The 461373-nt window shown below is 47.7% G+C and carries 432 protein-coding genes, 4 tRNA genes, 1 other RNA gene, 1 riboswitch and 2 other annotated features (2 of these 440 cut by a window edge); of the genes, 69 read left to right on the forward strand and 368 right to left on the reverse strand.

The features are described from left to right. From MHB82_RS19975 to MHB82_RS20095, 25 genes are all read right to left on the reverse strand, one after another. On the reverse strand, positions 1-2599 hold the 5' portion of the coding sequence (locus MHB82_RS19975; protein WP_341175679.1) for a BclA C-terminal domain-containing protein. 1691 nt of this gene lie to the left of the window's left edge; the window shows 2599 of its 4290 coding nt (coding positions 1-2599); it begins with the start codon at positions 2597-2599; its stop codon lies off the left edge, out of view. Positions 2600-2798: 199 nt separating this feature from the next. Further along, entirely contained in the window at positions 2799-4196 is a 1398-nt protein-coding gene (locus MHB82_RS19980) for an ATP-binding protein (RefSeq protein WP_341176670.1), read from the reverse strand. A gap of 55 nt (positions 4197-4251) precedes the next feature. Beyond that, positions 4252-4968: a response regulator transcription factor gene (locus tag MHB82_RS19985; protein ID WP_017687664.1), complete on the reverse strand. Its 717-nt coding sequence runs from the start codon at positions 4966-4968 to the stop codon at positions 4252-4254. Positions 4969-5110: 142 nt separating this feature from the next. Beyond that, positions 5111-6373: a cytochrome c biogenesis protein CcsA gene (gene ccsA / locus MHB82_RS19990; protein ID WP_095359239.1), complete on the reverse strand. Its 1263-nt coding sequence runs from the start codon at positions 6371-6373 to the stop codon at positions 5111-5113. Then, entirely contained in the window at positions 6370-8043 is a 1674-nt protein-coding gene (resB, locus tag MHB82_RS19995; RefSeq protein WP_341175680.1) for a cytochrome c biogenesis protein ResB, read from the reverse strand. Before resB ends, ccsA begins: the two co-directional genes overlap by 4 nt. 14 nt (positions 8044-8057) lie before the next feature. After that, complete coding sequence (locus MHB82_RS20000; RefSeq protein ID WP_095290532.1) at positions 8058-8585, reverse strand: redoxin domain-containing protein; 528 nt, start codon at positions 8583-8585, stop codon at positions 8058-8060. 132 nt (positions 8586-8717) lie between these two features. After that, positions 8718-9467, reverse strand: a complete 750-nt coding sequence (locus MHB82_RS20005; protein WP_095290531.1) for a pseudouridine synthase — start codon at positions 9465-9467, stop codon at positions 8718-8720. Between the two features lie 230 nt (positions 9468-9697). Beyond that, positions 9698-10516: a S1 family peptidase gene (locus tag MHB82_RS20010; RefSeq protein ID WP_341175681.1), complete on the reverse strand. Its 819-nt coding sequence runs from the start codon at positions 10514-10516 to the stop codon at positions 9698-9700. 66 nt (positions 10517-10582) lie between these two features. Further along, on the reverse strand, positions 10583-11116 hold the full coding sequence (locus MHB82_RS20015) for a spore maturation protein (RefSeq protein WP_095290528.1): 534 nt from the start codon (positions 11114-11116) through the stop codon (positions 10583-10585). 7 nt (positions 11117-11123) lie between these two features. Further along, the gene (locus tag MHB82_RS20020; protein ID WP_371859959.1) at positions 11124-11729 is read right to left on the reverse strand and encodes a nucleoside recognition domain-containing protein; all 606 of its coding nucleotides are present in this window, start codon (positions 11727-11729) and stop codon (positions 11124-11126) included. Positions 11730-11824: 95 nt separating this feature from the next. Further along, positions 11825-13012, reverse strand: a complete 1188-nt coding sequence (locus MHB82_RS20025; protein ID WP_341175682.1) for a D-alanyl-D-alanine carboxypeptidase family protein — start codon at positions 13010-13012, stop codon at positions 11825-11827. A 131-nt stretch (positions 13013-13143) separates the two neighbouring features. After that, a complete protein-coding gene (ytfJ, locus tag MHB82_RS20030; protein WP_095359243.1) occupies positions 13144-13629 on the reverse strand; it encodes a GerW family sporulation protein in 486 nt (161 codons plus the stop codon). A 185-nt stretch (positions 13630-13814) separates the two neighbouring features. Beyond that, positions 13815-14534 (reverse strand): DUF2953 domain-containing protein, encoded by a 720-nt coding sequence (locus MHB82_RS20035; protein ID WP_341175683.1) that lies wholly within the window; start codon positions 14532-14534, stop codon positions 13815-13817. 193 nt (positions 14535-14727) lie between these two features. Next, a complete protein-coding gene (scpB, locus tag MHB82_RS20040; RefSeq protein ID WP_255247893.1) occupies positions 14728-15393 on the reverse strand; it encodes an SMC-Scp complex subunit ScpB in 666 nt (221 codons plus the stop codon). Beyond that, positions 15362-16162, reverse strand: coding sequence for a segregation and condensation protein A (locus tag MHB82_RS20045; RefSeq protein WP_095290518.1), 801 nt, complete (start codon positions 16160-16162; stop codon positions 15362-15364). The genes scpB and MHB82_RS20045 overlap by 32 nt, the downstream gene beginning before the upstream one ends. Before the next feature lie 102 nt (positions 16163-16264). Further along, complete coding sequence (ribH, locus tag MHB82_RS20050) at positions 16265-16732, reverse strand: 6,7-dimethyl-8-ribityllumazine synthase (RefSeq protein WP_095290516.1); 468 nt, start codon at positions 16730-16732, stop codon at positions 16265-16267. A gap of 85 nt (positions 16733-16817) precedes the next feature. Beyond that, on the reverse strand, positions 16818-18056 hold the full coding sequence (locus MHB82_RS20055) for a bifunctional 3,4-dihydroxy-2-butanone-4-phosphate synthase/GTP cyclohydrolase II (protein ID WP_095359245.1): 1239 nt from the start codon (positions 18054-18056) through the stop codon (positions 16818-16820). Positions 18057-18095: 39 nt separating this feature from the next. After that, positions 18096-18764, reverse strand: a complete 669-nt coding sequence (gene ribE, locus MHB82_RS20060; RefSeq protein WP_095290513.1) for a riboflavin synthase — start codon at positions 18762-18764, stop codon at positions 18096-18098. 46 nt (positions 18765-18810) lie between these two features. Beyond that, entirely contained in the window at positions 18811-19914 is a 1104-nt protein-coding gene (gene ribD / locus MHB82_RS20065; protein ID WP_181429801.1) for a bifunctional diaminohydroxyphosphoribosylaminopyrimidine deaminase/5-amino-6-(5-phosphoribosylamino)uracil reductase RibD, read from the reverse strand. Positions 19915-20277: 363 nt separating this feature from the next. Then, positions 20278-20442: riboswitch (FMN riboswitch) on the reverse strand. A gap of 153 nt (positions 20443-20595) precedes the next feature. Beyond that, complete coding sequence (locus MHB82_RS20070) at positions 20596-21027, reverse strand: peptidylprolyl isomerase (protein WP_095290511.1); 432 nt, start codon at positions 21025-21027, stop codon at positions 20596-20598. Between the two features lie 213 nt (positions 21028-21240). After that, positions 21241-22572, reverse strand: coding sequence for a diaminopimelate decarboxylase (gene lysA, locus MHB82_RS20075; protein ID WP_110759049.1), 1332 nt, complete (start codon positions 22570-22572; stop codon positions 21241-21243). A 107-nt stretch (positions 22573-22679) separates the two neighbouring features. Next, positions 22680-24287: a spore germination protein gene (locus tag MHB82_RS20080; protein WP_095359389.1), complete on the reverse strand. Its 1608-nt coding sequence runs from the start codon at positions 24285-24287 to the stop codon at positions 22680-22682. Between the two features lie 86 nt (positions 24288-24373). Beyond that, positions 24374-24796, reverse strand: coding sequence for a stage V sporulation protein AB (locus MHB82_RS20085; protein WP_095359247.1), 423 nt, complete (start codon positions 24794-24796; stop codon positions 24374-24376). Continuing rightward, positions 24783-25439 carry a stage V sporulation protein AA gene (locus MHB82_RS20090; protein ID WP_110759052.1) on the reverse strand — a complete coding sequence of 219 codons (657 nt, stop codon included), beginning with the start codon at positions 25437-25439 and terminating at the stop codon, positions 24783-24785. The genes MHB82_RS20085 and MHB82_RS20090 overlap by 14 nt, the downstream gene beginning before the upstream one ends. A gap of 491 nt (positions 25440-25930) precedes the next feature. Continuing rightward, a complete protein-coding gene (locus tag MHB82_RS20095) occupies positions 25931-26842 on the reverse strand; it encodes a helix-turn-helix domain-containing protein (RefSeq protein ID WP_341175684.1) in 912 nt (303 codons plus the stop codon). 108 nt (positions 26843-26950) lie between these two features. Here MHB82_RS20095 and MHB82_RS20100 point away from each other — a divergent pair, with 108 nt between their 5' ends. Then, complete coding sequence (locus tag MHB82_RS20100; RefSeq protein WP_095359250.1) at positions 26951-27898, forward strand: DMT family transporter; 948 nt, start codon at positions 26951-26953, stop codon at positions 27896-27898. 73 nt (positions 27899-27971) lie between these two features. Here the strand turns inward: MHB82_RS20100 and sigF are convergent, their stop codons facing one another. The 12 genes from sigF to MHB82_RS20160 all read right to left on the reverse strand — a co-directional run bounded on the left by sigF (position 27972) and on the right by MHB82_RS20160 (position 36997). Beyond that, positions 27972-28727 carry an RNA polymerase sporulation sigma factor SigF gene (gene sigF, locus MHB82_RS20105; protein WP_095290500.1) on the reverse strand — a complete coding sequence of 252 codons (756 nt, stop codon included), beginning with the start codon at positions 28725-28727 and terminating at the stop codon, positions 27972-27974. Positions 28728-28738: 11 nt separating this feature from the next. Further along, a complete protein-coding gene (spoIIAB, locus tag MHB82_RS20110; protein WP_095290499.1) occupies positions 28739-29194 on the reverse strand; it encodes an anti-sigma F factor in 456 nt (151 codons plus the stop codon). Continuing rightward, complete coding sequence (gene spoIIAA / locus MHB82_RS20115; RefSeq protein ID WP_036663380.1) at positions 29191-29544, reverse strand: anti-sigma F factor antagonist; 354 nt, start codon at positions 29542-29544, stop codon at positions 29191-29193. Before spoIIAA ends, spoIIAB begins: the two co-directional genes overlap by 4 nt. Positions 29545-29687: 143 nt before the next feature. Continuing rightward, positions 29688-30809: a D-alanyl-D-alanine carboxypeptidase family protein gene (locus tag MHB82_RS20120; RefSeq protein WP_341176671.1), complete on the reverse strand. Its 1122-nt coding sequence runs from the start codon at positions 30807-30809 to the stop codon at positions 29688-29690. Between the two features lie 255 nt (positions 30810-31064). After that, complete coding sequence (locus tag MHB82_RS20125) at positions 31065-31286, reverse strand: hypothetical protein (RefSeq protein WP_095359252.1); 222 nt, start codon at positions 31284-31286, stop codon at positions 31065-31067. Between the two features lie 186 nt (positions 31287-31472). Beyond that, positions 31473-32297, reverse strand: a complete 825-nt coding sequence (locus tag MHB82_RS20130) for a purine-nucleoside phosphorylase (RefSeq protein WP_095359253.1) — start codon at positions 32295-32297, stop codon at positions 31473-31475. Between the two features lie 184 nt (positions 32298-32481). Continuing rightward, complete coding sequence (locus MHB82_RS20135) at positions 32482-33372, reverse strand: tyrosine recombinase (RefSeq protein WP_095359254.1); 891 nt, start codon at positions 33370-33372, stop codon at positions 32482-32484. A 74-nt stretch (positions 33373-33446) separates the two neighbouring features. After that, complete coding sequence (locus MHB82_RS20140) at positions 33447-33689, reverse strand: DUF4227 family protein (protein ID WP_095290490.1); 243 nt, start codon at positions 33687-33689, stop codon at positions 33447-33449. A gap of 167 nt (positions 33690-33856) precedes the next feature. Then, positions 33857-34324 (reverse strand): ferric iron uptake transcriptional regulator, encoded by a 468-nt coding sequence (gene fur, locus MHB82_RS20145; RefSeq protein WP_024630961.1) that lies wholly within the window; start codon positions 34322-34324, stop codon positions 33857-33859. 108 nt (positions 34325-34432) lie between these two features. Beyond that, entirely contained in the window at positions 34433-35062 is a 630-nt protein-coding gene (gene spoIIM, locus MHB82_RS20150; protein WP_095359255.1) for a stage II sporulation protein M, read from the reverse strand. 133 nt (positions 35063-35195) lie between these two features. After that, positions 35196-36413 carry an endonuclease Q family protein gene (locus MHB82_RS20155; protein ID WP_437126783.1) on the reverse strand — a complete coding sequence of 406 codons (1218 nt, stop codon included), beginning with the start codon at positions 36411-36413 and terminating at the stop codon, positions 35196-35198. Further along, positions 36413-36997 (reverse strand): NUDIX hydrolase, encoded by a 585-nt coding sequence (locus tag MHB82_RS20160; protein WP_095359257.1) that lies wholly within the window; start codon positions 36995-36997, stop codon positions 36413-36415. The genes MHB82_RS20155 and MHB82_RS20160 overlap by 1 nt, the downstream gene beginning before the upstream one ends. A gap of 120 nt (positions 36998-37117) precedes the next feature. Between MHB82_RS20160 and MHB82_RS20165 the strand changes: the two genes are divergently transcribed. Then, positions 37118-37252: a Z-ring formation inhibitor MciZ gene (locus MHB82_RS20165; protein ID WP_095290484.1), complete on the forward strand. Its 135-nt coding sequence runs from the start codon at positions 37118-37120 to the stop codon at positions 37250-37252. A gap of 127 nt (positions 37253-37379) precedes the next feature. Here the strand turns inward: MHB82_RS20165 and MHB82_RS20170 are convergent, their stop codons facing one another. After that, positions 37380-38513, reverse strand: coding sequence for a M20/M25/M40 family metallo-hydrolase (locus tag MHB82_RS20170; RefSeq protein WP_341175686.1), 1134 nt, complete (start codon positions 38511-38513; stop codon positions 37380-37382). Positions 38514-38598: 85 nt separating this feature from the next. On the opposite strand from MHB82_RS20170, the gene prli42 reads away from it, so the two are divergent. After that, positions 38599-38700 (forward strand): stressosome-associated protein Prli42, encoded by a 102-nt coding sequence (gene prli42, locus MHB82_RS20175; protein ID WP_095290480.1) that lies wholly within the window; start codon positions 38599-38601, stop codon positions 38698-38700. A 25-nt stretch (positions 38701-38725) separates the two neighbouring features. On the opposite strand, the gene lipB is transcribed toward prli42, so the two are convergent. The 5 genes from lipB to lpdA form a co-directional block, all read right to left on the reverse strand. Then, positions 38726-39433 carry a lipoyl(octanoyl) transferase LipB gene (gene lipB, locus MHB82_RS20180; RefSeq protein WP_110759063.1) on the reverse strand — a complete coding sequence of 236 codons (708 nt, stop codon included), beginning with the start codon at positions 39431-39433 and terminating at the stop codon, positions 38726-38728. A 117-nt stretch (positions 39434-39550) separates the two neighbouring features. Continuing rightward, complete coding sequence (locus MHB82_RS20185) at positions 39551-40951, reverse strand: dihydrolipoamide acetyltransferase family protein (RefSeq protein ID WP_341175687.1); 1401 nt, start codon at positions 40949-40951, stop codon at positions 39551-39553. Between the two features lie 70 nt (positions 40952-41021). Then, positions 41022-42008: an alpha-ketoacid dehydrogenase subunit beta gene (locus tag MHB82_RS20190; RefSeq protein ID WP_095290475.1), complete on the reverse strand. Its 987-nt coding sequence runs from the start codon at positions 42006-42008 to the stop codon at positions 41022-41024. A 2-nt stretch (positions 42009-42010) separates the two neighbouring features. After that, positions 42011-43039, reverse strand: a complete 1029-nt coding sequence (locus MHB82_RS20195; protein WP_095290473.1) for a thiamine pyrophosphate-dependent dehydrogenase E1 component subunit alpha — start codon at positions 43037-43039, stop codon at positions 42011-42013. A 140-nt stretch (positions 43040-43179) separates the two neighbouring features. Next, positions 43180-44604, reverse strand: a complete 1425-nt coding sequence (lpdA, locus tag MHB82_RS20200) for a dihydrolipoyl dehydrogenase (RefSeq protein ID WP_341175688.1) — start codon at positions 44602-44604, stop codon at positions 43180-43182. A gap of 226 nt (positions 44605-44830) precedes the next feature. Here lpdA and MHB82_RS20205 point away from each other — a divergent pair, with 226 nt between their 5' ends. Further along, on the forward strand, positions 44831-45148 hold the full coding sequence (locus MHB82_RS20205) for a DUF2627 domain-containing protein (RefSeq protein ID WP_095290469.1): 318 nt from the start codon (positions 44831-44833) through the stop codon (positions 45146-45148). Positions 45149-45302: 154 nt separating this feature from the next. After that, a complete protein-coding gene (locus tag MHB82_RS20210; protein ID WP_095359262.1) occupies positions 45303-45650 on the forward strand; it encodes a potassium channel family protein in 348 nt (115 codons plus the stop codon). 8 nt (positions 45651-45658) lie between these two features. On the opposite strand, the gene MHB82_RS20215 is transcribed toward MHB82_RS20210, so the two are convergent. After that, positions 45659-45871, reverse strand: a complete 213-nt coding sequence (locus MHB82_RS20215) for a hypothetical protein (RefSeq protein WP_341175689.1) — start codon at positions 45869-45871, stop codon at positions 45659-45661. 178 nt (positions 45872-46049) lie between these two features. Here MHB82_RS20215 and MHB82_RS20220 point away from each other — a divergent pair, with 178 nt between their 5' ends. Further along, complete coding sequence (locus tag MHB82_RS20220) at positions 46050-46643, forward strand: thymidine kinase (protein ID WP_095290464.1); 594 nt, start codon at positions 46050-46052, stop codon at positions 46641-46643. Between the two features lie 179 nt (positions 46644-46822). Here the strand turns inward: MHB82_RS20220 and MHB82_RS20225 are convergent, their stop codons facing one another. Then, the gene (locus tag MHB82_RS20225) at positions 46823-47299 is read right to left on the reverse strand and encodes a hypothetical protein (RefSeq protein ID WP_095290460.1); all 477 of its coding nucleotides are present in this window, start codon (positions 47297-47299) and stop codon (positions 46823-46825) included. Positions 47300-47833: 534 nt separating this feature from the next. Next, positions 47834-48472 (reverse strand): hypothetical protein, encoded by a 639-nt coding sequence (locus MHB82_RS20230; RefSeq protein ID WP_255247894.1) that lies wholly within the window; start codon positions 48470-48472, stop codon positions 47834-47836. 201 nt (positions 48473-48673) lie between these two features. Between MHB82_RS20230 and MHB82_RS20235 the strand changes: the two genes are divergently transcribed. Continuing rightward, the gene (locus MHB82_RS20235) at positions 48674-49447 is read left to right on the forward strand and encodes a FlxA-like family protein (RefSeq protein ID WP_341175690.1); all 774 of its coding nucleotides are present in this window, start codon (positions 48674-48676) and stop codon (positions 49445-49447) included. Between the two features lie 88 nt (positions 49448-49535). Here MHB82_RS20235 and MHB82_RS20240 read toward each other — a convergent pair whose 3' ends face one another. Beyond that, positions 49536-50573, reverse strand: a complete 1038-nt coding sequence (locus tag MHB82_RS20240) for an NAD(P)/FAD-dependent oxidoreductase (RefSeq protein WP_341175691.1) — start codon at positions 50571-50573, stop codon at positions 49536-49538. 731 nt (positions 50574-51304) lie between these two features. Here MHB82_RS20240 and MHB82_RS20245 point away from each other — a divergent pair. Further along, a complete protein-coding gene (locus tag MHB82_RS20245; protein ID WP_341175692.1) occupies positions 51305-52078 on the forward strand; it encodes a hypothetical protein in 774 nt (257 codons plus the stop codon). A 415-nt stretch (positions 52079-52493) separates the two neighbouring features. Here the strand turns inward: MHB82_RS20245 and spo0A are convergent, their stop codons facing one another. From spo0A to MHB82_RS20320, 15 genes are all read right to left on the reverse strand, one after another. After that, the gene (gene spo0A / locus MHB82_RS20250) at positions 52494-53312 is read right to left on the reverse strand and encodes a sporulation transcription factor Spo0A (RefSeq protein ID WP_095290453.1); all 819 of its coding nucleotides are present in this window, start codon (positions 53310-53312) and stop codon (positions 52494-52496) included. A gap of 193 nt (positions 53313-53505) precedes the next feature. Then, positions 53506-54837, reverse strand: a complete 1332-nt coding sequence (spoIVB, locus tag MHB82_RS20255; protein WP_095359270.1) for a SpoIVB peptidase — start codon at positions 54835-54837, stop codon at positions 53506-53508. A gap of 102 nt (positions 54838-54939) precedes the next feature. Further along, positions 54940-56676: a DNA repair protein RecN gene (gene recN / locus MHB82_RS20260; RefSeq protein ID WP_110759075.1), complete on the reverse strand. Its 1737-nt coding sequence runs from the start codon at positions 56674-56676 to the stop codon at positions 54940-54942. A 53-nt stretch (positions 56677-56729) separates the two neighbouring features. Continuing rightward, a complete protein-coding gene (ahrC, locus tag MHB82_RS20265; protein WP_095290448.1) occupies positions 56730-57179 on the reverse strand; it encodes a transcriptional regulator AhrC/ArgR in 450 nt (149 codons plus the stop codon). A gap of 35 nt (positions 57180-57214) precedes the next feature. Then, positions 57215-57700 (reverse strand): hypothetical protein, encoded by a 486-nt coding sequence (locus tag MHB82_RS20270; RefSeq protein WP_341175693.1) that lies wholly within the window; start codon positions 57698-57700, stop codon positions 57215-57217. An 85-nt stretch (positions 57701-57785) separates the two neighbouring features. Then, positions 57786-58631, reverse strand: a complete 846-nt coding sequence (locus MHB82_RS20275) for a TlyA family RNA methyltransferase (protein WP_183521676.1) — start codon at positions 58629-58631, stop codon at positions 57786-57788. A gap of 54 nt (positions 58632-58685) precedes the next feature. Beyond that, entirely contained in the window at positions 58686-60593 is a 1908-nt protein-coding gene (dxs, locus tag MHB82_RS20280; RefSeq protein WP_095359274.1) for a 1-deoxy-D-xylulose-5-phosphate synthase, read from the reverse strand. Positions 60594-60877: 284 nt separating this feature from the next. Beyond that, on the reverse strand, positions 60878-61783 hold the full coding sequence (locus tag MHB82_RS20285) for a polyprenyl synthetase family protein (protein ID WP_341175694.1): 906 nt from the start codon (positions 61781-61783) through the stop codon (positions 60878-60880). Next, complete coding sequence (xseB, locus tag MHB82_RS20290; protein ID WP_095359276.1) at positions 61776-62033, reverse strand: exodeoxyribonuclease VII small subunit; 258 nt, start codon at positions 62031-62033, stop codon at positions 61776-61778. The genes MHB82_RS20285 and xseB overlap by 8 nt, the downstream gene beginning before the upstream one ends. Next, positions 62023-63387 (reverse strand): exodeoxyribonuclease VII large subunit, encoded by a 1365-nt coding sequence (gene xseA, locus MHB82_RS20295; protein WP_095359277.1) that lies wholly within the window; start codon positions 63385-63387, stop codon positions 62023-62025. Before xseA ends, xseB begins: the two co-directional genes overlap by 11 nt. A gap of 8 nt (positions 63388-63395) precedes the next feature. Further along, positions 63396-64253: a bifunctional methylenetetrahydrofolate dehydrogenase/methenyltetrahydrofolate cyclohydrolase FolD gene (folD, locus tag MHB82_RS20300; protein WP_095359278.1), complete on the reverse strand. Its 858-nt coding sequence runs from the start codon at positions 64251-64253 to the stop codon at positions 63396-63398. 47 nt (positions 64254-64300) lie between these two features. Continuing rightward, positions 64301-64753 (reverse strand): transcription antitermination factor NusB, encoded by a 453-nt coding sequence (nusB, locus tag MHB82_RS20305; protein WP_095359279.1) that lies wholly within the window; start codon positions 64751-64753, stop codon positions 64301-64303. Positions 64754-64971: 218 nt separating this feature from the next. Then, positions 64972-65205, reverse strand: coding sequence for a DUF2273 domain-containing protein (locus MHB82_RS20310; RefSeq protein WP_095290432.1), 234 nt, complete (start codon positions 65203-65205; stop codon positions 64972-64974). 14 nt (positions 65206-65219) lie between these two features. Continuing rightward, positions 65220-65759 carry an alkaline shock response membrane anchor protein AmaP gene (amaP, locus tag MHB82_RS20315; protein WP_095290430.1) on the reverse strand — a complete coding sequence of 180 codons (540 nt, stop codon included), beginning with the start codon at positions 65757-65759 and terminating at the stop codon, positions 65220-65222. Between the two features lie 154 nt (positions 65760-65913). Further along, positions 65914-66324 carry an Asp23/Gls24 family envelope stress response protein gene (locus MHB82_RS20320; RefSeq protein WP_024630996.1) on the reverse strand — a complete coding sequence of 137 codons (411 nt, stop codon included), beginning with the start codon at positions 66322-66324 and terminating at the stop codon, positions 65914-65916. A gap of 68 nt (positions 66325-66392) precedes the next feature. On the opposite strand from MHB82_RS20320, the gene MHB82_RS20325 reads away from it, so the two are divergent. Next, complete coding sequence (locus MHB82_RS20325) at positions 66393-66524, forward strand: hypothetical protein (protein WP_341175695.1); 132 nt, start codon at positions 66393-66395, stop codon at positions 66522-66524. A 28-nt stretch (positions 66525-66552) separates the two neighbouring features. Here the strand turns inward: MHB82_RS20325 and accC are convergent, their stop codons facing one another. The 10 genes from accC to spoIIIAA all read right to left on the reverse strand — a co-directional run bounded on the left by accC (position 66553) and on the right by spoIIIAA (position 74398). Then, on the reverse strand, positions 66553-67896 hold the full coding sequence (gene accC, locus MHB82_RS20330) for an acetyl-CoA carboxylase biotin carboxylase subunit (protein ID WP_095359280.1): 1344 nt from the start codon (positions 67894-67896) through the stop codon (positions 66553-66555). Between the two features lie 56 nt (positions 67897-67952). Next, entirely contained in the window at positions 67953-68420 is a 468-nt protein-coding gene (gene accB / locus MHB82_RS20335; protein ID WP_095359390.1) for an acetyl-CoA carboxylase biotin carboxyl carrier protein, read from the reverse strand. Between the two features lie 137 nt (positions 68421-68557). Beyond that, a complete protein-coding gene (locus tag MHB82_RS20340; protein ID WP_341175696.1) occupies positions 68558-69388 on the reverse strand; it encodes a SpoIIIAH-like family protein in 831 nt (276 codons plus the stop codon). Positions 69389-69456: 68 nt separating this feature from the next. Further along, positions 69457-70095, reverse strand: a complete 639-nt coding sequence (gene spoIIIAG / locus MHB82_RS20345) for a stage III sporulation protein AG (RefSeq protein WP_341175697.1) — start codon at positions 70093-70095, stop codon at positions 69457-69459. A gap of 17 nt (positions 70096-70112) precedes the next feature. Continuing rightward, positions 70113-70979 carry a stage III sporulation protein AF gene (gene spoIIIAF / locus MHB82_RS20350; protein ID WP_341175698.1) on the reverse strand — a complete coding sequence of 289 codons (867 nt, stop codon included), beginning with the start codon at positions 70977-70979 and terminating at the stop codon, positions 70113-70115. A 30-nt stretch (positions 70980-71009) separates the two neighbouring features. After that, positions 71010-72206 carry a stage III sporulation protein AE gene (gene spoIIIAE, locus MHB82_RS20355; protein ID WP_341175699.1) on the reverse strand — a complete coding sequence of 399 codons (1197 nt, stop codon included), beginning with the start codon at positions 72204-72206 and terminating at the stop codon, positions 71010-71012. A gap of 21 nt (positions 72207-72227) precedes the next feature. Then, positions 72228-72617: a stage III sporulation protein AD gene (gene spoIIIAD / locus MHB82_RS20360; protein WP_095359283.1), complete on the reverse strand. Its 390-nt coding sequence runs from the start codon at positions 72615-72617 to the stop codon at positions 72228-72230. A gap of 32 nt (positions 72618-72649) precedes the next feature. Further along, positions 72650-72853, reverse strand: coding sequence for a stage III sporulation protein AC (spoIIIAC, locus tag MHB82_RS20365; RefSeq protein ID WP_017687585.1), 204 nt, complete (start codon positions 72851-72853; stop codon positions 72650-72652). Between the two features lie 29 nt (positions 72854-72882). Then, positions 72883-73401 carry a stage III sporulation protein SpoIIIAB gene (spoIIIAB, locus tag MHB82_RS20370; protein WP_095359284.1) on the reverse strand — a complete coding sequence of 173 codons (519 nt, stop codon included), beginning with the start codon at positions 73399-73401 and terminating at the stop codon, positions 72883-72885. After that, positions 73394-74398: a stage III sporulation protein AA gene (spoIIIAA, locus tag MHB82_RS20375; protein WP_341175700.1), complete on the reverse strand. Its 1005-nt coding sequence runs from the start codon at positions 74396-74398 to the stop codon at positions 73394-73396. Before spoIIIAA ends, spoIIIAB begins: the two co-directional genes overlap by 8 nt. 265 nt (positions 74399-74663) lie before the next feature. Between spoIIIAA and MHB82_RS20380 the strand changes: the two genes are divergently transcribed. Beyond that, entirely contained in the window at positions 74664-75413 is a 750-nt protein-coding gene (locus MHB82_RS20380) for a 2-phosphosulfolactate phosphatase (protein WP_341175701.1), read from the forward strand. Positions 75414-75487: 74 nt separating this feature from the next. Here the strand turns inward: MHB82_RS20380 and MHB82_RS20385 are convergent, their stop codons facing one another. The 5 genes from MHB82_RS20385 to MHB82_RS20405 form a co-directional block, all read right to left on the reverse strand. Continuing rightward, the gene (locus tag MHB82_RS20385; RefSeq protein WP_110759098.1) at positions 75488-76741 is read right to left on the reverse strand and encodes an aspartate kinase; all 1254 of its coding nucleotides are present in this window, start codon (positions 76739-76741) and stop codon (positions 75488-75490) included. Between the two features lie 190 nt (positions 76742-76931). Then, positions 76932-77489: an elongation factor P gene (gene efp, locus MHB82_RS20390; RefSeq protein WP_024631007.1), complete on the reverse strand. Its 558-nt coding sequence runs from the start codon at positions 77487-77489 to the stop codon at positions 76932-76934. Positions 77490-77802: 313 nt separating this feature from the next. After that, positions 77803-78876 (reverse strand): M24 family metallopeptidase, encoded by a 1074-nt coding sequence (locus tag MHB82_RS20395; protein ID WP_095359288.1) that lies wholly within the window; start codon positions 78874-78876, stop codon positions 77803-77805. Positions 78877-78915: 39 nt separating this feature from the next. Then, on the reverse strand, positions 78916-79359 hold the full coding sequence (gene aroQ, locus MHB82_RS20400; protein WP_095290410.1) for a type II 3-dehydroquinate dehydratase: 444 nt from the start codon (positions 79357-79359) through the stop codon (positions 78916-78918). 77 nt (positions 79360-79436) lie between these two features. After that, complete coding sequence (locus tag MHB82_RS20405) at positions 79437-80012, reverse strand: YqhR family membrane protein (protein ID WP_341175702.1); 576 nt, start codon at positions 80010-80012, stop codon at positions 79437-79439. Positions 80013-80224: 212 nt separating this feature from the next. Here MHB82_RS20405 and MHB82_RS20410 point away from each other — a divergent pair, with 212 nt between their 5' ends. Next, positions 80225-81217, forward strand: a complete 993-nt coding sequence (locus MHB82_RS20410; protein ID WP_095290407.1) for a DUF1385 domain-containing protein — start codon at positions 80225-80227, stop codon at positions 81215-81217. Between the two features lie 5 nt (positions 81218-81222). Then, positions 81223-81567, forward strand: coding sequence for a hypothetical protein (locus MHB82_RS20415; RefSeq protein WP_095359290.1), 345 nt, complete (start codon positions 81223-81225; stop codon positions 81565-81567). A gap of 58 nt (positions 81568-81625) precedes the next feature. Here MHB82_RS20415 and MHB82_RS20420 read toward each other — a convergent pair whose 3' ends face one another. The 3 genes from MHB82_RS20420 to mntR all read right to left on the reverse strand — a co-directional run bounded on the left by MHB82_RS20420 (position 81626) and on the right by mntR (position 84948). Next, complete coding sequence (locus tag MHB82_RS20420; RefSeq protein ID WP_110759106.1) at positions 81626-82624, reverse strand: patatin-like phospholipase family protein; 999 nt, start codon at positions 82622-82624, stop codon at positions 81626-81628. Positions 82625-82708: 84 nt separating this feature from the next. Beyond that, entirely contained in the window at positions 82709-84307 is a 1599-nt protein-coding gene (locus MHB82_RS20425) for a family 10 glycosylhydrolase (protein WP_341175703.1), read from the reverse strand. Between the two features lie 212 nt (positions 84308-84519). After that, positions 84520-84948 (reverse strand): transcriptional regulator MntR, encoded by a 429-nt coding sequence (gene mntR, locus MHB82_RS20430; RefSeq protein WP_095290400.1) that lies wholly within the window; start codon positions 84946-84948, stop codon positions 84520-84522. 218 nt (positions 84949-85166) lie between these two features. Between mntR and splB the strand changes: the two genes are divergently transcribed. Beyond that, complete coding sequence (splB, locus tag MHB82_RS20435) at positions 85167-86237, forward strand: spore photoproduct lyase (RefSeq protein WP_341175704.1); 1071 nt, start codon at positions 85167-85169, stop codon at positions 86235-86237. 145 nt (positions 86238-86382) lie between these two features. Here splB and MHB82_RS20440 read toward each other — a convergent pair whose 3' ends face one another. The 17 genes from MHB82_RS20440 to adhE all read right to left on the reverse strand — a co-directional run bounded on the left by MHB82_RS20440 (position 86383) and on the right by adhE (position 110522). Beyond that, positions 86383-87096, reverse strand: coding sequence for a cytochrome c biogenesis CcdA family protein (locus tag MHB82_RS20440; RefSeq protein WP_341175705.1), 714 nt, complete (start codon positions 87094-87096; stop codon positions 86383-86385). A gap of 47 nt (positions 87097-87143) precedes the next feature. Further along, positions 87144-87947, reverse strand: coding sequence for a metal ABC transporter permease (locus tag MHB82_RS20445; protein WP_095290395.1), 804 nt, complete (start codon positions 87945-87947; stop codon positions 87144-87146). Between the two features lie 46 nt (positions 87948-87993). Continuing rightward, positions 87994-88752 carry a metal ABC transporter ATP-binding protein gene (locus MHB82_RS20450; protein WP_095359392.1) on the reverse strand — a complete coding sequence of 253 codons (759 nt, stop codon included), beginning with the start codon at positions 88750-88752 and terminating at the stop codon, positions 87994-87996. A gap of 56 nt (positions 88753-88808) precedes the next feature. After that, positions 88809-89744, reverse strand: a complete 936-nt coding sequence (locus tag MHB82_RS20455; RefSeq protein ID WP_341176672.1) for a metal ABC transporter solute-binding protein, Zn/Mn family — start codon at positions 89742-89744, stop codon at positions 88809-88811. 363 nt (positions 89745-90107) lie between these two features. Beyond that, on the reverse strand, positions 90108-92138 hold the full coding sequence (gene metG, locus MHB82_RS20460; protein WP_153979301.1) for a methionine--tRNA ligase: 2031 nt from the start codon (positions 92136-92138) through the stop codon (positions 90108-90110). A gap of 433 nt (positions 92139-92571) precedes the next feature. Further along, on the reverse strand, positions 92572-92829 hold the full coding sequence (gene yidD, locus MHB82_RS20465; protein WP_095359296.1) for a membrane protein insertion efficiency factor YidD: 258 nt from the start codon (positions 92827-92829) through the stop codon (positions 92572-92574). A 2-nt stretch (positions 92830-92831) separates the two neighbouring features. Next, positions 92832-93296 (reverse strand): Fur family transcriptional regulator, encoded by a 465-nt coding sequence (locus MHB82_RS20470; protein ID WP_095290387.1) that lies wholly within the window; start codon positions 93294-93296, stop codon positions 92832-92834. A 367-nt stretch (positions 93297-93663) separates the two neighbouring features. After that, a complete protein-coding gene (locus MHB82_RS20475; protein ID WP_095359298.1) occupies positions 93664-95916 on the reverse strand; it encodes a stalk domain-containing protein in 2253 nt (750 codons plus the stop codon). Positions 95917-96181: 265 nt separating this feature from the next. Beyond that, on the reverse strand, positions 96182-97780 hold the full coding sequence (gene nagZ / locus MHB82_RS20480; protein WP_095359299.1) for a beta-N-acetylhexosaminidase: 1599 nt from the start codon (positions 97778-97780) through the stop codon (positions 96182-96184). Then, the gene (locus MHB82_RS20485; protein ID WP_341175706.1) at positions 97777-99027 is read right to left on the reverse strand and encodes a response regulator; all 1251 of its coding nucleotides are present in this window, start codon (positions 99025-99027) and stop codon (positions 97777-97779) included. The genes nagZ and MHB82_RS20485 overlap by 4 nt, the downstream gene beginning before the upstream one ends. Next, positions 99028-100863, reverse strand: a complete 1836-nt coding sequence (locus MHB82_RS20490) for a cache domain-containing sensor histidine kinase (RefSeq protein WP_095359301.1) — start codon at positions 100861-100863, stop codon at positions 99028-99030. A gap of 30 nt (positions 100864-100893) precedes the next feature. Continuing rightward, positions 100894-101724 (reverse strand): carbohydrate ABC transporter permease, encoded by an 831-nt coding sequence (locus MHB82_RS20495; protein WP_095359302.1) that lies wholly within the window; start codon positions 101722-101724, stop codon positions 100894-100896. Then, positions 101724-102608, reverse strand: a complete 885-nt coding sequence (locus tag MHB82_RS20500) for a carbohydrate ABC transporter permease (RefSeq protein WP_095359303.1) — start codon at positions 102606-102608, stop codon at positions 101724-101726. Before MHB82_RS20500 ends, MHB82_RS20495 begins: the two co-directional genes overlap by 1 nt. A gap of 51 nt (positions 102609-102659) precedes the next feature. After that, positions 102660-104024, reverse strand: coding sequence for an ABC transporter substrate-binding protein (locus MHB82_RS20505; protein WP_095290372.1), 1365 nt, complete (start codon positions 104022-104024; stop codon positions 102660-102662). 249 nt (positions 104025-104273) lie between these two features. Next, positions 104274-105026: a pyruvate formate-lyase-activating protein gene (gene pflA, locus MHB82_RS20510; protein WP_341175707.1), complete on the reverse strand. Its 753-nt coding sequence runs from the start codon at positions 105024-105026 to the stop codon at positions 104274-104276. Positions 105027-105098: 72 nt separating this feature from the next. After that, positions 105099-107357 carry a formate C-acetyltransferase gene (pflB, locus tag MHB82_RS20515; RefSeq protein WP_193724140.1) on the reverse strand — a complete coding sequence of 753 codons (2259 nt, stop codon included), beginning with the start codon at positions 107355-107357 and terminating at the stop codon, positions 105099-105101. 552 nt (positions 107358-107909) lie between these two features. After that, a complete protein-coding gene (gene adhE, locus MHB82_RS20520; RefSeq protein WP_110759130.1) occupies positions 107910-110522 on the reverse strand; it encodes a bifunctional acetaldehyde-CoA/alcohol dehydrogenase in 2613 nt (870 codons plus the stop codon). A gap of 435 nt (positions 110523-110957) precedes the next feature. Between adhE and MHB82_RS20525 the strand changes: the two genes are divergently transcribed. Next, on the forward strand, positions 110958-111674 hold the full coding sequence (locus MHB82_RS20525) for a Crp/Fnr family transcriptional regulator (RefSeq protein WP_095359308.1): 717 nt from the start codon (positions 110958-110960) through the stop codon (positions 111672-111674). A gap of 104 nt (positions 111675-111778) precedes the next feature. On the opposite strand, the gene MHB82_RS20530 is transcribed toward MHB82_RS20525, so the two are convergent. The 6 genes from MHB82_RS20530 to MHB82_RS20555 form a co-directional block, all read right to left on the reverse strand. Beyond that, positions 111779-112489 carry a hypothetical protein gene (locus MHB82_RS20530; protein ID WP_095290362.1) on the reverse strand — a complete coding sequence of 237 codons (711 nt, stop codon included), beginning with the start codon at positions 112487-112489 and terminating at the stop codon, positions 111779-111781. A gap of 183 nt (positions 112490-112672) precedes the next feature. Continuing rightward, positions 112673-113401 carry a hypothetical protein gene (locus MHB82_RS20535; RefSeq protein WP_095359309.1) on the reverse strand — a complete coding sequence of 243 codons (729 nt, stop codon included), beginning with the start codon at positions 113399-113401 and terminating at the stop codon, positions 112673-112675. Between the two features lie 237 nt (positions 113402-113638). Next, entirely contained in the window at positions 113639-113935 is a 297-nt protein-coding gene (locus MHB82_RS20540) for a winged helix-turn-helix transcriptional regulator (protein ID WP_148565210.1), read from the reverse strand. Between the two features lie 319 nt (positions 113936-114254). Next, the gene (locus MHB82_RS20545; RefSeq protein ID WP_127537906.1) at positions 114255-114983 is read right to left on the reverse strand and encodes a ThuA domain-containing protein; all 729 of its coding nucleotides are present in this window, start codon (positions 114981-114983) and stop codon (positions 114255-114257) included. A 24-nt stretch (positions 114984-115007) separates the two neighbouring features. Then, positions 115008-115976: a sugar phosphate isomerase/epimerase family protein gene (locus MHB82_RS20550; RefSeq protein ID WP_095290356.1), complete on the reverse strand. Its 969-nt coding sequence runs from the start codon at positions 115974-115976 to the stop codon at positions 115008-115010. A 215-nt stretch (positions 115977-116191) separates the two neighbouring features. Continuing rightward, positions 116192-117304: a Gfo/Idh/MocA family protein gene (locus MHB82_RS20555; protein ID WP_095359310.1), complete on the reverse strand. Its 1113-nt coding sequence runs from the start codon at positions 117302-117304 to the stop codon at positions 116192-116194. 160 nt (positions 117305-117464) lie between these two features. On the opposite strand from MHB82_RS20555, the gene MHB82_RS20560 reads away from it, so the two are divergent. Next, on the forward strand, positions 117465-118283 hold the full coding sequence (locus MHB82_RS20560) for an AraC family transcriptional regulator (protein WP_095359311.1): 819 nt from the start codon (positions 117465-117467) through the stop codon (positions 118281-118283). Between the two features lie 21 nt (positions 118284-118304). On the opposite strand, the gene MHB82_RS20565 is transcribed toward MHB82_RS20560, so the two are convergent. Together MHB82_RS20565 and MHB82_RS20570 are read right to left on the reverse strand one after the other, a co-directional pair. Continuing rightward, a complete protein-coding gene (locus MHB82_RS20565; protein ID WP_095290350.1) occupies positions 118305-118619 on the reverse strand; it encodes a hypothetical protein in 315 nt (104 codons plus the stop codon). Positions 118620-118671: 52 nt separating this feature from the next. Beyond that, positions 118672-119610: a Gfo/Idh/MocA family protein gene (locus MHB82_RS20570; RefSeq protein ID WP_341175708.1), complete on the reverse strand. Its 939-nt coding sequence runs from the start codon at positions 119608-119610 to the stop codon at positions 118672-118674. 198 nt (positions 119611-119808) lie between these two features. On the opposite strand from MHB82_RS20570, the gene MHB82_RS20575 reads away from it, so the two are divergent. The 4 genes from MHB82_RS20575 to MHB82_RS20590 all read left to right on the forward strand — a co-directional run bounded on the left by MHB82_RS20575 (position 119809) and on the right by MHB82_RS20590 (position 122323). After that, positions 119809-120420 (forward strand): TVP38/TMEM64 family protein, encoded by a 612-nt coding sequence (locus tag MHB82_RS20575; protein WP_341175709.1) that lies wholly within the window; start codon positions 119809-119811, stop codon positions 120418-120420. 128 nt (positions 120421-120548) lie between these two features. After that, complete coding sequence (gene msrA / locus MHB82_RS20580; protein WP_341175710.1) at positions 120549-121511, forward strand: peptide-methionine (S)-S-oxide reductase MsrA; 963 nt, start codon at positions 120549-120551, stop codon at positions 121509-121511. A gap of 207 nt (positions 121512-121718) precedes the next feature. Beyond that, entirely contained in the window at positions 121719-121925 is a 207-nt protein-coding gene (locus MHB82_RS20585) for a helix-turn-helix transcriptional regulator (protein WP_095290343.1), read from the forward strand. After that, positions 121922-122323 (forward strand): hypothetical protein, encoded by a 402-nt coding sequence (locus tag MHB82_RS20590; RefSeq protein WP_341175711.1) that lies wholly within the window; start codon positions 121922-121924, stop codon positions 122321-122323. Before MHB82_RS20585 ends, MHB82_RS20590 begins: the two co-directional genes overlap by 4 nt. 49 nt (positions 122324-122372) lie before the next feature. Here the strand turns inward: MHB82_RS20590 and MHB82_RS20595 are convergent, their stop codons facing one another. Beyond that, a complete protein-coding gene (locus tag MHB82_RS20595) occupies positions 122373-123173 on the reverse strand; it encodes a lipid II flippase family protein (RefSeq protein ID WP_341175712.1) in 801 nt (266 codons plus the stop codon). Between the two features lie 204 nt (positions 123174-123377). On the opposite strand from MHB82_RS20595, the gene MHB82_RS20600 reads away from it, so the two are divergent. Continuing rightward, positions 123378-123830 (forward strand): DUF2188 domain-containing protein, encoded by a 453-nt coding sequence (locus tag MHB82_RS20600; RefSeq protein WP_095359317.1) that lies wholly within the window; start codon positions 123378-123380, stop codon positions 123828-123830. A 122-nt stretch (positions 123831-123952) separates the two neighbouring features. Here the strand turns inward: MHB82_RS20600 and MHB82_RS20605 are convergent, their stop codons facing one another. Next, entirely contained in the window at positions 123953-124675 is a 723-nt protein-coding gene (locus MHB82_RS20605; RefSeq protein ID WP_341175713.1) for a YitT family protein, read from the reverse strand. 903 nt (positions 124676-125578) lie between these two features. Between MHB82_RS20605 and MHB82_RS20610 the strand changes: the two genes are divergently transcribed. From MHB82_RS20610 to cysK, 4 genes are all read left to right on the forward strand, one after another. Beyond that, positions 125579-126616 (forward strand): nucleotide-binding protein, encoded by a 1038-nt coding sequence (locus tag MHB82_RS20610; protein ID WP_095359319.1) that lies wholly within the window; start codon positions 125579-125581, stop codon positions 126614-126616. Then, positions 126613-126846, forward strand: coding sequence for a hypothetical protein (locus MHB82_RS20615; RefSeq protein WP_095290332.1), 234 nt, complete (start codon positions 126613-126615; stop codon positions 126844-126846). The genes MHB82_RS20610 and MHB82_RS20615 overlap by 4 nt, the downstream gene beginning before the upstream one ends. A 413-nt stretch (positions 126847-127259) precedes the next feature. Further along, positions 127260-127646, forward strand: coding sequence for a hypothetical protein (locus MHB82_RS20620; RefSeq protein WP_095359321.1), 387 nt, complete (start codon positions 127260-127262; stop codon positions 127644-127646). A gap of 202 nt (positions 127647-127848) precedes the next feature. Beyond that, positions 127849-128802 (forward strand): cysteine synthase A, encoded by a 954-nt coding sequence (cysK, locus tag MHB82_RS20625; protein ID WP_095359322.1) that lies wholly within the window; start codon positions 127849-127851, stop codon positions 128800-128802. 253 nt (positions 128803-129055) lie between these two features. Here the strand turns inward: cysK and MHB82_RS20630 are convergent, their stop codons facing one another. After that, positions 129056-131020 carry an ATP-dependent DNA helicase gene (locus MHB82_RS20630; RefSeq protein WP_255247896.1) on the reverse strand — a complete coding sequence of 655 codons (1965 nt, stop codon included), beginning with the start codon at positions 131018-131020 and terminating at the stop codon, positions 129056-129058. A gap of 189 nt (positions 131021-131209) precedes the next feature. Between MHB82_RS20630 and MHB82_RS20635 the strand changes: the two genes are divergently transcribed. After that, positions 131210-132802 carry a catalase gene (locus MHB82_RS20635; protein WP_341175714.1) on the forward strand — a complete coding sequence of 531 codons (1593 nt, stop codon included), beginning with the start codon at positions 131210-131212 and terminating at the stop codon, positions 132800-132802. Positions 132803-133418: 616 nt separating this feature from the next. Continuing rightward, a complete protein-coding gene (locus MHB82_RS20640) occupies positions 133419-134651 on the forward strand; it encodes a right-handed parallel beta-helix repeat-containing protein (RefSeq protein WP_341176673.1) in 1233 nt (410 codons plus the stop codon). A 170-nt stretch (positions 134652-134821) separates the two neighbouring features. On the opposite strand, the gene yaaA is transcribed toward MHB82_RS20640, so the two are convergent. Further along, a complete protein-coding gene (gene yaaA / locus MHB82_RS20645; RefSeq protein WP_341175715.1) occupies positions 134822-135574 on the reverse strand; it encodes a peroxide stress protein YaaA in 753 nt (250 codons plus the stop codon). A 339-nt stretch (positions 135575-135913) separates the two neighbouring features. Here yaaA and MHB82_RS20650 point away from each other — a divergent pair, with 339 nt between their 5' ends. Then, positions 135914-136684 (forward strand): hypothetical protein, encoded by a 771-nt coding sequence (locus tag MHB82_RS20650; protein ID WP_341175716.1) that lies wholly within the window; start codon positions 135914-135916, stop codon positions 136682-136684. Positions 136685-136844: 160 nt separating this feature from the next. Here the strand turns inward: MHB82_RS20650 and MHB82_RS20655 are convergent, their stop codons facing one another. Continuing rightward, complete coding sequence (locus tag MHB82_RS20655; RefSeq protein ID WP_445671268.1) at positions 136845-137432, reverse strand: cell wall hydrolase; 588 nt, start codon at positions 137430-137432, stop codon at positions 136845-136847. Between the two features lie 241 nt (positions 137433-137673). Here MHB82_RS20655 and MHB82_RS20660 point away from each other — a divergent pair, with 241 nt between their 5' ends. Beyond that, on the forward strand, positions 137674-137802 hold the full coding sequence (locus MHB82_RS20660) for a hypothetical protein (protein WP_341175718.1): 129 nt from the start codon (positions 137674-137676) through the stop codon (positions 137800-137802). 153 nt (positions 137803-137955) lie between these two features. On the opposite strand, the gene MHB82_RS20665 is transcribed toward MHB82_RS20660, so the two are convergent. The 5 genes from MHB82_RS20665 to MHB82_RS20685 form a co-directional block, all read right to left on the reverse strand. Next, positions 137956-139173 (reverse strand): MFS transporter, encoded by a 1218-nt coding sequence (locus MHB82_RS20665; protein ID WP_095359327.1) that lies wholly within the window; start codon positions 139171-139173, stop codon positions 137956-137958. A gap of 112 nt (positions 139174-139285) precedes the next feature. Then, positions 139286-140101: a carbohydrate ABC transporter permease gene (locus MHB82_RS20670; RefSeq protein ID WP_341175719.1), complete on the reverse strand. Its 816-nt coding sequence runs from the start codon at positions 140099-140101 to the stop codon at positions 139286-139288. A gap of 40 nt (positions 140102-140141) precedes the next feature. Beyond that, positions 140142-141014: an ABC transporter permease subunit gene (locus tag MHB82_RS20675; protein ID WP_183521730.1), complete on the reverse strand. Its 873-nt coding sequence runs from the start codon at positions 141012-141014 to the stop codon at positions 140142-140144. Positions 141015-141017: 3 nt separating this feature from the next. Next, positions 141018-142292 (reverse strand): ABC transporter substrate-binding protein, encoded by a 1275-nt coding sequence (locus MHB82_RS20680; RefSeq protein ID WP_341175720.1) that lies wholly within the window; start codon positions 142290-142292, stop codon positions 141018-141020. Positions 142293-142336: 44 nt separating this feature from the next. Beyond that, a complete protein-coding gene (locus MHB82_RS20685) occupies positions 142337-143539 on the reverse strand; it encodes an LLM class flavin-dependent oxidoreductase (RefSeq protein WP_110759175.1) in 1203 nt (400 codons plus the stop codon). Between the two features lie 432 nt (positions 143540-143971). On the opposite strand from MHB82_RS20685, the gene MHB82_RS20690 reads away from it, so the two are divergent. Beyond that, complete coding sequence (locus tag MHB82_RS20690; RefSeq protein WP_341175721.1) at positions 143972-144844, forward strand: helix-turn-helix transcriptional regulator; 873 nt, start codon at positions 143972-143974, stop codon at positions 144842-144844. A 102-nt stretch (positions 144845-144946) separates the two neighbouring features. Here MHB82_RS20690 and MHB82_RS20695 read toward each other — a convergent pair whose 3' ends face one another. The 7 genes from MHB82_RS20695 to MHB82_RS20725 form a co-directional block, all read right to left on the reverse strand. Then, the gene (locus MHB82_RS20695) at positions 144947-145852 is read right to left on the reverse strand and encodes a hypothetical protein (protein WP_341175722.1); all 906 of its coding nucleotides are present in this window, start codon (positions 145850-145852) and stop codon (positions 144947-144949) included. 26 nt (positions 145853-145878) lie between these two features. Beyond that, positions 145879-147246 (reverse strand): nucleotide sugar dehydrogenase, encoded by a 1368-nt coding sequence (locus MHB82_RS20700; RefSeq protein WP_110759183.1) that lies wholly within the window; start codon positions 147244-147246, stop codon positions 145879-145881. 62 nt (positions 147247-147308) lie between these two features. Continuing rightward, a complete protein-coding gene (locus MHB82_RS20705) occupies positions 147309-148115 on the reverse strand; it encodes a response regulator (protein ID WP_095359334.1) in 807 nt (268 codons plus the stop codon). Positions 148116-148221: 106 nt separating this feature from the next. Continuing rightward, complete coding sequence (locus tag MHB82_RS20710) at positions 148222-149619, reverse strand: glycosyltransferase family 2 protein (RefSeq protein WP_176476035.1); 1398 nt, start codon at positions 149617-149619, stop codon at positions 148222-148224. Between the two features lie 22 nt (positions 149620-149641). Then, a complete protein-coding gene (locus MHB82_RS20715) occupies positions 149642-150850 on the reverse strand; it encodes a HEAT repeat domain-containing protein (RefSeq protein WP_095359335.1) in 1209 nt (402 codons plus the stop codon). Positions 150851-150876: 26 nt separating this feature from the next. Then, a complete protein-coding gene (locus MHB82_RS20720) occupies positions 150877-153102 on the reverse strand; it encodes a hypothetical protein (protein WP_341175723.1) in 2226 nt (741 codons plus the stop codon). A gap of 65 nt (positions 153103-153167) precedes the next feature. Next, on the reverse strand, positions 153168-153308 hold the full coding sequence (locus MHB82_RS20725) for a hypothetical protein (protein ID WP_176476036.1): 141 nt from the start codon (positions 153306-153308) through the stop codon (positions 153168-153170). Between the two features lie 656 nt (positions 153309-153964). Here MHB82_RS20725 and MHB82_RS20730 point away from each other — a divergent pair. Beyond that, positions 153965-155209 carry a DNA polymerase IV gene (locus MHB82_RS20730; RefSeq protein WP_341175724.1) on the forward strand — a complete coding sequence of 415 codons (1245 nt, stop codon included), beginning with the start codon at positions 153965-153967 and terminating at the stop codon, positions 155207-155209. Next, positions 155206-155547 (forward strand): YolD-like family protein, encoded by a 342-nt coding sequence (locus MHB82_RS20735; protein WP_095359338.1) that lies wholly within the window; start codon positions 155206-155208, stop codon positions 155545-155547. Before MHB82_RS20730 ends, MHB82_RS20735 begins: the two co-directional genes overlap by 4 nt. 253 nt (positions 155548-155800) lie before the next feature. On the opposite strand, the gene glsA is transcribed toward MHB82_RS20735, so the two are convergent. From glsA to MHB82_RS20785, 10 genes are all read right to left on the reverse strand, one after another. Next, entirely contained in the window at positions 155801-156742 is a 942-nt protein-coding gene (gene glsA, locus MHB82_RS20740) for a glutaminase A (protein WP_110759196.1), read from the reverse strand. A gap of 113 nt (positions 156743-156855) precedes the next feature. Then, positions 156856-157338: a GNAT family N-acetyltransferase gene (locus MHB82_RS20745; RefSeq protein WP_341175725.1), complete on the reverse strand. Its 483-nt coding sequence runs from the start codon at positions 157336-157338 to the stop codon at positions 156856-156858. 218 nt (positions 157339-157556) lie between these two features. Continuing rightward, complete coding sequence (locus MHB82_RS20750) at positions 157557-158798, reverse strand: L-lactate MFS transporter (protein ID WP_445671269.1); 1242 nt, start codon at positions 158796-158798, stop codon at positions 157557-157559. A gap of 210 nt (positions 158799-159008) precedes the next feature. Further along, entirely contained in the window at positions 159009-159800 is a 792-nt protein-coding gene (locus tag MHB82_RS20755) for a LytR/AlgR family response regulator transcription factor (protein WP_341175726.1), read from the reverse strand. Between the two features lie 7 nt (positions 159801-159807). Continuing rightward, positions 159808-161475: a sensor histidine kinase gene (locus MHB82_RS20760; RefSeq protein WP_341175727.1), complete on the reverse strand. Its 1668-nt coding sequence runs from the start codon at positions 161473-161475 to the stop codon at positions 159808-159810. Between the two features lie 782 nt (positions 161476-162257). Beyond that, on the reverse strand, positions 162258-162545 hold the full coding sequence (locus MHB82_RS20765) for a stage VI sporulation protein F (RefSeq protein ID WP_095359342.1): 288 nt from the start codon (positions 162543-162545) through the stop codon (positions 162258-162260). Between the two features lie 112 nt (positions 162546-162657). Next, a complete protein-coding gene (gene recG, locus MHB82_RS20770) occupies positions 162658-164703 on the reverse strand; it encodes an ATP-dependent DNA helicase RecG (protein WP_095290287.1) in 2046 nt (681 codons plus the stop codon). 10 nt (positions 164704-164713) lie between these two features. Further along, complete coding sequence (locus MHB82_RS20775) at positions 164714-165577, reverse strand: DegV family protein (RefSeq protein ID WP_341175728.1); 864 nt, start codon at positions 165575-165577, stop codon at positions 164714-164716. Positions 165578-165607: 30 nt separating this feature from the next. Next, complete coding sequence (locus tag MHB82_RS20780; protein WP_341175729.1) at positions 165608-167416, reverse strand: DAK2 domain-containing protein; 1809 nt, start codon at positions 167414-167416, stop codon at positions 165608-165610. Between the two features lie 50 nt (positions 167417-167466). Next, positions 167467-167595 (reverse strand): hypothetical protein, encoded by a 129-nt coding sequence (locus tag MHB82_RS20785; protein ID WP_258377678.1) that lies wholly within the window; start codon positions 167593-167595, stop codon positions 167467-167469. Between MHB82_RS20785 and MHB82_RS20790 the strand changes: the two genes are divergently transcribed. Together MHB82_RS20790 and rpmB are read left to right on the forward strand one after the other, a co-directional pair. Next, the gene (locus MHB82_RS20790; RefSeq protein ID WP_141236705.1) at positions 167590-167814 is read left to right on the forward strand and encodes a hypothetical protein; all 225 of its coding nucleotides are present in this window, start codon (positions 167590-167592) and stop codon (positions 167812-167814) included. The two genes, MHB82_RS20785 and MHB82_RS20790, sit on opposite strands and share 6 nt — an antisense overlap. 239 nt (positions 167815-168053) lie before the next feature. Next, entirely contained in the window at positions 168054-168242 is a 189-nt protein-coding gene (rpmB, locus tag MHB82_RS20795; protein ID WP_024631107.1) for a 50S ribosomal protein L28, read from the forward strand. Between the two features lie 197 nt (positions 168243-168439). Here rpmB and spoVM read toward each other — a convergent pair whose 3' ends face one another. The 19 genes from spoVM to MHB82_RS20890 form a co-directional block, all read right to left on the reverse strand. Next, positions 168440-168520 (reverse strand): stage V sporulation protein SpoVM, encoded by an 81-nt coding sequence (gene spoVM / locus MHB82_RS20800; RefSeq protein ID WP_019424875.1) that lies wholly within the window; start codon positions 168518-168520, stop codon positions 168440-168442. Between the two features lie 168 nt (positions 168521-168688). Then, positions 168689-168940 (reverse strand): hypothetical protein, encoded by a 252-nt coding sequence (locus tag MHB82_RS20805; RefSeq protein WP_095359346.1) that lies wholly within the window; start codon positions 168938-168940, stop codon positions 168689-168691. A 3-nt stretch (positions 168941-168943) separates the two neighbouring features. After that, positions 168944-169603: a ribulose-phosphate 3-epimerase gene (gene rpe, locus MHB82_RS20810; protein ID WP_095290279.1), complete on the reverse strand. Its 660-nt coding sequence runs from the start codon at positions 169601-169603 to the stop codon at positions 168944-168946. Positions 169604-169605: 2 nt separating this feature from the next. Beyond that, positions 169606-170523: a ribosome small subunit-dependent GTPase A gene (gene rsgA, locus MHB82_RS20815; protein WP_095290277.1), complete on the reverse strand. Its 918-nt coding sequence runs from the start codon at positions 170521-170523 to the stop codon at positions 169606-169608. Between the two features lie 62 nt (positions 170524-170585). Continuing rightward, positions 170586-172796, reverse strand: a complete 2211-nt coding sequence (pknB, locus tag MHB82_RS20820) for a Stk1 family PASTA domain-containing Ser/Thr kinase (RefSeq protein ID WP_341175730.1) — start codon at positions 172794-172796, stop codon at positions 170586-170588. Beyond that, positions 172793-173569 carry a Stp1/IreP family PP2C-type Ser/Thr phosphatase gene (locus tag MHB82_RS20825; RefSeq protein ID WP_095359348.1) on the reverse strand — a complete coding sequence of 259 codons (777 nt, stop codon included), beginning with the start codon at positions 173567-173569 and terminating at the stop codon, positions 172793-172795. The genes pknB and MHB82_RS20825 overlap by 4 nt, the downstream gene beginning before the upstream one ends. A gap of 7 nt (positions 173570-173576) precedes the next feature. Next, positions 173577-174617: a 23S rRNA (adenine(2503)-C(2))-methyltransferase RlmN gene (rlmN, locus tag MHB82_RS20830; RefSeq protein ID WP_095290542.1), complete on the reverse strand. Its 1041-nt coding sequence runs from the start codon at positions 174615-174617 to the stop codon at positions 173577-173579. 190 nt (positions 174618-174807) lie between these two features. Next, positions 174808-176307, reverse strand: a complete 1500-nt coding sequence (gene rsmB, locus MHB82_RS20835; RefSeq protein ID WP_341175731.1) for a 16S rRNA (cytosine(967)-C(5))-methyltransferase RsmB — start codon at positions 176305-176307, stop codon at positions 174808-174810. Further along, the gene (fmt, locus tag MHB82_RS20840; RefSeq protein WP_176476038.1) at positions 176304-177263 is read right to left on the reverse strand and encodes a methionyl-tRNA formyltransferase; all 960 of its coding nucleotides are present in this window, start codon (positions 177261-177263) and stop codon (positions 176304-176306) included. The genes rsmB and fmt overlap by 4 nt, the downstream gene beginning before the upstream one ends. A gap of 6 nt (positions 177264-177269) precedes the next feature. Beyond that, a complete protein-coding gene (gene def / locus MHB82_RS20845; RefSeq protein ID WP_095290270.1) occupies positions 177270-177758 on the reverse strand; it encodes a peptide deformylase in 489 nt (162 codons plus the stop codon). A gap of 167 nt (positions 177759-177925) precedes the next feature. Then, positions 177926-180475 (reverse strand): primosomal protein N', encoded by a 2550-nt coding sequence (priA, locus tag MHB82_RS20850; protein WP_341175732.1) that lies wholly within the window; start codon positions 180473-180475, stop codon positions 177926-177928. A 2-nt stretch (positions 180476-180477) separates the two neighbouring features. Then, positions 180478-181713 (reverse strand): bifunctional phosphopantothenoylcysteine decarboxylase/phosphopantothenate--cysteine ligase CoaBC, encoded by a 1236-nt coding sequence (coaBC, locus tag MHB82_RS20855; protein WP_341175733.1) that lies wholly within the window; start codon positions 181711-181713, stop codon positions 180478-180480. Between the two features lie 120 nt (positions 181714-181833). Beyond that, on the reverse strand, positions 181834-182049 hold the full coding sequence (rpoZ, locus tag MHB82_RS20860; protein ID WP_095290265.1) for a DNA-directed RNA polymerase subunit omega: 216 nt from the start codon (positions 182047-182049) through the stop codon (positions 181834-181836). Positions 182050-182205: 156 nt separating this feature from the next. Continuing rightward, positions 182206-182778 carry a guanylate kinase gene (gene gmk / locus MHB82_RS20865; protein WP_090901057.1) on the reverse strand — a complete coding sequence of 191 codons (573 nt, stop codon included), beginning with the start codon at positions 182776-182778 and terminating at the stop codon, positions 182206-182208. A gap of 13 nt (positions 182779-182791) precedes the next feature. Then, the gene (gene remA, locus MHB82_RS20870; protein WP_006209218.1) at positions 182792-183052 is read right to left on the reverse strand and encodes an extracellular matrix/biofilm regulator RemA; all 261 of its coding nucleotides are present in this window, start codon (positions 183050-183052) and stop codon (positions 182792-182794) included. Between the two features lie 51 nt (positions 183053-183103). Further along, the gene (locus MHB82_RS20875) at positions 183104-184003 is read right to left on the reverse strand and encodes a YicC/YloC family endoribonuclease (RefSeq protein WP_095359353.1); all 900 of its coding nucleotides are present in this window, start codon (positions 184001-184003) and stop codon (positions 183104-183106) included. 19 nt (positions 184004-184022) lie between these two features. Next, positions 184023-185912, reverse strand: a complete 1890-nt coding sequence (locus tag MHB82_RS20880; protein ID WP_341175734.1) for a bifunctional homocysteine S-methyltransferase/methylenetetrahydrofolate reductase — start codon at positions 185910-185912, stop codon at positions 184023-184025. A 137-nt stretch (positions 185913-186049) separates the two neighbouring features. Next, a complete protein-coding gene (gene dapF, locus MHB82_RS20885) occupies positions 186050-186883 on the reverse strand; it encodes a diaminopimelate epimerase (RefSeq protein ID WP_095359355.1) in 834 nt (277 codons plus the stop codon). 149 nt (positions 186884-187032) lie between these two features. Beyond that, positions 187033-189846: a calcium-translocating P-type ATPase, SERCA-type gene (locus MHB82_RS20890; RefSeq protein ID WP_095359356.1), complete on the reverse strand. Its 2814-nt coding sequence runs from the start codon at positions 189844-189846 to the stop codon at positions 187033-187035. Between the two features lie 322 nt (positions 189847-190168). Between MHB82_RS20890 and MHB82_RS20895 the strand changes: the two genes are divergently transcribed. Continuing rightward, entirely contained in the window at positions 190169-191914 is a 1746-nt protein-coding gene (locus tag MHB82_RS20895) for an Rqc2 family fibronectin-binding protein (protein ID WP_341175735.1), read from the forward strand. Positions 191915-191996: 82 nt separating this feature from the next. Here MHB82_RS20895 and MHB82_RS20900 read toward each other — a convergent pair whose 3' ends face one another. The 7 genes from MHB82_RS20900 to MHB82_RS20930 all read right to left on the reverse strand — a co-directional run bounded on the left by MHB82_RS20900 (position 191997) and on the right by MHB82_RS20930 (position 200678). Next, positions 191997-192860 carry a PHP domain-containing protein gene (locus MHB82_RS20900; RefSeq protein ID WP_341175736.1) on the reverse strand — a complete coding sequence of 288 codons (864 nt, stop codon included), beginning with the start codon at positions 192858-192860 and terminating at the stop codon, positions 191997-191999. 36 nt (positions 192861-192896) lie between these two features. Continuing rightward, the gene (locus MHB82_RS20905) at positions 192897-193826 is read right to left on the reverse strand and encodes a selenium metabolism-associated LysR family transcriptional regulator (protein WP_341175737.1); all 930 of its coding nucleotides are present in this window, start codon (positions 193824-193826) and stop codon (positions 192897-192899) included. A 135-nt stretch (positions 193827-193961) separates the two neighbouring features. Then, complete coding sequence (locus MHB82_RS20910) at positions 193962-194399, reverse strand: hypothetical protein (RefSeq protein WP_095290252.1); 438 nt, start codon at positions 194397-194399, stop codon at positions 193962-193964. Positions 194400-194645: 246 nt separating this feature from the next. Further along, complete coding sequence (locus tag MHB82_RS20915) at positions 194646-195692, reverse strand: glycoside hydrolase family 18 protein (protein ID WP_341175738.1); 1047 nt, start codon at positions 195690-195692, stop codon at positions 194646-194648. Next, positions 195689-198343, reverse strand: coding sequence for a transglutaminase domain-containing protein (locus tag MHB82_RS20920; protein WP_341175739.1), 2655 nt, complete (start codon positions 198341-198343; stop codon positions 195689-195691). The genes MHB82_RS20915 and MHB82_RS20920 overlap by 4 nt, the downstream gene beginning before the upstream one ends. After that, the gene (locus MHB82_RS20925; RefSeq protein WP_341175740.1) at positions 198340-199377 is read right to left on the reverse strand and encodes a carbohydrate-binding family 9-like protein; all 1038 of its coding nucleotides are present in this window, start codon (positions 199375-199377) and stop codon (positions 198340-198342) included. Before MHB82_RS20925 ends, MHB82_RS20920 begins: the two co-directional genes overlap by 4 nt. Positions 199378-199391: 14 nt before the next feature. Further along, positions 199392-200678 (reverse strand): alpha-L-fucosidase, encoded by a 1287-nt coding sequence (locus tag MHB82_RS20930; protein WP_341175741.1) that lies wholly within the window; start codon positions 200676-200678, stop codon positions 199392-199394. Between the two features lie 149 nt (positions 200679-200827). Here MHB82_RS20930 and MHB82_RS20935 point away from each other — a divergent pair, with 149 nt between their 5' ends. After that, entirely contained in the window at positions 200828-203116 is a 2289-nt protein-coding gene (locus MHB82_RS20935) for a helix-turn-helix domain-containing protein (RefSeq protein ID WP_341176675.1), read from the forward strand. Between the two features lie 96 nt (positions 203117-203212). On the opposite strand, the gene MHB82_RS20940 is transcribed toward MHB82_RS20935, so the two are convergent. The 8 genes from MHB82_RS20940 to MHB82_RS20975 all read right to left on the reverse strand — a co-directional run bounded on the left by MHB82_RS20940 (position 203213) and on the right by MHB82_RS20975 (position 213147). After that, a complete protein-coding gene (locus MHB82_RS20940) occupies positions 203213-204832 on the reverse strand; it encodes an extracellular solute-binding protein (protein ID WP_341175742.1) in 1620 nt (539 codons plus the stop codon). A 38-nt stretch (positions 204833-204870) separates the two neighbouring features. Beyond that, on the reverse strand, positions 204871-205779 hold the full coding sequence (locus tag MHB82_RS20945) for a carbohydrate ABC transporter permease (protein ID WP_341175743.1): 909 nt from the start codon (positions 205777-205779) through the stop codon (positions 204871-204873). 13 nt (positions 205780-205792) lie between these two features. Next, on the reverse strand, positions 205793-206782 hold the full coding sequence (locus MHB82_RS20950; RefSeq protein ID WP_445671237.1) for an ABC transporter permease: 990 nt from the start codon (positions 206780-206782) through the stop codon (positions 205793-205795). 550 nt (positions 206783-207332) lie between these two features. Continuing rightward, the gene (locus tag MHB82_RS20955) at positions 207333-207596 is read right to left on the reverse strand and encodes a YlbG family protein (RefSeq protein ID WP_095290540.1); all 264 of its coding nucleotides are present in this window, start codon (positions 207594-207596) and stop codon (positions 207333-207335) included. An 86-nt stretch (positions 207597-207682) separates the two neighbouring features. Next, positions 207683-208123 carry a YlbF family regulator gene (locus MHB82_RS20960; RefSeq protein WP_095290237.1) on the reverse strand — a complete coding sequence of 147 codons (441 nt, stop codon included), beginning with the start codon at positions 208121-208123 and terminating at the stop codon, positions 207683-207685. Positions 208124-208249: 126 nt separating this feature from the next. Then, positions 208250-210055, reverse strand: a complete 1806-nt coding sequence (locus MHB82_RS20965; RefSeq protein ID WP_341175745.1) for a helicase-associated domain-containing protein — start codon at positions 210053-210055, stop codon at positions 208250-208252. Between the two features lie 48 nt (positions 210056-210103). Continuing rightward, positions 210104-211795, reverse strand: a complete 1692-nt coding sequence (locus MHB82_RS20970; protein WP_341176676.1) for a DNA repair helicase XPB — start codon at positions 211793-211795, stop codon at positions 210104-210106. Positions 211796-211974: 179 nt separating this feature from the next. Continuing rightward, entirely contained in the window at positions 211975-213147 is a 1173-nt protein-coding gene (locus tag MHB82_RS20975; RefSeq protein ID WP_341175746.1) for a M20 metallopeptidase family protein, read from the reverse strand. 209 nt (positions 213148-213356) lie between these two features. Between MHB82_RS20975 and MHB82_RS20980 the strand changes: the two genes are divergently transcribed. Both MHB82_RS20980 and ftsW read left to right on the forward strand, forming a co-directional pair. After that, entirely contained in the window at positions 213357-213704 is a 348-nt protein-coding gene (locus tag MHB82_RS20980) for a YugN family protein (protein WP_095359371.1), read from the forward strand. Between the two features lie 13 nt (positions 213705-213717). Then, complete coding sequence (gene ftsW / locus MHB82_RS20985) at positions 213718-215013, forward strand: putative lipid II flippase FtsW (protein WP_110759251.1); 1296 nt, start codon at positions 213718-213720, stop codon at positions 215011-215013. A gap of 125 nt (positions 215014-215138) precedes the next feature. Here ftsW and MHB82_RS20990 read toward each other — a convergent pair whose 3' ends face one another. Continuing rightward, entirely contained in the window at positions 215139-215501 is a 363-nt protein-coding gene (locus tag MHB82_RS20990; protein WP_095290227.1) for an Asp23/Gls24 family envelope stress response protein, read from the reverse strand. A 181-nt stretch (positions 215502-215682) separates the two neighbouring features. On the opposite strand from MHB82_RS20990, the gene cax reads away from it, so the two are divergent. Next, the gene (gene cax, locus MHB82_RS20995) at positions 215683-216753 is read left to right on the forward strand and encodes a calcium/proton exchanger (protein WP_341175747.1); all 1071 of its coding nucleotides are present in this window, start codon (positions 215683-215685) and stop codon (positions 216751-216753) included. Between the two features lie 186 nt (positions 216754-216939). Here the strand turns inward: cax and MHB82_RS21000 are convergent, their stop codons facing one another. The 5 genes from MHB82_RS21000 to MHB82_RS21020 all read right to left on the reverse strand — a co-directional run bounded on the left by MHB82_RS21000 (position 216940) and on the right by MHB82_RS21020 (position 222007). Beyond that, positions 216940-217233: a YlaN family protein gene (locus MHB82_RS21000; protein ID WP_095290224.1), complete on the reverse strand. Its 294-nt coding sequence runs from the start codon at positions 217231-217233 to the stop codon at positions 216940-216942. A gap of 226 nt (positions 217234-217459) precedes the next feature. Beyond that, a complete protein-coding gene (locus MHB82_RS21005) occupies positions 217460-217705 on the reverse strand; it encodes an HPr family phosphocarrier protein (RefSeq protein WP_095290222.1) in 246 nt (81 codons plus the stop codon). Positions 217706-217801: 96 nt separating this feature from the next. Further along, entirely contained in the window at positions 217802-218917 is a 1116-nt protein-coding gene (locus MHB82_RS21010) for an aminopeptidase (protein WP_095359374.1), read from the reverse strand. Positions 218918-219022: 105 nt separating this feature from the next. Then, positions 219023-219925 carry a hypothetical protein gene (locus tag MHB82_RS21015; RefSeq protein ID WP_341175748.1) on the reverse strand — a complete coding sequence of 301 codons (903 nt, stop codon included), beginning with the start codon at positions 219923-219925 and terminating at the stop codon, positions 219023-219025. 99 nt (positions 219926-220024) lie between these two features. Then, positions 220025-222007: a sensor domain-containing diguanylate cyclase gene (locus tag MHB82_RS21020; protein ID WP_341175749.1), complete on the reverse strand. Its 1983-nt coding sequence runs from the start codon at positions 222005-222007 to the stop codon at positions 220025-220027. 466 nt (positions 222008-222473) lie between these two features. Between MHB82_RS21020 and rpsD the strand changes: the two genes are divergently transcribed. Further along, on the forward strand, positions 222474-223073 hold the full coding sequence (gene rpsD / locus MHB82_RS21025; RefSeq protein ID WP_095290216.1) for a 30S ribosomal protein S4: 600 nt from the start codon (positions 222474-222476) through the stop codon (positions 223071-223073). A 563-nt stretch (positions 223074-223636) separates the two neighbouring features. On the opposite strand, the gene MHB82_RS21030 is transcribed toward rpsD, so the two are convergent. After that, positions 223637-223855, reverse strand: a complete 219-nt coding sequence (locus MHB82_RS21030; protein ID WP_221192608.1) for a helix-turn-helix transcriptional regulator — start codon at positions 223853-223855, stop codon at positions 223637-223639. 289 nt (positions 223856-224144) lie between these two features. Between MHB82_RS21030 and MHB82_RS21035 the strand changes: the two genes are divergently transcribed. Beyond that, positions 224145-227261 (forward strand): penicillin-binding protein 1A, encoded by a 3117-nt coding sequence (locus MHB82_RS21035; RefSeq protein ID WP_095359378.1) that lies wholly within the window; start codon positions 224145-224147, stop codon positions 227259-227261. Between the two features lie 159 nt (positions 227262-227420). Here MHB82_RS21035 and acsA read toward each other — a convergent pair whose 3' ends face one another. Then, the gene (acsA, locus tag MHB82_RS21040) at positions 227421-229145 is read right to left on the reverse strand and encodes an acetate--CoA ligase (protein ID WP_095290209.1); all 1725 of its coding nucleotides are present in this window, start codon (positions 229143-229145) and stop codon (positions 227421-227423) included. 271 nt (positions 229146-229416) lie between these two features. On the opposite strand from acsA, the gene MHB82_RS21045 reads away from it, so the two are divergent. Beyond that, positions 229417-230049, forward strand: coding sequence for a GNAT family N-acetyltransferase (locus tag MHB82_RS21045; RefSeq protein WP_095359379.1), 633 nt, complete (start codon positions 229417-229419; stop codon positions 230047-230049). Positions 230050-230183: 134 nt separating this feature from the next. Here MHB82_RS21045 and MHB82_RS21050 read toward each other — a convergent pair whose 3' ends face one another. The 4 genes from MHB82_RS21050 to MHB82_RS21065 form a co-directional block, all read right to left on the reverse strand. Next, the gene (locus MHB82_RS21050) at positions 230184-230879 is read right to left on the reverse strand and encodes a 5'-methylthioadenosine/adenosylhomocysteine nucleosidase (RefSeq protein WP_095359400.1); all 696 of its coding nucleotides are present in this window, start codon (positions 230877-230879) and stop codon (positions 230184-230186) included. A 139-nt stretch (positions 230880-231018) separates the two neighbouring features. Beyond that, positions 231019-232026, reverse strand: coding sequence for a catabolite control protein A (gene ccpA / locus MHB82_RS21055; protein WP_095290204.1), 1008 nt, complete (start codon positions 232024-232026; stop codon positions 231019-231021). 92 nt (positions 232027-232118) lie between these two features. Next, a complete protein-coding gene (ytxJ, locus tag MHB82_RS21060; protein ID WP_110759265.1) occupies positions 232119-232466 on the reverse strand; it encodes a bacillithiol system redox-active protein YtxJ in 348 nt (115 codons plus the stop codon). A gap of 122 nt (positions 232467-232588) precedes the next feature. Next, complete coding sequence (locus MHB82_RS21065) at positions 232589-233137, reverse strand: hypothetical protein (RefSeq protein ID WP_146239824.1); 549 nt, start codon at positions 233135-233137, stop codon at positions 232589-232591. Between the two features lie 133 nt (positions 233138-233270). On the opposite strand from MHB82_RS21065, the gene MHB82_RS21070 reads away from it, so the two are divergent. After that, entirely contained in the window at positions 233271-233801 is a 531-nt protein-coding gene (locus MHB82_RS21070) for a type 1 glutamine amidotransferase domain-containing protein (protein WP_095359382.1), read from the forward strand. A gap of 116 nt (positions 233802-233917) precedes the next feature. Here MHB82_RS21070 and ptsP read toward each other — a convergent pair whose 3' ends face one another. The 4 genes from ptsP to aroA all read right to left on the reverse strand — a co-directional run bounded on the left by ptsP (position 233918) and on the right by aroA (position 239555). Further along, a complete protein-coding gene (ptsP, locus tag MHB82_RS21075) occupies positions 233918-235678 on the reverse strand; it encodes a phosphoenolpyruvate--protein phosphotransferase (RefSeq protein WP_095359383.1) in 1761 nt (586 codons plus the stop codon). Continuing rightward, positions 235675-237555 carry a glucose PTS transporter subunit IIA gene (locus tag MHB82_RS21080; protein WP_095359384.1) on the reverse strand — a complete coding sequence of 627 codons (1881 nt, stop codon included), beginning with the start codon at positions 237553-237555 and terminating at the stop codon, positions 235675-235677. The genes ptsP and MHB82_RS21080 overlap by 4 nt, the downstream gene beginning before the upstream one ends. A gap of 233 nt (positions 237556-237788) precedes the next feature. After that, positions 237789-238223 carry a CoA-binding protein gene (locus MHB82_RS21085; RefSeq protein WP_095290193.1) on the reverse strand — a complete coding sequence of 145 codons (435 nt, stop codon included), beginning with the start codon at positions 238221-238223 and terminating at the stop codon, positions 237789-237791. Positions 238224-238259: 36 nt separating this feature from the next. Beyond that, entirely contained in the window at positions 238260-239555 is a 1296-nt protein-coding gene (gene aroA, locus MHB82_RS21090; RefSeq protein WP_341175750.1) for a 3-phosphoshikimate 1-carboxyvinyltransferase, read from the reverse strand. A 147-nt stretch (positions 239556-239702) separates the two neighbouring features. Between aroA and MHB82_RS21095 the strand changes: the two genes are divergently transcribed. After that, positions 239703-240008, forward strand: coding sequence for a rhodanese-like domain-containing protein (locus MHB82_RS21095; protein WP_095290189.1), 306 nt, complete (start codon positions 239703-239705; stop codon positions 240006-240008). A gap of 223 nt (positions 240009-240231) precedes the next feature. Here the strand turns inward: MHB82_RS21095 and MHB82_RS21100 are convergent, their stop codons facing one another. The 4 genes from MHB82_RS21100 to MHB82_RS21115 form a co-directional block, all read right to left on the reverse strand. After that, the gene (locus MHB82_RS21100) at positions 240232-240741 is read right to left on the reverse strand and encodes a shikimate kinase (RefSeq protein ID WP_246058220.1); all 510 of its coding nucleotides are present in this window, start codon (positions 240739-240741) and stop codon (positions 240232-240234) included. Between the two features lie 244 nt (positions 240742-240985). Then, positions 240986-242395 carry an NADP-dependent phosphogluconate dehydrogenase gene (gene gndA / locus MHB82_RS21105; RefSeq protein ID WP_341175751.1) on the reverse strand — a complete coding sequence of 470 codons (1410 nt, stop codon included), beginning with the start codon at positions 242393-242395 and terminating at the stop codon, positions 240986-240988. Positions 242396-242566: 171 nt separating this feature from the next. Next, a complete protein-coding gene (locus MHB82_RS21110) occupies positions 242567-243166 on the reverse strand; it encodes a hypothetical protein (RefSeq protein ID WP_341175752.1) in 600 nt (199 codons plus the stop codon). Between the two features lie 396 nt (positions 243167-243562). After that, entirely contained in the window at positions 243563-244858 is a 1296-nt protein-coding gene (locus MHB82_RS21115; protein ID WP_110821209.1) for an MFS transporter, read from the reverse strand. 177 nt (positions 244859-245035) lie between these two features. Between MHB82_RS21115 and MHB82_RS21120 the strand changes: the two genes are divergently transcribed. After that, positions 245036-246511, forward strand: coding sequence for an aminotransferase class I/II-fold pyridoxal phosphate-dependent enzyme (locus MHB82_RS21120; protein ID WP_095290184.1), 1476 nt, complete (start codon positions 245036-245038; stop codon positions 246509-246511). Between the two features lie 149 nt (positions 246512-246660). Here the strand turns inward: MHB82_RS21120 and MHB82_RS21125 are convergent, their stop codons facing one another. Then, positions 246661-246978 (reverse strand): DUF1292 domain-containing protein, encoded by a 318-nt coding sequence (locus MHB82_RS21125; RefSeq protein WP_095290091.1) that lies wholly within the window; start codon positions 246976-246978, stop codon positions 246661-246663. Positions 246979-247076: 98 nt separating this feature from the next. Further along, on the reverse strand, positions 247077-247631 hold the full coding sequence (locus MHB82_RS21130; RefSeq protein ID WP_095359403.1) for a copper amine oxidase: 555 nt from the start codon (positions 247629-247631) through the stop codon (positions 247077-247079). A 166-nt stretch (positions 247632-247797) separates the two neighbouring features. Between MHB82_RS21130 and MHB82_RS21135 the strand changes: the two genes are divergently transcribed. Next, entirely contained in the window at positions 247798-248157 is a 360-nt protein-coding gene (locus tag MHB82_RS21135) for a hypothetical protein (protein ID WP_341175753.1), read from the forward strand. A 2-nt stretch (positions 248158-248159) separates the two neighbouring features. On the opposite strand, the gene MHB82_RS21140 is transcribed toward MHB82_RS21135, so the two are convergent. From MHB82_RS21140 to MHB82_RS21170, 7 genes are all read right to left on the reverse strand, one after another. Further along, a complete protein-coding gene (locus tag MHB82_RS21140; protein ID WP_095359405.1) occupies positions 248160-248900 on the reverse strand; it encodes an SDR family oxidoreductase in 741 nt (246 codons plus the stop codon). Positions 248901-248904: 4 nt separating this feature from the next. Continuing rightward, positions 248905-249519: a TetR/AcrR family transcriptional regulator gene (locus tag MHB82_RS21145; protein WP_341175754.1), complete on the reverse strand. Its 615-nt coding sequence runs from the start codon at positions 249517-249519 to the stop codon at positions 248905-248907. 180 nt (positions 249520-249699) lie between these two features. Further along, entirely contained in the window at positions 249700-249879 is a 180-nt protein-coding gene (locus tag MHB82_RS21150; RefSeq protein WP_141236703.1) for a hypothetical protein, read from the reverse strand. Positions 249880-249983: 104 nt separating this feature from the next. Further along, entirely contained in the window at positions 249984-250559 is a 576-nt protein-coding gene (locus MHB82_RS21155; protein ID WP_341175755.1) for a YdhK family protein, read from the reverse strand. Between the two features lie 232 nt (positions 250560-250791). Then, on the reverse strand, positions 250792-251211 hold the full coding sequence (locus MHB82_RS21160) for an organic hydroperoxide resistance protein (RefSeq protein WP_095290080.1): 420 nt from the start codon (positions 251209-251211) through the stop codon (positions 250792-250794). 159 nt (positions 251212-251370) lie between these two features. Then, positions 251371-252561 (reverse strand): acyltransferase family protein, encoded by a 1191-nt coding sequence (locus MHB82_RS21165; RefSeq protein WP_341175756.1) that lies wholly within the window; start codon positions 252559-252561, stop codon positions 251371-251373. Between the two features lie 177 nt (positions 252562-252738). Further along, positions 252739-252811, reverse strand: a tRNA-Val gene (locus MHB82_RS21170). A 140-nt stretch (positions 252812-252951) separates the two neighbouring features. Between MHB82_RS21170 and MHB82_RS21175 the strand changes: the two genes are divergently transcribed. The 3 genes from MHB82_RS21175 to MHB82_RS21185 all read left to right on the forward strand — a co-directional run bounded on the left by MHB82_RS21175 (position 252952) and on the right by MHB82_RS21185 (position 254248). Next, positions 252952-253197, forward strand: a complete 246-nt coding sequence (locus MHB82_RS21175) for a hypothetical protein (RefSeq protein ID WP_341175757.1) — start codon at positions 252952-252954, stop codon at positions 253195-253197. Between the two features lie 244 nt (positions 253198-253441). Then, positions 253442-253885: a GNAT family N-acetyltransferase gene (locus tag MHB82_RS21180; protein ID WP_095359814.1), complete on the forward strand. Its 444-nt coding sequence runs from the start codon at positions 253442-253444 to the stop codon at positions 253883-253885. Positions 253886-254011: 126 nt separating this feature from the next. Continuing rightward, positions 254012-254248, forward strand: a complete 237-nt coding sequence (locus MHB82_RS21185; protein ID WP_095359408.1) for a DUF3892 domain-containing protein — start codon at positions 254012-254014, stop codon at positions 254246-254248. Positions 254249-254329: 81 nt separating this feature from the next. On the opposite strand, the gene MHB82_RS21190 is transcribed toward MHB82_RS21185, so the two are convergent. The 4 genes from MHB82_RS21190 to MHB82_RS21205 form a co-directional block, all read right to left on the reverse strand. Continuing rightward, complete coding sequence (locus MHB82_RS21190; RefSeq protein ID WP_176476046.1) at positions 254330-254611, reverse strand: hypothetical protein; 282 nt, start codon at positions 254609-254611, stop codon at positions 254330-254332. Further along, positions 254605-254817, reverse strand: coding sequence for a hypothetical protein (locus MHB82_RS21195; protein ID WP_341175758.1), 213 nt, complete (start codon positions 254815-254817; stop codon positions 254605-254607). The genes MHB82_RS21190 and MHB82_RS21195 overlap by 7 nt, the downstream gene beginning before the upstream one ends. Positions 254818-254963: 146 nt before the next feature. Then, positions 254964-255284 (reverse strand): DUF3889 domain-containing protein, encoded by a 321-nt coding sequence (locus tag MHB82_RS21200; RefSeq protein ID WP_095359409.1) that lies wholly within the window; start codon positions 255282-255284, stop codon positions 254964-254966. 53 nt (positions 255285-255337) lie between these two features. Then, positions 255338-255631 (reverse strand): hypothetical protein, encoded by a 294-nt coding sequence (locus MHB82_RS21205; RefSeq protein ID WP_095359410.1) that lies wholly within the window; start codon positions 255629-255631, stop codon positions 255338-255340. Positions 255632-255851: 220 nt separating this feature from the next. Between MHB82_RS21205 and MHB82_RS21210 the strand changes: the two genes are divergently transcribed. Next, positions 255852-256754 carry a manganese catalase family protein gene (locus MHB82_RS21210; protein ID WP_095359411.1) on the forward strand — a complete coding sequence of 301 codons (903 nt, stop codon included), beginning with the start codon at positions 255852-255854 and terminating at the stop codon, positions 256752-256754. Between the two features lie 89 nt (positions 256755-256843). On the opposite strand, the gene MHB82_RS21215 is transcribed toward MHB82_RS21210, so the two are convergent. The 5 genes from MHB82_RS21215 to MHB82_RS21235 all read right to left on the reverse strand — a co-directional run bounded on the left by MHB82_RS21215 (position 256844) and on the right by MHB82_RS21235 (position 261084). Then, the gene (locus MHB82_RS21215; RefSeq protein WP_341175759.1) at positions 256844-257428 is read right to left on the reverse strand and encodes a DUF3221 domain-containing protein; all 585 of its coding nucleotides are present in this window, start codon (positions 257426-257428) and stop codon (positions 256844-256846) included. A 101-nt stretch (positions 257429-257529) separates the two neighbouring features. Next, a complete protein-coding gene (locus tag MHB82_RS21220) occupies positions 257530-257844 on the reverse strand; it encodes a hypothetical protein (RefSeq protein WP_095359413.1) in 315 nt (104 codons plus the stop codon). Between the two features lie 181 nt (positions 257845-258025). After that, the gene (locus MHB82_RS21225) at positions 258026-259057 is read right to left on the reverse strand and encodes a FecCD family ABC transporter permease (RefSeq protein ID WP_110821216.1); all 1032 of its coding nucleotides are present in this window, start codon (positions 259055-259057) and stop codon (positions 258026-258028) included. A 2-nt stretch (positions 259058-259059) separates the two neighbouring features. Next, positions 259060-260115 (reverse strand): FecCD family ABC transporter permease, encoded by a 1056-nt coding sequence (locus MHB82_RS21230; protein WP_095359415.1) that lies wholly within the window; start codon positions 260113-260115, stop codon positions 259060-259062. 234 nt (positions 260116-260349) lie between these two features. Further along, complete coding sequence (locus MHB82_RS21235) at positions 260350-261084, reverse strand: glycerophosphodiester phosphodiesterase (RefSeq protein WP_341175760.1); 735 nt, start codon at positions 261082-261084, stop codon at positions 260350-260352. A gap of 239 nt (positions 261085-261323) precedes the next feature. Between MHB82_RS21235 and MHB82_RS21240 the strand changes: the two genes are divergently transcribed. Continuing rightward, a complete protein-coding gene (locus MHB82_RS21240; RefSeq protein ID WP_095359417.1) occupies positions 261324-261596 on the forward strand; it encodes a hypothetical protein in 273 nt (90 codons plus the stop codon). A gap of 229 nt (positions 261597-261825) precedes the next feature. On the opposite strand, the gene MHB82_RS21245 is transcribed toward MHB82_RS21240, so the two are convergent. The 7 genes from MHB82_RS21245 to MHB82_RS21275 all read right to left on the reverse strand — a co-directional run bounded on the left by MHB82_RS21245 (position 261826) and on the right by MHB82_RS21275 (position 268326). Next, complete coding sequence (locus MHB82_RS21245) at positions 261826-261957, reverse strand: YjcZ family sporulation protein (protein WP_217506391.1); 132 nt, start codon at positions 261955-261957, stop codon at positions 261826-261828. A 113-nt stretch (positions 261958-262070) separates the two neighbouring features. After that, positions 262071-262658 carry an LOG family protein gene (locus MHB82_RS21250; RefSeq protein WP_095359418.1) on the reverse strand — a complete coding sequence of 196 codons (588 nt, stop codon included), beginning with the start codon at positions 262656-262658 and terminating at the stop codon, positions 262071-262073. A 229-nt stretch (positions 262659-262887) separates the two neighbouring features. Beyond that, positions 262888-263307 carry a hypothetical protein gene (locus MHB82_RS21255; protein WP_095290057.1) on the reverse strand — a complete coding sequence of 140 codons (420 nt, stop codon included), beginning with the start codon at positions 263305-263307 and terminating at the stop codon, positions 262888-262890. Between the two features lie 19 nt (positions 263308-263326). Beyond that, positions 263327-263995 (reverse strand): uracil-DNA glycosylase, encoded by a 669-nt coding sequence (gene ung / locus MHB82_RS21260; protein ID WP_095359419.1) that lies wholly within the window; start codon positions 263993-263995, stop codon positions 263327-263329. Positions 263996-264301: 306 nt separating this feature from the next. Beyond that, positions 264302-267223 carry an insulinase family protein gene (locus tag MHB82_RS21265; protein WP_341175761.1) on the reverse strand — a complete coding sequence of 974 codons (2922 nt, stop codon included), beginning with the start codon at positions 267221-267223 and terminating at the stop codon, positions 264302-264304. A 273-nt stretch (positions 267224-267496) separates the two neighbouring features. Then, a tRNA-Leu gene (locus MHB82_RS21270) sits at positions 267497-267582 on the reverse strand. Positions 267583-267867: 285 nt separating this feature from the next. Next, positions 267868-268326 (reverse strand): hypothetical protein, encoded by a 459-nt coding sequence (locus MHB82_RS21275; protein ID WP_341175762.1) that lies wholly within the window; start codon positions 268324-268326, stop codon positions 267868-267870. A 229-nt stretch (positions 268327-268555) separates the two neighbouring features. Between MHB82_RS21275 and MHB82_RS21280 the strand changes: the two genes are divergently transcribed. Then, positions 268556-268792: a hypothetical protein gene (locus tag MHB82_RS21280; protein WP_095359422.1), complete on the forward strand. Its 237-nt coding sequence runs from the start codon at positions 268556-268558 to the stop codon at positions 268790-268792. Positions 268793-268871: 79 nt separating this feature from the next. Here the strand turns inward: MHB82_RS21280 and MHB82_RS21285 are convergent, their stop codons facing one another. Further along, the gene (locus MHB82_RS21285) at positions 268872-269357 is read right to left on the reverse strand and encodes a NucA/NucB deoxyribonuclease domain-containing protein (protein ID WP_341175763.1); all 486 of its coding nucleotides are present in this window, start codon (positions 269355-269357) and stop codon (positions 268872-268874) included. 119 nt (positions 269358-269476) lie between these two features. Further along, entirely contained in the window at positions 269477-270631 is a 1155-nt protein-coding gene (locus MHB82_RS21290; protein ID WP_341175764.1) for a sensor histidine kinase, read from the reverse strand. A gap of 291 nt (positions 270632-270922) precedes the next feature. Between MHB82_RS21290 and MHB82_RS21295 the strand changes: the two genes are divergently transcribed. After that, positions 270923-271111: a DUF6199 family natural product biosynthesis protein gene (locus MHB82_RS21295; RefSeq protein ID WP_095290179.1), complete on the forward strand. Its 189-nt coding sequence runs from the start codon at positions 270923-270925 to the stop codon at positions 271109-271111. 169 nt (positions 271112-271280) lie between these two features. Then, positions 271281-272060, forward strand: coding sequence for a hypothetical protein (locus MHB82_RS21300; RefSeq protein WP_341175765.1), 780 nt, complete (start codon positions 271281-271283; stop codon positions 272058-272060). A gap of 132 nt (positions 272061-272192) precedes the next feature. On the opposite strand, the gene MHB82_RS21305 is transcribed toward MHB82_RS21300, so the two are convergent. The 5 genes from MHB82_RS21305 to MHB82_RS21325 all read right to left on the reverse strand — a co-directional run bounded on the left by MHB82_RS21305 (position 272193) and on the right by MHB82_RS21325 (position 275803). Beyond that, the gene (locus MHB82_RS21305) at positions 272193-272522 is read right to left on the reverse strand and encodes a DUF1904 family protein (protein ID WP_095359425.1); all 330 of its coding nucleotides are present in this window, start codon (positions 272520-272522) and stop codon (positions 272193-272195) included. 174 nt (positions 272523-272696) lie between these two features. Then, on the reverse strand, positions 272697-272822 hold the full coding sequence (locus MHB82_RS21310) for a sporulation protein YjcZ (RefSeq protein ID WP_095359426.1): 126 nt from the start codon (positions 272820-272822) through the stop codon (positions 272697-272699). A gap of 101 nt (positions 272823-272923) precedes the next feature. Beyond that, positions 272924-273589: a hypothetical protein gene (locus tag MHB82_RS21315; protein ID WP_341175766.1), complete on the reverse strand. Its 666-nt coding sequence runs from the start codon at positions 273587-273589 to the stop codon at positions 272924-272926. A gap of 37 nt (positions 273590-273626) precedes the next feature. Continuing rightward, the gene (locus MHB82_RS21320; RefSeq protein WP_341175767.1) at positions 273627-275180 is read right to left on the reverse strand and encodes a tetratricopeptide repeat protein; all 1554 of its coding nucleotides are present in this window, start codon (positions 275178-275180) and stop codon (positions 273627-273629) included. 197 nt (positions 275181-275377) lie between these two features. Next, positions 275378-275803: a hypothetical protein gene (locus tag MHB82_RS21325; protein ID WP_095359427.1), complete on the reverse strand. Its 426-nt coding sequence runs from the start codon at positions 275801-275803 to the stop codon at positions 275378-275380. Positions 275804-276072: 269 nt separating this feature from the next. On the opposite strand from MHB82_RS21325, the gene MHB82_RS21330 reads away from it, so the two are divergent. After that, entirely contained in the window at positions 276073-276744 is a 672-nt protein-coding gene (locus MHB82_RS21330) for an SOS response-associated peptidase (RefSeq protein WP_110821226.1), read from the forward strand. Between the two features lie 99 nt (positions 276745-276843). On the opposite strand, the gene MHB82_RS21335 is transcribed toward MHB82_RS21330, so the two are convergent. The 15 genes from MHB82_RS21335 to pyrR form a co-directional block, all read right to left on the reverse strand. Continuing rightward, positions 276844-276917: transfer RNA gene (locus tag MHB82_RS21335), tRNA-Ile, on the reverse strand. A gap of 56 nt (positions 276918-276973) precedes the next feature. Then, positions 276974-277047 (reverse strand) — tRNA-Met (locus tag MHB82_RS21340). A 69-nt stretch (positions 277048-277116) separates the two neighbouring features. Continuing rightward, a complete protein-coding gene (locus tag MHB82_RS21345) occupies positions 277117-277281 on the reverse strand; it encodes a hypothetical protein (RefSeq protein WP_164764226.1) in 165 nt (54 codons plus the stop codon). A gap of 146 nt (positions 277282-277427) precedes the next feature. Beyond that, positions 277428-278876, reverse strand: a complete 1449-nt coding sequence (locus tag MHB82_RS21350) for an ABC transporter substrate-binding protein (protein ID WP_095359429.1) — start codon at positions 278874-278876, stop codon at positions 277428-277430. 20 nt (positions 278877-278896) lie between these two features. Beyond that, positions 278897-279760 (reverse strand): ABC transporter ATP-binding protein, encoded by an 864-nt coding sequence (locus MHB82_RS21355; RefSeq protein ID WP_095359430.1) that lies wholly within the window; start codon positions 279758-279760, stop codon positions 278897-278899. Positions 279761-279762: 2 nt separating this feature from the next. Further along, positions 279763-282687: an ABC transporter permease gene (locus MHB82_RS21360; protein ID WP_341175768.1), complete on the reverse strand. Its 2925-nt coding sequence runs from the start codon at positions 282685-282687 to the stop codon at positions 279763-279765. Continuing rightward, on the reverse strand, positions 282687-283802 hold the full coding sequence (locus MHB82_RS21365; protein WP_337032832.1) for an efflux RND transporter periplasmic adaptor subunit: 1116 nt from the start codon (positions 283800-283802) through the stop codon (positions 282687-282689). The genes MHB82_RS21360 and MHB82_RS21365 overlap by 1 nt, the downstream gene beginning before the upstream one ends. Then, positions 283765-284706, reverse strand: coding sequence for an ABC transporter ATP-binding protein (locus MHB82_RS21370; RefSeq protein WP_341175769.1), 942 nt, complete (start codon positions 284704-284706; stop codon positions 283765-283767). Before MHB82_RS21370 ends, MHB82_RS21365 begins: the two co-directional genes overlap by 38 nt. A gap of 272 nt (positions 284707-284978) precedes the next feature. Then, positions 284979-285620: an orotate phosphoribosyltransferase gene (gene pyrE / locus MHB82_RS21375; protein ID WP_110821230.1), complete on the reverse strand. Its 642-nt coding sequence runs from the start codon at positions 285618-285620 to the stop codon at positions 284979-284981. After that, complete coding sequence (gene pyrF, locus MHB82_RS21380; protein WP_341175770.1) at positions 285617-286357, reverse strand: orotidine-5'-phosphate decarboxylase; 741 nt, start codon at positions 286355-286357, stop codon at positions 285617-285619. The genes pyrE and pyrF overlap by 4 nt, the downstream gene beginning before the upstream one ends. A 101-nt stretch (positions 286358-286458) precedes the next feature. Next, complete coding sequence (gene carB / locus MHB82_RS21385; RefSeq protein ID WP_341175771.1) at positions 286459-289677, reverse strand: carbamoyl-phosphate synthase large subunit; 3219 nt, start codon at positions 289675-289677, stop codon at positions 286459-286461. 1 nt (position 289678) lies between these two features. Beyond that, positions 289679-290821 carry a glutamine-hydrolyzing carbamoyl-phosphate synthase small subunit gene (gene carA / locus MHB82_RS21390; protein WP_095359436.1) on the reverse strand — a complete coding sequence of 381 codons (1143 nt, stop codon included), beginning with the start codon at positions 290819-290821 and terminating at the stop codon, positions 289679-289681. Between the two features lie 323 nt (positions 290822-291144). Further along, positions 291145-292449 (reverse strand): dihydroorotase, encoded by a 1305-nt coding sequence (locus MHB82_RS21395; protein ID WP_341175772.1) that lies wholly within the window; start codon positions 292447-292449, stop codon positions 291145-291147. 124 nt (positions 292450-292573) lie between these two features. Beyond that, entirely contained in the window at positions 292574-293485 is a 912-nt protein-coding gene (locus tag MHB82_RS21400) for an aspartate carbamoyltransferase catalytic subunit (RefSeq protein WP_375335121.1), read from the reverse strand. Continuing rightward, positions 293485-294048 carry a bifunctional pyr operon transcriptional regulator/uracil phosphoribosyltransferase PyrR gene (gene pyrR, locus MHB82_RS21405; protein ID WP_095290017.1) on the reverse strand — a complete coding sequence of 188 codons (564 nt, stop codon included), beginning with the start codon at positions 294046-294048 and terminating at the stop codon, positions 293485-293487. The genes MHB82_RS21400 and pyrR overlap by 1 nt, the downstream gene beginning before the upstream one ends. A 663-nt stretch (positions 294049-294711) precedes the next feature. On the opposite strand from pyrR, the gene MHB82_RS21410 reads away from it, so the two are divergent. After that, positions 294712-297387 carry a YhgE/Pip domain-containing protein gene (locus tag MHB82_RS21410; RefSeq protein ID WP_341175773.1) on the forward strand — a complete coding sequence of 892 codons (2676 nt, stop codon included), beginning with the start codon at positions 294712-294714 and terminating at the stop codon, positions 297385-297387. A 137-nt stretch (positions 297388-297524) separates the two neighbouring features. Here MHB82_RS21410 and MHB82_RS21415 read toward each other — a convergent pair whose 3' ends face one another. The 8 genes from MHB82_RS21415 to lspA form a co-directional block, all read right to left on the reverse strand. Next, complete coding sequence (locus MHB82_RS21415; protein WP_341175774.1) at positions 297525-298826, reverse strand: DUF6080 domain-containing protein; 1302 nt, start codon at positions 298824-298826, stop codon at positions 297525-297527. Positions 298827-298881: 55 nt separating this feature from the next. After that, positions 298882-299202, reverse strand: a complete 321-nt coding sequence (locus MHB82_RS21420; RefSeq protein WP_341175775.1) for a permease — start codon at positions 299200-299202, stop codon at positions 298882-298884. Continuing rightward, the gene (locus tag MHB82_RS21425; protein WP_110821575.1) at positions 299189-299509 is read right to left on the reverse strand and encodes an EamA family transporter; all 321 of its coding nucleotides are present in this window, start codon (positions 299507-299509) and stop codon (positions 299189-299191) included. The genes MHB82_RS21420 and MHB82_RS21425 overlap by 14 nt, the downstream gene beginning before the upstream one ends. Then, positions 299506-300138, reverse strand: a complete 633-nt coding sequence (locus MHB82_RS21430; protein WP_341175776.1) for an HAD family hydrolase — start codon at positions 300136-300138, stop codon at positions 299506-299508. The genes MHB82_RS21425 and MHB82_RS21430 overlap by 4 nt, the downstream gene beginning before the upstream one ends. Before the next feature lie 36 nt (positions 300139-300174). Next, the gene (locus MHB82_RS21435) at positions 300175-301086 is read right to left on the reverse strand and encodes a decaprenyl-phosphate phosphoribosyltransferase (RefSeq protein ID WP_445671270.1); all 912 of its coding nucleotides are present in this window, start codon (positions 301084-301086) and stop codon (positions 300175-300177) included. Positions 301087-301271: 185 nt separating this feature from the next. Continuing rightward, the gene (locus MHB82_RS21440; protein WP_341175777.1) at positions 301272-302525 is read right to left on the reverse strand and encodes an LL-diaminopimelate aminotransferase; all 1254 of its coding nucleotides are present in this window, start codon (positions 302523-302525) and stop codon (positions 301272-301274) included. A 109-nt stretch (positions 302526-302634) separates the two neighbouring features. Continuing rightward, a complete protein-coding gene (locus MHB82_RS21445; protein WP_375335122.1) occupies positions 302635-303555 on the reverse strand; it encodes an RluA family pseudouridine synthase in 921 nt (306 codons plus the stop codon). Positions 303556-303610: 55 nt separating this feature from the next. Next, a complete protein-coding gene (gene lspA, locus MHB82_RS21450; RefSeq protein ID WP_095290000.1) occupies positions 303611-304105 on the reverse strand; it encodes a signal peptidase II in 495 nt (164 codons plus the stop codon). 219 nt (positions 304106-304324) lie between these two features. Here lspA and MHB82_RS21455 point away from each other — a divergent pair, with 219 nt between their 5' ends. Then, complete coding sequence (locus MHB82_RS21455) at positions 304325-305068, forward strand: TraR/DksA C4-type zinc finger protein (protein ID WP_095359446.1); 744 nt, start codon at positions 304325-304327, stop codon at positions 305066-305068. A 13-nt stretch (positions 305069-305081) separates the two neighbouring features. On the opposite strand, the gene MHB82_RS21460 is transcribed toward MHB82_RS21455, so the two are convergent. The 38 genes from MHB82_RS21460 to MHB82_RS21645 all read right to left on the reverse strand — a co-directional run bounded on the left by MHB82_RS21460 (position 305082) and on the right by MHB82_RS21645 (position 347478). Then, positions 305082-305459, reverse strand: coding sequence for a DUF5665 domain-containing protein (locus MHB82_RS21460; RefSeq protein WP_375335115.1), 378 nt, complete (start codon positions 305457-305459; stop codon positions 305082-305084). 200 nt (positions 305460-305659) lie between these two features. Next, positions 305660-308758, reverse strand: coding sequence for an isoleucine--tRNA ligase (gene ileS, locus MHB82_RS21465; protein WP_341175778.1), 3099 nt, complete (start codon positions 308756-308758; stop codon positions 305660-305662). Between the two features lie 76 nt (positions 308759-308834). After that, positions 308835-309124, reverse strand: a binding site (T-box leader). Positions 309125-309182: 58 nt separating this feature from the next. Further along, complete coding sequence (locus MHB82_RS21470) at positions 309183-309692, reverse strand: DivIVA domain-containing protein (RefSeq protein ID WP_056696170.1); 510 nt, start codon at positions 309690-309692, stop codon at positions 309183-309185. Positions 309693-309937: 245 nt separating this feature from the next. Next, a complete protein-coding gene (locus tag MHB82_RS21475; RefSeq protein ID WP_095359449.1) occupies positions 309938-310720 on the reverse strand; it encodes a YlmH family RNA-binding protein in 783 nt (260 codons plus the stop codon). Between the two features lie 19 nt (positions 310721-310739). Further along, positions 310740-311003 carry a YggT family protein gene (locus tag MHB82_RS21480; protein ID WP_227779725.1) on the reverse strand — a complete coding sequence of 88 codons (264 nt, stop codon included), beginning with the start codon at positions 311001-311003 and terminating at the stop codon, positions 310740-310742. Between the two features lie 7 nt (positions 311004-311010). After that, positions 311011-311478, reverse strand: coding sequence for a cell division protein SepF (locus MHB82_RS21485; RefSeq protein WP_095289991.1), 468 nt, complete (start codon positions 311476-311478; stop codon positions 311011-311013). Then, the gene (locus MHB82_RS21490) at positions 311469-312170 is read right to left on the reverse strand and encodes a YggS family pyridoxal phosphate-dependent enzyme (protein ID WP_110821240.1); all 702 of its coding nucleotides are present in this window, start codon (positions 312168-312170) and stop codon (positions 311469-311471) included. The genes MHB82_RS21485 and MHB82_RS21490 overlap by 10 nt, the downstream gene beginning before the upstream one ends. A gap of 6 nt (positions 312171-312176) precedes the next feature. Continuing rightward, positions 312177-313076, reverse strand: coding sequence for a peptidoglycan editing factor PgeF (pgeF, locus tag MHB82_RS21495; RefSeq protein ID WP_341175779.1), 900 nt, complete (start codon positions 313074-313076; stop codon positions 312177-312179). Between the two features lie 51 nt (positions 313077-313127). Beyond that, on the reverse strand, positions 313128-313520 hold the full coding sequence (locus MHB82_RS21500; RefSeq protein ID WP_176476048.1) for a YlmC/YmxH family sporulation protein: 393 nt from the start codon (positions 313518-313520) through the stop codon (positions 313128-313130). Positions 313521-313772: 252 nt separating this feature from the next. Next, positions 313773-314555, reverse strand: coding sequence for an RNA polymerase sporulation sigma factor SigG (gene sigG / locus MHB82_RS21505; protein WP_095289985.1), 783 nt, complete (start codon positions 314553-314555; stop codon positions 313773-313775). 111 nt (positions 314556-314666) lie between these two features. Beyond that, complete coding sequence (gene sigE / locus MHB82_RS21510) at positions 314667-315389, reverse strand: RNA polymerase sporulation sigma factor SigE (RefSeq protein WP_095289983.1); 723 nt, start codon at positions 315387-315389, stop codon at positions 314667-314669. An 11-nt stretch (positions 315390-315400) separates the two neighbouring features. Continuing rightward, the gene (spoIIGA, locus tag MHB82_RS21515; RefSeq protein WP_341176678.1) at positions 315401-316381 is read right to left on the reverse strand and encodes a sigma-E processing peptidase SpoIIGA; all 981 of its coding nucleotides are present in this window, start codon (positions 316379-316381) and stop codon (positions 315401-315403) included. Between the two features lie 255 nt (positions 316382-316636). Continuing rightward, positions 316637-317749, reverse strand: a complete 1113-nt coding sequence (gene ftsZ / locus MHB82_RS21520) for a cell division protein FtsZ (RefSeq protein WP_095359452.1) — start codon at positions 317747-317749, stop codon at positions 316637-316639. 148 nt (positions 317750-317897) lie between these two features. Next, the gene (ftsA, locus tag MHB82_RS21525) at positions 317898-319178 is read right to left on the reverse strand and encodes a cell division protein FtsA (RefSeq protein WP_095359453.1); all 1281 of its coding nucleotides are present in this window, start codon (positions 319176-319178) and stop codon (positions 317898-317900) included. Between the two features lie 295 nt (positions 319179-319473). Then, positions 319474-320241 carry a cell division protein FtsQ/DivIB gene (locus MHB82_RS21530; RefSeq protein ID WP_110821242.1) on the reverse strand — a complete coding sequence of 256 codons (768 nt, stop codon included), beginning with the start codon at positions 320239-320241 and terminating at the stop codon, positions 319474-319476. Positions 320242-320307: 66 nt separating this feature from the next. Continuing rightward, positions 320308-321591 (reverse strand): UDP-N-acetylglucosamine 1-carboxyvinyltransferase, encoded by a 1284-nt coding sequence (gene murA / locus MHB82_RS21535; protein ID WP_095359454.1) that lies wholly within the window; start codon positions 321589-321591, stop codon positions 320308-320310. A gap of 17 nt (positions 321592-321608) precedes the next feature. Continuing rightward, positions 321609-321953, reverse strand: a complete 345-nt coding sequence (locus MHB82_RS21540; RefSeq protein WP_341175780.1) for a hypothetical protein — start codon at positions 321951-321953, stop codon at positions 321609-321611. Between the two features lie 12 nt (positions 321954-321965). Beyond that, on the reverse strand, positions 321966-322151 hold the full coding sequence (locus MHB82_RS21545; protein ID WP_146239839.1) for a hypothetical protein: 186 nt from the start codon (positions 322149-322151) through the stop codon (positions 321966-321968). A gap of 182 nt (positions 322152-322333) precedes the next feature. Next, entirely contained in the window at positions 322334-323443 is a 1110-nt protein-coding gene (gene murG / locus MHB82_RS21550; protein ID WP_095289972.1) for an undecaprenyldiphospho-muramoylpentapeptide beta-N-acetylglucosaminyltransferase, read from the reverse strand. A gap of 7 nt (positions 323444-323450) precedes the next feature. Then, positions 323451-324548, reverse strand: a complete 1098-nt coding sequence (gene spoVE / locus MHB82_RS21555; protein WP_095359456.1) for a stage V sporulation protein E — start codon at positions 324546-324548, stop codon at positions 323451-323453. A 48-nt stretch (positions 324549-324596) separates the two neighbouring features. After that, positions 324597-326018, reverse strand: a complete 1422-nt coding sequence (murD, locus tag MHB82_RS21560; protein WP_341175781.1) for a UDP-N-acetylmuramoyl-L-alanine--D-glutamate ligase — start codon at positions 326016-326018, stop codon at positions 324597-324599. 3 nt (positions 326019-326021) lie between these two features. Further along, positions 326022-326990, reverse strand: coding sequence for a phospho-N-acetylmuramoyl-pentapeptide-transferase (gene mraY, locus MHB82_RS21565; protein WP_095289967.1), 969 nt, complete (start codon positions 326988-326990; stop codon positions 326022-326024). Positions 326991-327011: 21 nt separating this feature from the next. After that, positions 327012-328418, reverse strand: a complete 1407-nt coding sequence (locus MHB82_RS21570) for a UDP-N-acetylmuramoyl-tripeptide--D-alanyl-D-alanine ligase (RefSeq protein ID WP_341176679.1) — start codon at positions 328416-328418, stop codon at positions 327012-327014. Further along, complete coding sequence (locus MHB82_RS21575) at positions 328418-329905, reverse strand: UDP-N-acetylmuramoyl-L-alanyl-D-glutamate--2,6-diaminopimelate ligase (RefSeq protein WP_341175782.1); 1488 nt, start codon at positions 329903-329905, stop codon at positions 328418-328420. The genes MHB82_RS21570 and MHB82_RS21575 overlap by 1 nt, the downstream gene beginning before the upstream one ends. Before the next feature lie 124 nt (positions 329906-330029). Beyond that, positions 330030-331994, reverse strand: a complete 1965-nt coding sequence (locus MHB82_RS21580) for a stage V sporulation protein D (protein WP_095359459.1) — start codon at positions 331992-331994, stop codon at positions 330030-330032. A 94-nt stretch (positions 331995-332088) separates the two neighbouring features. Then, positions 332089-334401, reverse strand: coding sequence for a penicillin-binding transpeptidase domain-containing protein (locus MHB82_RS21585; protein ID WP_341175783.1), 2313 nt, complete (start codon positions 334399-334401; stop codon positions 332089-332091). 12 nt (positions 334402-334413) lie between these two features. Beyond that, positions 334414-334842 (reverse strand): hypothetical protein, encoded by a 429-nt coding sequence (locus MHB82_RS21590; protein ID WP_341175784.1) that lies wholly within the window; start codon positions 334840-334842, stop codon positions 334414-334416. Positions 334843-334869: 27 nt separating this feature from the next. Next, entirely contained in the window at positions 334870-335820 is a 951-nt protein-coding gene (rsmH, locus tag MHB82_RS21595; RefSeq protein WP_183521838.1) for a 16S rRNA (cytosine(1402)-N(4))-methyltransferase RsmH, read from the reverse strand. Between the two features lie 18 nt (positions 335821-335838). Next, positions 335839-336276 (reverse strand): division/cell wall cluster transcriptional repressor MraZ, encoded by a 438-nt coding sequence (gene mraZ, locus MHB82_RS21600; protein WP_017687291.1) that lies wholly within the window; start codon positions 336274-336276, stop codon positions 335839-335841. 273 nt (positions 336277-336549) lie between these two features. Further along, positions 336550-337815 (reverse strand): adenosylhomocysteinase, encoded by a 1266-nt coding sequence (locus MHB82_RS21605; RefSeq protein ID WP_110821249.1) that lies wholly within the window; start codon positions 337813-337815, stop codon positions 336550-336552. A gap of 59 nt (positions 337816-337874) precedes the next feature. Beyond that, the gene (bshC, locus tag MHB82_RS21610) at positions 337875-339506 is read right to left on the reverse strand and encodes a bacillithiol biosynthesis cysteine-adding enzyme BshC (RefSeq protein WP_341175785.1); all 1632 of its coding nucleotides are present in this window, start codon (positions 339504-339506) and stop codon (positions 337875-337877) included. 152 nt (positions 339507-339658) lie between these two features. Further along, entirely contained in the window at positions 339659-341428 is a 1770-nt protein-coding gene (locus tag MHB82_RS21615; protein WP_095359464.1) for an ABC transporter ATP-binding protein, read from the reverse strand. Positions 341429-341445: 17 nt separating this feature from the next. Next, complete coding sequence (locus tag MHB82_RS21620; RefSeq protein ID WP_371859956.1) at positions 341446-342327, reverse strand: ABC transporter permease; 882 nt, start codon at positions 342325-342327, stop codon at positions 341446-341448. Between the two features lie 47 nt (positions 342328-342374). After that, complete coding sequence (locus MHB82_RS21625) at positions 342375-343307, reverse strand: ABC transporter permease (RefSeq protein WP_095289949.1); 933 nt, start codon at positions 343305-343307, stop codon at positions 342375-342377. Between the two features lie 189 nt (positions 343308-343496). Next, the gene (locus tag MHB82_RS21630) at positions 343497-345197 is read right to left on the reverse strand and encodes a peptide ABC transporter substrate-binding protein (protein WP_341175786.1); all 1701 of its coding nucleotides are present in this window, start codon (positions 345195-345197) and stop codon (positions 343497-343499) included. 151 nt (positions 345198-345348) lie between these two features. Beyond that, positions 345349-345723, reverse strand: a complete 375-nt coding sequence (locus MHB82_RS21635; RefSeq protein WP_095359467.1) for a DUF3397 domain-containing protein — start codon at positions 345721-345723, stop codon at positions 345349-345351. Continuing rightward, a complete protein-coding gene (locus MHB82_RS21640; RefSeq protein ID WP_341175787.1) occupies positions 345723-346685 on the reverse strand; it encodes a ketopantoate reductase family protein in 963 nt (320 codons plus the stop codon). The genes MHB82_RS21635 and MHB82_RS21640 overlap by 1 nt, the downstream gene beginning before the upstream one ends. Positions 346686-346827: 142 nt before the next feature. After that, positions 346828-347478, reverse strand: coding sequence for an RsfA family transcriptional regulator (locus MHB82_RS21645; protein ID WP_095359469.1), 651 nt, complete (start codon positions 347476-347478; stop codon positions 346828-346830). 314 nt (positions 347479-347792) lie between these two features. On the opposite strand from MHB82_RS21645, the gene MHB82_RS21650 reads away from it, so the two are divergent. Both MHB82_RS21650 and MHB82_RS21655 read left to right on the forward strand, forming a co-directional pair. Next, on the forward strand, positions 347793-348029 hold the full coding sequence (locus MHB82_RS21650; RefSeq protein ID WP_095289941.1) for a DUF2626 domain-containing protein: 237 nt from the start codon (positions 347793-347795) through the stop codon (positions 348027-348029). Positions 348030-348225: 196 nt separating this feature from the next. Beyond that, on the forward strand, positions 348226-349305 hold the full coding sequence (locus tag MHB82_RS21655; RefSeq protein ID WP_341175788.1) for a coiled-coil domain-containing protein: 1080 nt from the start codon (positions 348226-348228) through the stop codon (positions 349303-349305). Positions 349306-349308: 3 nt separating this feature from the next. Here the strand turns inward: MHB82_RS21655 and MHB82_RS21660 are convergent, their stop codons facing one another. Together MHB82_RS21660 and MHB82_RS21665 are read right to left on the reverse strand one after the other, a co-directional pair. Further along, positions 349309-350580, reverse strand: coding sequence for an extracellular solute-binding protein (locus MHB82_RS21660; protein ID WP_341175789.1), 1272 nt, complete (start codon positions 350578-350580; stop codon positions 349309-349311). A 223-nt stretch (positions 350581-350803) separates the two neighbouring features. Further along, positions 350804-352138, reverse strand: coding sequence for a PhoH family protein (locus tag MHB82_RS21665; protein WP_095289936.1), 1335 nt, complete (start codon positions 352136-352138; stop codon positions 350804-350806). 239 nt (positions 352139-352377) lie between these two features. Between MHB82_RS21665 and MHB82_RS21670 the strand changes: the two genes are divergently transcribed. Further along, a complete protein-coding gene (locus tag MHB82_RS21670) occupies positions 352378-353073 on the forward strand; it encodes a YhcN/YlaJ family sporulation lipoprotein (RefSeq protein WP_341175790.1) in 696 nt (231 codons plus the stop codon). Positions 353074-353080: 7 nt separating this feature from the next. On the opposite strand, the gene MHB82_RS21675 is transcribed toward MHB82_RS21670, so the two are convergent. The 6 genes from MHB82_RS21675 to MHB82_RS21700 all read right to left on the reverse strand — a co-directional run bounded on the left by MHB82_RS21675 (position 353081) and on the right by MHB82_RS21700 (position 358850). After that, the gene (locus MHB82_RS21675) at positions 353081-353533 is read right to left on the reverse strand and encodes a pyridoxamine 5'-phosphate oxidase family protein (protein ID WP_095359473.1); all 453 of its coding nucleotides are present in this window, start codon (positions 353531-353533) and stop codon (positions 353081-353083) included. Between the two features lie 92 nt (positions 353534-353625). Further along, the gene (locus MHB82_RS21680; RefSeq protein WP_341175791.1) at positions 353626-354687 is read right to left on the reverse strand and encodes an LCP family protein; all 1062 of its coding nucleotides are present in this window, start codon (positions 354685-354687) and stop codon (positions 353626-353628) included. 91 nt (positions 354688-354778) lie between these two features. Next, complete coding sequence (locus MHB82_RS21685; protein WP_095359475.1) at positions 354779-355075, reverse strand: YlaH-like family protein; 297 nt, start codon at positions 355073-355075, stop codon at positions 354779-354781. 299 nt (positions 355076-355374) lie between these two features. Beyond that, positions 355375-357222 carry a translational GTPase TypA gene (gene typA, locus MHB82_RS21690; RefSeq protein ID WP_095289927.1) on the reverse strand — a complete coding sequence of 616 codons (1848 nt, stop codon included), beginning with the start codon at positions 357220-357222 and terminating at the stop codon, positions 355375-355377. Positions 357223-357400: 178 nt separating this feature from the next. Beyond that, the gene (locus MHB82_RS21695) at positions 357401-357895 is read right to left on the reverse strand and encodes a hypothetical protein (RefSeq protein WP_341175792.1); all 495 of its coding nucleotides are present in this window, start codon (positions 357893-357895) and stop codon (positions 357401-357403) included. 295 nt (positions 357896-358190) lie between these two features. Continuing rightward, a complete protein-coding gene (locus MHB82_RS21700) occupies positions 358191-358850 on the reverse strand; it encodes a TerC family protein (RefSeq protein WP_095359477.1) in 660 nt (219 codons plus the stop codon). 105 nt (positions 358851-358955) lie between these two features. On the opposite strand from MHB82_RS21700, the gene MHB82_RS21705 reads away from it, so the two are divergent. Further along, positions 358956-359654, forward strand: coding sequence for a TerC family protein (locus MHB82_RS21705; RefSeq protein ID WP_095359478.1), 699 nt, complete (start codon positions 358956-358958; stop codon positions 359652-359654). Positions 359655-359766: 112 nt separating this feature from the next. On the opposite strand, the gene thiI is transcribed toward MHB82_RS21705, so the two are convergent. From thiI to MHB82_RS21735, 6 genes are all read right to left on the reverse strand, one after another. Continuing rightward, on the reverse strand, positions 359767-361008 hold the full coding sequence (gene thiI, locus MHB82_RS21710; protein ID WP_341175793.1) for a tRNA uracil 4-sulfurtransferase ThiI: 1242 nt from the start codon (positions 361006-361008) through the stop codon (positions 359767-359769). 6 nt (positions 361009-361014) lie between these two features. Continuing rightward, positions 361015-362163: a cysteine desulfurase family protein gene (locus tag MHB82_RS21715; protein WP_341175794.1), complete on the reverse strand. Its 1149-nt coding sequence runs from the start codon at positions 362161-362163 to the stop codon at positions 361015-361017. 160 nt (positions 362164-362323) lie between these two features. Then, positions 362324-363079: a lytic transglycosylase domain-containing protein gene (locus MHB82_RS21720; protein WP_341175795.1), complete on the reverse strand. Its 756-nt coding sequence runs from the start codon at positions 363077-363079 to the stop codon at positions 362324-362326. A gap of 225 nt (positions 363080-363304) precedes the next feature. After that, entirely contained in the window at positions 363305-363658 is a 354-nt protein-coding gene (locus MHB82_RS21725) for a hypothetical protein (protein WP_095359823.1), read from the reverse strand. 98 nt (positions 363659-363756) lie between these two features. Continuing rightward, complete coding sequence (locus tag MHB82_RS21730) at positions 363757-363975, reverse strand: DUF1540 domain-containing protein (RefSeq protein WP_095289916.1); 219 nt, start codon at positions 363973-363975, stop codon at positions 363757-363759. A gap of 167 nt (positions 363976-364142) precedes the next feature. Continuing rightward, positions 364143-364649 (reverse strand): YpuI family protein, encoded by a 507-nt coding sequence (locus MHB82_RS21735; protein WP_095289915.1) that lies wholly within the window; start codon positions 364647-364649, stop codon positions 364143-364145. 288 nt (positions 364650-364937) lie between these two features. On the opposite strand from MHB82_RS21735, the gene MHB82_RS21740 reads away from it, so the two are divergent. Beyond that, positions 364938-366818, forward strand: a complete 1881-nt coding sequence (locus MHB82_RS21740) for a S8 family peptidase (RefSeq protein WP_341175796.1) — start codon at positions 364938-364940, stop codon at positions 366816-366818. 114 nt (positions 366819-366932) lie between these two features. Here MHB82_RS21740 and MHB82_RS21745 read toward each other — a convergent pair whose 3' ends face one another. Continuing rightward, the gene (locus MHB82_RS21745) at positions 366933-367190 is read right to left on the reverse strand and encodes a hypothetical protein (protein WP_341175797.1); all 258 of its coding nucleotides are present in this window, start codon (positions 367188-367190) and stop codon (positions 366933-366935) included. A gap of 85 nt (positions 367191-367275) precedes the next feature. Further along, the gene (gene pdxR / locus MHB82_RS21750) at positions 367276-368796 is read right to left on the reverse strand and encodes a MocR-like pyridoxine biosynthesis transcription factor PdxR (RefSeq protein WP_341175798.1); all 1521 of its coding nucleotides are present in this window, start codon (positions 368794-368796) and stop codon (positions 367276-367278) included. 109 nt (positions 368797-368905) lie between these two features. Between pdxR and MHB82_RS21755 the strand changes: the two genes are divergently transcribed. Further along, complete coding sequence (locus MHB82_RS21755; protein ID WP_095359485.1) at positions 368906-370135, forward strand: aminotransferase-like domain-containing protein; 1230 nt, start codon at positions 368906-368908, stop codon at positions 370133-370135. Between the two features lie 175 nt (positions 370136-370310). Here the strand turns inward: MHB82_RS21755 and rnpB are convergent. From rnpB to MHB82_RS21905, 30 genes are all read right to left on the reverse strand, one after another. Then, positions 370311-370719, reverse strand: an RNA gene (rnpB, locus tag MHB82_RS21760) — RNase P RNA component class A. Positions 370720-370800: 81 nt separating this feature from the next. Next, positions 370801-371916, reverse strand: coding sequence for a Nif3-like dinuclear metal center hexameric protein (locus MHB82_RS21765; RefSeq protein WP_341175799.1), 1116 nt, complete (start codon positions 371914-371916; stop codon positions 370801-370803). Further along, positions 371892-372650, reverse strand: coding sequence for a tRNA (adenine(22)-N(1))-methyltransferase (locus tag MHB82_RS21770; RefSeq protein WP_110821264.1), 759 nt, complete (start codon positions 372648-372650; stop codon positions 371892-371894). Before MHB82_RS21770 ends, MHB82_RS21765 begins: the two co-directional genes overlap by 25 nt. Positions 372651-372833: 183 nt before the next feature. Further along, positions 372834-373973 (reverse strand): RNA polymerase sigma factor RpoD, encoded by a 1140-nt coding sequence (rpoD, locus tag MHB82_RS21775; protein WP_095289908.1) that lies wholly within the window; start codon positions 373971-373973, stop codon positions 372834-372836. Positions 373974-374016: 43 nt separating this feature from the next. Then, complete coding sequence (dnaG, locus tag MHB82_RS21780) at positions 374017-375837, reverse strand: DNA primase (RefSeq protein WP_095289907.1); 1821 nt, start codon at positions 375835-375837, stop codon at positions 374017-374019. A gap of 48 nt (positions 375838-375885) precedes the next feature. Then, on the reverse strand, positions 375886-376353 hold the full coding sequence (locus MHB82_RS21785; RefSeq protein WP_431523674.1) for a YaiI/YqxD family protein: 468 nt from the start codon (positions 376351-376353) through the stop codon (positions 375886-375888). A gap of 218 nt (positions 376354-376571) precedes the next feature. After that, positions 376572-378650: a glycine--tRNA ligase subunit beta gene (gene glyS / locus MHB82_RS21790; RefSeq protein WP_341175800.1), complete on the reverse strand. Its 2079-nt coding sequence runs from the start codon at positions 378648-378650 to the stop codon at positions 376572-376574. Then, on the reverse strand, positions 378643-379530 hold the full coding sequence (gene glyQ, locus MHB82_RS21795; protein ID WP_095359489.1) for a glycine--tRNA ligase subunit alpha: 888 nt from the start codon (positions 379528-379530) through the stop codon (positions 378643-378645). The genes glyS and glyQ overlap by 8 nt, the downstream gene beginning before the upstream one ends. 509 nt (positions 379531-380039) lie before the next feature. Then, positions 380040-380792, reverse strand: a complete 753-nt coding sequence (gene recO, locus MHB82_RS21800; RefSeq protein WP_095359490.1) for a DNA repair protein RecO — start codon at positions 380790-380792, stop codon at positions 380040-380042. Positions 380793-380825: 33 nt separating this feature from the next. Further along, positions 380826-380966: a YqzL family protein gene (locus MHB82_RS21805; protein ID WP_095359491.1), complete on the reverse strand. Its 141-nt coding sequence runs from the start codon at positions 380964-380966 to the stop codon at positions 380826-380828. A 101-nt stretch (positions 380967-381067) separates the two neighbouring features. Further along, the gene (gene era, locus MHB82_RS21810; RefSeq protein ID WP_095359492.1) at positions 381068-381970 is read right to left on the reverse strand and encodes a GTPase Era; all 903 of its coding nucleotides are present in this window, start codon (positions 381968-381970) and stop codon (positions 381068-381070) included. 34 nt (positions 381971-382004) lie between these two features. Continuing rightward, entirely contained in the window at positions 382005-382418 is a 414-nt protein-coding gene (locus MHB82_RS21815; RefSeq protein ID WP_095359493.1) for a cytidine deaminase, read from the reverse strand. A 58-nt stretch (positions 382419-382476) separates the two neighbouring features. Next, positions 382477-382845 carry a diacylglycerol kinase family protein gene (locus MHB82_RS21820; protein WP_095289893.1) on the reverse strand — a complete coding sequence of 123 codons (369 nt, stop codon included), beginning with the start codon at positions 382843-382845 and terminating at the stop codon, positions 382477-382479. Then, positions 382845-383342 carry an rRNA maturation RNase YbeY gene (ybeY, locus tag MHB82_RS21825; RefSeq protein ID WP_095289891.1) on the reverse strand — a complete coding sequence of 166 codons (498 nt, stop codon included), beginning with the start codon at positions 383340-383342 and terminating at the stop codon, positions 382845-382847. The genes MHB82_RS21820 and ybeY overlap by 1 nt, the downstream gene beginning before the upstream one ends. Before the next feature lie 34 nt (positions 383343-383376). Continuing rightward, the gene (locus tag MHB82_RS21830) at positions 383377-385626 is read right to left on the reverse strand and encodes an HD family phosphohydrolase (RefSeq protein ID WP_095289889.1); all 2250 of its coding nucleotides are present in this window, start codon (positions 385624-385626) and stop codon (positions 383377-383379) included. A 15-nt stretch (positions 385627-385641) separates the two neighbouring features. Further along, the gene (locus MHB82_RS21835; protein ID WP_095289887.1) at positions 385642-386613 is read right to left on the reverse strand and encodes a PhoH family protein; all 972 of its coding nucleotides are present in this window, start codon (positions 386611-386613) and stop codon (positions 385642-385644) included. 6 nt (positions 386614-386619) lie between these two features. Further along, positions 386620-387813: a sporulation protein YqfD gene (gene yqfD, locus MHB82_RS21840; RefSeq protein ID WP_095359495.1), complete on the reverse strand. Its 1194-nt coding sequence runs from the start codon at positions 387811-387813 to the stop codon at positions 386620-386622. Continuing rightward, positions 387810-388103, reverse strand: coding sequence for a sporulation protein YqfC (gene yqfC, locus MHB82_RS21845; protein ID WP_095289883.1), 294 nt, complete (start codon positions 388101-388103; stop codon positions 387810-387812). The genes yqfD and yqfC overlap by 4 nt, the downstream gene beginning before the upstream one ends. Positions 388104-388280: 177 nt before the next feature. Next, positions 388281-388880 carry a hypothetical protein gene (locus MHB82_RS21850; protein WP_341175801.1) on the reverse strand — a complete coding sequence of 200 codons (600 nt, stop codon included), beginning with the start codon at positions 388878-388880 and terminating at the stop codon, positions 388281-388283. A gap of 13 nt (positions 388881-388893) precedes the next feature. Further along, the gene (floA, locus tag MHB82_RS21855) at positions 388894-389904 is read right to left on the reverse strand and encodes a flotillin-like protein FloA (RefSeq protein ID WP_095359498.1); all 1011 of its coding nucleotides are present in this window, start codon (positions 389902-389904) and stop codon (positions 388894-388896) included. 162 nt (positions 389905-390066) lie between these two features. Continuing rightward, entirely contained in the window at positions 390067-391383 is a 1317-nt protein-coding gene (locus MHB82_RS21860) for an NfeD family protein (protein WP_341176680.1), read from the reverse strand. A 286-nt stretch (positions 391384-391669) separates the two neighbouring features. Beyond that, entirely contained in the window at positions 391670-392113 is a 444-nt protein-coding gene (locus MHB82_RS21865) for a GatB/YqeY domain-containing protein (RefSeq protein WP_095289878.1), read from the reverse strand. 15 nt (positions 392114-392128) lie between these two features. Then, positions 392129-392302 (reverse strand): 30S ribosomal protein S21, encoded by a 174-nt coding sequence (gene rpsU, locus MHB82_RS21870; protein WP_005547957.1) that lies wholly within the window; start codon positions 392300-392302, stop codon positions 392129-392131. 174 nt (positions 392303-392476) lie between these two features. Further along, positions 392477-392839, reverse strand: a complete 363-nt coding sequence (locus tag MHB82_RS21875; RefSeq protein ID WP_110821270.1) for a histidine triad nucleotide-binding protein — start codon at positions 392837-392839, stop codon at positions 392477-392479. A gap of 259 nt (positions 392840-393098) precedes the next feature. Beyond that, positions 393099-393437, reverse strand: a complete 339-nt coding sequence (locus tag MHB82_RS21880; RefSeq protein WP_176476070.1) for a hypothetical protein — start codon at positions 393435-393437, stop codon at positions 393099-393101. Between the two features lie 379 nt (positions 393438-393816). Beyond that, positions 393817-397236, reverse strand: a complete 3420-nt coding sequence (locus MHB82_RS21885) for an SMC family ATPase (RefSeq protein WP_341175802.1) — start codon at positions 397234-397236, stop codon at positions 393817-393819. Then, entirely contained in the window at positions 397233-398417 is a 1185-nt protein-coding gene (locus MHB82_RS21890) for an exonuclease SbcCD subunit D (RefSeq protein WP_341175803.1), read from the reverse strand. The genes MHB82_RS21885 and MHB82_RS21890 overlap by 4 nt, the downstream gene beginning before the upstream one ends. Before the next feature lie 207 nt (positions 398418-398624). Further along, positions 398625-402890 (reverse strand): helicase-exonuclease AddAB subunit AddA, encoded by a 4266-nt coding sequence (gene addA, locus MHB82_RS21895; RefSeq protein WP_341175804.1) that lies wholly within the window; start codon positions 402888-402890, stop codon positions 398625-398627. Next, complete coding sequence (addB, locus tag MHB82_RS21900) at positions 402887-406390, reverse strand: helicase-exonuclease AddAB subunit AddB (RefSeq protein WP_341175805.1); 3504 nt, start codon at positions 406388-406390, stop codon at positions 402887-402889. The genes addA and addB overlap by 4 nt, the downstream gene beginning before the upstream one ends. Positions 406391-406574: 184 nt before the next feature. Continuing rightward, entirely contained in the window at positions 406575-407954 is a 1380-nt protein-coding gene (locus MHB82_RS21905) for a class I SAM-dependent rRNA methyltransferase (RefSeq protein ID WP_110821276.1), read from the reverse strand. Between the two features lie 415 nt (positions 407955-408369). Here MHB82_RS21905 and MHB82_RS21910 point away from each other — a divergent pair, with 415 nt between their 5' ends. Beyond that, entirely contained in the window at positions 408370-409371 is a 1002-nt protein-coding gene (locus MHB82_RS21910; RefSeq protein ID WP_341175806.1) for a Na/Pi cotransporter family protein, read from the forward strand. A 53-nt stretch (positions 409372-409424) separates the two neighbouring features. On the opposite strand, the gene MHB82_RS21915 is transcribed toward MHB82_RS21910, so the two are convergent. The 18 genes from MHB82_RS21915 to gpr form a co-directional block, all read right to left on the reverse strand. Continuing rightward, positions 409425-409859, reverse strand: a complete 435-nt coding sequence (locus MHB82_RS21915; RefSeq protein WP_341175807.1) for an NUDIX hydrolase — start codon at positions 409857-409859, stop codon at positions 409425-409427. Positions 409860-409971: 112 nt separating this feature from the next. Continuing rightward, a complete protein-coding gene (gene mtaB / locus MHB82_RS21920; protein ID WP_341175808.1) occupies positions 409972-411318 on the reverse strand; it encodes a tRNA (N(6)-L-threonylcarbamoyladenosine(37)-C(2))-methylthiotransferase MtaB in 1347 nt (448 codons plus the stop codon). 2 nt (positions 411319-411320) lie between these two features. After that, entirely contained in the window at positions 411321-412085 is a 765-nt protein-coding gene (locus tag MHB82_RS21925) for an RsmE family RNA methyltransferase (RefSeq protein WP_110821278.1), read from the reverse strand. Between the two features lie 138 nt (positions 412086-412223). Continuing rightward, on the reverse strand, positions 412224-412904 hold the full coding sequence (locus MHB82_RS21930; RefSeq protein WP_095359511.1) for a site-2 protease family protein: 681 nt from the start codon (positions 412902-412904) through the stop codon (positions 412224-412226). Between the two features lie 3 nt (positions 412905-412907). Further along, positions 412908-413873, reverse strand: coding sequence for a 50S ribosomal protein L11 methyltransferase (gene prmA / locus MHB82_RS21935; protein WP_095359512.1), 966 nt, complete (start codon positions 413871-413873; stop codon positions 412908-412910). A 162-nt stretch (positions 413874-414035) separates the two neighbouring features. Next, on the reverse strand, positions 414036-414428 hold the full coding sequence (locus tag MHB82_RS21940) for a hypothetical protein (RefSeq protein ID WP_110821280.1): 393 nt from the start codon (positions 414426-414428) through the stop codon (positions 414036-414038). Continuing rightward, the gene (locus MHB82_RS21945) at positions 414421-414600 is read right to left on the reverse strand and encodes a YfhD family protein (RefSeq protein ID WP_110821281.1); all 180 of its coding nucleotides are present in this window, start codon (positions 414598-414600) and stop codon (positions 414421-414423) included. Before MHB82_RS21945 ends, MHB82_RS21940 begins: the two co-directional genes overlap by 8 nt. 44 nt (positions 414601-414644) lie before the next feature. Further along, positions 414645-415013: a hypothetical protein gene (locus tag MHB82_RS21950; RefSeq protein ID WP_095359515.1), complete on the reverse strand. Its 369-nt coding sequence runs from the start codon at positions 415011-415013 to the stop codon at positions 414645-414647. Positions 415014-415250: 237 nt separating this feature from the next. Further along, positions 415251-416372 (reverse strand): molecular chaperone DnaJ, encoded by a 1122-nt coding sequence (dnaJ, locus tag MHB82_RS21955; protein WP_095359516.1) that lies wholly within the window; start codon positions 416370-416372, stop codon positions 415251-415253. A 135-nt stretch (positions 416373-416507) separates the two neighbouring features. Further along, on the reverse strand, positions 416508-418346 hold the full coding sequence (gene dnaK, locus MHB82_RS21960) for a molecular chaperone DnaK (protein ID WP_095289845.1): 1839 nt from the start codon (positions 418344-418346) through the stop codon (positions 416508-416510). Positions 418347-418499: 153 nt separating this feature from the next. Next, on the reverse strand, positions 418500-419078 hold the full coding sequence (gene grpE, locus MHB82_RS21965; RefSeq protein WP_095289843.1) for a nucleotide exchange factor GrpE: 579 nt from the start codon (positions 419076-419078) through the stop codon (positions 418500-418502). A gap of 66 nt (positions 419079-419144) precedes the next feature. Next, positions 419145-420176 (reverse strand): heat-inducible transcriptional repressor HrcA, encoded by a 1032-nt coding sequence (hrcA, locus tag MHB82_RS21970; RefSeq protein WP_095289841.1) that lies wholly within the window; start codon positions 420174-420176, stop codon positions 419145-419147. A gap of 254 nt (positions 420177-420430) precedes the next feature. Beyond that, a complete protein-coding gene (locus MHB82_RS21975; RefSeq protein ID WP_095359518.1) occupies positions 420431-420901 on the reverse strand; it encodes an N-acetyltransferase in 471 nt (156 codons plus the stop codon). Between the two features lie 117 nt (positions 420902-421018). Then, complete coding sequence (hemW, locus tag MHB82_RS21980) at positions 421019-422203, reverse strand: radical SAM family heme chaperone HemW (protein ID WP_095289838.1); 1185 nt, start codon at positions 422201-422203, stop codon at positions 421019-421021. A 123-nt stretch (positions 422204-422326) separates the two neighbouring features. Further along, entirely contained in the window at positions 422327-424141 is a 1815-nt protein-coding gene (gene lepA, locus MHB82_RS21985) for a translation elongation factor 4 (RefSeq protein WP_095359520.1), read from the reverse strand. Positions 424142-424286: 145 nt separating this feature from the next. After that, positions 424287-424679 carry a hypothetical protein gene (locus MHB82_RS21990; protein WP_341175809.1) on the reverse strand — a complete coding sequence of 131 codons (393 nt, stop codon included), beginning with the start codon at positions 424677-424679 and terminating at the stop codon, positions 424287-424289. 5 nt (positions 424680-424684) lie between these two features. Then, positions 424685-425974 carry a stage II sporulation protein P gene (locus MHB82_RS21995; protein ID WP_341175810.1) on the reverse strand — a complete coding sequence of 430 codons (1290 nt, stop codon included), beginning with the start codon at positions 425972-425974 and terminating at the stop codon, positions 424685-424687. Between the two features lie 141 nt (positions 425975-426115). Beyond that, positions 426116-427117 carry a GPR endopeptidase gene (gene gpr / locus MHB82_RS22000; protein ID WP_341175811.1) on the reverse strand — a complete coding sequence of 334 codons (1002 nt, stop codon included), beginning with the start codon at positions 427115-427117 and terminating at the stop codon, positions 426116-426118. Between the two features lie 174 nt (positions 427118-427291). Between gpr and rpsT the strand changes: the two genes are divergently transcribed. After that, positions 427292-427564 (forward strand): 30S ribosomal protein S20, encoded by a 273-nt coding sequence (gene rpsT / locus MHB82_RS22005; protein WP_024628504.1) that lies wholly within the window; start codon positions 427292-427294, stop codon positions 427562-427564. Positions 427565-427738: 174 nt separating this feature from the next. Here the strand turns inward: rpsT and holA are convergent, their stop codons facing one another. The 3 genes from holA to MHB82_RS22020 all read right to left on the reverse strand — a co-directional run bounded on the left by holA (position 427739) and on the right by MHB82_RS22020 (position 430831). Then, a complete protein-coding gene (gene holA, locus MHB82_RS22010) occupies positions 427739-428755 on the reverse strand; it encodes a DNA polymerase III subunit delta (protein ID WP_341175812.1) in 1017 nt (338 codons plus the stop codon). A gap of 259 nt (positions 428756-429014) precedes the next feature. Continuing rightward, positions 429015-430286, reverse strand: coding sequence for an anti-sigma factor family protein (locus MHB82_RS22015; RefSeq protein ID WP_341175813.1), 1272 nt, complete (start codon positions 430284-430286; stop codon positions 429015-429017). Beyond that, positions 430283-430831, reverse strand: coding sequence for an RNA polymerase sigma factor (locus MHB82_RS22020; protein WP_095289827.1), 549 nt, complete (start codon positions 430829-430831; stop codon positions 430283-430285). The genes MHB82_RS22015 and MHB82_RS22020 overlap by 4 nt, the downstream gene beginning before the upstream one ends. A 438-nt stretch (positions 430832-431269) precedes the next feature. Between MHB82_RS22020 and MHB82_RS22025 the strand changes: the two genes are divergently transcribed. Continuing rightward, the gene (locus tag MHB82_RS22025; RefSeq protein WP_095359525.1) at positions 431270-431572 is read left to right on the forward strand and encodes a hypothetical protein; all 303 of its coding nucleotides are present in this window, start codon (positions 431270-431272) and stop codon (positions 431570-431572) included. A gap of 72 nt (positions 431573-431644) precedes the next feature. On the opposite strand, the gene MHB82_RS22030 is transcribed toward MHB82_RS22025, so the two are convergent. The 4 genes from MHB82_RS22030 to MHB82_RS22045 all read right to left on the reverse strand — a co-directional run bounded on the left by MHB82_RS22030 (position 431645) and on the right by MHB82_RS22045 (position 437984). Beyond that, positions 431645-433675: a copper amine oxidase N-terminal domain-containing protein gene (locus MHB82_RS22030; protein ID WP_341175814.1), complete on the reverse strand. Its 2031-nt coding sequence runs from the start codon at positions 433673-433675 to the stop codon at positions 431645-431647. Positions 433676-433787: 112 nt separating this feature from the next. Beyond that, positions 433788-436604: a ComEC/Rec2 family competence protein gene (locus MHB82_RS22035; protein ID WP_341175815.1), complete on the reverse strand. Its 2817-nt coding sequence runs from the start codon at positions 436602-436604 to the stop codon at positions 433788-433790. A gap of 161 nt (positions 436605-436765) precedes the next feature. Continuing rightward, the gene (locus tag MHB82_RS22040; RefSeq protein ID WP_095289821.1) at positions 436766-437287 is read right to left on the reverse strand and encodes a deoxycytidylate deaminase; all 522 of its coding nucleotides are present in this window, start codon (positions 437285-437287) and stop codon (positions 436766-436768) included. Positions 437288-437393: 106 nt separating this feature from the next. Then, positions 437394-437984 carry a ComEA family DNA-binding protein gene (locus tag MHB82_RS22045; protein ID WP_341175816.1) on the reverse strand — a complete coding sequence of 197 codons (591 nt, stop codon included), beginning with the start codon at positions 437982-437984 and terminating at the stop codon, positions 437394-437396. Positions 437985-438170: 186 nt separating this feature from the next. Between MHB82_RS22045 and comER the strand changes: the two genes are divergently transcribed. Next, complete coding sequence (gene comER / locus MHB82_RS22050) at positions 438171-439016, forward strand: late competence protein ComER (RefSeq protein ID WP_095359528.1); 846 nt, start codon at positions 438171-438173, stop codon at positions 439014-439016. Here comER and leuS read toward each other — a convergent pair. From leuS to spoVAC, 17 genes are all read right to left on the reverse strand, one after another. Next, positions 438997-441441 carry a leucine--tRNA ligase gene (leuS, locus tag MHB82_RS22055; RefSeq protein ID WP_341175817.1) on the reverse strand — a complete coding sequence of 815 codons (2445 nt, stop codon included), beginning with the start codon at positions 441439-441441 and terminating at the stop codon, positions 438997-438999. The genes comER and leuS overlap by 20 nt on opposite strands. Positions 441442-441512: 71 nt before the next feature. Further along, positions 441513-441778: a binding site (T-box leader), on the reverse strand. 99 nt (positions 441779-441877) lie between these two features. Then, positions 441878-442834: a phosphotransferase family protein gene (locus MHB82_RS22060; RefSeq protein WP_341175818.1), complete on the reverse strand. Its 957-nt coding sequence runs from the start codon at positions 442832-442834 to the stop codon at positions 441878-441880. Positions 442835-443003: 169 nt separating this feature from the next. Continuing rightward, the gene (locus tag MHB82_RS22065; protein ID WP_095359827.1) at positions 443004-443774 is read right to left on the reverse strand and encodes a class I SAM-dependent DNA methyltransferase; all 771 of its coding nucleotides are present in this window, start codon (positions 443772-443774) and stop codon (positions 443004-443006) included. A 112-nt stretch (positions 443775-443886) separates the two neighbouring features. Next, positions 443887-444792: a CvfB family protein gene (locus tag MHB82_RS22070; protein ID WP_095359531.1), complete on the reverse strand. Its 906-nt coding sequence runs from the start codon at positions 444790-444792 to the stop codon at positions 443887-443889. After that, complete coding sequence (gene rsfS, locus MHB82_RS22075) at positions 444789-445136, reverse strand: ribosome silencing factor (protein ID WP_095289811.1); 348 nt, start codon at positions 445134-445136, stop codon at positions 444789-444791. Before rsfS ends, MHB82_RS22070 begins: the two co-directional genes overlap by 4 nt. 17 nt (positions 445137-445153) lie before the next feature. Next, positions 445154-445720 (reverse strand): bis(5'-nucleosyl)-tetraphosphatase (symmetrical) YqeK, encoded by a 567-nt coding sequence (gene yqeK / locus MHB82_RS22080; RefSeq protein ID WP_341175819.1) that lies wholly within the window; start codon positions 445718-445720, stop codon positions 445154-445156. Beyond that, positions 445704-446294, reverse strand: a complete 591-nt coding sequence (locus MHB82_RS22085; RefSeq protein ID WP_341175820.1) for a nicotinate-nucleotide adenylyltransferase — start codon at positions 446292-446294, stop codon at positions 445704-445706. The genes yqeK and MHB82_RS22085 overlap by 17 nt, the downstream gene beginning before the upstream one ends. Before the next feature lie 13 nt (positions 446295-446307). Beyond that, the gene (gene yhbY / locus MHB82_RS22090; protein WP_095289806.1) at positions 446308-446598 is read right to left on the reverse strand and encodes a ribosome assembly RNA-binding protein YhbY; all 291 of its coding nucleotides are present in this window, start codon (positions 446596-446598) and stop codon (positions 446308-446310) included. A gap of 84 nt (positions 446599-446682) precedes the next feature. After that, a complete protein-coding gene (gene aroE / locus MHB82_RS22095) occupies positions 446683-447552 on the reverse strand; it encodes a shikimate dehydrogenase (RefSeq protein ID WP_110821983.1) in 870 nt (289 codons plus the stop codon). Between the two features lie 41 nt (positions 447553-447593). After that, positions 447594-448721: a ribosome biogenesis GTPase YqeH gene (gene yqeH / locus MHB82_RS22100; RefSeq protein WP_095289803.1), complete on the reverse strand. Its 1128-nt coding sequence runs from the start codon at positions 448719-448721 to the stop codon at positions 447594-447596. Then, positions 448718-449245: a YqeG family HAD IIIA-type phosphatase gene (locus tag MHB82_RS22105; protein WP_341175821.1), complete on the reverse strand. Its 528-nt coding sequence runs from the start codon at positions 449243-449245 to the stop codon at positions 448718-448720. Before MHB82_RS22105 ends, yqeH begins: the two co-directional genes overlap by 4 nt. Before the next feature lie 109 nt (positions 449246-449354). Continuing rightward, positions 449355-451568, reverse strand: coding sequence for a transglutaminase TgpA family protein (locus tag MHB82_RS22110; RefSeq protein WP_341175822.1), 2214 nt, complete (start codon positions 451566-451568; stop codon positions 449355-449357). Then, positions 451565-452812, reverse strand: a complete 1248-nt coding sequence (locus MHB82_RS22115; protein WP_095359538.1) for a DUF58 domain-containing protein — start codon at positions 452810-452812, stop codon at positions 451565-451567. Before MHB82_RS22115 ends, MHB82_RS22110 begins: the two co-directional genes overlap by 4 nt. A gap of 3 nt (positions 452813-452815) precedes the next feature. Next, positions 452816-453772 (reverse strand): AAA family ATPase, encoded by a 957-nt coding sequence (locus tag MHB82_RS22120; protein WP_095359539.1) that lies wholly within the window; start codon positions 453770-453772, stop codon positions 452816-452818. Between the two features lie 208 nt (positions 453773-453980). Next, the gene (spoVAE, locus tag MHB82_RS22125) at positions 453981-454331 is read right to left on the reverse strand and encodes a stage V sporulation protein AE (protein ID WP_095359540.1); all 351 of its coding nucleotides are present in this window, start codon (positions 454329-454331) and stop codon (positions 453981-453983) included. A 3-nt stretch (positions 454332-454334) separates the two neighbouring features. Next, entirely contained in the window at positions 454335-455351 is a 1017-nt protein-coding gene (spoVAD, locus tag MHB82_RS22130) for a stage V sporulation protein AD (protein ID WP_341175823.1), read from the reverse strand. Beyond that, positions 455348-455854: a stage V sporulation protein AC gene (gene spoVAC, locus MHB82_RS22135; protein WP_176476053.1), complete on the reverse strand. Its 507-nt coding sequence runs from the start codon at positions 455852-455854 to the stop codon at positions 455348-455350. The genes spoVAD and spoVAC overlap by 4 nt, the downstream gene beginning before the upstream one ends. A gap of 623 nt (positions 455855-456477) precedes the next feature. Here spoVAC and MHB82_RS22140 point away from each other — a divergent pair. Continuing rightward, positions 456478-457551: a M42 family metallopeptidase gene (locus tag MHB82_RS22140; protein WP_095359544.1), complete on the forward strand. Its 1074-nt coding sequence runs from the start codon at positions 456478-456480 to the stop codon at positions 457549-457551. A gap of 188 nt (positions 457552-457739) precedes the next feature. Beyond that, positions 457740-458057 (forward strand): hypothetical protein, encoded by a 318-nt coding sequence (locus tag MHB82_RS22145; RefSeq protein WP_095359545.1) that lies wholly within the window; start codon positions 457740-457742, stop codon positions 458055-458057. 329 nt (positions 458058-458386) lie between these two features. Here the strand turns inward: MHB82_RS22145 and MHB82_RS22150 are convergent, their stop codons facing one another. After that, a complete protein-coding gene (locus tag MHB82_RS22150) occupies positions 458387-459094 on the reverse strand; it encodes a metal-dependent hydrolase (protein ID WP_095359546.1) in 708 nt (235 codons plus the stop codon). A gap of 312 nt (positions 459095-459406) precedes the next feature. Between MHB82_RS22150 and nirB the strand changes: the two genes are divergently transcribed. Continuing rightward, a protein-coding gene (nirB, locus tag MHB82_RS22155) for a nitrite reductase large subunit NirB (RefSeq protein ID WP_341175824.1) crosses the window boundary here: on the forward strand, positions 459407-461373 show its 5' portion. The gene runs 463 nt beyond the window's last position; only the first 1967 of its 2430 coding nucleotides appear in the window; its start codon is at positions 459407-459409; its stop codon lies beyond the right edge, outside the window.

Consider the following 461373-nt stretch of genomic DNA (forward strand, 5'->3'; position numbering starts at 1 on the left):
TCGGTGCAGCAACATTCGTAATATACGTGCTGCCGTTAAACGTTACCACTTGACCCGCTGGGTACGTTGGAGCCACTGCCGGATCGAATGGTACCACTCCGCTCAAGCCAATACCCGTTGCTCCCGTTATCCCCGTGATGCCTGTTGCTCCAGTTTCACCTGTAACTCCCGTAACACCAGTCACTCCAGTTGCCCCTACACCAACCAGTAATGTGTAATCCGGGGAGGTTCCTGGGCTTCCTGTCGGTGCAGCAACATTCGTAATATACGTGCTGCCGTTAAACGTTACCACTTGACCCGCTGGGTACGTTGGAGCCACTGCCGGATCGAATGGTACCACTCCGCTCAAACCAACCCCTGTCGCACCCGTGATACCTGTAATTCCTGTCGCCCCAGTTATACCCGTGTCTCCGGTAACACCGCTAACCCCAGTAACTCCAGTAACGCCGGTAGCCCCTGCTCCCGCCAGTAATGTGTAGTCCGGAGAACTTCCCGGTGTTCCCGTTGGTGCAGCGACATTCGCAATATACGTACCGCCGTTAAATGTAACTACCTGACCCGCTGGGTATGTCGGAGCCACAGCCGGATCAAATGGTACCACTCCACCCAAACCTACTCCTGTAGCTCCAGTTATACCCGTTGCCCCAGTACTGCCTGTGACACTCAAGCCCGTTGCACCAGTTACTCCTGTCGCCCCTGCACCCGCCAACAACGTGTAGTCTGGAGATGTCCCTGGTGTTCCCGTTGGGGATGTAATAGTGGCGATATACGTACTTCCGTTGAAAGTGACCACTTGACCTGCTGGGTACGTAGGCGCAACGGCAGGATCAAACGGCAAAATCCCACTTAGCCCTACTCCTGTCGATCCTGTTGGACCTGTAGCTCCGGGACTTCCTGTGCCTCCTGTTATACTTACACCCGTTGCTCCGGTTATTCCTGTGGCCCCTGCTCCCGCCAACAACGTGTAGTCTGGAGACGTTCCTGGTGTTCCCGTTGGCGATGCAACAGTAGCAATATAGGTACTTCCGTTGAACGTGACCACCTGACCTGCTGGATATGTCGGTGCAACGGCTGGATCAAACGGTAAAATCCCGCTTAGCCCTACTCCAGTCGATCCTGTTGGACCTGTAGCTCCAGGACTTCCTGTGCTTCCTGTTATACTTACACCCGTGGCTCCGGTTATTCCTGTGGCCCCTGCCCCCGCCAATAACGTGTAGTCTGGAGACGTTCCTGGTGTTCCCGTTGGCGATGCTGTATTGGTAATATACGTACTGCCGTTAAAAGTAACGATTTGACCGGCTGGGTATGTTGGTGCCACGGCCGGATCAAACGGCAAAATTCCAGTTAGACCTGCTCCTGTCGCTCCCGTTGGACCAGTTGAACCAGTAGGTCCTGACCCCGCCAGCAATGTATAATCCGGAGATGTATTTGGCGTTCCTGTCGGAGATGCCACATTGGTAATATAAGTACTGCCATTGAACGTAACCACTTGACCCGATGGATATGTCGGAGCCGCAGCGGGATCAAATGGCACCGATCCTTCCAGGCCTAAGCCTGTTGCTCCAGTCGTGCCAGTTACTCCTGCACTCGCAAGTATAGTGTAATCCCCAGAAGTTCCTGGTGTCCCCGTTGGAGATGCCACATTCGTAATATATGTTCCACCTGCATAGGTTACAATTTGCCCGGAAGCATACGACGGAGCAAGCGCAGGATCAAAAGGAGCAATGCCTGTTAAACCTGCACCTGTTGCTCCCGTAGCACCAGTTGTTCCACCCGATAACAATAATGTAAAATCTGGCGAACTTCCCGGGATACCCGTTGGACTATTTACATTAGCTATATATAAATTCCCATCATAACTGAGTACTTGGCCTTGAGAATAACTGGGCCCTTCTGCTGGATCATATGGTGTTACATTATTAAACCCTACTCCAGTTGGTCCTGCTGGACCCTGAGCACCTTGTGGTCCAGCAGGACCAATCGGACCTACGGGACCTGCTGGACCTACTGGGCCTGCTGGACCCGCTAAGCCCGCCTCTCCAGGAGGCCCTGCCGGCCCCTGTACTCCAGGCACACCGGGCACTCCGGGTACTCCGGGTACCCCCGGTGGACCAGCAGGTCCGGTTATCCCGGACGAACCAATTCCTATGGTTGCACGGCTAAGTGCTATAGACGTATTCCTAATTAATCCTACAAGTTTATCCTTCTCTGGTGGGGGCACCTCAAGCAACAAAGTCACACTCAACAGATCATCAAGCAGATTCTGCAAGTTGCCAGACAAGTTGACTAATGCAACAGGTACGACCTCCGAAGCTGCAATGGTTAGTTCCAATACGGCTTGAAGCTCGGCTTTTACGCCAGCACGAAAACCTGACTCGTTAACAAAAGTAAGTACATTCCGTAATCCTGACTGCAGCGCAAGTATGTTAGCAGATGTAGGCTGACTAACTGCAGCTGGAAATGTGATTGCCAAAGATTGAAGTAACGTTTCAAATTGCTCCTGCTCACCTGTTGTTATAGGAATGAAGGGCGATCCCGCCCTGAACGATCTACCTTCCAAAAAAGCTTTGATATTTACCCGTTTACGCCTATCCGACATACGTTATCCAATCCTCCTTTGACTACCTTGTTTTTCAAGCTTATGTCACGTTGGAGGGAAAATTATCTTGGACAATATAATTGTTTCGTTAATTCAACAACGTTTATATGTTCCACGTTGAACAAGATTAAACGGTACACTTCAACAAAAAAACACCCTCCTGAGGAGGGTGTTTCCGCATTTTTCGTATGAAATCCGGCTATTTCGGGGAATTCACCGGAAATTGTAATATAAACTCTGTACCTTCGCCCAGCGTGCTGTTCACATGAATGATACCATGATGTGCATCAACGATATTTTTCACGATCGCCAGACCCAGTCCAGTACCTACACTTTCTCCACGAACCCGAGCCTTATCCGCTTTGTAGAATCTTTCAAAAATAAATGGCAGATCGGAGGTAGGAATACCCGCACCCTCATCCTTAATCGACACTTTAGCCATGGACGTTCGATGATCTCCAGCCAATGTGGCCGCAATAATGACATTTTTGTCGGGAGGTGTATGACGAAATGCATTATCAAGCAGATTGGTAAATACCTGCTCAAGACGATCCTCATCAGCCTGCTGAAGCATAATGGTAGACTGACTACATTCAAAATGAAGCCGGATATCCTGTTCTTTGGAGCGTACGGAGAATTTCCGATACACCCGTTCCAGAAGTTCCACCAAATCGACTTCCTTCATCGCCATATCCGTATGCCCCGCTTCCATCCGGGCCAGATCCAGCAGATCCTTGACCAGTCTGCCCATCCGTAGGGATTCATCATGAATGACCTGAATCAATTCTTCACTTTCCTCGGGAGAAGCTGCCATGCCATCCAGAAGAGCTTCACTGTAACCTTGCATCATGGATAACGGCGTTCGTATTTCATGAGACACATTGGCCACGAAATCACGACGCATTTTCTCCAACCGAACCTCTTCAGTCACATCACGCAAAACGGCAACCGCACCTCGAACAACACTATCTGCATATAGAGGTGTCATCTGAACAGACCACACTCCCTGCTGAACATGCACATTCGAGCTCTGATCGCCGCCATGCTCCATAACCAGTTTGAATAAAGGAATCAGTGGTTCAGGAACATCCCGGGAAGACACATCCCCATTGTTTACTTCCTGCCCCTCTTCGTCCTGTGCCCAATCCAGGTCACACCAAGCCTGCATGATCTTCTCCCCTGGAGGATTCGTCAGAATAACCTTACCTTCACCATCAAAAGTAACAACGGCATCCGTCATGCTACGAAGCACACTTGCCAAATGTTCCTTTTCATGGTTCAGGTTCCGAATGTTGTCCTCCAGTTGAGCCGCCATGTGATTGAATGTGTTAGCCAGTTCACCAATCTCGTCGCTAGTCACTAGGGAGAGCCTAGTCCCATAATTACCTTTGCGAATTGCATTAGCTGCCTGAATCAGCTGCTGCATCGGCTGAGTGATCTTCGTAAACAGAAAGAGGGCGAAGAATGTCGTCAAACTGAACCCGATGATACAGACATACGTGAACAGGCGCTTGATGTCTCTAGACTCCGATTCTGCAAAGTTCGTATCAATATACGGTAGCAAAAAAAGACCCAGCGCGATGAGCACACAGCCCACGAGACATATAATCGTAATCCATAACTTCCCGACCAGTGATCTCCAGAAATTGAAACTATTTCGGTACTTCCAGTTTATAACCCACACCCCAAACTGTCGTAATCATAGCCGCCGATTCAGGCGACACCTTGTTCAGCTTTTCACGAAGACGCTTGACGTGTGTATCCACGGTGCGGAGATCACCGAAAAACTCGTAATTCCAAACATCCTTGAGCAATTCCTCTCTGGAGAACACTTTGTCCGGAGAGGTCGCCAGGTAATGTAATAACTCATACTCTTTTGGTGTAAGACTTATCTCTTCCCCACCTGCAGTTACCCGATGAGCATCATGCTCAATAACCAGATGAGGGAATACGATATTGTTGCTTGAGTTACTCTCTTTGGATAGATAAGCAGTTGCCGAAGAACGACGCAGGATTGCCTTCACCCGATAAATCACTTCACGTGGGCTGAAAGGCTTCACCACATAGTCATCTGCGCCTACTTCAAATCCTTGAACACGGTTAATTTCTTCACCTTTTGCTGTAAGCATCAATACCGGAGTCGATTTCACCTGACGAAGACGAGTGCACACTTCTACACCGTCCATGCCAGGCAGCATAACATCGAGCAAAATCAGGCCATAATCTCCAGCTGTTGCTTTTCGCAATGCTGTCTCGCCGTCTTCAGCTTCATCAATTTCATATCCTTCTTTTTCAAGATACATTTTCAAAAGTCTGCGGATCCGTTCCTCATCGTCCACGACCAGTATCCGGTTCTCATGTTCTGCCATTCCACTCCAGCCCCTTTGCAATAACTCCAATCACTTCTATTATGTTCGATCTGGCGAACAATATTTGAATGCCCACGTTTAATGCAGGGGCAATGCATGGTTTCATGGATTTTTCTCCAATACTTCAGCGAAACTGCCTATCCTAGTCGGCTCCTGCATAAGAGTGCAGTCCGGCAATGATCAAGTTCACACCTACGAGCGTAAACATGACAACCAGGAATCCAAGCACGGCAAGCCAAGCAGATTTTCGGCCCTGCCACCCTTTGGATAAACGCAAATGCAGGTACACACTATAATAAAGCCATGTAATCAATGCCCACACTTCTTTGGGATCCCATCCCCAGAAACGGCTCCAGGCAATCTGAGCCCAAATCATGGCAAAAATTAATGCCCCTAATGTAAATATCGGAAAACCGATGGCGATCGCACGATAACTGATTTCATCCAAATCATCAGCATCAATGCCGTCCAGCATAGGTTGTAGTGCTTGTCCAAGCGGTCTTCTTACGATTAATCGTATAATTCCGTAGAGAATCAAACCTACAATCAATGACCAGACTACCGTATTCAATTTGCGCCCGGCGTTAACTCCATTCATCCAGGATGGCGTCTCAAGTAGAGGTTCCTTCATCCCAAGAAACGGTGTCATACTCTCCACTTCACTCTGATAAGGTGCAAAAATTGGAGGCATGCGATAAATCACTTTCTCTATTGTACTATCTTCCTGTACCTCTGTGTCAATGCTGACCGTTTTCTGGACAAAAACCGCCTCGTACCCCGTCGCGCGAAAGGCAAATACGGTTCCTATAAACCCGATTACAACGACAATCGTAACGAAGGTAAACTCCACCCAGCCCCGCTGACGTCTGGACGATTTGTCTTTCCCACTGAAATCAACGGTACGGAGCAAATACATGAAGCCGGCTGCGAACCCAACCGCGAAGAAGGCTTCACCCAGGGCTGCAAGCGTTACATGGATTTTAAGCCAGATCGATTGCAATGCGGGGATTAAAGGCTGTACTTCCTGTGGGAATACGGCGGCGTATGCCATAATAATAATGGTAAGTGGTAATGCAAACAGTCCAAGCAATGATTTTCGATAGATGGCATATACCACAATAAATGCGACCATGATCATCATGGATAAAAAAGTCATGAATTCATACATGTTACTGACAGGGATGTGGCCTGCTCCAGCCCAGCGCGTAAAAAAGAAAACGAAATGGGCCGCGAGTGCAACGATCGAAGCGATAAATGCTCTTTTCCCCCATCTGGCTACATGAGCCTGAGGATCTCGATTACTCCACTTCTTGCCCATAACAGCAATACCGTATAACAAAAATGCAGCACAATAGAGAAAAAAAGATACAATAAATGCGTCGCTGCTGAAATCCAATAAACTCATCCTTGGTTCCCCCCGTTATCCAACGACTTCTCATCCACTTCAAGATTCATCTGTTTTAACACGGCTGATACTTCACGCCTGAAGCCAAACCAGTTTTTGTTGGTGTGTCCTCCCAGCGTGAGCTGACCATCATCAATTCGGATCCAGATACGACGGTGATGCCAGTAGAAGCCCATGACCAATCCCAACATCACAATTCCGGCTCCAACCCAGACAAATGGCATTGCCTTATCTACACGTATATTCAGATAACTTACCGATTGGATGATATCAACCTTATCCATGCTGTCAACTTCAAGCTGCAGAGGAATTTCTCCCCCTATCAGCTGCTGGTTTATTGAATCCTGCCTAAAACGCTGTTTATCCACTTGTTTTGCGAAATAAAGATATTGAATGCCTTCCTCGGGCAGCTCCGGTCCTTTGATTACAAATAAAAAGGCTGGTGCATTAGGTGAAGGCGATAAGGATTTGGGCTGACCGTTCTCATCAAGTCCAAAATCCATAAACTTGTCTTTTACGGTAAGTAAATATGGACCTACCTCGAAGGAGCGCTCTGTATCGACCATGTCAATCTGGATTGAACCGTACTTCTCCCCCGTTTTGGCATTGATTAAATCAGGAGTTACCGAGCGTATGGTAGGTGTAAGGTCGTAATCGAACTGATACGCTTTCAACCCATGATAGTTTAATGGATGATTCACCCTTACATCATGCCGGGCAACCTCATTTAATTGAGGCTTCTTGGATAGATCCGAGCAATCGGCGGTGCATTCATACAACACGACTTTAGTTTCGAACAGTTTTGGAACAATTTTATTCAAATTTCGAAACTGCTCGGGAACTTCCTCTTCACTGTAAAATTCAACATTGAACTGCTCATTTTTCAAGTACATAGAGGTATTTGGGATTTTTTTTATCTCGCCTTCCGGAAAGGCAACATGCTCGTCCAGATTCAGTCCGGGAAGTCCACGGGCCAACACAGCCAGAAGAAAAATAATTAAACCGATGTGGATAACATAGGGTCCCCACCGGGCGAATCGTTGCTTCTCGGCCAGCAGGGCACCTCCCTCTGTATGCACTCGATATCCTTTCTTTTTAAGCGGCGTAACCGCTTTCGTAATCCATTCTTCTGCCCCCTCTTCAATGGGACCTTGGTATACCAGACGCTGCCTCGTTAGAAACTGCATGTGTTTACGGATTTTTTGCTTGTTGAGTGCCTTATAGAGCGGAAGCACCCGGTCTAAACTGCATATGACGAGTGAAGCCCCGATCATAACAAGCAATAGGATGAACCACCAGGATTCGTATGTATGCGACAGACCCAACAGGTAATAGATATGCCCCAACTGTCCATAGGTTTCTTTGTAATACACAGATGGATCAATGTTGAGAAACGTACTCTCTTGAGGGTAGATGGTTCCCAACATGGACCCTACAAGGGTAAATACAATCAGATAGACCGCAATCTTCACGGATGAAAAAAAGTTCCACACACGATCAATGATATTCGGGTTACTGCGCTGCGAACGACGGGCCCTGCCATCATAGCGCATTTCCAGAACTTCTTTCGATTTAGCCTCAGCTTCGAGCAGCGGCTTACCGCATGCTTCACAGAGTACGGTACCGACCGGGTTCTGATGTCCACATTCACATTTGGTATTCTGGAACACGACTAGACCTCCTGTCAGGGCTGCTTCGCCAGTTGTGAAATTTGAGCGTCAAGCGTATCCAAATCAAGTTGACCGATATGAATGGTAGAGATTTTGCCCGTATTCGATACGAAAAAGGTTGTAGGCATCGGCGAGATTCCGAAATCCCGAATCGAAGTTTTGTCCCGGTCAAGCATAATCGGAAAATTGACGCCCACCTGACGAACAAAATTATCCACGGTCATCTGATCTTCTCCAGCATTAATGCCGATAAATTGAACACCCTGATCTTTCCACTTGTCTGCTTGAGCTTGAAGCGCTGGCATCTCTTTCACACAGGGCTCACACCAAGTGCCCCAAAAATTGATCACCATGGCCTTACCTTCATATTCTTCAGACGTATGCACTTGACCATCCAGGCCCAGCAATTCAAAAGAAGGAGCCTTGTCTCCTTCTTTCGGCTTGCCATTCGAGCCGGATACCGATGTGGTGATCGCATATCCGCCCAACACCAGGATCAATAACAAAATGACGATTTGCACCGTTCTTCTTGATTTCCCCATGTGCTGCTCCCCTTTGCAGTGACTGATTCGTAATTGTTCATGGTCTCTCCCAACTGTGAACATCCTATGAACAATTATAGCGAATTTCGTCACAAAACTGCGGCGGTTTTATGAAAATTATGTGTCCTCAGATTACCTTTTTTTCATTTTTTTGGCGGGTTCTGATTTTGCAAGTGTAATCAGGTTATTGACTTCCTCTTTGGTCAAATTACGAGTCAGTCCCCGTTTCAGGTTTTGCAGCAAAATGCCACCAAATGAAATCCGTTTCAAGCGCGTTACCGGGTGGTTAATCGCCTCAAACATACGTCTTACCTGGCGGTTACGACCTTCGTAGATGGTAATGGAAATGACAGCTTCATTGTTAGCTGTGTCCACATCCTTGTACTCCACTTCTGCCGGAGCAGTCATTCCGTCATCCAGCATAATGCCTGTCTTTAATTTCTCCAGGGCAGTACCATGCGGAACGCCTTTGACCGTTGCCAAGTACGTTTTGGGTACATGGTGTTTTGGGTGCGTCAGCAAGTGAGCGAACTCACCATCATTGGTCAAAATGAGCAGACCCTCTGTGTCGTAGTCCAGTCGTCCCACCGGATAAACACGTTCTTTGACACCTTTAAGATAGTCGGATACAATTTTCCGTCCTTCGGGGTCAGATGCACTCGTGATCACACCTTTGGGCTTGTTCAACATCAAGTACACTTTCTTTTCACTGCGAATCGGTTTCCCATTAACCGTAATCATATCCTCTTCGGGGTTCGCTTTTGTACCCAGTTCGGTTACGACCTCCCCGTTAACTTCCACTTTGCCGGACAGGATCAGTTCCTCGCTCTTACGGCGAGATGCAATACCTGCCTGTGCGATAATTTTTTGTAATCTTTCCATGTTTGTCATGTCACCTCACACTAATGATACCCATCAAGGCGGGAAATCACAAGGATAATCCAAGGAAAATGTAAACAGGAGGCGATAATGCCCTTTTTCAGCCAAGATCTCGTGCATATTTAATTAAAAAAAGCCCATCTTCCCATTTCCTGCACCGTGACAGGAACGACGAAGATGAGCATGTTTAGTTTTGTGAATATGTATATTCACTTGGACGTTAACGACAAGGGTTAACTGGTTACCTTGCCTGCCACAGCAATCTGTTTCTTGGCAGGTGATGTGGTTTCTTTGATGAAAGACTGTAATGTTTTCGATGTAATATAATAGGTTTTTCCGCCATATACAAACGTCATCATACCAATGACCCGATTATTCTGATCGAGAACAGGCCCCCCGGAATTGCCTTGTGCCATGGCTTTCACAATACTGCCAATTCCCTTTTTACCCGGCACATCCGAAGCTTGGCTGCTGTATACCCGGCTTTTGGCAATCGTATTATAGGTAGTAGGAAACTCTTCGTCCAGCAGCACCAGATCACCGGCAGGATTTTTCGGAAATCCAATCGTATATACAATCTGGTTATCCCTCGCGCTGGCGAACGCAACCGGCTCTGCATCCATGTCCTTTTCCAGCTTCAGCAAGGCCATATCTGTTACGGGATCTGTCTTGATAATCTTTGCTTTAATGGGGCGTTCCAAGTGACCTGGACTCGCTACAGTTAACGTACCTTCGTCGCCATCCTTTAGTTCGGCAAACTCCTGAACGACATGGTAGTTGGTCAGAACTTCATCCTTGGAGATCAGTATGGAAGTTCCCACGTCATAGTACACCATATCCGGCTCATCCTGCTTGACCAGACGAACGTTCACCACAGGGAATGAATCTGCAGTAAAAGCCATTTGTGCACGCAGTTGTTTGTCAAAGTATCCTGTAAAATGAATCGTATTGACCGCCTGAGCAGCCGCCATGCCTGTCTGTCCAGCAAGCAAAGAAACGGCAATGATGCTTGACATACCTAAGCGGAGCATTTGTTTTATCCTTTTATGCATGTGTCACTCTCCTCCTCCGCTACCATTCTAGCATATCTAGTATATCGGAAGGAGAGTCGTTAAATTTTAACCAAAAACAATCAAACAAATAGCCAGAGCGGCGATAAAGCCGACCAGGTCAGAAAACAATCCGACTTTGAGTGCATATCGGCCATTTCGTATGCCAACGGCTCCAAAATATACTGTCAGTACATATAAGGTTGTATCTGTGCTCCCTTGGATTGTGGAAGCCATACGTCCGATCATGGAATCCGGGCCATATGTTTTGATTAGATCCGTTGTAAAAGCAAGAGAGCCTGTCCCGGTTAACGGACGTAATATGCCGAGTGGCAGTACTTCTCCGGGAACACCCATCCAGGATACAAGCGGAGCGAACAGACTGATAACATAATCCAGTGCGCCTGAAGCCCGGAACACACTGATGGCTACCATCATTCCCACCAGATGCGGGATAATGCTGATCGCCGTGGAAAATCCATCTTTTGCTCCATCAACAAAGGATTCATATACCGGAACTTTTTTAGTAAACGCATATAAGGGAACGAACGCGATAATAACCGGAATGGCCCAGACGGAAATCCAGTTGATGAAGGTTAACATGATGGATTCATCCTTTCATGCTGGAATTACCGCTCTTTATAACACGTGGCGGTCTGTTTAAGGTCCTGTTCCTATACCAGCGATCTGCCATAATTGCGGCGAGTGTGGCGATAATCGTTGCCATTAGCGTGGTGCCCACAATCTCTGTTGCATTGGCTGAATGGTAGTTCAAACGAATGGCAATAAGGGTGGTCGGGATAATGGTTATACTTGCCGTATTTAGTGCGAGCAATGTACACATCGCAGGGGAAGCTGTTTGTTTATCGGGGTTCAGCTCCTGCAGCTGCTGCATGGCCTTGATTCCCATTGGCGTTGCCGCATTGCCGAGACCAAGCAGATTAGCGCTCATATTGGACAAAATATAACCCATGGCCGGATGATTCCGGGGCACATCAGGAAACAAAAAGGCTACGACCGGACCCAGCAGTTTGGCTATTTTGCCAAGCAATCCCGCATCTTCTGCCATTTTCATCATCCCCATCCAGAACACAAGTACACTAATTAATCCAAAACATACGGTTACCCCCGTTGCCGCCCCATCAAAAGCAGCCTGGGTAACAACTTCAATATTTCCTTTCGCGGCTGCAAAGCCAAACCCGACAACAATCATCATAAGCCAGATTACGTTAATCAAGACGTTAAAACCTCCTCTGGAAGCGCAGTACATCGTGTTTTACCACATGAATGACGTACTATGCTTCCTGATGATTATGGAGATAACAAGTGACCTAGCACTGCCCGCCATGCAGTTGCCCATGTTGAAACTTCACCAATCTCGCCAAGAGCTGCTTCTTCTGACTTCGGCTCAGGTGGGATGTAGCTGCCTTTGCGATACACCGGGATTGAACCAATGAACTCCCCTTTGAGCTCCAGATCAATGCGCCCAGCGAGGCCGAAGGACGGATCCAGCTGCTCCTCATTCTTTTCGCTTCTGGTCTCTGATGAATTGGTCGTTAACACCAGTTTTTTGGTTACGGTCGACTTCTCACTCTCTGCAAGTGGATAAGTAAATCCACGCCCCGTAATAACATCCGTGTTAGCCACTGGCTGCTCTTTTTGAGCAATCTCCACTAAAGGGAAATTCTCAAATCCAAAATCAAGCATGCGCGCATGATCATTCCAATCATCTCCATCATTTAACGTGACGGCAGCCAGCTGCTGACCATTCCGGGTTGCGGAGCTAACCAGGCACCTAAACGCCTTTTTGGTATATCCGGTTTTCACCCCGTCAGCGCCTTCATACAATCGCAGCATTTTATTTTTGTTGTGCCAGGAGTACTCCCAACTCTCATTCGGATTAGGTGCTGATTTGTCCTCGGTAGCAACGATTCGTTTAAAAACAGGATTGTGCAGTGCATAAGCTGTTAAACGGGCCAAGTCATTGGCTGTGGAATAGTGTCCATCTGCATCAAGACCGTGTGGATTCATAAAATGCGAGTGCTTTAGGCCGATTTCCTCTGCCTTTTGGTTCATTAACAGGACGAAGCCTTCTTCCGATCCACCAACATGCTCTGCGATAGCAGAAGCGGCATCATTGCCTGACCTCAGCATTAAACCGTATAACATGTTTTCCAGTGTCATTTCTTCTCCCAATTTGAGATATAGGGATGACCCTTCCTTGGCAAAAGCAGTTGAGGATACTTTTACTTTGTCATCAAGTTTCCCTTGTTCAATGGCGACAATGGCTGTCATGATTTTGGTCAAACTGGCAATGCGCAGTTCCTTATCCCCGTCCTTGCTGTATAGGATTCTTCCGGAAGTCACATCAATGAGCGCTGCACTCTGCGCATGGGTTGATGGGCCAGGGATCGTTCCTTGTGCTTCAGCCACCTGTATGAAAGGCAGAAGCAGCAGCGGTACAAGCAAACCAATCATTACTTTTTTAAACATTCGCATCAATTCATTCCTCCGGGTCACTGGAATCTTGTACTAACTTATGTTCGGACAACCTAAAGTATGTCCCATCTTTCCAAACAACAAAAATCCCTCTCACAAAAATCTGTGATAAGGGATCCAGATAAAACGGCTTAGCTGTAAGTGGTATGATCCGGTGTAACGCGTACGCCAGAGTCATCATTTTGCGAAGTATTACGCTGGAACATCCCTTGTATTCTGTCAAGAACATAAGGTGTAGAATCAATGAGTTTCTCAAACAGATGAGTGGAGTTGTCCAGTGGCACGATGTGCACGCCTTGTTTTCCAACAACTAGGAAGGCAATCGGGCGGATGGATACGCCACCACCACTACCTCCACCGAATGGTGAAGCAACGTTGGCTGAATGAGCACTTTCAGTCTTTGCACCAGGAACGGAGCTGCCTTCTTTGCTCTTTCCATCATTCACATGGAAATCGCTGCCCCCAGCGGCGAATCCAAAACCGACTTTACTAATCGGCAGAATAACCGTGCCGTCTGGTGTTTCTACCGCATCGCCAACAATGGTATTAACATCCACCATGGCCTTGATATTCTCCATTGCGGTTTCCATTAAGCCTTGAATTGGATGATCTGACATTTGAATTCCCTCCAGTTTCAATTTGAACTAGGTTTGATCTAACCATATCATCCCCAAACCTGAACAGACTATGTAAGTCTCTGTGCAGAACAAGTAAGGAAACAGCACCCAACATTCTCGGAGACACTTCACGATTTCAGAACCAATTGAAACCGAGATACAGTAACGAACTACTCTTATCCCAATTAGCCTTGTTGTTCCTTCAATTTTTGCTTGTGTCTGCGCCGTTGTTCCCGTAGTATTTTCAGCCACATCCGCCATCCGCCGTCCACTTCTAGAACCCGGGTCATTAGCCTCACTCCTGCGAGCATAACCGCCGTAATACGAATTTTCATTTTGCAGTTCAGTTCCGTTTGAAACTCCATCTCATCTTCCCAAACAGGAACTACTTCAAGCATGGGCTGACGTTTAAATTGAATCTGATACGACAAAAAACCGATGATGATTGACTTGATGCTCCATACCCAGCCCGTAAGAATAGCGGTGTGTGCTGCATCTCCGATACCTATTCGGGTAGACCAGGACAGCTGCGTTATATGTAGACGGTTCAGCGTCTGCCTTGCCCAGATTTTGAGTGCATCCGTAGCCCTCATCATCATCTTAACGTCTTTTGCCCACTTTTTGACTTTTCGTTTGTTGATACGCTCATGCCCTTCTGCTTCTCCGTACGTATGATTGACATGCTGTTCGGTTTTCACCAGGAAACCTTCTTTCATGTTACGAAAGACGATACTTGGTATTTCATAGTTAATTCGTACAATTCCGTAGAAAAGGCGGACGTTGATCAGCGCGAAATCATCGCTTTTATGTTTACGGAACGTAAAATGTACATGAACATTCGAGATGAGAACAGCGGCAAGCAGCAGTGCGGCGAACAAGCCGATTCCTCCAAGCCAAATCCACACAGGCCTTACCTCCAAGCCCTCAATTCTTTACACGTCTAGTATGACACTCTATATAGGAAATAATTCACGGTTGACCTGAAAATTCCATTCAGGAGTTGAAATTCCCCACGTTTGCTAAGGGTTCATGGCATGCAAAAAAACCGCCACCTTATCAGGCACCGGTTTATTACTGTTTCCTATGAACAATTCGTTCTTACGAGTCCAGATCCTCGTCATGAACCTCATGATTGTTATCCATATTTTCATGATCAAAATCATTCTGATCCGTGCTTCCCAAGTCCACCTGTTGTCCATCCAGCTTGTTGAACAGCATCTGGGTCTCTTCTTCCAGATTCTCGGAGTCTTCAAACAAGCCCGGTTCCGGAAGATCTTTAAGTGAAGCAAGTCCAAAGTAGTCGAGAAACGATTTGGTTGTTCCGTACAGTATAGGTCGCCCAATCGCCTCAGCTCGTCCTACTTCTTGAATCAAATCCTTATTGACCAGTGTATGGATGGCCCGTTCGGATTTCACACCGCGAATCTCTTCGATCTCAACCCGTGTAATGGGCTGACGATAAGCTACAATGGCGAGTGTTTCAAGTGCAGCCTGAGATAACGAGGTCCGTGCAGGAGAATAAGCCAGCTTTTCAAAATACGCAGCATGCTCCGGCAGCGTTCCCAACTGGACCACTCCCGCAATTTTGAGAATTTGAACGCCTCGCCCCTGGTTCATGAAGTCAGCGATCATCTCCTCTACGGCATCTGACACCAGTTCTACCCGCTGATCCACGATCTCAGCAATTTGTTTGATGCTTAGACCTTCCTCTCCGGACAAAAAGAGCAGCCCCTCAATAATCGACTTCAATTTCGGAAAATCCATGATTCCTTGCTTCCCCTCTCCACTCCATAACGATATCCTCAAACATCCGTTCCTGATAACAGACAATCTGTTTCATCTTCATCAGTTCCAGTACAGCCAAAAATGTGACTACAATTTCATGCCGGTAAATCTGGTCATCCAGCAGTTTGGAAAATAACAGCCTTCCTCCGGGTCCCATACTCTCCAGTGCTCCAACGACATCACGTATACGATCCTTCACCGAGATCTCATCGCGCTGAATTCGTGTAACCGTTGTACGCTTCTCTGCCTTGCGCAGTGCCTTCTGAAAAGCAGCAATCAGATCCGAAGTATGCAAACCCTCTACCGGATTTGATTGGGTCTCCACAGGCATATATGGCCTCAGGTCCTCAGGCTCTTTGGAGAAAATAAGGCTCCGTTCCCATTCCCGCTCATGCAGATGACGGGCTATTCCTTTGTATTTGCGATATTCTATCAGACGTGCAATCAGCTCCGCACGTGGATCATAATCTTCTTCTTCCATATAATCATAATCCTCAAAGTCTTCAATCACCGGTGGTTTGGGCAGTAAAAGTTTGCTCTTGATGGACAGAAGCGTTGCTGCCATTACCAAAAACTCGCTCGTAATATCCAGCTCCAATTCCTGCATCGAATGCAGATACGCCATATATTGATCGGTAATATCGCTGATGGGAATATCCTGGATATGAATTTCTGCCTTATCGATCAGATGAAGCAGCAGATCCAAAGGCCCTTCAAAAGTTTCCAGTTTATATGTAACTACCGTCACTAGACGAATCCTCCCGCCAGAAAAATACAAAACCCCGCTAAGCCGCCGAATCCGATCTCCCGAATTCGTCTGCGCAGAGCAGGGCACTACATTAAATAAGCACTATTTTAGCTGTTTCGTCAAGTTCGCCATTTCAATTGCAGCCGTGGCAGCATCCCAACCTTTGTTACCAGCCTTCGTACCAGCACGTTCAATCGCCTGTTCAATATTCTCCGTTGTAACCAGACCAAAGATCGTAGGCACGCCCGTTTTGAGGTTAATGGCCGCCACTCCTTTTGCCATTTCGTTGCACACATAATCATAATGTGTCGTTGAGCCACGAATAACCGTTCCCAATGTAATGACAGCGTCATATTTGCCGCTCTCCGCCATTTTCTGTGCAATCAGCGGGATTTCGAATGCTCCTGGAACCCAGGCTACGTCGACTTCACTGTCCTGCACCCCGTGACGTTTGAACGCATCGAGTGCTCCGCTGAGCAATTTGCTTGTGATAAATTCATTAAAACGTCCTACAACCACTCCATATTTTAAACCTTCCGATACCAAATGTCCTTCAAAAAAGTTCGGCATTTAAGTCATCTCCTCTAATGAATAATGTAATGTAATTAACCGTTTGTGAGCATTTATTTTTCCATAAATTACATGAGCAAAAAGATTAGTTTTTCTCTTCGTTCTGTTCGATATCATCGAACTTCAACATATGCCCAAGCTTCGCCTGCTTGGTATGCAGGTAAAGCGTATTATCCTCGTTCTCTTCCATCTGGATCGGAACACGCTCCACCACTTCAAGACCATAACCTTCAAGGCCTTTGATTTTGCGGGGATTATTCGTTAACAGGCGAATTTGGCGAACGCCGAGATCCTTCAGAATCTGTGCACCAATACCATAATCACGCAGATCAGCGGCAAACCCGAGTTTCAGGTTGGCATCTACGGTGTCCAGACCTTCCTCCTGCAGCTTATAGGCTTTGAGTTTGTTAATCAGTCCAATGCCTCGGCCTTCCTGTCTCATATAGAGCAAAACGCCATTGCCTTCATCATTAATCTGTTTGAGGGCTGCATCGAATTGCGGTCCACAGTCACAGCGATGGGAGTGGAATACGTCGCCTGTAAGACATTCGGAGTGAACACGAACCAATACAGGCTTCGAAGAATCGATTTCACCTTTGACCAATGCTACATGCTCTTTATTGTCCACTGCATTCGTATAGGCCACTGCTTGAAACTCGCCAAAATCCGTCGGCATGCGGACAGCCACTTCACGTTGAACCAGCTGTTCCTTCTCATTACGGTAACGAATCATGTCCTGAATACTAATCAGTTTCAGGTCATGCTTGCGGGCAATTTCCTGCAGATCTGGCAGTCTCGCCATTGTGCCATCTTCCTTGATGACCTCACAGATCACACCAGCCGGATAGGAACCGCACATGATCGCCAGATCAACAGCAGCTTCCGTGTGCCCGGCACGGCGGAGCACTCCTCCGTCTTTGGCAATGAGCGGGAACATATGCCCCGGCTTGCGGAAATCACTGCTTTTGGCTTCCGGATCAATTAGACCCTTCACCGTAATGGATCGTTCATGTGCAGATATGCCTGTTGTTGTATCCTTGTGATCCACGGAAACTGTAAATGCCGTTCCATGGAAATCTGTATTTTGCTGAACCATCGGTTTCAGATTGAGCTCATCTGCACGCTGCTGCGTAATGGGAACACAGACCAGGCCTCTGCCCTCGGTAATCATGAAGTTGATTACTTCAGGTGTAGCCTTCTCTGCCAGCGCGATAAAGTCCCCTTCATTCTCCCGATCCTCATCATCCACAACAATGACGGGTTTGCCGCGCATCAAATCGTATATCGCTTCCTCTATGGGATCTAGTATGGATTGATCTGACATAAGTTCCCCTCCAGTCTCTCTTTATAATGGTTATGTTCCTTATGCAAAGCCATGGTTGGCCAAAAACTCTTCACTGATACTTTTCGGTTTGCCAGCACCCGTCTCGGGATGCCCTTTGCCGTAATGGAGCAAGTGGTCCACATATTTCCCCAAAATATCACATTCAATGTTGATGGTATCCCCCGGCTTTTTCACCTGAAGCACCGTTTCTCCAATGGTATGGGGAATAATCGATACGGTAAACGATGCTTCTGTTGTCTTCACCACGGTGAGACTAATGCCATCGAGGGTTACCGACCCCTTTGGAATTAAATATTTGAACAGTTCGTGGTCGTCAGGTTTGATCTCAAAAACAACCGCATTCTGATCACGTGTGATCCCGCCAATGACTCCCGTACCATCCACGTGTCCTTGTACGATGTGTCCACCAAAACGCCCACCCGACTGCATCGCCCGTTCCAGGTTCACTTTACTGCCTGATTGCAGCTGACTCAGATTGGTATGACGGTAGGTTTCAGGCATGACATCTGCGGTAAATCCTCCGCTTTCCAGCGTCGTTGCTGTAAGACATACTCCGTTTACAGATACACTGTCACCAATCTTCAGATCGTCCATGATGGCGGAAGCTCCGATATTCAGGACCAATGCTTCGCCTTTTCGACCGATACGCCGAATCTGACCGACCTCTTCCACCAAACCGGTAAACATGCTGCCGCCTCCTTATGCTTATATCTTGCCTTGCTCATTCGCTCCGTTATTCAGGCCAGACAGGGATTCCGCCTATACTGATATTATCTCCAACTTGCTCAATTTCCAGCTGATTCAATTGAATGGCCTGACTCATGCGCTCCACCCCTTCAAATCGGAAGCTTCCGGGTGTGTCGTATCCGCCCACAATCTTTGGAGCGATAAACATCAACAGCCGATCGACCAATTTGGCTTCCAGCATGGAACCATTCAACGTGCCTCCGCCTTCAAGCAGGATGGAGCCGATTTCTCGTTCTCCCAGCTTGCTAAGCGCACTCAGCAAATCCACACGTGGTCCAGGACCACAGCGAATAATTTCTACACCGTAGGCTTCCAGCCGTTCGGCCGCCTCATGGCTCGCCTCATCGGTCGTAAGTACCCATGTCGGTGCTAGTCCATCCTTGACCATCTTGGCTCCAACCGGGAGACGCAGCTTCGAATCGACAACAATTCGCACAGGACTGATCCCTTCCACTTGGAGGCGGGTGGTCAGCTCCGGATTGTCTGCGATAACCGTATCTACACCAACCATGATGCCCTGATGACGATGGCGGAGTGCATGTACGATTTCCCGTGCAGGTTCGTTGGAGATCCATTTGCTGTCTCCACTGCGGGTTGCAATTTTACCATCCAGCGTGGATGCCGTTTTTAAAGTGACAAACGGCAAACCGGTGGTAATGTACTTGATGAATTTTTCATTCAGACGTCTTCCGCGATCACGCAGAATGCCAACCTCAACCTCAATACCTTGTTGACGCAGCATGCTGATTCCTCTGCCGGATACCTGCGGATTTGGATCCTCACAACACACCACGACCCGCTTCACTTTCTCGTGAATCAAACGTTCGCTGCATGGCGGCGTCTTGCCATAGTGGCTGCAAGGCTCCAGCGTCACATATACCGTACTGCCCTCAGCATCGCTGCCAGCCATATTCAATGCGTGTACCTCCGCATGGCCCGTACCCCGCTTGAGATGACTTCCCAGACCTACAACCCGGCCTTCTTTTACAACAACACATCCGACGACAGGGTTAATCCCCGTTTGCCCCTGTGCACGTTCTGCCATATCCAACGCAAGCCCCATATAAAATTCATCATTGATCATTTCCAAGTCCGGTCACCCCACGGTTAGAATCTTAAATTATAGGCCTCCCATCGAGCAGAGAGGCGGTTATACCATATCCAAATAAAAAATCCCCACTCGAACAATCGTTCGGGTAGGGATGATGAGAGACATGTGTCACCAGCAGGATGTCGTTGATACGATTGCCAACAGCACTCCGCCATAATTCCATTTCAGGCAAGTGAAAGCAAACACATACCTAAAGAACACAATTACAGGTAAAGAGCTTCTATGATGTGGCATATGTATGGAAACCGCCGGATAACCGACATTCCCTGCACAGAAATAAAACCTCGTCTTACACTATGCAGCAACGCATCTGCGGAGTGCAGTCCAATTAGGGGCTGCACCCCTCTCCTTCTCCCATCCAGACTATACTGTCGGTTCTGGAATTGCACCAGATCAGCCATCTGCCACAGGCAGACAGGTCACGGACTTTGCAACAGTGCTGGATAGATATCCTCACACAGGTGCATCACCGCCGGTAGGGAATTGCACCCTGCCCTGAAGGATCGCTTTCGTTATTAATTGGATGTTAGCACTTTAACGCTGAAAAATCAATTGTTTTTTGTTCCTTTTTGTCACATACTAACTTTTAATAAGCAAAAGGACATAAAAAAACCGCTTCGTCTTATCAACGAAACGGCCATTTTATCGATTAGGATACGATTAAACTTCTACGACTTCAACAGTTTCCATTTTGTCGCGACCTTCGAAAGCATCAACGAACTCCATACCTTTGGTTACTTTACCAAATACAGTATGTTGTCCATCCAGATGCGGCTGTGGCTGGTAGCAGATGTAGAACTGGCTTCCACCTGTGTTACGGCCTGCGTGTGCCATAGCAAGTGTTCCGCGCTCATGTTTGTTCGGGTTGATCTCACAGTTGATTGTGTATCCTGGGCCACCAGCACCCGTTCCGTTAGGGCATCCGCCTTGTGCGACGAAGCCTGGAATTACGCGGTGGAATACAAGACCGTTGTAGAAGCCGGAGTTAGCCAGTTTCTCAAAGTTTGCCACTGTGTTTGGAGCTTCTTGATCGAACAGGTCGATTAGAACTTCTCCGCCGTTTGCCATTTTGATTTTCGCTTGTTTCGCCATATGTAAATGACTCCTTTCGTATTGACCATCGTTAGTGGTGCCATCCTGCATGACCCTGGGCCAAGCTCTATAGCACTTTTCTTAGTGTACACCGAAACGAGTCCAACCGCAAAATAAACCGCAATTTTTTTCAAAAATGTTGGGCTTGGAGGCAAAAAAAAGACAAAAAGGAATGTTCCTTTTTGTCTTTTTACTATTTAGTATTTCTTAACATTAACGAGTTACAGGCTGTTTGGTGATACGCTCAGGCACGAGGTCATTCTGAATGATGTCCTGGTACGTTTCGCGACGTACAACCACATCACCTTGGCCGTCTTTGACAAACACGACTGCCGGACGGCGAATCCGGTTATAGTTGCTTGCCATGGAGTAGTTGTACGCACCTGTGCAGGCAACGGCAAGCAGATCACCGCTCTGAACTTTAGGCAGGTCCAGATCCCAGATCAACATGTCGCCGCTCTCGCAGCATTTGCCGGCAATCGATACGGTCTCTTGAGCCGACTCATTTGCACGGTTGGCAAGTACAGCTTCATATTTGGATTCATACAGTGCCGGACGCGGGTTGTCCGTCATGCCGCCATCCACTGCGACATATTTGCGCACACCAGGGATGTCTTTGCTCGTACCAACGGTATACAGCGTTGTACCTGCTTCACCAACGATACTGCGTCCTGGTTCAACCCAGATTTCCGGAACGTCATATCCAATTTGGGCAAAGTGATTTTTGACCGCATCTGTGATGGCTTTTACGTATTGTGCGACTTCAAGCGGAGTATCCCCTTCTGTATAGCGGATACCGAATCCACCGCCCAGGTTAACCACTTTGAACGCTACGTTAATACGCTCATATACGCTTGCAGCAAATTCAGCTACACGCTGAATCGCCATTTGGAAGCCTTCCACCTCAAAGATTTGAGAACCGATGTGGGAGTGAACACCCAGCAACACAAGGTTGGACTGTTTGGAAGCCAGCTCAATCGCTTCAAATGCTGTTCCGTTACCGATATCGAATCCGAATTTTGAATCTGTTTGACCAGTGGAGATATACTCATGCGTATGTGCTTCAACACCAGGCGTCACACGAAGCAGGATGTTTACTTGACGATTCTTCTCTGCGGCTACAGCCTGCAGCAAGTGCAATTCATTGAAGTTATCCACAACGAAGCAGCCGATCTCGGCATCAAGTGCCATTTCGATCTCTTCCAATGTTTTGTTATTGCCGTGGAAATGAATGCGTTCAGCAGGGAATCCTGCTTGCAGTGCTGTAAATAGTTCACCGTCCGAAACCACATCCAATGAGAGCCCTTCTTCCGCAGCGAGAGCACACATTGCCATTACGCAAAACGCTTTGCTTGCATATGCGACTTGGAAACCAAGTCCGGAAGCACGGAATGCATCCATGTATTCTCTGCAGCGATCGCGAACCAATTGCTCGTCCACAACATACAGTGGTGTTCCAAATTGTTCTTTCAAGACCGTTGCATCTACTCCGCCAATTTCCAGATGGCCGTGAGCATTTATTTTACTTGTACCATGTAAATACATAATCAGCATTCCTCACTTTTTTATATACTGGAACAGCTTCTTCTATTCCAATGATTTTACACCAGTATATCAAATTCGTCAGCGAGAAGAATGGATTTTTAGGCAGATCATTTGTGTTTTTTACTTTTTCGCTTTTCACCGTCCGGATCGTCGGACATTTTTGTGTTATCTCTTGTTTTGTTGAATGATGGACGTTTCTTACTTTCAAGCAGAGGCATACGGAACAGGAAGTTCCCCAAGGCCTTTGCATTAAACGGTATAAACGGCCATAAGTAGGAGGAATTATAGGACCGATGTATGGTCAACGCTATCACAAGCAGTGTTGTACCTACCACAAACCCCGGTACCTTAAAAATGGCAACAGCGATCAGCAGGAACAGCCTCACCAGCCGATTCGCAAGCCCAAGCTCATAGCTTGGTGTGGCAAACATACCGATGGCAGCAATGGCCATGTACAGAACGACTTCATTGACAAAATATCCTGTTTTTACAGCGATATCCCCGACCAATATTGCTGCAATCAAGCCCATTGCCGATGCAAGAGGTGTAGGGGTATGAACTGCCGCCATACGTAACAAATCGACCCCAAGTTCAATCAGAAGGAACTGCAAAATAATGGGGAGCTTCACATTCTCTTGGGGACCTATAAAATCCAGCCCCATCGGTTTGAGCGCAGGATCAATCACCATCAGCATCCATAGCGGCAGCAAAAACAACGAGATTAAAATGCCGGCAAAGCGGACCCAACGCAAGTAAGTCCCCATAAACGCAGTCTGCCTGTTCTCTTCTGCATGCTCACACAGATCGAAGAAGGTTGTAGGCAAAATCATTACACTTGGCGATGTATCAACAAATATGACGACTCTTCCTTCAAGCAGGTGAGATGCTGTAACATCGGGCCTCTCCGAGTAGCGTACCAAAGGGAACGGGTTCCATCCCTTATTAATAATCGCTTCCTCCAGCTGTTTATCTGCTGCCGGTATGCCGTCGATATCTACCCGTTTTATTTTTTCTCGGACCGAATCCACCTGCACTTTATCGACGATATCATCGATGTACACCACGCAAACATCGGTTTGTGTTCTCCGGCCCACCTGCATAATCTCGAACTTCAATCCAGGATCGCGAATCCTGCGTCTCACCAAGGTCACATTAGTCAGAAGTGTTTCAGTAAAGCCATCCCTTGACCCCCGGACAACGCGTTCGAGAGAAGGTTCTTCAGGTGAGCGTACCGGATAACTCCGTGTATCCATCACTAATACGGAGCGATCCCCTTCAACAAACAAAGCACTCATGCCCGTAAGAACCTTGTTGATGACAGCACTCATTTTATCGACTTTCTCTACCTGAATATGTGGAATGTAGCAATCGAAATACGACTTAAGCGCATGGCCTGATATTTGATCAGGGGTAAGATAGGTCAGCCTTTTCAACACTTCCAGCAAAATTTCGTCTTTTGCAAATCCCGTCAGCATCAATAATCCAACATTTTTGCCTCCCAGGACCATCTCTCTCATATTGACATCAAAGGACTCCCCGAGACCCAAAACCTGCTTCAATGTATACTTATTCTCACTCATGCGAGCGGAGATATCATCCCTGTCCTGCCAGTACTGTACCGATTCTTCAACACTATCGGACATCTCATCCTGCTTCTTTTTTTCGTACGCCCGGCGCTCCTCTTCCTTTTGAATCTCATAAGGCGTCTTATGCATCAGCTCTTCGGGTACTCCCTCACCCGAACCAGGTCCAGCATTGTCAGATCTCACATCCATTTTCTTTCCTCCTTCGATTCCTTGACCTAACGCTGGTATACAAAAAAGTCAAATAAGGAACCTGTCATTTTGCCCAAAATCATGGCCAGCAGCAGTCCAAACAAATACGATTTCATGCCCAGACGTTTAGCAAGTACTGGCAGCACATTCAATACCTCGGTCAGTGCCGCGGCAAGCAGGCCGATAAACACACCGCAAAAACACCCAATAATCGGACTCAGGATCAGTATTCCATGTACCTTCCAATGCCAGAAATCCGCGATGGTTCCGACGAGCGACCCTCCGATCAATGCCCCTTCATACCAATGCGTCTTGTCATAAGTTCGGGTTAGCTGTGCCAATCTGGGGATCATATCAAGCACGAGAATGAGGGCAATCACGCCACTTCCTACGGCAACTCCTCCCGCAATCCCGAGTACGATACTGATCGCTCCATTAAGAACGCTCATCGACATTCATCTCCCCGCGTTCCTGCTCATGCATTCGTTCGGTTTCCTCAATGACGACAAACTTGTCTACATTCTGCTGATATAAAAACATTTCCACTTCAAGCGGAGTAGGTTCTTCATTCCACTTTTTCTTGAATAAATGATTAAAGAATACAGCCATACCAAACCCGATTCCGATGGAGTATGCCACCTGAAACAGATAAGGATGCTCGTCCCGGCGACCCGTTATCATTTCCACGATTCGAATCTGAACTTCCTGCATGTTCACATCTGCATGGAAATTCATAATGGTCAGTGCCGATCCAAAGAACAACAGCAGCCAGACCAGGATGAATAGAGATTTGGAAGGTTTGCCCGTTCCCGCAACGACCTCAACCAGCGTATGCCCCGAACCAATGAGTTCGACGGTAACTTCCGGCAGCATGCGACGTATCTGAGGGATGATCTGCAAAATGTCAATCAGGATCAGATTGCCGTCCTCCGGTCCCGGGCGCAGCAGTTCAAGCTCAAGCAGCCTTCGTTCCCCATCTTCCGGAGAGGTTAACACATGAGCGATATCACCAAGCTTGACGCCTCTGCCCCTCTGGATACGGATACGGCTGCGCAGACGAATATAGACCGTTGGAGTGGGTGTCAGAGACATCCGAAACACTCCTTTACTGCGTAATTTAGGTTAGTATTTGAAGAATGTGCAAATTTATTACATTCCGGTTGGAAAAAGGTTCGGGTACGCAGATGCTCCGGGATGGATCGGTCACTGGCCGCTGTTCTTCGAATGTTAAAGATTAGGACTTACACGCGGGCACTACGGCCGCAGACCAACCTTCCGATCGCTGTTGTCTCCAAATTTTCCCAATTCTATTTTCTGTTGTAGAAATTCGGAGTCAAAGGCGAACGCTTTGCTTCTTCAGGTTTATTCTGCCTCCTGCGTTGCTAGTGTAAGCATGAAGTAAACCTCCCGCGCTTCGCTCCCTTGACCGATTCCATCCCTCCGCTGCACGTGTCCCCGCTTTCCAAAAAAAATTCAATAAATATCCTGGGAAGTGATAGAAGGAAGTTGCACAAACATCCTATTCCACAACAAAAAAAAGCCACCATGTGGCGACTAGACTGGATAACCTGGCAGAAAAACGCTTAATTGTTTCGTCCCTCTGGTTTCTTCTCGGCGAGCTCTCTTCTGTATCGTAAAGGCGTCTTTTTCATACTTTTCCGAAACTGGTTAATGTAATAGCTCGTGCTGTTAAAACCGACCTCATACGCGATTTCGGTGATGCTTCGGTCGGAGAACCGCAGAAGTTCAATGCTTTTCTGGATCCGGTAATCCATAACATATTGCATAGGTGTAGTCCGCAGGATTTGCTTAAAATATCGACATGTCTCCGATCGGCTTAACTGTCCCGTCCTTGCAATATCCTCCAACCTGACCGGGTCGGCATAGTTCAGATGAATCCACTGCAGCATATCCTTCATTCTTCTGCTCCTGGTCATCTCGGATGCATCATGCTCCAACGCATATCCGTTCTTAATCAGAAGTGTCCATATATCCAGCAGCGCTGAAGCAACTTTCAATTCGTAATAGGGCGCTTGACTCACAAGCTGCATTCTAATTAGCCTGATGCCCTCCAAAATCTGTGTTCCCCAGGCAATACCCCCATCTATATAGAGAAAAGGCAAATTGGTAGCCGTTATATAGGGGTGAACATACTTTACGTACAGATCTGAAGGCGCTGCAAGTTGGGGCGTCAAATTTAGACATAGATAGATGCAGTTATTGTACCCTCCATGATCTTCGGCCATATGCATGGCTCCACTGTTAACAAAAATGCCATTACCTTTGGTTACACTAATTTTCTGGTCATTGATATGGAACAACGCTGTACCCTGGAGAACCGCAACAAACTGCAATTCATCATGCCAGTGCAGGGGGATGTGTCCATGTATATTATTCACAATGGTTGTTTCATAACAGGCAACAGGTAAAGTATCGGTCCGATGTTTCGTCATTTCCTTCAAATTTTGATCAATTATAAATTCTGTCTTTTGCATAAGCCTCATCTCAATATAATTATATTTTTACGTGTGATATTGATATTAATATATCGTATTTCTCCTTAATATAGCACTATTCTTATATTTAAGGTGAGGCGATCAAGAGTGACAACATCTGCAAGTTCCAAGCTCTCGGGTATTCTGCTTGTTCTAACAGGAGCCATCTGCTGGGGGATCGGAGGAACCGTATCGCAAAAACTGTTTCAACTGGATGGTATTGAAGTCAATTGGTATGTAACTGTTCGATTGCTGAGTGCGGGTATTCTGCTTCTGGTTATTCAATCTTTTACACACGGTAGATCACAGATTATTGATGTATGGAGAAATAAAAAGACAGCTGTACAACTGATCCTATTTGGATTAGCAGGTATGCTCGCCGTACAGTATACGTATATGGCTTCCATTAAACATGGCAACTCCGCGGTTGCCACTCTCCTTCAGTACCTTTCCCCCATCATGATTATGATTTATATCGCACTGCGGAAGCAATCTGCACTGACGCGCAAGGACCTTGCATGCGGCGTCCTCGCACTCCTTGGCTGTTTTCTACTGCTGACGAATGGCTCGGTTACACAGTTATCTGTCTCCTGGCTTGCGGTGATCTGGGGGTTATTGTCCGGTGTAGCTGCTGCATTCTATACACTTTATGCTGTACAGCTGATTAAGAAATTCGATTCACTTGTTATCGTGGGCTGGGCCATGATTATTGGTGGTCTGGGACTTAGTTTGATCCACCCGCCATGGAAAGCGGACTTTGCCAGTATCTCGACAGAAACATACGGGTATTTGATATTTACGATTATCTTTGGGACAATGATCGCTTTTTGGTTCTACATTGCGAGTTTAAAAAGTCTTACACCCAAGGAGACCAGCTTGCTTGGAAGTGCTGAACCTCTGGCTGCCGTTGGTACAACCGTCGTATGGCTCCATGAACCCTTTGGTTTCTATCAATGGCTGGGTACTGCCTGTATTATCGGGTTGATTCTAGTCATGCAATTCAATCGCTCAGGATCATCTAAACGGTTGAACGACAAACAACCTCACTCGCGTTAGGTGCGCGATGCAAGGTTGTTAGTTGTCGTATATTGGCGATTCGGCACCCTTGTTGGAGTCCGTACTCCACCATCTACTGCGCGATCTGATCGCGAATCGATTGAAGTATCTTTTTCTCCAGCCGTGAAACCTGAACCTGAGAAATCCCCAGCCTAGTAGCAACCTCCGACTGCGTCTGATCCCTGTAATACCGTAGATAAACGATCAGTCGTTCCCGCTCACTAAGGCCGCCGATCGCTTCATTGAGCGCCAGCTTATCAAACCAGCGTTCCTGAGATTCGTCGGCAATCTGGTCCATCAATGTAATCGGATCCCCGTCGTTCTCAAACACGGTCTCATGAATAGACGTCGGCGGTTTGTTCGCTTCCTGGGCAAAAACAACCTCCTCCGGTGTCACCCCCAGCTGTTCAGCCACTTCCTTGATCGTTGGCAGACGGTCAAGGTGTTTGGACAGTTCGTCCCTTTTTTTGCGGACTTTATTCGCCATTTCCTTCAGGGAACGACTAACCTTGAGGGTTCCGTCATCCCGCAGGAAACGTTGAATCTCTCCGATGATCATCGGTACCGCATAAGTAGAGAACTTCACATCATAACTAAGGTCGAATTTGTCCACCGATTTGAGCAGGCCGATACAACCAATCTGGAACAAATCCTCCGGTTCATATCCCCTGTTCATAAAGCGCTGAACGACCGACCAGACAAGTCTGATGTTGCAGTTCACCAGCGTATCCCGTGCGACATGGTCACCCGACTGACTGAGCGCAATCAGCCGTTTGACCTCGGCATCGTCCAAATAGGTCTGTGAAGACTGTTTCACTTCAGCATCCATTAGACCAACCCCTAATTATACATTGCTTTCTTGGATTCAATCCTCTTCTTCATCTTGATGGAGGTGCCTCTGCCGGGCTCGCTGCTGACTTCGAATTCATCCATGAAGTTTTCCATAATGGTGAAGCCCATGCCCGACCGCTCAAGTTCGGGTTTGGACGTATATAGCGGCTGTTTGGCCAGTTCCAGGTCTTCGATTCCTTCTCCGCGATCTTCCACAATAATTGTAATCATGTCTTCGCGAATTTGCGCCTGAATGGACACGACACCCTCGGGATTGTTGTTATATCCATGGATGATACTGTTCGTCACCGCTTCCGAGACAACCGTCTTCAGATCGCTAAGCTCGTCCATTGTTGGATCAAGCTGAGAAATGAACGCCGCGACAGTCACCCTTGCGAACGATTCGTTCTCCGACTTGGCCGCAAATTGCAGATTCATGAAATTTGTTCCCGTACCTTCACTCATGAGACGACCTCCAGACCCGAGAGAGCTGTTCCCTCATTTTCGTAAATCGGCATGATCTTGAACAAACCCGACATTTCCAGCAAACGATAGACCGGCGGATTAACATCACATACAACCATCTTGCCGCCTTTATTTTTAATGAGTTTGTATCTGCCCAAAATGACACCCAGACCCGAACTGTCCATGAATTGAAGATCTTTCAGGCTAAGCACCAGATGTTCACACTGTCTCCGCTGGATGGCCTCATCCATTTGCATTCGAACCATATCGGCTGTATGGTGATCCAGCTCCCCGGATAATCGCACAATCAGAATCCCACGGTGATGTTCCATTTCCACATGCAAGTTCACGTTTGCTCACTCTCCTCCCAGTCTTGAACAAGGATTTCTACGTTTCCGAAGGCTTTTCCTGCCCCCCGACAAAACTAGAAGAAAACCCCTAATTAACTACAAAATACGTTCAAGGAATGTATGCAGAACGCGCAAATCGGCATTTAATCAAACAGGTTCGATGTTGTTCGTTTAAACAGCTTCCACCAGCCAGCCTTATTCACATCCTGAGGGGCTTGGATATCGAACTCCTTGATGACCTCGTTTCCTTGGTATACGACAAGCTTACCTACGCTCTGACCAGCCTTGATGGGTGCTTTCACTTCTTTTGCCATTAACAGCTCATGGCGGAACTCATCGGATTTGGCGCCTTTGCGCATCAACACACTATAATTTTGCGTAGCCGTCAGCGGCAGTTCAGCGACTTCCCCTTTTTCAATTTTCAGACTGCCGAGCTGATCCCCTGATTTGTACAAAGGTTTCATCGTGTATTGTCCGAACGCATAATCGAACATCGAAGACACTTCAGCATTTCGGGTTTTCGTATTCGGTTCACCCAGCACTACTGCAACCGTACGCAGACCGTCCTTCATAGCGGTAGCCGACAAGCAGAATTTGGCTTCTGATGTATAACCCGTTTTCAGACCATCTGCGCCTGAGTAGAAACGGACCAGTTTATTGGTATTCACCAGCCAGAAGGGCTTTTCCGTATCTTTACGAAGGTAGTCCTGGTATGCTCCCGTGTATTTCGTAATACCTGAATGTTTCAGCAATTCACGACTCATCAGCGCAATGTCATGTGCGGAAGAATAATGATTCTCCACTGGAAGTCCGTTACAATTGGCAAAATGAGTATCTTTCATGCCGAGCTCTTTGGCACGTTCATTCATCAGCTGTACAAAAGCTTCTTCTGATCCGGCAATTTTCTCTGCCATCGCAACAGATGCATCATTACCGGAAGCCATGGCGATTCCTTTCAACATGTCATCGACAGTCATCTCTTCGCCAGGTTCGAGAAAAATCTGAGAACCCCCCATGGATGCAGCATATTCACTCGTTCTCACCTTATCCGTCAGCTTCAGCTTGCCGGAATCAATGGCTTCGATCGTCAGCAGCATGGTCATAATCTTTGTAATACTCGCCGGAGGCAGCTGATCATGACTGTTTTTCTCAAAAATAACCGTTCCCGTATCGGCATCCATCAAAATGGCAGAACGAGCGGACGGGGCAAGATCTGTCCCCCCTGCCGTTTTGGGTGCTTCTTCAGCCAGCACTGTTGTTGCCATAAGGGGTAGCAAAATACATAGGGTCATGAACGATGCCATTATTCGTTTCTTCACTAGGGTTAACCTCCTCAAATGACTTGCTTACTGCATGCTCCATGCATGTACTGCTAATCATTGTCGGCGCGTTTACAGTAAATTATTCCATCCCATGAATGATTTCCCGAACTTTTTCTAATCTCAACCTAATGCACAAAAAAACGTGCCCTCTAATTGAAGAGAGAACACGTAATTACCCACGATAATGTAAAGAGGGAATCATCCCCCAAAATCCCATGAATAGATATTCCAGAAGATAAGAAACGAAGTTAATACGACAGATATACGGATGTTCCACTTTGTCGGAGAGGTATAGGTTTGATACACCATGATCAAAACGATAATGAGACTGGCAGCCAAAAATGCAATATTCGTTTTAACAAAGAAAAGCAGTAACAGCACTCCAATATGTATGACTCCGATGACACGGTCAATATTCATATCAAACCTCCTCACATGACATATAGATCGTTATAACTCTACTGAATGATTTTTCCATAGGCAGAACATTTCCATGTTACCCTTTCTTTATTTTCTGAATTTCACTTTTTTGTAAAAAAATAAAAAAAGACAACCTCTTGAATGATCCCAAGGACCACCATAGGTTGTCTTACTTTAGCTTACGATTTACATTTGCGGAATTACGGCCAGAACAAGCGCAAGGAACGATTCACGAACACGCTCGGTCGTTTCCATGACCTCATCATGGGATAACGGCTGATCAAGAATTCCGGCTGCCATATTACTGATGCAGGAAATGCCGAGCACTTCCAGACCAGCATGACGTGCCACGATAACCTCGGATACCGTAGACATACCCACCGCGTCTGCACCCAGCGTACGCAGCATCACGATCTCAGCAGGTGTCTCATAGTTAGGACCCAGCAAGCCTGCGTATACGCCTTCACGCACGTTAAAGCCTTGTGAAGCCGCTGTATCTTTCGCCAGCGCGCGCAGACGGCGGCTGTAGGCTTCAGACAGGTCAGGGAAGCGCACGCCCATTGCCGGGTCATTAGGCCCGATCAACGGATTTTTGCCCGTCATATTCAAGTGATCCGAGATCAGCATCAGATCGCCTGGCTCGTACGAAGTGTTTACACCGCCAGCCGCGTTGGTTACGAGCAGTGAAGATACACCCAGTTCTTTCATGACACGTACAGGAAACGCTGTAAGCTCGGGGCCATATCCTTCGTACATGTGGAAGCGGCCTTTCATCATTACAACCGGACGGCCTTTAATGGTGCCGACCAGCAATTCCCCTTCATGCCCTTCTACAGTGGAGACCGGGAAGTGAGGAATATCCTGATAGGCAATACTTACCCCATCTTCAATAAGATCGGCCAGAATGCCAAGACCGGAACCCAAAATCAAACCGACTTCCGGCTTGATGGAGCTTTTGCTTTGAATGTAAGAAGCAGCTTCCTGAATCATTTGTTGATTTAATGCTGTCATTTCAAATGTTCCCCCTTGAGTTGAAACTTCCGTCTATGTCAGCTAGCCGCATCGTTCAGGTATATTCCTCTCCTGACCGATGCACTCGCTTATGTATAACGGCGTTTAAATGTGTACAGTTTATTTTATCCTAAATCAGCTATATGTTCCGCATCTATTATTGAACTTTTAGCATTAAAGCTCATTATTTTGCTCGCGGATGATGCGTTTCATAGATCTCCTTCATCGTTTTGCGGCCATGATTCCCATATTGTTGTCCTGCCTGCTCCACATGGCCCAGCATGTCCTGCACTGCACGAGTATCCGCCCCGTTTGCAATCAGGTGGGCTGCAAAGGAATGGCGCAGCGTGTGCGGTGTAATCTCTTCCGAAATCCCTGCATCCACCGCCGCTTTTTTGAGCAGCTTCCAGAAGCCCTGGCGGGTTAAACGTCTTCCGGACACGTTGACGAACAGGGCCTGCTCGTCCGAGTCTGTTTTGAGCAGGTGGTTACGAAAATCGTTAACATACACACTTGCCCAATGTGCTGCAGGTGCACCAATCGGCAGAATCCGTTCTTTGCCTGCACCTCCGCAGCGAATAAACCGCATGCCAGGTTGAACATCCCGTATATCCAGTGCGATCAACTCCGAGACCCGAATACCGGTAGCATACAAAAGCTCGAGCATGGCACGATCACGAACCCCTTGGGCAGAGCGAGTATCGGGCGAGGCCAGAAGGAGTTCAATTTCATCCACCGTTAATACCTGTGGCGGCGTTTTGTCCGCTTTCGGAGCCTCGACATCAAACGTTGGGTCCTGCAGAATCTCGCCACGGCGCATCAAAAAATGAAAATAGGAACGCAAGGATACCACGCTGCGAGCAATGGTCGCATTGGCACGCCCCGCCTGCTTCAGTTTGCCGATAAACAAGATAACATGAGTACGACGCACCTGCCCTGCCTCACGAATACCGTATTCCTTATCTGCAAATTCGATGAACTTGTCCACGTCCCGAAGATACGACTCCAGCGTACTGCTTGACATCCCTTTATCTTCTTCCAAGTATAAGGCATAGGGGTGTATCGTCTGTCTCATGTACAACGCTCCTCATCTGACAGCATTGCCGAACTGGCAACCTGCTTCCGTATTTGCATCCCTGGCTGTCCGGACTACTCCCCATACCAATAAAACAAACGGAGTCTCTCCGCCAGCGTAAGACGTGCTTCTCCATTGCCTGGCCAATCCGTCTCCTGAAAGACTTTAACTGCATTTCCTGTTGGCATTTGATACTGATCCACAGGTGAGATCCAGCCGTTGAACAAATCCAGAACATGATAGAACAGATAAACCAACCCTGCAAAAACTATAATAAATCGTATAAAACGAAGCCCTTGGCGCAGTGAAATAATCATGGGTTGTCCCCCTCCTGGTTTGAATCCAATTCATCTAGAATCAGGGTATGACGACAAACACAGGAATATGACATTTGAGATGACATCAGAGATAACCTCACATGATGTACTGGACCAAAAAAGCTCTCCCGTCAAAACCGCCGGTGAGAGCTTGAAGATATGCTATGTTATTCTTCATCTTTGGGCTTCTGGTCATTTTTAGCTTTGCAACGATAACAAATCCCATGAAAATCCAGTCGGTGATCTACTACCGAAAAGTTAAATTCCCGCTCCAGACGCTCTTCAAGCGGTCCAAGCCAGTCTTCACGTATTTCATCCATACTTCCGCATTGAACGCAAATTAAGTGATGATGGTGATGCTTGGATGTATCTCCGCGCAGATCATAACGCGCTACACCGTCGCCGAAGTTGATTTTCTCTACAACATGCAGCTCACTCAGCAGTTCGAGGGTACGGTACACGGTTGCCAGACCGATTTCGGGAGCTTTTTCTTTAACGAGCATGAATACGTCTTCCGCACTCAGATGATCTTCTTCATTCTCAAGAAGTACTCTTACGGTGGCTTCCCGCTGGGGCGTTAATTTATAGCCTTGGGACTGTAGTTGCTGCTTAATTTTATCGATCCGTGCTTCCATTTTCTCCCTCCCCCTAGGAAATCACTGCACACTGCAACTTAACCCACTTCTTTCATTATAGGGGGAGTGCGTAATTAAAGTCAACATTTTACACTGTCCGTTACGGCGCTACGCCGGGAGCAGCATTGGCGTTACCCAGCGCATCATCGCAGGTGTTACCCAAGTTTCAAAAGACGCGACGCCTAACAGCAGACCAGCCATAACCAGCGTCAGCAGCACATAAGAGGCAAATGGCCTTTGTCCACCCGGTGTCCGCTGCATGAGTACACGATTCCGAATGATATATAAGGAAAAGGTCATGGCCGACACACTGCAGATCAGCAATACCGGAATGACGAACAAATTATGCGGCGCGACGGATACCAGGGCAAATAGCAGCCCTTTCCAGGAATACTGTCCGACAAGATATCCAACGGTAAATCCGATCAGCACTCCTTTTAGAAAATCCAAAACCAATATACCCGGCAATCCGATGACGGATAAGCCCAGTACCCAGATGAGGCCAACCCATTTCAAATGTAGTAACGCTATATCCCAATAGGTTCCGGACTCGACAATCTGCCCGCTGTGCTGGACTGTCATGAAAAAATTGCCCAGATAACCCTCCAGATCCTGACGCTGTTCAAGTGACAGGGCATTAACCATCAAGGCGCCGAAAATGACACCGACCAGAAACAAGACAGCTACAAATACATATAACGAGGTTTGACCTTTGAACGTGAAGTAGGAAGAACGCATACTGGAACGGGTCCCCTTTCCGGTTATCATGCTGCAGGATCTCTAAGAAATCCACACAGTCATTCTATGAACCGAAGTACGTGGGTATGACTCCTTGTCCCGATACTCGCCCTATACTTCCCTTCTGCCTGTCTTAGTCCGTTTCTTTACCAGAGACCTTGCCATAGGTTCCCCCGCCTCCGGATGACAACTCCAGTCGACCATTTCGAGCAGCAACGATAAGACTGGCCAGAACGGGTCCCACAACACTCGCAAGCTCTTCTTCACTTGTCCGATGAAGTACATTCATTTCGGTACCAAAGTGTTCCAGAAGCTGACGCAGCTTTGCCTTGCCCAGTCCCGGAATAAACTCAAGCGGTACCTGATAGTAGTATGGTGGCCTGAATTCTGGAACGTTAGGGCTCTCCCGATCTGCTATAGCCAGTATACGATCCAGAACACCCTGCACCAGCTTCGTACTGCCGCAATAGGGGCAGCGTTCCGCTGACATCGCTTGTTCATTCATAATACTGCCACAGGCTGCGCAATACGTACGGTGGTATTTGCCAAGCCTTGGGTTCAAGCCGTAATTGGCCTTAATATTTCTTCCTGCCTCACCCTTCAGTGCCATGCTGAATTCGTCAAATGAAGGATGGGAAATCTGCAGCTCATTATACTCACGTCCGATTTTACCAAGGGAGTGTGCATCCGAATTGGTTAGAAAAGGGAGCTGGTCAAGCTCCTGAATGTAGCTGGCCATGGATGAGTCTGAGCTTAATCCTAGCTCCACCGCATCAATCAGGCTTGTATCCAGCACATCAGCCATACGCGGAGCCGTGCTACCATAGATGCCTTTGTGAGGTGTAAAGACATGTGCAGGCACGATGAGTCCGCCTCGGGCTTTTATCTCGGCCTGCATTTCGAGGGATGAGACATATACCCGTTGTGAACTGAGATTCACATTTTTCATATAGCGCTGCATCCACTCCGTGAATGACTTCATCGTTGTCAAATCACGAAAGTAGGCCAGCATGTGATATTCCCGCATCTCCGGTTCGCGCAGCTCGATTTCGGTACCGAGCAGAATCGTGGTGTCCTGGTAGGCAATGCCTCCATCCTTCAGTTCGGACATCGTGCCATTCTCAAGCAGCTGCTCGATATCCATCTGTACCACTGGTGAATGGCAGTCTATGACGCCGAGCAGATGAATCCCCTTGCGCTCTGACGCTTCACGAGCAATATTCTCGAAGGTCAGATCCCGGCTGCCACTGATTTTAACAGCTTCACCGCGGGACGTACGCCCAATGTGGATATGCAGGTCTGCGTAACAGGAATCCCACGTGTTAGACGTTGTCTGCTGATCTGCCATCATTAAAACCGCCCTGTCGTTCTGTACAGATCCCATGCATACACAGCCATCATCGTTTTGGCATCACTGATCCGGTTCTGATCCATAAGCTGATACGCTTCCTCAAGCGTGATTTCAGATACTTCTAGAAATTCATCTTCATCCAGTGCCATGTCTCCGGCTTCGAGCTCCTCGGCAATGTACAAGTGGATGATCTCGTCTGCGAAACCAGGTGATGTATAGAATGAACGCAGATGACGCAGCGACTTGGCTGCATAGCCGGTTTCTTCCCGTAATTCACGAGCGGCCGCAACCTCTGGCTCTTCTCCCGGATCAAGTTTGCCTGCAGGGATTTCCACCTCGGTACGCCCCATCGCCTGACGATACTGATCAACCACCAGCATGCGATCCCCGTTCAAGGCAAGTACAGCTACCGCACCGGGGTGACGGATAATCTCACGTGAAGCTGTCTGTCCATTAGGCAGCTTGACCGTATCGACCTGAAGAGAAATGACTTTCCCTTCGAAGATTGGCTTTGTCGAGACCGTTACTTCATCGAGCTTGGGATTAGACGGGTGGTTAGAGCCCGTTTGGTTGGTAGGATTCATATATGATCAACTCCAATTTTTAAGATTTTATATTCACAATACGTATAATCCCCCGTTGTTTGGCATATCGTGAGCCTATAGCCTTTCGAGAAATATAAACCAAAATCAGGGGGAGATCCAATGAACAGTTATGTGACATCTCAATCGGTACATGTGGTCGGACAAGCAAGGCAAGTCCAGCTTATACTCAAGCAATGGCTGCGTGAATGGGGTCCTGATGCCAAACTAAGTGAACTGATTGCGGGACGAAAGTAATCCTTGTTTACTTTCATTTCTCCCATGAAATATAACATGAATTCGCAAAAAGTCCGAATCCGATGCTAACCGGTTTCGGACTTTTACGTAGAAAGGTGCTTACTTACAAGTAAACACCTCTATATGATTACTTGCTGCCAGAAGCTGTCTCCTGAATGATGGCTACGACAACCTGGGACAGTTTAACGATATCATCCGCACGAATGCGCTCTTTCGTCGTATGGATATCCTCATAACCTACCGCCAGATTGACGGTCGGAATGTTGAAGCCATTGAAGATGTTGGCATCACTGCCACCACCCGAAGCAAAAGTACTTGTTTCCAGACCCAGACCGCGAATCGCACGCTGCGCAAGCTGCACAACCTCATGCTCATCGTGGAACCCGAAGGCAGGATACAAAATCTCGCTGCGGAATTCGGCTGTGGCACCGTATTTGCGGCAGGTTGTTTCCAGAGCTTCACGCATCTGAGCAATTTGCTTTTCCACTTTTTCCTGCAAGATACTGCGTGCTTCCGCTTCAATCTGTACAAAATCACACACAACGTTCAGTGCAGATCCGCCCTGAAACTTGCCAATGTTGGCCGTAGTCTCATCATCAATCCGTCCCAGTGTCATTGCTGCAATGGCCTTCGCCGCAACTTGGATTGCACTGATGCCGTCTTCGGGGTTCACACCTGCATGTGCCGATTTCCCATAAATGTTCATCTGAATCTCGGCTCTCGCCGGGGCAGCAACACAAATCGTTCCCACTGCACCATTGGAATCAAGTGCATAACCAAATTCAGCATCAATATCTTTTGGATCCATCGCACGCGCACCGACCAGACCGGATTCTTCGCCAACGGTAATGACGAACTGAATTTTTCCGTGTGGAACCTTGTTCTCCTGGATCGCCCGAATCGCTTCAAGCAGGGCAGCAATGCCTGCCTTGTCATCTGCTCCGAGGATCGTTGTGCCATCGCTGCGAATCCAACCATCTTCCCCGAGCTCGGGTTTAATTCCTTGGCCAGGAGTTACAGTATCCATGTGGCAGGTAAAAAAGATCGGCGCTGCCTCCGGTGCACCATCCGCTTCCAAGGTAACAATAAGGTTACCTGCTCCATGCCCGGTTTTCTCCATGGTGTCGTCCTCATATATGCTGAGACCCAGCTGGGTAAACTGTTCCTTCAATACGTTGGAGATGTTATGTTCATTCTTCGTTTCACTGTCGATCTGCACCAGTTCCATAAACTGATGTATGACACGTTCCTGTTTAATCATAGGACTTTCCTCCCTCTCATGGATACGGTACAATACAATTAATATGCTTGTTTATTTTTCATTTGTTGAAAGGAGTTCTCTCTTCATGCAAAAAAAGAAATGGTTCAAAATCGTGATCTATCTCATGCTGATTGCCATGATCGGGTCTACCCTTTTCATCGCTCTTGAACCTCTACTATTTGGATAGAATCTGAAGCCCTTGACTGTCTGAACTAGAGACGGACAACGGCTTCTTTTTCGTCTCTCCAAGTCATCTCATATGGAAAAATACGTCCGAAATAGGGGACAATCTGCTGGGCAACTTGCTCCACGGTGTAGGTTCTGCCGGTGATGTCCTCTAGAGAGGTCACGCCGTACTGCTCTATGCCACAAGGGATAATCCCCTGAAATCCTTCATCCTGAATACCTGAAGTAATATTAAAAGCAAAACCATGACTCGTCACGAATCCTCGCCGATGTTTACAACGGTTGAACTTTACCCCGATGGCAGCGATCTTCATATCTCCGATCCATACTCCGGTGTATGCCTCTTTCCGGCCTGCCTCAATACCCTCATCTGCCAGGTAATCAATGATGACCTGCTCCAGATTGCGCAAATACCCATGTAAATCAAGAGCTTCATCACGGCCGAGGACGAGCAGCGGATAACCAACAAGCTGGCCTGGACCATGATATGTAATATCACCGCCCCGATCAATTTGAAACAAGGTAATCCCCTTTGCCTCGAGCTCCTCCTTGCTGAGAAGCAGATGCTCCGGATGATTCTGAGATCCGATGGTATACGTGGGAGGATGCTGCAGCAGAAGCATCTGCTCGATTCCTCCACCTTCGTCCAGCTGCTGTACAATTGCTTTTTGGCGGTTCCAAGCCTGTTCATAATCAAGCATCGGTATGTATGTCACATCCAGCGGCTTGTTCATGATTTCCCCACACCCTTCCGCTTCATTGTCCAAACCATATTTGATCGTTTAACCGCAGACAGCGGGAAAAGTGCACGGCCTTTGGCACATACACTTTCCCTTGACAACTCTATTTCATTAATACACCTTTGTTTCCATATTATAACCTTCAAGGTTTTCTTTGACCCGCTGCAAAAATCGGCCGCAGATGACGCCATCCAGAATCCGATGATCCAGAGACAGACACAGGTTGGCCATCGAACGAACGGCAATCATGTCATTAATGACTACAGGCTTCTTCACGATCGACTCAAACGTGAGAATAGCCGCTTGTGGATAGTTAATAATCGGTTGCGAAAGAATTGAACCAAACGAACCGGTATTATTGACCGTAAACGTACCACCTTGCATATGATCCAGCTTCAGGGTACCTTCACGGGTTTTGCGTGCCAAATCATCGATTTCCCGGGCCAGACCTGCGATATTACGCTGATCCGCATGCTTGATCACCGGTGTCAGTACAGAGTCTTCCGTACCTACCGCCATGGACAAGTTTATATCCCGTTTAACGATAATTTTATCGACAGCCCAAACCGAGTTCATGATCGGGTAATCCTTAATTGCATTTACAACACCCTTCATCATGAAGGAGAGGTACGTCAGATTAATGCCTTCTTTACGCTTGAACTCATCCTTGAGCTTATTGCGCAGCATGACCAGGTTGGTAACATCCACTTCGATCATGGTCCATGCGTGAGGAATCTCCGATACGCTTTGACGCATGTTCCGGGCAATGGCATTACGCACAGGAGTAACATCGATAAAATATTCCGATCTTCCCTGGCCGCCACCTTCTACTTCAATCTGCGGAATTTTCGGAGATTCCGTCAAATGAATCCCTGAATGTCTCACGGGAACGCCAGCATCGGGCGCAGAAACCGCTTCTCTTGCAGAGATTCCCGTTTCTGCACCGCTTTTGTTCAAACGGCTAAACGGTGAAGCAGATGGACTAACTGCAGAGGAAGGTTGTGCTGGTATACCTGTTTGGCCTCCTTGAGCGATAACAGCAAGCACGTCCTTGCGTGTGATGCGTCCGCCTGCTCCTGTGCCTTGAATAGCCTGCAAGTTGAGACCATGCTCTGCTGCAAGTGACTGTACCGCAGGAGAGTAGCGATTACGCATAGGCTGATTGGGATCATGACCTACTGGAGTCACTGATCCTTGCTGTGCATTGTTCTGCTGGGATACTTGTGTCACTTGCTCTGCCACTTGTTCATCATCCGCAGCTGCTACCTGCATACGGCAGATGGCTTCGCCAACAGCAATCGTCGTACCTTCTTCCACCAGAAGGTCACCCATGATTCCATCAACTGTCGATGGAATCTCTGCATTGACCTTATCGGTGATTACTTCACAGATTGGCTCGTATTGTTCAACCCGGTCACCCGGTTTTTTTAACCATTTTCCAATGGTAGCCGAGACCAGCGATTCTGCCAGCTGCGGCATAATGACCTCGATCCATTTCATACGTTCAGCCATTTTTTATATCACTCCAAACTTAGCTTTTAACCTTTTTTCGAATAGATTGTCGAAACTTATGATCAACGAATTAATACTCCGCAAGGGTGCGCATGGCTTCCTTCGCTTTATCCTTGCTAAGCATGTAGAATTTCTCCAGTGTTGGGCTGATTGGCATTGCCGGTACGTCCGGTCCGCAAAGACGCTGAATCGGTGCATCCAGATCGAACAGGCACTCTTCGCTGATAATAGCCGCAACTTCGGCACCAACACCACCAGTTTTGTTGTCCTCGTGAACAATAAGCACCTTGCCTGTCTGACGAGCGGAAGCAATGATCGCTTCACGGTCAAGCGGCTGCAGTGTACGCAGATCCAGAACGTGGGAAGTAATCCCTTCTTCACGCTCCAGTTCTTCCGCAGCCTGCATTACAAAATGCAGCGGCTGGCTGTACCCGATAACTGTGATATCCGCACCTTCACGAAGCACATTTGCTTTGCCGATCGGAACGATGTAATCATCCTCTGGTACGTCTTCTTTAATCAGCTTGTAACACTTCTTATTTTCGAAGAACAGTACCGGATCCGGGTCACGTACGGCAGCTTTGAGCAAACCTTTGGCGTCATATGCCGAGTAAGGAGCAATGATTTTCAAACCAGGTGTACCAAAGAAAATAGATTCGGGACATTGTGAATGATACAATCCTCCAAAGATCCCTCCGCCAATCGGCGCACGGATAACAATCGGACAGCTCCAGTCATTGTTGGAACGATAGCGGATTTTGGCCGCTTCACTAATGATCTGATTGGTTGCCGGCAGCATAAAGTCTGAATATTGCATCTCCGCTATTGGCTTCATGCCATACATAGCCGCCCCAATGGCTACCCCTGCAATGGCCGATTCGGACAAAGGTGTATCCATCACACGCATCTCGCCGAATTGCTCTTGCAAGCCTTTGGTTGTGGTAAAGACGCCGCCTTTGACACCGACGTCTTCACCCAGTACAAAAACATTCTCGTCTCGCTCCATCTCTTCTTTCATCGCAAGACGGATCGCATCAATATATTCCATAACCGCCATGATTACCGTCCCCCTTCTTCGCTGTCCGCGTAAACGTGCGTCAGAGTGTCCTCAGGTTTCGGATATGGCGCGTTGTCTGCATATTCAGTCGCTTCTTTCATTTCCAGCGCGAGCTGGGAAGCCAGATCCGCATCCCGGGCTTCGTCCCAGATGCCGCAATCAATCAAATAATTTTTCATCCGAAGAACGCCATCCTTCTTCCAATTCTCGTCAACCTCTTCCTTGGTCCGGTAAGCCAGATCATTGTCGGAAGTGGAGTGAGGAGACAAACGGTACATCATGGCTTCAATCAGGGTAGGGCCTTCACCGGCAATTGCACGGCGGCGCGCTTCTTTGACAGCAGCATATACTTCCAGCGCGTCATTGCCGTCAACCCGTAGTCCAGGGAAGCCGTACCCCAGTGCGCGATCCGATATCTTGCCGCTAAGCTGCTTATGGACCGGAACCGAGATGGCGTACTGGTTATTCTCACACATAATAATAACAGGCAGCTTGTGAACTCCAGCGAAGTTAGCTCCTTCGTGGAAGTCTCCCTGGTTGCTTGAGCCTTCACCAAACGTAACAAAAGAAACAAATTCTTTTTTCTGCATTTTTGCTGCCAGTGCAAAACCTACGGCATGCGGTACTTGCGTAGTAACCGGGCTTGAGCCCGTAACAATTCGCAGCTTTTTATGACCAAAATGGCCCGGCATCTGACGGCCGCCGCTATTCGGATCTTCCGCCTTGGCAAAAGCAGAGAGCATCAGCTCGCGAGGCGTCATGCCTACCGCCAATACGAAGCCGTAATCGCGGTAATAAGGTAAGTAATAATCGTGATCCCGGTCCAGTCCAAAAGCAGCACCCACTTGCGCAGCTTCCTGACCTACACCGGATACGTGAAAGTTAATTTTGCCGGCCCGCTGCAAGAGCAGGCAACGTTCATCGAACTTGCGTGCAAGCAGCATGTATTTGTACATGTCCAATACTTCTCCATCGCTAAGTCCCAGCTGTTCATGCCGGTGGACCGCATCTGCAGTACCTTGTGAACTCATATGAGGTACCTCCTTTTAATCAGAGCCTGTGCCCGTCTTACAACCCGATCTTATAACCTGGTACTAAGACTTGGCTTAACCTTATTATAATCCCTTTTGCCCAAAAAAGGAAAGAACCTTTCTCATAAGTCTGTCCAGACCTACATTCCAATGGCTTTTCCGTCTACAGCCAGCATGGCTTCGCCCATAATTTCGGACAATGAAGGATGTGGATGGATCGTCTGTCCCACTTCCCATGGCGTCGCATCCAGCATTTGTGCCAGCGAAGCCTCAGCAATCAGTTCCGTTACATGGGTACCAATCATATGTACACCCAATATATCATTCGTCTTGGCATCGGCGATTACCTTCACAAAACCGTCCCGTTTTCCATGAACGAGCGATTTGCCAATCGCCTGAAACGGAAACTTGCCGGTTTTGACATCGAAACCGCGCTCTTTGGCTTCACGCTCCGTGAAACCAATGCTTGCTGCTTCAGGACGAGTGTACACACACCGGGGAATGCGGTGGGATTCGACGGCATGAACCGATTCACCTGCCAGGTGATTTACGGCCAGAATGCCTTCATGACTCGCAGCGTGTGCAAGCTGTAATCCACCAATGCAATCCCCGATGGCATAGATATGTCCTTCACCAGTCTGTAGATGTTTGTTTACCGCGATGAATCCGCGGTCCAGTTTGATATCGGTGTTTTCGAGCCCAATATTTTCAACATTAGCCTGCCGTCCGACTGATATCAGCATTTTGTCCGCACTGAGCGTCTCCTGCTGATTGTTATTCATCTGAACATCAATTCGAACGCCTTCTTGACCAGCCTCATATGATTCTGGCATGATTTTAGCCTTTGTTAGGAAGCGTACTCCGCGTTTGCCAAGCAACCGCTGCATCTCCCTTGCCACGTCTTCGTCTTCCGCGGGTAATACATGATCGGCAGCCTCGACAACCGTAATGTCCACCCCGAAGTCATTCAGCATGGATGCCCATTCCAGCCCAATCACGCCACCACCCACGATGATGAGTGATGTTGGCAATTCATCCATCCGCAGAGCTTCGTCACTGCTCATGATATACCGGCCATCCGGCTCCAGGCCCGGAAGTACGCGAGGACGTGACCCGGTAGCAATGATGAGATTGGTTGGCACAACCGTATCCATCTCCCCATCTTCAAACTCCACAGCTACCGCTCCGCTCTGAGGTGAGAAAATGGACGGTCCGATTACACGGCCTTTGGCGTATACGACCTGGATCTTATTTTTTTTCATCAAATATTGAACCCCTTGATGCAGCTGCTCCACAATGGCATCCTTGCGCGCCTGTACCTTGGGAAATACCAGCGTTGCTCCAGTTGTTTCGATTCCGTAAGATTCGCTCTCTTGAATCTCAGCGTACACTTCCGCACTTCTCAATAGCGACTTGCTAGGAATGCACCCGCGATGCAAGCAGGTACCCCCAAGCTTGTCCTTCTCAATAATGACGACCTGTTTACCCAACTGGGCAGCACGAATTGCGGCAACGTAACCTCCGGTCCCTCCTCCGAGAATGGCAACATCACATGTAATTGGCATCTTTTATGTTCTCCTCTATCAATATGATTAGTTATGAATGGAACGATGATGATGATAAAAAGCCTTTTGCAGAACTTTACTATATTCCATTGTACTCCCCTTGGGCAGTCAACTCAAAGTTTGTCCCAACACATGGACAGCGTGCACAAACCAAGCTATGATGGAATCAGGCATGACCTGTAAGCGCAACCTTTATTTTACGTCGACATTTGGCAGAAGGGGTTAAATGGTGATGAATACTCGACTGGTCTTTGCACGGTTTTTGGCGATTTTGGTCTTGGTTATTCCCGGATTAATGGCCATGAAAGGTTTTTTGATGATGAAAGACGCCCTTTTCCTATATTATGCTGAGCACGGGAATGATCAGATCTCACCTGGTTTCCAGTGGCTTTCCTTTGGAGGCGGGCTTCTCCTGTTTGCTGCAGGCATGAGTTTCTTGGGAGGATGGATTTTGTTCCGTGACCGTAAACGCAATTATGTAGGTCCCCGTTTCCGTTCCAAAAACACAACCGAACAGGCAGAGACACCCGGCAAGCTTTCATAAGTCCGGGCTTTTTGCTGTTCTCCCTAGCTTTATCATTCAATTAAGATCAGGTATAATGCTTATTTATTCACATGGATATCTCTGCATCATTCCGTACGTGACTCGAAGAATTTATGCGAAACATCGACATCAAAAAAAGACAGGATGATTTAACATGATATCGTTTCTCATGACGCTGCAAAGATTGCTCAAGGGCATTTTCCACGCGTTCAAGGACCCCAAGTTTCTCGCACTTTTTATCTTGACTGCAGCAACACTGCTGTCAGGAACCTTGTTCTATACCCGTGTGGAAGGACTGCACTGGATCGATGCGCTTTATTTCTGTGCCGTGACTCTGACGACGGTGGGGCATCCTGAATTTGTGCCTACCACCGGATTCAGCAAAGCATTTACCGTAATCTACATGTATGCCGGCATTGGCCTTACCTTTGCCATGATTGCCAGAATTACAGCAGGTATTCTATTTCCTCGCAAATTACAAACAGAAGAGAACCCGGAGTAATCTCCGGGTTATTCGTATAATGCATCCCTCAGCTTTGTTGACATGCGGGATTCTTTGGAAGAAGACTTCAGAATGGTTCTGCGCAGGGTTAAATTGCTGGCCTGCAGCCGCTCTATTTCCGCAAACAGATCGGCAATTAGCGCCTCCGCGCCTTCATGAAGGGCAGCCTGTCCCTTTAATTCCTCATACCGCTGCTGCATTTGATTTATCGCTTCACTCACTTGTATAGCACCTCTTTTCCAATACTACTGCTTCACATCTGCCGTTACCAACAGTGTAATAATCCATATAGTAACACAAAGCAGCTTGGATTAGTTCTAGCTCTGAACGGAGATTTTGTGGTACTCTGTAATGGTCGCTTTTTTTGTTGAATCCGTATGTGAGAGGAGTAGCAGCACCGTGCAAACAGGACGTATTACCGTAATTACTGGACCGATGTTCAGTGAAAAATCCGGTGAACTCATTCGCCGTTGTCAGAAATTAATTCAATTTGGCCGTAAAAAGGTCGTTGCTTACAAACCAGCCGAAGATGATCGGTTTGCCCAGGACGAGATTGTCAGCCGAATCGGATATCGTCTTCCTGCCCATTCCATCCCCCGGCAATTAACTCCGGAATCCGTGGAGATGATTCTTGCTCAGACCAAAGATGCTGATGTGGTTGCTTTTGATGAAGTGCAATTTTTCAGCAGTGCCATTATGGACCTGGTCTCCGAGCTTGCCTATTGCGGCAAACACGTGATTGTAGATGGTCTTAATATGGATTATCGAGGCAAGGAATTCGGATATATTGGGGGTCTGCTCGCCATGGCAGATGACATTGAGAAACTCTCCGCATTCTGTGCGGTTTGCGGAAGCCCTGATGCTGCCTTCACTCAACGTATTGTGAACGGAGAGCCAGTCACTCTTGGTCCGGTTGTCATGATTGGCGATTCGGAAGCCTACGAACCACGCTGCCGCTGCTGTTTCATTCCTCCTCACAAAGTAGAATGCTAGTTCAGCTTTTATTATATATTCGGCAGGTCCTCTGAAGCAGAACTCTGAGTCAAATCTGCCTGTTCTTAAAAAGCCCTCAAGGGCTTTTTTTGCTTATCCACTGCATTCGCTATACCCGGTTCAACATTCATTACAAAAAAGCACCGCTTCAAAGCGATGCTCTCATTCGTAGTCTCCCACTAGTCGCGGGAAACAAAATATTTGTTGGTCATGTAGTAAGCGTCACCGCGGGACGTTTCTACCATTCCTTTTTTGGCGTCCAGAAATACAATCTCTTTACACTTCGTACAATACCATTTGGTTCGCTTATATGGAGATTCCGTTACATATGCCGTACCGCATTTGCAATCAATTTTCATCAATAGCTCGGTTGATTTATATGCACTGGACAAGCGTTCCAGATTATCCTGCTGCTGTGTGGGCATGATGGTCTGTTGATAATCGGATAAATGATTTTGAACTTTGAAATCTGCCACGAGGCCTGCATTCAATCCAAAGAACTCTTTCCCAATCTCGGTCACGAAGCGCTTCTCATTTCTGTAGCAATCCAGCCACTCAACAATCTGCTTATTAGACAGTGGAACCGTACCCTTGATACCGCTGTTTAAGGTGTAGGTCATGATGTATAAAGTATCGTCTTGTCTACCTGAGTACATTAGAATCCTCCTTCGAATACATTTGCTAATGTACTACAAAAATGCTCATAAATCAAAGCAATGTTATTTCCTGAGCAAGATTCTTCCTATTAAATGGGGTACATTCCACGTTCATCCGCCAACAGCTTACAGGAACTGCATACACCTGTAACATTTCCCTGAGGCGCTGCGTAATGAACGACTGATTCAACTTTTTTCTTGCATATGGAGCAATAGTACCTCCTTTCTTTTTTAGGGGTGTAGTCCGATAGCTTCACTACGTTTTGTTTGCGTCTGAATCCGCGTAAGAAGCCCAGCCATTTCATTTCACTCTCACTCTTTCTCTAGACTAGATTGCAGCCATTCTTCGTCGTTCTCCGGTCATATTGAACTTGCCGGTATTATGTATACAATTCCCAGTTGTGCACGTCTATCTCATAATCTATTCGACGTTTTAGAGCCTTTTCCTGTCTTTAATCGGTACACATATCAAAAAAACCGACAAAAGCTATCCTCCCTATGAAGGTCAAGGACAGCCATGTCAGTATTGAATCTTTATTTATAAAAGGTACCCAATACTTCCAGCGCAGGTGAACGCTCAATTCGGAACGGATAGATGTACCCTTGATTGAACCGGGTAAACCTTCTGCTCCACAGATCCAGCCCTGAGGTAAATTGATAGGCCTGATATACAAATTTGGAGCAATAATTTCGTTCAATGCTTCGCAGATTGGTTTGCAATCGATAAAACTTAACCTGCTTGTAGTGTTCATGTACCCACTCAGCCGCACGCTGCCCAGCCTGGTTTAAACGTGAACGAAATACAATGAAACGATCTCCCTCATAAAATCGGGTAAGATACCATTCCAGGGAATCGGCGAACACGGGCCCATAAGGATGAACATGATACACTTTGCCGTCCAGCCCAATAATCCCCATGTGACCTGCATAATAGGTTGATTCCGAACTTGGCGTGTAAACGATATCTCCCGGTTCCAGCTTCATTTGCCCCAGTTCTGCGACAGGAAGATCCTGCTGCAGCCTTCTGGCTGCGGATCGCTCACGCCTACTCTCCACCAGTAATCGATGCAAAGCACCGGCAACTGCAAGATAAATGGCTGCGTATTTGATTCGTTTCTTTCCTTTGGTAACCCTGAGGACAGAGGAAATGAAACTCCGAAACATTTTAGACATACCCCACCCCGTATTCTCCACTCTGTCAGATTTATTCGTCTATTTTCATATTATAGTTTTCACTTCGGAACTGATCAAACTGCCATACAATTTTAGCCACTGCATGTTTCAGTGTCCCTTAACAGAATAACCCAAAATTCCGATATTATAATAAGTATGATAAAAAAATCATGCAACTATCACACCCAGGAGGAATCCCTTATGTTATCCGTTTCATCAACGAACAGAAGCACCGGATCCAATCAGAGCAGCGGTAATACAACTACCAAAACAGACAAGATTATTCAGGACCTAATGAAACAAAAGGCGAGACTGAGCGAAGAAATGCAGACCGTGAGATCCAATGAAAAACTGGATACAAAAACGAAAATGCAGCGCATTCAAACCTTGACCTCCAGTATCCAGGAAATCGACGCTCAAATTGCTCAGATTAAAGCAGAAGAGATTCAGGAAAAGACACGACAAAAAGAGAATGAAAAGCCCAAAAGTTCTGATTCTCAACCTGAAGATACGGTCTCACTCGGTTCTGTAATCAAGAATAGCAATACATACGATCAATTGGGGAAGCTGGTTGGATCCCGTGAGAAAATGCAAGGTTCAATCAACACGCTAGAGGGCGGCGTTCGTTTTGATCGTACCTTATTAGATAGTAACCCTCATGCAGATAACGGAAAATCAGTAATGCTTGAAAATGCAGAGCATACCGTTTTTCAAATGAAGCGAGAAATGGTTCAGGAAGTTAAATCCCACATTAGAAGTACGGATAAGAAAATTGGGGAATTACTCAAAGATATAAACGATACAGCTCCACGGAATGAACCGACTGCTGAGAAAGCTTCTACAGAAGAAGTTAAAGCGGAAAAGGACAATAAAGACGATATACTTTCGGGTAACAACGAGGTTATGGACAACATTCAACATTCGAATTCTCCGACAATGATAAACACAAATACATCGATTGACATTTTAGCTTAATAAATTTAGAGCACACAAAAATAAACCACAACCCTAATACCTGGTATTTAGTCAAGGTAATTAAGGTTATGGTTTTTTAATTTGGTATTTATTCTTCTACAACACCGAGAGCTTTGTTCTTCTCTTTGAATCGGCTGTTATGAGAAGATACATAGGCTACTTTTTCTGCCTCAGGATCAAGGTATAGTTTGGCACTGTTGACCGCTAGGGCAGCATCCGTGAATGTTCCTGCAATAAGATATAGCTTGCTGCCATAATCCACAAAGTCGCCTGCCGCAAATACACCCGGTATATTGGTTTGAAGCTTCTCTGTTGTGGTTACATGCCACTCTCCAAGATCCAATCCCCAGTCCCGAATCGGACCAAAGTCACTCTTCATGCCGTGATTAACGATAATTGCATCGACTTCCAGCAGTTCACTTTCACCTGTTTCCACGTGGGATATCGTCACTTGTTCAATCACTTCGCCACTAACACTGTGCAGCGTATTCACTGCATAGGGTGTACGAACATCCACCGAGGATTCTCTCATACGAATGACATTTCGCTCCAGCCCGCCGAAGTGATCGCGCCGATGTACAACCGTAACTTGTTCTGCCAGAGCTTCAAGCTCGTTAGCCCAGTCCACTGCAGAATCGCCTCCCCCAGAGATAAGGACACGTTTGCCCCGGAAAGGTTCCAATTCCTGCACCGTGTAGTGCAGATTCGTTACCTCGTAACGGTCAGCTCCCTCAAGTTCCAGCTTCGCCATTTTGTATATTCCGTAACCGATTGCCATAATGACGGTCCGAGTCCAGTGTTTCTCACCAGTATCAGCAGTCAGAATAATTGTACCATCGGGCTGACGTTCAAAACCTTCAATTTGCTGTTCAAAGACAATCGTAGGTTCAAACGTTCTCGCCTGTTCTTCCAGCTGCTTAATCAGATTTGCGCATAAAATCGGTGTTACACCACCCACGTCCCAGATCATCTTCTCTGGATAAAAGAGCATGCGTCCGCCGAGTCTGTCCCGTGCTTCAATCAATTTCGTTTTCATATCCCGCATACCGCTATAAAAGGCAGAGTACATCCCGGCGGGACCTCCGCCGATAATGGTTACATCATATAGTTCCAACTGCTGATCCATATTAAGGTTACCTCCGTTAATTCGATCCATAACATCGAGTATTTGATATCGATTCTCATTATCACTTAATCCCTAGTTTAATGGGAATCATATCAAAATACAATGGATAAAAACAAAACAATTTTTATAGATATCTTTTACATTTCCAAAAGGTTATCCTATTCGGCTTTAACCGTACTTAAAAAATGTCCGACCACAGATCAAGCTGCTTCTCCAATGAGTTTCCGTTAAAATAGAAAAAATTAAAAATACGTATCTTCAGAAGAACGATGATCAGATCCAGTTCAAAGCCTCAGGGTTTTAGTTCAACCCAAGTGCCCAGTAAATTTACCCCTTCAAGTTCACTTTTGTATGCGGCTCCATCGAACATCCGAGGTACCAACTGGTTTTACATCAAGAGCTACCAGGGATTGTCGGATACTACGACTCGCCTTTTGACCGTTGAAATTGTACGTGTTTCATTACCATAATTTCGTCACTGCACCAGCAGTCTCGAGGTTGAGAAGGTAGTGCTATTCGGACTGTTACCCGTTCCTTCCTGGCTGTCCGCGTTGGTGTTGGTCCTGTACCACATGCAAACAACAACATGGTAAACTTAATATGGCTATTTTTTTCACTATCAACGTAAAATAAGTTTATTAACACGAATATATAACTTTATCTTCACTAGCTTCCTATAACATCCGATATATGTAAATAGATCCAACATATAAGGAAAAGGAGATCAGAACATGGGCATAATATCACCTGGGAACAACCATAGTTTCACACTAAGTAACATTCATTCAAATCGAGAAAAAGAGCTTCAGAGTCTTATGCAACGAAAAAATAAATTAAATGAAGACATTCAAGCGGTAAAATCGAATGACCAGCTTGATATCAAAACAAAAGCTGAACGAATTAAATCGATAACTAGCACTATTGCCCAAGTAGATAGTCGGATTGGACAGATTAAAGCTGAGGAATTACAAAAGAAAAATAAGGCTAAACAACCAGAAAAGATTCAAACTGAACAGGTTCAGCAACCGGAAGAATCCCAGCCCCACTCAGTGGATCATCTCATCAAACATAGTCAAACTTATGACCAATTAGGAAAATTAGTAGGTTTGCGAGAACAAATGAATGGATCAATACGAACAATTGAAGGAGAAACAAAATTTGATCGCATTGTTTTGGAACTTAATTCTGAAGCTGATACGGGAAAATCAATGATGTTGGAAAATTCAGAACGTACGGTTTTTCAGGAGAAAAGAGATCTAGTACAGGATATTCATTCTCAAATTAGTGAAGTAAACGAAAACATTGAAGGATTAATGAAAGATATTCAACAAACTGCACAGCAAAAAACCACCTCACCTCCTTTAGCTAGTAATGATAAACACAACGTGGAAGAACATATAGAGTCGGATGAATCAAAGAGCATTGAATTGCCTAAAGAGGCATTTGAAAGATCTGCAACCTCATCCTCCACCAAGGAACATGTATCATTAGATATTCGTATATAAATAATTAATACTACTTAATAAAATATCAATAGGTTATACTTAGAACAATTGAAGCTTAGCAATATTAAAATAAAATGTTTTCTACTTACAAAGCCGTTAATCGTGGATACTTACTTCCCTTGAGAAACGGCCCTTTTTATCTTGAAAGTTTATTTAATCTTCTTACTCTATACTAAACGAATATACTGTTTCGAAATGTATATGTGTGCTGTTGTATCCAGAGTCTACATCACCAGCGTAGATTTAATTAAATATATATGATATTTACCTCGAAAAAATAAAGTCTTATCTTTAGTTAATTCAAACTTTATGAAAATAAAAAATAATGCCGCAATCTATAGGACGCTAATGGACCTATAAATCACGGCATTCGTATGCTGTTGCTTTCATAATTACCTAACTACTCCCGGTCCTTTCAAGACACCTTATGCTCAATTCTCAGCTTGTCGGCAACCATCGCGATAAACTCGGAGTTCGTCGGTTTCGACTTGCTGATGTTGATCGTGTAACCAAACAGGTGGCTGATGCTGTCGATGTTTCCGCGTGTCCATGCCACTTCAATCGCATGACGGATGGCCCGTTCAACTCGGGATGGTGTTGTTTTGAATTTCTCGGCAATCGCAGGGTACAGCGTTTTGGTAATCGCACCCAAAATTTCGATATTGTTATATACCATGGTGATGGCTTCACGCAAATACTGATATCCTTTAATATGCGCAGGAACGCCGATTTCATGTATGATGGACGTGATGCTGGCATCCAAATTTTTGTGTTTGCCCATTGGAACTACATTGGATTTGTTGGTCATAAACATGGATGAACCACTGTTCGTGCTTGAAGAGACGGTTGTCTGGGATCCAACAAGCTGGCGAACCCGGTTAGCGAGCACTTCCATGTCAAAAGGTTTGAGGATGTAATAAGAAGCACCGAGCTGCACGGCACGCTGTGTGATGTTCTCTTGACCGAATGCCGTAAGCATGATCACTTTCGGTTGTGGATTCAGGTTCAGGTTGCGCAGACGCTCCAATACACCCAGCCCATCCAGATGAGGCATAATAATATCCAGAATCAATACATCCGGCACATCACGGCTTTGCTCCAACAACTGCAGTACTTCTTCCCCGTTGTAGGCAATTCCGGTAACTTCCATATCTTCCTGTTCGGATATATATTCGGCAAGCAAATTCGTAAATTCACGATTATCATCAGCCAGCAATACCTCGATTTTTTGCAAAACGGTATCCTCCTTTGGTTTAACCACTGTTTCGTACATTTCCTTACAGGTTAAATTTTCGACACAGGCGAGGAAATTCCTTCTGTCGAAAATTATTTTTCTTTATTTTTTTTTCGCATTGCTATATAATAAATAATTTATTTCATTATGTGATAATTATCTTTTCCATTCGACAAAAAAATCTTAAGGCGGTTTACCCGGCCTTAAGATTTTTCGCTTTTTCCTTTTTAATCATCACGCCGGCATCCTGTAACATCCACTCGATGAAACAGCCGTAACCTGATTTAGGGTCATTAACAAACACATGTGTCACAGCGCCAATAAGCTTGCCATTCTGAACGATTGGGCTGCCGCTCATTCCCTGAACGATCCCACCCGTTTTATCAAGCAGCTTAGGATCTGTAATGCGAAGTACAAGCCCTTTGGTTGCAGGCTCAGATTGATCGGCCACATGCACAATATCGATCGCGAAACGTTCAACCTGCTGACCATCAACAACAGTCAAAATTTCTGCCGGTCCTTCCTTCACTTCATGTGAGAAAGCGACAGGAATTCCTTTGGTGTATAAACTGTGATCGGGATTGTCAGACATCTTACCAAATATGCCAAAAGCCGTATTACGCTCAATATTGCCTAATATTTTGCTTTCCTTAAGAAAATGTGCACGTTTTTCACCCGGATCTCCGGATTCACTTTTGGATATAGACGTCACATTCGACTGGACAATCTGTCCACTGCCTACAACAATGGATGTTTGAGTATTCATATCCGTAATCACATGCCCCAAAGCTCCATACACGCCTTGATCTGGTGCATAGAACGTTAGCGTGCCTACGCCAGCCGCAGAATCACGAATGTACAACCCAAGCCTCCAGGCCTGATCTTCAGCATCATATGCTGGTGTGAGTCGTGTTTTAACTGTTTCCTTCCCACGCTGCAATACCACATCGATCCCTTTTTTGCTTTTTCCCGCTTGTTCTACAGCTTCAGCAACACCTGCAACGCCATCCAAACGTTTGCCATTCATATGGGTTATCAGATCCCCAAGTTTAATGCCTGCTGTTTCTCCTGGAGAGACTCTCTGGTCTCCTTCAGCACGGACCAAGTGATGACCTACAACCAAAATCCCAGCCGACTTTACTTTTACGCCAATGGTTTGACCCCCGGGTACAACTCGCAAATCCGGAATCACGTTCACATTAACCGTTTTGACCGGAATTTTGCCCCACAGCTTCAAGGTTAATTTCGCTTGCCCTGTCTGCTGAGGATGAAGATGCAATGGTTGCTGCTTCGTGACATGCACTGCTTGCTCCTGTCCATCTAAACCAACAATATCCGGTCGGTCTACAACGGCGCTGGAAGAAGCCGGTACAGCGAGTCGTACATCTGCTTGCCTGCCTGCAAATACCTGTAATTCGTCAGGTAAGGAGGCATAACTCTGCACAGGCTGAATCGCCTGGCTGATTACACATAGAAAGAAGGCAAATAAAAGACCTAGCAATTTCTTCCTGAGGGGGGAATTCAATGGCTGTCACACTCCCTTTGCTTCTTTCGCTTGACGAAAGGTGGTCGCCAATTGCGTACCTATAAGATAACCTTGCCCCCAGGCTTTTATTACTGTCAATCATTACGCCGGTCGCTCGTTTCCTCCTTTTTTGGCTTCCGCCAAATTCAGCATTTCCTGTGCATGATGCAATGTTTTTTCTGTAATTTCAACACCGCCGAGCATACGTGCCAATTCCTTCACTCTGCCCTCGTTTGACAGCGATTCCACCTGCGTCATTGTACGCCCGTCAACGACATGCTTTTCAATGAGGTACTGGTGGTCTGCCATACAGGCAACTTGTGGCAAGTGTGTAATCGAAAACACTTGGCAGGTTGAGGATAAACGGAACAGTTTCTCAGCTATGGATTGTGCCGCCCGTCCGCTAACTCCTGTGTCAACCTCGTCAAATATGAGGACTGGAATTCGATCGTGACGCGCGAAAATACTCTTCATGGCAAGCATCATTCTGGATAACTCACCACCTGATGCAATTTTCCCTAATGGACGCAGCGGTTCGCCCGGATTCGGGGAGATGAGAAATTCCGCATTGTCCGCTCCCTGACGACTGAGCCGGAGCCTGCGCCCGTTCCATTCAATCCCCTTCGGATCTTCTGATGGCGTTATTTGAACACGCAGCGTTGTACGCTCCATTTGAAGATCCTTAAGCTCACTCTCCACCTGAGCAGCGAGTTCATCGGCACACTGCTTGCGTACCCGGCTCAGATCCTCTGCAGAATCCATCACCAGAACCAGGAGCTTGTCACGCTCAGCACGCAGTTTCTCCAGGCGCTCGTCCTTGTTTTCCAGCTGGTCTGTTTCATGGCTAATCTGTTCATAATAATTCAAAATAAGGTCAACACTGTCCCCGTACTTCCGTCTTAGACCAGAAATCAAGTTTAAGCGCTGCTCAACCTCCTCCAGTCGACCGGGGTTAAACTCTATTTTTTCACGGTAATCCCTTAATTGAAATGTAGCATCCTCCAATTGATAAAAGGCCGACTGCAGCTGTTCCACGATAGGCTGTAGTCCTTTGCTATCGTAACCAGAGATATCTTCTATCCGGGAGAGGGCAATGCTTACTGCCTCAAGTCCGCGCTGACCACTAAGCAGATCATATGCACCGACAACGCTGTCCATCATTTTCTCACTATGGGATAGCTTGACCCGTTCTTCACCAAGTAATTCATCTTCACCACTTGTTAAACCGGCAGCAGCAATCTCCTCCAGTTGAAAACGATACATGTCCAGCAGCTGATATGCACGCTGACTTGACTCCTGAAGGGCACGCAGTTCTTTCTCAGCAGTAATGAATCGGCTGTACCTTTCCTGATATTCCGACTTCACTGGACCAATGACAGCTGCTCCGTAGGTATCCAATAAGCCCAGATGGCTTTCAGCACGCAGCAAACTTTGGTGCTCATGCTGACCATGAATATTAATCAGTTTTTCTCCCACTTCTCGCAGCATCGTCAGATTGACCAACTGACCATTGATGCGGGATGTGCTCTTACCCTGGGTATTCAGCTCCCGTCTAATAACGAGGTGTTCTTCAGGTTCACAATGGATCCCAAGCTTCTCCAGTGTTTCCCACACCGGATGACCCTGTTCCATCTCGAACAGAGCTTCCATCTCCGCCTTGTCACAACCGTAACGGATCAGATCGGCCGAACTGCGACCACCTGCGATCAAACCGAGCGCATCGATAATGATTGATTTACCTGCACCTGTTTCCCCAGATAACACATGAAACCCTGCGTGAAATACTACATCCACTTCTTCTACAACAGCCAGATTACGAATCGATAATGTAACTAGCATTGGCCAAAGCACCTCCGGATGACAAACTCAGCAATTATGTTTAAAATCGGATTTTAAGAAATGTAACCCATAATTCGATCGATAACCGTCACACTATTATCTTCAGTACGGCAGATGATGAGAATTGTATCGTCACCACAGATCGTACCCATAACTTCAGTCCATTCAATATTGTCCAGCAACGCCGCAATGGAGTTTGCCGTTCCTGGCAGACATTTCATTACAACCAGATTATTGGTATGGTCAATATGGAGAAAGTTATCCACTAATGCCCGTTTCAACTTCTGGATTGGATTATAACGTTGGTCAGTTGGCAATGAGTACTTGTAACGACCATCATCCATTGGAATTTTGATCAACAGCAATTCTTTAATATCACGGGATACCGTTGCCTGTGTCACCTGAAAACCGGCTTGACGCAGTGCTTCAACCAGATCATCCTGGGTTTCTATTTCATTCTGACTAATAATTTCACGTATCTTAATATGTCGTTGTCCTTTCATACATGCCTCCAGTTTAAATAGTTACCATTGATTCCCTAGCTCAGATCATCCCCATCATATACATCTTCCTCATAATCCATCAAACGGATGATCTTTACGCTGGATTCTTCCGTATCCACGTACAATATACCTTCACAACCTGGATACAACAATAAATAGTACAAAAAGCGATCCCGAATGGCAGGACCTGTGAATTCCACCGGCTGTTTACGCCTTGACGTCTTGACCAAATATCTGATCTCATCACGCTCGGCAACATAATCAACGAACAACCGACTATAATAAACGGATTCATTGACCTCAAAGGCGAGCGGTATCTTCATTTTGCCTCCGATGACTTCATACCCCTCTGCTTCAAGCAGATCAATAACCGGGGAATGCGGTATGTCGGAATTCAGCTGCATGCCTGACAAACTTACCGGTACCGGTCGATTCAGCCAATTACGCAAACCGTAAAAGAGCCATATGATTAAAATGACAGCAAGTACACCAATAACGATTGTGTCGGATTGCCCATTCATCATCGTTCACCTCGAAGACTTATTCGAGGTCCGGCAGTCAATCTCCTGTTAATAGGATCACCTTTCCAGCGAAAAGAAACTCATCCTATGATGAGTTTCCCGTAAAAGTATGAGCGGCTTCCATAGCAACTTGATGGGCAAGTGCATCGAGTGAAGCCAGATCCTTCTCTTGTTGTGATGCGTCCGGTTCTTCCAGACGCCAATGAGCGAGAAATTCGATATTGCCCTCTCCACCGGTAATAGGTGAGAAGGTTAAGCCCCGAAGATTTAAACCAAGTTCATTCGCGAAGTGAAGCATGGTTTCCAGTACTTCCTTGTGTACTTTGGGATCCCGTACCACACCAGACTTACCTACCTTCTCACGTCCTGCCTCAAATTGAGGCTTGATCAATGCTACAATATCTGCCGGCTGCTTCAGAAGAGCAAGCAAGGGCGGCAGTATAATACGCAGCGATATGAAGGATACATCGATGCTGGCAAAGTTCGGCTCAGGTCCAATTAAATCCTCAGGCGTCACATAACGAAAATTGGTTCTTTCCATCACGGTAACCCGGTCATCATTGCGTAACGACCAGTCCAGCTGGTTGTATCCTACATCAATGGCATATACATGCGATGCACCATGTTGTAAAGCACAATCCGTAAATCCACCCGTTGACGAACCAATATCAAGCATGACCAGACCGTTCATGTCAAGACCGAAGTGTTTAATCGCTTTTTCAAGCTTCAATCCACCACGTCCCACATAAGGATGCACTGAGCCTTTAACCTTTAGTTCAGCTTCCCGTGGTATTTTCATGCCTGCCTTTTCAATTCGTTCATTGTTGGCATACACCAGTCCAGCCATGATCGCCGCTTTTGCCTTCTCACGACTTTCATAATAACCCTGCTCGACCAACAGAACATCAATTCGTTCTTTCGGGAGTGACATGTCTTTCTCCTATCATATAGTTAATTCATTTACTTAGGTGAAGCATTCCATTTATCAAGAAGGAAAGCGGGTTCTGGACATGCCGTAAGAGGTCTGAGCTGCCAAACTGCGCAGCTGCACACATACGTTGTCCACTGTAAGCCCAACTTCAGCCCGTTGTTCATTGATGCTGCCATGTTCAATGAAGCGATCTGGAATCCCCATAAGATTAACATGTACATCATGCAGACCCTGTTCAGCATAGAACTCAAGCACTGCGCTGCCCATACTGCCAGCTTGAGAAGCTTCTTCAAGCACAATCAGTTTGGTACCACGAATCGCGAGATCACGAAGCATTTGTTCATCCAGTGGCTTGAGGAAACGTGCATTGATTACTCCGGCTGTAATGCCTTCCTTTTTCACGGTTTCAGCTGCTTCTTCAGCAATTTGAACCATGGAACCCGAAGCGATGATGGCATAACCTTCAGATGGTCGCAGCTGTTCCCAAGTGCCGATTGGAATCGGTACGAGCTGCTCATCCATTGGAACGCCTACCACATTGTTTCGAGGATACCGGTAAGCAATAGGTCCTTCGTTATAATCAAGTGCCGTTTTCATCATGTGACGCAGTTCATTCTCATCCTTCGGCATCATAAGTACAATGTTAGGAATGTGTCTCATAAAGGCCACATCATACACGCCTTGATGCGTCTCTCCATCAGGTCCAACAAATCCCGCACGGTCAATGGCAAAGATCACATTGGCATTATGACGGCAGATATCATGCACGATCTGATCATAAGCTCGCTGCATAAACGTAGAATATACGGCAAAGACAGGCTTCAAGCCTTCCATGGCCAGTGCAGCACACATGGTTGCCGCATGCTGCTCTGCAATCCCTACATCAATCATGCGGTCCGGGAATTCCTTGCTAAAAGGAATAAGCCCCGATCCAGTCGGCATAGCAGGCGTTACAGCAACAATACGCTGGTCTTCTTTTGCAAGTTCAACGAGTGTCTGCCCAAATATTTCGGTGTACATTGGTTTGCCAACTGCCTTGAGCACCTGACCGGATTCTATTTTATATGGGGAGATACCATGCCATTTGTGTGAGTCTGCCTCAGCTGGCTGGTATCCTTTACCCTTGGTTGTGAGAACATGAACGAGAACTGGTCCCTCCACGTTATCCGCTTGTTTGAACGTCTCAATTAATTTGGGAATGTCATGTCCATCGATGGGTCCCAAATAAGTGAAGCCGAGTTCTTCAAACAAAACACCCGGAACCATCATATATTTGACGCTATCTTTAATCCAGCTTGCCGATTTGGCCAAACGGTCTCCAATGGCAGGAATCTTTTTGAGCATTCCTTCCACATCATCTTTGGCTTTTAGATAATGCCGATCGGAACGGATTTTGCTTAAATATTTATGCATCGCCCCGACATTGGGTGCAATGGACATTTCATTATCATTCAGAATGACCATCAGTTTTTTCTGCTCATGACCAATGTGATTAAGTGCCTCAAAGGCCATACCACCTGTAAGAGCTCCATCGCCAATCATGGCAATAACCTGATTATCTTCACCCTTCAAATCACGTGCAAGTGCCATACCCATGGCAGCAGACAAGGATGTACTGCTGTGTCCAGCCTCCCATACATCATGTTCGCTCTCGTTACGCTTGACGAACCCGCACAATCCATTGTGCTGACGCAATGTATCAAAACGGTCCATGCGTCCAGTAAGAATTTTATGCACATACGCTTGATGCCCTACATCGTAAATCATTTTGTCTACCGGACTGTTATAACAGTAGTGCAGGGCTACCGTGAGCTCAACCACGCCTAAATTCGGTGCCAGATGCCCCCCCGTTACGGACAATTTCTCAATCAGAAATTGCCGAATCTCTGCGGATAATAAAACAAGATCATCCGGAGACATCGATTTTAGATCACTGGGTTGTTTAATTTGTGGAAGCAGCACGAGAATCTCCCCGCTTTCCTAGATTGTTTGATTAAGTGGATAACACTTTTTAAACTGAATTTTATTAAATAACATTAAATCATTATAACATAAAAGAACAGGAATCATAATTTACGGCTTCATACTCCAGATTGCGAGCTTTTTCGCCAGCAAGATAAGTGAATTGAACCATTATTATGTATCCGTTACGTCAAACGTAATCACCGTGCAAAAAGCACATTAACATTATTACACCGATCTGAATCTTACGAAACAGCCGCAGGGCAGTTTCATTTACTTTTAGACTAATGATCTCTGCGCATTAAATAATCTGCAATCTCCATCAACCGCGATGAATCTGATAGCTCTGCTCTGCCGAGGGCCTCTTTTGCAGATTGGGTCAAGGACTTCACCTGTTCTTGAGACGCTTCCATACCTATGAAAAATGGATAAGTCACCTTTTGCTGATTTACATCACTTTGGGTTTTCTTGCCCATTTTTTGCTCATCGCCAGTCAGATCAAGGATATCGTCCTGAATCTGAAAAGCAAGACCAAGATCACGTCCGAATACACGCAGTGCATCAAGCTGTCCTTCTTGTGCACCACCAATACGGGCACCAGCCAGCAAGGAGAACACGATCAAATCACCGGTTTTATGCAAATGAATATATTGCAGTTGTTCCAGATTCGTCATCCCTTGCTCACCTTCCATATCGGCTACTTGCCCACCAACCATGCCACGGGCACCAGCCAGTTCGGAAAGATCCTCCACAATAGAAAGCAAGGCTTCTGCCGGCACACCGTTCTTGCGGCCAGCTTGCACTACACTATAGAACGCATGAGTCAACAAAGCATCCCCTGCAAGAATAGCGGTGGCTTCACCATAAACCTTGTGATTCGTTAATTTTCCCCGACGATAGTCATCATTATCCATTGCAGGCAGGTCATCGTGGATAAGTGAATAAGTGTGTACCATTTCCACGGCGCAGGCTACCGGAAGCGCAGCTGCACGATGTGCTCCGAGGGCTTCCGCCGCAGCGACGACCAGAAGAGGACGGAGGCGCTTGCCTCCAGCCATAAGAGAATACTGCATCGCATCACGCAGGGATTGAGGCACATCCCAGTGAACTGGGAGAATCTCTTTTAAAGCTTCCGTAACCTCATCTGTTGTCTGTTGGAGATACTGTTCAAAGGAAGGACGACTACTCATTGCCTTCACCGCTCTCAACTTCCGAAGTTCCGAACGGCTTTTTCCGAAGTTCCCCATCTTCTTCTACGATCATTTCAATCTTGCGTTCCACTTGTTCCAGCTTGATTCCGCATAACTGGGAGAGTTTCATTCCTCGCTGAAACAGATCAATGGCCTGTTCTAATGGAACATCCCCATGTTCCAGCTGAGCTACGATATCTTCAAGTGCCGCCATTGCCTCTTCAAAATTCAGTTCCGGTTCATTCGCCATGGATGTTGTCATCCTCCTTCATTCCCCAAACCTGACAGTCCAGCTGTCCGTCTGTTAATTTAATCTTAATTGAATCTCCAGGCTGCACTTCCTTCAACGATTTGATCAGTCTTTGCTCCTGCTCGTCATACACCAGACTATATCCGCGTGACATGACTTTTAGCGGACTTAGAGCATCGAGGTGGCGCACGGAAGATTTCCATTGCTGCTGCTTCGATCTGACGATAGACCTCATCGCAAGTTCAAGCTGACGCCGCGCTGCGGCATTTTCCCGTTGAGCCGTATTCACCTGTTCGCGTGGATTGAACCGCTGCAGTGCAGCACGCAGACGCTCCTGTTTCTCCGCGGTCCATTTCATTCGGGTATCTACTGTTCTCAACAGCCGCTGATGCAGCATGTCCAATCGTTCTGTATGCTGCATCAATGTCCGTCTTGGGTGGACAAGTACCGGCGAACGCTGTAATCTTGCAAGTCGTTCACGGTTATGTGCAGCCCGTTGACGCAGACTATGCTGGAGCTGACGCTGTCTTAGCGCAATCTGGTCAAGCAGCTCTGCACGGTTTGGCACAGCCAGTTCAGCAGCCGCTGTTGGCGTCGCAGCCCGCAGGTCTGCTGCAAAGTCTGCAATGGTAAAATCAGTTTCGTGTCCGACTGCAGAGATCACAGGGATATCTGAATCAACAATGGCTCTGGCGACCATCTCTTCATTAAAAGCCCACAGTTCCTCCAGTGATCCCCCGCCACGGCCTACAATCAGCACGTCCGCTTCACCAAGGAGATTCAGGTTGCGAATGGCTTTTACGATTGAAGGTGCTGCGCCTTTACCCTGGACCAGAACAGGATATAGAAGCACTTTCGCAGAAGGGTATCTGCGCTGCAATGTAATCATGATATCCCTTACCGCTGCTCCTGTAGGAGACGTAACTACACCGATCGTTTTGGGATACCGAGGAATAGTACGTTTCCTGGACGAAGAGAAAAGCCCCTCATCCTCGAGTTTCTTTTTCAGTTGCTCATAAGCCAGATAGAGGCTTCCGATCCCATCAGGCTGCATCTGAGTAGCGTAAAATTGATATTGACCGTCCCGCTCATAAACCGATACATTACCACGAGCAATAACCCTTGCACCCTCCTTTGGCACAAAGGGCAATCGCTGATTGTGGGACGCGAACATAATAGCCTTAATCCGGCTGTCCTTATCCTTCAATGTAAAATACATATGGCCGCTAGAGTGATGTGTGAAGTTGGATATCTCCCCACGCAGCCAGACGTCCGACAGGACCTGATCGGATTCCAATTTCATTCGGATATACCGATTCAGGTCTTTGATGGAGTAGATCTGCCGATCTGCCACAGATGTACCTAGGCCAATCCGTGAGCGCGTTTGGCAGCGATCAGTGTATTTTGCATCAGCATGGTGATCGTCATTGGTCCAACGCCACCCGGAACTGGAGTAATAGGACCGGAAACTTCCTTCACACTTTCAAAATCCACGTCTCCAGCCAATTTACCATTGTCCAAACGGTTCATACCCACATCGATGACTACAGCACCCGGTTTCACATAATCGGCATCCACGAAGTTTGCACGACCGATCGCTACGACCAATATGTCGGCTTGACGTGTAATTTCTTTCATGTTTGCCGTACGTGAATGACACATCGTTACGGTTGCATTCTCACGTTGAAGCAGCAAAGATACCGGTTTACCCACAATATTGCTGCGTCCGATTACAACAGCATGCTTACCCGACATTTCCAATCCTGTCCGCTTGATCAGTTCAATCACTCCAGCAGGTGTACATGGCAGCAAACTGTCATCGCCGATCACAAGGTTACCCACATTGACCGGATGGAAACCGTCCACATCTTTTTCAACCGCTATTGCATCAATAACAGCTTTCTCCTCAATATGCTTCGGTAATGGAAGCTGAACGAGAATCCCGTTGATCGAGCTCTGATTGTTCAGCTTGTCCACCAGAGCCAGCAAGTCCTCTTGGGACGTACCTGCATCGAGACGATGTACTTCAGAGTAAAAACCGAGATCGTGACAAGCTTTTTCCTTATTTCGCACATAGACTTGGGATGCCGGATCTTCCCCGACGAGCACAACAGCCAGACCAGGCACAACCCCCTGTTCGCTAAGCTGCTTTACTTCTTCAGTTATGCCTGCGCGGATCTCCTGGGACACTTCTTTACCGTTAATAATAGATGCTGTCATTGTACTCTCTCTCCCTTATGTGAACATTTAATAAGTAACTCGCTATTTTAGGACAATTTCGCTTTAATCGTGTCAACTTCCTGGATCATGCGTCCAAGTACACCGTTAACGAACTTCCCGGATTCTTCTGTACCAAAATGCTTGGACAATTCAATCGCTTCGTTGACCGACACTTTCGCCGGAACGTCATCACGAAATACCATTTCATAAGCGGCCAGCCGCAAGATCTGACGGTCTACCCGAGACAGACGGCTAATTTGCCAGCCCTTGAGATAATCCACCAGCAATCCGTCGATGGCTTCCTTATGATTCCATGCTCCTTGAACAATTTCCGTTACATAACTGCGCATTACATCTGCATCGTGAATAACGACTTCCGTTTCATTTTCCTCTGCCGCTTCGTTAATCAGCATATTTACAGCTTCAGCTGCACCCACTTCATTCATTTCCATCTGATACAGACTTTGTATCGCAATTTCCCTTGCCAAACGTCTTTTCATGTCCTGCCTCCTGCAGCGCTCATCCGAGCGTCATCATGCTTATTTTAAAATAAAAGAACCATTCACGCACCATGTTTGTGATGCGAAATGAAGTGGCCTTTACGATATGGTTATTGTTATCCCTTTTCACAAAAAAACCTGCAGTACGTTTCCTCCAAAAAACGGGCATATTAAACTAAGCTCTTTTCGGAAGAAACATATTGCAGGGTTCAGGTGGCTCACTTAAACGGACGCCAGCGCTCTCCAAGCCATTGTCCCCATTCCCTCCAAGGAATGAACAAGCCCAGCTTCGAATCGCTTCGTCTGCCTAATGTATAACCGATGAACACCAAAAGTGCAAAGAACAACATATCCCAAAACCCGGTAAACAAATAAAGAAATCCAAAAAAGATGCCGCCCACAATTCCGGTTATCCGGCCTCTGTGACTATCCCAAATCTCTCTCCACAGCATCAGTGAAACTCACCTCATTCCACTCGACTCTTGTAGTTAGGCGACTGGGTAACATTGGCAACATACACGGTTACATTCGAAACCGGGATCCCCGTAATCTCGTGTACATGATCATGTATGGCCTTTTGCAAATCCGAACTCAGCGTTGGAATTGGCGTCTCGCCATCGACCACTGCACGGATCATAATCTCCAATCCCGACTCAACCACACGAATACGTGCCTTAACATCGCGTACTCCCCGGAAGCGGGAAGTTGCTTTCAGGCAGAGATTTTCAATGGTCTCCATTGAGATCTGCACATCACCGTATTCCGTACGCTGATCTACAGATGGCAACGAAGCCCGCCCACGCCGTACCGAGATGTAAAAAAAGCGCAAACTCAGGATAAACAAAATCGCAGCTGCAACAACGGCTGCAACAATGACGTTCTGTTCCTGCTGGTAATTCAATTCGTAAGGCAGTACTCCACTAATGAGTAGAATGACAACTGCCGATATTGCTCCAACGCTTATGCTGTATATAAACAACAGAAGCCGATCCAGTATTTTCGCCACGAACTGCACAGCCTCCCTTGCTCACTAACGTTGCTGTAACCTGAACATATGCATATCATGTCAACACGTTCTATCCATATGTCCTAATGGAAGATGAAGACATGTCCAAGACGGGATAACCCCCGGCAGTCATGCCGGGGGAATCTGTCTTCTTTTATTTTACACGCTGACTGTTCAGGTCAATCTCTTCCACTTTTTCAGTGCTTTTGAACTGAACGTCATGAATGTGCACATTAACTTCGTTCACATTCAATCCAGTCATATTCTCAATGGAGCGTTTAACATTTTGTTGGATTTCAGTAGCTACTTGGGGAAGACGATAACCATACTCGATGATAACCGACACATCCACTGCAGCCTCGCGTTGGCCCACTTCCACTTTAACGCCCTTGGAGAGGTTTTTGCGACCAAGCAATTCAGCAAATCCGCCAGCGAAACCACCGCTCATGCCCGCTACTCCTTTAACTTCTACCGTAGCCAGCCCAGCAATTACTTCAATGACTTCAGGTGCGATCTGGATTTCACCGATATCCGTTCGTTCAAATTCTGTCGGTAGTGTACTCATAACTGTTCAACACACCTTTCGCGTAATAAGTTTGCGGCCATCCGTCAGGGCGCTGTCCTACAGGCTTGATGGCTATGGACACCCTGCCGGTCCGGGCTATTCCGGAACCCCTGCAAGCAAACTTCACCACGATAAGTGTGGGCTTATCCCTTGCAGGAGACATGCGCTCTTATTATTACATACTATATCATTTGGGCTAGATTATGACAAACAAGCCCAATATGCTTGTTAAATCTCGTTTTCCTCGAGGAATTTAATATCAAAATCGCCCCGAATGAACGTTGGATGTTCCAGCAATTTCTGATGGAAAGGAATCGTCGTTGAGATGCCTTCAATGGCAAACTCAGCAAGCGCACGTTTCATCTTGGCAATCGCCTCTTCCCTATTCGCACCCCACACAATCAATTTAGCGATCATGGAGTCATAAAACGGAGAAATCGTGTAGCCCGGATAAGCTGCGCTATCCACGCGGACACCTGGACCACCTGGTGCAAGATAAAAACCGATTTTACCTGGTGAAGGCATAAAATTGCGATCCGGATCTTCAGCATTGATACGGCATTCAATTGACCATCCGTTGATGACAACGTCTTCCTGACGGAATGACAGTGGGTTGCCTTCAGCAACCGAGATCATTTCACGAATCAGATCCACACCTGTCACCATTTCGGTAACGGGATGTTCCACTTGAATACGCGTATTCATTTCCATGAAATAGAATTCTCCGTTAGGGCTGAGCAAAAACTCAAGTGTTCCTGCACCGGAGTAATCCACAGCCAGTGCTGCACGAACCGCAGCCTCGCCCATCCGTGTACGTACTTCCTCATTCAGCACTGGACAAGGTGCTTCTTCCACCAGCTTCTGACGACGGCGTTGAACAGAACAATCACGCTCGCCAAGGTGTACTGCGTTTCCATGCTTGTCGGCAATGATCTGAATCTCGACGTGTTTCATACCTGTCAGGAATTTCTCCAGGTACACCCCGCCGTTGCCAAAAGCCTTTTGCGCTTCCTGCTGAGCAGCTGTAATCTGTTTGATCAGGGCTTCTTCATCTTCTGCGATACGAATACCCTTACCTCCGCCACCTGCAGTAGCTTTGATAATAACAGGGTAGCCGATATCCCGGCCAAGCATGATCGCTTCTTCCATGCTTTCGACAAGACCATCGGATCCCGGAATAACAGGAACGCCCGCGTCTTTCATCGTTTGCTTGGCGACAGCTTTGTCACCCATCTTGGTTATCGCTTCAGGGGAAGGACCGATAAAGGTGATGTTGCAGGAATCACAAATTTCCGCAAAATCGGCGTTCTCCGCAAGGAATCCATAACCAGGGTGTATTGCGTCACATTCCGTCAATGTCGCCACACTCATCAGGTTGGTGAAATTGAGATAGCTGTCTTTGGACAACGTAGGCCCAATACAATAGGCTTCGTCTGCAAGACGTACATGCAGAGAATCCTTGTCCGCTTCCGAATAAACCGCAACTGTCGAAATACCGAGCTCACGACAGGCACGAATAATGCGTACCGCGATCTCTCCACGGTTCGCAATCAGTATTTTTTGAAATTTCATTTCGTTATTGTCCTCCTTCGAAGCTCAAGCGGTTGCCGCTCTCCGGCGATTTACCGTTATTCCGGTTTAACCAGGAACAGGGGCTGTCCATACTCGACCAGCTGTCCGTTCTCAACCAGCACTTCAACGATTTCTCCCTTGATGTCGGCATCAAGCTCGTTCATCAGCTTCATCGCTTCAATGATACATACCGTTGTTTTATCAACAACCTTATCACCAACGCTTACAAAAGGACCCGCTTCCGGTGAAGAAGCTCTGTAAAAAGTACCCACCATCGGGGATACAATTTTATGTAAATGGCTTGTAGTATCCACTTGCGGAGCAGCTTCTGTTACGACTGCAGCAGGTTGTTGTGCCTGCGGAGCAGCAATGACTTGCGGTTGAACCGCTGCTGCCTGAACGTATTCGGTTTTACCCGGTTTGCGGATCGACAGACGTGATCCTTCATTTTCAATTTCCAACTCCTGAACGGAACTTTCATCCACCAGTTTGATCAGTTCTTTGATCTCACTCAATTTAAACATTTCCATTATTCACTCCTTCGGCATCATGCCAGTCTCACTAGGACGGTCATATGGCTTTATGTATTATATCATAATCGTTAAAAATGGAAAGAGCCCGAGACTTTAACAAGCTCCCGGGCACTTCTCCATGGATCAGATTACTGTTCCGTCACGTATTGCACGCTGATTCTGTTTTGCGTAACCGCGAGCTCTTTCATGACCAAGTCCACGATAGAAACGGCTTGCTTAACGTCCAGTTTTTCACTAAGCACGACTACTTTATACTTGTCCGCATCTTCTTGTACGATCGCATTGGCGAACTGTTGGGACAGCGTTTCTTCAATGCCGTTAATTTTCGCTTCTTTTTCCTCCAATGCACGGAGCTCTTCCGTCGCTTTCGCGTTTTCCTCTGGGGTTTTGCTCAGATCGCCGGCAATGGTCATAAGTTCCTCATATTTGCGATTGTTGCTCTCTTCACGCTGCCATTGATAATTTTGGAACTGACTGCTTGCGGATGCCGCCGTATTTTGTTCTTCCATCTCTTTCAGTACTTCTTCATCCGTTTTGGTTGCACTTCCCTCTGTCTGACTGCTGGCATCAGGTGTAGCGGTCGTTCCTTTATCTGCTTCTTCATTCGTTTCAGCCTTGTTCTCACCTGACTCAGTTGCTGGAGTTTGCTCTGTTTCAGCAGCCTGCTGTCCTTCAGCAGCCGCAGGATTCTCCGTTTCCTCGGAAGCTGGCTGGCCTGCAGGATCAGAACCGGTTACTTCGCCTTCGTTCACAACTTCATTGACAACCAAACCTTCTGTAGGATCAAGAATGCCGGCGGTCTCTTTGACTTCCCCCTGATTGATACCATCCACTTGCTGGCTCTCCGCCACTGGGACATTAACTGGACCAGAGTCCTCTGTGAACAGATAATATGCGGACAAAATGACCATCAGACTCAGCATAGAAACGAGCCATACCGTTTGGCGTTTGTTATTCATTAGAACTTCCTCCTCAAATTAGCTTGATTCGTATAATAACTGGGCCATTACACTTGGATTGCACTTGACTAGTCCTGTTTACGAGGCACAACCGATATTCGGTATGCAGCGACATTCAGTCCTTTTTCCACGGCATCGGTTATCAGATCCTTCACGACCTTGTTTTCGGCACCTTTGGCAACGACGAGCACCCCCCTGATCTGTGGTTTGAGCTTTTTCGTAACAATCGGTGTCTGATCCCCTGAAATTTCATAAGTAATGATCTCACCATCGCGGGTATATTGGGTCATGTGCCTTTTGCCTCCGTTTGCATCCGTCTCCTCGGTCAGCTGCTGGAAATCTTTTACGTTTCGTTGCACGACCAACTCCTCGGTTGAATCGACAGTGACCATGACATCCACCGTTCCTACACCAACGATGTTTTCAAGTACACCTTTGATCTTGTCTTCAAATGCGAATTCTATGGCCTGAAACGGATTCTGATCTGCCGGATCAGTTGGTAAAGACGCCATCGATGCTACCGGATCCGGGGGTTCTCGTCCGATGTTCTCGGAATCAATCTTTTTCACATTGACGAAGGAGTTAAACAGCATAATTCCTACTCCGATCAGGCCCAGAATGATGAGCCAGCGGAACGTCTGGCTTCGTCTGGCTCCGCCTTCCCCACCACCGAGCAGGCCTTCAATCTTTTTAAGCCATTGCTTCATCGGATACCCTCCTTTTTTTACAACGCCTGAGCGCTTTTCTGTTCCTTCACCTGTACGTTGGTGGCATCAATATCCCACTTTTCGGTGAGTACTGTAATAATTTGGACAGCTCGCTCGGAGCGGGACGTCCCCTGTTCTTCTTGATCATTGCCTCCAGATGCTCCATTCACAGGTTCGGATACGGTCCCATTCGTTTCATCCTGGCCCAGAGAACCTTCATTGGCTGCGTATTGGTTAGCATTCTCTTTTCCCACCTCAATCTGTACTTCAGGCACCTCTACCTGTCCAATCTCGATTGGCTTCGGAGATGAAGCTGCTTCAGAAGAATCCCCAGCTTGTTCAGATCCAAACACCGGACTGGAGTTTACCCCTGTACCTTGCTGTTCAGCATCATTTCGCTTCCCACTCCCAGGAGGGGACATTTGCACGACGACACTTTTAATCACGGGCAGATCCCCTGCGGAAGAAGCTTCTGTATCGGCCTGGCGTTTGGGCATGACCAACTGGACTTCAACGGATTGAACCCGTTCTCCCGTCGTTTCCTCGATCTGCCCTTTCATCACACTCGCGAGTTCCCGTGCCGTCCACTGCAGGGATTGTTCCTGCTCATTCGATTGCAGCTGCCTGCCTTGAGCCAAGATCTGTTCCAGTGTGACATTCCCTTCCGATGGAGATTCCATGGCTGTCATGGCCCGCTTCAGTTCACCAACCGGATCACTCCGCAGCAGCTTGGTAATGGGAGACAGGAGCGTTAGGAGGATAAGGAGGCTCAGCACAAGCTTGACGTAACGCTCCATGGAGCGGTTGGGTAACAGCATATCCACGAATGTTGCCAGCAGTACGATCATGATCAATTCCCGGAGCCAAGTGCTCAGCCACCCCATCCTTCCAGCTCCTTTCCCGGGATCACCTGCTCATCTCATCATGATTGTCAGGTTGCCCGCAGTAAGCAGTATCGTAATTGCCAGAAAAAACATCAATCCCACGGCCGCCAGAGCTGCGAAGACATAAATCATCGATTTTCCGATGGCTTGCAGGCAACCAACGATCGGCGTATCACCTAACGGCTGCATGATAGCTCCCGTTATGTTGTAGATAAGGGCAAGTGTCAATATTTTCAGCGCAGGAAACGCACATAAAAACAGGATGATGATGACACCCGTTAGGCCAATGGCGTTTTTGACCAGCATGGAAGCCGTGATAACCGTGTCTGTTGCATCTGCAAATGTTCTTCCCACAATGGGGACAAAATTGCCTGCGATATACTTGGCGGCTTTGAGGCTTACGCCATCTGCAACGGAGCTTGAAGCCCCTTGTACTGAGATAACCCCGAGAAAAATCGTCAGTAGAATGCCGAGTAATGCAACGCTAATGTTGCGAAGCAGATCTGCCAGTTGAGTCAGCTTATATTTGTCTGATATTGAGCTGACAAGGTGCAGTACAGCCGAGAAAAATAATAGCGGAAATACAACGATGTGGATCAGCGTGCTGACCAGATGTATCATGAAAATGATCAGCGGATGCGTAACAGAAACAGTAATGATGTTTCCCATGGAAGCTAGTAGCGTGAACAGTAAGGGCACCATAGCCATCATGAAGTTGACCATACCTTCAATGGCTTCCTTGGCATATCCAATGGCTACGCTAAAGCTGTTAATCGCAATGACGATGATGACCATGTAACAGATGGAGTAAGCGATTTTACTTATGTTGTTTTTCTCAAATGCGGTCTGCAGTGTTTCCAAAATCATGCTCAGCACACTCAGCATCACAATGGTGACGAGCAGTTTGCCGTTATATAAAATCTCATGCAGCATGAAAGTGCCAATGGCCACAAACACTGATTTCAGACTGAATCCCTCATTGCCCGGGATAAGCATATCCATGAAAGACGGAGTCTTCCCATCCGGAAAAAAGCCACCATATTGCTGCATGAGCTGATCCCAATATTTCTCCACTTGATCCTTGGGAAGCTGATCGGCCTGCTGCTGCATCCATTCATCCGAGGGTGAGCTTGAGCCTGCTGCGACCTGTCCCATTATGGCAAACAGAAAACACAGCACCAGCACGATTGTAAGGCGCCATCGCTGCTTGTCTTGCATCATGTTCATTTGCTGTATGCATGCCTCCTTCTAGACCGGCATCAGCTTCATGACGGTTTCAATAATAATGCTGATGATCGGAATAGCGAGTACGAGGATTAATACCTTACCGGCAAGCTCAATCTTGGAAGCGATGCTCTCCTGCCCAGCATCTCTTACAATCTGAGCACCGAATTCGGCAATGTATGCTATACCAATAATTTTCAACACCGTTTTCAGATAGATATTTTCCATGCCTGAATTTTCGGCCAGCCGCTTGAGCACCTCAATCACAGCGCCAATTTTGCCGATGAGCAGCATGAAAATCACAATGCCTGTCGCAGCCGCAATCAGAAAGGCAAACATCGGCTTCTGTTCCTTAACGATGAGAATAAGAACTGTTGCAATCAGGGCTAGACCCACGACTTGGATAATTTCCACAGGTCACCACCATCCCGGCTTCATGACCGTTTTCATTGAAACAGAAAGATCGATTTGATCTCTTGCAGCAGGCTGTCCAGCATGCGAACAACCATAAACAATACAACGACAAATCCGATCACGGTCACCCAGTGCGCCATATCTTCCTTTCCCATTTGTTTCAGCACCGTATGAATCATCGCAATGATGATTCCGATGCCCGCAATTTGGAAAATTGCGTTCACTTCTAGATTCATGACCTTGGCACCTCACTATCGCGGCAATTTCAAAAGATCAGAATGACGATTAACGCTCCGACAAGCATCCCGAGACTGCGGCTCATCCGTTCGTATTTCATTTGATCGGCTTGAGCACGGGATTCCTCATGCATAAGTTGTTGAATGGCTAGCGAAATGTGTTTGGTCTGATCCTGACGGTCGCTGGTGCCAAGGCTGTAGCTTAATTGCAGCATGACTTCCCTCTCATCTGCTTTCATCGCTGATTTTCCCCATGCTTGTTCGATTCCGGACTGCAAACTCTCTCGTGCCGTGTGACCCAGCGGAGGCTCCATTTGCTTGGCTGCATGAAGAAACAGGGTTTTGACAGGCTCTCTGGTTTGAACTCCCATTTTCCCCATCGCATCGGGAAGTGGGGTCAGTCCGTAGTTGATCTCCGTCATCAACCGCTGCAGGGCAGCAATCAATTCTCGCAGCTGTCTAGGTCTGAGCGCATACTGTTTGGCACGGTAGAAACCCGCGAGTGTGCTGGCAAGCAGAATCATTACGGCACCCAGCATGTTAACCAAAGGCTTCACCTCCTGCCTCGGTCTGCTGAAGACCTCGCATTTTGCCATCGGCCACCTTAAAGCTCATGCCTCGGCTCGTCCGCTGCAGCTGAACATAACGCTGAAACATCTGTGCTCCGATTAAGGTGCGCAATGCAGGCCTGGAAGACAGCTCGGACAGATCCCGGCCGTGGGCAGTTGCAATAACCGAAACACCGGAATGCAGTGCCTCCATCACAGCTTCTGCATCTTCCGGCCGGCCGATCTCGTCCACAATTAGCACGTCTGGCGACATGGAACGAAGCATCATCATCATGCCTTCCGCCTTGGGACAACCATCCATGACATCGGTTCGTGGACCGATGTCAAACCCGGGTACACCTTTATAACTTCCGGCGATCTCGGACCGCTCATCCACAATGCCAACCTTAAGACGTGGGCGTAGCCCCTGAATCAGCTCACTGACACCTGTTAGCTTGGTTCCACTACTGATTTGTCTGGCCAAATCTCGCAGCAACGTCGTTTTTCCTTGCTGAGGCGGTGAGAGTATCAACGTGTGGAATACCTGTCCGCTCTTCAGATCCAACAGGTAGGGCAGGATTCGATCAGCTACCCCATGTACTTCACGAGCTACCCTGACGTTGAAACCATTAATATCACGCAAGTATTCCACTCGGCCGCCGCTGAGCACCGTTCTGCCGGCCAATCCAATTCGGTGGCCTCCCGGAATGGTGATGAATCCTTTGCGCAGTTCTTCTTCCAGCGTATAGAGCGAATGATTACTGATCAGATCCAGAAGCCGGTGTGTTACCTCTTTTTGAGGAATATAAGCTTCTTCAGGCTTCGCTGTCGTGCTGCCTTGTGCGGTAAGGAAATGATAGGCGTTCCCAGCATTGATCTCGAGCGGCCTTCCTTCGCGGATACGTACTTCCTCCACTTGTTCCAATATAGCGGGCGGCATCCTTCCCAGAATGGTTCGAATCGGTTCCGGAAAGAGATCCTTCCAGTTCACCTTCATGAATAGGCCCCTCCAACCCTAAAATCGTATTTACCGCGTATCGGGTGCTTGTTCCTATCTCAATTCTATGCCTGTACATTCAATTTATGACGCTGAAATCTATCATTTCTTTCAGAACAAGCCTGAGAGTCAAATATCATAGATCCAGGCTTCTTCTAGGCACCCGTCTATATCATCATGCATATAGTGCTTGCAGACAGGTGAAATCCATTCCGGAGGGAAGACGGTACTATCTATCCCCAAATGAAGAGAGGAGTTGTGGGGAGTGCAAGTCGACGTGGTAGGCAATGTGAATGAAGTTCGAAGAATCGATATCGCAGGGCGAAGTGCCGTTGTCATCGACGTGCTGCGTACAACAAGTACAATCATTACAGCCTTGGCCTATGATGCTGCGGGTGTCATCCCGGTGGAGACCGTTCCTCAAGCCAAACAGATGACCGTTAGAGATTCGATTCGCGGAGGGGAGCGTTTCAACAAAAAAATCGCTGGATTCGAGGTGGGTAATTCCCCCTATGAATATATGACGCAGGAGATCGCGGGTAAAACCGTGATCTTGACCACTACTGACGGGACACGTGCGTTGATCAAAGCTTCCAGGGCAAGACATGTGCTGGCGGGTTCATTTCTGAACGTGCAGGCTGTTGCAGCTGCTCTCTGCCTTCTTCGTAGAGACGTTCTGTTGTTATGTGCAGGAGATCAGGATGAATTCGCACTGGAAGATGGATTGTGTGCTGGATGCATTATTGAGGAGCTGTACCGTCAGTCCCATTACCCACTCAGAGTGAACGATCTTGGCAGGGTACTGCATCAGGCTGTTGCCCAGTGCGAGGACAATTTACCGGATCTTGTCCGTGTATCTACTGGTGCGAGGCGGCTTGACAAACTGGGTAGAATGCATGATGTCACCTACTGCTCCCAATTAAACGTGCTCGACTGTGTACCAGAGATGAGAGAAGATCATCGTATGGAATTGTTTCGGGGCTTAGAGGGAGAAAGGATTTCCAAATTGCTGTAAAGCATAAAAAAGGTGTTCTGTCGCCTGGATGGCGATACAGAACACCTTTTGTTTATTTATACATAGGCATCAAATTATCTGCGAACTTGTGGACCGCCAACGACTGCCTGCTCTGCCGTGTCGAGATCATACGCTGTGTGCAGTGCTTTGATCACATCATGAAGTTTGTCACCATCGATGACGCAAGATACCTTAATTTCGGATGTGCTGACCATTTTGATGCTCACACCTTGAGAAGAGATCACTTGGAACATTTTAGCTGCAACTCCTGGATGGCTGACCATGCCAGCACCCACGATAGATACTTTAACCAAATTATCTTCCGATGTGACTTCACGGTATGGCAAACGGCTGTGAAGGCCCTCTAGGACACGCAGCGCGTTCTCGCGATCAGACAGTGCCACCGAGAATGAGAAGTCTGCTTTACCGTCCATCACACCGCTTTGTACGATAATATCGACATCAATCTGTTCAGATGCAAGTGCACCAAACACCTCGGCAAGAACTCCCGGTACGTCCGGAACTCCCAAAATACTGATACGAGCCACATTTTTGTCATAGGCAATTCCGCTTACCACGACGCCTTGTTCCATTGCTGCTTCCTCCTTCACAACCGTTCCTTCATTATGGTTAAAGCTGGATCTTACAATCAAAGGCACACCGGAGTGCTTCGCGTATTCAACCGCACGCGGGTGCAGCACTGCAGCCCCCAGATTTGCAAGTTCCAACATTTCGTCATACGAAATTTCCTTAAGCTTGCGTGCGACTTTTACAATCCGGGGATCTGTCGAATAGATTCCGTCTACATCGGTATAGATCTCACACGCATCCGCCTTGATGGCTGCTGCCAGCGCTACTGCCGTTGTATCCGATCCACCGCGACCAAGTGTTGTAATTTCTCCATCTTCGGTCATGCCCTGGAATCCTGCAACGATTACAATATTGCCGTCAGCAAGCGCTTCATTCACACGTTCCGGATGGATATTATTAATTCTAGCTTTTCCATGTACCGGTTCAGTACGGAAGCCTGCTTGCCATCCGGTAAACGAAATTGCCTTACGTCCCAGTGCCTGAATAGCCATGGATAATAGTGAAATCGAGATCTGCTCTCCTGTGGTCAGCAGCATATCCATTTCCCGCGCAGGCAATTCACTGTTCAGCAGCTTCGCCTGATCAATCAGATCATCTGTCGTGTCTCCCATAGCCGAAACCACAACCACACACTGATGTCCTTCATCAGCTTTCTCTACAACACGTCCGGCTACACGCTTCATGCGTTCCGTATCTCCGACCGAGCTGCCCCCAAACTTCATGACGTACAATGACAACGCAAATCCACTCCCTACCTTGTGCAGTATGCATAATTATGTCCATCGCCATTATTCTCTCCGAAAAATGACTTTAACCCAGTATATTACGAAAGTGACTGATAGGCTAATCTTTTTTCGAAAAAACCCTCTGCCAAATCATTGGCAAAGGGTCGAAATCATTGTGTATTTTGCTTACACCCCATGAAAGTTACGCGCGGGAAGAGTATTTACCTTCACGAGTATCAATCAGCAGTACATCGCCTTCGTTGATGAACAATGGCACTTGTACGTTCAGGCCAGTTTCCACTTTAGCGTTTTTGGTAGCACCTTGAGCAGTGTTACCTTTTACGCTTGGCTCAGTCTCGATAACTTTCAACTCTACGCTTGTCGGCAGGTCAATACCGAGGATCTCACCTTGGTAGCTAACGATTTTTACGTTCATGTTTTCTTTCAGGAAGTTCAATTCCCATTCCAGTTGGTCACTTGTCAGTGTGAACTGATCGTATGTTTCGTTATCCATGAACGTGTGCTCTGTACCACTTGCATACAGGTAAGATACACCACGGTTTTCGATGATGGCACGGCCAATCGTTTCACCCGCACGGAATGTTTTTTCAACTGTGTTACCGTTACGCAGGTTTTTCAATTTGGAACGTACGAAGGCAGCACCTTTTCCTGGTTTTACGTGTTGAAAATCCAACACTGTGTAGATGTCATTGTCTACTTGTACCGTCAAACCTGTTTTAAAATCGTTTACTGAAATCACGAAAAATCCCTCCTGATATGGTTGAAAAGTAGGCGATATATGGCGATGAGTTATTTATAGGTGGGTTCATTGCTGAATTGCTAACCATGTGCTACGTGGCCGTTACGAGTTCGGATCGTTCCTCTGATCGCTGTTGTCTCCTCATTTTCTTAATTAGACTTTACTAAGGTTGAAAATGAGGAGACAAACGCGAACGCTTCGCTTCTTCAGAATCGATTCCGCCCCTTCACTACTTTCGCAATAATCCAGAACAATCAGCAATAATCTGTACCTACAAAATAAAAAACGTCTTATATCGCTAGTGGCTAGAATGTTAGCCGATAACGGTGAACTTCTTGTCCGACTTCGTTAAGATATGAATGCCTGTTTCCGTGATAACCACGTCATCCTCAATACGTACGCCGCCAAGTCCATCAATGTAGATTCCCGGTTCAACGGTTACCACCATGCCCGGTTTCAACACATCGTCACTTAGTTTGGACAAGCGCGGAGCTTCGTGGACTTCCATACCCAGGCCATGGCCTGTGCTGTGTCCGAATTGATCTCCATATCCGTATCCTGCAATGATATCACGTGCCAGCGCATCTGCTTCCCGTCCGGTCATGCCCGGTTTCAGGTTTTCAAGCGTATGTAACTGGGCTTCCAGTACAATATCATAAATTTTACGCAGCTCTGGTACAGGTGTACCCGTTGCAATCGTGCGTGTCAGATCTGAACAGTATCCGTCAAGCAATGCACCGAAGTCAAATGTAATTAGCTCATTTTGTCCGATGACCTTGCTGCTCGCTACGCCATGTGGCATTGCGGAACGTTCACCCGAGGCTACAATGGTGTCGAAGGAAGAGGATGTCGCTCCATGCTTGCGCATGAAAAACTCCATTTCCAAATCCACTTCACGCTCAGTCATGCCCGGTTTGGCAAACTGCAAAACGTGGCTAAACGTAGCATCAGCGAGATCAGCAGCTTTTTGCATTACAGCGATTTCATTCTCATCCTTGAAGATGCGAAGTTGTTCCACGATGCCGGATACAGCTTTCAATTCAATAGATTGAAGTGCTTCAGCATAAGCGGAGTGCGTGCCAAATGTGACCGTATCCTGCTCGAAGCCAACCTCTTTGATGTTTGCTGATGCCAGCAGTTCCCGCACCGATTCCATCGGTTTTGGTCCATGCTCCACAACGGTAAATCCTTTTGCTTGCTGCGGTGCCTGTGTCATATAACGAAAATCAGTCAGCAGATAGGCTTCCTGTTCCGTAATCAGCACATATCCTGCTGACCCTGTAAAGCCCGTCATGTAACGACGGTTGATCGGGTTCGTAATCAGCATTGCGGTGAGTTCGCGCTCACGCATGGCCTCACGCAACTTATTTACTCGTTTGTTTTCCATCGGTAACCCTTCTTTCTCTCACATTCCCGGGTCCCCGGCTCAGGTTTGTTTGTCCAGATGACGCACGAGAGCCAGCAGCCCCAGTTCATAGCTTACTTCGCCAAATCCGGCAATCTGCCCGATTGTTTCTGCAGCAATCACTGAATGATGTCTGAAAGCTTCACGTGCATGAATGTTGGATAGATGTACTTCCACGGTAGGCACTTTTACTGCATTAATCGCATCACGTATAGCATAGCTGTAATGGGTGAACGCTCCGGCATTCAGCATGATTCCGTCTGCATCGTCCATCGCTGCATGAATACGATCAATGATGTCTCCTTCGTGGTTGGATTGATAAAAAGCGATGGAGACGCCAAGCTCCTCAGCCTGTCTGCGAATCTTGTCCTCAATATCCTTCAGACTAAGCGTTCCATAGATGCCAGGTTCACGTATACCGAGCATGTTCAGGTTCGGGCCATTGATCACAACAATCCGTTTCATAGCTGCTCCATCCTTTCTGCAAATAACCATCTGCTATTTTAACACAGCCATTGCCGGATTGAGAAGCTTTTTTGCGGCTATGCTCCCGCTTTCTCGGGCTCGCGTTTCCGTTCATCCGTGTACTCCATGGCTACGGTATAGCCGATAAACAGCCCCCACAGCAAAAAGAAGCAAAATTCAGTGATAATGGAATCCCAAGTTAGACGGTTTATCGGCTTCACCATGTCCAGTTTGGGCCCAACCAGTACAAAGATGATAAGCCACCAAACGATCCCGTAACCAATACCGGGCAAGGGACCCTTCCATTTTCTCAGTGTATATGTGTATATCAGTGCAGCCACAATGGAAAACACAATAAAAAACAACCAGCCTGTCAGATGCCCTGCAGCGGTATAGATGTACTCATGTTTGAAAAAGGGTTCTGCCAAAAAGCCTAACGGGACGATACTGAAGTGAAGCAGGTAGTTTAGCCAATGTATGCCTCCCCATATAAAACCTGCAAAGAAACCAAGCTCCACAGCAAAGGGGAACGGCTTGGTATAATAATGCTGCCCCTGGCGCTGTTTCGAGCGTGTGCCCTTGTTCGCATGACTTTTCACATCCCCATGCTTCGAATCCACATGAGATGCGTGTCTATCCGTATATTCTGCCATCTATATTCTCCTTTGCCTCGGTCTTCTGTGCGCGCTAAAACCAGATTTCAATCATTCTCTACCGGGTAGTATGTTCAGAACAGGACAAACTTAACAACAACATCTCAAGGTTTGTCCCTGAAACTAGAAATCGGTCTCAAAATTCGATACAATAGGGATATCAAACTACCTTTGAACCAGAGGGTATAGAACAGAATAGGAAGGTGAATAATTTGCCTCAACAATCCAAGCCTGTCAGCTACGGGGGGCAAGCTGTCATTGAAGGCGTAATGTTTGGCGGTAAACATGTCAACGTTACAGCTGTTCGAAGAAAAGACGGCGAAATTACGTATCTGGAAGTTCCCAAGCAAGACAAGACCTGGGTCATGAAATTGCGGCGGATTCCGTTACTGCGCGGGATTGTCAGCATTATAGATTCAAGTGTCAAAGGAAGCAAACATCTTAATTATTCTGCTGACGCTTATGCTGATGATGAACTCGAACCTGAAGAGAAGGCGAAACAAAAAGAAAAAGAAGGTTCCGGCTGGAGCCTTAGCATGATTATTGGTGTTACCGCGGTAGCCATTCTATCTTTCCTTTTTGGTAAAATTGTGCTCACGCTGCTTCCTGTCGTCATTGAGAATTTTTTGTTTAAAAATGCATTCGACAATCAGTTTTTGCATAATTTACTGGAAGGCGGCATTAAGCTGATTCTGCTACTTGCCTACCTATGGCTGATCTCACAGACGCCAATGATTAAACGACTATTCCAATACCACGGGGCGGAGCATAAGGTCATTAGTGCTCATGAAGCCGGTGAGGAACTTACACCTGAGAATGTTCAGAAATACAGCCGACTGCACTACCGCTGTGGAAGCAGCTTTATCATGCTTACGGTGATTATCGGTGTTTTCCTGTACTCCCTTTTCACCTACGACAACCTTTGGGAACGGATGGGACAGCGCTTGCTGTTATTGCCTGTTGTCCTCGGGATTTCATTCGAACTATTGAAGCTCACCAACTCGGTGCGTGACATTCCCGTACTGCGTTATCTCGGATACCCTGGACTTTGGCTGCAATTGCTCACTACCAAAGAGCCAACCAACGAACAGGTGGAAGTGTCCATCGCTTCATTTAACCGCATGCGTGAACTGGATGCCAAGCTTGCCAATGTATCAGCTACGTCCGAAGTACCTGTTGCAACACTCGATCCTGTGAAAGGGTGATTGATATGAACAAGCAGGCGGTCATGACTATCGTTTTTTGGGCGGCCATTGCTCTTGCTGCATTTGGAATAATAAGCACACTTGGAGACAGAGGAATACTCGGATTTATTATACCTCTTGTAGTACTCGGTGGTATATTCTTGCTCTATAAGTTCCCACCCAAGCGTTGGGCTCGCAAAACCAAGCCTAAGATCAAACCTTCAGCACGTACCATGGCTAAAATGAAGGCTCAATCCGGGTCCGGAGTAAGAAAAAGCAGCGGTTCCTCCAAAAAACGGAAAGATTATCCCTTTCATGTCATTCAAGGAAATAAGGGAAAAAGCGATGACGATATTCCCAAGTTTCACTAGTTCTTATCTGCAAAGTAAAAAGCACTGCTTCGTAACATGAAGCAGTGCTTTTATTTGGTTATACTGGCGTTAAAGTCGGCGTTTGAGTTTTTTTCCGCTCTTCTCTTTTTTGTTTATCCAACTGCTCACCATAGAACTTTGTGTTCCATCGACTGAAATACTCCGTACCTGCTGCAACACCCGATAAGTATAATGCAGTACTCTCCTGCACGGACAGATTAAACTGTGTTGGCTTAACGCCAAGGGTTGGTATTTTAATCGTTCGGAAACGGTTAATCTGCTCAATATATCGCTCATCATGCGCTGTGAGCATCGTCTCAACCAATGCCTGAAGCATGCTTAAAGGACCTTTGATTCTGCTAGGCTCCCCCTCCGTCTTGCCAACCAACTTGAAACCAATCGTGGGAATGATGTCTCCATCGCGCGCTGTTCGTTCCCCGTCAAACAGCCATAAGGGAAAATTGCTAAGCAATCCTCCGTCCACGACATACACGAACTGATCGGGAAAACGCATGCCTTTGGACATCACAGGCGATCTACGTATAGCCACCGGATCGAAAAAATAGGGAATACTGCAGCTCATTCTTACAGCCTTGGCTACTTCGAACTTATTAGGATCAATACCGAAACGCCGTATATCATCTGGGAGTACCAGTATAGTCCCGTTCGAGATATCCGATGCAGTAATCAGAAGCTTACCTGGTGGCAGGTCTGCGAATGTTCGGATTCCTTTTTGCTTGAGCATGTTCCCAATCCATGATTCAAGTGCTTCACCCGAATATAAACCTTTTTTCAAAAACAGCCTTGCTGCTGGTCCAATCCAGCGTATATCGAATATAGGTGAACGCCGCAGCAATGAGGCAAATGGCGTATTCTCAATGATGGATTTCATCTCTTCTGCGCGATATCCTGCGGCAATCAATGAAGCTACAATCGATCCGGAGGACGTCCCTGCAACACGATTGAACTGGACTCCATAGTCCTGTGCACTCTGCACGGCACCTGCAAGCGAAATCCCCTTTACGCCTCCGCCTTCAAACACCCCATTGATTAACATATTAAAAAACCCCCGTTCTCCAGGCAGTCCATTCCTACTGCCACTCTATGAGAACGAGGGTTGGTCATATTACGCTAAAATGAACTAAAGTCCATAATATGCTTTTAATTTCGCAATCAAGCCCAGCGGATTCTTCGTCAAATACTGCGAGCTAAAGTAAATGTCGCCTTTGATCGTATCGTATTTCTCATTGTACACGAGCTGATCAATAATTTCCTGGGAAGTCTGCCAGCCTATTTCAGGCGTACCCAGCTTGTAAGGCGAGTGCCCAATATACAGCTTAACGTCGGTATTAGCGACTTCGTTTGCCCACCAGTCCACCACTTTGTCATAGCGTGCTGCACTTAACGTCATGCTCCAGTATACTTGCGGTGCAACATAGTCAATCCACTCCTGTTTGATCCATGTACGCACGTCCGCATTCATGCTGTCATAGGCAGTTACTCCCGCTTTGGTATCGGAACCTGTGATATCGACAGCTTTATTGCGCCATACACCAAAAGGGCTGATTCCATACTCTACACCCGCTTTTACTTGGTGGATGCTCTCACCCAGCTGTTTAACAAACTGATTGATGTTATCCCGTCTCCATTCGGCACGGTCTTTGGTATTCAATGTGTTGTAGGCCTTAAAGGCAGCGTCATCGTTAAACGTTACGTTAGAAGGATAAAAGTAATCGTCGAGGTGAACACCATCAATATCATATTGCTTTACCACTTCCATAATGGTATCGATGATATGCTGTCTGGCTTCCGGAATTCCTGGATTAATATAAAGTTTACCAGATGCATTCACGATCCAATCCGGATGCAATTTGGACACATGATTGGCAGCAAGTCCGGTTGTGCTCGCCGAGTTGGTTGCCCGGAACGGGTTAAACCAGGCATGGAACTCCAGACCGCGTTTGTGAGCCTCCTCAATCATGAAGGCAAGAGGGTCGTATCCTGGATCCTTGCCCTGAGTCCCTGTTAGCACACTATTCCATGGTACAAGACCTGAAGGATAGATGGCGTCTGCATTGGCTCGAACCTGAACAAATACGGCATTGATTCCCATGCTTTTGAGTGTATCCAGCTGTTGAGTGTACTCCAGCTTCTGCTTTTCCACGTTGCCTTTGGCACTGGAGGAAGGCCAATCACCGTTCACTGTTGAGATCCATGCACCACGCATATCATCCGTGCTTGGCGTACTGCCTGTTCCTCCGGGATTTGCCGGGGTAGCCGGGTCTGGCGTAGGAGCGTCTGATGTCGTCAATCGAATCGTCTGTTCTGCCTGATTCCAATTCACTGTAATTCCAAGGTTTTCACTAACGAATCGAATCGGAACCATAACACGGCCCTTCTTCAATTCAACCGATGCATCCAAATCGACTGCGATACCATCTACCGTCGCTTGCTGGCGTCCACTAGTCATGGTGATGACTGATTCGGATTTCTTGATCGTTACGGTTCTCGGAGCTTGTGACCAAAGGACGGACGCTCCCAATCCTTCACTAATTACACGCAGCGGAACCATCGTCACATTCACTTTGGGCAAAATGTAGGGTGATACGTCGGATTCCAAACGTTGACCATCCAGATAAATATCAATCTCTTTTTGTGAAGCAGCCTGCGCACTCAACCCAGCTGTTTGTAAACCCAGCACGAAAATGAGCAGCAGGATCAAACCATTACGAAACTTCATCAGTACAATCCTCCATCATCATTAAAATTCTCGGCAAATTCTGCTAGTTTAATAGACGCTCCAAAGGATTGGTTAGTTGCGATAATTCACCAAATTATGGACAACAAAAAAAACAGAGGGTCTCTCTCTGCCATTTACAATGACAAAGATACACCCTCTGTTTTTTGAAAGTTTAAGCTCTTAAAGACCTCTGTGAATGGCCCTGTGCTGCCTCAGGATTCGGTATTGCTCATGAGTTCCTGAATATTTTGCAGATCACGCAATCGGCTCTCGTCCTGACGGAAATATTCTACCAGAGACTCGATACAGGTAATGGAGTCCCAACTTAGATGATGTTCGATTCCTTCCACATCCTTGTAGATATTCTCTTCCTGGACACCGATCGTCGTTAAAAATTGTTCAAGCAGATGATGGCGTTCCATTAAACGTTTCCCCATCTTTTTCCCTTTTGGAGTAAGTACCAACCCACGGTACTTTTCGTAAATCAGGTACTCGTCTTTGTCCAGCTTTTGGATCATCTTGGTCACCGATGAAGGATGCACTTCCAATCCTTCAGCTATATCTGACACACGAGCATAGCCCTTTTCATCAATCAATTTGTATATACGCTCCAAATAATCTTCCATACTGGGCGTTGGCATCTGCTTCCCTCTCTTCTCTCTGACCGGCAATATTCTTGCCTGATCCCTATCTTATAATGATACATGTTATCAATACGCATTGGCAAGTCTTGTACGAATCAATCGCTATGTCGTTTGTAACACATGGGCACTTCTGATCCGGTACGCAAGTATTGGCAAGGTTGACTCCTACCCATGTGAGGCAAACTAAGCGAGTTCCTATTGAAAGGAGTGATTCCGTGAGTACAAGTGTAGCGCAGCCCCCGGTTCGCAAAGCAAAAGGTACTAAACCCTTTATTCCCGATTTGGTCTATTTTGAACCCGGTGCGCTGGAATATGAGAAGGGCAAGCGAATCATGGAATGGGTGACATCCAAAGAAATTCCATACCAGATGACGACTTCCCATAACCGGATCACCAATCTGCCTGGTGAAACAGAGCAGGAAAAATACCGGATGGCGAAGCGAACCCTGGTCGTAGGTGTGCGCAAAACACTCAAATTTGATCAGTCCAAACCTTCCGCTGAATATGCGATCCCCATCTCAACAGGATGCATGGGCCATTGTCATTATTGTTATCTTCAAACCACGCTTGGAGCCAAGCCCTATGTCAGGGTGTATGTAAACACCGAAGAGATCATTCAGGCGGCCAAAGGCTATATCGAGGAACGGGCACCTGAAATCACCCGATTTGAAGCAGCCTGTACTTCCGATCCGGTAGGACTCGAGCATATTACTGAAAATTTGGGTGATCTGATCCGTTTTATGGCGGATGAGGAATACGGACGTTTGCGCTTTGTAACGAAATATCATCACGTGGACCCATTATTGAATATCAAACATAACGGTCATACCCGCATCCGGTTCAGTGTGAATTCGGATTATGTCATCAAGAACTTTGAGCCTGCTACCTCAAGGTTTGAAGAACGTATTGAAGCCGCAGGCAAAATAGCGCATGCGGGGTACCCGTTAGGGTTTATCATCGCCCCCATCATGTGGTATGACGGATGGCAGGAAGGATACGCGGAGCTTTTACAGAAGCTTGCCGACACGCTTCCGGAAGATGCCACGAAGGATCTTACATTTGAAATGATTCAGCATCGATTTACCAAAACGGCTAAAGCTACCATTGAGAAACGCTACCCCAAAACTAAACTCGAAATGGACATCGAGAAAAGAAAGATGAAATGGGGACGTTGGGGACAATATAAATATGTGTACAAGGATGACCAGCAGGATGCACTGCGTGAATTCATCACGGAGCAAATTTTTGAACACTTCCCGTTAGCGAACATCGATTACTTCACCTAACGCACATAAGTACTGACATCATATCCACGGTAGTGGCGATCAAAAAAGCAGGTTACATGGGACAGAATGTACTCTGGCCTTCATGTAGCCTGCTTTGCTTATTTTCATACGTTAAATAGATAAATGGCTTTAACTGATACGCTGCTCAAATAATCATCCAATCGGGTGTAATTTGCTGCAGCCATATGGTGATTTTGGTCATTTGATCCGTGAATAGCAGTACACCCAAAAACAGCATGATTGCTCCCCCGGCTTTCATCATCACATTGGAATATCGTAAGATCCAACGTGTTGAACCGATGAAGAAAGCAAGGATAAAGAAAGGTAATGCGAATCCAGCCGTATAGCCAGTGATCAAGGCTAGCCAGGTCGTCGGTTCACTCGCAGCCATCGCGATGATTGCTGTCAGGATGGGACCGATACACGGCGACCAGCCTGCGGAGAAACCAATCCCGAAAATAAAAGAACCCAGGTATCCTGCTGGCTTCCACTTCAGGTCCATCTTACGTTCTTTCATCAGAAATTGCGGTTTGAATACCCCTAGCAGGAATAAACCCATGAGCATAATTAAAATGGCAGATAACTGACGGATCAAATCACGGTTATCATTGAAAAATTGTCCAAACAATCCAGCTCCAAGTCCAAGCGAGTAAAAAACTGCCGAGAATCCCAAAATAAACGCCAGCGTGTGTGTTAACGTTTTAAACCGAACTTCACGCTGATTGCGATCGTCTTTTAACCTTTGTACTGTCATTCCCGTAATGTAGGATAAATACGAAGGGTACAGTGGAAGACAACATGGTGATATAAATGAAGCCAATCCTGCGACAAAAGCCAGCCACACATTAACATCAGGCATGAAGCGGTGGTCTCCCTTCCCTGGGGCTCACTTGCACGCGTATTTCTTCAGGCTCGGAACCCTTTTTTTCCAATCATCGTAAGAATCAGCATCATGATAAGCAATAATACAATCGTTGCTCCTGGAGCCAAATTCCAAATTCCTGCTACCACTAGACCAATGACTACTGCAATCTCCCCGATAACAACCGAGAGAATAATGGCTGACTTGAAACTGCGGGCCATAAGCAAACTTACGGCTACAGGTATGGTCAATAGTGCTGACACCAGCAGTGCCCCCACGATCTTAATCGCAGTACTAATCACCAGAGCCGTCATCACCGTAATCAGCATGTTAAGCAATTTTACAGGCAGACCTGTAACTGCCGCAGCGTCTTCCTCAAAACTGAGCAGGAAAAACTCCTTATGTAGCAGCGCAACAACGATGACTACAATCAGCGTTACCACTCCAACCAACTTCAAGTCGGTAGAGTCCAGTGTATAAATGCTGCCGAACAAGTAACTCATTACATCCGTATTGTACCCTTTACCTAGTGTAAAGAACAACGAAGCAAGCGCGACGCCACCTGACATGATAATAGCAATGGATAACTCGGCATAAGTCTTATATGCCTTGCGCAGCTTCTCTATGGCAAAGGATGCGAGCACAGCAAAGACAAGTCCCACTGCAATCGGATAAACCTCAATCAAAAAACCGAGGGCAACCCCGGCTATTGTTACGTGAGATAGGGTATCCCCGATCATGGACAAACGCCGCAGCACCAGAAACAGTCCAATCAGTGGAGCTGTAATACCGATCAGCAATCCTCCTGCCAGTGCACGCTGAAAAAAATCACTCATTAAAATCTCCAAAACACACGACTCCTTCAGCCTTGTCTAATCTAGTTGTACAATATCATTATCGTACCAGGGCAGTAGTATGCTGCAAATTGGTCTCGGCACAATCCTCCACCTCATGCGAATGACGAACATGAAAGTTGATTTTCCCGTTGGTTGTTGCCGCTTCTGAACCAAGATAGTTCTCCATCCGGTCCATATCATGTGAAACCATCAGGAACGTCATCCGGTGGTGTTCATGCATATGGGTAATGAGCTCAAAGAAACTTGCTTGAGACTCGGCGTCAATCCCCACTGTAGGTTCGTCCAAAATCAACAAATCCGGATGATTGATAAGCGCACGCGCCAAAAACACACGCTGCTGCTGTCCTCCGGACAATTGTCCAATCCGTTTGTTTGCCAGATCCTCGATACGCATAACCTCCAGTGCATCCGTGCACTGCTGCTGCGATTTGCGCGTCATCCGGCGGAACATATTCTTATTGTTGTACAAGCCAGACATGACCACTTCCCGCACGGTTGCAGGGAACAATGGGTTAAATGCATTTTTTTGCGGGACATAGCCGATCCGTTCCCAATCCTTGAATCTGCGAATCGACTGTCCGAACAATTTGATATCCCCCTGCGCTGGAGGCAACAGTCCCACCAACATGCGCAGCAGTGTCGTTTTTCCCGCTCCATTTGAACCGATAATACCAACAAAATCCCGTTCCTTGACCATAAAATCAAGATTTTCGATCACTCGCTGGTCACCGTAAGAGAAAGATAACTTCTCAATCTCAATGATTGGATCATGACATAGTGGCATGATTTGCTGCATGGCAAAGCCGCCCTTCATTATATATAAGGATTGCAAAACGAATCCTTCAGTCTATCTTATTTTAATGCGATCAGCAGATTTTGCAAATTTTTCTCCATCAGGGTGAAATAATCATCCCCACCTGCTGCCTGTTCCTTGGTAAGCCCTTCAACCGGATTCAGCACCATCGTTTCCACACCGGCTTCGCCAGCGAGTGTTTTGGCCAATTTGTCGGAGACCAGCTCTTCGAAGAAAATATACTTGATGCCCTCTTCCTTCACAAGCTTGGACAGATTCACAATATCCTGACCTGTTGGTTCGGCATCCGGGGATAGCCCCATGATGGCATGCTGGGTCAAACCATAATCACGTGCAAGATATCCAAATGCTTGATGGGACACTACAATTTCTTTATTGGAGACTTTGGATAATTCATCCGTAAAGCGCTGATCGAGCGCTTCGAGTTTGGTCCGAAGTTCCTCATAGCGCTGTTCGTAACCATCCTGATGATCAGGATCTACTTCGACCAGACTATTTTTGATATTTTCGGCCATCACGATAGCCGACTTGGGACTTACCCATGTGTGAGGATCCACGTGATGGTCTGCAACGTCCTCTGTGCCTTCTTCTTCCGCGTGTTCGTCTTCATGCTCTTCTCCATGATTATGCCCATCATCACCTTCAGCCGTCAGCAAGCTCACTCCATCACTTACAGCCACAGACTTCACTTGGGTATCGCTGTTAAGGGACTTAAGAAAGTTAGGTACCCATCCTTCAAGGCCTGCACCATTGTATAGGAACAATTGTGCTTTGGAGGTGTTTACAATGTCCTGGCTCTTTGGCGTCCAGTCATGGGGTTCAACGCCGGTTGGCAGCAAATTAATAACGTTTGCGTCTTCACCGCCGATGGCCGTTGTAAATGCATACACAGGATAAAAACTCGTGATCACATTCACTTTGCCTTCCTCGATCTTCGCACTTTCCGAATTACTTTGTCCGCACGCAGACAACATGAGCAAACTGAGAATAAGCAAGCTGCTCCATAACCATTTCGTTCTGGTTTGGCCACGTTTGCTTGTATGCTGTATCCGGGTACCCCTGGTTTGAGTTGTTTCATTATACCATTTCACTATTACTTCACTCCGCATCTCTTAATCGTAAACATTACTGAAAGAATTATAGGTAACCTGAACGTGGTTGTCAAGCGGTCGGGTCCTATTTATTCTCCCCTCGAGCGCAGAGTTCATAACAGTATATGCTTGGTTTGCTACGTTATTAGCCAGGGCAATCAAGAGGAAAGAAAAAAAGCGACCCGATAGTATCGGGTCACCTTCATTCGTCATTAATCAAGCATCTGACTAAATGTTCAACAGAATTTATTTTACTTGTGCACCATTAGGCATATTGTCAGGTACCGTAGCCAGTGTTAATTGGTCTCCATGTGATGCCGCCAAAATCATACCTTGGGACAGCTCACCGCGCAATTTTACTGGTTTGAGATTCGTTACACAAATAACTTTGCGTCCAACCATCTCTTCCGGGGAGTAGAACTTGGCGATCCCTGATACGACCTGACGCTGCTCATAACCAAGATCCAGCTGCAATTTCAGCAGCTTATCGGCTTTTTTGACTGGTTCACAGGCGATAACCTGTGCTACACGCAGTTCCACTTTGGCAAAATCGTCGATGCCGATTTCTTCCTTGCCCTCAGGTGCAGTCACGGGTTCGGATGCTTGCGCAGAATCGCCAGCATTACCTTGTGTGCCATCCGCTTGCGGTTCCGCTTTTTTGCCTCCTGTCATGGCTTCAGCAATATACGCAACCTCCTGCTCCGAGTCGAGACGTGGGAAGATAGGGTCACCCTTTTGCAGAGCATTACCCGCTGGTATTACACCCCACTGCTTAGACGTATCCCATGCTGTAAGTTCGCCCTCCTGAATACCGAGCTGTTCCCAGATTTTATGCGGAGCACGAGTCAGGAACGGCTGCAGCAAGATGGAAGCAATACGCAAACTTTCGATCAAGTGAGACATAACGGATGCGAGTTCATCCCGTTTCGCTTCATCGCGTGCCAGAGCCCACGGCTGTGTCTCGTCAATATATTTGTTACTCCGGCTAACAAATTGGCTGATCGCAGTCAGCGCAACGGAAAATTGCAGATTTTCCATCGCCTGCTCCACTTTATCCACCGCTGCAAGGCCAGCTTCTTCCAGTGAAGCATCGAATTCCGTTACACCCGAAGTAAATGCAGGTGCCTTGCCTTCAAAATATTTATCCACCATCGCAACGGTACGGTTGAGCAGGTTCCCCAGATCGTTGGCCAGATCCGAGTTCACACGCTCTACAAAGCTCTCTGGAGTGAACGTACCATCCGAACCAAATGGAACTTCACGCAGCAAATAATAACGCAGTGCATCCAGGCCGTAACGGTCAATCAGGGTCACTGGGTCAACGACATTGCCCTTCGATTTGGACATTTTGCCGTCCTTCATCAATAACCAGCCATGCGCAAATACTTTTTTCGGCAAAGGCAGGTCAAGCGCCATCAGCATGATTGGCCAGTAGATGGTATGGAAACGAACAATTTCCTTACCTACCAGATGAACATCTGCAGGCCAGAACTGGTCATACAGTGATGAATCGGATGATCCGTAGCCGAGAGCCGTAATATAGTTGGACAATGCATCAATCCAGACATATACGACGTGCTTTGGATCGCCTTTGACTTTCACGCCCCATTCAAACGTTGTACGCGAAACAGCCAAATCTTCCAGACCGGGCTTGATAAAGTTGTTGATCATCTCGTTCTTGCGGGATTCCGGCTGAATAAAACCAGGATTCTCTTCATAATATTTCAGCAAACGATCTGCATATTTGCTCATCCGGAAGAAATAGGATTCTTCTTTGACAAGTTCTACCGGGTGTCCACTATCCGGACTTTTGGCAGCGACAATTTCACCCTTCTCATTCTTCTCCACATCAACCAGTTGGGTTTCCGTGTAGTAGGTTTCATCTGGAATGCTGTACCAGCCCTCGTACTCACCCTTATAGATATCTCCCTGTTTAAGCAAACGATCGAAAATATCCTGTACAACTGTTTTGTGACGTTCTTCCGTTGTACGAATGAAATCGTCATTGGAGATATCCAGCTTGTTCCACAGCTCCTTGATGCCTACAACGATGTCGTCTACAAATGCTTGTGGTGTCTGACCCTTCTCCTGAGCCTTGCGTTCAATTTTCTGTCCGTGCTCATCGGTTCCTGTCAGGTAACGCACTGCATAACCGCGCAGACGTTTGTAACGAGCCATTGCATCTCCAGCTACCGTTGTGTACGCATGCCCAATATGCAATTTGTCACTCGGATAATAAATCGGCGTCGTCAGATAAAATGTTTTTTGATCAGTCATGAAAGACTTCTCCTCCTTCATATGTCATGCTTGCTTTCGCGTTCTTAGCTAAAAAAGAACACAAAAAACTCCCGCCCCTATGGGACGAGAGTAGATCTCACGTGTTACCACCCAAATTCCCCGTGCTTTTTGCAAAACACAGGCTCTGCCGGTCCTTCGACCGCCCATTAACGCTGGATCACGCCTCAGCCTTACGACAGCGTCTACATACACGTCTGCACGCTCGAAAGAGGTTCCTCCAGGACCATATTCCATCCTCCTCCCAGACCGGTTCTCAGCTTATCCGGCTCTCTGCACTGGGGGTGTGTCTGTACTTATCCCTTCACTGGAAATCATTATACGAAAAATATACTGAAATGCTGCCCTCTTTGTCAAGTCGGCAGCAGCACAACTACGACCTTGTCATCCGATCATGCCGTTAATGACTCCACCTTCATCCCTCATCATGTACCATGATCGTTTTTTCTGTCTTTGGCGGAACCAAATCAACGCCACCGGGATGAAACGGATGGCATTTTGCGATACGCTTGGCAGCCAGCAGCGAACCTTTGAATGCGCCATGAACCTCGATCGCTTCCATTGCGTATGCCGAACAAGTCGGATAAAAGCGACATGTAGGTGGTTTCAAGGGAGAAATGTAATTCCGATATACCCGAATCGGCGCCTGTGCCACTCTGCGGGATAGCTTCATTGTTAGTGTTTCCCGTGATTGTGTGAATGCCCAGTGGACACTTTCGCCGGAGCATATTCCGCACAATCTTTGCAGTATCCGAACACTTCGAATTTATGATCCACAACCTGAAACTGTTCTGGAGCATCTGCCAGCTGCATCGGACAAAAAACGATCGGATAGGTCTTCTGACATTTTAGACAGATCATATGATGATGATGGTGGTCTTCGCTGCAATGCGCTCTGAATTTTACACCGTCTTCAAAAATGACCTGCTCCAGCACACCCAAATCCTGCATGACACGCAAGTTCCGGTACACCGTGTCAAAGCTCAGTCCGCTGTAAGTCTTACCCATATATTCATAGACGTCCTTGGGTGTAAGATACCCAGGAGATTCGGCAAATAACCGGGCCAGTGTCTTCCGCTGATCCGTAATGCGAAGTCCCTGTGAGGACATAGTATTAATAATCTGTTCTGTCGACAGCATGACTTCAAGCACCTCCTGTCATACAAGCATTATGCATACATCCTAACAGCAAATCCAAATTAGCAAAAGGCTAGATTACTTAGGTTTATTCGTCCAGATGTTACCCATCGACTTCATGGGAATTACAATTATGCAACGCTGATACCATGCTTGTTATTATAATTCTAATAATGCCTCAAATTCGGATTAGAGTCAACGAAACGACTAGCGCACTGTTCACGTCAGATCATTAAAAAGGACCCCATTCACATGGAGTCCTTCTCTGACGGTTCAGAAGATCATTTCTTCGGGCGACTTTTGGGGTGATCGGGTATATGAAATATAAGCTTTCACTCCAAACCGTCCGTTCCTTGTTGCCTGGTCAAGATTACTTCTCAGCCGGAAGCGGGGTGAACAGCAGATTTACAGGAAGATTGCTTCCTGGTGCCGCTGAAAACAGAATGGTAACACTCTCACCATAAGAGCCTGTGCGATAGAGTACACTTTGCTCGTTAGGAGCACTCAAGGATTTACCCTCGGAAATTTGTACAACCTGACCGTTAACAAGTGCCACACCCGAATATTTACCACCACGAGGGTTGAACGAGATCAGCGTACGCGGTGCTACGTTATTCAGTGTAATTTTATAAAGCACACCAAAGTTACCGGCGTTGGAAGCATCTGTGTAGGCCATCGGGTCTGTTCCGACCAGGTTTGGATCACTTGCATTGTCACCAAGTGGAAGACGGGAAGGCTTCGCACCTACTTCTTGATCATACGTAATGACACGTGTTGCATTCGGGTAAGTCCCCCGGTTGTGAACACCGTCACGATCCAGCACTGGCAGCGTAGACCATACTTCCAGCGGATCCTTGTTTTCTTCAATCATAATAATGTTGTAATCCAGTCTGTAATCGCTGAATACATCGGAGTACAGGGAGATCACTTGGCCCTTCTTCATCGGCAGAGCACTAAGTTCCGTAAGAACCAGTTTGCTCTCTCCTGGCTGCAGGACCACGTCCAATTTGCCAGTGCCTTCCTGCATGGATTTGAACCAGCGGTCAATCGATAGTTTCCCAGCTACAGTAGCAAACGGAGATGGACCCGCGAAGCCCATGTTTTGCTGCTCCAATGTTGCCGGATACATATTGTTGTTGGTAGCCACAACGTACATTTTTACGTTTTTACCTGTATTATTCACGTGGTGAATCATAAAACGTGTTTGTCCAATCGAAGATTCCTTGTAGACAATTCCTTCGCTATTAACGGTTTCCGGACTGTTACTGCGAATCAGAATGCTTTGCTCATCATAGTAAGTGTATGGAACTTTCTCCATGGCAGGTACTTCTCCACCATTGAAGGTAAACTTCCCACCAACCGGTGTGAACAATTGATTGAAATCAGAGAGAGTGTACAGCGTTTCGCCCGTGATATTAATGATTTTGGAATAGCTGTCACTCAGACCGTGTTTGTCTGTAACTGTAATCGTAATGGTCTTCGGTCCTGGAACAAAGAATGCCAGTGCGTTGTTGTCCCACTCTGTTGTCTCAATGGCATTTTCGTCGTCTGTGCTTTGATCAATGTAGGTGATCTTTTCACCCATTTTGTACTCTTCCTTGTCTGTAGTGAACATCGCTACAGGAGGAAGATTCGGTTTTTGGACCTGGATTGTTACAGAGTAAGGATCACTCCATTGACCGCTTGAATCCTGGACAGCATACGTTACCGTATATGTACCTGGTTGGTCGAACGAATCCTGACGGCCAGTCCAGCGCTCATCCACAATGTCCAGTCCTTTGGGAGAACTGTATTTCGTTGTGTATGTTACGTTGTCACCGGCAAAAACTTCTTTGGGTACCGTGAAACTGGCTACCGGTTTGGTACTCAGTTTCAATACCACCGTTTTGGCGGATTGGTTCACTGTATAAGTAATATTGAGTGCCTGTGTAATTGAAGTCAGCGGCACCATAAACGTATTCTTTTGTTGGTAAGCAGCGCCCTTCATCGTTCTTGCTTCACCATTAACGGTATAGATTTTGCTGTTGGTCTTGAAACGCAGTTCATCTTCCCCGCTAATAATGATTGTTTCCTTGGTCGTGTTGTCATATTTCACATCATAGCCAACTCGGTCAACCAGCGCGCGGATCGCTACATAGGATACACCATTTTTGACAGCCATCGGCTGTCCAGCAAGATATGTCTTGCCATCCTGCACCATTTTATTGCTGTTCATGTACAGCGTCAGGTCTCCACCGGCAGTACCGGACTGACCACTAGTGGAAGGCTGCTCAACCTCTACAGGTGTAGGTGCTGGCGCTTCTTCCTCTGTACCTTCTGCATCTTCAGATTCAGCAGGAGCTGCAGGGTCAACTGGAGTAACGTCCGTACCTGATGAATCTGTGGATTCAGGGTTCGTCTCCTCCGTTGTATCGTTATCGGATGTCTGTGTACCTGATTGATCTTTTACTTCGGATTCCGCTATGGTTTGTTCTTTCTTAATAACCTCAACGGATTTAACTTTGGCTGTATTCACTGGTGTCGAATCGCTCTGATCAGCTGCAAGTGCATTCGCAGGAATGGCTGCAAACGCCTGAAAAACAGCTAAAGCGGTAAGTATAGACAGTTTCTTCTTCAAATTCATTCTTTTTCTTTGGCTCCTTCTGCTCCCATTTTATTAATATCCCCCTCAAAAAGTCATACTATTAGACGCTTGTCACCGGGAAAAGTTGCTAAAAATAATAGATTAGAAATGTAAAGTTTTAATAGAGCGAAAACACTATGAAAATAGTTAGTTATCATTTCATCATTCATTCAAAGATTCAATTGGTTTATTCAACCAAAAAGCCTTACCATTATATGGATGAATATCACCACATAATAGTAAGGCCATCTTTTTCACTTTAAAGTTAACTTAATCGGACGGGCAAGCTTCCACTCGGATTCAGTTCACCCGTAATTAACGAGGAGAGTGCACGTACCACGGCAGGTGTGTTTTCATAAGTACATACGTAAGCTCCCGGTCTGGGTATTTCCAGCAGATCATAGGGATTACGCAAAGCTACGACAATTAATGAATGGTTTACACTTAGCCGTTCAATCAAGTAACGCTGACCTTTGGGAAGAACCCCAGCCGAGGTGTACGTGCATACAATGACTTGTTCTCCCTCCATTACACTTTTCGTAATTCGTTCTGCTTCTTCATATGACGGCTGTGTTGTTATTTTATGCTCCCGAACATGTTTTTTGTATTGCCCAAGCACCATCCCAAGTGAATCCGAATGAGACCAAGGTTCATCTACCTCTGTTCGCTGTACAACCTCTGGCCATATAATAAACACATTTTGTTCGGGCTTTAATGGCAGTACACCGTCATTATGCACTACGGTAATGCTTTTGCATGCAATTTCATCTAACAGCAACTTCTCCGGAACGGATGAAAACGAATATGGCATACTTGAATCTTCACTCGATTGATCACTTGATTGATTACCGCAGCGTCTTTGCTTCCAATCCACGACACGCTCCAGCGCCAGGTCAATGATCTGCTCTTCGATGTCTCCATGGCGGACCGCTTCTACCACTGCATCTATTGCTGCAATTTGCTCCTCCAGGGTATGACTGACCAGAATCAAATCTGCTCCCGCCTTCACTGCACGAACAGCCGCATTCGCAACCCCATATGGTTTGGAGATCGCGTGCATCTCCAGGCAATCTGTAATGATAATTCCTTTAAACCCCATTTGTTCGCGCAGTAATTCATGTAATACGTTACGGGACAATGTTGCAGGAATAGGCTCAGGTTCAATTGCCGGGAAAATCACATGTGCGGTCATGATGGCATCCACACCTGCCTCAATGGCCCGGCGAAAAGGCCGCAGTTCCACCTGCTCCAGCCTTTGCCATTCATGCGGAACCGTTACCATGCCAAGATGTGAATCAACAGCCGTATCTCCATGCCCCGGAAAATGCTTCGCTGTCGTAGCAATGCCGCTGGACTGATATCCAGCGATGGCTGCCGCACCATGGACAGCGACGTTCTCCGCATTTTCTCCATAGGATCGCACGCCTATCACCGGATTAAGAACATTATTGTTCACGTCAACAACGGGCGCAAGATTCATATCGATCCCAATCCGCTTAAGCTCGGCCCCAAGAATCCGTGCACATTGATACGTGTAGTCCGGATGACCTGTTGCGCCAAGAGCCATGCTTCCCGGCACTCGGGTAATCCCGTCCTTATCAATTCTCGCAACCATACCGCCTTCCTGATCTACTGAGATCATAAGCGGCAGCTCACTGCTTTTTGCGGCCAAACTCTGCAGCTCGGCAGACAAACGGGTCAATTGTTCTACACTTTCCACGTTGCGCCTGAAGTAAATAACACCCCCAACATGGTATTCCTGTATCAAGCGCGTAATCTGTTCATCCACTTGCTGTCCATGAAAGCCGCACATAAACAGCTGACCCACCTTTTGCTCCAGTGTGAAATGTCCCCATGCGCTCATGTCTGCATTTCCTCCTCCAATGAAGTGGCTATTCTATGGCTTTGCCTGTATTCGGACGGCTTCATATGAAAATGTTTATGAAATACCTTGGAGAAATAACGCCGCTCTTTATAGCCCGTGGCTTCCCCAATCGACGTAATGCTCCATTCCGTTGTAATCAATAACATCGCTGCTGTTTCCATCCGTTTCTGGGTCATATATTCAACAAATGTAACCCCCACATGACTTTTGAACAGCTGACAAAAGTAACTCGAACTGATTCCCAGCCAATCCGCTACCTCATCTATGCCAAGATCATGATCCAGATGTGTATCCATATACTCACATGCAGACTTGATCCATTCCGAAACCGAAGGACGCGAGGCGCTTTGTTTCTGACAGTGCCGGTATCGCTCAATAATCTGGTGGTCCAGACATACGGGCGTATCATCAAGAATAATCCTTGCCTTCATTGCTGAGTCTGAAGCAAAGATGGCATTAAGCCTCTTTTGAATACGCTGAGCTAGTTGATCTGCTCTGGTCTCCCATCCAAGCGAAGCCTTGAGCAATATGCCCCATTCCCCCTTACGGACATGAGTTATGATGCTTCCTTCTATTACTTCTGTTAGACCTTTAAGAATGGTATGGATTTCATCATGCCATTGCTGATGCTGGTCAGCTGTCCAGCCGATGGAATGGCGGAAATAACCTTCTGCATCCACAAGGATCAGGACATAGCGATCTGCAGAGGGCAACGTTTCCGAAGATTGCACTGGGAAGCATGCCAGGTTTTCCTTATCACCCCGCAGCAAGTCTGTCACATGTTTGTGCCTGATCCAGTTTTCCATTTCTATACTTCGATGGCGTTCAGACTCACTTGTTACTCTCTTCTGAATAATTTGTTCAGTTAACTCACGTAATTTGTTCTCTAGATCCGAGTAATCAATAGGTTTGCATATGTATTCATGTACATTGTAACGGATGGCCGTTCGGGCATATTCGAACTGCTGATATCCGGTCAGCAAAATAATTTCACATGACTCGCCCCGCTCGCGCAGGATTCGAATAAGTTCCAAACCATCCATGGTAGGCATGCGGATATCGCACAGCATGATGTCAGGATGGCAATCAGCCACCTTATCCAGTGCTTCTATTCCACTTCTGGCCGTGCCCGTAATTTCAATCCCCATGTCTTCCCAGGGCAGGATCAGTCTCAAATTTTCCAAAATCGGCAGTTCATCATCAACAATCATTGCCGTCAGATTCATCTAGGCATCCCCCTGCTCATATCGTGGAATTATGCATTGAATCACTGTCCCATGTCCTGGAGCAGAACAGATAAATATGCCATATCCCGCCCCGTATCGAATTCGTATCCGATCCGCCACACTTCGTAAGCCGAGTCCCCGGCGTTCAGCCATGGAGGATAGGGAGTGCTCCCCTTCTTTTGCATGCGAATGTTCCGGAGGATCTTCTGCCATGTATTCGAATCTCCCCATTATTTCCTGGGGAATGCCAAGCCCGTTATCCTCCACTTGCAGTATCAGATTATGGTGCAGCTCAAACGCACGGATTCGAAGTACTCCCTTGTACTCAATACCCTCGAAACCATGCTGAATGCTATTTTCTACTAACGGCTGCAAGGTCAGTTTAAGTACGGAGGATGCATATAAATGAGTAGGTATATCCACTTCGTACGTGAACAATTCGCTGAATCTGTATTGCTGAATTTCAAGATAACTCTGGAGATGCCTTACTTCCTCGCCCAGTGGAATTTCTTCCTGATCCTGAATACTGATCCGAAGGATATTGCCAAGACGGTTTACCATTTCGCTGACTTTCCGTCCCTCTCCTCGCATGGCCAGCCCGTTGATAGATTCCAATGTATTGAACAGGAAGTGTGGCTTGATCTGAGCCTGCAGCACACGCAGTTCAGCCTTGGCCTTTTGATGCTGCTCTGCCCTCACACGGCGAAACAGGCTTCCAATCCTGTCCAGCAGTTCATTGAACCCATGGGCAAGAAGCTGCATCTCATCGAATCCTTTTCCCTCTACCCGTGCGTTGAAGTCACCATCCTCGACTCGCCGCATGAAGCGGACCAGCACCGCAATATTGCCTGTAATCCGATTCATGAAAAACAGGTTGAAGACCATCGCAGCAAGAAGACAGACCAGAATAATGATCACCGACCAGCCTGCGAATACATTGGTTTCGGCCGACAACGCTTCCCACGAGGTTACACTGATTAAACTCCAACCGTAGTTTTTCAGATGATACTGGGACAGGATACTCTCCGTGCCATCAAATACCGTTCGGATGCTGCTGAAACCGGGTCCATAACTGGCGGCATTTACACCGAGGTTATCCATATTCTCCCCGCTGTACTGCCCGGATGGGTCATAGACTACCAAACCTTCTTCATTAATTAATAGAAAGGACGTATTTTGTGCGGAATCACTGATCTGCAAATGCCGGAAGATGCGATCGATCTCCCCTTTTTTTATTTGTACCACCAGAATCCCGATATTTTGAAAATAACTGAGTTCCTTGACCAGCCTGATCTGCGTAAAGACAGGATCATTACCGGTAAGTTCGGGATACTCAAGCGGGGCAAGCCATTTGGGCACGCCATTAAGCTGATGGATTTCCTGAAATAAAGGATGTACCTTGAATTGCTGAAAAGGAAGCGCTTCAAAATTTTCTTTAGTGAATATGGAGACGATCTGATTGTTCTGGGACGAACGCAGATCATATAAGAAAGCATAGCTAATGAACGGATAGTTATATAGAAGAGATCGGAAATTGCGCTGGCTGGCATTGAGCGATAATTGATTACCGGTCCCGAGATCCTGCTTGGTCGGGTCTTTGGCGTTGAGTGCCATTTGAAATACCGACGTGGCGATCCCGTTATCCGTGACATTGTTTATCTGCTGAAAAACATTTTCGATATTGTAACTAATGGCCTGGAGGGCATATTCGGCCTGTTGGTTGTATTTTTTCTCAATCGTGTGCGAGGTGACCAGGAACATCCCGATACCCAGTGCACACATCGGTACAATGATTAACAGCAGAAATGCCAAGGCCAGCTTCATGCGCAAGTTCATATCCGTTCTCCCCAATAACCGCGAAGGCCATCAACCCTTGACACCGCCTGCGGTCACACCTTCAATGATTTTCTCCTGTAGTATGGCGTAAATAACAATGACAGGCACAACACTATATACAATTCCTGCGGACATCTGGGCATAGTTCATCTGGTACTGATCACGAAACTGGACCATGCCTACAGGCAGGGTGCGCAGCTTATCTGTAGATAGGAAATAATTGGCGAGCAAAAATTCGTTCCAGTTGCCGAGGAAATTCACGATAAATACCGTAACGATGGCTGGAACTGTAAGAGGTATCACTATTTTAGCAAAGATCCCTGGGGCCCTCAAGCCATCCATTACCGCTGCTTCCTCTATCTCTCCGGGAAGTGATCTCATAAAAGCAGCCAGTATAATAATCGTAAAAGGAATTGCATTTGCTACATAGGGAACAATCAAAGCCAGATGCGTGTCCAATATGCCCAGCTTGCGGACGAGCAAATAAATGGGCAGCATCAGCGCATTGTTCGGAATAAGCATGCCGGCCAGTATAAGACTATAGAGAAACAGGCTCCACTTGCGGTGTCTCATCCGGGTTACAGCAAAAGCAAACATGGCGCCCAGTATAATGGTACCTGCCGAAGAGAGCACCGAAATGTACATGCTGTTCCAGAAATACGTACCAATCTTGGCGTTGACCCAGGCTTCCACGTAATTGCTGAACACCCAGTTAGTTGGCAGACCAAAAGGATGAAGAGCAATTTCATTGTTATCCTGTTTGAAAGAAGAGAAGATAACGAATAAAAAGGGAAATAAAATAGCGATTAAATATAACATCAACAACACATGAGGAATACTGGCTCGTATATTCTTTACCATCAATACTCCACCCTTTCGTTGTGCCTTGCCACGAGCAGTTGGTACACAGCCGTCAGCACAAGTGTCAGAGCAAAGATCAGAACCGCTACCGTATTGCCGTACCCATATTTAAAATTGGTAATCGCATATTTGATCATATACGTAGCAAGTACCTCGGTGGAGCCGGCCGGTCCGCCTTTAGTCATTACAAGCACAATATCTGCTGCCTTCATCGCTCCGGCAATGGACAGCATGATGACAACCGAAATAATGGGCCTGATGAGTGGCAGCGTGATTCGGGTGGCCCGCTGTACTGCCGTAGCACCATCGATGGCTGCTGCTTCATCCAGGTCACGAGGAATGGCGAGAATGGCCGCCAGTACCATAACAATGTAAAATCCGGTCCACTGCCAGGCATTGGTCACAAGAATGGACAGCATCGCGAAACGATTATCCGAAAGCCAATAAACCGGCGGAATGCCAAACGTATTCAGCAGTTGATTCAATAGCCCAATGTTGGGCTCATAGATAAATCCCCACAAAATACCGATGACCGCCGTCGACATAATGGAAGGTAAAAAAACAGCCGTTTTGTATACTCCCTTTAATCGTTTGACATTGGCAATAAGCAATGAGAATAATACAATCAGCGGAACCTGGATCAATACGGAAAATCCGATAAAAAAGCCATTATTCCGTGTGGATATCCAAAACCGTTCATCGGTTAAAGCCTTGGCGTAATTCGACAAACCCACAAATCGTGGGTCTGTCGAAACGCCATTCCAGCTGGTCAAGCTATAGTACAGTGAGCTGCCAATCGGATACAGGAAAAACATGACAAACAAAATCAATGCCGGTAATACAAACAGCGTGTAGATGAGTGGGCTGCGGAGTGAAGTGTTCATATTCAGCCTCCTTCAGTAACTTCAGTTGCAGCTTTGGGTTGAATAGATTCATTATTCCACGGAAGCGTTGGCTTCCTCCTGAACTTGCTGCAGCTCCTCTGCCATCTTCTCCGGCGTGGTCTGTCCGCCAATTAGTTTTTGAATCTGCAGATTGCTGATCTCGGTGGTCACATCCGCCTGTACCAGTGCATCAAAGGCTGGAAATGATGTCTGGGATGCATTCAGGACAGCAACGATCTCCTTCATCAGCTCGTCGGTAATGCTGTCCGTTAATACCTTCTCATCCAGCTTCATGGCAGGAAGGACTCCATCCTCCACAAGTCCACGCACCTGCATGTCTTCATTATAGAAATTTTTGATGAACGCTTTTACCGCTTCCAGCTTCTGAGGATCTTCCGCTACAGATGCCGAGAAGCCATATCCATTATTGACATCACGCATGAGGGAAGTCTGATCTCCTACGCCATTCTCTACCGGCGGCATATTGAAGAATCCAACCTTACCGATCAACGATTCCCCGCTCTGTCCTTCCTTGAATACAGATGATTTCCATGTTCCGTCATACATCAATACCGCTTCACCACTTGTGAATTGAGTCGTATACTCTGCGTATTCGAAGCCAAGCTCGCCTTTTTTGAAATACCCCTTATCGACCCATTCCTTATGCTTCGCAAAACCTTGAATCACACCCGGATCGGTCCACTTGGCTTCACCAGTTGCAAACTTCGCAGTAATCTCGGGACCGGCATAACGGGACCACAGATGGTTCGTCAACATCAGTGGGACCCAGCCCGCCTTGGAAGCAGAGGCAAGCGGCACTTTCCCATCCGCTTTGATCTCGGCCAGCATGTTATCTAGCTCAGCCATGGTCGTTGGTGCTTGCCAGCCCTTTTTTGCAAAATATTCTTTATTATAGAAGAAACCTTCGCCTGAACCACCTATCGGCAGTCCATACACTTTGCCTTCATACGTGAATGGTTCAAGGGATGTAAACTGATCCTGAATGCCCAGCTCTTGCAAAATCGGTGTCAGATCCAGCAGCATGCCTTCCTTGGCATACACTTTGGAGTCCGGGCTGCCGAACAGTTCGAAAATATCCGGTGGATTGCCGGCCGCCATTTCCCCGCGAAGCTTTTCCTTCCGGTTCACATCCGATTCAACCCCGTCCAGCGTAAAGGTCAGATTAGGGACCTCACTTTCCACTTTGTCGACGACGTCCTGCAGAATGGCCAACCGTTTCTGTTTATCCGCCCCTACTTGGGTGTGACGCAGCAGCATTTCCACTGGTTCCTTGCTCGTCTCCGGTTCGGAGCCTGAGGCTCCCTGCGGATTTTCGTTCCCTGAGCCCGAACATGCAGCCAGCGTCCAGGACGTTACCAGCAGCAGTGAGAGCAGCATTATCATTCTTTTTTTCATCGTCGTTGACCCTCCTCGGATATTGCGCAATTGGTTTTACACTCTGATTATAAAAAGCCGGAGCTACCATCGTAAGGATGACAATTCATCAATGAGGGGATAAAATCCTTCACTGAACAAGCCTTTTCGTAATCCTCATGTAAAATGCAAAAAAAACAGCCCTTGCGACGTCTGTCGCAAAGACTGTTTGAAGAGTGGGTCCATTTTTAAGGAATGTTCATTTTCTATCGGACCCATGGATGATATGGATCATTTTGCCTGAGTAAGTGTGCCTGTCGTTTCTTTCCGCCCCTGTTCAATCAATCGATAAGCCCGTTCCACTTCCTCTTCGGTAGGAGACGGAACGCCGTCAAGCGGATATACTTTTCCGAGTGCCTGCCATTTGTATATGCCCATCTGGTGATACGGCAAAATCTCAAACTTCTCCACACCGTTCAATGTACCGATATAACGCCCCAGGTTAAGCAGATCTTGTTCATCATCATGAATGCCTGGCACGTATACGTGCCGAATCCACATTTTCCGGCCATGATCCGATAACCAGCGGGCCATCCGAAGTGTTCTTTCATTGGATTTCCCGGTAAGCTTGATATGCTTTTCATCATCGATATGTTTCAGATCCAGCATGACCAGATCCGTATGGTCCAACAAGTCAAGAATACGATCAGGTTCATTGTAACCGTTGCTGTCCAGAGTGGTGTGCAGTCCCCAGCGCCGCTTCACTTCTTTGAAAACCTGGCCTACGAAATGAGCCTGCAGCGTCGGTTCGCCTCCCGATACCGTAAGTCCGCCACCCGAACTGCGATAATAGGTCAAGTATGGCTCGATCTCTGCGAGAACTTCCTCCACGCTCATATCCCGGCCTCCATCAAGCGCCCATGTATCCGGGTTGTGACAATATTGGCATTTCAGGTGACATCCCTGCATAAAAAGCACGAAGCGGATGCCTGGGCCGTCAACCGTCCCGAAAGTTTCGAGTGAATGAATATGTCCGTTAACCATGCTGCCTCTTCCTTTCTGTATCCGCATCCGCTGTGCGTTTATGATGGTGATCTACTCCTGTTTACCGTGTTATTACATCGAACCGTGGAAGGTCCGGTTAATGACATCCAGCTGCTGCTCACGCGTCAATTTGATGAAGTTTACGGCATAGCCGGATACCCTTACGGTCAATTGTGGATAATTTTCCGGATGCTCCATGGCGTCAATCAACTGCTGACGATCGAACACGTTCACGTTCAGATGGTGAGCACCTTGACCGAAATAACCGTCCATCATGGCAACCAGATTGGATTTGCGGGTATCGGACTCTTTACCGAGTGCTTTAGGCACAATCGAGAATGTGTTGGAGATACCGTCCAGGCTGTGTTCGTAAGGCAATTTGGCTACAGAACCCAGGGATGCCAGAGCGCCTTTTTTGTCACGTCCATGCATCGGGTTGGCACCTGGAGCAAACGGTTCGCCTGCTTTACGTCCATCCGGTGTTGTACCGGTTTTTTTGCCATACACCACATTGGATGTGATGGTCAATACAGATTGGGTTGGAATGGCATTGCGGTACGCTTTATGTTTGCGAATCATGCCCATGAAGCTCTCCACCAGTTCAACCGCGATGCTGTCGACACTGTCTTCATTGTTACCGTAACAAGGGAAGTCTCCTTCAATTTCAAAATCAACGGCGATTCCTTGCTCGTTACGAATCGGTTTAACTTTTGCATATTTTATTGCACTCAGGGAGTCGGCTGCGACGGACAGTCCGGCAATACCACAGGCCATGGTACGTACGATATCGCGGTCATGCAGAGCCATCTCGATCCGTTCATAACTGTATTTGTCATGCATGTAGTGGATTACGTTAAGGGTATTCATGTACAGTTTAGCCAGCCATTCCATCATCGGTTTGAACCGTTTCATGACCTCATTGTAGTCCAATACTTCGCTTGTAATGGCCGGATATTCCGGTCCGACCTGTGCTCCGGATTTCTCGTCGCGTCCACCATTGATCGCATACAGCAGTGCTTTCGCCAGGTTGGCACGAGCGCCGAAGAACTGCATTTGTTTACCGATCTTCATGGCCGATACGCAGCAGGCAATCCCGTAATCGTCTCCGTAGATTGGACGCATCAGATCATCATTTTCATATTGGATGGAGCTGGTTTCAATGGACACTTTGCTGCAATACTCTTTGAATGCCTCCGGAAGTTTCGTAGACCAGAGTACGGTCAGGTTTGGTTCCGGTGCTGGTCCCAGATTGTGCAGCGTGTGCAGGAAACGGAAGCTGTTTTTCGTTACGCGTGTTTCCCCGTTCACGGACATCCCCCCGATGGACTCGGTTACCCATGTCGGGTCACCGCTGAAGAGCTCGTTGTAGTCCGGTGTACGCAGGAATTTGACGATCCGTAATTTCATGACAAAATGGTCAACCAGTTCCTGAGCCTGTTCTTCGGTCAGGAGGCCTTCCTGCAGATCACGTTCAATGTAGATATCCAGGAATGAAGATACACGTCCAAGGGACATCGCAGCACCGTTTTGCTCTTTAATCGCAGCCAGGTAACCGAAGTACAGCCATTGGAACGCTTCTTTCGCTGTGGTAGCCGGCAGGGAAATATCGAAGCCATGCATTTCGCCCAACTGCTTCAATTCCTGCAGAGCCCGGATTTGTTCGGATAACTCTTCACGCAGACGGATGACATCTTCGTCAATGACATCCACTTCAAGAGCGTTCAGCTCTCCTTTTTTGGCGCGGATCAGGAAGTCCACACCGTACAGAGCAACCCGGCGGTAGTCGCCAATGATCCGGCCGCGGCCGTAAGCATCAGGCAGACCCGTAATGATGCCGGCTTTGCGCGCTGCGCGCATCTCGGATGTATATGCATCGAATACACCCTGATTATGTGTTTTGCGAATATTAGTAAATATATCAATGACTTCTTGAGGCATTTCGAAGCCGTAAGCCTGACATGCATCAATCATCATGCGAATTCCGCCTGTTGGCTGAATGGAACGTTTGAATGGAGCATCCGTTTGCACACCGACGATCTGTTCTTTCGTTTGGTCCAAATACCCTGGTTGGTGAGACACGATCGTTCCCGGAGTGTTTACGTCCACATCCAGTACACCGCCGTTATCCCGCTCTTTTTTGGTCAGATCGGATACGATGTCCCACAGGTCTTTGGTGTTCTGTGTCGCTCCTGCGAGAAATGCTTCATCCCCGTAATACGGAGACAGGTTGTGTGCCAGAAAATCATTCACATCCACGGATTTGGTCCATGTGCCTTTCGTAAAGTTTCTCCAGCCTGTTTGTTGTTTTACGTCTTTTTCGATCACCGACATAGTAATCCCTCCACAAATTTGGATTTCCGGACACATGACAGGGTGCAAGCAAAATCGTCTCATCTGTGCCCAGAGCCGCGATTAATGTGAACTTTTTCACATATCAGCCGGAACACGTTCTCTCTACATGGGAACCGGAACCGCGGGATGGATGTTTTTCTTACATTTTCAGTATACGTCTTGCGGGTTTCACCATCTGTGATTTTTATCACAAAGTTAGTGAACTTCCTCACTCCACCACTGCAGGATCAGGGTGAACCCCATAATTATTCACACTTAGCCACTGCGCAGCCAGAACAACTTCCGATCGCTGTTATCACTGGATTTTTTTCATTTCTTATTCTAATTGGGAAAATCCATTGATAAAGGCGAGCGCTTCGCTTCTTCAGTTTTTTCTGTCCTCTCCGTTATTGTGTGAATACCAAACCGTTCAACGGATTCCCAACGGATTCCGTCATCGACAAAAAGACGGCAATCGGGGCTCCCCTCCCGGGGAACCCTGAACCTATTGCCTTAACCTTAAACTCGTTGATTGCTACTTTACGATACTGTTTATTCAAACCGTCCGTAGAAGGCATTGCGGTAAACGTCTGCCAGTTCAGTCACCAGCGGCAGTTTCGGATTAGCGGTTGTACATTGGTCTTCGAAAGCACGATCGGCCAGGTAATCTACATGAGCTTCAAAGTCCTTGGCATCAAATCCGATTTCCTGGAACGATTCCTCAATACCGAGTGTTTTGTTCAGTTTGCGGATTGCATTGATGAGGCTGTTCACCCCTTCTTCTGTAGTACGTGCAGGCAATCCCAGAATTCGGGCAATTTCCGCATACCGCTCATCTGCCACAAAGTGCGAATATTTCGGGAATGATGCAAATTTGGTCGGTTTTTTCGCGTTATAACGAATGACGTGCGGCATCAGGATTGCATTGGTACGTCCATGTGCAGTGTGATACTGTCCGCCCCATTTATGCGCCAAGCTGTGGTTAATCCCCAGGAACGCGTTAGCAAAAGCCATACCGGCAATTGTCGAAGCATTATGCATTTTCTCCCGTGCCAGTTTATCCCCTTGCAGTGCCGATTGCTCCAGGTATTGGAATACCAGCTGGATGGCTTTGATCGCCAGACCATCGGTGTAATCATTTGCCATAACCGATACATACGCTTCGATGGCATGTGTCAGTACGTCCATACCTGTATCTGCAACGGCTGTTTTTGGCAGTGAATATACGAATTCAGGGTCTACGATGGCTACATCCGGTGTAAGCTCATAGTCAGCCAGTGGATATTTGGTGTTGCCCAAATTCTTATCTGTGATTACGGCAAACGATGTTACTTCCGATCCTGTACCCGAAGTTGTCGGAATCGCTACGAATTTTGCTTTTGATCCAAGGCGTGGGTATTTGTAGATCCGTTTACGGATATCCATGAATTTTTGCTTCAGATCGTTGAAGTCCGTGTCCGGATATTCATAAAACAACCACATGGCTTTGGCAGCGTCCATTGGTGATCCACCACCAAGAGCGATAATGCAGTCAGGCTGGAAGCGGCGCATCATTTCCGTACCACGGTCTACCGTTGTGGTTGATGGATCGGGCTCTACATCCGAGAATACTTCGATTGCTACCGGCATTTGGCGTTGACGCAGGTAATGCTCCACTTTTTCCACATAACCCAGTTTGACCATCATGGCATCCGTAACGATGGCTACGCGAGTAATATCAGGCATTTTGGCCAGATACTGCGTTGCTCCTTTTTCGAAGTACACTTTGTTCGGCACTTTGAACCATTGCATATTCACGGTACGGCGAGCCACCCTTTTTACGTTGATTAAGTTGACGGCAGTGACATTCGATGAGGTCGAGTTACGACCATATGAACCGCATCCCAGGGTCAATGACGGCATGTTGGTATTGTAGATGTCCCCAATGGCGCCGTGTGTGGATGGCGAATTCACGATAATCCGTCCCGTTTGCAGACGATCCGCGAATTTGCTTATAACTTCTTCATTATTCGAGTGAATAACGGAGGAGTGACCCATGCCGCCAAAAGCAACTACTTCTGCAGCACGCTCAATCCCTTCAGCTGCCGTTTTTACTTTGTAACAAGCGAGTACCGGACTTAATTTCTCTGCAGACAGCGGGAATTTAGTGCCGACGCCTTCAATCTCTGCTACAAGAATTTTGGTGCCAGCCGGAACCTCGATACCACACATTTGCGCAATGGTTACTGCCGATTGACCGACAATCGCCGGGTTAACCGCACATTTCTCCGCATTGATGGCACCTGCTGTCAATTTCGCAGCTTCATCCTTGTTGACGAAATAACAACCGTTCGCAATCATTTTCTTTTTCACCTGATCGAAGATCGGTTCTTCGATGATGACCGCTTGCTCGGATGCGCAGATCATACCGTTGTCGAATGACTTGGACAAGATCAGATCCGTTACAGCCTGATTGATATCTGCTGTTTTCTCGATAAAGCAAGGTACGTTCCCTGGTCCAACGCCGAGTGCCGGTTTACCACAGCTGTACGCTGCGCGTACCATGCCTGATCCACCTGTCGCCAGAATGAGCGCCACATCGTTATGATTCATCAGTGCATTCGTGCGGTCCATGGAAGGATCATCAATCCACTGGATACAGTCGGCCGGAGCACCATGCTTCACCGCAGCTTCGAGCAGAATTTTGGCGGCTTCGCGGCTGCAGTTCTGAGCGGAAGGGTGGAAACCAAAGATGATCGGGTTACGTGTTTTGATGGAAATCAGCGCTTTGAACATCGTGGTGGATGTCGGATTGGTCACCGGGGTAATACCCATGATAATGCCGACAGGCTCCGCTATTTTCTGGAAGCTTTCATACTCGTTATCTTCAATAACACCTACGGTTTTGTCATATTTGATACTGTGGTATACATATTCTGTTGCAAAGATATTTTTGGTGATTTTATCCTCATACACTCCGCGGCCGGTTTCTTCCACCGCCATTTTGGCAAGCATCATGTGTTTGTCCAGGCCTGCCAGTGCCATGGCTTGCACAATGCGGTCAATCTGTTTTTGATCCATGGACATGAATGCTGCGTGTGCTTTATTCGCTTTGTCAATTAACGTTTGAATATACTGACCTGCTGTCGGTTCTTTTGTTGGGGCGACTTCGTTCTTTACAGCCATCTCCCTCATCCTCCTAAAGGTTCGTATTGTTTTTTGGTTTGTCTCTCTTCTTTACGTACACATCGTAACATGTCGAAAAGGTTAATTATGTGATTATTTTCACAAAGTATAACAAATTTAATTTAAGTTTTTTGAGTTCCTTCCACTGGTCATTTTCACTTCCTATTTAAACTATATAGCTGTTAAATGCAGCCTTCCCTCTCCAAAGTGAATTTAATCACAATGTTTGAAATTTCGCCATTTTTGCCCCCTTTCCATGCCCCTCAAACGGTAAGATTAGGTATATACTGAACTTAAAAATTGAACCACCGCAATTTGTACCGTCCTCCCCGGCGGAGATGACCTAATCAGGACGGTAACTGTTGCGGCGAACCACGGAGTGCGGACTGCATGATTGTAATCCCCCTCCGGTGGATACAAAGGGGAGATAGACTTATGAGAGAACAACTGAGTGTCATGGAAAAACGCGGCAATACCAACTGTTTCTCGGAAGTGAATTTCAATCATCTGCTCGTAACCATGAAAGACCGTACCTTTCCTGAAGGGACCCACCTGTATTGGGAAGGTGATGTGTCCGACAAACTTTATTATATGAAAAGGGGCCGTGCACAGATCACGAAATCAACGGATGAAGGCAAAGAGCTTATCATGTACATGTACCAGTCCGGTGATATGATTGGTCAGGCAGATCCGTTCTTCGGTTCCAAGCATACGTTCTCGGCCGAAGTGCTGGAAGACAGTGAAATCGGTGTACTGGAGCACAAAGACCTGGAGATGCTGATCTGTCAGCATTGTGACTTCGCCATTGATTTTATGAAGTGGATGGGCATTCATCACCGCTTAACTCAAACCAAATTCCGTGACCTCATGTTATACGGCAAACCTGGTGCGCTCTGTTCCACCTTGATCCGGTTGTCCAATTCTTATGGGGAGCCTCACGGCGATCACGTGATTATTCATAAAAAAATTACCCACACGGATCTGTCCAACATGATTGGAGCTACCCGCGAAAGTGTGAACCGGATGCTTAGCGATCTGCGCAAAAAAGATGCTATTGAATATGATAACGGCATGATTGTTATCAAGGACCTGAAGATGCTCCAAGGCATCTGCCATTGTGAATTATGTCCCAATGAAATCTGCCGTATCTAAGCATTAAGTGCTTGGAGTCATCACCTTTCAGTAATGAGCTTAATCTATAAGTGACATGAAAAAAGCCCGTCCTCCTGCAGAGGTCCGGGCTTTTATAATTATGTTTAAGATGCCGTTAACTGTAATTTAACCGCATCCCGTGGATTCAACTTCATATCCAAACCGTTTTCCATCAGTTCCTTGTCATTCACCATGATCACCCAACGCTGATTCATGCGTGGAACGACATTTTCAACCGAAACGACGTATTTGTTATTTTCCGACATTCTGACGATGCCGCTGGACTTAAGCACATCCCGAACCGTGCACTCCTGGATATAGACACCCGCATATTGACGATTAAGGTCTGGCATAATATTGCCGCCGCTGATCTTGAGCAGGGTTGTCTGATATGCAACACCTTCTCCTTTACTGTCGGCGGCTTTTACGTAAATGATCACTTCATCTTTGGCATGAAGCTCCATGCCCCAATTTTCCGGATCAATATCCTTGCCGTTTAGCTTAACTGCCCAGCTTAGCGAGGAATCAAGTGAAACTTCCCCTACGGATTGAATCCGCTTGCCGTCGGCCGTAAAATCAACCAGACCACTGTTCAATAGTGCCTTCTTTAGCGTGAGTCCTTCACTAAAATCCCTCTTGATCGACTTCGTTGCATCAGGCAAAAAAGTGCTTCCATCGACAGCAACGGTAATGGTATTGGAAGTATCGGTCTCCTTGACCACCGGCTGTTCAGAAGGCTGTGTCTCTGTACATCCGGCTAGAATTGCCATGATAAGCAAACATAAACCGATGTAACCGGGGAACTTCTTCATCATGTCGGTAACACCACCCTGCGTAAAATCTTCACCCTGTTGTCCATAACCTCTATTATGGCACAATATTCATTCAAAAAAAGTGTCAATGCCGTTACTTTTCTTCCATATTCCTTCCTGCAGCACAAAGAGCCCGCATGCGGGCTCCTTCGTTTGGATCGTTCAACCCTTATATTTATTTACCCTCTATTGAACACAAGCCTGCATATAAGTCCGGCCCCCGTCCCCATTTTTCAGGTACGGATTAAGCCCATGGAACTGTTCCTCCGACACATAAACTCCTGTCAAAAGTCGCCCTTCGAGCAGCTCTCCATCCATCTGTACACAGAATGTAGGAGCTGTTACGTATTCCTGATACAGCCGGATCTGACTGTACGGATGGTGAATTTTGAAGAGCTTGCCCTGCTCATGCAGGGGACGTTCTGAGAAGTATGTCGGTACAATGTACCGGGCGATGACATCCAGCTCTTCTGTGGTATAAAAAGCTTCATCACCAAGCCAGGGTGCCAGCAGCCTGATTTTTTCATATTGAGACCATACAATGGCTTGAATTAGCATTTCGGGCTTCACATATCTTCGTTTCCCCGCAGCTCCAATAAGCTGACCACGTGGAAAATCATCATCCAGCTTATCCTGCACAGATCCCGGGTATCTTAACTCACAACCAATGCATTTCCAGCCTGACGATGTCTGAATCCACTTTTGCAGGACGACCGGAGCCACTTCCTGCCCAGTGCTGTTTCCGAGTGGAACTGCTTCCCCTGGGTCCTGGTTACCCACGCGGGGATTAACATAATATTTAAACAGTTCCGCAGCTTTTTTGTAAATCAGATGAACCTGAATGGATGCGCTCTCAAGTTCCGCAATATCTTGTTTGCCGTAGCGTACTTCACGGGATAAGCTTTCTTCTCTCATGACAAGTGGCCTCCTCGCTCCGGCCGCCTGCGGCCATTTTTCTTAAATTATACTATAACTTCTGTAAATATGTGCAAGACCTGCAGGAAAAAGGTGGTTTCTTTCTACATTCCTGTATATTGAACTGACAAGCTATGATGACTGATTAAACATATAAGACAAAAAACTCCTGATTTCAGCGAAATCAAGAGCTCTCTGTTGTCAGGTCACATCATTGAGCCTGGACATATGAATCGTTTAATCTACCCATTGCTCTGCCCAGTCCTGAATTTGGTTCATTACTGGCTGCAAAGCTTTCCCTTTTTCTGTTAGCTCGTATTCAATACGAACCGGTGTCTCGGGATAAACATGACGAATCAGAATACCTTCACTCTCCAGATCTTTCATCCGTTCAGATAACATCTTGTCACTCATGGACGGAATCAGGTTGGAAATATCCTTGAATCGCTTAGACCCACTCATCAACGTTTGAATAATTAGACCGTTCCAGCGTTTGCCCAAAAACGAGAATGCCGTCTCAAAACGCGGACACATCCGTAAATCTTGGCCTTCCACATTAATCACCTCTTTAGAGATCACTGAACTTACATTTAGTTAGTATATTTCATAATAACACATTTACGCCACAAAGAAAACGTCTGCCGTAAAAAAGTTAAAATTTAATAGGCATCTTTGCACTTTGACTATACAACAAGTATACCTCAGGACGATTCGATGAACCATGGCAAATATCGTATAACTCCCATGTACCTATCTTACCCAAAAAGAACCCATCTGCCACAGTCATACTTGACTCGGAGAAGGGTTCTTAGGTATAGCGTTTCATTTGCCCATCAGATACTACTTTTGCGGCCTAGACCAGCACGCCACCAAATGGTCTTACAGGTTCGCTCTTGCCAAATTGAGGCTTGAAGCTGCGGGCAGGATACGCCCATTTTACTGCATTGCTGATCACTCTCAGAATTTCCGGCTTGTAATACGTCGGATAGGTTTCATGGCCTGGACGGAAGTAGAAGATTTTGCCTTCACCGCGACGGAACGTACAGCCGCTTCGGAATACTTCCCCACCCTGGAAGTTGCTTACGAACACGAGCTCATCGGGTACCGGAATATCGAAGAATTCACCGTACATTTCTTCCTTTTCAAGTACAATTTTGCCTTCAATCCCATCCGCAATGGGATGAGAAGGATTAACACACCATACGATCTCCTGCTCGTCAGCTACACGCCATTTCAGATCACAGCTGGTGCCCATCAAGGCCTTGAACGGTTTGGAGAAATGCCCGGAATGCAGAACAATCAGTCCCATGCCGTTCAGTACTCGCTGTGCAACCTTCTGTGAGACCTCGTCGCTTACACGATCATGTGCCATATGTCCCCACCATATCAGCACATCTGTGGAATTCAGCACCTCATCACTTAAGCCGTGTTCAGGCTGATCCAGTGTAGCTGTCCGAATCGCAAATCCTTCGCCGCCGAGTCCGTCTGCCAGCGCCCGGTGCAATCCGTCTGGATAGACTTCCCTTACTTCATCGTGAATTTTCTCATGGACAAACTCATTCCAAATGGTGACGTTAATCATATTCAATTTCCCCCTAGTATAGCTCTAAACCCACCACATATCGCCCAGCGGTTCCTCAATCAATACTTGCTGGAGATTTTGTACGGCTTTAGAGAATCCTTCTTCAACCGACATCAGACCGTCTTCGTGTTCAATACTTACAACATAATCGTAGCCTACGAGACGCAGGGCACTGATAATATCTGCCCAAGTCTTGTTATCATGACCATAACCTACCGAGCGGAACTGCCAAGCGCGGTCAAGCATGTTTGTGTAATCCTGCATATCTGTCAAACCATGTTTGTTTACGTTTACCGGATCGATCGTTGTATCTTTAGCATGGAAGTGATGGATCGCGCCTTCACGTCCCAGAATGTGAATCGCTTGTACCGGATCAATTCCTTGCCACCACATGTGACTTGGATCCAGGTTCGCACCAATGACTTCCCCTGCAGCTTCACGCAGTCTTAACAAAGTAGCTGGAGTATGCACAGAGAATCCACCGTGCAGTTCCAATCCTACTTTCACATTGTGATCTGCTGCATACTTGCCCCACTCTGTCCAGTACGGGATCACTTTGTTTTCCCATTGCCATTTCAACACTTCCTGGAAATCATTCGGCCACGGTGCAACAGGCCAGTTCGGATACTTCGCATCTTCATGGTCTCCCGGACATCCGGAGAATGTGTTCACTACAGGAACTTCCAGCTTTTGTGCCAATTGAACTGTTTTCACGAAATCATCGTGGAAACCTTTGGCGATATCCTTTTGCGGATGAAGCGGGTTACCGTGACAGCTCAGTGCGCTGATGGTCAGACCGCGTGATTCCACTGCATTTTTAAAGTTTTTCAGTGCTGCTTCATTGTTCAAAAGCTCCTCCGGATTGCAATGTGCATTGCCTGGATGGCCTCCAGTTCCGATCTCTACTGCTTTCAAACCCTTGGATGCTACGTAGTCAAGTGCATCCTCCAATTTACGTCCTCCGAATAGTACCAAAAATACGCCGAGTTTCAAGTGCGATTCCTCCCTGGATTAAATATCGAATAATTGCTGATTAAATGAACCAAGAACTGCATAAATGTACCGTTCAGATCACAAGTTTGTTTTAATAGTGTGGAAAATCTAGAGCATTTCTATCCTGAAATTAAACGTAACAATACTGGTTATTCCAGATGGAAAAACCATCTTCCTGTGTTTCTTGAATTTCAACTTAAGTCATTTGAATACCCTTAATTCGATTGTACAATTTCAGTCGGATCCTCATTTTCTTTGGTCGCTGCATTTGGATCGTAAGTACTCTCAAGCATAACGTGCTTGCCCTCCAAAGAAGAGCGCTGGAATGCATGCATCGCTTCTAGCACGTGATACGCGAGCTTGCCGCTGGCTTTGTGTTCCCGTCCGGCACGAATGGATTCGACCATCTCGGTAACGCCAATTCCGCGTTCATTCTGACTGCTCTCGAAGACAGGGGTTACCGTCTCCCACGTATCCTGACCGAATCTGCGCAGCTTCACTTCCCCATTGAAATAGTTAGGATCTGGTACACTCAGCGTGCCTTCGGTTCCGTAAATCTCAATTCGAGGCAAGTCCGAAGCTCCACGAATATCGAAGCTGGTAATCATCGTTGCAATGGCTCCGTCGGTAAAATCGATGGTACCTGCCAGATGCGTCGGAGTTTGTACCCGGAGAGGCGTTCCTTCCTTCGGTCCCGAGCCAATAACACGATCGGTGATCTGAATGCCTGCAGAAGAACTGATTCTCCGAATGGGTCCCAGCAATGTAACCAGCGCTGTGAGATAGTATGGTCCCATGTCAAACATAGGTCCTCCTCCTGCAATGTAAAAGAACTCGGGATCGGGATGCCATGCTTCAGGTCCGCCACCCATGAAGAAGGAAGTCGCCGCAATCGGTTTCCCGATCAGACCGTCTACAATAGCCTGACGTGCCGTCTGAATGCCTGATCCAAGGAAGGTATCCGGTGCGGAACCAACATACAATCCCTTCTCTTCAGCAAGTTCAATGACTTTGCGGCCGTCTTCAAGCGAAATGGCCAGTGGCTTCTCGGCATAGACATGCTTGCCTGATTCGAGCACAGCCAGATCGGTCATGGCATGACTGCCAGGCACCGTCAGGTTCAGCACAAGCTCGATTTCCTTATTTTGCAGCAACTCATCTACATTGTAAACGTTTGCGATATTAAATTCATCTGCCCGTTCCTGAGCACGTTCACGGATCAAGTCCGCTACGGCTACAATTTCAATGAGCGGGCTATTTTTCAGATTCTCCAGATAGATGGCGCTGATGTTACCGCACCCGATGATGCCTGCTTTTAATTTCTCCAATGTGACGTTCATCTCCTTACGCATGGTGAGAAGCTGTGATGAATGTTTGGTGCCTTGAATTTAATACTATGGTATTCCGTTTTGGGTTCAATTAAAATGAATAATATGATCGAAACATGAACTATCTGGTCATAATTTTCAAATTGCAAGGAGTATGCCAATGCCGACCGATTATTCCTGCCAGGTTCTTACAGCAGGCTTCTCATTTCATCGCAAACCCTATGCGGGTATTCATCCCGAAGGGGTTAAGAACTACCTCCTGAGGCTGCAGACCGACGGTCGCTGCCGGGCACGAATAGACGGCGAGATGTCACTCGTCGATGCGGGCGATCTGCTTCTTTTCAGTCCGGACGAGCCTTATGAACTCAAAATAGACAATGAACGTAATCCGATGGGAGAACGACTCGTAGAGAGCGGTGACTACCATATCTTTTTTAATGGTTCCTGGGTGGATGAATGGTGGGAACGCCACAAAAGGCCAAACCGGATTAAGGTCGAATTGACCGAAAGCCTGCTGACCCTGTTCCGTCAACTCGTGCTGGAGCAGCGCCGAATCTCCAATCCATATCCAGAGATCTCCAGTTACTACATGCGCATCTTATGTCTGGAAGTGGATCGTCTTCTCGCTGAACATCCGACGATAACCAACACCAACTATGTGGCGTATGAAATAAAAAATTATATCGAGGAGAATGCTTCCTCCCTGTTCAAACTTGAAGATGTAGCAACCCATGTGGGCATCAGCGTGTCACGCGGGGTTCATCTGTTCAAGGAAGCGTTTGGCAAAAGTATCATGCAGTATACGCTGGACGTAAGGCTGAACATGGCCAGAGAACGGATCATCTTCAGTCCGATGACCCTGGAGCATGTCGCCGAATCGTCGGGGTTTAACAATTACACCTATTTCCACCGCGTATTCCGCTCCCGGTTCGGCATGTCGCCCAAGGAATTCCGCCTCATTCACCGGGAACAGATGTAAGGTATTATACGTAAATTATGCTTATTTGCGCGCGGCGATTGCCTCCGATACCACCATGGCCAAGTCTTCGTTGCCAAACATGGACAACACACCCAGCACCGTATCATCCGGAATCTCTCCGGCTTCCTCCTTCGGCACAACCAGCTGCAGCACTTGCTGCAGCCGTTCATTGCTCTGCTGATCCGGGTAAGCTTGCCGGTACATTTCTTCTGGGTCCAGTCCATGATTGGCACACCACTGGGCGAATACCAAAATCATCATTTCTTCTTCCTGTTTATAGGTTTCTACGACCGCTTCCTCGATCTGTTTTCTGCGTTCCTTTTCATATTCGTCCATTGTGTCATTCCTCCGTATGAGTTATGTTCTTTATCCCGTTTTTAACAGAAGATCATTTCAGAATCAGCTGCTCTGCCAGCTCATGGCTATCCATTACGTGACTGGAGCTAATGATGCAATCGTCCGGGGTGTCCAGGTTAGTCAAGAAATGATCTACGGCTCCGCTAAATCCTCTGCGTGTTAATATGGAGTCCCAGCTGCCGAAAGTTTCCTTGCGTTCAAGCTCTCCGCGTTCGGTATATCTGGCTTCTTCCATATTCACAACTTCCACCGATCTGCCTCCGCCGTGGAGTTCGATCTTCTCCAGGTCAGCCCCCGCCTCGCGCACCATATCGAATCGTCCGATGGCCTTTCTTCCAAGCTTGGCAGATCCGGCAGCATGAAGAAGCTGGTCCATATCATTCGTGCGGATCCATTGATGAACCAGCTCCACATGATGATCCGAATACCATAACATCAGATCCAGCATATGAATCAGATCATCATAGATCGTTTTTGCTGCAGGAAGATGCTGAGTACCTGTCCGATGCTTCGTTAACATCAAGGATTCAAAACCCTGCCCGCCCTGCATCCAAGTTTTCGCTTTCTGGTACATTGGTGCAAATCTTCGGTTAAAACCTACCGCGAGGAGCAGCCCCTGCGCCTCGGCAAAAGCAGTCATTTCTTCGGATTCCCGCAAGGTGTAGGACAGCGGTTTGTCCACATATACAGCCAGTCCCCGTTCCAAACATTGCATGACGATATCAAAATGTGCTTCCGTTGCTGTATGTACAAAAACGGCATCCAGATCCCATGACAATAGTTCTTTCAGATCCGTCGTTCCGTTATCTAATCTATAAGCATGCTGAGCAGCCGTTACCGGCTCTGGAGAACGGTTCATAATACCGGCAATTTCCACATCAGGATGCGCGGTTAACAGGGGCAAGTATACTTTATGTGCAATACCCCCAAGTCCGATGATCCCAGCTCGGGTTCGCTTCGTTTTTTCCATGATAAGCATTCCACCTTCAGATGAGTTCTAAGTTCCACGACCTATAGTGTAACCCTTCAGCCAGCAACATGCCAGTTGATCAGCACAAGAAGGATTGAATTATCCAGTTCCCGGTCGAACGTGGTACACTTGGGTAGAAAGGCATGTAGGATCAGGAGATTGGAGTAGTGCCCTGACCTGAAAGGAGCGTTTGGGGATTTGCGGAAATGGTTATGGCTCCTCTTGTATGTTTTGCTCGCCGGAGTCACGTTTATTTACAGATATGAACTGCTGGCATGGACCGATCAGAATCAGTCCATACCCCTTCTAATTATCATAGCAATGCTTTTTGCGTTGGTACCTGTGATTCCCTACAAGTTTGTAATCGCAGCTTTGGGGTACAGTTACGGCACCACAACAGCAGCTTGGGTATGCTGGGTGGGGACCACCCTCGCAGCACTGCTCGTTTATGCGGGAGCGAGATATGCTTTTCGTAATCAGGCCAGAGCTTACCTGGATCGCATCCGTGGATTGAGTCGTTTTACCACCTGGATGGAGGCTCATCCCTTTATGGGCATTATGACGCTTCGCCTGCTTCCCGTTGTGCCTCAAACTGCGGTTAATATCTATGCCGGCATTACCTACACACCTTTTTGGGTGTTCATGGTGGCTACGGCCATCGGCAAAATGCCTGCCATCATAATTTTTGCCTATGCGGGCGCGCAAGCGGAAACTTCCATCTGGGCGAGTCTGCTCATTTTTGTGGGATACTTTGCCATTATGGGCCTCGTCTTACTGCTGTTTCGTGTTCGCTCGCGAAAAAAGACCTGATTATTACTCATCAACATGACTAATCGGCTTCATCGTCCCTGTTCGGCTTGGTTGGCTTGTCAATTCAGGATATAATAGAAGTGTAAGCCAAATTCATTGATCTTCATCAGAAATGGAGTGACTATAGCATGGAACAACATTCAAGCGAAAAAGCAACATTTGCAGGCGGATGCTTCTGGTGTATGGTGTCCCCCTTTGAGGAACTGCCCGGAATCCACAAGATCGTATCGGGTTATACAGGAGGACATACCGAGAACCCCACATATGAGGAAGTCTGTTCGGAAACGACAGGACATGTAGAGGCTGTTCAAATTACGTTCGACCCTTCCATCTTCCCTTATGAGAAGCACGTCGAGTTATTCTGGCAGCAGATCGATCCGACGGATACGGGTGGACAATTCCATGACCGCGGATCTTCATACCAGACGGCTATCTTCTACCACAGCGAAGAACAGCGTCAGATTGCAGAAGCCTCCAAGGCGGCTCTGGAGCAGAGCGGACGGTTCGATAAGCCGATCTTCACACCCATTTTGCCTGCCAAACCATTCTATGAGGCGGAAGAACATCATCAGGACTATCACCACAAAAATCCGGCTCACTATAAACGGTATCGCAAAGGCTCCGGACGTGAAGACTTTATCGAGCGCAACTGGTCCGGCAATGTGGATAAAAGCAATCTGAAAGAGCGTCTGACTCCACTTCAATACGAAGTGACCCAGAATAATGCAACGGAACCTGCGTTCCACAACGAGTTCTGGGATCACCACGGTGACGGAATCTATGTGGATATCGTTTCTGGCGAGCCTCTCTTCAGCTCAACGGACAAGTACGATTCCGGCTGCGGCTGGCCAAGCTTCACGCGTCCATTGCGTGATTACAACGTGAAGGAAAAAACGGATCTCAGCCATTTCATGATTCGTACCGAAGTCAGAAGCCGTGAAGGGGATTCCCATCTGGGGCACCTGTTTAACGACGGTCCTGTCGAAGCGGGTGGTATGCGGTACTGCATTAACTCCGCCGCTCTTCGCTTTGTACCGAAGGAAGACTTGCAAAAAGAGGGATACGGCGAGTATGCAGTCCTCTTCAAATAAATTTAATACGACTGCCTAACCGTGGAACCAAAACACGGTCCAAAAAAGCAGGAGCAGCGGGTTATCACCGGTGCTCCTGCTTTTTTCATGTTCCTATTTGAATCAGATATGACATGTAAAGAGTTCTTGACACCTACACTTTTTACCATTTACAATACAGCTGTAAAGAGTTCTTTACAACCTAGGAGCAAGGAAAGAGGTTGATTCATGCAAAACCGTATTAAGCTGCTGCGTGAAGAGCTGGGCATATCCCAGGGCAAACTCGCCGAGTTGTGTGACGTCAGCCGACAAACCATTAACGCCATAGAGAATGACAAATACGACCCCAGCCTTCCGCTCGCCTTTGCCATTTCCGAGGCGCTTGAGGTCACCATCGAGCAGTTATTTCAGTACGAAAGGAAGAATTCAGAATGAAAATAAAGCATTGGAAAATGACACTTACAGGTGCTGCAGCATTTATTGTGCTTGCTACCGTTATTTATCGTACTGCAGCAGGAAAGGACATTGGATTGAACGATATTGCTTCACTTGGTGCAGTTACGATCCTATTCCTGTCAGCCCTAACTTGGGGCACCAAAGAGGATCGGGATGGGGTGCGTGAGGATGAGGAACTGGGCAGACGCATTACGGAGCAGAGCTCGAAGGTGGGATATTTTATTCTGACCCTGTTCATACTGGTGGCCGTTGGTATAGATCAATGTGTCCATGAAAAGCCAAGCCTCCTGCTATTATCGTTGCTCGGACTTTCCATGGTTACGCTGCCTTTTATCGAATGGGTTCACATGCGCACATACAGGACAACAGAGGATTAACGTGTTCTGCGCAGCATCACTCCCCTGATGTCCTGTTCCATTTACTTCTTCACATCCAGCTGACGACCCAGCCGATCCAGTATGCAAATGGAATGAGCAGCAGCTGGGCCACAAGCGTGCCGAATAAACGGGATACCAGCATGCAGCCATAGATCTGATTCATTCGGTCCAAACGGATTTCGCCTCGCAGGGATTTGTCACTGAGCAGGGAAATTCGCGGATCGATCAGGATCGTTAGCAAAATGGTCGCAATTCCGTTAATCAGCCCTGTCGATTGGGAGGCAGCCACTGCCTGCCCTGGATACAGGTAAGCTGCGTACAAACTGGATAATACACCCGTCGTATAAATGGCTGTCACCGCTACATTAAGCGTCATTAAACGTCTTGGCATTCCATGCTGCACTAGCCGCTTAGCCATCTTCCAGGAAGGCAGCGTAATATAGTGGGCTGCGTTTCTGATTTTGGTGCCGTTCAGCAACCCGCGTACCATCGCCGGAATGGACCCCGCTGCTTCAAAATGCACAACCATTCTGGAAGCAAGCTTCACCATCGTTGGAAAACACAATATGGCCATGGCGGTTCCTGCTGTTGCCGCCCCCATCAGCCAGTGCAGCTGCACGGCAAAATGTGAGTTCCCTCCACTTGTTGCGGTATCCACCAGATTCCCTACCATCGGTCCCTGAGCCATGTTCGATGTACGCGATACCAGCAGCAGAATCCCCGACAAGGAAAGGGCCAGCGCAATTCTTCGGGTTCTTAGCCCGCCAAGACGAAGCGCATAAGACAGGCTGTCTGCAGCATGAATAAGCATGGTAAACAGCATCGGAATAGCCAGACTTAAACTGAACATACGATTATACTCCTTTTATTTTCCTGTATTGGACTTTTTGTACATGTGACAGCATTATACCCCTCCAGCTTGCAATAGTATAGGAATACCATCCCCGTATGACAAATCATCCCCCCTTCACAGCCTGTCCATTTTGTCGTTTATCCCTTCTCCCATAGGGTAATATACAACTAACCATGATTACTCTATAGGAGGGATTCAGGCATGCCTTGGAATAAGAATGATTACCCGGTATCCATGAAAAATCTGGAGCCCCGTATCCGAAATAAGGCGGTTGAAATCGCCAATGCCCTGCTGGATGACGGGTATGAGGAAGGACGCGCAATAGCGATAGCCACTGCCAAAGCCGAAGAATGGGATGAGAACCATCCTGAAGCGGGTTCAACGGATTCGAGCCGATCATCTGATGGTAGCGGTTCAGCTTCTAAACGTCGCCATTCAGAACCCGTCTCCTCTTCCAAAAGCCATGACAATATTCACGTCGTACCCACGGATTCGGGCTGGGCTATTAAGGAAGAAGGCCAATCCCAATATGTATCCACGTTTGACACCAAATCTGAAGCGGTGGATGCCGCCAAGGAAATCAGCGGTGAGCAGAACATTCGGGCTATTATTCACAACCAGGATGGACAGATCGCTTCTTCCATCAAACCCTGACAGGTTTTTGCATCACTCTGAATGTGATCCATATAAAAACAGCTTCTCAGTGTATAAAGCAACAAAAAAAGTCCTTTTGACTGCCGCTCAGGCAGTCAAAAGGACTTTTTGGTTACTTTCATTTAATGTGTTACTCCTCTCGCCACCGAAGTCCGTGATGCAGGAGCAGTCACCGCCTTGGCTGCCGAAGGCATCGATACCTTCACAGCTGAGGTCGTAACGGTCCGGCGTACCGGAACACTGACCACGTACGTAATGACTTTGCTGGCAATCCACACGGCCAGAATGGTATATAAAGTTTCTTTTACCGGAAGAAAGAAAAGGGATAAGCCCAGTACAAACGCATCGCTGACAAAGAAAACGGTTCCCAGCTTCCATCCCTTCCAGCGGCTAACGAGCACGGCAAGAATATCATCTCCGCCTGTCGCTCCGCCGAATCGGAGCACGATCCCTGCCCCTACACCCGTCAATATGCCGGAGAGGACAGCCGGAATCCACAGGTTTCCGTTGAATGACATCTGCAATGTCGAGTATCGCTCAAAGCCGTCATAGAACAGGGAAAATGCGCCTACGCCAATCAGCGCCTGAATCATGAACTTCCAGCCCTTGATGAACCAGGCCAGGATCATGACCGGAATGTCGAGTAACAGCATGCCAATGGCAGGCGATAACCCCGTTGCGTATTTTCCGAGCAGGGCCAGACCGACAAATCCGCCCTCCGATAAATGATTCTGAAAATTAATGTGATAGTAAGCAAATGCCAAAATAAAAGTACCGAGCAGCATGATGGCGAGTTTTCCCGCCTCAGCCTTAATGTGTTGTTTGGTTAACGATGTTCTCTTCATTCAGGTTCCCTCGCAGTTTGTAGGTTGGTTTTTAGACCGACCGTACCCTGCAAAAGGCAAGCCTGGAAGAAATCATCGTATTTGTCCTTCGAATATTCATTCCAATCCCCTCTTTCGCAGAGTCAGCCGTTTTTTTGAATACGGTTGGTTTACTCTACAAGGGGCGCTAAGTGTATGAGAGATCGTAACGTTTCCAGATCGTCCTTGGGGAGATTGTCCTTCGGGAACTCATGGTATCCTGATCCTTTCTGTCTGTTTGTGGTTAGCTACTTCAATTAAACTGACGAACATCACACGTTTGACGCATAAACTTTACACTTAACCACTTCGATTGCAGCCCCCTCTTCCGATCGCTGTTATCCCGGAATTTTTTGATTCCCTTCTCCTAAGGGAAAAATTCGGTGATAAACGCGAGCGCTTCGCTTCTCCAGATGGGTTCTGCACTCTTCGTTCCGTGTAAATGACACTCTGATAAAAACATGTAATTTCTTTTATCCAGTTTAAACTGCTATAGCTAACTTGCTTGTTCTTCTATTATATAACACCGACATGGACGGGTCTAAACAGCAGACCCTTCAAAAATGCGCATAAAGCATGCTCTGGGCGGCTCCAGCAGGCAAACAGCCACACCAGGACAATCAATGCTTACTAATGGTGCAACCTGCTCCTTCATTCTATGACCGATGATTGCGAATATAACTGTCAGTCACCCAACTGTGACAAAATGGGGCCATTTTTTATTTTTGTGCGAATTTTGAAGGAATCATCGAGAGCTTTCACATACACTATAGCAAACGAAAATCGGCTCATTCTTGACCAGCGTGGACGTTTTCCAGACTTACTCTGCTTTTTATGGTATAATATAACAATTGATTCCCACTACCGTTTAAGCGAGGCGGATTGATGAAAACATTGAAGCCAAGAGTCTTTATTGGCTGCTCGCTGGAAGCGAAGCCGATTGCAGCCGCAGTACACGAAAATTTGCGTTTCTCAGCCGAAGTTACTCCTTGGTACTCCGGTGTTTTCAATCCAAGCAGCTATACGATGGACGATCTGGAAACAGAGGTGCGCACGACGGACTTTGCCATTTTTATTTTTCATCCGGATGATATATCCAAAATTCGCGGGAAGTACTATGCATCTGTCAGGGATAATACAATGCTGGAAATGGGTTTGTTTATGGGCCGTTTGGGACGAAAGCGTATTTTTTTCATTCTTCCGGAGGATATTACAGACATCAAGGATGCTGCAAAAATCGAGGGATTACGTATGCCTACCGATCTTCTTGGTTTGAATCCACTGGTCTATGAGATTCGTTCTGATGGCAAGTGGGCGCCAGCTGTGTCGGTTGCATGCTCCAAAATTGCTGACAGTATAGAGGAACAAGGACGATGGGTAGATCCAGAATTGGAGAAAATCATCAATCAGCATAAAGTAACTGAAGGAGAAGCACGGCTGCAATTGCTAAAGCTTCTGAGGTTCTTCAGAGAGTTGCTGCGGGTTCGCAAAGCGGATGCCGTCATGCTCGACCGAATGAGTGATGCCCTTCGTACGGCATTTGTGTCCCATCCTCCATTCGCAGTACGTGGTACAGCCATATACCGTACAGATGACAGTGGTTATATCGAGCAATTATGTGGTAATGTAGGGGAACCGGGGAGAAAATATGAGTTGTCTGCCAATGACGACAAAGAGCCAGATGACCCAAAGCGCATTCTGGTCATTGATTCTTACCGTGAAAATAAAATCAAGATTAACCTGTATGACGATTACCTTGAGAAAGAATATCTGCTATGCTATCCTGTAGCCAAGAGGTATGTGATTACGGTTCATATTATTGGACATATAGATGCGGATGAGGCGGTATTTCAACAGATTGACCTACAGAATCGTCAACTGTTCAACGCCATCAACGATTTGTTAGGAGGCGAACCGGAATGAAACCGGAAATGAAAAAAATAAGCAAGCGCTGGGGCAGCGAAAAAAAGGTACGCCTCAGCTCTGCGCCCGAATCATCACGACCGGTTCCGGAACCTAAGGAAGAAGATCGTTTCCACAAACCGGCCGTCCCGCTAATCACGATCGGCCCCTCGCTTAAGGGGAAGGAACGACCTTATAAGGTCATCCTGGAAAAAGAAGCTTTGTACGAGAAACCTCAATATTTAGCTTAACTTCTATGCATTGTTCTCAATTCTGCCGCTGATATCGGCAGTACGTCACAAGCCCCGCCTCCCAAGGCAGGGGCTTTTTTGTCGGCCATTCTCCCGCAATTAAACCAACCAACCGGAAAAGAACACCTCTCCCCACTAACCTCGGAAAGCTTAAGAATCCAGTCCTGCAATTGCATTAGGCCATTTCTTACGCTCTTAGGTTTCCTGCATAACCCAAAAATTATACCTAAAATTTGGAGTATGCTTGTCCTGATCAATCATCCCCATAATGAAATGTACATGGTCCTGCTGAAAGCCCAATCCCATTTTTTTCTTGTTGTATTCCGTATCATCATTGCATATATTGATTATAATATAAGAACACATGTTCTGTAAATATATATGTTCGAATTCAAGGTTAAGGAAGTGAATGTATGTCATCCTCCTCTTCCGCCCCATCCCCTGCAGATGAAGACCACCGATTGGTTAAAAGCCTTGTCGTGGGTACCCTGCTGCTGGATGTGCTTGAACGGGATATTCACACCCTGGATTCACTTCTGCTGAAAATGCCCGAGGTGTACGTCCTATCCCTGACCCGCATTCAAAATCAGGTACTTCAAGAAATGCTGGCAGTTCGGCAGCAGATGCGGAAACGTGGAGTCAAAATTCTTGAGGAGAAACGTGAACAGGATGGCATCGAAACCGTCTACCTGTGCAGGGGATATTGGCAGCGGTTCTACATGCTCTGGACGTTCGCGCGTAATGAAGTCAAGCAAGAACTCAGCCGACATCTGCATATTGATCTGACGCAGCGCATGTAGCTTGTACCGGAATACAGGTTGACCCGGAGTGGCCGGGTTCATTAAGATGGAATGGAACGTTATCGTTATCAACGATGAACCTATATTAGACGTGAAATGAATTCTTTCTAAAACAAAAAAAGCCTGTCGTCTATACTAAGGCGAACAGACTCTATAATTAGAAATTCCCTCAGACGTCTCATTACTCAAGGAGTTGTACTTCATGAATTTGAATTCGGGTAACCAACCATCCACTAGATATACAGGCATTGCGGCAGATGTCACCGAGTTGATCGGACAGACGCCGGCTGTAAAACTAAACAGGCTCACAGGCAGCGACTCTGCTGACGTATATGTCAAACTGGAATATTTCAATCCAAGCGGCAGTGTCAAGGACCGTGCTGCTTACAATCTGATCATTCAGGCTGAACGGGCTGGGCTGCTGCTTCCCGGAGCAACCATCATCGAGCCGACCAGCGGCAATACCGGCATCGGTCTCGCCATGAATGCAGCCGCCAAAGGATATAAGGCCATTCTCGTCATGCCAGACAATATGTCCAAGGAGCGAATCAACATTCTGAAAGCCTATGGCGCAGATGTCGTACTCACTCCTGCGGCTGAACGGATGCCTGGGGCTATCCGCAAAGCGAAAGAGCTTCACGCTGACATTCCGGGCAGCTTCATTCCTCAGCAATTCGAGAATCAGGCCAATCCGGACATTCACCGGGTTACGACTGCTCCCGAGATTATGCAGCAGATGGAGGGCAAGCTGGATGCTTTTATTGCAACAGCGGGCACAGGCGGCACCATTACTGGAACCGGTGAAGAGCTGCGCAAGCAGCTGCCGGATATCCGGATCTATGCGGTGGAGCCCAAAGGTTCACCCGTGCTCTCCGGCGGTGAGCCCGGTCCCCACAAGCTCGTCGGTACAAGTCCGGGGTTCATACCGGACATTCTGAATACCGACGTGTGGGACTCCATTATCCAGGTGTCCGATGAGGATGCACTGGATACAATGCGGCAGCTTGCTGCCCGGGAAGGGCTGCTGCTCGGCCCTTCATCTGGTGCTTCGGCCTGGGCCGCACTGCGCATTGCGCGAGAATTGGGACCAGGCCACCGAGTGCTCTGTATTGCGCCGGATACCGGGGAACGGTATTTGAGCATGGGTATTTTTTAACACAATATAATCTGTACTCCTAAAAAAGGCTGCCTCTTAAGTCATCATGTTGACTAAGGGCAGCCTATTTGCGTTCACTTGCTCCATGAGCCTGCTACACGCTTAGCTAGGAGTAAGGGAAACTCCACTCCAGGCACCCTCAATATCATATCAAAATAAAAATAAGCTCTTGCTCACCTACAGATGATTCATCCGCAGAGAACAAGAACTTATTTCGATAAGCAATCATTTTAAGAACATGTAACTAAACCAATCAGTGTGTCAACGTGGTCCATTCCACACCTTTGGGAAGCAGGGCCGCTATGCGGTCTTTGGCTTCCTTTTTGGTATACAGCGATTCATCGAGAATGACTGCAGAACCCGAGTCACTGCTTGTGCGAATCAAACGTCCCAGACCTTGCTTCACGCGCAGCAGCATGTATGGAAGATCAATCTCTTCGTACGGTGCCGCCGATGCACTGCGTTTAGCATTAAATACAGGATCCTGCGGAGGATACGGGAGCGACCAGATCATGACATTGGATAATGAAGGGCCCGGAACGTCCAGTCCCTCCCACAGATTGACAGAGCACAGCACACTCTCCTCATCCTGCTGGAACGCAGCAATCAGATCACTGATCTCCCGGTCACCTTCGTACATGAATCGCAGTCCCTGTGCTTCCGGAACATGAATGATGTCCTGTTTAAACGTTCGCAGCTCTTCCATGGTACGGAACAGAATAAGTGCACGGCCGCCACTTTCCTGAAGCATCGACACAGCATCTCGCATCCGATTTTCGTTCTCCGGGTGACCTGGTACAGCTTGATCTGTAATCTTCATCTGCATTTTATCTGCATAGTCATATGGAGAAGCAACCGAGAATGATACAAAATCATCAATCCCCAGACTGTCTGCCACATAACGGAAGGAATTGTCCACAGACAAGGTTGCCGACGAGAATACAATTGGAATCCCGGTATTGAACACGCGCTCGTTCAGGATTTCTTTTACCGTGCGAGGCATGATGGACAGTGTCGTCTCGTCCTCATTCTCTTCCGCCCAGCAGATATAGCCATCTTCCTTGCGGAACAGAGACAATGCCGTCTGGATCATATCCAGATGTTCTTCCACTACCCGCATCTGATACCCATCCAGCGAGAACAACCCGCTCTCAAATACAAGCTCTTCCCCAATCGCATCCAGCACACTGGTCAGACGTTCAATTTCACGCAGCAGCGGGGCTTCAACTCGAACTTCCTTCCGTTCTGAGCCTGGAATCGCCACCGTATACGTATCAAGGAGTCTAAACAGTCGCTCACTGCTCTCAATGGCTTCGTCCACACGTTCTGCAAGGGTTTCGCGAATCTCCCCTTCCAAAAGCCGGGTTACAAGTTCCTCGAAGATGCGGTGTTTCAGTTTGTAGCTGAGTGCGTTCAGCGCGGCCTCTTCCAGCAAATGCCCTTCATCAAAGACAACCGAGCTGTGATCAGGCAGCAGCGGCAGCTGTCCCTCGCGTTTGCGGGCCTCATAGGTCCACACATGCTCCATGTAGTAGTCATGGGAACAGATGATGATGTCCTTGGAGCGGCGATAGTGATCACGTGATAACGTCAGGCCGCAGCGCTGTCTTTTGGGACAAACAAAGCAATCCTGGAATGGGTCCCAGTTGATCTTATTCCACTGGCGATCGTTCAAATGCGGATACTGTTTGCGGTCACCATAGGGATAGAAAGCCTGAAGCGTTCCAGGTGTATTCACGAAATCAGGCAGGCTCTCATGCACTTCTTCAATGACAGGCGCATCCTCATCCGCGAATCTTACCGCACTTAATTTGTTCAAACAAACGTATTGATCTGGTGATTTACCGAGACGTGCGTCCACCTGAAGATCCAGATGTTCAGCCAGCTTCGCAATATCTCCGCCCGGCTTCACCAATTGTTCAATCAATGACTCATCGGCGCAGGCAATCACTGCCGGTTTGCCCGTATAACGTGCATAACAGACCGCATAGAGCAGGTAGACTAACGTCTTGCCTGTCCCTACACCGGCCTCAGCCATAATGGTCTTTTTATCTCCATAGGCCCGTTCGAGCTGGTACGCCATAAAAATCTGTTCATCCCGTACCTCGAAGCCGGACTCAGGCAAAATATCATAGAAAACATCGGCCACCCACTCTCCCAAACGGGATACAAAGGGCTCTGCCGGGTCATATGCAAAAGGATAACGTTGTGTAGACAATCCTTGGTCAGCCTCCATTCTTATACAAGCGGTCCTTAACATTTTCCGTTCAAAAAAGGCCGCTGGGCAAAAGTTAATTATCTCACGCCATGGGGTAAGTGACAAGCTTTTTTTACCACAAGGAATGTATAGAACAAGGATCCAGGGAAAATATATATTCGAATCCATCAAAAGGAAAGGCGGTGCTCCATGAATCATCATTCTTCACACTCAGAGCATTCCCCAGACACGTCTCCAGAGACTTTAACGGATCGTCAGGGCCATCCCATCACGGACAATCAGAATGTCCGAACCGTCGGCAGCCGGGGACCGACTACGCTGGAGAATTATCATTTTCTCGAAAAGATTACGCATTTTGACCGCGAACGTATTCCTGAGCGGGTGGTACATGCACGCGGTGCTGGTGCTCATGGCATATTCGAAGCGTACGGCACAGCCGGTGATGAGCCTGTATCCAAATATACACGTGCTCGTCTATTTCAGGAGAAAGGCAAACAAACCCCTGTATTTGTCCGTTTTTCAACGGTAATCCATGGTGGGCATTCGCCAGAGACGCTCCGTGACCCGCGCGGCTTCGCTGTGAAATTTTATACCGAAGACGGCAACTGGGATCTTGTTGGCAACAACCTGAAAATCTTTTTCATTCGTGACCCGTTGAAATTCCCGGATATGGTACATGCCTTTAAACCGGACCCGTTGACCAATGCACAGGACATGGAGCGGTTTTTCGACTTCGTTTCGCTTAGTCCTGAAGCTACCCATATGATTACGTTCCTCTTCTCTCCATGGGGAATACCGGCCAATTATCGTCAAATGCAGGGATCGGGCGTCAATACATACAAATGGGTAAACCAAGAAGGCACGGGCGTGCTCATTAAATATCACTGGGAACCACTGAAGCAAGGGATACGGAACCTGCTGCAAAAAGACGCCAGCGAGATTCAGGGACAGGAATTCAACCATGCCACCCTGGATCTGTATCATGCGATTGAACAGGGCGATTACCCGGAATGGGAGCTGTGTGTTCAGATTATGGAAGACGGGGAACATCCAGAGCTGGACTTCGATCCACTCGATCCGACCAAGCTGTGGCCACCAGAGCAATTTCCGTTTTTGCCTGTTGGAAAAATGACCTTGAACCGCAATCCTGAGGATTACTTTAACGAAGTGGAACAAGCTGCTTTTGGCACAGGGGTTCTCGTGGACGGGCTGGATTTCTCGGATGACAAATTGCTGCAAGGGCGTACCTTCTCCTACTCGGATACCCAACGTCACCGGGTTGGAGCGAACTATCTGCAGCTGCCTGTGAATGCTCCCAAAAATCGCGTAGCCACCAACCAAAGCGGTGGTCAGATGCAGTACAAAGTTGATCGTGCGCCAGGACAGAACCCGCATGTGAACTACGAGCCTTCTTCTCTGGGGGGTCTGTCCGAAGCAGCTCCACGCGGCAAGGAGCATGAACCTCTTATTGAAGGTCATCTGGTTCGGGAGAAAATTCCACGTCCTAACGACTTCGGTCAAGCCGGTGATACATACCGGGCGTTTGAAGATTGGGAGCGAGAGGAACTGGTCAGCAACCTGGTTGGTGCACTCTCCAAATGTAAACCGGACATTCGAGAACGCATGATCTCACACTTCACTCAGGCCGATGCCGACTACGGTCGTCGTGTAGCTGAAGGACTGGCCTCTGTGCCGACCGATGACAGTGCAACGGTTCAGCCAAAACATGAACCAAGCGCGGAAGAAGCATCCCGGCGCAGTCATGAAGCTGATCCCTACTAAAAGTCGAAACAAGGACAGCTGGTGACAGAAGAGATTAGCACGTAGTACCGTACTCGAAATTTATCTTGGATCTGACCGCTATATGGCCAATGCCCCAATAGTCCATCTGCCTAAAGCAGCTGCTATCGGGGCTTTTTGAGTTATACCCATGAACAAATACTTTTCCACTCAAGTCTGACCTTTCCAAGTTTAATGTAGTCCAGGTTCATTTCAGTGGATCAACCTTGTTTTCATGCCATTTTGTCATCCTGTTGACCCCTTCCCCGCGTTCATTTCAGACGATTGCTCGTTAAATTAAGGCGATTAGCCAATGTAAGGATTATGCATCACTTTTTAAATAGCAACACTTGTGACCTCGACGTCTGACATACCGGCTTGTATAGGTGACCCAATGAAATGATTATTGTTGATAACGCTTACACGTTTTACGATGAATCTGTGCCTTACCGAAATGCACTATCCCATTAACCAAGGAGGTTTCACAATGAAATGGTTCCCTTCTGTTTCTAATTATCCATCTGTACGCTCTGAACGTTCATGGAAATCGAAAATGGCTTATCTGTGTTTGAGTACCGCTTTTCCTCTATTGCTATTAGGTGGTGGATTAGCTGGTGCGATGGAATTTACGGAGAGTGGTGTGCAAAATTCGTCTGAACAGTCAGCCGCAACAACTCCTGCTGCACTCGCTGCTGGTGATTTATATGTCGCTCCTAACGGATCAGCAAACAACCCGGGAACGCTGGCAAGCCCGACTACACTTGCGAATGCACTGACCCAAATCGCTCCGGGCAAAACCATCTTTCTGCGCGGCGGAACCTATAATTTCTCGGAAACCGTTACGATTGAGCGCGGCAACAGCGGCACGTCTGGACAGCCCAAAAATCTGGTTGCTTACGGAACGGAAAAGCCTGTCTTCGATTTCTCGGGCCAAGCCTTTGCGTCCACGAATCGGGGCTTGCAAATGTTCGGGGATTACTGGTTTGTTAAAGGGCTCGAAGTGAAAGGGGCAGGCGATAACGGGATCTTTATCGGGGGCAGTTACAACCGTCTGGAGCAGATCGAGGCTCATCATAATCGGGATACAGGAATTCAGTTGGGACGATATGCTTCGACCGCAGCCAAGAGCGAATGGCCTGCTTACAATGAAATCATCCGCTCCTACTCTCACGACAATTATGATCCTGATAACGGCGAGGATGCAGACGGTTTTGCCGCGAAATTGACTGTGGGCCCGGGCAACCTCTTCGATGGCTGCATTGCAGCCTACAATGTGGATGATGGATGGGATCTGTACAGTAAAACAGATACGGGTGCTATCGGTGTGGTCACGATTCGTAACAGTATTGCGTACGCCAACGGCGCTACTTCCGACGGTACATCCACCACCGATAGTGATGGTAACGGCTTCAAGCTGGGCGGCGAGAAAATTGCCGTGAATCATATTGTGGAAAACAGCATTGCCTTTAATAATAAAAAACATGGCTTCACGTACAACAGTAATCCCGGTTCCATTCAGATGAAAAACAACACGTCCTGGAACAACGGCCAAAGCAATTTTGCCTTCGACGTAGGCACCCATCTTTTCACCAACAACCTGTCCTTCCAGGGCGGCGCCAGTGACAAAACAAGCGGAACGGACGTCAGCAGCACCAACGTCTGGTGGAAAAACAAAAAGAGCGTAAATGACAAAGGCCTGCTCGCGAGTGCAGACGACTTTGTCTCCCTTGTACCATCTGTAACTCGCAGTAGCGATGGGACGCCAGTACTGGGTAATTTCCTGAAGCTTGCTGCAGGCAGTGATCTGATTGGCTCGGGTACGCCATCTGGTACAAATATTGGGGCGCGGTAGTTGGTATGTAGTTTTGAGTTAGATTAAAAACATGTAAGTTGAGTGCACATGTGTAGTAAAATGTAACCGTTTAAAGAAGAACCCCCTTCACGATGCCAGCCAAATTAGCTGGTGTTGGTGAAGGGGGCTTTTGAGTTGCAGCGCACATCCCGTTGACCTATGAATTTCCGCTATTTCTCCTGTGGATATATAAATACATAATTACTCTCATCCGACTTCTCTTCGGAGAAAACAAAATCTAGCCGATCAAAGTCTCTGATCTTCTGCACATCTGTAATCTTACGCTCTGCCATGTACCGTATCATCTCACCTCTAGCCATTTTCGCCCGGGTTGCCTTTTCAACCATCTTCCCATTGACCATTTGTCCAAATACACAATTGATAAATCGGGTTTCCTCGCTCAGAAAAGGAATGATGTTTTTGCTGTACTCTTTAGAAGCCAAATTTAAAATACAATTGCTTTCTGATTGAAGTTGATCTGCGAGCTTGCTGCCCCAAAAATGATAGAGCGAGCTGAAACCCGGACCTTGCAGCTTGCCCTGCATCTCCAACCGATAAGGTGTAACCCCGTCCAAAGGCCGCAACATGCCATAAAAACCGGATAATATACGCAAATGCTGCTCCAGATACGCTAATTCTTCCTGCTGAAAAACACCCGCTGCCATATACTGATACTGAATGCCCTCATAGGCATAGATGGCTGGCGTAAGATTGGCTTTTAGATTCATATTTTGAATACGTTCCATGTTCTGTTCGGCGATTGCATCATTACACTTCCATAATGCCTTGAGCTCGTCATAGGATAACTTTTGGAGCACACTCAACAGTTGTTCTGACTCGTTTATAAAACGCGGCATCTGCGCGCTGGTCATCAGATCGGTATCGATCTTCATCTTTTTGGCAGGTGATATGATAATTCTCATCGTGCTGATCCATCCTTAATCTACCGTTGTTTTTATCGTTATCCATTGTACAGGATTGGACAGGCGAATCCAATGGTGAAGCATATTTTCCTCTCGAATCTTAGTAGAATAACTTGGAACGGAAATGACTGTAGTCTAGGTTACATCTCGAAATGAACAATCGATTGAACCTCCTCTGTCTGGCATAGGCCCTTGCTACTAAACCAAAGCAAGAACTTATCAATATGCTATTAGCTGAAGTTGGGCCCATATTCTCATGGTCACCATAAGATGTTTTGTTATGATTATATACGATGTATTTGAATTGCTATTTTCCAAAGAGAAAGGGTGCCGCTTTTTATGTTTGTTTTTCATTTACTGCTCGCTCTCGCACTTTTGGGCGGTTCTGGCAGCTCCAATGAAGTCACATCTACACCACTGGAAATCAACTCCTTACAGCCTCACCCTACTGATTCTGAGTTTGTCTTGGAATCCGGTTTAAAGCCTTTTCGCGCTGAAGAAACATACAAAGGACTTAAGCCAGACTATAATCAATTTGAGCAAGCCGCCAGCGATCTTCAGGACAAGCTTTTTGAAAGTGCACCATCACCGCTTCTGTCCGAACCCGGAGATACAGGTACATTTGATTACGGCGGACAACTCAAATTGTTAAAGACTGTCCCTCTGAAGCAAAGTATTGAATTCGGTCCATTAACGATTCATATTATGGATGTTCAATTATTAGAGGCTCGTGAGATTCCTGAGGATTCCCGAGAAAACATTTCAATTCTGAACCAAGAAGATATCGGTCCTGATATGACTTATATTAAAATGGTCTACAGTGTAGAAAATACAACGGATCAAAATATCGGATTTTACGGGTTGAATTCAATCCATCCGAGCACGGGTAAACCCATCTCAGCAGATCGTAATTTCATGAGGAAACCTTATGTCTATCATCAATATGACGGCATAGTCATGGATAATATGGGGTATGGTTTCGTATATACAGATGATCCAGACAAGCTGGAATCCATTGAATTGGTTTTCAACAAAATCTATGACTATGACACCGGAGAGACCATTGTAGAGCCTACTTCGTTAAGTATTCCTTTCGCGGTCCAACAATAAAAATAAACTCATATTTACTTCAATGCCAAGATATCATTTGTCCGCGATAACATCATTGTTAAACCCCAACCACGTACCTGCAGAAGAGCAGAATACACAGCTGGGGTTCCTTGTTTTTATTAAGAAAATGTATTGGCTCTATCTAAAGCCACAACCAACCTCATCTCGTAAAATCGTGCTGCCCAATCGTCAGGAGAGTCGGCCTGCTTTTGCTCCATAGCGAAGTTGCGATCTTCGGATTGTAATAATAGAGCGCACCATTCGTCGGATCAGCACCATTCAAAGCTTTACGTGCTGCCTTATAAGAGGTAGCCGTCGGCTTTGTATTAAACTGACCATCATCAATTGCAGTGAACTGCCCTTTCTGAAAAATCACCTGCGGGATGGATGACGGGAATGCATTGGATTGCACCCGATTCAAAACGACCGCCCCTACAGCAACCTGTCCTTCAAAGGATTCCCCGCGCGCCTCACCGTGAATTAGCTTCGCCAACTGGCGCAGCGTCTCACCTTCGGCTCTGGCCTTTTTGTTCAGCCTATTCAGTGTCGCCGGACCTGCAATCCCATCCGCGCTCAGGCCCTGAGCCTGCTGAAATTTGCGTACAGCGCTTTTGGTAATGGAACCGTAATATCCGGTCAATCCGGCTTTGAAGTATCCCAGATCCCGCAACTGCTCCTGCAATTGCAGCACATGCTCACTTTGAACGCCCTGCTCCAGCTTCTGAGCTCCCGCAGATGGAGCTGCCATCGTCAGACCAAGAGCAATCGCAAAGGCACTGAGTAGTACACTGACTCGTCCTGCTCTTTTGCCAGCCTTTTTCCCCCTCCGATGAGTTACTGCCCGACTCACGGTGATCGGTTCCATGTTGCCCGCAATTTTACTTAATTCTAACTTATAGGCCCTGATCAGTTCATTGGCACTTTTCGTTCCACTCACCTTATGCTTTTTAGCCATTGTATTCGTTTGATCCATTTTAATACTATTTTTCATGATTCAATTAACCTCCATTATTCTGAGTCCAGACCCCACTTTTCCCCCTGAACCCTCCCTTATGGACATCCCGAGTGTCATTATAGGATATCGCCAAAGTGCCGTCTATCGGACCGATGGAGCATGAAAAACAGGGCCTTGAATATAGCAAAAAGAGGCATGAGCCCATGGTCATGTCAGGGCTATGCCTCTTCTTATATCAACCTTATGCCGCTTGTCCAGCCTCCATTTCCGTAGGCAGGCAGACCCGCACAAAAGTTGCGCTTGTATTTATTTACATCTACTCTGCAAGTTCCTGACCCTTCGTTTCCCGGCCGAGGAACAGTACAGCCGCTGCGCCAATCAGGATCGTCACGAAGAAAATCGTGAAAATCAGGCTGATGGCCACATCACGCTGAACCAGCATGCCGACCATCAATGGAGCAAGTACGCCCCCGATGCGGCCCACCGATGTGGCAAGACCCACACCTGTTGAACGAACCGAATCTGGATATAGTTCCGGACTATACGCGTACAGACCGCCCCATGCCCCCAGATTGAAGAAAGACAGACAGATGCCTGCGGTGAGAATTGCCGCTTCGGTAGTTGCCAAACCAAAAGCAATCGCACTCACTGCCGTCAGTGTAAGATAAACGACCAGGACGAATTTACGCCCGTACCGCTCGATAAAATAAGCCGCTGTAAAGTAACCTGGCAGCTGTGCCAAGGTCATAATCAGCACGTACTGGAAGCTTTTGACCAGCGTGAAGCCTTTGGCCATCACGACGGAAGGCAGCCACAGGAACATGCCATAGTAGGAGAAAATCACCGTAAACCACAAGATCCAGAGCATGATGGTTGTCCGGCGATGCGGAGCAGACCAGACTGCAGCCACTTTCTCCCGGAACGTCGTCTTCCGGATGGTCTTGTTTTGCTTGTAACGCGGCGGGTCCTGAATGACACGGCGCAGATACAGCGCGTAGAATGCCGGAACGGCACCAATGGCAAATGCAATTCTCCAGCCGTATTCCGGGATGACAAAGTTGGCAATGAGTGCCGATACAATCCAGCCCCCAGCCCAGAAACTCTCCAGCAGCACGACGGCACGACCGCGTTCTGCCGTCGGCATGGACTCTGATACCAGTGTGGAGGCTACAGGCAGCTCGCCACCAAGTCCAATTCCAGCAATCAGGCGCAGTACGCACAGTACGGCAAAGCCCGTCGCCAGTGCAGACAGACCGCTCGCAATGGTGAAGATTAACAGGGTCCACATCAAAATGGCCTTACGGCCAAAACGGTCAGCGAGTGCACCCGCAAGCAATGCACCGAGCGCCATCCCGATGGAGTTGATACTGGTCAGCACACCGACTTGTCCGGGACTGAGGCTCCATTCCTTGGCAAGAGCTGCCACGATGAAGGAGATCATGCCGACTTCCATTGCATCAAACAGCCAGCTCATCCCGGCACTGAACAGCAGCTTGCGCTGCTTGGGATTCCGCAACACTTCCAGTTTAGTCATAACGATAGCTCCTTGATCTCTATGTAGTCATTCTGACACTAAACCATTATTATGCAGAATGATCCAGAAATCAATGAAAAATACGCTCTTCTTCACTTCACTTTCCAATAGCTCACCCCTTGAGTGAACCCGCTGTCAGACCTGCAACAAAATAACGCTGGAGCAAAATGAACAGCACAATCATCGGAATGGCCGTCACCAGTACTCCCGTCAGCATCATTGGATAGTTTGTCACGTACTCCCCGCGGAACTGCATAAGTGCCAGCGGTAACGTCAATTTGGACTTGCTGCTGAGCATGAGCATCGGAATGAGCAGATCATTCCAAACCATGACCAGCAGGAACGTAGCTGTAGCCGCAAGGGAAGGTGCTGCCAGTGGAAGCGCAATCCGTGTGTAGAGGCGCCACTCGCTTGCCCCATCCATGCTTCCCGCCTCCAGAATCTCGGCATTCAGCATGCGCATGAAACCCGTCAGCATGAATACGGAGACAGGCATCAGCATGGCGGCCGATACAACAATCAGGCCCGTCAGACTGTCCGACCATCCCAGCGTACGTGTAAGGGAGTAGATCGGCAGCATGCTGACCTGGGAAGGAACAATAAGCCCAGCCACAAACAGCCCAAACACAATTTTCCCCACGCTTCCGCCCCAGCGAACAATGGCATAGGCAATCATGCTGCTCAGCAGCAGCTCAATCACCACCGTACCTAGTGTCACGACAAGACTGTTGCCGAAATATTGCCACATCGGCTGATTGCGGAACATGCCCGTAACGTTATCCCAGGTAAACGGATCAGGCCAGCTGAATGGACTGGTGAAGAAGTTGCTGCTTGTTTTGAATGAGGATACAAATACGAAGTACAGCGGCACGATAATCAGCAGCGCGTACACCAACAAAATCAGGCGATTGAACCATTTTAGAACCATGTGAACTCCCTTCTGCCTCTTGTGCGAGCACGTTCCGGCATCAATAGCTTACCCGGTCGGCACGCAGTGCCTTGAACTGCACAAACGTCAGCAAGGCCAGCAGAACCAGGAAGATCATTGAACCCGCAGAAGCGAGGCCAAATGAATAGCTGCCAAAGGCGGTATGATAAATATACGTCGTCAAAATTTCAGTCGCGTAGTTCGGACCTCCGTCCGTCATGGTGAAAATAAGATCAAATGCCTTGAACGATTGAATCGTTGTATAGGCAACGACAATCGTAGCCGAAGGGGCAAGCAGCGGCCAGGTCACCGTACGGAATACCTGCCATTTGCTGCCGCCGTCCATTCGAGCGGCCTCATACAGTTCAGCCGGAATGCCTTGCAGGCCAGCGATAAACACTATCATCATTTGACCGGCATGAGCCCAGACCTGCACCGCTGCAATGGAGTAGATTGCAATTTTGGGATCACCGATCCAGTTGCGTGCAAGACCCTCCATACCTGCCCCGTTTAACCCATAGTTGATCAATCCAATGGATGGATCATACATGAAAGCCCAGATCAGTCCAACCGATACGGAGGACAAAATGGCCGGGAGAAAATACAGGGCGCGAAGCACAATCCGCGTTTTGGTATTTCGGACGAGCAGTAAGGCCAACACCAGTGAAATAAAGGTTTGGGCAATAACCACCGTGAGCATGAATTCAACGTTATTGCCAAAAGCCTTGCGAAAGACGATGCTGCTGAGACTGTCCTTATAATTATCCAGCCCTACAAACGCATACGACGGGGATACCCCGTCCCAATCCGTAAAGGAGTAGAACAGCCCCGTCAATGTAGGAAATACGAACAGTCCCACGTACAGCAGCAATCCGGGTAACAGAAACAGGGATAGCTGAATACGATTCTTCATGACTTATTTCCCGATATGCTGATCGATAATCGCTTGTGCCTGCTGTGCGGCTTCTTCTGGGGAAGTCCCGCTAAGCACGGCCTGAATGGAGTTGGTGACTGCCTTCTGATTATCTCCGTTCAGAATGGTGAACCGTGGCTGGAACACGGTCTTTTTGTTTGCCCACTCCCCTGCAACCTGGAGTTCGGCGGAATCATACTTCACGTCATTTACCGTTACGTTCTGACCCGTCTGGTTGGCATAAGCTCCAGCCACTTCGGGTTTGCTCAGAAACTCGATAAATTTCTTCGCTTCTTCCGGATGTTTGGACTTGCTGTTTACCGCAAGCATAAACGTCGTGGTATGAACCCCTTCATACTTTGCCTGATCTGCACTTACTGTTATAGGTGCAAGCAGTTTTTGCTCCAAATTCGGATTTTGCAGCTTGTTCTGAGCGAGCTGATAGGAACCACTTGCAAGCATGGCTGCCTTCTCCTGAATGAACAGTGCTCCTGCCGCCGGGTCCTTGGTACCCAGTGCATCCTGCTGGAAGTAGCCTTTATCGTTCAGCTCCTTAATCTGCGTGAGTGTTTTCACCCAGAACTCATCTGTCAGTTTCGCCTCGCCTGCTTCCACTTTGGTAAAAATGTCGTCACTTGGTGCGTTATTCATCACCATGGTGTTCATGAACTGCCCTGGACCAATGTCTGCTCCGGCAAAGGCAATCGGGATAATTCCATTGTCTTTCAGTGTCTGGCAGAGCGCCAGGAAACTGTCCCAGTCCTTCGGCGGTGTCAGACCGTATTTTTCAAACAGCTTCAAATTATAAATGGGATCGTTGTATACGAGCTGATACGGAATCGCATATTGCTTGCCATCCAGCTGGCCTGCCTCGATCAGCTTGGAGTTATAGGCAGAGAGAAAAGATGATCCAGTCAGGTCCGTGAACAATCCGGCTTTGGTAAAAGCATCGAATTGTGCACCCGGGAAGGATGCAAATACATCCCCTACCGAACCATCACTGATCTTGGATTGAACAGTGGATTGATACTGGTCAGAAGGAAGCGTCTGCATCTCCACATGAATGTTCGGATTTTCCTTTTCGAATGCATCAATGGTCTTGTTCAGCGCTTCAGCATCTTCACCGCGCCAGTGCATAAAGCTGATGGTGACTTTGCCTGAACCGGAGGAACCGTTCTCGCCTGCTGCAGAGTTATCCCCGCCCCCACAAGCGGACAGCAGCAAGGACATAACCAGCATACTGACCAGGGGATAGATGAATTTTTTATTTTTTCTCATGAAAGACGACCTCCTGAGTAATGTTGAATTAGGTGATAATTGAATTAATTGCTGCTAAGCTGATGCTTCACATTTCTCGTACTCCACTTGCTGCGAATGATCGGCATTACTTTCTCGCCAAATATTTCGGCTTCTTCCAGATGCGGATAGCCTGACAATATGAATGTGGTCACGCCGAGATCAGCGTATTCCATCAGACGCTCTGCAACTTGTTCCGCCGTGCCCACGATGAGGATTGCACCGCCTGAACGAACTACCGACAAACCGGTCCACAAGTTGGGCCCTACAACGAATTGCTGTTTCTCGGACAATTCACGGAGTTCATTCTGTCTGCGCTGGTTGGTGGCGTCTGTCTCAGCAAAAGCCGCTTTCGCTTTCTCGATGGCTTCAGGTGGAACTTTACTAATAATCTCCCAGGCTGCTGCCCAAGCTTCTTCTTCGGTATCTCGAATGAGCACCTGTGCCCGCATCCCGTAACGCAGCTGGCGATCCTGTCCTGTTTCCTGTTTCACCTGTTCGCGGATCACTTCAATTTCCTCAATTTGCTCCTGAATCCAGTCGTGCGGTTCACCCCACATCAGGAACGTATCGGCATGCTCTACAGCCACTCTTTTGGCAATAGGCGAACTTCCACCCAGATAAAATGGTGGGTAAGGCTTCTGTACCGTTTCCGGCATACCTACCGGGCCTTTAAAGTTGTAATGCTGTCCATTAAACTCCAGATTATCATCACTGGTTGCTTCCGCATTCGATTTGGAACCACTGCCGGCAAACTCGGTCAGATTGAGTCCTGTCGACTGTGTCCACGAACGCTTCATCACTTCTATGTACTCGCTTGCCCGTACATACCGTTCGTCATGGGCATGTGCCAGCGGATCTCCCAGTTCCTCCAGATCTCGGACCGAGCTGCCCGTCACGACATTAATCATGGCACGTCCGCCAGAGAGCTGATCCAGTGCAGCTCCCATCCGTGCGGCGAGCACCGGTGTAACCAGTCCTGGTCGAATGGCCACCAGAGGACGAAGCGTTTGAGTATGACTCATCACTGCCGAACCAACGACCCAAGCATCCAGACACGCCCCACCGGTCGGGATCAATACGAATTCAAATCCAGCCGTTTCGGCCGTTTGTGCTACCTGTATCAAATAGTCCAGGCTCGGTTCCCGTTCCGGGGCGACCCCAACATATTTTCCGTCTCCAGCCGTTGGCAAAAACCACCCGAATTTCAATTCTTCGTGTTCGCTCATACAAGTCATTCCTCTCTGTTGATAAATTGGACTACTGAATTGCTACTCTCCCACTACGGTTACAGAAAACCTTTCGATCCCTCTTATCCCCAGATTTCTTTGGAATTCCTTTCCAAGGGAAAATCCGGTGATAAAGGCCCACGCTTCGCTTCTCCAGGCCTTTTCTGTCCCCTCCGTTATCGTTTCATTCTTACATTTATAAAACATAAAACCGATTAATTAACTTGGTTTAATAGGTATGGACATCATATCAATTGATTTGTCTGTGATCAATGTCATTTTACGACAACTTATTTTTGTCATTTTGTGGTCATCTTACAGGAATAAGTCATCCTGTTCTTGAATATGTACAAAACCCACCTGTATAATAGGTTATAATAATAACAACCTACAAACATTAGAAATCAAACTTATATTAAAGAGGTGTTCCTGATGACGGAGAGCATGAAGGAGGACCACCACGAGTTTTTGGATATTATTTTTTTTACTCCGTCCGAATTCGAGAAAGCTGGTGGAGCCTGGCCTATCCGAATTGGACGCAATATCGCCAAGAACAATTATCATATCGGCCCTCGTACAACGCCCTATCATTACCTGCTGTTTGTCCTCGAGGGTGAAGGTACATTTATACAGAACGGACAACAGTATCCCCTCAGAGCCCGGGATGCATTCTGTCTGTTTCCGCATGTCACCCATGAGTATTGGACTGATCCCAAGGAGCCGCTTCAGAAGATCTTTATCGCCTTCGATGGTACCCATGCAACCGAACTTCTCTCGCGGGTTGGACTCACGCCGGATGCTCCTCACCGTTCCGGTATACTGACTCCGGAGACGGCTAGTGGAATGCGTGCTTTTATGGAGGAAGTTCGCAGACCTCAGGGGGGAGCAAGTGACCTGGGACGCCTCACCCGGTTTCTCGGTCTATTTGATCGCGTTTCCCGTACCTCTGCCGTCAAGGGACTGCAGCCGGATGCGGCTATCCCCTGGCTGCAAAAAGGCAAAGAATACATGGATATTCATTTTGCCGGAGGGATCACGGTAGAGGGCGTATCTGCTCACGCGGGGGTGGACCGAACTCATTTTGCCAAACAATTTCGCAAAGCGTACGGGTTGTCTCCGGTGCAATACATCCAGCAGCTCAAAATGGACCAGGCCAAGCGTCTGCTCGTCCAAACCCCTTTAACCTTGACGGAGGTAGCTCATTCAGTAGGTTATCCGGATTTATTTTCCTTCTCCAAAGCGTTCAAAAAGCAGGTGGGTCTGCCGCCCAATCGGTATCGTACAGGCGAAAACGGTAAAAGTTGATTATCGTGTCAGACGCGGCAAAAAGCCAATAGCAAAAGAAAAAGGCAAGTCTCCATTAATCGGAAACTTGCCCTTTTGGTGTCTGCTTTTCCCAGCTACCCGCTACTTCTCCTCATTACTTTTGCGAGCCAGCGGAATGCCGTTTTCCTTTGCATACCATGCTTCATAATGATGCACAGCGACTCCAGCAAAGGAGGAATGAGATGCGGCCAGGTCAAACACCTTGGCGATCTCCTCGTCCATATTGCTTATGGATTTCCGGAAAAAGGTCAGATGATCGCCCTCATGTGTGTCCGCCAGCTCGGCTCCAACCCACACTTTCTTACCAAGCTCATCCGCTTCGTCCAGCTCTTCCTTGGACAGATCATACATCTGCTGACCACTATCCCGATAAGCCATGATGGCCACCGCATCAAAATGATCAATCACCCAGCGGCTGAATGTGCCTCCGCCTTCTGCCGACTCGCGCGCATCCAACCAGAAAGGGATCGCTGCGCTCATGTTAAGTCCGGCATCTTTACCAGCTTTGGTCCACGCCTTCATGTTGTCGCTCCACTCTGCAATAACGCTATTCTGCTCGTTCTCCCAGCGTTTTAGCTGATAAGGCTCAACATCCAGCTGAATTCCCTCAAAACGTTCATTTTTGGCCGAAGCCGCATTATATGCTTTTACTTTTTCGATAAACGCGAGTCCCTCTTCCTGTTTATCCCTGTAGGCCCAGTCCGCATGACCATTCAGGGCATGTACCTGGATCTCTGCCTGCTGGGCAGACGCAATGAATTTGCGATACGTATCATCCGATACCTCATCCTGTATCTGCAGGAAAATGACATCAACACCCTGCTCCTTGGAGAAGGAGATGATATCCGGGGTCTGTTCTGCGATGATGGAAGCATCCCACAGCCAGGTCGCTTTTTTCTCCTCTGCCGAAAACCATTTGAACAGCCAGGGCAGCAGCAGCAAACAAAAGGTCAGCGCGAGCAGAGCCCATTTTGTCCTCACCGACATCCTGCCCCAGCGAATCATGTTGTTTCTCAGACGAGCAACGCTTCACTTGGTTCCAGCACAGGATGCTGAACCGAGTGTCCAATTTTGTAGATGTGCGGCTGTGTGTAAGTCCGGAACGCATTGCGTGTATCCAGAATTGGCACACCCAAATCGGCAATATCGCTGTATGGCAGATCTCTGTGGTTGGTAATCAGCACGATGCAGTCATATTTCTTGAATTGCTCCAGGTTGAATACTTCGCTGTACACCGTATCGTCATGCTTGTCACGGAAGGAATCAGCATATGGATCGAAGTAGCTGACATTCGCTCCGCTTTCCTTGAACAGTTCATATACTTCGAGTCCAGGTGACTCACGCAGGTCTGCAATATTCGGCTTGTACGACATGCCGAGCAGCAGGATGTTGGAGTTCCGAACAGATTTCGCGTATTCGTTCAGAATCGTTGATGTTTTGTTCAGAACATAATATGGCATGTTGTCATTGGTCGATTGTGCCAGCTCGATAAATTTGCTGTAGAAGCGGAACCCTTTCGCTTTCCAGGACAGATACATTGGATCAAGCGGTATGCAGTGGCCGCCGATGCCTGGGCCTGGGTAGAACGGCATGAATCCGAACGGCTTCGTCGCCGCTGCATCAATGACTTCCCAGATGTCGATGCCCATGCGGTCACACATCATCGCCATTTCATTTACAAACGCAATGTTTACGCTGCGGAACGTATTTTCCAGCAGTTTGGACATCTCCGCCACTTTTGGTGAAGATACCGGTACAACCGTTTGTACATACTTGCTATACAGTGCCGTACCAAGTTTCAGGCAAGCTTCCGTTGTCCCCCCGATAACTTTCGGCGTATTGTACGTGGTGAAACGTCCGTTGGACGGATCCACCCGTTCAGGCGAGAAGCAGAGGAAATAGTCCTTGCCGGCTTCATGGCCAATTTTGTCCAGCTTTTGCTGAATCAGTTCTTCCGTTGTACCCGGGTAGGTTGTGCTCTCCAGTGTAATCAGCATGCCCGGTTTCATGTGCAGTTTGATCTGATCCACCACAGTCTCGATGTAGGATGTATCCGGATCCTGATTCTCACTGAGCGGTGTTGGTACGCAAATGCTCAATGCATCAATGACGCGCAGCATGCTGTAATCCGTTGTAGGCTGGAAACGGCCTGTTTGCATCACTTTTTTCAATTCCTCGGACGAGATATCGTGAATATAGGAATCCCCATTATAGATACTGTCGACCTTGGACGCGTCCAGGTCAATACCGATTACCGTAAAGCCTTGATTTACCATTTCCACGGCTAGCGGAAGTCCTACGTAACCGAGCCCGACCACGCCAAGCACCGCTTCTTTGTTTTCAATGGCATTCAGTAAAGTATGGAATTGTTGATTCTCCATGATATTCCCTCCAGGTTAATGTATTTGTAGTGTTCCGTAAATCCGTTCGGTTGATAATTTTATTAGTGCAGGCAGCGACGAATACGCGCATCCAGCTCCACAGGGGAGAAAGGTTTGGTCATATAATCGTCCACACCGCTGCGGAAGCATTGGCTGATCGTCTGTTCAACACGCTGCTCGGTCAGCACAACGATCTTCGGCGGCTGCTCGACCTCCAGGTTCTGTATATGGTGAATGAACGGCAGGCCGTCAATCCCATACAGATTCAGTTCAGTCAGCACTAGATCAGGTGACACCTTCTCAATCAATTCAAGTGCTGCCAGACCATCTACCGCTTCATACGTCTCATAGCCCTGCATTTTAAGGCGCAGCTGCAAAAACTCACGAACTGTCGGATCGTTATCCACGATCAAAATTCTGCCCGGCTCGTCCGCCGTATTGTCCAGCGTGTAGATATGAATCTCCTCGGGGTCAACCAGCTTCGCGGATTCAGCCATGTGCTGAATCGTCGCCTGAGAAGGACGCTCACTATCCTTGAAGCTCGCCAGCGTAATCTGCGGCTCGGCTCCAGGAACCGTCTCCTGCAGCTCATGTTTGATGCGAAGCCCTTCATAGTGGACTTCGTTCAGCGTCAAACCAGGCAGCAGGACCGCAAGCGTCTGGGTTGCCTCATCCTTCCACAGCTGGAAGGCAAACTCGCTCGTTTGCTCCAGATAATTCCTGACCTGCTGCTCCGGCTGGACTTGTACACCTCCACAATGGATGAACATTAAGCCGCATGTTCCGGCACCCGCATCCTTCAATCCCTGTTCCACACTTAGGTACACATTAACGGCAGCTTCACGCTGCAATGTTGCCGTATTAGGCATGTTCTTTTCCACCCTTCTCCCTTGGTTATCTATTCTGTTGCTGCTGTATTGCTATTCGTGAGAATTCAATACTGCTTATGACCTGAACCTTCGATGCAGATATGAATCAGGCAGCTTCGGTTCCCTTTTCTTCCTCGGACCAGCTCTGACGTGTCATCGTTCCCCATGAATTGTTGTTTTGCATGAACTGAATGTGTCCCTGCAATCTCCACAGAACGCCAAGCTGGTGATAACCCACAAATTTCAGAGCAGAGTAAACCAGCATTTTGACCAGATCAGACAGCTTGTTGTATCTCCGAAACGCAATTTCTTCCAGAATCAGTGCCCCTACGCTCAGCAGATAACCGCTCACGAAGTTCAGCAATCCGAACAGAACAAGAATCGGCCACTGTGTCATATCGAGCAGCACATAACCAGCAAGAGCGATCAGACCGGTAATCCGGAAATAAGGGTTGAGTGCTTCAAATATGACGTTGTACGGCATGGTCAGCATGCCCATCACCTTATATTTTGGGTTGAACAGCATGCCGCGGTTCTCCAGCATGTTCTTCAGATTCCCGCGTCCCCAGCGCTTACGCTGACTGGACAAAATGCGGTAGGAATCCGGTGCCTGTGTCCAGCAAACAGCTTCAGGACAAAAGGCTACGCGGTATTTCAATTTATTTTCCAGCATATAGCGATGAAGCTTGATGATAATGTTCATGTCTTCCCCCGGATAACCATCCCGGTACCCACCAACGGCAATAACAGCATCCTTGCGGAACATGCCGAAGGCACCCGACACGATGATCAGTCCGTTCATATGGCTCCAGCCAATTCGTCCGCCCAGAAAGGCTTTGAGATACTCAATGGATTGGAACATCGGCCACATTTTGCGCGGCAGGGAGACATCCTGAACAGCTCCGTTTTCGATTTTGCAGCCATTCGCTATGCGAACATCTCCGCCAATCGCCACGGTCTCTTCGGGATTTTCCATATACATGCGTGCCATGCGAATCAAGGCATCCTTTTCCAGCAAAGAGTCGGCATCAATGGAAGAAATCAGCGGATAGTGTGACAGGTTAATTCCCGCATTCAGCGAGTCTGCCTTTCCGCCATTTTCCTTATCGATCACGTACAGATCTGGGAATTCCGGATTGTGGTATATCCCGCGAATGGTTTGACAAGGAATTTTGCCACGGATCTTGGTATCCGGTACAGGTTTTAGACGGTATTCCTTCAGCAGAACTTTCAGGGTACTGTCACTAGAACCGTCATTCACCACGATGACTTCGTACGTTGGGTAATTCAGCGTCATCAGACAGTTCACATTTTCAATAATCGTCAATTCTTCATTGTAAGCAGGCACCAGCAGGGATACTGAAGGCACCAACTCCGATCCTGACAATGTGTTGTATTTGGAATAATGGGACCGTCTGAAAATGGTCCAGATGTTACGGAATGATAGCGCCAGAATGGAAAAATACAGCGCATTTACAGCAACGACATAGTAGATGGCTACCATGCCATAAATCAATAACAGATCTCTAAGCAGTGTAATCCCCTCCTACCGCAGCCACACCGGTGCGTCTCTTCGTTGTTCGGTTACCCGGTACAGGGGCAAAATATTGATCATAGAGCAGTCTTCTCTTGTTATGCACAATCATCTGGTCTACCGCTTTGTGATCGGCTCCGGATTGCTTCATCGTGCTCTCAATTTGCTGCATGGCAATCTCGCGTTCAACACCGGTACCTTGTACCGCTGCCTGACACAAAGCTTCAAATCCGGGTTCGCCCAGCATGCTCAAGCTCTCAGCACTGTTATAGCGCACTCGCCAGTCTTCATCACGCAGCGCTTTGCGCAGCAGTGGAATGCTGCCTGCCGCATGCTTCGAACCGAGCGCCTGAACGACTTCCGCCCGCACTTCCGGGTCAGCATCCTTCATCAGCTTCAGAATCGTCTCATCCTGAAGTGCCGGACTTGCGCTCAGATACAGCTTCACCGCTTCCGCCCGTACATCCTGATGCTCTGCACCGACCAACCGGTCGAGTGCCGGCATGACCTCCGGAACAGCTTGTCCCCACATGGCGACAAGTCCAACCTTCACAAAATCTGGATTGCGGTCTTCCAGCAGCTCAATCAGAAGTCTGCTCGTATCCAGACTGGTCTCAAGCAAAATGTCCGCAGCCAGATGATGAATCGACTTCCCTTTGGTCAATAACACTTCAAGCATGTCCTTCAATTCACCCTGACGGGTGGTGCTTCTCGCAATGGAACGTCCAATCACGAATGCCATCGGTCCAGGCTTCTCATCCTTGAGCAATTCCATTAAACCCGGAACTGCTTCGGGACAGCGCATGCCGCCCAATCGGTAAGCTGCATCGATCTGCCGACCATAACGCAGCCGGCCCAGTTCTTTCAGATCATGCTCTACGAATCCTGCCTCGCGGCAGAGTGCAATCAATTTCTCACGGTACTCTCCTTTGAATTGATCAATCCACTCAATGAGCTTGCTCTGAATCACCTGTCGTTCAATCGGAGCCAGCTTGCCAGGAGGCAACCGCAGCGGACGACCTTCAGTCAGTGCCGTTTGCAGATACGTGAAGTAATCCCGCTGCTTTTGTTTGTAGAATTCAATCTTACGCCGTTTGCCGTTATGGGACACTTTCATGGCAAACAGCAGGATCACACCCAGAGCGACGAGCGCTATACAGATGTATAAAAATAGATAGGCCAAAGCCAAACTCGAAAACATGTGAAAAGGTCCTCCTTTATACTCATTTAATTCATCTGAGAACTAGGAATTTGTTCAAAGACTTTCTTCATTTCTTCGTAACTCAGCTTCAGTCGTTCACTGTATTTCACCTGTTCCCAAGGCTGCCAGCTATACACAGGCAGGGTTTTCAAATCCAGCGTGGTCTGATCACCTGCGGGCCAGGTTACGCTGCCCGTCGATCGGTCCATTAACCATGGAACCAGCGTTATGCCTTTGGTCGTCACTGTCTTAAACGCCCGTCCGTCCTGCAGGGGTCCATAATCGATCACTTGCAGTGAACTTGGGTCACCAAACCCAAGCAGCATCCAGGGAATTCGCATCTCCACTTGATTGCCGTCATACTGCCAGGTCGTCAATGAATCTGTGTCGGACTGTCCGGGAGCCGTAGTTCCCCGCTTCAGGATACCCACTTTCTCATTCATAAACGGATGAGCGGACCGTGTATCCGGCGGCGTCATCCTCAGGCTGACTGCCAAATTCCATGGATGGAAGGGATCAGCTGCATTAGATTGCTTGTCCGGCAGCATATCGTATCCTTCCTTGCCGTACAGACGCTGGTTAAAATCATAATCCTTGGCGATCTCTACCTGGGACTCATCATCCTGTCCCAGCGTGATGACCGTTTCGAGACCATCACTTAGCGTTCGTTCCGGAAGCCGCTTGCCAGGCTGATTGCCGCCTGCCAGTGTATCCGTCCCTATGCGGAGCATCGTTTTATCTGGATCAAACGGCTGGTCCAGCGTCATTCCAATGTACAGGTAGGCCTCGTCGTGGGTCAGCTTCATTTCCTGAATGCCGTCCACTTTTCCCTGCCATACCGTAACCTCTTCTTCGTTCAATCCAGCCCAGTCATCCAGTTTCCCGTCGATGGTGAGCTGTTCCTGTTTGCCCGGGTCCATGGCGAGCAGACCGAACATTTTCTCGTTGGTCAGCACGTTTAGCCAGTAGGCCCGCCGATCAGCAGGAATTTCGAAAGGCATCGTGTTCCAGGTTTTCTTGAACCATTCATCCTGCCACATGAACAGAATCGCTCCCGCATACCCTTCGTCATAGATATCCTGAGTCAGTGAAGCGTCAATGGCTCCTTGTTCGGCCTCGTTATGCCCACCCTGATCCCTTCCTCCCATACCTAGATGAGAGATCCCCAGGGAAGAAGGCACACCATACTCTGTAACCATTACAGGCATATCGGAAAACTCGGCTTTAAGCTTGCGTAAATAGCTTTTGTACGTGTTGTACTCGCCGTTTGCATCCTTGATCGTTTGAAGGGTCTGGTCCGTATGGAATAAATCCGGATAGTAGGGATACACATGGTATGCCGCAAAATATCCTCCCTGCCATTCCTCCGGCTGAATATGACGGGCATCCACACTGACGAGGTCCTCTTCATACAATGGTTCGCCTGGATGTTCCAGCACATCGGTTGTCACCCAATTGGTGAACGTCATCGGATGTTCCCATCCATACTTTTTCTCCAGAACGGCTGTATAGTCCAGCAGCTCGGCCAACCAATTCTCGAAAGGTGAGGCATCTGCTGTCCCGGAAAAATGAACGCCCTTGTATTGCGGAACATCGGGATGTTGTTCATTTGTGTTGTCTACCATCGTGGGATCCCACTCGGTGCCAACATGCCAGGCCATCAGATATTTACCGGCATTCTTCTTGTACTTGCCGCTGGAGGCTCCGGCCTTTTCCGGAATATCCGCATCCCCATATACCGCGGTTACCGCTTTTTCAATCTCCTGCTTGAACGTCTGTTCAATGTGATCAGCATAAGCGTCCTGCTTCTCAATCAACTCTTCTTCCGGCGACCATATACCCTGTATAAAATATAACGGCTGCTCCCGGCCACGGTTATAATCGACCAATGCTGAGTAAAAAATCGGTTCGTGGACCGTATACACCCGTATGACATTGGCCCCCATCTCCTGAATCTGCTGGAACCACCTTAGGTAATCCTCTTCGGTCAGGGGAAACTCTCCCGGATAATATCCCGGTGAAGTTGCACCCAGGTTGACGCCCTTAACGAACATCTCCCTCCATGTTCCATCGGGCCCGTATTCCATGAACCGGTCTCCCTCGGTCTTGAATTTCATCTCCGTGCCATTCTCGGCTGTGTAGGTAACGAGTTGGGGTTGCATATATTGCCAGCCGGCCAATATTCCACCGGTCAGTACAACAGCTCCCGTCAACATCGTTAGCATCCAGCGCTTTCTTCTTCGTCTGCTCATGGCTCCTGATTGCTCACCTCTCTATTATGCATCCTGCCTGTTATGGTCTGAATCTGAAATTAAAGCTAACAGACATGCAGCCATTCATCTGCTTGGATGTCCGCTCCGGGTAGAGATGCCAGCGGTGTGTTCTCACTATAGCGCCAATACTCTGCATTTGTAACTAGGCTGATGGAAGCAAACGTGGAATGCAACATTCTGCCCATAATTCGTAAAAATGGCCATGAACTTGCTTTAAAAGCCTGTCTGACTTCTCTGCTTCATGAATACCATTTGAGATGGTTAAAACCTAATTGTAAACGCCTTGACCTGTTGCAGTTCTCTACCCGTTAAAGTTATATGCAACGCGGTATGCAGCAGCTGTTTCAGCTTGAACACTTACCCCTTTAAACGCAAGTCATATGTTAAAGTTGCGGACGTTTTTACAGTATTAACCATAAAGATTACAAAATTGATACTATAGTCCGATAACGCATCAGTGAAAACCCGCGGCCTGACAAGGTTTTCTGAAAAGTGCAGAAAAGCAAAAAAGGACATCAGTCCCCCCTTATAGGACTGTGCCCATTTATATTACTTTTACAAAAAACGAAATGAACACCGGGTCATCACCCTGAAGTCACGAATCTCTTACATCAAATGTAAAAAAGCACATCTTATTTCCTAAATTCTGACTCTATTATTTGGATTCCATAATTGTGTCCAATTTGCAAAAAAATTCCGGTTGCCGCTTTAGAGCATTCGGGATATGCTTATAAAACAAGAACACATGTTCCAAACTGTAAATAAAATGCATAAAATATGCGGCTGAATAGCTCTGTCTGTTCGTGAACAGCCGAATCACGGAATAAAGGAGAGACCCGTTATGTCCCGCAAAGATGGACGCGTCATTATGCTCGCAGACTGCCAGTCATTTTATGCCAGTGTGGAGAAATCGGCACATCCCGAATACAAAGACCGTCCCCTCGTCGTAGCGGGAGATCCAGCACGCCGTTCAGGCATCATCCTTGCGGCCTGCCCTATTGCCAAGTCTTATGGAATTACGACGGCTGAGCGACTGGGTGAAGCCCTTGCCAAATGCCCGAACGTTGTCGTCGTTCGCCCCCGGATGGAAGAATACATTCGCGTGTCACTGCACATCACCCGGATTCTTCAGTCCTACACTGACCTTGTTGAGCCTTACAGTATTGATGAGCAGTTTATCGATGTCACCGGAAGCCTGGAGCTGTTCGGCAGTCCGGAGACGATTGCTCGCAGCATCCAATCCAGGGTCATGGAGGAGACGGGCGTATATATTCGGATTGGCATCAGTGATACCAAAGTGGTGAGCAAAATGGCCTGTGACTTATATGCCAAAAAAGTCCCCGAGGGCATCTGTGTACTGAATCGTAAGGACATGGAGAAAACAATCTGGACCAAACCTGTCCGGGACATGTTCATGGTCGGTTCACGGATGGGGAAACATCTCTCTAACATGGGTATTCGTACAATAGGTGATCTGGCACAGACACCTCTGTCCAGACTGAGGGAACGCTGGGGAGTAAATGGTGAAGTCATATGGCGCATTGCCCGCGGTATGGACGATTCACCCGTGAAACCCGGGACATACACGCATCAGCAGCAGGGCATTGGACATCAGATGACGCTTCCCAGAGATTATGAGTCCTGGGAAGAGATCAAGGTTGTCCTGCTTGAGCTGGCAGAGCTCGTCTGTCGACGCTCCCGGGATAAATCTCTGATGGGTAACGTGGTCTCCGTGGGATGCCGAGGGCAGGATTACGACCGCCCAACTGGCTTCTCGCGCCAGATGAAGGTGAGCGAGCCAACCAACATTACGGATGAAGTCTATGATGCGGCCGCGGCGCTCTTCCTTCGCCATTGGGACCGATTACCCATCCGCCGCATCAGCATCTCACTGACCGGGCTGGTGCCTGATTCCGAAGTACAGTTGTCCTGGTTCGATGATCGTGAACGCAAAAGAGAAGTGGAACGTGCCACAGATGACATCAAGCGCAAGTTCGGAGACACCGCCATCATGCGGGCTTCCTCGCTCTGCTCGTCTGCACAGGCACAGGACCGTTCCCATAAAATCGGAGGTCATTACAAATGAGTAAAAAACTACAGCAAAACGGACTCTTTGAGTCTTCGCGCATGATGCTTCCCGAACACCGGGAAGCTTACATTCTTCATCAGGAACAGCTTGCTCCCCGGACCCGTCCATCACTGGATGCTCAGGTAGCGGAAGAAATGTCCCGTTTGCTCAGCAACTCAATGATGCTTGGAGATGCGGTAACCATAACCCTGTTCCATGAACATGACGATATCCGATTTACTGGACAGGTACTGAAGCTGGACCCTACTGTACGTACGCTAAGGCTGCTGACATCAAACGGGACCCGGGACGTTCAGATGAATCTGATTACCAATGTGACACCGGCGAATGAATGACGCAGCAGATAACAAGTTCCAACGCTCAAGCTTATATCGGCAATAGGAACTACTCACTTTACCAACTCTAATTAGCGAATATTCCGCATTAGATGCAGCCGAATTGATGCATGCAGGACCGTTTTCCTACACTTCAATATGGCCTTCTCAGGTATCCAAACACCCATTCTCGCCGAAGCTGCCTTCGGCCCAAAGAAGCAAAATGACCGATATGTGATTCATCGGCCATTTTGGTGGGTATATGGGGAAATCTTTAGAAAAGACTCCAGTCAAATTCCTTGGAAAGGCGCTCCAGCAAATGTACGCCCGCAATGCTGTTCCCTTTTCGATTCAGTGCCGGTCCTACAAGACCAATGCCAAACTGGCCAGGAACAAGGGTGATAATTCCGCCGGATACTCCGCTCTTGGCAGGTAGCCCGACTTCAATGGCAAATTCACCCGATGCGTTATACATACCGCACGTCGTCATGAAGGTTTTGGCAATCTGTACATAACGGCGGGGAATGAGCTCATTTCCCGTGATCGGATCTGTACCATCATGAGCAAGCACCAGAGCCATGCGGGCCAGATCCGCACAAGTCACCTCGATCGAACAGTGACGGAAATAGACACAGAGCACATCTTCCACATCTTCCTTGATTACGCCATTATGCTTCAAAAAGTAAGCCAGCGAACGGTTCAAGTGACCTGTCTCCGATTCGGACCGGAAGACCTCTTCGTTATAATCCAGCCGATCATTGTTAGCGAGCTTGCGGAAAAACTCCAGAATTCGCCGTGATTTCTCTTCCTTACAGTCTCCCGCGACCAGGGAGGAGACCGTTATGGCTCCTGCATTGATCAGCGGATTAAACGGGATACCCGGTTCAACCAGCTCAAGTTTGATCATCGAATTGTAATCGTCACCTGTAGGTTCTTTTCCTACATTAAAGAAAACCGCTTCTTCCCCGTGATCCATTAGGGCCAGAATTAGGGTAAACACTTTGGAGATGCTCTGCATCGTAAAGGGTACACCGCAATCTCCGGCAGACACATGATTGCCTTCGGCGTCCATAATATGTATGCCCAGCTCATCCTGTGATGCCTTGACCAGCTCCGGGATATAGGAAGCGACCTTTCCCTGCCCTGTATGCAGACGACTGGTCTCCAGCCATTCCGGCAGTAATTCGTTCAGACGCTCCATTACCGTATTGCTCATCTCCATCCCCTCCATATCTCTGTGCAGCATTCTGCATCATTCCAAGCCGTATGAGCCCCATTGCCAGGTATAAGCAGAATGTGTATATATCATTACCCTTATGGCATGATCGGTTACCGACGCACCCTAAGGTTTAATTCCAGAATCTCGCCGGGGAGTCCTTCCATATCGCCTGTCCGTGTCGATACAAAGTTCTGTCTGGTTAATATTCGGCGGGATGCCACGTTGGATGGGTCAATGATCGCGTAGAGCACACCAATTCCCGCCGCCTGTGCTTTTAAAATGAGACGCGACGCAATGGACGTGCCATGACCTTGGCCCCAGTATTCAGGCAAAACCATATAGCCCATCTCTGCTCGGGACGAATCGGTTTCATCCGGAATGAGTTTTGCGTAAGCCAGCCCAGCTCCATTTGCATCTGATACTCGGTAATATCCGCAGCTGGATCCCAGATTATAATCAAGCATGGACCGGAATTGGTTCTTCGCTTCATTCTCCGGGAGCGTACGTTCTGTAATTTGTTTCATGACTTCCATATTGGAAACCAGAGCATAATAGTCAGCAAAATCAGGTTCAGCATATTTAACGAAGTTCATCGAAATCCTCCTCCAGCTCCGAACAGATGTTGTTGACCTTTAATTCACCTAGAGTATAGCAGAAGCACAGGATACAATGCACGCTGCCCCCAAGCGATCTACTACCAACCAGTAGTATTCCCCTAACCCTATTGAAAAAAGCGGCCTCCGCAGAGACCGCCATTCATTTATTTAATATAGAACATTAAATTATAACGATATTCAAGATTCGAATTCACTCAGCTTGCCCGGGATGAAGGTTTGAGACTCATTTGACCCTCATGCTGACGTGTACGACGATTTTGACCCGGAGGTGTAATCATCAAGGCAAGCAGCAGGGAAACAGCACAGAGGATGGCAATAACGATAAACGTCAGATGGAATCCGCCCAGCAGGGCACTGATAAAGGATCCAGCCAGGGCTCCAATTCCAAATCCCTGATAGATGACGCCATAGTTTTTGCTCTGATTTTTCAGTCCGAAGTAATCCGCGACAATCGCCGGAAATACGGTAATGTTACCACCGAAACAGAACGCAACTGCAGCCACGCAGGCGAAGAACACGCCATAGGTCAGCGGAACGAGGCTTAGTATCATGACGGCAACTGCTGTAACCAGCAGTGCCCCGGCAATCACTTTCATCCGGCCTACTTTGTCCGACAAGGCCCCCAGAATGATACGCCCTGCCGTATTGAAGATCGCAACCATCGCTACGGCATTCGCGGCGGTAGCCACGTCAAGACCTGCCAGTTGTACGCCAATGTCTTTGACAATACCGATCAGATACAATCCGCTCATACAAGCCGTGAAGAAAATAACGAACAGCATATACGCTTCTTTCGTGCGAAGCATTTCTTTTACCGTGTACTGATGACGAATAACTTCTTCCTGCTTCGCCCCTTCAGTCTTGCTAACGGGAGCATGTTCACGAACAACGGCTTCACGAATCAGGAAAGATCCGGCCACAATCAGGACCAGGACGATGATACCCCAATACATAAATGCCTGAGCAGGTCCTACAGCACCTATCAATGCCGAGTTCACATATTTAAACAACAGACTGCCTGTACCAAAAGCACCAACGGAAATACCCGAGATGAGACCTTTGCGTTCCGGAAACCATTTGATCAAGTTGGATAACGATGTAATGTATGCGGTCCCGTCTGCGAACCCAACCACGAATCCCGCCAAAATGTAGAGCAATGTTAATGAAGTAACCTGAGAACTGAGCACCAGTCCCAGACCAAGAACAATCCCTGCTACACGGATCAGGCGCTGAAGTCCCCATCGTTCCTGCAAACGGCCTGCAAAAAGCGTAGCAAATGCGAGTGCAAAACTCGTGATCGAAAAAGTTATCGCGACCGAGCTGACGTCCCATCCGAAACGGTCAGACAGCGGTTGATTAAATAAACTCCAGGTGTAGATGGTTCCAAGGCCCATTTGTACAATAATTGTTCCCAGTACAATAAGCCAACGATTCATTTTTATGGATGTCGATGCTGAATTAGGTGCTGATGAAATAGCTGCTTTCATCGTGATCTCCCCTTTGCCGATGTCATGTCTGAGCACATTGTCCATCATTTGGTGAATGACAATGCTGCTTTGAATGCGTTCACAAGCTAATCATACATGAAAGGGGATTCATAACACCGATTTAAGCATGAGTTGCACCAGAGACGGAATGAAATGCCTCTATATGCGCATGAGCTGCCTGAATTCCTTGACCTTCCCCCGGCTAACCGGCACTTCCGCTTCCAAATCGCGCAGACGGAGCAGATAGGTATTGTTAAACCAGGGTACAATTTCACGAATTTGAGACAGATTGACCAGGTAAGAACGGTGACAGCGGAAAAAGGACTCCTGAGGCAGTCGGCCATGAAAATCCGAAATGCTCACTGGCATCGTAAACTCACCATTTTTGGTATACACCTTTGTTACTTTCTCTTGTGCTTCCGCATAATAAATGTCGGCTGTATCCGTTACGATAATGTTCTCGTTTCGCAGCAGGTTAATTCGTATTCCACTTCCGGCGACTGATGCTTTTGGCGGTGATCCTTGTACGGAAGTGTCATCCGTCACTTGAGCCTGCCCATGTTCAACCAATCCCTCTCCCGCATGATCGCGTTTGAAGGCATTCTCCAGCTTGAGCAGCATGGCGGCAATTCGTTTCTCATCATAAGGCTTCAGAATGTAGTCAAAGGCTTCTAGCTCGAATGCCTCAGCTGCATGCTCCTTATAAGCAGTCGTAAAGACGATATAAGGCTTACTGGCGAACTTCCCAATATGATGGGCCAGCATCATGCCGTCCAGAGATGGAATGTTAATATCGAGAAAAATAACGTCGACTTCCTGCTCCTGCAGAAATTTTAGTACATCCAGTCCATCTTCCAGGCAGGCAGCCACTTCAATCTCACTATGTTCCTGGATCAAATAATTCAATTCTTCACTTGCAGGAATTTCATCTTCCACGATAAGGGCTCTCATAGACCAATCACCTTGTCACGACATCTCCTTTGGGTACATCAAAAATAATATCCGTTCCTTGCTCCAGCCGAGTAATAGTTACACCTTGTCCATAAATGAGCTTCACCCGCCGATGAACATTATATAGACCAATCTGATTCCCCGGCATCCGGTCATGATAGACCTTCTCAATGATATCGGGGTTGATACCAGCACCGGTGTCACTGACTCCTATTCGTACAAAATCAGGGTAATCCTGTACCCGAATCCGCACTGTACCAGGACCCTTGACCTTGAGGACACCATGCATGATGGCATTTTCAACAAGTGGCTGAATGACCAGACTTGGAATATGCACCGCCACTTCATCAATCTCATAGATCACGTTAAGCCTGCTGCCATAACGGGCTTTCTCAATCTCCACATAATTGCGGACCTGCTCCAGCTCCTTATGGATATCGATTAGCTCATCCGACAGCTCCAGATTGTAGCGCATATATCCCGACAGATTCACAATCAGCTCCCGTGCCCGGTCAGGCTTCGTTCGAATCGAAGAAGCAATCGCGTTCAGCGCATTAAAGAGAAAATGAGGATGAATGGTTGTCTGCAATGCCCGCAGTTCCGCTTTGTTGGCGGCTGCCTTAATCTCTTCGACCCGGGATACTTCCATCTGAGTGGAAATAATCTGGGATAGTCCCACGGCCATCGTTTGCAGCGGATACGTAATTTTGTAGGCTTTACGGTAATAAATCTTCAGTGCTCCTGTGACCTCGCTCCGCTCCTTGAGCGGAATAATCAGCAGGGAATGGATATCCGGTGTTTTCTCATCGGTCACATCATTACTGATCGTAATCTCTCCGCTCGAGATCGTCTGCTTCGTCATCTCGCTAATGATCTCATTGCCAATATGATATCGTTCTTCTCCAAACCCAACATAGGCCAGTACATTCCGTGTATTCGTAATGGCAACAGCGTCAGCCTGGATATCCTCTTGAATAATGCGACAGATGGTTCGCAGGGAATCCTCATCAATAGAGCGAAAGTAGGGCAGGGTTTTGTTCGCAATTTCCAAGGCGAGCTTGGCCTGGCGTGCTGCGATCATTTCCTTTTCCCCTTCCACACTCTGAACCAGCAGCACGATCAGTCCAATATTGACTTCACCCAAAATCATGGGCAATGCAATCTTGGATACAATGTCAGCACCGAGCGGGTCCGGATAGGAATATAGCAGGATCAACAGCATCGTAAGTGCTTCACAGATCATCCCGGCCGCAATACCAATCATCCATCGCTTCGACTTGGGCGTATATTTGTGAATGTAACCCGACACCAGACCGGCAATGATACTCGTAATGAGACACGGAATGGCTGTAACCCCATCCATATCAATTAAATAACGGTGCACTCCCGATACAATCCCCGTAATAATCCCTACAGGTGCTCCAAACAAAATCCCACCCGACAAAATGGCGATAATCCGCACATTCACCAGTGAACCTTCCACATTGATCCCGGTATAGGTGCCAAAGATCGCAAAAGCACAGAACAACAGCGTCACCGCCACATATTCCTGTGGCCTTAGTTTTCCCTTCTGCAAAATCTGTCTAAAACGGGGAACCCTTGATAAAAAGAATAAAAAGATAATTAGCAGCGCCGCCCGCTCAAACAAACCCAGCAGCATCGTAAACATTTCCATGAAGCCCGCTTCCTCCAAATCCATCAAAAATCAGCAATATGCTTTATGTCTTAATATTGCATCTCCGGTTTTCGTTCCATTTTACTTGATCCTATGAATGCTCTTTTTGCCTTCATCCCTTTTTGCTCGTATGCACCAGTTTACCGCTCTGCCAAGGAGAAAGCAAAGTCATCAGGTAGAAATGAGAAGTAAAAGGATGCAATGGAGAATCATTTGTTCCATTCAGACAGACTTTAAGGAATCCGTTACACCTTATTACGAGAATTAGTGTGGAATGAAAACTTTAACGAACCTATACGACGCTATAGAAGTAAAAAACTGCTATTAACATCCGCGAAAGACGAAATAACAGCTCTACGATTCATTACGACACCGAACCCGAAGAATTTACCCGGATAGTGTACGCTCAGTTCGCTACAACTATTTTAGCTTTTCGTTGAAACATGTCCTTAAGATGCATCACGGACGATTGGTCTGATGCCTACCATCAAAAAAGGTAGCCCATAAGTCAATTTCCTGACTTATGGGCTACCCCGCCCTTTAACCAACCTACACCCTCGATGTAGGTTGAGTTTTTATAAAATAAACAGATCATTCACACAAAACGAAGAGGACAGAATAAACCTGAAGAAGCGAAGCGCTCGCCTTTATCCCCGGATTTTCCCCTTTGAGAAAGGGAATCCCAAAAATCCGGGGATAACAGCGATCGTAAGGTTGTTCTGGCATCGTAGTGCTCCATGTGAATGTACAGTTCATTTTATTATCCTCAACCTACAGCGACCTCACCGAAACATCCCCCACAGCTTAATCAAATGAAACGTATTGTTAGGATCAATCTTCTGAGCGATGACGAAGGCAACGAACTGCTCCTCCTGAGCTGAGGAGAAATTTTCATTCAAGATGACAGCAGATGACTTGACCAATCTTCTAACCTTTGCCCGATCCTGAAGGTCGGACTTCGTAATTCCGTCAATCAGCTTTTTAATACGATCTTTGACAGCAGGATTCTTCATCTTTAATTTGATCCGCTCCACCAGCTGCGGACTAATTCCATATTGTTGATAACCCAAAACGTACAGCACCTCCCAAAAATGAACTCACTTTCTATTCATATGATGGGAGGGCTTGTTCACTTGACTTTTTTCGCATGAATTGCAGGAAAGCAATGCATCCAGGCCAAAATTAATCGATCAGATCACCCTGGAATACCTGCTGCTGCTGTAAATACTCGCGCAAAGCCGTATAGTCCACAGATGTCCAGAAATTCGGATCGCCGATCAAACTGGACACATCATCCCTCGCTTGCTCCAATACGGCAAAGTCTGCAACCATATCCGCCAGGCGGAATTCCGGTAATCCACTCTGTTTGGTCCCAAAGAAATCCCCCGGTCCCCGCAGATCGAGATCACGGCGAGAAACTTCAAAGCCATCCTCCGTTTCGGTCATGACCTTCATGCGCTCCTGCCCAACCTCAGTTTTGGGATCGGCGATGAGCACGCAATAGGACGCGTGGGCACCCCGGCCAACACGGCCGCGAAGCTGATGCAGCTGGGACAAGCCAAAACGGTCGGCATCCATAATCACCATTAACGTAGCATTCGGTACATCGACGCCGACTTCCACCACGGTGGTGGAGACGAGGAGCTGAATATCGTTGCTGTAGAACGCACGCATCATCTCTTCTTTCTCCCCAGCGGTCATCCGTCCATGCAGCAGGCCCACACGATAATTCGGAAAATTCTGCTGCATCTGCACATGCAGATCAATTGCATTTTGGACATCCAGCTTCTCGGATTCCTCAATTAAAGGGCATATAAGATAAGCCTGACGGCCCTGATCCACTTCGCGGGAGATGAATCCGAGCACACGCTCCATCATGTCATGTTTAACCCAATAGGTGGAGATCGGAATTCGTCCCTTCGGCCGTTCCGAGATCGTGGATACTTCAATATCCCCAAATGCCGTAATCGCCAGCGTCCGCGGAATCGGAGTCGCCGTCATGGTTAACACATCGGGATTATATCCTTTTCGCCGCAAAATGCTGCGCTGGTTCACCCCGAAGCGGTGCTGCTCGTCCGTCACGACGAGACCAAGATCACGGAAGAATACATCTTCCTGAATCAATGCATGGGTACCCACCACGATATCAATCATCCCCATTTGCAGCGAAGCGATCAGATCCTTGCGTTTCCGTCCATTCACGCTGCCGGTTAGAAGGCCCACCGTTACGCCAAAAGGTTCAAACAGCTTTTGTAATGATCGCATATGCTGCTCGGCCAGAATCTCGGTAGGAACCATTAGAGCTCCCTGGAAACCGGAACGAACCGAGGTATACAGCGCTATGGCTGCAATCACCGTTTTACCCGACCCCACATCGCCTTGCAGCAAGCGATTCATGGAATAAGGTGAACGCATATCATGAAGGATTTCCAGTTCTACCTTCTTCTGAGCATCTGTCAGTTCAAACGGCAGACTGCGCACAAACTCGCGAATAGTGGCATTATCCGTTGTATGCACAACCCCATCCATGCGATTTCTGTTCAATGCACGATAGGCCTGCATCTTCAGCTGGAACAAAAACAATTCTTCATAGACCATGCGCTGTCTGGCCTGCTGGCCTTCCCGATTATCCTGCGGACGGTGAATCCCCGCGATCGCCTGTTTACGAGGCATCAGTCCGTATTTCTTCATAAGAGATGGAGGTAAAATCTCGGGAATCATGTCTCCAAATTGGATCAAACCCTGATTAATCGTCTTGCGCATCCAGGATTGCGTCAGCTTGCCCGTTACCGAGTAGACCGGCTGCAGCGTACCTGAACGGCCATCTCCCTTATCCGGAAACTCCGAATCCGAGACGGTCATCTGCATACGCTTTTGCTCCCACTTCCCGGTAAGCACAATTTCGCGGTTCGGCGTAAGCTGGTCTTTTAGAAAATGACGATTAAACCAGGTTGCCGTAATCATCCACTCTTCGGTCATCACCTTGCAGGTGAGACGGGACTTTTTACCATAGCGCTGCAGCACCGGAATACCCATGATCTTACCCTGGACCGTAATCTTGTCCCCGTCTTTCACTTCACTAAGAGAGCGCAGACGATAATCCTCATAACGGAACGGATAGTATTCAAGCAGGTCTTTAACACTAGAGATGCCAAAGGCGTGAAGCTCTCCCTCTTTGAGAGCACTCACGCCGTTAATTTGCTTAACCGATATTTCTTCCAATTTCATGTCTAATCCCTCATTCCGGAACAGGCCACATAAAGATGGCAATAACGCCAGGCCCAACATGGCTGCCAATAACGGCTCCAATATTGGTGTACACCACTTCATTCAGTGTAAAATGCCCACGCAGCTGCTCTGCACAAGCAATCGCTGATCCGGGGTCTGCGGTATGGCCCACGGCCACGTTCACACGCTTACCCGCTAGGTCCTGCTGAAACAGCTCAATAATGCGTGCCATTGCTTTTTTGTGTCCTCTGACTTTTTCAACAGCGTATATGACACCTTCCTCATCAATGGACAAGATGGGCTTAATATTCAGCAAGGTGCCCAGAAAAGCCGCAGCCTTTCCGATCCGCCCGCCTTTTTGCAGGTACTCCAGTGTATCCACCAGGAAAAACAGCTTGCGGCTCTTCTGCATGGCTTCCACAGCTGCAGCAATCTCGGTTGCCGACTTGCCCTGACTCGCGAGTTCGGCTGCCTGAACAACCATCAGACCATATCCATAAGATGCCGACTTGGAGTCCAGCACCGTAATGTCGCCCTCGCGCTCCAGCAGGGATTTGCCCAGTAGTGCCGATTGATAGGTTCCACTCATGCCTGATGACAGGTGAATCGAGACAATCGGACGTTCCGGGTCTTCATCCAGCAGAGTCTGGTAGATGTTCATGAATTCGGTTGGCGAAGGCTGTGACGTTGTAGGTAACGCCGAAGCCTTCTCCAATTTGGCATAAAACTGTTCCGAAGTCAGATCAACGCCGTCTGCATAACTTTCTTCACCAAACAGAACGCGCAGTGGAACCACATGAATTCCATATTTACCGACAAGCTCTTCCGGTATATCTGCGGTACTGTCTGTTACTATCGCAATCTTATGGCTCAAGCGAGATCTCCTCCTTGCGTGAGTGTACTATCAGGACTCCACAGAGAACAAATAATAATAAACTGGCTGTCCTCCGGAATGCACCTCCACCTCAGCATCAGGATATTGCGACTCCAGCCATGCTGCAAGTGCAGCAGTAACCTCAGAGTCAGCTTCTTCCCCTTCGAGGATGGTAACCACTTCATCTCCACTCTCCATCATCTGCTGCAGCAACCCTTCACACGCACGCAGCATGCTTTCATCTGTCGCAACGATTTTGGAATTATGGATACCAATGTAATGGCCTGCCTTGATATCCAGCTCATCGTACTGAGTATCTCTTACAGCATGAGTAACCTGACCCGACTGCACGCGGCCAATGGCTTCCAGCATCTGATCACGGTTGGTTTCAGCAGACTCATCCTCCTGAAAAGCAAACGCAGCTGCCATACCTTGCGGAATGGTTTTGCTCGGGATCACCGTGATCCGTCGTTCGTCTTCAAGCAGTTCTCGTGCCTGTTCGGCAGCAAGAACAATATTGGAATTGTTCGGCAAAATAAATACCTGTTCCGCAGCGATCGAGCGAACTGCATTCACAAAGTCCTCAGTACTCGGGTTCATCGTCTGTCCGCCGGACAGAACGACATCCACTCCGAGGCTTTGGAAGATTTCCGCAATACCCTCGCCTGAAGATACAGCGATAAAACCATACGGAGCCATCTCGTCTGCCGGAGGTACTGCCTCTTCATGACTGCGCGTCGTTTCAGGCGGAATCTCTGCAAACAATTCAGGAGAAGGCGCAATGTCCATGCCCGCCGTTAGCAGATCCCGGTGCTGTTCACGCATGTTCAAAATGTGAATCTGAGTAATTTCGCCGTAACGAAGTGCCAGATTCAGTACATCTCCAGGTGTTTTGGAGTGCACATGTACTTTGATCACTTCGTCGTCAGCAATAATGATGATGGAATCTCCATTAACTGACAACGCTTTCCGGAATGCCTCATCATCAAATGCCACGCCTGCATTATCTCCGAGCTGGCGGTTAATGAAAAATTCCATATCATACAGGAATTCGATATCTTCCGTTTCCAGTCTAGCCTGTGCAGACAACGGCATCTCTGGAGCAATGACCTGCTGTGCAGGCTTCGCAGGCACCTCTTCTGCCGGTACAGCCGGTTTCAATGCGGACGATGCCACAGATGGTTGTACTTCTTTTTGCAGGGATGCACGGCTAACACCGTCGGTCTGCAGCAGAACTTCCATAAAACCTTCGTAAATATATACAAGCCCCTGTCCACCCGAATCCACGACGCCAACCTGTTTTAGTACAGGCAGCAATTCCGGAGTCGTTGCCAGTGCCTCTTTTGCTTTTAACAATACTTCATTCATTAATTCGGTAATATCATTCGTCCGTCTTGCATAGTAGCTGGCATGTTTCGCTGCTTCCTTAGCCACGGTAAGAATGGTTCCTTCAACAGGCTTCACGACAGCTTTGTACGCTGCGTCTACGCCATTTTGGAGGGCTGCTGCAAATTGGAGCGTATTCAGTTCCTCATAAGGAGCAGCTGAACGACTGAACCCACGGAACAACTGCGATAAAATAACGCCAGAATTCCCCCGTGCACCCATAAGCAGGCCTTTCGATAAAATACCGGCAGCTTCTCCGATGGAGGCAGAACTCTTGCGTTTAATCTCTGCAACTCCCGCACTCATTGTCAAATTCATGTTCGTTCCCGTGTCGCCATCCGGCACAGGGAAAACATTCAGGGAATTGACGTGCTCTGCATGCTGTCCAAGTTGTTCCGCGCCGGCAAGTACCATTGCGGTAAAATCTGTTCCATTTAAAGAACGTATACTCAAGTGAGAATTCCCCTTCCTAGCTTGATACACGAACATCTTGCACCAAGATGTTAACTGGTCTGTTCATGCGTTGACGCTTCTGCGTCATTCTTCGTCCACACCTTGTCCGGCAAAGGCATACAATTCAACATGTCATCCGGATCTACGGTCTGGGCGGCCGAGCCACCGATATCTTGCAACCGCTGAAGCCCGAGTTCGGGGCATACGGATATGCACCGGTATCGAGAGCCGGCATGAATGCCGCATGGAGACTGGTGCCAGTGATGGAAATGTCACAGCGCACAGCGTTGCCAAATTGCAGACCACCGACCTCTTGGGACGGTCAAATCTCCGGCTTTCTCGCGGCAACAGCCTGTTCACCGCTGTATTATGGACTATTCAACATTGTACTATATTAGGCAGGAGAAATAAATAAAGTTTTTGGATCAGTTGACGAAGCTTTTTTGGGTATGATATTATATTCAAGTATTGTTTTATGCAGGTTAAGTAATGGAAATGATCCGGCCATGCCGGCTTGAACAACGCCATTAGCTACTGGAGCCTGACCACTATGGTCAGGAAGAACAATTTAGCCTTTAAGGAATGACTTTCGTCTCTCCGAAGGCAACTGGTTATTTTAGGATAGGAGGTGTAATCTATGTCTCGCAAATGTTATGTGACAGGTAAGAAACCGGGCACCGGTAACCACGTATCCCACGCTAACAACCGTAACCGTCGTTCTTGGGGCGTAAACGTTCAGAAGGTCCGCATTCTCGTGAACGGTAAACCAAAACGTGTATACGTAAGCACCCGTGCACTGAAAGCCGGTAAAGTGACTCGCGTATAATCACGCAAAGCTACTATAAATCGGATAAGCAAAAAGCACCTTGTTCCTTGCAGGTGCTTTTTTGGTATTCAAAAAAGTACATAAATACCTGCACAAGCATGTGAATGCCCGCCGCATGGCACTTCTCAGGTCGGATTCCCCAATCGTCCTGAAGCCATAGCGGCGGTATTCGCCTTTTGAGCCTGCTCTCGATCTTATCAGTTCTTTTGAAACGTATTAAGGATCGCCTTTACAAACCCTCCCAAAAACTTCGGCAGTTTGAATGTGTAAAATTTCATACTTCACCCTCCCCATCATGCTCATGCATCCGCCGTATCCTATGCTTCAGGGCCTTCTTCACCTTAAACACGACAAAAAAGGCTACATGAGAAACCTGCTCATGTAACCATATTTATGCGGAACCACCTGTCCCTATTCCAACATGACGAGCCCGAAGAACAGCTCATTTACGTTTGGGCAGGAACAAATTGATAGACAGCGATCATGAATACACTCAGCAAGTAATACAGTATGCTGAATATGACGAAGGTAACACGCGATCGTGTGCGATCAAACTTTCGAAAATACATAATGACAACGCCCACGCCAATCAGTGAAGTAAGCGCATTGTATGGGGATTGAATGACTGCAAATAAAGCGAGCACCAGTCCCGTTACAAGGCTCGCAGCCATTGTCCACAGCGTCTCCTTAAGGCCCATAGATCAGCCTCCGTAGCTGCTACGGATTTCGGCAATAGCAGCTGCACGATCCTCACGTCCGAATACCGCACTACCTGCGACGAGTACATCCGCGCCTGCTTCTACAACGAGTGGTGCTGTATCGGCTGCAATTCCACCGTCCACTTCGATGTGTACGTCATGGCGTCCTTTTTCATTCAGCCAGCTGCGAATTTGTCTGATTTTGTTCATGGTTCCCGAGATGAACGCTTGTCCGCCAAACCCAGGATTCACGGTCATGACCAGAACCATGTCCACGTCATCAAGCACTTCCTGAATGGCACTGGCAGGTGTCCCTGGATTCAGAGCAACTCCCGCCTTAACTCCCTGTTCCTTAATCAGATGAATCACACGGTGCAAATGCACACATGCCTCGGCATGAACGGTAATAACAGCCGCTCCTGCTTTGGCAAATTCTTCAACATACCGTTCCGGATTCTCAATCATCAGATGTACATCCAGTGGCAGGTTGGTATGTGGCGCAATAGCTTTCACAATGGCAGGACCCAGTGTAATATTCGGAACGAAATGACCGTCCATGACATCAACGTGAATCCAGTCGCCTCCAGCAGCTTGCGCCTCAGCTACCTCAGCACCAAGACGTGCAAAATCTGCAGATAAGATGGATGGAGCAATTTTAATCATAATTAGTACCTCCGCTTCTTGTCTTTCATTTCTGTAAGGAACTGCTCATAATGCTTGTAACGGCTGTCGGAGATTAGACCTTCCTCCTTGGCTGCAAGTACTCGGCACTGGGGCTCATGCGTATGGGTACAGCCGCGGAATTTGCACTGATCCGCATACTGGGCAAATTCACGGAAACAGGTGGATAATTCCTCCACACCAATCTCTAGAAAGTCCAGTTGGCTGAATCCGGGTGTATCTGCTACGAATCCGCCGTTATCCAGCGGGATCAATTCAACGTGCCTAGTCGTATGTCTACCGCGGCCAAGACGCATACTGATTTCACTCGTTTCGAGTGTCAGCCCTGGCATCAGGGCATTAAGCATGGAAGACTTACCTACACCGGACTGACCCGAGAACACACTAATCTTGCCTGCGAGGCGTTCTTTGAGCAGTTCATTGCCCTCTCCTGTTCGCGAGCTGGTCGAGATGACTTCATACCCAATCTGTTCATAGAGAGCCTTAACCTCAGCCACAGTGTCCCTGGTATCCTTCTCTGGATCTACGAGGTCCTGCTTCGTTAATACAATTAGAGCATCCAATCCTGCCTGCTCAATATGTACGAGAAATTTGTCCAGCAGATTGAGGTTCATGTCCGGTTCCTTAACGGAGAACAGAAGAACAGCCAGACTGACATTCGCAACAGGAGGACGAATTAACTCCGTCTCCCGTTCCCGAATCTCATCTACTGTTCCTTCGCCATTCTCTGTCAGCATATAGCTGACGCGATCACCGACAAGCGGAGATACGCCTCTCTTTTTGAATATGCCTCTCGCTCGGCATTGAACGGCGGAGCCTTCAACCGAAGGCACCCCGTTTTCTAACAATGGCATGACATAATAGTAACCGCTTAGCGCTTTTACGATGATACCTTCAGGCATAGCTCCGTCGCCCTCCTTTGATTTGCGGTGCATTCCAACCTAACGTCAGCAATAAGCCGTCCTTACGGACGGCTTGTTGCGTTTACGACTTCATTCTTCTTATCTTTTCCATGACCTTTACCTTTACTATCATTCATGGCAGACGTATCTTCACTTTCATTATCTTCTTCACCGTCAGCAGGAGTCGAATCAGGTTCACCTTCCTGGTTGCCGTCCACGCTGCCTTCGTCACCGCCGCCGCCTTCTTCAGGCTCATTCGCTGGTGGGGGCTGATTACTGATCTCTGGCTCAATGGATGGCACGACTACGGTACCATTTTTGGCTTCAGCGTAGGTAACCACGTACGTATCCAGGAATTGACCATCCCGATATACAGATACAGCACCATTCTCATTCGGAGCCAGAACAAGCGGAATGGTTAGGGCCTGATGCGACTGTTTAATGGTTCGGGTACCCCATTCCTGATTCTTGCCGCGGGCATCTTCGAATGTAATTCGAATCTTGCTGTTTTTGCCCTCTTCTTTTGGTGAAACATTGATATTGAAGGAATACTCCAATGCCTCAGGCGGATATCCAGTGCTGACGAAAATGGTAATTTTGTCACCAGGTTTTACATCGGCTCCGGCTTCCACAGGCCATTGCTGGGTCACTTTACCCCGCTCAACCGTATAGCTCGACTCTTCCTGAACCTGAGCCAGAACCAGTCCGGCAGACTTAATCATCTGTTCTGCTTCGTTGCGTGTGCGATTTTTCAAATCTGGCATCTTCACGGTTTCAGCGCCTCTGCTGACGGTTAAGACAATTTCGGTCTGTTCCGGATCAAATTCTTGATCGGCCCCAGGGGTCTGGGAAATAACCAGGCCTGATGCAACGTCATTAGAATATTCATCTTTACGTTTGATCCGATCCTCACTGATTCCCAGATTCGTCAGATCCTTGACCGCATCCTCGTAGGAATCACCTTCGACGCTGATCATTTTGGTCAGTTCCTTTTCAGCTCCAACACTAAGTTGAATTTCCGAACCTTCCTTGACCACATCACCTTCGTTTCGGCTTTGTTCGAATACGATACCGGGATCGACACCTTCCTTATACTGCCGGATGACATCATCGCTCACAACCAAACCTTCATCCTGTAGCATCTGGCGCGCCTTCTCTTCAGTCTGGTTAACAACATTTGGCACATTCACTTCAGGCACAACGAGCATGCCTTTGACGTACCACACAACACCCACCATGGCGATTAGAATTAAGACAGTCAATGAGATCAATAGTGTTGGTTTTTTCCAGTTTTTCGTCTTGGGCTTGCCTTTATGGTTCTCCTCGTCCGATTCCATGACCGGAGCCGCGCCTGTAGAAGTAATTCCACGTGGTTCCGGTTTGATGGCAGGCATGACACGGGTCTGATCCACATCATCCTCATCCGGGAAATCGATCTTGTTTTCATTGCGTCGCTCTGGCATCAAACAGGTTTCCAGATCGTTCTGCATTTCCTTGGCCGACTGATATCGCTCCTGCGGATTTTTTCGCATCGATTTCAAAATCACATTTTCCACACTTTGCGGAATCAGCGGGTTGAATTTGCGAGGCTCATCAAATTCTTCCTGCAGATGCTTCAAGGCAACACTGATCGGACTCTCGCCGAGGAACGGAAGCTGCCCAGTCAGCATTTGATAGAGTACGATACCGAGAGAATATAAATCCGACTTCTCGCCAGTAACAATACCTTTGGCATGCTCTGGTGAGAAATAATGCACCGATCCGACTACGGAACCAGTCTGTGTAATCGTCGTTGAAGTAACCGCTCGGGCAATTCCGAAATCGGTAACCTTCACACGGCCATTTCGGCCAATCAATATATTATGCGGTTTGATATCCCGATGAATAATCTGATTATGATGTGCATGATCCAGGGCGTCTGCAATTTGGGAAGCAATTCGAACAGCCTCATCCACCTGCAGCGGAGCCCGCTCTTTAATAATCTCATTCAGATTTTTGCCTTCTACATATTCCATGACAATATAATGAACGTCATCTTCCTGGCCAACATCATAGATGCTGACGACGTTGGGGTGAGATAAGGATGCAGCTGACTGCGCTTCTCGACGGAAACGTCGGATGAATTCCTCATCATGTACAAATTGCTGTCTCAGCACCTTGATCGCCACATTCCGGTTCAGAAGCAGATCCTGGGCCTTGTACACAAGTGCCATGCCGCCACCGCCAACACGCTCAATGACTTCATAGCGTCCGCCTAGCTGGTGCCCTATCATGACTCACACCCCGTTTCCGTCACCACGGAACCTTCCTGCTGCGCTTCAAATAGCGCAACCGTGATATTATCATCTCCACCAGCCAGCAGAGCCAGCTGAAGCAGACGATCCGCACGCTCTTCCAGCGGCAGATCCTGATTCCCTGCCACTTGAACGAGCTGTTCATTACTGACCAGATTGCTAAGTCCATCACTGCACAACAGCAGAACTTCACCTATTTCCAGCTTGATGGGATCCAGATCCACTTTGACTTCTGCATCCGTTCCAAGAGCACGGGTCAGCACGTTGCGACGCGGATGATGAGATACGTCTTCCTTGCTGATCTGACCATTTTTAAACAATTCATTCACCAGGGTATGGTCTTCCGTTAACTGGATCACTTGTTTGTTTGCAATTTTGTAAGCTCGGCTGTCCCCGATATGACCGATAACCCCTTCTGCATCATTCAACAAGGCAGCAACCACGGTTGTACCCATGTTGTGGTATTTGTCGTCTCCGGATGCGGTCCGATATATCACTTCGTTGGCATGCAAAATAGCATCGCTGAGGGCAGCAGACAAGGATGCATGCGACAGCCCCGGTTCCAATGTTCCCAGGTCATGCACCAATGTCTCGACTGCCAGACGGCTGGCGGTATCTCCAGCAAGATGCCCGCCCATGCCATCAGCGACAATACCCAGTATATACCCTGTCTCCAGATTGCGGATCCAGGCTGAATCTTCATTAACCGAACGCACGCGTCCGATATGGCTCACATGAACTGTTTTGATCAAAACGTTCTCACCTCAACTCCATATGCTTTGCACGAAGCTGACCGCAAGCGGCAGCAATATCATGTCCCTGTTCACGACGAATGGTTACATTAACACCCTGCTCCGAAAGAATCTTCTGAAAATTGAAAATGTCGCTTCTCGATGTTCTCACATACTTGCGTTCAGGTACGTGATTGACTGGAATCAGGTTCACGTGGCAGAGCATGTTCTTGAGCACACTTGCGAGTTCCGCAGCATGTTCCGGCTGATCGTTCACGCCACCGATAAGTGCATATTCAAATGTGATTCTCCGGCCCGTTTTGGCGAGGTAATACCGAAGGGATTCCATCACATCGTCAAAAGGAAAACGACGGTTTACCGGCATCAATTTGGAACGCAGTGCATCATTCGGTGCATGGATCGAAATTGCCAGGTTAATCTGCGTATCTTCGTCCGCAAACTTGTAGATGTTTGGTACAATTCCGCTTGTAGAGACCGTGATGTGGCGCTGACCAATATTCAGGCCCTTTTCGTGAATCATGATGCGCAGGAAAGTCATTGTTGCTTCATAGTTCTCAAACGGTTCGCCCGAACCCATGATGACAATACTGCTTACACGTTCGCCTCGCTCATCCAGAATCTTCTGAGCCTGTACGACCTGAGCAACAATCTCGCCTGCTGTCAGGTTACGCTTCAGTCCGCCCAGTGTGGATGCACAGAATGTACAACCGATCCGGCAGCCTACCTGTGTTGTTACGCAGATGCTGTTACCGTAATTGTGTTTCATGATAACTGTTTCGATTGCATGATCATCATGAAGGCCAAACAGGAACTTCACCGTTCCATCCTTGGATTCAAACTTCGTAATTTCGGTAAGGGTTACAAATTCGAATTGCTCTGCCAGCTTCTCGCGCAATGCTTTGGACAGGTTCGTCATCTCACTGAAATCATTTACTCGCTTCACATAAATCCAGTCGAAAATCTGACCACCGCGAAAAGCGGGTTCCCCATTCTCAACAGCCCATTGCTGCAGCTCTTCCAGGGAAAAATCATATATAAAAGGTTTCATTTTGTTGTCAACACCTATTCCTTCTTTTCTTTTCATTCTTCCTATTCTATCACAAAGACCACTTTACATCCATGTATGCCCTAGAGTCTTGCACTTCATGCATTATAACACCTCGGCGCACAAGCCGCACCCCATTACAAAAGAAATCCGCCGAAGTTCCCCCCGGCGGCCTTCCTTACGTGCTATGGATTTATTCATTGGCTGCACGTGTCAGCCTTGCAATGAAGAAGCCATCACTGTGTGCATACTGGGGCAGAATCTGCACGCCCCCGTTCACCGGATTCCACTTTTCCATCTCGGTTCCGGTCCAGGCAGAATCCACGGCCTGGTATTCAGGATGGCGCTTCAGAAAGTCAGCGACCATAAGTTCGTTCTCAGCCGGCTCAATCGTACATGTACTGTACACCAGAACGCCGCCCGGCTTCAACAGCGGTGAAACCCGGTCCAACAATTCTCGCTGCAGCGCCGAGATATCTTCGATATCTTCAGGCGATTTGGTCCATTTGACATCTGGCTTCCTGCGAATGACACCGAGACCCGAACAAGGTGCATCCAGAAGGATCCGGTCGAACGAAGCATGAGGATAACGTTCATCCAAATCCAGTGCATCTCCAGTTACTGCATCGATACAGCTCAGCCCCAAACGGTCTGCCTGATCCATGATCAGCTGACGCTTATGTGCATGCACATCATTGGCAATGATCCGTCCACGGTCCTGCATTTTCTCGGCCATATGAGCTGTCTTACCGCCGGGAGCTGCACAGCAATCCAGCACGCTTTGACCTTCTTCAGGTGCGACCGCTTCTGCCACCAGCATGGAACTTTCGTCCTGTACTGAGAACAATCCATCCCGGTACCATGACGTTAGTGCCATATTCCCACCGCTGCGTACAAGGATGCCGTCAGGACTTAACCGGGAAGGCTCCACCACTGCACCCGTGCTCTCCATCTCGTGCATAAGTTTCTCACGTGTGGTCATGGTCGTATTTACCCGGACACTCACTGCTGGTGGTTCATTATTGGCCTTGCAGATCGCTTCAGCTGTCTCTTCACCGTATTGGCCGATCCAGCGTTTAACCATCCACAGTGGATGAGAGTGTTCCAGTGCAATGCGCTCAGCCGCTGGCAGATCATTCGGAATCCGCAATTCATCCCGGTTACGGATCATGTTGCGCAGAACGCCATTGACCATACCCGAGATTCCCTGGTGACCCAGTTTCTTCGCCAGATTGACGGCTTCACTGACAACAGCATGTTCCGGAATCCGGTCCAGATACAGCATCTGGTAGACGCTGATCCGAAGGAGACTTCGTACCCATGGCTGGAGCTTGGCCATTCCTTTGGCTACAAAACGTTTCAAGAAATAATCAAGCGTATTTAGTCTTGCGATTGTTCCGTATACCAGCTCAGTTGCCAGCCCCGCATCAGCCGGACTAAGCTCCGCCTCTTTCAAACGACGATTGAGCTCCAGGTTACTGTAGGCTCCATCCTGCTCCACAGCACTTAGCACCTTCACTGCAAGTGCGCGTGGAGAAGTTTTGGGTCGTTGAGCGCGCGAAGCTTCTCCCGAGGTCCGGGAGCCCCCAGCATTTCTGGAACCACCCGGTTTCCCTGGATTCGGGCGCCGGTTCTGTTTAGCGTTACCTCTGCTCGAACTGTCTACGGATCTGCCGGATCTATTCTCACTCATCGTAACACCGTGCCCGGTTTCAGCGTACCGCCGCGGCCAAAGTCAGCCGCCTTCATCGCTTTCTTGCCGGCCGGCTGAACTTCTGTCAGCCAGAGTGAACCGTCACCCGTCTGTACCTCGATACCAGATGCATTCAGCTGCAGCACTGTACCAGGCTCAGCTTGTCCTTTGGCTCCAGTCTCCGAAGCTCCCCATTGATTGGGATTCGCAGCAGCCCATACTTTAAACACCTGCTCGTCCCACATTGTAAATGCACCAGAGAACGGAACAAGACCACGGATCTGGTTATAGATTTCACGGGATGTTCGATTCCAGTCTATTTTCTCGTCTTCTCTAGTCAGATTGCGGGCATACGAAGCTTCGGCTTCATCCTGAGGGACAGCCGTGGTTTCCCCCGCAATAAGACGGGGCATTTCTGCCTGCAGCAGCTTGGAGCCTGCATCGCTGAGCTTCACAAACATGGTGCCAGAGGTGTCATCATCGGTAATTGGAACTTCCACACGAGAGATCATGTCCCCGGTATCCAAACCTTCTGCCATATACATCAAAGTAACTCCCGTTACGGACTCCCCGTTAATAATGGAGCGCTGAATTGGAGCACCACCACGATATTTAGGCAAAAGAGAACCGTGCACATTCACACAGCCTCGTACAGGCATATCCAATACGGCCTTCGGTAAAATCTGCCCAAATGCTGCAGTCACGATCAAATCAGGCTTCCATTCAGCCAATCTGGCCACGGATTCAGGATCACGCAGCTTCACCGGTTGAAATACGGGCAGGCCATGGCGCTCAGCCGCAGCCTTAACAGGCGTTGGCGTGAGCACTTTTTTGCGGCCTTGCGGTTTATCGGGCTGGGTGACTACCCCCACCACGTTATAACCCTCAGCAATGAGCATATCCAGAGAAGGGACAGCAAATTCCGGGGTACCCATAAAAACAATATTCAAATCCATCACTCCTTAATTACGTCGCGGTCCAGTCTGATCGGCTGCAATTTCGTACACTTTCTCAGCGATATCCGTGAAGAGTACGCCATCCAGGTGATCAATCTCGTGCTGGAATGCCCGGGATAACAGACCACTGCCCGTAATAATCAGTTCATTGCCTTCACGGTCCAAGCCTTTAACGGTAACTGTCTCAAAACGGCGAACGTCGCCGTTAATACCCGGAATACTCAGACAGCCTTCCGGCCCAAACTGTTCGCCTTCACTTGCGATGATTTCAGGATTGATCATTTTAATGAGGCCCTGTTCATCCCCGGCATCAATGACAATCAGGCGTTTCAAGATGCCTACTTGAGGGGCTGCAAGACCTACGCCTTCAGCGTCATACATGGTATCTGCCATATCATCCAGCAGTTTTTGTACATTTGGTGTTACTTTTGTAACTTCCTTGGCTCTTTTGTGAAGCACCTCATCTGGTTCTTTAACAATAATACGAATCGACATGTTGTAAGCACCTTCCTAACCCAAATCTCATGTTGGGTATCATTCTTTTGATTATCGTTTGCTTGTTTATAATCTATGTTTATACCGCTTGTTCACATCCACATTTTGCTCTAATCATTTCCCCAATTTTTATCACACGAAGTGTCCATGGAAAACGATGCATCATGCTACATTAACATTTGCGGGTCTACATCCAAACTAATGAGCAGTTTTTGCGCCTGAACATCATCGTCCATGCGCCGAGCTGTCTCTAGGGCGATTCCGATAGCGTCTACATCCCCCCGCCATTTTATCATACATTGGAATCGGTATCTATTCTTGATCCGGGGAATGGGCGAGGCTACAGGCCCTAGCACGTCGAAGGCATCGTTGCTGAAACGGTCGAGGCTTCCCAGCCAGCCTGCTGCATTGGCACGTTCTTTCAACAGACGTGTGTAATTTTCGGCAAGCCGGATCAGTACAGGCAATTGCTCATGCGAAAAGGTCACCAGAATCAGGCGGCAATACGGCGGGTATTGCAGATTGCGGCGATGAAGCAGTTCCTCACGTACAAAAGAAACATAATCATGCTGGCTTGCATGTCCAATGGAATAGTGCTCCGGTGTATAGGACTGCACAAATACCTCACCAGGCAATTGATGACGCCCTGCACGGCCCGCTACCTGGGTCAACAGCTGGAAGGTCTTCTCGGCAGCCCGGAAATCGGGCAGGTTCAGTGCCGAGTCTGCCGTGATGACACCAACCAGGGTGACATCCGGAAAATCCAATCCTTTGGCAACCATCTGGGTACCAAGCAGCACGTCCGCTTTTTTCTCCCGGAACTGCTTCAGAAGTTTCTCATGCGACCCCTTCTCCGTCGTTGTGTCCACATCCATGCGGATTACACGAATTCCCGGGAACAACTTGGCCAATTCTTCCTCCACTCGCTGCGTACCTGTACCAAAGTAACGGATATGTTCACTGCCACATTCAGGGCATACCTCGGGAGCTGCTTCCGCATACCCGCAATAGTGACAACGAAGATTGTTTGAACGCTGGTGATACGTCAGTGAAATATCACACTCGGGACAGCCGGCCACATAACCGCAGCTGCGGCACATGACAAAAGTGGAATAGCCTCGGCGGTTCAACAGCAAAACTGTCTGCTCCCCGCGCTCCAACCGTTCCTCCAGTCCCTTATGCAGAGCCCGACTGAACATCGAACGGTTTCCATCCTTCAACTCTTCCCGCATATCAATGATTCGCACATCCGGCAGATTGTTGCCAAGCGCCCGAGTAGGCATTTCCAGCAGCAGCGGGGCAAAATCATCATTGCTCTGTGAACGTGCGGCATAATAACTTTCCAGCGAAGGCGTCGCGGAGCCCAGGACCACAACAGCCTGATGCTGCTGTGCTCTTTTTACAGCTACATCACGGGCATGGTATTTCGGCGTTTCTTCCTGTTTGTAAGAAGTCTCATGTTCCTCATCCATAATAATTAGACCCAGTCGGTCAAATGGAGCAAAGACAGCGGAACGCGCGCCAATGGCAACCTTTACTTGGCCTTCCCGGATTTTGCGCCATTCATCATAACGCTCTCCACCCGAAAGACGGCTGTGCATAACGGCAACCTGGTCTCCGAATCGTCCTTTAAACCGCTCAACCATTTGTGGCGTGAGGGCAATCTCAGGCACAAGTACAATCGCCTGCCGATCCTGCTCAATACATTGCTGGATCGTCTGCAGATATACTTCGGTCTTACCGCTGCCTGTTACACCATGTAACAAAAAGACGCCATGGCGCCTTTCCTGTAATCGGCCATTAATTTTATCGTACACGTTCTGCTGCTCTGCAGTAAGAGCAAGCGGTTCAGTGGCGCGAAACTTCCTGCCTTGATAAGGGTCACGAAAGACTTCCACGTCTTCCGTTACAAGCAGCCCTTTCTCCTCAAGCCCTTTGACGGTAGCCGCAGACACTTGAAGCGTGGCCAGCAATTCTTTCATCGGCATCGGCAGCAGCTCTTTCATTTCAAGCAGAAAAGCAAGAACCTCCTTCTGCCGCTGTGCCTTCGCCGGGAAAGATGCAAGTGTCTCCTCCGCCGCAGCCGCATCTACCGCCAAATCCACTGCCTTCATCGTTTTTTTGTTCAGCTTGTCCTTGATTGCCTGACTCTCCAGCAATACACCGCTAAGCAGAAGCTTTTTGATCAACGCTGCATGATTGGGGTATTTACGGCTCAATTGCTGCAAAGGCACCTGCCCTCGACTTTTAACAAAACGTATAATGTCCTGCTGCACCTTCTCCGAGGTGGATTCCTCTCCCCACACGAAGAGGACATTTTCATCCGATGGTGCTCCGGCATGCTGTCCATCCAGTGCATCCCCAATGGAGATATATCGTTCCGCTTTACCTTTCAGTGCAGTCGGCACCATGACCTGCAGCGACAAAATGCGGTTGCTGGCATATCGCTCACTCATCCACTCGGCGAGCTGCACCAGATCTTCTGACAAGGGGGGAACGATGTCCAACAGTTCCTGAATGGGCTTCAACTTGAAGGATTCTGTTCCGGTACGGGGTACAAGATCAACCACAAATCCCTGCACAGTTCGATGTCCAAATGGCACACCTACCCGACTGCCAATCTCAATCCAATCACGCATCGATTCCGGCACCAGATAATCAAAGGGCCGATCGGTCTGTTTCACCGGAACATCGACAATAACCTTGGCGATCTCCATATTTAATTCCTCCCGGCAATGCGCTCCGCCGCAATCGCAAGCAATCGGTGAGCTATGTCCTCCTTAGACATCACCTGAAGCTCTTCCACCAACCCTTCACGGTCATAAATATGAACCGCATTGGTATCTGCTCCAAATCCGATACCCGGCCGGGCAACGTCATTGGCTACGATCAGATCACAGTTTTTCCGCTCCAGCTTCTCCCTTGCGTACATCTCTACAGAATGGGTTTCTGCGGCAAAACCAATTAGAAATTGATGACTCTTTTGCTTCCCTAGTGTTTCAAGAATATCTATATTTTTAACAAGCTCCAGCGATAGCGTATCGCCTTTCTTTTTGATTTTCTCCTCATGTACTTCCTTGGGACGGTAATCGGCAACTGCCGCAGCCTTAACGACGATATCAGCATGATCCCAGTGGCTCATGACCGCTTCGTACATATCCTGGGCAGACTGCACCCGTATCACTTCCACATTTGTTGGCGGCTGAACTTGTGTACTGCCCATAACGAGCGTAACCTCTGCCCCCAAATCACGTGCTGCTGCAGCGATGGCAAATCCCATTTTGCCGGAAGAGTCATTGGTAATATATCTGACAGGATCAATACGCTCAATCGTACCACCCGCCGTCACGACCACTTTTTTTCCTTTTAACAAGGCGGACTGTTGTTTCAAGCCTGGTTTGGCTGACTGCTGATCTTCAAAAAAACGTTCAACCACCTCGACAATCGTCTCCGGCTCTTCCAGTCGCCCTTTACCCACGTATCCACATGCAAGCTGTCCTTCACTTGGTTCAATCATCAGTGTTCCTCGCTCGAAAAGCAGACGCATATTGTGCTGGACAGCAGGATGATCATACATATGAACATTCATGGCAGGTGCGATCATTACCGGGGCAGTCGTTGCCAGCAGTGTGGTGGAGAGCATGTCATCGGCCATGCCATGTGCCATTTTGGCAATAACGTTGGCTGTTGCCGGGGCAACCAGAACCAGATCGGCCATATCGGCCAAATGAATATGTGATACAACTGATGGCTCACGCTCATCGAATGTATCACTGTAGACTACATTTCGGGTCAACGTTTGCAGCGTTAATTCGGTAATAAACTGTTTGGCAGATTCCGTCATAATGACGTGTACATCCGCCCCTTTTTGCACCAGTCTACTGCATAATGTAGCCGCCTTGTATGCGGCTATGCCGCCAGTCACGCCAAGTACGATTTTTTTACCGTTCAACATGGTTATTTCCCCCGATATATACGACGTATAAACGATGAATAGAGAAAAAAATAACAACCTCGCGGTTGTCAAATAAGTCCGGCTTGCGCCGTATGCAGTTGAAGAGCAGCCGCAGGCGGCTTACTCTTCTTCCTCTTCGTCCTGTCCTTTGATGACAACGAGATGATCACCATAAATTTCTTCGAGTGCAACGCCAACCTGTTTATGGGATCTCGCATTTCTCAGATCCGTTTTCTCGCCTTCACGAAGCTGTCTGGCCCGGCGGGAAGCAGCAACAACAAGAGAATACTTGCTGTCGACTTTGTTCATCATTTCATCAATAGAAGGATACAGCATGTTTACAAAACACCTCTTTGCATTAGTATAATCCCTTTGACCCGCCTTACAGAATGCAACCATTCAGTAGTTCACATGAACCGAACTTCATCTGACCATCTATAGATATATGTCAGCAGTTCTCCGAATAATTGCATCCTGCGGCCGTCAAAAAAATTATTTATTGATCTTACAATGTTCGGCGATAATAATGCTTTCTATTCGTTTGCACGCCAAATCAATCTCGTCATTAACGACAGCGTAATCGTACTGCTCCAGCAGACTAATCTCATCGACGGCTACGGACATCCGATGATCAATTGTTGCCTGACTCTCCGTACCGCGTCCCTGGATGCGATCTTTGAGCTCGTCCAATGAAGGAGGCAGCAAAAATACAAAAATCCCTTCCGGGAACTTCTCTTTCACTTTTAACGCGCCTTGAACTTCAATCTCAAGAATGATGTCGCGGCCTTCGTTAATGGTTTTCTCGACAAAGTCACGTGGTGTTCCGTAATAGTTACCTACATATTCTGCATGCTCCAGCAGCTGGTCTTCAGCAATCATGTTCAGGAATTCTTCATGACTTCTGAAGAAATAGTTCACACCATGCTCTTCACCCAGACGAGGCTGGCGAGTCGTTGCAGACACAGAATAGATCAACTCCGGTACACGTTTGCGCAAAGCGCTGCATACTGTCCCCTTCCCGACCCCAGATGGGCCGGACAACACTATCAGTAATCCTTTAGACATATTACACTCCATTTTATTCGTCGTTGTCATCATCTTTCGAAGAAAGACGATGGGCGACCGTCTCAGGCTGAACCGCCGACAGAATGACATGATCGCTATCCGTAATAATCACGGCACGAGTACGTCTTCCGTACGTTGCGTCTATCAGCATATGACGATCTCTTGCCTCTTGTATAATTCTCTTGATCGGCGCCGATTCCGGACTTACGATGGATATAATCCGGTTCGCCGATACGATGTTACCGAATCCAATGTTGATGAGTTTGATTGCCATAATCAGGTTCTTCCCCCTATACATGCGACTCTCTTGCCGAAATATGGCCGTTCATTCGATATTCGCCGCCTGCTCGCGAATTTTCTCCAGCTCCGCCTTCATCTCGACAACACGGTTCACCAGAGCCAAATGGTTGGCTTTTGATCCAATCGTATTGACTTCCCGATTCATCTCTTGAATAAGAAAGTCCAACTTGCGGCCTACCGGCTCTTCACTCTTCAGCAGTTCCCTGCTCTGTCCGAAGTGGCTGAGTAGACGCGTAAGTTCCTCCTCTATGTTAGAACGATCGGCAAACACAGCAATTTCCATACCCAATTTATGCTCGTCAAAAGGGAAAGAGCCTTCCTCCTGCATTTCCGTAAGCCTTTGTCTTAACTTGTTGCGGTAATCTGATACCACAGTAGGTGCAAGAGTAAGCATCTCGGTATGCAGCGACTCCAAACGACTAATCCGCCGTTCCAGATCACTGGCCAGATGAAGACCCTCACGCGCGCGCATTTGCTCCAGACTGGACAAGGCCTCTTCCAAGCTCTGCTGCAACACTCGCTCCCATTCGTCCTTCTCTTCCTCCGGAATTGAACTCGTCCCATCGGAATGAACCATGACATCCGGCAATGAAAGCATGTCCATAATGCTCGGTTTGCCCTGCATCCCAAAGCGGGATTCCAGCTGTTCTGCTGCCTGCAGATAGGCTCTGACTGCCTGCTCATTAAGCACGGCAGGAAGAGCCTGATCTTCATCTTTTTCTTTCATTACATAAACATCAATCCGCCCGCGCTTCAGCCGGCTCTGTACTCTTTTCCTCAATCCGTCTTCATAACATGTCCATTCTTTCGGCATGCGCATCATCACTTCACAGTAACGATGATTGACGGATTTAATCTCCAATTGTACCTTGTAGCCTCCAAAATGAAAGGCGGATTGACCGTATCCGGTCATACTGAATGACATCGGCATCACATCCGTTACACTATTGTAATTGATTATTAGGGTTGAAACAAGTAGGACATTGGTGCTCGGACTTCTCCCATACATATTGGGTCAGCTCGGCAGTCATGCCGTAGAACATAAACGGAGTCATCAGGTAGATCCCTTTGAAATGGGCTGTTGCCACATCCAATAGCTCTTTGGCAATCTTTACGCCCATAGCCCGTCCTTCTTCTCCTTCGAGACCAGCCATGCGAGAACGAACTTCATCCGACAGCTGAATGCCTGGAACTTCGTTGTGCAGGTATTCTGCATTTCGTCCACTTGCCAGCGGCATTACACCAACGAAAATAGGCACTTCCAAATGTTTGGTCGCCTCATGCATGGCTACGATCAATTGCGGGTCATAGACAGGCTGCGTCATAATGTAATCGGCACCGGAGGCAATCTTTTTCTCCAGTCTCTGAACCGCCTTATCCAGATGTTTCACATTCGGGTTAAACGCTGCTCCGATGACAAAACCAGCCTTCTGTTTAAGCGGTTTACCGGAGAAAGCTACACCGTCGTTCAATTGCTTGATCATACGTATAATTTCAAATGAAGTCAGATCGTATACGGAGCTGGATCCGGGAAGATCACCGAAACGTGCTGGATCACCTGTAACCGCAAGCACGTGGTTGATACCGAGAGCGTCAAAACCCATCATGTGTGACTGGGTCCCAATCAGATTTCGGTCACGGCAAGCAATATGTACAAGCGGACGTAAGCCCGTACGATCCTGAACGAGATGTCCCAGAGCCATATTACTCATGCGGGTTACCGCCAAAGAGTTGTCAGCCAGTGTCAGCGCATCCGCACCTGCGGCTTTCAGTGTTTCGGCACCTTTCATGAATTTGGCAATGTCCAGGTCACGAGGCGGGTCGAGTTCAACGATAACCGTGTGGCGCTGTTTGACCAGATCCACAATGGTCGGCTGTCCACCACGGCCGGACCGTTCATCCACATTTTCATGCAGTACGATACGCGGTTTTGCTTCTGTTGGGTCAGGCAGGACAATGGGTGCTGTAGTATATTCGGAAAGAGCCTGTGCGATTGCCCCAATATGATCAGGCGTTGTACCGCAGCATCCACCGATAATACGGGCGCCCAGATCGGCAAATTGCACCGCGGTCTGCCCGAAATATTCCGGTGTGGCACCATAACGGAACTGGCCATCGACATAGTCTGCCGCCCCAGCGTTAGGGTAAACAGACATCGGAACTCCGATTCGCCCGGATACGGTTTCCATGGCACGCATAATTCCGTTTGGACCGGAGCGGCAGTTAAACCCAATCACGTCCGCACCCTGCTCACGCATGATCCGGAACGCTTCCGGCATCGTGTATCCATCCAGCGTATGTCCAATATCCTCAACTGCAAACTGCCCAATCACCGGTAGATCACTCAGCTTGCGTGCCTGCAGCAGGGCGATATCCATCTCTTCGATATCATAGAAGGTTTCAAGCAGAATCCCGTCAACCCCTTCTTCAAACAGGGCAAAAATCTGCTGTTCGTAGAAACGCTTCAGTTCGCTTGTCGATACATTAGTCCGCTTGCCTCCACGAATGGAACCCACGGCCCCTAGAACGTATCCGTTTGAACCAGCGACTTCCTTGGCAATGCGTGCCCCCGCACGATTGACTTCCGTCACCTTCGATTCCAGTCCGAACTTGGATAATTTGTCATAGTTGGCAGAGTAAGTATTTGTCTCAAATATTTCAGTACCCGCCTCCAAATAACGACGATGCACATCTGCTACCACTTCAGGTGAGACCAAATTTAATTCTTCATATGAAATTCCAACCGGGAAACCCATTTGGTACAGATATGTTCCCATCGCCCCATCTCCAATGAGAACTCGTTCCTGCAAGACACTCCGCAAATCCGCCTTCATCCCTTTTCCCCCCGCCTAGCTGATCATTTCATACTAATGTAACACAAAAGCCGATCAATAACGTAGAAAAACACAGGATTTCCATGAAATTCAGTCAAAAAAAGAGGCCCGAAGGCCTCTTGGCTCAAACTGTCAACTTATGAGGTGAATCCCTTGAAAACAACCTCTGCCGGTCCGGTCATATACACATGATTGTCAGCTTCGTTCCACTCAATATGCAGGTCTCCGCCTTTGAGGCTAATAACTGCTGTACGATCCGTGTGTCCGTTCAATACTGAAGATACAAGCGTTGCACAAGCTCCGGTCCCACAAGCCAGGGTTGGACCCGCACCGCGTTCCCATACACGCATATCGACGAATCCGCGATCACGTACAGTGGCAAACTCAACATTGATCTTTTTCGGGAACATCGGATGAACTTCCAGCACAGGCCCCCAGGTCGAGAGATCAAAGTTCACTGCATCATCTACATAAATGACAGCGTGGGGATTTCCCATCGAAACTGCCGTGAATTTGAACTCCTGTCCGTTCGCTTCAATCGTATGATCAACCACAGGGTTGGCATCCACTGTTGTCGGAACCTTAAGCCCGTCCAAAATAGGCTCGCCCATATCTACACGAACGGTTGCCACCTTGCCGTCAAGTACATTAAGGGTTACCGGCTGCACACCAGCGCCGATGGTTTCAATGGTGATGTGCTCCGATGTCACATGACCATGGTCATAAACATACTTCGCTACACAGCGAATCGCGTTGCCGCATTGTTCCGCTTCCGAACCATCAGAGTTCATAATGCGCATCTGAAAATCCGCCTTCTCCGAAGGCAGTATATAAACGAGTCCATCCGCACCGATGCCGAAGAAACGGTTGCACCATTTCACAGCAAGCTCTGCTGCATCAGCCGGAAGCTGTTTTTCTCCAAATACAACGATAAAGTCGTTGCCAAGTCCGTGCATTTTTGTAAATTCCATATCCTTGCCCACTCCTTTTGGCAGTCTGCTGCCAAAGCGTTATTCTTGCCTGTTTACACAAAAAAGCTATCCTGCAAAATGTCGAAGGCTTTCGCCCCGAATCATTTTGAGGATAGCATAACGAAAACGATAAGGAAATGCTATTGATTTTATGCCGAAAACTTTGTACTTTTCGGTACGAAGCTTCCAGGACCCATCCGGCGACGGTTACGACGACCACCCCAGACACTGCCTGCTCCCATCAGGAACGTTGGGATACCTGCGGCCACAATGGAAATGGCCCATTCACGCATGCCGAGCGGTACAGTTTTGAAGATCGGCTGCAGCGGCTCCACGTACATCACAACCAGCATCAGCACGACGGACGAGATCACTGCAAGAACCAGGTATTTGTTCTGGAGCGGATTCCGGTGGAAAATGGAGCGCGAACTCCGGCAGTCAAATACATGAATAAGCTGAGCCAGAACAAGTGTCGCAAAAGCTACGGACTGTGCTTTGATAAGCTGACCCGGTTGATCCGGAGCTGCTTGAAGGGTAAGCCAAAACGCACCTAATGTACATAATCCGATCAATACACCGCGGCTGATGATTTTCCAGCCCAGTCTCCGGGCAAAAATGTTTTCCTTGGCGCCGCGTGGCTTGTGCTCCATCAGATCTTTCTCCGGCTGATCCACACCCAGTGCCATGGCCGGCAGGCCATCTGTCACGAGGTTCACCCATAGAATCTGGATGGGCACGAGCGGCAGCGGCAGTCCCATCATCATTGCGAAGAACATCGTCAAGATCTCGCCCACGTTGGAAGCAAGCAAGTATCGAATAAACTTCCGAATATTCTCATATATATTACGCCCTTCTTCAATCGCAGCTACAATAGTAGAAAAATTATCATCACTGAGAATTAAGGCTGATGCCTCTTTTGTCACATCCGTACCTGTAATTCCCATCGCAATTCCGATGTCCGCCGCTTTGATCGCTGGTGCGTCGTTGACACCGTCCCCTGTCATCGCTACGACATGGCCTTTGCGCTGCAGTGATTTTACAATCCGGAGCTTGTGCTCAGGGGACACCCGGGAGAAGACATAGATACCTTCCACCTGTTTATCCAGCTCATCGTCCGTCAATCCGGCCAGCTGCTGCCCGCTCAACGAACCTCCGCCCCGCGGAAGAATACCCAGCTGCTGGGCTATCGCCTCTGCAGTAGTCCCGTGGTCACCCGTAATCATGACCGTACGGATACCCGCTCTGCGGCAAGTTGCAATCGCATCTCTGACTTCTCTCCGAGGTGGATCAATCATGCCTGCAAGTCCAACGAACACAAGCTGATTTTCGGCAGCATGTTCATCATCTACTTTTTCCTCAGGGCGTACTTCACGATAAGCCATCCCCAAGACACGCAGGGCTGCTCCGGCCATCTTCTCGTTTGCAGCCATCACTTTCTGTCTCAACGTTCCGGTAAAGGGTACAACTTTGCCTTCCCATAAAATATAGCTGCATTGTCCAATCAACACATCAGGGGCACCCTTGGTGTAAACCATGCGGCCTCCCTGATGCTGGATGAGGACAGACATTCGTTTGCGGTCCGAATCGAACGGGAACTCCTGTTGACGAGCATATAGCTCTTTGAGGCCGGCAGGAGTAAGGCCCATTTTGGAAGCCAGAGTGACGAGCGCTCCTTCGGTTGGATCGCCTTTCAGCTCCCATACCACGCCATCCTCCTTGATTGCCTCCTTCTTGCCATCCTTACCCTTTTTCTTATTCCGCTCTTCCGAGAAACTTTCCACAATACTCGCATTGTTACATAACGCACTAATCTGAAGCAGTCTTCGCAATGTCTGGTCACTCTTCAGTTCCACCGTCCTGCCGTCTTCCAGCATCTGTCCTTCCGGTGCATACCCGTCCCCGGTGACTTGGATACTCCGACCTTCCAGCCACACATCGGTCACTGTCATCTTGTTCTGGGTTAATGTCCCCGTCTTGTCCGAGCAGATCACGGAGGCACAGCCAAGTGTCTCGACAGAAGGCAATTTTCGTACAATGGCTTTGCGCTTAATCATTCGCTGCACACCCAGTGCAAGTGCAATCGTGACGATCGCCGGCAAACCTTCAGGTATGGCAGCTACCGCCAGACTGACGCCAGCAAGGAACATCCCAATTGCCGGTTGTCCATGCAAAATACCAGCCACAACGACCATCACGGTAAGCCCCAGTGCAACAAAAATAAGTATTTTGCCCAATTGCTCCAAACGATGCTGAAGCGGTGTCTCCTGTTCCTCGGTATTTTGGATAAGATCGGCGATTTTACCCATCTCGGTATCCATGCCTGTCCGAATGACAACGCCCTTGGCCGTCCCGCGAGTAACCATGGTGCCCATAAATCCAATGTTTTTCTGATCGCCGAGCGGTACGGCATCGTCTGCAATGGGGTTGCAATGCTTGCTAACAGGGACTGATTCTCCAGTGAGTGCCGATTCCTCCACATCCAGACTGTTCGTTTCCAGCCATCTTACATCCGCCGGGATGCGATCTCCACTCTCGACAAGGATGATATCCCCAGGCACCAGCTGTTTGGCAGCAAGCTGCACTTCCTGACCGGCCCGAAGAACTTTGGCAAGAGGTGCGGACAGCTGCTTCAATGCGCGGAGAGAACGCTCAGCCCGAAATTCCTGTACGAAGCCCAGAATGGCATTTAACACAATAATCGCCACAATGGTAACGGCATCCAAATATTCTCCGAGCAATCCGGAGACCAGTGTCGCCCCCATCAAAACGAGCACCATGAAGTCCTTAAATTGGTTAAGCAGCAGTGTAATTGGGGATATACGTTTTCCTTCACTCAGCTCATTTGAACCGGCGACCTTCCTCTTCTGCGCAACAGCTTCATCTGTCAATCCTTCCTCCAGACTGACGTCAAGCGTGCTGCGAAGCTCTTCTACGCTTAGTTGATGCCACTTGGTCTGTTCCATGCTTCAAGGTTCCCCTCCCAGTCTATATTTCCTGTAAAAGACGCTCATACAGCTGCTCGTGATCGCTAACAGGCTGCTGTATGTCACGCCGGACAAACTACCTGCTCTATATGTATTCGGACAGGACCCCAATTAGCACCCGGATGGTGAATCCTTTCCCTGATGGACAGAATAGGCTAAAATAAAGGTCTGCGGTCATAACGCAGTAGAAGCCGAGTTATCTTATGCAAGAAGGCAAGTGACGAACGAACTGCAACCGGTTCTGATTTTTACATATTCCAGTTGTGTGTTTCAGTTATAGATAGAGAGGAAGTTGAAAAATATGGCATTGGACGGCATTGTTACACGAGCCATCGTACACGAACTGCAGGGCTGCAAAGGCGGCCGCATTAGCAAAATTCATCAGCCAAACGGCCATGATGTCGTACTGACTCTTCGTGCACAACGCGGGAACAGCAAATTGCTGATATCGGCCAGTCCGACGTATCCCCGTGTGCATTTTACGGAGAAGACATTCTTAAACCCTACAGAAGCACCGATGTTCTGCATGCTGCTGCGCAAGCACTGCGAGGGAGCCATCATAGAGGAGATTCGTCAGATCGGCATGGAACGGATCATCCACATCGATGTTCGTCAACGCGACGAACTCGGTGACGTATCCGTAAAACGAATCATCATTGAGCTCATGGGGCGGCACAGCAATATCGTATTGCTCGACCCGGTCACAGGAACGATTCTGGACGGTATACATCACGTTACCCCTTCCATCAGTAGCTACCGGGTCATCATGCCTGGCTTTTCGTATACAGCTCCGCCAGAACAGCACAAAGTCAATCCGCTGGAAGTGAACAGCGCTGAATTCATCAAGGGTTACTCTGAAACGGAAGAAGAGGCTGCCCGCTGGCTTGTGAACTCATTCAGTGGCCTGAGTCCGCTGATCGCAGGAGAGATTGCTGCTCGTGCATCCGATACAGACAATGGAGATGCATCAGCCGAGGCGAACGCCCTCTGGAATGCCTTTGATTCTGTGATGGGACCTGTGAGAGACAATAACTACACCCCTATCACAGGACTGAATGCCAAAGGGAAAATGATCTTCTCTGCTGTCCGTCTTCAAAGTATTCAGGATGCGGAGAAGACCTACGACACGATGAGCAAATGCATGGAGGATTATTACGGGGATAAAGCCGAGCGGGATACGGTAAAACAAAAGGTAAGTGATCTGCTGCGTTTTCTGCAAAATGAACGAAGCAAAAATGTCAAAAAACTCGACAACCTGAACAAGGATCTGCTCGAAGCCGATGACGCGGAAAAATACAGATTATGGGGCGAATTGTTATTTGCTTCCCTTCACCAGATTAGCAAGGGAGACAAAAGCGTGGAGCTTGTAAACTTCTATGATGAAGATCAGGCAACCATTACCATCGCACTGGATCCCCTGCTTACACCATCGGACAATGCGCAGCGTTACTTCAAGCGGTACAACAAATATAAGAACAGTCTGGCGGTCATTCATGAGCAGCTCGGCAAAACCAAGGACGAGATCGTCTACCTGGACAACCTGCTGCAGCAGCTGTCCATCGCTTCCATGAACGATATTGAGGAGATCCGTGAAGAACTGGTTCAGCAGGGATATCTTCGCGACCGCAACAAAAAAGGCAAGAAGAAAAAGAAAAACGACCGTCCAACCGTACATCAGTTTACCTCGACTGAGGGAATTGATATTCTGGTGGGCAAAAACAACTTGCAAAATGAATATGTCACTAACCGTCTGGCGTCGGCCAATGATACATGGCTGCATACCAAAGACATCCCCGGTTCACACGTTGTCATTCGCAGCACGGACTTCGGGGAAGCTACGCTGGAGGAAGCAGCACAGCTCGCAGCTTATTTCAGTCAGGCCAAGGAATCAAGCAGTGTTCCTGTGGACTATACCTTTATTCGTCACGTACGGAAACCAAGCGGGGCCAAGCCCGGTTTCGTCATCTACGATCATCAAAAAACACTGTTTGTGACGCCGAATGAAGAGTTGGTCAAAAGCTTGCCATCCACCATCAAAAACGGATAGGCGGCAGGTGCCACCACAAACAAAATGACACAAAAAAGGCCCAGAACAGAGAATATCGTGTTCTGGGCCTTTTCAATTTGGGTTATAATTGGCGGTTTGCTGCTGTCCGCAATTGTTCAAGCACATCCAATGCTACCGTCTTGCTCCCCAAATCCCCGTGAAAAACAACTCCCTGTCTCACACCGTGGTAATCTGAGCCACCTGTCACAATTAAATCGAATTCACGTGCCAATGCGGCATACCTGTGTTCCTCTTCAGGCCCATGGTCGGAATGAAATACTTCAATTCCGTCCGGACGGGACTGCTTAATGATCCGGCGAACTAGTTCATCATCTCCATAGAGACCCGGATGTGCAATAACTGCGGCTCCCCCTGCCTCTCTAATCCACTGACAGGCATCTTCGGGAGCGACACGTGGTACCGATACGAAGCCCGGCTTACCTTCGGCCAGATATCGATCAAAGGCATCCCTCATATCGACAGCATAGCCTTTGCTGACCAGGACATCGGCCATGTGCGGTCTGCCAATGCTCTCATCCGGCTCAAGAGGACGTCCCAGCCCCTCAATAACTTCCTCCCAGCTGATATCAAGACCAAGCTCCTGCAGTTTGGCAATAATGCGATGATTTCGTTCCTCACGTGCATCACGAAGTCCATGCAGCCGCTCCAGAAAGAGTTCATCCGTTATATTCATATAATAACCCAGCACATGAATGTCTTTGCCTCCTGCGCGGGTACTGATCTCAACGCCGGCTACAACCTCGATACCACATTCCAGGCCTGTCTGCTGTGCCTCTGCCACACCTGCTACCGTATCATGATCCGTAATTGCAACGCCTGACAGTCCCTTTTGTTTGGCCAGCCTTACATTTTCGGCAGGTGACTGCATGCCGTCCGAAGCCTGACTATGCGTATGGAGATCACAGCGTCCGTTAGGTTGATCCATTAACAACATCTCCTTGCTACATGGTTGTGTTCACGATTACTTACTTCCTTTATCCATCATTTCTTCCGCTCCAGTGTGCTCCTGCTGTCTCAGGTAGTTCAAGAATGCTACTGCGGATAGAGGGAGCAGGGATGACTTCAAATGAATGGCATAGAATTGTCGTTTAAATGCAAGTCCGCGGATATCAACAATATGCACGAGACCAAGTGCTAATTCATGCTGAACGGATGAAGGAGACAGCATGGTAATACCCACTCCAGCTTCAACCGCCGATTTTACTGCACCCGTACTTCCAAGCTCCATCACAACATTCATGTCCTGCGGGTCAATGTTTTTCTTTTGCAGTTGGTCTTCCATGACCTGTCTTGTACCAGAGCCCTTCTCCCGCAGTACAAACGGATAAGCCATAACCTCTTCCAGCTCCACTTCCCCGCGATCGGCGAGCGCGTGACCTGCCGGAACAATCAGCTTCAATTCGTCCTGCATTACCGGTTCCACAATCATGTCGGGATGATGGATTGGGGCTTCAATCAGGCCAAAGTTCAACTGGTGTTTCAAAATATCGTCCATAATTTGCGTTGTATTCATCACTTTCATTACGATCGAGATATCGGGATATTGCCTTGCAAAGGGACCAAGCATCCTCGGTAAAACATATTCGCCAATGGTCAAACTGGCACCGAGCTGTAATCTTCCCTGAAGCATCTGCGTGAAGGCCGACATGGCTTCATCGGTCTGCCTGACCAGTTCCACGCTCCGCTTGGCATGGGGCAGCAGGGTTCGTCCGGCTTCGGATAATTCTATCTTCTTGGTTGAACGGTGCAGCAGCTTGGTGCCAAAATAGTCCTCCAGTGATTGAATCTGCATCGTCACCGCAGGCTGAGTCATATGTAAGGCTTGCGCAGCTGCTGAAAAACTACCCTTTTCCGCCACGGTGTAAAAAATATGCAACTGATGAAAATTCATATCTTCGCCCCTCTTCTGTACACTTACCTCATTGTAGCCGATTTCTTGAATTCCAACAAAAAAAGCATGCAGCTTGTCTGCATGCGATGTAGCTTGAATATATCATGGCTAAAAATCTTAAATGTTTCTTCTGAATTACCTATGCTTCCGACTGTTCTTCACCAGAGTCATTCGTCTGGAATGCCTCAACCAGGAATAATATGATTTCAGGTCACGAAGCTCAATGGTCTCTGACATTCGCCCCAAAAAGGTAACTACAATCATCTTGTGAAGAGGATTGCCGGCGATGTCATATTCACCTTCAAGCTCGGAAAATTCCGCAACCACTACCACATCCTCGTCGATGAGGTAGACGTCCTGCTCATTACGGTAGTATGGCGTAATACGGTCCTGCTTCAGACACTCCCATAACCAAGCCGCAATATGGTCATCATCATTACGCGTGGGCTCAATACGGTCTGCATACCGCATTTTGGCATGATGGGTAATGACGATGTCAGCCACTTTTTTGTCTCCAAGAGCTACGAAAAACGGCTCGTAGGTGCTCCAACGTTGCATCACCTTATCACGCATGGGAATCACTCTCCACCAGATAGGACTTTCTATCTATTTATTACCAAATATATTACAACATAAGTCCCGCAAGCTCAAGGCGTAAGTTCAGATTTTTTCACAAAATCCGTTTTGTGCCTAATTCTTTATAAAAGTAAGCAAAAACCTATGATAACCAATAAACCTTCTCTCTATATTAATCTCTTTTTAAAAGAAAAGGAACCCGCGATATGGCGGATTCCGCATAAGGTACTCAGTTTCTCACACCTATAACACATGTCTTCCTGCGCCGAGCTCGTCATCCATCGTTCTCAGCAGTTCATGTGACGTATCACATTTGTATTCCCAGAACATCAATCCCGCGAGATCCTGTTCCAGGATATATCGGCATTTGGCCGTTACTGATTCCGGATCGTCGTATGAGATGAGCGTGTTGCCATTAAACAAATAAGGTGCCTTTGCTTCATCATCCCAATACCGGATATATCCGTTAAGGTCAATATACTTCTCGCTTAACTCCGTATATTCCGGACCGTAGCCTCCGGTCGTCTCAGCCATCTGATGCAATCCGTTGTTACGGTCGGGCACACCCTTCCACATTCGGGAGTAAAATGCCGCACCAATGACGATTTTATTTCGGGGTACACCCGCCTTTAGAAACATGCGTACGGACGCATCGGTGCTAATTCGGTATAAATCACCTGTCGCCGTGTAGAGGTTGGTATGGTGTCCAGTCAGCACCTGAAAGCCTCCACGCATGTCATATGTCATCAGCTGCACATAATCAAGATACTGCTGTACCTGATCCATTTCCGTGCCGTCAATGTAGTACTGGTCAGCACCTGCTGCAATGGTAAGCATGTAATACCTATCATCTTGCTCACCTTGCTTCGTCAGAGCAGTCCTCATCGTTTTTAACAGAAGTGTAAAGTTAACTCTGTCCTCGGCAGAGGCAGCAATACCCGCCTCCCCATAGCACGGGTATTCCCAATCCAGATCAATCCCGTCCAGGCCATAGGTAATTACTGCCAGAACAGCTGATTCTGCGAGCTTCTGTCTTCCTTGCTCGGTTGCAGCTGCCTCCGAGAATCCGCCTGCACTCCAGCCTCCCACAGACAAAATCAATCTCAAATCCGGGAAAGCTTTCTTGATGATTGGAATCCGGTCCATATGCTGCAGATGGCTGGTCTGAATGATACCTTCCTGTATATGAGCAAAAGCGATATTGATATGCGTCATTCGGCTCAGCTCTGCCTCCGGTACATGATTCAAATCACGATGTCCGACGTATCCAATAATCCATTTGGGGTTCATAGGCTGCCTCCATCATGTTGGAATGGTTCACTGCGCTGTCCGGCCAGCTGCGCACTTACCTGAATGGCTTCCTTCACGGCACCAATCCGATATCCGGATGAGACATAACGAATCTGATAAGCCTCATCCAGAACAACCAGATGGGGGTATCCTGACTCTGTCGCTCCAGAGCTACGGAACACCTCGGGCAGTGAGGCAGGTGCTGCCTCGCCTAACCGGGCTTGTGACGGCAGCATCTCAAGCTGCTCCGTCTTCAAGGATTTCCCTGTACCAGCAGAGCCAGTAATTAAAACAACCGATATATTTCGTTCCACCAGCTCTTGCTTCAGATCAGCAAGTTCCTTCAGCAAGTGCATGGTCGGCTCCCGGTCAGGTTCAATCCAGGAAAGAAGTATGCCTGCGGCCGTTCCACTTACGCTATGCTCGAGTGTAGTTACGTTCTCGTCCTGCCACCGCAGTTCTGCGTGCTTATCCACCGTTCCAAGGACAGGAATTTCTTCATCGGCGCTGCGGAAGGTTACGGCAACACAAGACTCTTCCCCTTCCTTTAAATCAAAATAAGTGAATCGAGCTCTTACCGTGCCGTTTTTCAAACGTACGCCTGTCGTCATGCGATAAGCCCCCTCCTCTGCTGGCAGAGGCTCGTCAAACAGCTTTGTCTCTTTATAAGGAAAATGCAAGGTCACGTATTTCCCCTGAACAAGACGCGCAATGGAAATATTCTCATAGTAGGAAGCCTCCGGCATGTTTCCTCCTGACTCGTTTTGCACAAGACGAATACTTCCCATTCGCTGCTTCCCCTTTTCTTTATTGACAAGATCCGCGAAGATCCAGGACCCTTTCTGCCAATACTGCGGCTTGCGTTCGCTTGGATGCAAACGGGATGGAATGCCAAGGCTGCGACAGAGGGCAACAAACAGGATAGCCAGCGATTCTTCGTCCCCGGCCATGATCCGATAGGTTCCTGCCGCTGTACCCTTTCCTTTCAGATTGGGCAGATCCTCCCAATGAATGAACTTTTCCTTGAGTGCCTCAGCAAGAAGTGAAGGCTCTCTCACTATTGCGTCCCTCTCATCTGAAGCAAACGCGGCTTGGAATTGTTTCCTGTACGGCCCAAGCATTTCAAAGGCAACGCGCGGACATAACAAATAAGGAATAAACAAGGTATCCGGGATCATACCACGCAGCGGAAGCGAATAAGCTAAATGCTCATGCAGGACTCGACGGAACGTATCAATCAAATCTTTACTATTCAGCGACTCCAGCAGCAATAACGGCCATTGCCCGTGTTCAGGAGAGCTTTCCCTAAGAAACGCGGCTATTTCATGTCCATTTCCACGCGCCTTCTGCATGACGTCCCATACCCTCGCCTCCGGAAGGCTTAGCTCACGGGATAGATCGATGCTCTCCTTATGGGTTACAAAGGTCGCTTCAAATGCAGTCCGGATATCCGTCCCTTCAGACAAACGCTGCTTATGGAGTGACTCCGCTTCCCCTGTCAACGCCGGGAGTTCCTCTCCCTCCGTTTCAGGCGGAGGAACCATATCGAAATCAATCACTCCGCTCTCCTGCTCAGGTTGATTTTGCAGATCCAGCACTAGTTCCAAACGGTCTGTTTGGTCAATCGTGATCTTATGCTCTAGCCACCGTCCCTGATATACCGCCCGGACGAGCAGATCTCCATATCCCGTTTTGAAGACCACTTCTCCGTCTTCATTCGTTAATAACTCCGCAATCGGATAGAATTCGGCCATGTTATACAGCTCAAATCGCACGGCAGCACCCTCCACTGCAACTCCGGCCAGATCCTTGACCGCTACAGTCAGCTCCTTCGTTGGAGCGTAATTCTCCAGAAGATTCAGCTCGGTGTACCATTCGGTTGCCAACGTCACATCCTCTGGACCATGATAGGCGCCAAGCACTCTTGTATTCATCAGCATCGACCGACGGGCAGGAGGCGTAAACCATCCCTGATTCAGCCTGGCTTCTGGTTCACAGGCGCCGATATAATGCCAGGTTCCGTCAGCCCATGCTTCCACCCAGGCATGATTGTCATCACAATGCGCCCAGCGAGGAGTGTATACCTGACGAGCAGGGATCCCGATACTTCGCAGTGCGGTCACTGCCAGTGTTGATTCTTCCCCGCAGCGCCCCCTTGCACTCCGAATCATGGTGAGCGGCGAAACCGTCCTAAGGTCGCTGCCGGTATAGACTGCCTTTTCATGGCACCAGTAGTTGGCTTCCAGAATCGCTTCTGACATCGTGAGCGACATGATGCGATCGGCCAGTTCAGCATAGAAGATCGCTCGGCAATCCTCGATATTCTCCGTATTCACCCTGCATGGAAGCACAAAGTGAAGGAACAAATCATCCGGTACCCGTTGCCCCCACGGAACCTCCCGCCTCATCCGCAGAGTTGATCTTACGTGGCTAAGAAACAGTGCGCCCGGAACATCTGCCAGATCCTGAAGCGGACTGTATGCATACACAAACTTGAGCGCCCACTCTTCTTCTACGGACAGCGGCTCCCTAAATACCGAAAATATCTCGTCAGCCTGTGCCTGGAGAAGCTTCTTTTTGATACGGAGTTTATCTTCAATAGATTTCATTTCTTCAGGGGTAAGCGAAAACGCCGACGTTTGTACACTCATTTGGTATCCCTCTCTTCCCACAGGTTCCCGTCTTCGCGAATGATCCACCTTCCGCCCCTATCTGCAGTCGCGGCTGAAATCTGAAATAGGCTTGGAGCAGCGTAGACCTCGGGATAAACAGCCACATCAGAAGTCCAGCCGAGCAATGACAGATCTTGCGTAAACGTCCCATTCTTTTCTCTGTAATTACGCTGCAGATAATATAGCTTTCTTAGCTCCCATTTGATCCGTTCATCCTGTGGAAGCACAAAATCGTCTTGAGTATGCTCACCCGCAAACACAACATAACCCCACAGTTCGGGATAATGCATGTTCACCAGTCCCATCGGCGACCAGACCCAGTTGTCCTCAGGATATGGCTTACCGGTTCCGGGATCCATTACTTTGCGGTAATTTCCATCGATCACTTCAGTCTGCCACTCTACCCGTGAGAAATTGACTCTCCAAAATTCACCCGGCAGGGGTGCCCGCTTTTCCTTGGCGCATTCTTTAAGGCTTGTCCACGGGATCGCAACCTCAACAGACCATTTCCGGTTAATCGCTTCCGGACGATTCAGCTCGCCGTCAATATACACGGCTGTCTTCAATCCTTTCATATCCCATCTGTCCAGCGGTGGCCCTCCGTCCCGGTATGGCTTGATGAGGAGCAGGTCCCATACCGTATTTAGCGCATTGATCTCGAATTCGTAATACCCGTGGCTGTCCCCGTCAGGATCAATAAAAATTTCAAAATCATTATCATAAAAAATGACAGAATCCCGTTCCGTCAGCGTTGCCCAGATCTGATCTTCCCAAAGCTCGGCACCAAAATAAAAATATTCATCATCCCATAGCATTTTCACCCTTGTATCCTTGGCCGGAGCAGGACGAAGATCCCCTTCAATATCGACGAACTTGTCCGTCCATTCCGCCTGATCCCAAAAAGGCTTATCCAGCCTTCCGTCAAGCTCCAATTCACCTGCTGCACGTTGGCAAATGTAGTGCTTCGGCTGATACGTATCGATATGTGGTATAGGTACGCCACTTAGCATCATGTTGATCCCTCCATTCAGTTATGAGTAACGACTGCCCCGGAGCCACCATACATGTCTACCTTTTCATCGAACTCCAGCTTCACTACCGTTGTCAGTTCATGGGTGTCTTCACCCGTCAGGTGAATCCAGGTTGTACCCGGAATTTGAAACCACGGAACCCCGCCGTGAATGTCATATGTCAGTTCTTTGCCTGAATGCAGCACGGATACGTTCCTGATCTCGTTGCACAGCCCCTTCACACAAATGCTTTCCTTCGGATCGCCATGTACAAAGAGATAGAGTGTCTTTCCATCTGCCGAGAGCGTGCTTCCATCTCCATAATATCTGCTCATTATTCCGTCTCTTGTCCCGTATACGGCTTCTGCATGCGCTCTAATCCAATCGCCCAGTCCAAGCAGGATCGCTTCCTGCCTCTCATCAATTGTTCCGTCCTCTCGCGGACCAATATCGAGCAGCATGTTGCCACCCATGGAGATGCAGTCGCAGAACATGCGAACGATCTGAGACAGTGATTTGTAATGCTGATCCGTAGGGACGTACCCCCAAGAGGAATTGATCGTTGTACAAAACTCCCACGGCCCATCTGGTCTCGTAACCGGCAGCCCTTGTTCGGGCGTTTTGTAATCCCCATGTCCCTGCAGGCGTGAATTGATGATGAGATCTGGCTGCATTGATTTCAGATACTGCTTGAATTCTGGCAGGTTCCACTGCTTCTCGCTTCGTTCCCAATCCCCGTCAAACCACAGCAGGTCAACCTTGCCAAATCCGGTGAGTAATTCTTTCAATTGATGGTTGTTAAACTCCAAAAACTTCTGCCATTTGGTTTCATCCTGAATCCCATCCAAGGGATAGGAGAACGGATTGCTAGAACCGGGGTCATCCGGTACCCTCCCGCCTTCATATACACTCGGGTAATCGGGGTGGGACCAGTCGATTAACGAGTAGTAGAGTCCAAGCCGAAGCCCCTTCGCCGTGATCGCATCGGCATATTCTTTGACAATGTCACGTGCAGCCCGTGTTTTCTTTACCGTGTTCAAGTCACTGTACTGTGTATCCCACAGAGCAACTCCGTCATGATGCTTGGTTGTCAGCACAGCATACTTGGCACCCGATTTCTCGATTAGGTCCGCCCACGCCGCGGCATCAAATCTGGAGGCCGTAAATCCCTCCATTTGCTTCATGTAGTCGTCATAAGTCATGCGTCCATTGTAAAAAGACCACGACTCCGCAACACCGTCCACGGCATAGATTCCATAATGAATAAAAATCCCCAGCTTTGCATCCTCAAACCATTTCTGCATCATCATCTACACCTTTTTCTCTGCGATATTTGGAAACCGTGTGCACACGTGCGAAAAAGCTATGTCCAAACTGTTTTTTTATTGATATCATTTATAAGAAAAGAAATGGCATTTCTCCATATGGAAAGGAGGCAGCATTTCACTTGCGAATGGACTATTTCAAATCCAAACTGTTCCTGAAATACATTTGGTCCTACCTGTTCATTCTGCTAATTCCTCTCGTATTCATGACCGTATTTCTCTATGAAAACGCAGTTAAAACCCTCCGTACTGAGATTGAAAGCTCGCGTCTGGCCCAGTTATCACAAACCAACGTAACCATTGACAGCCGAATGAAAGAGCTGAGCGAGATTGCTTCCCGCATTTCTTACGATAATCGGCTCTCTTCCTATCGGGTCACCAATACCCAGACCAGCCCAGAAGCCATTCGTGCCTTGGATCAGTACAAAGCCACCAGTTCCATGATTGATGAAATCTATCTTTATTTCCACGATGATACTCGTATTTATTCCAGCAAAGGTCTGACCGATTTTGAGGTGTTTGCCGACAATCTCAGCTTCGAGAGATGGGACAAACAATCCCTGTATAACGATCTCAACGAAACGAAGCATCCTACCGTAAGACCTGCCGATGTGGTAACCAAAACTGGTGGAGTACAGGACCGCAAGCTTGCTTACCTTATTCCCATTACTCCAAACAGTCTGAACCCCCACGCCACGGTCATGGTTTTTATCAAGGAGTCTCAGATTACCAATCTGATTGATTCCATACTCGGAAACTATCAAGGCCTGACCTATGTCCTCGATGCAGAGGGTCAGGTACTAACGGCCAACCATCAGGGAGATACCCTAAGCACAGATGCATTGGCTGCCTTGTTTAAAACCATTACTCCAGGAATCCAGGAGCGGACGCTGGACGGCAAAGATCATTCCATCGTATCTGTGCAATCGGACACCAACGGTTGGACCTACATGACTGTAATGCCAAGCTCCCAGTTCTTCAGCAGTGTACTGGATGTCCGCAGTTTCATGATGATGATCATAGGTATTGTGCTGCTGGTCGGAGTCGCAATTGCTCTCGTTCTCGCCAAAATGCAATATCAGCCCATCTCAACCCTGGTCGAATTTGCCGCTTCCCGTTTCCCGGAAAAGAAACCTGATGGAGGGTCTCGAAATGGAAATGCCAATGAACTGGAACGGATTCGTTCTGCCTTGCAGAATTACAGCTCCCGCATTGATTTACAGGAACCGTATGCTCGGAACCAGTACTTGTCGACCTTAATTAAGTCTGGAAATCCTGATCCATTGTCTTCTGAACTGGTGCAGCTGTTCGACCTGAAACTGAACAAGGATTATTTGTTTGTCATGGTCATTGGCTGGAATGATTCCAAGCATGCCGATATGGAACTCCGCCGCCGTATTGCAAGCAGTCTTGCACAGATTGAATTGCCTGATCTGCAGGCAACCGGTTATGGCGTTGAGCTGCCTCAGCTGGACCGTTTCGGTTTAATCATGAGTTTTGATTCCGCTGAAGGAATCGAACTGGTAACACGTATAAAACAGATCATGGAACAAGTAAGAGGCTTGCTTTTGGAAAAATTGTCCATAACCCCGTTGATTGGTGCCGGAAGTGCTTATTCGCAGCTTCATGAACTGACCCAATCTTACGTTGAAGCCTGTTCTGCTTTTGATTTGCTCGTACCAGGAGAGTATGGATCATCCGCTTTATTTGAAGAAATGTCCAAAACACCGAGCCATTCCTACTGGATTCCAAACCATATGCAGCTGAAGCTGGTTCAAAGTCTGAAACAGGGAAATATCGATATCGCTACTCAGATGATTCGCTCATCCGTGACCAGTTTGCAGTCTTCCATGCTGCCTGCACTGCTTGTGCGCTGCATCAGCTTCGATCTGCTGAACACGATCCTTAAGACAGCTTCGGAACTTGGAGAACATCAAATGCTGCAGCAGATTGCTCCCAACATGGTATTTAGCAGCTCGCTGGAAGAGCTTGAATCCGTTCTGCTCTTGCTTGCCTCCCAGTTATGCAACGAGGTGAAAAAGGATACGCAGCAGGAAGAGCAGACATTGATAGACCGCATTATTGAATATATCGATGCCCATTTTACAGATCACAATCTTAGCCTGGATACGCTTGCGTATGAATTTGAAGTTTCACCTTCCCATGTGAGCCGCTCCTTCAAAGAGAAGACCGGAATCAATTTCCTTCAGTACATTTGGCAAAAACGACTCGACAGAGTCTTTCATCAGCTGAAAACAACGGATACCCCTCTGAAAGACCTCATTCAGGAAGTCGGATATCTGGATACACCGAATTTCATCCGTAAATTCAAGAAAGAGACCGGGCTTACACCAGGACAATATCGCAAGCTTCATCGCACTACGGGTAGTGATGCAGGAACTGAATCGGCCAGCTAATAACAGGAAAGCCAACAGACGAACAATCAGGATTGCCGTCGATGTTGGCTTTTTTTCTATTATTTCATGGTGCTGCAAACGGGGATTCACATCCGATTACTCGCCTGCGGCATTCCACGTATCATACACTTCCTGATAGATTTCCTGAATTCGGTCTCCACCCATTTTCTTCATCTGTTCAACATAGCCGTCCCAGTTGGACAATGGCTCTTCCCCGGTTACAAACTTCGCTTCCATCTGCTTCACGTACGTATTAAGATCAGATAACAATGCGGAGGCTTCATCCTGCTGTTCGTTTGTCAGATACGCATTCGGAAACGGCGCTTTACCGATCGGTATCAGCTTCTCTTCGTTCTCTTTCGCAATCCACTCGTCAAATTCGGTCGTCAGACCATTCGTCAGCTCCGGTGAGTTATGCCCCGGAGTCAGCATGCCGAAGTTAGGCGTAATGGTGCCTCTGTACTCTTCCCGATCACCGCCTCCCGGAACAGGCAGCCATTCCTTTTCATACGTATCTTTGTTGGTGTATTTCCACAGCGTGCCTTCAGGACCTTGATTGAAGAGCGTTTGTCCCTCGATGGAATACAAGTAATCGATCCAGCGCATGGTGGCTTCAGGATGCTCATTTACACTTGTGATGGCAAATGTTCCGTTAGCAGAGAGTCCTGGATGCATACCGTAAACAGGCGTTCCTGCAATATCGCTTGCCACGGGTGTCATGAGCGGATTTTTCATTGCCGCGTCCGGATCACCACCTAATGTAAAGTAGGAGAAGTAGTCATTAAAAAGGGCAATTTGATTATTTTCTCCTTTGGCTTTTTTCTGCTCAGGGGTTTGCGAGAAGGTTTCGTGATCCAGCAGATCTTCCTTCCACAAACGATTCATAAATTCCAAATATCCCTTGTATCCTTCCTGCATCGGGCTGTAAAACACCTTATCTTGCTTATCTACGTAAACGACAGGGTCATATATGCCCCAGAAGCCCAGAAAATACATGCGCAGATCATCCAGCTTCACGGAGGTGAGCGGAATTTCATCGGCCTTGCCGTTGCCATTCGGATCTTCCGTCTTCACTCGCTTCAGCAGCGCGTACAATTCCTCTGTCGTTTTTGGCAGTTCTTTTACACCAAGCGCTTCCAGCATACTGCCGTTATACCACATGGGGCTGCGATACCAGACGGCGGCACTGTCGATGAATGGCAGGGCATAAATGTGTCCTTCGGGCGTTGTGAACGATTTGCGAATATCCGGATTCTCATCGAACAATTTTTTAATGTTCGGAGCATATCCCCCATCAATATAAGGTTCAAGCGGGATAAGTGAGCCTTGGGTGCCATAGGTCACCTGCTCTGCCGGTGTAAGATCGGCTCCGTACAGTACGTCAGGCAAATCACCACTTGCAAAGACAAGGTTTTTCTTGGTTGCAAAGCTGTCAATCGGAGTAAGCTGAAATTCAAACTTGATGTTGGTAAGCTTCTCTGCTTCCTGAATAACAGGCATGGTATTCCAATCAGCCACGCCTACATCCTGGGACATCATGGTCAATGTGATCGGTTCCTCCACAATAGGAAAGCCCTCTTGTTTCACCCCTGTCTCTTCCGGTGTACCCGGTTCAGCGGTTGAACCGCCATCAGGAGATGCTCCGCATGCCGCAAGCATGCTTGCAGCAAGGATCAGACTTAACAGAACCGTTGATTTCTTGTGAGCTCTCTTCATGACAACAACTCCCTTTTTGATGATTTATTTGGTATAGATCAGCCCTTGACGGAACCAATCATGACACCCTGAACGAAGTACCGCTGCAAAAACGGATAGATGATAATGACCGGAAGTGTCGATACAATAATGACTGCATAACGGACGAGTGCCGCCACTTCGGCTTTGTTATTCAGTGCCGAGGCCGATGAGCCGTCCATCATGCCGGAGCCTTGAGCTGACATTTCCTGCAGGACAAGAATCTGTCTTAACACGAGCTGAAGCGGATATTGGGCCGAATCATTCAAATAAATCATTGCTGAGAAATAACTGTTCCAGTGACCTACACCGTAGAAGAGCGCCATAACGGCTATGATCGGCATGGATAATGGCAGTACGATTTTGAAAAACAGCTTAAAATTAGAACAGCCGTCAATCTGTGCAGCCTCCTGAAGCTCACTCGGGATCGTTCCCTGGAAGAAGGTGCGGGAGACGATGATATTCCATACCGAAGCTGCGGAAGGCAAAATCAGTGCCCACATGCTGTTGATCATGCCGAGCTCCTTAATCAGCAGATAACTTGGTACCAGCCCTCCGCCGAAGAACATCGTGAACATAAAGATGCCCATAAAGAACCCCCTGCCGACCAGGTCTCTTCTGCTGAGCGCATAGGCTGCAGGAATGGTGACCGCCAGGTTCACGGCAGTACCGACAACCGTATACAGAATTGTATTTGCGTAGCCTGACCAGATTCGTTGATCCTGAAGCACACGCTCATAGCCTTCAAACGTGATATCTTTCGGAAATAGCCACATTGCACCTGAAGCAACTTCCTTCGGATTGCTGATGGAGGCGCTAATCATATATACCAGCGGGTACGCTACAAGAAGGAAAGCAATCGTAACGTAGATATAATTCAAGGTTAGAAAAATTTTGTCTTGTCTCGTTTCCTGAATACCGGTTAACATTCAGCCTCCTCCTTTACCACAGACTGTTTTCGCTCGTCTTGCGTACGATTTGATTGACGGTAACGAGCAAAAACGCATTAATGACAGAGTTAAACAAGCCGACAGCAGTAGAGAAGCTGTACTGGGCATTTTCCAGACCTGAACGGTATACGAAAGTGGATATGACATCGGAAGATTCCATGTTCAGCGGGTTCTGCATCAGGAGGATCTTCTCAAACCCGACCCCCAGCAGGCTCCCCATGTTCAGAATGAGCAGGATGGTCATGGTTGGTACCAACACGGGAATGTTAATGTGCCGGATACGCTGCAGTCGGTTTGCCCCGTCTATAATTGCTGCTTCATGCATGCCAGGATCCACTCCAGACAACGCAGCAAGGTAAATGATCGTTCCCCAGCCCGCACTTTGCCATACGCCGGAGAGTACGTATACCGTCTTAAACCATGCAGGGCTTGTCAGGAATGAGGGTGCATCTATACCCATCCATTCCACGAAACGGATCAGGATTCCCGTTGATGGAGAGAGGAAAGCAATCACCATCCCGACCATTACGACAACCGAGATAAAATGAGGCGCATACGTAACGGTTTGGACCAGCTTTTTGAAACGTTTATGCTTCAGTTCATTAAACGCCAGAGCCAGAATGATCGGAATCGGAAACCCGACAGCCAGCTCATACAAACTGATCGCCAGTGTGTTCCACATCAAATCCCAGAAATAATAGGATTCAAAGAACCTTATAAAATGATCAAAACCTACCCAAGGACTCCCAAATACTCCGCGTACCGGATTGTAATTTTTGAACGCAATCTGGATGCCATACATGGGTCCGTAGTGAAAGATGAGAAAATACAGAAATGCGGGTGCAATAAACAAATACAGTTGCCAGTTTCTCCAGACCTTTTGCCATCGCTTTCTACTGATGTTCGGCTTGTATAATGTCTGCTGCCGATTGGCCGTTTTTACTTCCTGCACACAGGATCGCCTCCTTCTGTCGCTTCTCATGTTCGGGTCATACGCTGCAGGAAAAACGTTAGAACATTCATGATGCATGTTAGTTTTGTTCGCGCAGCTGTAATTTAACAATAGGGGATCACGTGTTTTTTCGTAAATATGTCATTTTGTCAGACTCCATAAACATTGATATAACAAGGTTTTTTAACATTTCTCCTCCATTTTAACAATTCAAAAGTGTGTTGTTTTCGACCAAAAGAAAGCGATTACAATTGCAAAAGTGGAAAATTACCAATTGAAAATTTCGTGTGTACACAATTTATTTTACATCACGTTTACTTTTTTTCGCTGAATTCAATCTTTATATGTTATATTAATTAACACTCAAATAACATACACGTACCTTCAACTAGTGTTTCTATTATTTTTTCATGGTCGGTATTTACCTACTGTTCATATGTACCACGTTCTTGCAGCCCTGGATGGAAGCATGATCCCCAAAAGAAAAAGTCGCCATGAAGGCGACCTTTGATCAATATGTTTTATTATTCCGCGCTTATGTCCAGTTCCATCAAATCACTAACGTTGAAGACTATATATTTTAAATTCCGTAAAAGCTTGTTTTATCCATCGTTTTGCTGGCATACTCTGTCTTGATTTCGTTACGGTAAGACCTTTCGATCTTGCGCACGTAGGACAGCCGCTTCACATTCTTCATTGTATCTTCAGCTCGCTCTGCATTAACATACATGACGACATAATGCATACGGCGGGAAATGTAATGAACGGTACCATACTTTTCGAGATTGCGGGCTGCTTTTAGATCACTAACCCAAATAATAAATCCTGTCCTTTCCGCAAACATCATTCTCCCCGCCCTTCTTATAATGGAGACCGGACGCTTCGAGGAGAAGGTCCGGTCTATAAGGATTTTAATTCATTCGGAATTCGTTAACCACAGCTGCACTTGCCGCCACTTCCACAGCCGCCACCTTTGGGGTTCGGGTCATTGCTCGGAACCTTAATTGTGGTAGAGACTGCATAAGCAATGGTTTCAGACATCTGGTGAAGCATTTCATCGAGTGCTCTCTCTGCCTGCTTAAAGCGAGCTACTGCCTCAATTTGTTCCAGCTCCTGTTCCAGAGCCTTCACCTGGTCTTTTGCAGCATGATAATCCGGGTGGAAGTGTCCAAAACGCTGTGTTTCTTCAAACAGTTCCTTTTTGGCTTCCAGCTTGCGTATTCCCGCTTGAACCTCCGGATTGCTCTCAACTTGCTGCTTCCAATATAAATAATCCGATACTTCGGCAGATTGGTTAATCATGTCGCCCAGTTCATATGCGCCCGTCAACACTTGGGCCATATCGACCGTGTTCAATTCCGCTACGCTCATGAAATTCATCCTATCTATATATAAAGTTCTACGTAAGGTAGACTACTTTATCATAGCATATCCCCCGGTAGTTAAGAAGAGTTTTTCCTGCAAATAGAAAATAGGGGAACATAAGCTCTTCCTGCTTCAGATCAGCTCCGGAACGATTAATCTGATCTTGTCCCAATCCATGGGAGAAATTGTGCACCGTTCTATTGCCCTCTCGTCTGCCCCAGGTACAATCCAGCCTGTTAGTGTCCAATCGTCTTGGCCTTGAATTTGATCCGGGATAATGTATACCTCGGACTGTTCCTTCCTCAGTCCCAGCTTGGTCTGCCATTCTATCGCTTTTGCCGTAATCTGACGTGTCGTGGATATATGATATCGCCGCCAATCGTTATGCCATATGTCGGGAATGGAGCCGAATTCGGGTAAATCATCCGACTGCTCTGCTATCGGCTGTCCGTGTGTATACGAAGATGCCTTATCCGGTTCCTTTTGAATCAAGCCCTCCCTGCCATGCACATAAAAGCTTTCTCGTAGACCGCTAAGCCCAACCCTTGGCTCATGCTTGTAAATCTCAGTACTCTTATCCTCCCTTGACCCCTTACTGCATAGGAAATCGGTCGGCTGTATACTTTGTATTTTCTCTGCATTTCCTCCACGCTGTGCCTTTAATCGCTCCCACTCATTCCCCCACTGTTGTATCGCGTGATACACATGCTCGGGGACTCCCGTGGCAGCATAACGGCGCAGAAATTCCACCACCTTGTCAGACGTAAACCCCCGATGAGAGGCATTGACAATTTGTTCTTTGGTCACACGGTAGATGCTCATGCGATCACAGCTCAGCAGTTCGGCGCAATTTTCTATTTTCCAGCGGACCTGCGGGACTACCTCTGCCGGGACCATAATTTCGAAGTCAGGCTGCACAAAGAAAACATTCTTAGCGCTGTCCAGTTCCTGCTGTACTTTGAAGGACAACAATTCCTCAGGCTCAACCAACCAGCGAAAAAACAAATCACCCGAAGCATTTACACCACTCTCTCCGTACCCCCACCCAGCCAGTGCGTTTAGCCAGCTCTGAACATATTCAGGAAGCCCGGTATTACTGCCGCTGCCTTTGAAATACGGAATCAGATCCGAAATATTGAACCAGGTCTCCTGTCCTTTACCGAGCAAGACCAGGCGATAGCGAAAATGTTGTTCTGCAGGACTGTTTACACCATATCGTTCCATGCACACCTTGAATATCTCGCGATGCATGCACGACCACGGCTGCTCTAACCAGTGACCCAGAGTCTCGTCATGTACCCTTATTTTCTCTTGATCCTTATGGAGAAGCCCCAGAGCATACAGCATGTCCAGCATAATGGCAACATGAACGGGGTAAATATCCGGATGTTCGTAGTCTAGATTCAATGCAGCAAAATCATCAGGACATAAATGAGTCAAAGCGCTCAACCGCTGCAGCATTCTCTTGTGTATCGTACCTTTATTCGTCAATGTGAGGCCTTCTCTTGCGATCCAGGCCAATATATGAATGATTTCGGCAGCGATATCAGCCCTTGCTTCACGAATAACGTGAATTTGACCACCACTAACCATCTGGGTTCCAGATTCCTTCTGATCCTGTTCATGTATTAAAAATGAATGTTTACCGACTCTATTTGCGTAGGCTACGGTTAATGCAGGAATATAACGCAGCGGAATGTAGTATAGGTTCTCTCCCCAAGTTTTGCGAACCGCTTCAATCCACCCTTTTTGTCTCAGGCGCATAAAACCTAACCTGGCTTCCGCCCCGCTCAATCCTTCTTCCGCAGACTCAGCGGTGGTCATCATCACGGAAAAGGGTTGACACGCATGTTTGTGAAAAAGAGCACCAAGTACCGAATGTTCTGTGGCTGACAGTTTCATTATTTCATCGATATCCACTGCTTCATGTCCATGCATTACTATGCTCCCGCCTTTCCTTTTCCCACGCTAACACTTAATGGTGACTTAAGTATGTTCATGTATTATGGAGTATTCATATCCCTGCTCGACCAAAAACATCTGACGGCGCAATGCAAACTCCTGTTCCTTACTATCCTCTGATACCAGCGCATAGAAATATGCTCTATTGTCACCAGGCTTAGGCCTCAATATCCTGCCCAGTCGCTGAGCCTCTTCCTGCCTGGAACCATAACTTCCCGATATCTCAAGCGCAACAGCAGCGTCAGGAAGATCAACAGCAAAATTTGCCACCTTGGAAACTACAATGGTTTTAATTTCGCCCCGACGAAAGGATTCGAACCACTTTACCCTTTCGTGTTGTGACATCGTACCCGAGATCAGCGGAGCGTCAATTTCCCGGGCAATGGTTTCGAGCTGGTCCAGATACTGACCGATCACAAGTGCAGGCAAACCATCATGTTGACGTAGCAATCGTCTGATCACTTGTAGCTTAGCGGGATTTTCCGCCGCAAGACGAAACTGATGTTTTCCTTCTGCCTCCAGATAGGTCGTTTTCAGATCCGTTGAAAAAGGAACCCGTATCTCCTGACACTGCACATTGGCAATCCACCCTTGCCGCTCGAGGTCTTTCCATGGCATATCATAGAGTTTAGGACCAATTAGGGAGAATACATCCTGTTCACATCCATCTTCCCTCACCAAGGTTGCCGTCAATCCCAGTCTTCGCGTAGCTTGAATATCTGCAGTTGCCCGAAAGACAGGAGCAGGTAACAAATGCACCTCATCATAAATGATGAGTCCCCATTCCCGCTCACTCAGCAATTTGATGTGAGTAAAATCGGAATCTTTGGATTTTCGATGTGTAAGAATCTGATACGTTGCCACCGTGACAGGCCGAACCTGTTTTTTCTGACCGGAGTACTCCCCGATTTGATCCGAAGTAAGGGTAGTTTTATCCTGTAATTCCTGAATCCACTGCCGCACAGAGGTCGTATTGGAAGTCAGGATGAGGCATTCACATTGAAGACGTTCAAGCACAGCCATGCCAATGACTGTTTTTCCAGCTCCACAAGGCAGCACGAGCAGCCCGCTCCCTCCCATGCCCTCACTTCCCTCAAATGCGTCTACAGCTTCTTTCTGATAAGAACGCAGTTCAAAGGCTTTCTGATCCACATCGGTTTCATGATGTATATTCTTATCATTCTTCCAACCAAACGAAAGACGTGTTCCGGGGCGATATCCTGCATAATCAAGTACAGGGTAGCCCAGACGTGTCAACTCTTGCTTGAGTAAGCCCCGCTGTTCTCCGCGAACGACAAGCTCATCCCGGGCAACACGCTCCATTCGAAAGGCCGCAATGGTTTTGAGCCCGCTCAATTCATCAAGCAGTTGTTCACTGTCTCCAACCAGACGCAGGTGCTGGTGATCCTGCTCCCAATGCAGCTTCAATTTCCCGTATTGTTCTACGATTCTCCGAATATCCTGCACAAGTGCCGCGGGTACATTCCAGCGAGAAACGGACTCGAGACTGCTAACGACTTGTTCCGCACTCCAACCGAGTGCTGCAGCATTCCACAGGGATAATGATGTCATGCGATAGGTATGGAATCCCTCCGGCGTCTTTACAAGTTCGGCAAATACGCTTAGTCGTGTCCGTGCCTGCTCGAATCCCGGATGACCCACTTCCAGTAAAATCGTAAAATCCCGTTGAACAATACAGGCATCCGTCTTCTCCATGTCTACTCCTCCGATCCGGTACCGATGACGTTGTGCTCCAAAATAGATGTTCATGACAAAAAGTTCAGTTCCGGCACACCCAGAAATGAACCTTTACAGCCAATACCTACCCGGTAAATTTGCATAAAAAAGAGCACCCTACTTCTATGAGTAGGATGCCCAACTATACCCAAAACATTCTATTTGCCACCCATATAATCGGTAGCCATGGCAATAAAGAGCTTAACCGCATGCTGCATGGCATCTTCATCAAAATCAAACTTAGGATGATGATGCGGATAAATGGCACCTTTGTCCGGATTCCCTGCCCCGACAAACATGAAGCAGCCTGGAACCTGCTGCAAATAATAAGCGAAATCTTCTGCTGGCATCAGCATCGGAGACGTGTGCACTTGTTCATCTCCGAACACCTGAACGGCTTTGCGGAAGAAGCGGTCCGTTTCTTGTTTGTCATTGACTACAGGCGGATAACCCATGATGTAGTTCACTTCCGTCTGTGCCCCGTATACACCGCCTGTCTGGGAAACGATGCGATGTACACGTTCCTTCATTTCGGCTCTCGTTTCTTCATCAAACGTTCGGACGGTTCCACTCATTTTGCAGGACTCGGCAATGACATTCTGGGCAGATCCCGCCTGCATTGTACCAATCGTCAGCACCGCAGGTCGCAGCGGATCCACGGAACGGCTGACCACCGTCTGCAGCTGCATGACAAGTGCAGAACCTGCAACCAGACTGTCCACGGTCGACTGCGGCATACCACCATGGCCGCCCTTTCCTTTGATCTCAATGTAAAAGTCGTCAGCAGCTGCCATCAGTGGTCCTTCCTTGCTGGCTGCCACTCCTACCGGAAGAGGCGTCCACAAATGGATGCCATAGATCACATCCACACCTTCAAGCGCACCATCCGCAATGACTTTCACAGCCCCGCCAGGAAGCAGTTCTTCCGCAGGCTGGAACAAAAAGCGAATCTCTCCTTGGATATCAGCCTTTTGCTTGCTGAAATACAATGCCGTTCCAAGTAAAATGGAAACATGACCGTCATGACCGCAGGCATGCATTGCTCCTGCCTTCTGTGAAGCATACTCTACATCCTTCTCATCCTGGATTGGCAGTGCATCCATATCAGCCCGAAGCATGACGACAGGACCGGGCTTGTCCCCCCGAATCGTACCAATTACACCATGACCACCTACATGACGTTTCACTTCAACGCCAAAGCTCTCCAGCATATCCGCTACAAAAGAAGATGTCTTTTCCTCATGAAAGGAAACCTCGGGATTGCGATGAAGATGACGCCGCCATTCCACCATATGGATTTGCAGATCGTCCCACCATATATTATTTGTCATTTTCTCCCCATCCTTTCGATCTTGAACGGAACTTTCATCAAGTCCGAACCATCCTCTTCAAACCTATTGCTGTATATTGTAGCAGAATTGGAAGAAAACCGATACGAAACGCCTTGGGAAAGCTTGCACGGGAAGGGGAAACATACTATCATGAACTAGAGAAATGCACGAGAATTATACTCGGAAGCTATGAGGAGGATCAGACGCTTATGATTTTTGAGAATACAGGCTTGGATGGCTTGAAAAGCGACTTGGCATACCTGGATGAGAGCGCCGAGAAAGTCGGATTTGTCCGGTGGCAATGGGAGTATTACCGTGCTACATATGACTACAAAATTGAAGATGACAACACCAACTCAGAATACTTTGTACGTATTAACACCCGTGTAGTGGATGGCAAACTTGAAAAACCTGATACCGTGCTCTCTGTCGAGGCTGTTTACCTTGGCAAAGCAACCTTTCCGCACGGTCTCGATTATGACTCTACCGTTCCGCAGCCAGTCGTGAAGCTGGCAGCCCAAAAATTGCAGCAGCTCAAAGAACTGCTGGAAGCATAGGCTGGGCCAAATCATGAAACAACAATCGGCCCAAACGAAAACGAAGAGAGGCACGCCAGATTTCCAACTGCTAATCCTCACTTTATTGTTAGTGGGCTTTGGACTGCTGATGGTATTCAGCTCCAGTTCCAGTATTGCAATTGCAAACAGTAGCTTTAACAATGATCCCCTATACTTCACGAAAAAACAACTTATGTGGGCGGTTATCGGTTTAGTTGGTATGTTCTTTGCCATGAACATTCGTTTTAATAAATACAAGAAGCTTTATGCACCTTTTTTCCTATTCACCACGGTATTGCTGGTGCTCGTACTTGTTACAGGCGCAATGTTGAACGGTGCACGAAGCTGGATCCGCATCTTTGGCTTTAGTCTTCAGCCTGCGGAGTTCGCCAAGATTGCCATAATACTATACCTTTCTGCACTCATCACCAAAAAAGGCGAACGCTTCAGGGACCTCAAGACAGGTTATATTCCGGTCTTAGTGATTGTCGGATTCATTGCAGGATTGATCATGCTGCAGCCGGACTTCGGTACCTGCTTCATTCTGGTTTCCACCTGTGGCCTCGTCATCTATGCAGGCGGAGCAAGCATGAAGCATATTATGGGTTCGATCCTGCTAGTTGTACTGGGAGGGGCACTCGCACTCGGCGCGAATGCCCTCTTCTCCTCCATGTCTCCTTCAGACGCTGTTGACAGTACTACTGCAGCCTCTGCCGAACAGAATTACAAGATCGGGCGTATTCAGGCATTCCTTGATCCGTTATCGGACACTAGTGGTGGAAGTCTCAACCTTTTCCGCTCCCTTGTGGCCATCGGTGATGGCGGCATGACCGGTTCAGGTATTGGACAAGGTACGATGAAGCTTCATTATCTGCCGAACGCGTATAATGACTTCATTTTCTCCGTAATTGGGGAAGAGCTTGGTTTCCTGGGGAGTACGCTATTTCTTTTGGTTTATCTGTACTTTATCTGGCGAGGCATTATTGTCTCGTTGCGTTGTCCTGACCCGTTCGGAACGCTGGTGGGTATCGGAATCATGGGATTGATCGCCATTCAGGCGTTCATTAACATTGGAGGTGTGACCCAGACCATACCGGTGACGGGGGTTACCCTTCCGTTTATCAGTTATGGAGGTACGTCACTCTTTGTGATGATGGTGGCCATGGGTATTCTGCTCAGTATTTCGCGTACGAACAACCAGGACGTCATTAAGGAAGAGAGAACCAAATCCGTAACGGTACAAACGCAAACACGTACATCTCCCGCTCTTCGTTCACGGGATTCCAAATCCATTCGGCGCATTCGTTAACGGTGTACCGGAATAAAAAAAAAGACTTCGCATCCTAGGGATGTGAAGTCTTTTTTGGGTTAACTGGAGCTCAGAGAACATCATCTACGATCATCTGCTCTCCAGTTAAATTGGAGGTTAGTACCTTACAAGTCGTCGCCTTTGAAGGATACGCCTTCTACCTTCACGTTCACTTCGACAACGCGCAATCCGGTCATGGTCTCTACCGCTTCTCTCACATTCTGCTGAAGCATACGGGATACTTCATGAATCGGTGTCTCGTACAGGACGATGATGCGCAGGTCAATGGCTGCTTCCAGTTGGCCGACCTCAACGCCTACGCCTTTCTGTACGTTTTTACCGCTGAGACGTTTGGCCCAGCCCTCTGACAATCCTCCAGACATTGCGGCAATCCCCGGTGTCTCCATCGCAGCCATTCCGGCAATTTTCGCCACCACGTCATCGGCAATCCGGATGTTACCGCCTTCTAGTTGAAGTTGTTCTGCCATGCCACATCCTCCTTCACTTCGTTACTCGTATTTTAAATCCTTTCCACCCCAAAAAGCAAATTAAACTCGAAAACATGCGTTTACAACCTACCACCATTTGGTTATATTGAAATATGAAAATAATCTCATAAGACTTTCATTGTCATTTTAAAACAAAATAATTTTAACCGAGGTGTTTGTTGTGAGAAACCGGATTTCATCCATTTTGCTGATTGTCACCTTTGCATTCAGCGCCATTGCCCACTATCTGCATTGGAATCCGATCCTGCAGTTTGTGATTTCAGCCATTTCGGTTATTTTTGTGGCCGGTTTTTTAGGGAAAGCTACCGAAAATGTTGCTCACTATGCCGGACAGCGGCTTGGCGGATTCTTGAATGCTACGTTCGGTAACGCTGCCGAATTGATCATTGCCATTTTCCTCGTCAAAGAGGGCTTATTCGACATGGTAAAAGCAAGTCTGACCGGTTCCATTATCGGAAACCTGCTGCTGGTGCTGGGGTTAAGTATCTTTGCCGGAGGACTCAAGTTCAAAATTCAAAATTACAACGTCTCTCTTGCGGGACTAAACGGCTCCCTGATGATCGTGGCGATCATTGCCCTGTTCATTCCGGCTGTTTTTCTCAACACCCATTCCATTACTCAAGAGGACACAGATACGCTCAGCCTAATTGTCGCAGGGCTGTTGATCATTGCCTACATCGCTTGGCTCTTATTCTCGATGGTAACGCACAAGAACTATCTCGCGGATGTCACTGTCGATGAAGACGAGGAATTGCCGCATGAACATGCGCCGGCTTGGTCCAAGAAAAAATCAATTCTATACCTGGTTATCGCCACAGTTATGGTAGCCTTTGTCAGTGAATGGCTCGTGGGTACTCTCGAGGTATTTACCGAAGAATTTGGTCTTAGTGAACTGTTCGTTGGTGCATTTTTGGTTGCGATTATCGGTAATGCGGCCGAACACAGTGCAGCCATTATGCTCGCCATGAAAAACAAGATCGGTGCCGCTGTAGAGATTGCGGTCGGCAGCAGCTTGCAAATCGCACTTTTTGTTGCACCTGTGCTTATTTTTGTGAGTTACTTTACGGGCACAACCATGGATATCGTCTTCACAACGATTGAGCTTCTTGCCATTGGGGTAGCCGTATTTATCGCGAAGTCGATTACCCAGGATGGTTCAACGAACTGGTATGAGGGATTGCTCCTGCTGGTTGTGTACATCATACTGGGGGTATCCTTCTTCCTGGTGTAACCTCATAAGCTTATTAGATGCTGACATAATTAGCGGATAACAAAAACAGTCCGGAAACTCGTTTCCGGACTGTTTTATTGATGTTCGGCTTACAGAGCCCTCTATCGTTGTCGCACGTTAAAACACACACAAAAAAAGCATGCAAAATGCCTGCATGCCTTCTATTCTGACCCGCACAATAGCAGGCTATTGCTCATTCTTTTTGTTCAAAGCTTCATATAGAATTGCCAGATTCCGCTCAAGCGCGCTTACCAGCTGCTTACCAGCACCTTCAGGAAGAAGCCCAGCCCGAACAGCAAAATCGACTTCCTTGGAGAACCCATACATCTGTGTATCCAATACTTCCTCATAGAGAGGGCAGTAGCGGGTAGCCAGATTCTCCATCTGTACTTCAATAAGCTTCTGTATTTTATCTGCATCTTCTTGAAGAAGACTGATCGCTTTCATGTTCAGCTGGTCCTGCAGATCAGATGAAGTCATGCATTTTTCCCCCCTATGTCCCAAAAATCGCGTAAAGACGTTCTACCTCTAATATTAGACGAAATCAGGAGCTAATACAAGAACCTGACCAAAATAACCACTCAAAACGAAGGCTTGGACAGCACGTATTTTAACTCCTCAGCAACGGACTCAAAGAAGAACCTGTTCATTTGTGTATACGAAAAAGCACCCCCGCCAAGACAGGCGGAGATGCTTCCTGGAATGATTACTCGGATGCGATGCTTACATTCAGGCCATGTTTAGCAAATACTTCTGACATGGCTGCTTTTGCTTCGTCTGCATCTGGTCCATGAACGTGAAGTTCATAGCTGTGTGTGCTGATCAGCGTGGTAAACAAACCGAGAATACTTTTCACATCAATATACTTGTTCTCCGAATGAAGCACGATTGAAGAAGTAAACTTGCCTGCTGTTTGAGCAATTTCCACTACAGCCGCGTTATTACTCGACATAGGAATCCCTCCGTCTTTTCACATTTGGTATCATCTATTAATTACCACTACATGATACCGTGAATCCGCTTTCCTAGCAACAGCAAAATCCCGCGGTTACTTCAATTGGTCTGGATTCAGGCATTCCAGCTCTGGAATCACAAAGATGCCGTCTTTGCGAATCAGCACATCGTCAAAGTAAATTTCGCCGCCGCCGTAGTCTGGGCGCTGAATCAGCACAAGATCCCAGTGAATGGAGGAACGATTTCCGTTGTCCGTTTCTTCGTATGCCTGCCCAGGAGTAAAGTGCAGACTGCCTGCAATTTTCTCATCAAACAGAATATCCTTCATTGGATGCAGAATATGCGGATTGAAGCCAATTGCAAATTCACCAATATGACGTGCACCGTCATCGGAATTCAGAATCTCATTCAGGCGTTCTGTATCGTTGCTTGTCGCTTCAACAATCTTGCCATCCTTGAAGGTGAACTTGATGTTTTCAAACGTTACCCCGTTGTACAGGGTCGCTGCATTATAACTGATTGTTCCGTTTACAGAATCACGCACTGGCGCACTGTATACTTCGCCATCAGGAATATTTTTTTGACCAGAGCATTTCACTGCACCGATATCTTTGATGGAGAAGCTTAGATCTGTTCCTGGTCCTGTAATACGAACTTTGTCCGTACGATTCATCAGGTTAGCCAGGGAATCCTGCGCTTTGTCCATTTTGGCATAATCCAGGTTGCACACATCGAAATAGAAATCTTCGAATGCTTCTGTGCTGGTATTCGCAAGCTGCGCCATGCTGGCATTCGGGTAACGAAGTACAACCCATTTCGTATGTTTAACCCGCTGCTCGCTATGTACCGGATGGGAATACAGGGAGTTATACATTTTCATTTTTTCTTCCGGCACGTCGGACAGGTCGTTCACATTTTCGCCTGCACGGATACCAATGTAGCAATCCATTTGTTTCATGCGGTTCAGGTCAATCTCTGCCCAGGTTTTCATCATCTCTTCTGTAGCATTTTTCAACATCGCACGTTGAACCGTCTTGTCGGTCAGCTGTACAAAAACATTGCCGCCTTTTTTACCTACTTCTTCAATAATAGCGTTGATCAGATCACGTTCCGATCCAATCATCTCAACCAGCACATTCTCGCCAGGCTGTACATCTACAGAGTAGCCAACCAGGTTAGCTGCAAGTTTCTGAATTCGTGGGTCCTTCATCTCGTAAATCCTCCTGTCATCTGCCATTCAAAAAATTGAACAACGGTAAATTACGATACTATTGTAGCACGCTACTGCAATCCCGTCAGCAGGCAGAACCCACGTCTAATCATATGTTTTAAAATTAACATCCATGACCAGAGCTTCTTTATTGCTTTTGTTGCTTGCATCCTGGTACGTCACCTGACTTTCCGAAGAGAGCCGCAGCGGCAAACTGGTCTTCCGATCCACAGTCAGATGATATACCGTTTGTACTTTAGCTTGTTTCATCATCTGCTCCATACTGGCTTCCCCCTGCTGCCAAACCTGGCTCAATTCCTTCTCAAGCTTCGCCTTGTTCTTCCCTTTGATATTACTCGCCCTGTGCATATATTCTGCCTTAATCGCGTTCATCTCGTCGTTCAACTGGGTTGTTGCCCAAACCTTGGCTTCTTCAGGTGCCAGTTCAATCCGCAGAATCCTTGTTCTTCGACCAGAACCGTATTCGGATTTTATCGTTTTGTTCATCCGGTCAATATTCTCCAATTGGGCGATGGGGTTGTACCGGGACAGTGATCCACGGAGTGGTTCTTGCTCTGCGGTCAATGCCTCCCATTGTCCCTTTTTTCGCTGAAAAGAGGCGCTGAATCCGCTTGGTTGGGTAGTCAGATTTGCAGAAGCGGCATCCATTCCGTTTACCTTACTTGAACCTGCTGCAGTGACAGCTCCAGGGAGTCGCGTCTGCAGCGTTAGCTGATCATGATTTTCCAGCTTTCCTTCAAATTTGAACTGATTTTCAAAAAGTCCGCTGCTCTCTCGTCTTAACCCTGCTTCCCCTACAAAGTCCAGCTTCTCCTTACCTGCAATTCCGGATAAGGCCATGGAGAACACCTCTTCTGGAGTGCGTTCACGATGTATCAGCCCACAGCCCGGTGCAGAAAGGATAATAACACTCAAAAGCAGCATTAATGTACGCATACCCTGCCTTGTAATCATATAAAATCCATCCTTCCGTCCAAGGTTCTCCATAGCCTGCCCCTCCTGTATACCCTTATACTTCACATCAACGCAAACTTTGCTGTAAAAGAAAAAAGAGAGAACAACTCCAATCCATGGAATTGTTCTCTCTTAGCGCGTCACTTCCTGTTCTTCCAGCACAATCCGGTTGCGACCGTTATGTTTCGCCTCGTAGAGCGCCATATCTGCCCGGTAGAATAATGATTCCACACTGACCTTGTCATCCATCCAGTTCCACTCGGCTATACCACTAGATACGGTCACGGGTGGCCTGGTCTCCTCCGCCACTCGGCTGCGTATGACCTCTGCATACTCGAGTGCCTGGTGGATCCCCAGCTGCGGCACGTAAATGGCCAGCTCCTCGCCACCCCACCGGGCACAGATATCATCGGAACGAACGGAAGATTTAACGATATCACTAACCTGTTTCAACACCTGGTCCCCGGTTTGATGGCCAAATGTGTCGTTCACCTGTTTGAACTGATCGATATCAACCACTATTAATGAACCACAGAATTCATTGGCCTGCTTTTCGTGAATGACACTATCGAGATAATGTCTGACGTACAATCCAGTTAACATATCAAGGTTGGCCAAACGGCGAACCTCCGCATGCAGCGTCGCATTGGATAGAGCCAGGCCTACGTGTATGGACAGCATCTGCAGAAGACGATAATTATCGTATGAGAAATATTGCTGTTTGGGATGTCCCAGCAAAATAGTCCCCTTCACTTGACCGTTCACTCGAATCGGTGAAGCCATCAGTGACATGGAATTAGTAATCTCCATAAATACGGAGGACACTTTGTTATCCTGTGCGTAATTAGATAAAATAAGGGGTTCTTCTGTCTGGTACAGCAAACCCGCGATACCGTAATCCAGTGAAAAGGATTTTTGACGCATTTCTCCAATACTGGATGACATCACTTCGAAACGATTCGTGGTGTCATTCAATTGAAGAATACAACAGGATTCAGCTTGAAAAATGTCCTTTAACTCCAACTCGGCCATTTTATAAATCTCTTTCAACTGCAGACTTCTATTTAGACGTTGTGTCAAATCATTGATTAGACGAAGTTCCTGAATCAACATGTTCGATTGCTCATGTAATTTGGCATTCTCAAAAGCAGTTCCTGCCATATCCGCCATCATGGTGATAAGCTGCAAGTCGGGCTCTTCCATGAGCTCGTCATTCATCTCGATGTGAAACACACCATAGATACCCTGCTTTCCCTTGAGCGGAAGTCCAACCTCCACAATATGATTCTCCCCCTGATCGGAGCGAATGACTATCGTTTGTCCATCTTTAAATGAACGGAGACAAATATCTTCCCCATGTTCATGGACAAGCAAAGGTCTGATTCTCGGATTGGAGCTGTTGCGATCTTGGGACATGTACAGATTCATGTGTGTGGTCGGATACAAATAATCGATACTGTCAAATACCTCGTCCAATATGGCATCCACGTCCATTTTGTCATGCATCCGCTGCACGATCTGAAAAAGAATGGACCTCCGATGCTCTTCACGCGCCGTTTGCTCATGAGCTTTTAGCAGATCTGCCATAAATATGTATTCAAATCTTCGGTAAAAGCAAGTACGATAATGCGCTGCCTCTGATCGAACAATCTCTTCAGACGTTTCATAACGATGAGGCTCGTAAATGAAAGCTGTAAACACAGCGAACATATCCTTGTTGATTCTGGAAAACAGAGGCTCGGCAATGTATAGGAAATCCCCGTGTTCATCTGAACCACGCAATGATTGTGCCCTTCCGGTTTCAAGACAATTCATTACCGTCTGAACTGATACAGGCCTGTCCATAGACTCATCGGCGGTCGTCGCTACACAAATACCTTCTGTATTCCACACGCTGTAAATTGCAGATGATGCGCTCCAGTTCGAATCATGCTGAGTCAGCCAATCCGTATAGGCTTGCTGCAGCAAGTTTTTCAAATATGAGAAATCAAAAGGTGTGATATCCATTTGCTGCATCCAGAACGCATGCTCATTACGCTGAGCTGCAGAAGATGCGGAATCGCCCGAACTTGGCGAATGCATGCTGGCTGGTAAACTTCCTAGATGTTCTAACATGTCAGGCGCTCCTTTGCACCGTTTTTGCAACCTCTAAAGGGATGCATTAATCTGCAGACGTTATCGCAAACCTGCAAAAACCTTACGATAACCTTAATGTACATGATCATTTAAAGTTAAGATACATTCTATTTTACTCTCTTTATAGCTTTTTTGCATCCATATTTCAGAAAATTGTCCCATTTTTTTGGGCCTAATGACCTATCGACAAATTTAGACGTTTTTTTGCCTTTCTCCTACTCTTGACTTTGTCTCTTTTAAACTGTAATATAAATTGTTGATGAAGACTACTAATGGGTCTTTAAATTTGGGCATTACCGGTTGTGTCACCCTCATTCTTTTTGTTGCTTTCAGGACAGCGGCTGAACTTTCCTGATTGACGTATGTGTGGCCTTGCCCGCATCAACAAATTGGAGCGCAAACAGAGCCCTATATGAACTTTAACTAAAAAGGAGCTACTATAAACATGGCACGTTACACTGGTCCTAAATTTAAATTGAGCCGTCGCCTCGGCATTTCCCTGAGCGGAACAGGCAAAGAATTGAAACGTCCTTTCCCTCCAGGTCAGCACGGAGCTAACCAACGCAGAAAAATGAGCAACTACGGTATGCAGTTGCAAGAAAAACAAAAACTTCGCCACATGTACGGTTTGGGCGAAAAACAATTCCGCACTCTGTTTGCTAGAGCGCAAAAAATGCAAGGTATCGCGGGTGAAAACTTCATGTTCTTGCTTGAGTGCCGCCTTGACAACCTCGTTTACCGTCTTGGTTTTGCTAACTCCCGTGCAGGAGCACGTCAGTTGGTATCCCACGGTCACGTAACAGTAAACGGTAAAAAAGTCGATATCGCTTCTTACCAAGTAAGCACTGGCGATGTAATCGGCCTGCGTGAAAGAAGCCGCGGTCTTTCTTCCGTTAAGGAAGCTTTGGAAAACCGTTCGCATCTTCCAGCATACCTTGAATTCAACGACGCTGCTGTAGAAGGTAAATACATCCGTCTGCCTGAGCGTTCCGAGTTGTCCCAAGATATCGACGAAAAACAAATCGTCGAGTTCTACAACCGTTAATCGTTGATTGACTTTAAAGCTTCAACCCAAACAGCTGTCGAGATTTTCTCGGCAGCTGTTTTTTAATGTTTTTCTGCCTAAAACATTTAGTAATACCAATAAGATACCAATTTAAACACAGACAAACTCAGAGTTAACTAATTCACCAGATATGTGATGATCTTAATACTTTAAGAGCTTATAGACAAAGTAGGTCAGAGATGAAAAAATACCACTCATCATAATAATGATTGCTGATTCAAACACCTCTATTCTGATTCCGAACTGATATATTACCAGAATTGTGATTATCACTAATATCATGACTATAAATCCGAGTGAAAATGAAGATTTACAATGTGAAATTACTCTTTCGTCACTTTCGGAGTGCCTAGCCTGACTAGCCCCTTTTTTGTCCGTTGTCAACATGATGAAGTTTAGAATGGAACACCCCAGTAAACCAAATCCCAACGGCATAGCGAACGACAAATCAGGATTATTCAACGCATACTTCTGATAAAGAGCAATTGAAAAAACAAGCAAGCCGATGATACACATAGCAATAGAAACTAGAGTCCATTTCCTCACTGTCCATTCCCCTCTTCCTCAAAAATAAAAACTTGTTCAATATTTTTTTGAAATACCCGGGCAATATGATGAGCCAGCAAGATCGACGGATTGTATCGCCCTTTCTCCAACGAAATAATGGTCTGACGTGATACTTTAACTTTCTCAGCCAAATCCTGTTGCGTCATGTTAAGCTCACGACGGTAGATCTCAATTTTATTTTTCACCAGTATCATTACCTCACTCTAATTTGTAAAGCTTGCTTTACACAAAGCATACATCCTATTTCTAAAATTGTAAAGTAAACTTTACAATTAGACCAATATAATAAATCAGACTGCCGGAAAGCACCTCCACTTTATACCGAACACCTTCTTGTATACTCATGATATGGTACTTAACCAGACATAATAAATAACATAGACCAAAATAATGGCAATTTTCGACCATTGCTTGTATTTCTCAGGCATGCAAACCCGCCTTTTTATGCTATAATAAGTGCTGTTAAAAGGAGGAAGACACTGAATGGTTGATGTTAATAAGAAAAAGCCCGATGAACAGCCTGCCCGCAAGCGCAGCTTCGCCCGCAGACTGGGCAGTGTCGTCAAATGGATGGTTGTCCTGGGTTTTATGGGGGCACTATTTGTAGGCGGTGCTCTGATGGGATACGTCAGTTCCATTGTAAAAGACGAGCCCGTCCGCTCCAGGGCCCTGATTGAACAAAAAGTCAGCGAAAACTCCATCACAGGCTTTGCTTACTTTGCCGACGGTAGCCCGATCGGTCAATTACGTACGGAAGAAGACAGGCGTCCGGTCACCTTTGACCAGATACCACAGAAAGTTATTGATGCTGTCATATCGATTGAAGACAATCATTTTTACGAACATAAAGGTGTAGATATGAGCGGAACGCTCCGAGCCGTGAAGCAGAAGGTGCTGAAAGAGTCTGTGCAAACGGGCGGAAGTACGCTGACTCAGCAATTGGCACGGCGTGTGTTCTTGAATCTCGATCGTACCGAAGACCGCAAAGTCAAGGAGATACTGCTGTCCTTGCGACTTGAACGATTCCTGACCAAGAACGAGATCATGACTGCATATCTGAATAAAGTTCCTTTTGGTAACGGCTCCAGTGGATATAATGTGTATGGGATCAAGGCAGCTGCCAAAGGATTGTTCAACATTAATGATCTGGAGAAAATAAACACGGCTCAGGCAGCCTATCTTGCCGGATTGCCTCAGCTCCCATCTTCTTACTCAGCCTTTAACGGAAAAGGCGACTTTGTAGAGGATAATTTTGAGCGTGCAATCAACCGCCAGCATCTGGTATTACGCCGTATGCTTGAACTTGGCAAAATCAATCAAACCGAGTATGACGAAGCTCTTGCATTTGATATTAAGAGTTCACTGGCACCGAAGACCGTCAAGGCTTACAACACTTATCCATATCTTATGATGGAAACCGAACGCCAGGCAGCACAAATTTTGATGAAACAAATGAATGCTGACACAGCAGCTGAAGGAACTTCCGAGGGTTCAGATTCTACCGAGGATGGGACCCAAAAGGAAAGCAGTGCTCTGCTCGAAGAAGCTCAGCAGCAATTGCGTACAGGTGGGTATCGCATATACACAACGATTAACAAAAGTGTTTACAAAACCATGCGTACCATCGCCGAGAATGACAGCAATTTTGCTGCGGACGATCCCAAAAAAGGAAAAGAACAGACTGCAGCCATCATGATTGATCACAAAACCGGGGCTATTCTGGGCATGATTGAAGGCCGGAGCTTCCAGGATGAACAGATGAACTACGCAACCCAGATGGTGCGTCAGCCAGGTTCAACGATGAAGCCTATTGCCGCCTACCTGCCTGCTCTGGAAGAAGGACTGGTTCAACCAGCGTCCATCATTGATGATTCACCGATCATTCTTAAGGATGGAGGCTCAAACGGCTTCCATATTCCGAAGAATGCGAACAATCGTTATCAGGGACTTGTAACCGCTCGTAGAGCGCTGAACTATTCCCTGAACGTTCCTGCGCTGAAACTTTTCAATGAAGACGTCGGGATCGAAAAAGCCTGGGCATTCTCCAAGAAGCTTGGCATAACGACCATTCAGCAGCAAGACTATCAGGCTCAGACGGGTGTTCTCGGGGGACTCCAATACGGTGTAACCGTAGAAGAACTCACGAATGCTTACGGAGCAATTGCGAACAATGGGGTATATAACGACTCCTACATGATTAGCAAAATTGTAGACTCCAAAGGAAATATCGTTTATAAGCATGAATCCGAACCTGTTCAAGCATTTTCCGAACAGACGGCGTACCTCATGACCGATATGTTAAGAACCGTAATTACCGAAGGTACTGCGGATAAGGTACGCGAAACGTATAAGTATACGAAAAGTGCACCTGTCGTAGGAAAAACCGGTTCAACGCAAAACTATGCGGATGTCTGGTTTGAAGGCTATACACCTGATGTCACGCTTGGTGTGTGGGTTGGATACAAACAGCCTGTGAACACCCTTGAAACCAAATCTCAGCGTAAACGTGCCCAGCAGCTCTGGTCTCAGATTATGAATGAAGTCGTTGCTACCGACAAGGAACTGTTTGTGACGGATTCATTCAAGAAACCATCGGGCATTGAAACACGTACGGTATCTGCTTATAGCGGCAAATTGCCAACATCACTGACTGACAAATTTGTAACCGATATTTTCAACAGCAAATTTATTCCCAAAGATAGTGATGATGGTGTCGCCAAAGCAAAATACATTACCTACAATGGTGTAAACTACATCCCTCGTGATGAAACACCTGGCGACATGCTGAAGGAGAAGACGGTTATTAAACGGAAGAAACCGATCTCCGATCTGATCAAGGAATTGCAAAATGCATTCTCACGGATGAGCCGTCACGAATCCCTTGCCTATTACCTGCCAGAAGATGCGGATGCAGACATGCCAACACAAGTCGACCCGAGATCGGACAATGGGAAGGCACCAGATGCACCAGGGAATGTGAGAATATCTGTTGCTAATGGCAAAGCTGTAATTACTTTTAACGCAACGCCTGAAAATGACGTTGTCGGATATCGGTTGTATCGCTCCGTAAATGGTGCCGGCTTCCAGAACCAGGGCCAAGTTGTCCTGACAGGTGAATCCAGATCATTTACAGCATACGCACAGGGCGGGAATTTCACTTTCTATGTCACTGCTGTCGATGTAGCCGGCAAAGAGTCTGCTCCTAGTGCTACGGTTAGCAGTGCAGGAGTGTCAGATCCACTCCCGGATGAGGAAGTAAAAGAACCGATCAATGTTCCTGGAACCATCGTTGAGCCGGAAGAAAATGAAAACACTGACGCTGCAACTACCGTTCCAGGTACCCCTGGACAGGTTAGCGTAGCAGCTCTCACCCAAGGATTGCGCATTCAATGGGCCTCCAATCCGGAGAGCGATGGTGTACAGAGCTATGCTGTCTATTACAGTGAAACGGGCTCTGCCCCTTACACCAAGATTGGCACAACTTCCGGTACCTCAATGGATTACGGTGTACCTGCCTCTGCTAGCGGATGGTTCAAAGTATCTGCCATCAACAGTGTAGGAGAATCCGAGCCCTCTGTTGCGGTCCCATATCAACCGTAAGGATGCCATAACGCACGTTTTTTTAAGCCCCCACCCTCATTATTAGAGGATGGGGGCTTTTCTTCATATAATAAAAAGCCTGATCTGCATCTTACGCAAATCAGGCTTGTTCTTTAAAATGCAAGCACCACGTTTTCAGTAATTAATCTTCATCGGTTATTAATCTTCAATAGTGGACAGGTCACCTGTCGGCAAATCGAGCTCCCAAGCCTTCAGCACACGTCGCATGATTTTACCGGAACGAGTCTTGGGCAGTTTATCCTTAAACTCGATCTCTCGCGGAGCTGCATGAGCAGACAAGCCCTCTTTTACAAATCGATAGATCTCTTCCTTCAACTCAGGAGTCGCCTCATAGCCCTCACGCAGCGCCACAAAAGCCTTGATAATCTCCCCGCGCGTGACATCCGGCTTACCGATAACTCCGGCCTCTGCTACGGCAGGATGCTCTACGAGCTTGCTCTCCACTTCAAACGGACCAATACGTTCTCCGGAAGAATTGATTACATCATCGATCCGGCCCTGGAACCAGAAATACCCTTCTTCGTCCATATACGCTGAATCCCCGGATACATACCAGCCAGACAGCCTGAAATATTCATCATATTTGGCCGGGTTGTTCCAAATTTTCGCCATCATGGATGGCCAAGGTGTACGTATGGCGAGGTTCCCCATGCTGTATGGAGGGAGTTCCTGTCCCCGGTCATCGATAATAGCTGCTTCAATACCTGGTAGTGGCCGCCCCATTGAACCAGGCTTAATCGGCATCTCTGGATAGTTACAAATCAGCTGTGCTCCGGTCTCTGTCATCCACCAGGTATCATGGATCCGCTGACCATAGGCTTTCCATCCCCAACGCACCACTTCCGGATTGAGCGGTTCTCCAACCGACATTACATGGCGCAAGCTGCTGAGATCATGTTGTGCAATAGTCTCGTCCCCTGCACCCATTAGCATACGGAACGCGGTCGGGGCACTGTACCAGACGCTGACTTTATTTTTCTCAATGGTGCTGTACCAATCCTGCGGGCTGAACCGGCCCCCACGAATGACATTGGTCACTCCATTCAGCCATGGAGCAAAGATCCCGTATGATGTACCTGTTACCCATCCTGGGTCAGCCGTACACCAGTACACGTCATTCTCACGTAAATCAAGAACGACCTTGCCTGTATAGTAATGCTGAATCATGGCATTTTGGACGTGATAGACACCCTTAGGCTTGCCTGTTGAGCCCGATGTATAGTGAATAAGTAAACCGTCCTCACGATTCAGCCATTCCACTTCCATATCATCCGAGGCTGCAGACATCTCTGCATCAAAGTCGATTAGACCCTCTTCGGTCTGGGTACCTCCACCCACAACAAAAATATGCTTCAGTTCCGGCAGTTCCGCACGTTTAATGCGTCCCAATAGTTCTGGCGTCGTGACGAGGGCTACGGCCCCACTGTCTTCCAGCCGGTCTTTAACTGCCGTCTCCATAAACGCCTCAAACAGGGGTCCGGCTATGGCTCCTGCTTTTAACACACCCAGCAGGCTGAAATACAACTCAGGACTTCTCGGCATAAAAATAAACACCCGGTCTCCCCGGACAATGCCATATTTGCGCAGAACATTCCCAAAACGGTTCGATTGCTCGCTCAAATCAGCAAAAGTATACGCTTCTTCACGCGAAGCATCACTGTATAACAGCGCCGTTCTCCCGCCTCTTCCTTCCAGTACATGACGATCAATCGCTTCATGCGCCATGTTGACTTTTCCGCTGGCGTGCCACGTAAAGTGCCTCTCCACCGATTCCCAATCAAACCGGCTTCGGGCCTCTGTGTAATCGCCCAGGTTAGATTCAGACACAACCGTTTGCAGCATCTCACCATGTGCTTGACTCATGCTTGCCAGCCTCCTTCAACTCGACATTTCGATTTCCCATAATGGGTTACTTCTCATTGCCTTTGTGTTGACTGAACTTCCAGTTAGCGCTTACATTAATAGAGAGAAATTCTCATCATGTACCTGTCTGGCCAAACCAATGAACTCAAATCTGCTTGAATTGTGAACGTTTTTTGTCTACGCAATTATAGCAAATCTACACAATCATCGTCTATGGGTTTTCAATTTTTTGATTTTTTGCTATAAGTAGGGGGAGAGAGGAGCATGAACCATGGAGCATATCAAGGCGTATCATATGCGTTCCATCTTCAAGTCCGGCCACCGAGTCACGGTAGAAGGCCCTGTGCCTCCCGAGGCAATCACCAAACTTGCGTTCCATCCCGATCTGGATGCCTTTCGTCGTCCTTCTGAGCAGCAGGAAGCGCTGGCCGAGATTGCAGCATTGCCTGAAGGAAGAATCATCATTGCACGTGAAAATGAGACGATTATCGGATATGTTACATTTCACTATGCGGATGATTGTGAACGCTGGTCTGAAGGTAACATGATGGATCTCATTGAGCTCGGAGCTATCGAAGTGGCTGACGAATACCGTTCACTCGGGGTCGGACGCGAGATGCTGCTCACCGCATTTGAAAATGGACAGATGGAAAGATACATTGTTTTCACCACGGAATATTACTGGCATTGGGATCTGAAGGGCAGCGGCCTTTCCGTCTGGGATTATCGCAAAATGATGGAGCGACTGATGCAGACTGTGGACATGACGTGGTACGCCACGGACGATCCCGAGATTTGCTCTCATCCGGCCAACTGTCTCATGGTGCGCATCGGCAGTGAAGTACCCATGTCCTCCGAGGAACAATTCGACCGTGTACGGTTTCGTCATCGCTTCATGTATTAATACATTTATTGAGATATACATGTAAAAAAACCGCCTCTCTAGGCAGCTCCAGATGACAAAATGGAACTGCCCACGAAAGGCGGTTTAGTTTATAGACTCATACTTGTATGGCAGCTTCTGAAAGAGATTCCAAATTACATATTTTCAAGCATATGTTCAACAATGCGGTGGGAACGTTGTGAAGATTGCACGGTAAATTCAGCAAAGTTCACATGAGCCGACCCGTCCGCTTTATCAGACATGCCGCGCAGCACAACAAAAGGAACGCGATTCATGAAGCTAACCTGAGCGACGGCAGCTCCCTCCATCTCCGCACATGCTCCATCCATTTCGGTATACAGCATGTTCACGGTCTCCTTGCTCGCAATAAACTGATCTCCGGACAATACCTTACCAATCAGATACTTGGCTCCCTGTGCCTTACACGCTTCCTCTGCTAATGCAATCAAAGCAGGTTCCGCGGGGAATGCGGAGGTTTCCTGATACGGGATCACTCCCCGTTCGAAACCGAGAGGAGTTACGTCCATGTCATGCTGAATGCATACGGAGGAGATTACGATATCTCCAATGTTCAGTTCCGGGTTCACTGCGCCCGCAACACCCGTAAATATAATCCGGTCTACTTGGAAACGATCGATCAAAATTTGCGTGGTCACCGCCGCGTTCACTTTGCCGACACCCGATTTACACACCACGATCTGTTTGCCCAGCCATTCACCCGCCACATACGTAATGCCGGTTTGCTTCACCGTCTCCAGCTGTTTCATGCCAGCCAGCAGAAGTTCTACTTCTTCATCCATAGCTCCAATGATCCCAATCGTTTCCTTCAATCTCGCTACCCCCTTTTGCTTCCGGACCTGTCCGGTTTGCACTGATTCATCCTCATGAAGCACAAAAGCTCCGTCTCCGGAGCTTCCGTATATCCATTATGTAGAGAGAATTCCTTCTCCCTTTTCGAATTGCTTTTGCTTAGCCAGCGTGGCTTACTGACAGACGAAGAATCGTTTCATGCGGCAAAATAACCCGTGGGTTCTCCACATTTTCCTTCTTCATCAACTTGGTGAGCAAACGCATGGCTACTGCGCCAAGGTCATACATCGGCTGTGCCACCGTTGTCAATTGAGGACGAACCATGGAAGCCATACGAATGTTATCCACACTAATGATAGAGAAGTCATCTGGTACCTTCAAACCTTCATCCTGAATGGAGTGAATAGCACCAATGGCCATTTCGTCTGTTGCAGCAAAGATAGCGGATGGTCTCTTCTTCAGTCCGAGGAAATATTTCATTGCTTCCACACCGGACTCGTAACGATAGTTACCGATCCGTACCAGATCCTCCTGATATTCCATTCCCGCCGCTTCAAGTGCTTTTTTGTACCCTTGGAAACGGGCATACCCGTTCGCAGGATCTTGCAGCGTACCACTGATCATCGCAATTTCCTTATGCCCATGACGAATCAATGTGTTCACCGCATCAAAAGCTGCAGCTTCGTGGTCGATATCCACGGAAGGATATGTTCCCTTCTCGTCACTCGTTGCACAGAGCACGATTGGTACTGCCGCAGACTGAAACGCCTGAATATGTTCATCCGTTACTGTTCCACCCATGAAGAGCAGGCCATCTACCTGTTTCTCCAGCAGAGTGTTGATGACACGGATTTCTTTTTCCTTTTTCTTGTCCGCATTACACAAAATAATGTTGTAGTGATACATATTCGCAATATCCTCGATCCCGCGGGCAATCTCTGCGAAAGTCGAGTTTGAAATGTCCGGAATAACGACCCCGACCGTGGTTGTCTTCTTGCTGGCCAAACCTCTGGCTACCGCATTCGGACGATATCCCAACCGCTCGATGGCTTCATATACTTTTTTGCGCGTTTGTGGCTTAACATTCGGGTTGTTATTTACCACCCGCGATACCGTTGCCATGGACACACCAGCTTCACGTGCCACATCATAAATGGTTACCGTCACAGTACTTCTCTCCATTACCAGTAAATTTTCATACCATTTTCATTAAGATTTATATTACGACAAATTTTTGCATTAATCAATTAAAATAGGCTTTAGGACTCACTTAGAGCATTCGTGAGTGTGGACGAAGTAATATCCGAATGGGAAGTATGCCATACAGGGATTCCTTTTTTGACCAGAATCGCCTGCGGAGATTCGTGCTTAACTCCCAGCTTGTCGGCTGCTTCATTAGACACAGGCCGATCTTCCACGACGTAAATGATGCCATAGTTTACATTTTCATTAGGATTATTTTGCAAATAATTGTTCATCTCCTGATAAGCATTCGCGCTGATCGGGCAGCGTGTGCTGTGCTTAAACAGAAGCAAGGGTTGGTCTTCAGAAGCCTCCACTGCGGAGTTTAGCTGTTCAATACTTGTCATTTTAGTCATGTCAGCCATTTGATATACATCCCCCTTTTTCAGGAATACCGCTATGTTGAGCGTTTTCACTCTAGGATATCTTAACAAAAAGCGCATGAAAAAGCCAATTTTCATGAAAACAAGCATTTAGCACGTCAAAATTAGACAGCATTCGAGAAATGTGCCTGCCATACAAAACCGGACAATTGGCTCAACCTGCGCTCCGTAGTTTCCATCCATTCTTCATCGCCCGACTTCTGAGCATATCCCATAATATCAAGCAGCAGGTTAATGCGTTCGTTCACGGCTTGCTGCATGTGATGTTCCATCTCGCGATCACTTGCATCTGGCCAGGCCAGCAGTTGTTCGTGAAATAGATCGGCAAGTTCATTTTGCTTGCCAAAGGATACATCCTGTTTCACGGGTTGTTCACCCAGCTTGCTGATACATTCTTTCAAATCCGGCTTGACCGGCTGTAATACTTCGTATGAAACACAATCCGTGCATGCAAAAACAGGCACATTCCGAATCTCCACTTTCTTCGCATAAACTACCGTTCTCAATTCCAATTCCATTACATGTCCGCATTTGCACGTTTTGCGCACATTCATCACCTCATTCGTTCTATACTCGTATACGTTACCATTCGACCTTTTTCCGCTTAAATCCTGCCGCAAACCGTAGGTTGTACAAATTACCACTGCCCCCAAATGCAGGTTGTCGAAAATAAGCTTTCATATAGATGTAACCGTTATCTAAACAGGGAAAATGCACAATCATGAAGTGTCATACAGAATCTGTTACAATATAAGTTGCGACATCCTAACCACGGCAAAAGGAGAGATGGTTGTGAGACTAACAGGAAAAAAAGTCATCGCACTGGTCGATGAAGAATTTGAGGATCTGGAGTTGTGGTACCCCGTACATCGTGTGCGTGAAGAAGGTGCCGAGGTACATTTGGCCGGAGAGAAAAAAGGTAAAGTCTACATCGGAAAATACGGTGTTCCCGCTGAAGCGGAATACAGCTTCGATGAACTGGACAGTTCACAATATGATGGCATTCTCGTGCCGGGCGGCTGGGCGCCTGACAAGCTCCGCCGTTATCCGAAAGTCCTTGAACTGGTGAAAGACATGCATGCAGATCGCAAGCCGATTGGGCAGATCTGTCACGCTGGCTGGGTGCTGATCTCTGCCAAAATTCTGGATGGGGTTACCGTAACTTCCACACCAGGCATTCGGGACGACATGGAAAATGCCGGAGCAATCTGGAAGGATGAAGCCGTTGTTGTCGATGGACATATCATTTCGGCTCGTCGTCCGCCTGATCTTCCTCCCTATGGCAAAGCATTCTGTGATGCACTTGCTAAAAAGTAAATCAGGAATACAAAAAAGCCCTTCGCTCATGGCGAGGGCTCTTTTTGTATCATATTAACTCAAATGGTATAAAAATGAATATATTAATTTAAAGGTATTTTACATGCACAATGGATTCAAGAAGCATTGGACCCGCTTTGTTCATCAGGATTTCCTGTTGAATCATTATATTTCTGCAAACGCTGCTCAATGTCTGCACTGGTTCTCAGGGCAAAGCAGTCACGCGCCGCTTCTTTGGCGTCCACGGCTGTTGTGTTCAACACCCTGTGCTTCACCCGCAGCAAAGATTGCGGTGACATGCTAAGATTACGAATGCCCAGCTCCAGCCAAAGCGGAATGGAACGTTCGTCACCTGCCATCTCCCCGCACACACTAACCTCAATTCCAGCGGTGCGAGCAGCATCGACCGTTGCACGCAGCATTCGCAGAACTGCCGGATGATATGGATGGTACATGTGAGCAATCTGTTCATTCATACGGTCTACAGCCAGCACGTACTGTACCAGATCGTTTGTCCCGATGCTGAAGAAATCCGCTTCCTCGGCCAGCAGGTCAGCAATCATAACTGCCGCAGGCACTTCGATCATGATTCCGACTTTAATATGAGGATCATAAGCAATTTGACGCTCATCCAGATCGGCCATCGCTTCACGCAGAACCTCATTGGCCTGTCTAAGTTCTTCCACAGAGGAGATCATGGGATACATAATTTTGACGTTCCCTGCCGCACTGGCCCGCAGAATTGCTGTGAGCTGTGTCTTAAACAGATCCTTGCGATCCAGGCTGATCCGGATGGCCCGATAACCCAAAAATGGATTATCCTCTTCAGGCAGTTCGAAATAATCGAGCTGTTTGTCTCCACCAATATCCAGTGTACGAATGACCACGGATTGACCTGCCGTCTTCTCCGCTACCAAACGATACACTTCATACTGTTCCTGCTCGCCTGGGAAGGTAGCACGGTCCATGTACAGAAATTCCGTGCGGAACAGGCCTACACCTTTTGCCCCGTGCTTGAGAGCCAGATCCAGCTCCTTCACGGAGCTGATGTTCGATGCCAGATGCAGCACTGCACCGTCCTTCGTGATCGCATCCACTGTAGCGAGTACCTGGAGCTGTTCCTTTTTCTTCAGCTGTTTACTGCGAATCATGGTGTACCGTTCAATTGTCTTGCGATCCGGTTCCGTAAATACCAAGCCGTTATCACCATCCACCACTAACATATCCCCAGTGTCCACTGGCATGCCAACACTCGCCTCCAAACCGGAAACGAGGGGGATGCCAAGCGCACGGGCCATAATTGCCGAATGCGATGTCTTGCCACCGATCAGGGTCACAATGCCCAGTACGTGACTGGGATTCAGATGGGCCAGCTGCGATGGAGACAGTTCCTTGGCTACAAGTATATAAGGCTGAGTATCCGAAGGGAGCGTAATCTCCGGGGCTCCCAGCAGATGCTTCAACAAGCGGTTGCCGACATCCTTGATGTCGATCGCCCGTTCCTTCATATATTCATCATCCAGCAAATCGAACATGGTAACAAAGTGGTCAATAGCTTCTTTTACCGCCACTTCTGCCGCTTTGTACTGCCGTTCAATAATGCCGCGAATCTCGTTCATGAATACCGGATCTTCCAGAATGGCCAGATGTGCATCAAAGATGCTGGACTCCTCCGGACCAACGACTTCCTTGAACTCATTCTTGATAAATTCGATCTCATCCTTCGATGTCCGTATTCCCTCGTACAGCCGTTCGAACTCCTGGGCGAGATCCACCGAGTCCATCTTCTGGTCCGGCAGATCCCATTCCCAACTGGGCAGGACAAATGCTTTGCCGATGGCTACGCCTGCAGCTCCATTGATGCCTTGTATCTTCATTCTACCCCTCCAACGTTCCTGTCATAGAGCACCACGGACATGACGGATGCCTGACCTTTCTTGACTTGCTTAAATGGAGCAAAACTCCATGATTTAACACGATCCGGATTCGTGATCACCATCGGTGTAGTCAGCGACGCTGCTTCCGCCCGCAGTACAGCCAGATCAAACTTGATCAACAACTGCCCGGGCTCGACGGTATCTCCTTCCTGAACGAAGGCTTCAAAATGCCCCTTCAGCTGCGAGGTATCGATACCGATATGAAGCAGGACCTCAAGTCCTTCCCGAGTGGATATGCCCAAAGCGTGCATCGTCGGATACAGGTGCATAATCGTTCCGTAGACTGGTGATACCAGCTCTCCCTTTTCCGGAACAAAAGCCACCCCATCCCCAACCAGCTTCGCGGCAAAGATCTGGTCAGGCACCTCTTCGATCGGCAGCATTTTGCCTTGGACCGGTGCACAGAACAGGACTTGCGGCAAATCCCGCTCAAGGAGCTTGGCGATCTCTTCGCGAATCAACTCGGAATACGTGCCAAACACGACCTGGACGTTACCACCACCGAGCTTGATCAGCCCCGCAGACCCCATACTCTTCATGGCTCCCGTATCGATGAGACGGTCGTTGTGTACCGTCAGCCGAAGCCGTGTAATACATGCCTCTACCTGAACGATGTTTTCCTTACCGCCCAATGCTTCCAGGATCAATGGTGCCTGGTAAGGAATATTCCCTACCCAATCCTCCAGCATGGAGCCTTCTTCCCGTCCTGGCGTTGGAATCTTAAACGTACGAATGGCCCAGCGGAACAGGAAGTAATAAACCAGCCCATATAGTATGCCAATCGGAATGAGTTTCCAAGCATTCTCTGATAGATGGAAGTTGAGTATGTAATCGATAATGCCGGCGGAATAAGAGAAGCCGTGCCTGATATCTAGCCAATAACCAATCCACATCGCAAGTCCGGACATGACGGCATGTACGATAAACAGATAAGGTGCTGCAAACAAAAAGGCAAATTCAATCTGCTCGGATACACCTGTCAAAAAACAAACCAGCGCAGAAGTGAGAAATGTCTTTTTGATCTTCGGTTTCAGATCTTCCCTTGCCTCCTGAATAATCGCAAAGGCAATGGCAGGTATGGCAAACATCATGATGGGAAACAAGCCTGCCATAAAGTAACCCGCGGTTGGATCGCCTGCAAAAAAGCGTGGCAGATCCCCCTGCACAATGTTACCGTCTGGCGTTTCATACGTGCCCAGCTGAAACCAGAACACATTGTTAAGCAAGTGATGCAGTCCAAATGCCACCAATACTCTATATAGCACTCCGTAAATGAACAAACCAAAACCGCCGAGACTGTATTCCCAAGCGGCGATCGCATTCAGTCCATGCTGTAATATGGGGGCGAGCCACAGCATGAAACAGGAAAACAGCGCCGAGCACAGCCCAACGATCAGCAAAACAAACCTGGACCCGCCAAAAAACTGCAATATCTCAGGCAGCTTGATGCTTTTGAACCGATTATGTGTCACCCCGGCGAGAGCGCCGAGAATAATTCCAACTAAAGAAGCTGGCTGTATGGTTCCATCCCCGAAATGGCGAGTCACCTGATCATATATAACGATACCGGCCAAAGCGGCAAGTCCCGCTTGTCCGGCCTGGTTGGAGAGTCCCAATGCTACACCGACAGCAAACAAATACGGCAAAAAATAAAAAATACCGTGTCCGGCCACGGTAGACACTTCACCAACAACTTTCAATCCCCAGGCGTCCCAGGGCAAACTGCCAACACTCAGCAAAATTGCGGCTGCGGGCAGGACCATTGTAGGCAGCATTACCGCTCGTCCGAGCTGCTGCAAGGATCCGAGCCAATTCATGGCGACCTCTCCTTTCTATCCTAGATGGTAAGCTTTACGAAACGTTTTGTCAAAGCAAAACGGTAAGCTGCTGGAAATTTGCCGTAAACTCTTATGACTTGCGACCAAATGACTACCACAGCTACGATCTGAAGGCAAGAAAGCAGGTCAAAGCGAAGGAGCATCCGCAGCTTTAAACACAGAAAAATCCCGTTAACTTGAAGTTAACGGGATCCAGTCTATTCCATATTCGCTTAACCGCGTCCGGCACCGCGCAGAACGATGGAGTCCTCTACCTTGATACAGCGATTCGTTACGGCTGTCATTCCGTTCTCAGCCGCAATCTGTACAGCCTCATCATTGTGAATGCCAAGCTGGAGCCACAAGACGTTTGCTTTGATGGCTGCGGCTTCACGAGCTACTTCAGGTGTATATTCGCTGCGACGGAACACGTTCACAATATCCACGGGCTCGGGAATATCCGCGAGGGTTGCATATACTTTCTCACCAAGGATCTCTCCCTGTGCTTGTGGATTAACCGGAATGATCCGATATCCTCTGCTCTGCATGGCTTCTGCAACCATGTAGGATGTCCGATCCGATTTGTCCGATAAGCCGACGACTGCGATGTTGCCTGCCTTGCGTAAAAGTTGCCCAATTTCTTCGCGAGTTGGGTTGTTAAATTCCATGTTCAAGCACCATCCTTTTCTGCTTAACGTGTTATTTTACTCTTTTACCCATTGAACCGAGGCGCCAAGCGCCTGCAAATGATCGAAATATTGTGGATAGGACTTGGCTACGTGGTGTGCATCCCGAATACGAAGCGGCTCCTTGGAACGAAGGCCAACCACGGTCAATGCCATGATAACGCGATGATCGAAGTGAGCATTAATCTCTACGCCGCCTTCGACGCCCTCCGGACGTCCGTGAACGATAATCTCGGCCTGACGCTCTTCCACGTTAGCCCCAGCCTTGCGCAGCTCGTTCAGGTAATCCGTAATTCGGTCACATTCCTTGTAGCGCAGATTCTCTACATTATAAAACCGTGAGGTCCCTTCCGCAAATACAGCAGCAGCTACCATCGCCAAAACAGCGTCGGTCGCTGCATCTCCGTCAAATTCTACGGCTTTCAATTTTCCGTTACCTTGTACATGTACCACATCATTCTCATGTGTCAGCGGCACTTCCATCATGCGCAGAACGTCGACAATCGCACGCTCTCCCTGTTTACTCTGTTCCATCAGGCGCAGAATTTTCACATCCGATTGAGTAACCGCCGCTGCAGCCAGAACTGCAGCCGAACCAGGATAGTCTCCTTGAACGGTATACGTCTGCGGTTGATACGCCTGACCACCAGGTACTCGGAAAGACATGTAATCGTCGCTCGCATGAATAATGATTCCTGCCTGTTCAAGCACTTCAAGTGTTTGACCGATTACCACTTTGGACTTAAGGTCATTCAACACTTCAATGGTGCTGTCTTCTGCAAGAAGCGGAGTAACAAAAAGCAATGCGCTCAGATATTGGGAACTCACTGATCCGGACACACGGATATGTCCGCCCTTGGCATCACCGCCTTTGATTGTGATCGGCAGTCGTCCTTGTTCATGCTGCACTTCTACACCGAGCTGGCCAAGAGCATCAATCAGGTCGTCATGCGGACGTTTACCGAGTGAGTCCGGGTAGGTATTCACAAAGGTAACTTCAGGACAGAGTGCGGTTACGCCCATCAGGAAGCGAAGCACTGCACCTGCGTTGCCTACATTTAACTCGCGCACATCACGAGGATGGCTGCCAAAGCCTTGAATGACGATTTTGCTGTCATCTTCTTCTAGTACGGCTCCAAGATCACGGATACATCTACGCATCGCATCACTGTCTTCGCTGTGGGCCGGATAATGAATTGTACTTGTACCTTCTGCCAGTGCTGCTGCGAGCAGATAGCGGGTAGTGTAGTTTTTGGAAGAGAGGGCTCCAATTTCCCCATTCAGGGTAGGGGTTGGTTTAACAATTACGTCCATAGATGAAATTCTCCTTCATTGAGCAGATTAATCTGCTATATATATTTGTTACAAATAAAACGAAGTCCTCTTGCCAAATTGACATCCCCCACATAGCTTGGGTATCATTATAGGCGTTAAGTCCATACAGAAAAGAGGACCTGAATGATGACTCAAATAGCTGAAATAGAAACATCCGAGCTGCGTCGCCGCCTGCAGGCAGGAGAGAAGCTTCAGATGATAGACGTTCGTGAGGACGAGGAAGTCGCGCAAGGCATGATTGAAGGAGCCAAGCACATCCCGCTGGGACAAATTCCGGACAGATTGTCTGAAATCGAAAAGTCCGGCGAGATCATTCTGATCTGCCGCAGCGGCTACCGCAGCGAGCGTGCCGCCGAGTACTTGCAGCAGCTTGGTTATGCAGGCTGCACCAACATGGTTGGCGGCATGCTGCAATGGCAGCAGGAAGACTAAATGATCTGGAGCAGGAACCCAACACAGCGTTATCAGGAATTGCAACAAGGCAGTTCACCCTGTAGCTTTTGGATTCCGCTCCGCTACAGTCAGTTTTAAACGGGCCATCTGGCCCGTTTTGTTATATTCCCACCAAATCATTGCCCCTTATCATCTGCTTCACAGTTGTAACTCTCCCACTACTTGAGGTCATAATATACATCAAAATGCAGCGAACACAAGCTTAGACGCGGTAATGCGCTAAAATAAGACGAGACACTTCAGCTGCGGATAACTCGGTTGTATCCACTGTATAATGTGCAAATTTATATGCGTCCTTCCGTTCCTTCATAATGGTATGAATGCGCTCCTCTGCATTGCCAGCCAGAAGAGGACGTTTATCATCGCCGCTTACGCGCTGTACAATTGCTGCGGGATCAGCAGTCAGCGCAACAATCCAACCGTTCTTCGACATTACATCACAATTGTCAGAACGCAGTACCACACCGCCTCCGGTTGCGATCACCTGCGACTTCTTTTCCAGGACCGAACATAACATGCGGCTCTCGGCATCACGGAAATACGACTCACCTTTGCTTGTGAACAATTCCGGGATCGTACAGCCTTCCTCTTTCTCCACCGCGGTGTCCACATCGATCAGCTTGTAACCCAGCTCACGGGCGAGCAGGTCAGCTACCGTTGATTTGCCGGTTCCCATCATGCCTATGAGAATAATATTGTTAGACTTGCTCAAGGGTGTACACTCCTTTATCTCAAGCATTTCATGAGCGCTTTTGTCCTATCATAACACAGCCCTGCTAACGGGGGAAGGCCACACATTGGGTCTGTTGGAAAACAGACTTATATAAAAAAATGACCCGAAGCATCCGGCATACCGGAACTCCAGGCCATTCTTCAAGAATGGGTGTCCCAAACTTGCATGGAGAGCACCCAACCTCATATTAAAGCTGTAAAAGCTTCGAAAGAACAAATATATATTATTCCATCCAGTTGTGGTGGAAGCTTCCCTCTTTATCCACACGTTTGAAGGTGTGGGCTCCGAAGTAGTCACGCTGTGCTTGCAGCAGGTTTGCAGGCAAACGCTCTGTACGGTAGCTGTCGTAGTAGGAAAGCGCGCTGGAGAAGCCAGGTACCGGAATACCTTGTTTTACAGCAGCTGCTACAACTTCACGCCACGCATCCTGGTAGGATTCAACGATATTTTGGAAATATGGATCCAGAAGCAGGTTTTTGAGTGCTGCATCTTTGTCATATGCTTCTTTGATGTTTTGCAGGAACTGTGAACGGATAATGCAGCCGCCGCGGAAGATCATGGCGATGTTACCGTATTTCAGATCCCAGCCATACTCGTCGGAAGCCGCACGCATTTGGGCAAAGCCTTGTGCATAAGATACGATTTTACTTGCGAACAATGCTTTGCGTACACTCTCGATGAATGCTTTTTTATCACCGGAGAACGCTTCGGCTTTCGGTCCGTTCAGGATTTTGCTCGCAGCTACACGCTCGTCCTTCATGGCGGACAGGAAACGGGAGAATACGGACTCCGTAATCATGGACAACGGTACGCCTAGATCCAGCGCGCTTTGGCTTGTCCATTTGCCTGTTCCTTTTTGTCCGGCCGCATCCAGAATAACATCAACCATTGGTTTGCCGGTTTCCGGATCGTATTTGGAGAAGATATCCGCCGTAATCTCGATCAGATAACTGTCCAGTTCGCCTTGGTTCCACTCTGTGAAGATTTCGTGCAATTCCTCAACGGAAACATTCAGAACGGATTTGAGCAGGTGGTATGCTTCACCAATCAGCTGCATATCTCCGTATTCAATACCGTTGTGTACCATTTTAACGTAGTGTCCGGCACCATCCGGTCCGATATATGTACAACAAGGATCGTCTCCAACCTTGGCGGAGATGGCTGTCAGAATCGGTTCAACCAGCTTGTACGCACTTTCCTGTCCGCCCGGCATAATGGAAGGGCCTTTCAACGCGCCTTCTTCACCGCCGGATACACCTGTACCGATGAAACGAATGCCTTTTTCCTCAAGCTCTTTGCTGCGGCGCTGGGTATCAGGGAAGTAGGCATTCCCTCCGTCAATAATGATGTCGCCCTCATCCAGGTGAGGCAGTAATTGTTCAATGGTTGCATCCGTCGCTTTACCGGCTTGTACCATGATCAAAATTTTGCGCGGGGATTCCAGGGATGCCACGAACTCTTCAATGGAGAACGTGCCTGTGAGGTTTTTGCCTTCAGCTTCTTTCAGAAGATCATTGGTTTTCTCCGGGGAACGGTTAAATACCGACACCGTGAAGCCTCTGCTTTCAATGTTAAGGGCCAAATTTTTGCCCATTACTGCAAGTCCAATGACACCGATCTGTTGTTTTGCCATCTGGGTCCTCATCCTTTGCTCCAATTAATTTTATTGAAATTGAATCTCAACAATACCCCCATTTTAACGGTTTTACGCATGGAAGTGAACCCCGTACCTCTGCTTCGCAACGAGAAAACACCCCAAATATCTGAGGTGTTCATCGTATTTTCATAAATACGGTCTTCGTGCTCAACCTTCGAGCATCAGCATGTGTCCGGATAGACGCTTTAATGTCTCTCGGCAGATGTCTGCTTTCTCTGTATTATCCATTTGAATGGCAGCGTACATGCGCTCCAGTTCATCATCAATTTCCATCCGCAGGAGCATGAGCCGTTCCTCCCCTTCTCGCGATAGAAACATCTCTTCCATCTCCTCCGCCGTCGGCGCGGGTTCCTTTTGAAAAATGACACGCTGTTTGAATCCGGAAACTTCCACAAGACGTATAACCTCACCAAACAAAATGTTTTCCACCGTCATCTGCTGATCCTTGAAACGTTTAACGACAGCATGCCCGCGTGTATCCCCTATCAGCTTCTCGAGCCATTCTGCCAGCTTGGCGTCCTTAATGATGTAGTCACCAGTCATCTTGTAGTTCCCGCTGCGTGTCTGTTGAAAACGGAGCTTTACCAGCTTGCGCCCGGTGCGGACAGACAGAATAAAATAGGATTCATCCTCGCTCCAATATAGTGAATACCCTTCACGAATAAGGTCTTTGATCAAATTTTGGATATGCCGACGGTTGAACCGCAGCTCCAGATTGCAATATTCAACTTCATAACTCTTATTCACGGCACTCCCCTCCATTTGTACCGGATGTGTTTCCGGTCCTCTTCTTCCAGTGCTTTTTTCATTGCTTCTTCCGTAACGGCTTACCCTATTTTATACTTCATTTTATGTAAGGGTACTTGGTTATTTGACTATTTTTCATCGAATCCTACAGGGGAATCGATGTTTCCGCAGATGCACAGGGGCAAGCCCCCGATTTTCATGATTTAATGGACGCGAAATGGAGGAATACAGACGTATTTCTCGGGTTTTAACGCCAACGATTTTGATGTAATTCAAGTTCCCGCGTTGGAGCCGAACATTTATAAACAGTAACCATGTTCTGAATGTTGTGGCTTGCATAAAGCAAAAGGAGTTCCAACACCGGATTCAACCCGGTATAGGAACTCCTTTTTATGTTTATTTGGCAGGGGCTGTGCGATACGGTCTTCGCGATAACACAAAATGCACAACCGCAAGCCCGGCCATAACAACAGCACTTCCGATAAATGGAGCCGGGTGGCTGATGTGGTCCCATAACAACCCCGAAACGATGGGGCCCACAACCATGCCGGACCCCTGAAGAGTGAGGAAGAATCCCCAGATGGCCCCTCGCTCCCCCTTCGGTATGAGAGTAGCCACGAAGGTATTCCAGGCAGGTAAAATCATGGCATAACTAACCCCTACCATCATAACGATCCCGAAAACAATCGGAATGGACGTAATGGATGCAAAAGCAAACAGACTTGCAGAGGCGAGTAAAAAGCCCATATGCAGAAATATCGATGTCCCGAATCGATCCACCATTTTACCCACAGGAAGCAGGGCAATCACTGTTATTCCGCCGCCTGCGATTAACAGCAGACTATACAGGTTTGGTGAAATATGAAGGTCTGTTCGGGTATACAACGTAATAACCGGACTGAGGAGGCCTATAACAAAGGACTGCATAAACAGGGCGGGATATACCAGCGGATTGACATTAAGCGTGCTGCGCACCCGCTTCAGGGTCCCCTGTACACTGTTTTTGAGCCTGATTAACGGTGTAAGCAGATGAGGTTTCGGCGGGTATTTGACCGCTTTTTCGGTCGTTTCCCCTCCTGTATGCTGTTGTTCTTCCAACACCACCCGTCCAGGTAGTATCATGGCGACCAAAATAACGAGAACGGCACAGCCAAGAAGGACAAGAAATACGGTACGATAATCATGGTCGGTACGCTCAAGCAGCCAGTTCATGCCGATCGGTCCAAGTCCCGTTCCACCCAGAGCGGCCATTTCCAGCGCCCCCATCGCTGTTCCGTTTTTGTTTTGAGGTCCTGACAGGGCAGTCACCCCCGTCATGGCACAAGGCCAGAGCGGTGATGTCCCCACACCAAGAATCAGACAGGCCAGAGCCAGTCCAAATGCACTTTTGAAAAAGATAATCATGATTACTGCAATCAATGTACAGATTAAGGCTGTTACCATCGTCGCACGAAAACCGATGCGTTCTGCCGCCCAGCCTGATGGAGCCCTGAACAGATTGTCACCCAGGTATTGAAGGGCAAAGGCTACACCAATCACCCCTGCGGACAATCCTAAAATATTATCCATATACACTGGCAGGACAGCCACCAGCAATGCTCCTTTAATCACTTCAACCAAGAAAAGCGTTAACCACATCGCGATGAAAAATGGTGATCGCAAAATTTTGACTGGTTTGATGTCTGTCTGCATTTCTTATTCCCCTTTCGGTGTTCACCGGCCCATCTCCTATCCATACTGTAACCGTCAGGGATACGCCCAAATCTTAGCAATTTGAAAATTTGTCAAGCCTACCGCTTGCATTCGGTTCCTAATTTGCTATACTCATCTTTGTTTGACATTTTATCAGGAAAGGTTGTGACAGCACTGATGGATCACCGCCGTACGCCGCTGTTTACCGCTTTAAAAAACCACGCGGCACTCAATCCGGTGCAATTTCATATCCCGGGACATAAAAAAGGATTGGGAACGGATACCGAATTTCGTGAATTTATCGGCGATAACGCCCTCTCCATAGATTTGATCAACATCGCTCCGCTGGATGATCTTCATCAGCCAACCGGTGTCATTGAGGAAGCGCAGATTCTGGCAGCCGATGCATTCGGAGCCGATCATACCTATTTTAGTGTGCAAGGCACAAGCAGTGCAATCATGACGATGATTCTGTCGGTATGCGAACCGGGTGACAAAATTATTGTGCCCCGCAACGTTCATAAATCGGTCATGTCTGCCATTATTTTCTCAGGAGCGAAGCCTGTATTCGTATCTCCCGCACAGGATGCCAACCTCGGTATCGATCACGGCGTGACTACAGGTGCTGTACGACGCGCGCTTGAGCGTCATCCGGACGCCAAGGCATTGCTGGTCATTAATCCAACGTACTTCGGTGTATGTACAGACCTAAAAGAGATTGTTGAACTCGCACATAGCTATCAGGTGCCTGTACTTGTGGATGAAGCACATGGCGTACTCATTCATTTCCATGAGGAACTGCCGTTGTCTGCAATGGCTGCCGGAGCGGATATGGCTGCAACAAGTGTACACAAACTTGGCGGTTCCATGACACAGAGTTCCGTGCTGAATCTGAACACCAAAAACGGATTCGTGAATCCACAGCGTGTACAGACCATTCTCAGTATGCTGACTTCTACGTCTACTTCGTATATCTTGCTTGCTTCACTTGATACGTCAAGACGCAATCTGGCGCTGCACGGTCACGAAATGGCGCAAAAGGCCATTGATCTGGCCCAGTTCGCGAGACGTACCATCAACGATATTGACGGTTTGTACTGCTTCGGCAAAGAGCTGCTCGGTACGGAGGCAACCTTTAACTATGATCCAACCAAAGTAACCATTCATGTTCGTCATCTTGGCATCACAGGCTATGAGACCGAGAACTGGCTGCGTGAACATTACAATATTGAGGTCGAGCTCAGTGATATGTATAATATTCTGTGCCTGATCACTCCTGGCGATACGGATGAATCGGTGGACATCTTGCTGAACGCACTGCAGGATCTGTCCCGTACGTATTATCAGGTTAACCCTGCACATGAACTTGTGGTTAAGGTTCCTGACGTTCCACAATTGATGCTCACGCCGCGTGATGCATTCTACGGGGATACGGAGGTCATTCCTTTTAAAGAATCTGCAGGACGTATTATCTCTGAATTCATCTACGTATACCCGCCTGGAATTCCGATTCTGCTGCCGGGTGAGGTTATTACGCAAGAAAATATTGATTACATTATCGACCATGTAGAGGTTGGATTGCCTGTAAAAGGCCCCGAAGACCGCAGTGTCACCAATGTCAAAGTCATTGTGGAAGCAGATGCGATTTTCTAAGGGATTACTCTAATGATCCTACCCCATGGGTAATGATATCGAAGGACCAAGCTCCGGCTTGGCCCTTTTTTGTTGCTTTTTAGAGCGAGAAAACAAACAAAAGACCCCTTGAGATCAAGGAGCCCCGTTGTTCTATTGCATAAGAAAAATTACTCTTGTCCTGCGACGAGCTCATTGTATGCCGCTTCAACGCGGTTCCACTCGGCTTCGTCTTCAATATTGTAGAGCACCATTTCCTCGTCTTCTTCTTCCATACGCAGAATGATGCCGTCAGCTTCAGGATTGTTACGTTCCAGCAGGAGCGCATAAACATGGTTTTCCACGTCAAACGTCTCCACCAAAACCATCTCCACGTCATTTCCGTTCTCGTCTGTCAGAGTCAGAAGAACTTCTTCATGCTCGTGGTCGTGGTCATGGTCGTGACCGCAGCCGCAGGCATCGCCGTGTTCATGTGTGTGATCGCTCATTGATATACCTCGCTTTGTAAATAGAAATTGTGTAACCTTGCATATCGTAACATGTTCGCAAGGCTAGGTCAATTTACTCAGCAACGTTATTTTTCGCCTCATTCGTTTAGTGCGGTAATGATTTTCTCTGCCACCAGAACGTAGTTGCTGTTTGCATTTTCTTTAATATGAAAACCAACCTGGTATTTGCCAGCACGACTGAAATCATACGTAAAATCGTACGTCCGGAACCAGAAATTATCTTTCTGGGTTTTGAGCTCCTGGGATTGAATATCCTTCACCTGGCCACTCGGATTGGTAATTGTCACCTTCACTGCAGCCACATCCGTTGTTAAGCTGTCCACTTGAGAAAACACATTGAATTTCAATTTGCCAACATTCACGTTGCCAAATACCGTGTCTCCCTTAAACAGAAAAATATGTACATTCGGCTTAATCACCGTTACTCGCTTGTTGCTGTTATCCCATTTGGCGATCCCACCTGCTTCTCTCACAGGTACATAGGTCGTTCCATCGATCAGGTAACCTCCGTCAGCTGCTTCCTTGCCGTTAATGAGCACCCGAACCTTTTCGTTTACGGAATCCGCAAACAATAAAGACCCGCCGAGCAAGGAGAATACCGTGACACACAGCAATATTCTTTTCCATTTCATTCCGTCAATATTCCCTCCCCTGCTGCAAGCTGTTGTACATTTATACTGCAGGTTCAGCTACAAAGTTGCGCTGTTTTTCATCATTTTTCATTTTTTATCCAGAAAATTTCCCATCCCATGGAACAATCAAAAAGAGGCACCTCTCCTTCGAGAACGCCTCTGTAGTATGGTTATTGTAAATGCGAGCTTATACGAATTCATTCTGGGAAACTTCAGCCTGAAAAGAGACTATGAAGTCGTGTGCCGAGTCAGGATGCAAGGAACGCCTTTCCCTACAGCTCCTGCTGTCCGCATTCGTGCAGCGTATTCCATGCCTCGTGTACAGGGTGTCTTGCACCGCTCGCACACATCTGAAGTGACCAATTTCATGGACACACGGAGTTTGTCACTCTTCAACGCTGGTGCTTTTTTTCCTTTTGCCTTTGCCATCCCGGATTCCCCATTTCCGCAAGTGCTTACTAATGTAGTGCATCATATGGGGATTCGCCCGGTTTGGTGTCAAAGCTGTACAACTATTCCTACATAAAGTTAGATAAAGCCACCATTTACACGCAAAGTCTGTCCAGTGACCCACTGCGATTCAGGGCTGACAAGAAAAGAGATGACACTTGCGATGTCCTCCGGTTCGCCCAAGCGACCGAATGCATTCATTTTACGCAATCCTTCCAGCTGCTGCTCCGTCTTACCAACGGCAAACAGTTCTGTGTTGACAGGCCCAGGCGCCACCGCATTAATCGTTATCTGTTTGGAACCGAATTCCTTCGCGAGCTGACGGGTAAATTGCTCCACTGCCCCCTTGGTGCCTGCGTACACGCTATATCCGGGAAACATCTGGCCAACTACGGAGGTGGAAAAGTTCACGATTCGTCCGGCACTCTCCATGATTTTCAGGGCTTGCTGGCAGGCAAAGAATGTCCCCTTCACATTAATTGCAAATTGCTGGTCAAACTCCTCCTCGGTAACGTCCGCCAAAGGTGTTGTTTTCATCACTCCTGCGTTGTTGATCAGAATATCCACTTTGCCCAGCTGCTTCACCGTTTCTGCAAATAAGTGCTCTACGTGAACCTTCTGTGCCAAATCTGCCTGTATGGTGATGGCGCGAACACCTTTTTGCCGAACAAGCTCTGCCACTTCTTCTGCCTTGTCTGGACTGCTCGCATAGTTGATGACGACATCTGCGCCAAGATCAGCGAGCTGTAGTGCTATAGCCCGTCCAATTCCACGTGATGAACCAGTAACGATGGCAACTTTACCTGATAAATTTGTCATGAGATTACTTCCTCCCTGAATTCAGATGAAATACACCTTGCTCAACCAGCAACCAAACCTGCTCGAATTCCTCATCAATGGTCTCACGATGCCATTCATACGCATGTGCGGGATGATGAAAGCGAGCTGTTGCGTGTAAAATTCCTGCAGCAACCTTGTTCGGTTTCGGGAAACGAAGCTGCTGGTCCTGCTGTATAATCTCGGCGAGATGCTGTGTTAACTGCTCCACATGTCTGTAAATGAGTTCTGCCGATTCCTGTGTAACCTTGGCATACATATCAAATAACTCTGTGTCTGATTCTGCATAGTGCCGTTTAAGATGATTTAAGGTTTCGATATATTTTTTGAGATGTTGTATTCCTTCTCCAGATCCGGTCTGTACGCTTACGACTTTCGCGAGTGGAGCGATAATCTCATCTTCCAACCACTGTGCCGTTACACCTTCGAGTAATTCCTTCTTGCTGGCATAATGCCTGTAAATGGTTCCATGGCTGACTCCAAGCAATTTGGCTACATCTGTAACGGAGGTTTTGGCAGCACCAAACCGCCTGATGGTTTCCTGCGTGGCTGTAATAATCTGCTCTTTGGTTAGAAATTCAGAAATTTTATCTTTGGTCATATCTTTAAGATGGTTAAGACGAACCACCCAATGTTCACCTCCGTCGTAAAGTTAGATTAGCATAGATTTCGACAAATGACAAATATTGATTTTTGTCATTTGTCATTCTAATGATATGTACTTTTTTCACACAGCAAAAAAGAGCCCAGCAATGGACTCTTCATCTCATCCTCTATTTATTCAGAAAACATACTTGAACAGTAAGAATAGGACAACCAGAATTCCTCCAAGAATCAGCCAGTTGCTGATTTCCCACCAAATGCCTTTACCTCCACCAGATATAAGCTGTTGTTCGCGCTCTTGATGACGCTGGCTGTGTGTTTCTGTCTCTGAGGCATGCGGTGGTTTGCTAAAATCCATCATATACATTCCCCTTTCGAGCAGCTATTTTCCGCCTTCAAGTTCCATTATAACCCAGAATTGAGTTAAAGAATGAATGATTCTCTCATCGTGGATAGTGTCATCTATTCAGCTGATAACTCATTCTCTGTAACCCACTTGTGATTTTTCACCGGATCTCCTCCGGTTGTCGGCGTGTAATCCACCATATACACTGTTGTCTGTTCAGCGGAATCAATGGTAGCTGTTGCCCCTTTCATACCGGTCATGTGGTCGGCGTTCAATACAACTTCTTCACCAGCTTTGTAGGGCTCTTTATTGTGCTCCTTTATTTCCTCGTGGATCACCCACTTGTGATTCTTCACTGGCTCTCCCCACGTTGTCGGTGTATACGTAACAGCATAAACGGTCGTTTCATAGACTCCAACAATCGTGGCGGTTGCCCCTTTCATACCGGACATATGGTCAGCACTCATGATAACCTGGCTGCCAATCGGATATGTAGGATCCACCTTTTCCATAAGCCCTTGTGGCAGCTCTCCTGAATCCGAATGGTGCATTTCTCCTGTAGTGGCTGTATGACTGTTATTGCTGTCTCCGCTGCCATTGCTGCTATTTTGCTCCGTATTTTTACCGCAACCACTTACTACCAGACTTCCTGCGATCAGTAGAGATACCATCATCATTACGTACTTTTTCATGTCAACTCTCCTTTGAAATACGAATCTAGATACCTATAATATACCCCATGTGGGTATATTTCAACCTTCAACCTCCAAGGTTTACTCTCCGGCACCCATAATAAAAAACACCTTCAACTCTGTCCTATCCCATTTACAATGGCAATGGGACAGACATTTGAAGGTGTTCTCAGTCTTTATCTTAATCAAGCCTATTTTAGAAACATCACAAATCCAAATTCGTTATTGATTGTTACGCCATCTCCAGAGTTACATTTACATTGCCTCTGATTCCTTTGGAGTATGGGCAATAGTCATGAGCAAGTTTGACAAATTTCTGTGCGGTCTCTTCATCCAAACCCTCGATTTTCACTTCCAGCTCGACTTCCAACTTCACTCCGTTGTCCGAAGGATCTGTAACAAGCATAACCGTTGCAGATACGGTGCTTCGCTCAATTTCCACATTGTGTTTCTTCAATTGAAACTCCAAAGCAGAGTTAAAACATGCACTGTATCCTGCTGCAAACAGCTGCTCCGGATTCGTAGCCGTAGTCACTTTACCACCAAGTTCCGGCGGTGCAGCTACATCCAGCATAAATACGTTATCTGGTGATTGCACGATCCCTTGACGTCCACCTGTATTGATTACTGTCGTTTCATATAGAGTTTTCATTGTAATTTCTCCTCTTCATCATTGAATTTTATTTGATAAGTTAAACTCGTTTAATTATTGTTTACAATTATATTGTACAAAATTGAATTGCGTTTGTAAACAATTATTTTGTTATAAAAAAAGAAGCCGCCATTTTGGCGACTTCTTAACTTTGTTTTCTTATTTTATTGCCTCTGAGCCTGAAAAATCTGTTGAAATTTCCACTTGCGCGCGTGTCGGTCTTGGTAATGTTGCAACCACTCGCTTACCCATGGCAATAAACGGCTTTTCGATATACAGATAAAGGACATATGATAAAGTTATTGTTATAACCAGCAATGATACAAAAGACAGCCCTGCTGTAAGGAGCTTTGAATAATTTAAATCGATGAAGAATTTTATTATGAAAGGCATTATTATCATATGCATCAAGTAAAGTGAATATGAAATGTCAGCGCCGAATTTAGACAATTTATTCGAAAGGAGCCCTCCAATTAATGAAATAAATGAATATATACTTCGTGGCAAAACAAGCTTCATGTTCTCGTAGAACATGAAGAAGATGAGCCCGATAGATAAGATAATTGTTAACCTGTCCTCCATCGCAAGAATAATACACCCGTTAAGAGCAACAAATCTCCATCTAAGTTTTTTCAATGCTGCCGCCGCAACCATCATACCCAAGATAAACACAGGCATTCTAAAGAAAAGGGCAGCCGGCATATCAAAATATGATTTTAAATAGTTAAGTGATAAAACTGATAAAACAACGGAAATAACGGTTATCACACTAAATCTCAAACTTGCTTGTTTTCTAAACAGGACAGCAAAAATTATCGGGAATATAACGTAAAATTGCATTTCAAGTGATAAACTCCATGCTACAGATAGTATAGTACTGTCCTCGTGAGGTATCAGCCCATGAATAAAGAATAAATGAGAGAACATACCGACCAATGTTGGCGTTTCTAATTTGCTCTCATTACCAAAAACAGTAATCGAACTACCAGTAAAAAATTCCAATATTTCTTTCCTTAATAGATACATATTTTCAACAAGGAAAAAGGCAGCAATTATAGCAAGAAAGTATATAGGGTAAAGTCTGAAAAATCTTCTTAAAATAAATTTTACTCCTGTGGATGCCTCAAGAAATGGTTCTCTTTCTTCCCTGAGAATGTAGTGGTAGGTCATTAAGAAACCAGTTATGATCATGAAGCCATTTACAGCTATTATGGGCTGTTGTAGTAGATTCGAAACAAAAGGAATATTAAAGAAATTTGTGCCCCCAATAATGATGTAGAAGTGCCCACAAACAACCCATAATGCTAGTAAAAACCTCAAACCATCCAATACACTGGTATTCAACTTCATTGCCCAGCACCTCTCTATCCACTCGTCTTTTGATACATAATGTATCATTTATTATTTGCTTTGATCAAGCACAATAATGAGTGAACTACATAAAGAGCCCTACCCCGATTAAGGACACTATAAAAATTACTTCCACAAACAAGAAAAAAGCCCTTGCTACGCAAGGACTTTTCGTTATGATCTGTAGTGGGCTCGAACCACTGACCCCTACCCTGTCAAGATAGTGCTCTCCCAGCTGAGCTAACAGATCATGATAACCTATTCTGTTCGAATGAAGTAACAGTATCATACCAAGTAAACGCGTACAATGTCAATGGTTTAATGGTTATATTTTGTTGAGAATGGAGCACACTAAGGAATGATTACCATTTCATTAAAGAGGTGACTTCGATGCCACACGCAAACTCCCATAAATCCCGAACCCATCGCAAAAAATGGGGCTTCATTCTTCCCCTCACCATACTTATTCTCGTGATCTCCGGCTGCAGTCTGGAACGGAATGAACATACCGTGCAATTCCAACAACTACAGCAACCGAATGTAACGGATGATCTTCCTGTTTGGCTCGATGTCTACTCGAAATCTGTCCATGAAGAGGTCTATTCGCCTCAGGGAAACAGTGAACTTTTGCCCTGACACTGACACTCTTGCTTGTTATCACTCATCCTCATCCCACTTTCTGGAGTAGGCTTTCTTGGTTACGTAATATAATAAAGCGATCATTCCAGCAGACATCAAGAGTGTAATGGTCATAATTCCTGCCACGCCCATCCTCTTCACCCCTCTCCCAATATGTTCCAGACTCAACTATACAGGAAAAGCAATTTTTTGTATAATGCAGTCTGATATGTCGCTCAAGAGCAGAAAGAAGGAATTGGAATTGGCAGCAGAAATTAGTTATGTAACGACAGATGAACAGCTCCAGCAAGCATTGGGCATCCGCCATGACGTTTTTGTCATCGAGCAGCAGGTGCCTGCCGAGATTGAAATCGATCAATTTGATGTCATCAGTCCTGATGTACATCATGTTTTATTAAGTACAGACGGACAGGCTGTAGCTACAGGACGACTTATCTATTACAGCAAGGATACGGCCAAAATGCAGCGAATTGCTGTGCTTCAATCCCATCGTTCATTCGGTTATGGACGTGTACTCCTGCTAGCCATGGAAGAGCGGGCACGAGAGCTTGGCTTGACTTATTCTTTACTGGATGCGCAATGTCAGGCCCAGAAATTTTATGAGAAGCTCGGATACGAAGTGATCTCGGAAGAACCTTTTTATGATGCCGACATTCTGCACGTACGCATGAGAAAGAGTCTGTAAAACCCTATCCTTCGGTGAATCAACGTGTCTACAAGTGTTCTATGATGTCATGCATACTTTTCTTCGATTCGGACAGGCTAAAGGGGAACTCAAATTCTCATTTCCTCAGATAAGGAGTGTGACATTATGAATCAGACGACACGTGAGAGCTTCACAGCAGTACAAAAAAATGGTGACGGTGATCTGACTGGCTTTCAAACCTCTTCTGGACGCATACTGGATTATCAGCAAGCACTGGCAGAAGTACAGGCAGGAGCGATAGCGGGTGTGAATGTGTTTAAAGGCAAGGACGGGGAAATGTACATTCGCGGTGATGCGGACGGCGACCCGACCAACAATCTGGATCAACTCCCCACTTTCTAAATATATGAACGATGTGTAATAACGAAGCAAGCGCCAGTCCGGCATCCCGGATTGGCGTTTTTATTTCGCAATAAAGTTTCCCTAGTATTCCAAAAAATATTTAACAGCATCTCCGGCAGGCTGACTCTTACGAATCGGCTGCGGTTCCTGTTCCCATGCCTGCAAGATTTGTATTCCTTCCAGCGTGGACTTATTGGCCCAGTTAATATGCTGTCTGCGCTCCAGTTCAAGCAATGATTCGCGAATGAGATCCCGGCTTCGCCCTGTCTTGTTCTCCAGCTCATCCATTCGGGGCATACGTCGTCGCTGCCCAGCATAATTAACGATAATTCGTAAAATCTTCCGTTCAAAATCGTTTAACATATGCCCGCCTCCCCGTCCTTATGAAGGATAGGACGCCATGCCAGAATACCTTGCTCCAGAAATGTCCGGGGCGATCCATCTGCTCCTGCGGATGCTCGGATTCTCCCACCTCGCACACTGTTAATACGAATCTGACGCTGCGTAATATGTCCTGCACGATCCATGTACACGAGTTCCACCATCTGGCCAATATATTTTCCCATCATAACCATCCCTCCAATAAGAACGTTTGTTTGTATTACCTATTATATGCGAACATAAGTTCTTTATTCAATAACTAAAAAAAGGATTTTATATAGCAAAAAACCAGGCTTGTCCCTGTTATCAGAGATGCCTGGCTTTTTTTTATTTTTTAGTGTCGATCCGATTCACTGAACTGCACCTTTTTTAACTGCTGCGTAGACGGATTAAAATCTACATTGACATACACAGCAAACTCTTTGCCGTCCTTGCCCCGCACCCATAACTTAAACTGCTCCCGGGATTGGTTGGCTGTCAGCGATGTACGTCCAATATGCTTGTAATCCAGTATGTCCACATTATATTTGGTCTGCGTTTCTTTTACGGCGATGATTCCCCACTTCGCATAATCCGGAATGGGAGCCGCTGAACTGGTGGCTAGTCCCGACAAACTCAGCATAATCGTCATCAGTGTAACGATAAGTAATCTCATATCAATCACTCCTTGGGGCTTGTTTCCGTTAGCCTGCCCATGGGAGGATTATTTTACACGATCAGTCGAATGATTAATGTTACAGGTTGCTGAACCCAGCGAACAATCTGAAGAATCGTTTGATGCCGATCCAGTGGAGGATTGAAACTTATCCCCCAGTCACCTGACAATAAATGATTCGTGGGGTCCGGATTGGACGGTGCATCCAGCCCGTACTTTTTCTCCAAGGCTTCCCTCGTTTCTTGATCCACTTCGACTTGATGATGAACATAAGCAGAGACATGCTCTACATGAAGAAGTAAAAGTATACCTATAGTAAATACAGTGATAAGCCAACGTTTAAGCAAAACTTGTCCTCCTTTTCATTGCCCTTAGCCAAAATCCCCAATGACTCTAATTGTAACCCTAATACATCCCCATTGGAAAATTGATCCTAAATAGGATATATACGTCTTTAGCCCCAAATATGCTGACTGCGGTTTGATTCTCCCATTCTATGTGTAATAGGCCTTGATAGACTGAACTGAATTATGATCTGAACACCTATTTCGAGGAGGTTATATTTGAATGTTCAAACGAATGGATGAAATCTTGATTGAAATCCCCAATGTCGAGAAGCCCGATCCCAATGCAGCCGCATCCATACAGGAACTGCTAGGCGGCAAATTCGGAGAAATGTCAACGTTGAACAATTACCTCTACCAGTCGTTTAATTTTCGCTCCAAGGAAAAATTGAAGCCCTTCTACGACCTCGTCATGAGTATTACAGCCGAAGAATTGGGTCACGTGGAGCTGGTATCTCACGGGATAAACCAATGCCTCAGAGGTTCGACCGCTTACAAGGAACCCGATGATACACCACTTGGTTCCGTGAAGGATGCACGTCTATCCTATCATTACCTGGCGGGGGCCCAAGGTGCCATGCCTTTTGATTCTATGGGCAACCCGTGGACCGGTGCAAATGTGTTCAACAGTGGTAATCTTGTCGAGGATCTGCTGCATAACTTTTTCCTCGAATGCGGCGCACGTACACATAAAATGAAAGTATACGAAATGACAGACCACCCTGCTGCCCGGGAAGTGGTTGGGTTCCTGCTAGTACGCGGCGGTGTACACGTCGTTGCCTACGCCAAAGCGCTGGAAATTGCAACAGGCGTGAATGTGACCAAGCTGGTTCCTATTCCTTCATTGGAAAACAAGGCATTCACCGAGACCCGAAAATACGAAGAAAAAGGCGTACACACCAAGCTGTACACGTATAGCGATAAAGACTTTAATGCCATCGGCCAAATCTGGAAAGGAACACACCCTGAAGATGGACAACCACTTGAAGTCATTCAAGGTGTTCCAGAAGGCTTTCCGATTCCGGAAGCCCCTGCGGTGGAAGAAGAATTCGCCCCAGGCATTTCACATGAGGACTTCGCAGAAATTGCACGTCGTCTGAAAATGGCGGGAAATATTGCGGATTGATAAAGCATGATCATGATCATGTCATAACATATAAAGCCCTCGTTTGCTAGATAAGCATATCTGAGGGCTTTTGTTTTTTTATGCTTCATTCACTTTTTTTGTTCTAGCACCGACTCCACTGGCTCCACATCCCGAACTTCGAGTTCAATCTGGGCCTGATTATCATCCGCTGACATGGCATCCCGCATGCGAACCGTCCAGATTCCTGTATCGGCATGAAACTCCACGTCTTCAATGACCGGCAAACTTATCTCCTCACCATCGGATAAATAAATTCCGCCGCGAATTGCGTCCGCCTCACTGATCTTCGCGCCATCGGGAGTTGCCGCAGCATACTCTGCAATGGACTCTGCTCTTGCACGACCTGGATAAGGCTCTTCCTCCGGACTTCCATCCGTCCAGACTTCAACATACGTACCAATCTGAGAATCAGGTACATTGGAGAACCATTTTGCCGGATAATACTTTCTCGTTTCTCCATTCGTTCCGATTTCCTTATGTTCGGGATTCACAACAAGGATGGAATTCTCTTTGCGATCCACCACATAGCCAGTAAACCCTTTCTCTCTTGGAGCATCTGTTCGCGGCGGTTCTACTTCCTTCTGAGCCTGTACCGAACAGCCTGTAAGAATTAAGATGATGAGCAGCATAAGAAAGATCATACGACTGGCCACTTCCATTCCCCCTCTATAGACAACATGCGGTGCAACCTATCTCTCGTAAAATAGACGGCTTCCCACTACCCGATGTTGCAAAAGAAGAGCATGATTATCGATCAATTTCTTTGGGATCTTTTGTACGCAACCCTTCCCCAAATGATCAAACCTGCGCAACACAGCAGAACACAGTATCCCCAAGCAAAAAGCATGGCGATTCCCAGACCGATATTGGCATCCAGACGTTCATCGGTTAACTCGGTATAAAAAGCAAAGCCCAAGGGCACAGCCCCCACGATAAATAATACGGCCATCAAACCACCCCAGCGTCTGAACACCGGCGTTTGATTCGATTGCGACAGTTTTTTAATGCCCCGATACAGGATGAACAGAAGCAAAATGAATATCAGCCATGTGCCAAGAATTTGCGCCATCTTGTCCGCCTCCTTCGAATATAATCCCAACTTATCATTGTAGAAGAATCATTTCCTGCTTATCCATTATATTTCGCCCTTCTCCGGTACATTAATCACATCCATATCAATTAAAACAAACACGCCTTCACCCGGCCCTATGCGAGCCCAATGAAGACGTTCTGTTACCATGTGAATTGCTCTATCTGGTTCTGCTCAAGAGATAGAGGAAGTATGGCGCACCGAGGATCGCAACCAGAATTCCCGCGGGAATCTCGGAAGGCTGCAGAATGACACGGCCCAGCGTATCCGCAATGAGAACAAGAAGAGAACCGACCAAAGCGGATGCAGGCAAAAGAAACTGATGTTTCGGACCCACAAGGCGTCTGGCCAGATGCGGTCCGATCAAACCTACAAAACCAATTCCGCCACTGACTGATACACAGGACCCGGCAAGACCTACGGCAGCTGCAAGCAGGATGAGTCTCTCACGATTAACCGATGCACCAAGTCCACTGGCGGTCTGGTCCCCAAGGTTCAGGACATTCAGGACACGCGCCTTATATAGAACGACCGGAATAAGAATAATTAAAAATGGAAGCAATGCCGATACGAACTTCCAGTTTGATCCCCAGATGCTTCCTGCCATCCATGTCGCCACAAACTGGTACTTCTCCGGACTGAGCCGAAGTGTAAGTACAATCATAGCAGAGCTGATTCCGGCAGCTACCCCAATTCCTGTAAGAAGCATACGTGTAGGCATGATGCCCTCTCCCTTTTTATACGAAAGCACATAGATGAGAAAGGCGGCAAAACTGGATCCAATTAAGGCAAGAATCGGCAGCAGAAATACAGGGGCCGCCGTTGTTGTAGGAAAAAAGGATACAAATAGCATTACGACGAGCCCCGCACCTGCATTGATCCCAAGTATCCCCGGGTCTGCCAGCGCGTTACGGGACACGCCTTGCAAAATACATCCAGACAAGGCAAGCCCGGCACCAACCATGATTGAAATTACAATCCGGGGCAAACGGAACTCAAACAGGATTAGCTCCTGCTTCGGTGTTCCCCCACCGAATAACGTACGCAGCACTTCAAAAGGGCTCAGCTTCGTGAACCCCGTATTCATGCTGATCATAAATGCTGCAATAATTAATGCACCAAGAACAATCATAACAATGGTGCTTTTCGTTCTCTTTTTGCGCTCAGCACCAGTGAGAGTTGAGGATCCCATAATTACAGAGACCTCCTTTCTTTACGGGCCAGATAGAGGAAGAACGGTACCCCGATCAAGGCAACCAGAGCACCGATTGGTGTCTCGTATGGCGGATTAATCATGCGTGCTGCCAGATCGGCGAACACCAGCAGCAAGCTGCCCATGACAGCTGAACATGGAATGATCCAGCGATAATCAACCCCGACGATTTTACGTGTAAGGTGGGGGATGATTAGTCCAACGAAACCTACAGCACCAACCACGGATACGGCCGTACCCGCAAGAATAAGCACTACGATAAGACCAACTAGCTTAATCAAGCCGGTACGCTGTCCCAGTCCGACGGCAATCTCTTCACCGAGACTAAGGAGCGTGATAGAACGAGAAATAATTAAGCCTACAATGAGTGCAGCCAGGACCCAGGGGAACATGACCTCCAGTTGAGACCATTTTGTGCCGGCAACACCGCCCGCTGTCCAGAAGGCCAGATCCTGTCCAATTTTGAAATACAATGCGATCCCTTCACTCAGTGCGGACAACATGGCGGATACCGCTGCTCCCGCGAGCACCAGTCTAAGAGGCGTAAGGCCCGATCTGGACGCTGCTCCGAACCCGTATACAAGCAGTACGCCAAGCCCTGCCCCCATAAAGGAATACATTATGATATACATATACGGCATGCCAGGGAAAAAAGCGAAACACACAGCCAAGGCAAATCCCGCCCCGGAATTCAGCCCAAGCAAGCCCGAATCGGCGAGTGGATTGCGTGTCATACCCTGCATGATTGCACCAGCTACAGCGAAGCAGGCACCAACCATCGCCCCACCAAGAATGCGCGGCAATCGAATTTCCCAGATGATCTGATGCGGGGTAAGATCCGGGTTGAAGTTAAAGATGGCTTGCCAGACTACACCGAGTTTAATATCTGCGGCACCAAAAGAAATGGACAAAGCCATACCCAGGGCGAGAAGTACGAGACCACCAGTCAGGATCAAGGTAGCAGCCCAGGGACGAGTATGTATTTTGGCTGTCGGTGATTCCGTATTATGACTTGTCGATGAAGCCTTCGAACTCATATGTGCCCACCCTTGTTATGAGTGGAGTAGACCAATCCTATGTACATAACAATCACCTCTCTGTTATTGCCGTTCTTTTAATGATATTGATTCTCATTCCCATACATCATTGTATGTCAACAATCTCTCGCTGGCAATGGATAAATGGGACAAGTTTATTGCATTAAACATTTTTTAGATTCAAAAAAGGCTGCACCGAGCATAAGGGCTCAGGTGCAGCTTGTTTTTTTGATGTTAACGGCTATGTAATCCGATCAATGCGGCCAGTACATCGGGAACATCCGTAATGATCGCTTCCACACCCATCTGGATCAATGCTTGCATCTCTGCAGGATCGTTTATGGTAAACGGATGTGTCGAAATTCCCTGAGCCTGCGCAGCAGCTACTTCCTCTTGTGTTACAGCCAGCTTATATGGATGCAGTGCCGAGGCCTCCAGTTTGGCTGCATAGTCGTAAGGACGATAGAGTTTTTCCATGTATAGAAGTGCCGTCCGAATCTCGGGAGCGATCCGTTTACACTTCACCAAAGATGCATGATTGAAACTCGAAAGGATCACTTGCTGTTCCAAATCCCAGTTTCGAATGGCTTGCACAATCTTTTCCTCCATGCCCTTGTAACCAACAATTCCATTTTTCAGTTCCAGATTAAGCAGAATCCTTTTTCCCTGTACGAGATCAAACAGCTCTTCCAGTGAAGGGATGCGCTCTTGGGTAAAGTCGGCATGGAACCAGCTACCTGCGTCAAGTGTGCGCAATTTTTCATATGTTGTATCCTTAACCCAGCCGGATGCACCTGCAGTCCGGTTCAATGTCTCATCATGAATCAATACCAATCTGCCATCACTGGACATCTGAACATCTGTCTCAATACCCGTGGCTCCGAGCTGCAGACAACGTTCGAACGCAGCCATTGTATTCTCAGGGCAGACGGCGGAAGCTCCCCTATGCGCAATAATTTCAATCGCCATTCCTCAGCACCTCCTGTTTTCGCACATCAACTCTAGCATTTCCACTATACGACCGGTTTGTCATAACCGTATTAACGGAACGTTTAATGCGTGTTCGATTCCATAATTGGACGAAGATGGCTTGGGAAAATGTCCAGTCAGACTGGGGATTCACTCATTTTTGCGAACTCAATCTGCAAATCGACATAACATAGTATGAGCGATAGAAGTTCCGTACTCCGCCATAAGGAGGTTGACTATTGAAGCCCTTAAGGAACAAGACCCTTCCCCAGCGTTCTCGCATCTCCCAGTCACAGTCGGCTTCCAGGCATTCCAGTCCCTCTGTGCACATTAAAAACCAGTCTAGCAAAAAAACAGCGTCGAATCAGCGGAACACGAATTATATCTCTTCCAGAACCTTGGATCAGCTGGCTGTTGTCGCTGCCATTCTCTCCTTGATTGCAGCTGCCATTGGGCTATATATCGCCTGGAAATCACTGAGTATACCAGACGAGACCGCTGTTGTGGTATAGACCAGTGCAGCTTGTAGAACAGCTCTGCGTGCCAGACGGTTGACCCTGCCCCTAATTGTCATGCGGGAGCAGGGTTTGTTTATTTTAAGTTCTAACCATTTCCTCGCAGGAAAAACAAAAAAACCGTTCCCCTGAAACGCCGACAGCTGCCGGCGTTTCTTCGGAAAGGCTTATTCCTCATTCGGTGCGCTTCAGATAGAGCCTTCCCCTCCGGGAATGGCTGACCGAATTACAGAATGAAGGTGCGGGAGATGATAACCAGCAGAATGAACAGTACCAGAATCGCGCCTGTAGATGTCCATGCTCCGCCGCCGAAGCCTCCGTATCCATACCCGTAACCTGTGCCTTTGATTTCGCTCATGAGTGACACTCCCCTCTTAAGAAAGTACACTATAGACTATGTCTCGGGCCGCAATTTGCTTGGGCAGAACGGAAAGTTTTCCGCAGATGCCGATGGTTAACCCCTATCTTGGATTACTTTTGTTCATTAAGCTGAGTCCATTTCTGAGTCAACTGTGAGGGAACGTAAGCCGACATCTTCGCAAGCAGTTCGGCGGGTTCTGATTCAAGACTCCACAGACTGAGATGAGAAGTATTCGAAAATCCTTCGTGGACACTATGCTCCACCAGTTTCATCAAGGGTTCGTAATAACCGTTCACATTCAATAAACCAACTGGTTTGCGATGAATACCGATTTGTGCCCAGCACAGCACTTCAAACAATTCCTCAAAGGTACCCATGCCACCAGGAAGGGCGATAAATGCATCCGACAGTTCCGCCATTGTTGCCTTCCGCTCGTGCATTGTCCCCACTTCAATCAGCTGTGTAAGGCCTCCATGCACAATTTCTCCACGAAACAATCCGGTTGGCATAACGCCAATGACTTCTCCGCCATTCTCCAGTGCTGCATCTGCCACCGCACCCATTAATCCCATGCACGACCCGCCATATACGAGGGAGAAACCGTTATCTGCAATTTGCTTGCCCAAGTTAATTGCCTGCTGTGTATAGTCCGGATGATTCCCGGGGTTGGAACCTGCAAAAACACATATACGTTTCAAAGGGCTTCACTCCTTCTTGTTGTCTATCTCATTAGTATATAACAAGAATGTCATTGCTATGTTACCCCTTCATATTGTGTGGAGACAAAAAAAACCCGACCGTTTGCAGCCGGCCAGGTTCCCATGTTATTACACATCATTTAGAAGGGGTTGTTACATTTAATATAAAGGCCGAAGATTAAATCTATATGATCTTTACATGAAATGAATATTAAATATACAAGTCATATTAGCGTATGCCCCGTCTGGAACGCACCACAAACATATGCTTGTCCTTGCGAAGCAACCGCCCATCTGCAAGCTCGACCTGATCTTCATCATGACGAAGAATCGTGGTGGACAGGGCTACAATTTTGGCCCGCCGCCATATCATGACCTGTGACTTAAAATAGATGGCATTGTCAAACTGAATGGCCTTTTTCATCACATATCCGACCTTATGCACTTCAGAACGTGCTTTCTTCAGAGGAAGGCTCTCTTCAGGGAGAGGTCTAATCATTGCGATATTGTCGAACGACACCTTGATCCGTTTCGGTCCGATTCGTACACAATCTGCTTCTTCATCCCACTCTACCAGGGTCCCCTTCAGTGGCTCCCGTATTCCCGTTGCCCGATATACTGCTACTTTTCGTCCAACCCAATGCCGCAATGCCCTCACCTCCGCTTATCTAGTTTTCCGGTATAGTCCAATCAATCGGTTGAATACCTTTGGAGGTCAGGAAGTCGTTGGCTTTGGAGAATGGCCGACTGCCCAGAAAACCACGATGGGCGGCAAGTGGACTGGGATGTGTTGATTCCAGCACCAGATGTTTATCCCGGTTAATAAAGGCTCCTTTTTTCTGTGCATGACTGCCCCACAGCATGAACACCATCGGTTCCGAGCGTTCATTCAATGCACGAATCACCGCATCAGTGAACTTTTGCCAACCCAGTCCCTGATGAGAATTCGGCTGGCCCTCGCGTACCGTAAGTACATTATTAAGCAGCAATACACCTTGTTCCGCCCAGTGAACCAAGTACCCGTGTCTCGGAATTGGCAATTCCAGATCTGCATGAAGTTCCTTATATATATTTAGCAGTGAAGGCGGAATGCGTACACCTGGCATGACCGAAAAACTTAATCCATGGGCCTGTCCAGCTCCGTGATATGGATCCTGACCCAGAATGACCGCTTTGACCTGATGATAGGGGGTCAGTTTGAGTGCGGAGAACAGATTTTCTTTGGATGGATATACCGTTTGTGTTTTGTATTCTCCCGCTAATGCATAACGTATATCGTTAAAATACTCCGATTCAATCTCTTCTCTAAGAACTGTGTCCCAATCGTTTTCAAACATATGTATGGGCTCCTTTCGCTGATGAAAACATACCCGTGCTGCCAGAAACCTCTGGCTGCCCCTGTGTTGAGCCTGATTCAAGGCTCTTAGACTATCCATCATTTTAACATACCTCCGGGCGGCAGGCCAGAAATGTGCTATAGGGTCATGTCTGCTCAGGCTCTGACTGGTATCCTCTGATTATTCTTTAAGCCATTTTCATGAGCTATAAACTAAAAAAAACGAGCCCCCAGATGGCTAAACCAACCGGGGACCCGTTTTATGTTCATGCATCCATTTTGCGAAACCTATGCACTACTTCTGCATTTAGTACTTAATCAGATCCAGCGTTTCGTCGAACAGGAAGCCTTGCTCTTCGATCTTGCTTTCATTGCCGACAACGCAGCGATTTCCTTGTTCCAGGATTGCAGATACGAGGGCAGCCGAATCAACGATATGAGCTTCCGTTGTGCCCAGTACTTCATCACGCTCCTGTTGAAGATCTGCTTCGGTAACGTTGGACAAGTAGCACTCCAGTGAGAAATTCCCTTCCGAATACGGCGTTCTCGGGGTGTCCAGATCCTGGATGGCACCGATAATATACCGCGTCATTTCACGTTCATCCGCTTTGAAATTTTGCAAATAGTGCGGAATGTCTTCATACACTTTGTACGTTTTCTCAAGGTTAGGGTCTCTGTACGAGGCCAGATAGCTGTCTCCATTCCGTCGGAAACCGCTCATGCAGCCGTAGGCACCACCCTTGGCCCGGATATTCGTCCACAGATAATCAAGAGACAGGATCCCCTGAAGAACCCGCAGCGAGCCTGTATACTGGAAGCCCTTGGTGAGGAAGTTGCCTGTCTGAACAACATATTGCACTTCCGAAGGTGACTTGAAGCCCTCATTATGATGAACCTCTTGGAATTCAGCATGCTCCTTCGCCACATCATGTGTATACAGCTTGGATTTCAGGTCAGACACCTGCTGCTCCAATCCTTCATACCCTTTCTCATCTGCGGTATAGCTGACAAGCAGCAGTTCAGGTCTGAAAATCATGCCTGTCAATTCTTGAAGACGAGTAGCAAGCTCTTCTTTTCTCTCATCATAGTTCGCCTGAAGCTCTTCAAGCCATTGGTAAAAGGCGATTCCGCTCACAGCTTCCCGGAAGGCAGCCACAGCTGAATGTTTGGCAGAGGATCTGCCCATCGCTGCCGAATGTCCACTGTTGATCAAGCTGCGCTGCAATTGTCCCTTCAGTTGGGAAATGATCTCATACAGGCGCTTCGAGTCGTCGAACCGGGAAGTCAGAATGATCTCTTGGATCATGTCAAACGCAAATCCCAGCTTGCTGTACAGAACTTTCGCTCCGAATTCGAAGTGAGCCCGGTACGCGTTATACTGTTTTGCATCAGCACTCGCACCTACGCTTGCACTGATTCCGCCTGAGTGGATATGGATTTCATTGGATAACTCGTTGAACGAGAAATTCTTCGTATCCACATAACCGAGTACACTTTTCAGCAGACCGGCATAAGGCAGCAGATGCTGCGGTATCTCTTTGACATCAAATAATAGCTTCAGATAACCAATCCCGTTGGTGTATAGATTGTGATGCAGGATCGTTGTGCCTTCTACCGTCTTCAGGGTTTGGTACAAGGTCGAAGCTTTAGGATCTATATCTTCAATCGACAAGGTCGGAATAACCTGCTGTTGTTCTTTGGTCGAAGGCTCATTTTGATAATCCGCAAGCTCTTTCGTTTTTTGCACCAACTCTGCGATTTCGGTCTCATTCAGACTGGACTGATAGGATTTCAACCGGGTACGCAGCGCTTCTTCCTTCCGCTGATTCAGCCCCTTATCCGGAGTCACCGCAACAAATGAGGTATGTGTATTTTGCAGCAAATACTGCTCGATCAACTGCTCGAAGTATCCTTCATTCATTTTGGTTCGCAGCGTCGCAAATACGTCATTGGCCTCCAAATGTGCAAATGGTGCCTGATCATCATAGAGCCAGCTCTGAAGGGTATAGAAGCCATAGATGAGCCCTTTCGGCATTCTTCCAAAATCGGCTTCACGATGGTTGAACTCATAGGAGTTAATTCCCGCAAGCAGCGCCTTGGGATCAATTCCTTCCTTCACCACACGCTGGAGCACTTCCTGCACTGTATCCAAAAATACCTGCTTGCTCTCCAGGTTACTCTTCTTCAAACCAATGGTCAGTACAGGCTGATACAAGCTGTCGTCATACGAGCCATAGACTTCTTTGGCAATCCCTTTATCCAGCAGCGCCTGCTTCAGAACAGCTCCCGGTGCACTCAAAAGTGCATACTGCAAAATCTGAAAAGCAATGTTCAGCTCCTGATCGAGTGTGGTTCCAATGACGGCATTATACGTCAGAAAGCTGTTATCCACTTCCGACTCGGTACTTCCCGCGGAATAGGTTTTGACCACATCAACCCGCTCGCTGAAGGCTTCCTGTACCCCAATCTCCGAGTCAGTCTCGATACGATCGTACTGGTTCAGATAGGTTTCATCCAGCCATTTCAACTTCTCTTCCATATCCATATCACCGTACAGGTATATGTAGCTGTTCGAAGGATGATAGTATTTCGTGTGGAAATCGAGCAAGCCCTGGTAGGTCAGATCCGTGATCTCATCCGGAATGCCCCCAGACTCGCAGGAATAGGTTGTATCTGGGAAAAGTGAATTCAGGACGGCTCTGCGTACAACTCGCTCCGGTGAGGAAAAGGCCCCCTTCATCTCGTTGTACACAACACCGTTATATGTCAATTCATCTTCGGGAGAGGCCAGATTGTAGTTCCAGCCCTCTTGCAGGAATATTTTCTCGTTCTCATAAATATTGGTGTTCAGTACCGCATCCAGATAAATATCCATCAAGTTGTGGAAGTCATGATCATTGCGGCTTGCGATCGGGTAGATTGTTTTGTCCGGGTACGTCATCGCATTCAGGAAGGTATTCAGTGAACCCTTCAACAGTTCCACAAAGGAATCCTTTGCAGGAAACTTTTTGGACCCGCACAGCACGGAATGCTCTAAAATATGAGGCACGCCCGTATTGTCACTTGGAGGTGTTCTGAAACCGATACTGAATACTTTATTGTCATCCTCGTTGGATAAAACGACGATTCGGGCACCTGATTTTTTGTGTTCAAGCAGGTAGCCATCTGATTTCAGTTCCTCCATCCTGCGTTCCTGTAAAACCTGGTAAGGCTGAAGTTGTTTCAACATATGCTGATCCTCCATCAAAAGAAATTTATTTTGCTTTCTTGAGTTCCGCAAGATAAAGGTAATTTATGCCTATGGATAGTATACACCATCGTTACATGTCTTCCTAACTTACAGGCTGAGGCAACTAGACGTCTTCTGATATGTATTATGTACAATTTCGGTTTATGAACCCGAAAGGCCCTGAAATTCAATTCCATGAGCTCAAAATGGGTATAAAAAAAGATCGCATCGACAGCTTGTTCAACAAGCGTCATGCGATCTTCTTCATAAGGATGCCGAGGACCGGGATCGAACCGGTACGGTAGTCACCTACCGCAGGATTTTAAGTCCTGTGCGTCTGCCAATTCCGCCACCCCGGCATATGTATGTATTACTTTATTACTTGAGGCGACAAGAAATATCTTACCATAGGATTGAACAATATGCAACATATAATTTATTTTTTTGTAAAAATACAACTACCATAAAAAAGTGAAAAGGCACTACCAGCATCAGCTGGCAGTGCCTAGAAAGTCCGAGTTGCGGTCCCGGACTTTCTATAAACCATCTATATTAAGGGAGGTGTGAGATCATAATACCGCCCCAACATTAAAGAAACCTAAAATCAGGCTTAAATTAAACTAAAAAGTTGCAAGAATCCTGTTCTATATATCTTCCCCCTTCACAATCGGTGCAATGTGGGCAGCATCTTCCTCACTGCATTCCACCACGATAAGAAAGTAATCCTGAAGAAGCCACTGCTCATAATACTGAGCATCCTCTTCAGCAATACCGGCTTCTGCCAGAGTAAGAACGAGATCATCCGTTTCCCCTCCAATTTCATTGCCAGCCAGTCGGCGAACCGCTTTGCCTGCAGAGATCGTCTGGTCCATACGTTTTCCCAATGCTGCGAGTACACCCTTGAAGACGCCGAATGCACCATCTGTACCAGCACCCTTCAACGGTTTGTCCAGACCTGCTTTTTCGCTGATCAAATCAAGATCCAAATGCTCCTTCGCCACAACTCCCATCGCTTCCGCTTCTAATCCTGCTTCCTTGAGCTTGTTAAGCATGATAATCGCTTCGTTCTCCGTTTGAACCAGTCCAACCAATAATTGTGTCATTCCGTTCCCTCCCTAATAGGACATGTTATAACCCAAAACGTTAATCCGTCCTGGCATCAAAGCATTAAACAAACCATCTGTTCCATAAGTCAATTCACCTAAACCTGAAGGATTTATTTCTTTTCTGGAAATCCATACCTAGTTCTGATAGACTAGATAAAGAAGCCAAATTAACCATTGAAATTATTGACATATTAAGCAACCATCCCATAACCAGGAGCAATGTCTTATGAAAAAAGAGGTAGAAATTGCCATTCGTCGTAATCAACAAATTGTCGTTCGCAACACCAGCGGTCAAACGGTGACCGGATTTCCCGAGCGTTCTGCTGACTCATCCATTCTTACCCTGCGTACGGTCCAGGGAAACCTTTGGATTCCTTTTGATGAGGTTGAGCAGATTACCCGCCTACTGAGTATCCGTTCCCATCATATGAAGGGCCTGCAGTTGAGTATTGCAGATCTATAGCTCTATAGCTGAATAAAACCAAAAACCAGACCCTCACGGGTCTGGTTTTTGGTTTGTTCTATGGGTTTGAATGTTCAAGCTACTTTACAACAAACTTCACCCTTGTTCCATCCGGATATGTACTCAGCTGATTACCAACCCATGAACCCGCTCCGCGGTTGTCCTTGGGCGTAATGTACTCGATATCTGCATTTGACCCGCCTTCAGCACACATGGCCATGGGCCACTCATCCCGATCCTTCCCTTTCTTCACGGGTACACCCTTGAGTGACAGGTCGCGATTGGCGTCTGCGCCCTCACGATCAATCGTGCATACATCCGAGTGCCCTGCCTTGATGGCGTCCTTGATATGCTTCGCCGTCTCCGGATACCGATCAGAGGGAAAGGTGATGGTGTGATCCACGCCCTGACTGCTCCCATTAAACGGGGATGGCAGATCCAGCGGCAATTCTCCCTCGAACCAGGCAAAGACAGCCAGAACCACCAGCGTTACCAGTGTAATAAACGATTTCTTAAGATTGCTCCAACCTTTGTTTTTCTTCTTCCTTGTTTGCTTCCTCTTCATGCTGTCTCCCCCGTTCCATCTTGCATTATACCAGAACGTTCGTTCGTGAAACAATACCAAAAAGACAGTCCGCATCACCCCGAACTGTCTTCTTCCCGTTTATTCTTATGAACAGCTTGTTATCCCACATGTGGGATAACAAGCTGCCGTAATAGTGGTAATGTCACATGGAAGTGCGTTCCCTGCCCTGCTACGCTCTCTACAGCAATGTCCCCGTGCATCAATTCAAGCAGTTCCTTACAGATGGTTAATCCCAGTCCACTGCCACCAAATCTGCGGGCATAAGATACATCTGTCTGGGTAAAAGCCTCAAATAACTGATGTAACTTCTCTTCAGGAATACCGATTCCCGTATCACTTACGGAGAACAACAAGGTAACGGAGTCCCCGTGTTGTTCCTTCACATCAAGCTGCAGTAACACTTCACCTTGCTCCGTGAACTTAATCGCATTGCTCAGCAGGTTATCCAGTACCTGACGTAGACGCAACGGATCTCCGACCAAAACGTCCGGTACCTGCATGTCGGCCTGGCAGCGCAATTGAACCTTCTTCTGTTCAGCCGCAGGCTCGTGCGTCCTAACGATCTGTTGAATGAGCTTAAGGGGCTGGAATTCAACCTGCTCCACTTGCATCTTCCCGCGCCCCAGCTTCGCCATGTCGAGGCTGTTGTTCACAATATTCAGCAAAGCTTCACCAGACTGACGAGCAAGGTCCAAATATTCTTTTTGCTCCTCACTGATTTCACCCATGCTCGTTAACTCGATCATGCCCATAATTCCATTGAGCGGTGTGCGCAGTTCATGATTTAGTTTCCCGATAAACTCCAGGTGTCCCCTGCTGTTCATCTCCGCCATCCTGGCCGCCCTGCGAAGCTGTTCCTCGGCATATTTCCGTTCAGAAATGTCATATTGGATGCCAACAAAGAAGAGACACTGTCCTTCATCATCAAATATGGGATCAATGTTCAATTCATTCCAGAATTGTTGACCACTTTTGGTGTAATTTAAAATATCAATTTTAATGGACTCCTGCCGATTAAGCGCCTTACGAATTTTGCTTATAGTTTCGGGATTCGTGTCCCTGCCCTGAAGGAATCGGCAGTTCTGTCCAACCACTTCTTCGGAGGTATATCCTGTTAGAGCAGTGAACTGTTCATTGACATATATCAATGGTTGCTCTGGTGAAGTTGCATCGACCACAGTTACGGAAGATTTAAGCTTGGATATTAAAAACTCCCACTGAATGGGTATGGAGTGCTTATTTTGGATGCTCATGCTTCCCCTCCTGTTTTCTTGTGGTCCGTTGCATCAAATGAATATATAATTAAAATGATAACAATTGGGTCTTGGATCAACCTAAATCAATATATTTAATTGTAACACAGTTATTCAAATGATGTGGTTTGTGGGTAAAATACGCTTAACTCACACCAATCCGTCAGGAGGAAAACATCATGAAATTTCTGTTGATTGTTATTATTGTTATTCTGGTATTGTATTTCTTCACAAGACGCAGACGTCGTTAATTCCATTTCGGGTCATGCAAACAAGGAAGGAAGATTGGGCATGAGAACCCTCTTTTTTATTTTCATGACACTTTGCATTATCAATCTCTGTTTTCCCAAATTCGGATGGTATCTCCGTTATGGATGGATTTCCAGAGGAGAATCCGAACCCAGTAAGCCTTATATGACGTTCACCCGCTTGACCAGTTTGGTGATGCTGATTATTGCTTTTACACTTGCATCAGCATGAAGAGCATATACTTATGAAGCAGTTGTCCATCTGGATCACTGCTTTTTGGGCTATCAATGAACAAAAAATGATAATTTTATTTGTGGTGCATTGCCCTCCGTCCCTTTACTATTAGTATTGTTATTCAGCGAGTACTGAATATATATGAACCTAGAAAGGGCATCTATGCATGAACATCATTTTCTACCCATACTGGGCTGCGAAGACACTCCTATCCTTTATTCATGTATTATATATCATGGTTATCACTTTACTGGTCTATGAACAGACCGGATCGGTACTCTATGCCGCCCTATTTCCTTTCATTCAGATGATGGCACGAATTCCAGCCGCCTTAAGTTCTTCCTGGCTTGTGGAACGTTTCTCTGTGGCCAAACTGCTTATCGGCATTCCCGCAGCAAAGACGCTAATACTCACCGGCATTGCCATATCACTTACTTACCTTACTTTACATATCCCTGTCTTACTGGCCGTTATCACCGTTCTTTCCTTTCTGGAGGGCTGGGAGTCTCTGGTGCTTGACACCATCACCCCCCGCCTTGCTGTACAAGACGAAGAACTCGTAAAAACGAAACGCCTGCTATCCTTCTCCAGCCAGACCGCAACCATTGTTGGATATGCGATAGCCGGTTTGGTTGTCAGTCACTGGGGAGCTTCAACGACATTTTGGGCGGTTTCAGCCATGTTATGGGCCAGCTTGACGCTTATGATCGCCATCAGTTTACTCTTGGATGACACTGCCAAAAAAGATGACCCCAGACATCTTGAACGTCCTAATCGAAATGTCCTCCGGGAGGGTCTGCTATTGACTGGAGCCTTCGGTTTGTCTGCCCTCTTGTTTGGATGGGTTGCGGATGAGTCGGGAATCTGGCTGGTCTATCTCATCGGAGGAGCCGTGCTAATTCTTTCATCTATGTTTTCTTCCGGATTCATTCAAGCACACCGGTAGCGCAGCTCGATCCGAGCACAGGCATTTTTGAATAAAATAAAAGACGAGCAGATCCCTGCTCGTCCCAGGCTGTTCCAAACATTGGGAACAGCCTATTTTTTTAAAAAACATATGCACTGGTCGAATCATTATCTAATCTAATGGGTAATCGGTTAGCGGCTTGCCTTGCTTATAATATAAAGTCGGTGACAGGATGTTGAAGAAAATATGAGCATCAGAAAGGCCTTCGTCTGCCAGAATACCATGGATGGAAGATGCAATGCGATTGTGAATTTCCTGATCACGCTGGAACATCAGGATTTCAATCGAAGCGGGAGATGGGGTGAGAGCTTGTACATCATAACGCTCTGCCTTCAGTCTTTCTCGTGGAATATTACAAATGAGAGCCATCTGCTCCGTAATCCGGGGGACAGTTTCCTCCAATTGGTGACCTGTGAATCCTCTAAAGCGAATAAACGGCATTACGATCCCTTCAATCTCTAAATTTAGTCTCTTATGTGATTTTAAGCACATTGTTTTCGCTTGTCAAATGCAAGGCACGCTGATATTGCTAACTTCTCTTATCACAAAGGAAAGGCCCCGCTGAGATCTCAGCAGAGCCCTGAATGATCCTTCCGTACCGTTACCAGGTACGAATTAACACCAGAACGATTTCGTGATGATAACGAGCAGAATGAAGAGTACCAGAATCGCCGCAGTAGAAGTACACATTCCGTATCCTACTCCACCAACATTGTTACAACCGTATCCAACTTGACTCATTTGATTGGCCTCCTTTGAATTTCAAGGTATGCCATAACATATGCCATATCAGCTCGATTGACCGGGCATATCCCCAATCTGCTACGCCCAATCCACATTGACTATTCCAGGCAAAATACACTGATATTCAAGTCAGGTGCCATCCTGTCCTGCCATGTCCCCACTGACTTCAGGTCAATGATTCGGGTTCGGGTATCGTTTCTCGATTCGATCAAAATATCGCCACTTGGAGCGATGCAGTAGGCAATTGGAATACTCATGTCTGAGTCCCTATAAGCTCCATCAGCATGGCTTGTCCCCATGATTACACACTTCTCCGCAATCGCAATCAGCCTTGCCTCCTCGAGCCATTCCGCATACTGCTCCTCACTGAACATCCCAACACCGATAGAATGCATGACCAGATGAATCTGCCCATCAAATTCCTTACGAAAACCCTGCCGTACCAATTCGTCACACAACAAAGTACTGATTAACCAGCCAGCTTCCTCAACCGTAGTGGCAGGTGTGTATTTAGCCTTTTCAAGCACGATGTCTCCAGCCTTATTCATGATGATGGCTCGATCCTTGGGCCTCTCATCCAATCTGCGGTGTCCGGACACAATCATCGTTTCATACTTCGCAGCCAACCTTCGTGCCTCTTCCACATTCTGATTCAGATAACCCTCTGGATACAGCACAATATCCACATCAGGGTTGGATCTAAGTTCCCTTTCCAATTGGTTAAGGGATGGCTCCAGTTTCGGTTGTCCAATCAGGATTTTCATCTCATGTGTCCCCCATTCATAAATAAGAGAATAACGATCAACCTTCCAAACTTTGAAGCAACGAACGTGCTTCTTCATGATCAGGCTCCATCACAAGTACTTCTCGGGTGTAATTCAAGGCTTCGTTTTCGAGCTCCAGCTCATAACAGCACACGGCCAAATCGTATAATACTGCCGAACTGCGCTTCACTCCATCTGCTTCCAGAGCAAGTTCAAGAAAATACTTGGCGTCCTCATACATCCCCATTTCATTCAATAATTGCCCTGCTAGAAATGCAATATCCCCCATCTGGTCCATTGTGTAATAGGAGGACCACATCATCTGAATTCCATGCTGGATATCCAACATCTCTTCGTCACTTGCTTCAGGAAGGAGATCAGATATTCTCTGGGCACTATGTATCAAAAATTCGGCATCATACCTGCCCAAACGCCAAAAGGGCAACAGCTGCTTAAGTTCCATTCTGCTTAGCTGATGGTCGAACCATTCTTTTATACTGAAGAAGTCGTCTGGTCCAAAACGCTCAATCTCTCGCAGATAGGCCAGTCTTATATTTACGTAGCTTATTGGCTCTTCTACCATCAACATACATCCGATATTCAGATCTTTGTAATGATGTGATGTAAAACGAACATAAGCTCCGCGCTGCTCAAAAACATGTTGAATTGCATGATAGTTCGCAGTTAATGAAAAACTGCCATGAAGAACAAACTCTGGCGGCTCTGCAAACTTCCAATGATCCAGTCGATGATCCCCTTTATCAGCTGTAATAAGCACAAACCCGGATTGAGATAAAGTCTCCAGCCGTTCCAGGCAAGCGAGTCCCGCGGCCGGGAACAAAATATGGGAGTCTTCCAGTTCTTCCTGGTATAGTGATATGAGATCGCGATACGGAAAGTCCGGTTTACTGTACTCCGGTGCCGGACGATACGCATAACTCAGCTCCATGTTTTTCAACATTTCATTAGGCTGAAGGTTCGTGGAAACATCGGCATTCGATATCGTAACATCACATTCAAAGATCTGCCCTTCACCAACATATATCAATTCTTGGGGAATACTATCAAAGAAGTAGTTGGCAATAATCAGTATTGGCTGACCCAGCTCACCCGGGCGAATAACCGTACCCGCTTCCGTCAAATTTAATTCCGTGTCCTGCATGGCATCAAATTGCGCAAAATCAAGCAAACCCTGTTGGATCAGTGGTTGCATGGACGGATGATTCCTCCACCCCGTAACATTGTCAGCAGCAAGATCAGTCATTACATAACGAAAGGATGGCAGCGTTATTGCAGCATAGTCCCTGAGCTCGCATAGTTTGGTCACAATTTGAAAAGCCAAGCGTCCTACGCCAGCACCTAACTCCAGAATGGTTACCGTCTCTGATGTCTGTCCCTTGGCAGCCAAGTCTTGAAGGAAGCCAAAGATCATTTCCGCGTATGCAGTCGCAATCATGGGATTGCTTGTAATGTATTGCGGAACCTGATTATCCGTCCAGGCCTGCAGCCCTTGCTGCTCATAATACGCTCGCTGCCATTCCCATACCGGAGCCTCACTGAAACGGAAGCGCTGTCCATCATTTTCAATCATGTCATCTAAAACCCGCTTTCTGTCCATAAATTCATTGATTTTCATTATATCATAAGCCTGACACAACCCAAGAATTTCAGTACTCCCCCAATGATAAAAAAGCCTACCTTATCAGGCAGGCAGTGATGACCCCAAGCTTCTTCAGTCTCAGTCATCGTATAAAAGCTCTATTGAACTTCAAGCAAGCAGGTACGCGATTAGTCGGAGTACAACGCTCCATCAAAGTTCTCAGGACCTACACGAATGGTACCCAGCAAGTTCGAGCTGATAAAAGCGGTGTACGTCAGTTGCGGAAGAACTGGCGGGTTGTAATCATCCGCGGAGAACGTAATAACCTGAGGTGCCAAAACGCTCAAGTTGAACGTGGACGTTGCGGAGTAAACAATCGGATCCGTTGGAGCGGTACCGCGTACAACCGTAATCGTGATTCCGACGAGTGCCAATGGAAGCTGTATGGATACCGTCCCTTTCATCTGCACACGCGGATTCGCTCCCATGCCAGCCGTCGTTATCAAACCAATCTGTCCAAACAATTGCGGCGTATTTACCACAAGAATAGGAACAGCAATGGAGTTAGCCAAGCTGGCATTCTGCGAGGTTCTCGCATCAATAAATTGACTCATGAAATCTACCTCCTATGGTTGGAATAGGATAGTATATGCGAGATGCTAGAGATGGCATGGACAGACAAGGATACCCGAAAAAAAAAGGCACCTCATCATGTACTGCTTCCAACTGGATTAGACCCGCATTTGAAACTGTTCAGGAGGATCTTCCAGGATCGTTTTGAGCGAGGATCAGACAGCCGTCCGGCTCATCTAATTTTTACCGTGTTTAATCCCTCAATAGTATGATTAAATATGGTAATGACAGTTTAGGAGGTGACTCGAGTATGTGCGGCAGATTTACCATAACGGACCCTTTAGAGGAATTAATGGACAGGTACATGGCTTCCATAAGTGATGACTACGAATATCAACCCAATTATAATGCTGCACCCATGCAGCATATCCCAGCCATCATTGGAAGCACCCAAGGAAACCGTTTGGGTTCCCTCCGCTGGGGCCTTGTACCTACGTGGGCCAAAGATGACAAGATTGGAAATAAGATGATCAACGCACGGGCAGAGACATTGGACACGAAGCCCTCATTTAAACGCCTCATCAGCTCCAAACGCTGTATTATTCCTACGAATGGCTTTTATGAGTGGAAGAAGGAAGGGACCCATAATCAGCCTCTCCGTATTCTGCTGAAGGACGAACAGATCTTCTCGCTCGCTGGATTATACGACACTTGGGCAGATTCCGAAGGAAACAAATTGAGTACATGCACCATTATCACTACTGAACCAAACGAACTGATGGCAGACATACACAATCGGATGCCGGTTATTTTGCGTCCACAGGATGAAGAAGAATGGCTGGATCGAAACCATAACGACGTTCCTTCCCTGCTGGCGCTTCTGAAACCGTATAAGGCTTCTGAAATGAGGGCCTATAAAGTGTCCAGAGATGTGGGGAATGTCAAAAACAATTCGGAAGAACTGTTGAAGGAAGTTGACTAGCAATAGCCACCCTTTTCTATAAGTTAATCGCCACATGAAAAACAATACTTGCAAAACAGGACAGAAAAAAACCCTTGCTGCGCAAGGGTTTTAAGAGAATGGGCCCTGAGGGACTCGAACCCCCGACCAATCGGTTATGAGCCGACCGCTCTAACCAACTGAGCTAAGGGCCCTAGACATAATGTATAACGTGCAGATGATGGCTGTGAATCATCCAAGTGAAACTAAATTGCGGGGGCAGGATTTGAACCTGCGGCCTTCGGGTTATGAGCCCGACGAGCTACCGGGCTGCTCCACCCCGCGTCAGTAAAATATTAAAACAGCGACTTAATTAATATACACTATCCCACCCTAATAAGTCAAGGGGTAATGTCAGGGAATAAAACGAACGCCATATCTTCCTCTTTTTGAACGATATACTTCCACTTCTGCTGGCTCATTATGACCGTAAATCCACCCGTCCTGCTCCATGCGTTTGGCAAGACACCCTGCCTGAAATTTAGTTGCATATAGCTTGCTGAAATATACCCAGCGCATCCTTCTCTTCCTTTCCGGAGTTATAATTCATCTCTGCTGGTTGTAGAATACCCCATTTCCCAAAAAAATAGCCGCCAGAGGTTAAAAACTCCAGCGACTATTTTGTACTATGCCAGTATTAAACCCCTCTACTTCCTTGTAAAGGCTTAAAACGTGGCCTTGGGATCCTTTTTTAATTTCTCTAACATTTCATTACCTTTGGCTGCCCACTCACCAAGTGCTTCTTTTGGTGTCTTCTTGTTCTCAAGCACCTGAGTGAAGTATTCCATGCCTTTCTCGCTCACTTGCCAGAGGCTCGGCATTTTTTGGTACAGATTATCCAAATTGGTATTGGTAGGAGGCACAGGCTTCAACGTATAGAACGCCTGGATATTGTAATCCAAACCGTCCTTCGGTTTAATGAAGCTTTTGCGGGATACCATCTCGTAGCTGCTGCGTGCCTTAATCTTAGCCCAATCTTCACTGTTCATATATTTGATCAGTTCCCAGGCATCATCCGGATTTTGAGCTGAACTATTAATCGCCATCAGGCTGCTGAGATAGATATTACCTCCAATTTCAGGTGCTTCCGGATGCACCGGAGGTGTTACCACGTCCCAGTCCACCTTGGTGAAGCCTTCCATTTTATCTGCATTTTTGTTTGCGTCAATTAATTGGTTGATGTAGCTGTAATCCCCAATAACCATAGCAGCCTTGCTGCTCAGGAACAGATCACCTTGAAGCGGGTTATAACGTCCGTTCGGATCCTGATCCTGAGGTTCGTCTCCTTTAGGGATCACTTTATCGATAGCAAGCTTGCTGATGGTACTCCATACTTTCTCCCATTGCGGCGAATCTACGGTCATTTTCTCTGCTTTGTCATCAAAGATCTTCAATTGCAGAGCATTGTAATATTGCTGCATGGTGTAGTAAGGCGAACCACCTTGGTACGTAGAGAATGAAAACCCGAATTCGTGATCTTTTCCTTCACCTTTGGTCAGACGTGTTGCCAGGTTGAAAATATCATCCCACGTCATGTTATCAGTAGGTGGCTCTACGCCTGCTTTTTGGAACATTGCCTTGTTATAAAACAGCGCGGAAGAGGAGAAGGTCGGTGTCAGCGCATAGATGCTCTGATCTCCCAGATCCTTGATGCCTTCAATAACACTTGGCACAATATCGCTGGTATCGAATTTATCCTCCTGGATCAGTGGGTCCAGCTGTTTCACCATATTTTCCTGGATGAGTGATTTAATCGTAGCCGTGTCAGCCACAACGACATCCACTGGATTATCGCCAGTCATGATTTTCTTCATGTTTTCCAGGCTATCCGGCATTTCCTGCTGTTCTTCCTGAGTACCATAGCCATACATGCTGCCCTGATCTACTGCAGCCACCACTTCAATCGTTACATTCGGATGTGTCAGTTCAAATGCATCTGTAAACTGCTGACGGAAATAGCTGTCATCCTGGCTCCCCCATAATGTAGCAACACGCAATACACGCTGCTCTGTATCCTTGGCCTCACTAGCTGTACAACCCGCAATCAGCGGCAATGCCAGACTGGCTGTAGCCAGCACAGCAAGCACTCGTTTTCCCCAAAACCTGTTCTTCATCTCCCAATTCCCCCTCAATTTTATCTTGGCGGTGTAATCACAATACGCTCACCGTCAAATTCCAATGTTGCCCTGTTGTCAATGGCCAAGGCCTCCAAATACTCTTTGGGTACCTGAAGGCGTCCCGCCCGGTCAATGATGACAAAGGCTTCATGAATATCCGGTGCTCCCGATTCCGATAATCCATGTTCATCATCCAGGTTCGGATTCCGTTTCACAAACTCGGTGCTCGTCAAGCCATCACGTATCGCTACAATACGGTCCACCTTGCCGGCAAGCGTCAGATCATGGGTAACAATAACGATCGTGACGCCCAGTTCCTTGTTCATTTTGCGAAAAATGTTCATGATCGTATCACAAGTCTCGGAATCGACCGAGCCTGTTGGCTCATCGGCAAGCAGAATCTTGGGACGATTGGAGAGCGAGATGGCTATAGCCACCCGCTGCTGCTCCCCTCCGGATAATTGATGCAGCTTGTTGTGCATCCGATCCTTCAGACCAACCCATTCCAGCAGCTGCATCGCGTATGCGCGATCCCGCTTGCCGCCAAGAATCATGGGTGTTTCCACATTCTCCAGTGCCGTTAGGTAAGGCAGCAGGTTACGTCCATTGTTTTGCCAGATGAAACCTACGGTATGTCGTTTGTATTCTACTAGCTGGGCGTCTGTCATTTTCAGCAAATCCCAGTCTCCAACAACCGCAGTACCAGCCGTTGGACGGTCCAATCCCCCCAGAATGTTGAGTAATGTGGATTTACCGCTGCCGCTGTTGCCGATGATCGCCATCATTTCACCTTGATTGACAGTCAGGTTGAGACCTTGAAGGGCAACGACTTCCACATCGCTGGATTTAAAAATTTTCACGAGTCCTTCGCATTGGATCACGTTTACCTCTCCTCTCCCATTTTGACCGCTTGGTGAACCCGCAATCTGCGAATCTGCCACAGCAGCATCGTAGCTCCCACAATCAGCATGACCACAGTTACGCCGTACAGCTGCAGCATATCTTGTTGTTCAAATACAATGCGGAACGGGGGTACCTGTGCAGATACATTATCTGTCGTTTGCAGGAATGGCAGGAACAGACGACTGGATACCTGACCGATACCGATGCCGAGCAGAATGGAAAGACCTGCCGTGAAAACTTGTTCCAGGAGCAGCATTCCGCTCAGCTGTGCACGTGATAATCCCATGGCTCTTAATACACCGAACTGGACAACACGGCCTGACAGGTTAAAGAACCAATACAGGATGTACCCTATCAGGGATATGATGACCGAGACCAGGAAGCCCAGACTCAGGATCCCGAACACACCGCCACGCGACGGATGTTTGCCTTGGGATACCAATTCTGTACGTACATCGCGTACGGAAGATAGCTCAATGCCCTCTGCTGCAAGCTTCTCCATTAATGGAGCCACCTTGGCATCAGGTTCCATTTTCAACCAGACCTCATACGGAATCAGCGGCACCTGATCATAGATATAGTCCAGATTGGCCACGAAGAATGGCGTCTGGTCCGGATACTGTGCAGGCCAGTATGGGATAATGCCGAAAACCACGAATTCAATGGCCTGGCCCTGAACGCCAATAGAGATCAGATCTCCAGTTTTGAGCTTGAACTTATCCGCAAATTTGGATGAAATCAACACAGCTCCTTCATACTTGCCTAACAAGTCAAGATACTTATATGGGTGTGCCGGGAACAGGTCGTTACGGAACCACGCCACCTGAGCAAAATCCACATTATCAATCCCGACCAGCATACCCTGGCCGCCGGATTTGCCGGATACAATGATATTCCCTTTCGTCTGCAGCACTCTCGCTGCATGTTCCACACCGTCCAGTCTGCGGAATACTTCAAATGGAGGTTCGGAGTAAATGACTTTGGATGGTTGTGAGTTTCCACCGCCCCCACCTGGAGCACCTCCACCGCCATTGCCGCCTCCGCCAGCACCACCGCCGCCTGAACCTCCGCCACCGTTTCCACCACCTTGCTGACCTCCGCCTGAACCACCGTTCTGACCGGAACCGCCAGGCTTAACCTCAGGTGTTCCTTCCCATACCGTTTGCATAATGACGTCAGAACCGTATCGGTATAATGTACGCTCAGTGGAGTTCAGATCAATGGTCCGAGCTGCAGCCGAGTTGTACACACCAAGCCCGAGTGTCAAAACAAGCAGGATCATCAACGGGTAGTAAGACGATGATGACCGCGATAGCTGTGTCAGGGTCAAGTAAAGTGGAACCGGCAGGAACTTGCGCCCAATCCACTGAATGAGCTTCAGAATCCATGGGAACAACCGCAGGAAGAACAGACCCAAGGCAAAGATCGCAAGCGCAGGTACAAAGAATAGAAACGGCTGTACCTGCAGCTGATCTGTCGTCATCCCTGTCTGGAACGTCAGCATCTGACGTTCATAGAACAGGTAGTATCCATATCCCGCAAGACCCAGCAGCAGGATATCGAGGAACCAACGCTGCCATATGGGAGCACGATCTGTACGTGCCTGGCGTCGCTTGGCCGAAACAATCGTCGCTCGTGCATAGGTTATTGCCGGAATAAGTGAAGCAATAATGGCTACGAGTACGGCGACAAGGCCCAGCAGGATAGCTTCCTTGGACACACCGATTGGAATCGACTTGCGATCCACAAACGACAGGAACCCACTGGCTGATCCGATGCTTTTGGCCATAAACCAGCCAAGCATTGGACCAATCACGAGCGCGATTGCCCCCAGAAAGATACCCTCCAGCAGGTATAGGGAGAAAATCTGCCGTGCTGAAGCGCCGCGGCTTCGCAGTACCGCAATGTCACTTTCCTGCTTCTGCAGGGACTGTCTGGCATTCATTGCAATAAAATAAAAAACCATCGCAATCATCGGTGCCGCCAGTGTAAACAGCATTGTCTGCAGCTGCAGACTCTGACTGCGGAATTGCTTCAACAGATCACCAAAGGTGATATCCACCTTCGTATCCTTGAGCCGCTGGTACAGATCAATATCCAAACGTTCCAGCATGGATGTCAGACCCGGCAGCTGACTGGTTTGGATTTCCTTCAGATCAAACGCATAATACCAGCGCGAATTCTGAAGAGGAATTCCTTTTTCCTTCAGCAGTACATCATTGAACACGGACTCATCCACATACAGTCCATTCATCATGCCATCGAATCCCTGAACCCAATACGGACTATTCAGATCATCCGCCTTGAAGGAACCTGTGATTTTGACACGCAAGGTGATATCAAGCCCGCTGTACACGGGGTATTCCAGAATATCACCGATGTGCAGGTCGTTCCGGTACATGCCTTCCTCCAGCATAACCGCTTCAATAATGTCGTCCTTCACTTGATTGCCTGGCTTCACGCCGGCAGTATAATTCACCTCTGCATCCAGCCCGCTCATCGTTCCGAGCGTCATGCTCCGTACCCGGCTGGCATCCACCTTGGTGGGATCCTCCGGATTCACCTCGGTGCTCCGAATGGATCTGGAATTTACATACGTATGAAATGGAAAACCAATATCGCGAGGCACATCCTCCCGAATATAGCGATCCACTTCTTCTAATCCGCGCGTGTCTGTCTTAACCCCGCCTGGAGCCTGATAACTCATAAGCAACGAACCTGCAGGCAGCCCCTCACTGTTATCCTGCAGGGTCTGTGCCACCACCCGTTTCAGTGCACCGTCGGCATACATCGGTATACTGACAGTGAATGCTACCGCCACAATCAGTCCGATCAGTGTACTGAATGTCATCCAGCGGGTGTTCCACATTTTCCGGAACAACAGTCTGAGCAATGGCAGCCCCATTAGCGGCCCACCACTTTCTGTCCAACCGTCAGACCCTTCAGAATTTCAACATCCGTGGATGTCTGCTGCCCCACTTCAACGTCCACTTCGCGCTTGCTGCCATCACTTTCAACGACCTGCACGTATGTTCTTGAACCGATGGAGCGCAGCGCCGATACAGGAATGACTATGGCATCCTCCGTACGCTGGGTCACAATGGATACTGTCAGAGGGGTTCCGCGTTCCACACCCTTGGGCATTTTCGTCAGGGAGACGATAACATACTGGTCGAGGGTTTCTTTGACTGGCGGGGTGCCACCTTCGCCTGAACCTCCACCGTTTCCACTTCCACTTCCAGCAGCCTCAGCAACAGGCATCACTTTAACTCTGCCGGATACCTTACCCGCTCCATTGATGTCAACATCCGCCTTCATGCCAGCCGAGAATTTCTCCAGATCTTCCTTGGCAAATGTAGCTGCGACAACCAGATTTGACGTATCCGCGATCGTTGCAATCGGATCATAGGCTTTGACTGCTGCACCTTTCTCCACCTGAACCGCAATAATCGTTCCTCCGAACGGAGCGGTCAGCGTTGCTTTACCTAACTGCTCCTCCAGATCAGCCAGCTCCTGGCGCAGTTCTTCAAATGCAATGGTTGCCTCTTCGAACTCCACCGGATCCATCTCATCTCGTTTACGAAGCGTTTCCTTCATTTGTACTTCCGATTTGCGAATCTGCAGCTTTTTGGCCCGAATTTCCTTCTCAACACTCTCCACGTCGAGCTCTGCGAGGAGCTGGCCTTTCTTCACTTTATCCCCCGGTTTCACGTTCAGTTCCTTGATGTGCATACCGTCCAGCGTGAAATACACCTTCTCTTCCCGCTGACTCATCATTTTACCGCTGCCGCTAACCTTTTTTTCCAACGTTTCTGTCCGGACTTCATATTCCGGCTTTTTGGAAATCGTAGGCGGCGTGATTGGTGGAAGCACTTCTTCCTCTGTTTCTGCCGGCAGCAAAGAGCAGCCTGACATCGTTGCAGCCATGATTGCACCAATTACAATCAGCGCTGCACGTTTCCCCCTTTTCGGAGCGGCCTCTTTACTTGATAAATCTGCCGTCCGCCATTTCATAAACATGGTCCGCAACCTCCAAAATCGTAGGATCGTGTGTAGTCATACATATGGTTACTTGTTCTACTTCAATAATATTGCGAAATACGGACATAACCTGTGCTCCCATCTTGGAATCCAGCTCAGCTGTCGGCTCATCCGCAAGCAGCAATCTGGGTCTATGCGCAATGGCCTTGGCGATCGCGACCCGCTGCTGCTCCCCCCCGGACATCTCGAACGGCCGGTGCTTCACCCGTTTGGACAGTCCGACCAGATCCAGACAATGGCCAACCCGATCCTTCCATTCCGAGCGAGGCACATCTGCCATTCGCAATGACAGCTCAACATTTTCCCATGCTGACAGCAAGGGCATCAGTGCATAGGCCTGAAAAATAAAACCGATTTCCTTACGCCGCAGAGAGGTCCGCTTCCGGTCACCCCAATCCTGCAAAGGCTGTCCGGAAAATAATATGTCCCCACTGGAAGGCTGATCCAGTCCGCCCAGCATATTGAGCAGTGTCGTTTTGCCCGAGCCTGATCGTCCTTTCAGCATAACCAGCTGCTGCGGGTTGACTTCCATGTCGATGCCCTTAAGTACATGGATAATCCGGCTGCCTGTCTGAAAGCTCCGATGTACATTACGAACTTCCAGCACAGGTCCGTCGTACGGAGGCAGCAAACTGGCTTTTGCCTTGGGCTGGGACTTCGCTTCAGGTTCGGCAGCGGCAAAGGCTACCTCATCCTGGTTCATTCCATCACTTATGGATTGCGAGTCGATGGAAGGACTATCGGGGTCACTTATGTATGCCGAGGCTTCCTGCCCGGCGGTGTTCTGCTGCTCCGTGTGCCCTTTTGCATGCTTCTCGCCTGACTGGCTTTTGGCAGATTTCATCCTGGAAAATAATTTCTTCATGCCAGCAATCACGCTCATCCTTTCTTAACATCCCAATCATTTCATTAAGGGTACTAAAATTAGAAATCTATTCCATACTACACTGCATTATAAACGACCGATCCCAACTAAAAGTTACAAGCTTTTTACAACGTAGCCGGGAAAAAGTTAATATTTTGATGAACAAACGAAAAAAGCACCCCTGAGTGCGGGATGCTACTTGCCAATACTATGAATTTGCCTCTATAGCGCCAATCATTACAATTTTGATACTGTTCATAATTCGAACAGCACAAGATGCACAGATGATATTATTTACCAAATGAAGAAGGATCTTCACGCCAGGATTTGAGCAGCTCGAAATCACTCTCCTGGATGGTCCCCTGAGCCAAAGCCACGTCCATTAGGGCCGTATAGTTGGAAAGGGTTTGCAGCTGAATGCCGGCTTCTTCAAATGCTTTTACCCCTTTATCCAGCTGATAGCTGAAAATCGCCAGCACGGCGAGAGGTGTTGCCCCTGCTGCACGCACTGCTTCTGCTGCTTTGATTGAACTACCTCCGGTAGAAATCAGGTCCTCGATTACAACTACCTTTTGGCCTTCGGTAATGATTCCTTCAATCAGGTTTTCCTTACCATGTCCTTTCGCTTTGTCACGAATGTAGGCCATTGGCAGATTCAGCTTCTGAGCTACCCATGCTGCATGCGGAATACCTGCGGTTGCTGTACCTGCAATGACTTCTGCATCCGGGTACTGTTCACGAATAATGGCAGCGAAGGCTTCGGCAATGTCATTGCGGATCTCTGGATAGGACATCGTCAGACGGTTGTCACAATAGATCGGGGACTTGATCCCCGACGTCCAGGTAAAAGGCTGCTGCGGGCGCAGTGCCACGGCGTTAATCTTCAGAAGTTGGGAAGCAATATGGTTAGGAATCTCATTCAGTGCGATCATGCGTTCAACATCTCCTTCAAAATGGTTTCTGCTGCTTCACGTGGATTGGGCGCGCCTGTAATCGGTCTACCTACAACAATGTAATGGCTGCCTCTGGCGATGGCTTCCCCTGGCGTGAGGACACGTGTCTGGTCACCAAGACCACTGCCTGCCGGCCGAATTCCCGGGGTAACGGTGTGAAAATCACTGCCGCATGCTGCCCGGATTGCCGGCACCTCAAGTGGAGAAGCCACAACGCCATCCAGGCCTGCTTCATGAGCCAGTCCAGCATAACGAACCACTGCCGCTTCCACACTTCCCTCAATGCCAATTTCGCTGTTCATTGTTTCCTGACTTGTACTGGTAAGCTGGGTAACTGCGATGATTTCCGGCCTTCTCAGAGAAGAATCTGCAGCCAGCGCTGCTTCCGCTCCTTCGCGTGCAGCACGCATCATGCTTGTACCGCCTGCTGCATGTACGTTGAACATGTCTACACCAAGGCGGGTGATACTCTCGGCACCACCACGAACGGTATTGGGGATATCGTGCATCTTCACATCGAGAAACACCGAGTACCCTTTCGCTTTCAGCTCCCGGATAAAGTCCGGACCTGCTGCGTAGAACAGCTGCATTCCTACCTTCAAATAACATGGAATGCCTTCAAGTGCCTGTACCAGTACTTGCGCTTGTTCCGCATCAGGATAATCGAGTGCGACCATTAAACGGCCAGCCATTTCGTTGAAATTAGGGTGATTCATCCAGTCCGCTCCTTCCACATGCTTGTTTTTCCGTTTTTTGCCCGATATAAAGGACATCCCGTCAGCCCAAGGGCTGACTGATGTCCTTCATCAGAAATTACTTATTCAACAAAGGCCGGCATGGCTTCGGAGGAGAAATTGATCGTTTCCAGCATTCTCAGCAGGGCACGAATCGTATCCAGTGAAGTCATACATACAATGCCATTCTCTACCGCTTCACGACGAATCCGGAACCCGTCACGCTGCGGCGTTTTACCTTTGGTCAGTGTGTTGAAAACGAAGTTCGCTTCCCCGCTGCGGATCATATCAAGGATATTTGGCGAACCTTCGCTCAGTTTTTTCACCGTCGTTACCGGAATGTTTGCCGCCTCAAGCGCAGCTGCCGTACCTCCGGTAGCCATGATTTTGTAACCAAGTCGGTAGAATCCTTCAAGCAATGGTACCGCTTCGTCCTTGTCTTTATCGGCAACAGTAACCACGATCGCTCCGGTAGCCGGAATTTTCATGCCTGCTCCGATGAGACCTTTGAACAATGCTTTGGCGTAATTCGGGTCACGTCCCATAACTTCGCCTGTGGATTTCATCTCTGGTCCAAGGGTCGGCTCTACACGGCGCAGCTTCGCGAAGGAGAATACCGGTACCTTAACCGAAACATGATCCGACTCAGGCCACAGACCGTCCACATAACCCAGGTCTTTCAGCTTCACACCCAAGATGGCCTGTGTTGCCAGATTCGCCATTGGAATGTTCGTTACTTTGCTCAGGAAAGGTACTGTACGGGATGAACGCGGGTTCACCTCGATGACATACACTTGGCCATCATGGATAACGAACTGGATGTTGACGAGACCAATCGTTTTGAGTTCTTTTGCAATTTTGATTGTGATTTCGACAATTTTTTCTTTCAAATCCTGGGACAGGTGCTGTGGCGGATATACCGCGATGGAATCACCAGAGTGCACCCCTGCGCGTTCGATATGCTCCATGATGCCAGGAACCAGTACCGTTTCACCATCACAGATGGCGTCTACCTCAACCTCTTTACCCAGCATGTAACGGTCGATCAGTACCGGGTGCTCCGGATTGATTTTAACCGCCTGTTCCATATATGTCAGCAATTCCGCATCGGAGTAGACAATCTCCATGGCGCGACCGCCGAGTACATAGGAAGGACGAACCAGTACAGGGTAACCCAGGCTTTGTGCCGTCTCTACCGCATCATCTACGGATATGACTGTTTTGCCTTTCGGCTGTGCTATTTCCAAACGAGACAGAAGGCGTTCGAATTTCTTCCGATCCTCTGCCTCATCGATGCTCTCCAGATCCGTTCCGAGTATCGTTACACCTGCATTACGCAGTGGTGCTGCCAAGTTGATGGCTGTTTGACCACCGAACTGTACGATAACCCCTACCGGCTGCTCCTGCTCAATCACGTTCATGACATCTTCGAAGAACAGAGGCTCGAAGTACAGACGATCGGATGTATTGAAGTCCGTGGATACTGTTTCAGGGTTATTGTTAATAATAACCGCTTCGTAGCCTGCCTTTTGCAAGGCCCATACTGCGTGTACTGTTGAGTAGTCGAACTCAATCCCTTGACCGATCCGGATTGGACCCGAACCCAGCACTACGACTTTTTTCTTGTCCGAAGGGATAACTTCATTCTCCGTTTCGTACGTCGAGTAGTAGTATGGTGTTGTCGCTTCAAACTCTGCTGCACATGTATCAACCATTTTGTATACCGGACGAAGGTTTTCCTGCTCGCGACGAGCTCTAACCTCTGCTTCCGTTGTCAGCGTGCTTCCAGGTTGACCTTGAGCGCGCAGCTCAGCAATCGCACGGTCAGTGAATCCAAGGCGCTTCGCTTGATACAGCGTTTCGGATGACAGTTCGGATTCCTCACGGATACGATCTTCGAAGCCGACCAGACCTTCAATTTTGTCCAGGAACCACCAGTCAATCTTCGTCAGATCCTGCAGTTGTTGTAATGAATAGCCTCTGCGGAATGCTTCAGCCACCAGGAACATGCGCTCATCATCGGCTTTGATTAGACGTTCGTTGAGCGTAGCTTCGTCCAATGTTTCTGCCTCTTTCAAGTATAGACGGTGAACACCGATCTCCAGAGAGCGAACTGCTTTGTGAATCGACTCTTCAAAGGTACGGCCGATAGCCATAACCTCGCCTGTTGCTTTCATCTGTGTACCCAGCTTGCGGTTCGCGGAAGTAAACTTGTCGAACGGCCAGCGAGGGATTTTGCTCACGATATAATCCAATGTTGGCTCAAAGCAAGCATAGGTTTGGCCTGTTACCGGGTTGACAATCTCATCAAGCGTATAACCCATGGCGATTTTGGCAGCCATTTTTGCAATCGGATAACCGGTTGCTTTGGAAGCTAGTGCCGAGGAGCGGCTTACCCGCGGATTCACTTCGATAACATAGTACTGGAAGCTGTGTGGATCCAGGGCGAACTGTACGTTACATCCACCTTCAATGTTAAGGGCACGAATGATTTTCAGGGATGCTGAACGCAGCATTTGATATTCACGGTCAGACAGCGTCTGGCTCGGTGCCACAACGATACTGTCACCAGTGTGAACGCCGACCGGATCGAAGTTTTCCATGTTGCAGACTACGATACAGTTATCGTTCTTGTCACGCATGACTTCGTATTCAACTTCTTTCATACCTGCAATACTCTTCTCGACCAGACATTGCCCAATCGGGCTGTAACGAAGTCCTGCTGCGACGGTCTCGCGCAGCTCTTCTTCGTTTGCACAGATCCCGCCGCCTGTTCCGCCAAGCGTATAAGCTGGACGTACGATAATCGGATACCCAATCTCTCCTGCAAACTCAAGGGATTCCTCAAGTGTCGTTACGATAACACTTTCTGGTACAGGCTGTTCCAGTTCACGCATCAGATCACGGAACAAGTCACGGTCTTCCGCTTTCTCAATGGATGTCAGCTGTGTTCCGAGCAACTTCACATTTTCACGTTCCAGGACACCGGCACGAGCCAGTTCCACAGCCATGTTCAAACCCGTTTGACCGCCAAGCGTAGGCAGCAATCCGTCTGGGCGTTCCTGACGAATGATCTGAGTTACAAAGTCCAAAGTAATCGGCTCGATGTAGACTTTGTCCGCCATATTGGTATCGGTCATGATCGTTGCCGGGTTGCTGTTAATGAGTACAACTTCCACGCCTTCTTCTTTCAGTGCCTGGCAAGCCTGTGTACCGGCATAGTCGAACTCGGCCGCTTGACCGATGACGATTGGACCGGAACCAATCACCAGGATTTTTTTGAGGTCTTTGTTAATCGGCATGTTATTGCGCTCCTTTCACTGCGGCTGCCAATACGGCTTGACGCGGCTTTTGCGGGTTAGTGATTTTGTGCTCACGAATCATTTCGATGAAACGGTCGAACAGATAGCTGTTATCATAAGGACCTGGCGCTGCTTCCGGGTGATATTGTACCGAAAACGCAGGGAATGTTTTATGTTTCAGACCTTCAATGGTCTTGTCATTGTTATTGATGTGTGTAACTTCCAATTCAGTGTTTTTCACTGACTCTTCGTTAACCGTGTAACCGTGATTCTGGGATGTGATGAAGCAGCGTCCGCTCTCCAGTTCTTTGACTGGGTGATTACCACCGCGGTGTCCGAACTTGAGCTTCTCCGTATCCGCGCCTGCTGCCAGTGCAAAGAGTTGATGACCGAGGCAGATACCAAAGATCGGATACTCGCCAAGCAGTTCACTGATCATTTTAACGGCATGTGGTACATCTTTTGGATCCCCAGGACCGTTGGACAGCTGAATACCATCCGGGTTAAGACGACGAATCTCTTCTGCAGTTACATCATGCGGCACGACAACAACGTCGCAGTTGCGCTTGCTCAGTTCACGCAGAATTCCTGTTTTTGCACCATAGTCTACAAGGACGATACGCTCAGCCGTTCCCGGGCTGTTGTACACATGCTGCGTGGACGTCAGAGGTACCTGGTTGCGCAGCTCGGCGATGCTCGTGTCTCCCATCATCTCCAGCAGCTCTTCCACAGGCTTCGATCCTGTTGTGAGAATTCCCTTCATGGTGCCGTGATGACGAATCCGGCGAGTCAACATGCGTGTATCAATTTCGCTGATGCCGACGATGCCATACTCTTTCAGCAGATCATCCAGGCTGTATTCAGCGCGCCAGTTGCTCGGTACTGTCTCATGACGGCGAACTACGAAACCATGCACGAATGGACGGATGGACTCGAAGTCGTCACGCGTAATGCCGTAGTTACCGATCAGCGGATACGTCATGGTTACGATTTGACCGCAATAAGAAGGATCCGAAAGCACCTCTTGGTAGCCTGTAATTCCCGTATTAAAAACGACTTCACCCGTTGTTTCACCTTCAGCACCGAACGCTTTTCCGGTGAACAGTGTGCCGTCTTCCAACAATAATCTTGCCTGTGCCTGCATCCCATTTCACTCCTCTGTGTTTATCAACGTTGAATGCCTCCTGAGTTGAACATGGAGTTACGTTCGTGCGGCTCCGCGGACAGAAAACCTTTCAATCGCTGTTACCCCCGGATTACTTTTTGATCCATTTTCAAATGGGGTAATCCGGGGATAAAGGCGAACACTTCGTTTCTTCAGGTCTTTTCTATCCACTCCGCAGTTACGCTGGCCTCCAAATTCAAAAGCATGACATCAACTTTGCTTGTTTCGTATGTTTACACTCTCGGCATGATCGGCCTCAAGTTTTGTTAAATAAAGAGCTAATGATCCATCTGTTTACCGAATTACTGTTGTACCGTGTTATTCCACACGCTTTTGCCATCCACCCAAGTCTGTACCGGCCAGCCTTTCAGCTTCCATCCTGTAAATGGTGTGTTTCTTCCTTTGGTAGCAAACGTCGCAGGGTCAACTGCCTGTTCCTGATTCAAATCAATCATGGTCAAGTCCGCAGGTGCTCCCTCTTCCATCCTGCCTGTATCCAGTCGGAATACCCGTGCCGGATCGGCAGTCATGCGTTTAACCAGGAAGTCCAGGCTCCAAAGTCCTGTTTCTACAAACTTGGTGTACAGCAGCGGGAAAGCAGTTTCGAATCCAACGATTCCGAATGGCGCCAGTTCCATGCCTTTGGCTTTCTCCTCTTCACTATGCGGCGCATGATCAGTTACGATCATGTCCAGCGTTCCGTCCAGCAAGCCTTCAATGCAAGCCTGCACATCACGCGGTGAGCGAAGTGGCGGGTTCATTTTCCAGTTGGCATCCATGCCCGGGATGTCCTCATCGGACAGAACCAGATGATGCGGACACACCTCAGCCGTAACCTTGATGCCGATCGATTTGGCCAGACGAATCAGGCGAACCGATTGTTCCGTGCTTACGTGGCAGACATGGTAGTGCACCCCTGTTGCTTCGGCAAGAAGGATATCGCGACCAACGTGAATCGCTTCGGATTCATTCGGAATGCCTTTGATGCCATGGCGCTTGGAGAATTCTCCTTCAGTCACGTATCCACCTACAACCAGAGAGTCGTCTTCACAGTGAGCGATGACTGGCATATCCATGCTTGCCGCGAGGCTCATGGCGTCTTTCATCATCTGCGCATTCTGCACGCCTACGCCGTCATCCGTGAATCCGATGGCGCCTGCTTCTTTCAAAGCCGCAAAATCGGTCAGTTCGCGACCAAGCTCGTTTTTGGTAATGGCCGCATACGGCAGAACTTTTACCAAATCAGCTTCCTTGGCTTTATTCAGAACCAAACTTACTACATCCGGACTATCTGTTACGGGTCTTGTGTTTGGCATGCAGGCGATTGTTGTAAAACCACCTTGGGCCGCTGACCTGGCACCTGTCTCGATGGTCTCTTTGTGTTCGAAACCAGGTTCACGCAAATGCACGTGCATGTCGATCAAGCCCGGAATTACCAATTTGCCTGAAGCATCCGTAACGCTGTGCGCAGATTGTTCTGCTTGCAGGACCGCTTCGTCTTCCACACCGACGATCTTTTGGATCTTGCCTTCATTTATAATGATCGTTTTCCGTTCGAGTTCCCCTTGAGCATTCAAAACATTCGCATTTTTAATAATCTGTAGCATAATTGCCCTCCGCTTCGGTTCTCACCCGGATTCCCAGAGGAACCGAATGATTTGGATTTATCGTATACTTTACCGTTCTAAAGAAGATCCGCCCTGTCAGCCTATGACCCATAGCCAGACCCTGTTACAGCTTTAATGCGCGTTCCATGACCGCCATGCGAATCGGAACACCGTTCGCCATCTGCGGGAAAATCCGCGATGCTGTACTCTCTACAACCGCGTCGTCAATTTCAACGTTCCGGTTAACAGGAGCAGGGTGCATGATAATGGTGTTTGGATTCAGGCGTGCCGCCCGTTCTTCCGTCAATCCGTAGTGTTCGCGATAATCCTCTGCCGAGGTAATGAGACCATGCTTATGGCGTTCCAGCTGAACCCGCAGCATCATGACGACATCCGCATTCAGTGCTTCATCCAGACCTACATAAGGAGCGTGCTCTGCCAGTTCCGGTGCTTGCATCGTTTGCGGAGCACAGAAGCGTACATCTGCTCCGAACTTTTGCAGCGCCCACAGGTTCGAGCGTGCAACCCGGCTGTGCATGATGTCTCCAATGATCGATACACGCAAACCTTTCAGCTCACCGAAGGCTTTTCGCATGGTGTACAGGTCCAGCAATGCCTGAGTTGGATGTTCGTTATTTCCGTCTCCCGCATTTACCAGTGGAACATTCACCTTCTGTGCCAGCTGCTGCAGAACACCTGCTGGTTTCAGCCGAATGACTCCTGCATCAATGCCCATGGATTCAAGTGTTCGTACCGTATCATAAATAGATTCGCCCTTCTCTACACTTGAAGCTGCAGCCGTGAAGTTCAGCACTTGTGCACCCAATCGTTTCTCAGCCATTTCGAATGAGAAGCGAGTACGAGTACTGTTCTCGAAGAACATGTTGGCAACAAAGCGTGATTCAAGTACAGGTACCAATTTATCCTTCTGAGCTTCCCAGTAGGCTGCTCTGTTCAGAATCGCTTCAATCTCACTGCGACTAAGTTCTTTCAGTCCGAGCAAGCTCCGGTCCTTCAATGCTGTCTGTGTAATCATCATGCTTGCTCCCCCCGGTTCTGAATGATTTTGACTTCGTCCTGTCCGTCCGTTTCCATTAGTGCCACTTCAATTTCCTCTGATTTGGAAGTCGGCACGTTTTTGCCTATAAAATCAGGTCGGATCGGAAGTTCCCGGTGTCCGCGATCCGCGAGTACGGCCAGCTGAATGTTCTGCGGTCTTCCACAGTCCATCAGGGCATCCATCGCTGCACGAATGGTACGACCGGTGTAGAGCACATCATCGAACAAAATCACTTTTTTGTCATGAATCGAAAGTGATTCAGGTGTCATCGTCAACAGTTCCTTGCGATTCGCTTTGTTCTCGTCCAAGCGGTCATCGCGATAAGGAGTTACATCCAGTTCTCCCCAGGGGACTTTGGCGCCTTCGATTTCTTCAATCTTCGCGGCGATCCGTTCTGCGAGATAAACGCCCCGCGTACGGATACCGACCAGCACACAACCGTCGATCCCTTTGTTTTTTTCCAAAATCTCATGGGCAATCCGTGTTAATGCGCGGCGGATCGCCGTTTCATCCATAATGACATGTGTTTCTGTGCTCATGCGTTCAGCCTCCTCAGGATTTCCCTCCAGATCATGGCCCCGTGACAGGAGAACAAAAAAGACTCCTTGCCGTGTTTATTGGCAAGGAGTCTCCGAACTTCAGACCGCTCTGAAGAAAGTTTACTCTCGGGATGCACCGTTATATTGCCGCAGCAAAAAACGATGTATCGTTCACGTTACCTTGCCAGTCTCACGGGACTGATTTAAAGGTGCTATTCATGTCGAACATACTGAAGTGCCTCACAGGGCGCTATTGATCAATATGTTCGTTTATCTTCATGAATTATGACAGAAAGACAACCCCCTGTCAACACCTCACCTTAGCAGGCGAACTCCCCTGCTGTTTCCCTTTAGAATCAACAGGTCGGCTGAAAAACATCCATGCACATCACATTTCATTCATTGCTCATAATTATACAATAAATCTGTATATTTATCCATAGGTATTTGCAAACTTGAATCGATCCAATATAACCCTTCTGTTTATAGCTGCTTATATTACTTACAGGAAAGATCGATTAATCACGCAAGAACGGGGTAAAACAACTTTAATGCAAGCCCGTTCATATTCCGTACATAGGAACCGATATACATAAAGATTTGTATCTTCCTGAGATGGGAATGATATAAAACCTGGAATTTGATTTGAATTAGGAGGACATCATGCGTAATATATGGCAAATCTACAAAACGGACTGGCTTCACATTTTAAAAGTACCCACCGGCATATTCTTAATTGTAGCCATTATTTTACTGCCCGGGGTGTATGACTGGGTCAACGTAAAATCGGTGTGGGACCCGTACAGCAACACTCAAGGAATCAAAATCGCGGTAACCACGGAAGATCAGGGAGCCACCGTCGCTGGAACGACGGTTAACATAGGAGACGAATTAGTGACCAGCCTGAAGCAGAATCATAAGCTGGGTTGGACATTTGTGGATCAGGCGGAGGCCAGCCGTGGTGTGCAGACGGGTGAGTATTATGCAAGTCTGCTTATCCCGGGTGACTTTTCATCCAAAATCACCGGTATTGTCGATGGGAAACTGGAACGTCCCGAAGTCGTCTATACCGTGAACGAGAAAGTCAATGCCATTGCACCCAAAATCACGGGATCAGGTATCTCTTCTATTACAACGCAAATAAACGAAAGTTTTACCGAAGCAGTTAGTCAGGCAGTATTAACCAAATTAAAGGAAGCTGGTGTGGAAATCGATGCACAGCTACCTACCCTGCGCAAGATGGAAAATGGAATCTTTACACTGGAAAAGAATCTTCCTGCCATACAGTCTGCGGGACAAAAAGTGTTGGAAGTGGAAAAAGCGATGCCGGAAATCGTCAAAGAAGCGCAAAAAATTGTTGAAGTCGAGAAACGATTGCCCGAAATGAACGAAGCGGCACAGTATATACTTAAGGTGCAGGAATATTGGCCACAGATCATGAATGCCTCTGCCGAGGTACTAGCCATACAGGAGCGAATTCCGGATATTCGAAAAGCAGTCGAACGTATCCAAGAAGTGGATGAACATTTCGGTGAAGTATCCGGTGTCATTGATACGGCTTTAACCAAAACGGACAAGGCTCTAACTATCGTAACCGCTGCTCAAGATAAACTTGTCACTGTCTCAGGCATTACCGAAAACGGAGTAGAACTCGCTGAAGGCATGAATCGTTTCGTGGATGCCAGTGAAGAAGCATTTCAGACCATCGGACCAGTGATCCGGCAAAATCTATTGCTGGTGCAGCAGATCGCAAGTGCTGGTGGAGATCTGTTTAAACGACTTCAGAGTATGGATCTTAGCGCACTCCCTACAGCGGACGAACTGGACAGCATAGCTGTTCGGCTTGCCGTTGCCGTAAAATTGGTTGACAGTATGGCCGACCTATTGGGCAAGATGGACAATCTCCTTCCAAACCATCCGTTAGCCGATAAAATCACCAGATTGAATACCCTATCGGACAAGTTACAGCTGCAAATGAAGCTTGCCGGTATCATCAGCGATGCATTACGTCGCAATACCACTCCACCAGCTGATATCATTGCTCAGCTGAGCACGTTATCAGAGGAAATCAACAACGGCGTGAACCGAATCCTTGGAGCGTATGATGCTGAAATTGAGCCTGCTCTTACTACCGGAGCAGATAAACTAAAATCTATTCTCTCTGCATCAGCAGATACTTTACAAGGTGCCCAAGACAAATTACCGGATGTAGCGGACATCCTGTCAGCTACCAAGGAAGGTATTACTTTTGGACAGACGGAATTAAGAAAAATCCAAAGTGATCTGCCCCAAATACAGAACAAGATTCATGAAATCTCTCAGACATTACAAAGTAAAAGTGAAGCTTTCATCCAGGCACTGAATACCGTAGCGCCTTTAATTCAGAATGATCTGCCCAAAGTCGGGGCCAAGCTGAACGAAGCAGCCGATTTTGTCCGCAACGATCTGCCTCAGGCGGAGAAGCAGATTGGCAGAGCATCCGACTTTGTACAACATCAATTGCCAGAGGTTGAAAAAGGCGTGCACCGCGTTGCCACACTTGTGCGAGAGGACCTGCCGGATCTGGAAAGTGCCATCAGCAAGGCGGCAGATAAACTCAGAGAGGTCGAAGGCAATAATCAATTTGCCGAACTTGCCAAACTGCTGCGCGGGGATATTGAGGAAGAGAGCGCCTTTCTTGCGAGTCCCGTTCAGATCAAGGAAAATCAATTGTATCCGATTCCCAACTACGGATCGGCCATGTCGCCATTTTACGGCGTACTGTCCCTGTGGGTCGGCTCAACGCTCCTGATTTCCCTGCTTCGGGCTGAGGCAGAAAATCCGGACGGTAAGTTTCGAGGGTACCAATTGTACCTTGGACGCTTGGGTACGTTCCTGACTATAGGGTTGCTTCAGGCTGTGTGCGTAACGGTCGGAGATATGCTGATTCTCGGAACATATGTAGCAGATAAAATATGGTTTGTCCTGTTTGCCATGTTGGTAAGCGCCGTGTTCGTCACGATCACATACACCTTATTGTCCGTGTTCGGAAACATTGGAAAAGGAATTGCGATTATATTCATGGTGTTTCAGTTCTCAAGCTCAGGAGGAACATTCCCGATCAGCATGACTTCTCCCTTCTTCCAGGCATTGAATCCGTTTATGCCCTTCACGTATGCGATCAGCCTTCTTCGTGAATCAGTCGGTGGCATTCTGTGGTCGACTGCTCTCAAGGATATTCTATGGCTGTGTATATTTATAGCACTTAGTCTGATCCTAGCACTGGTGCTGAAACGTCCCCTTAGCAGTCTCACCAAGCGTTCAGCCGAGAATGCAAAGAAGACCAAAATCATAGCCTGATTTCAATGAAACAACCATCAGAGGGTTGTCGCTTAGTATTCACCCATTGAATCGAATTACACATTGAATTCAAAGAAAGAGAGACAAGTCATATGGATATGATATCCATATGACTTGTCTCTCTTTTACTATTCACATCAATTCGCAGTCTGAGCCTCCTGCAATTGTTCGTATGACTGTTTGATCGTGGTCAGTGTTTCTACATGACGGTAGATATTATTCGATGCCATCACCAGTAAGCTAATTAAAAGTAAACCGAGCACTATTTTTTTGCCGATCCCTGGACGAAGACCAATCACCCACCCTCCACCAAGCAGGAAGAAAGCAAACAGATAGTGACCGGCATACAGGTACATGTCGTATTGGAACACAGCCAGCCCGAAGCCAACTACGATATGCAGCAGAAATGCAAACAAAATATAAGGTGTAAGAGTCCATACTTCCCGTTCACGGATCCCCTTGATGAACCCGATCAGCGCCAGCAGCAAGATAAAGATACCGACAAGCTGAACATGTATCGGGTTGGAGCGTGACAGATCCGTTACAAAAGCAACCAGCCCCGGATCCAGCAAATGAACTTTCGGAGAGAGCATCGGATTAATCGTCAGCAGAGTCAGTGCCTTCCAATGAGCCGCAAATTGGAAAGGTGTAGCATAGCTCGTCCCTCCGTTCTGGATTCCGAGCAACCAATTGCTAACCCAACTTCTTCCCCCGAAAGCGACATACTGAATGCCTGTTAATACGATTATGAAGGCAACCGCCAGTGCCATGATTCCAATATACTTTTTCCATGTTGAAGCCTCGCGCCAGGTACGCCAGTTGAAAAACATAGCAGCAGCCAAAGGAACAATGTTCGTTGAGGTCAGTCCAAAGTTGATCGTTGCAATCAGGGCATTTGGCACATAGCGAACGTCATCCCGTTCACGTGTATATTGCATATAAAGAATGGACCATAGGATAAAGAACTGTACATACGGATAGGAATCCGGAATAAGTGCCGTAAACATCAGATACGAACTAAATCCGAATAGAACCGCGAAGAGCAGTGGTGCTGCGATCTGTCTATCCTTATGGCTAAGAAAAATAAAGACAAGCACTACGGATCCGGCATTGATCAGGGATTGCAGAATGAGGTAGAACCAGTTCCCTTCCAGCAACTGCGATACTGCACCAAGCGTGACGACAAGAAATGATATTAACGGATGAATAACCGAAGAACTGTTTGCCCCATAGTACATGGACGGATCAAAATTAAATAAATTCAGTGGAAATTGTTGTGTATTAAACGGGGTATATGCTCCAAGAACCTGTGACTGATCCGCAATGTACAGAACATAGGGCACGTTCATCAGAGCATAAAAAAGGGCAAATCCAGCGAAAAGGCATAGTGCTGTCCAATTCGTTTTGCGATCATACCATATGTAGTCCAGAAATTTCATGTATTCACATCCAATATGTCATTTTTCAAAATACTCTCTACACTTCCTATCTGCATTACCAAACCAAGAAACACAAACCGCCCATAATGCAAATCACACCCAGCCAGCGAAGCGGGCCCACCTTCTCCCTGAATGCAAACTTTGCAATGAAAAGTGTCCAGACATACGTCAGCGCATTGGCAGGCAGGACCACTGTTAAGGGAAGGAACTTCAGCAGCACAATGTTCAGAAGCGCACCCATACCATAAAAACCGAGGCCCATGAGGACATGCTGCTTTTTGCGACTTGTGGCGTAGGCTTTCAAACCAGCACCACCCATAGCACCGCATAATGTCATTACAATCAGTACAACTACCATCCAGCTATCGATCAACACTGGTTAACGTCACCCCGATTCCGAGCAGTACAACGGCTGCAAACTTCTGTATCGTGAGCTCTTCTCCCAGCAGAAAGTGACCGTACATGAGCGCAAAAACATAGCTTGCACACATCAACGGATAAGCCACAGACAACTTTTCTAGAGCAAAAGCCTTAATCATCAAGATGGCTCCCAGCCCATAGCACACAAATCCGATGCCCAGATAAATCCACTCCGTCAGCCCCCATTTCCAGAACAACTGTCCGGTGGCCGTGAGGAAAGCGGAGACAAGCATTAACCCCTTGCCTGTATGACGCCCCTTCATTTCCCCCACGATAATGCCTCCATATCCGGAACACTTCTGTTAATAAAATAGCGCTGTGCCACAAGCTGCATCACCGGCAGATCGGACAGCGAATCAGAGTAAGAGCAGGACTGTTCGTAATCAATAACCATGTTTTTCTCACGCAGGTAAGCTTGTATCCGACGTACCTTCTCTTCTCCTTTGCAATTAACGCCCTCGATCGTACAGGTGTACCCATTCTGGTGGCGCACGAGTTCGGTTCCAATGACATGGTCTACCCAAGGAAAATTTTTAAAATATTTCATATAAGCATGCGGAGACGCAGTCACCAGCAACACATGATAACCCGCTTCCTTGCGATGCTGCATTTCAACACTGGCCTCTGCAAAAATGGCAGTCCGCAATCGGGTTTCAAAAAAATGCTCCAGATCCTGTTCGGTCATGCGCTCAATACTCTTAAAGTATGAACGCTTGACTTGTTCCACACTCATTAGCCCCGCCTTGAACATCGCGGTATGAAAGGCAATAAGCGGAAGTCTCCATACCTGCCCAGGGTAACGGCGAACGCCGTAATGCACGAACTGAAACATCGAATCCGAGCGTATAATCGTTTTATCAATATCAAAAATGGCAATTTTACTGCTTCTCACCCTGATCCCCCTCAAACTTTATAATCGATAAGTTCCTTATTCAAAAATCGCAAAGATGACCACAACACTAGCCACGTACAGAATGACAGTAACCAAAATGGGCTTGTCCTCAAACAAAACACGATCCGGTGAGCCCCCCTGGTTTTTCATATGAATGAGATACAGATATCGGAACATGCCGTAGATCACCAGCGGAATGGTCCACATCAGGTGAATTGTACGGTCAGAGGTGAAGGTGAACAAAGAGTAGCTAATAATCGTTGCTGTCGTCACGATGGTATTAAACTGATCCAGCAGTGTTACGGAGTAGTTATCCAACACCTTACGATGTGAACCGGTATTTCCCTCAAGCAGAGTAAGCTCATTTCTCCGTTTGCCAATCGCCAGAAACAGGGACAGCAGCATGGTGCAGATCAGGAACCAGGGTGTAAAAGGTACATGAATCAATACACCTCCTGCTATGGCACGAAGAACGAATCCTGCTGCAATGGTCATCATGTCCACAATAACGAGATGTTTGAGCACAAAAGAGTAAGATACGTTCAACAGGAAATAAACAATGCATAGTCCACCAAAGAGCGGGTTCATCACAAAAGCAATGCCTACAGTAAGGATCAACAGGATTATGCCAAACAGCAGAGCATAGGCAGGTTGGACCTGTCCAGAGGCAATCGGCCGGAACTGCTTCACCGGATGCTGTCGATCCCTGTCCCGATCCACGTAATCATTTAAAATATACACACAGCCTGCAACGAGGCTAAACAAAATAAAACCAAGCAAGGTTGATAAAATGGTCTCTGTGCGAATTTCCTCAAAGGAAAACAATAACGCAGCAAATAACAGCAAATTTTTGGTCCACTGTTTCGGTCTCAGCAGCTTGAACAACCCTGTCATGGTATTACCCGTTGCTGCTGTATGTGAGGACACCGTATTTGTTCTTGAAGTCAACAATTTCCATAACTCCCTTCCAAACCTACTTCTGTATATAAAAATAACGTAAAGACTTAATCATAAGTTGGTTGGGTAATTTTGTAAAGGGATAAAACGGAATTTATTATAAAATTACGGACATAAAAAAAGAGACCGTCTCCGGTCTCTCGATTTATTTCATTCACTTGTATTGGTGAATTCCATTAGAATTCGAATTGTACGTCACTCAAACGACGTTTGATTTCAGTGATAACGCGTTTCTCTTCTTCTTCCCCTTTGGCTTCAAAGGTAACGGAGAAACGAACAAAGTTACCTGCATCATCCCAAGGTACAGAAGAAATCAATTTTTCACGAATCAAGAATTGGGAGAAGTCTTCCCCGGACTCGAAACGACGTCCTCCTACTACACCTTTTGGAGCTTCAACATACAGGAAGAATGAACCTTTCGGTTTCTCCGCCTGGAAGCCAAGTTCGTTCAGCGCAGCAACCAGCAGGTCATGACGACGGGAATATTTCTCTGCGATTTTCTCCGTAATTTCCGGATGGTTCAGACCGTAGGCAGCAGCCTTCTGAATCGCGATGAATTGACCCGAATCGTTGTTGTCCTTCACATCACTGAAAGCTTTAACAACGAGCGGATTCCCTGCAACAAATCCAATTCTCCATCCTGTCATGTTGTAAGACTTGGACAAGGAGTGCAGCTCAACGCCAACATCCTTCGCTCCAGGTACGGACAGGAAGCTGAATGGTTTATTGCCGTCATACGTCAGTGCAGCATACGGAGCATCGTGAACAACAACTACGCTGTACTTTTTCGCCCATTCAATCACTTTAGTGAAGAATTCAACCGTAGCGCCAGCACCTGTCGGGTTGTTTGGATAGTTCAAATACAGCAATTTTGCACGTTTTGCAATATCCTCAGGGATGGTTGTCAGATCAGGCAGGAAATTGTTTTCCTTCGTCAGTTGGATGTTGTAGACTTCTCCGCCCAGGTATTTGGTATGTGTACCCATAACCGGATAACCAGGAACCGTCATGATCGTTACATCACCTGGATTAATAAAACACGAAGGCATCATTGCCAGAGCTGGCTTGGACCCAATGGAGTGCACAATTTCCGTTGCCGGGTCAATGCCTTCAACATTGAATACATTTTTCAGGTAAGCGGCTGCCGCTTCCTTGAATTCAGGGATTCCGTTATCAGCATAACCACGGTTCTCCGGTTTGGAAGCTTCTTGCGCGAGTGCAGCTACGATGCCTGCATCAGCCATCTCATCCGGTTCACCTACGCCAAGGTCGATCAGTTCAACATTGGGAAAATCTTTCTTTGCCGAAGCTTTGGCGCGTTTGATTTTCTCGAATTTATAAATGTTGGTGTCTTTACCATAGTTGGAGCCGCCAATACGGTCGGCAAAATTGGTTTGAATGTATGTTTCTTGATATTTATCGATACTCATACTCATGTTCATCTCCTCATTTGACGCAAATTTCTACAATCTAATATGAAGCATTTGCCCATGTTTAGCCATGGACAAAGTATCCGAACATTTGTACTTTCCCGAGGGGTCAGCGGCTGCGCAGTGAAGCAAGAACATCTTCCATGTCCTGTGGAAGCGGAGCAGAGAATTCCATGTATTCGCCTGTTGCCGGATGAACAAAACCAAGAACCGCGGCATGCAATGCCTGTCCGTTCATTTTGATACCCTTGTTGCGTCCATAGATTGGATCTCCCACAAGCGGGTGACCAATAAACTTCATATGCACACGTATCTGATGCGTTCGACCTGTTTCCAGTTTCAGTTCAAGCAGTGTATAATCGTTAATTCGCTCCATAACATTAAAATGCGTGACAGCATGCTTGCTGTTCCGCTCGGTCACGGTATACATTTTACGATCATTAGTATCACGTCCAATAGGCGCATCGATCGTTCCCTGATCATGACTCAAATGACCATGAACAAGTGCAATATACCGGCGATTTACACTGTGATCCTTCAACTGGGCAGCCAGTGAGGCGTGAGCCCGATCGTTTTTGGCAGCCATCAGCAGGCCTGACGTATCCTTGTCGATCCGGTGCACAATTCCAGGACGCAGCTCTCCGTTAATGCCGGAAAGATCTTTACAGTGATACATGAGAGCATTAACAAGTGTACCTGATGTATGTCCAGGTGCCGGATGTACCACAAGACCACGTGGTTTGTTAATGACGATGACATCGCTGTCCTCATATACCACTTCAAGCGGGATATCTTCGGCAATGATCTCTACTGCCGTTGGTTCAGGAACCTGAAGTTCAATCAGATCCCCCTCAGCCAATTTGGCATTAGCCTTTACAACAGCCCCGTTTACGGTAACCAGACCATCTCCGATCCATATTTGGACCTGAGAACGGGAGACATCATCCATTGCTTCAGTAATATATTTGTCAATGCGTTCCTTCTTATGTTCAGCCGAAACGGTCCATTCCAATCGTTCATTGTCATTCATCAGGTCATCGTCTTGTGCAGACGTATCCCCAGTAGTTTGTTCTTCATTGTGCATTTTACTCATGATGTTCATTCCCTTCAATCTTCGCGGCTGCCTTCTCGCGCCGTCCCTCAAGAAACGTCTCAACAATTATCAGTGCAACCCCGATACAGATGGCCGAATCGGCGATATTGAAAATCGGAAACGTATAACTGCCAAAATTAAGCTGAACAAAATCCACGACTTCACCCGTCAAAGCGCGATCCAGGAAATTCCCGATGGCCCCACCAAGCACCAGACTGAGTGCTACTGGCAGCAATTTATGCGGGGAGTTTTTTACTTTTTGCAAGTACCAGATCAAAGCAATCACCACGATCACAGTAACGACGATAAAGAACCAGCGTTGGTCCTGCAAAATACCGAAAGCTGCGCCTGAGTTGCGATGTGAGGTGATTACAAAGAAATTGCCTATAACCGGAATTTCTTCCCGAAGTTCCATTTGGGTCGCAATTAAATACTTTGTTCCCTGATCCACCAAAAATACGATAAAAGCGAGGATATAATACACCACGTTTGTTCGTCACTCCGTTCTTGTCTTTTCCAAACCATACCAGGCTTTACGCCAGACTTGTTCATTGTAGCACAGCTGTTTGGAAGTCGTCCACGACAGGCGTTTTCCCTTTCTTAATGGCAAAATCGATAACATTTCCCTCCTGTAATCAAGGGCTGATTGGCACATCCTAGACCAGAGACCAAATTCGGATTCCAGACGGACAGAAAGGGGAAAACGATGGCACATCTTACTTCAGAACAAATCCAATCCTTGCGTTCCCAATTGATGGCTGAAAAACGTGGTATTGAACATCGGCTTGAGCAAAATGACCATTACGGCCTCAGCGGGTCCATGAGATTTCAAACGGGTGAATTATCTTCTATCGATAATCATCCCGGTGATGTAGCTACCGAAATGTATGACCGGGAGAAAGATATTTCCCTTTTGGAGCATGATGAATTCCAATTGGAGCGTATCGACTCTGCCCTGCATTCCATCGAAGAAGGCCATTACGGAACTTGCGCAGTTTGTCAGCAGCCCATTCCTTACGAGCGTATGCAAGCCGTTCCTTACACCAAGTACTGCAAAAAACATCAGCCTGAAACGGTTGTATCCGATAACCGCCCAGTGGAAGAAGAGTTCCTCGCTCCGGCCTTTGGACGCACGAGCCTCGATGAGCGTGATGATCAGAACGGCTTCGATGGTGAAGATGCGTGGCAGATCGTTGAAAGTTGGGGCACATCGAACACACCAGCCATGGCTGAAGGTCGCGATATTGACAGTTACGATGTCATGGCCATTGAAGCTACAGATGAGGTTGAGGGCTGCGTCGAAGCCTATGAGAGCTTCGTAGCAACCGATATTTATGGTCATGACGTATCCATCGTTCGCAACAGACAGTACCGGCAGTATTTGGAGAATCGTGAGGGTGAAGGCTTGCTCGAGATTGACAACGATTCTGATCCATATGACATGTACTAGACATGCTGCACCTCTAATATGTGTTCAATTCAAGCTGACGCTGTACGATACGGACGATATCTGCAATATAATCTCCTACGATTGGCAGATTGAGGGCTCCCAGCACCTGTAACACATAAATGATGGTGGCCGCAAAAAAAGTAAAACCAATGGCGATCCCTACACCTCGTGCTGCGCCTGATAACAGGTTGAGCCCAATCAGTTTCCACGGTCGATTCAACAATTCCGTATATTGTGCGATACGTGAACGCTCAAGCTCGTTAGCGAGTCGGTTCGTCAGGGTATGAAGTTCCTCAATTTTGTCATTATCGCTGCGTGGTGGATTGGATTGTGAAGCGGACGATGCCTGCTTGTCTTCATTCATGTGTTCGCTCAGTTCCTTTGGTATCATAGAGTAACTGCACAATAGAAATCATTGCCCATTTGCATAAAAACCAAACGAGCCAAGATACAGGGATTGTTCCCTGAGTCTAAGGCTCGTTTGTCTATACTCTATATCCTTTCCTAAATGGAATAGAGATACTCTACTTCATTTAGGATCCATTTGTAACTTGAGTTCAATCGATTCATCTGTATCGAAAGAGAATGTGGTTACACCTCGATATAAACGCCCATTGCTTTACCGCCAGCTTCAATGCGTTCCATAGCTTCATGGGTACCAAATGTGACTTCAGTAACGAGTACATTCTCACGCAGGACCTCATCAAATGCCTCGATTGCAGCCTGGAGCTCAGGATCAACATCCAGTGTCAGGCGTACTCTCTTCTCAATCGGCAGGTCCAATTTCTTACGTGTGTCTTGTACGGAACGTACAACTTCACGTACCCAGCCTTCCTGTTCCAATGCAGTTGTGATTTCGGTGTTGAGTGCTACCGTCAGACCGTACCCGGATGCCGAAGCAAAACCGGACTTGGCTTGTTTCTCCACCAGCAGCTCCTCACTTGTCACTTGCAGTTCTTCTCCTTCCGGAGAAACCACATTCAGCACACCTTCTGTCACTACTTTGCGTGTCTCCTCTGCTGACATGCCTTTGAAGAAGTTCTGCAGGAAGCCTACGTTCTTGCCGTATTTTTTCCCCGCTACTTTCAGATTGAGTTTCAATGTGAAATCAACGAATTCGGCATCGTTATGCTCCGTACGGATACCTTTCACATTGATCTCATCCTTGATGATCTCTTCATAGCTCGCCAGATCAAATCCTTTATCAAGCGAAACGATTAACTCGGACAGTGGCTGGCGATTCTTGATACCTGTTTCGTTACGCACGTTACGAGCAAGTTCGACCACTCGGCGAGCTGTCTCCATATCCTGTTCCAGATCCAGATCAATCAACGCTTCATTTGCCGCCGGGTAATCTTCCATATGAACACTTTCACCTGTAGTCAAGTTCAGATAGATATCTTCCGCAAGCATCGGTGTGAATGGCGCAACCAGTTTGGCTGTGGTCACAAGCACCTCTGTAAGTGTGCGATAAGCATCCAGTTTATCCTCGGTCAATCCACTTCCCCAGAAACGGTCACGGGAACGACGGATATACCAGTTGCTCAGCTCATCGACGAAGGCTTCAATCGCTTTGGATGAATTCAGATAGTCATTCACGGACAGCGCCTTCTCCACAACGATGATTAGACTGTTCAGTCTTGACAGGATCCAGCGATCCAGCTTATGCGCGGAAGGCTTAAACGGATGTTCCTGTGGATCAAAACCATCAATGGTCGCATACAACGTCAGGAATGCATGCGTGTTAACCAATGTATCCACCATTTTGGATTTAGCTTCGCCCACAATGCCTTTGGAGAAACGTTTGCTGTTCCACGGTGCACTGTCAGACAACAGGGCCCAACGGAACGCATCTGTACCATATTCTTCAATGACTTCCCATGGATCAATAACATTGCCTTTGGATTTGGACATCTTCTGTCCGTTCTCATCCAATACGTGGCCTGTGGCCATAACCGCTTTGTAAGGTGCTTTGCCTGTCAAAAGAGTAGATACAGCCAGCAAGCTGTAGAACCAGCCACGTGTTTGGTCAATCCCTTCGCAGATCATATCCGCAGGGTATTGCTGTTCAAACGTTTCTTTATTTTCAAACGGATAGTGCTGCTGGGCAAATGGCATGGAACCACTGTCAAACCAGACATCAATCACTTCCGGAGTACGTTTCATTTCATATTTACCACAGGAGCTGAGTACTTTGACTTCGTCTACATATGGTTTGTGCAGTTCCAGGTTCTCTGGTACATCTCCAACGGCACGTGCACGCAGCTCAGCGATGCTGTGCGGAGCGAACTGTTCGCCAGTCTCCTCACATACCCAGATGTTCAGCGGTGTTCCCCAGTAGCGATCACGGCTGATATTCCAATCCACCAGATCCTCCAGGAATTTTCCGAAACGTCCTTCACGAACGTGGCCTGGGTACCATTCCACTTCACTGTTGTTGGCAATCAGTTGATCCTTGATCGCTGTGGTTTGGATAAACCAGCTGTCCATTGCATAGTAGAGAAGCGGTGTATCACAACGCCAGCAGAATGGGTAGCTGTGCTCATATTTCTCTTTACTGAACAGGCGGCCTTTCTCGGACAGACTTCTCACGATATCAATATCGCAATCCTTAACGAAGCGTCCCGCGAAATCCGTAACCTCTGCCACAAATTTACCTTCAAGGTCTACCATGTTGACAAAACTGATGCCATTCTCGCGACATACGCGGTAATCGTCCTCACCATGTGCCGGTGCCATGTGTACAATCCCTGTACCACTTGCATCCGTTACAAAGCTTGCACCAAGAATCACGTTTGTTTTTTCAGCCTGCACGTAGTTGAATGGAGGATCATACGTTTTACCAACTAAATCAGAGCCTTTCAGTGAACCGATGACTTCATACTCGCCTTTCGAGTCCTTCATGACTTTTTCCACGAGATTGGTTGCCATGATGTACACTTCTTCACCTTGACGTACACGGGAATATTCCATGTCTGGATTAACTGCGAGTGCAACGTGTGAAGGCAGTGTCCACGGCGTAGTCGTCCAGGCAAGCACAAATTCACCGCTGTCATCCAGCTTAAATTTGGCTGTGGCACTAAGGTCTTTGACATCCTTGTACCCTTGGGCAACTTCATGGGAACTCAGGGTAGTCTGACAAGATGGACAGTATGGACTCACACGATGTCCGCGGTAGAGAAGTCCTTTCTCATGAATCGTAGCAAGGATATTCCATACACTCTCAATGTAGTTATTGTCCAACGTGATGTAAGGGTTATCCATATCCGTCCAGTAAGCAATACCTTCTGTCAGATCACGCCATTGCTGCTCATATTCAAATACGCTTGCTTTACATTCGTTGATGAATTTTTCCACGCCATAATCTTCGATCTCCCACTTATGGGAAATGCCGAGTTTCTTCTGTACTCCAAGCTCAACAGGCAATCCATGTGTATCCCAGCCAGCCTTACGAACCACACGGTAACCTTTCATCGTATTGTAACGTCCTACAAAGTCCTTAATAACGCGTCCCAGCACGTGACCGATATGCGGCTTGCCGTTTGCAGTCGGCGGTCCTTCGTAAAACACGAAATTCGGTTTGCCTTCACGATTCTCGATTGATTTCTTAAACGTATTTTCCGTTTTCCACTTGTTTAGCATGCGTAGCTCTCTAGCGCGTGCTTTCTCTTTGACATCCACTCTTTGCATCATGATCTTCCTTTCAATAATTGGATTGTGGACCGTCCACAATTCACATTTTGGACACAAAAAAACCCCATCCCTGGAAAGGGACGAGGTTGTGCTCGCGTTACCACCCTAATTCTGTTCATCACAAACCATATCCAATCACATGGGTATGCTTTGTCATTAACAGCACTTGTGCCCCGCTTAACTACAGCAGGGTGCCGATATAACGTTCGGCTTACGGTTTCGCTTACGCACGGCCATTCATCACCGCTTCAGCGTCACTTCTCCGGGGAGATATTCGGCTATAACTCATCCATTGGCTTGCACCAACCGCCAACTCTCTGAGGGATGAGATCATAACGTACTTGAACCCGTCATGGAATCATTATTCATTATGAATATAGTTATAGCCTCTTTAGAGTCAAAAGTCAACCGGGCAGGCAGACTAATAAATTTCCTTCATTTCCCGTTCACGATCACGGACTTCCTGTTCGCGACTCTCCAGTGCTTCCCATCCATCCTGAGACAGCAGTTCGAGCTGAGCTTCAACAAGCGTACGGAAACGGGCCCGGTAGATCGAAGCCTGCTTTTTCAGTTCTTCCACTTCCAAAGCAATCTTGCGGGATTTCGCCAAGGACTCGTTCACGATCCGGTCAGCATTTTTCTCTGCTTCCTTCACAATGAGCTGTGCTTCCTTCTTCGCATTGTTCTTCACATCGTCGGCTGCTTCCTGCGCTATGATAATCGTTTTGCTGAGCGTCTCTTCAATTGTAGCAAAATGATCCAGTTTCTCCTGAACGGACAGCAACTGATTGCTCAGCTCTTTGTTCTCGCGAATGACGCCTTCGTAATCTTTGATGACTTGATCCAGGAATTCATTGACTTCATCCTCGTCATACCCGCGCAAGCGTCGGGAAAATTCCTTGTTATGTATGTCCAGCGGCGTTAATGGCATGCTGTCCACCTCCTGTTAAAGTTCCTTCCCGTTCCGAGAAGGTTTGCAGCACATGGGTATCACCCAAAGGGTCGTATGCAAGATGTCATATAGCAGCTTGAACGACTTGCACTTGCAGAATCGACGTTCTGATTCCAATACGGTTATATCGACTTTGCACTTCAATGTATATCGGAAACAGCGAATGTTTTTTACACCTTTATCTTAAACATTTCGACAAGAAAACGGGTTTTCCTGCAATGCCGCTAAGCAAATTTGCCGATTTTTACACGACAACGTCCCTTTTTGGTCATCCCATCCTGTTCCAGCACCTTGAAACGGCCAAAACCTTGAATGGAGACCACGTCCCCGGCTTTCAGAGCTTTGGACGGATCTTCCTCGACTTTCCAATTTACCCGGCATCGGCCCGCTTTGATGGGAACTAGAACTTTACTGCGACTCAGTCGGTACACATCCGCACAAATTCCGTCCAGACGCAAGGATGCAACAGTGATATCCATCGTCTCCAGTTTGCTCTCCGACCACTTCATCTGATGCAGAGGAAGCAGCTCTGTAAACACATGAACCCGATGAACCTGGTTCAATTGAAGCGATAAAAAAGCGCCGGTCTCCGCTGCCACCACGGTGTGGCATCCGTCATCCAGCACTTGGATATCTCCGATCTTGCCGCGTTTCAGTCCAAGCCCGAGCAAGGCTCCCATGTAGTCCCCGTGCTCCAGCTCTGTAATTTTCTGATCATCTGACGTGATGCTAAGCACCTGCATACCCATATCCTCATCATCGAGATACCGATAATCTGGTGCAATCAGCGCACGTTTGCGTTCAGCTGCCTCGTAGCCTCCGTCCAGACGAATCTGGACGTCATTGCGACGATTGACAAGCGTTTGCAATATAAAGGCCTGTCTTGGGTCAAGAAAGTCTGTTAGCTTCATATCATGAAGCTTGCCTGCGCGTTCCACCCAATCCGAGGCTTTATCCACGAAGTCACGCTCATCATGGCTAAAATGTTCGTAAATTTCACCACTCATCTATGTTCACCCTACCCTATCAGAAGTAGCTGATGATCGAGAGCAAACCTGATCTCGCCAGTTGAAGAGTAATTAACGCAACGATTGGTGAGATGTCCAACATACCGAACAAAGGTGGAATGAAACGTCTGAAAGGACTCAGATAGGGTTCCACCAATTTGGCAAGCCACTCACCAATGACGCTCTCCCGCGCGTTCGGAAGCCACGACATCAATACATATCCAATAATCATGTAGAAATAAATCTCAAACAGGTAAAACACGACGACTTGAAGTTGATACAAAAGCGGCTCACCTCATTCTGTTGTAATCTTGCTCGCTGTCAGCCAGTATTTCCGTAATTGCTCCTTGAATTTCAACGGTATCCGGCGTACAGAGAAAAATGTTGCCGCCAATTTTAGAAATTCCCCCGCCCAGTGCGTAGACTGTCCCACTCAAAAAATCAATGACACGCAGTGCCTGATCTTGGCGCACCCGCTGCAGGTTCACAACAACAGTACGATGTGAACGAAGGTGGTCGGCAATTTCTTGAGCTTCGTCATAGGAACGCGGTTCATAAAGGACAACTTTAACATTTTTCTGGGAATGAATGCTCACAACATTATTCCCCCTTTGGTTTCTACGTTTATCTAGACTGGAGGTTTCAGCTTCCTGTTGTTCAGATTCAGCCTCCTCTTGTGCAGCCAAACGTTCGCGTTCCACAATCTCTTCCTCTTCTTGAAGACCAAGGAAATTCATGAATTTATTCATTACGCCCATCGTGAACCCTCCTCTTTTCCTACGAGAATTGATCCCAGCCGTACCCATGTTGCCCCTTCTTCAATCGCCACTTCAAAATCATTGGACATTCCCATCGATAGCTGAGTCAATGGTTCCGATGTCAGGGCTTGTCCATTCAAATGGTCTCTCAGCTCACGCAGTCCACGAAATACGGGACGCGTAAGCTCCGGATCCTCTTCATGGGGAGCCATGGTCATCAGACCGACGACCTTCAGGTTGCTGAAGCTGCTGATCTCACGCAAAAATGAACTCGCCTGTTCAGGCTGCAATCCATATTTACTCTCTTCACCCGAAATATTCACCTGCAAAAAAGTTTCCAATTGTATCCCCAGAGCAGCTGCCTTTTTGTCCAGCTCCTTGGCCAGAGACAAACGATCCAGTGAATGTATGTAGCGGAATTTGCCTATGACGTCTTTCACTTTGTTGGTCTGCAAGTGACCGATAAAATGCCATGTTCCTTGCTGACCAAATGCTTCCCACTTGGCTTGTGCATCCTGCCAACGGTTCTCTCCAATATGCTCAAGGCCACTTTCCAGCACAGCGCCTGTCGTTTCAAGGGAGACGTACTTCGTGACCGCAATCACATTTACGTCTTCGCGCTGACGGCCACTGCGCTGGCATGCAGCTTCGATCTTCTGATTTACCTGTTGAATTCGCTCCTCCAATGACACAGAGGGTCACCTCTCTTCCAGCCCAATCCAGCTCGCCATTCTTCCGGTCGTTCCATTTTCCTTGCGATACGAGAAAAACAGTTCCGGGTGGCAGCTTGTACACCACGTTGTACATTCGATATGATCCGGCAATATTCCTGCTTTCATCATAATGTGTCGATTACATTCTTTCAAGTTTAACATCGTCTTTCCATTTCCAGACGAATGATACGCTCGGCCCTGCACAGAGTTGTTGTATTCATCATTACCCGGAGCAGATTCAAACCAAACCCGTACATGCTGCATAACTGCCTCATCCACTTCATAACAGCAATCCCCAATGGAAGGGCCTATAGCGGTCCGGATATTCTGTGCCAGGCTTCCATATTCCCGTTCCATCGTTTCAACCATTGACTGGGCAATGCCAGCAACGGTCCCTTTCCACCCCGCATGAGCAAGCCCCACGGCTTGTTGCACCGGGTCGTAGAAATATAGCGGAACACAATCCGCATAAAAGGAAGTAAGCAGCACACCCGGTACATTGGTGACCAAACCATCCGTGTCCTGCAGCGCTGACTGTCGATCCATCAGACCTTTGCCTCGATCATCAGCTTGTATAACGGCCACATGTTTGCCATGGACCTGTTCACCACACGTCCAGGCGCTCACCGAGAAACCAAGCTTTTCGGCCACCAGACGACGATTCTCCAAAACATCTGAAGGATCATCGCCAACATGATAAGCGCAGTTTAGAGTGGCATAAGGTTTACTGCCCACCCCGCCTTGTCTTGTGGTAAATCCTGCCGTCATTCGGCTGAACTGTTCTCTCCACGGCTCCACATATAATAACAACAGATCTGGGCTTCCATTCACCAATTGATCTTCAGTCCGTTCGAAAAGTTGTTTATTCAGAACAAAGGGTTCCATCTTATCACCTCACAGCTTCCAGTGTACCAAATGAGCCACGTTCTGTCTTGATTATATCGTTCGACGCTGGCTTCGGTCCAATCGTTCCAGGCGTTCAACCCGCTCCACACGGCTGCTTTGCTGTTCATCGTACATCTTTGCTTCGCGATCTCGCTCATCGTAGCTCGTTTCCCTGACTTCATCCAGTTTAACCAAAATAACATCCGAACCAATCTTAACAATGTTCCTCCAGGGAATAACCAGATCCGTTCCACCCCCGAACAACCCCATGAATTTGCTGTAACCGGGTACCACGATGGCTTCGATTCGTCCCTGCTTGAGATCCAGTTCCAGATCACTAATCTGCCCCAGACGTTTGCCATCCGTGATGTTAATGACATCCTTTGTCTGAAAATCCGAGATCTTCATCCCTCTTTGTGCCGACTCACTTGCGTTTACTTTCATCTGCCGCTCGCCCCCCGCCTAGTCCGCTTATACCGTTCAACGCTTCTATACAATATATGTTTTATAGGCGAAAAATGTCCTGTTTTTCGGGGAATCCCTGAAATTAGTACAGCTTAATCCGAAACTGGGCGTTCTCTTTAAAGTCGCTCATTCAATCGCAGTTCACTCCAAACCTAATCGTATGTCTTATAAAATAGAAAAAGACGACCAACGGATTTCAACCGTTAGATCGTCCTTGTGATTGAAGTGAAGTTACGTCTTCACGTGTTTCTGCATCTGCTGTATTGCCGATTTTTCCAGACGGGATACCTGAGCTTGGGAAATTCCAATCTCATCGGCAACTTCCATCTGTGTTTTGCCTTCAAAAAACCGCATGGACAGAATCATTTTCTCCCGCTGTCCGAGACGATGCATGGCCTCGCGCAGTGCAATTTCCTCAATCCACGACACATCCTTGTTTTTGTCATCACTGATCTGATCCATCACATAGATTGGATCTCCACCGTCATGATAGATGGGTTCGAATAGTGATACCGGATCTTGAATGGCATCCAGTGCAAAAACGACATCTTCCTTGGGCACGTTCAATGCTTCGGAAATTTCGAATATGGTCGGTTCACGAGAATTTTTGTTGGTCAGGCTGTCACGAACCTGAAGCGCCTTATATGCGATGTCCCGTAATGAGCGGGATACCCGGATCGGGTTATTGTCACGCAGATAACGACGGATCTCACCGATAATCATCGGTACTGCGTACGTTGAAAATTTGACATTCTGGGATAAATCAAAATTATCAATGGCTTTCATCAGGCCGATACAACCAACCTGGAACAGATCATCGACAAACTCCCCCCGATTGTTAAAGCGCTGAATGACACTGAGTACAAGCCGCAGGTTGCCATTCACTAATTTCTCTCTTGCTGAGCGATCATGGTGCTGCTGTAGGGAATGAAACAATTCCCGCATTTCTGTGTTGGTGAGGACAGGCAATTTTGCGGTGTCCACGCCACAAATCTCGACTTTGTTTCGGGTCATCGTGATTTACCTCCCAAGGAGAAACATTAATGTACATTATCTCCGGGGCAGGCTTTTTTATTCGTCCCTGGCATCCTTGCCATTAATACCCATTATATTAAAAGCACAAGATTAGACCATCTTATTAAACTCCTTGCGGAGTCTTTTAATGATTCTTTTTTCCAGACGAGAGATGTAGGATTGGGAGATTCCAAGCAAATCTGCGACATCTTTTTGTGTCTTTTCCTCCCCGTCCGTTAAGCCAAAGCGAAGCTCCATAATCATCCGCTCACGTTCAGTCAATTTTTCCAAGGCCTTGTGCAGAAGCTTCCGATCTACCTGCTCTTCAATATTTCGATAGATTGTATCGTTCTCGGTACCCAGAACATCCGATAATAATAGCTCATTTCCATCCCAGTCAATGTTGAGTGGTTCATCAAAAGAAACTTCTGTCCGAATTTTGCTGTTACGCCGCAGGTACATCAATATTTCATTTTCAATGCATCGCGAGGCATAGGTTGCCAGCTTGATTTTCTTTTCCGGATCAAACGTATTGACAGCTTTGATGAGCCCGATGGCTCCAATGGAAACCAAATCCTCAATGTTAATGCCTGTGTTTTCGAACTTGCGAGCGATGTATACCACCAGGCGAAGGTTTCGTTCAATCAGCATGGCGCGAATTGCAGCATCCCCGGAAGAGAGCTTTTGCAGCAAAAATTCCTCTTCTTCCCGCGTCAGCGGAGGCGGCAGGGCTTCACTGCCTCCAATATAATAGATCTCCTCACTCTTCAAACCAAGCAAAAATAACAGACGGTAATACTGCAGCTGCGCCACCAGTTTCCATTTCACAAGCATGTACGTTCCTCCTATACCACATTCAGCGGCTTTTCTGTTGCTCCCGCAGAGAGAGCCGTAGACTGCGCAGAGGCAGCGTCTTGCACAAGCTCAGGGTGAATGACCGCGCGGTACTTTCCTTCTGACGACAACACTCCGCCATCCAGCCCGATTAGTACTTTGGTTGTCTCGTAACTCATTTGATCCAATGTCACTCTCACCAGATCAGGCTTGATTGCCAGCATAAATGCCGTCCCCTTGTTGATACCACGATAGGGTACCAGTCTTAGTCGACCCTGCCAGCGAAAATCTTCCTGGTCCAGCTCCATAATGAGGTTGTCCGGTGCTTCTTCCTTCAACCGGCCTTTCCAGGAAGCTGGCAGCATGTCTTGCCACAGTGAAACCTCCATCACCATAACCGGTAGACGGGAAAGAGGGTCCGTGAGTTGATTACCGGTATCGACAAGGCCTGTACAAGAAATAGTTACATCATCGATATAAACCTGCACTTCTCCCAGATAGGTTGTCATACGGTCTGATTTTCGCTTGGAGCTTTGCACGGCTTTGAATAAAAACAGCACTGCAAAGAATACGATAAAAGTAAACCAGAAGGCGATCTTCAGATCAAAAGACATTCCGCCCGAGGCTGTATACCAAATTCCGTTAAACAGCTCGCCCGAACTCTGAAGCATGTAGTGTATACCTAAAATGCCTCCGGCAGCGACGAAGTTAATGACATAGAAGGTACCCAAATTCCTCATAAACACCTGGAGGCCCTTAAAACCAAAAGCGATAAACAACATCACGAGTGACAAACCAAACTTGATCAAAAAGGTAAACAGAAAATCAAACTCCGGCACAAACATCATGACGACATAGAGGGCGCCCACAATGGAAGACAGCAGCCATCTCCACCAAACCAGCTTCGTTTTACGCATCCAGGCTGTGAGTCCGATGAGTGCACCGTCAATACACAGGTTTGTCAAAAAAATAAGATCAACATAAACGACCAACTCTTCACCTGCCTCGTACCAAATATCGGTATAGCGTTGTTCCGATATTCTATGAGCATACACACAAGTATAAGGAGCTTCTTGTTCAAAGTCTGTCTAATCATGGGGGTGTCGTCTCAACTTTTTTTGTCGTAATTCCTCGTGCCCATTGTTCAGAATTTGTTCATTTCTGTTTGATATGCTGTAGATAAAAAAACAGAAAAACCCGGTTTCTCCATAAGGAGAACCGGGTTTGAAATTAAATATGATTGCTGCTTAGTCGTTATTGTTATTGCGTGAGCGATTGCGTAAAAATGTCGGAATATCCAGCTGATCACTGCTTGGCTGGTTCCCGAACGGGCGAAGATTAGGCGAGCGATTCTCAGCAGGCTCACTCGTTGGTGTCGGTTTGCGTCCTGGTGGTGGTGAGACAGGCTTGTCTTCAAAACCAGTAGCAATAACCGTAACCTTGATTTCTTCTTTCAGATTTTCATCAATGATGGCACCGAAGATCATGTTAACTTCCGGATCGGATGCCGATGTAACGATCTCGGCTGCTTCATTCACTTCATAAAGTGACAGGTTGATGCCACCTGTGATGTTCATGATAACCCCGCGCGCACCTTCAATGGACGTTTCCAGCAATGGGCTCATAATCGCTTTGCGAGCTGCTTCAGCCGCACGATTTTCACCTGTTGCTTCTCCGATCCCCATCAAAGCAGATCCGCGTTCAGTCATAATGGTTTTTACGTCTGCAAAGTCAAGGTTGATCAGACCCGGTACAGCGATCAGATCAGAGATGCCTTGTACCGCTTGACGCAGTACGTTATCTGCTTGACGGAATGCTTCAAGCATCGGTGTCTTTTTATCTACGATTTCAAGCAAGCGGTCATTTGGAATGACAATCAGCGTATCCACTTTTTCCTTGAGAGCTTCAATCCCTTGCTCTGCATGACTGGAACGTTTGCGTCCTTCGAAAGTGAATGGACGTGTAACCACACCTACGGTAAGAGCTCCGCACTCTTTGGCAATCTCAGCAATGACTGGAGCTGCACCAGTACCTGTACCACCGCCCATACCGGCTGTTACAAATACCATGTCCGCACCTTTCAATGTATTCATGATCAAATCGCGGGATTCTTCCGCTGCTTTTTTACCTACATCCGGGTTGGCACCTGCGCCAAGACCACGGGTCAGTTTATCACCGATTTGCAATTTATGTTCGGATTTCGCCAGATGCAATGCTTGAGCATCCGTGTTCACCGTTATAAATTCTACACCTTGTACACCATTTTCGATCATACGGTTGACTGCATTGCTTCCGCCGCCGCCTACACCGATGACTTTTATTTGAGCCAAGCTCTCCATCTCGAAATCAAATTCCAACATATTATTCCATCTCCCCCTCAATGTGCATGGATGGCCCGTCCAATTTTTGATTGAACCGAATCAATTTCATATATCGACGATCGAAAGCGTATATATTAATACCAGCGCATTCAGACGGCTTCTAGAAGTATGAAATAGATTCAACCTGTTATATAAATTCGCTGAACATATTTTTCAGCCGTTCGAACAAACCCGGTTTTTGCTCCGATTCCGGAGACGCACTCGGCTTAACACGGTTGGTCGGTTTCTTGTTGTTGTTATTATTATTGTTGCCACCGCCGCTGCTGACCGATGGACGAATGCGCAAACTGCGAATTACACTGTGCAAAATGCCGACCCCGCTTGTGTAGCCCGGGTCGCGAACACCGATGTAATCCGGAACCGCAATTCGTACCGATGCAGCAAGCTCATGCTGAGCTACTTGCAGAACCCCTGGCATCGAGACGGTCCCTCCCGTTAGTATATAACCTCCGGGAAGCTCCGTGTAACCGAGGCGCTTCACTTCTTGGGAAATCATCTGGAATATTTCCTGAACACGCGGTTCGATAATAGCAGCAAGGTCCTCCTGCGAGAATTCCTTGTCCACATTGCTGCCGATTCGCGTGACTTTGAACATAACGTCAGCCGCAGCATCATCAAGCCATGCGCAGCCATATTTCAGCTTCACCTTTTCGGCTTGATCTGTTAAGGTACGCAATCCATACGCAATATCGTTGGTAACAAATTCTCCACCGATCGGCAGGGTTGACGTTGCAACAAGACTGTCTTCTTCAAAGACAGCGATGGTTGTTGCACCTGCTCCAATATCAACAAGAACAGACCCCATCGTTTTTTCGTCCTTAGATAAAGCAAGCTGACCTGCTCCAAGTGACATGAGCACCAGATCGCTTACCTTCAGACCCGCTTTTTCCACGCAGCGCAAAAGATTATGTATCGCGGTTTTTGCACCCGTTATGATTGTTGCCTCAACTTCCAGTCGAACTCCAATCATACCCCGGGGATCCTGTATGCCCTCCAAGCCGTCTACAACGTACTGCTTGGCGACAACATCAATAATTTCCCGTTCCGGCGGAACCGCAATCACCTCGGCTGCTTTCAACACCCGTTCCATGTCTTCTTCTCCGATTTCACGATCCTCGTTAGACACTGCCACGACGCCGTGACTGCTCATCAGTCCGATATGATTTCCTGAGATTCCAACATATACTTCGGATATTTGAATACCTACCATACGTTCAGCATGATCCACTGCATTTCGGATCGACTGCACCGTCTGATCGATATCTACGATTACACCTTTGCGAATTCCCTCCGAGTCGGCAGATCCAACTCCAATAATATTAAAGGTTCCATTATTAATTTCCCCAATAATAGCGCGAATTTTGGATGTACCGATGTCCAAACTAACAATGATGTCATTGTTGCTCAAGTCTGTGGCACCTCCTGACTCCAATAGTAAAATACGTTCGGGTTTAAACACTCTTAAAACATATTCAACACACGTTAGGCTTTCCCTCTTTTTTCTACAATTTTTTTGGGTGCCAAGATCTGGTTGCGAGACATAAAACCTTGAAGAAAAAAGAAGGAGACAACTTATGTGCCATAAGTTCAAGTGTATCATTTTTTCTCCGTCTCAGAAAGAACAACTTTCACGGATGAAACAGGGTCAAACCCCGACCCTGCTTGGACTTTTCATTAACTGCCATACATGATTAGCAAGAGGATCAGGGCGTTGCACCCTGCTCTTCACCATCTTCAGGGTCATCTGCGATAAAAGGCACGTACGTGTCTGCCTCAAGCATCGTGATTTTTCCTGGCCGCTCCGTCTCAATAACCTGATTCAGGTACTCCACCTTATCCGGCAGCTTGGAGATCGTGGTAATCACTTCAAACTGTGATTTGGTATACAAGCGAATCTGATCCGGGAACGAAGGCGTAGGGTTAGGAATAATCTCCGATATATCCGTTGTCAATTCGTTTGGAATTTTGGCAAGCGTCTCACTCAATTGTTCTTTAAGCGGATCGTCTGCTTTCCACTGTGTCAGTATGGGCTTCTCCACAGCAATTCCGATATTGGCCGGAACATTCAAGCTTGTCCCACTGGCCAGGATAGCCTGGAGTGTACCATCCGCACCCAGTTCGTAAGCAACAGTCGGATACTCCTGAACCTTGATATGAACGATCCCCGGAAACTGTTTATCCACTGTCACATTCGCTACCGCTTTGAACGTCTTCAAACGCTCAATGACCTCAGCGGAGCTTGTCCCAAAGAACTGATCGCCTTCCTTCAAACCACTTTTCTCCAGCAGTTCCGAAGTTGTCGTGTATACATTACCCGTAATCTCAATACTCGAAATCCGGCTCATGGAAGAGCGGAAGAACAGCACGGCAAGCAATACAATAAAAAGAAGTAACAGAATAAGAACAAGTTTACGGCTTGTGTTTCCTTTAGGTCGATTCTTCTTCAGAACCGGAATTTGACTTTTAGGCATAGGTCGCGCTCCACAAAGCCTTCGGTCCCCTCCCACAGCATTCTGAAGAAGGGGACTCAAAGGACGTTAATTGGCAAAATCCAGCTGTTTCGAAACGGGGGACTGTCGCTCAACCGAAGCTCCAAGGCTCTGGAACAACTTCTCGATGCGGTCGTACCCTCTGTCAATATGATGCACTTGCTCAACAACCGTTTTCCCCTGGGCAGCAAGGCCAGCAATAACCAGAGCTGCACCTGCACGCAGGTCGGTTGCTTCAACTGTAGCTCCGTACAAACGCGGGACTCCACGGATAAAGGCTGCATTCAGATCGACCGAAATATCTGCACCCATGACGTTAAGTTCATCCACGTGCTTGAAGCGTCCCTCAAATACCGTCTCCTTCATTACACTGAACCCATCGGCCAAACTGAGCAGGACCATGATTTGCGACTGCAGGTCAGTCGGAAACGAAGGGTACGGTGATGTTACAATACGATCCACGGATTTGGGACGGCTCATACAGCTCACCGTCATTATATCATTGCAGACCGTGATTTGAACACCAGTGCGCTTCAACACATGTATAAGGGAAGTAAGGTGTGCCGGGTTGCAGTGTGTCAGGGTAACATTACCTCTTGTCGCTGCTGCTGCAATCATGACGGTTCCGGCCACAATCCGATCAGGTATGATCTCGTAGGAACAAGGCTTCAGTTTCTCTACACCGTTAATCGTAATTGTATCGGTGCCGGCTCCAATTATACTTGCACCCATCGCGTTGAGAAAATGCTGCAAGTCCTGAATCTCAGGTTCTCTGGCTGCATTGAATATTGTTGTTGTGCCCTCAGCTGTAACGGCTGCCATCATGATATTTTCCGTGGCACCCACACTTGGGAAGTCCAGATGAATATCCGTGCCCACCAGCTTACGGCCCCGGCAGATAATCTGTTGATCAAGCTCTTCAATTGATGCTCCGAGCGCTTCCAGGCCCCGGAGGTGAAGATCAATCTTGCGTTCTCCGATGGCACAACCACCTGGCTGGTATACGGATACTTGCCCAAACTTAGCCAGCAATGGCCCCATCAAGAAAATGGAAGAGCGCATCTGTTTCATCAGATCCTCAGGCACATCATATGACCGGATGGACGATGTATCAATCGTCACTGTTCCCTGTTCATGCCGACACGTGCATCCAAGCCGTTCCAGGATATACAGCATTACTTCAATGTCCAGCAAGTGTGGAACGTTGTGCAGCGTGACTTCTCCATCTGCCAACAAACTTGCAGCCATGATTGGTAAAGCGGCATTTTTTGCTCCATGGATGCGTATGGATCCTGAGAGGGGTTTCCCGCCTTCAATCACCAATTTGTCCAATGTATCACCTCCGGGGTTTACCGCTCACCCACTGGAAAGACTTCCGGTACCAGGTTATACCGTTTTGAGATGATATAGTTGCTCTGAATTTGCTGCATAAGGGTGATAACGTCCTCTGCTGTAGCTTGACTGGACTGACAATCAAATTGGCATGCAAGATGGATACCTGTAGGCCTCCCGTGTTTACCCTTTGACGCCGCTGTTTGAAACAGCCGGGCCGCTCGGTCACTGGGCGGATTTCGGAGTACGCTGCCTGCGCACGCATACGCAGTAGCAAAAGGTTTATAATTTTTGGCAAGCCCCATCACTTCCGAAACGACATTGCGTTCATTATGCCAAACTGAATATACAGCTTCTGGCACAACGCCTCTCCGTTAATGCAGCACAGAGTGGTAATACGCAAATTCCCTGTCCTCCTTGCTGTAACGTACCCATTCGCCTGTCTCCAGCACAATCTCAGCGGATTGAAATATGCGTGACACATCCGATCCATAAGCACCAGCGTTAAATGTACACCACTTCTGCCCGCAGGGCCCAACTTCTTTTGGTACTAACCACAATCACCTTTGGATAGCATGGAATGCTTCTGCCGTTACGCATAAATCATGCTGCTCAACATCCATAGAAGTATCCCCTGCTAAACGACAAAAACCGTGATGCGGCGCCTTGGAACGATTGTCACAATTTATACGGTATCTTATGTCAGTCCTGCCTTGTGTGTGACAATCGCCCAGAACACACTTTACCTGCGTACAGCAAGCCTTTGAATCTCCTTCACCAGCACCTCGGCTGCATCCGGCTTGCCAAGCTCCCGAGACGCTGCGGCCATGCGTTTGCGGGCCGCTTCATCATTCATGATGCGGGCAATGGCCTCATATAGCGCTTTTCCCGACAGATCCTTCTCCAGCATCGTGACAGAAGCTCCGCCACCTTCCAGTGTACGCGCATTCGCTTCCTGATGATTATTCGTCACGTTAGGTGACGGTATCAGAATGGAAGGAATGCCAAGCGATGTAATTTCGGCGAGGAATGACGCTCCTGCACGATTCACAATCAATGAGGTACAAGCGAGAACTTCCGGCATATTATGCACATAAGGAAGCACATGCAAGTGGTTTGGCATCGTTCCAAGTGAACTGCGTATCGCTTCCCGTGTTTCGTCAAAATAGGATTCACCCGTAACATAAACGACGTGTACATCGTCCAGCTTCTCCAGCATGGGAGCCATGTCCACCATCGCTTTATTAATGGCCTTTGCCCCGCGGCTGCCTCCGACAACCAGCACAACCCGGCTGTCCATTGGCACACCCAGTGTGGCAAATCCTCGATCACGGCTGGCCTTGGCAACCGTGGTTGCCCTCGGATTACCCGTGTACACTACTCTTTTCGCTCCCGAGAAAGCCTTCTCTGAACCTTCGAAGCTAACTGCAACGGTATCCACATAACGAGTAAGGAACTTGTTGGTTAAGCCAGGGATCGCATTTTGTTCATGAATGACACTTGGAATCCCTAGTTTGGCAGCTGCATAAACCACAGGTCCACATACATAGCCGCCTGTCCCGATCACTACATCAGGTTTGAATTCCTTCAGCATTTTCTTCGATTTTCGCACGCCTTGAATAAAGCGCATAACCGTCTTCAGATTGTCCACAGACAACTTCCGCCGAAATCCTGTAATATCAATGGATTGAAAAGGAATGTTCTCCTGTGGCACTAACTTGCTCTCCAGTCCACGGGTTCCTCCAATATATAAAAATGTCGAGTCGGGATTCTCCGCCTCACATTGTCTTGCTATGGCAACGGCCGGATAGATATGTCCACCGGTACCGCCGCCGCTTAGTACGACTCGCATCGCATAGTCACCTCGCATAACGTGATAAGTTTAACAGTATCCCTAGTGCTGTCAGCATCAAGGTCAGAGATGATCCGCCATAACTGATCAGCGGAAGGGTTATTCCAGTAACGGGCATGAGCCCGATGACGACGCCGATATTGATAATGACTTGTACAGCCACCATGCCGATAATGCCTACACCCAGCAAACTGCCAAAAGCATCCGGTACTGTCATCGCTACTCGCATACCTCTCCAGACCAGCACCAGGAACAAAAGAAGTACAATTAGTCCGCCAATAAAACCGAGCTCTTCAGCCAATATGGAAAAAATGAAATCCGTTTGCGGTTCGGGCACATAACTGTATTTTTGCCGGCTCATCCCAAGGCCCAGACCTGCCAGGCCACCCGGTCCGATTGCATATAATGATTGTATGATTTGATAGCCCGCACCCAGCGGATCGGACCATGGGTCGAGAAAAGCTGTTATTCGTTTCAGTCGGTAAGGAGCAGCTGCAATCAGCGCGGCAAATCCCATAGCTCCGCCAAGAGCAAGCAGCAACAAATGTTTCATTCTCGCGCCTGCCGTAAAAATAATCAGCATGGATGCACCCATCATGACGGTGCCTGTCCCCAAATCGGGCTGCAGCATAATAATGCCGAAGGCGAGACCTATCAATCCAAGTGGGGGCAACAATCCGGTTGTGAATGTTTTAATTTTCCCCGGTTCCTTGCTCAGCCAGTGTGCCAAAAACAAAATCATGCCCAACTTCATGAATTCAGAGGGCTGAATGCCAAACGATCCAATGCCCAGCCAGCTTCGTGCTCCGCCGCGGACCACGCCGATCCCGGGAATTAACACCGCAATCAGCATAATAAAACAGGCGATCAATATCGGTTTAGCATATTTCCGCCAGACCCGGTAGTCCACATTGGCTGTGACAAACATGGCAGCCAGTCCGAGTCCAGCAAATAACAACTGTCTTTTGACAAAATAAAATGAATCGCCATAGTCATGAAAAGCAAGCACCGAGCCCGCACTATAGACCATAATAATGCCGATGGCAAGCAATGCCACAATACAAATCAGGAGCCAGATATCCGGCGCCGGTCGCGTCTGTTTCATCAGGAGGCCACCCCTTGCATGGAAGTAGGGGCTTTTCCACCCCCCTACTTACAAGTTATGCGCCGCCTCTTTAAAAATGCGTCCCCGCTCCTCATAAGAAGCAAACATGTCCCAACTTGCACACGCCGGTGAGAGCAAGACTACATCACCAGGCGCTGCAAGCCGCGACGCTTCCTGTACTGCAGCGGTTAACGTCTGGGCAGCATCATCCTCATTATCGACGACCTTAATTTGCTTTAATCCCGCCAGTTCCGCGACCTTGGCGATTTTCTCCCGTGTTTCGCCGAGAGCCACAACCCCTTTTACCCGTTCCTGGAACAAGGGGAGCAGCTCCATCATGTCTGAACCCCGATCCAGTCCTCCGGCGATCAGCACGACCGGATCCTTGAAGGAGTTCAATGCCATCACGGTTGCCTTCGAATTGGTAGCCTTGGAATTGTTGTAGTACTTGGCGCCATTGTGCTCCAGCACATACTCCAAACGGTGCTCAACCCCTTTGAATTCGGACAGGGGTACCTCAAGCACAGCCGGATCGGCACCTGCCGCTGCTGCAATGGCTACCGCAGCCAGCGCATTCCCAACATTAAATTGTCCTGGTATTCCAATGTTTTCAACGTCTATAACGATGTGATGGTTTCCTTGACCGTCGGCATATACCACCTGGCGTTTCACATCATCCTCTTCTCCATCCACGTAAGGAGGATCGGCGTACACGCCCGCTTCCAGCTTCTCGGTCATGGAGAACGGAAGCAGCCTGCTTTTAATATAAGGAACGAGTTCCCGGCATACGGGATCATCCCAGTTCAGCACCGCTACGTCATCCGGAAGCTGATTGGCAAAGATTTTAGCTTTGGAAGCGATATAGTCAGCCATATCCCCGTGATAATCCAGATGCGTTTCTGTAACGTTAAGCAGACTTGCAATCCGGGGACGGATATGCACAGTTCCCTTAAGCTGGAAGCTACTAAGTTCAACGACCATCCAGTTATCGGCCGTAGCTTGTTCTGCCGCCTCGCTGAGTGGTGTACCAATATTGCCGGCCACAATCGGGTTCAAGCCTGCATGCTCCAGCATGTTGCCAACCCATGTGGTTGTCGTTGTTTTCCCGTTGGAACCTGTAATCCCGATCATCGGTGCTGCACAGAGGTGGTAAGCCACTTCCACTTCCGTTACAACCTCAATTCCGAGGGAAAGAGCCTGCTGTACTGGTGGCGCCTGATAAGGGATGCCCGGGTTTTTGACCACAAGCTTCACACCCTCATGAATCAGATCATCGGGATGGCCCCCGCATACAACAGAAATTCCCAAAGCCTCCAATTCGGATGCTTCGGGACACTGTTCCCTCTCTTTTTTATCATTCACTGTGACTTTCGCTCCCGCACGGTCCAGCACCTTGGCAACTTGCACGCCACTCTTTGCCAGTCCGAGCACAACAACCTGTTGACCGCGATATGATTCAGGATGGTTCATGATTTACAACCCCTTGTTGAGATAAAGTCCGAGCGCAGCCAAAATAGCACCGACTGCCCAAAAAGTAATAACAACCCGCCATTCCGACCATCCGCTTAATTCAAAGTGGTGGTGAATAGGACTCATTTTGAATACACGCTTGCCCCGGGTCTTGAACGATACCACTTGAATAATAACGGATAGAATCTCGATGACGAACACACCACCAATGATTACAAAAAGAAGCTCCGTCTTCGTAACAATGGCAACGGCACCAATGGCACCACCGATACCTAGTGAGCCCGTGTCTCCCATAAACACTTTGGCCGGATGCGCATTGTATACAAGAAAACCAAGCACAGCGCCAATCATGGCTGCTGCACATACCGCTGCCGGCATAGACGTCGCCTGCATCGCTACAATTGCAAACGCCCCAAACGCAATAGCGCTGATACCAGACAGCAGACCATCCAGTCCATCCGTAAAGTTAACGGCATTGGTGATCGCAAGCATCATGAACACGACAAACGGATAATAGAACCACCCCGTCCAGTCGAAAGAGACGGATGTTCCGGGAATCGAGATGGCTGTGCTGTGCCCATTCTGAATGAGCAAGAAACACATCACCGCACTGAAAAACAGCTGCCCCAGCATTTTTTGTCTGGCGGTCAATCCCAAAGAACGTTTGAATACAATCTTGATATAGTCATCCAGGAAGCCGATCAGGCCAAAACCGAGCGTAGCCACGAGCAGGACATAGAAATCCGTGTTTTTGACTGCTGAAAACTTCAAAAAGGCTAATGTAAATGCAAGCAGGATCACAACCCCGCCCATCGTCGGAGTCCCGCTCTTTTTCAGATGGCTCTGCGGCCCGTCTTCCCGAACCTGCTGTCCGAATTTCATTCGGCGAAGTAATGGAATCAATAGCGGTGCGGCAATCACCGCCAAAATAAATGAAACGCCGATTGTTAACAGTAATACCTGAAAATCCATGGGTTCACCCCTCTAGTCTACTCAATTCTGTAATGATGCTATTTTTAGTGATTCGACCACGTCCTCCAGTTTCATGCCCCGGGAGGCCTTGAACAAAACGACGTCTCTGGGATGCAATTTTTCCAGCAGGTAACGGGTCATCTCTTCCTTGTTCTCAAATGCATGCACAGCTTCTGCCGGCATGTGCAGTTTTGCACCCTCAGCTATATTCACCGATAACGGTCCATAGGTTAGCACCATGTCCATTTTCCCTGGCGTAATATACTCTCCGATGCCACGGTGAAGCTCCTGTTCCTGAGGCCCAAGTTCCAACATGTCTCCAAGTACGGCTACTCGAGAACGATAACCTTTGAGCCCATCCAACACATCAATAGCTGCTTTCATCGAAGTTGGACTTGCATTGTAGGCATCATTAAGCATCGTTAGTCCGCTGACGCCTTGAATAACCTCTATACGCATGCCCGTCAGTTTCAAGCCGGATAACCCAGAGGCAATCTGTTCGGCTGTTACACCAAAGTGACGTGCAACTGCAAGTGCTGCGAGACAGTTAACTACATTGTGTGTACCAAGCAGAGGAAGCGTAAGTGCTTGTTCCCCCAACTGTTTTGTCGTGAAAACAACACCGTTCTGCGCATTCATGAGTCCTGTCGGGTAATCATCATTGTCTGTCTGAAGTCCAAAGGTAAATCGTTTCATTCCCTCGGGCTGCTTCGTTTCCGCTTCAGCCAGAACCTGCTTGATCAACGGCTCGTCTCCGTTATAAATCAACAGGCCGCCTGGTTTCATGCCTGCAGCAATTTCGGCCTTTGCTCTGGCAATCTCCAGCCTGGAGCCAAGCTGCAGCAGATGGGATTCACCAATGTTCGTAATGATGGCGATATCCGGCTGAGCAATCAAAGACAATGCCTCGATTTCTCTGCGCCCGCTCATGCCCATTTCCAGAATCACAATTTCGGTATCTTGTTCCATGCTTAGCACCGTAAGCGGGAGTCCGATATGATTGTTGAAGTTGCCCTGTGTCTTATGCACCTTGAATTTGGTAGAGAGAATGGCATCCACAATGTCCTTGGTAGTTGTTTTGCCATTACTGCCGGTAATGCCCACCACGGAAGTTTGGCTCTCGGCCAGATAAGCAGATGCAAGCCCCTGCAGGGCAGCCAGCGTGTCTTCAACGACGATGACTGCTCCTCCCTGCGGGGGAACACCATGGTCATTCTGCCATAACGCCCCTGCGGCTCCTTTTTCTAAACAGGCTTGCACAAATTCGTGTCCGTCAAACCTCTCGCCGACAAGCGGGATAAACAAACTGCCTTCTACTGGCTTGCGTGAATCCGTAAATACACCTTCAACGCAGATGTCTCCGTAAGCTGTGTAGTCGTTTAGTGTTCCTCCGCACATTTCGGCCAATTGCGCTAATGTTCTTTTTATCAATTGGATTTGCCCCTTATCGCCTCTTTGGCTATGATCCGATCATCGAAATCCGTTTTGGTTGTTCCGATAATTTGATAGGTCTCATGACCCTTGCCCGCAATCAATACTACATCGGCTGGGCTTGCCATTTCAATAGCTTCATGTATTGCCTGACGACGATCTACGACCATAAGATAACGATCAGATGGTACGCCTTCTTCTACCAGACCTACTTCAATATCTTTGAGAATCAGATCCGGATCCTCCGTGCGTGGATTGTCAGAAGTTGCAAATACAATGTCACTATACTTCGCTGCAATTTTCCCCATTAATGGACGTTTGGTCCGATCCCGGTCTCCCCCACATCCGAATACACAGATGACTCGCCCTTCGGCAAACTCTTTTACCGTTCGCAATACGTTTTCCAAGCCGTCGGGTGTATGAGCGTAGTCCACAATAACAGCAAATGACTGACCTTCGTCTACAGCTTCAACACGTCCATCCACACCAGGAACCGTCTCAAGACTGCGTTTAATCTCTTCCAAGGGTACTCCTTCAACAAGTGCAGCAGAGATAGCTGCCATGGCGTTATATACGTTGAATTTCCCTACCATGCGCAAGTTAATGTCTGTACTGCCTGCGAATGTATCCACATGGAAAGACGTGCCCTGCGATGTAATCGAGATTTTGGATGCCCGTACATCAGCATTATCTTCCATGCCATATGTAATGACTTCAGCTGCAGTCACGGATTTGAAATAATTGGCCGATGGATCGTCAGCATTAATGATCGCAAATTTGCGACGGGAAGCATCCTCTGTATACTCGTTGCCAAGTCTTGCAAAGAACAGGCCTTTCGCTGCACGGTACTCTTCCATGGAATTATGATAGTCCAAATGATCTTGGGTCAAGTTGGTGAATACAGCAGTACGGAAATCGGTTCCTTTTACACGTCCCTGCTCCAGCGCATGTGATGAGACCTCCATTACGCAGCAGTCCGTGCCCGCTTGAACCATATCATACAGACTGCGCTGCAGATCGAGTGCTTCTGGTGTAGTTCCCGACATTGGATAGGTCCGGCCGTCGTAACGCATTTGAATGGTACCAATCAAACCTGTCTTCTGTCCATGATCACTCATGATCTTTTCAATCAGATAGGTGGTGGTTGTCTTGCCGTTCGTTCCCGTTACACCAATCATATTCATCTTATGGCTTGGTGAGTCAAAGAAAGAGTCTGCAAGGACTGCCATTGCAAAACGACTGTCTTTGACCAGCAGCTGCGGTACAGGTAGTTCGAGTTGTCGTTCCACGACCAGTGCTACTGCTCCAGCATTCACAGCTTTTTCCGCATAATCATGTCCATCCACCGTATGTCCCGGAAGACAGATAAACAGATCTCCCGGTTGAACCTGGCGGGAATCTGTCTGTAAGTTTTGGCATTCTGTATTAGGCTCGCCAATCAGGCGGGCAGTTGTCAGCTTCGATGCAAATTGTTTTAAAAGCACATGAATAACCTCACTTCTCCAAGTTTACTTCTGCTTAAGGCATTTCTTTTTATTAATATCGTCCATATGGCCATTTAATGAAACGCAACTTTTTGAATTTTGTTGCGCAAGGACCTGGAGCCGGTTAAGGCTCCTGTCCTGCTTCCCCTGTATGATCGTGTGCTTCTTTCAGCACATCACTCATATAGATTCGTATGGTAGAGCCCTGCTCCACCCTTGCTCCTGGCTTCGGAGCCTGGTTAATGACGTACTTCCCGCTACCGGACTTAGCCAGCATAAAGTTCATGTTGAGATCTTCATACAGATCTTCTACCGTTGCACCTGTGAGATCGGGAACCGTAACAATTTTGGTTTCGCCATACTTGTATTCTTTTGCAACCTGATCCTTGCGCACAGGAACATTCATATAGTGCAGCGAGTCTTCAAGAATATTCTGTACAATCGGAGCTGCAACGACACCCCCGAACTGAATCCCTTTTGGATTATCGACAGCCGTGTATACTACGATCTGTGGATCATCTGCGGGAGCAAAGCCAATAAAGGATACAATATGCTCGGAAGAGGAATAACGTCCGTTAATAACCTTCTGGGCTGTACCTGTTTTACCGCCTACCCGATATCCGTCGATGAACGCCGGTCTTCCTGTGCCTTTTGCAACAACACTTTCCAAAGCCTCACGAACCTGCTTGGATGTGTCTTCGGAAATGACCTGCCGCACAAGTTCCGGCTTGACTTCTTCCATCACTTCACCCGTTTCGGGATGAACCCAAGCTTTGGTTACATAAGGTTTGTAAAGCTTGCCTCCATTGATGGCAGCCGATACGGCCGCCACTTGCTGAATGGGTGTAACGGAAACGCCTTGCCCAAAGGCTGTTGTCGCAAGCTCCACAGGACCCACTCGGGACAGTTTGAACAAAATACCACTTGCCTCACCGCTAAGATCAATACCTGTTTTGGTTCCGAATCCAAAGTCTTTGATGTAAGAAAACAAGGACTCTTTACCCAGCTTTTGACCTAGAGCCACGAACCCGGGATTGCACGAGTTTTCCACGACTTGCAGGAAGGTTTGACTCCCATGGCCGCCTTTTTTCCAGCAGCGCAGCCGGGCACCTCCAACTTCAACATATCCTGGGTCAAAGAATTGATCCTGCTGCAGATTCACCTTCTTCTCTTCCAAAGCTGCCGCCAAAGTAATGATTTTAAAAGTTGAACCCGGTTCGTATGTCATCCATATCGGTAAATTCCGATTATAGATTTCAGACGGATACTGCTGGTAATCCGCTGGTTCATACCCTGGTCTGCTGGCCATGCCGAGGACTTCACCCGTTTTCGGGTTCATGGCGATAGCCAGAGCCGAGTTCGCCTGGAATTTGACCATGGCCTGATCCAGTTCCCTTTCCATAATGGATTGGATCGATTTGTCGATCGTCAGCTCCAGGTTAAGACCATCTCTTGGTTCCACATACTTCTCAGATGAGCCCGGCATAAGCCTTCCGGCCGCATCGGACAAGTAGGACACACTGCCATTTAAACCGGTCAACTTCTCATCATACCTTTTTTCGACCCCGGTCAATCCTTGGTTATCAATCCCCGTAAAACCAAGAATGTGAGCAGCCAGATCATCATAAGGATAGAATCGTTTATTATCCTCTGCAACAACGATACCCGGAAGCTTCAAATCACGAATGCGCTGAGCTTTCTCCATCGTAATTTTGCGGCCGCCGGGTTGTAGTCGTACAATCAGTTCTCTTTTCTTGATGGTTGCCAGCACTTTCTCTTCAGTCATTCCAAGTAAAGGGGCTAGTGCCTTCGCTGTAGTCTCCGCTTCCTTCACTTGAGCCGGAATCGCCATAATCGTCGGTGTAGTTACATTATAGGCAAGAGAGGTACCATTGCGATCCAGGATCTCTCCCCGTTTGGCTGAATATGGAATGTTCCGCCGCCAGGACTCCTCCGCTTTCGCAGACAATTCCGGGCCTTTCCCGAGTTGTACATAAGCAAGCCTGATCACCAAGGCCGAAAATAACAATACCAAAATGAGCAAACTCCATAACAGCCTGCGCCGTAGATTTACACTTGAACCCTTCACGAAAAGATCCCCCCACTCGTCCCAAAATCATGACCTCGTTCATTCATGAATATTCGGGACAACCGGGGGTTAGAACAAGCTATAAATTCAATGGCTATGGGAGGACCGGATCAATTGCTGCACCAGAAGACGAGTCCGTCTCATTGGTTGAAGCCTCTGTTCCATCCGAGTTCCCCGTTTCTTCTGTCTTGCTGGACGCTTCTGCTGTCCCCTCTTCTTCTAATGCAGCATCAGAAGACTCAGGATCTTCATCCGCTATTCCGGTTACTGCGGCCTTGGCCGTCTGCAATGTGAGCTGTATGGTTCGCTGTTCCCCGGAGACCTGCTCCTTCTGACTCACAACATAACCCTCACCCTTGACGATCACTCCTACTTTCATGAGTGAAAGAACTTCCATGGCATCACGTAGCGATTCCCCTGTCAGATCAGGCACTTTCATACTGCTGCTGTCTTCCGTAAGTAGATAGATTCGCTGACCTGCGTTCATAAATTCGCCCGCAGCAGGGTACTGGCGAATAACACTCTCGCCCTTCCCTAGTGTCTCGTAAGCAATTCCTGCGTTCAGAAGCTGGCTTCTAGCCTGTTTGGCTGTTTTCCCAGCGAGGTCGGGTGCCTTGGTCTGAACGACGGTAGCTGCCTTTTTGTCCGTGGTCTTTGTTGTATCTTTCGGAACACCCATGTATTGAAGGGTTTGACTGGCAATTTTTTTGAATACTGGAGCTGCTGCAGCACCACCACCAATGTTGGTTCCACTCGGTTGGTCAATGACGACCAGCATCGCAATTTTGGGATTGTTTACAGGGGCAAATCCGATAAACGAAACGACGTCTTTGGTTTTACTATATTCCCCGTTTACCCATTTTCTTGCTGTTCCCGTTTTACCAGCAACCCGGTATCCTTCGATATAGGCGTTGCGCCCAGTACCGATCTGCTGGTCTGCTACAACCTGTTCCAAATAGCCACTTACCAGTTTTGCAGATTCCTTGGAAATGACTTGGCGGACCTCTTTTGGCTTGGTCACTTCAGTTGTTCCGTCATTTGGATTGATGATTTCCTTCACCAGATGTGGAACCATCAGTTTCCCGCCATTAGCAATGGCCGAGATGGCAGCCACCTGCTGAATCGGGGTTACTTGAACCAAACCGTGACCATAGGCTGCTGTTGCAATCTCGGACTTATAAACCAATGGTTTGATCGGTGAAGCGGACTCGCTCGGCAGATCAATTCCCGTTTTTTGGCCAAATCCGAATTCGTCTATGTAATGACGCAGACGTTCGCCGCCAAGCATGTTGTAACCGAGATTAACAAAGGCAACGTTACTTGAACGTTTGACGCCTTCGAGATAGGAAATCGTACCATAAGCATGACCATTATCACTAATCGAAAATCCCCCAATGTTGATCCGTTTGGACTCAAACGTCGCGTTTGGATCAAACAGCTTCTCTTCTACAGCGCCAGCCAATGTAACAATCTTAAATGTTGAGCCTGGTTCGTAGATAGACTGTGTTGCATGGTTGATGAAATCTTTTTGATCCGGGGTTTCCCAGTACGTATTGGGATTAAAATTCGGCCAGTTCGCCATGCCCAAGATTTCCATCGTGTTTGGATCTGCTGCAATGACGGTCATACTGAGCGGATTATACTGAGCAACTGCTTCCTTAATGGCATCTTCAATGTAAAATTGAATGGTATCATCAATCGTCAGCTTCAGGTTATTTCCGTTTTGAGGTGGAAGATAGTTATCCTGAGAATCAGGAAGCTTGATGCCTTTGGCATCCTTTTGGTAGTTCAGGTAACCATCAGTACCCGTCAGTTCTTCATCATACGAAACTTCAAGCCCGTTTACAGCTTTACCGTCACGACTCATGTAACCCAGAAGATGCGATGCAAGCGTCTCTTCGGGGTAAAACCGCTTCGATTCCTGTGCCATTACGATGGCGTTCTGAGCCTTGTACTCTTCCTTCAGTTCTTCCCTAAGCGCGGTTACTTTCGCTGCCAGTTCCGGGCTGATTTTGTACCCCTCACTTCGCACCTCACGCTGTTTGTAAAATTTCCCTTTTTTATCTTTGGCAGTCACCAAAGCACGCATTTCACTTTCGTTTTTACCAAGTATTGCTGCGAGCTTGGTCGTAACGACATCTTCAATCCCAAGTTCATGGATCATCTCGGGATTGACCGATACCGTATACGCAGGCGCATCCGTTGCCAGAATGTTGCCATTCCGATCCGTAATAGACCCCCGGCTTGCCTTAATCGTCTGCTCACGTTCAACCAGCTCGGAGGCATATCCTTGCCAGGTACTGCCGTTTACAACTTGAATAAAAAAGATTCGGGTTATCAGTACAAGAAAAAAGAGGGTAATACATCCCCCTATAAGCAGCGTGCGCATCTTTATTCTTTTTAACATCGGTACACCTCTTTACTTACTTGCTGTATCCGAAGACGACTCTGTGTCCTGTGAGTTCGTTACACCAGTTGAACGAGGCACGATTATAACGTCCTTGCCGGACGCTTCTACATAGCCAAGTTTGCGTGCATTTTCAATAACCAAATTGTTCAGTCTTTCCTTTTCAACCTGCAGGTCAGCAATGGTTTTCTCCGCTTCTCTCGTCTCGGACAGCGTTGATTGAGCCTGCTTGTTCAGTTCATAGATATGAGCATAACGCCACATCAGTGCACCACCGATAACGATACAGATGATCAATGTCATCAGGTACAAAAATTTCTCTCGTGCAGGAAGACCCGTACGACGAGTCACCACTTTGGTGGTTTCCTTGTACCGCTGCTGCGTCACACGTTCTTGGGTTGCTTTTTCTTTCACTGCAAGGTTACCACGTGTATATGCCATACAAAGACTCTCTCCTTCGCTCTTGGTTTACAGTTTCTCGGCTACGCGCAGTTTAGCTGAACGTGCACGGGAGTTCTCGGCCAGTTCCGTATCCGTCGGAATCAGCGGTTTTCTGTTGACTAAACGCAGTACACCTTTACCGCCGCACACGCATAACGGAAAGTCAGGCGGGCACGTACACTTCTCCAGATAACTGCTGAATATTTGCTTGCAAATCCGATCCTCAAGCGAGTGAAAGGTAATAACAGATACACGTCCACCTGGTGCAAGACACCGAACCGCCTGATGCAATGCTTCCTCAAACGCACCCAGCTCATCATTCACTGCAATCCGCAAAGCCTGAAAACTGCGCTTCGCCGGATGTCCACCTGTACGGCGAGCAGCAGCCGGGATGCCTTCCTTGATCAATTCCACTAGCTCTCCTGTGGTCTCGATAACAGCCTGGCTTCGTTTTTCCACAATGACGCGGGCAATTCTTCTTGAAAACTTTTCTTCACCATAACGATATAAAATTCGGGCAATCTCTTCTTCAGGCCATTCGTTGACAATCTCTTTGGCTGTCAGAAATGCATCCTGATCCATCCTCATGTCCAGCGGAGCATCGTGATTGTAACTAAATCCACGTTCTCCTTCATCGAATTGAGGTGATGACACACCCAAATCGTACAAAATGCCATCCACCTGCGGCACGCCGTCCTTCATTGGGACATCCAGTTCTTTCAGAACCTGTTCCAGATCACGGAAATTTGTTTTCACAAGCGTGATGCGATCTCCATACGGAGCAAGCTTTTCGCGTGCATTATCCAATGCCCAATCATCCTGATCCAGTGCGATAAGCCTTCCCCCTGGACCGAGCTTGGAAGCAATGACGGAACTATGTCCTCCTCCGCCTAAAGTGCAGTCCACGTATATACCGTCCTGCTTGATGTTTAATCCCTCTGTTGCCTCTTCTTTGAGTACGGTTATGTGGTGAAACAACCTGCACCCCTCCTGACTTTATAGATCAAAATTAAAATCGACTAGCTTTTCGGCAATGTCGTTGAATGCTTCCTCGGATTGATTGAAATAACTCTCCCATATGCCTTTGCTCCAGATCTCCACCCGGTTCGACACGCCAAGAACAACACAATCCTTGTCCAATTTGGCATATTCCCGTAAATTGCCCGGTAAATTTACCCTGCCCTGTTTGTCCAATTCACATTCGGTAGCACCCGAGAAAAAAAAGCGGGTAAACGCACGTGCATCCGACTTCATCAAAGGCAGTGCTTTGAGCTTCTGTTCCATGACCCCCCACTCCTCCATAGGGTACACGAAAAGACACTGGTCCAAACCCCGTGTGACAACGAAAGACGGCCCCAGAGATTCGCGGAATTTGGCCGGAATAATAACCCGACCCTTGTCATCAATGCTATGTTGGAACTCCCCCATAAACATTGGCCCACTCACTCCTCACCCGTTTCTCCCACTTTGCCCCACTTTCCACCACCTAAGCATAATAGATTCGCACTAAAAAATCAAAACCCTTCTTGCTTGCTTGATTTTTTTCAATTTGCTTCATAAGAAAAACGCCTTTGATCCTCTTGCTCAGGATCAAAGGCGTTTCCCCGGTACCGGTTATTCTACTTGCAATCGCTAATGAGCCATATCATCAATACACTATTCTAAACCCTTTGAAGCAGTTCATCAGCTTGTAATTATTGGGTTCCCTTAAAACTTCCAGCTATCCAGATATTTTTCCTGTTCAGCTGACAATGAATCAATAGAGATATTCAGGCTTTCCAGTTTGTAGCTGGCAACTTGCTGGTCAATTTCATAAGGTACGTTAACAACGGTTTTACCCAATGCAGCGTAATTCTCGCTAACGTAACGCAAGCCCAAAGCCTGCAATGCAAATGTCGTGTCCATAATCTCAGCAGGGTGGCCATCAGCTGCACCCAGATTCACGAGACGTCCTTCTGCAAGAAGGTACATTTTACGTCCATCTTTGAAACGATACTCTTCAATATTGCGACGCACAGTGCGGATGGACTCTGAACGTTTGGCAAGTTCAGGTTTATTCACTTCCACATCGAAATGCCCTGCATTGCTCAAAATTGCTCCGTCTTTCATCACGTCATAATGTTCACCTGTGATCACGTCTTTGTTGCCGGTAACAGCGATGAAGAAATCGCCCAATTGGGCCGCTTCCACCATCGTCATGACACGGAAACCGTCCATATGCGCTTCAACCGCTTTGATTGGATCAATTTCAGTTACAATGACATTGGCGCCCAGACCTTTGGCACGCATTGCGACACCTTTACCACACCAGCCGTATCCTGCTACAACAACATTTTTTCCAGCTACCACCAGATTGGTTGTACGGATAATGCCATCAAAGGCAGATTGGCCTGTGCCATAACGGTTGTCGAACAGGTATTTGCAATAAGCGTCATTAACCGCAACCATCGGAAACTGCAGTTGTCCTTCTTTCGCCAAAGCTTTCAGGCGGATAATACCTGTTGTCGTTTCCTCTGCGCCTCCACGAATCGTAGCCGCAAGGTCAGGACGTTCGGAAGCAATAATCGTTGCAAAGTCGCCGCCGTCATCAATAATCAGGTCGGGTTTAACTTCCAATGCACGAAGCTGGAGCTGTTTGAACTCTTCTGGCCCCGGATTGTATTTGGCATACACTGTAACACCATCTTCTACAAGAGCCGCACATACATCATCCTGAGTTGACAGCGGGTTACTGTGTGTAATGGTCACTTCTGCGCCGCCAGCCTGAATGACTTTTGCCAGGTAAGCTGTTTTGGCTTCAAGGTGAAGGCATATGGCAACCTTTAACCCTTTGAAAGGAAGATCCTGCTCAAATTGGCGACGAATGCGGTTCAATACAGGCATATGTGCTTCAACCCAGTCAATTTTCAGGTGTCCTTCTGAAGCGAGTCCCATATCTTTAACAATACTATTTTGCAGTGCAGGTGTAGTCATGCCCATCCTCCTCGTTTATCTGTGTTTCTTCTATTATAAAGGTCTGCTGAACCACACAGTTACAGTTCAATCACTTGATGTTGACCGCGGAATTCACGTCCGCTCTCAATGAGTTCCTGAATCCACTTGGTTCCATAACGGTTCAAGTAGTAGAGCGCATTGTGCACTCGTTCCTGTGGTTTGTTCATAGGAAAGAGCGAGTTCTGTATGCCGTTCCAATGTCTGAGTCCAACCTCATGTTTATCCGCGATCGCCTTCTGTGTTTGCTTTTGCAGATATTGCATCTGTTCGTTGATCTTTTTCAGATTCGTTTCACCGATCCGATCCAGTCCAGCGTGAATTTGCGCAAGTTGATCAAGCAATGGACGATAAAGCTCAGCAAAAGATTGCTGGACTTGCTCAAATTGCTCCTCGACCTGGAACGTTTCCTGTCCTGCGAGCCACTTCTCTCTTTTTTCTTCCATATGATATTGCACATCTTGGAAAGAGAGCTGGTACTGATTCATGTGCTTGTGATGGACATCCTCCAAAATGGTGAAGGACAACCTCGGCAGCAAGATGGGCATTTGCAGACCAAACTGACGGAAAGCGGTTCTGGTCAGTCCCCAGTATGCAATCTCACCTTGCCCCAATATCACCGCAGCTACAGGCAGAACGGAATCCTGCATTAACGGCCGGGTGAGTACATTATTACTGAATCGCTCGGGATATTCCCCCAGCTCCTGCAGCAATCGTTCTTCCGTAAACGACACCAGCCCTTTTCGATCCGAGTACAAACCATCCTTCAGGAACAGGAGCAACCGGGTTTCATCATGGATATAAAACAAATTTGCTCCGTCTTCAGCGACTTCTGCCGGCATTGAATAGCCCGCTTCCTGTACCTTCGAAGCACCTTGCAAATAAGCTTCACGCAATGAACCATTCTCGCGAATCAATCGTTCGAATACAGGGCGCTCCAGTTCTCTTAATCCGGAATCGGCAGCATCCATTAGGACAAGTCCAGTACTGCCAAACAATGCCGACACCATTCTCGCAAAAGCATCACTAAGATTCGAGCTGGACTGATGGATCGAGATGAGCATCTGCATTAATCCTGGTTTATGTACAGTATCCGGCAGAAGATGCTCCACCTGCTCGATTACGTTCATCCATTGTTCCGTTTCAACCGTGACTCCACTCACCGAATTTCGGCCTTCGAACCGTCCATGCAGCTTAACCTTGGTCATTTCACCGTTGTGACCGGGCAGATATGTGTGATTCACTTCATCCCAGTCATGATCTTCACCAGCAATCCAAAATACGGGAACTACCGGGCGCTGGAGCTTGGCTTCAGCTTCACGGGCAGCTGCAACGACACTCGCAGCTTTGTAGATGACAAATAACGGCCCTGTCAACAAGCCGCTCTGCTGCCCACCAGTAACTACAAACGTTCCTTTCTCGGCCAAACGTGCGATAGAATGATGTACAGCTTCGTGATCATTCAAACGTTTGTTATATATACGTAAATACTCTACCAGGTTCTCGCGATCCACACGTGTGTTCTCCGATTGATCCAGCCACTCGGCACGCGCATGAATTCCGGACTCCCAGTGAATGTCATACTCGTAAAGGCCCCGCGCAGCATCACGTGAGCAGATATAATCTTCTGCAAGTTGTGTTCCGCTGCGGAGTGCCTCGGTAATACCTTTCATGAGGTCTGCCTCCTATTCTGCTTCAAAGAGCCTTTCTTGATTGTACCGAACTACAGGCCACTTCGTCAAAAGAAAGTCACCTAAAAATCAAAAAACCGCCGAACAAGCCGGCGGTTTAATAACATCAATAAGTCCAAACGGAATATAATTCCTTAAACGTATGGTTCGGAAACCCAGTGACCTTTGGAAATCTCAATTAATTGAGCATTCTCCAGGTTATATGGATCGTTTACAGGACCAGTTGCTCCATTTTGGATTGGTCCAGACTGTTCGTCCGGCAGCAAAATGCGGCGTTTGTTTGCTTCCACTTCCGGATCAGGTACAGGAATAGCAGATAGCAATGTTTTAGTGTAAGGGTGAACAGGGTTAGCGTAAAGTTCTTCACTCTCTGCCAGCTCGACCACTTTACCCATGTACATAACAGCTACACGGTCACTGATATGCTTAACCATCGACAAGTCATGCGCAATGAAGAGGTAAGTCAAACCAAGACGCTGTTGAAGCTCTTCGAGCAACTTAACCACTTGAGCTTGGATAGATACATCAAGTGCTGACAAAGGCTCGTCACAGATGATGAATTTAGGATCCACAGCAAGCGCACGGGCAATACCGATCCGTTGTCTTTGACCACCGGAAAATTCATGCGGGTAACGAAGCGCGTGGCTTGGATTCAAGCCTACGAGATCCAGCAACTCCTCTACACGTTTCTTCCGCTCTTTACCGCTGGAAGCCAGTCCATGGATATCCAGTGATTCTCCGATAATATCCATAACGTTGAAACGTGGATTCAGTGATGCATATGGATCTTGGAAAATCATCTGCATGTCTTTACGCATTTCTTTCATTTTGCGTGGAGACAGCTTATAGATATCCGTTCCGTTAAAGTTTACATTTCCGCCCGTTGGCTCATAAAGGCGAAGAATCGTGCGTCCTGTTGTGGATTTACCACATCCGGATTCACCTACAACCCCAAGGGTTTCGCCTTCAAAAATATCAAAGCTGACATCATTAACCGCTTTGAGAATGTTTCCTTTACCCAAATTGAAGTATTGTTTCAGGTTCTTTACCTCAACTAGCGGCTTGTTGGCACCTTTGATAATACCAACCGGAGTCGGTTTTTCTTTCTTAGGCTCGTCCAAACGAGGCAAGGCGTTCAACAATTTGATCGTATATGGATGCTTAGGATTGCTGAAAATTTCAGCTGTCGTTCCCGTTTCCACAACTTCGCCTTCCTTCATAACGACAACCCGATCACACATACCGGCTACTACACCAAGGTCATGGGTAATGAGCATGATGGAAGTTCCGAGCTTTTGCTGCATATCCTTCATGACGTCCAGGATTTGCGCCTGAATCGTTACGTCGAGTGCAGTTGTCGGCTCGTCCGCAATCAGAAGGGATGGACGGCATGCCAGGGCAATAGCGATCATTGCACGCTGACGCATACCACCGGAAAATTGGTGTGGATAGTGATTCATGCGGATTGCCGCATTTTTGATACCCACGAGCTCCAACATTTCCAGAGCGCGTTTTTCCGCTTCTTTTTTGGACATGTTTTGGTGTTTGCGAAGCACTTCGGTAATTTGTTTACCGACTTTGATTGTAGGATTCAATGAAGTCATTGGATCCTGGAAGATCATCCCGATATCTTTACCGCGGATAGCTTCCATTTGTTTATCTGTTTTTCCAAGCAGGCTCTGCCCGTGAAAAGTAATCTCTCCACTTTTGACCTTCGAAGGCGGGGAGGGAATCAACTTCATGATGGTTTGGGCGGTAACACTTTTACCACTACCGGATTCACCAACAATCCCCAGCGTCTCTCCTTTGCCAAGTTCAAAACTCACATTTTTAACGGCATCAAATTCACCAGAACGTGTTGTAAATGACACGCTTAGGTCTTTGACTGTTAAGATTGGCTCCATAATCCCACCTCCTATTTCTATTTACGCAATTTCGGATCGAGTGCGTCACGCAGACCGTCTCCGAGCAAGTTAAATGCAAGCATTGTAAGTACCATCAGACCTGCAGGGAACCACATCCGCCAAGGATACAGCGTCCAGCCTGTCAATGCGTCATTGATCATCGAACCCAGGGAAGATTTCGGTGCAGATACACCCAATCCGAGGAAGCTCAAGAACGCTTCAGCAAAGATGGCATTTGGAATAGATAGAGTCAGCGTTACGAGAATTGGTCCTACTGCATTTGGCAGCAAGTGGCGGAACAATTGACGTCCTGTGCTTGCGCCCATGGACCGCGCTGCAAGAATAAAGTCTCTGTTTTTCAATTGCATAATCTCACCACGTACAATCCAGGACATGCTGATCCAGCCTGTGATTGTAAGGGCAATGATGATCGTTGTAAGGCTTGGTTCCAGGACAACGAGCAACAAGATTACAACGAGCATGTAAGGCAGGGAATAGAGGATCTCGGAGAACTTGTTCATGATACCATCAACACGTCCACCGTAGAAGCCCATAATCGCTCCGTAGATTACCCCGATGACAAGGTCAATCAAGGCAGCAGCCAGACCTACAGTAAGGGACACACGTGCACCTACCCAGGTTCTTACCCATACGTCACGACCGAGCTCGTCCGTTCCGAACCAGTGCTCCGCACTTGGCGCTGCATTGGCGTTAAGCAAATCATTGGAATAATAATTATAACTTGTGAATAACGAAGTTGGACCAATCAGCGAGAAAATGACAACAAGAACCAGAATGCCCAAACTGATCATCGCGGCCTTGTTGGTTGCAAGTCTGTACATGGCGTCTTTCCATAACGATACACTTTCTTGCGATTTCACCGCTGCCTGACTATCCAGGGCAGTGTTCGCCGTTTCTTTATTGTTATTGTTCGTGCCAGACAACGTTATGCCCCCTTCCGGCTTTCCAGCTTAATTCTAGGATCAATCAGCACATATGCGATATCTGTAAGGAAACGTGCCAACATCAGGAGGATACCATAGAAAATCGTAATCCCCATGATCATTGTATAATCCCGGTTCGTGATACTCTCTACGAATACTTTACCAATTCCCCCGATGTTAAAGATTTGCTCAATAACGACGGAACCCGTGATGATGTTAGCTGTCATCGGACCCACATAAGTTACAACGGGAAGAATACCGTTACGAATAACGTGTTTAAACATGATTGCAGGCCATTTCAGACCTTTGGCTTTTGCTGTCTTGATGTAATCCGCGTGCAGCACTTCGAGCATGCTGGAACGCGTCAAACGTGCGATAAAGGCAATCGGGGATGCAGACAATGCCGCAACCGGAAGTACATAGTCAAGCGGTCCGTCGAATCCCATAACGTTAAACCAGCCCAGTTTGAAGGCGAAAACGTATTGAAGCAGGGATGCGAGCAAGAAGCTCGGTACCGCGATACCAATTACCGCGAGGATCATCGTGACATCATCTATCAGCTTACGATGGTAAACCGCAGCGATAAGTCCCAGCAAAACCCCAACGACGACAGAGATCACAATAGCGAAGATCCCCAGTTTCAGAGATGCTGTAAACGTTTGAGTGATCATGTCGGTTACTTCTTGATTCAGATATTTCATCGAAACACCAAAATCACCTTTGAGAATTCCACCCATATACTTCAGGTATTGTTCATACATCGGTTTGTCCAGCCCATACTTCTCTTCCAGTAGTGCCCGAATCTCAGGCGATACTTTTTTCTCGGATGTAAAAGGGTCACCCGGAATGGCCTTCATCAGGAAGAAGGTTGCTGATGCGAGTATGAAAAGCGATAGCAGCATAAATAGCAATTTTTTCAGCACGTACTTAACCAACCCTTGCACACCTCCAAAAACAATATTTTGTATACAAATCGATTGTAGAATTAGACATGAATAAAGTCCAATCCATTTATCGGAAATTTCAAGAATTATAAGGAAAATCGGTGCACATACAAAAAAATCGGGATATATATGGAATTCCACATATATATCCCGAAGTAATCATATAGACTTCAGAACAACTTATTTCTCTTCCAGATATGCACGAGTGAAGTCAATTGCTCCACTGAAATCAAGTTGTACGCCTTTCAGGTAAGGCTTAGTCAAAGATACGTTAGTGTAGTAGTAGATTGGCATTACAGCCATTTCGTCTTGAATCAGGACTTTCTCAGCATCAGCAAATGCAGCCATACGTGCAGCTGGATCAGCAGATTTCACAGTGTCTTTAACATCTTTGTCGTACTGTTCGTTGCTGAACTTGGAATCATTGTTTGTGTTACCAGTAGTCCACATTTCCAAGAAGTTGTACGGATCGTTGTAGTCTGCAGACCAGCCTGCACGAGCTACTTGGAAGTTTTGGTTTTGACGGTTCTCAAGGAATACGCCCCACTCTTGGTTTTCGGTTTTCACGTCAACACCAAGGTTTTTCTTCCACATGTCAGCAACAGCAAGCGCGATTTTCGCGTGAGCATCACTAGTGTTATAGATCAATGTAACAGCTGGCAAAGTTGTGTAGCCTTCTTCTTTCATACCTTCAGCAAGCAATGCTTTTGCTTCTTCAACATTTTCAGTGAAGTAATCGTCTTTGTGCTCATCACGGAATTCGCCGTTTTCACCGCGGATACCTGGAGGTACAAATCCAAATGCAGGAACTTGTCCACCTTGTGTAACTTTGTCAACGATCAATTGACGCTCGATTGACATTGCGAAAGCTTTACGGATTTTAGCATTGTTGAATGGAGCTTCATTAACGTTGAACTGGTAGTAGTAAGTACTTGCAATACCAGTTGCTTTGAACTCCTCCGGCAATTCCGCTTTTACAGAAGGAATTTGGTCGGTTGGAATTTCACCGTTAGGTGCACCAGTGTAATCCAGTTGTCCAGACTTGTAAGCTTGCAGTTCGGAAGCACTGCTGCTTGTCAGGGACATATTGATTTCAGACAATTTGATATCGGAAGCTGCATGGTAGCCTTCGTTTTTCTTAACTACGATTTTTTGACCTTTAGCGTATTGATCCATTACAAATGGTCCGTTAACGATCATGTTTTTGTAGTCTGTGAAGAATTTATCGTTTGTGTCAGCAGATTGGTGTACTGGGTAGTACGTGTAGAATGCTGTCAGACCCAAGAAATAAGGTGTTGGGTTTTCCAACGTTACTTCGAGTGTGTGCTCATCAGTAGCTTTTACACCCACTTGGGAGAAATCTGTGATTTTAGTACCTTTGTATGTTTCGTCTTTGCTGAGGTTGTAACCTTCAGCGCCTTTGATGTAGTACAATTGGTACGCGTACGGGGAAGCCGTTTCCGGTTTCAATGCACGTTCCCAAGAGCGAACGAAGTCTTCTGCAGTGATTGCATCACCGTTGCTCCATTTAGCATCAGGGTTCAGGTTGAACACATATTTCAAACCATCTTCGGAAATTGTCCAGTCTTTTGCAACGCCTGGTGCTTCTTTACCATCAGCATCGATGCGTACAAGACCTTCATACAAGAATTTCAGAACAGTGTTGGTTTGGCTGTCTTTTGCCTGAGCCGGGTCCAACGTAGGAGGTTCAGCTGTCAGGTTAATTTTCAGCACTTGATCTTTTGCGAGACCGCTTTCCTCGCCTGCAGAGCCAGTTCCCGTGTTACTTGTTGTGCCTTCATTTTTCGATCCGCACGCTGCAAGTACGGTACCGAACGCCAGAATCAGCGTCAAAAGGACTAATAGACTTTTCCTTTTCATCTAACACTTTCCCCCTAAATTGATGTGGTTTATGTTTATAGATTATACAACCACCGGTCAAAAAAATCTACATTACTTTTTCAGAAAGTAATGTTTTTTTCAGTTTTCGACAAAATCGACACATTTTTTAGCCGTTTTGCGTTATGTAACCTCACATCTGTTTCATTAAGTATCTAAATAATCCAAATATAGTAAATGAGACATACCCAAAACTCATCATAACAAAGGCCATGCGCCAAACGGCCCGGAACATTCGACCCCCATCGACCTTTCCTTTCAACCTATTTTGAGCCCCTCCAATCAATCCAAGTGCAATTAGTATGAGTATCATGGTTAAATAAAATCCAAAATTCGAATCAAATGTTAAGTTGAATAACGCCGAAACAGAGAAGATCAGAAAAACCGTAGTGACATCCATCGCGGTGCGAAGTGAAGCTCGTTTATCCTTTTTCCACCCATACATGGCCCAGTACACAATAAGAAACGGAAAAAACGGTAGTATGCTCAGCACGATAAAAAAACCCATTAACTCACTCCTTCCGGCCTAATTCCTTCGATCAGATGAAGCATTAATTCATGTTGCGGAGCAGTCAACCCACACCGATGCGCCAGTTGTACCATTTGCCCACTGATTGATTCCACTTCGGTACGCCGTCCTTGCATTACATCAGCGAGCATTGAGGATGTGTTCGAAGCCGTCGATCGACAAACGGATAGAATTTCCTCCCACATGTCGGTACCCACCATAATATCGCTTGCCTTGTAAATGGCTGAAGCTTCATCATATAAATGGCGCATAACCTTTAAGCGATAATCATTCTGAAGCAATTCTCCATTAGGTATTCTCCATATCGCGGTAAGTGGATTAATGACAGCATTGATCAGAAGTTTCCTGTATATCAGCTTATCGATTTGATTCGACGCTGTACAGTTAAATCCTGCCTGCTGCAATAGTGCTGCCAACCGAACTTCTTCCAGATTCCCTGAGGTGTCTTTTTCTATTTCTTTCGTATGTACATCTCTACCAAACCAGGTTTCCCCCTCACCAGCCCGTATAACCCCGTACTCCACTCTCTTGGCACCTTCAGTAGTTACCGCCCGGTATATACTGGACAATGGCAAGGCAGCTTGTATTTTCTCTATATGGCCCATCCCGTTCTGGAAGCAGACAATATTAAGGCTATACTCTTTCACCGACTCCATGATATGAATAACATCATCTATACTTGTCTGCTTAACCATGAGGAGAAGCCAGTCACCTGGTTGATCATGCCACTGAGCAGACAATTCGGTTATTGGATAGGCCTGAATATGTTGAGGAAGCAATTTAGTCTTCTTCCCTTGCTCTGTAATCGTTAGTTCGTGCACACGCAGTTCTTCCGCTTGTTCAGGCGTCCTTGTCCAAAAACGCACTGCATGACCTGCAGCCTGAAGCTTCCCTCCAAATAAAAGACCAAGTGAACCAGCTCCTACAATGTCGATCACCATGAGACATCCCTCTTCCACTCTCAATAATTACATCTATATATAATAGAACAAATATTTCAAACAAAAAACCCGTCTTACCTGCCGTTTGTAACGGAGATGTGACGGGCCTGATCAAATATCGTCATTCTTACAACTTGATCCGTTATTCAATTCGTTCCAGATTGCCGTTGGCATCCATTTTGAAACGAGTTTTTAGTTCCTCATCTTCTTCAGCCAGAAAAGCAAGCCTGCGTGCACGATCCATGATCTGAATCAATGCCTTGTAATCATCATTTACTACACGGTAATCGGTTTGCACTTCATTCACTTGTTTGGATAAACGGTCATTCTCACAACGAAGCTCATGGAGTTCATCTTCTTTTTCACGAAGTTCCTTTTCGAGCATTTTGAGTTGACGCCCATTTTCCTGAACATTACCTTTCCACTGGCGCAAAAAGCGAATTACTGCATCAATGGATAAGGAGTCTTCTGAAACTCCATCGGCCTTGTATAGGTTTTCTTCCGTATCAAGCGTAGATAGAGCTGCGACCTGTGGTCCAAGCAAAGCTGGCTGTTTTCGGAGATAACTTCTCTTTTGACGCTGTGCCTTCGCATTGCTAATGGCAGACTCATACTTTTTACGCACACAGCTGTTCCAGCGAAAACCGCAAGCGGCAGATGTTCTACCTATTTTTTCGCCAACTTCCTCGAATGCCGCGAGTTGTGTGCTGCCTTCCCGAATATGCCGCAAAGTCACCTCAGCCAAGATCAAATCGTCCTCTGTACTCCAAGCATCCTGTCTCACTGCAGTCATGCTATAATACCCTCCTAACAACATCCTAAAATAACCGTCCTCATTACCGGTTTCCCGGTTTGTGAATTAGGTATAAAAGCTGCTTCATTCATTCTTATGCCTCTCATAGAGTTCATAGAATTGATTTCATACTAAAATGTATGTCCATATTTGCGAGCACTCATACCTTACATATGGAAAAGGTGACCTATTTGCACACGAATTCGATAAAAAAAGAATTCGCTTTCATATCCAATTCTGTTTACACCTTTTTCCTTTCCCGGTATAATGTTGTGTAGACAATCTATGATCGTACATAGAGAGGAGGACTAACCGTGGCACGCATGTTTCGGGTACTCGGGTTCTTCACGCTAACGATTGGCCTGATGGCTTTTGCGGGAGATTTGGTCGAGATGGCTTTGCTTTTTTTCCTGCAGACTGCGTTTTTCGTCATTTTGGGGTATCTAAAATTCACCGAAAGAACGTACATATTGCTCTTCTGGGGTTATATGATCGTTACTTTCACAGGGTTCAGCTACTGGACTGTGTTCCAAATGGGGTTGCCGCTTTAATCCGCCAACAGCATCAAAGCGATTCGGCCATAAGCCGTTTCGCTTTTTTGTTTTTCCTTTATGGCTGTCTGATTAATGGGTTGTTTTCAGCGTTATGTATCCACTAAGGATATTTCAAGATTTCATTTCATATATTGTCTGGAAGACAGAAGCCTGTACAATGAATATTGTACTTGAAGGAAAGGAGAATGATACGGTGAACCGTCGATATAGCATTTGTGCCCTGATCCTATGCACACTACTATTTGGTCAATCTACATTGGCATATGCCTATGGAGAACCTTCACCTGAGGAAACACGTGAAATTTTGCAGAAGAGTCTGTCCATCGTGGAAATCGATCATGAAATTAAACGTATTGCCGTAAGGCAGAAGGAACTCAATCAACAGCAGGAAGAATTGAATGTTCAGCTCCAGGAACAGGAAGATCAAATACATATTCAGCAAGATCGGGCAGGTGCTGTGGTTAGGTCGTATTACACCGGAGAACGAGACAGCCTCCTCATGACGGTCCTGGGAGCCAGATCGTTCAAAGACTTGTTTATCTTATTTGATTACTACCAAATTATTATTGGCAGAGATCAGGCAGTGCTAAGCAAATATCAGGACCGTTATCGCAGCATGCAGGAAACTTCAACGAAAATAAGTCAGACCACGACAGAGCTGGAAGAACTAAAGACCAATCTGGTAAGTCAGCGAGAGCGTGTGGTTGCATTGCAGAAGGAAGTAGACGGACAAGTTTCGGCAAGCGGAAACCCGGCAGCCATTCAGAAGTTAATGGAGGAATTGACCATTTATTGGGAGAATGTTGGCATTTATGAAGTCAAACGGTATTTCAGAGCACTAGCAACGGCCATGCAAAATCTCCCTCAGTTTATACAAGAACAGAATGGCGGAATTTCCACAACCGGAACAGCTTATACCATTCGCATTGGACAAGACGATCTGAATCAATTCCTGCGTGAACAGAACCCGATTTTCGAAGATTTTGCCTTTCAGTTTGACGAGGACCGAATTACAGCCTCCGGACAGCGTGATCAGTTACAGCTCAGTATTGAGGGTCATTATACGGTAGAAAATGAACCTCAGAATTCTATCCGTTTTCATGTAGATAAACTTGTTTTCAACCAATTGGAACTACCTGATACGACAAGACGTATGCTTGAAAAGGAATTTGATCTTGGATTCTACCCGCAGAAGATTCTGTCCTTCGTGAAAGCTACAGATGTATCGACAAGCAAAGGGGTACTTGAAGTTAAACTCGCCATATCATTTTGATGATTACTGTATTTTTAACATGTCATTCACATACTGATTCGCAGAAATCTCTCCATGAAGAAACTGTTGAACTTTCTTATTATATTGTAATACCAGCTCCGGGTTATCCATCACAGGGGTTTCAGATGTTTTGGACACAAACCATCCCTTACCATTACCACTCATTATTTGCCCTTCGACAGAGAGCTTTTGGGACTCTGTGTTCAATTGCTGCTGTTGACCAGGCAAATGATGAGCTTGCTGGTACCAGTCTGATTGCACGGAATTGGAGGTCATACCCTCAATCCATCGACTGGCCTGCTCTGCTTCATGTGAACCCGACGTAATCACGAAACTTCTGGATGCTACAGGTGCAAGGGGTTTAAACATGATCCGATTCGGTAGACGATCTTCAGTTATTGCCGGATCATTGTTCACCAGTTGGGAAAAAGGGGTCACAACCATTAACGTTTCTTCCTGCATATCTTTATCAACAAAATCCGGGTCGGTATTTTGGACCTGAATATAAGGCTGAACCCGGTTCAGCACCTGCAGCGCCTGTTCATATCCCCCAGCTGTATGCGACCCCGTTGCCGTTTTTAACGTACTCGGAGCGACTCCAGACCCAAACTCATTTAACCAAGCATCTGCTGCATAAGCATCATCGATGTTGATCGCAAGTAACTTCTGACTCTTATTCTCCATTTGATTAATAACCCTGGTCCACTCCTCCAGGTTTTGTGGTAACCGTTCCAACCCTGCATCAGCAAGAGATTTGGACCGTGAGGCAAGAACGTAAGGGTCGAAATCAAATGGCATTCCCCATTGATAACCATTCCACTCTGTCTTTTCCCGTAATGGAGTTACAGAGTCACCTAGCGCCTTCGACAACGTTGTTGCATTTAAAGGGTACAGATGCCCTCTTTTGGCATAACCCTGAATTTCCTCACTATCAAGCAGGATTATATCCCCGCTGTCCCCTACAGCAAGCTCGTTATCCAGTATCTTCTTATATGTATCCGAGGCCAGATTCCGTAGATTGATTTTCACCACCCGCGCGGCAGCAACTTGTTTTGCGATTGCCGAGAACACCCGAAACTCACTTTCAGACATCGAAACGACAATATCAACCGGCGCCTGTTGATTCTCACTACGGGTTACTGCATTGGGAAAGGCATCATTCTCCTGATCTTGATCTTGGTTCTGTGGTACTCCTCTAAAATCAAAGCTTGGAGACAGGATCGTCAATGAAAGCAGCAGCACTGCAAATAAAACAACCTGATGTCTACGCTTCATCAACTCTCCTCCTCGCTCCCTATATTTTTCCTGTAAAGTTTATTGTAACAAAAAAGTAGTACTCCTGTCCTATCCTGCCAAAAAACATATTTTTGAGATTTTGCATACTATGAGAATACATAGGTCTGTGCAATAACTCTTTTTAAATATTTCAGCAAAAAAAGACCGGCTCCAGCGAGCCGATCTTTTTGTATATTTTCCCGGGAAATATATCCGCTTAAACTTATAACAAATCCGCCGCCAATTGAGCCAGTTTGGAACGCTCTCCTTTTTCAAGCATAATATGACCACTAATGCCCTCTTGTTTGAATCGTTCCACAACATAGGTCAGACCATTGCTCGCGGAATCCAGATACGGATGATCGATTTGTTCAGGGTCACCCATCAGTATGATTTTACTGCCTTCACCTACACGCGAAACGATGGTTTTTACTTCATGACGTGATAGGTTCTGGGCTTCATCCACAATAATAAATTGACCAGGTATGGAACGTCCGCGAATATACGTTAATGCTTCCACCTGTATACTGCCTAACCCCATCAAAATTTTATCGATATCTCCAGCCTTTTTTGTATCAAACAAAAACTCTAGATTATCATATATAGGCTGCATCCACGGTCTCAGCTTCTCTTCCTTTTCCCCTGGCAGATAACCGATATCCTTCCCCATGGGAACCACTGGCCTCGCAATCAATAACTTTTTATATTTATGATCATCCTCCACTTTAAGAAGGCCTGCAGCGAGAGCCAGTAAGGTTTTACCTGTGCCTGCTTTGCCCGTAATGGTCACGAGTGGTATATCATCATTTAGTAGTAATTCCAGCGCCATACGCTGCTGTGCATTTCGAGCACTAATCCCCCATACGTTATCATTGCTTAGGAACAGCGGCTCAAGTTTGGTTCCCTCCGTGTTGACCTTCAGCAGCGCTGATTTGTTGGTACCCATTTCATCCTTAAGAATCACAAATTCATTAGGATACAGCTTATAGGACAACTGCAATGGTTTAATTGGCAGAAAACGATATGTGTAAAACTCATCGATTACCGACGGGTGAACCTTCAAAGCTGTATAGCCTGGATATAGTTCACTGAGCCCTGCAGTCCGATCGGACAAGTAATCTTGAGTGAACAGACCGAGTACATCTGCTTTGATACGCACAAGTACATCTTTGCTAACCAACACAACTTGCCGTTCCACAACCTCTTTCTCATTTTCTTCAATTTGATAATTCAGCGCAACCGCCAGAATTCGGTTATCATTGGTGATTTCACCAAACATTTCTTGTACCCTTACAAAGCTTCGATGATTCAATTCGACCTTCAGGTTACCCCCATTGGCGAGAGGAACTCCACTGTGCAGGTGACCCAGTTCACGCAGACCATCAAGCAATCTCGAAACATTTCGGGCATTGCGGCCAATCTCATCAGCATTTCTTTTTTTAGAGTCAATTTCCTCCAGTACAACCGCGGGAATGATTACCTCATGTTCCTCGAAGGCAAAAATGGCATTGGGGTCATGCAGAAGCACGTTGGTATCCAATACAAAAATCTTTTTCATTCAATCCCCTCCAAAGCGGCGTCGTTAAAGGCATGGTTTGGAACGTGAACTCGGGTATGGCGGATTAGATCATAGGTTTTCCATGCACAAGCAGTCCTTTTTTTCCATTCCCGAGTTCATCTGTGATCGTGTGATCTTTCAGCAGCGGCATGGACAATCATGCTCCCATACATAAATGTATTCGTCTCGGACAAAATAATTGCAACATTCTGAAAAACTCCAAGAAAGGATGAACATTTATGAGATATTGGGTTTGTACGCTGCTTCTGATCTTTATACTTACAGGCTGCAACAACACTACACGTAATGCCTCTCAAGAGCAGCAAGGAACTCATGCGAGGGGGTACGGAGGGAATGTTACAACACGGCAAGATCAACAAAACGGATCCCACATGCTCTATACAGAGGATGACCGAATGAATCCTTCACGGCTTGACCGTTTCAATGAGAATACGGGTGAAGTTCATGATCTAAACGTTGCCGATGATAACCAGACAGGCCGCATGACCAATGAAAATCGAATCACCCATCTCAAGGCACTTGCCAAGCAAGTGGAAGGTGTCAAAGACGCCAATTGCGTCATTCTTGGAAATACAGCGGTCGTTGGCATTGACGTAGATGGCGAACTGGAACGAGCTCGTGTTGGAACGATTAAATATTCTGTTGCAGAAGCTTTGCGCAAAGATCCAGAAGGTGTTGATTCGATTGTCACCGCTGATGCGGATGTTACCGAACGAATCAAGGAGATTGGAGAGCATATCCGCCAAGGACACCCCATATCCGGGTTTGCTTCTGAACTAGCTGATATGGTAGGACGAATTATTCCACAGCTCCCGAAAGACGTCAAGGTCCGTCAAAACCCAGATGAGCAGGCTCCTGAAGAGCAGCAAATGCAGCAGCATACCACCGACAAAAAGCAACAAAAAGCCCAGTGATCTCTCACTAGGCTTTTTTCATGGCAGCAAAAACCTGCTCATCTAATTTCTCAGCAGCACGCTGATCGTATATTTTGACATATTGAGGCATAGAAGATAGCTGGGCTCCATAAAACAGGGCATTTCTGACCGCTTCAATGGAGATGTCGAAACAGCACATATTAAAGGGTACATCCTGCAATGGATCCTGTCGAACAGAAGCACGTCCATTGATCGCATAAACCGTTTCTTCTCCAAATACCGTAACGGTAATCAACGGATTTTGTTTCATATTGTTCACAAGACGTGAACGATGATCCACAGCAACCCGAAGCGTGGACGCATTCTCCGCATAGATCCAGGAGATTGCGGTGGATGTCGGGCCTCCAGATTCAATGTCTACCGTATTCAGGAGTACAAACGTTTCGTTCTTGAATTGCTGCAAAAGAGATTCAGTCAATTGTGTGACGGCTTCGGACATTAAACCAGCCCTCCCTAACCTTCTTTATGCAATTCTTGATACTATGAATGATGTTATTATAACATACCCGGAAACTTGCTTCCAATCCCCAGCTACTCCGCCGCCGGAGTAGCTGTTACTTTGCCTGAGAGCGTGTCCTGCAAGGCTTGCTTCGCATTGGCCAGCTCTGTCTCATTCACATAAACATAAGGGCTTCTCCAGTCCCCAGTCACAGGCGTATAATGCACATCCGATTTGGAAATGTTCCAATACGTAGCAATAAAGTTTTTCATTTGTTCGGATTCCACGTCGGTTGTCATATTGTCATCAATCGCACCAATGACTTTGCTAATCTTCGTCACACCACCAAGCGACTTCATCTGATCCAGCATGGAGTTCAGTACCTGGTTTTGACGCTTATTACGGTCAAAGTCATTGGACTCAGCCGTTTTGGGATCACAGTTGGATTTGCGGTAGCGCACAAAATCGAGTGCTTGCTTGCCGTCCAGATGCTGATCACCTGCAACCAGATTAATATCTGTATTGTCGGCCGTATCCCGGTAACACATATTTTTGTCGACCGTCACATCCACACCACCCACGGCATCAACGGCATCGCGGAATGCCTGGAAGTTAAGCACTGTTGTGTAATTGATATCGACGTCAAAATATTTGCCCATCATTTCTTTCATCTGGTCCTCAGCATTCTTACCTGAGGTCTTCTCCTGGGCTTTAAACTTAGGATAGTATGAATTCAGTTTGTTTGCCTTATACCCTTCAAGTTCAATCCGCGTATCACGCGGCAAGGAAACAATTGTGGCGGTTTTGGTATCCGGGTTCATTGCTGCTACCATGACAACATCGGACAGATACGTTCCGGTTTCAGGACGGTTATCTGTACCCAACAGCAGCATGGTAATGGGCTTGGTCTTGGCCGACATCCCTGGAGGCACTGGTTTATCAATGCCGGTATCCGCCACCTGATTGTATACCCAGTAGAGATATCCTCCACCTACAATGATAGCAATCACCAAAAGGCTCAAAACGAATTTGGCAAATGTGCGCATCCGCTTTTTCTTTTTCGGTGGCTTGCCCTTACTGTTGTTAGACCCTGAAGCTCCGGATTGGGCTGGTGCCTGTCTACGCGGAGGCAATCCGTTCGAATTCGAGTTCATATCTTCAACACCTTTATCACATCTGTTTAGGTCCAAATAAAAGACAACCGCTTTCCCGAAGGAAAACGGATGGTCTATACAGAGACAGATTTTATGAATTTCTGGCGGCAGCTTCCGCCTTTTTCTTTTGACGACCTTCAATGAAATAGCGCACTCGCACTAACAGCATCAAACCGACGGCTACCAGCAAACATTGAATAATCGGGAGCTTGTCGATCTGAAAAACAAGAAGCATGAATGTGCCCATCGCCATCAATAGATAAAGAAAGATTTCCTTAACGAGCGGCAATTTCTGACGTACCCGAAACACCTTATTATATACGTAAGTAATCAGCACAAAGATGACGATGTAGGCTACGATCGGGTGTGATGCGAACCATGCTTGCATGCACAGTCAGCTCCTTTCGTTGTTCATGCTTGTAATAAGTAAACTGGTTGATGGAACAAAACGTAATTGGGAATTCAAGCGAGCATTAGTGACCGTTTCGGGTTCGGATCGTTCTTTCGATCGCTGTTATCTCCAGATTTTTTGAACCATTTTTCAAATGGGAAAATCCGGAGATAAAGGCGAACGCTTTGCTTCTTCAGAATCGATTCCGTTCCCTCCACTACATATGCTGCATTAATCCAAATACATTTGGAAGACATCAAACGTTAACTTATACTACTATTTTTTGTTAGTTAAAATTAAGCGTTATTTTGAGCCATTTTGCGTTGTTTCTCTGCACGCTCACGCTCGGATTTGTTCAGGATCTTCTTACGAAGACGAATAGATTTCGGTGTAATCTCACAATATTCATCTTCATTCAGATATTCAAGCGCCTGTTCCAACGAGAAGATAATCGGAGTTTTAATTTTAACCGTATCATCTTTACCAGAAGAACGAACGTTAGTCAGTTGTTTTTCTTTGCAGATGTTAACAACGATATCATTGTCACGTGTATGCTCACCAACGATCATACCTTCGTAAATTTCTGTTCCTGGCTCAAGGAAGAGTGTACCACGATCCTCAACACCCATCATTCCATAGAACGTAGATGTACCCGTTTCAGTTGAGATCAGCACACCTTGGTGACGTCCACCCACTTGACCGGATACGACTGGAGCGTAGCTGTCAAATGCATGGTTCATTACACCATAACCACGAGTCAATGTCAGGAAGTTGGTGCTGTATCCGATCAGACCACGTGCAGGAATCAGGAACTCCAGACGTACTTGACCGCTACCCGTGTTGACCATGTTAACCATCTCTGCTTTACGTGCACCCAGGCTCTCCATGACGGAACCCATGCTTTCTTCAGGGATATCAATCAACAAGCGCTCAAGAGGTTCCATTTTCTTACCGTCAATTTCTTTGACGATAACTTCCGGTTTGGATACTTGAAGCTCATATCCTTCACGACGCATATTTTCAATCAGGATACCGAGGTGAAGCTCACCACGTCCGGATACGATAAATGCATCTGGGCTCTCTGTTTCTTCAACACGAAGGGATACGTCCGTTTCCAATTCCTTCAACAAACGCTCACGCAGTTTACGGGAAGTTACCCATTTACCTTCACGGCCTGCGAATGGACTGTTGTTTACGAGGAATGTCATTTGCAGTGTTGGCTCGTCAATTTTCAGAACCGGCAAAGCTTCAGGGTTGTTCGGGTCAGCAATCGTTTCACCGATGTTGATATCCTTAATACCCGCGATCGCAACGATGTCACCTGCGCCAGCTTCCTCTGTCTCAACACGTTTCAGACCTTGGAAACCAAACAGTTTCTCGATACGAGCTGTTTTGCTTTTGCCATCACGCATAATAACAGTAACGGATTGGCCTTGACGAATCACACCGCGGTTTACACGACCGATAGCGATACGTCCGAGGTATTCATTATAGTCCATCAGCGTAACGAGGAATTGCAGTGGCTCTTCAACGTTCTCTGTTGGATGAGGGATATGACTTACGATGGTATCGTAGATCGCCATCATGTTGTCATCTTGTTTGGCAGGGTCGTCTTCCATGCTGGATGTTCCGTTCAATGCAGAAGCATATACGACAGGGAATTCAAGTTGCTCATCGCTGGCACCCAGTTCGATAAACAGGTCAAGTACTTCATCAATAACCTCAGCCGGACGAGCCGCTGGGCGGTCAATTTTGTTTACAATAACGATTGGAGTCAGGTTGTGCTCCAGTGCTTTACGAAGTACGAACTTCGTTTGTGGCATACAGCCCTCATAAGCATCGACAACGAGCAATACGCCGTCAACCATTTTCATGATACGTTCTACTTCACCACCGAAGTCGGCGTGTCCTGGTGTATCTACAATGTTAATCAGGTAATCTTTATAAGTTATAGCCGTGTTTTTGGCCAAAATCGTAATACCGCGTTCACGCTCCAAATCGTTGGAGTCCATTGCGCGCTCCTGTACCGTTTCGTGATCACGGAAAGTACCGGATTGCTGGAGCAACTTGTCGACTAGCGTTGTTTTCCCGTGGTCGACGTGGGCAATAATCGCAATATTGCGAATGTGTTCTCTTGAATGCATGGTTTGTATCCATATCCTTTCCAATTTCAATTCTTATCTACTAAACTTCCCGCATTTCTGCAGGTTACTCACCCAAAATAAGCGTCGGTGATATCCCGACGCATGTCTTTATCCCTTATATTATAGTTGATCATAGCTAAAAATCAAGATATTTCGCTTGGAGCAAGGTCGGACAATGTTACCAGCCCTTCCTCCCGCGCCCGCGTCCAAGCAGCAACCAGACTCCGCCCAAAATCAAAAGGATCGCCAGCACATAAATAATTCCGGTATGAAGCAGGGTGAATCCGAATAATACAATGGACAATGCCCCTATGCCCCATGCTGCAGGCAGAACAAACTCGGGTTTATAGCGTTCAGCAAGCCCGTACTCGAGTAAGCCAACGGCAATGCCCAGCAAGAATGCCGGCCAGAGGCTGCCCATCAGCCCTCCGCCCCATGTATTCGTAATTCCGAACAAAATACCATACACCGTTAATATCCCTGCGGGAACAAGTGACCACGTAGGAGTAACTCTTGCATAGTACAGGGCGTGTAGCGCAATTCCCGGCAGCAATAGAAGCAATGGCCAGAAATGGCGTCCAATAAAGCCAAATACCCCAAGCTTGCCAAGCAAAATAATGATACCTGCTGCCACGATAAATATGCCGATCGCTTTTTCATTTCTCATCTTCATCTGCAATCACCTCTTATATCAATTAGGCTATGTAGGTTATAAGCTTCAACGAATTCGCCGTTTCATGATGACCAGCTTTTGTAGACCTGCCTCTAGTGTAGCCCATGTTTTTGCAAAAAACTATACTTGATGTCGCATTTCGTCGCTGCTCTTTTTATGTATTACCCTAAAGGTATTGGTCCGTCGCTTGTTCCTCAATATTCACTACATGAGACGATTCAATTCAACAAAAAAACCGCCTTCGGCAGACGGTTGTCTCTCCACTCTATTTTTCTGCTGCATACCCAGAACGAAATTACGCATTTCGTCTGACAAACTTGTGTGCTCCCCCAACTGCTATGACCAGACCAGCCATCGCCACGGGTAGCAGTGTGTGGGCTTCCGCTGTCAGGCTGCCAAGCCACTGGCCCAGCTTCGGGTCACTCATCACCATTTCACCTGCCGTGAATGCCAGGATCCCTGAGCCCGCGAATACCAGAATCGGGAATCGTTTCAACAAACCGACAATTAAGCCGCTCCCCCACACCACAATGGGAATGCTGATGGCTATTCCGATGACGATTAGTGCCAAGTCTCCATCTGCTAATGCCGCTATGGCAAGCACATTGTCCAGACTCATTACAAAATCGGCAATCAAAATGGTCTGAATCGCTTTCCAGGTCGTAGAAGCTTCCCGAATATGTACTTCGTCTTCGTTTTGAAGCAGGAGCTTCACGGCAATCCAGAACAGTAATATCCCGCCTGCTGCCTGTATAAAAGGAATCCCGAGCATTAACACCGCAGCAAAAGTTAATACACACCTTAGTACAACTGCACCAAAAGCCCCCCACCATACCGCTTGCTTACGCTGCTTCTCCGGCAAATCCTTACTCGCAAGCGCGATGACTACCGCATTATCTCCACTCAAAACCAGATTGATCATTAGAATTTCAGTCAACAGCCACAATGTATCCATGCTTCTCCTCCCCCCACTCTTACTTGTATGTCAAAGTTGTCCATGCTATTCTTAACGATTGAACAAGCTTTTCTAGGTTCGGACATATAGAGGGAGTGACAGCATATGGAGCTTTTTAGCGCTGTTTTTTGGCTTGCTTTGGTGAAAATTGTATTTATTGATCTCATGCTGGCTGGCGATAACGCAATCGTTATCGGCCTTGCTGCACGTAATTTGCACCCTTCTGTGCAGAAAAAGGCAATTCTCTACGGGACAGCGGGTGCCCTAGTGATTCGGATTGTAGCCACAGTGGTTGTACTCTGGTTGCTTAAGGTGCCTTGGTTGCTGCTTGTAGGTGGCGTTTTGCTGATCTGGATTGCTTATAAACTATTGGCTGACCAAGGTGAAGAACATAGTGATGTTAAGGCAGGCAGCTCCCTATGGGTTGCCGTTCGCACCATCGTCATTGCAGATGCCGCCATGGGACTGGACAATGTCATTGCAGTGGCTGGCGCGGCTGAACAGCATCTGGTACTGGTTATCATCGGATTGTTGATCAGTGTACCAATTATCGTATGGGGAAGCACCCTGTTCATCAAGTTAATCAATCACTTCCCATGGATCATATATCTGGGGGCCATAGTACTCGGTTATACCGCATCCCACATGATTACAGAGGAACGCCGGCTTGTGCCGTTTTTCACCGAGCATCCTGCCCTTCGCATTCTGTTTATCGTACTGGTCGTTGCAGGTGTGGTATTCGCAGGATACCGCAAACGCTCCAGCAGTAGACAAGGTGGAGAGCACCAGCGATCCTATTCGTAAAAAAATGATACACAAAAAAAGGACAAGCCGATTTCCCATCGGCCGGTCCTTTTTTTCCATCACAGGTAACATAGTCCTTATTATGTCATTCTACCAGTTCAAGGAAATAGAATCAGAACCAGTCTTCCTTGATTTCATTCCCCGTGTTTTCACTGGTTGCAGGAGCTGCTTCCCCTGCGTACAGAACGATGGTTTCCGTTTGAGCGACAGCTTCATCAACCCATTCAGGCAAATGGCTCATCGTTGCTTCAATTTTGTCCACAATTCGAAGATTCGGATTCGTTGTAGGTGATTTGGGTACAAACAGGGTGCAGCAATCCTCGTAAGGCAGAATCGATATATCATATGTTCCAATCTGTTTGGACAATGTAATAATTTCCTGCTTGTCCATCATGACGAGGGGACGCAAAAGCGGAAGTTCTGTTGCACGTCCGATAACATTCATACTCGGCAGCGTCTGGCTTGCAACTTGACCAAGGCTATCCCCTGTAATTAATGCCAGCGCCCGCTCACGTTCTGCCAGCTTGGTCGCAATTCGCAGCATGGAACGGCGCATCAGGGTGATGATCAGATTATCCTGACCCAGCTGGGTGAATGCCGTTTGGATCTCCGTAAAAGGAACCAGGTGCAGTTTGATGGTACCGGTATGATCAGCCAAGGCACGAGCCAGATCGATCACCTTTTCCTTGGCACGCTGGCTGGTGAACGGATAACTGTAAAAGTGTACACATTCCACTTCCAGTCCACGCCTCATGGAGGCCCATGCAGCTACAGGACTATCAATTCCTCCCGACAGCAGCACCATCGCTTTGCCGTTGGTACCGAGAGGGAACCCGCCGACAGCCGGAATCACTTCATTGAAGATATAGGTCCCCTGATCTCGAATCTCCACTCGCAGTTCAATGTCCGGATTACGTACATCCACACGAAGCTGTTGAAACTTTCTTAATATCGGGGAACCCACCATGTGGTTCATTTCGTGTGAAGAATGAGGATACTCTTTCCACACCCGGCGGGTATTCACTTTGAACGTCGTACCTTCCTTGAACTCGTTTTCTCTCTCATCCATGAAAGCTACAGCCGTTTCCACGATATCCTCAAGCAAAGAAGGAGTTACTTTAACCGGACTGATGGACATTACCCCAAAAATCCGTTTCAGGACTGCGATCAGCTCTGTATGGGAGTGCCCTCCCAGATCCACGTATAACCGCCCAAATTCCTTGCGCAAGCTTGCGCCTGGATATGGCTTGAGCAGGGCCCTCACTTGAGTAATAATGGTTTTTTCGAATCGTGCACGATTTTTGCCTTTTAACATAAACTCTCCAAAACGGAGAAGCAGCATATCATATTTCATTTGACTTTACATCCGCCTTTCCAACGGGCGCAGCTGCGCCACCATCTGATGCAGCGCTTGTTCCAGCAAGGCCACATCTTCTTCTGTATGTTCGTTACCTAGACTAATCCTCAATCCTCCTGATGCGTTCGCCGCATCTCTTCCCATCGCAAGAAGAACTCTGCTAGGCTCCGCAGAGCGGGAAGAGCAGGCTGATTGTGTAGAAACGATGATCCCAAGCTGCTCCAGTGTGTGGAGCGCCACTTCAGCCTTCATCCCCGGATAAGAAAAGTGAATAATGTGGGGAGCCCCATCCTTCCGGCTGTTCATTTTAAGTCCAGGAATGGTTTCAATGGTTTGCATAATCCGATCTCTCAGCACAGTGGCACGTTCAGCAAACGCGAGCTGCCGTTCTGCCGCAAGACGCATCGCTTTTGCCATACCTACAAGCAAGGGAACATTCTCTGTTCCTGCTCTCATGCCCTGCTCCTGCGAACCACCAGACAGCAGTGGGGTAAGTTCCACTCCACTTCGTACATAGAGGAGTCCCGCTCCTTTTGGACCACGGATTTTGTGAGCAGATAAACTGTACAGATCAGCTCCCCACGAAGCAGGCTTTGCTTCCAGTTTGCCAAACCCCTGTACCCCATCCACGTGAAAAAGCACGCGCGGTGCGGCACTTTTCAAACGGTTGCCTATCTCTGCAACGGGATGGATGATGCCTGTTTCATTGTTTACATGCATCAGGCTGACAAGAACCGTGTCCGGTCTTAATGCATCCATCACCTGCTGAGTGCTAACACGGCCGTCCGAATCCACGGGCAGCCAGGTTACTTCCCAGCCCCACTGCTGCAGCTGCAAAAAACTCTCATATACTGAAGCATGTTCGGTAGCCGCCGTAATGAGATGTTTTCCTCGGGTCTGATACCTAAGTGCCGCTCCTTTTATGGCGAGGTTGTTGCTCTCCGTTGCCCCGGAAGTAAACACGATCTCTTCAGGCTTAACACCAAGTGCTGCTGCACAGCCGGAGCGCGCACGCCTCAGCAGTTGATCCGCTCGTTCTCCGTACCCATGAATGGATGACGGATTTCCATAATGCGCCTCCATAATTTCGGCCATCGTTCGAACTACGTCTGAATCAGGAGGAGTTGTTGCTGCATAATCAAAATATTTCAAATGAGGTCAGACCCCCTTCAGATGTTCTCTAAACCTACAGTGAGCATTGTAACACGATCCCGCCCCAACACAAAAAGACCAATCAGGAACAGGCTGGCTTCCCAGGCATGCTCCCGAATTGATCTCCTCCTGAACTCGCTGTATACAATGATCTTTGACTTTATACCGAATATTTTGACTGGGCTTTTTCCACTTTGGATATATACGCCTGTGTCTCTGCAGGCAAAAGGTTAAAAACACTCATCAGTTCACTGTCGTTTGACACGCCCAAACGAGAAACGCGCCCTGGTCCAGCATTATAAGCGGCGAGCGCCATCTTCACCTCGCCACCAAAACGCTGAAGCTGTAGGGAGAGATATTTGGTTCCGGCATCAATGCTCTGAGCAGGATCAAAGGCATTCGTTACACCGAGACCAGCTGCAGTCCCATCCATTAATTGCATTAATCCTTTGGCACCTGCGGATGATACCACGTTCGGATTGAATCCGGACTCCGTGTCAATGACAGCCTTGATCAGAGATTCAGGTACACCGTACTTGGCACTTGCCGCTGCAATCAATGATTCAAAATCGGTTGGCACAGATCCCTTGGCACCCGCTTTTACAGTATTGGTATGCGTCGACAAAGATACATTCTCACTGCTGGTGGAAGAACTCGTACTTGAATCCGTATTATACAAACTGCCCAGTTGTAACCACAACAAGCCGTCACTGGATCTTTTGGATATGCCAATTGACGTTGAAGAAGATGAATCGCTGCTGTTCGAAGCGTTTGTACTTGCACTCAACAGCCCGTCCATCATATCGGCGAAGTCTGACGATGAACCGGCAGCTTCACCTGACACATTCGTTTGATTGGCAGCATTGGACAATTGAAGTTCCAGTAACTGCCGTGACCCGTTTGGATCAATCTGCATCTGTTTTCCCACTCCCGTATAAATAAACGTATATTATGCCTATATTCTACATCGTTTTACAAAAATCTGCCATGGTTTTCAGAAAATAAACCCATTTAATCTTTGGTTTGCGCAAATACGAAAAACCTTCACCCATAACCCGGATTTACGGGAAGGGAGAAGGTTAAGATATGCCCTATTCAGTTCAAAATTGCTGGCTAAATCACGTATTTTATCAACTTGAATTTAACGGGCAAATGGAATCATGAAGAAATAACTGATTGTAGCGAGTGCTCCCAGTCCAATGGACCAAGCGCCGGCCGTTTTACGCCCGTTTACATAAGCGTAATAACCAAGCACGGCTGCAGCCGGACCAAGTACAATAGACCACATAAATAAGGACGCAATCCCGCAAGCTAACCCAATATAGCCGGAGACTTTACCAGTTGACTCCATAACGCGATCAGCTTCATGTTTTTCCGGGACTGCTGCGGCCGGTTCAGCGCGTTCTGTACGTACAGAAGCCGGGGGAGCCACCTCTGCACCATATTCCTCACGATGTTCACGTCGTGGGTAATCCACACGTTCACGCTTTTTCACATTGGCAGGGGTGGCAGTTTTGGAACGATGAAATGGATAATCCTCTTTATTATCATTCTTCACTTGAAAGCACCTCCATAATAATTAGGGATGACTGCTCATTTGGGTTTGAATGTGTGACAGCATGTTGCCGAAGAGGTACGCGCATGATCCTGATGATCCGAATCAAACGTTTCTCCAGCAAATTCTTCATGCAAGCGACGAGTAGCATGTTGGTCAATGTCAATCATGATGGCATCGGCGTGGCAGAAATTGTTTTCTCCCCAGAAATGACAGTTGGACACACTGCATTTGACAATTGGCTTGTCTTGGCTCATTTATTTATCACCTCGACATCTATTGTCTCCCCAGTGTAAAACGGCTATTCTCTGCTGAGATGTCAGATGATGACATGAATTCAGCCACTCTTTTCTTGTCCGAAAACGCCAAAAAAACCGCCATTGCTGGCGGTTTCATTCATTTTATATCGTCGGCAAACGCTGAACTATGCGTGATTGCGTTGATTCTGCATCCGGCGCTGGGTCAAATAGTCACTTTCATAAAAGGCCAGATCATCACGCAGTTCTTCATACGTTTTGGAAACTTCAAGAATAACATCGCGTACTGCACGAACCGGCTTGTCACGGAAGCGAATGGCATCCTGACCTGTGTACGCATATCTTCCATCTTCGGAATAGCATTCATTTTTGGGATAGAAAAAGCTGTTTACGCATTGATGATACGTATTATAGAGAGCCTTTTCGGCAAAATCGACATCAAAATTGGCACGACGCAGCACAACGCCAAGTTTTTCGTAAGAAACTTCAGAAAAAACAAGCAAATGACGGAGATCCGAAAGAAATCCTTTGTAGAAGGTTGTCGATTCCTCAGTCTGGTTCTGGTCCAGTTCAGGCAAGGCATTTTCATTCAAAAATTGTTCGATCCGATCGATAGCAGGTTTTAACTTTTCCCTAGTTGACTCACAAGTTTTCTGTACATTGGCTGCTGACATAAAGGTAGCTCCCCCTTAAATAAGTCCTTACATATAGGTCGGCCACGGTGGTTGTCCCCCTGACCTTGGATTCTCAGCTACTATCCTACCATAAAAAGATGACGAGCGGTATCCCTTAATCAACCTTTACATAACCGCCACGATCCTTACCCATTAAGCGAAGTCTGCTCCGTTTTCACCTGCATAAAAATAACCGCTTTTCCTAACGATAGAACTATGCCAAGGACAACGATGAATACAGTAAACTCATGACTGCTGTCCAAAATACAAGAGGAGGTTATATTCCCCATGTCCAGACCTAAATGGATAAACTGGGCCATCGCCGCCGGTGCAGGAGCGCTTGCACTGACCCTGCTGCTTCCGACATCCAACCGTCCTGCACCTGAGCCGAGTGCCATGCCCGATGCTCCTCATGAGGAACATGCAAACAAACAGCGTTTAAAAGTCCAGGATGTGAAAGCAACAGATTTGTTGACACGTATGGATGCCAAGCAGCATCTCAGCTTAATGCTTGAAAAGAGCGCCAGTATGAATGAAGCCGAGTTCGGTCGATACGTTCAGGATTTACAGCGTACACACGATCATATTCGTTCCATTGATGTGCTGGATAGCAAAGGCACCGTCAATAAACATTTTGCTAAAGAATCTGGTAAAGGAAGCAAAGTGGAGCAGCAAAAACTGGAACACTCCCTTAACCTTGCGAAAAAAGCGGTAATGAAACGCCAAAGCTTCGAATCTTCCTCATTTCCTCTAGGCAAAGAAAAATATTTCGTCATGGGCCTGCCCTCCAAGGATGGGAACAAAGCGGTTGTTGCACTCTTTAGCCAAAGTGTCTTGAATGCGGTGGAACAACATCAGCGCAAAAATCTGCGCATGATTCCTTACCCGCGTGAAGGCAAATTCAAAATCGAATCCGTACACCCAGATACCCTAAACGAAGTCACGGTAAAAACAGGCCATGATAATGCCAATGCCAGCCATTTTTATGAAAATGAAATCGTTATTCGTTTCCGACAGGAGCCGGGTGAACGGGATATGCGGATCATCAAATCCGATTTGCGCACCCAATCCGCGCGTAAGCTGGGATACACTTATGTTTTTCGTTCAGAACACATGAACTACGAGCAGCTGCATTCCTATTTTGAACGCAAATGGAATCCGCTGTATATGGAACCCCACTACATGTATTTAACCAATGGAGCGGCACCTGAACAAACCGATACGGACGTAACGATTCCCAACGATATTTTGTTCACGGATTATCAGTGGAATCTCCCCGCCATTGAAACCAACAGGGGCTGGAATATTACAAAAGGGAAAGAAGACGTTATTGTTGCTGTAGTGGATACCGGAGTGGACCTAAATCATCCGGACCTGAAGGGCAAGCTGCTGGAGGGTTATAACGTCGTTGATCCGAAGAGCAAGCCGCTTGACGATGTGGGCCATGGTACACATGTAGCCGGAATCATTGGCGCTATTGTCAATAACAGCGAAGGCGTGGCGGGGATGAGTTGGTATAACAAGGTTCTTCCCGTGAAGGTACTGGACAATTCGGGTTCAGGAACCACGTATGCCGTGGCTGAAGGCATTATTTGGGCTGCGGACCACGGTGCCAAGGTTATCAACATGAGTCTGGGCAATTATGCAGATGCCCAATTTCTCCATGATGCCATCAAGTATGCCTTCGATCGCGATATTGTCCTGATTGCTGCAACCGGGAATGATAACACTGAACGGCCTGGATATCCTGCCGCTTATCCCGAGGTATTCGCAGTTTCGGCTACAGACCCGGATATGAATAAGGCTTCGTATTCCAACTACGGCGATTATGTGGATGTAATGGCGCCTGGCACCAGCATCGCTAGCACCTATCCCAATAATCAATATGCCGCCCTATCCGGAACGTCAATGGCCAGCCCACATGTCGCTGCACTTGCTGGGTTAATTCGTTCGTTGAATCCGGATCTGACCAATACGGAAGTCATGGACCTGATGCGTCAGAGTGTCATTGACCTTGGTGACCCCGGTCACGACAAGTATTATGGTTATGGTCAGGTCGATGTCTACAAGGCCCTTCAGTCTGCTTCAAGCAACAGTGCACCCTTACAGTTCTGGCCTCAGCATGTAAGGCAGCAGATGGATAACACGATGAAAAAATATACGAAGTAGCCTTTTGTGGCGTGATACCCCAATTGCTTCGTGTACAAAAATAAAAGCAGCTGCGCCCCGGGGCGTATGCTGCTTTTTGAGCTGTTCTCTATTTCCCCGGGGCACCCGCTGCGACTAGCGTTTGCGGGACGATGTGCGGGCTTTGCCGGATTTTTTCACGGATTTTTTCTTGCTGGTATGGCTGGATACATAGCAAGGATCTTCTTCTTTGACAACGACAGGGTACAAATGGTGATGAACTGGCACACAGTGCGTTTTTTTGATGACTTCAATCGGGTGGATGACAGGTACGATCTGCGGAACGTAGTAATCCTCAACAACCTGGATCGGGTCACATACAATCGGGCAAAGCGGTGGACAGTAATGGTTCATTTAAAACCAACTCCCTTTCAAGTGATACTATAACGTATTGCACCAGGACGAAAGTGGATTGGATGTATGTCCTTGTTCCAAAAAATTAAATGAGCGGGAGCCTGTCCGCTGCTGTTCCCCCCTGCCTAGGCATGACCCTCTGAATGACACCGCACAACACGCGGAGCCCTTCACACAACCCCTTCAGATCCGTTACCGTAAAGCAGATTCGCAGACTCGCCGTATCCGTCTCACCTACATAACAAGCAGATCCCGGCAAAAAAGAAACGCCTGCAGCCAGAGACTGACGGTGCAGCTCCCGCATATCCAGACCATCTGGAAGCTGAAGCCACAGGTTTAACCCACCTTCAGGCAAGACCCAATACATACCAGGTACACGGTATTCCTCCAGAACATCGGATGCTGCCTGTAGTCTGGCGTACAGCTCTTCGCGTAATCCAACGATATAGGAGCTATACTGATGCTGAATGAAGGATTGAAGTGCCTTTTGTGTAAGCAAAGGACTGCCCAGATCTGCCGTGGATTTGGCTGCGACCAAACGGGTCAGCACACTCCCTTCAGCGATGGCACAGGCTACGCGGCAACCTGGAGACAGCACCTTGCTGAAGCTTTTGATGTAAACGACATGGCCTGTAGTATCCATCGATTTAATGGACGCAGGAGGTGAGTCGCGGAAATACAGATCGGCGAATGGATCATCCTCCAAAATGAGACAGTGATAACTCTGGGCCAGATTCAGTAGTTGTGCTCGTCTTCTGGCACTCATCGTTACACCTGTCGGATTGTGGTATGTAGGTATAGTATAAATCAACTTTGGCGGGTACGTGTCGCAGAGGCGTGTCAACAGATCTATACGCATGCCTTCATCATCCATTGGCACGGTAATGATTTTGGCTCCCCTGCTCGTAAATACATCAATTGCGCCCGTGTATGTAGGAGCTTCCATGTAGACTACATCTCCAGGCCCAACGAAGGTGCGGGCAACTAAGTCGATTCCCTGCTGTGTCCCACTTGTAATTAACATTCGCTCTGGGGAGACTTGCAGACCCCTTTCGGCAAAATGGCCTGCAAAGGTCTGGCGAAGTTCCCGATCCCCCTGAAAAGAGCCATACGCTGCCATGCGTTCAGGGTGGTCGGAGGACAGCCGATAGGCACTATTAATAATTTCAGTCGTTGGCAGCAGCTCAGGCTGGATGGCTGACATATGCAGTTCATATTGAACCTGAGGAGAAGCATCAAAATGCCGCCAAAGCTGCGCACGCGGCAAATAATCCACAAGTGCCATCTGCCAGTTCCACGGGGTATTATTTTCGTGATTTCGCTCGGTTTGCTGTTTTTTATCTATATCCCCCGTTTGATCCATCTCTTGTGCCCCGCGTACATAGCATCCTTTTCCCTGTGAACAGGTTATCAGCTGAATGGCTTCCAGTTCAGCATACGCCTTAGACACGGTAACGAGACTTACTCCCAGGTCCGCGGTCATTTTACGTACAGACGGCAGACGTGTTCCAGGCTCAATCAAACCTGAACGGATCCGATCTGCGAGTGTAAGCGCGATCTGAATATACAACTTGGTACTGCTTCCCCGTTTCAATTCAATGTGCATCTGCCCGCTCCCCCAACTGTTATCATCCACATTTTACTGTTATATCGCATTCCGGCTATTATAGTTTATAATATCAGTATAACAGTGAATAACAGGAGATGAGAACACGATGAGTATCCCTTGGTCCAAAATGGCTTTAAACACCCCGTCCTCTGTCGTTCGCGACATGCTTCAGGCTGCACAGGCGCCTGGAATGATATCCCTTGCCGGAGGTTTGCCAGCACAGTCATCATTCCCGGTTGAAGCTATACGTGACGCGTATCAACAGGTGTTTATGAGCGGTGCAGCTGCCCTTCAATACGCAGAAACGGAAGGCTACAGACCGCTGCGCGCCAAAATTGCCGAGCGTCTGGAATCCAAGGGCATTCCCGCTTCCCCCGATCATATGCTCCTGACTACAGGATCACAGCAATCCATAGATCTGGTCTGCCGTATTCTGCTTGATCCAGGTGACAGCGTACTGGTTGAATCACCGACCTACCTGGCTGCTCTTCAAGTTATCCATTCCTATCAGGCCGAATCCCATGGGGTAGCCTGCGATGAAGAAGGCATGCTCCCTGAATCCCTTGAAGAACAGTTAAAACAGCATCAGCCGAAACTGGTGTACATTAATCCAACGTTCTCCAATCCTTCAGGCAAAGTATGGAGCCGCACCAGAAGACAGCAGGCCGTTGACCTATGTCGCAAATACGGAGTACTCATTCTGGAAGACGATCCATATGGCGAAATCCGTTTCAATCCGGAACAACTGGATGCACCTTCGCTTGTCGAACTGGATGCAGCGTCTTACGATGGACCATCCAACGTCATCTATACGAGCACATTCTCCAAAACCGTAGCTCCAGGACTTCGTACGGGTTGGATCCTTGCTTCTGCAGATATTGTTAAGATTGCTGCACGAGCGAAACAGGGAGCCGATCTGCATTCCAGCAGCATCGACCAGAGAGCTCTTCATGCCTTGCTCGAAACGTTTGATCTTGATGGGCATATACGCAGCATTTCCAAAGACTACGCCAAACGGATGAATACCATGACTTCACTTATGGCAGAGAAGGCTTGGGAAGGAATCACATGGAACTCTCCGCAAGGCGGCATGTTCCTGTGGCTCGAACTTCCTGAAGCGATGGCAGCCAGTAATTTGTTTACTTACGGTATTCAGGAAAAAGTGTGCATTGTACCTGGTGATTCCTTCTACGCCGGAACTCCTGAACTGAACCGGATGCGTATCAACTTCACACATACAGACCCTGAGCTGCTTCCTGAAGCCGTTGAACGTATGGACCGAGCTATTCAGCGCTGGCATGCTGCTGCACAATCCGATACGGCGGTTACACTGTAATAAACTGTCATTAACTGTATTATAACTAGTATCCAATCAGAACTTAATGCGTAAAAAAATAAGGCGGCAGATCCGAGAAAATCGGGTTCTGTCGCCTTATTGATGTTTGTTTGAATTTTTTAGAAGAGAAGTACAATTAAATGTGAGTACATCGATCAATACATGTTGTTGCAGTTTGGAAAGCTTACCGTAAGCCGGGTTCTGTGCTCTTCGTGGTTCAAACGGGAACTACCCTCCCACCACAAGCGACAATCATCTATCTAGGCCATACATTGCTGCACAGCTCAAGCGACCAACCTAGACACACCTCGGGCTAAGGCTGCCTCCTCCGAAGAGTCGGCTGTGTCCCATTAGGTCTTGCTCCAGATGGGGTTTACCAGGAACGAAGTCACCAGCGTTCCTCGGGGTCTCTTACACCTCGGTTCCATCCTTGCCTGTACCGGAAAATCCGGCCATCGGCGGTCCATTTCTGTGGCACTATCCTTCAACTCGCGCTGACTGGACGTTATCCAGCATCCTGCCCTGTGGAGCCCGGACTTTCCTCTCGTGGCAACAAGGCCACCAGCGATTGTCTGTCAAGCTTTCCGAACAACATTACATAGTATACAGGCATTTGAGTTTACAAACAAGCTTAATATTACTGGAAACAAGCGTTCCCGATTTAACTACATAAATTGGAATACTTCCGTATTGACCTCCGAAGCCGTCACTTGGGTCTTATAACGCTTGTCTGTCAATCGCGTACGCAGCCAGTCTGCTGTTTTGGACTTCATGATCTTCTCGGCATTATGCCCAGCATCTATGATGCACATGCCAGCCATCAGCGCATCATGAGCAGTGTGATAATCAATATCTCCCGTTACGATGACATCGGCCCCTTTGAAACGGGCGGTCAGGGTATAGCGGCTTCCCGAACCGCCAAGGACCGCTGCTTTTTTGATCGGCCGATTCAGATCCCCTACTACTCGAACGTATGGCACGTTTAATTGGGCCTTTACGACCTCTACCAGCTCACTCAGTGTCTTTGGTTCCTTGAGGGGTCCCAGACGCCCCAGACCGAGTATACGGCCTTTTAAATCCATTGCATACAGGTCATAGGCCACTTCTTCATAGGGATGAGCCTTCAGCATGGCCTGTACAACTTTACTCCGTAGGCTCTGCGGTACAATGGTCTCAATACGCATCTCTTCCACTCGCTCCAGCTGGCCCTGTTCACCGATAAAAGGCTGTGTTCCCTCTCCTGGTACAAAGGTTCCTGTTCCTTCGGTATTGAAGCTGCATTTGCTGTATTGGCCGATACTTCCAGCTCCAGCCTCCAGAATGGCGTGAAGCACCTGTTCATGATGCGTGCGCGGAACAAATACAGCCAGCTTGTACAGATGGTCTGTATGTACATCTTCCAGTGACTCTTTGCTCTCAATGCCAATCGCTTCAGCCATCCAATCATTCATGCCGCCTTCGGCCACGTCCAGATTCGTGTGACTGATATATACGGCAATATCATGCTTGATCAGCTTCTCATACAATTTGCCCATCGGTGTATCCGTATTGAATGATTTTACCGGCCGGAAAATAATCGCATGGTGTGCAATAATGAGATTGGCACCGATTCGAATAGCTTCCTCTACAACTTCATCAGTCACATCAAGAGCAATAAGAACGTGGTTTATTTCTTTTTGCAGACTGCCCAGCTGCAGTCCAATCCGGTCATCGGGTACAGCCAGATGTTTGGGAGCCAGCTGCTCCATCAATTGAATTACAGTTTGACCTTTGGCAAACATTCGAGTACCTCCTTCAGGTTTGCAATCAGACGATCTACCTCGGCAGCCTTTTCACGGGAGGAGTCCTGGTCCGATTTTGAGATGGACTGCACAACACCCTTCAGCTTAACGATCTCACTTTCCCATTTTGCAAAGAATACGTCTGTGGGTCTGTCCACCAGATATGGACCCATACGCAGCAATAGATCTTGCGTCAGAACGACTCCACCTTCAAGCGGACGGGCGAGGTACACTTCCTCATTAGCAATTGGACTGGATGCCTGGGGCATGGCTGTAATAATCTCATAGATCTTACCATCTTCCTCAAGCAATCGTTCTGCCACAACCACCCACTGATGATCCAGCAGCCAGCGTCTGAGGATATCCTCACCCACATTAGGTTGAAGGATAAGCATCTTCACTTCTTCCAGTTTGGAAAGGCCGCGGTCCAGTATGGAAGCAATTAATGCTCCACCCATTCCCGCAATCGTAATGACATCTACCTCGCCTGCAGAGACAACTTCAAGCCCGTCTCCACGTCGAACGGTAATTTGCTCCTGCAGCCCTGCATCACTTACCTGTTTGCGCGCAGCCTCGTAGGGTCCCGGGTTAACTTCTCCGGCCACAGCACTTGCAGCCTTCCCACTGCGAACGGCAGCTACCGGCAGTAATGCATGATCTGAGCCTATATCGGCTAGACGGCTGCCCTCGGGAATTTGATCATGTATTTGTTGTAATCGATTCGAAAGTTTCATGAAGCACCTGCACATTCATTTAATTTATTGATTTGCATTGGACAACGAAAAGCGATAAAATGAAATCCAATCAAACATTTCAAGGATTAATTACCAAAACCAAGCAATTAAGACATTCGATTTAAAAATAAAGGAGACCTCGCCGCCGCCTAAGCGGCTTGCGAAAAGTCTCCCGTAGTTCTGTTATTCGAGGAAATCCTTAAGCCGTTTGCTGCGGCTTGGGTGGCGCAGTTTACGAAGAGCCTTAGCTTCGATCTGACGAATACGCTCACGCGTAACTCCAAAGACCTTGCCCACTTCTTCCAGCGTTCTCGTCCGTCCATCGTCCAGACCAAAACGAAGGCGAAGCACATTCTCTTCACGCTCTGTCAACGTATCCAGTACGTCTTCAAGCTGTTCTTTCAGCAATTCATAGGCAGCAGCATCTGCTGGAGCCAAAGCTTCCTGATCCTCGATAAAATCGCCCAGATGGGAATCATCCTCTTCACCAATCGGTGTTTCGAGGGAAACCGGTTCCTGTGCAATCTTCGTGATCTCACGCACTTTCTCCACACTCAGATCCATTTCAGCTGCAATTTCTTCTGGCGTTGGTTCGCGTCCAAGTTCTTGCAACAACTGACGGGATACCCGGATCAGTTTATTTATCGTTTCGACCATGTGCACCGGAATACGAATGGTACGCGCCTGATCGGCTATCGCACGTGTGATCGCTTGACGGATCCACCAAGTCGCATACGTACTGAACTTATACCCTTTTTTGTGGTCAAACTTCTCAACTGCCTTGATCAGACCCATGTTTCCTTCCTGAATCAGGTCAAGGAACAGCATACCGCGTCCCACATATCGCTTGGCGATACTGACAACGAGTCTAAGGTTGGCTTCAGCCAGTCGGCGTTTCGCTTCTTCATCCCCGTTTTCAATCCGTTTGGCAAGCTCCACTTCATCATCTGCAGACAACAAAGGTACGCGACCAATTTCCTTCAGATACATCCGGACAGGGTCATTGATTTTGATACCAGGAGGCAAGCTCAGATCATCATCAAAGTGGAACTCATCGTCTCCCTCTCTGCTGTTGTTTTCTGAGTCATCATTAGGGCGAAGCGTAACCTCTTCATCATTCTCGTTTACCACGTCGATACCCAGGTCACTTAATTGTTCGTAGAACTCATCCATTTGCTCAGCATCCTGCTCAAACGGGGAGAGTTTCTCAATAATTTCCTTGTAGTTCAATGAAGCTCTTTTTTTGCCTGATTCAATCAGTTGATCCTTAACCTGATCCAGCGTTAATTCTGTTTCTAGTTCAGTATGCTGATCATTCGCCATAACTCGACTCCCTCCTCCCTAGAAACATCCAACACACGGACATTTACTGTCTCTCTAGGGCAATCATTTCAATTGCGATTTGTGCCGCGCGTACAAAATCACCTGCACGCTCTGCAGCAATCATTTCTTCTTTTTTCAGATCGTACTCTTTTTTGCGCGGATATTTCAGCACTTCCCTGATACAATCATCGAGTATCTGAACGTTCCATTCACCCGGGCCATCCATCATTGAGATCGAGCTGACGGTTTTCTCCAATCGATCATCATGCAATGAGGACATAAAACGGCTTGTATCCGGCGATTTGCCTTGCGCATAATAGGCATATAGATAAGCAGCAATAGCTGCATGATCATCCAAGTTAAAAGCTTCACCAAGATGCTCATTCACATACTGGGCAGCCTCGTCATCCTGAAGCATCCAGGCAAGCAATTTGCGCTCAGCAGCATGGTAAGCCGGCAACAGATTGGGTGTAGGCACCTGCCTATTTTGTTGCCTACCATTATTCCACCTTTTCGGGTTATTATCCCCATACTGCTCGTTATTTTTCATGGACTGTCGCTCTTCATTACACTCCTGCTTCAGTGTCTCAAATGACACATCCACTTCGGCAGCCAGTTCACGCAAATACACTTCGCGTTCTGTAGGGGAAGATAATGGCGCGATTAGCTTTACCGCTTCCTTGGAATAGGCGATCAGACCGCCGCCTTCTAGCAGTATATGGTTTTTTTTAAGGTTTATAAGCTTAAATTTTGTTGTGGTCACAGCACCGTCTACAATCTGGTTGCGAAACCGTTCACCACCGTACTTCCGAATAAAATCATCCGGATCAAGCCCTTCGGGTATAAGAGCCACCTTAACCTGCAGCCCGGCTTCTTCCAGAATGGGGAAGTTCTTAAGTGCAGCTGCCTGCCCTGCTCGGTCACCGTCATAACAGATAATGACTTCGTCGCACATGCCCTTGAGCATAAGCGCCTGATTCTCGGTTAGCGCTGTACCCATGGCTGCTACTCCGTTCTGGATCTCTTGATCCCAGGCGGAGATCACGTCGCCGTAACCTTCGAACAAAATAGCTTGTCTTTGTTTGCGAATTGCATTTTTGGCCTGATGCAGATTGTAGAGAACTCGGCTTTTGTTGAATAACCGGGTTTCCGGTGAATTTAGGTACTTCGGCTGCCCGTCTCCCAAAATGCGGCCTGCAAATGCAATCGGTTTGCCGCTTCTGCCATTAATCGGGAACATAACCCTGTCTCGGAAGCGGTCCACATAGCCCTGACCTTCACTCCGCTGCGACAGAAGACCGCCCTTTTCCATCTCTTCAAGAGGAAAGTTGCGCTTCTCCAGAAATTGCACCAACGTGTCCCAACGATTCGGCGCATAACCAATCTGGAACTGGTCAATCAGCTTGTCGCTAAAGCCCCGCGAGCGTAAATACTCCATGGCTGCTTTTCCATGCTCTGTATTTTTCAATAAGAAATGATACAGCTTTGCAGTTAGCTCATACGCCTCCAGCAGACGTTCTGTCTCCGGATTTACATGAGCGGATTCACGCCCTTGCCAGTCTCCCATCGAGATGTGACTTTCTTCCGCCATCGTCTTGACAGCCTCGGGAAAGGATAACCCTTCGATTTCCATCCTGAATTTGATGGCATTTCCACCCGTGCCGCAACCGTAGCAGTAGAAAATTTGTTTCTCTGGTGTAACTGTAAACGAAGGCGTCTTCTCGGAATGAAAAGGGCAGAGGCCTTTCATGTACTTCCCCTGCTTGGTCAGATGCACAAATCGGCTCACCGTATCGACAATATCATGCTGCTGTAACACCGATTCAATAATGCTTTCGGGTATACCGCCTTGTCCGGTACTCATCTCTGGCCACCTTCATCTCTTTCAGCACGTAAATATAATTCGCTAAACTTACACATTCTCCTGCAAATCTTTCAAAAGTTTTGTCAGTTTATGTTGAAAAATTTCCCGATCCTGCTCTGTGAAAGGCTTTGGACCCTTCCCATAATGCCCTCTTTTCCGTGCTTTGGCAGCAGTATGCCGGGAATCGAGCATAAAATCAATGTCACGATCATTAAATTCGCGACCACGAAATGATAAAACATAACAACGTTTGCCAAGTGCGAGTGCTGCCAGTCCATAATCCTGTGTAATGACAACATCACAGGGCTTGATATGATTGGCGATGTACAGATCCGCGCTCTGATCACTGCGGTCGACCTGCACGGTACGCACCCCTTCTCCTCCCTGAAGCAAATGATCAAAGGAAGATACTAACAATACGGGGATATCAAAACGACGGGCCGTTTCTGCAATCTCGGCTTTCACCGGACAAGCATCTCCGTCCACAACAATCTGGCGTACATTCAACTCACTCAACCTCAGGATCACCCGGCTTCATAAAATAGCTGCATATTGTTATATACGACTTCCGCCAGCGAAATTCCTTCTGACCAGTCAAGGTAAATCAAAGGCTAAAATACGGAACGGCTGTTAAAAATAAAATTTCACAACCCGTTCCGTATATTTATACCCTCATATATCCTTCTTTAATACTGAATTTGAAGCGTATGCTTTAACCCGTCAGTGCCGGGATATTATACTAACACCAATTTGGAGAAATCGGCAAATCCTTTCAAGTCACGATCGATAGCTGCGAGCAGAGCCAAGCGATTAGCACGGACTGCTTCATCTTCGGCCATAACCATTACGGAATCGAAGAATGCTGTTATGGCTTCCTTCCAAGCGGATGCAATCGCGAGCGCTTCCGCTGCATCGTGCTGCGACAAGGCTTTGCGATATTCCTCATTGGTTCTGTTCCAAGCTTCATGCAGCTGCTTCTCTCCCTCTTCGGTAAACAGTTCAGGATGAACAGAAGCATTCGACGCTTTGGCAGCCAGGTTACCTACCCGGTTGAAAGATTCCACTGTTGTTTTGAACGCATCACCGGTTTGAACAGCGGCCATCAAAGCCTCACCTTTTGGAACAACAGCACTAATATCATCGAATCCGGCAGAGATCACGGCATCAACTACATCATAACGAACAGTCTCGGACAACAGTTTTTTCACACGAAGACCGAAGAAGTCCTGCAAATCTTTACGAACCTCTTCATCTGCACGTTTCAAAAGGTTCATCTGAGCATGTACCTGAAGCGCAACCCCGAACACATCGGAGAGCGTCAGTGGAAGCTGATGATCCAGCAAGATTTGTACAATACCCGCAGCCTGACGACGAAGTGCATATGGATCCTGGGATCCAGTCGGGATGATATTGATGGAGAAACAGCCCACGATGGTATCCATTTTATCTGCAGCACTTACGATCGCACCTACAAGTGAAGCAGGAGATTGGTCTCCGGCAAAGCGCGGCTGATAGTGTTCAAATACCGCTTTGGCCACTTCTTCCTTCTCACCTGCCTTGCGAGCGTAATCCTCACCCATGACACCTTGCAATTCAGGGAACTCACCAACCATCAGCGTAACCAGGTCAAACTTGCAGATATCTGCAGAGCGGCTCACCGACTCCGCAACATCAGCTGAAACCTGCAGCTTGGATGCCAGACCGTCCGCAATTTTGCGAATACGACGCACCTTGTCACCAACGGTACCCAGCTCCTCCTGAAAGACAATGCTCTCCAGTTTGGACAATGCGTCCTTGATCTCGAGCTTCTGGTCTTCTTCGTAGAAGAACTTGGCGTCAGACAGACGGGCACGCAGTACTTTTTCGTTACCTTTGGCGATGACATCAAGTGAATCACTGCCTCCGTTACGAACGGTTACAAAGAAAGGCAGCAATTGTCCCGCACTATCCAGTACAGGGAAATAACGCTGATGCTCACGCATCGAAGTTATCAATACTTCCTGAGGGATATTGAGGAATGAAGGATCGAACGTTCCGAACAATACAGTTGGCGTTTCCACCAAAAACAGTACTTCCTCCAGCAAATCTTCCTTGATAGCGATATCCCAGTTCTTCTCGGCAGCCAGTGCCTGAATCTGGGAAACGATCATTTGCTCCCGTTCCTTGATATCTGCAATAACATGTTCGGAACGCAGCAATTCGACATATGAAGCAGGATTAGTAATCACGGCCTCCTTACCAAGGAAACGATGTCCCCGGGTTACATTCCCGGATTTCACACCTGCAACTTCAATATCAATAACCTCACTACCAAGCAGAGCGACAATCCAGCGAATCGGGCGGACAAATTTGAAATCATATGAAGCCCAGCGCATGAATTTAGGGAATGTCATGGCGTGCAGAATCGACAGCAATCCTTCACCGATTACCGATGAAGTCTCTACACCTTTGCTGCTCTTGGTTGCATAGATATACTCGACTCCGCCGAGTTCCTTAAACGTAAACTGATCCGGATCAACACCTTGACTGCGTGCAAATCCGAGTGCTGCTTTGCTCCAGTTGCCGCTCTCGTCAAGTGCAATTTTACGGGAAGGACCTTTTACTTCTTCTTCCACGTCCTCTTGCTTCTCGGCAACATCCTGAATCATGACAGCCAAACGACGTGGTGTAGCATAAGCGTTTACCTCACCATGTGTTACGCGGGATGCATCCAGCCATTTCACGATACGATCCTGCAGCTGTTCAATCGCCGCGCGCATAAAGCGTGCAGGTACTTCCTCCAGACCAATTTCAAACAACAGATCCTTAGACATGCTCCGCTCCCCCTTTCTTGATCAGCGGGAAGCCAAGCTTCTCGCGCTCTTCCACATATGTTGCAGCCACTTGGCGTGCCAGATTACGAACACGTGTAATGTAACCGGTACGTTCAGTAACACTGATTGCTCCACGAGCATCAAGCAGGTTAAACGTATGGGAACATTTCAGCACATAGTCATATGCCGGAAATACCAGATGCTGTGCCATAGCCTTATTGGCTTCTTCTTCATGCATGTTGAAGAGGGTAAATAGCATCTTTACATCAGATACATCAAACGTATATTTGGAGTGTTCAAACTCAGGCTGCAGGAATACATCACCATAGGTGATTCCCTCTACCCATTCCAGATCAAACACATTTTCTTTCTCCTGAATATAAGAAGCAAGGCGCTCCATACCATACGTAATTTCGACAGCCACCGGGTTCGTCTCAATTCCGCCGACTTGCTGGAAGTATGTAAACTGTGTAATTTCCATACCATCGAGCCATACTTCCCATCCCAGGCCTGCGCAACCCAGAGAAGGATTTTCCCAGTTGTCTTCAACAAAACGGATATCATGTTTAAGCGGGTCAATCCCCAAACGTTTGAGACTTTCCAGGTAAATTTCCTGAATGTTGTCTGGTGAAGGCTTAATAATGACTTGAAATTGATGGTGCTGATACAGACGGTTCGGGTTTTCTCCGTAACGTCCGTCGGAAGGACGACGGGAAGGCTCTACATAAGCTACTTTCCAAGGCTCTGGTCCAAGTGAACGCAAAAAGGTCATCGGGTTCATGGTACCTGCTCCTTTTTCCGTATCATATGGCTGGACAATAATACAGTTGTGCTCGGCCCAGAATTGTTGCAGCGTGAGAATCATCTGCTGAAAATTCATAATCATGCTCCTTTTCAATGAGTTTATTGACAAGCTGAGAAAACTTCCGATTTGCACAAACGTCAATCGAAGCCCGACGTAGAACGGACAAAACGCGTTTTGCGAGAGATTCCCGGGATATATCCACCAGCTTTACGGAAAATATTTCCACAATCAAAAAAAGCCCTCGCCCTACGCCTGTTGTCCAGACGTAGGGACGAGAGCTACTCCCGCGGTTCCACCCTACTTGGCTTGTGTATAAAACAGGATAACCTGTTCACGCAAGCCCACTTTTCCGTGTCCATTCATGCTCCCGAGTGCCATTTCACAGACCGATTCATCCCGGCTTGCACCATCCCAGGCTCGCTCAATTATCGTAGTCAGGACCGTCTGGCCAATCTACGAGAATAATAAATCAGGTCTCCTACTCTCTCGTTCAATGCATGTCTCCAAAAAGAGAAATTATAGTCCATATTAAATAAAAAAGAGTGCAAAGTCAAGTGAATCTTGTCATCCCCAGAAAACACACCTTAAATCCCGTATTTCTCCATCTGATCGAGAAAAGAACGGGATTTCAAATTGAGACCCAACTGGTGATCCATGAAGGCTCTCATGATCTTCTTCATTTCATCTCTAGTGGCCTCACTGACGGATATGTTGCCCAATCGCTGCAAATCCAGCTGTGCAAATAACCGCAGTAACCTCAGAGCTTTAGGACTTACAGACAACGCAGGTGGATCAAAGTGTTTACAGGCTCTGCACAGCACACCACCGAGCCTTGGACTTACAAACAACTGTTCATCCGGCCGTTCCTGGCCGCATGAAATGCATTCATCAAGCGACGGGCCGTAGCCCGCCGATTGTAATATTTTCATCTCATAGAGACTGGTAATGACGCTTGGGTCCTTCTCTTCCTTTAAAGCCTGAAGACAAGCCTTAAGCTGCTTGAACCAGAAAGCACCTGTTTCCTCATCCTGCAGGACCCTATCCAGCAGTTCACATGCATAGGATGCATAAGCTGCTTTAACTAAATCTTCCCGAAGCTCATGATATGACTCCATGATTTCGCCCGCATTTAGTGTCCCCAGGCCCGTATTACGGAAATATACGTATTGACCGTACGTAAACGGCTGCACCAGCGCAGCATGTCGGCTTTTGGGCTTTTTGGCACCACGGACGAGTACTCCTACTTTTCCACCACTTTCGGTGCAAAGCGTAATAATTTTGTTTCCCTCGCCGTAGTCCATGCTGCGGATGACAATCCCTTCCACCCTGTATAGCATGCCTCGTCACCTAACCATTCCCGAATCAGCCAATTAACCTTCGGCTTCTTCATCTTCTATCACTTCCCCTGCAGTATCAGACTCCTGTCCTGTTGGCGCACATGCCTCGGTATACAACAAATAGGACTCCACATCCCCCGTCATTGCAAAAACCTTCCACGAAAAATCTCGCATCAGAATTTCATCCTCTCTTCGGAAATGACGTCTGCATCTACCAGTTAGGATGGAGTCTTGCAAGGTAAACTATGTGTTGCAATTAATGGATACTTGCTCGATTAAACGTCACGGTGGAAGCCGAGATCACGCAGAACGCGATCCTGATTTCTCCAATCCTTTTTCACCTTAACCCACAGATCCATAAAGATTTTCGAACCCAAAAGGTTTTGAATATCCGTACGCGCACGTTTGCCGACCTCTTTTAACAGGGCTCCCTGTTTACCGATAATAATCCCTTTTTGAGAGTCACGCTCTACAAAAATAACGGCTGAAATGTATACTACCCCGTTGTCCTGAACCTTCATATCCTCAATGGTTACAGCAATGGAGTGGGGAACCTCTTCCCGGGTCATTTGCAGAATTTTCTCCCGAATCAGCTCCGCACAAACGAACTGTTCCGGGTGGTCTGTAACCTGATCTTCCGGGTAGTATTGCGGTCCTTCCGGCAAATACTTGCCGATCTGATCAAGCAGTGTACTTACATTGCTGCCGAGTTTGGCAGAGACCGGTACAATTTCTGCGAAATCATGCAGCTTGCGATACTCCTCAATAAGCGGCAGCAGCGCTTCCGGTTCGATTTTATCAATTTTGTTCATCACCAAAATGACAGGAGTCCGAACATTTTTCAGTTGTTCTGCGATGTAACGGTCACCACCGCCCATTCCTTCGGAAGCGTCAATCAGGAACAGAGCTGCTTCCACTTCCCCGAGTGTATTCAGGGCAGTCTGGTTCATATAGTCACCCAGCTTGGATTGCCGTTTGTGAATACCTGGTGTGTCCAAAAAGACAACTTGCTTGTCATCGGATGTGTAAACGCCATGTATTTTATTACGAGTGGTTTGCGGCTTGTCCGACATAATGGCTATTTTTTGACCAATAACCTGGTTCATCAAAGTCGATTTACCAACGTTAGGACGCCCAACAATAGCTACAAAACCCGATTTAAATGCTTTTTTCTTCATATGTTCCTCCTCAGGCGCCTAGGCCTGGAATAGTTTATTTTTTGGCAAAATCCAAATCAGACGGACCAAAAGCCCAAGGCAGCAGCTCGGCAACCGTCGTTTCCTGCAGGTCACCATTCAAGTTGCCCATGATGACTTTCATATCCGGCTCACACAGCTCAACCATAACCTGGCGACACACGCCACATGGCGCGATTGGACCTTCCGTATCTCCTACAACGGCAATGGCCTTGAAACTACGAGGCTGCTGCCCCCCTGCGATCGCACTGAAGAGTGCTGTTCGCTCCGCGCAGTTGCTTGGTGTATAGGCAGCATTCTCAATATTGCATCCATGATGCACATTGCCTTCGCTATCCAGCAGAGCTGCTCCTACGCCAAAATGGGAATAAGGTGTGTACGCTTTGGCACGTGCCTTAATGGCTTCTTGCATGAGCTGTTGATTATCCATAATCCAAATCTCTCCCTCAGGTTATCACTAAAATAAACTTCTTGTTATAGCAGGCTTATCAGAAACCAAGCCAATGTAAAACCGGTTTGAAGAACACCATACATCCGATGACTACGGCGAACACCGCAGCCAGCAAAACTGCGCCAGCCGCGGTGTCTTTCGCCGCTTTTGCAAGCGGATGAATATGCGGATGTGCCAGATCTACCGCTGCCTCTACGGCCGTGTTCATTAATTCGGTTACCAGCACCAGAAAGATGGCTGTTAGCACAAACATCCAGTCTGTCCTAGAAATCCCGAAGATAAATCCTGCCGAACACATGATGACGGCTACTCCCGAATGAACCCTTACATTTCGCTGTGTCCGAAAACCGTATACGATTCCTTCTGCCGCATTGCGGAACACCAGACTCCAGGAGCGCCTTTTCATTATCGTGTCAACCCGGCCTGGGCGAGTACAGCTTCCTGTTTGCCCATCATTTCGGCTTCGCTTGCTTCGTCCTGATGATCATATCCGAGCAGGTGCAAGAAACCGTGCACAAACAGAAAACCAAGCTCACGTTCAAATGAATGCCCATATTCTTCACTTTGCAGGATTGTACGAGGAACGGAGATAATGATGTCACCGAGAACATCTGGCATCTCTTCCATCTCTTCATCCTCATCCAGTTCGTAGATGATGTCCAGTTCCTCATCCATGGTTTCATTCATGGCAAATGACAGCACATCTGTCGGACGATCGATTCCGCGGTAATCCCGGTTCAGCTCATGAATCTGGGCATCATCCACAAATGTGAGAGCAACTTCTCCATCAGCCACGCCTTCAGCTTCTCCTGCCAGGTTCAGCAATTGCTCTAGCATTGCAATCATCTGTTCTGTAATTTCTTTATCCTGTTGATCATTATTCCATGCCAGGTTAAGACTCATTCTTTCATAACTCCTGTCTGCTCATATTCGTAAGTCAACCTGCTTCAGGTGAGGTTGGCTTCGGTTTTTTGATCTCTTCCGGGTATTCAATCCGGGAGTGGAAGATTCCCATTACCGTCTCTTTCAAGGTCTTTGCTACGATATCCAATTCACGCATGGTGAGATCACAATCGTTAAACTGATGATCATCGAGACGCCCCTTGATAATCTTCTCAATCATGGATTCCACTTGTTCCACAGTCGGTTTGCGCAAGGAACGAACTGCTGCTTCAACACTGTCCGCTATCCCCACGATAGCCGATTCCTTGGACTGGGCTTTTGGACCTGGATAACGGAAATCTTCTTCTGTAAAGTCAGGCTCCACTCCTGCTTCCTCGGCTTGACGCAGCGCTTTGTGATAGAAGTAATGGAGGAAGGTTGTCCCGTGATGCTGCTCCGCGATATCCCGAATCGGTTTCGGGAGCTTATAATCTTTCTGCATTTCCACACCATCCCGTGCGTGCGCAACGATAATTGATTTACTCAATTTGGGATCAATGGAGTCATGCGGGTTCTCCATATTGTTCTGATTTTCAATGAAATATATCGGTCTCTTGGTCTTGCCAATATCATGGTAATACGAACCTACTCGGCAGAGCAGACCATTCGCTCCTATAGCCTCGGCCGCGGCCTCCGACAGGTTTCCTACCATGACACTGTGATGATATGTCCCCGGTGTTTCCGTCAGCAGTTTACGCAATAACGGGTGGTTCGGGTTGGACAGCTCCACCAGCTTCAGTGCTGATAGTATACCAAACGATGTTTCGAAAAACGGCATAAGCCCAATGACGAGAATCGCTGTTAGTACACCACCCGCAAAAGCAAATCCAACGCCGTAAAGCGTTGTTGTACGGTTCCAATCCCCCGTATCAATCAACGACAGTGTAAAGACGGCAATTGAACCAAACAGGCAGACCATGATGGCCCCCTTTAAGATGGTGGATCGCTGGCTTGCCCGGTATGTCGCGAAGATCGCAACAAAAGACACCAGCACCGCAAAGAAGCCAAGCTCAAAATCAAAAATCTGACCTTGATGCGTATTCAGGATGATGCTTGACAACATGCCAATGATGATCGAGCAAACGAAAGCAAGCGATGTATCCAGCAATAAGGCAATCAACATCGCCCCCACTGCAACTGGTGCAAGGAAGCCGACATATGACCTATCTGCTGTCTGAATGAATGCCGTTACATGCATAAGCACAATCGTAATAATGAAAATGAGTACAAGCATCAGCAGCTGTGCATTATTATATTTGAAATGCGTTCCGCTGAATTGCTGAATATACATCAGAATTGCTGCCGACAGCAGACAAGACAGCATGAGAAGACCCAGCTGCGGCCAGTAATTTACTTCGTTTTTCAACAAATCATTTTCATCAAGAAGCGCGTACATTTCGGGGGTTATCATTTCGCCCTTGGCAACCAGTGTATCACCTTGTTTGATATAGACTGTCTGTGTATTTTCACGAGCCTGTACCTTGGCTTCCTTTGTCCCCTCTTCATCATAGAAACGGTTGGACGTTACTACAAGGCGGGCGAGCTCCTGAACAACCTCACGCTGCGTACGCTTGCTAAGGGAACTTACACTTACCATTTCGGCAACTTTTGCCCTTGCTGTCGTAGCATCACTGATCTGATCCGTCATCAATCTGGACACAATATCCCGACCAACGGACTTCATCTCCTGGATATCATCCGAGGTCAAGCGGGATATCTTGATATAGGTTTCTTCCGGAATTCGGTAGCTTTGCTCCTGAACTACGTTTCTGATCTCTTCCAAAAGAGTTTCGGAATATGTACCCGCTTTCCGATTGTTATTGATAAAGTTGGACACAAAATCCTTCTGCCTCTGCGGAATCTCATCACGATAAATATCAATCTTGTCCTGACTGGAAATCTGGTCATCCTGATTCAGACGGTCAATACGATCCAGCAGGGTGGTCATCAAATTTTCGTTTCGCAGCTGCACAATTTGATAGATCGGCTGTACACGCTCAGCAGCTTCTTCCTGAGCTTTCAGCGTTGCCTTCGTGTTTGGAATCTGCATGGGCGCAGCAATATCCACTTCGCTTCGTGTGCCTTCCTGAATGTCATACCGCTCGGGAAGCAGCTTGGAGGCCAGACTGAAGTAGAAGAGAATCACCAGAAACAAAAACAGAAGATAGCGTGCCCACACGCTATACTTCCATCCTGTGGTTCTATTCTGAAAAGATTTGCCTTTTGACAGTTCCTTCGAGGTCACTTTAGACAATCCCTTCTATTCTTGATTTTCTGCGGCGTGGTTGTATGCAACGATAATTTTTTGGACGAGGGAATGCCGTACAACATCTTGCTCGGCAAAATAGACAAATCCAATTTCTTCAACTTCACTGAGTATCGTTTTTGCTTCCACCAGTCCAGACTTTTTGCCGCGAGGTAAATCAATTTGCGTTACGTCTCCGGTAATGACCATTTTGGAGCCAAAACCAAGACGGGTCAAAAACATCTTCATCTGTTCCGGCGTCGTATTCTGAGCTTCGTCCAAAATGATGAACGAGTCATCGAGTGTACGCCCCCTCATATATGCCAGTGGTGCAATTTCGATCAAACCGCGCTCCAGTGCCTTGGCCGTTTGCTCTTGACCCATTACGTCATACAAGGCGTCATACAAAGGCCGCAGATAAGGGTCAACCTTTTCCTGCAGGTCTCCAGGCAGGAAGCCCAGGCTCTCGCCCGCTTCAACAGCAGGCCGTGTAAGCACGATGCGCTTGACGCTGCCTTCCTTGAGAGCTGCAACAGCCAGTACAACGGCCAGATAGGTTTTACCCGTACCGGCTGGACCGATGCCGAATACAACATCACGTTTCTTAATTGTCGTTACATAGTGCTTCTGTCCAATGGTTTTAACACGAATCGGTTTGCCCCGGTAGGTGGTCGTAATCTCACCCTTAAAGAGATCAAGCAGCTGGTCTGCACGCAGATCCTTGGCCAGTTCAATGGCATAGCTGACGTCTCGTTCGGTTAGCACATACCCGTTACGTACCAATTGCAGTAACACATCGAATAATTGTTCAAGCGATTCCACATTCTTTGTATTGCCGTGAATCACAATTTCCGCTTCGCGTGAAGCGATCTGGGCGGGAATCTCGGATTCAATCAGTTTCAGAAAAATATCTTGGGGTCCAAAAAGAGATTGACCCTCTCCCGCACTCTGGAGGGAGATTCGTATGCTGCGTGTTTGTTCTGACAAATAGCCTCATTCTCCTTGACTATGGACTAACGGAAGTTCTTCCGCAATGCTTTCTTCCACTTCAAATAATACTTTCATATAAACTTTACCATTCTCTTTCTTCTCATGCAAAATTTTTTCACTTAAAATTTTTGTTCCTTTGCCATTTTTGGCGATAATATCGTTTCTAGCTCCCTCCAGCCCTTTCGTGCGGGCCCATTCCACCGTCTTTTGTTCCTCTTGCTGCGTGGTCTCCATATCGGTCTCCGTCAACCATCCCATCGGAAGTGTGAAGGATCGCCATGTCAGCGGCTTATGATCACTCGCCGTATTGAAGGAACTGAAAGGCGTCTTCCCATATCCCCAGAGCTGAACAGCCCAATCCCCAAGCACAACATAAAAACGTTCCTTACTTTCTCCTGTCATGGTGTTATGCTTCTGCACGAGAGGCACTTCCACCTCATATTCACGCCATACAAGTCCACGGACCTCGCCTTTGGCCACAACATTCTCTGTATTCTCTTCATCGCCCAAAATACCCGATATTAATACCTGACCTTTCTTAACACGTGTATCCTTCTGTACAACAGGACGTCCCTGTTCTGCGTATATCTGAGTAACGACTGCATCCGATTTGCTCACCAAGTGCCTTGGATTCAGTAGCGGTTCACGCTGAGGCTGTGCAGACTCTACAACCTGAATGGTAATGGTTGTCCCCTCTTTGCTCACACCAATCCAGGTTACGTCGGGAAGTGCCAAAGCCAGCTGTCTGGAAAGCTTGTCCTGACTCTGGAGTCTGAACCCCCACTGGAAAGGATATATCCCTTCTTTTTTGGCTGCAGCAAGTACCACATCAGTGGGGATTTTCACATTCCCCTTCACCTCAACATTCCAGACCATCGATGATAATGCAAACATGGCAATCACGAAAAGCACCATACCCCCAAGGAAGAACTTCCTTTTCATTAATCTGGCCATAAAAAAAGGAATCCCGCTGCGGTGCGTCACCTTCACCCTGCAGCCTGTCCGCTTCAACAAAGGACGCAGCCTAAAAAAATGCGGCAGCAGAATATTCATCTCTGCCTTGCGTCCATCATGAGCACGCAGGTTCCACACTTCCAGTCCCTGCTCTGCCACCATGTTGATCAGCGCTTCGATGTCTCCCCCAGTGACCGTTATTCGGACTGCACCTCGCAGTTTGTACAGACTGGGCTGTTTCATCCGTTTCCCTCCGCTCCATTCATATGTATATCCAGAATTGTTCCTTCCACCGCCACTTCATCCGGCAAAATATTACGAATCATCAGATCAACGCCTTTAATCTCGAGCTGACCCTGGGTCAAAGCCAGAACAATGCGATTCGGCGTAAAATGGATCACACCGCGATGATTTTCGATATACAATTGCTTGCTGCCGATCAGGGTTAACCGTGGCATATCATAAAGCACGTCCTGCGGCAAATCCAGCACCTCACTGGTCCATCTGCGCAGCTTGCGGCTGATCCGGGTCATACGAAGGTCTTCCCCCTTCCTCTACAGTTCAACTTATGCGCAGAAACATGATTTTATGAAAACTACAGCTTCTGTTAGATCATTAATTCTTTAAAAAGGAGCTCAACAAAAAGAGCCCTCTCTGGCATATTGCTCACCTGAGACGGCTCTTTGCTGTTTTATGATTGATATTACATTTTACAACTTACCTCTTGTTCCAAAAGGCTGTTTGGACCGTGGCGCCCCCAACACTTCTGCCCATAAAACACCGGTACGGATGTCTTCCGGACGAAGCCGGGACGATCTAGTTTCACCCGATGTACCCTCATCCCAACTGGAGTCAGATACAGTCGGTGTATCCGCAGAAGAGATACGATTCAAGCGCTCTTCAATCAGGCGTTGCTGTTGCTCCATCACTTTCATCTGTTGTTCAAGCGAATTTTCCATAGCGCTCATAGAGCCCTCACTTCTGTAGTCACTTGCGGGTCGAGAAGATACAACAGGCTCCGAATAAGGCTGATCATAACGATCATCATATTGCTCGTCGTCATACCGATCGTCATACTGTTCATCATAACGGGGATCTGCCGGTCCGGAAGATTGCTGCGGAGATGAATTGTCTCTCGAGCGATCATCCCGTTCTGAATTACCGCTGCCTCCGAATGTAGGCATCCCGTTGCCAGGACGCTTTTTGTTCGGATCAGCCGATTTGGCGGCTTTTCCCAAGAAAGAAAAGAGCGCAAAACCGATGACGGCCACTATATACAGATTATCAAAAATCCATTCAAATAGGCCCATACGCATTCACCGCCTATCTTCCGTTTTTGGAATCACCCTGATCGTTGGAATTCGAACCTTCACCAGGTTTTCCCAAAGTATTGCGCATTTGAGTATCCGCTTCAATATTTTTAAGGTTCATGTAGTCCATGACACCGATCTTGCCACTGCGAAGTGCTTCAGACATTGCCAAAGGTACTTGGGATTCGGATTCAACCACACGCGCTCTCATTTCGACTACACGTGCCTTCATCTCTTGCTCTTGGGCTACAGCCATAGCGCGACGTTCTTCCGCTTTCGCCTGAGCGATGCGTTTGTCAGCCTCAGCCTGCTCGGTTTGCAGGAACGCACCAATGTTCTTACCTACATCCACGTCCGCAATATCAATGGACAGGATTTCAAAAGCCGTACCTGCATCCAGACCTTTGGACAATACCGTACGGGAGATCAGATCCGGATTTTCCAGAACGTCTTTGTGGGAATTCGAGGAACCGTTTGTACTTACGATACCTTCACCGACACGGGCAATGATCGTCTCTTCACCGGCACCACCGACGAGACGGTCAATATTGGCCCGAACCGTAACCCGTGCTCTAACTTTAACTTCAATACCATCTTTGGCTACCGCAGATACAATTGGTGTCTCGATGACACGCGGGTTAACACTCATTTGTACAGCCTGCAATACATCACGACCAGCGAGGTCAATCGCAGCAGCACGTTCGAATTCCAGCGGAATGTTTGCACGCTGAGCAGCAATCAGAGCATTTACTACACGGTCAACATTACCACCCGCCAGGAAGTGGCTCTCTAGTTGGTTCATTGACAGTTGAAGACCTGCTTTGGTTGCTTTAATCATTGGATTTACGATTCGGCTAGGTGTTACACGTCTCAATCGCATCGCTACCAGTGTAATAATTCCGACACGTACACCGGATGCAATGGCCGAGATCCAAAGCATTACTGGGAAAAAGCTGAAGAATACGCTCAATACGATAATGGCAACTACCGCAACGAGCAAAACCGTAATCAACGTTGGTTCCATAGTCAAAATTCCTCCATTTGCACTTTAATTTTGTAAAAATTCATCATAACAGATCTCAACTATAATGCTGCTAATTTTAGAAAAACACCATTCGGCAAGCAGCACGGCCATATGGTTATGTACACTGCCGAAGCCCACCAGAACTCCGGCATGACAAGCGTTTTACACCGGCAAAGCTTGCTGGACCACAATCCTAGTGCCTTCGGCTTTAACCACAATAATCGGTGTATCAACTGGGATAAAGTCTCCGTCCGAAACCACATCGACCCGTTCCCCATTAAACATTGCTGTTCCAGATGGACGAAGCGGAGTCAGGCTAATCCCTTGGAGACCAATCAGTTCTTTACGTTCTGTCGCAGATGAATAACCTCGATCGGCAGACAATTTGTCACTCAGTATAAATCGATTCCATATGCCTCTGTCCTTAAACAGAATTACCACGATGGCAATGACCACGAGCGCAGCCCCAAAAGCAATACCCAATGATACAAAAGCATCACTTGTGTCATATGCAGCACGCACAACACCGGCAACAAGTGCAATGGATCCCAGGATGCCCAGGATTCCAAAGCTTGGAATAAACATCTCCAGAATCATCATGATGAGTCCAACCGTAAACAGCACCCATGTCTCTGCTCCTGCAAATCCAGCAATGTAGTTCCCTGAGAAATAGAGGACAAAACAAACAATCCCCACAATACCAGGCACTCCGAATCCAGGCACAATCAGTTCAATGATTACACCTGCAATTCCCAGGAACAAAAGTATAGTCATCACCACAGGATTCGTCAGAAAAGAAGATATATTCTCTGCTGCAGTTCTCTCCACAGTAAATACATCGTCCTGACCATAACCCAGCCATGCTGCTGCCTCTTCCGGAGTTGAGCTGATGTGGTCCGCATATCCCACTTTCAGCGCCTCCTCGGCTGATAAGGCAATAATTTCACCCTTTTGTTTCGTTTTGTTGATCTCCGGCATCTCCACAACCATGTTGACATCTGTCATTCCGGCAGCAATACTGCCATCACGGCCGCCTTGTTCCGCCGCTCCCTGCATTTTGCTCTTCCAGAATGCAACCAGCTTCGGATCATCGACATGCTTTCCCGTACTGTCCACCATCGCTGCCGCACCAATCATGCTTCCTGGCGACATTACGATCTTATCTGCATTCAAGGCCAGAAAACTTCCAGCCGAAGCAGCATCTCCGCGGACAAAAGCAACGGTCTGAACAGGGCTTTCTTTAATCAGGGTACCCAGCTCTTCCGCCGTATCCACCCGTCCTCCCGGTGTATTGATATCGAGAACAATCAGGCCAGCATTCATTGATTCAGCTTCCTTGAAGCCACGCTCCATAAACTTGCCTAGCCCCTGCTCGATTGGTTTATCAACCGGAATAATATATACGGCGCCGCTCTTTTCAGCTGCATGTGCAGACGGCGATCCAACCCAGAGAGGAAGCAGCAATGTCAGCAGCATCATGAGCAACAATGGCCCCGCAAGCCTCTTCCGGCGCTTTCCCTTCACAATAATCCCCCCTTTTCCATTATTGTTATACTGTCCAGCTTATGGTATTTATTACGTACAATGCAACATTTCGTTTCAAAATCTTAAAATTATATTTGAAAGCCAGATGAATTGCAAGATATTAAATCTAATTTTATGTATAATAACCATTTTAAAGTAAATTTTTTGTCTGTTTTGAATTCAGTACATGCAAACAGGAAAAAACACCCCCTGACAAGTCAGGAGGTGTTCATTGATTGCTTTATTGCAGAAATTGTTGAACTGCTTGATTAACCAGTTTGCCGTCCGCTTTGCCTTTAACTTTCGGCATAAGGGCCGCCATGACTTTCCCCATCTCGGCTTTCGAAGAAGCACCGGTTTCCTGGATGGTCTGCTGTACAATAACTTTAATTTCTTCTTCGGTAAGCTGTGCGGGAAGGTACTGACCAATTATATCAATTTCCGCTTTTGCATTTGCCGCGAGTTCTTCACGGCCCGCTTTGTCAAATTCTTGGAGGGCATCTTTGCGCTGTTTGATTTCACGACTCAGGATATCAAGCACTTCGTTGTCATCCAAAGTTCTTTTCAAATCTATTTCAAGATTCTTGATCGTCGAACGAATCAACCGAATGGTGGAGAGCTTGAACTTGTCCTTGCTCTTCATCGCTTGCTTCATATCTTCGTTCAATCGTTCGCTAAGATTCATGTTGTTCAAATCCTCCTAAAACTTTCTCTTACGAGCAGCCTCGGACTTTTTCTTGCGCTTTACGCTTGGCTTCTCATAATGCTTACGTTTCTTCACCTCAGCCAAGACGCCATCTTTAGCGATGGAACGTTTAAAGCGACGAAGTGCAGCATCAATAGTCTCGTTTTTGCGAACTTTAGTTTCAGACACCAGTTTTCCCTCCCTCCGACCAGACCGTCCAAGAGCAATAACACGGTTCATCACCTTTCATTATAGGCGAAAGGTAATAAAGGTGTCAACCTTAACGTAATGATCACTTTATTTATGCGAACCACAGTGCGTCTTTTTTCTCCATCAAACAGGAGATGTAGAGCACAGGATCCATTATGATTTGTGCGAATCCGATAGGCTTGTCAGCGCACCGAGTCTGGTGCCTCCAAGCAGATGATAGTGCAGGTGATGGACAGTTTGTTCCCCATCTGTGCCGCAGTTATTAATTAAACGATAACCGGACTCATCAACCCCAAGGCGTTTCGCTGCTTCCTGTGCTGCCAGATGAACCTCACCAATCAGTGCTATATCATCTGCCTTCACATCATTCATGGAAGCAATATGTTTTTTCGGAATAACGAGGACATGTGTCGGTGCAGCTGGCTGGATGTCGTGAAAGACAACCACATGTTCATTCTCCAAAACTTTATTGGAGGGAATGCTGCCCTCTACAATTTTGCAAAACAAGCAATCCATTGTTCATACCCTCCTTTGATTTGAAGATTTATGTATGCCTCTCTATCATACCGTAAGTGAAAAGTGACGTCCAATCTCACATGAAAAATATTTAAACTCAATAAGCTAGCCCTACGCTAGCATGCCATTAAGCATCACGTACAATTCTCATTCTCTATTCGTTGATGAATAGCACAAAAAAGACCTTTCTACATCCAGGTAGGCAGCAGCATGTTGCCAGGATGAGAATGGTCCTTATGATTGGTTATTCAGTCCTTCATTAATAGTATGGCAGCAGTGTTAATGCAGTCAGCCCGATCAAGGGAAGCACCAGTCTGTTAAAACGTCTGCGACCGTAGCCGTAGTATGGATAGGGATATGGATACGGGTAACCGTATCCCGGATAAAACCCACGAGCATGAGATACAGGATAACCTGCTCCCGGCATCGCGTTTGGTCCCCAATTTGCATGTTGCGCGGCTTCAGGGCCGACTGGCACTGCTAAATAAATCATGTCGTCATCCACATTTTCCATAATACCGTCATAATGACTTCCATCCTTCATCTGCACACATACATAACGATGAATGTGTTCCTTACAGATCTTCTTCGCTTCCATCTTCTCCACTTCAGTGCGCCTCCCTTATCGTGCTTCATCACCCTTTCATGGTATTCAGATCTGGGCGAATTGACACTAAAGAAACAGGGCAAAAAAGAAGCACCCCATGAGCGGGTTTCGAATGAAATCCGCTGCCGCGGACGTCTGAGCGGGAAGCTTCCTGATCAAACGTCCGCCGGGGTACTTTACATAAGGTATGTCGGCTTGACTGTAGTATAACAGCTGGTTGAACCTGTATCTGTGAGGTAACTCACTCCAGTTCACAAGATTCCACTTAAATATCCTCTTGTTTTCAGTGAAGCAAGTCAATATTGATTCTCCTGCTGTTAAAGTCAGATAGCTTTATTAGCTTTCGGAACAGGCTAAGAAAATCTGTATATCAGAGACTCTCCAATACTACCCGTGAACCGCCTCCTGCTTCGCTCGCAGGAATAACAACCAGCTTGCGCGGCAGACGGGCCCGCAGTTCCGGTACGTGGCTGATGACCCCGACGGCCAAACGATCATCATGCAATTTCTCAAGCGATGTAATGACAGTATCCAGCAGGTCCGGGTCCAATGTTCCAAATCCTTCATCCAGGAAGAAGAATTGGAGCGGGTACTGACCGCGCAGCTGAATCTGTGCGGACAAGGCGAGTGCCAGGGACAACGAGGTCAAGAAGGTTTCTCCACCAGATAAAGTGGATACTGGGCGCTTAACTCCGCCGTTGGCATCATCACAGATGACAAATCCACCGCCCGAATCCACCTCGAGTGAATAGCGCTGCTTCGTAAGAAAACGCAAACGCTGTGACGCAGCTTGGCTAACCTGCATGAGCTGCTCCTCTGCAATATACTCTACAAATGCATTGCCTCTGAAAGCTGCCTGCAGTTTGCTGAGCTGCTCCCCGTGATGACTCACTTCTACCCGCTTGTTCTCCAATTCGGTCCAGCGAACGTGACGCTGCTGAACATCTTCCAGATCCCGTTCTGCACGAGCCTTCGCACTTAGCGCAGCTTCATCCTCAGCCCGTCGTAACTTCAGACGTTCTGTGCAGGCTAACCACTGCTCTTCGGACACTTCTGCACCACCCAGCTTTTGCTCCAGTTCTCGCAGCTGGGAAACCAGCTCACGTTCCCTTTCACGATGATGCTGAATCTCTGCTGCCAGTCGCTCAGCCTCGTCTGCAGGAATCGCTGCCTCCAGAACGGCTTGTTCAGAGTCAAATGGAGATTGATCAAGCAATTGCTGCCAGCGTGCCTGCGCCTGCTCCAAATGCTCCGATGCTGAAGTCAGGGCCTGTCTGGCCATGACGTCTTTCTTGGCAGACTCCTGTTTCAGGTTATCCGCTTCCTTGAAGCGCCGGGCCGAGTCGGCTGCTGCTTTTCGCAGCCCATCCAGGTGTGACTGCGTGACAGCGATGAGCTCTTCTACACGTTGTTCGCCCACCCACTGGCGCAGTCGTTCTTCCTTCTCAGCCAGCTGTTTACGGTTTCCCTGCCACTCGGTTTGCCACTGGATCAGCTGTTTGTCCAGTTCAACCAGCTTTTGTTGGAGGGACTGTACGGACTGTTCCTTTTCTTCCAAAAACGTGACACTCTTGTTCAGCCGATCCTTGATGTCTTCGGCACGTGCATCGCGTTCCTGCATCGCCTGATGAAGGGCGACAGCCTCCTCTGGGGCGATGCCGGGCAGTTCTGCGGCCCAGCGGCCTTGCAATGCAGCTGCCGCTGCCTCGCTCTCGGCCAGCTTGCGCTCCGCCTGGACGAGACCGGCACGGCCGGCCTCCTGCGCGGCTGCCGCCTCCATGCGGCGCTGCTGCGCACCCACAGCCGCCTGCTGCAACGCGGCGGCTTGCGCCTGCACTTGCGTCGCGGCGTCAGCCAGCGAACGCGCGGTCTCGCGCAGCACAGCGGCACGCGCCGCCCAGTCCGCAGGTGAGTGCCCGTCTGCGGGCGAACCGGCGGGCTCTTGCTCCGCTGCCGCAGGCGCGGCCTCGGCTGCGGCCGGTGCTTCGCCGGCCGCGGCGCCAAGCTGCGTCAGCAAGCTGCGACGTTCGTGCAGCTGCTGGCGCAGCCCGAAGCGCAGCTCCTGCAGCTCTGCCTGCAAGCTGCGCAGCAGTTCCAGGTCCGCATCGCCTGCGTGCGGACCTTCTCCCGGCGGCGCAGCCGGGAGCGGGTGGTGTGCGGAGCCGCACACCGGGCACGGCTCGCCATCGCGCAGCTCGGCGCGCAAGGCGGAGGAGAGCCGGTGCAGCTCCTGCTCGCGCATCGAGCCGCGCAGCTGCTCCTCCGCCCCGGCCAGCAGGCTTAGTTCACGGCCGATGTCATGCTCACAGGCAAGCAAGGCCTCCAAACCCGCAGACGCCTGTTCAATCAACAGCTTCCGCTGTTCTTCTAAGCGTTCCTCTTCGCCTATTGCTGCCTGAAGTTTGCTTTCTGCCAAATTGGCAGACTGCTTGTACGTCTCCATCTCGGCCAGATTCTGACGCAGCTGCTCTGCTGCCGTATCCAGCCGATGCCGAAGCTCCAGCGCAGCTTGCAGTTGTCTTCGCTCCTCTGACTTGACTTCATTTGGCTTCAGACTTTCCTGCAATTCTTCCCGCCGCTTTCGTCCGCGCTGCTGAAGTTCTTTTTCCTTCTCCAGCTGCTGGCCATGAACTTCCTGCTCAGCCTGTCCTTTCTCCAGAAGCAGCTTCAAACGTGCGCTGTCTTCCTGAAGACTGTCTCGTTCCCGCTGCAGCTCTTTGGCCTGTTCCAACTGCTCCAGCCGAAGCAGCAGCTTGGGTTCGCCCTCAGCCAGCTGTACACGTGCCGTTTCGGCCTTTTCTGCTTCAAGCACAGATAATCGTTCGTGTTCCACGGCTTGTTCATGTGCAGCAGAAGCTGCAGTTTGTCGCAGCATCTGCTGGGAAACTGCATCCCGCATCGTCTGAAGCGCGGGTAATATGGCATCTGCCGAGCTCGACTGTTTCAAGCGCTGCTCCCCGGTTTCGATTTGCGGTTCGAGAGCTTTGAGCTTATGTTGTTCATCCAGACGCTTCTGGCGTTCATGACTTAATTCACGTATCTTACCCAGCTGTTCCGCTTCCTTCGCAGCTTCATCCAGTGTCTGACGAGAGATCTCCGCATGCTTCACGGCCTCCTGCAGAAGGCGTTTGGTTTCTTCCAGCGTTTCTTGGCTTGCATTACCAAGACCCTGCTGCTCTGCCAAGAGCGCTTGATGAACCATATCGTTATCTTTCACGCGCCGACTGAGCTTAATGGCAAGCTGATCCCCGTACTTTTCCAAATGAAACAGCCGCTGCAGCATCTGACGTCGTTCACTGCCTTTCAGCGATAGAAACTCAGCGAATTTCCCTTGAGGAAGCACTACGGCTCGCGTAAAATCATCCATTTTGAGCCCGATCACTTCTTCCACGCAGCGGTTCACATCGGCTAGCTTGTCAGCAAGCACCTGTTCCTCCCCGTTTACGGTCTCAATAAATTTGCTGATCGTATTGCTTACCGATATTTCGTTATTCCGCTTAAAACGCCGTTCTACCCGAAATCTTCGCGCTCCTTCAGCTGAAGACAGTTCGAAGGTAAAAGCGACTGAGAGGGCATCCTCAGCATGATTCATAATCCCCTGAGTTCCGTTAACCGCCCGCTCCACCTTTCCGTACATGGCAAGGGTAATGGCATCCAGCAGGGAAGACTTTCCGCTGCCCGTTGGGCCGAAAATTCCGAATAATCCGGTTTCGGTCAGTACCGTAAAATCAATCTCCTGAGCTTCACGATAACTTTGCAACCCGGCCACTTTTAATAAAATCGGCTTCATCTTCCTTCGACCTCCTCACTCACGCCTGGCTCGTCCTCGTCCACCAATTCAAGGAACAACTGTACCAGACTGTCCTCAGGCTGTGCCCCGCCCGTCTGACGCTGATAGAACTTGCGGAACAATTCATGCACAGGCAGCTCGGAACGCTGCTCCAGCAATCCTGCAGCGGCCATCTCCGGATACACCGGACGGATATGAATAATGCCATCATGTGACTTGCGCAGCTGCTGGATCTCTTTGAGTGACATGGCATCGTCCAGCCACACTTCCATATCAATGAATGCTTGGGCGTCTCTTCCCTCTTCCAACCAGCGATACACCTCGGCCAGACCTCCGCGTGCCTTCCAGCGCACGAGTGGGCGTCCACAGGATAACAGCACTTCTTCTACCTTCGGAGTTCCGCCTGGCGCCAAATCGACCATCGTTACGGATTTGCTCTGTCCTGCCTCTGAGAAGCTGTAGGCCAGCGGCGATCCGCTATACCGGATCACGCCGTCACCCTTCACAGCCTGAGCGCGATGAAGGTGTCCGAGTGCTGTATATTGGGCACCGATCGATAGTGAAGATGGATCTACGGTATAAGCCCCGCCCACCTGAATTGGGCGCTCCGAATCGCTTTCAACCCCGCCCAGCACATAAATGTGACTCATCGCCAAATTCACCGTATCCGTACCAAATGAGCTAGCCAAACGCTGCATGAGCATGCCCACCCGTCGGCTATAAGCTTGACGAAGCACGTTTTCATCACTATCCGTGGTGAGAACTTCGTTGAGCCTTGCCTCTGAAGGATAGGGCAGAGCAGCAATTTTGGCAGTCTCGCCTGTTCTATTCGCATGAATAGTCACCGCTTCCGCCGTTGGCAAACCTACAAGTGTAATCCCCTGTCTGTTAACAAGTGGTGTCACAGAGGCTACCCGTTCCGGCTGATCGTGATTGCCTGCAATGACCACCAGTGGTCTTCCCCGCTCGGTAAGCCTGGCTGCTGCCTCGTAAAACAGCTGCTCTGCCGAAGCAGGCGGATTGACCGAATCATACACGTCACCAGCCATCAACACTGCATCAGCCTGCTGCTCATCTGCCAGTCTAACAAGTTCATCGACGAAATCTTCCTGCTCACGCAGCCTGCTTCTTCCTTCCAATGTTTTTCCCAAATGCCAGTCCCCAGTGTGCAAAATACGCATATTCCGTTCATCCCCTCTCCCTACAAAAACGTAATCATAAGAGTGCCCTGTCCCCAATCTTGGCAGCTCATATCCTGATGGCACTAGCCAATGCGGAAACAAAGGGGACACCATCGTTTCTAAGAAACCGATTCGTCCCCTTCGTGACTTTCATTGTTCATTGCAAGCACATATAACGAATATATCTTCCGTTTCCAAGCTGCTCCATTAAAGTTTTACAGCATGTCCACCATCAAAGAAGTACAGCCACTTCCGATCGACCTTGCGCCCCAAAATATCTTCAATCGCCCGGCCATACAGCTCCAGCTGAAAACGATAGTTTCTGGTCAGTTCGTTTAATCCTCCGCGATGTTCCAGTACCCGATCCGTTTTGTAATCCAGCAAAGTAAGCTCACCGTCCACCTCGTAGAGGCAATCAATGATCCCTTGTACAAGTACGGTTTCATTATCCAAAGAGGCCTGTAGTCCGCTGTCTTCATCCAGGGATTGCATTCCCGCATTTGATGACAGATGCTGCACCCATTCGGCGGGAGAATGCTCTGCTGGAAGTCCATAGATAAAAGGAATCTCCCGTTTTACCCAGTCAGCACGCAGCAGATCCGTGCCTGGTTCCGTCTGAAAGAATTGAGCCAAATGTTCAGGTTCAATCACTTCTGCCTGATGAGGCAGCAAAATCTGAAGTGTGGTCAGTCTTGCAAGCGTCTGTTCCACAATCGCGGCATCCACATTCGTTCCATCCAATGGTAAATGCTGCATCAACGTGTGATACACAGTCCCACGCTCAGCCCCCGTCAACTGTTTCTCTTCCATAAACTTCGGGCGACGCAAATGCAATTTGAAGGAATCCTCATTCGTGACATCTGTCCGATCAAGACGTGCTTCACTGACCTTATGTTCGGAATGCGGGTTTTCGAGAACCTCCGCATCATCCATTTGTCTTTCCAGCTCTTCCATCACATGGAGAGGCTGATGGTCTTGTATCGCAAGCATTGTCTTTAATTCTGAGACGGACGTGCTCGCTGCTACCCGGGTTGCCGCCTCATATGGGTATGTCCATGATAGGCGACGCTCTACGTTTTGCATCCATTCGGTTTCAAGTCCAACCCCATCAATCTTCGCGTCATCCCGTGATGGCTCATCTGGCAAATCTCTATCCATCTCGCCATGGATTGTGGAGGGGTGTAAAATCACCGGTTTCACAGCTTGTAAAGCTTTCATTCGTTCCTGGCGAGCTTCTGCCAATTCGTCTTCCTCACCATGTTTTGAATCCACAAAGGTCTCCCTGGACACCCAATCGGCAGATATGACGGAAATGCTCCAGCGTGATTCATCATTCATCAGACAAGCAGCATAGGAGTCTTGTACACCAGCCAGCTCGCGTAATGAAGCCGCCGACGGATGGCGAATTAGAGACGGTCCGATCCAATCCAGATAACTTCGTCCTGCCGCGAGTAGGTAATCCGGCAGAATCAGTTCCAAACTGTCTTTGATCTGTGACCAGGATGCTGCCTTTTTGGCAGCATCCTTAACCGTCCCAACCAGAATCATTTTCTCCTTGGGCCGAGTCAGTGCAACATACAGTACCCGCATCTCCTCAGCCAGCAGCTCAAACTGCGCTCTGCGTCGAATGGCGAGATTGGCCAGTGTGGGATAAGCCACCCTATTTTCCCGATCCACAAATCTCGGACCGAATCCAAGCTCCTTGTGCATCAAGAACGGTGCATTCAGATCCTGCTGGTTGAACATTTTGGAGATGCCAGCCACAAACACAACCGGAAACTCCAACCCTTTACTCCGGTGAATGGTCATGATTCGGACCGCATTGTCCTGTTCGCCCGATCCCGCCACTGTTCCAAGATCCCCACCATTCTCACGAAGTCTGGAGACGTAGGTCAAAAAGCGGAACAATCCCCGATTCGACGTCGATTCTTCATATTGACGTGCACGGTCATACAGGGCTTTCAGGTTGCTTTGACGCTGAATACCTCCTGGAAGACCACCTACCCAGTCCAAATAGCCAGTCTCCCTGTATATACGCCAAATGAGTTCACTTAGACTGCCTTGACGTGCCTCAAGCCTCCATTGTTGCAGCTGGCCCATAAAATGAATTAATTTCTGCTTTAATTCCGATCCTGCGTTGGCTGCTGGGTGCTCCCCTGGATCATGATAACCTTCCTTTTCGCTATCCTCATTCAGAGATTGCTGCTCAAGTACCCCAGACTCTGCTGTAACAGCAGCCTCTTGCTTCGCCTGTTCCAATTCTGACCAGATTTCCGGCCATTGCATCTGTACTGCAGACGAATCATCATTGGAAACTGTTCCAATCTGAGTAGCAGATACAACTGCATCATAGAAAGACTGCCTTTTATCCCCCAGACGGATTTGTGCCAAATCCTCTTCATTTAAGCCCACAATCGGTGAACGGAGGACTGAAGCGAGCGGAATATCCTGTCGTGGGTTGTCCACGATCTGAAGCAGGGATAACATGATCTCCACTTCTGTTGCCTGAAAATATCCCTTGCTCTGCTCCCCTCCGGCCGGAATTCCCTGCTGCCTGAATTCTTCGATCATTAACGGAGCCCACATCAAGGCAGAGCGCAGCAGGATGACAATGTCGCCGTAACGGGCAGGACGCATTGTTTTTAACGCCTTATCATACACATTCAGCGCAGGCTGATCGGTATCGCCGACGATCTCCCGAATGCGCCGAGCCATAGCCCGTGCTTCAAGTTGAGCCGTTTCCAGTTCGGCACTTTCCAGTTCAGCCGACGCCAGGTGATCTCCATTTTCATCTACACTCTCACCCAGATCCGGTCCTCCCCCTTGTCGGTCAATCAGAAGCAGTTCCGGTGTATAAGCCTCATCTCCCTCGGTTTCTGGTGGAAACGAAGCTCCGTAAGCAAGCTGGGCCCGTTCGTCATAAGCGATCTCAGCTACGCCCTCATTCATGAGCTGCCGGAACAGCATATTTACCGAATGAACAACCTCAGCACGACTGCGGAAGTTACGTGCCAGGTCAATGCGTCTGCCTGCACGCCGCGTGCTTCCTTCTCCTTCATTGCTTTGGGTGCCAGAGTTGTATTGACGGTATTTATTCAGAAATAGTCCCGGTTCAGCCAAGCGGAAACGATAAATACTCTGTTTCACATCCCCTACCATAAAGCGATTACCCGGATTCTCCCTGGAAATTAGCTTTACGATATCTTCCTGAACGGTATTAGTATCCTGATATTCATCCAGCAGCACTTCATCGAAACGAGCCCTGTATTCCATTGCTGCATCTGAAGGCATGGAGAGCTCTGGCGTGGAATCCTCATGACGCAAAATGTGAAGACAATAATGTTCCAGATCGCTAAAATCAACCTGTCCACGTTCTTGTTTGGCCAGCTTGTAACGTTCGCCGAACTCACTTACAAGTTTGGACAGTTCCTGCATGAGCGGAGCCGCCTGCTCCAGCTCCTGCCAGAAGGAAAATGCACTCCGGCCAAAGAGCGAGCCTCTCAGATCGGTGATTGCCTTTTTTGCAGCCTCCCGAAGTTCCTTCACTTGTTCCTGAAGCGCCGGATCGGTTTGATCCTTTTTGCAGGGTTTCAGCTTGCCAAAAGCTGCGGGCTGAAATACTTCAGGCAGTCTCTCCCATGGCATAACCTCCACGGCAGACAGGAGCTCCTCCACCATGGCCAGATCTTCCTTTAAGGTATCCGCATATGGTTTAGGCCCTTCCGGCTGCAACGCAATGCCAATACCTTGACGCAAGAGCCCCGCTGCACCACTCAGGGTAAGTGCGGCATCACGTAGAATGCTCTGTACCCATGCTGAATGACCAAGGGCCTCTACGCTTTCAACTTGAAATGCAGACGCCATTTCCGCGAGCCAGTGATCCGGCCAGGAGTGACTGCGCGAGAAATCATACAAGCGCTGCACTAGCCGGTGCATCGCATCATCGTTCCGTTCACCGCTGAACCAGTCCACAAGCTCACGGAATGTGCTGCCTTCGCCTTCTTCCCCGTATTTATCTTCAAACAGCTCTTCCAGGAGCTCCTGACGCAGCATTTCGGCTTCATTCTCGTTCAATATCCGAAAAGCCGGATTAAGCGGTATTTGCTGATAGTAACGGCGGATGACTTCCATACAAAATGAATGCAGCGTTGTAATTGAAGCTCGCCCAAGCAGCGATAACTGTTTGCGCAAATGCTCCTCCTCAGGCTCTTCCTCGAGTGCACGTTCAAGTGCTTCCCGAATACGCTGCTTCATCTCAGCAGCAGCCGCCTTCGTAAAGGTAGCCACCAACAATCGATCCACACTGAAGCCACGAGAAGGATCGGCTATTTTACGAATAATCCGTTCGACCAACACAGCGGTTTTACCCGACCCCGCAGCTGCAGCAACGAGAATGTCTTCACCACTCTGGGAAATTGCACTCCACTGGTCATCGCTCCAGAAGCTGCCTTCCGGTTTTGGCATATTCGTCATGACGTCTCCCCTCCCTTGTTGTGTGACAGCATGTCCCAGATTTGCTGTTTGCCCGGTTTGGACAACAGATTATATTCATTGCCTTCAATATTCTCATCAAATTGACAGACAGGTTTAAACGGACAGAATGTGCATGCAACCTCCTGCTGAATGCGGTAAGGCTCTATTGCCACATCCCCATCCGTAATGCGGGTCCCGATCTCCCGGATATTGCCTCGAACAGATGCGAGCAGCGTGTCCCACTGGTCTGGCGTAGCTACCGCTGCGCTGCTGTAGAAGCTGCCGTCCGCCTTGAGTGCAACAGGAATGATGGCCGAGTAGCCTTTATCCAGTGTGTTATCCATCTGTGCGATGGCATCACGATCTGCCAAAAGCAATCCCTTCATTTTGAAGCGTTTCAGCAATTCCTGTCCCGCCTGTTCTGAGGTCATGCCGTTCGCAGATTGCAGCAATGGGTTATGCACGTGGAAATACAGTGTTCCTCCAGGCATAGCCGATTCTCCCAGCCACTCTTCGGCAGCACTAAGCAGCACTTCCAGATACGTAAGCATCTGCAAGGACAGTCCGTAGTACACTTCATGCAATTTGAGATCCGTCTGGCTTGATTTATAGTCAATAACCCGAAGCAAAAGTCCATTTTCTCCTTCGGCCACATCAACCCGGTCAATCCGGCCCACAATCTCCATCACACACCCGTTCTCCAGTTCGAAACGAAGAGGTGGCAAGGGTTTGCCTGGCCCAAAGTCCAGCTCAAGACCAATAGGTTCAAAACTTCCCCGTCTGGATTGCTCACCCAAAATGACCGAAGCTCGGCTTACAATATCCTTCAGTTTGCGGAAAATGTAGCCATAACGCTTCGTGCTCAGCAGAATCTCGCCCTGAAGCTGCGGAGCAATCTGATCCACTGTTTGCTCCGCTTCCTTGCGGCATTGTTCTGGAGAGAGGCTGCCCCAGCTGCGGTTCTCTTCACGCAGTCGGATCGCCAGCTGACTCAGCGCAGCATGGAACAGCTGCCCGATGTCCGGAGCTTGAAGACGATATAGCTGACGCTCTTTCAATCGCAACCCGTGCGAGGCAAAATGGGAGAATGGACATGCCACGAATCGTTCCATTCGCGAAACACTTGTCCGCACCTCCGTGCCATACAATCGGCGGCTTGTCGAAGTACGAAGAGGCAATGCACGATTGCGATAAAAAATGGAGCCCAGCAATCGTTCCAGCTGAGGTCTGAGGCTCTCATTGGAGCAGTGCCAGTTGTAGACCGACCACCAGAGTTCAGGAATCTCTTCACCCCTGCGCCATCTGCGCAGCTGCCCAATCAAAACTGACATACTCTGCTCTGGATGAATAACATAAGGCCAGTGAGCTTCTTCCAAACCTGTTACTGGCGGCTGTGCAAGAAGTGGCACTTCATTCAGTCCGAACATCTTTCGTACATGTCTCACAATTTCCGAAGGCAAAAGCGTTTTACCCTCATCATCAGCCACAGGGTAACTCAACCATAACTGCTTACTTGCAGCAGTCAAGGCGGTATAGATCAGGAAACGCTCGTCCAGCATTCGTCTTGTTGTTCCAGGTCCAAGACCGAGACCTCTCTCGGTCAGCAGCTCCCGCTCCTGCTCCGTTAACACGCCATCTTCCTGCGGTACAGCTGGCAGTTCACCGTCAACGGCTCCTAGGATGAATACATACTGGACATCCTGCAGCCGAGTCCGGTCCATGGAACCGACCAGCACCTGATCCAGCGCTGGAGGAACAAGTCCTAGTTTCAGCTCAGTCAACCCCGTCTCCATCAAGCCTGCAAACAGATCGATGTCCAGTCGTTCGGTTCCCATCATATCCACCATCTGGTCCAGCAGATCCAGGACTGCTCCCCACATCTGACGATGTTCCCGCGAACGCTCCGGGTCGCCCTGAGCTGTTGCTTCAGCAGACATCATTTCGAGTTTCCAGGGAATTTCTGCGTCTTCGAGCAGTCCATATAGTGCAGCACACTGTTCTCTTGCCGTCTTGGCCTTGATCATGCGTTTCTCAAACGCAGCCATCGGATTCGTAATGACCGTTCGGCATTTTTCCATGAGCGACAGCATTTGTTCACGCCCTCGGCTTCTGCCTTCCTGTCCATTGTCCTCCAGAGACAGACTCGGGACATATTTCCAAGGCTTGCCGTCGGTCCAGCGGTATCCGTGAATTCCACACGCGAGTATATAATTTTCGAGCTGGTCCATATCTTCACGAGTGATGGAACCATCACGAGGAAGCAGCAGATCCGTTTTGACACAGCGAAATACATCTTCGTAACGCCATCGGCGACGAACGACATCAATTGCAGAACGAATGAATTCGGAGAGCGGATGATGAAGCTCGCTTCTTCTGCGATCCAGGAAAACGGGCACGTCATAGTCCCTGAATAGTGGCTCGGCAATATCGGCATAGGCATCCAGTTGACGAACGAGTACGGCCATATCCCGATAACGCACGCCTTCCTCCTGAGCCAATCTGCGCATTTCCCGCAGTGCACCTTCCATCTCAGCCCTGCGATTTTCGGCTGCGTATAACTTCACGCCCGCATCGCGGCCATCACTTCTCCAACGAATGCGTCGGTCGAACCCAGACTCCAGATGGGCCAGACCAGGGCTGTGCTCATATCTTGGCAAAACATCCGGCTGCAGCACCATCGTTTCGCTCATGACTCCCAGATCCTCAGCCATACCCTTGAGCCGCGCATATGCGCTCGCTGTTGGATGGAACAGGTCCAATTCGCTGGGCAGTGCCCCATGATCATATGGCCGATCCAAGGTCAACGTAATGGTTACTGAAGAGGACTGAAGCATCAGTCTTCCAATTGCGCTCATTTCCTGTGGTGTAAAGCCCTGAAAACCGTCAATCCAGATTTGTGCATCCTGAAGAAGCTCACTCTCTGCCAAACGTTCGTTCAGTTCTGTCAGCGTGTCTTCATCATCGATGTAGAGTTCCGTTAGTTCCTGTTCATAATCTCGATATATAAGAAGCAAATCATGTAACTTATCACCCAGGATCGGTGCTGAAGAAGACGTATTCCAACTAGAAAGGCCTTCTTCCAACAAGCTGGGATCTAGTTCATAACGCTTAAACTCACTGTACAAATCATTTAAATGCCCTATAAAGCCCAATTGATTGCCCGAAGCGCCAAAAAGCTTCAACTCTTCCTTGCGCCGCTGAAGTACTTTATAAAGCAGCATCTTTTTCCCCTCGGCTCCGATTGGAATCCGCGCAGACCCACCCGCTTCCTGCATGATACGATAGGCTAATCGGCGAAAACCCAATACTTCTGCACGCATAGTGCCTTTGATCGCGCCAGAAGAAACCAAAGCCTGCTCGGTGCGAAACGAGCTTTGTTCCGGAACCAACCATATGAGTGGTTTGCCTTGAGGTTCCTTTTGAAGCAAAGACGTAATTTCCCGGGTAATCAGCGTCGTCTTGCCGCTGCCTGCCCGGCCAATAATAAAGCGTACAGACATGTCTAATCCTCCAAACCATCACGAACAAGATTTTAATTCCCAGTATAACATATCTGACCTGGTTCGGAACATACGTTTGCCACAATCCGGTAAAGGCAAATGATTTCCTGTAACATAAAACAAGCCCACAGCTTATTACACTGTGGACTTGTTTCTTATCATCAACTTTTAACAAAATGACAGATCAGTTTGTTTTGCTGCGCACTTCAAAAATGGCAAATTTCAAGTAATGCCCTTCATCTACACCCAAAATTTGCGGGTGATCCTTGCCGGCAGCTTTCCATTCAACCAGGCGCAGTACCTTGCCTGCATCTTCCGCAGCATCCGCAATCGTTTCCAGGAAGAGATCAGGACGCATATGATACGAACAGCTCGCTGTGACCAGATACCCACCTTCATTCACAAGCTTCATGCCATGCAGGTTAATATCCTTGTATCCACGGCACGCGCCTTTGACTGCTGATTTGGTTTTGGCAAAGGCAGGTGGGTCAAGGATGACCACATCAAATGTTTTCCCGCCGCCAGCTGCAAGCGCTTTGGAGGTATCCACTTTCTGTTCGGCTGCCCGTGCACGTACGGATCGCTCTTCTACTCCCTTGACCTGTTCACGTAAATACTGGAAGGCATCAGCGACAACAAATTCTACCCGATCCGTAAAACCGTTCAATTCTACATTGGTGCGGGCACTTTCAATAGCATGCTCTGAAATATCGAGGCATGTGACTTTTTTGGCTCCATATTTGCAAGCGTTCAACGTGAAGCTGCCCGTGTGTGAGAAGCACTCCAAAACAGTAGCCCCATCCCAATAGGGGAAGGTCACCACTTTACCGCTTTTATTAACAGGCAGCAGCTGATGGCCTCCCTCTTGTTCCACTTCCTGCAACATAATTCCGCTTTTATAGCCCCAGCCCTTCATAAGCGGTTCAATTGCCGCCCGATTCTCACGCTGGTCGAAGAAATAGCCTGTTTTCTGGCCTTCCACGATATCCACTTTAATAAGCAAGCCATTCTCGGTTACCGTAACATGACGTGGGCACTCCCCGTACAGCGGTCCTTTGGTCTGCTCCAGTCCTTCCAGCTCACGAATCGGCACATCACTGCGCTCATAAATTCCTTCCGGCTGCATCACTTCAATCAGAGCCTGTACGATGGCTTCACGGCAGCGATCCATTCCCAAGGTAAGCAGCTGCACAACAAGAACACTGCCAAAACGGTCCACGATCAGGCCAGGCAGAAAATCAGCTTCTCCATAAACGAGACGATACGCCTCTCCATCCTGGATAAAACGTTCCCGATGACGCAGGCAGTCGCTGAAGCGAGCAGCAAAAAAGGCGGTGTCCATCTGCTCAAACTCCAGCGGTTGATATGAAACGACTCTTACTGTAATCTGTGAAGCCGGGTTATAGTATCCTGTCGCCAGATAACGACCTTGATGATTCAATACGTTGACTAGATCTCCCGGTTCGGGGTTACCGTCAACCGAGGCAATTTCGTTGTTATATATCCATGGATGTGCATGTTCAAGCCGCTTTTTGCGACTGCGTTCCAGTGTAACCGATGGCAAGGTAAATCCACTTCCTTTTGTAGTTAGTTTAAATTAGTTCGAAAAGATAGGTTTAGTGCAAAGGGAGACCGCTGCGGGGACGGATTGGTCTTCCGATCGCTGTTATCCCTGGATTTTTTTGATTCCCTTTTTACAAAGAGAAAATCCAGGGATAAACGCGAACGCTTCGCTTCTTCTGATCCAATTCCGTCCCCTCCGCCCCGTTTACACGAATCACCGTATCTTTTGAATGGTAAGGTGAGTAGGTTAAGAAAATCCTAAATTACGGAATTGCAAATTATATGTTGCCGCTACGTGGACAGATTGGTCTTCTGATCCAATTCCGTTCGCACCAATTGTCTCCGGCTGTCATGGTTGTCCTCTCTTATTCATAAGATGAGATAACGACTAGGCACGGAAGGAATGATGGAACGAGATGTTCAGAGATATTGTGCTGCCGCTCATATATGGTCTAATTATCTTTTTCGGTGGAATGAAACTGATGGAAACAGCCTTGCAGCGAATGGCTGGGCCAATGCTGGCCGGGTGGCTTAACCGAGCTACCTCGGCTCCATGGAAAGGCATGGCTTTCAGTGCAGGAGCCACGGCAATACTACAGAGCAGCACCGCCGTTACAGTACTCACCATTGGTCTCGCGAATGCAAGATTAATTACCTACGGTCGCACACTAGGCATTATTCTGGGCACGAACATCGGTACATGCCTGACAACCGAGCTGATTGGGTTACAGATTGGTCGTGCTGCCCTGCCCTTGCTAGTCATTTCTCTTACAGGTTGGGCTGTCTTTGTTGTTCTTAGTGAACGCAATCAAGCAGCCCCCGAACATACCCGAAGATTCCTACTTAACTCACAGTACAGCTTTCTTGCAGCTGGCGGTTTTGCTCTGGTGATGACCGGGATTCAAGTCATGCAATCCATAACTGTCCCCCTGCGCAGCATGGGCGTATTTCAGTGGTTTTTGGATCGCTCGGCTGACAGCTTGTGGTGGGGATTTCTGGCTGGTGCCTGCCTTACGGCTCTCATTCATAGCAGTGCAGCTGTCATCAGCATGGCGATTACGCTGGCAGCTACAGGAGTGCTTCCTGTGGAGATCGGTATTGCCATCGTGATCGGGTCCAATGTCGGGACTTGTGTCACGGCTGTCATTGCAGCCGCCGGCGGTGCTTCCGCAGGCAAATTCGTTGCAGCCTCCCATGTTGTATTGAATATTGCGGGAGCCTTGCTTTTTATGCCGCTGATCGGGTTGCTGCATGCAGCTTCAGCCTGGCTGTCAGCGGACTACGGGGCACAGATTGCGCATGCCCAGACCCTTTTTAACATCATCAGCTCACTGCTTGCATTACCCCTGTGCTATCTGCCCATCTGGCACAAAAAACCACCGGCTCACGCCCCATCAGCGAAGTCGCCCGCGGCTTGATGCTTGGCTCCTCTATTTGATAATGAACCAAGCATCGCTGTATTTGGCAAGTATTATACGTTAATGCCCAGCTTGTTCAGTGCCACGCGCAAAATGTTATCATTGTTGTCGTAACCGTTCTGCTGCTGTCTTGTCCAGGCTTCTTCAGGCGCGTACCAATCGACTCCCTTGATCTCTTCGATCTGCGGCTGCAGGTCTCCGCTCTCTGCTTCAACCAGATAATAGTGAACTTCCTTGTCTACCGGACCAAACTCAACGTGTTGATACGTGTAGGCAATGATATCGACAGGCTCCACAATTCGGCCGACCATGCCTGTCTCTTCCAAAATCTCGCGCAAAGCGGTTTCCTCTACCGTTTCTCCTGCTTCCATCTTGCCTTTGGCGAGTGTTGTTTTGCCATAACGATCAACAATAAGCTGAATCTGAAGGCTGCCGTCTTCCCCTTTACGATAGACTACACCGCCTGCGGATATTTCCTTTTTGTTCATTCTGATTTCCCCCGTTCACAGATATGTCATGCCTTTAGTTGAAAAACAAGGACCTCATCTCCCCGGGTACGCTCCCCAAGGGAATGAAATCCTTGTTTTACTGACGCCTCGATTACATCGCTGCGGACTTCAGATGATCTTCCAGTACACGAACCAGCGTAGCCTGGCTTTCGTTTACACCCGCTTCGGTCACTTTGACGCGGCACACTTTACCAATCATGTCCGTAGAGCCATCGAATACGAGCTGAATGTAGTTATCGCTATAACCATGCAATTTTCCGCTGCCTTCACGGCCTTTTGCTTCACCTTCCGGAATGACATCCAGAACCTCACCTACAAATTTCTGTGCATAAGCTAGCTGCATTTGTTCAGACAGGTCGATCAGTTCATGCACACGGGCATTTTTGACTTCTTCATCCACCTGATCTTCCATCCGGGCTGCCGGTGTTCCTGTACGTTTGGAGTATGGGAATACGTGCATCTCCGAGAAACCGATTTTTTTCATCAATTCATAGCCGTTACGGAACATTTCGTCTGTCTCACCAGGGAAACCTACGATAACGTCCGTTGTAATAGCCACATCCGGCATTGCTTCGCGGATGCGAAGCATTTTGTTATAAAATTCTTCGGTTGTGTACTTGCGGCGCATGCGTTTCAATACCGTGTCATCACCTGCTTGCAGCGGGATATGGAAGTGGCGTACAAGCTTGTCCGAACGCTTAATGACATCCAGCATCCGATCATCGATCTGGCTCGCTTCAATGGAACTAATACGAATCCGCTCCAGCCCTTCCACTTTATCCAGATCCCACAGCAGGTCGGTCAGATCGTAGTTCTCCATATCGTCACCATATCCACCTGTGTGAATGCCTGTCAGGACAATTTCCTTATAACCGGCATGTACAAGCTGGTGAGCTTGCTGAACTATGCTGTTTGCTTCCCGGCTGCGGGAGAGCCCGCGTGACCAGGGAATGATACAGAACGTGCAGAAGTTGTTGCAACCGTCCTGAATTTTCAGGAATGCACGCGTACGATCCGCGAAGTCCGGCACGTCCATTTCCTCAAACACACGAGTTTTCATAATGTTCCGCACGGCATTCACCGGCTGACGAGACTCCTGAATTTCACGAACATAAGGTAAAATCTTATCCCGGTCCTGCGTTCCGATGACGAGATCCACTCCAGGAATGTCGAGAATCTCTGCTGGCGAAGTTTGAGCGTAACAGCCCGTAACTGCTACAATCGCATCCGGGTTGCGACGAATGGCACGACGGATGATTTGACGGCTCTTTTTGTCCCCGGTATTTGTTACCGTACATGTATTAATCAGATATACATCTGCTGTCTGTTCATCGAAGTCCACTTGATCGTATCCTTCATTTTTGAACAATTGCCAGATCGCCTCTGTATCATAAAAGTTAACTTTGCAGCCCAAGGTGTAAAACGCCACGGATGGCATAATTACATTCCCCCCATTTCTCCGGATTCATATAAAACACAAGTCAGCGCTGCCATCCCTGCGGTCTCGGCACGCAAAATTCGCTTGCCCAGCCCAACGGATACCGCGCCTGCCTGATCGGCTTCCAGCGTTTCTCTCTCAGAGAACCCGCCTTCAGGTCCAACCACAATCAACACGTCTGCAGCCGCATCAGGTGCGAGCTGTTCAATAAACGGCTTCAGCGCATCGCGCAGCTGCTTGCCGTTCTCCTTTTCATAACAATAACATACTAAACTGTAGCCCTCAAAAGAAGACAGCAGCCCTTTCCAGGAAAGTGGCTGCTCGACGGATGGAATGCGATTCCGATGACTTTGTTCAGCGGCTTCCTTGGCAATTTTGCGCCACCGCTCCAACCGTTTGCCTTCTTTCTTGGCATCATATTGGACAATCGTCCGTTCCGAAAGGAAAGGTACAAAGGCTACCGCTCCGATTTCGGTACATCTCTGAATAACCGTCTCCATCTTGTCACCCTTCGGCAAGCTCTGGGCCACCGTTACGCGAATACGGGCTTCATGGTCCATTTTCAGAGATTCCACGATATTTGCCGTTACCTGGCCAGCTTCGATACTCTCAATCTCCACCAAAGCCTCACGACTCTGTCCATCACTGACAATCAGTTTATCTCCAGGCTTGCCACGCATCACTTTACCGATATGGCGCGCATCATCTCCCAGAATGACAACCGAATGCGCTGTAAGCTGTTCTGCAGATACAAAATAACGCTGCATGGGTTTATCCACCTATTCTTTCCTGTTATGACTGGCATTCACCCTGCCGGGCGGCAGGCGTGAATCCAATCGCCACAGATGATCATACAACTTTTATGTCCTTCTGACCAGCATTTCAGTCCAAAAAGACTAGTGATATTATCGATAGAATCCAATGATTCCTTTTGCCAAATTAACATACATATTCTGCGCTAATTCATATAATGGCTGAATTGTAGCGTTCTGCAGCGGAGGAATAATCAGAATTAAGAGAAAAATAAAGATGGACCATTGTTCAACCCCTTGCAGTTTGCGACTAATCGAAGGTGGCAATACATCTTCAAGAATTCGGTAACCATCCAGTGGTGGCAATGGGATCAGGTTAAAGAGGAACAGGAAAAAGTTCGTCAGATTGAAAATGGAGAAGAACATGGAGATCGCCGTGAACAATCGTTCATTCTCAATCCCACCTAACGCTCCCGAACCTACAAGAGAAGCATAGATGATGGTTCCCACAATAGCCAAAAGCAAATTGCTAAGCGGTCCAGCAAACGACACAATAACTCCCATTAATCTAGGCTTATCAAAATTCGCACGGTTGACCGGAACAGGACGCGCCCAACCGAACCCGGCAATGACAAGCAGCAGTACACCAAACAAATCAAAGTGAACTGCAGGATTGAGAGTGACCCGACCCAGCAGCTTGGCGGTCGGATCTCCAAATTTATTGGCAAAGTACGCATGTGCAAACTCATGGACAGTGAAAGCAATCAGAATCGTCAGCAGGAAAAACGGGAGCTGATCAATGGGATAACGAAAGAGCGAATTCAGAAAGTCCATTCGTTACCTCTTTCTGGCAACATAAGCCAGCCAGTCCTCATCACGGTGGACCGCACTAATTTCAAAACCGGAAGCAACGAGTGCATCATGCACAACCTGCTCTTTGTTTTTCCAGATCCCTGAGGCAATATAGACACCGCCTGGTTCCAGTGCATTGTATACATCATCAATAAACAGCATAATAATCTCGGCCAAAATATTGGCTACGATCACTTTCACAGGCAGCTGAACACCCAGTGCAGGATCCTGGCTTCCAAGAACAGATAGGAGATCACTCTCTTTAACCGTAACTTGCTGCTCCAGGCCGTTCAGATGCACGTTCTCTTTCGCACTCGAAACTGCAACCGGATCAAGATCCAGTGCAAGAACATGCTTTGCACCCAGCTGAATGGCACCGATCGCCAAAATACCCGAGCCTGTACCCACATCAATGACTTCCTCGCCGCCCTGGATTACTGATTCCAGCGTCCGCAAGCATAAGGAGGTAGTCGGATGTGTACCTGTACCAAAAGCCATACCTGGATCCAGCTCGATGATCTTCTCTTCCGGACTTTCTGGTGTGTAGTCTTCCCATGTCGGTTTGATCGTCAAACGATCGGATACGCGGACCGGCTTGAAGTACTGTTTCCATGCATTAGCCCAGTCATCTTCATCCACCGTACGAACCTCATACCGGATCTCACCCGCATCAATATCAAATTCGGAGAGCTGCTCAATTCTCGGGTTAACTTCTGCTTTAAGGGCTTCCATGTCCGTACCTTCCGAGAAATACCCTTTAATCACAGCCAAACCTTCCGGAATATCATTCAAAGGCAGCTCATACCATTGGCCATAAGACGTATCACGTTCTTTATTTAATGTGCCAGATTCTTCGATTGAGACCCCTCCAGCACCTGCTTCATGCAAAAAATTCGAGATCATTTCCACAGCTTCTTCTGTGGTATGTATTGTTAGTTCATGCCATAACATACTTGATTTTTCCTCCTCATTTTTCAAACATCCCAATCATTGTACTACACAAGGGAGCAGGAGCACAAAACCGTTCCTGAGATTTAAAGCAAAAAAACAGGACACCCGCAGCTAACTGCTCGGATATCCTGTTTCAAATTGTGCGAAGAAAAGGGAGAACCCTCAGCAAAAACGCCCACCATTCTGGGTAATCATCTCTGCCGCCTGAGGGAGATAGTCGCTTGGTATTGAAACGGTCAGTAAGATTTCTTGCCCCGAAGGAGCGGATGCACGTTGTTCTGTCATATCCGTGACCTCACCATTGGATAACATCTCAGGTTCATCACTGATGAGTGCAAGCACATTCAGTTCGCCACTGAATCCACCTGTTATAGCTGTAGGTGCTTCATCCGTACGTTCCTGCGGTTCTGTGTTTCTTGCAAGCGACTCGCTCGCAAGGCTCTCGATGCTTAACTGATTCGGATGCAGCAACGCCAGAGCCCTTCGTGCAGATTCGGCTTCAGACCAGCTGGTGAATACCGCCTCGATGGTTACAGCCGAGCGTTCTTCATTCATGAAGCTCCCGTCCCTGACGACGATCAGCCGCTTCACTGCGCCGGATTGCCTCTACGTCATCATGGTCCGCAACCTCAGCACTGAATTCCACATCTTCGTTTTTAGCGGATTGCATCCGTTTCATCTTTTCCGTTTTGGTCAAAATCTTGCCTGGGCGTTCGTGCTCAGCCATCATTATAATCCTCCCTCAAAATAAGTAAGTTAGTCCGCTTATTTCTAGATCATTCCACCAGCTTGTTCAATAATGGATAACGCACGGTGATGAACGGCTTCGTCTACCACAACGGTTAACAATACATCTCTGCCGGTAGGACCTTCTTGTCCACCATCACTCATGCCACTTGCAGAGGGATCTGCTGCGGCCATGATTCCCGCTGTTGCATTCGTACCAAGCGCGCCAGGTACCCATGATGAGAAGCTGCCGGAAACGCCTGGAGTATAGGAAGCGCCACTGGGTCCAATACCTGCGTAACGACTAAAACGATTAATGGACAGGTCTTCCACACGCAAGGCTTCCAACTTTTTGGCTGCCCCCTCGGCTTGCTCCGGACTATGAAAATAGGCCAAAATGTTTTTTTCGGTCATTCGGTTCACCTACTTTCCAAGATTGCGCATACAGTTATGCATGATCGTTCTCGCCTTGCTATCTTTCCGCAGTATTGATCATATTATGCAGAAATATCCCATGTGGGGGCACCTATATGAGTAGCTACTGTCATGTAACGAAGGAGCAGCACTCAAGCTTGAATCTTATGTATATGAAAAAAAGGACACCACGGCATAAATCGCTGTAGTGTCCTTAGATAAGTTATATGTTGATGCTCAGTCTCCGCGGAAAGCCCGTTTCACCCGGTCAAAGAAGGATTGTTCATGTTCATGGGTTTGCTCTCCATCCAGTGCAGCGATTTGACGAAGCAGATCTTTCTGCTCATCATTCAGCTTGCTTGGTGTAACAACAACCACTTTTACATGTTGATCCCCTTGGCCCATGCCGCGCAGGCGTGGAACCCCTTTGCCTTTAAGACGGAAATACGTTCCGGTTTGTGTACCCGCTGGAATTTTCAACTTCACTTTTTCAGTCAACGTTGGAATCTCAATCTCGTCACCCAATGCTGCCTGAGCAAATGTAAGCGGAATTTCACAGTAGATATCATCGCCTTCACGCTCAAAGAAATCATGTGATTTCACACGAATGACGATATACAGGTCTCCTGCTGGTCCACCTCGCAGACCACCTTCACCTTCACCAGTCATACGCAGTTGAGCACCGTCATCCACACCCGCTGGGATGCGAACGTGAATTTTGCGCTGCTTGCGGACTTTACCACTGCCGCTGCATGTTGTACATTTTTCTTCAATGATTTGACCAGAACCATTACAGTTCGAACAAGCACGACGATTGACCATGCGGCCAAATGGTGTATTTTGCACGACTTCCTGTTGACCGCTACCTTGGCAGACCGAACAAGTCTTCGGCTTCGTACCCGGTTTGGCACCTGAACCATGACATGTATCACAGCTTTCGGTACGCGGAATGGTAATGTCGGTTTCCTTGCCGAACACCGCTTCCTTGAATTCGATGGTCATGGTGTACTGCAGATCATTTCCCCGCTGCGGAGCATTCGGATCACGTCGTCCGCCGCCACCGCCAAAGAACATATCGAAGATGTCGCCAAATCCGCCGCCGCCGAAATCACCGCCACCGCCGAATCCACCCTGATTCGGATCGATATGACCATACTGATCATACTGAGCCCGCTTCTGGCTGTCGCTGACTACATCATAAGCTTCTTTTACTTCCTTAAACTTGGCTTCCGCATCTGCCGCCTTGTTTACGTCAGGGTGATACTGACGGGCAAGCTTACGGTAGGCCTTTTTGATTTCCTCGTCGCTTGCATTTTTGCCAACGCCGAGTACCTCATAATAATCTCGTTTTTCAGCCACTCTTCCACCCCCATAACATTCACCTTATCGCACATCGTGACAAAAGGAAAGTCAAAGCACGGAAGACCCGGCTATGACTTTCCCCTCGATCCGAACGTCACCGATGATTAATCCACGAAAAACCGTGAATTAGTTTTATTTTTTATCTTCATCCACGACTTCATAATCAGCGTCTACGACGTTGTCACGTTTAGCGGAACCTTGTTGCTCTTCAGCACCTTGAGCTGCTTGCTCTTGTGCCTGTGCTTGCTCATACAGTTTAACGGACAGTTGTTGAACGATCTCTGTCAGTTCTTCTGTAGCAGCTTTGATATCTTCCAGGTTGTCGGAAGCCAGGACGCCTTGCAGTTTTTCTTTTGCAGCATTGGCTTTCTCAACTTCACCAGCATCGGCTTTTTCGCCAAGATCTTTGATCGTTTTGTCCACAGAGTAGATCAGTTGATCCGCGCTGTTTTTCGCTTCAACGAGCTCTTTGCGTTTTTTATCTTCTTCAGCGTGCAGCTCAGCATCTTTCATCATTTGTTCAACTTCAGCATCGCTCAGACCGCTGGAAGAAGTGATCGTGATTTTTTGTGTTTTGTTCGTACCTTTGTCTGTTGCAGATACGTTAACGATACCGTTGGCATCAATATCGAAGCTAACTTCGATTTGCGGAACACCACGTGGAGCCGGTGGAATATCTCCCAGCATGAAGCGTCCGAGCGTTTTGTTGCCAGCTGCCATTTCGCGTTCCCCTTGCAGGACATGGATCTCAACGCTTGGTTGGTTGTCTGCATATGTGGAGAACACTTGGGACTTGGATGTAGGGATCGTTGTGTTGCGCTCGATCATTTTGGTAAATACGCCACCTGCAGTTTCGATACCCAGGGACAGTGGAGTTACGTCGAGCAATACGACGTCTTTTACGTCACCTGTCAGTACGCCCGCTTGTACAGCTGCACCCAAAGCTACAACTTCATCCGGGTTAACGCCTTTGTGAGGCTCTTTACCAGTCAATTTCTTGATCGCTTCCTGTACTGCAGGAATACGTGTGGAACCACCAACCAGAACGATTTTGTCGATATCATTAGCAGTCATGCCAGCATCGCTCAATGCACGGCGAGTTGGTTCAAGTGTACGCTCAACCAGACCAGCAGAGATTTCTTCAAATTTCGCACGGCTCAGGTTCAACTCCAAGTGCTGAGGAACGCCGTCAGCTACAGTGATGAACGGCAGGGAAATCGTTGTAGTCAATACGCCGGAAAGTTCTTTTTTCGCTTTTTCCGCTGCATCTTTCAAACGTTGCACCGCTGCTTTATCTTTGCTAAGGTCAATGCCTTGATCTTTTTTGAATTCACTTACGAGATAATCGATGATGACTTGGTCAAAGTCATCGCCACCCAGTTGGTTGTCACCACTAGTCGCTTTAACTTCGAAGAAGCCGTCACCCAGTTCAAGGATGGATACGTCGAATGTACCGCCACCCAAGTCATATACGAGAATCGTTTGGTCTTCGGATTTCTCCATACCGTATGCCAAAGCTGCTGCAGTTGGCTCGTTGACGATACGCAGAACTTCCAACCCTGCGATTTTACCTGCATCTTTGGTTGCTTGACGTTGGCTGTCATTGAAGTAAGCCGGCACTGTGATAACCGCTTGCGTTACCGTTTGGCCAAGGTAAGCTTCAGCATCGGATTTCAATTTTTGCAGGATGATGGCAGAGATCTCTTGTGGAGAATAATCTTTGCTATCGATTGTTTCTTTGTGGGAAGTACCCATGTGACGTTTGATCGAGATGATCGTACGATCCGGATTCGTGATCGCTTGGCGTTTAGCTGTTTCACCAACAACGCGCTCTCCATCTTTTTTGAAACCCACTACGGATGGGGTTGTACGTGCGCCTTCCGGGTTAGGGATAACGACAGCCTCGCCGCCCTCCATTACCGCTACGCAAGAGTTGGTTGTTCCTAAGTCAATACCGATTACTTTGCTCATCGGAAAATTTCCTCCCTCAACTATTTAAAATGGATCAGGTTGATCCTTATTTGCAGTTCTTCCTTATCGTGCTCTATGTGTGTAAACCTTTATATTAAACCTCGTCACAGCTTACATACCCATGGAGCGAAGCCCATAATTCTGCAACCAACATTATGAGCTGACTTTAACCATGGCAGGACGAAGTACTTTATCCTTCAGCATATAGCCTTTTTGGACTTCCTCCACAACGGTACCTTCTTCATACTCGTCGGACTCCACTTGCATAATTGCTTGGTGGAATTCAGGATTAAATGGCTGTCCAACCGTGTCCATTGCAGTCAGACCTTCATTGTTCAGCACCGTTTCCAGCTGGCGGAAGATCATTTGAATGCCTTTGGAGAAGGATTCGGACTCCGTACCTTCCGGCACAGTAGCCATGGCACGTTCGAAGTTATCAATAACCGGCACCAGTTCGGTGACCAACTTCATTGAAGCATACTTCGCCAGTTCCTCTTTTTCCTTTTGTGTACGGCGACGGAAGTTATCAAAATCAGCTTGAGCACGGACAAAGCGCTGCTGTGTTTCCTCAACCTCTGTCTTCAAACGTGCGAGCTCATCTTGCCCCTGATCTGCCATCTCCTCAGCTTGCGCTTCTGCAGCCCCTGCTTCGTTAACAGGTTCCTGGCTCTCGGCCGCTGTCGTTTCCTGCTGTTCCTGTTCTTCTGCTGCGAATGATTGCTCCTCTTTCAAGATGTTCACCTCCTTATACTAATGAATTCGTTTAATCCCGTATCCTTATGGCTTGCGGCATAGTTCCTATTTGAAGCGATGCGTTAGCATAGCCGTTAAATCACGAGATAATGTATTTAAAATATGAATGACACGTGCATAATCCATCCGTGTGGGTCCCAGTATCCCGATTGATCCCAAAGCTTCTCCATCCAATGAATAGGATGCTGTAATCAAACTGCAGTTGGCGAAGGCTTCATGATCATTCTCGGTGCCGATACGCACCTGAATACCTGATCCACCCGGTACAGGCATCATTAATTTCATGAGTGTTGGTGTCTCATCCAGCAGGTCAAGAATATCTTTTACCTTTTCGACATCTTTGAATTCCGGTTGGGTTAACATATTCGTTGCACCACTGAGGAAAAGACGGTTATCATGTTCGTTGTCAAAAGCACTGTTCAGCACCTGCATAACTTCCTCGTAGCGTGAAATATGCCGTTCCATCTCTTGCCCCAACTCGGTATAGAGGCGGGATTTCAGCTTGTAGATTGGCACTCCAACCAGTTTGGCGTTAAGCAAGTTGACCACTTTCTCCATCTCGGCTACCGAGATCTCCGGAGGAATTTGAACAGTCTTGTTCTCCACTTGACCTGTGTTGGTCACAATAATAGCCACGGCCGTATTTTCATTTAGCGGAAGCAGTTGAAAATGGCGCAGCGACGTGTGAAACACTTCAGGCCCAAGGAGGATTGAAGTATAATTCGTCATGTGCGACAAGATTACTGATGCATGCTGAATCACTTGCTCCATGACGTTCAACTTTTCGGCAAAGAATGATTTTAAATCATCCAGCTCTTGCGGCTCCACCTGATTCCATGGAACCAAATGATCGACATAATATCGATAGCCTTTATGCGAAGGGATACGACCTGCCGAGGTATGCGGCTGTTCCAGAAAACCCATATCTTCGAGATCCGCCATTTCATTACGGATCGTAGCCGGACTGTATCCAACATCTCCCCTTTTGGAAATGCTGCGGGACCCTACGGGCTCAGCTGAACGGATATAGTCATCCACTATAGCGTTCAGAATCATACGTTGACGCTCTGTTAACATGGTGAGTATTCCCTCCTTCTGACTGCACTGTCCCATGTCGTTAGCACTCCGGTTAGATGAGTGCTAAGCGGTAATACAAAAATACCAAACTGACGTGAAGATTGTCAAGTCAGTTTGATGAGTGCAACCATCTATTTATAGTATAGACTATTCCTGGCCAGTCATAACAGTGTCAGTCACTTATTACGATAAAAGAAAAGGACCCTGCTCAGACGAAATTTACATTCTTCCGAAGCATGTGGTCCTTCATTATTTTATGCAGATACATTCAATTCCTTCAGCACCGCGATTTCATCACAGCAGTCCTGCTTGCTGCAATGAACACAGTCTGTCCACACTTTTTCCGGGAATATCTCCTTGTTCACCACGGCAAAGCCATTTTTGAGGAAAAAGGAAACTTCGTATGTCAGCGCCATGACCTTGGGAATGTGCTGCTTTTCAGCTTCCTCCACCAAACGGTCCAGCAGCAAGGAACCAATCCCCATACCTTTGTGTCCTTCGGAGATGCCAAGCGATCTGACTTCCACCAGATCATTACCGAGACGGCACAGCGAGCCGCAGCCCACCACCTCACCGTTCACTTCGGCTACAACAAAGTGTTCCAGCTGCCGATGCAGTACTTCCCTTGATCGCGGAAGCATGATCCCACGTTCAGCATATCCCTTAATCATTTCAAACAATGGTTCAACATCTTCCGGCACGGCTTTTCTGCATATCGCCGACATCCCGCTCTCCTCCTATACAAGCTTTCCAGAGGAAAGCTGACTTCGTAGTTGTAATCCATAACACGCTCTGTAAAATCAATATGAATAAATATACAACAGAGTGTATGGAATTTCAAGCTACGAATTCAGCGATATCGACCCGATAAACTCGGCAAAAACGTCATTTCCGAACAGAATCCCCTGTTCACTGAGCCGGAAGCCGTCTGACGTACGTTCAAGCAGTCCGGCATTCAGCATTTTGCCAAGCGGCTTAGCAAACACGTCTTCCATGGATTCTCCAAACTGTTCACTGAACCGCGAAGCAGATGCGCCCTCCAGCATGCGAAGTCCAACCATCAGATAATCTTCCATGGCTTCCGCACGGCTGATCTCAAAATGGTCCAGGCGAGGCAGTCCTGCACGGGAAGCTTCGACATAGGGATTTATACCTTTAATATTCATATGACGCTCACGGCCCACGTATCCATGCGCACCGGCTCCAAGACCATAATAGTCCTCATTACGCCAGTACGTAATGTTGTGCCGACTCTCGAATCCAGGTTTGGCAAAGTTACTGATCTCGTATTGGCCATATCCCGCTTCTTTCATTCGCTTCATTAATAGAAGATACATCTGCAGCTCATCATCCTCATGAGGGAGCGGCAGTTGATTTTTTTGATACAACGTATGGAACAGCGTATTCTCTTCCACTTTCAAACTGTATATGGAATAGTGAGGCAAACCCAGCTCAAGCGCCTTATCAATACTCTCATTCAGCATTTCCACGGTTTGATTTGGCAAGCCAAACATCAGGTCGATGGACAGATTAGTCAATCCTGCCTTGCGGGCATTCTCCAGACTGCGGTATACATCGTCCGTATTATGAATCCGTCCAATGCCTGTCAGCAGGTCATTTTGAAAAGCCTGTACGCCGAAGCTGACGCGGTTCACTCCGCCTTCTTTCATCACAGCAAGCTTCTCGGCATCTGTCGTCCCCGGGTTGGCTTCCATTGAAAATTCAATATCGTCCGCCCAATTCGGGAAATACGTTTTAACCGACCGCAGGAACACTGCCATTTCGTCCGGCTTGAGAGCCGTTGGTGTGCCACCGCCAACAAAAATGGTTTTGATCTCTCCTGGCGGATTGGCTTTGACGGTATGTTCCATCTCCCGCTCCAATGCCTCAAGGTACTGCATTACAGGCTGATCCTTCAGCACATAAGAGTTAAAATCACAATAGAAGCATTTATTTGTACAAAAGGGAATGTGAAGGTACACCGCTTGGGGTGCACCTGTTTTCCGGCTGTGTGCTGCCAATGTCATGGCAAGTCCCCCTCTATTTGAAAAAAGGAAAGCCATCCGGCTTCCCTTTCAGCTTGGTTTATTTAGTATTCTGCAATTCAATTTTCATACACACACTCTGTGATGTACCTCAAATTAAATTGTTTAGTCATCAATTTTCAGCACCGCCATGAACGCTTCCTGCGGCACCTCAACGTTACCGACCTGCTTCATCCGCTTCTTACCTTCCTTCTGCTTCTCCAGCAGTTTCCGTTTCCGCGAGATGTCACCGCCGTAACACTTGGCGAGTACGTTTTTACGCATGGCTTTTACGGTTTCACGTGCAACGACTTTTGTACCTACGGATGCCTGAATCGGCACCTCGAACATTTGCCGTGGAATCAGCTCACGCAGCTTCTCACAGATAATGCGGCCGCGGTTGTATGCACGATCACGGTGAACGATAAAGGACAGAGCATCGACCTGCTCACCATTAAGCAAAATATCCATTTTCGCCAGATTGGACTGACGATAACCGGACAGTTCATAGTCGAAGGACGCGTACCCTTTTGTACTTGATTTCAATTGATCGAAGAAATCATACACAATCTCGGACAATGGGATCTCATACGTAATGGTAACCCGAGTTGTATCGAGATATTCCATATTCACATATTCGCCGCGTTTGTTTTGACAAAGTTCCATAATGGTACCTACATAATCATTCGGTACGATAATGGAGGCTTTCACGTATGGTTCCTCCACGTAATCAATTCTCCCCACCTCAGGATAATTGGATGGGTTATCAATCTGCATGACTTCACCATTCGTCAATGTCACGTGATAGATTACGCTTGGTGCTGTGGTGATGAGCGGTATGTTGAACTCGCGCTCAATCCGTTCCTGAATAACATCCATATGAAGCAGTCCCAGGAATCCGCAACGGAATCCAAAGCCGAGTGCACTTGAGGTTTCCGGTTCGAAGCTGAGAGATGCATCGTTTAACTGCAATTTCTCAAGCGCTTCACGCAGATCCACATAATCAGATGTCTCAATCGGGTAGAGACCGCAGTAAACCATTGGATTAATTTTGCGGTAACCCGGCAAAGGTTCTAGTGTTGGATTTTTGGCATCTGTTATCGTATCCCCGACTTGGGTATCTCCTACATGCCGGATACCTGCAACAACAAAACCAACATCACCCACGTTCAGCTCGTCCACAATGGTCATACGCGGTTTAAACGCACCCACTTCGATAACTTCAAATGATTTTCCTGTTGCCATCATTTTGATTTTGGAACCCGACTTGATTTTGCCGTCAATGACACGGATATATACAATTACGCCTTTGTACGGGTCATAGTGCGAGTCGAAAATCAGCGCTTTCAGCGGTTGGTCAGGATCACCCTGCGGTGCAGGCACGCTCTGTACCACCTGCTCCAGGATTTCTTTGATCCCGATGCCGGCTTTGGCGGAAGCCAGAACTGCATTGCTGGTGTCCAAACCAATGACATCTTCCACTTCCTGCTTCACCCGATCCGGATCAGCACTTGGAAGGTCAATTTTGTTGATGACCGGTAAGATTTCAAGGTCATTATCCAATGCCAGGTACACATTAGCCAGGGTTTGGGCTTCGATTCCTTGAGCCGCATCCACAACCAGCAACGCACCCTCACATGCAGCAAGACTGCGAGATACTTCATATGTGAAGTCTACGTGTCCAGGCGTATCAATTAGATTCAATAGATATTCTTCACCATCATCCGCTTTATAAGACAGGGCAACGGCCTGCAGCTTGATCGTAATACCACGTTCGCGTTCAAGCTCCATTTGGTCCAGTACCTGCTCCTGCATTTCCCTTGTGGTGAGCGCACCTGTGTACTCCAAGATCCGGTCCGCAAGTGTTGATTTACCGTGATCTATATGTGCAATAATTGAAAAGTTACGAATTTTACGTTGTCTTGCCCGAATGTCAGTCATTCCTTACCCCCAGAAACAGCCTAGTGTCAATCACTTCATTATAACAGTTGATGCAGGGTGCATCAATCCCGCGTTCTCTCAACTTTATAATAATCGTCCTAATTGTAATCTCCAAGGGTTTATTTTACCTTTACTTGATGACTTTTTATTCAGCAACCCCGCTAAACAGCGAAACTACCCACTTAATTCCATTATGAGACAAATTCTGAAGCAGTCCCGCCGTTTTGTCCGCAAGCACATCCACGGGTGCTTTGTTCTGTTCCGCCCCAAGCACTTGACTCGGCGTTTGTACAGGAACAATCGGCGTCTTTTTTTCTTCCTGTTGTACGGGAACAGCAGGCTCCGATTCGACAGCGGGTTCTGGCTCTGTTTTGACTACGGCTGGCACCTCTGGAATGTTACCCACCTGAAAGTTACTTCCTGCCAGCTGCATCCCCAGCAGAACTCCTAATAACATGAGTACAATGACCGTAAGCATTTTTTTGCCGAATTTGGACACATGCTCCCCTCCAATCAGGTTATATTTTGAAATAATCAACTACATTAACTACCCTGTGACTTGGTCCCCGTACTGGCTTTATCCACGTTCTGATCTTCCCAATATACTTCGGCAATCATGTCTGCAAGGACTTGTGAAGTTCGCTTGAGTTCAGCGCCTGTATTGTCGATCCCTCCGATTTCAATCAGAATGCTGTTGGGTGAGAGGGTTTGATTATACTCGCCATTATTTGCTCCGCCGCCATCCTTGCCCCAGACGCCTCTGGAGACACCAGGATACTTTGCTTCGAGTTTCTTGTGTATTTTTGCAGCGAAAGCTTCATTTTGTTGCCAGTTCGGATTCTCATGCCCGATGATGAAATATACTTTGGCATATCCCTTACCATCAATGGTTGTCGTTGTTTTGTTGTGACGCTGGGAATCCCGGTGAATATCAATGAGATAGGTTAAATCATCATTTTCAGCAAGGGCTGCCTTTACCGTCTGACGTGAATATTTATAGGAATAGTTCCAGTTGTAATCCTTCACTTTTGTCGGGTAATCGTCCTTTGCATGCTCCACTCCAACGCCAAGCTTTTGCAAACTGTCAGAAAGGTACGTCCCTACCTGAAAAACGTTACCTGTTGCTTTTCCGGAGGAAGGGTTATCACTCTTGGTGCCAAGCAGTGGATTGTATCCTTCACGCGGATGGGAATGATAGATCAGCACGGCTTTTTTACCCGTTGTAGCTTCACCTTCCGGACCACCGTTCTTTGGCGGCGGATCCTCTTTTACTTCTCCGCCTTCAGGCTCGTCCGTTTCGGAATTGTCCGGGTCATCCTGACCTGGTGGAATATGCAGTTCGCCACCTGTTTTGCCTCCTCCAGCAGATGCCGTATCCGTCAGCCCTGGCCCTGGTTGATAGTCTTCAGGTGCTTCGGCCTTCTCGTTTCCTGAACCTGGCCGGAGCAATACCGGTTGATTACTGCCCATGCCTGGCATCTCTCTTGCAATCAAGCTTTTAGGGTCCTGTGGATTAACATTCGTAAGAAGTTGAAATACAAATGTAGTCAAGTTTTCGCCGGAGAATGCGGAAGTCTGCTCCTTCTGGGTCAGGTGGGGCATCTCCATGCCGAGCATATCCACAAAAAAGCGGCTGGATACAGCACTCGCGAAACCTTTCATGGAAGAAACCGGCGAGTTGTTCAACCTTTTCTCTGCCATGCCCCCCAGACCGAGTACAACAAAAAACAGAGCGGATATAATCATAAGCAGCAACAACGTACGGCCCATGGCCAGCACGTGCAGACATCTTTTTTTCCACTTTCCAATATTCCAGGCCAATATTTTGTTCATTCTTCTGTCTCCTTCCCTGCTGGACAACTCTTATACTTCAACTCTATGAGCCTGCAAGAATTGATAGAACAGAAAATAGAAGAAAGACAAAAAAAAGAAAGTCCGATAGATTCGGACTTCCTGCCTGTGGTGGTTTACTGTTTAATGAGTATACGCTGCAACGTTTTCCGGATTCACCGCGTCATGCAGGGCAGCATTCAGGCCTGTCGCAATAACGTTGGCAATTCCCTCGATGAATTCATCAATTTCCTTTGGGGTAACAATCAAATCGTGTCCGAGTGGCTCCAACACCTCTTTTACCAAACTTAAACGATCCTGCTCACCGATATCGTCCAGCATGCCCATAATTTGCTTCGTTTGATCCGTCTCTTGACGGAAGTGCGCACTCATCATTTCAATGACATTATTTACTATAGTAGAAGCATAGCACACGGTTGGTACACCAATAGCAATACAGGGCACACCCATAATCTCTTTGGTAAGTCCGCGCCGTTTGTTCCCGATACCTGAACCAGGATGAATCCCGATATCGGCCACTTGAATGGTGGTGTTGACACGTTCAAGTGAACGAGAGGCCAGTGCATCAATGGCAATTATGGCATCCGGTTTGGTCCGATCCACAATCCCCTGCACAATGTCGCTCGACTCAATTCCTGTAGTACCAAGCACACCAGGGGCAATGGCACTAACTTCACGATATCCTGGAGCCACCTGATCCGGTACCAATTCAAAGTACTGACGGGTTACCATCAAGTTCTCGACCACCAATGGACCAAGCGAATCAGGAGTTACATGCAAATTGCCGAGACCCACAATAAGTACTTTGGATGTTTTGTTAACCCCAGCCTTGGTCAGAAAATCCTCCATCTCCCGTGTGAACTCCGCTGCCACGCGTTCCTGAAGTTCGGTGTCCCCGTTACGTAGTGACGGAACTTCCAGTGTGACGTAATGCCCTTTGACACGTCCGATGGTCTTTGCGGCAGCATCGTTCAGCACATCAATCCGTGTGATGGTAATGCCGTCTTTTTCTTCTACGTCTTCCCGCAGGCCGGGAATCGTTTGTTTCTTTGAACCCTGAGCCATCTCCTTCGAGTCGATTGCCAAGTCAGTACGAACGGTATAGTTCTGTAAATCAAGCGTCATCTGTTCCTGCCTCCCTTACCGCATTTGAGCATATTGTGTGGGGAAAAGGGGTTCTTTATGCAATGCCGAGAACACTATAGGAATATTTGTTGCATTTTACATGCTAGCGTGCTAGAATATTTTAAGTTGTGAAACGTTTGTATTCATGCGAATGCCTTACAGGAGGTGAATGTAATGCCAAACATCAAATCCGCTGTTAAACGCGTAAAAACGAGCGACAAGCGCCGCGCACTCAACGCTTCCCAGAAATCCGCACTCCGTACAGCTGTTAAAGCTGCTGATGCTGCTCTGGTAAGCAACGAAGTTGATACTGCAAAAGCTGCGATTCAAGCTGCTTCCAAAAAGCTGGACAAGGCTGTAACTAAAGGTCTGGTTCATAAAAATGCTGCAGCACGCAAAAAGTCTCGCTTGGCGAAAAAACTGAACGCTCTTTCCGCACAAGCGTAAGAAGCGTTACTTATACGATCCAATGGAAAAATCCTGAACAGCACCGTGCTTTCAGGATTTTTTAGTATCTGGTCTAATAAGTATTCGAATAAAGAACCCGTATCCGGTGATCTATTTGACGACCGGAAACGGGTTTCTTTTATTGCGAATCAATTCGATCTTACGATGCAGTCATTATGCTCCAAGTCTAAGCAAGAATAACTCCAAACCAAGCACCTTATCGACTGCACCTGTCTTCATCTGGTAATCCAGCTCGCTAAGATGACTCAGAATGTTTCTGAGCCGTTCCGGTTGAAACTTGCGAGCCTGCTCTCCGGCAATTTTAACGGCATACGGATGCAAACCAAGCTGGCTGGCAATTTGCTGCTGCGAATAACTTTGCTGCCCAAGCTCTTTCACTTGTATCATGATTCGGAACTGACGAGCGATCAGGGCTGCAATTTTAATGGGCTCTTCACGCTGTTTCAGCAGTTCATAGAACAGTCCCAGCGCTTTCTCCAGACGCAAGTTGGCTAGTTCCTCCACCAAGGCAAATACGTTCTGCTCCGTACTGCGCGCTACCAATGACTCAATGTCGGCACGGCGGATGGTTCCTCCGTTACCCGCGTACAGACACAGCTTGTCTACTTCAGCAGACAGAGTCTGCAAACCTGTCCCTGCATAACTCACAAGTGTATCAGCAGCCCCCGCTTCAAAGGACACATCCCGCTGCTTTGCAAGCTTCACGATCCAATTCAGTAGTTCTTCTCCGCTCAGTGGAGCGAAAGCCAGAACAACTGCCTGTTTCTTGACTGCCTTCACCAACTTCTTACGCTCATCCAGTTTGTCTCCCTGTGCGAGGAAAACAATGGTACTATAATCAGCCGGATTATCCATATAGGTAAGCAGACGATCCACCTGGTGATCAATTTTGGACTCTTTACCTGCCGTAAACAAGCTTGCATCCCTTACAATAATTAATTTCCGCGGAACCAAAAAGGGAACCGTCTCCGCTTCCTCAATAACCACCTCTACAGGTGTTTCGGACAGATCATACGGAATAATCGCAAAATCCCGATGCTCTTCCTCGATGACCTGTTCTTTTAACATATCCGTAAATTGCTGTATCTGGTATTTCTCCGTTCCGTACAGCACATATATCGGCGCCGTCTCCCCATTGCGTATCGCCTTTGTTGCACTTTTCACATCCATCACGGTGCCCCCTATCCCTACTATCCTACCAGAAAACTGGACAGACAACAAAGGGGCCTTCATCCTTAATAACGAATGAAGGCCCCCTGGTCCTACATCTATATAAACGAGGACATCAGCGATTCTAGAAATGGCTGGGCCCCGGTCATACGACGTCAGTTGTTACAACTGAGATAGGACGTTATTGATACGTTCAGTATATTCTTGCCAAGCTTGAAATGTTCTGCTGATTCGAGAGAGCAGGCTCACATTCTCCGAATTATTTGGTGGAAGTTGCAGACGAGGCTGAAGGTACAGTAAATGAATCCTTTATCGTGGTTCCATCCTTGTCTGTCTCGTAGTTAAACGAGGTACTGTCGCTGGACCAGCCGGCTGTCTTCAATGTACCTTCCAGATTGCGCTGTTCCACCAGATTAAGAACGTCTGAATCCGTAGCTGATTTGGAATACACACTTAATTGGTTGTCGATCAGCATGACCACATAAGATCCATCCGGTGAACTCCATTCCTTCGACGTCATGGTAGAGGTTATCCCCTGATTCGGAGCTACAAATTCTTTGCTGCCATTCGGCGCAGCAGTTCCTGAATCGGTACCGGAGGATTGATTATCTTCAGTCGGTTCCTTCATTTCTACCTCAGGCGCGATTCCCTGTGTGTTGTATGATTCTGAATCTCTACCGTCACTTGTTTCGGTTGATTCATTTTCATTCTCATCCGCAGGGGGTACCGCAGCTATACTTGAATCCTGATCTTTGGGCTGCGTATCCTGTCCTTGATCCGGACTCTTCTGACTATTGGAAGCATCAGGAGTGGTATTTCGAGCTTCAGTACTGTCATCCGTTTCGGACGTTGTACCTGGCTGGTTTGACGTTTGGTTATCCTTCACCTCGGGCTCTGGAGACTGCTCTGGCCCGTTTTCTTCCGGAGCAGTCATTGGATCCGTCTTTTCTGTCATGGATGACTTGTTCTCCGTATCATCCATTAATGGATCGCTGTTATTTTGAGGTGAGAAGGATTCGTCGTTCTCAAGCTCCCGACTTAGCGGATTTTGATCAACCGCACCAGTCTCCTGGGTGCTGCCCGAACTCAACATCATGGATTCGGCATTCTCCACCTTTTCAGGTTCATAGCCCCAAATCGCCACTCCCAGCACCACAGCCGCAGCTGCAGCACCCATTGACATCCGGCCGACCATGGAGTTTAGCCATTTCTGCTTCGGTTTGCGCTCACTTGAACGTTGTAAATTCTCGAATGCAGCAGGGACAGGAGTCATTTCCTGTATTGTACTGCTTTGTTCCCTCCGCGCTTCATCAATTGCATCCAATTGAGGCATAATGGCATCAACCAAACTGAATTTCGGGGTTACCTGCGGCAAATCTTCCAATTCTCTGGAAAGAGCTCTAAGCAAACTAAAATTCTCGGCGCACTCCGGGCATTGGGCCACGTGCTGTAGCATCTGCGCAGTTTCCGCGTCGCCCAGATCATGATCCAGATACCGGTGCATCCATTCCACCACCTCTTCGCATTTCATCCTGTCACACCACCTTTCTGATACTCCTGAAGTAGATTTTGCAATTGCTGTCTGGCTCTGAATAAATATGATTTGACTGTATTCAGCGGAAGATCAAGACAATCCGCAATTTCGTTATACGATAAATCCTGCAAATATCTGAGTACGATTACCGTTCGATGATGCTCTGGAAGCTTGTTGATCGCATCCTGAATATCTTTGGCAACATACGTGGACATGACTTCAAACTCCACATCCTGATTATCCTGAAATACCATCTCATGCTCATCAATGGAGACCGAGGGCTTGGTTCTTCTGAATTTATCAATACAGATATTCGTTACGATGCGCTGCACCCATGTTTTGAATTGGGCTTTTTCTTCATAGGAATTAATTTTCGTATAGATTCGGATCAATGCTTCCTGAGCAGCGTCCAAAGCATCCTGTTCATTATTTAAGATGTAATATGCGGTTCGGTATACATGCTGTTCTATGTCCCGCAATAGGGTAATTAGAGCGTCGCGATCGCCCGATTGAGCGGCTCTGATGAGTTCCGGCTCTACCACAAAGGATCCCCCTCTCCCTGCAACCTTACAGACGTATTCATCAATAAAATTGTTGCAAAGTTAAGTATTTTTTTAGACAGAAAAGGTAAAACCATGGAACATTCACACTTGTTATCGCTTACTAAGCTCAGCATAATTCTAGAATACGGTACGAGATGTGAATATTACCACAACAAAATAACGGCTTATGTATGAAGGGCCGCTGAAACTTATCTTAGAATAACAGAAATTGCATACTGAGTCACCACGCCGCTTCAACCAGCCATTCCAATACTTACACGACTCAATTCAATTGCAATGGCATACATTATAGATAAGCGCGTGAAAGTTTTCAAAAATAAAAAAAGTCGAAATTTGTCCAAATTTAAGCTCTTTTTAATGCAATTTTCATGAAAATAGTGTATTGTAAATTTACATTCATAATACGAGGTGATGAGCATGCCAGCTCTTGCGAAGATTCAATTATTAAAAGAACAAATGCCGAAGGAATATCAAAGCATTTCTCATTTTGTAGAACATGCAATGCAATCCATTGATACTTTGGTTGAGGAACACCGTAAATATACCGCTGCACAGGCGTTATACGGCGATAAAATCGTCGGATCGGAAGAACGTCTGTACAGAGAAACTGTACTTGATGTCAGAGAGCAACTTCTGCTCACGCTGGAAAAAACCGTGGAAGACCTTTTGCACAAAGGTGACAAACATTGGAACAAACATTTTAAGGACGGCGTTGAATAACTCTTTTCATTATTAAATGGCCCGTTTCGGCTATACTCCAACCAGGAGTCTAGCCGAAACGGGCTTTTTGCATTAATAAATACTAATCAGTTTTCCATTGATAAAACTCAAGGCACGCAATAAATTCGGCCCGGCATAGACCCACACTTCTATTTTTCCCTTTGAACCCATTTCTTGGGTAATGCTCGTGGGGTCTCCCCAAGCTAAACCCGCTTGTGTTGTCGTCATACCGAGAGCAACTTCACCAGCAATAATCTTCTTCCATGTGGACTGCGACCATTTGTATTTTTGGTAAGGGTCATAAGGGAAGAATTGATCCGCATCCGACAGCATTTCCGTGACCTGGCTGGCAGTGCCTCCGGCATAAGCAACAACCGTTTTACCTTTTGCGTTACGAAATACTACAGAGTAGCTCTTATCACCGGAATCATACTTATCCACCTTGATATCCGTTATTGTTACTTTGCTGAAACGTTGCCCCAACTCGGTATTACTATTAATCCAATACGATTTTCCGATCAATCGACTAAGACTTCCCAGTTCTTTTTTCTTGATAAGAGCTGGTGTATCCTTCGATTCAATAAGAATGGATGACTTACCGACCAGAACCTCTGCCTGTTTTAGCTCCCCATCCCATCGAACTTTAATCCCTGCAGTCTGACTCAAGAGGCTTGCTGGAAATACCGTCTGTCCTCCAATAGTTTGCACTTTCCCTTTTAACTTGAGATCTTTATTGTTAAATTGTGCAGTTGCACTTCCCTTTTGCAGAGTGATCTTGTCATCTCCAAATTGAATCACAAAAGACGAGCCTTTCACATCGACTTTGGCACCTAACGTCTTAAATACCGACTGAACTGGCAAATATATGGTACCATTTAATAGCGTAGCTCCCGTCAGTTTTTGCTGTACTCCAACATCCAACTGAACGCTTGAAGTCAGGTCTTCTATTGTGACTGTTACTTTGGTCGTTCCAATCCCTGTAACCTTAAGTTTGCCGTCACTCTGTATTTTAGCAACTTGAGGATGTTCCAACGTTATTTCCGCAGGCAGCGGCTGACGTTTGGTTTTAAAACCGTTGCTATATGTCTGCTGAACCGAAAGTTCAACTTCATCTCCAATACCAGTTTCTTTTGCCGATGCTGTTAATGTTACTTTAGTTAATGAAGGTACTTGGAGTGGTACCATTTTCCCTTCATTATAGACAACCCAAGAGCCATCCTGTAATCGTGCATATAATTCATCCTGCTCATACGAATATATAAGCTGATCGACATTCATTAGCCCCGGCAATTGTTCAGACTTATATTTAGCCGTACGATCGTAGCTCCATACCGTGCCATCTTTCTTCACCGTTAGTAGCTTATGTGTACTTCCTTGCCAGGTTACGAATTGAACGTCACTTGCGACCTGTACCTGCTCCTCTTCATACATCATGTTAACAATAACCACGGATCCGTCGCTCTTCAGAACAGCTGCATATGCACTATTCGTGACAACGGCTTTTCCATCCGCTACATTCCCTACTTTGCGAACAATGTTACGATAGTCAGCATAATAAACGTCTCCCGACGATGATAATGCCCCGTATGAATAATTACGATCCACTGGATAAGGACCGACGTCGATAATGGATTCCAACCCTTTAATCTGCTTTCCATCGTCGTGGAGTGTTCCATCCCGTAGAAGTATCAAACCATTTCCATACACCTTTTCTACGCCATTGTATTGATTTATCTCAGGCTTCTGCGGGTTGTCCATATCCCAACGATAGACTAGCCCATCGGTAGTCCAGCCATATAGGGAATGAGAATCACCTTTAGAGATGCCAACCAGGTTTCGATTTTGCGTCCAGACTCCACTGGTCAAGCCCTTGGACCACACTGTACCATTGTCGAGTAGATAGTGGTTACGATCCAGCACGGAAATGATCGAGCTGCTTTTTGTGGATGCTGCTGCCACAGGAGACTGACCGGGCAGCAAGCTGGAAAAGATAACTCCAATACACAACATCAATGTTATTCTGAGCCACTTGGCTCTGATATGCTGATTTACTCCGTCGTTCTTTCGTGTTGTTTCTTCGTAGCCTATTGCTTCGTATCCCATTGCTTCTTATCCCCTTTTTATTATGTATCTCGGTATCGCTGGTGCCCAATAAAACTGGGACTAATCATTATTCGGTAGAAATAACCATTATCCTGCACTGGGCAAAAATTCATCATTCATCCACAATCAATTTTTGACGTACGTCAATCTTGCCGTCCTTTATTCTCATCTGAATTTCGCCCATCTGATCTGTTCGGTAAATCTGCGAACCCACAGCTTCCAGGCGTTCGAGCACACCCGGGTTGGGATGTCCGTATGTATTGTTGGCTCCTGCGGAAATGACTGCTGATTGGGCGCTCCAATACTGCAGCCATGCCTCAGTCGACGAAGTTTTGCTGCCGTGATGTGCCACCTTCAACACATCAACCACTGCTCGGGTGGTGGAGGAAAACAAAGAGAACGAATCCATCTCTTGTTTGAATGAAGCTGCAAGAGATCCGTCTTGTATCATATATAATAGATTTTGTTCTGCTGCCGCATCCATATCTCCTGTGAATAACAGGGAAGCCCCCGCCATATCCAGCAGAAATACCACCGAATCATGATTCTGGTGTTCAGACACAGGGAGCCTACCTCCTTCATTCAGTGAATGATCCAGATCCGGTGATATGAAATGAAGCGTGGTCTCTGCATCAGGTGAATATGACATTCCCTGTTGAATGGCATATAAAGGGATATGTCGTTCTACAGCTGTATCCAGCAGCTTTTCGAAGTTGTCTTTGCCACTTGTTGTGCCGTTAAACATGAAGCGCTCAACCGGAATCTGTTCAAGCACGGCCTGCAAGCCCCCGGCGTGATCCTGATCGGCATGCGTCAGAATGACCGCATCCAGTCGGTGAATACCACGTTTTTTCAATAAAGGTACAACCACTTTAGCCCCCACTTCGTAGGGATCTCGCCGAATTTTCCAGGATTCCTGATTGCCAAAATGAACTGTACCACCGCCATCCACCAAAATATGTTTACCTCCAGGTGTAGTGATTAGTGTGCTATCGCCCTGACCAATATCCAGAAACTGAACGACCCCAGTCCCGGGAGGCTGTGGAGTCCGGTAAGCCCAGCCCAACCCTGCAACAAGAATCAGAATGAGCAAACCACACAGCCCTTTATGAAGCAAACTCATCCGTTCACTTCCATAGTAGCCTGCACCTCGTGCCGTAAACGCACTTGTATATTCCGGCCAGGCAATGCTTGCACTGAGTGTAGTCATTGATCCAGAGTTATCGCTCCTAACCTCATCACTCCTACCTTGATTTTCCGTCGGTGTAACGATTACACCAGGCTGGACTGCTTCAACCAAACGACGTTCCCGAGAAGCATGAATCAATGGTACCGTGTCTCCTTCAACGTTCAAGGCATGCTGCATCTCTCCTTTTCCCCGATGAAGAAGGTACAAAAGCACATATAAAACCGCATAATATGCCGCAATCCATAACAGGGAAGGTGTAGCCCAGATGAGTACAAAACCCGACAGGCTGTTCATCCATTCCACGCTCACAAATGTCAGTTTGTTGAGTAGAATTGCAACCCAGGCAAGAGGTTTGGCCAGAGGCATCCATAGGAATGACAATAGAAGTGCAACCGTCCCAAGCGGCAGTACAACAGCGCTAATTAAAGATACAAGCAGAAAATTGGCTGCGAAGGAAAGCAGCGAAAACTGGTTGAAATATAAAATAGTAACTGGAAAAGAAATAAGCTGTGCCGTTACCGTTACTGAAGCTGTCGCTGCAATGGCTTTGGGCCATCCGTTAAATAAACGGTTTATAAGAGGCATATAGATCATCAGCCCTGCAGTCACGAGAAAAGACAGCTGAAAGCTCACGCTGAGCAAGAAATAGGGATTCCACCACATCATCATCAAGGCTGCTGCGCTGATCATCTGCAGTCCGTCCCTGGCCAGCCCTCGCCGCGCCATATACAAACCAATCATGGACATAATCCCTGCACGAATTACGGAAGGTGAACCTCCAGATAACAGAACATAGGCAGGGATTAACAACAAGACGATGGTAAGTGATGTTTCGCGGGTTAACCTCAGCCACGACATCAGAAGTAATAGCGACGCCACATACACCGCAACATGCGTACCTGAGATAGCCAGTATATGGGTAAGTCCCAGTTGTGAAAACTGACCATACGTATCCGGATCGATGTCGCTTGCCATACCGATAATAAGCCCTTTCATGTATCCTGCATGTGGTTCGGGAAACAGTCTGTCTACAGCAGAACCCAATTGGTTTCTGACCAGGTCATTCCAGCGGAGTATATTGAACTGCCCTACCCCTTCAGGAGAAGTGACTGTTACCGAACTGGCTCCCTTCACTTTGAACAACCAATGGATATACTGTGTCTTTAGATAATTCCGATAATCAAAACCGCCGAAATTCCTTGCTTCTCCAGGCAGCGCCAGGGAACCCGTCAACGTGATTGCATCCCCTCGTCGCCATTCTGCCGCCGCCTGCTGTTCTTCCTCTTCAGCCAATCGCACCTGCACCATCAGGCGTTCTTTTTTGGCAGGCAGCTGAAGAATCTTTGAATCTGTCCTGGATTGGCCCTCTCCTAGCGGTTCAATGGAAGCAAGCAGAATCTGAAAGTCTGCCCGGTCGCCGTCAATCCGAACGTCTGAATCCAATGTTGCATGAAGCGTTGCAGCGTACCCGTCCAACTCCTCAACTGCCAAATGAGTAACCTCGGGCAAAATGCTAACATTCCGAGCCTCGTTCCACTCCCAGTGCACAGCACCACCTATTAGCGACGCAATTAATAAAAACGCGGACCACCCGCGCAACCCAATCCACCCAAGCAGGAATGGCAAGCAGGCAATAGCACCTAGCATCCCCCAAAAGAGTGTCCATCCTGTCAACGCACATGCCAGCCCGCTGCCGCATAACCAACAGACGGTGAACACTACCAAAGGTCTACCCTTCACTAGCTTATTCCTCCCTCCGCCTTAAATAAATGAACGCAAAGAACCCCCGGCAGCTGAACCAGCTAACCGGGGGTTCTTCCCCATCAATGCACTGAGCAATATCCTTTTTTCAAAAGAGATCCTGCCTGTGTTTTCGAATATTCATTCGCATTAGATCATCTTCAATCACTAATCGTCATCATGGTTTCACGCGGCGGTTGATAATTCTCCAACCTGCGAAACGTTATACCCTTCTGAGCCATCATGCGTGTCACTTTGCCTGTATCCTTCGGATACGGGCGGTGAAAAACAATCTCCGTGATGCCGCTGTTCGCCAGCATATTGGAGCACGTCCAGCAAGGTTCATCCGTCACGTACACGGAAGACCCTTCACGGTCATTCCGATCAGTGAACAAAAGCAGATTTTGCTCCGCATGTATCGTCCGTATACACCGCTGCTTTTTGATCATTTCCTCCTGACCATCCGTTACCACCAGCTCATACTCTTCGGAAATCATGCATCCGGCTTCGGAACAGTCGGGAACGCCCATGGGTGCACCGTTATACGCTGTTCCAAGCAATTTTTTACCTTGAACCAGAACAGCTCCCACATGGCGCCGCGAACAGCGGGAACGGGTTGAGACCATATAAGCGATGTCCATGAAATAAGTATCCCAATCTTTGCGTACGTCTGCTGTACTCATGTTCGTTTCCTCTCCCGTTCGTTAATAAGTTACACTTTGTGCAATGCATATTTACTTAACATAAGAAAACTTTGGTTTACTGCTCGTAATCATTTTATTAAAGCCATTATCGGATCTGAACATAGGGGGCCATTTTCTCCAACATTTTCATCCCAATTCCCTTGACCTTTGTCAGGTCACTCACTTTGGTAAATGGACCATGGGCATTTCGATAGTCGATGATAGCCTGGGCTTTTTTCTCCCCTATGCCCGGAAGCTCCGTAAGTTTGGAAGCAGGTGCAGTATTGACATCAATTTTACCATTATCGATATCCTGTACCGGCTGAGCAGTTTGGATATTTTCTTGTCCAGCTTCCGCAGCAGGTGCCGCTGCCGCTGCCGTTGACGAAGCAACCTCCGGTTCGTTTGACGTGCGATTTGAACCGGCCTCTTCAACGACAGGTTTTGCCTGTTCAGTCTCCTTCGAATCAGCGCCATCAGCAGCCTTCTTGGCGTTATCATCCGCAGTAACCTTTGCTTCGCCTTGACCCAAAACAGCCGACTGCACAGCAGAGGGATCCTGCTCTTTCGTCGGCGTCTCGGTGCCGAGCTGCATGGGTTCCCAGCCAGAAGGCGGCTGTTCACTTTTGCCCGACCATAATATTAATATACTTCCTATCACCGCAGCAGCAATGGCTACTCCCTGTTTCCATTTCACGCTTCCACACCTCTCCCTGTCTTCAAAATAAATATTCTGAACACGGGCGGTGCTTCCGAACCGTTGAATGTTGCTGGTGAAATCAAAGCTTTTCTTATTTCATGTCATGTCATACAAGTCCTGGTGCATAGACTAGAAGGAACGAACTGCGCCAGTACCGTAAAGCATGAAAGGAGGCCTGAAACAATGAAGGTTGGATTTATCGGAACCGGCAGCATGGGAAGCCTGCTGATCTATGCCTTGATTCAATCCGGAGCACTCGAGCCCCGGCAGATCGCCGCAAGTAATCGGACCCCTTCCAAAGTGCGTCAGTTATCCCTCCGTTATCCCGGACTGCATGAATCACAGAGCAATCGGGAAACTGTCATCCGAAGCAACATCATATTTTTATGCGTGAAACCACTCGAATTCAAGCATGTTATTGACGACATTCTGCCTGTTGTAAATTCCAATCACATCATCGTCTCGATTACGAGTCCCGTGCAGCTGCGCCATCTGGAATCTTCACTTCCTTGCAAAGTCTCCAAGATCATCCCCAGCGTTACACACCAGGTCGGCAGCGGAGCATCCCTGTGCATTCATGGCGAACGCATGACCCCTGAAGACCGATCCGTTCTGGAGGGACTTCTCAGTCACTTCAGCAGACCTTACCAAGTCGATGAAGCCTGCACGCGGATCACATCCGACTTTTCCAGCTGCGGACCTGCATTCATATCCTTCTTCCTGGAACAATGGATCGAGAGTGCCGTCAAACTAACAGGGATCAAACGCGCAGACGCCTGCGCTCTTGCAGGTGAAATGCTCCTCGGAACAGGCAAGCTGCTGACGGAAGGAGGATATACACCCCAAGAGCTCCAGGCTCGCGTTGCCGTTCCCGGTGGCATTACCGCCCAGGCACTTGCTTTAATGAAAAACAGCCTGGACGGTGTATTTGACAGCCTTATCCATACAACCCACGACAAGTACGAAGAAGACTTGTTGAAGCTGGATGAAGTATTTAGAGCCGGTGAAATTAACCGGCAACAATATTAACAAGTTTGCCTGGAACGGCAATGACCTTGCGAATGGTCTTGCCTTCCAGAGCCTGTTTGACAGGCGCCAGTTCCATTGTAAAGTCTTGCATGCCTTGTGCATCGAGATCTTTGGCAATCGTTGTACGAGTCACGATTTTGCCGTTGACCTGTACAACAATCTCCACTTCAGCATCTACTGTCATGGATTCATCATACTCCGGCCAAGCTACGTAGGAGATTCCTCCTTCGTGTCCAAGACGGCTCCACAATTCTTCCGCCATGTGCGGTGCCAGCGGGGACAAGAGCTGTACAAAGTTTTCCATCGCTTCACGTGGCAATGTATCGGCTTTGTAAGCATCATTGATGAAGATCATCAACTGGCTGATCGCTGTGTTGAAACGCAGATGTTCCAGATCATCCGTAACCTTTTTGATCGTTTTGTGAGCTGTACGTTTGAATTCTTCCGTTCCGCCATCCACAGTAATCTTATCGTTGATTGCTCCAGTGTCCTCGTTGATGAAGAGACGCCATACGCGTGACAGGAAGCGGTACATGCCCTCTACCCCGTTAGCGTTCCACGGTTTTGTAGCTTCCAGAGGTCCCATAAACATCTCATAGAGACGCAATGTATCGGCTCCGAATTCATTCACAATTTCATCCGGATTAATGACATTACCACGGGATTTACTCATTTTCTCGTTATTGGTTCCCAGAATCATACCCTGGTTCACCAATTTGTGGAATGGCTCCTTGGTATTCACCACGCCCAGATCATACAACACTTTGTGCCAGAAACGAGCATACAGCAGGTGAAGCACGGCATGCTCGGCTCCCCCAATGTACAGGTCAACCGGCAACCACTGCTGCTGTTTCTCTTTGGAGATCAGCTCTTTGTCGTTGTGTGGATCGATAAAGCGCAGATAGTACCAGCAGCTTCCCGCCCATTGTGGCATCGTATTGGTCTCGCGGCGTGCTTTCATTCCCGTTTCTGGGTCCACCGTATTAACCCAATCCGTTACGTTCGCCAGTGGCGATTCCCCCGTACCTGAAGGTTTGATCTGGTCGATATCCGGCAGCAGCAAAGGAAGTTGATCTTCCGGTACAGTTTTCATTGTGCCATCTTCCAAGTGCAGAATTGGAATCGGCTCACCCCAGTAACGCTGGCGACTGAACAACCAATCGCGCAGGCGATACGTTGTTTTCCCTTGCCCTTTACCACTCTCTTCCAACCATGCGATCATTTTCGCAATCGCTTCTTCGTTATTCAGTCCGTTCAGGAAGTCGGAGTTCACATGTGGTCCGTCGCCGGCATATGCCTCTTGTGTTACGTCCCCACCCTGGATAACTTCAATGATGTCCAGACCGAACTGTTTCGCAAATTCCCAGTCGCGACCATCATGACCTGGAACCGCCATAACCGCTCCTGTACCGTATCCTGCGAGCACATAATCCGCAATCCAGATAGGCAGTTTTGCACCATTAACCGGATTGATCGCATAGGCACCAGTGAATACGCCGGTTTTTTCTTTGGCCAGATCCGTACGTTCCAGATCACTCTTGCGAGAAGCCTGCTCCTGATAAGCCTTAATGGCTTCACGCTGTTCCGCTGTCGTAATTGCATCGACCAATTCATGCTCAGGAGCAAGAACGGCAAAGCTTGCACCGAACAAGGTATCCGCCCGTGTTGTAAACACTTTAATAACTTCTTCACTGCCCTCAATGGCAAATACTACCTCTGCACCTGTGGATTTCCCAATCCAGTTGCGCTGCATATCCTTGATGCTCTCGGACCAATCCAGCTCTTCCAGATCTTCCAACAAGCGCTCAGCATATTCCGTGATTTTCAGTACCCATTGACGCATCGGTTTGCGCACAACCGGATGACCACCGCGCTCACTTTTGCCGTCGATAACCTCTTCGTTAGCCAGTACCGTACCCAGCGCTTCACACCAGTTAACCGGCACTTCATCTACATATGCCAGACCTTTTTTGTACAGCTGGATGAAGATCCATTGTGTCCATTTATAGTATTCAGGGTCTGTTGTGCTGATCTCACGATCCCAGTCGTACGAGAAACCAAGAGACTTGATTTGACGACGGAAATTGTCGATGTTGCGGAATGTTATTTCCCGCGGGTGCTCGCCCGTGTCCAGAGCGTGCTGCTCAGCAGGCAAACCGAAAGCATCCCAGCCCATCGGATGCAGCACATTATAACCACGCATACGTTTGAAACGGGAAACGATGTCCGTTGCCGTATACCCTTCCGGGTGACCTACGTGCAGACCTGAACCGGATGGATAGGGGAACATGTCGAGTGCATAAAACTTCGGTTTACCTGGGTCCTCACCTGTTTTAAACGTTTTGTTCTCATCCCAGTACTGCTGCCAACTTTTCTCCATAACCTGCGGCTGATAGCCGTGCTTCGGCTGGTGATTCTCACTCATCTATTGTTCCTCCTCTTGGTCATTCACTTTTATTGCAACAAAAAAACCTCAGCATCCATAGCGTTTGCAGCGCTAGGGACGAGAGGTTGAATTCCCGTGGTACCACCCTAGTTAGCGGACGAACGTGCTTCGTCATCCACTCCCTTTGGACCTGTAACGGCGGTTAACCGATGCGGATTTCCATTCCTGAACGAAATGCCAGACATTCAAGCACAGGATGGTGTAATCACCGCATTTCTCCAAGGCGAGTTCGTGAAATACTGTCAATCGGCTTGCACCAACCGCCGACTCTCTGTCATGTACAGGACCCACTACTGTTCCTTATCATCGAAATATGTATACAATATCGGGACCATTATATAAAAAAGCACGACTAAAGTCAATATTGCTTGGTTTGTTGACTGACTATAAATAATGCCGTTCTTCCCCATTCGGCCTAGGACAATCGAAATCGCTTGATTCCTTCTTCCAAGTTATTAATTGCCCACTGAATGTGTTCCTTGTTATCATATTGTCGATATTCGCATTCAATCCACAAAATCAGATCAAAATACAGATCATACAAGCTTCTTCGTTTTCGTTCACTATCGGTTGTGATGGCCCTACCATAACCCTTCACAAACCCTTTTGTATAATTAAAATGACTGAAGTAGTGCTCCATCAGGGGATCCGCCCAAAGGCAGCGCTCAAAATCAATAATGGCTGTAATTCGCCCCTGTTCCACAAATACATTGCCATCCCACAGATCCCAGTGAATGAGTACCGGCTCGTTGACATCACTCAACACATCCGATTTCTCCCTAATCAATTGGGCAAGCTTATCATAATCCATAGGAAGTTTTACGCCAGCCTCTCTTCCGTCGGTGAGCAGATCATCCATCAGACTCAGAAATGCTTCCTTCCAGGTGTTATACTTTGGTTTCTTTTCTGAAAAATAACCAAACTTTTCACCTTTGATCTCGTTGATCCGGCGATTAAATGCACCAAGCTGCTCTTCAATCTCTGCCTGCTCTGCTGAACTATACTGATCTTTGACCTTGTTATAAGGCTTGCCAGGCATATATTCCATCATAAAGTACTCCGCCGGAGCAAGACTGCATGTTGTATCACACGCCAATACACGGGGAACCGGTACATCTCGAAGCTCTCCCACGAGACGCAGTGCCTGAACTTCTGCCATCAGGAGATCCTGCTCACAGCGCAACGGTTTACCAACCTTGGAAGGAGCGATTTTGAGCACTACCTCTTGCCCGTTGCCGAGCGAGATGTAATAAGCATGGTTGGCCCATCCGTCAATCATTTCCCTGTATTCCTGGATGCCTGTATTAAAATGTTGCTTGGCAATTGCATTCAGCTGTTCTGATGTCAGCCTTGTTTTGTATGTACTTTCCACTTCTGCACCACCTTTTTTTAGCAATACGAATTCTATTCATAGAGACCCGGTAAGCGTTTTCCACCTTCGTCCATTATGGCTCTCTTCACCCTTGATGACAATGCATTTCATCATAAAAACAGGAAAAAACCGCCCTCACTGTTACTAGGACGGTTCTCTATCTGCAATTCTATTTCACCGCGACGTAAAATAGCCGCTGCGCGCCTTCTCCAGCTTCTTTCCATGTGAAATCAGCATATACACGGACATTCCTGAATCCAGCTTTGGTCAGTTCCAGCTTCATCCAGTCCGGATCGTATGCACGCTGAACGTGAACCTCTTCGAACCGCTGGTACATGTCCTTGCCGCCGTCATCCACCCGGGAGAAAATGCTGAGATGATGCTCAATCTCACACCGTTCACGATCCATGTCGCAGGTCCAGATATAGGATACGGAGCGTTCATCCAGGACAAAAGGCTGCTCTTCTTCATAGCGGATCAAGGTGTCTGGATGGTGTACATCAAACAGGAATGTCCCTTCCGGCTTGAGCATCTCGTAGGTACGCTGGAACGTACGAATGACATCTTCCTTTTCCAGCAAATAATTAATGCAGTCACAGAATGAAATTACTGAATCTACCGGTTCGGGTACTCTCCAATCCCGCATATCCTGCTGAACCCACCGGACACTGCCTTCACGATACAATCGATGACCTTGTGGGGTTCCCTCCATTTTACTTCGCGCCACAGATAACATATCCGCAGACAGATCAATGCCCGTCACTTCAAACCCCGAGTTGACCAGTGGGATCGTAATGGATCCCGTCCCGCATCCAAGCTCGGCTACACTCTTCGGCATGCCGTGCTGCTCCCAGGCTGTTCTTGCAAACCTTATCCAGTCCGGATAAGGCATATCTTCCATTAATTCATCGTACACATAAGCAAATTTACGGTAAGACATGTCAGGCACCGCACTTTCAATTTCATTTTCCGATTCCAAAAGAAAAAGCAGGGGCGTCCGGAGTTCACCCAGCCTTGCCCTGCCTTCCTTCGTTCCAATATGTCGTTAACGATTACTTGTTTTCACTTGAATCCTTGGGAGCTGATTCCGCCAAGTACGTCCAGTTTTCCTTCTGCGTCACCAGTCCGTCTTTCATCAGCTTGCCCAAAGCACGCTTAAAAGCAGACTTGCTGATTCCAAAGCGCTGCTTGATGATATCCGGTGGAGTGGCATCCGAATAAGGCATACCGCCCGTAGGGCGCTCTTTCATAAACGCCAGAAGTTTGTCCGCATCTTCGTTACGGCCTACCTCTTTGCGAGGGGACATGGCCAGGTTAACACGCCCGTCTTCACGAACCAGCGTTACCCGACACTTCACCTTTTCACCCAGCCGCAGCATTCTGTTGCGCTCAGATGAATGAATCATGCCGATAGCACCGAAGCCAAGTACTCCGCCTTCTACAAGCACAAAAGTACCCATCTGCAAAGGTTTGTACACCGTAGCTTCCACCCATTCGTTCAACCATGATGTTGGAGCGTGGAATGACAGGGGAGCAAGCTCACGTTCCCCGGCCAATTTGGCACGAAGACGTCCCTGCTTGTCATGTTCCATAATAACAAAAACTTCATCGCCCACGTGTGGACGTAGTTCTTCCAATTCGGGCAATTCACGGATAGGGAGCAGCAGCTGCCGTCCAAGTCCCATCTCCAGGAAACAGCCAAGGCGTGGGTGTATATCAGCCACAACCAGTCGTGCCATTTCGCCCAGAGTGAGATATGGTTTTTTCATGGTTGCTGCCAAACGGTCCTCTGTATCAAAGAACAAAAAGACCTCGAGCGTCTCCCCGATTTTGACATCCCGTGTGAGTTCCGTATAGTGAAGCAGTACATCTTCCGATCCTGTCGTCAAAAAGTAGCCAAAAGGCGATACTTCACGATCAACCGGCAGGGAGACGACCGTGCCTGCAATCAAACTCATACCGTTTCCACCACTTTGGCGTCAGACCATAGCCGTTCAATGTTGTAATATTCGCGCTCATCACGATGGAAAATATGCACAACCACGTCGCCCATATCCATCAGCACCCAACGTGCGGAATCCATGCCCTCGATTCCTTTAATGTTAACGCCAGCTGCATGTGCCTGTTTGCGAATTTCTGTTGCAATGGACTGTACCTGTGTATCGGAATTACCGTGACAGATTACGAAATAGTCTGCAACCAGAGAGATGCCTTTCAGATCGAGTGCTACAATGTTCGATGCCTTTTTATCGTCAGCGGCGGTTACCGCCATATTCATAAGTTCTTTCGATGATACTGTCATGAACCAACCTCCATATTTTATAAGTGTGCAATCAGATCATTCCGCGACAACATCGTTAGCGGATAAATGACGCGGCGCTGCGAGATCAGCAAGCTGATCGTGGAATCGAAACCGGCAATCAGTCCCTCTTCCAAGCTGCGCTCTGCCTGCTCACGAATGTGATCTACGCCTGGGAAATCTCTTCCCGGTTCAATATAGTCAGCAAGACATACGACCTTATCGAGCAGACTCATACCTACACGCCCGGAAGTATGCCAGCGGATTGCGTTAATGATTTCCGGGTCATCAATACCATAATCGCGCTGTGCCACAAAAGCACCCACTTCAGAGTGCCAGAGCTGCTTGTCATGCAGTAAGAGTTCTTCGTTCAATCCGTTTTCACGGATGACCGCTTCCATCTCGGATACAGGCCAGTACTTGGCGACGTCATGCAGTATGGCTGCGAGGTCGGCTTTGACAGGATCCGCCCCATATTTCTCTGCCAACTGGACGGCCTTTTCCATTACACCAAGCGTATGCTTCCAACGCTTCTCCGGCATCTGACCGGAAACAGCCTTAATTAATTCTTCACGGCTTAGTCCCATATAAACCGCTCCTTACAATATATTGATGAACTGCATCAGGGATCATGAACCGTACCGAATGCCCCTTAGCAAGTCTCCTGCGAACAGCCGTGGATGAAATGTCCACCAGGGGCATCTCGGCCAGCAGCACGCTGTCCTGCAGTTCCTCCGGCAGGTCATCCAGATGCAGGTGAAATCCTGGCCGACCCACACCAATAAAGGTTAATTTCGCTGCCAGTTCATCAATCTGTTCCCACTTCGGAAGATAGTTCACCATGTCCGCTCCGATAATGAAATAAAATTCATGCTCCGGATAACGGCGCCACAGTTCCTTCATCGTATCGATCGTATAGGACACCCCGCCGAGTTCCATTTCGATGCCCAGCACTTCATACTGTTCTACACCTTGCACCGCAGCCTCAGTCATATCCAGGCGCTGCTGTCCCGAAGCTCCAGCTCCGCGTTTATGGGGCGGAACATGGGAAGGCATAAACCAGATCTCATCCAGGGCATGTGAATCTCTAGCAGCTTCGGCAGCGAGCAGATGTCCCATATGGATCGGATCAAACGTCCCGCCCATGATGCCAATCTTCACCCGTGTCACCGTCCTAAGGAAGTTCGATTTGTTTGTTGTCGCGTGATTCCTTGTACAGGATGATGGTGCTTCCGATAATCTGCACCAGTTCGCTGCCGGTTTCCCGCGCCACTTCTTCAGCGATTTCGTTTTTGTCATCCAGACAGTTATTCAACACTTGCACTTTCATCAGTTCGCGTTTCTCAATTGCTTCTTCGATATGACGGAACAAATGATCGTTGGTGCCCCCTTTGCCGATCTGAAATACAGGGGTCAGATGATGTGCTTGTGAGCGCAAAAAGCGCTTTTGTTTACCGTTTAACATAATTACTCCATAACTCCTTATGCCCGGCAGGCACTGTAACAGCGTTTATTGTCTGTCTGTTGCCTGACCGTTCAATGATATTTTTCACTTATTAAAACTATCCAATACAGCGCGTCTCATGGTCTCAACTGGCGCAGGAATGCCGAGCCAGTGTTCAAATGCGACTGCGCCCTGATATACAAACATACCTAGTCCGCCGTGCACAACGCACCCACGCAAACGTGCTTCTCGAAGCAAGCGTGTCTCCAGCGGATTATAGATTAAATCACTCACGGCCGCACCTTCCCGAATCAACTCCGGATTCACAGGAACATCATCAATATGCGGATGCATGCCTGCCGACGTAGTGTTGATCACGATATCAGCCGAGGCTAACACAGCTGCAGCTTCTTCCATGCCGCTGCCAGTGATGTTACCCAATCCGTGCCTTCTCAAATCGGAGGCAAGAGCCTCTGCTCTCTCTGCTGTACGATTCAGGATGCTAATCCGTTCCGGCTTCTCCAGTGCCAGAGCATAGATGGCGCCTCTTGCAGCGCCTCCTGCCCCAAGAACAGCAATCTTCTTGCCTGCGAGCTCCGGCACTGCCTCCTCCTTCAACGAACGAACATAACCAATACCATCGGTATTGTACCCAGTCAGCTTACCATTATCGTTGACGATCGTGTTCACAGCACCAATCAGCCGCGCACTTTCATCAATGGCATCGAGGTATTTCATCACTTCTTCTTTGTGAGGTATTGTTACATTAACACCCCGGTACCCCAAGGCAACAATGCCTTTAACGGCTGCTTCCAGCTGCTCTGGACGAACATGAAGCGGCATATACAATCCGTTCACACCCGCTGTCGCAAGAGCCGCATTATGCATGGCTGGTGACTTGGAATGTCCAATCGGATCCCCAAAAACTCCAAGCAAAACAGGAAGTGAAGTATAGGTATTCTTTTGTTCTGACATGCGTCCGCCCCCGATCTATAGAGAATCAATGTGCCGTATAACTAGATCAAAGATGGACGAACCAGCACTCGAATACCTTTTGGTGCATGTACAGCGACAAGCGCCCCATTCTCACCATTGACCTTGATCCAGCCCAGACCGGATATGAACACATCGGACTGGCTGCCGCGTTTGATACGGAACTCATGCCGTGTCCATTCAGGCATGTCCGCTGCATCCTCCCGGCTTGGCGGGGACAGCAGTTCTCCGGCATGGTCACGATACAGATCATCTGCACGCTCCAGCTTCGTCCGGTGAATATCGATTGCATTGCTTGTATAACAAGTGAAAGACTGACGATCACCTTCAATGAAATCAAAACGAGCCATAGCACCAAAGAACAGCGTCTGACCGGCATTCAATTGATACACAGCCGGTTTAAGCGGCTTGTCCGGCATGATGGCTGCCAGATCCTTGCGTGATACGATCTCACTGAAACGCCATGGATACACGATTCCCGGCGTATCAATAATAAATTTGCCATCATCCAATGGAATGTTAACCATATCCAGCGTCGTTCCAGGATAACGGGAGGTTGTCAGTTCCTGCTCCAAATCGCTGTAGTCGCGGATCAGACGATTAATCAATGTCGATTTACCCACATTGGTACCCCCAACCACGTAAACGTCACGATCCTCGCGATACGTACCCACAAGCTCCAGCAGGCGATCAAATCCCTGATTTTGCTTGGCACTGCAGAGCACGATATCCACCGTACGCAAACCTTGCTCCTTAGCCTGCTTCTGTACCCAGTTACGAACCTTGTTCCAGTTGGTTACCTTGGGAAGCAGGTCCGTTTTGTTAACAGCCAACAGAACTGGATTGTTCCCTACAAAACGCTGCAGACCGGAAATGATGCTGCCGTCAAAGTCAAACAGATCAACGATATGGATGACAAGTGCATCCTTATCCCCGATTTTGCTGAGAAGAGCCAGGAATTCGTCCTGATCCACCGTGACGGATGATGACTCATTATAGTTTTTGATCCGGAAACACCGCTGACATATGACCGGTTCACGATCCAGCGCTTTCTCCGGAATAAATCCCGGTTTGTCCGGATTTTCCGTTTGCAGATGCACTCCGCACCCACTGCATCTTACGGCAGGATTGCCGTTATGCGTTTCTGTCATTTCTTCTTTTCCTCCTCGAGCCATAAGCCTTTCTTGCGCAAACTGGTTAGAGCAATCCGTTCCACGCGACGATTGAAGCGGGTCATGAAGCCTTCATCACCGATGGAAATGGGCAGCACCAAGACCGTATAAAGTCCCAATCGGTTGCCTCCATATACATCCGTAAGCATCTGATCGCCTACAACAATCGTTTTTTCTGGAGTAAGCTCCATCATTTTCATTGCTCTACGAAACGGTGCATTCGATGGTTTGCGTGCACTATGCACAAACTGGATATCCAGCGGAGTCGCAAACAAAGATACACGGTTCAAATTGTTATTGGACACGATCATCAGCTTGAAACCCGCCTCTTTCACACGCGAAAACCATTCAATCAGTTCCGGTGTGGCATCAGGAGCTTTGGCACCGACAAGCGTATTATCCAGATCAGTTATAATTCCACGGTAGCCTTGAGCGTACAGCTCTTCCAGATTTATGTCAAAAACCGTGTCTACTCGCAGCTTGGGCATTAACATTTTAAACAAAGAAGTCACCTCAGTTTCATACGACACACTATATCACAAATCCGTCTTTCCTGAAAATGCATACAGTGCCTGATGGTATGGGAAAAAGGAAAAACGGGACGGGCATACTCTATGCCCGTTCCGCTTTGAGTTCCTTGCGCAGCTTCGAGGCTGTCTCATAGACTGCCTTCCAATCGTCCGAAGTAACGGAAGCCGGGCTGTAACGCGTGCGTTCAAACATCGCCAGCAGTTCTTGCAGCGTTGCTGCCGCAGCCGGTTTGGCCTGACTCCATCGGTTGACAGACTCGCGCAGGGTCTCGTCTGCGCTTCGGGTCAATCCTTTTCGTTTCACATAGCGAATCCAGCGTTCCGTCTCTGCAACAACTTTCTGCTCGGGGGTAAGTGGTCCGCCGGTGCGCAGACGCAGAAGCCAGAAACGGAGTGAGAAGCGGTTCCGCCAGAACATATAAGCAACCCATAGGGCAAGTACAGCCGCCGCTGCCCAGATCACAAAAGCGGGAATGCCGGATGCTGCTTGTTCAGGTGCAGGTGCTTGCTCTTCTTCAACAACCTGTTCTTCTTCTGGTTGTTCTTCAGGCTCGTCTACTGGCTGTACATCAGGCTGTTCCGTCAACAGAGGCATATCGAAGCCAGGTGTCGCTTCAACTGGAATCCATCCGTATTCGCCAAAGTACACCTCAGCCCAGGAATGGGCATCTGCATTGGTCACGGTATACGTCGTCTCAATTTCAGAACCAGGCTGGCGTGGTGCCTGCATGTCGGAATTAAGAGACATTTGCCCAGGGGCATATCCTTTTACCCAGCGGGCAGGAATACCTTCCGAACGTGCCATCATGACGAGTGCCGTAGAGAAATAATCACAGTACCCCTCACGGATGTCAAACAAAAATCCTTCAACAAAATCATTGCTTACTTTTCGGGATAAATCGGGATTGTTAGTGTAATTAAAGTTTTGTTGTAAGTAGTTTTGCAGTAATGCGACTTTTTCATACGGCGTATTTGCCGCTGCTGTTATTTCGGCAGCAAGCTCTGTCACCCTGTCCGGGAAGCGGGAAGGCATCTGCAGATACATGTCATCTGCAGGATTGCTTCCATATAGATCATCAAACGTTTTGGTACGGAGCTCATCTTCCACGATGACTGGTGCTTCGGATACAACCGTATACGTTTTAGGGAATTGCGGCTGCTGCCGATCTGTGACAATGTGCAGCTCTGCCTGATTCGCATTCCACAGCATCCGGCCTGATTCGTTCTCACCATTGACCGAACTTACTTCGGTTATGGAATAAGCACCAAAGAGGATTGGATATACACTATCGTTCAACATGGTTACCTTTTGCGTCACTTGCTTGGTATTTACGTTGCCCGCATCCTCATTCTCAAGAGCTTGTCCAATTTCTACATCTTCCGAGGACACCCGTCTGCGGTCATCCCACCCTGTACCGGTGTACTCTTCCCGGGTTTCACCCCGCCAGTAACTCCGTTCATTCGTCGTTACCGACATGACTGGTGTGTAGTCAAAGTTGAACCCACCGCCCAGCTGGTTATCTTCACGGCTGTATCCGGACTCTGTGGAACTTGGAATATCCAGCGTCCCGTTGCCGGTCTGGCTAGTAGAGCTTCCGGTATAGTTACGCCATGCCGTATAAGGATCTGTCAGCGTAGGCGGTACTTCAGGCATATTAACACTCGCTACAATAATCAGAGAAAAAATAATTGCGATGTTGGCGAGTATTTTGTACGGATAACGGAGCAATCGTTTCCAGCCCTGTGGGTAGTTCGATTGAAAGTTGCGGAAGTGCTGGCAGACGAGCCACCCCATCCCGGCAAACATGACCCAGGCCACTTCAATCCAGAGTGGAATCTGGGTGAAGGAATCCAGGATACCCATCGAAACGATGTTCACACCCAGAAAAACAAGAATACGGCGTGTTGTCGTCACCAGACGAAGAGCCGCTTCGAGCATGACCCATGCGCATAGGGAGAACCAGATGTACGGGGTCAAATGCAGCAGAAATTGCTCCGTGCGGTCGCTCAGTGTACCGTAAGGAATGTAGACAGAGAAATCAATAAGCGTTTTATGCAAAATATAAATAAGCACAATGGCCTTGATGATGTTACGATATATTGTTTTGAAAGGTAAAATAATCTCCAGTACACTGACTGCAGCCAGCGTCCATAATACCAATGATGTCGTCTCGGTGTACCAGGATTCCTGTGTAAACGAAATCCACTGCATCCCTATCAGGAAAATCCAGAGCAGCGACGCTGCATGGTACCAGGATCTTTTCCCCATCGATTGTTCTCTACTATTCGTACTCATACAGAACCTCCCCCCATAACCGTTGGAAGTTCCTGCAGATGGGAAACAACAAAGGATCTCGTGCCTCTTCCTCGCAGCATGGCGGCCCATTCGGCACTCTGGCGTGACTCCTTGGTATCAAGGATAATATGGCACGGAGTCATCCCACGCGTATCAGCCCACCGCAGCAGTTCCAGTACTTTTTCATCCTTCTGGGGAGATATGACTACAAAATAAGCGCCCTGCGGCAGCTGACGAGCAAGCTTCTCAATACCTGGCAGCAGTCTTTTGTCCTGACCATCATTCTGAACATCCACCAGATGATGCATCATCTTCTGCCGGTCCATCAGGCTTTCGCTTGGAGGAAGCAGCGTCGTTTGGTCAGATAGCGTCATCAGCCCCATACCCATCCGTTCTCTCGTACCATACTCCAATAGCGATGCAGCCGTGGAAACCGCCAGCTCAAATGTTTCCCCCTGCTCGTAACTGCCCGCCAGAGCGTCAAGTACCAAAATGGTTTTGGGTATCGACTCATGTTCAAACTCCTTGGATTTCCATGTTCCTGTCTTGGCTGTAGCATTCCAGTGAATGCGGGACAGCCTGTCGCCATACACGTAATCACGAACACCGTTAATTTGAGTGGTTTCCCTGCGGGAACGCGTCTGCGCGGTTTGTGGACCAGATAGTCGTGATTTACGATCGTACAGCTGCCAGTAGGGTATGAATACGGTACGAGGCAGCACCCTAAACTCCCCTTTGGCCTTGAATGTACCGCGGTGCTCAATCAGGCCAAAGATATCTTCGCTTGCACATTCCGTTTCGGAAAACGCATATTTGCCGCGCTCCAGCGGCGGAGTCTGGAAAGACAGCTCTCCATTTCCCCGCATGTTCGGAATCAGGCTCTCCCTGAAGGACCAGGATTCCCCGTTATGACGATGCAGCATTTCACGGACAACCACGTAAGGCAGCGGCAAAAACCCGGGAATGGTCAACCTGAGCTTCACCTGGACCTGGTCACCGGCATGCAGCAGCTCTTCATGGTCCTGCCCCGATGATAGCATTCGTACACCGCGTGCGCGTCTTACTCCACTGAATCCGGCAATGGCAAGATACAGACAAAGGAGGGTCACCATCGAAAGCAGCATGATGGATGTTTTCCCACCCTGGAATAATACATAGGCCAAGCAGCAAATCCACACCGCCGCGATACTCCATACACGGGGGTGGCGCATTCCTCTTCTGACATTACTCAAAAGCGGCTTCATGAATTATTGCCCCATGGAGACGGGCACACGAACCTGCTGAAGTACAGAATTGAGTACGGCTTCAGAGCTCATGCTGTCCAGTCTCGCTTCAGGACGCAGTACAATCCGATGCGAAAGGACGTACGGGGCCATCGTTTTCACGTCATCCGGGAGCACATAATCACGTTCCTGCAGGAAGGCAAACGCCTTCACCGCCATCATGAATGAAATGGCTGCACGCGGGCTGGCCCCCAGCAGCACGGACGGATGCGAACGTGTATTGCGAACGACATCAAGCAGATAGTCCATGACCGGATCACCGATGAAGACTTCCTTGATCTCCTGCTGAATCGCCGATATCTGGTCCATGTGAGTTACGGACTCCAGTCGGTCCACGGGCTGACCTGACTGATGCTGCTTCAGCAATGTTTTCTCAATATCCTTGTCGGGATAACCCAAACTTATTTTCAGCATAAACCGGTCGAGCTGTGCTTCCGGCAGTGTATACGTTCCCTCAAAATCGATTGGATTCTGTGTAGCACAGAGCATGAACGGGTGCGGCAGATCATAGGTATCGCCATCTACCGTTACACTGCGCTCTTCCATGACTTCCAGCAGTGCTGACTGGGTCTTCGTTGTTGCCCTGTTGATCTCATCCGCCAGAAGGATGTTGGTCATGACCGGACCCGGACGGAAATAAAAGCGCTCATCACGCGGGTGGAATACGGATACACCTGTAATATCACTTGGTAAAATATCTGGATTACATTGAATGCGGCGGTATTCTCCGCGCATGGATTTCGATAATGCTTTGATCAACTGTGTCTTGCCTGTTCCGGGTACGTCTTCGATCAGAACGTGTCCGCCTGCAAGCAAAGCTGTGAGCAAAAGTTGAATTTCAAAGGATTTCCCCATTATGCAAGATTCTAGATTAGAACGAACTGCTGAAATGATTTGGATCGACTCTTTGCGCACAGGCATGTGGTCTAACCTCCTAAAAAAGCATACAGATTTCCTTTTATTGTACATGAACAACGGGCGCGAGTACACTCGAAGAGAATCACAATTTGTTTCCAGCCGTCAGATTGGCCGCCATTCTCGCATGATTGCGACAAAAAGCCCCGGATGTTAAACATCCGGAGCCTCTTAGTGTATACATATATGGCTAAAACCATTTGACTGCGCCTTGTCAGCCTTTCGGCCGAACCACCAGCGCGGCGAGAAAGGAGAAGATAATCGCCGCTGATATCCCTGCAGCCGTCAAGTCGAATATCCCGGTAATAACTCCGATCCATCCCACCTTTTCAAGCTCGGTCAATGCCCCGTGCACGAGTGAATTGCCAAAACTCGTAATGGGGATGGATGCTCCAGCTCCTGCAAATTTAATCAGGGGATCATACCATCCGAGCGCATCCGCAACCGCTCCTGCCACAACGAGTGTACTCATCGTGTGAGCTGGCGTCAGCTTGACGCCATCCATGAGCAGCTGACCCACCACGCAGATCAGTCCTCCAACAATAAATGCCCATAAAAATTGCATCGTTTATCCCTCCTTCTCAATGGCTACAGCGTGTGCAATACATGGGATGCTCTCGCCCTGCTGGTAGGAAATCGGTGACAGCAATGCACCCGTGGCCACAACCAGTACCCGTTTGAGATCGCCTTTTTGCATCCGGTTCAATATATGTCCATACGTTACAGTCGCTGAGCAGCCGCAGCCGCTGCCGCCTGCTACAACAAATGGCTGCTTCTCCCGATCATAAATCATGAGTCCACAGTCATTAAACGTCGTTTGTTCCATGGGGATGCCTTCCTTTTGCAACAGTTCTTTCGTGATGGGATGTCCAACCGAAGCCAAATCACCAGTAACGATAAGATCGTAATACCCGGGTTCAAGCCCCGTATCCCGGAAATGAGACACAATGGTATCTGCTGCTGCTGGGGCCATGGCTGCCCCCATGTTAAACGGATCCTTGATGCCAAGATCCATGACCCGTCCAATCGTTGCCCGCGTGACAACTGGGCCTTCCCCTGAGCGGGAGACTACGCCGCAACCAGATCCGGTTACGGTGTACTGTGCATAAGGAGGTTTCTGGGATCCATACTCGGTCGGGTAGCGGAACTGCTTCTCCACTGTGCAGTTATGGCTGACCGTACCGGCGAGGACATAATCACCTCCACCAGAATCGACAATCAGGGATGCTAATGCAAGACTCTCCATGGAAGTCGAACAAGCCCCAAATATACCGAGGTAAGGAGCTCCCAGTTTCCGAGCCGAAAAGGAACTGCTGATGATCTGGTTGAGGAGATCGCCACCAATGAAAAACTGCAGCTCTTCCTTTGTGATGTTTGCATTGATGAGTGCTAGCTGTGTAGCTTGCTCAAGCAGCTTGCGCTCCCCTTTTTCCCATGTTTTCTCACCAATCTCCAGATTGTCATAGACGTAATCGAAATCGGCTGACAGTGGTCCAGCTCCCTCCTCTGGCCCAACAACCGCAGCCCTGCCGATAATCCGAGGGCTATTCTCAAACTCCCAGGTTTGGCGTCCGACAAGCTTCATAGATGCCCACCTCCTAATCCAAGGAAGGCGTAAATGATACCTATAATAAAGGCAGCCACGACGCCAAATACGATAACCGATCCGGCTAGCTTAAACATGTTGGCTCCTACGCCAAGGACAAGTCCCTCCGCACGGTGCTCCAATGCTGCTGAGCACATCGAGTTGGCAAAGCCGGTAACCGGGACCGCTGTTCCTGCTCCGGCCCACTGGGCGATTTTATCGTAGACCCCAAGGCAGGTGAGGATAACCGAGATCAGGATCATGACCGCAACCGTAGGACTGGCCGCTTCCTTGGAAGTCATATCGAAACCTGCCTTGAATGCTTCCTGGATAGCCTGTCCAATGATGCAAATGAATCCCCCGACAAAGAAAGCCTTAATGCAATTCGCAAGGATCGGACGAGACGGCTCATGCTTCTTGGCTACTTTCTTGTAATCCTGTTCGCTGATGGACAGGGATGATGATTTTTTTCCGTTACCGGATCCTTTGGTTTGAGCTGGCAAGATTCAGAACCTCCTTAGAAATCGAATAGGTCGCACAGCTTGTCGCTGCATCTCGTGTGGAATCCTATGTTCATTGTTTGTTAATCGTGGGAAGGTTATGTATCCGGCGAATTGCATCAATTGTTTCCAGTTGGGGAGAGAACGGTTTAGCAGCTTAAATTCAATACGCCGGATTAGAGAGAAGCTGAGCTAATTGCACAACAGTCAGGTCTGAAGTATTTCCCTATAAATAAAGAAGTACGATGACGAGCAAAATAAAAAGGACGATAAAAAGGATATCTTCATTGCCTTCATGAGGTGGCTTCATCTGGTGTCCCAACTCCTTCCTGTCGTCAAGCGAACGAATAAAAAATCCTGGTTATGGGAACGCAGGAGCATCTCAACTCATGCATATTCAATCATGCTGTGAAAGGGGTGAGGGAAAAGCCTAATCCAAAAGAAAACTTCATGTTCATTGTACTAACGCTCCAGTCGATACGTGACACAGACATGGACAATTAGGTGCGCAAGGTTCATACTGTAATGTGACCAGTGGTTAATAATGTCCTTTATTAATGGAGGACAACAGTCCGCAGCCGTTCTGTCGAGACTGTCATACATACAAGCAGAGGAGTTGTCGACACATGAATGAAAAAACAATGGAGATGTTTCGTACGTTAACGGAATTCCCTTCCGCTTCCGGATTCGAGCGCGAGCTTCGCGGATGGATGAAGGAGCAGCTCTCCCAATATACAGAGGAATTTGTCCAGGATCGTCTGGGAAGCCTTTTCGGTGTACTGCGAGGTGAAGAATCAGGTCCGAAAGTTATGGTAGCCGGACACTTTGATGAAGTGGGCTTCATGACAACAGGCATTACGGAAACGGGCATGGTTAAATTCCGACCGCTTGGTGGATGGTGGAGTCAGGCTGTTCTGTCCCAGCGCCTACAGATCATCACTCCGGATCGCCGTATTACGGGCGTTGTAGGTTCTACGCCTACTCACTTGCTGGATGAGTCCCAACGGAGCAAACCGGTTGATCTGAATCACATGTACCTGGATATTGGTGCGGATAACCGTGCAGAAGCCGAATCTTGGGGGATTCACCCAGGCATGCAAATCGTGCCGATCTGTGAATTCACACCCATGACGAACCCGAAAAAAATCATGGCAAAAGCCTGGGATAACCGCTACGGAGTCGGACTTGCCCTTGAGCTCGTTGAGGCACTCCACCAAGAGAAGCTTCCAAACACGCTGTATTGCGGTGCAACAGTTCAGGAAGAATTGGGGCTTCGCGGTGCGCGTACAGCTGCCAATCTGATTGAACCAGACATCTTCTTCGCACTGGACTGCAGTGCAGCCAATGACATGACAGGTGACAAACAGTCCTTTGGACACATTGGGCAAGGTGCTCTGCTTCGTATTTTCGATCCAGGCATGTTCACTCACCGCGGTATGGTGGAATATGTGCAGGATACAGCTTCTTCGAACCAGATCAAGATGCAGTACTTTATCTCTCCTGGTGGCACGGATGCAGGACAAGTTCATCTGAGCGGAATTGGTGTACCTTCAACGGTCATTGGGATCTGCGCTCGTTATATCCACACCTCATCTTCCATCATTCACACCGATGACTATGACGCTGCCAAGGCACTGCTTGTCAAATTGGTGAAGGGTTTAGATCGTACGACCATGAACACCATTATTGAAAACGCGTGAATGCTCAGCGAGTGACAGAATTGAAAAACTCTGGTTGATCTCCCTCCAGATAAAGAGGCGTTCCGACTTTGGTTGGATTGTCTCTTTTTTTTGCGTAAAAATAGATTAATAGTTCGAACATTACAGGAAATCACACATAAGATACAACAACGAAAGAGAACAAAACACCAAGCAGTGGGGGACCTGTTATGGCAGTGGGAAGGAATGGAAAATCGAATAAAGGATCCAAAAAAACAAATGCCGCAAGCTCCCTTCTCAATGGCAATCTTAAAGGTAGAAACCTAGAACTCATCGTTGCAGCATTGCTTGTTAGCGGTAAATTAAGAGTTGATGCTGTCACCTTGTTTCGTGAAGCCACTCTGGTCGTTGAGCTGGTTGGACAGTATAAAACACTAACAAACATTAACCCTTCGAATGCCGATAAACTGGTCCAATTTCTTGACGAGATGGGCGATGTGACTCTGGATGATGTGATGCGAGCTTTCCAAAAAAGAATGAATTCCTAAATGGAATGGAATGAAATGAGGTTGGGATGATGTCTGACTTTGACGGAACTGGATTTGCAGAGCTATTAATTGTAGTTATCCTTGTTGTGTTATTTGTATTCGGCTCCTCGGATATTGATGAGCTTACCGATTCCCCATCCTCTTCCTGAACCTTGCTCCCAGTTGGTTTAGCCCCTTGAACTATACACATGGTAAGGTTTAATACAGGATTCGGAGGGCCAATAAAAAAACGCCAGTCCATATATTCCGGACTGGCGTTTTTGAACTTCATGTTGCTGTTCAGCACGTTTGCATGATCTGATTCAAACCACGATGCCTATTGGTCTGAGTTACAGAAATAACGGCGAAAATGCGATCCATGCCAAAATAAGCGTTAGCACAATACATACATTCTCGACCACGGCTCCATGTTTGGTCCCCGTGCTCATCAAATTCGCCCGGATCCTCCACTTGAGTGGCGGAAGCGGACGAATCCCGCGATTCGTCAACGAGTCAGCAAGCAGATGCATGGCATAGGCTACTCCTCCGGCAACCCAAATCTCAGGTCCCTGCTCATGCGTTGTGCTGTACAGTAGTCCTCCCCAAACTGCAGTTCCATAGACCGTATGGGTTAAACCTCTGTGGGTCAGCGTAGTACATAACATGAGCAGACTCCCTGCGATCAGATTCCATGGTGCGAGAGCGTGACCGTAGAATACTAAGCCCAGTCCGATGGCGAACATCAACACTTTGCGGAGCGAACGCGATGGCAGGAAAGATACCAGCCCGACCAAGATGGCCAGCAGCAGATTCCAAGGCTTCGCCTGCACATAAAAATACACAAATACGGCTGTAGGCAGCAAAATGGTTTGCAGCAGCCTGATCAAACTATTGGGCAGCGCCTTGGATACCAATAAGGAATTCGGCTCATCAATGTCCGGCAGCAGCGAGCCAATGAGCGCAACCGTAACAGCCGGTGCCGTGACTTGCACACCCATCAGCTGCAGTACTGAAAGTGAAACGCCTGTTCCAATAATCAGGTGGGATCTTCCCATCATGATGCGAAAACTTCCTTTCGAAGAAATAGGGAACATCATATCCCATTCTCGATGTTACAACGAAACTAAAAAGAGAACAATAGTTCGTATTTCTTATTTTAATGCAGAGTCTCGACCTCATTACCTCTATTCTCTTCATGCTCATATAAAAAACAGTTTCCATGACCGGGCTCACACTTTTTAATTTGTGCTACTTATCTCTTTCTTAGTGAAATAAATCACATTAAGTGTTAACAATTCACGGTATGATTCAAATATAAACCACTAAAAATGTTGATATTGTCCAGTGTTAAACCAAGGAGGCTTACACACATGAACGGAAACAGAGAAAAACTTGTCGTGATCGGTAACGGTATGGCCGGCATTAGTACAGTTGAACAAATTTTGAAATTAACTTCACGTTATGACATTACGGTCTTCGGCACGGAGCCCTATCCCAACTATAACCGAATCATGCTGTCCTATGTTCTGGAGGGCAGCAAAACCATTGATGATATTGTGCTGAATGATCTGCACTGGTATGAAGACAATGGCATTACGCTTCATACCGGGACAACCGTGTCCCGTATCGATGCAGATACCCGGGAAGTCGTAACAAACGAAGGCACACGGGTGCCCTACGACAAAGTCATTATCGCTACAGGTTCCAGCTCCTTTATCCTGCCCGTTCCGGGCCATGATAAAGAAGGCGTTGTTGGATTTCGGGATATTGCCGATTGCAATATGATGCTGGAAGCAGCAAAGCAATATAAAAAAGCGGCTGTTATCGGGGGAGGACTTCTCGGGCTGGAAGCAGCCAAAGGTCTGGTACAGCTCGGCATGGACGTCACCGTTGTTCATCTCATGCAAGACCTGATGGAACGCCAGCTCGATCCTCAAGCTTCAGCCATGCTAAAAGCGGAACTGGAGCGTCAAGGTATTCGTTTCAAAATGGGTGCACAGACGGCTGAATTGGTCGGCGGGGAACGCGTGGAAGGTCTTCGATTTGCCGATGATACCGTGCTGGATGCAGACTTTGTCGTAATGGCTGTGGGCATTAAACCGAACACGATTGTAGCCCGTGAAAGCGGCATGGAAGTTAACCGGGGTATCGTCGTGGATGACTACATGCAGACCTCACTCGAAGGCGTATATTCCGTCGGGGAATGTACTGAACACCGGGGAGTATGCTACGGCCTCGTTGCCCCATTATTCGAACAAGGCATGATTCTCGCCAAGCATATCTGCGGCGTGGAGACTGCTCCGTATGAAGGCTCTGTCGTATCTACCAAATTAAAAATTTCAGGTGTGGATGTCTTCTCCACTGGTGAATTTCTCGATAGTCCTGACCATACGGTGATCAGCCATAAAGATGACTGGAAACGAACCTACAAAAAAATTCTGCTGCGGGACAACATCATGGTCGGTGCTGTGCTCTTTGGAGATGTGACGGATTCTGCTGAATTGCAGAAGTTAATCAAACAGAAAACCGAGATGACGGATGAGCTGTATGCCTCGCTGATGGGTACGGGCTGTGGGGGTCACAAAAAAGCTGCTTCTGTTGAAACGATGGCTGAGGACGAAATCGTATGTGGATGTAATGGTGTAACCAAAGGAACGATTGTCGATGCCATTACGAATCAAGGTCTGAGCAGCGTGGATGAGATCAAAGCCTGCACAGGCGCAACCCGCTCATGCGGCGGATGTAAACCGGTAGTAGAGCAAATTTTACAATACGTACTGGGAGACAACTTCACAAGCGGTGCCAAACAGGGCATCTGTGGATGCACCTCGCTCAGCCGGGACGAAATTGTAGCCGAGATCAAGCAAAAAGGGTTGCAGACGACCAAAGAAGTGATGAATGTCCTCGGCTGGAGCCAGCCTGAAGGCTGTTCCAAATGTCGTCCGGCAATTAACTATTACCTTGGCATGCTTGCACCGGATACGCATGAAGACGAAAAGGAATCCCGGTTTGTTAATGAACGCATGAACGCCAATATTCAGAAAGACGGCACGTATACGGTTGTACCACGCATGTACGGCGGCGTTACCACACCGGAAGAATTGAAACGTATTGCTGATATTTCGGTCAAATACGATGTCAAAGCGGTCAAGGTTACCGGTGGACAGCGTCTCGATCTGATCGGGGTCAAAAAAGAGGATCTGCCGCAGGTATGGGCCGAGCTGGATATGCCTTCTGGTTATGCCTATGCCAAATCGCTGCGTACAGTCAAAACATGCGTCGGTTCCCAGTTCTGCCGCTTCGGTACCCAGGATTCCATGGCGATGGGCGCCCTGCT

Source organism: Paenibacillus sp. FSL K6-2862 (assembly GCF_038005125.1).
In the GTDB taxonomy this organism is placed as follows: Bacteria; Bacillota; Bacilli; order Paenibacillales; family Paenibacillaceae; genus Paenibacillus; species Paenibacillus illinoisensis_A.

Excerpts from the sequence above, each read along its gene's own strand:
- MHB82_RS19985 (WP_017687664.1), bottom strand. The coding sequence starts at position 4,968 with ATGGCAGAACATGAGAACCGGATACTGGTCGTGGACGATGAGGAACGG.
- ccsA (WP_095359239.1), bottom strand. The coding sequence starts at position 6,373 with ATGAGTTTATTGGATTTCAGCAGCGACGCATTTATTGTATCTTTTTTT.
- MHB82_RS20000 (WP_095290532.1), bottom strand. The coding sequence starts at position 8,585 with ATGGGGAAATCAAGAAGAACGGTGCAAATCGTCATTTTGTTATTGATC.
- MHB82_RS20005 (WP_095290531.1), bottom strand. The coding sequence starts at position 9,467 with ATGGAAAGATTACAAAAAATTATCGCACAGGCAGGTATTGCATCTCGC.
- MHB82_RS20010 (WP_341175681.1), bottom strand. The coding sequence starts at position 10,516 with ATGCATAAAAGGATAAAACAAATGCTCCGCTTAGGTATGTCAAGCATC.
- MHB82_RS20015 (WP_095290528.1), bottom strand. The coding sequence starts at position 11,116 with ATGTTAACCTTCATCAACTGGATTTCCGTCTGGGCCATTCCGGTTATT.
- MHB82_RS20020 (WP_371859959.1), bottom strand. The coding sequence starts at position 11,729 with ATGATGATTGTTGTCGGGTTTGGCTTTGCAGCCGCGAAAGGAAATATT.
- MHB82_RS20025 (WP_341175682.1), bottom strand. The coding sequence starts at position 13,012 with ATGCGAATGTTTAAAAAAGTAATGATTGGTTTGCTTGTACCGCTGCTG.
- ytfJ (WP_095359243.1), bottom strand. The coding sequence starts at position 13,629 with ATGTCAGATCATCCAATTCAAGGCTTAATGGAAACCGCAATGGAGAAT.
- scpB (WP_255247893.1), bottom strand. The coding sequence starts at position 15,393 with ATGGATTTTCCGAAATTGAAGTCGATTATTGAGGGGCTGCTCTTTTTG.
- ribH (WP_095290516.1), bottom strand. The coding sequence starts at position 16,732 with ATGCCGAACTTTTTTGAAGGACATTTGGTATCGGAAGGTTTAAAATAT.
- MHB82_RS20055 (WP_095359245.1), bottom strand. The coding sequence starts at position 18,056 with ATGTCAGATCAATCCATACTAGATCCCATAGAGGAAGCGATATACGAT.
- ribE (WP_095290513.1), bottom strand. The coding sequence starts at position 18,764 with ATGTTTACCGGTTTGGTGGAAGAGGTCGGTCAGATTCGGCGTATCGGT.
- MHB82_RS20070 (WP_095290511.1), bottom strand. The coding sequence starts at position 21,027 with ATGGCGAAACAAGCGAAAATCAAAATGGCAAACGGCGGAGAAGTTCTA.
- lysA (WP_110759049.1), bottom strand. The coding sequence starts at position 22,572 with ATGTATTTACATGGTACAAGTAAAATAAATGCTCACGGCCATCTGGAA.
- MHB82_RS20080 (WP_095359389.1), bottom strand. The coding sequence starts at position 24,287 with ATGCATAAGACGCCTTATGAGATTCAAAAGGAAGAGGAGCGCCGGGCG.
- MHB82_RS20085 (WP_095359247.1), bottom strand. The coding sequence starts at position 24,796 with ATGAGCGTTCTTAATGGAGCGATCAGTATCGTACTCGGGATTGCGGGA.
- MHB82_RS20090 (WP_110759052.1), bottom strand. The coding sequence starts at position 25,439 with ATGTCTCTGACACCCACTCCAACGGTCTATATTCGTCTGCGCAGCCGT.
- MHB82_RS20095 (WP_341175684.1), bottom strand. The coding sequence starts at position 26,842 with ATGCAAAAGACAGAATTTATAATTGATCAAAATTTGAAGGAAATGACG.
- sigF (WP_095290500.1), bottom strand. The coding sequence starts at position 28,727 with ATGGATGCTGAAGTGAAACAGTCTTCACAGACCTATTTGGACGATGCC.
- spoIIAB (WP_095290499.1), bottom strand. The coding sequence starts at position 29,194 with ATGAGTGAAGGTACGGGAACAAATTTCATGAATCTGCAATTTGCGGCC.
- MHB82_RS20120 (WP_341176671.1), bottom strand. The coding sequence starts at position 30,809 with ATGGCAACAACAGTGCTGGCTGAAGAAGCACCCAAAACGGCAGGGGGG.
- MHB82_RS20125 (WP_095359252.1), bottom strand. The coding sequence starts at position 31,286 with ATGAATATTGACCGTGTCATCGGAGTCATACATATTGGAGTGCTGTTA.
- MHB82_RS20130 (WP_095359253.1), bottom strand. The coding sequence starts at position 32,297 with ATGACAGCATTAAATCAACAAATGATTCAGGAAGCTGCTTCTTACATT.
- MHB82_RS20135 (WP_095359254.1), bottom strand. The coding sequence starts at position 33,372 with ATGAGACAGACGATACACCCCTATGCCTTATACTTGGAAGAAGATAAA.
- MHB82_RS20140 (WP_095290490.1), bottom strand. The coding sequence starts at position 33,689 with ATGATTATTTCACTGCGCCAAGGGCTTCGTTTTATACGATTTATTATA.
- fur (WP_024630961.1), bottom strand. The coding sequence starts at position 34,324 with ATGGAAGCACGGATCGATAAAATTAAGCAGCAACTACAGTCCCAAGGC.
- spoIIM (WP_095359255.1), bottom strand. The coding sequence starts at position 35,062 with ATGCGTTCTTCCTACTTCACGTTCAAAGGTCAAACCTCGTTATATGTA.
- MHB82_RS20155 (WP_437126783.1), bottom strand. The coding sequence starts at position 36,413 with ATGATGGCAGATCAGCAGACAACGTCTAACACGTGGGATTCCTGTTAC.
- MHB82_RS20160 (WP_095359257.1), bottom strand. The coding sequence starts at position 36,997 with ATGAATCCTACCAACCAAACGGGCTCTAACCACCCGTCTAATCCCAAG.
- MHB82_RS20165 (WP_095290484.1), top strand. The coding sequence starts at position 37,118 with ATGAACAGTTATGTGACATCTCAATCGGTACATGTGGTCGGACAAGCA.
- MHB82_RS20170 (WP_341175686.1), bottom strand. The coding sequence starts at position 38,513 with ATGATTAAACAGGAACGTGTCATACATCAGTTTATGGAACTGGTGCAG.
- prli42 (WP_095290480.1), top strand. The coding sequence starts at position 38,599 with ATGCAAAAAAAGAAATGGTTCAAAATCGTGATCTATCTCATGCTGATT.
- lipB (WP_110759063.1), bottom strand. The coding sequence starts at position 39,433 with ATGAACAAGCCGCTGGATGTGACATACATACCGATGCTTGATTATGAA.
- MHB82_RS20185 (WP_341175687.1), bottom strand. The coding sequence starts at position 40,951 with ATGGCTGAACGTATGAAATGGATCGAGGTCATTATGCCGCAGCTGGCA.
- MHB82_RS20190 (WP_095290475.1), bottom strand. The coding sequence starts at position 42,008 with ATGGCGGTTATGGAATATATTGATGCGATCCGTCTTGCGATGAAAGAA.
- MHB82_RS20195 (WP_095290473.1), bottom strand. The coding sequence starts at position 43,039 with ATGAGTTCACAAGGTACTGCAGATGCGGTCCACCGGCATGAACAGCTG.
- lpdA (WP_341175688.1), bottom strand. The coding sequence starts at position 44,604 with ATGCCAATTACATGTGATGTTGCCATTCTCGGAGGAGGGACCGGAGGT.
- MHB82_RS20205 (WP_095290469.1), top strand. The coding sequence starts at position 44,831 with ATGGTGATGAATACTCGACTGGTCTTTGCACGGTTTTTGGCGATTTTG.
- MHB82_RS20210 (WP_095359262.1), top strand. The coding sequence starts at position 45,303 with ATGATATCGTTTCTCATGACGCTGCAAAGATTGCTCAAGGGCATTTTC.
- MHB82_RS20225 (WP_095290460.1), bottom strand. The coding sequence starts at position 47,299 with ATGTACTCAGGTAGACAAGACGATACTTTATACATCATGACCTACACC.
- MHB82_RS20230 (WP_255247894.1), bottom strand. The coding sequence starts at position 48,472 with ATGTCTAAAATGTTTCGGAGTTTCATTTCCTCTGTCCTCAGGGTTACC.
- MHB82_RS20235 (WP_341175690.1), top strand. The coding sequence starts at position 48,674 with ATGTTATCCGTTTCATCAACGAACAGAAGCACCGGATCCAATCAGAGC.
- MHB82_RS20240 (WP_341175691.1), bottom strand. The coding sequence starts at position 50,573 with ATGGATCAGCAGTTGGAACTATATGATGTAACCATTATCGGCGGAGGT.
- MHB82_RS20245 (WP_341175692.1), top strand. The coding sequence starts at position 51,305 with ATGGGCATAATATCACCTGGGAACAACCATAGTTTCACACTAAGTAAC.
- recN (WP_110759075.1), bottom strand. The coding sequence starts at position 56,676 with ATGCTAGTTACATTATCGATTCGTAATCTGGCTGTTGTAGAAGAAGTG.
- ahrC (WP_095290448.1), bottom strand. The coding sequence starts at position 57,179 with ATGAAAGGACAACGACATATTAAGATACGTGAAATTATTAGTCAGAAT.
- MHB82_RS20270 (WP_341175693.1), bottom strand. The coding sequence starts at position 57,700 with ATGAATGGGCAATCCGACACAATCGTTATTGGTGTACTTGCTGTCATT.
- MHB82_RS20275 (WP_183521676.1), bottom strand. The coding sequence starts at position 58,631 with ATGTCACTCCCGAAAGAACGAATTGATGTTCTGTTGGTCGAGCAGGGT.
- MHB82_RS20285 (WP_341175694.1), bottom strand. The coding sequence starts at position 61,783 with ATGAGTAGTCGTCCTTCCTTTGAACAGTATCTCCAACAGACAACAGAT.
- xseB (WP_095359276.1), bottom strand. The coding sequence starts at position 62,033 with ATGGCGAATGAACCGGAACTGAATTTTGAAGAGGCAATGGCGGCACTT.
- folD (WP_095359278.1), bottom strand. The coding sequence starts at position 64,253 with ATGACAGCATCTATTATTAACGGTAAAGAAGTGTCCCAGGAGATCCGC.
- nusB (WP_095359279.1), bottom strand. The coding sequence starts at position 64,753 with ATGAAAAGACGTTTGGCAAGGGAAATTGCGATACAAAGTCTGTATCAG.
- MHB82_RS20310 (WP_095290432.1), bottom strand. The coding sequence starts at position 65,205 with ATGCTGTGGAGAGAGATTTGGGATAGTCACAGAGGCCGGATAACCGGA.
- MHB82_RS20320 (WP_024630996.1), bottom strand. The coding sequence starts at position 66,324 with ATGAGTACACTACCGACAGAATTTGAACGAACGGATATCGGTGAAATC.
- MHB82_RS20325 (WP_341175695.1), top strand. The coding sequence starts at position 66,393 with ATGGCTATGGACACCCTGCCGGTCCGGGCTATTCCGGAACCCCTGCAA.
- accC (WP_095359280.1), bottom strand. The coding sequence starts at position 67,896 with ATGAAATTTCAAAAAATACTGATTGCGAACCGTGGAGAGATCGCGGTA.
- accB (WP_095359390.1), bottom strand. The coding sequence starts at position 68,420 with ATGTTTAAATTGAGTGAGATCAAAGAACTGATCAAACTGGTGGATGAA.
- MHB82_RS20340 (WP_341175696.1), bottom strand. The coding sequence starts at position 69,388 with ATGAATAACAAACGCCAAACGGTATGGCTCGTTTCTATGCTGAGTCTG.
- spoIIIAG (WP_341175697.1), bottom strand. The coding sequence starts at position 70,095 with ATGAAGCAATGGCTTAAAAAGATTGAAGGCCTGCTCGGTGGTGGGGAA.
- spoIIIAF (WP_341175698.1), bottom strand. The coding sequence starts at position 70,979 with ATGGGGTGGCTGAGCACTTGGCTCCGGGAATTGATCATGATCGTACTG.
- spoIIIAE (WP_341175699.1), bottom strand. The coding sequence starts at position 72,206 with ATGAACATGATGCAAGACAAGCAGCGATGGCGCCTTACAATCGTGCTG.
- spoIIIAC (WP_017687585.1), bottom strand. The coding sequence starts at position 72,853 with ATGAATCTAGAAGTGAACGCAATTTTCCAAATTGCGGGCATCGGAATC.
- spoIIIAA (WP_341175700.1), bottom strand. The coding sequence starts at position 74,398 with ATGAAGGTGAACTGGAAGGATCTCTTTCCGGAACCGATTCGAACCATT.
- MHB82_RS20395 (WP_095359288.1), bottom strand. The coding sequence starts at position 78,876 with ATGGAAAACAAACGAGTAAATAAGTTGCGTGAGGCCATGCGTGAGCGC.
- aroQ (WP_095290410.1), bottom strand. The coding sequence starts at position 79,359 with ATGAAACGGATTGTTGTGATCAATGGCCCGAACCTGAACATGCTCGGT.
- MHB82_RS20405 (WP_341175702.1), bottom strand. The coding sequence starts at position 80,012 with ATGGCAGAATATACGGATAGACACGCATCTCATGTGGATTCGAAGCAT.
- MHB82_RS20415 (WP_095359290.1), top strand. The coding sequence starts at position 81,223 with ATGAACAAGCAGGCGGTCATGACTATCGTTTTTTGGGCGGCCATTGCT.
- MHB82_RS20420 (WP_110759106.1), bottom strand. The coding sequence starts at position 82,624 with ATGTTAATCAATGGGGTGTTTGAAGGCGGAGGCGTAAAGGGGATTTCG.
- MHB82_RS20425 (WP_341175703.1), bottom strand. The coding sequence starts at position 84,307 with ATGAAGTTTCGTAATGGTTTGATCCTGCTGCTCATTTTCGTGCTGGGT.
- mntR (WP_095290400.1), bottom strand. The coding sequence starts at position 84,948 with ATGCCAACGCCCAGTATGGAAGATTATTTGGAGCGTATATACAAATTG.
- MHB82_RS20440 (WP_341175705.1), bottom strand. The coding sequence starts at position 87,096 with ATGCCTGATGTTAATGTGTGGCTGGCTTTTGTCGCAGGATTGGCTTCA.
- MHB82_RS20450 (WP_095359392.1), bottom strand. The coding sequence starts at position 88,752 with ATGCAGCAAATCATGCCACTATGTCATGATCCAATCATTGAGATTGAG.
- MHB82_RS20455 (WP_341176672.1), bottom strand. The coding sequence starts at position 89,744 with ATGTTGTCTGCGTGCGGACAAAGTAATTCGGAAAGTGCGAAGATCGAG.
- metG (WP_153979301.1), bottom strand. The coding sequence starts at position 92,138 with ATGACTGATCAAAAAACATTTTATCTGACGACGCCGATTTATTATCCG.
- yidD (WP_095359296.1), bottom strand. The coding sequence starts at position 92,829 with ATGAAGCTATCCCGCAGAGTGGCACAGGCGCCGATTCGGGTATATCGG.
- MHB82_RS20470 (WP_095290387.1), bottom strand. The coding sequence starts at position 93,296 with ATGCTGTCGACAGAACAGATTATTAATACTATGTCCTCACAGGGACTT.
- MHB82_RS20475 (WP_095359298.1), bottom strand. The coding sequence starts at position 95,916 with ATGAATTTGAAGAAGAAACTGTCTATACTTACCGCTTTAGCTGTTTTT.
- nagZ (WP_095359299.1), bottom strand. The coding sequence starts at position 97,780 with ATGAGCGCATGGGGACATTTCACACTGGAGCAAAAGGTGGGTCAGCTG.
- MHB82_RS20485 (WP_341175706.1), bottom strand. The coding sequence starts at position 99,027 with ATGAATCTGACGGCAATGATTGTTGATGATGAACTGCCGATTTTGGAA.
- MHB82_RS20490 (WP_095359301.1), bottom strand. The coding sequence starts at position 100,863 with ATGAACTTGCGCATGAAGCTGGCCTTGGCATTTCTGCTGTTAATCATT.
- MHB82_RS20495 (WP_095359302.1), bottom strand. The coding sequence starts at position 101,724 with ATGGTAAAGAATATACGAGCCAGTATTCCTCATGTGTTGTTGATGTTA.
- MHB82_RS20500 (WP_095359303.1), bottom strand. The coding sequence starts at position 102,608 with ATGAACACTTCACTCCGCAGCCCACTCATCTACACGCTGTTTGTATTA.
- MHB82_RS20505 (WP_095290372.1), bottom strand. The coding sequence starts at position 104,024 with ATGAAAAAAAGAATGATAATGCTGCTCTCACTGCTGCTGGTAACGTCC.
- pflA (WP_341175707.1), bottom strand. The coding sequence starts at position 105,026 with ATGGTTAACGGACATATTCATTCACTCGAAACTTTCGGGACGGTTGAC.
- pflB (WP_193724140.1), bottom strand. The coding sequence starts at position 107,357 with ATGTCGGTGATCGAAAAAGACGTAAAACAACAAACAGGCTGGAGAAAC.
- adhE (WP_110759130.1), bottom strand. The coding sequence starts at position 110,522 with ATGGCTGTAAAGAACGAAGTCGCCCCAACAAAAGAACCGACAGCAGGT.
- MHB82_RS20525 (WP_095359308.1), top strand. The coding sequence starts at position 110,958 with ATGAGAGAACAACTGAGTGTCATGGAAAAACGCGGCAATACCAACTGT.
- MHB82_RS20530 (WP_095290362.1), bottom strand. The coding sequence starts at position 112,489 with ATGATGAAGAAGTTCCCCGGTTACATCGGTTTATGTTTGCTTATCATG.
- MHB82_RS20535 (WP_095359309.1), bottom strand. The coding sequence starts at position 113,401 with ATGAGAGAAGAAAGCTTATCCCGTGAAGTACGCTACGGCAAACAAGAT.
- MHB82_RS20540 (WP_148565210.1), bottom strand. The coding sequence starts at position 113,935 with ATGTGTCCGCGTTTTGAGACGGCATTCTCGTTTTTGGGCAAACGCTGG.
- MHB82_RS20545 (WP_127537906.1), bottom strand. The coding sequence starts at position 114,983 with ATGATTAACGTCACCATTTGGAATGAGTTTGTCCATGAGAAAATTCAC.
- MHB82_RS20560 (WP_095359311.1), top strand. The coding sequence starts at position 117,465 with ATGCCGACCGATTATTCCTGCCAGGTTCTTACAGCAGGCTTCTCATTT.
- MHB82_RS20565 (WP_095290350.1), bottom strand. The coding sequence starts at position 118,619 with ATGGACGAATATGAAAAGGAACGCAGAAAACAGATCGAGGAAGCGGTC.
- MHB82_RS20570 (WP_341175708.1), bottom strand. The coding sequence starts at position 119,610 with ATGGAAAAAACGAAGCGAACCCGAGCTGGGATCATCGGACTTGGGGGT.
- msrA (WP_341175710.1), top strand. The coding sequence starts at position 120,549 with ATGGAACAACATTCAAGCGAAAAAGCAACATTTGCAGGCGGATGCTTC.
- MHB82_RS20585 (WP_095290343.1), top strand. The coding sequence starts at position 121,719 with ATGCAAAACCGTATTAAGCTGCTGCGTGAAGAGCTGGGCATATCCCAG.
- MHB82_RS20590 (WP_341175711.1), top strand. The coding sequence starts at position 121,922 with ATGAAAATAAAGCATTGGAAAATGACACTTACAGGTGCTGCAGCATTT.
- MHB82_RS20595 (WP_341175712.1), bottom strand. The coding sequence starts at position 123,173 with ATGTTCAGTTTAAGTCTGGCTATTCCGATGCTGTTTACCATGCTTATT.
- MHB82_RS20600 (WP_095359317.1), top strand. The coding sequence starts at position 123,378 with ATGCCTTGGAATAAGAATGATTACCCGGTATCCATGAAAAATCTGGAG.
- MHB82_RS20605 (WP_341175713.1), bottom strand. The coding sequence starts at position 124,675 with ATGAAGAGAACATCGTTAACCAAACAACACATTAAGGCTGAGGCGGGA.
- MHB82_RS20610 (WP_095359319.1), top strand. The coding sequence starts at position 125,579 with ATGAAAACATTGAAGCCAAGAGTCTTTATTGGCTGCTCGCTGGAAGCG.
- MHB82_RS20615 (WP_095290332.1), top strand. The coding sequence starts at position 126,613 with ATGAAACCGGAAATGAAAAAAATAAGCAAGCGCTGGGGCAGCGAAAAA.
- MHB82_RS20620 (WP_095359321.1), top strand. The coding sequence starts at position 127,260 with ATGTCATCCTCCTCTTCCGCCCCATCCCCTGCAGATGAAGACCACCGA.
- cysK (WP_095359322.1), top strand. The coding sequence starts at position 127,849 with ATGAATTTGAATTCGGGTAACCAACCATCCACTAGATATACAGGCATT.
- MHB82_RS20635 (WP_341175714.1), top strand. The coding sequence starts at position 131,210 with ATGAATCATCATTCTTCACACTCAGAGCATTCCCCAGACACGTCTCCA.
- MHB82_RS20640 (WP_341176673.1), top strand. The coding sequence starts at position 133,419 with ATGGAATTTACGGAGAGTGGTGTGCAAAATTCGTCTGAACAGTCAGCC.
- yaaA (WP_341175715.1), bottom strand. The coding sequence starts at position 135,574 with ATGAGAATTATCATATCACCTGCCAAAAAGATGAAGATCGATACCGAT.
- MHB82_RS20650 (WP_341175716.1), top strand. The coding sequence starts at position 135,914 with ATGTTTGTTTTTCATTTACTGCTCGCTCTCGCACTTTTGGGCGGTTCT.
- MHB82_RS20655 (WP_445671268.1), bottom strand. The coding sequence starts at position 137,432 with ATGGCAGCTCCATCTGCGGGAGCTCAGAAGCTGGAGCAGGGCGTTCAA.
- MHB82_RS20660 (WP_341175718.1), top strand. The coding sequence starts at position 137,674 with ATGATTCAATTAACCTCCATTATTCTGAGTCCAGACCCCACTTTTCCC.
- MHB82_RS20665 (WP_095359327.1), bottom strand. The coding sequence starts at position 139,173 with ATGACTAAACTGGAAGTGTTGCGGAATCCCAAGCAGCGCAAGCTGCTG.
- MHB82_RS20670 (WP_341175719.1), bottom strand. The coding sequence starts at position 140,101 with ATGGTTCTAAAATGGTTCAATCGCCTGATTTTGTTGGTGTACGCGCTG.
- MHB82_RS20675 (WP_183521730.1), bottom strand. The coding sequence starts at position 141,014 with ATGAAGAATCGTATTCAGCTATCCCTGTTTCTGTTACCCGGATTGCTG.
- MHB82_RS20680 (WP_341175720.1), bottom strand. The coding sequence starts at position 142,292 with ATGAGAAAAAATAAAAAATTCATCTATCCCCTGGTCAGTATGCTGGTT.
- MHB82_RS20685 (WP_110759175.1), bottom strand. The coding sequence starts at position 143,539 with ATGAGCGAACACGAAGAATTGAAATTCGGGTGGTTTTTGCCAACGGCT.
- MHB82_RS20690 (WP_341175721.1), top strand. The coding sequence starts at position 143,972 with ATGACGGAGAGCATGAAGGAGGACCACCACGAGTTTTTGGATATTATT.
- MHB82_RS20695 (WP_341175722.1), bottom strand. The coding sequence starts at position 145,852 with ATGTCGGTGAGGACAAAATGGGCTCTGCTCGCGCTGACCTTTTGTTTG.
- MHB82_RS20700 (WP_110759183.1), bottom strand. The coding sequence starts at position 147,246 with ATGGAGAATCAACAATTCCATACTTTACTGAATGCCATTGAAAACAAA.
- MHB82_RS20705 (WP_095359334.1), bottom strand. The coding sequence starts at position 148,115 with ATGCCTAATACGGCAACATTGCAGCGTGAAGCTGCCGTTAATGTGTAC.
- MHB82_RS20710 (WP_176476035.1), bottom strand. The coding sequence starts at position 149,619 with ATGGTAGCCATCTACTATGTCGTTGCTGTAAATGCGCTGTATTTTTCC.
- MHB82_RS20715 (WP_095359335.1), bottom strand. The coding sequence starts at position 150,850 with ATGTTTTCGAGTTTGGCTTTGGCCTATCTATTTTTATACATCTGTATA.
- MHB82_RS20720 (WP_341175723.1), bottom strand. The coding sequence starts at position 153,102 with ATGAGCAGACGAAGAAGAAAGCGCTGGATGCTAACGATGTTGACGGGA.
- MHB82_RS20725 (WP_176476036.1), bottom strand. The coding sequence starts at position 153,308 with ATGGGCAGAATGTTGCATTCCACGTTTGCTTCCATCAGCCTAGTTACA.
- MHB82_RS20730 (WP_341175724.1), top strand. The coding sequence starts at position 153,965 with ATGTCCCGCAAAGATGGACGCGTCATTATGCTCGCAGACTGCCAGTCA.
- MHB82_RS20735 (WP_095359338.1), top strand. The coding sequence starts at position 155,206 with ATGAGTAAAAAACTACAGCAAAACGGACTCTTTGAGTCTTCGCGCATG.
- glsA (WP_110759196.1), bottom strand. The coding sequence starts at position 156,742 with ATGAGCAATACGGTAATGGAGCGTCTGAACGAATTACTGCCGGAATGG.
- MHB82_RS20745 (WP_341175725.1), bottom strand. The coding sequence starts at position 157,338 with ATGAACTTCGTTAAATATGCTGAACCTGATTTTGCTGACTATTATGCT.
- MHB82_RS20750 (WP_445671269.1), bottom strand. The coding sequence starts at position 158,798 with ATGAATCGTTGGCTTATTGTACTGGGAACAATTATTGTACAAATGGGC.
- MHB82_RS20755 (WP_341175726.1), bottom strand. The coding sequence starts at position 159,800 with ATGAGAGCCCTTATCGTGGAAGATGAAATTCCTGCAAGTGAAGAATTG.
- MHB82_RS20760 (WP_341175727.1), bottom strand. The coding sequence starts at position 161,475 with ATGGAAATGTTTACGATGCTGCTGGGTTTGTTTGAGCGGGCGGCGCTG.
- recG (WP_095290287.1), bottom strand. The coding sequence starts at position 164,703 with ATGAAATTGGAAGAAATATCGGTTAAGCAAATTAACGGCGTGAGTGCT.
- rpmB (WP_024631107.1), top strand. The coding sequence starts at position 168,054 with ATGTCTCGCAAATGTTATGTGACAGGTAAGAAACCGGGCACCGGTAAC.
- spoVM (WP_019424875.1), bottom strand. The coding sequence starts at position 168,520 with ATGAAATTTTACACATTCAAACTGCCGAAGTTTTTGGGAGGGTTTGTA.
- MHB82_RS20805 (WP_095359346.1), bottom strand. The coding sequence starts at position 168,940 with ATGGGCCTTAAGGAGACGCTGTGGACAATGGCTGCGAGCCTTGTAACG.
- rpe (WP_095290279.1), bottom strand. The coding sequence starts at position 169,603 with ATGATTAAAATTGCTCCATCCATCTTATCTGCAGATTTTGCACGTCTT.
- rsgA (WP_095290277.1), bottom strand. The coding sequence starts at position 170,523 with ATGCCTGAAGGTATCATCGTAAAAGCGCTAAGCGGTTACTATTATGTC.
- pknB (WP_341175730.1), bottom strand. The coding sequence starts at position 172,796 with ATGATAGGGCACCAGCTAGGCGGACGCTATGAAGTCATTGAGCGTGTT.
- rlmN (WP_095290542.1), bottom strand. The coding sequence starts at position 174,617 with ATGAAACCTTTTATATATGATTTTTCCCTGGAAGAGCTGCAGCAATGG.
- rsmB (WP_341175731.1), bottom strand. The coding sequence starts at position 176,307 with ATGAGTGAGAATAGATCCGGCAGATCCGTAGACAGTTCGAGCAGAGGT.
- fmt (WP_176476038.1), bottom strand. The coding sequence starts at position 177,263 with ATGGATTTGAATATTGTTTTTATGGGTACCCCGGAATTTGCTGTCCCT.
- def (WP_095290270.1), bottom strand. The coding sequence starts at position 177,758 with ATGTCGATTCGTATTATTGTTAAAGAACCAGATGAGGTGCTTCACAAA.
- priA (WP_341175732.1), bottom strand. The coding sequence starts at position 180,475 with ATGGAGATCGCCAAGGTTATTGTCGATGTTCCGGTGAAACAGACCGAT.
- coaBC (WP_341175733.1), bottom strand. The coding sequence starts at position 181,713 with ATGTTGAACGGTAAAAAAATCGTACTTGGCGTGACTGGCGGCATAGCC.
- rpoZ (WP_095290265.1), bottom strand. The coding sequence starts at position 182,049 with ATGCTGTATCCTTCTATTGATGAAATGATGAACAAAGTCGACAGCAAG.
- gmk (WP_090901057.1), bottom strand. The coding sequence starts at position 182,778 with ATGTCTAAAGGATTACTGATAGTGTTGTCCGGCCCATCTGGGGTCGGG.
- remA (WP_006209218.1), bottom strand. The coding sequence starts at position 183,052 with ATGGCAATCAAACTCATCAACATTGGATTCGGTAACATCGTATCGGCG.
- MHB82_RS20875 (WP_095359353.1), bottom strand. The coding sequence starts at position 184,003 with ATGTCATTCAGTATGACCGGATACGGTCAATCCGCCTTTCATTTTGGA.
- MHB82_RS20880 (WP_341175734.1), bottom strand. The coding sequence starts at position 185,912 with ATGAAGGCGGATTTGCGGAGTGTCTTGCAGGAACGAGTTCTCATTGGA.
- dapF (WP_095359355.1), bottom strand. The coding sequence starts at position 186,883 with ATGGAATTTACAAAAATGCACGGACTTGGCAACGACTTTATCGTTGTA.
- MHB82_RS20890 (WP_095359356.1), bottom strand. The coding sequence starts at position 189,846 with ATGGAACAGACCAAGTGGCATCAACTAAGCGTAGAAGAGCTTCGCAGC.
- MHB82_RS20895 (WP_341175735.1), top strand. The coding sequence starts at position 190,169 with ATGGCATTGGACGGCATTGTTACACGAGCCATCGTACACGAACTGCAG.
- MHB82_RS20900 (WP_341175736.1), bottom strand. The coding sequence starts at position 192,860 with ATGGATCAACCTAACGGACGCTGTGATCTCCATACGCATAGTCAGGCT.
- MHB82_RS20905 (WP_341175737.1), bottom strand. The coding sequence starts at position 193,826 with ATGAATTTTCATCAGTTGCATATTTTTTACACCGTGGCGGAAAAGGGT.
- MHB82_RS20910 (WP_095290252.1), bottom strand. The coding sequence starts at position 194,399 with ATGCGTGATAAGGTGATGCAACGTTGGAGCACCTACGAGCCGTTTTTC.
- MHB82_RS20915 (WP_341175738.1), bottom strand. The coding sequence starts at position 195,692 with ATGAACCCCAAATGGATTATTGGATACGTCGGACATCGTGATTTGAAT.
- MHB82_RS20920 (WP_341175739.1), bottom strand. The coding sequence starts at position 198,343 with ATGAGTGTACAAACGTCGGCGTTTTCGCTTACCCCTGAAGAAATGAAA.
- MHB82_RS20925 (WP_341175740.1), bottom strand. The coding sequence starts at position 199,377 with ATGATGCTAAGTGGCGTACCTATACCACATATCGATACGTATCAGCCG.
- MHB82_RS20930 (WP_341175741.1), bottom strand. The coding sequence starts at position 200,678 with ATGCAGAAATGGTTTGAGGATGCAAAGCTGGGGATTTTTATTCATTAT.
- MHB82_RS20935 (WP_341176675.1), top strand. The coding sequence starts at position 200,828 with ATGGACTATTTCAAATCCAAACTGTTCCTGAAATACATTTGGTCCTAC.
- MHB82_RS20940 (WP_341175742.1), bottom strand. The coding sequence starts at position 204,832 with ATGAAGAGAGCTCACAAGAAATCAACGGTTCTGTTAAGTCTGATCCTT.
- MHB82_RS20945 (WP_341175743.1), bottom strand. The coding sequence starts at position 205,779 with ATGTTAACCGGTATTCAGGAAACGAGACAAGACAAAATTTTTCTAACC.
- MHB82_RS20950 (WP_445671237.1), bottom strand. The coding sequence starts at position 206,782 with ATGAGAAGCGACAGAAGGAGGCGATCCTGTGTGCAGGAAGTAAAAACG.
- MHB82_RS20955 (WP_095290540.1), bottom strand. The coding sequence starts at position 207,596 with ATGTTTGCGGAAAGGACAGGATTTATTATTTGGGTTAGTGATCTAAAA.
- MHB82_RS20960 (WP_095290237.1), bottom strand. The coding sequence starts at position 208,123 with ATGAGCGTAGCGGAATTGAACACGGTCGATATGGCCCAAGTGTTGACG.
- MHB82_RS20965 (WP_341175745.1), bottom strand. The coding sequence starts at position 210,055 with ATGCATGGACATGAAGCAGTGGATATCGATGAAATAATGAAACTGTCA.
- MHB82_RS20970 (WP_341176676.1), bottom strand. The coding sequence starts at position 211,795 with ATGGAGAAGACGGATGCCTGTATTGTTCAACGGGATTTTACGATTTTA.
- MHB82_RS20975 (WP_341175746.1), bottom strand. The coding sequence starts at position 213,147 with ATGACAAATAATATATGGTGGGACGATCTGCAAATCCATATGGTGGAA.
- MHB82_RS20980 (WP_095359371.1), top strand. The coding sequence starts at position 213,357 with ATGATTTTTGAGAATACAGGCTTGGATGGCTTGAAAAGCGACTTGGCA.
- ftsW (WP_110759251.1), top strand. The coding sequence starts at position 213,718 with ATGAAACAACAATCGGCCCAAACGAAAACGAAGAGAGGCACGCCAGAT.
- MHB82_RS20990 (WP_095290227.1), bottom strand. The coding sequence starts at position 215,501 with ATGGCAGAACAACTTCAACTAGAAGGCGGTAACATCCGGATTGCCGAT.
- MHB82_RS21000 (WP_095290224.1), bottom strand. The coding sequence starts at position 217,233 with ATGACTTCATCTGATCTGCAGGACCAGCTGAACATGAAAGCGATCAGT.
- MHB82_RS21005 (WP_095290222.1), bottom strand. The coding sequence starts at position 217,705 with ATGTCGAGTAATAACGCGGCTGTAGTGGAAATTGCTCAAACAGCAGGC.
- MHB82_RS21010 (WP_095359374.1), bottom strand. The coding sequence starts at position 218,917 with ATGAAGGACCCACGAATTCAGAAACTTGCAGCTAACCTGGTTGGCTAC.
- MHB82_RS21015 (WP_341175748.1), bottom strand. The coding sequence starts at position 219,925 with ATGGAGAACCTTGGACGGAAGGATGGATTTTATATGATTACAAGGCAG.
- MHB82_RS21020 (WP_341175749.1), bottom strand. The coding sequence starts at position 222,007 with ATGTTAGAACATCTAGGAAGTTTACCAGCCAGCATGCATTCGCCAAGT.
- rpsD (WP_095290216.1), top strand. The coding sequence starts at position 222,474 with ATGGCACGTTACACTGGTCCTAAATTTAAATTGAGCCGTCGCCTCGGC.
- MHB82_RS21030 (WP_221192608.1), bottom strand. The coding sequence starts at position 223,855 with ATGATACTGGTGAAAAATAAAATTGAGATCTACCGTCGTGAGCTTAAC.
- MHB82_RS21035 (WP_095359378.1), top strand. The coding sequence starts at position 224,145 with ATGGTTGATGTTAATAAGAAAAAGCCCGATGAACAGCCTGCCCGCAAG.
- acsA (WP_095290209.1), bottom strand. The coding sequence starts at position 229,145 with ATGAGTCAAGCACATGGTGAGATGCTGCAAACGGTTGTGTCTGAATCT.
- MHB82_RS21045 (WP_095359379.1), top strand. The coding sequence starts at position 229,417 with ATGGAGCATATCAAGGCGTATCATATGCGTTCCATCTTCAAGTCCGGC.
- ytxJ (WP_110759265.1), bottom strand. The coding sequence starts at position 232,466 with ATGGCTGACATGACTAAAATGACAAGTATTGAACAGCTAAACTCCGCA.
- MHB82_RS21070 (WP_095359382.1), top strand. The coding sequence starts at position 233,271 with ATGGTTGTGAGACTAACAGGAAAAAAAGTCATCGCACTGGTCGATGAA.
- ptsP (WP_095359383.1), bottom strand. The coding sequence starts at position 235,678 with ATGAAGATACAAGGCATCAATGGAGCTGCAGGCGTAGCCATCGGCAAA.
- MHB82_RS21080 (WP_095359384.1), bottom strand. The coding sequence starts at position 237,555 with ATGAATTGGCTCGGATCCTTGCAGCAGCTCGGACGAGCGGTAATGCTG.
- MHB82_RS21085 (WP_095290193.1), bottom strand. The coding sequence starts at position 238,223 with ATGGAATTTAACAACCCAACTCGCGAAGAAATTGGGCAACTTTTACGC.
- aroA (WP_341175750.1), bottom strand. The coding sequence starts at position 239,555 with ATGGACGTAATTGTTAAACCAACCCCTACCCTGAATGGGGAAATTGGA.
- MHB82_RS21095 (WP_095290189.1), top strand. The coding sequence starts at position 239,703 with ATGACTCAAATAGCTGAAATAGAAACATCCGAGCTGCGTCGCCGCCTG.
- gndA (WP_341175751.1), bottom strand. The coding sequence starts at position 242,395 with ATGGCAAAACAACAGATCGGTGTCATTGGACTTGCAGTAATGGGCAAA.
- MHB82_RS21115 (WP_110821209.1), bottom strand. The coding sequence starts at position 244,858 with ATGCAGACAGACATCAAACCAGTCAAAATTTTGCGATCACCATTTTTC.
- MHB82_RS21120 (WP_095290184.1), top strand. The coding sequence starts at position 245,036 with ATGGATCACCGCCGTACGCCGCTGTTTACCGCTTTAAAAAACCACGCG.
- MHB82_RS21125 (WP_095290091.1), bottom strand. The coding sequence starts at position 246,978 with ATGAGCGATCACACACATGAACACGGCGATGCCTGCGGCTGCGGTCAC.
- MHB82_RS21130 (WP_095359403.1), bottom strand. The coding sequence starts at position 247,631 with ATGAAATGGAAAAGAATATTGCTGTGTGTCACGGTATTCTCCTTGCTC.
- MHB82_RS21135 (WP_341175753.1), top strand. The coding sequence starts at position 247,798 with ATGGTTATTGTAAATGCGAGCTTATACGAATTCATTCTGGGAAACTTC.
- MHB82_RS21140 (WP_095359405.1), bottom strand. The coding sequence starts at position 248,900 with ATGACAAATTTATCAGGTAAAGTTGCCATCGTTACTGGTTCATCACGT.
- MHB82_RS21145 (WP_341175754.1), bottom strand. The coding sequence starts at position 249,519 with ATGACCAAAGATAAAATTTCTGAATTTCTAACCAAAGAGCAGATTATT.
- MHB82_RS21150 (WP_141236703.1), bottom strand. The coding sequence starts at position 249,879 with ATGGATTTTAGCAAACCACCGCATGCCTCAGAGACAGAAACACACAGC.
- MHB82_RS21155 (WP_341175755.1), bottom strand. The coding sequence starts at position 250,559 with ATGAAAAAGTACGTAATGATGATGGTATCTCTACTGATCGCAGGAAGT.
- MHB82_RS21160 (WP_095290080.1), bottom strand. The coding sequence starts at position 251,211 with ATGAAAACTCTATATGAAACGACAGTAATCAATACAGGTGGACGTCAA.
- MHB82_RS21165 (WP_341175756.1), bottom strand. The coding sequence starts at position 252,561 with ATGAAGTTGAATACCAGTGTATTGGATGGTTTGAGGTTTTTACTAGCA.
- MHB82_RS21175 (WP_341175757.1), top strand. The coding sequence starts at position 252,952 with ATGCCACACGCAAACTCCCATAAATCCCGAACCCATCGCAAAAAATGG.
- MHB82_RS21185 (WP_095359408.1), top strand. The coding sequence starts at position 254,012 with ATGAATCAGACGACACGTGAGAGCTTCACAGCAGTACAAAAAAATGGT.
- MHB82_RS21190 (WP_176476046.1), bottom strand. The coding sequence starts at position 254,611 with ATGTTAAACGATTTTGAACGGAAGATTTTACGAATTATCGTTAATTAT.
- MHB82_RS21195 (WP_341175758.1), bottom strand. The coding sequence starts at position 254,817 with ATGATGGGAAAATATATTGGCCAGATGGTGGAACTCGTGTACATGGAT.
- MHB82_RS21200 (WP_095359409.1), bottom strand. The coding sequence starts at position 255,284 with ATGAGATTACTTATCGTTACACTGATGACGATTATGCTGAGTTTGTCG.
- MHB82_RS21210 (WP_095359411.1), top strand. The coding sequence starts at position 255,852 with ATGTTCAAACGAATGGATGAAATCTTGATTGAAATCCCCAATGTCGAG.
- MHB82_RS21220 (WP_095359413.1), bottom strand. The coding sequence starts at position 257,844 with ATGGCGCAAATTCTTGGCACATGGCTGATATTCATTTTGCTTCTGTTC.
- MHB82_RS21225 (WP_110821216.1), bottom strand. The coding sequence starts at position 259,057 with ATGGGATCCTCAACTCTCACTGGTGCTGAGCGCAAAAAGAGAACGAAA.
- MHB82_RS21230 (WP_095359415.1), bottom strand. The coding sequence starts at position 260,115 with ATGAGTTCGAAGGCTTCATCGACAAGTCATAATACGGAATCACCGACA.
- MHB82_RS21235 (WP_341175760.1), bottom strand. The coding sequence starts at position 261,084 with ATGGCGATTGAAATTATTGCGCATAGGGGAGCTTCCGCCGTCTGCCCT.
- MHB82_RS21245 (WP_217506391.1), bottom strand. The coding sequence starts at position 261,957 with ATGAGCGAAATCAAAGGCACAGGTTACGGGTATGGATACGGAGGCTTC.
- ung (WP_095359419.1), bottom strand. The coding sequence starts at position 263,995 with ATGTTTGAAAACGATTGGGACACAGTTCTTAGAGAAGAGATTGAATCG.
- MHB82_RS21265 (WP_341175761.1), bottom strand. The coding sequence starts at position 267,223 with ATGTTGAAACAACTTCAGCCTTACCAGGTTTTACAGGAACGCAGGATG.
- MHB82_RS21275 (WP_341175762.1), bottom strand. The coding sequence starts at position 268,326 with ATGACACAATTATTGGTTGGACTGGTTCAAACGGAGAACGAAGCGATT.
- MHB82_RS21280 (WP_095359422.1), top strand. The coding sequence starts at position 268,556 with ATGAAAAAAGAGGTAGAAATTGCCATTCGTCGTAATCAACAAATTGTC.
- MHB82_RS21285 (WP_341175763.1), bottom strand. The coding sequence starts at position 269,357 with ATGAAGAGGAAGCAAACAAGGAAGAAGAAAAACAAAGGTTGGAGCAAT.
- MHB82_RS21290 (WP_341175764.1), bottom strand. The coding sequence starts at position 270,631 with ATGAGCATCCAAAATAAGCACTCCATACCCATTCAGTGGGAGTTTTTA.
- MHB82_RS21295 (WP_095290179.1), top strand. The coding sequence starts at position 270,923 with ATGAGAACCCTCTTTTTTATTTTCATGACACTTTGCATTATCAATCTC.
- MHB82_RS21300 (WP_341175765.1), top strand. The coding sequence starts at position 271,281 with ATGAACATCATTTTCTACCCATACTGGGCTGCGAAGACACTCCTATCC.
- MHB82_RS21305 (WP_095359425.1), bottom strand. The coding sequence starts at position 272,522 with ATGCCGTTTATTCGCTTTAGAGGATTCACAGGTCACCAATTGGAGGAA.
- MHB82_RS21310 (WP_095359426.1), bottom strand. The coding sequence starts at position 272,822 with ATGAGTCAAGTTGGATACGGTTGTAACAATGTTGGTGGAGTAGGATAC.
- MHB82_RS21315 (WP_341175766.1), bottom strand. The coding sequence starts at position 273,589 with ATGAAAATCCTGATTGGACAACCGAAACTGGAGCCATCCCTTAACCAA.
- MHB82_RS21320 (WP_341175767.1), bottom strand. The coding sequence starts at position 275,180 with ATGATTGAAAATGATGGACAGCGCTTCCGTTTCAGTGAGGCTCCGGTA.
- MHB82_RS21325 (WP_095359427.1), bottom strand. The coding sequence starts at position 275,803 with ATGAGTCAATTTATTGATGCGAGAACCTCGCAGAATGCCAGCTTGGCT.
- MHB82_RS21330 (WP_110821226.1), top strand. The coding sequence starts at position 276,073 with ATGTGCGGCAGATTTACCATAACGGACCCTTTAGAGGAATTAATGGAC.
- MHB82_RS21345 (WP_164764226.1), bottom strand. The coding sequence starts at position 277,281 with ATGCGCTGGGTATATTTCAGCAAGCTATATGCAACTAAATTTCAGGCA.
- MHB82_RS21350 (WP_095359429.1), bottom strand. The coding sequence starts at position 278,876 with ATGAAGAACAGGTTTTGGGGAAAACGAGTGCTTGCTGTGCTGGCTACA.
- MHB82_RS21360 (WP_341175768.1), bottom strand. The coding sequence starts at position 282,687 with ATGGGGCTGCCATTGCTCAGACTGTTGTTCCGGAAAATGTGGAACACC.
- MHB82_RS21365 (WP_337032832.1), bottom strand. The coding sequence starts at position 283,802 with ATGTTTATGAAATGGCGGACGGCAGATTTATCAAGTAAAGAGGCCGCT.
- MHB82_RS21370 (WP_341175769.1), bottom strand. The coding sequence starts at position 284,706 with ATGAGCGTGATTGCTGGCATGAAGAAATTATTTTCCAGGATGAAATCT.
- pyrE (WP_110821230.1), bottom strand. The coding sequence starts at position 285,620 with ATGATCGCACTGAATGAGATTCCTAACCATATTGCTTCCCAACTTCTG.
- pyrF (WP_341175770.1), bottom strand. The coding sequence starts at position 286,357 with ATGAATCACCCTAATTTCAACGAAATGGCTGGCCGTTTAATGGTCGCA.
- carB (WP_341175771.1), bottom strand. The coding sequence starts at position 289,677 with ATGCCGATTAACAAAGACCTCAAAAAAATCCTGGTGATTGGTTCCGGT.
- carA (WP_095359436.1), bottom strand. The coding sequence starts at position 290,821 with ATGCAGGCACAGGCAAGATTATTGTTGGAAGACGGCACACTGTTCACC.
- MHB82_RS21395 (WP_341175772.1), bottom strand. The coding sequence starts at position 292,449 with ATGCTACAGATTATTAAAAATGCGAATGTTTTGAATGCTCAAGGGGAA.
- MHB82_RS21400 (WP_375335121.1), bottom strand. The coding sequence starts at position 293,485 with ATGATTACACAGACAGCATTGAAGGACCGGAGCTTGCTCGGACTGAAA.
- pyrR (WP_095290017.1), bottom strand. The coding sequence starts at position 294,048 with ATGAGCACAGAAACACATGTCATTATGGATGAAACGGCGATCCGCCGC.
- MHB82_RS21410 (WP_341175773.1), top strand. The coding sequence starts at position 294,712 with ATGCGTAATATATGGCAAATCTACAAAACGGACTGGCTTCACATTTTA.
- MHB82_RS21415 (WP_341175774.1), bottom strand. The coding sequence starts at position 298,826 with ATGAAATTTCTGGACTACATATGGTATGATCGCAAAACGAATTGGACA.
- MHB82_RS21425 (WP_110821575.1), bottom strand. The coding sequence starts at position 299,509 with ATGAAGGGGCGTCATACAGGCAAGGGGTTAATGCTTGTCTCCGCTTTC.
- MHB82_RS21440 (WP_341175777.1), bottom strand. The coding sequence starts at position 302,525 with ATGAGTATCGATAAATATCAAGAAACATACATTCAAACCAATTTTGCC.
- MHB82_RS21445 (WP_375335122.1), bottom strand. The coding sequence starts at position 303,555 with ATGAATGACAATGAACGATTGGAATGGACCGTTTCGGCTGAACATAAG.
- MHB82_RS21455 (WP_095359446.1), top strand. The coding sequence starts at position 304,325 with ATGGCACATCTTACTTCAGAACAAATCCAATCCTTGCGTTCCCAATTG.
- MHB82_RS21460 (WP_375335115.1), bottom strand. The coding sequence starts at position 305,459 with ATGATACCAAAGGAACTGAGCGAACACATGAATGAAGACAAGCAGGCA.
- ileS (WP_341175778.1), bottom strand. The coding sequence starts at position 308,758 with ATGCAAAGAGTGGATGTCAAAGAGAAAGCACGCGCTAGAGAGCTACGC.
- MHB82_RS21470 (WP_056696170.1), bottom strand. The coding sequence starts at position 309,692 with ATGCCATTAACGCCGCTGGACATACATAACAAGGAATTTTCCCGACGC.
- MHB82_RS21475 (WP_095359449.1), bottom strand. The coding sequence starts at position 310,720 with ATGAGTGGTGAAATTTACGAACATTTTAGCCATGATGAGCGTGACTTC.
- MHB82_RS21485 (WP_095289991.1), bottom strand. The coding sequence starts at position 311,478 with ATGGGCGTAATGAATAAATTCATGAATTTCCTTGGTCTTCAAGAAGAG.
- pgeF (WP_341175779.1), bottom strand. The coding sequence starts at position 313,076 with ATGGAACCCTTTGTTCTGAATAAACAACTTTTCGAACGGACTGAAGAT.
- MHB82_RS21500 (WP_176476048.1), bottom strand. The coding sequence starts at position 313,520 with ATGAAAGTAAACGCAAGTGAGTCGGCACAAAGAGGGATGAAGATCTCG.
- sigG (WP_095289985.1), bottom strand. The coding sequence starts at position 314,555 with ATGACCCGAAACAAAGTCGAGATTTGTGGCGTGGACACCGCAAAATTG.
- sigE (WP_095289983.1), bottom strand. The coding sequence starts at position 315,389 with ATGCTTGTGAAATGGAAACTGGTGGCGCAGCTGCAGTATTACCGTCTG.
- ftsZ (WP_095359452.1), bottom strand. The coding sequence starts at position 317,749 with ATGTTGGAATTTGATTTCGAGATGGAGAGCTTGGCTCAAATAAAAGTC.
- MHB82_RS21530 (WP_110821242.1), bottom strand. The coding sequence starts at position 320,241 with ATGCCTAAAAGTCAAATTCCGGTTCTGAAGAAGAATCGACCTAAAGGA.
- murG (WP_095289972.1), bottom strand. The coding sequence starts at position 323,443 with ATGCGAGTCGTACTAAGCGGCGGCGGTACCGGTGGACATATCTATCCG.
- spoVE (WP_095359456.1), bottom strand. The coding sequence starts at position 324,548 with ATGAAACAGACGCGACCGGCGCCGGATATCTGGCTCCTGATTTGTATT.
- murD (WP_341175781.1), bottom strand. The coding sequence starts at position 326,018 with ATGAACCATCCTGAATCATATCGCGGTCAACAGGTTGTTGTGCTCGGA.
- mraY (WP_095289967.1), bottom strand. The coding sequence starts at position 326,990 with ATGGATTTTCAGGTATTACTGTTAACAATCGGCGTTTCATTTATTTTG.
- MHB82_RS21585 (WP_341175783.1), bottom strand. The coding sequence starts at position 334,401 with ATGTTAAAAAGAATAAAGATGCGCACGCTGCTTATAGGGGGATGTATT.
- MHB82_RS21590 (WP_341175784.1), bottom strand. The coding sequence starts at position 334,842 with ATGGCATATACACGTGGTAACCTTGCAGTGAAAGAAAAAGCAACCCAA.
- mraZ (WP_017687291.1), bottom strand. The coding sequence starts at position 336,276 with ATGTTTATGGGGGAGTTCCAACATAGCATTGATGACAAGGGTCGGGTT.
- MHB82_RS21605 (WP_110821249.1), bottom strand. The coding sequence starts at position 337,815 with ATGACTACACCTGCACTGCAAAATAGTATTGTTAAAGATATGGGACTC.
- bshC (WP_341175785.1), bottom strand. The coding sequence starts at position 339,506 with ATGAAAGGTATTACCGAGGCACTCCGCAGCGGAACACAACTTGCAGAA.
- MHB82_RS21615 (WP_095359464.1), bottom strand. The coding sequence starts at position 341,428 with ATGGAGCCAATCTTAACAGTCAAAGACCTAAGCGTGTCATTTACAACA.
- MHB82_RS21630 (WP_341175786.1), bottom strand. The coding sequence starts at position 345,197 with ATGAAAAGGAAAAGTCTATTAGTCCTTTTGACGCTGATTCTGGCGTTC.
- MHB82_RS21635 (WP_095359467.1), bottom strand. The coding sequence starts at position 345,723 with ATGGGTTTTTTTATCGTGCTGAGCATACTACCGTTTTTTCCGTTTCTT.
- MHB82_RS21640 (WP_341175787.1), bottom strand. The coding sequence starts at position 346,685 with ATGGTGATCGACATTGTAGGAGCTGGTTCACTTGGTCTTTTATTTGGA.
- MHB82_RS21645 (WP_095359469.1), bottom strand. The coding sequence starts at position 347,478 with ATGACTGCAGTGAGACAGGATGCTTGGAGTACAGAGGACGATTTGATC.
- MHB82_RS21660 (WP_341175789.1), bottom strand. The coding sequence starts at position 350,580 with ATGAAGCGTAGACATCAGGTTGTTTTATTTGCAGTGCTGCTGCTTTCA.
- MHB82_RS21665 (WP_095289936.1), bottom strand. The coding sequence starts at position 352,138 with ATGAAAAAGATTTTTGTATTGGATACCAACGTGCTTCTGCATGACCCC.
- MHB82_RS21670 (WP_341175790.1), top strand. The coding sequence starts at position 352,378 with ATGAGATATTGGGTTTGTACGCTGCTTCTGATCTTTATACTTACAGGC.
- MHB82_RS21675 (WP_095359473.1), bottom strand. The coding sequence starts at position 353,533 with ATGTCCGAAGCCGTCACACAATTGACTGAATCTCTTTTGCAGCAATTC.
- MHB82_RS21680 (WP_341175791.1), bottom strand. The coding sequence starts at position 354,687 with ATGAACTCGAATTCGAACGGATTGCCTCCGCGTAGACAGGCACCAGCC.
- MHB82_RS21685 (WP_095359475.1), bottom strand. The coding sequence starts at position 355,075 with ATGCAAGCATGGTTCGCATCACACCCGATCGTAGCCTACATCGTCATC.
- typA (WP_095289927.1), bottom strand. The coding sequence starts at position 357,222 with ATGCATTCAAGAGAACACATTCGCAATATTGCGATTATTGCCCACGTC.
- MHB82_RS21695 (WP_341175792.1), bottom strand. The coding sequence starts at position 357,895 with ATGAAGATGAGAAATGAAAAAGCGATCGGCATATTTATCGTGGCAGCA.
- MHB82_RS21700 (WP_095359477.1), bottom strand. The coding sequence starts at position 358,850 with ATGGATACATTGTGGCTGTTGACTGAAATTCTAATGATCAATCTGGTT.
- MHB82_RS21705 (WP_095359478.1), top strand. The coding sequence starts at position 358,956 with ATGGAGCTTTTTAGCGCTGTTTTTTGGCTTGCTTTGGTGAAAATTGTA.
- thiI (WP_341175793.1), bottom strand. The coding sequence starts at position 361,008 with ATGAAATATGATATGCTGCTTCTCCGTTTTGGAGAGTTTATGTTAAAA.
- MHB82_RS21720 (WP_341175795.1), bottom strand. The coding sequence starts at position 363,079 with ATGCAGATTGATCCAAACGGGTCACGGCAGTTACTGGAACTTCAATTG.
- MHB82_RS21730 (WP_095289916.1), bottom strand. The coding sequence starts at position 363,975 with ATGAGCCAAGACAAGCCAATTGTCAAATGCAGTGTGTCCAACTGTCAT.
- MHB82_RS21735 (WP_095289915.1), bottom strand. The coding sequence starts at position 364,649 with ATGTCAGCAGCCAATGTACAGAAAACTTGTGAGTCAACTAGGGAAAAG.
- MHB82_RS21740 (WP_341175796.1), top strand. The coding sequence starts at position 364,938 with ATGTCCAGACCTAAATGGATAAACTGGGCCATCGCCGCCGGTGCAGGA.
- MHB82_RS21745 (WP_341175797.1), bottom strand. The coding sequence starts at position 367,190 with ATGAACCATTACTGTCCACCGCTTTGCCCGATTGTATGTGACCCGATC.
- pdxR (WP_341175798.1), bottom strand. The coding sequence starts at position 368,796 with ATGCACATTGAATTGAAACGGGGAAGCAGTACCAAGTTGTATATTCAG.
- MHB82_RS21755 (WP_095359485.1), top strand. The coding sequence starts at position 368,906 with ATGAGTATCCCTTGGTCCAAAATGGCTTTAAACACCCCGTCCTCTGTC.
- MHB82_RS21765 (WP_341175799.1), bottom strand. The coding sequence starts at position 371,916 with ATGTTTGCCAAAGGTCAAACTGTAATTCAATTGATGGAGCAGCTGGCT.
- MHB82_RS21770 (WP_110821264.1), bottom strand. The coding sequence starts at position 372,650 with ATGAAACTTTCGAATCGATTACAACAAATACATGATCAAATTCCCGAG.
- rpoD (WP_095289908.1), bottom strand. The coding sequence starts at position 373,973 with ATGGCGAATGATCAGCATACTGAACTAGAAACAGAATTAACGCTGGAT.
- dnaG (WP_095289907.1), bottom strand. The coding sequence starts at position 375,837 with ATGAGTACCGGACAAGGCGGTATACCCGAAAGCATTATTGAATCGGTG.
- glyS (WP_341175800.1), bottom strand. The coding sequence starts at position 378,650 with ATGTCTAAGGATCTGTTGTTTGAAATTGGTCTGGAGGAAGTACCTGCA.
- glyQ (WP_095359489.1), bottom strand. The coding sequence starts at position 379,530 with ATGAATTTTCAGCAGATGATTCTCACGCTGCAACAATTCTGGGCCGAG.
- recO (WP_095359490.1), bottom strand. The coding sequence starts at position 380,792 with ATGCTATACAGGGTGGAAGGGATTGTCATCCGCAGCATGGACTACGGC.
- MHB82_RS21805 (WP_095359491.1), bottom strand. The coding sequence starts at position 380,966 with ATGCGAGATTTTTCGTGGAAGGTTTTTGCAATGACGGGGGATGTGGAG.
- era (WP_095359492.1), bottom strand. The coding sequence starts at position 381,970 with ATGAAGAAAAAAGCATTTAAATCGGGTTTTGTAGCTATTGTTGGGCGT.
- MHB82_RS21815 (WP_095359493.1), bottom strand. The coding sequence starts at position 382,418 with ATGGATAATCAACAGCTCATGCAAGAAGCCATTAAGGCACGTGCCAAA.
- MHB82_RS21820 (WP_095289893.1), bottom strand. The coding sequence starts at position 382,845 with ATGAAAAGGCGCTCCTGGAGTCTGGTGTTCCGCAATGCGGCAGAAGGA.
- ybeY (WP_095289891.1), bottom strand. The coding sequence starts at position 383,342 with ATGAGTCTTAACCTGGCATGGAATAATGATCAACAGGATAAAGAAATT.
- yqfD (WP_095359495.1), bottom strand. The coding sequence starts at position 387,813 with ATGAAACAGCCCAGTCTGTACAAACTGCGAGGTGCAGTCCGAATAACG.
- yqfC (WP_095289883.1), bottom strand. The coding sequence starts at position 388,103 with ATGACCCGGATCAGCCGCAAGCTGCGCAGATGGACCAGTGAGGTGCTG.
- MHB82_RS21850 (WP_341175801.1), bottom strand. The coding sequence starts at position 388,880 with ATGGGCCTATTTGAATGGATTTTTGATAATCTGTATATAGTGGCCGTC.
- floA (WP_095359498.1), bottom strand. The coding sequence starts at position 389,904 with ATGGAACCAACGTTGATTACGGTTTTGCTCGTTGCGGTAGTTGCCATT.
- MHB82_RS21860 (WP_341176680.1), bottom strand. The coding sequence starts at position 391,383 with ATGATGCTGCTGACATTGCTGCTTCCTCTCTGGGTTGGATCGCCGTCT.
- MHB82_RS21865 (WP_095289878.1), bottom strand. The coding sequence starts at position 392,113 with ATGAATCTTAGCGAACGATTGAACGAAGATATGAAGCAAGCGATGAAG.
- MHB82_RS21875 (WP_110821270.1), bottom strand. The coding sequence starts at position 392,839 with ATGGATTGCTTGTTTTGCAAAATTGTAGAGGGCAGCATTCCCTCCAAT.
- MHB82_RS21880 (WP_176476070.1), bottom strand. The coding sequence starts at position 393,437 with ATGGAAGCGAAGAAGATCTGTAAGGAACACATTCATCGTTATGTATGT.
- MHB82_RS21885 (WP_341175802.1), bottom strand. The coding sequence starts at position 397,236 with ATGAAGCCGATTTTATTAAAAGTGGCCGGGTTGCAAAGTTATCGTGAA.
- MHB82_RS21890 (WP_341175803.1), bottom strand. The coding sequence starts at position 398,417 with ATGCGTATTTTGCACACTGGGGACTGGCATTTGGGAAAAACATTGGAA.
- addA (WP_341175804.1), bottom strand. The coding sequence starts at position 402,890 with ATGACGAATATGCCAAAACCGGAAGGCAGCTTCTGGAGCGATGACCAG.
- addB (WP_341175805.1), bottom strand. The coding sequence starts at position 406,390 with ATGTCTGTACGCTTTATTATTGGCCGGGCAGGCAGCGGCAAGACGACG.
- MHB82_RS21910 (WP_341175806.1), top strand. The coding sequence starts at position 408,370 with ATGTTCAGAGATATTGTGCTGCCGCTCATATATGGTCTAATTATCTTT.
- MHB82_RS21915 (WP_341175807.1), bottom strand. The coding sequence starts at position 409,859 with ATGAACAAAAAGGAAATATCCGCAGGCGGTGTAGTCTATCGTAAAGGG.
- mtaB (WP_341175808.1), bottom strand. The coding sequence starts at position 411,318 with ATGCCATCCGTGGCGTTTTACACCTTGGGCTGCAAAGTTAACTTTTAT.
- MHB82_RS21925 (WP_110821278.1), bottom strand. The coding sequence starts at position 412,085 with ATGCAGCGTTATTTTGTATCTGCAGAACAGCTTACAGCGCATTCGGTT.
- MHB82_RS21930 (WP_095359511.1), bottom strand. The coding sequence starts at position 412,904 with ATGGACTTTCTGAATTCGCTCTTTCGTTATCCCATTGATCAGCTCCCG.
- prmA (WP_095359512.1), bottom strand. The coding sequence starts at position 413,873 with ATGTTATGGCATGAACTAACAATACATACCACAGAAGAAGCTGTGGAA.
- MHB82_RS21940 (WP_110821280.1), bottom strand. The coding sequence starts at position 414,428 with ATGAATGAAGAACGCTCGGCTGTAACCATCGAGGCGGTATTCACCAGC.
- MHB82_RS21945 (WP_110821281.1), bottom strand. The coding sequence starts at position 414,600 with ATGGCTGAGCACGAACGCCCAGGCAAGATTTTGACCAAAACGGAAAAG.
- MHB82_RS21950 (WP_095359515.1), bottom strand. The coding sequence starts at position 415,013 with ATGACCGAAAAAAACATTTTGGCCTATTTTCATAGTCCGGAGCAAGCC.
- dnaK (WP_095289845.1), bottom strand. The coding sequence starts at position 418,346 with ATGAGCAAAGTAATCGGTATTGACTTAGGAACAACCAACTCTTGCGTA.
- hrcA (WP_095289841.1), bottom strand. The coding sequence starts at position 420,176 with ATGTTAACAGAGCGTCAACGTATGATTCTGAACGCTATAGTGGATGAC.
- MHB82_RS21975 (WP_095359518.1), bottom strand. The coding sequence starts at position 420,901 with ATGTCGGCGATATGCAGAAAAGCCGTGCCGGAAGATGTTGAACCATTG.
- hemW (WP_095289838.1), bottom strand. The coding sequence starts at position 422,203 with ATGACATTGGCAGCACACAGCCGGAAAACAGGTGCACCCCAAGCGGTG.
- lepA (WP_095359520.1), bottom strand. The coding sequence starts at position 424,141 with ATGACTGACATTCGGGCAAGACAACGTAAAATTCGTAACTTTTCAATT.
- MHB82_RS21995 (WP_341175810.1), bottom strand. The coding sequence starts at position 425,974 with ATGAACAAAATATTGGCCTGGAATATTGGAAAGTGGAAAAAAAGATGT.
- gpr (WP_341175811.1), bottom strand. The coding sequence starts at position 427,117 with ATGACGCTTGATTTACAGAACTATACCGTTCGTACTGACTTGGCAATC.
- rpsT (WP_024628504.1), top strand. The coding sequence starts at position 427,292 with ATGCCAAACATCAAATCCGCTGTTAAACGCGTAAAAACGAGCGACAAG.
- holA (WP_341175812.1), bottom strand. The coding sequence starts at position 428,755 with ATGGATGTGAAAAGTGCAACAAAGGCGATACGCAATGGGGAGACGGCG.
- MHB82_RS22015 (WP_341175813.1), bottom strand. The coding sequence starts at position 430,286 with ATGAAATGCGAAGAGGTGGTGGAATGGATGCACCGGTATCTGGATCAT.
- MHB82_RS22025 (WP_095359525.1), top strand. The coding sequence starts at position 431,270 with ATGCCAGCTCTTGCGAAGATTCAATTATTAAAAGAACAAATGCCGAAG.
- MHB82_RS22030 (WP_341175814.1), bottom strand. The coding sequence starts at position 433,675 with ATGGGATACGAAGCAATAGGCTACGAAGAAACAACACGAAAGAACGAC.
- MHB82_RS22040 (WP_095289821.1), bottom strand. The coding sequence starts at position 437,287 with ATGAGTACAGCAGACGTACGCAAAGATTGGGATACTTATTTCATGGAC.
- comER (WP_095359528.1), top strand. The coding sequence starts at position 438,171 with ATGAAGGTTGGATTTATCGGAACCGGCAGCATGGGAAGCCTGCTGATC.
- leuS (WP_341175817.1), bottom strand. The coding sequence starts at position 441,441 with ATGAGTGAGAATCACCAGCCGAAGCACGGCTATCAGCCGCAGGTTATG.
- MHB82_RS22065 (WP_095359827.1), bottom strand. The coding sequence starts at position 443,774 with ATGTCTTACCGTAAATTTGCTTATGTGTACGATGAATTAATGGAAGAT.
- MHB82_RS22070 (WP_095359531.1), bottom strand. The coding sequence starts at position 444,792 with ATGAGTTTGATTGCAGGCACGGTCGTCTCCCTGCCGGTTGATCGTGAA.
- rsfS (WP_095289811.1), bottom strand. The coding sequence starts at position 445,136 with ATGACAGTATCATCGAAAGAACTTATGAATATGGCGGTAACCGCCGCT.
- yqeK (WP_341175819.1), bottom strand. The coding sequence starts at position 445,720 with ATGGGACTAAGCCGTGAAGAATTAATTAAGGCTGTTTCCGGTCAGATG.
- yhbY (WP_095289806.1), bottom strand. The coding sequence starts at position 446,598 with ATGTTAAACGGTAAACAAAAGCGCTTTTTGCGCTCACAAGCACATCAT.
- aroE (WP_110821983.1), bottom strand. The coding sequence starts at position 447,552 with ATGTCAGAACAAAAGAATACCTATACTTCACTTCCTGTTTTGCTTGGA.
- yqeH (WP_095289803.1), bottom strand. The coding sequence starts at position 448,721 with ATGACAGAAACGCATAACGGCAATCCTGCCGTAAGATGCAGTGGGTGC.
- MHB82_RS22110 (WP_341175822.1), bottom strand. The coding sequence starts at position 451,568 with ATGAGTACGAATAGTAGAGAACAATCGATGGGGAAAAGATCCTGGTAC.
- MHB82_RS22115 (WP_095359538.1), bottom strand. The coding sequence starts at position 452,812 with ATGAAGCCGCTTTTGAGTAATGTCAGAAGAGGAATGCGCCACCCCCGT.
- MHB82_RS22120 (WP_095359539.1), bottom strand. The coding sequence starts at position 453,772 with ATGCCTGTGCGCAAAGAGTCGATCCAAATCATTTCAGCAGTTCGTTCT.
- spoVAE (WP_095359540.1), bottom strand. The coding sequence starts at position 454,331 with ATGCAATTTTTATGGGCATTTATTGTTGGAGGACTGATCTGCGTGGTG.
- spoVAD (WP_341175823.1), bottom strand. The coding sequence starts at position 455,351 with ATGAAGCTTGTCGGACGCCAAACCTGGGAGTTTGAGAATAGCCCTCGG.
- MHB82_RS22140 (WP_095359544.1), top strand. The coding sequence starts at position 456,478 with ATGAATGAAAAAACAATGGAGATGTTTCGTACGTTAACGGAATTCCCT.
- MHB82_RS22145 (WP_095359545.1), top strand. The coding sequence starts at position 457,740 with ATGGCAGTGGGAAGGAATGGAAAATCGAATAAAGGATCCAAAAAAACA.
- MHB82_RS22150 (WP_095359546.1), bottom strand. The coding sequence starts at position 459,094 with ATGATGGGAAGATCCCACCTGATTATTGGAACAGGCGTTTCACTTTCA.